Annotated in this window: 436 protein-coding genes, 4 tRNA genes, 5 pseudogenes, 2 riboswitches and 2 other annotated features (2 of these 449 only partly in view); of the genes and pseudogenes, 320 read left to right on the top strand and 125 right to left on the bottom strand. The window is 46.7% G+C overall.

Annotated features, from left to right (window positions below):
• Both BCOA_RS20030 and BCOA_RS20025 read left to right on the top strand, forming a co-directional pair.
• A protein-coding gene (locus tag BCOA_RS20030; RefSeq protein ID WP_014095928.1) for an aspartate aminotransferase family protein crosses the window boundary here: on the top strand, positions 1 to 1,310 show its 3' portion. It extends 28 nt beyond the left edge of the window; only the last 1,310 of its 1,338 coding nucleotides appear in the window; its start codon lies beyond the left edge, outside the window; it ends in the stop codon at positions 1,308 to 1,310.
• Positions 1,311 to 1,402: 92 nt separating this feature from the next.
• A complete protein-coding gene (locus BCOA_RS20025) occupies positions 1,403 to 2,746 on the top strand; it encodes an amino acid permease (protein WP_044051927.1) in 1,344 nt (447 codons plus the stop codon).
• Between the two features lie 53 nt (positions 2,747 to 2,799).
• Here BCOA_RS20025 and BCOA_RS20020 read toward each other — a convergent pair whose 3' ends face one another.
• Both BCOA_RS20020 and BCOA_RS20015 read right to left on the bottom strand, forming a co-directional pair.
• A complete protein-coding gene (locus BCOA_RS20020) occupies positions 2,800 to 4,311 on the bottom strand; it encodes a DHA2 family efflux MFS transporter permease subunit (RefSeq protein WP_014095926.1) in 1,512 nt (503 codons plus the stop codon).
• Between the two features lie 30 nt (positions 4,312 to 4,341).
• Positions 4,342 to 4,983 carry a TetR/AcrR family transcriptional regulator gene (locus BCOA_RS20015; RefSeq protein ID WP_014095925.1) on the bottom strand — a complete coding sequence of 214 codons (642 nt, stop codon included), beginning with the start codon at positions 4,981 to 4,983 and terminating at the stop codon, positions 4,342 to 4,344.
• Positions 4,984 to 5,570: 587 nt separating this feature from the next.
• Here BCOA_RS20015 and BCOA_RS20005 point away from each other — a divergent pair.
• From BCOA_RS20005 to BCOA_RS19995, 3 genes are all read left to right on the top strand, one after another.
• On the top strand, positions 5,571 to 6,101 hold the full coding sequence (locus BCOA_RS20005; protein WP_014095924.1) for a MarR family winged helix-turn-helix transcriptional regulator: 531 nt from the start codon (positions 5,571 to 5,573) through the stop codon (positions 6,099 to 6,101).
• Positions 6,098 to 9,187 carry an MMPL family transporter gene (locus BCOA_RS20000; RefSeq protein WP_014095923.1) on the top strand — a complete coding sequence of 1,030 codons (3,090 nt, stop codon included), beginning with the start codon at positions 6,098 to 6,100 and terminating at the stop codon, positions 9,185 to 9,187. The genes BCOA_RS20005 and BCOA_RS20000 overlap by 4 nt, the downstream gene beginning before the upstream one ends.
• A gap of 595 nt (positions 9,188 to 9,782) precedes the next feature.
• Positions 9,783 to 10,568 carry a 5'-nucleotidase, lipoprotein e(P4) family gene (locus BCOA_RS19995; RefSeq protein ID WP_014095922.1) on the top strand — a complete coding sequence of 262 codons (786 nt, stop codon included), beginning with the start codon at positions 9,783 to 9,785 and terminating at the stop codon, positions 10,566 to 10,568.
• Positions 10,569 to 10,616: 48 nt separating this feature from the next.
• Here BCOA_RS19995 and BCOA_RS19990 read toward each other — a convergent pair.
• Positions 10,617 to 10,707 (bottom strand) — tRNA-Ser (locus BCOA_RS19990).
• Between the two features lie 18 nt (positions 10,708 to 10,725).
• Positions 10,726 to 10,798: transfer RNA gene (locus BCOA_RS19985), tRNA-Thr, on the bottom strand.
• Positions 10,799 to 10,938: 140 nt separating this feature from the next.
• Here BCOA_RS19985 and BCOA_RS19980 point away from each other — a divergent pair.
• The 9 genes from BCOA_RS19980 (at position 10,939) to BCOA_RS19930 (ending at position 19,944) form a co-directional block, all read left to right on the top strand.
• The gene (locus BCOA_RS19980; RefSeq protein ID WP_014095921.1) at positions 10,939 to 12,075 is read left to right on the top strand and encodes an acyl-CoA dehydrogenase family protein; all 1,137 of its coding nucleotides are present in this window, start codon (positions 10,939 to 10,941) and stop codon (positions 12,073 to 12,075) included.
• A 44-nt stretch (positions 12,076 to 12,119) separates the two neighbouring features.
• A complete protein-coding gene (locus BCOA_RS19975) occupies positions 12,120 to 12,263 on the top strand; it encodes an acyl-CoA dehydrogenase (RefSeq protein WP_017551605.1) in 144 nt (47 codons plus the stop codon).
• A 379-nt stretch (positions 12,264 to 12,642) separates the two neighbouring features.
• The gene (locus BCOA_RS19965) at positions 12,643 to 12,861 is read left to right on the top strand and encodes a hypothetical protein (protein ID WP_014095919.1); all 219 of its coding nucleotides are present in this window, start codon (positions 12,643 to 12,645) and stop codon (positions 12,859 to 12,861) included.
• A gap of 423 nt (positions 12,862 to 13,284) precedes the next feature.
• Entirely contained in the window at positions 13,285 to 14,466 is a 1,182-nt protein-coding gene (locus BCOA_RS19960; protein ID WP_014095918.1) for a galactokinase, read from the top strand.
• Complete coding sequence (galE, locus tag BCOA_RS19955) at positions 14,463 to 15,458, top strand: UDP-glucose 4-epimerase GalE (RefSeq protein ID WP_014095917.1); 996 nt, start codon at positions 14,463 to 14,465, stop codon at positions 15,456 to 15,458. The genes BCOA_RS19960 and galE overlap by 4 nt, the downstream gene beginning before the upstream one ends.
• Before the next feature lie 5 nt (positions 15,459 to 15,463).
• Positions 15,464 to 16,948 carry a UDP-glucose--hexose-1-phosphate uridylyltransferase gene (galT, locus tag BCOA_RS19950; RefSeq protein ID WP_014095916.1) on the top strand — a complete coding sequence of 495 codons (1,485 nt, stop codon included), beginning with the start codon at positions 15,464 to 15,466 and terminating at the stop codon, positions 16,946 to 16,948.
• Positions 16,949 to 17,260: 312 nt separating this feature from the next.
• Positions 17,261 to 18,301 carry an aldose epimerase family protein gene (locus BCOA_RS19940; protein ID WP_014095915.1) on the top strand — a complete coding sequence of 347 codons (1,041 nt, stop codon included), beginning with the start codon at positions 17,261 to 17,263 and terminating at the stop codon, positions 18,299 to 18,301.
• Positions 18,302 to 18,320: 19 nt separating this feature from the next.
• Positions 18,321 to 19,307: a LacI family DNA-binding transcriptional regulator gene (locus tag BCOA_RS19935; RefSeq protein WP_014095914.1), complete on the top strand. Its 987-nt coding sequence runs from the start codon at positions 18,321 to 18,323 to the stop codon at positions 19,305 to 19,307.
• A 448-nt stretch (positions 19,308 to 19,755) separates the two neighbouring features.
• Complete coding sequence (locus BCOA_RS19930) at positions 19,756 to 19,944, top strand: cold-shock protein (RefSeq protein ID WP_014095913.1); 189 nt, start codon at positions 19,756 to 19,758, stop codon at positions 19,942 to 19,944.
• A gap of 161 nt (positions 19,945 to 20,105) precedes the next feature.
• Here BCOA_RS19930 and BCOA_RS35435 read toward each other — a convergent pair whose 3' ends face one another.
• Together BCOA_RS35435 and BCOA_RS19925 are read right to left on the bottom strand one after the other, a co-directional pair.
• Positions 20,106 to 20,237 (bottom strand): DUF6254 family protein, encoded by a 132-nt coding sequence (locus BCOA_RS35435; RefSeq protein ID WP_014095912.1) that lies wholly within the window; start codon positions 20,235 to 20,237, stop codon positions 20,106 to 20,108.
• Positions 20,238 to 20,242: 5 nt separating this feature from the next.
• A complete protein-coding gene (locus BCOA_RS19925) occupies positions 20,243 to 20,431 on the bottom strand; it encodes a hypothetical protein (RefSeq protein ID WP_014095911.1) in 189 nt (62 codons plus the stop codon).
• A gap of 103 nt (positions 20,432 to 20,534) precedes the next feature.
• Between BCOA_RS19925 and BCOA_RS19920 the strand changes: the two genes are divergently transcribed.
• From BCOA_RS19920 to metA, 4 genes are all read left to right on the top strand, one after another.
• A complete protein-coding gene (locus BCOA_RS19920) occupies positions 20,535 to 21,395 on the top strand; it encodes a CvfB family protein (protein WP_014095910.1) in 861 nt (286 codons plus the stop codon).
• Positions 21,395 to 21,790 (top strand): SMU1112c/YaeR family gloxylase I-like metalloprotein, encoded by a 396-nt coding sequence (gene gloA2 / locus BCOA_RS19915; protein WP_014095909.1) that lies wholly within the window; start codon positions 21,395 to 21,397, stop codon positions 21,788 to 21,790. The genes BCOA_RS19920 and gloA2 overlap by 1 nt, the downstream gene beginning before the upstream one ends.
• Positions 21,791 to 22,115: 325 nt before the next feature.
• On the top strand, positions 22,116 to 23,063 hold the full coding sequence (gene manA / locus BCOA_RS19905) for a mannose-6-phosphate isomerase, class I (RefSeq protein ID WP_014095908.1): 948 nt from the start codon (positions 22,116 to 22,118) through the stop codon (positions 23,061 to 23,063).
• Positions 23,064 to 23,154: 91 nt separating this feature from the next.
• Positions 23,155 to 24,060: a homoserine O-acetyltransferase MetA gene (gene metA, locus BCOA_RS19900; RefSeq protein ID WP_014095907.1), complete on the top strand. Its 906-nt coding sequence runs from the start codon at positions 23,155 to 23,157 to the stop codon at positions 24,058 to 24,060.
• A 180-nt stretch (positions 24,061 to 24,240) separates the two neighbouring features.
• Here the strand turns inward: metA and BCOA_RS19895 are convergent, their stop codons facing one another.
• Positions 24,241 to 25,719: an MDR family MFS transporter gene (locus BCOA_RS19895; RefSeq protein WP_014095906.1), complete on the bottom strand. Its 1,479-nt coding sequence runs from the start codon at positions 25,717 to 25,719 to the stop codon at positions 24,241 to 24,243.
• Positions 25,720 to 25,920: 201 nt separating this feature from the next.
• Here BCOA_RS19895 and nagA point away from each other — a divergent pair, with 201 nt between their 5' ends.
• The 3 genes from nagA to BCOA_RS19880 all read left to right on the top strand — a co-directional run bounded on the left by nagA (position 25,921) and on the right by BCOA_RS19880 (position 28,823).
• A complete protein-coding gene (nagA, locus tag BCOA_RS19890; RefSeq protein ID WP_014095905.1) occupies positions 25,921 to 27,054 on the top strand; it encodes an N-acetylglucosamine-6-phosphate deacetylase in 1,134 nt (377 codons plus the stop codon).
• Between the two features lie 337 nt (positions 27,055 to 27,391).
• Complete coding sequence (gene nagB / locus BCOA_RS19885) at positions 27,392 to 28,120, top strand: glucosamine-6-phosphate deaminase (protein WP_014095904.1); 729 nt, start codon at positions 27,392 to 27,394, stop codon at positions 28,118 to 28,120.
• Positions 28,113 to 28,823: a GntR family transcriptional regulator gene (locus BCOA_RS19880; RefSeq protein ID WP_014095903.1), complete on the top strand. Its 711-nt coding sequence runs from the start codon at positions 28,113 to 28,115 to the stop codon at positions 28,821 to 28,823. The genes nagB and BCOA_RS19880 overlap by 8 nt, the downstream gene beginning before the upstream one ends.
• An 83-nt stretch (positions 28,824 to 28,906) precedes the next feature.
• Here the strand turns inward: BCOA_RS19880 and BCOA_RS19875 are convergent, their stop codons facing one another.
• A complete protein-coding gene (locus BCOA_RS19875) occupies positions 28,907 to 30,157 on the bottom strand; it encodes a C40 family peptidase (RefSeq protein ID WP_014095902.1) in 1,251 nt (416 codons plus the stop codon).
• Between the two features lie 470 nt (positions 30,158 to 30,627).
• On the bottom strand, positions 30,628 to 32,130 hold the full coding sequence (locus BCOA_RS19870) for a methyl-accepting chemotaxis protein (protein WP_014095901.1): 1,503 nt from the start codon (positions 32,128 to 32,130) through the stop codon (positions 30,628 to 30,630).
• A 117-nt stretch (positions 32,131 to 32,247) separates the two neighbouring features.
• Between BCOA_RS19870 and BCOA_RS19865 the strand changes: the two genes are divergently transcribed.
• Together BCOA_RS19865 and BCOA_RS19855 are read left to right on the top strand one after the other, a co-directional pair.
• Positions 32,248 to 34,254 carry a penicillin-binding transpeptidase domain-containing protein gene (locus tag BCOA_RS19865; protein WP_014095900.1) on the top strand — a complete coding sequence of 669 codons (2,007 nt, stop codon included), beginning with the start codon at positions 32,248 to 32,250 and terminating at the stop codon, positions 34,252 to 34,254.
• A 557-nt stretch (positions 34,255 to 34,811) separates the two neighbouring features.
• A complete protein-coding gene (locus BCOA_RS19855) occupies positions 34,812 to 35,849 on the top strand; it encodes a glycosyltransferase family 4 protein (RefSeq protein WP_014095899.1) in 1,038 nt (345 codons plus the stop codon).
• Positions 35,850 to 36,185: 336 nt separating this feature from the next.
• Here BCOA_RS19855 and BCOA_RS19845 read toward each other — a convergent pair whose 3' ends face one another.
• Positions 36,186 to 36,824, bottom strand: coding sequence for a YigZ family protein (locus BCOA_RS19845; protein WP_014095898.1), 639 nt, complete (start codon positions 36,822 to 36,824; stop codon positions 36,186 to 36,188).
• 272 nt (positions 36,825 to 37,096) lie between these two features.
• Between BCOA_RS19845 and BCOA_RS19840 the strand changes: the two genes are divergently transcribed.
• Positions 37,097 to 38,260 (top strand): sensor histidine kinase, encoded by a 1,164-nt coding sequence (locus BCOA_RS19840; protein ID WP_014095897.1) that lies wholly within the window; start codon positions 37,097 to 37,099, stop codon positions 38,258 to 38,260.
• Between the two features lie 2 nt (positions 38,261 to 38,262).
• Complete coding sequence (locus BCOA_RS19835) at positions 38,263 to 38,946, top strand: response regulator (protein WP_014095896.1); 684 nt, start codon at positions 38,263 to 38,265, stop codon at positions 38,944 to 38,946.
• A gap of 338 nt (positions 38,947 to 39,284) precedes the next feature.
• On the opposite strand, the gene BCOA_RS19830 is transcribed toward BCOA_RS19835, so the two are convergent.
• A complete protein-coding gene (locus tag BCOA_RS19830; RefSeq protein WP_014095895.1) occupies positions 39,285 to 40,709 on the bottom strand; it encodes an amino acid permease in 1,425 nt (474 codons plus the stop codon).
• Between the two features lie 562 nt (positions 40,710 to 41,271).
• On the opposite strand from BCOA_RS19830, the gene BCOA_RS19825 reads away from it, so the two are divergent.
• The 15 genes from BCOA_RS19825 to BCOA_RS19765 all read left to right on the top strand — a co-directional run bounded on the left by BCOA_RS19825 (position 41,272) and on the right by BCOA_RS19765 (position 54,849).
• On the top strand, positions 41,272 to 42,114 hold the full coding sequence (locus tag BCOA_RS19825) for a DegV family protein (RefSeq protein WP_014095894.1): 843 nt from the start codon (positions 41,272 to 41,274) through the stop codon (positions 42,112 to 42,114).
• Between the two features lie 301 nt (positions 42,115 to 42,415).
• The gene (locus BCOA_RS19820; protein ID WP_014095892.1) at positions 42,416 to 43,801 is read left to right on the top strand and encodes a DEAD/DEAH box helicase; all 1,386 of its coding nucleotides are present in this window, start codon (positions 42,416 to 42,418) and stop codon (positions 43,799 to 43,801) included.
• Positions 43,794 to 44,501 carry a ComF family protein gene (locus tag BCOA_RS19815; RefSeq protein WP_014095891.1) on the top strand — a complete coding sequence of 236 codons (708 nt, stop codon included), beginning with the start codon at positions 43,794 to 43,796 and terminating at the stop codon, positions 44,499 to 44,501. The genes BCOA_RS19820 and BCOA_RS19815 overlap by 8 nt, the downstream gene beginning before the upstream one ends.
• A gap of 66 nt (positions 44,502 to 44,567) precedes the next feature.
• Entirely contained in the window at positions 44,568 to 44,963 is a 396-nt protein-coding gene (locus BCOA_RS19810; protein ID WP_013858610.1) for a TIGR03826 family flagellar region protein, read from the top strand.
• A 70-nt stretch (positions 44,964 to 45,033) separates the two neighbouring features.
• A complete protein-coding gene (gene flgM / locus BCOA_RS19805) occupies positions 45,034 to 45,300 on the top strand; it encodes a flagellar biosynthesis anti-sigma factor FlgM (RefSeq protein WP_014095890.1) in 267 nt (88 codons plus the stop codon).
• Positions 45,301 to 45,312: 12 nt separating this feature from the next.
• Positions 45,313 to 45,783 carry a flagellar protein FlgN gene (locus BCOA_RS19800; protein WP_014095889.1) on the top strand — a complete coding sequence of 157 codons (471 nt, stop codon included), beginning with the start codon at positions 45,313 to 45,315 and terminating at the stop codon, positions 45,781 to 45,783.
• A gap of 22 nt (positions 45,784 to 45,805) precedes the next feature.
• On the top strand, positions 45,806 to 47,422 hold the full coding sequence (gene flgK / locus BCOA_RS19795; RefSeq protein ID WP_014095888.1) for a flagellar hook-associated protein FlgK: 1,617 nt from the start codon (positions 45,806 to 45,808) through the stop codon (positions 47,420 to 47,422).
• A 14-nt stretch (positions 47,423 to 47,436) separates the two neighbouring features.
• Entirely contained in the window at positions 47,437 to 48,330 is an 894-nt protein-coding gene (gene flgL, locus BCOA_RS19790; protein WP_013858614.1) for a flagellar hook-associated protein FlgL, read from the top strand.
• Between the two features lie 205 nt (positions 48,331 to 48,535).
• Positions 48,536 to 48,985: a flagellar assembly protein FliW gene (fliW, locus tag BCOA_RS19785; protein ID WP_014095887.1), complete on the top strand. Its 450-nt coding sequence runs from the start codon at positions 48,536 to 48,538 to the stop codon at positions 48,983 to 48,985.
• A gap of 4 nt (positions 48,986 to 48,989) precedes the next feature.
• Positions 48,990 to 49,229 carry a carbon storage regulator CsrA gene (gene csrA, locus BCOA_RS19780; protein WP_013858616.1) on the top strand — a complete coding sequence of 80 codons (240 nt, stop codon included), beginning with the start codon at positions 48,990 to 48,992 and terminating at the stop codon, positions 49,227 to 49,229.
• 118 nt (positions 49,230 to 49,347) lie between these two features.
• Positions 49,348 to 49,437: an SEC-C metal-binding domain-containing protein gene (locus tag BCOA_RS35665; protein ID WP_160330826.1), complete on the top strand. Its 90-nt coding sequence runs from the start codon at positions 49,348 to 49,350 to the stop codon at positions 49,435 to 49,437.
• A gap of 228 nt (positions 49,438 to 49,665) precedes the next feature.
• Positions 49,666 to 50,937, top strand: a complete 1,272-nt coding sequence (locus BCOA_RS19775; RefSeq protein ID WP_014095886.1) for a flagellin N-terminal helical domain-containing protein — start codon at positions 49,666 to 49,668, stop codon at positions 50,935 to 50,937.
• A 245-nt stretch (positions 50,938 to 51,182) separates the two neighbouring features.
• Positions 51,183 to 51,311 carry a hypothetical protein gene (locus BCOA_RS35515; RefSeq protein ID WP_257677564.1) on the top strand — a complete coding sequence of 43 codons (129 nt, stop codon included), beginning with the start codon at positions 51,183 to 51,185 and terminating at the stop codon, positions 51,309 to 51,311.
• Between the two features lie 512 nt (positions 51,312 to 51,823).
• Positions 51,824 to 54,244 carry a Lon protease family protein gene (locus tag BCOA_RS19770; RefSeq protein WP_014095884.1) on the top strand — a complete coding sequence of 807 codons (2,421 nt, stop codon included), beginning with the start codon at positions 51,824 to 51,826 and terminating at the stop codon, positions 54,242 to 54,244.
• A 281-nt stretch (positions 54,245 to 54,525) separates the two neighbouring features.
• Positions 54,526 to 54,849, top strand: a complete 324-nt coding sequence (locus BCOA_RS19765; RefSeq protein ID WP_258435220.1) for a hypothetical protein — start codon at positions 54,526 to 54,528, stop codon at positions 54,847 to 54,849.
• 257 nt (positions 54,850 to 55,106) lie between these two features.
• On the opposite strand, the gene BCOA_RS34515 is transcribed toward BCOA_RS19765, so the two are convergent.
• On the bottom strand, positions 55,107 to 55,247 hold the full coding sequence (locus tag BCOA_RS34515; RefSeq protein ID WP_003352379.1) for a ribbon-helix-helix protein, CopG family: 141 nt from the start codon (positions 55,245 to 55,247) through the stop codon (positions 55,107 to 55,109).
• A gap of 87 nt (positions 55,248 to 55,334) precedes the next feature.
• On the opposite strand from BCOA_RS34515, the gene BCOA_RS19760 reads away from it, so the two are divergent.
• Positions 55,335 to 56,453 (top strand): RNA-guided endonuclease InsQ/TnpB family protein, encoded by a 1,119-nt coding sequence (locus BCOA_RS19760; RefSeq protein WP_014095882.1) that lies wholly within the window; start codon positions 55,335 to 55,337, stop codon positions 56,451 to 56,453.
• Between the two features lie 446 nt (positions 56,454 to 56,899).
• Positions 56,900 to 57,481 carry a DNA-3-methyladenine glycosylase gene (locus BCOA_RS19755; RefSeq protein WP_041818203.1) on the top strand — a complete coding sequence of 194 codons (582 nt, stop codon included), beginning with the start codon at positions 56,900 to 56,902 and terminating at the stop codon, positions 57,479 to 57,481.
• A gap of 210 nt (positions 57,482 to 57,691) precedes the next feature.
• Here BCOA_RS19755 and BCOA_RS19750 read toward each other — a convergent pair whose 3' ends face one another.
• The gene (locus tag BCOA_RS19750) at positions 57,692 to 57,931 is read right to left on the bottom strand and encodes a hypothetical protein (RefSeq protein WP_014095880.1); all 240 of its coding nucleotides are present in this window, start codon (positions 57,929 to 57,931) and stop codon (positions 57,692 to 57,694) included.
• Positions 57,932 to 58,231: 300 nt separating this feature from the next.
• Between BCOA_RS19750 and flaG the strand changes: the two genes are divergently transcribed.
• The 22 genes from flaG (at position 58,232) to BCOA_RS19630 (ending at position 86,766) form a co-directional block, all read left to right on the top strand.
• A complete protein-coding gene (gene flaG, locus BCOA_RS19745) occupies positions 58,232 to 58,600 on the top strand; it encodes a flagellar protein FlaG (protein WP_014095879.1) in 369 nt (122 codons plus the stop codon).
• Between the two features lie 12 nt (positions 58,601 to 58,612).
• Positions 58,613 to 60,697 carry a flagellar filament capping protein FliD gene (gene fliD / locus BCOA_RS19740; RefSeq protein ID WP_014095878.1) on the top strand — a complete coding sequence of 695 codons (2,085 nt, stop codon included), beginning with the start codon at positions 58,613 to 58,615 and terminating at the stop codon, positions 60,695 to 60,697.
• A gap of 18 nt (positions 60,698 to 60,715) precedes the next feature.
• Positions 60,716 to 61,120 (top strand): flagellar export chaperone FliS, encoded by a 405-nt coding sequence (gene fliS, locus BCOA_RS19735; RefSeq protein WP_014095877.1) that lies wholly within the window; start codon positions 60,716 to 60,718, stop codon positions 61,118 to 61,120.
• Entirely contained in the window at positions 61,117 to 61,464 is a 348-nt protein-coding gene (locus tag BCOA_RS19730; RefSeq protein WP_014095876.1) for a flagellar protein FliT, read from the top strand. Before fliS ends, BCOA_RS19730 begins: the two co-directional genes overlap by 4 nt.
• A gap of 246 nt (positions 61,465 to 61,710) precedes the next feature.
• On the top strand, positions 61,711 to 62,274 hold the full coding sequence (gene hpf, locus BCOA_RS19725; RefSeq protein ID WP_041817880.1) for a ribosome hibernation-promoting factor, HPF/YfiA family: 564 nt from the start codon (positions 61,711 to 61,713) through the stop codon (positions 62,272 to 62,274).
• A gap of 310 nt (positions 62,275 to 62,584) precedes the next feature.
• The gene (locus BCOA_RS19720) at positions 62,585 to 64,195 is read left to right on the top strand and encodes a gamma-glutamyltransferase family protein (protein ID WP_014095874.1); all 1,611 of its coding nucleotides are present in this window, start codon (positions 62,585 to 62,587) and stop codon (positions 64,193 to 64,195) included.
• Between the two features lie 581 nt (positions 64,196 to 64,776).
• Complete coding sequence (gene secA, locus BCOA_RS19710; protein ID WP_014095873.1) at positions 64,777 to 67,293, top strand: preprotein translocase subunit SecA; 2,517 nt, start codon at positions 64,777 to 64,779, stop codon at positions 67,291 to 67,293.
• Positions 67,294 to 67,383: 90 nt separating this feature from the next.
• Positions 67,384 to 68,485, top strand: a protein-coding gene (gene prfB / locus BCOA_RS19700) for a peptide chain release factor 2 (protein ID WP_148261649.1) whose coding sequence is annotated in 2 segments (ribosomal slippage) — positions 67,384 to 67,455 and positions 67,457 to 68,485 — 1,101 coding nt in all. Because the reading frame shifts where the segments join, the coding sequence is not laid out codon by codon here.
• 137 nt (positions 68,486 to 68,622) lie between these two features.
• A complete protein-coding gene (locus tag BCOA_RS19695; RefSeq protein ID WP_014095871.1) occupies positions 68,623 to 69,486 on the top strand; it encodes a YitT family protein in 864 nt (287 codons plus the stop codon).
• A 93-nt stretch (positions 69,487 to 69,579) separates the two neighbouring features.
• A complete protein-coding gene (gene cccB, locus BCOA_RS19690; protein ID WP_014095870.1) occupies positions 69,580 to 69,900 on the top strand; it encodes a cytochrome c551 in 321 nt (106 codons plus the stop codon).
• A 1,172-nt stretch (positions 69,901 to 71,072) separates the two neighbouring features.
• Positions 71,073 to 71,759 carry a cell division ATP-binding protein FtsE gene (gene ftsE / locus BCOA_RS19685; RefSeq protein WP_041818200.1) on the top strand — a complete coding sequence of 229 codons (687 nt, stop codon included), beginning with the start codon at positions 71,073 to 71,075 and terminating at the stop codon, positions 71,757 to 71,759.
• Positions 71,749 to 72,633, top strand: a complete 885-nt coding sequence (gene ftsX / locus BCOA_RS19680) for a permease-like cell division protein FtsX (RefSeq protein ID WP_014095867.1) — start codon at positions 71,749 to 71,751, stop codon at positions 72,631 to 72,633. Before ftsE ends, ftsX begins: the two co-directional genes overlap by 11 nt.
• A 144-nt stretch (positions 72,634 to 72,777) precedes the next feature.
• Complete coding sequence (locus BCOA_RS19675) at positions 72,778 to 74,121, top strand: murein hydrolase activator EnvC family protein (RefSeq protein WP_014095866.1); 1,344 nt, start codon at positions 72,778 to 72,780, stop codon at positions 74,119 to 74,121.
• 227 nt (positions 74,122 to 74,348) lie between these two features.
• Positions 74,349 to 75,794, top strand: coding sequence for a cardiolipin synthase (cls, locus tag BCOA_RS19670; protein WP_014095865.1), 1,446 nt, complete (start codon positions 74,349 to 74,351; stop codon positions 75,792 to 75,794).
• 99 nt (positions 75,795 to 75,893) lie between these two features.
• Positions 75,894 to 76,001, top strand: a riboswitch (SAM riboswitch).
• A gap of 103 nt (positions 76,002 to 76,104) precedes the next feature.
• Entirely contained in the window at positions 76,105 to 77,403 is a 1,299-nt protein-coding gene (locus tag BCOA_RS19665) for an O-acetylhomoserine aminocarboxypropyltransferase/cysteine synthase family protein (RefSeq protein ID WP_014095864.1), read from the top strand.
• 253 nt (positions 77,404 to 77,656) lie between these two features.
• A complete protein-coding gene (locus BCOA_RS19660; RefSeq protein WP_014095863.1) occupies positions 77,657 to 78,640 on the top strand; it encodes a homoserine dehydrogenase in 984 nt (327 codons plus the stop codon).
• Positions 78,641 to 79,024: 384 nt separating this feature from the next.
• Positions 79,025 to 80,461, top strand: coding sequence for a S41 family peptidase (locus BCOA_RS19655; protein WP_014095862.1), 1,437 nt, complete (start codon positions 79,025 to 79,027; stop codon positions 80,459 to 80,461).
• A 1,197-nt stretch (positions 80,462 to 81,658) separates the two neighbouring features.
• Positions 81,659 to 82,855 carry a PDZ domain-containing protein gene (locus BCOA_RS19650; protein ID WP_225621021.1) on the top strand — a complete coding sequence of 399 codons (1,197 nt, stop codon included), beginning with the start codon at positions 81,659 to 81,661 and terminating at the stop codon, positions 82,853 to 82,855.
• Between the two features lie 312 nt (positions 82,856 to 83,167).
• Positions 83,168 to 84,118: an ABC transporter permease gene (locus tag BCOA_RS19645; protein WP_014095860.1), complete on the top strand. Its 951-nt coding sequence runs from the start codon at positions 83,168 to 83,170 to the stop codon at positions 84,116 to 84,118.
• On the top strand, positions 84,111 to 85,061 hold the full coding sequence (locus BCOA_RS19640; RefSeq protein ID WP_014095859.1) for an iron chelate uptake ABC transporter family permease subunit: 951 nt from the start codon (positions 84,111 to 84,113) through the stop codon (positions 85,059 to 85,061). The genes BCOA_RS19645 and BCOA_RS19640 overlap by 8 nt, the downstream gene beginning before the upstream one ends.
• Positions 85,055 to 85,813 (top strand): iron ABC transporter ATP-binding protein, encoded by a 759-nt coding sequence (locus BCOA_RS19635; protein WP_014095858.1) that lies wholly within the window; start codon positions 85,055 to 85,057, stop codon positions 85,811 to 85,813. The genes BCOA_RS19640 and BCOA_RS19635 overlap by 7 nt, the downstream gene beginning before the upstream one ends.
• A gap of 14 nt (positions 85,814 to 85,827) precedes the next feature.
• Positions 85,828 to 86,766, top strand: coding sequence for a siderophore ABC transporter substrate-binding protein (locus tag BCOA_RS19630; protein WP_041817877.1), 939 nt, complete (start codon positions 85,828 to 85,830; stop codon positions 86,764 to 86,766).
• Between the two features lie 56 nt (positions 86,767 to 86,822).
• Here the strand turns inward: BCOA_RS19630 and BCOA_RS19625 are convergent, their stop codons facing one another.
• Positions 86,823 to 87,059, bottom strand: a complete 237-nt coding sequence (locus BCOA_RS19625; protein WP_026104642.1) for an indolepyruvate ferredoxin oxidoreductase subunit alpha — start codon at positions 87,057 to 87,059, stop codon at positions 86,823 to 86,825.
• Between the two features lie 306 nt (positions 87,060 to 87,365).
• On the opposite strand from BCOA_RS19625, the gene BCOA_RS19620 reads away from it, so the two are divergent.
• From BCOA_RS19620 to pnpS, 3 genes are all read left to right on the top strand, one after another.
• Positions 87,366 to 87,668: a DUF5316 domain-containing protein gene (locus tag BCOA_RS19620; protein WP_014095855.1), complete on the top strand. Its 303-nt coding sequence runs from the start codon at positions 87,366 to 87,368 to the stop codon at positions 87,666 to 87,668.
• 110 nt (positions 87,669 to 87,778) lie between these two features.
• Positions 87,779 to 88,471, top strand: a complete 693-nt coding sequence (locus BCOA_RS19615) for a response regulator transcription factor (protein ID WP_013858648.1) — start codon at positions 87,779 to 87,781, stop codon at positions 88,469 to 88,471.
• 17 nt (positions 88,472 to 88,488) lie between these two features.
• Positions 88,489 to 90,276, top strand: a complete 1,788-nt coding sequence (pnpS, locus tag BCOA_RS19610) for a two-component system histidine kinase PnpS (RefSeq protein ID WP_014095854.1) — start codon at positions 88,489 to 88,491, stop codon at positions 90,274 to 90,276.
• Between the two features lie 1,345 nt (positions 90,277 to 91,621).
• Here the strand turns inward: pnpS and hemG are convergent.
• Complete coding sequence (gene hemG, locus BCOA_RS19605; protein WP_014095852.1) at positions 91,622 to 93,034, bottom strand: protoporphyrinogen oxidase; 1,413 nt, start codon at positions 93,032 to 93,034, stop codon at positions 91,622 to 91,624.
• Between the two features lie 220 nt (positions 93,035 to 93,254).
• Here hemG and BCOA_RS19600 point away from each other — a divergent pair, with 220 nt between their 5' ends.
• From BCOA_RS19600 to BCOA_RS19505, 19 genes and pseudogenes are all read left to right on the top strand, one after another.
• Positions 93,255 to 94,142 (top strand): phosphate ABC transporter substrate-binding protein, encoded by an 888-nt coding sequence (locus tag BCOA_RS19600; protein WP_014095851.1) that lies wholly within the window; start codon positions 93,255 to 93,257, stop codon positions 94,140 to 94,142.
• Between the two features lie 720 nt (positions 94,143 to 94,862).
• On the top strand, positions 94,863 to 95,717 hold the full coding sequence (pstC, locus tag BCOA_RS19595) for a phosphate ABC transporter permease subunit PstC (protein ID WP_258435296.1): 855 nt from the start codon (positions 94,863 to 94,865) through the stop codon (positions 95,715 to 95,717).
• Positions 95,714 to 96,598, top strand: a complete 885-nt coding sequence (gene pstA / locus BCOA_RS19590) for a phosphate ABC transporter permease PstA (protein ID WP_014095849.1) — start codon at positions 95,714 to 95,716, stop codon at positions 96,596 to 96,598. The genes pstC and pstA overlap by 4 nt, the downstream gene beginning before the upstream one ends.
• Positions 96,595 to 96,960, top strand: a complete 366-nt coding sequence (locus BCOA_RS19585) for a hypothetical protein (protein WP_017551686.1) — start codon at positions 96,595 to 96,597, stop codon at positions 96,958 to 96,960. Before pstA ends, BCOA_RS19585 begins: the two co-directional genes overlap by 4 nt.
• Entirely contained in the window at positions 96,944 to 97,765 is an 822-nt protein-coding gene (gene pstB, locus BCOA_RS19580; protein ID WP_235601114.1) for a phosphate ABC transporter ATP-binding protein PstB, read from the top strand. The genes BCOA_RS19585 and pstB (BCOA_RS19580) overlap by 17 nt, the downstream gene beginning before the upstream one ends.
• A 27-nt stretch (positions 97,766 to 97,792) precedes the next feature.
• Complete coding sequence (pstB, locus tag BCOA_RS19575) at positions 97,793 to 98,578, top strand: phosphate ABC transporter ATP-binding protein PstB (protein WP_014095847.1); 786 nt, start codon at positions 97,793 to 97,795, stop codon at positions 98,576 to 98,578.
• A 302-nt stretch (positions 98,579 to 98,880) separates the two neighbouring features.
• Positions 98,881 to 99,828, top strand: coding sequence for a glycosyltransferase family 2 protein (locus BCOA_RS19565; protein ID WP_014095845.1), 948 nt, complete (start codon positions 98,881 to 98,883; stop codon positions 99,826 to 99,828).
• Positions 99,816 to 101,630, top strand: coding sequence for a DUF6020 family protein (locus BCOA_RS19560; RefSeq protein ID WP_041817873.1), 1,815 nt, complete (start codon positions 99,816 to 99,818; stop codon positions 101,628 to 101,630). The genes BCOA_RS19565 and BCOA_RS19560 overlap by 13 nt, the downstream gene beginning before the upstream one ends.
• Positions 101,623 to 101,976 (top strand): DMT family transporter, encoded by a 354-nt coding sequence (locus BCOA_RS19555; protein ID WP_014095843.1) that lies wholly within the window; start codon positions 101,623 to 101,625, stop codon positions 101,974 to 101,976. Before BCOA_RS19560 ends, BCOA_RS19555 begins: the two co-directional genes overlap by 8 nt.
• A complete protein-coding gene (locus BCOA_RS19550) occupies positions 101,966 to 102,295 on the top strand; it encodes an EamA family transporter (protein ID WP_014095842.1) in 330 nt (109 codons plus the stop codon). Before BCOA_RS19555 ends, BCOA_RS19550 begins: the two co-directional genes overlap by 11 nt.
• A 117-nt stretch (positions 102,296 to 102,412) precedes the next feature.
• Complete coding sequence (locus tag BCOA_RS19545) at positions 102,413 to 103,057, top strand: HD domain-containing protein (protein ID WP_014095841.1); 645 nt, start codon at positions 102,413 to 102,415, stop codon at positions 103,055 to 103,057.
• A gap of 86 nt (positions 103,058 to 103,143) precedes the next feature.
• Positions 103,144 to 103,389, top strand: a complete 246-nt coding sequence (locus BCOA_RS19540) for a CsbA family protein (RefSeq protein ID WP_014095840.1) — start codon at positions 103,144 to 103,146, stop codon at positions 103,387 to 103,389.
• A 14-nt stretch (positions 103,390 to 103,403) separates the two neighbouring features.
• A complete protein-coding gene (locus tag BCOA_RS19535) occupies positions 103,404 to 103,649 on the top strand; it encodes a DUF2164 domain-containing protein (RefSeq protein ID WP_014095839.1) in 246 nt (81 codons plus the stop codon).
• A 181-nt stretch (positions 103,650 to 103,830) separates the two neighbouring features.
• Positions 103,831 to 105,831 carry an excinuclease ABC subunit UvrB gene (gene uvrB / locus BCOA_RS19530; RefSeq protein WP_014095838.1) on the top strand — a complete coding sequence of 667 codons (2,001 nt, stop codon included), beginning with the start codon at positions 103,831 to 103,833 and terminating at the stop codon, positions 105,829 to 105,831.
• On the top strand, positions 105,818 to 108,682 hold the full coding sequence (gene uvrA, locus BCOA_RS19525; protein WP_014095837.1) for an excinuclease ABC subunit UvrA: 2,865 nt from the start codon (positions 105,818 to 105,820) through the stop codon (positions 108,680 to 108,682). Before uvrB ends, uvrA begins: the two co-directional genes overlap by 14 nt.
• A 349-nt stretch (positions 108,683 to 109,031) precedes the next feature.
• Positions 109,032 to 109,430 carry a glycerol-3-phosphate cytidylyltransferase gene (tagD, locus tag BCOA_RS19520; protein ID WP_013858674.1) on the top strand — a complete coding sequence of 133 codons (399 nt, stop codon included), beginning with the start codon at positions 109,032 to 109,034 and terminating at the stop codon, positions 109,428 to 109,430.
• Positions 109,423 to 110,613, top strand: coding sequence for a CDP-glycerol--glycerophosphate glycerophosphotransferase (locus BCOA_RS19515; RefSeq protein WP_014095836.1), 1,191 nt, complete (start codon positions 109,423 to 109,425; stop codon positions 110,611 to 110,613). Before tagD ends, BCOA_RS19515 begins: the two co-directional genes overlap by 8 nt.
• 138 nt (positions 110,614 to 110,751) lie before the next feature.
• Positions 110,752 to 111,939: pseudogene (locus tag BCOA_RS19510) on the top strand (CDP-glycerol glycerophosphotransferase family protein); the annotation flags it as partial.
• On the top strand, positions 111,936 to 112,742 hold the full coding sequence (locus BCOA_RS19505; RefSeq protein ID WP_014095834.1) for an ABC transporter permease: 807 nt from the start codon (positions 111,936 to 111,938) through the stop codon (positions 112,740 to 112,742). The pseudogene BCOA_RS19510 and the gene BCOA_RS19505, both read left to right, overlap by 4 nt.
• Positions 112,743 to 112,871: 129 nt before the next feature.
• On the opposite strand, the gene BCOA_RS19500 is transcribed toward BCOA_RS19505, so the two are convergent.
• A complete protein-coding gene (locus tag BCOA_RS19500) occupies positions 112,872 to 116,468 on the bottom strand; it encodes a CDP-glycerol glycerophosphotransferase family protein (protein WP_014095833.1) in 3,597 nt (1,198 codons plus the stop codon).
• Positions 116,469 to 116,767: 299 nt separating this feature from the next.
• Between BCOA_RS19500 and BCOA_RS19495 the strand changes: the two genes are divergently transcribed.
• The 14 genes from BCOA_RS19495 (at position 116,768) to BCOA_RS19430 (ending at position 130,994) form a co-directional block, all read left to right on the top strand.
• Complete coding sequence (locus tag BCOA_RS19495) at positions 116,768 to 117,913, top strand: DUF4097 family beta strand repeat-containing protein (RefSeq protein ID WP_014095832.1); 1,146 nt, start codon at positions 116,768 to 116,770, stop codon at positions 117,911 to 117,913.
• A 124-nt stretch (positions 117,914 to 118,037) separates the two neighbouring features.
• Positions 118,038 to 118,382 (top strand): phage holin family protein, encoded by a 345-nt coding sequence (locus BCOA_RS19490; protein WP_014095831.1) that lies wholly within the window; start codon positions 118,038 to 118,040, stop codon positions 118,380 to 118,382.
• A 404-nt stretch (positions 118,383 to 118,786) separates the two neighbouring features.
• Positions 118,787 to 119,740 carry an HPr(Ser) kinase/phosphatase gene (gene hprK / locus BCOA_RS19485; RefSeq protein ID WP_014095830.1) on the top strand — a complete coding sequence of 318 codons (954 nt, stop codon included), beginning with the start codon at positions 118,787 to 118,789 and terminating at the stop codon, positions 119,738 to 119,740.
• Between the two features lie 63 nt (positions 119,741 to 119,803).
• Positions 119,804 to 120,619 (top strand): prolipoprotein diacylglyceryl transferase, encoded by an 816-nt coding sequence (gene lgt, locus BCOA_RS19480; RefSeq protein WP_014095829.1) that lies wholly within the window; start codon positions 119,804 to 119,806, stop codon positions 120,617 to 120,619.
• A gap of 95 nt (positions 120,620 to 120,714) precedes the next feature.
• On the top strand, positions 120,715 to 121,368 hold the full coding sequence (gene ppaX / locus BCOA_RS19475; RefSeq protein ID WP_014095828.1) for a pyrophosphatase PpaX: 654 nt from the start codon (positions 120,715 to 120,717) through the stop codon (positions 121,366 to 121,368).
• Positions 121,365 to 121,880 (top strand): acyltransferase, encoded by a 516-nt coding sequence (locus tag BCOA_RS19470; RefSeq protein WP_014095827.1) that lies wholly within the window; start codon positions 121,365 to 121,367, stop codon positions 121,878 to 121,880. Before ppaX ends, BCOA_RS19470 begins: the two co-directional genes overlap by 4 nt.
• A gap of 99 nt (positions 121,881 to 121,979) precedes the next feature.
• Positions 121,980 to 123,491, top strand: a complete 1,512-nt coding sequence (locus tag BCOA_RS19465; protein WP_014095826.1) for a tetratricopeptide repeat protein — start codon at positions 121,980 to 121,982, stop codon at positions 123,489 to 123,491.
• A gap of 182 nt (positions 123,492 to 123,673) precedes the next feature.
• Positions 123,674 to 124,621, top strand: coding sequence for a thioredoxin-disulfide reductase (trxB, locus tag BCOA_RS19460; RefSeq protein WP_014095825.1), 948 nt, complete (start codon positions 123,674 to 123,676; stop codon positions 124,619 to 124,621).
• Positions 124,622 to 125,476: 855 nt separating this feature from the next.
• On the top strand, positions 125,477 to 126,787 hold the full coding sequence (locus BCOA_RS19455) for a transposase family protein (protein ID WP_014095824.1): 1,311 nt from the start codon (positions 125,477 to 125,479) through the stop codon (positions 126,785 to 126,787).
• 341 nt (positions 126,788 to 127,128) lie between these two features.
• Positions 127,129 to 127,587: an NUDIX hydrolase gene (locus BCOA_RS19450; RefSeq protein ID WP_014095823.1), complete on the top strand. Its 459-nt coding sequence runs from the start codon at positions 127,129 to 127,131 to the stop codon at positions 127,585 to 127,587.
• 36 nt (positions 127,588 to 127,623) lie between these two features.
• Positions 127,624 to 128,514, top strand: a complete 891-nt coding sequence (rapZ, locus tag BCOA_RS19445; protein WP_014095822.1) for an RNase adapter RapZ — start codon at positions 127,624 to 127,626, stop codon at positions 128,512 to 128,514.
• Positions 128,511 to 129,491: a gluconeogenesis factor YvcK family protein gene (locus tag BCOA_RS19440; protein WP_014095821.1), complete on the top strand. Its 981-nt coding sequence runs from the start codon at positions 128,511 to 128,513 to the stop codon at positions 129,489 to 129,491. The genes rapZ and BCOA_RS19440 overlap by 4 nt, the downstream gene beginning before the upstream one ends.
• Positions 129,492 to 129,571: 80 nt before the next feature.
• On the top strand, positions 129,572 to 130,525 hold the full coding sequence (gene whiA, locus BCOA_RS19435; RefSeq protein ID WP_014095820.1) for a DNA-binding protein WhiA: 954 nt from the start codon (positions 129,572 to 129,574) through the stop codon (positions 130,523 to 130,525).
• 199 nt (positions 130,526 to 130,724) lie between these two features.
• Positions 130,725 to 130,994 (top strand): HPr family phosphocarrier protein, encoded by a 270-nt coding sequence (locus BCOA_RS19430; protein ID WP_014095819.1) that lies wholly within the window; start codon positions 130,725 to 130,727, stop codon positions 130,992 to 130,994.
• An 81-nt stretch (positions 130,995 to 131,075) separates the two neighbouring features.
• Here the strand turns inward: BCOA_RS19430 and clpP are convergent, their stop codons facing one another.
• A complete protein-coding gene (gene clpP, locus BCOA_RS19425) occupies positions 131,076 to 131,666 on the bottom strand; it encodes an ATP-dependent Clp endopeptidase proteolytic subunit ClpP (RefSeq protein WP_013858693.1) in 591 nt (196 codons plus the stop codon).
• A gap of 241 nt (positions 131,667 to 131,907) precedes the next feature.
• On the opposite strand from clpP, the gene BCOA_RS19420 reads away from it, so the two are divergent.
• From BCOA_RS19420 to fumC, 4 genes are all read left to right on the top strand, one after another.
• Positions 131,908 to 131,979: transfer RNA gene (locus BCOA_RS19420), tRNA-Arg, on the top strand.
• A gap of 344 nt (positions 131,980 to 132,323) precedes the next feature.
• A complete protein-coding gene (locus BCOA_RS19415; protein ID WP_041817870.1) occupies positions 132,324 to 133,250 on the top strand; it encodes an Rpn family recombination-promoting nuclease/putative transposase in 927 nt (308 codons plus the stop codon).
• Entirely contained in the window at positions 133,247 to 133,522 is a 276-nt protein-coding gene (locus BCOA_RS19410) for a hypothetical protein (protein ID WP_014095817.1), read from the top strand. Before BCOA_RS19415 ends, BCOA_RS19410 begins: the two co-directional genes overlap by 4 nt.
• Positions 133,523 to 133,992: 470 nt before the next feature.
• Positions 133,993 to 135,381 (top strand): class II fumarate hydratase, encoded by a 1,389-nt coding sequence (fumC, locus tag BCOA_RS19405; protein WP_014095816.1) that lies wholly within the window; start codon positions 133,993 to 133,995, stop codon positions 135,379 to 135,381.
• 55 nt (positions 135,382 to 135,436) lie between these two features.
• Here the strand turns inward: fumC and BCOA_RS19400 are convergent, their stop codons facing one another.
• From BCOA_RS19400 to BCOA_RS19370, 7 genes are all read right to left on the bottom strand, one after another.
• The gene (locus tag BCOA_RS19400) at positions 135,437 to 135,643 is read right to left on the bottom strand and encodes an alpha/beta-type small acid-soluble spore protein (protein WP_014095815.1); all 207 of its coding nucleotides are present in this window, start codon (positions 135,641 to 135,643) and stop codon (positions 135,437 to 135,439) included.
• A 222-nt stretch (positions 135,644 to 135,865) separates the two neighbouring features.
• Positions 135,866 to 136,960, bottom strand: a complete 1,095-nt coding sequence (locus BCOA_RS19395) for an ABC transporter ATP-binding protein (RefSeq protein WP_014095814.1) — start codon at positions 136,958 to 136,960, stop codon at positions 135,866 to 135,868.
• A gap of 309 nt (positions 136,961 to 137,269) precedes the next feature.
• On the bottom strand, positions 137,270 to 138,157 hold the full coding sequence (locus tag BCOA_RS19390) for a helix-turn-helix domain-containing protein (protein ID WP_014095813.1): 888 nt from the start codon (positions 138,155 to 138,157) through the stop codon (positions 137,270 to 137,272).
• 65 nt (positions 138,158 to 138,222) lie between these two features.
• On the bottom strand, positions 138,223 to 139,404 hold the full coding sequence (locus tag BCOA_RS19385) for a YheC/YheD family endospore coat-associated protein (protein ID WP_014095812.1): 1,182 nt from the start codon (positions 139,402 to 139,404) through the stop codon (positions 138,223 to 138,225).
• Positions 139,401 to 140,762: a YheC/YheD family endospore coat-associated protein gene (locus BCOA_RS19380; RefSeq protein ID WP_014095811.1), complete on the bottom strand. Its 1,362-nt coding sequence runs from the start codon at positions 140,760 to 140,762 to the stop codon at positions 139,401 to 139,403. The genes BCOA_RS19385 and BCOA_RS19380 overlap by 4 nt, the downstream gene beginning before the upstream one ends.
• Before the next feature lie 34 nt (positions 140,763 to 140,796).
• Positions 140,797 to 141,894: a YheC/YheD family endospore coat-associated protein gene (locus BCOA_RS19375; RefSeq protein WP_014095810.1), complete on the bottom strand. Its 1,098-nt coding sequence runs from the start codon at positions 141,892 to 141,894 to the stop codon at positions 140,797 to 140,799.
• Positions 141,884 to 143,224 (bottom strand): YheC/YheD family endospore coat-associated protein, encoded by a 1,341-nt coding sequence (locus BCOA_RS19370; RefSeq protein ID WP_014095809.1) that lies wholly within the window; start codon positions 143,222 to 143,224, stop codon positions 141,884 to 141,886. The genes BCOA_RS19375 and BCOA_RS19370 overlap by 11 nt, the downstream gene beginning before the upstream one ends.
• A gap of 282 nt (positions 143,225 to 143,506) precedes the next feature.
• Between BCOA_RS19370 and BCOA_RS19360 the strand changes: the two genes are divergently transcribed.
• The 5 genes from BCOA_RS19360 to BCOA_RS19340 all read left to right on the top strand — a co-directional run bounded on the left by BCOA_RS19360 (position 143,507) and on the right by BCOA_RS19340 (position 147,280).
• Positions 143,507 to 144,640, top strand: coding sequence for a DUF445 domain-containing protein (locus BCOA_RS19360; protein ID WP_041817866.1), 1,134 nt, complete (start codon positions 143,507 to 143,509; stop codon positions 144,638 to 144,640).
• A gap of 193 nt (positions 144,641 to 144,833) precedes the next feature.
• Positions 144,834 to 145,181 (top strand): YlbF family regulator, encoded by a 348-nt coding sequence (locus BCOA_RS19355; RefSeq protein WP_014095807.1) that lies wholly within the window; start codon positions 144,834 to 144,836, stop codon positions 145,179 to 145,181.
• A 117-nt stretch (positions 145,182 to 145,298) separates the two neighbouring features.
• Positions 145,299 to 146,165 (top strand): Cof-type HAD-IIB family hydrolase, encoded by an 867-nt coding sequence (locus BCOA_RS19350; RefSeq protein ID WP_014095806.1) that lies wholly within the window; start codon positions 145,299 to 145,301, stop codon positions 146,163 to 146,165.
• Positions 146,166 to 146,307: 142 nt separating this feature from the next.
• Entirely contained in the window at positions 146,308 to 147,090 is a 783-nt protein-coding gene (locus tag BCOA_RS19345) for an enoyl-CoA hydratase (protein ID WP_014095805.1), read from the top strand.
• A gap of 4 nt (positions 147,091 to 147,094) precedes the next feature.
• On the top strand, positions 147,095 to 147,280 hold the full coding sequence (locus BCOA_RS19340; protein ID WP_014095804.1) for a YhzD family protein: 186 nt from the start codon (positions 147,095 to 147,097) through the stop codon (positions 147,278 to 147,280).
• A 60-nt stretch (positions 147,281 to 147,340) separates the two neighbouring features.
• Here the strand turns inward: BCOA_RS19340 and BCOA_RS19335 are convergent, their stop codons facing one another.
• Positions 147,341 to 148,120, bottom strand: coding sequence for a TerC family protein (locus BCOA_RS19335; protein ID WP_014095803.1), 780 nt, complete (start codon positions 148,118 to 148,120; stop codon positions 147,341 to 147,343).
• A 230-nt stretch (positions 148,121 to 148,350) separates the two neighbouring features.
• Between BCOA_RS19335 and BCOA_RS19330 the strand changes: the two genes are divergently transcribed.
• The 6 genes from BCOA_RS19330 to BCOA_RS19305 all read left to right on the top strand — a co-directional run bounded on the left by BCOA_RS19330 (position 148,351) and on the right by BCOA_RS19305 (position 155,975).
• Positions 148,351 to 149,244 (top strand): permease, encoded by an 894-nt coding sequence (locus BCOA_RS19330; protein WP_172653434.1) that lies wholly within the window; start codon positions 148,351 to 148,353, stop codon positions 149,242 to 149,244.
• A 12-nt stretch (positions 149,245 to 149,256) separates the two neighbouring features.
• On the top strand, positions 149,257 to 150,111 hold the full coding sequence (locus BCOA_RS19325; protein ID WP_014095800.1) for a TIGR03943 family putative permease subunit: 855 nt from the start codon (positions 149,257 to 149,259) through the stop codon (positions 150,109 to 150,111).
• Positions 150,112 to 150,268: 157 nt separating this feature from the next.
• Positions 150,269 to 151,504, top strand: a complete 1,236-nt coding sequence (locus BCOA_RS19320; protein WP_237340664.1) for a metallophosphoesterase family protein — start codon at positions 150,269 to 150,271, stop codon at positions 151,502 to 151,504.
• Positions 151,501 to 154,488, top strand: coding sequence for an ATP-binding protein (locus BCOA_RS19315; protein WP_014095798.1), 2,988 nt, complete (start codon positions 151,501 to 151,503; stop codon positions 154,486 to 154,488). The genes BCOA_RS19320 and BCOA_RS19315 overlap by 4 nt, the downstream gene beginning before the upstream one ends.
• A gap of 211 nt (positions 154,489 to 154,699) precedes the next feature.
• Positions 154,700 to 155,644, top strand: coding sequence for a 3'-5' exoribonuclease YhaM (gene yhaM / locus BCOA_RS19310; protein ID WP_014095797.1), 945 nt, complete (start codon positions 154,700 to 154,702; stop codon positions 155,642 to 155,644).
• 136 nt (positions 155,645 to 155,780) lie between these two features.
• The gene (locus BCOA_RS19305; protein ID WP_013858718.1) at positions 155,781 to 155,975 is read left to right on the top strand and encodes a sporulation YhaL family protein; all 195 of its coding nucleotides are present in this window, start codon (positions 155,781 to 155,783) and stop codon (positions 155,973 to 155,975) included.
• Between the two features lie 48 nt (positions 155,976 to 156,023).
• On the opposite strand, the gene BCOA_RS19300 is transcribed toward BCOA_RS19305, so the two are convergent.
• On the bottom strand, positions 156,024 to 156,896 hold the full coding sequence (locus BCOA_RS19300; RefSeq protein ID WP_014095796.1) for a peptidylprolyl isomerase: 873 nt from the start codon (positions 156,894 to 156,896) through the stop codon (positions 156,024 to 156,026).
• A 299-nt stretch (positions 156,897 to 157,195) separates the two neighbouring features.
• On the opposite strand from BCOA_RS19300, the gene BCOA_RS19295 reads away from it, so the two are divergent.
• Positions 157,196 to 157,288, top strand: coding sequence for a YjcZ family sporulation protein (locus BCOA_RS19295; protein ID WP_017550228.1), 93 nt, complete (start codon positions 157,196 to 157,198; stop codon positions 157,286 to 157,288).
• A gap of 549 nt (positions 157,289 to 157,837) precedes the next feature.
• Positions 157,838 to 158,167 carry a YhaI family protein gene (locus BCOA_RS19290; protein WP_014095795.1) on the top strand — a complete coding sequence of 110 codons (330 nt, stop codon included), beginning with the start codon at positions 157,838 to 157,840 and terminating at the stop codon, positions 158,165 to 158,167.
• A gap of 14 nt (positions 158,168 to 158,181) precedes the next feature.
• On the opposite strand, the gene BCOA_RS19285 is transcribed toward BCOA_RS19290, so the two are convergent.
• Together BCOA_RS19285 and BCOA_RS19280 are read right to left on the bottom strand one after the other, a co-directional pair.
• A complete protein-coding gene (locus tag BCOA_RS19285; RefSeq protein ID WP_014095794.1) occupies positions 158,182 to 158,748 on the bottom strand; it encodes an HTH-type transcriptional regulator Hpr in 567 nt (188 codons plus the stop codon).
• A 144-nt stretch (positions 158,749 to 158,892) separates the two neighbouring features.
• Entirely contained in the window at positions 158,893 to 159,255 is a 363-nt protein-coding gene (locus BCOA_RS19280; RefSeq protein ID WP_014095793.1) for a YtxH domain-containing protein, read from the bottom strand.
• 364 nt (positions 159,256 to 159,619) lie between these two features.
• Between BCOA_RS19280 and BCOA_RS19275 the strand changes: the two genes are divergently transcribed.
• A complete protein-coding gene (locus BCOA_RS19275) occupies positions 159,620 to 159,808 on the top strand; it encodes a hypothetical protein (protein ID WP_013858725.1) in 189 nt (62 codons plus the stop codon).
• Positions 159,809 to 159,852: 44 nt separating this feature from the next.
• Here BCOA_RS19275 and BCOA_RS19270 read toward each other — a convergent pair whose 3' ends face one another.
• A complete protein-coding gene (locus tag BCOA_RS19270) occupies positions 159,853 to 160,377 on the bottom strand; it encodes a tryptophan transporter (protein WP_014095792.1) in 525 nt (174 codons plus the stop codon).
• A gap of 232 nt (positions 160,378 to 160,609) precedes the next feature.
• Entirely contained in the window at positions 160,610 to 161,023 is a 414-nt protein-coding gene (locus tag BCOA_RS19265; protein ID WP_014095791.1) for an HIT family protein, read from the bottom strand.
• A gap of 492 nt (positions 161,024 to 161,515) precedes the next feature.
• Here BCOA_RS19265 and BCOA_RS19260 point away from each other — a divergent pair, with 492 nt between their 5' ends.
• Complete coding sequence (locus BCOA_RS19260) at positions 161,516 to 162,262, top strand: ABC transporter ATP-binding protein (protein WP_014095790.1); 747 nt, start codon at positions 161,516 to 161,518, stop codon at positions 162,260 to 162,262.
• Positions 162,249 to 163,463 (top strand): ABC transporter permease, encoded by a 1,215-nt coding sequence (locus tag BCOA_RS19255; protein ID WP_014095789.1) that lies wholly within the window; start codon positions 162,249 to 162,251, stop codon positions 163,461 to 163,463. The genes BCOA_RS19260 and BCOA_RS19255 overlap by 14 nt, the downstream gene beginning before the upstream one ends.
• A 308-nt stretch (positions 163,464 to 163,771) precedes the next feature.
• Here the strand turns inward: BCOA_RS19255 and BCOA_RS19245 are convergent.
• The 3 genes and pseudogenes from BCOA_RS19245 to BCOA_RS19235 form a co-directional block, all read right to left on the bottom strand.
• A pseudogene (locus BCOA_RS19245) lies at positions 163,772 to 164,952 on the bottom strand (M20 metallopeptidase family protein).
• Positions 164,953 to 165,174: 222 nt separating this feature from the next.
• Positions 165,175 to 166,569 carry a hypothetical protein gene (locus tag BCOA_RS19240; RefSeq protein WP_026104489.1) on the bottom strand — a complete coding sequence of 465 codons (1,395 nt, stop codon included), beginning with the start codon at positions 166,567 to 166,569 and terminating at the stop codon, positions 165,175 to 165,177.
• A 149-nt stretch (positions 166,570 to 166,718) separates the two neighbouring features.
• The gene (locus BCOA_RS19235) at positions 166,719 to 167,231 is read right to left on the bottom strand and encodes an antibiotic biosynthesis monooxygenase family protein (RefSeq protein WP_014095786.1); all 513 of its coding nucleotides are present in this window, start codon (positions 167,229 to 167,231) and stop codon (positions 166,719 to 166,721) included.
• A gap of 408 nt (positions 167,232 to 167,639) precedes the next feature.
• Here BCOA_RS19235 and hemE point away from each other — a divergent pair, with 408 nt between their 5' ends.
• The 6 genes from hemE (at position 167,640) to BCOA_RS19205 (ending at position 176,079) form a co-directional block, all read left to right on the top strand.
• Complete coding sequence (gene hemE, locus BCOA_RS19230) at positions 167,640 to 168,695, top strand: uroporphyrinogen decarboxylase (RefSeq protein ID WP_014095785.1); 1,056 nt, start codon at positions 167,640 to 167,642, stop codon at positions 168,693 to 168,695.
• Entirely contained in the window at positions 168,695 to 169,645 is a 951-nt protein-coding gene (gene hemH / locus BCOA_RS19225; protein WP_014095784.1) for a ferrochelatase, read from the top strand. The genes hemE and hemH overlap by 1 nt, the downstream gene beginning before the upstream one ends.
• A gap of 67 nt (positions 169,646 to 169,712) precedes the next feature.
• On the top strand, positions 169,713 to 171,143 hold the full coding sequence (hemY, locus tag BCOA_RS19220; RefSeq protein WP_014095783.1) for a protoporphyrinogen oxidase: 1,431 nt from the start codon (positions 169,713 to 169,715) through the stop codon (positions 171,141 to 171,143).
• Positions 171,144 to 171,467: 324 nt separating this feature from the next.
• Positions 171,468 to 172,040, top strand: a complete 573-nt coding sequence (locus BCOA_RS19215) for a TetR/AcrR family transcriptional regulator (RefSeq protein WP_014095782.1) — start codon at positions 171,468 to 171,470, stop codon at positions 172,038 to 172,040.
• Between the two features lie 29 nt (positions 172,041 to 172,069).
• Positions 172,070 to 174,742 carry a YhgE/Pip domain-containing protein gene (locus BCOA_RS19210; RefSeq protein ID WP_014095781.1) on the top strand — a complete coding sequence of 891 codons (2,673 nt, stop codon included), beginning with the start codon at positions 172,070 to 172,072 and terminating at the stop codon, positions 174,740 to 174,742.
• Positions 174,743 to 175,119: 377 nt separating this feature from the next.
• Positions 175,120 to 176,079 (top strand): glucose PTS transporter subunit IIA, encoded by a 960-nt coding sequence (locus tag BCOA_RS19205; protein WP_100183719.1) that lies wholly within the window; start codon positions 175,120 to 175,122, stop codon positions 176,077 to 176,079.
• A gap of 36 nt (positions 176,080 to 176,115) precedes the next feature.
• Here the strand turns inward: BCOA_RS19205 and BCOA_RS19200 are convergent, their stop codons facing one another.
• Positions 176,116 to 176,874: a DeoR/GlpR family DNA-binding transcription regulator gene (locus BCOA_RS19200; protein WP_026683736.1), complete on the bottom strand. Its 759-nt coding sequence runs from the start codon at positions 176,872 to 176,874 to the stop codon at positions 176,116 to 176,118.
• Between the two features lie 233 nt (positions 176,875 to 177,107).
• Between BCOA_RS19200 and BCOA_RS35250 the strand changes: the two genes are divergently transcribed.
• From BCOA_RS35250 to BCOA_RS19185, 3 genes are all read left to right on the top strand, one after another.
• Positions 177,108 to 177,269, top strand: coding sequence for a hypothetical protein (locus tag BCOA_RS35250; protein ID WP_155245489.1), 162 nt, complete (start codon positions 177,108 to 177,110; stop codon positions 177,267 to 177,269).
• A gap of 3 nt (positions 177,270 to 177,272) precedes the next feature.
• On the top strand, positions 177,273 to 177,587 hold the full coding sequence (gene rhaM / locus BCOA_RS19190) for an L-rhamnose mutarotase (RefSeq protein WP_014095778.1): 315 nt from the start codon (positions 177,273 to 177,275) through the stop codon (positions 177,585 to 177,587).
• Between the two features lie 87 nt (positions 177,588 to 177,674).
• Positions 177,675 to 179,015 (top strand): MFS transporter, encoded by a 1,341-nt coding sequence (locus BCOA_RS19185; protein WP_014095777.1) that lies wholly within the window; start codon positions 177,675 to 177,677, stop codon positions 179,013 to 179,015.
• 41 nt (positions 179,016 to 179,056) lie between these two features.
• Here BCOA_RS19185 and BCOA_RS19180 read toward each other — a convergent pair whose 3' ends face one another.
• Positions 179,057 to 180,025, bottom strand: a complete 969-nt coding sequence (locus tag BCOA_RS19180; protein WP_026683738.1) for a DMT family transporter — start codon at positions 180,023 to 180,025, stop codon at positions 179,057 to 179,059.
• Between the two features lie 531 nt (positions 180,026 to 180,556).
• Here BCOA_RS19180 and aldA point away from each other — a divergent pair.
• Positions 180,557 to 182,005 (top strand): aldehyde dehydrogenase, encoded by a 1,449-nt coding sequence (gene aldA / locus BCOA_RS19175; protein ID WP_014095775.1) that lies wholly within the window; start codon positions 180,557 to 180,559, stop codon positions 182,003 to 182,005.
• Positions 182,006 to 182,038: 33 nt separating this feature from the next.
• Here aldA and BCOA_RS19170 read toward each other — a convergent pair whose 3' ends face one another.
• Entirely contained in the window at positions 182,039 to 182,602 is a 564-nt protein-coding gene (locus BCOA_RS19170) for an SCO family protein (RefSeq protein WP_014095774.1), read from the bottom strand.
• A gap of 100 nt (positions 182,603 to 182,702) precedes the next feature.
• On the opposite strand from BCOA_RS19170, the gene BCOA_RS19165 reads away from it, so the two are divergent.
• The gene (locus BCOA_RS19165; RefSeq protein ID WP_041817860.1) at positions 182,703 to 183,092 is read left to right on the top strand and encodes a FixH family protein; all 390 of its coding nucleotides are present in this window, start codon (positions 182,703 to 182,705) and stop codon (positions 183,090 to 183,092) included.
• 52 nt (positions 183,093 to 183,144) lie between these two features.
• On the opposite strand, the gene yhfH (BCOA_RS34505) is transcribed toward BCOA_RS19165, so the two are convergent.
• Entirely contained in the window at positions 183,145 to 183,282 is a 138-nt protein-coding gene (yhfH, locus tag BCOA_RS34505) for a protein YhfH (RefSeq protein WP_014095772.1), read from the bottom strand.
• A gap of 193 nt (positions 183,283 to 183,475) precedes the next feature.
• On the opposite strand from yhfH (BCOA_RS34505), the gene BCOA_RS19160 reads away from it, so the two are divergent.
• The 5 genes from BCOA_RS19160 to BCOA_RS19135 all read left to right on the top strand — a co-directional run bounded on the left by BCOA_RS19160 (position 183,476) and on the right by BCOA_RS19135 (position 188,852).
• The gene (locus BCOA_RS19160) at positions 183,476 to 184,462 is read left to right on the top strand and encodes a lipoate--protein ligase (protein ID WP_014095771.1); all 987 of its coding nucleotides are present in this window, start codon (positions 183,476 to 183,478) and stop codon (positions 184,460 to 184,462) included.
• A 121-nt stretch (positions 184,463 to 184,583) separates the two neighbouring features.
• Positions 184,584 to 186,131, top strand: a complete 1,548-nt coding sequence (locus BCOA_RS19155; RefSeq protein ID WP_014095770.1) for a fatty acid--CoA ligase family protein — start codon at positions 184,584 to 184,586, stop codon at positions 186,129 to 186,131.
• A gap of 364 nt (positions 186,132 to 186,495) precedes the next feature.
• Positions 186,496 to 187,224, top strand: a complete 729-nt coding sequence (locus tag BCOA_RS19145) for an AzlC family ABC transporter permease (protein ID WP_041817857.1) — start codon at positions 186,496 to 186,498, stop codon at positions 187,222 to 187,224.
• On the top strand, positions 187,221 to 187,523 hold the full coding sequence (locus BCOA_RS19140; RefSeq protein ID WP_014095768.1) for an AzlD domain-containing protein: 303 nt from the start codon (positions 187,221 to 187,223) through the stop codon (positions 187,521 to 187,523). Before BCOA_RS19145 ends, BCOA_RS19140 begins: the two co-directional genes overlap by 4 nt.
• Before the next feature lie 81 nt (positions 187,524 to 187,604).
• Entirely contained in the window at positions 187,605 to 188,852 is a 1,248-nt protein-coding gene (locus BCOA_RS19135) for a M48 family metallopeptidase (RefSeq protein WP_017550207.1), read from the top strand.
• A gap of 128 nt (positions 188,853 to 188,980) precedes the next feature.
• On the opposite strand, the gene BCOA_RS19130 is transcribed toward BCOA_RS19135, so the two are convergent.
• Positions 188,981 to 189,214: an IDEAL domain-containing protein gene (locus BCOA_RS19130; RefSeq protein WP_014095766.1), complete on the bottom strand. Its 234-nt coding sequence runs from the start codon at positions 189,212 to 189,214 to the stop codon at positions 188,981 to 188,983.
• Between the two features lie 191 nt (positions 189,215 to 189,405).
• Here BCOA_RS19130 and BCOA_RS19125 point away from each other — a divergent pair, with 191 nt between their 5' ends.
• The 4 genes from BCOA_RS19125 to addA all read left to right on the top strand — a co-directional run bounded on the left by BCOA_RS19125 (position 189,406) and on the right by addA (position 198,420).
• On the top strand, positions 189,406 to 189,933 hold the full coding sequence (locus tag BCOA_RS19125; RefSeq protein ID WP_014095765.1) for a competence protein ComK: 528 nt from the start codon (positions 189,406 to 189,408) through the stop codon (positions 189,931 to 189,933).
• 127 nt (positions 189,934 to 190,060) lie between these two features.
• Positions 190,061 to 190,849, top strand: coding sequence for a TIGR00266 family protein (locus tag BCOA_RS19120; RefSeq protein WP_014095764.1), 789 nt, complete (start codon positions 190,061 to 190,063; stop codon positions 190,847 to 190,849).
• A gap of 358 nt (positions 190,850 to 191,207) precedes the next feature.
• On the top strand, positions 191,208 to 194,711 hold the full coding sequence (addB, locus tag BCOA_RS19110; protein WP_014095763.1) for a helicase-exonuclease AddAB subunit AddB: 3,504 nt from the start codon (positions 191,208 to 191,210) through the stop codon (positions 194,709 to 194,711).
• Entirely contained in the window at positions 194,689 to 198,420 is a 3,732-nt protein-coding gene (gene addA, locus BCOA_RS19105; protein WP_014095762.1) for a helicase-exonuclease AddAB subunit AddA, read from the top strand. The genes addB and addA overlap by 23 nt, the downstream gene beginning before the upstream one ends.
• Positions 198,421 to 198,537: 117 nt before the next feature.
• Here addA and BCOA_RS19100 read toward each other — a convergent pair whose 3' ends face one another.
• From BCOA_RS19100 to BCOA_RS19075, 6 genes are all read right to left on the bottom strand, one after another.
• Entirely contained in the window at positions 198,538 to 198,756 is a 219-nt protein-coding gene (locus tag BCOA_RS19100; RefSeq protein ID WP_013858756.1) for a spore germination protein, read from the bottom strand.
• A 21-nt stretch (positions 198,757 to 198,777) separates the two neighbouring features.
• Positions 198,778 to 199,215 carry a spore germination protein GerPE gene (locus tag BCOA_RS19095; RefSeq protein ID WP_014095761.1) on the bottom strand — a complete coding sequence of 146 codons (438 nt, stop codon included), beginning with the start codon at positions 199,213 to 199,215 and terminating at the stop codon, positions 198,778 to 198,780.
• 4 nt (positions 199,216 to 199,219) lie between these two features.
• On the bottom strand, positions 199,220 to 199,399 hold the full coding sequence (locus tag BCOA_RS19090) for a hypothetical protein (RefSeq protein ID WP_014095760.1): 180 nt from the start codon (positions 199,397 to 199,399) through the stop codon (positions 199,220 to 199,222).
• Complete coding sequence (locus BCOA_RS19085) at positions 199,374 to 200,000, bottom strand: spore germination protein GerPC (protein WP_014095759.1); 627 nt, start codon at positions 199,998 to 200,000, stop codon at positions 199,374 to 199,376. The genes BCOA_RS19090 and BCOA_RS19085 overlap by 26 nt, the downstream gene beginning before the upstream one ends.
• 437 nt (positions 200,001 to 200,437) lie before the next feature.
• Positions 200,438 to 200,668, bottom strand: a complete 231-nt coding sequence (locus BCOA_RS19080) for a spore germination protein GerPB (protein WP_035182062.1) — start codon at positions 200,666 to 200,668, stop codon at positions 200,438 to 200,440.
• A 13-nt stretch (positions 200,669 to 200,681) separates the two neighbouring features.
• Complete coding sequence (locus tag BCOA_RS19075; protein WP_013858760.1) at positions 200,682 to 200,903, bottom strand: spore germination protein; 222 nt, start codon at positions 200,901 to 200,903, stop codon at positions 200,682 to 200,684.
• Positions 200,904 to 201,022: 119 nt separating this feature from the next.
• Between BCOA_RS19075 and BCOA_RS19070 the strand changes: the two genes are divergently transcribed.
• From BCOA_RS19070 to BCOA_RS19060, 3 genes are read left to right on the top strand one after another with little or no spacing between them, the layout of a single operon-like run.
• Positions 201,023 to 202,189, top strand: coding sequence for a DUF418 domain-containing protein (locus tag BCOA_RS19070; protein ID WP_014095758.1), 1,167 nt, complete (start codon positions 201,023 to 201,025; stop codon positions 202,187 to 202,189).
• A gap of 10 nt (positions 202,190 to 202,199) precedes the next feature.
• On the top strand, positions 202,200 to 203,075 hold the full coding sequence (locus BCOA_RS19065; RefSeq protein ID WP_014095757.1) for a fumarylacetoacetate hydrolase family protein: 876 nt from the start codon (positions 202,200 to 202,202) through the stop codon (positions 203,073 to 203,075).
• A 49-nt stretch (positions 203,076 to 203,124) separates the two neighbouring features.
• A complete protein-coding gene (locus tag BCOA_RS19060) occupies positions 203,125 to 203,496 on the top strand; it encodes a YisL family protein (RefSeq protein WP_014095756.1) in 372 nt (123 codons plus the stop codon).
• Positions 203,497 to 203,570: 74 nt separating this feature from the next.
• Here the strand turns inward: BCOA_RS19060 and BCOA_RS19055 are convergent, their stop codons facing one another.
• From BCOA_RS19055 to BCOA_RS19030, 6 genes are all read right to left on the bottom strand, one after another.
• On the bottom strand, positions 203,571 to 204,128 hold the full coding sequence (locus BCOA_RS19055) for a DUF2777 domain-containing protein (protein ID WP_014095755.1): 558 nt from the start codon (positions 204,126 to 204,128) through the stop codon (positions 203,571 to 203,573).
• 233 nt (positions 204,129 to 204,361) lie between these two features.
• Positions 204,362 to 205,234 carry an SDR family oxidoreductase gene (locus BCOA_RS19050; RefSeq protein WP_014095754.1) on the bottom strand — a complete coding sequence of 291 codons (873 nt, stop codon included), beginning with the start codon at positions 205,232 to 205,234 and terminating at the stop codon, positions 204,362 to 204,364.
• Between the two features lie 130 nt (positions 205,235 to 205,364).
• Complete coding sequence (locus BCOA_RS19045) at positions 205,365 to 206,222, bottom strand: DegV family protein (protein ID WP_014095753.1); 858 nt, start codon at positions 206,220 to 206,222, stop codon at positions 205,365 to 205,367.
• 286 nt (positions 206,223 to 206,508) lie between these two features.
• Complete coding sequence (locus BCOA_RS19035; protein WP_014095752.1) at positions 206,509 to 206,706, bottom strand: DUF3813 domain-containing protein; 198 nt, start codon at positions 206,704 to 206,706, stop codon at positions 206,509 to 206,511.
• Entirely contained in the window at positions 206,706 to 206,852 is a 147-nt protein-coding gene (locus BCOA_RS35245) for a hypothetical protein (RefSeq protein WP_017550193.1), read from the bottom strand. The genes BCOA_RS19035 and BCOA_RS35245 overlap by 1 nt, the downstream gene beginning before the upstream one ends.
• Before the next feature lie 85 nt (positions 206,853 to 206,937).
• Positions 206,938 to 207,759: a Cof-type HAD-IIB family hydrolase gene (locus tag BCOA_RS19030; RefSeq protein ID WP_014095751.1), complete on the bottom strand. Its 822-nt coding sequence runs from the start codon at positions 207,757 to 207,759 to the stop codon at positions 206,938 to 206,940.
• Between the two features lie 164 nt (positions 207,760 to 207,923).
• Between BCOA_RS19030 and BCOA_RS19025 the strand changes: the two genes are divergently transcribed.
• The 3 genes from BCOA_RS19025 to clpB all read left to right on the top strand — a co-directional run bounded on the left by BCOA_RS19025 (position 207,924) and on the right by clpB (position 211,223).
• Positions 207,924 to 208,232, top strand: coding sequence for a metal-sulfur cluster assembly factor (locus BCOA_RS19025; protein ID WP_014095750.1), 309 nt, complete (start codon positions 207,924 to 207,926; stop codon positions 208,230 to 208,232).
• Between the two features lie 111 nt (positions 208,233 to 208,343).
• Positions 208,344 to 208,523, top strand: coding sequence for a YjzC family protein (locus BCOA_RS19020; protein WP_014095749.1), 180 nt, complete (start codon positions 208,344 to 208,346; stop codon positions 208,521 to 208,523).
• A 114-nt stretch (positions 208,524 to 208,637) separates the two neighbouring features.
• The gene (clpB, locus tag BCOA_RS19015) at positions 208,638 to 211,223 is read left to right on the top strand and encodes an ATP-dependent chaperone ClpB (RefSeq protein ID WP_014095748.1); all 2,586 of its coding nucleotides are present in this window, start codon (positions 208,638 to 208,640) and stop codon (positions 211,221 to 211,223) included.
• Between the two features lie 62 nt (positions 211,224 to 211,285).
• On the opposite strand, the gene BCOA_RS19010 is transcribed toward clpB, so the two are convergent.
• Together BCOA_RS19010 and BCOA_RS19005 are read right to left on the bottom strand one after the other, a co-directional pair.
• The gene (locus BCOA_RS19010) at positions 211,286 to 211,468 is read right to left on the bottom strand and encodes a YjzD family protein (protein WP_017550190.1); all 183 of its coding nucleotides are present in this window, start codon (positions 211,466 to 211,468) and stop codon (positions 211,286 to 211,288) included.
• A 382-nt stretch (positions 211,469 to 211,850) separates the two neighbouring features.
• Entirely contained in the window at positions 211,851 to 213,266 is a 1,416-nt protein-coding gene (locus tag BCOA_RS19005) for an ISLre2 family transposase (RefSeq protein ID WP_014095747.1), read from the bottom strand.
• Between the two features lie 251 nt (positions 213,267 to 213,517).
• On the opposite strand from BCOA_RS19005, the gene BCOA_RS19000 reads away from it, so the two are divergent.
• On the top strand, positions 213,518 to 214,276 hold the full coding sequence (locus BCOA_RS19000; RefSeq protein ID WP_014095746.1) for an NADP-binding protein: 759 nt from the start codon (positions 213,518 to 213,520) through the stop codon (positions 214,274 to 214,276).
• 6 nt (positions 214,277 to 214,282) lie between these two features.
• Here BCOA_RS19000 and BCOA_RS18995 read toward each other — a convergent pair whose 3' ends face one another.
• Positions 214,283 to 214,549, bottom strand: coding sequence for a hypothetical protein (locus tag BCOA_RS18995; RefSeq protein ID WP_014095745.1), 267 nt, complete (start codon positions 214,547 to 214,549; stop codon positions 214,283 to 214,285).
• 313 nt (positions 214,550 to 214,862) lie between these two features.
• Between BCOA_RS18995 and BCOA_RS18990 the strand changes: the two genes are divergently transcribed.
• The 9 genes from BCOA_RS18990 to BCOA_RS18950 all read left to right on the top strand — a co-directional run bounded on the left by BCOA_RS18990 (position 214,863) and on the right by BCOA_RS18950 (position 225,111).
• On the top strand, positions 214,863 to 215,801 hold the full coding sequence (locus BCOA_RS18990) for a beta-ketoacyl-ACP synthase III (RefSeq protein WP_014095744.1): 939 nt from the start codon (positions 214,863 to 214,865) through the stop codon (positions 215,799 to 215,801).
• Positions 215,802 to 215,870: 69 nt separating this feature from the next.
• Positions 215,871 to 217,112: a beta-ketoacyl-ACP synthase II gene (gene fabF / locus BCOA_RS18985; RefSeq protein ID WP_014095743.1), complete on the top strand. Its 1,242-nt coding sequence runs from the start codon at positions 215,871 to 215,873 to the stop codon at positions 217,110 to 217,112.
• Between the two features lie 348 nt (positions 217,113 to 217,460).
• A complete protein-coding gene (locus BCOA_RS18980; RefSeq protein ID WP_014095742.1) occupies positions 217,461 to 218,252 on the top strand; it encodes a DUF2268 domain-containing protein in 792 nt (263 codons plus the stop codon).
• A 151-nt stretch (positions 218,253 to 218,403) separates the two neighbouring features.
• Positions 218,404 to 219,435, top strand: a complete 1,032-nt coding sequence (locus BCOA_RS18975) for an ABC transporter ATP-binding protein (protein ID WP_014095741.1) — start codon at positions 218,404 to 218,406, stop codon at positions 219,433 to 219,435.
• Entirely contained in the window at positions 219,422 to 220,348 is a 927-nt protein-coding gene (locus BCOA_RS18970) for an ABC transporter ATP-binding protein (protein ID WP_014095740.1), read from the top strand. The genes BCOA_RS18975 and BCOA_RS18970 overlap by 14 nt, the downstream gene beginning before the upstream one ends.
• Before the next feature lie 16 nt (positions 220,349 to 220,364).
• Entirely contained in the window at positions 220,365 to 221,333 is a 969-nt protein-coding gene (opp4B, locus tag BCOA_RS18965) for an oligopeptide ABC transporter permease (protein ID WP_014095739.1), read from the top strand.
• Positions 221,334 to 221,347: 14 nt separating this feature from the next.
• Positions 221,348 to 222,256: an ABC transporter permease gene (locus tag BCOA_RS18960; RefSeq protein WP_014095738.1), complete on the top strand. Its 909-nt coding sequence runs from the start codon at positions 221,348 to 221,350 to the stop codon at positions 222,254 to 222,256.
• An 18-nt stretch (positions 222,257 to 222,274) separates the two neighbouring features.
• Complete coding sequence (gene opp4A / locus BCOA_RS18955; protein WP_014095737.1) at positions 222,275 to 224,062, top strand: oligopeptide ABC transporter substrate-binding protein; 1,788 nt, start codon at positions 222,275 to 222,277, stop codon at positions 224,060 to 224,062.
• 296 nt (positions 224,063 to 224,358) lie between these two features.
• On the top strand, positions 224,359 to 225,111 hold the full coding sequence (locus BCOA_RS18950) for a YjbA family protein (RefSeq protein ID WP_014095736.1): 753 nt from the start codon (positions 224,359 to 224,361) through the stop codon (positions 225,109 to 225,111).
• Positions 225,112 to 225,147: 36 nt separating this feature from the next.
• Here BCOA_RS18950 and trpS read toward each other — a convergent pair whose 3' ends face one another.
• On the bottom strand, positions 225,148 to 226,140 hold the full coding sequence (gene trpS, locus BCOA_RS18945; protein ID WP_014095735.1) for a tryptophan--tRNA ligase: 993 nt from the start codon (positions 226,138 to 226,140) through the stop codon (positions 225,148 to 225,150).
• Between the two features lie 61 nt (positions 226,141 to 226,201).
• Positions 226,202 to 226,444, bottom strand: a binding site (T-box leader).
• Positions 226,445 to 226,556: 112 nt separating this feature from the next.
• On the bottom strand, positions 226,557 to 226,895 hold the full coding sequence (locus BCOA_RS18940) for a DUF3899 domain-containing protein (protein ID WP_014095733.1): 339 nt from the start codon (positions 226,893 to 226,895) through the stop codon (positions 226,557 to 226,559).
• Positions 226,896 to 227,300: 405 nt separating this feature from the next.
• Here BCOA_RS18940 and BCOA_RS18935 point away from each other — a divergent pair, with 405 nt between their 5' ends.
• From BCOA_RS18935 to pepF, 9 genes are all read left to right on the top strand, one after another.
• A complete protein-coding gene (locus tag BCOA_RS18935) occupies positions 227,301 to 228,971 on the top strand; it encodes a peptide ABC transporter substrate-binding protein (protein ID WP_014095732.1) in 1,671 nt (556 codons plus the stop codon).
• Positions 228,972 to 229,099: 128 nt separating this feature from the next.
• Positions 229,100 to 230,032, top strand: a complete 933-nt coding sequence (gene opp3b, locus BCOA_RS18930; protein ID WP_014095731.1) for an oligopeptide ABC transporter permease — start codon at positions 229,100 to 229,102, stop codon at positions 230,030 to 230,032.
• On the top strand, positions 230,029 to 231,048 hold the full coding sequence (gene opp3C, locus BCOA_RS18925) for an oligopeptide ABC transporter permease (RefSeq protein WP_014095730.1): 1,020 nt from the start codon (positions 230,029 to 230,031) through the stop codon (positions 231,046 to 231,048). Before opp3b ends, opp3C begins: the two co-directional genes overlap by 4 nt.
• An 18-nt stretch (positions 231,049 to 231,066) precedes the next feature.
• Positions 231,067 to 232,128 carry an ABC transporter ATP-binding protein gene (locus BCOA_RS18920; protein WP_014095729.1) on the top strand — a complete coding sequence of 354 codons (1,062 nt, stop codon included), beginning with the start codon at positions 231,067 to 231,069 and terminating at the stop codon, positions 232,126 to 232,128.
• A 1-nt stretch (position 232,129) separates the two neighbouring features.
• Complete coding sequence (locus tag BCOA_RS18915) at positions 232,130 to 233,071, top strand: ABC transporter ATP-binding protein (protein WP_014095728.1); 942 nt, start codon at positions 232,130 to 232,132, stop codon at positions 233,069 to 233,071.
• 279 nt (positions 233,072 to 233,350) lie between these two features.
• Complete coding sequence (gene spxA / locus BCOA_RS18910) at positions 233,351 to 233,746, top strand: transcriptional regulator SpxA (protein WP_013858789.1); 396 nt, start codon at positions 233,351 to 233,353, stop codon at positions 233,744 to 233,746.
• A gap of 359 nt (positions 233,747 to 234,105) precedes the next feature.
• Positions 234,106 to 234,765, top strand: coding sequence for an adaptor protein MecA (mecA, locus tag BCOA_RS18900; RefSeq protein ID WP_014095727.1), 660 nt, complete (start codon positions 234,106 to 234,108; stop codon positions 234,763 to 234,765).
• A gap of 291 nt (positions 234,766 to 235,056) precedes the next feature.
• Positions 235,057 to 236,241, top strand: a complete 1,185-nt coding sequence (locus BCOA_RS18895; RefSeq protein ID WP_235221818.1) for a competence protein CoiA — start codon at positions 235,057 to 235,059, stop codon at positions 236,239 to 236,241.
• A 67-nt stretch (positions 236,242 to 236,308) separates the two neighbouring features.
• Complete coding sequence (gene pepF / locus BCOA_RS18890; protein ID WP_014095725.1) at positions 236,309 to 238,123, top strand: oligoendopeptidase F; 1,815 nt, start codon at positions 236,309 to 236,311, stop codon at positions 238,121 to 238,123.
• Between the two features lie 451 nt (positions 238,124 to 238,574).
• On the opposite strand, the gene BCOA_RS18880 is transcribed toward pepF, so the two are convergent.
• The 5 genes from BCOA_RS18880 to BCOA_RS18850 form a co-directional block, all read right to left on the bottom strand.
• Entirely contained in the window at positions 238,575 to 238,763 is a 189-nt protein-coding gene (locus BCOA_RS18880) for a hypothetical protein (protein ID WP_014095724.1), read from the bottom strand.
• A gap of 461 nt (positions 238,764 to 239,224) precedes the next feature.
• The gene (locus BCOA_RS18875) at positions 239,225 to 240,082 is read right to left on the bottom strand and encodes a ClpXP adapter SpxH family protein (RefSeq protein WP_014095723.1); all 858 of its coding nucleotides are present in this window, start codon (positions 240,080 to 240,082) and stop codon (positions 239,225 to 239,227) included.
• A complete protein-coding gene (locus BCOA_RS18870) occupies positions 240,079 to 240,480 on the bottom strand; it encodes a globin domain-containing protein (RefSeq protein WP_014095722.1) in 402 nt (133 codons plus the stop codon). Before BCOA_RS18870 ends, BCOA_RS18875 begins: the two co-directional genes overlap by 4 nt.
• A 1,686-nt stretch (positions 240,481 to 242,166) precedes the next feature.
• Positions 242,167 to 242,961 (bottom strand): lytic transglycosylase domain-containing protein, encoded by a 795-nt coding sequence (locus tag BCOA_RS18855; RefSeq protein WP_014095719.1) that lies wholly within the window; start codon positions 242,959 to 242,961, stop codon positions 242,167 to 242,169.
• Entirely contained in the window at positions 242,958 to 243,542 is a 585-nt protein-coding gene (locus BCOA_RS18850; protein WP_014095718.1) for a CYTH domain-containing protein, read from the bottom strand. The genes BCOA_RS18855 and BCOA_RS18850 overlap by 4 nt, the downstream gene beginning before the upstream one ends.
• 136 nt (positions 243,543 to 243,678) lie before the next feature.
• Here BCOA_RS18850 and BCOA_RS18845 point away from each other — a divergent pair, with 136 nt between their 5' ends.
• Genes BCOA_RS18845 through BCOA_RS18830 form a run of 4 tightly spaced genes read left to right on the top strand, consistent with a single transcriptional unit; the run spans position 243,679 to position 246,432 of the window.
• The gene (locus tag BCOA_RS18845; protein ID WP_014095717.1) at positions 243,679 to 244,062 is read left to right on the top strand and encodes a UPF0738 family protein; all 384 of its coding nucleotides are present in this window, start codon (positions 243,679 to 243,681) and stop codon (positions 244,060 to 244,062) included.
• A gap of 22 nt (positions 244,063 to 244,084) precedes the next feature.
• The gene (locus BCOA_RS18840; RefSeq protein WP_172653432.1) at positions 244,085 to 244,720 is read left to right on the top strand and encodes a GTP pyrophosphokinase; all 636 of its coding nucleotides are present in this window, start codon (positions 244,085 to 244,087) and stop codon (positions 244,718 to 244,720) included.
• Between the two features lie 36 nt (positions 244,721 to 244,756).
• Positions 244,757 to 245,551, top strand: coding sequence for an NAD kinase (locus BCOA_RS18835; RefSeq protein WP_014095715.1), 795 nt, complete (start codon positions 244,757 to 244,759; stop codon positions 245,549 to 245,551).
• Between the two features lie 8 nt (positions 245,552 to 245,559).
• Positions 245,560 to 246,432: an RluA family pseudouridine synthase gene (locus tag BCOA_RS18830; RefSeq protein ID WP_014095714.1), complete on the top strand. Its 873-nt coding sequence runs from the start codon at positions 245,560 to 245,562 to the stop codon at positions 246,430 to 246,432.
• Between the two features lie 1,116 nt (positions 246,433 to 247,548).
• Here the strand turns inward: BCOA_RS18830 and prpE are convergent.
• Complete coding sequence (prpE, locus tag BCOA_RS18825; protein ID WP_014095713.1) at positions 247,549 to 248,286, bottom strand: bis(5'-nucleosyl)-tetraphosphatase PrpE; 738 nt, start codon at positions 248,284 to 248,286, stop codon at positions 247,549 to 247,551.
• 211 nt (positions 248,287 to 248,497) lie between these two features.
• Between prpE and fabI the strand changes: the two genes are divergently transcribed.
• Entirely contained in the window at positions 248,498 to 249,277 is a 780-nt protein-coding gene (gene fabI, locus BCOA_RS18820; RefSeq protein ID WP_041817844.1) for an enoyl-ACP reductase FabI, read from the top strand.
• Between the two features lie 130 nt (positions 249,278 to 249,407).
• Here fabI and BCOA_RS18815 read toward each other — a convergent pair whose 3' ends face one another.
• The gene (locus BCOA_RS18815; protein ID WP_014095711.1) at positions 249,408 to 250,100 is read right to left on the bottom strand and encodes a hypothetical protein; all 693 of its coding nucleotides are present in this window, start codon (positions 250,098 to 250,100) and stop codon (positions 249,408 to 249,410) included.
• Between the two features lie 268 nt (positions 250,101 to 250,368).
• On the opposite strand from BCOA_RS18815, the gene BCOA_RS18810 reads away from it, so the two are divergent.
• A complete protein-coding gene (locus BCOA_RS18810) occupies positions 250,369 to 251,073 on the top strand; it encodes a spore coat CotO family protein (RefSeq protein ID WP_014095710.1) in 705 nt (234 codons plus the stop codon).
• 48 nt (positions 251,074 to 251,121) lie between these two features.
• Here the strand turns inward: BCOA_RS18810 and BCOA_RS18805 are convergent, their stop codons facing one another.
• Entirely contained in the window at positions 251,122 to 251,562 is a 441-nt protein-coding gene (locus BCOA_RS18805) for a CotY/CotZ family spore coat protein (RefSeq protein WP_014095709.1), read from the bottom strand.
• Between the two features lie 148 nt (positions 251,563 to 251,710).
• Between BCOA_RS18805 and BCOA_RS18800 the strand changes: the two genes are divergently transcribed.
• The 8 genes from BCOA_RS18800 (at position 251,711) to BCOA_RS18755 (ending at position 257,260) form a co-directional block, all read left to right on the top strand.
• Positions 251,711 to 252,067, top strand: coding sequence for a DUF1360 domain-containing protein (locus tag BCOA_RS18800; RefSeq protein ID WP_014095708.1), 357 nt, complete (start codon positions 251,711 to 251,713; stop codon positions 252,065 to 252,067).
• A gap of 326 nt (positions 252,068 to 252,393) precedes the next feature.
• Positions 252,394 to 252,858 (top strand): sporulation protein, encoded by a 465-nt coding sequence (locus BCOA_RS18790; protein WP_014095706.1) that lies wholly within the window; start codon positions 252,394 to 252,396, stop codon positions 252,856 to 252,858.
• Between the two features lie 16 nt (positions 252,859 to 252,874).
• Positions 252,875 to 253,351: a stage V sporulation protein AC gene (gene spoVAC, locus BCOA_RS18785; RefSeq protein WP_014095705.1), complete on the top strand. Its 477-nt coding sequence runs from the start codon at positions 252,875 to 252,877 to the stop codon at positions 253,349 to 253,351.
• Positions 253,351 to 254,361, top strand: a complete 1,011-nt coding sequence (gene spoVAD / locus BCOA_RS18780) for a stage V sporulation protein AD (RefSeq protein WP_014095704.1) — start codon at positions 253,351 to 253,353, stop codon at positions 254,359 to 254,361. The genes spoVAC and spoVAD overlap by 1 nt, the downstream gene beginning before the upstream one ends.
• A 178-nt stretch (positions 254,362 to 254,539) precedes the next feature.
• Positions 254,540 to 254,896: a stage V sporulation protein AE gene (spoVAE, locus tag BCOA_RS18775; protein ID WP_014095703.1), complete on the top strand. Its 357-nt coding sequence runs from the start codon at positions 254,540 to 254,542 to the stop codon at positions 254,894 to 254,896.
• A gap of 84 nt (positions 254,897 to 254,980) precedes the next feature.
• Positions 254,981 to 255,124 carry a YjcZ family sporulation protein gene (locus tag BCOA_RS34485; RefSeq protein ID WP_014095702.1) on the top strand — a complete coding sequence of 48 codons (144 nt, stop codon included), beginning with the start codon at positions 254,981 to 254,983 and terminating at the stop codon, positions 255,122 to 255,124.
• Between the two features lie 1,522 nt (positions 255,125 to 256,646).
• Complete coding sequence (locus BCOA_RS18760; RefSeq protein WP_014095701.1) at positions 256,647 to 256,904, top strand: stage VI sporulation protein F; 258 nt, start codon at positions 256,647 to 256,649, stop codon at positions 256,902 to 256,904.
• Positions 256,905 to 257,005: 101 nt separating this feature from the next.
• Positions 257,006 to 257,260, top strand: coding sequence for a hypothetical protein (locus BCOA_RS18755; protein ID WP_014095700.1), 255 nt, complete (start codon positions 257,006 to 257,008; stop codon positions 257,258 to 257,260).
• Positions 257,261 to 257,436: 176 nt separating this feature from the next.
• Here BCOA_RS18755 and BCOA_RS18750 read toward each other — a convergent pair whose 3' ends face one another.
• The 7 genes from BCOA_RS18750 to BCOA_RS35235 form a co-directional block, all read right to left on the bottom strand.
• Positions 257,437 to 257,865, bottom strand: coding sequence for a GNAT family N-acetyltransferase (locus BCOA_RS18750; protein WP_014095699.1), 429 nt, complete (start codon positions 257,863 to 257,865; stop codon positions 257,437 to 257,439).
• Between the two features lie 5 nt (positions 257,866 to 257,870).
• Positions 257,871 to 258,383 (bottom strand): 2'-5' RNA ligase family protein, encoded by a 513-nt coding sequence (locus tag BCOA_RS18745; RefSeq protein WP_014095698.1) that lies wholly within the window; start codon positions 258,381 to 258,383, stop codon positions 257,871 to 257,873.
• Positions 258,384 to 258,450: 67 nt separating this feature from the next.
• A complete protein-coding gene (locus tag BCOA_RS18740; protein ID WP_014095697.1) occupies positions 258,451 to 259,182 on the bottom strand; it encodes an alpha/beta hydrolase in 732 nt (243 codons plus the stop codon).
• Positions 259,183 to 259,546: 364 nt separating this feature from the next.
• On the bottom strand, positions 259,547 to 259,744 hold the full coding sequence (locus BCOA_RS18735; RefSeq protein WP_014095696.1) for a hypothetical protein: 198 nt from the start codon (positions 259,742 to 259,744) through the stop codon (positions 259,547 to 259,549).
• Between the two features lie 235 nt (positions 259,745 to 259,979).
• On the bottom strand, positions 259,980 to 260,183 hold the full coding sequence (locus BCOA_RS18730) for a hypothetical protein (RefSeq protein ID WP_014095695.1): 204 nt from the start codon (positions 260,181 to 260,183) through the stop codon (positions 259,980 to 259,982).
• Between the two features lie 300 nt (positions 260,184 to 260,483).
• The gene (locus BCOA_RS35240) at positions 260,484 to 260,654 is read right to left on the bottom strand and encodes a hypothetical protein (protein WP_164931345.1); all 171 of its coding nucleotides are present in this window, start codon (positions 260,652 to 260,654) and stop codon (positions 260,484 to 260,486) included.
• Between the two features lie 360 nt (positions 260,655 to 261,014).
• The gene (locus BCOA_RS35235) at positions 261,015 to 261,161 is read right to left on the bottom strand and encodes a hypothetical protein (RefSeq protein WP_155641221.1); all 147 of its coding nucleotides are present in this window, start codon (positions 261,159 to 261,161) and stop codon (positions 261,015 to 261,017) included.
• Positions 261,162 to 261,435: 274 nt separating this feature from the next.
• Here BCOA_RS35235 and BCOA_RS35510 point away from each other — a divergent pair, with 274 nt between their 5' ends.
• Entirely contained in the window at positions 261,436 to 261,561 is a 126-nt protein-coding gene (locus BCOA_RS35510; RefSeq protein WP_258435210.1) for a hypothetical protein, read from the top strand.
• Positions 261,562 to 261,611: 50 nt separating this feature from the next.
• Positions 261,612 to 261,746 (top strand): hypothetical protein, encoded by a 135-nt coding sequence (locus BCOA_RS35505; RefSeq protein ID WP_014095693.1) that lies wholly within the window; start codon positions 261,612 to 261,614, stop codon positions 261,744 to 261,746.
• A 475-nt stretch (positions 261,747 to 262,221) separates the two neighbouring features.
• Here the strand turns inward: BCOA_RS35505 and BCOA_RS35230 are convergent, their stop codons facing one another.
• Both BCOA_RS35230 and BCOA_RS35225 read right to left on the bottom strand, forming a co-directional pair.
• Complete coding sequence (locus BCOA_RS35230; protein ID WP_014095692.1) at positions 262,222 to 262,377, bottom strand: hypothetical protein; 156 nt, start codon at positions 262,375 to 262,377, stop codon at positions 262,222 to 262,224.
• Positions 262,374 to 262,517, bottom strand: a complete 144-nt coding sequence (locus tag BCOA_RS35225; protein ID WP_164931346.1) for a hypothetical protein — start codon at positions 262,515 to 262,517, stop codon at positions 262,374 to 262,376. Before BCOA_RS35225 ends, BCOA_RS35230 begins: the two co-directional genes overlap by 4 nt.
• A gap of 590 nt (positions 262,518 to 263,107) precedes the next feature.
• Here BCOA_RS35225 and BCOA_RS18710 point away from each other — a divergent pair.
• From BCOA_RS18710 to BCOA_RS35660, 6 genes are all read left to right on the top strand, one after another.
• Positions 263,108 to 263,983 carry an ROK family protein gene (locus tag BCOA_RS18710; protein WP_014095690.1) on the top strand — a complete coding sequence of 292 codons (876 nt, stop codon included), beginning with the start codon at positions 263,108 to 263,110 and terminating at the stop codon, positions 263,981 to 263,983.
• Positions 263,984 to 264,299: 316 nt separating this feature from the next.
• Positions 264,300 to 264,635 (top strand): hypothetical protein, encoded by a 336-nt coding sequence (locus tag BCOA_RS18705; protein WP_014095689.1) that lies wholly within the window; start codon positions 264,300 to 264,302, stop codon positions 264,633 to 264,635.
• Positions 264,636 to 264,855: 220 nt separating this feature from the next.
• Positions 264,856 to 265,617: an SDR family oxidoreductase gene (locus BCOA_RS18700; protein ID WP_014095688.1), complete on the top strand. Its 762-nt coding sequence runs from the start codon at positions 264,856 to 264,858 to the stop codon at positions 265,615 to 265,617.
• A 407-nt stretch (positions 265,618 to 266,024) separates the two neighbouring features.
• Positions 266,025 to 266,924: an ABC transporter ATP-binding protein gene (locus tag BCOA_RS18695; RefSeq protein ID WP_014095687.1), complete on the top strand. Its 900-nt coding sequence runs from the start codon at positions 266,025 to 266,027 to the stop codon at positions 266,922 to 266,924.
• Entirely contained in the window at positions 266,917 to 268,167 is a 1,251-nt protein-coding gene (locus tag BCOA_RS18690) for an ABC transporter permease (RefSeq protein WP_014095686.1), read from the top strand. Before BCOA_RS18695 ends, BCOA_RS18690 begins: the two co-directional genes overlap by 8 nt.
• 76 nt (positions 268,168 to 268,243) lie before the next feature.
• Positions 268,244 to 268,333, top strand: a complete 90-nt coding sequence (locus BCOA_RS35660; RefSeq protein WP_017554202.1) for an archaellin/type IV pilin N-terminal domain-containing protein — start codon at positions 268,244 to 268,246, stop codon at positions 268,331 to 268,333.
• Positions 268,334 to 268,698: 365 nt separating this feature from the next.
• Here the strand turns inward: BCOA_RS35660 and BCOA_RS18685 are convergent, their stop codons facing one another.
• Positions 268,699 to 268,884, bottom strand: a complete 186-nt coding sequence (locus tag BCOA_RS18685) for a hypothetical protein (RefSeq protein WP_013858831.1) — start codon at positions 268,882 to 268,884, stop codon at positions 268,699 to 268,701.
• A 232-nt stretch (positions 268,885 to 269,116) separates the two neighbouring features.
• Here BCOA_RS18685 and BCOA_RS18680 point away from each other — a divergent pair, with 232 nt between their 5' ends.
• From BCOA_RS18680 to BCOA_RS18660, 4 genes are all read left to right on the top strand, one after another.
• Entirely contained in the window at positions 269,117 to 270,457 is a 1,341-nt protein-coding gene (locus BCOA_RS18680; RefSeq protein ID WP_014095685.1) for a C1 family peptidase, read from the top strand.
• A gap of 1,614 nt (positions 270,458 to 272,071) precedes the next feature.
• On the top strand, positions 272,072 to 273,298 hold the full coding sequence (locus BCOA_RS18675) for an MFS transporter (RefSeq protein WP_258435209.1): 1,227 nt from the start codon (positions 272,072 to 272,074) through the stop codon (positions 273,296 to 273,298).
• Positions 273,299 to 273,793: 495 nt separating this feature from the next.
• Positions 273,794 to 275,605 carry a M3 family oligoendopeptidase gene (locus tag BCOA_RS18670; protein WP_014095683.1) on the top strand — a complete coding sequence of 604 codons (1,812 nt, stop codon included), beginning with the start codon at positions 273,794 to 273,796 and terminating at the stop codon, positions 275,603 to 275,605.
• 327 nt (positions 275,606 to 275,932) lie between these two features.
• Positions 275,933 to 276,175 (top strand): YkuS family protein, encoded by a 243-nt coding sequence (locus BCOA_RS18660; RefSeq protein ID WP_014095682.1) that lies wholly within the window; start codon positions 275,933 to 275,935, stop codon positions 276,173 to 276,175.
• Between the two features lie 59 nt (positions 276,176 to 276,234).
• Here BCOA_RS18660 and BCOA_RS18655 read toward each other — a convergent pair whose 3' ends face one another.
• Positions 276,235 to 276,444: a hypothetical protein gene (locus tag BCOA_RS18655; RefSeq protein WP_014095681.1), complete on the bottom strand. Its 210-nt coding sequence runs from the start codon at positions 276,442 to 276,444 to the stop codon at positions 276,235 to 276,237.
• A gap of 297 nt (positions 276,445 to 276,741) precedes the next feature.
• Here BCOA_RS18655 and BCOA_RS18650 point away from each other — a divergent pair, with 297 nt between their 5' ends.
• Complete coding sequence (locus BCOA_RS18650) at positions 276,742 to 278,733, top strand: acetoacetate--CoA ligase (protein ID WP_014095680.1); 1,992 nt, start codon at positions 276,742 to 276,744, stop codon at positions 278,731 to 278,733.
• A 62-nt stretch (positions 278,734 to 278,795) separates the two neighbouring features.
• Here BCOA_RS18650 and BCOA_RS18645 read toward each other — a convergent pair whose 3' ends face one another.
• The 3 genes from BCOA_RS18645 to BCOA_RS18635 are packed head-to-tail and all read right to left on the bottom strand — an operon-like array spanning position 278,796 to position 280,420.
• Positions 278,796 to 279,335: a chromate transporter gene (locus BCOA_RS18645; protein ID WP_014095679.1), complete on the bottom strand. Its 540-nt coding sequence runs from the start codon at positions 279,333 to 279,335 to the stop codon at positions 278,796 to 278,798.
• A complete protein-coding gene (locus tag BCOA_RS18640; protein ID WP_014095678.1) occupies positions 279,332 to 279,931 on the bottom strand; it encodes a chromate transporter in 600 nt (199 codons plus the stop codon). Before BCOA_RS18640 ends, BCOA_RS18645 begins: the two co-directional genes overlap by 4 nt.
• 12 nt (positions 279,932 to 279,943) lie before the next feature.
• A complete protein-coding gene (locus BCOA_RS18635; protein ID WP_014095677.1) occupies positions 279,944 to 280,420 on the bottom strand; it encodes an Lrp/AsnC family transcriptional regulator in 477 nt (158 codons plus the stop codon).
• 138 nt (positions 280,421 to 280,558) lie between these two features.
• Between BCOA_RS18635 and BCOA_RS34475 the strand changes: the two are divergent.
• Positions 280,559 to 280,684: pseudogene (locus BCOA_RS34475) on the top strand (amidase family protein); the annotation flags it as partial.
• Between the two features lie 368 nt (positions 280,685 to 281,052).
• Here BCOA_RS34475 and BCOA_RS35220 read toward each other — a convergent pair.
• Entirely contained in the window at positions 281,053 to 281,193 is a 141-nt protein-coding gene (locus BCOA_RS35220) for a hypothetical protein (protein ID WP_014095675.1), read from the bottom strand.
• Positions 281,194 to 281,280: 87 nt separating this feature from the next.
• On the opposite strand from BCOA_RS35220, the gene BCOA_RS18630 reads away from it, so the two are divergent.
• On the top strand, positions 281,281 to 282,399 hold the full coding sequence (locus tag BCOA_RS18630; RefSeq protein ID WP_014095674.1) for an RNA-guided endonuclease InsQ/TnpB family protein: 1,119 nt from the start codon (positions 281,281 to 281,283) through the stop codon (positions 282,397 to 282,399).
• Here the strand turns inward: BCOA_RS18630 and BCOA_RS34360 are convergent.
• The 3 genes from BCOA_RS34360 to BCOA_RS18615 all read right to left on the bottom strand — a co-directional run bounded on the left by BCOA_RS34360 (position 282,394) and on the right by BCOA_RS18615 (position 283,980).
• On the bottom strand, positions 282,394 to 282,768 hold the full coding sequence (locus BCOA_RS34360) for a phage integrase SAM-like domain-containing protein (RefSeq protein ID WP_052301516.1): 375 nt from the start codon (positions 282,766 to 282,768) through the stop codon (positions 282,394 to 282,396). The genes BCOA_RS18630 and BCOA_RS34360 overlap by 6 nt on opposite strands.
• 135 nt (positions 282,769 to 282,903) lie before the next feature.
• A tRNA-Val gene (locus BCOA_RS18620) sits at positions 282,904 to 282,976 on the bottom strand.
• Between the two features lie 125 nt (positions 282,977 to 283,101).
• Complete coding sequence (locus BCOA_RS18615) at positions 283,102 to 283,980, bottom strand: PocR ligand-binding domain-containing protein (protein ID WP_014095672.1); 879 nt, start codon at positions 283,978 to 283,980, stop codon at positions 283,102 to 283,104.
• 325 nt (positions 283,981 to 284,305) lie between these two features.
• Between BCOA_RS18615 and BCOA_RS18605 the strand changes: the two genes are divergently transcribed.
• On the top strand, positions 284,306 to 285,529 hold the full coding sequence (locus tag BCOA_RS18605; RefSeq protein WP_014095671.1) for an acetate/propionate family kinase: 1,224 nt from the start codon (positions 284,306 to 284,308) through the stop codon (positions 285,527 to 285,529).
• Positions 285,530 to 285,614: 85 nt separating this feature from the next.
• Here the strand turns inward: BCOA_RS18605 and BCOA_RS18600 are convergent, their stop codons facing one another.
• Entirely contained in the window at positions 285,615 to 286,718 is a 1,104-nt protein-coding gene (locus BCOA_RS18600) for a 5-methyltetrahydropteroyltriglutamate--homocysteine S-methyltransferase (RefSeq protein WP_014095670.1), read from the bottom strand.
• A 232-nt stretch (positions 286,719 to 286,950) separates the two neighbouring features.
• Here BCOA_RS18600 and BCOA_RS18595 point away from each other — a divergent pair, with 232 nt between their 5' ends.
• The 3 genes from BCOA_RS18595 (at position 286,951) to BCOA_RS35500 (ending at position 291,462) form a co-directional block, all read left to right on the top strand.
• Positions 286,951 to 287,247, top strand: a complete 297-nt coding sequence (locus BCOA_RS18595; protein ID WP_035181994.1) for a WXG100 family type VII secretion target — start codon at positions 286,951 to 286,953, stop codon at positions 287,245 to 287,247.
• A 517-nt stretch (positions 287,248 to 287,764) separates the two neighbouring features.
• On the top strand, positions 287,765 to 291,166 hold the full coding sequence (esaA, locus tag BCOA_RS18590) for a type VII secretion protein EsaA (protein ID WP_014095668.1): 3,402 nt from the start codon (positions 287,765 to 287,767) through the stop codon (positions 291,164 to 291,166).
• Entirely contained in the window at positions 291,091 to 291,462 is a 372-nt protein-coding gene (locus BCOA_RS35500; protein WP_128890942.1) for a hypothetical protein, read from the top strand. The genes esaA and BCOA_RS35500 overlap by 76 nt, the downstream gene beginning before the upstream one ends.
• A gap of 251 nt (positions 291,463 to 291,713) precedes the next feature.
• On the opposite strand, the gene BCOA_RS18585 is transcribed toward BCOA_RS35500, so the two are convergent.
• Genes BCOA_RS18585 through BCOA_RS18565 form a run of 5 tightly spaced genes read right to left on the bottom strand, consistent with a single transcriptional unit; the run spans position 291,714 to position 299,011 of the window.
• Entirely contained in the window at positions 291,714 to 292,436 is a 723-nt protein-coding gene (locus tag BCOA_RS18585; protein WP_014095665.1) for a M48 family metallopeptidase, read from the bottom strand.
• A gap of 13 nt (positions 292,437 to 292,449) precedes the next feature.
• The gene (locus BCOA_RS18580) at positions 292,450 to 295,557 is read right to left on the bottom strand and encodes a type I restriction endonuclease subunit R (RefSeq protein WP_014095664.1); all 3,108 of its coding nucleotides are present in this window, start codon (positions 295,555 to 295,557) and stop codon (positions 292,450 to 292,452) included.
• A gap of 39 nt (positions 295,558 to 295,596) precedes the next feature.
• Positions 295,597 to 296,880: a restriction endonuclease subunit S gene (locus BCOA_RS34355; protein ID WP_014095663.1), complete on the bottom strand. Its 1,284-nt coding sequence runs from the start codon at positions 296,878 to 296,880 to the stop codon at positions 295,597 to 295,599.
• Between the two features lie 8 nt (positions 296,881 to 296,888).
• A complete protein-coding gene (locus BCOA_RS18570) occupies positions 296,889 to 298,418 on the bottom strand; it encodes a type I restriction-modification system subunit M (RefSeq protein ID WP_014095662.1) in 1,530 nt (509 codons plus the stop codon).
• Positions 298,418 to 299,011 carry a restriction endonuclease subunit S gene (locus BCOA_RS18565; RefSeq protein WP_014095661.1) on the bottom strand — a complete coding sequence of 198 codons (594 nt, stop codon included), beginning with the start codon at positions 299,009 to 299,011 and terminating at the stop codon, positions 298,418 to 298,420. The genes BCOA_RS18570 and BCOA_RS18565 overlap by 1 nt, the downstream gene beginning before the upstream one ends.
• A gap of 914 nt (positions 299,012 to 299,925) precedes the next feature.
• On the opposite strand from BCOA_RS18565, the gene BCOA_RS18560 reads away from it, so the two are divergent.
• From BCOA_RS18560 to BCOA_RS18545, 4 genes are all read left to right on the top strand, one after another.
• A complete protein-coding gene (locus BCOA_RS18560) occupies positions 299,926 to 301,239 on the top strand; it encodes an IS1380-like element ISBco1 family transposase (protein ID WP_014095660.1) in 1,314 nt (437 codons plus the stop codon).
• A 232-nt stretch (positions 301,240 to 301,471) separates the two neighbouring features.
• Positions 301,472 to 301,654: a hypothetical protein gene (locus tag BCOA_RS35495; RefSeq protein ID WP_014095659.1), complete on the top strand. Its 183-nt coding sequence runs from the start codon at positions 301,472 to 301,474 to the stop codon at positions 301,652 to 301,654.
• Positions 301,655 to 302,122: 468 nt separating this feature from the next.
• Entirely contained in the window at positions 302,123 to 303,112 is a 990-nt protein-coding gene (locus tag BCOA_RS18550) for a D-isomer specific 2-hydroxyacid dehydrogenase family protein (protein WP_014095658.1), read from the top strand.
• Between the two features lie 658 nt (positions 303,113 to 303,770).
• A complete protein-coding gene (locus BCOA_RS18545; protein ID WP_014095657.1) occupies positions 303,771 to 305,189 on the top strand; it encodes an MFS transporter in 1,419 nt (472 codons plus the stop codon).
• A gap of 131 nt (positions 305,190 to 305,320) precedes the next feature.
• On the opposite strand, the pseudogene BCOA_RS18540 reads toward BCOA_RS18545, so the two are convergent.
• Positions 305,321 to 306,502, bottom strand: a pseudogene (locus BCOA_RS18540) (AGE family epimerase/isomerase).
• Between the two features lie 18 nt (positions 306,503 to 306,520).
• Complete coding sequence (locus BCOA_RS18535) at positions 306,521 to 307,444, bottom strand: SDR family oxidoreductase (RefSeq protein WP_014095656.1); 924 nt, start codon at positions 307,442 to 307,444, stop codon at positions 306,521 to 306,523.
• 432 nt (positions 307,445 to 307,876) lie between these two features.
• Between BCOA_RS18535 and BCOA_RS18530 the strand changes: the two genes are divergently transcribed.
• Positions 307,877 to 308,152 (top strand): hypothetical protein, encoded by a 276-nt coding sequence (locus tag BCOA_RS18530; protein WP_014095655.1) that lies wholly within the window; start codon positions 307,877 to 307,879, stop codon positions 308,150 to 308,152.
• Positions 308,153 to 308,373: 221 nt separating this feature from the next.
• Here the strand turns inward: BCOA_RS18530 and BCOA_RS18525 are convergent, their stop codons facing one another.
• From BCOA_RS18525 to BCOA_RS18515, 3 genes are all read right to left on the bottom strand, one after another.
• Positions 308,374 to 309,135, bottom strand: a complete 762-nt coding sequence (locus BCOA_RS18525; protein ID WP_014095654.1) for a 2-keto-4-pentenoate hydratase — start codon at positions 309,133 to 309,135, stop codon at positions 308,374 to 308,376.
• A gap of 951 nt (positions 309,136 to 310,086) precedes the next feature.
• The gene (locus tag BCOA_RS18520; protein ID WP_014095651.1) at positions 310,087 to 311,319 is read right to left on the bottom strand and encodes an MFS transporter; all 1,233 of its coding nucleotides are present in this window, start codon (positions 311,317 to 311,319) and stop codon (positions 310,087 to 310,089) included.
• Between the two features lie 352 nt (positions 311,320 to 311,671).
• Complete coding sequence (locus BCOA_RS18515) at positions 311,672 to 312,106, bottom strand: Rrf2 family transcriptional regulator (protein ID WP_014095650.1); 435 nt, start codon at positions 312,104 to 312,106, stop codon at positions 311,672 to 311,674.
• A 175-nt stretch (positions 312,107 to 312,281) separates the two neighbouring features.
• On the opposite strand from BCOA_RS18515, the gene hmpA reads away from it, so the two are divergent.
• Positions 312,282 to 313,493: an NO-inducible flavohemoprotein gene (gene hmpA, locus BCOA_RS18510; protein WP_014095649.1), complete on the top strand. Its 1,212-nt coding sequence runs from the start codon at positions 312,282 to 312,284 to the stop codon at positions 313,491 to 313,493.
• A gap of 266 nt (positions 313,494 to 313,759) precedes the next feature.
• Here the strand turns inward: hmpA and BCOA_RS18505 are convergent, their stop codons facing one another.
• From BCOA_RS18505 to BCOA_RS18495, 3 genes are all read right to left on the bottom strand, one after another.
• Positions 313,760 to 314,512, bottom strand: a complete 753-nt coding sequence (locus BCOA_RS18505; RefSeq protein ID WP_014095648.1) for a sulfite exporter TauE/SafE family protein — start codon at positions 314,510 to 314,512, stop codon at positions 313,760 to 313,762.
• 1,145 nt (positions 314,513 to 315,657) lie between these two features.
• Positions 315,658 to 316,104, bottom strand: a complete 447-nt coding sequence (locus BCOA_RS18500; protein ID WP_014095647.1) for a Dps family protein — start codon at positions 316,102 to 316,104, stop codon at positions 315,658 to 315,660.
• A gap of 415 nt (positions 316,105 to 316,519) precedes the next feature.
• The gene (locus tag BCOA_RS18495) at positions 316,520 to 317,506 is read right to left on the bottom strand and encodes a Gfo/Idh/MocA family protein (RefSeq protein WP_014095646.1); all 987 of its coding nucleotides are present in this window, start codon (positions 317,504 to 317,506) and stop codon (positions 316,520 to 316,522) included.
• Between the two features lie 253 nt (positions 317,507 to 317,759).
• On the opposite strand from BCOA_RS18495, the gene BCOA_RS18490 reads away from it, so the two are divergent.
• The 4 genes from BCOA_RS18490 to BCOA_RS18475 all read left to right on the top strand — a co-directional run bounded on the left by BCOA_RS18490 (position 317,760) and on the right by BCOA_RS18475 (position 322,346).
• A complete protein-coding gene (locus tag BCOA_RS18490; RefSeq protein WP_014095645.1) occupies positions 317,760 to 318,836 on the top strand; it encodes an ATP-binding protein in 1,077 nt (358 codons plus the stop codon).
• Between the two features lie 226 nt (positions 318,837 to 319,062).
• Positions 319,063 to 320,631, top strand: coding sequence for a peptide chain release factor 3 (locus BCOA_RS18485; RefSeq protein ID WP_014095644.1), 1,569 nt, complete (start codon positions 319,063 to 319,065; stop codon positions 320,629 to 320,631).
• Positions 320,632 to 320,747: 116 nt separating this feature from the next.
• The gene (locus BCOA_RS18480; RefSeq protein WP_014095643.1) at positions 320,748 to 321,218 is read left to right on the top strand and encodes a hypothetical protein; all 471 of its coding nucleotides are present in this window, start codon (positions 320,748 to 320,750) and stop codon (positions 321,216 to 321,218) included.
• A gap of 46 nt (positions 321,219 to 321,264) precedes the next feature.
• Positions 321,265 to 321,434, top strand: a riboswitch (yybP-ykoY riboswitch).
• 108 nt (positions 321,435 to 321,542) lie between these two features.
• On the top strand, positions 321,543 to 322,346 hold the full coding sequence (locus BCOA_RS18475; RefSeq protein ID WP_014095642.1) for a TerC family protein: 804 nt from the start codon (positions 321,543 to 321,545) through the stop codon (positions 322,344 to 322,346).
• Between the two features lie 44 nt (positions 322,347 to 322,390).
• Here the strand turns inward: BCOA_RS18475 and BCOA_RS18470 are convergent, their stop codons facing one another.
• A complete protein-coding gene (locus BCOA_RS18470) occupies positions 322,391 to 322,591 on the bottom strand; it encodes an alpha/beta-type small acid-soluble spore protein (RefSeq protein WP_014095641.1) in 201 nt (66 codons plus the stop codon).
• 217 nt (positions 322,592 to 322,808) lie between these two features.
• Here BCOA_RS18470 and BCOA_RS35215 point away from each other — a divergent pair, with 217 nt between their 5' ends.
• The 4 genes from BCOA_RS35215 to BCOA_RS18455 all read left to right on the top strand — a co-directional run bounded on the left by BCOA_RS35215 (position 322,809) and on the right by BCOA_RS18455 (position 325,267).
• Positions 322,809 to 322,970 (top strand): hypothetical protein, encoded by a 162-nt coding sequence (locus BCOA_RS35215; RefSeq protein WP_014095640.1) that lies wholly within the window; start codon positions 322,809 to 322,811, stop codon positions 322,968 to 322,970.
• Complete coding sequence (locus BCOA_RS35210; RefSeq protein WP_014095639.1) at positions 322,967 to 323,104, top strand: hypothetical protein; 138 nt, start codon at positions 322,967 to 322,969, stop codon at positions 323,102 to 323,104. The genes BCOA_RS35215 and BCOA_RS35210 overlap by 4 nt, the downstream gene beginning before the upstream one ends.
• 236 nt (positions 323,105 to 323,340) lie before the next feature.
• The gene (locus BCOA_RS18460) at positions 323,341 to 324,858 is read left to right on the top strand and encodes a PAS domain-containing sensor histidine kinase (protein WP_014095638.1); all 1,518 of its coding nucleotides are present in this window, start codon (positions 323,341 to 323,343) and stop codon (positions 324,856 to 324,858) included.
• Positions 324,797 to 325,267, top strand: coding sequence for a methylated-DNA--[protein]-cysteine S-methyltransferase (locus tag BCOA_RS18455; protein WP_026683817.1), 471 nt, complete (start codon positions 324,797 to 324,799; stop codon positions 325,265 to 325,267). Before BCOA_RS18460 ends, BCOA_RS18455 begins: the two co-directional genes overlap by 62 nt.
• Before the next feature lie 40 nt (positions 325,268 to 325,307).
• Here BCOA_RS18455 and BCOA_RS18450 read toward each other — a convergent pair whose 3' ends face one another.
• The gene (locus BCOA_RS18450; protein WP_230951775.1) at positions 325,308 to 325,712 is read right to left on the bottom strand and encodes a YkvA family protein; all 405 of its coding nucleotides are present in this window, start codon (positions 325,710 to 325,712) and stop codon (positions 325,308 to 325,310) included.
• Between the two features lie 142 nt (positions 325,713 to 325,854).
• Complete coding sequence (locus BCOA_RS35205) at positions 325,855 to 325,998, bottom strand: hypothetical protein (RefSeq protein WP_187287755.1); 144 nt, start codon at positions 325,996 to 325,998, stop codon at positions 325,855 to 325,857.
• 89 nt (positions 325,999 to 326,087) lie between these two features.
• Between BCOA_RS35205 and BCOA_RS18445 the strand changes: the two genes are divergently transcribed.
• Positions 326,088 to 326,378, top strand: a complete 291-nt coding sequence (locus tag BCOA_RS18445) for an aspartyl-phosphate phosphatase Spo0E family protein (protein ID WP_014095635.1) — start codon at positions 326,088 to 326,090, stop codon at positions 326,376 to 326,378.
• Positions 326,379 to 326,664: 286 nt separating this feature from the next.
• On the opposite strand, the gene BCOA_RS18440 is transcribed toward BCOA_RS18445, so the two are convergent.
• Entirely contained in the window at positions 326,665 to 328,821 is a 2,157-nt protein-coding gene (locus BCOA_RS18440) for an ATP-dependent Clp protease ATP-binding subunit (protein ID WP_014095634.1), read from the bottom strand.
• Positions 328,822 to 329,345: 524 nt separating this feature from the next.
• On the opposite strand from BCOA_RS18440, the gene BCOA_RS18435 reads away from it, so the two are divergent.
• A complete protein-coding gene (locus BCOA_RS18435) occupies positions 329,346 to 330,380 on the top strand; it encodes a YkvI family membrane protein (RefSeq protein WP_014095633.1) in 1,035 nt (344 codons plus the stop codon).
• Positions 330,381 to 330,460: 80 nt separating this feature from the next.
• On the opposite strand, the gene BCOA_RS18430 is transcribed toward BCOA_RS18435, so the two are convergent.
• Together BCOA_RS18430 and BCOA_RS18425 are read right to left on the bottom strand one after the other, a co-directional pair.
• On the bottom strand, positions 330,461 to 331,078 hold the full coding sequence (locus tag BCOA_RS18430; protein ID WP_014095632.1) for a CPBP family intramembrane glutamic endopeptidase: 618 nt from the start codon (positions 331,076 to 331,078) through the stop codon (positions 330,461 to 330,463).
• Positions 331,079 to 331,324: 246 nt separating this feature from the next.
• Positions 331,325 to 331,513: a YkvS family protein gene (locus tag BCOA_RS18425; protein WP_014095631.1), complete on the bottom strand. Its 189-nt coding sequence runs from the start codon at positions 331,511 to 331,513 to the stop codon at positions 331,325 to 331,327.
• Between the two features lie 166 nt (positions 331,514 to 331,679).
• On the opposite strand from BCOA_RS18425, the gene BCOA_RS18420 reads away from it, so the two are divergent.
• The 5 genes from BCOA_RS18420 to BCOA_RS18390 all read left to right on the top strand — a co-directional run bounded on the left by BCOA_RS18420 (position 331,680) and on the right by BCOA_RS18390 (position 336,379).
• On the top strand, positions 331,680 to 331,874 hold the full coding sequence (locus tag BCOA_RS18420) for a hypothetical protein (RefSeq protein WP_026104678.1): 195 nt from the start codon (positions 331,680 to 331,682) through the stop codon (positions 331,872 to 331,874).
• 394 nt (positions 331,875 to 332,268) lie between these two features.
• A complete protein-coding gene (locus tag BCOA_RS18410) occupies positions 332,269 to 332,535 on the top strand; it encodes a phosphocarrier protein HPr (protein WP_013858895.1) in 267 nt (88 codons plus the stop codon).
• Positions 332,535 to 334,256: a phosphoenolpyruvate--protein phosphotransferase gene (gene ptsP / locus BCOA_RS18405; RefSeq protein ID WP_014095629.1), complete on the top strand. Its 1,722-nt coding sequence runs from the start codon at positions 332,535 to 332,537 to the stop codon at positions 334,254 to 334,256. Before BCOA_RS18410 ends, ptsP begins: the two co-directional genes overlap by 1 nt.
• A 338-nt stretch (positions 334,257 to 334,594) precedes the next feature.
• Positions 334,595 to 335,380, top strand: coding sequence for an SDR family oxidoreductase (locus BCOA_RS18395; protein WP_014095628.1), 786 nt, complete (start codon positions 334,595 to 334,597; stop codon positions 335,378 to 335,380).
• A gap of 135 nt (positions 335,381 to 335,515) precedes the next feature.
• Complete coding sequence (locus tag BCOA_RS18390) at positions 335,516 to 336,379, top strand: NAD(P)-dependent oxidoreductase (RefSeq protein WP_014095627.1); 864 nt, start codon at positions 335,516 to 335,518, stop codon at positions 336,377 to 336,379.
• 256 nt (positions 336,380 to 336,635) lie between these two features.
• Here BCOA_RS18390 and BCOA_RS18385 read toward each other — a convergent pair whose 3' ends face one another.
• A complete protein-coding gene (locus BCOA_RS18385) occupies positions 336,636 to 337,790 on the bottom strand; it encodes an aminotransferase A (RefSeq protein ID WP_014095626.1) in 1,155 nt (384 codons plus the stop codon).
• Positions 337,791 to 338,028: 238 nt separating this feature from the next.
• Between BCOA_RS18385 and BCOA_RS18380 the strand changes: the two genes are divergently transcribed.
• The gene (locus BCOA_RS18380) at positions 338,029 to 338,934 is read left to right on the top strand and encodes a chemotaxis protein (protein ID WP_014095625.1); all 906 of its coding nucleotides are present in this window, start codon (positions 338,029 to 338,031) and stop codon (positions 338,932 to 338,934) included.
• A gap of 130 nt (positions 338,935 to 339,064) precedes the next feature.
• Here BCOA_RS18380 and BCOA_RS18375 read toward each other — a convergent pair whose 3' ends face one another.
• On the bottom strand, positions 339,065 to 339,532 hold the full coding sequence (locus BCOA_RS18375) for a YkyB family protein (RefSeq protein ID WP_014095624.1): 468 nt from the start codon (positions 339,530 to 339,532) through the stop codon (positions 339,065 to 339,067).
• 175 nt (positions 339,533 to 339,707) lie between these two features.
• Here BCOA_RS18375 and BCOA_RS18370 point away from each other — a divergent pair, with 175 nt between their 5' ends.
• The 10 genes from BCOA_RS18370 (at position 339,708) to BCOA_RS18320 (ending at position 351,091) form a co-directional block, all read left to right on the top strand.
• Positions 339,708 to 342,800, top strand: coding sequence for an MMPL family transporter (locus BCOA_RS18370; RefSeq protein WP_014095623.1), 3,093 nt, complete (start codon positions 339,708 to 339,710; stop codon positions 342,798 to 342,800).
• 281 nt (positions 342,801 to 343,081) lie between these two features.
• Positions 343,082 to 344,761, top strand: coding sequence for a putative bifunctional diguanylate cyclase/phosphodiesterase (locus BCOA_RS18360; RefSeq protein ID WP_014095622.1), 1,680 nt, complete (start codon positions 343,082 to 343,084; stop codon positions 344,759 to 344,761).
• A gap of 166 nt (positions 344,762 to 344,927) precedes the next feature.
• Positions 344,928 to 345,143 (top strand): hypothetical protein, encoded by a 216-nt coding sequence (locus BCOA_RS18355; protein WP_014095621.1) that lies wholly within the window; start codon positions 344,928 to 344,930, stop codon positions 345,141 to 345,143.
• 131 nt (positions 345,144 to 345,274) lie between these two features.
• A complete protein-coding gene (gene fadH / locus BCOA_RS18350; protein ID WP_014095620.1) occupies positions 345,275 to 346,039 on the top strand; it encodes a 2,4-dienoyl-CoA reductase in 765 nt (254 codons plus the stop codon).
• Positions 346,040 to 346,061: 22 nt separating this feature from the next.
• The gene (locus BCOA_RS18345; protein ID WP_014095619.1) at positions 346,062 to 346,970 is read left to right on the top strand and encodes an acetamidase/formamidase family protein; all 909 of its coding nucleotides are present in this window, start codon (positions 346,062 to 346,064) and stop codon (positions 346,968 to 346,970) included.
• A gap of 337 nt (positions 346,971 to 347,307) precedes the next feature.
• Entirely contained in the window at positions 347,308 to 347,559 is a 252-nt protein-coding gene (locus tag BCOA_RS18340) for a YkuJ family protein (RefSeq protein WP_013858910.1), read from the top strand.
• Positions 347,560 to 347,726: 167 nt separating this feature from the next.
• A complete protein-coding gene (cbpB, locus tag BCOA_RS18335) occupies positions 347,727 to 348,173 on the top strand; it encodes a cyclic-di-AMP-binding protein CbpB (RefSeq protein WP_013858911.1) in 447 nt (148 codons plus the stop codon).
• Between the two features lie 120 nt (positions 348,174 to 348,293).
• On the top strand, positions 348,294 to 349,133 hold the full coding sequence (locus BCOA_RS18330) for a LysR family transcriptional regulator (RefSeq protein ID WP_014095618.1): 840 nt from the start codon (positions 348,294 to 348,296) through the stop codon (positions 349,131 to 349,133).
• Between the two features lie 61 nt (positions 349,134 to 349,194).
• Positions 349,195 to 349,905: a 2,3,4,5-tetrahydropyridine-2,6-dicarboxylate N-acetyltransferase gene (gene dapD, locus BCOA_RS18325; RefSeq protein WP_014095617.1), complete on the top strand. Its 711-nt coding sequence runs from the start codon at positions 349,195 to 349,197 to the stop codon at positions 349,903 to 349,905.
• A gap of 67 nt (positions 349,906 to 349,972) precedes the next feature.
• Complete coding sequence (locus BCOA_RS18320) at positions 349,973 to 351,091, top strand: N-acetyldiaminopimelate deacetylase (RefSeq protein WP_014095616.1); 1,119 nt, start codon at positions 349,973 to 349,975, stop codon at positions 351,089 to 351,091.
• Between the two features lie 37 nt (positions 351,092 to 351,128).
• Here the strand turns inward: BCOA_RS18320 and yhfH (BCOA_RS34460) are convergent, their stop codons facing one another.
• The 4 genes from yhfH (BCOA_RS34460) to BCOA_RS35200 all read right to left on the bottom strand — a co-directional run bounded on the left by yhfH (BCOA_RS34460) (position 351,129) and on the right by BCOA_RS35200 (position 353,979).
• Positions 351,129 to 351,263 carry a protein YhfH gene (yhfH, locus tag BCOA_RS34460; protein WP_013858915.1) on the bottom strand — a complete coding sequence of 45 codons (135 nt, stop codon included), beginning with the start codon at positions 351,261 to 351,263 and terminating at the stop codon, positions 351,129 to 351,131.
• Between the two features lie 457 nt (positions 351,264 to 351,720).
• Positions 351,721 to 353,388: a ribonuclease J1 gene (gene rnjA / locus BCOA_RS18310; protein ID WP_014095615.1), complete on the bottom strand. Its 1,668-nt coding sequence runs from the start codon at positions 353,386 to 353,388 to the stop codon at positions 351,721 to 351,723.
• Positions 353,389 to 353,392: 4 nt separating this feature from the next.
• Positions 353,393 to 353,599 carry a DNA-dependent RNA polymerase subunit epsilon gene (locus tag BCOA_RS18305; protein ID WP_013858917.1) on the bottom strand — a complete coding sequence of 69 codons (207 nt, stop codon included), beginning with the start codon at positions 353,597 to 353,599 and terminating at the stop codon, positions 353,393 to 353,395.
• A 128-nt stretch (positions 353,600 to 353,727) separates the two neighbouring features.
• Positions 353,728 to 353,979 (bottom strand): hypothetical protein, encoded by a 252-nt coding sequence (locus BCOA_RS35200; protein WP_142743390.1) that lies wholly within the window; start codon positions 353,977 to 353,979, stop codon positions 353,728 to 353,730.
• Between the two features lie 368 nt (positions 353,980 to 354,347).
• Between BCOA_RS35200 and pdhA the strand changes: the two genes are divergently transcribed.
• The 6 genes from pdhA to BCOA_RS34455 all read left to right on the top strand — a co-directional run bounded on the left by pdhA (position 354,348) and on the right by BCOA_RS34455 (position 359,959).
• A complete protein-coding gene (pdhA, locus tag BCOA_RS18295) occupies positions 354,348 to 355,454 on the top strand; it encodes a pyruvate dehydrogenase (acetyl-transferring) E1 component subunit alpha (RefSeq protein ID WP_014095614.1) in 1,107 nt (368 codons plus the stop codon).
• A 3-nt stretch (positions 355,455 to 355,457) separates the two neighbouring features.
• Positions 355,458 to 356,435 carry an alpha-ketoacid dehydrogenase subunit beta gene (locus BCOA_RS18290; protein WP_014095613.1) on the top strand — a complete coding sequence of 326 codons (978 nt, stop codon included), beginning with the start codon at positions 355,458 to 355,460 and terminating at the stop codon, positions 356,433 to 356,435.
• Positions 356,436 to 356,549: 114 nt separating this feature from the next.
• The gene (locus BCOA_RS18285; RefSeq protein WP_014095612.1) at positions 356,550 to 357,863 is read left to right on the top strand and encodes a dihydrolipoamide acetyltransferase family protein; all 1,314 of its coding nucleotides are present in this window, start codon (positions 356,550 to 356,552) and stop codon (positions 357,861 to 357,863) included.
• A 4-nt stretch (positions 357,864 to 357,867) separates the two neighbouring features.
• Entirely contained in the window at positions 357,868 to 359,280 is a 1,413-nt protein-coding gene (lpdA, locus tag BCOA_RS18280; RefSeq protein ID WP_014095611.1) for a dihydrolipoyl dehydrogenase, read from the top strand.
• 186 nt (positions 359,281 to 359,466) lie between these two features.
• A complete protein-coding gene (locus BCOA_RS18275; protein ID WP_014095610.1) occupies positions 359,467 to 359,709 on the top strand; it encodes a hypothetical protein in 243 nt (80 codons plus the stop codon).
• Positions 359,710 to 359,848: 139 nt separating this feature from the next.
• Positions 359,849 to 359,959: a GapA-binding peptide SR1P gene (locus tag BCOA_RS34455; protein WP_014095609.1), complete on the top strand. Its 111-nt coding sequence runs from the start codon at positions 359,849 to 359,851 to the stop codon at positions 359,957 to 359,959.
• 128 nt (positions 359,960 to 360,087) lie between these two features.
• On the opposite strand, the gene BCOA_RS18270 is transcribed toward BCOA_RS34455, so the two are convergent.
• The gene (locus BCOA_RS18270; RefSeq protein ID WP_014095608.1) at positions 360,088 to 361,557 is read right to left on the bottom strand and encodes an aminotransferase class I/II-fold pyridoxal phosphate-dependent enzyme; all 1,470 of its coding nucleotides are present in this window, start codon (positions 361,555 to 361,557) and stop codon (positions 360,088 to 360,090) included.
• A 120-nt stretch (positions 361,558 to 361,677) separates the two neighbouring features.
• Between BCOA_RS18270 and BCOA_RS35195 the strand changes: the two genes are divergently transcribed.
• Positions 361,678 to 361,836: a hypothetical protein gene (locus tag BCOA_RS35195; protein WP_014095607.1), complete on the top strand. Its 159-nt coding sequence runs from the start codon at positions 361,678 to 361,680 to the stop codon at positions 361,834 to 361,836.
• A gap of 34 nt (positions 361,837 to 361,870) precedes the next feature.
• Positions 361,871 to 362,158 (top strand): UPF0223 family protein, encoded by a 288-nt coding sequence (locus BCOA_RS18265; RefSeq protein WP_014095606.1) that lies wholly within the window; start codon positions 361,871 to 361,873, stop codon positions 362,156 to 362,158.
• A 123-nt stretch (positions 362,159 to 362,281) separates the two neighbouring features.
• On the opposite strand, the gene BCOA_RS18260 is transcribed toward BCOA_RS18265, so the two are convergent.
• Complete coding sequence (locus BCOA_RS18260) at positions 362,282 to 362,902, bottom strand: DUF1054 domain-containing protein (RefSeq protein ID WP_014095605.1); 621 nt, start codon at positions 362,900 to 362,902, stop codon at positions 362,282 to 362,284.
• Positions 362,903 to 363,097: 195 nt separating this feature from the next.
• Between BCOA_RS18260 and BCOA_RS18255 the strand changes: the two genes are divergently transcribed.
• A complete protein-coding gene (locus BCOA_RS18255; RefSeq protein WP_014095604.1) occupies positions 363,098 to 363,292 on the top strand; it encodes a hypothetical protein in 195 nt (64 codons plus the stop codon).
• 202 nt (positions 363,293 to 363,494) lie between these two features.
• Positions 363,495 to 364,289: an inositol monophosphatase family protein gene (locus BCOA_RS18250; protein ID WP_014095603.1), complete on the top strand. Its 795-nt coding sequence runs from the start codon at positions 363,495 to 363,497 to the stop codon at positions 364,287 to 364,289.
• Between the two features lie 12 nt (positions 364,290 to 364,301).
• Here BCOA_RS18250 and BCOA_RS18245 read toward each other — a convergent pair whose 3' ends face one another.
• Positions 364,302 to 364,487: a YlaF family protein gene (locus BCOA_RS18245; protein ID WP_014095602.1), complete on the bottom strand. Its 186-nt coding sequence runs from the start codon at positions 364,485 to 364,487 to the stop codon at positions 364,302 to 364,304.
• A 124-nt stretch (positions 364,488 to 364,611) separates the two neighbouring features.
• Here BCOA_RS18245 and typA point away from each other — a divergent pair, with 124 nt between their 5' ends.
• From typA to BCOA_RS18230, 3 genes are all read left to right on the top strand, one after another.
• Positions 364,612 to 366,456 (top strand): translational GTPase TypA, encoded by a 1,845-nt coding sequence (typA, locus tag BCOA_RS18240; RefSeq protein WP_014095601.1) that lies wholly within the window; start codon positions 364,612 to 364,614, stop codon positions 366,454 to 366,456.
• A 64-nt stretch (positions 366,457 to 366,520) separates the two neighbouring features.
• The gene (locus BCOA_RS18235) at positions 366,521 to 366,853 is read left to right on the top strand and encodes a YlaH-like family protein (protein ID WP_014095600.1); all 333 of its coding nucleotides are present in this window, start codon (positions 366,521 to 366,523) and stop codon (positions 366,851 to 366,853) included.
• Positions 366,854 to 367,039: 186 nt separating this feature from the next.
• Positions 367,040 to 368,368: a PhoH family protein gene (locus BCOA_RS18230; protein WP_014095599.1), complete on the top strand. Its 1,329-nt coding sequence runs from the start codon at positions 367,040 to 367,042 to the stop codon at positions 368,366 to 368,368.
• Between the two features lie 66 nt (positions 368,369 to 368,434).
• On the opposite strand, the gene BCOA_RS18225 is transcribed toward BCOA_RS18230, so the two are convergent.
• Positions 368,435 to 368,926 (bottom strand): peptidyl-prolyl cis-trans isomerase, encoded by a 492-nt coding sequence (locus BCOA_RS18225; RefSeq protein ID WP_014095598.1) that lies wholly within the window; start codon positions 368,924 to 368,926, stop codon positions 368,435 to 368,437.
• A 243-nt stretch (positions 368,927 to 369,169) separates the two neighbouring features.
• Between BCOA_RS18225 and BCOA_RS18220 the strand changes: the two genes are divergently transcribed.
• Both BCOA_RS18220 and BCOA_RS18215 read left to right on the top strand, forming a co-directional pair.
• Positions 369,170 to 369,451, top strand: a complete 282-nt coding sequence (locus BCOA_RS18220; protein ID WP_013858935.1) for a YlaN family protein — start codon at positions 369,170 to 369,172, stop codon at positions 369,449 to 369,451.
• A 178-nt stretch (positions 369,452 to 369,629) separates the two neighbouring features.
• The gene (locus BCOA_RS18215) at positions 369,630 to 370,847 is read left to right on the top strand and encodes an FtsW/RodA/SpoVE family cell cycle protein (protein WP_014095597.1); all 1,218 of its coding nucleotides are present in this window, start codon (positions 369,630 to 369,632) and stop codon (positions 370,845 to 370,847) included.
• Positions 370,848 to 371,004: 157 nt separating this feature from the next.
• Here the strand turns inward: BCOA_RS18215 and BCOA_RS18210 are convergent, their stop codons facing one another.
• The gene (locus BCOA_RS18210; RefSeq protein WP_014095596.1) at positions 371,005 to 371,952 is read right to left on the bottom strand and encodes a COX15/CtaA family protein; all 948 of its coding nucleotides are present in this window, start codon (positions 371,950 to 371,952) and stop codon (positions 371,005 to 371,007) included.
• A 480-nt stretch (positions 371,953 to 372,432) separates the two neighbouring features.
• On the opposite strand from BCOA_RS18210, the gene cyoE reads away from it, so the two are divergent.
• The 6 genes from cyoE (at position 372,433) to ctaG (ending at position 378,636) form a co-directional block, all read left to right on the top strand.
• Complete coding sequence (gene cyoE, locus BCOA_RS18205; protein WP_014095595.1) at positions 372,433 to 373,347, top strand: heme o synthase; 915 nt, start codon at positions 372,433 to 372,435, stop codon at positions 373,345 to 373,347.
• Between the two features lie 86 nt (positions 373,348 to 373,433).
• A complete protein-coding gene (gene coxB, locus BCOA_RS18200) occupies positions 373,434 to 374,507 on the top strand; it encodes a cytochrome c oxidase subunit II (protein WP_014095594.1) in 1,074 nt (357 codons plus the stop codon).
• 37 nt (positions 374,508 to 374,544) lie between these two features.
• Positions 374,545 to 376,416 carry a cytochrome c oxidase subunit I gene (ctaD, locus tag BCOA_RS18195; protein ID WP_014095593.1) on the top strand — a complete coding sequence of 624 codons (1,872 nt, stop codon included), beginning with the start codon at positions 374,545 to 374,547 and terminating at the stop codon, positions 376,414 to 376,416.
• Positions 376,416 to 377,042: a cytochrome (ubi)quinol oxidase subunit III gene (locus BCOA_RS18190; RefSeq protein WP_014095592.1), complete on the top strand. Its 627-nt coding sequence runs from the start codon at positions 376,416 to 376,418 to the stop codon at positions 377,040 to 377,042. Before ctaD ends, BCOA_RS18190 begins: the two co-directional genes overlap by 1 nt.
• A 1-nt stretch (position 377,043) precedes the next feature.
• Complete coding sequence (gene ctaF / locus BCOA_RS18185; protein ID WP_014095591.1) at positions 377,044 to 377,373, top strand: cytochrome c oxidase subunit IVB; 330 nt, start codon at positions 377,044 to 377,046, stop codon at positions 377,371 to 377,373.
• A 291-nt stretch (positions 377,374 to 377,664) separates the two neighbouring features.
• Complete coding sequence (gene ctaG / locus BCOA_RS18180) at positions 377,665 to 378,636, top strand: cytochrome c oxidase assembly factor CtaG (protein WP_014095590.1); 972 nt, start codon at positions 377,665 to 377,667, stop codon at positions 378,634 to 378,636.
• Positions 378,637 to 378,690: 54 nt separating this feature from the next.
• On the opposite strand, the gene BCOA_RS18175 is transcribed toward ctaG, so the two are convergent.
• Complete coding sequence (locus BCOA_RS18175; RefSeq protein WP_014095589.1) at positions 378,691 to 379,050, bottom strand: YugN family protein; 360 nt, start codon at positions 379,048 to 379,050, stop codon at positions 378,691 to 378,693.
• Positions 379,051 to 379,310: 260 nt separating this feature from the next.
• Between BCOA_RS18175 and BCOA_RS18170 the strand changes: the two genes are divergently transcribed.
• The gene (locus tag BCOA_RS18170; protein WP_014095588.1) at positions 379,311 to 380,330 is read left to right on the top strand and encodes a CAP domain-containing protein; all 1,020 of its coding nucleotides are present in this window, start codon (positions 379,311 to 379,313) and stop codon (positions 380,328 to 380,330) included.
• A gap of 100 nt (positions 380,331 to 380,430) precedes the next feature.
• On the opposite strand, the gene BCOA_RS18165 is transcribed toward BCOA_RS18170, so the two are convergent.
• Complete coding sequence (locus tag BCOA_RS18165) at positions 380,431 to 380,910, bottom strand: PaaI family thioesterase (RefSeq protein ID WP_014095587.1); 480 nt, start codon at positions 380,908 to 380,910, stop codon at positions 380,431 to 380,433.
• A 179-nt stretch (positions 380,911 to 381,089) separates the two neighbouring features.
• Here BCOA_RS18165 and BCOA_RS18160 point away from each other — a divergent pair, with 179 nt between their 5' ends.
• From BCOA_RS18160 to BCOA_RS18140, 5 genes are all read left to right on the top strand, one after another.
• Positions 381,090 to 381,482 (top strand): YlbD family protein, encoded by a 393-nt coding sequence (locus BCOA_RS18160; RefSeq protein WP_014095586.1) that lies wholly within the window; start codon positions 381,090 to 381,092, stop codon positions 381,480 to 381,482.
• 15 nt (positions 381,483 to 381,497) lie between these two features.
• The gene (locus tag BCOA_RS18155) at positions 381,498 to 381,737 is read left to right on the top strand and encodes a YlbE-like family protein (protein ID WP_014095585.1); all 240 of its coding nucleotides are present in this window, start codon (positions 381,498 to 381,500) and stop codon (positions 381,735 to 381,737) included.
• Between the two features lie 73 nt (positions 381,738 to 381,810).
• The gene (locus BCOA_RS18150; protein WP_014095584.1) at positions 381,811 to 382,188 is read left to right on the top strand and encodes a hypothetical protein; all 378 of its coding nucleotides are present in this window, start codon (positions 381,811 to 381,813) and stop codon (positions 382,186 to 382,188) included.
• A gap of 60 nt (positions 382,189 to 382,248) precedes the next feature.
• The gene (locus BCOA_RS18145; protein ID WP_014095583.1) at positions 382,249 to 382,689 is read left to right on the top strand and encodes a YlbF family regulator; all 441 of its coding nucleotides are present in this window, start codon (positions 382,249 to 382,251) and stop codon (positions 382,687 to 382,689) included.
• Between the two features lie 93 nt (positions 382,690 to 382,782).
• Positions 382,783 to 383,058, top strand: a complete 276-nt coding sequence (locus tag BCOA_RS18140; RefSeq protein WP_014095582.1) for a YlbG family protein — start codon at positions 382,783 to 382,785, stop codon at positions 383,056 to 383,058.
• Between the two features lie 139 nt (positions 383,059 to 383,197).
• Here the strand turns inward: BCOA_RS18140 and BCOA_RS18135 are convergent, their stop codons facing one another.
• Complete coding sequence (locus tag BCOA_RS18135) at positions 383,198 to 383,587, bottom strand: DUF7147 family protein (RefSeq protein ID WP_014095581.1); 390 nt, start codon at positions 383,585 to 383,587, stop codon at positions 383,198 to 383,200.
• Between the two features lie 410 nt (positions 383,588 to 383,997).
• On the opposite strand from BCOA_RS18135, the gene rsmD reads away from it, so the two are divergent.
• Both rsmD and coaD read left to right on the top strand, forming a co-directional pair.
• Positions 383,998 to 384,594 (top strand): 16S rRNA (guanine(966)-N(2))-methyltransferase RsmD, encoded by a 597-nt coding sequence (gene rsmD / locus BCOA_RS18130; protein WP_014095580.1) that lies wholly within the window; start codon positions 383,998 to 384,000, stop codon positions 384,592 to 384,594.
• Positions 384,551 to 385,045: a pantetheine-phosphate adenylyltransferase gene (gene coaD / locus BCOA_RS18125; protein WP_035189195.1), complete on the top strand. Its 495-nt coding sequence runs from the start codon at positions 384,551 to 384,553 to the stop codon at positions 385,043 to 385,045. The genes rsmD and coaD overlap by 44 nt, the downstream gene beginning before the upstream one ends.
• A gap of 276 nt (positions 385,046 to 385,321) precedes the next feature.
• On the opposite strand, the gene ylbJ is transcribed toward coaD, so the two are convergent.
• Complete coding sequence (ylbJ, locus tag BCOA_RS18120; RefSeq protein ID WP_014095578.1) at positions 385,322 to 386,542, bottom strand: sporulation integral membrane protein YlbJ; 1,221 nt, start codon at positions 386,540 to 386,542, stop codon at positions 385,322 to 385,324.
• Positions 386,543 to 386,667: 125 nt separating this feature from the next.
• Here ylbJ and BCOA_RS18115 point away from each other — a divergent pair, with 125 nt between their 5' ends.
• Positions 386,668 to 387,459: a patatin-like phospholipase family protein gene (locus BCOA_RS18115; RefSeq protein WP_014095577.1), complete on the top strand. Its 792-nt coding sequence runs from the start codon at positions 386,668 to 386,670 to the stop codon at positions 387,457 to 387,459.
• Positions 387,456 to 388,505 carry a SepM family pheromone-processing serine protease gene (locus BCOA_RS18110; protein ID WP_014095576.1) on the top strand — a complete coding sequence of 350 codons (1,050 nt, stop codon included), beginning with the start codon at positions 387,456 to 387,458 and terminating at the stop codon, positions 388,503 to 388,505. The genes BCOA_RS18115 and BCOA_RS18110 overlap by 4 nt, the downstream gene beginning before the upstream one ends.
• 291 nt (positions 388,506 to 388,796) lie before the next feature.
• Here BCOA_RS18110 and BCOA_RS18105 read toward each other — a convergent pair whose 3' ends face one another.
• Complete coding sequence (locus tag BCOA_RS18105; protein WP_035189218.1) at positions 388,797 to 390,023, bottom strand: nucleotidyltransferase; 1,227 nt, start codon at positions 390,021 to 390,023, stop codon at positions 388,797 to 388,799.
• Positions 390,024 to 390,306: 283 nt separating this feature from the next.
• Here BCOA_RS18105 and BCOA_RS18100 point away from each other — a divergent pair, with 283 nt between their 5' ends.
• From BCOA_RS18100 to BCOA_RS18090, 3 genes are all read left to right on the top strand, one after another.
• A complete protein-coding gene (locus tag BCOA_RS18100; RefSeq protein ID WP_014095574.1) occupies positions 390,307 to 390,852 on the top strand; it encodes a YceD family protein in 546 nt (181 codons plus the stop codon).
• Positions 390,853 to 390,904: 52 nt separating this feature from the next.
• Positions 390,905 to 391,078 (top strand): 50S ribosomal protein L32, encoded by a 174-nt coding sequence (rpmF, locus tag BCOA_RS18095; protein WP_014095573.1) that lies wholly within the window; start codon positions 390,905 to 390,907, stop codon positions 391,076 to 391,078.
• Between the two features lie 173 nt (positions 391,079 to 391,251).
• Positions 391,252 to 391,764 (top strand): RsfA family transcriptional regulator, encoded by a 513-nt coding sequence (locus BCOA_RS18090; RefSeq protein ID WP_014095572.1) that lies wholly within the window; start codon positions 391,252 to 391,254, stop codon positions 391,762 to 391,764.
• A gap of 84 nt (positions 391,765 to 391,848) precedes the next feature.
• On the opposite strand, the gene BCOA_RS18085 is transcribed toward BCOA_RS18090, so the two are convergent.
• Entirely contained in the window at positions 391,849 to 392,349 is a 501-nt protein-coding gene (locus BCOA_RS18085) for an N-acetyltransferase (RefSeq protein ID WP_013858962.1), read from the bottom strand.
• A gap of 213 nt (positions 392,350 to 392,562) precedes the next feature.
• Here BCOA_RS18085 and BCOA_RS18080 point away from each other — a divergent pair, with 213 nt between their 5' ends.
• From BCOA_RS18080 to spoIIGA, 17 genes are all read left to right on the top strand, one after another.
• On the top strand, positions 392,563 to 393,441 hold the full coding sequence (locus BCOA_RS18080; RefSeq protein ID WP_014095571.1) for a 2-dehydropantoate 2-reductase: 879 nt from the start codon (positions 392,563 to 392,565) through the stop codon (positions 393,439 to 393,441).
• A gap of 150 nt (positions 393,442 to 393,591) precedes the next feature.
• Entirely contained in the window at positions 393,592 to 395,211 is a 1,620-nt protein-coding gene (gene bshC / locus BCOA_RS18075; protein WP_014095570.1) for a bacillithiol biosynthesis cysteine-adding enzyme BshC, read from the top strand.
• A gap of 339 nt (positions 395,212 to 395,550) precedes the next feature.
• Positions 395,551 to 395,982 (top strand): division/cell wall cluster transcriptional repressor MraZ, encoded by a 432-nt coding sequence (gene mraZ, locus BCOA_RS18070; protein WP_013858966.1) that lies wholly within the window; start codon positions 395,551 to 395,553, stop codon positions 395,980 to 395,982.
• 27 nt (positions 395,983 to 396,009) lie between these two features.
• Positions 396,010 to 396,939, top strand: a complete 930-nt coding sequence (gene rsmH, locus BCOA_RS18065; protein WP_014095569.1) for a 16S rRNA (cytosine(1402)-N(4))-methyltransferase RsmH — start codon at positions 396,010 to 396,012, stop codon at positions 396,937 to 396,939.
• A 21-nt stretch (positions 396,940 to 396,960) separates the two neighbouring features.
• Positions 396,961 to 397,320, top strand: coding sequence for a cell division protein FtsL (gene ftsL / locus BCOA_RS18060; RefSeq protein WP_014095568.1), 360 nt, complete (start codon positions 396,961 to 396,963; stop codon positions 397,318 to 397,320).
• Positions 397,317 to 399,458: a penicillin-binding protein gene (locus BCOA_RS18055; RefSeq protein ID WP_014095567.1), complete on the top strand. Its 2,142-nt coding sequence runs from the start codon at positions 397,317 to 397,319 to the stop codon at positions 399,456 to 399,458. The genes ftsL and BCOA_RS18055 overlap by 4 nt, the downstream gene beginning before the upstream one ends.
• 241 nt (positions 399,459 to 399,699) lie before the next feature.
• Complete coding sequence (locus tag BCOA_RS18050) at positions 399,700 to 401,616, top strand: stage V sporulation protein D (protein ID WP_014095566.1); 1,917 nt, start codon at positions 399,700 to 399,702, stop codon at positions 401,614 to 401,616.
• A 268-nt stretch (positions 401,617 to 401,884) separates the two neighbouring features.
• Complete coding sequence (locus BCOA_RS18045) at positions 401,885 to 403,342, top strand: UDP-N-acetylmuramoyl-L-alanyl-D-glutamate--2,6-diaminopimelate ligase (RefSeq protein ID WP_014095565.1); 1,458 nt, start codon at positions 401,885 to 401,887, stop codon at positions 403,340 to 403,342.
• Positions 403,343 to 403,347: 5 nt separating this feature from the next.
• Positions 403,348 to 403,788 carry a hypothetical protein gene (locus tag BCOA_RS18040; protein ID WP_014095564.1) on the top strand — a complete coding sequence of 147 codons (441 nt, stop codon included), beginning with the start codon at positions 403,348 to 403,350 and terminating at the stop codon, positions 403,786 to 403,788.
• Positions 403,785 to 404,759, top strand: coding sequence for a phospho-N-acetylmuramoyl-pentapeptide-transferase (mraY, locus tag BCOA_RS18035; protein ID WP_014095563.1), 975 nt, complete (start codon positions 403,785 to 403,787; stop codon positions 404,757 to 404,759). Before BCOA_RS18040 ends, mraY begins: the two co-directional genes overlap by 4 nt.
• Before the next feature lies 1 nt (position 404,760).
• Positions 404,761 to 406,116 (top strand): UDP-N-acetylmuramoyl-L-alanine--D-glutamate ligase, encoded by a 1,356-nt coding sequence (gene murD, locus BCOA_RS18030; protein ID WP_014095562.1) that lies wholly within the window; start codon positions 404,761 to 404,763, stop codon positions 406,114 to 406,116.
• Between the two features lie 77 nt (positions 406,117 to 406,193).
• Positions 406,194 to 407,294: a stage V sporulation protein E gene (gene spoVE / locus BCOA_RS18025; RefSeq protein ID WP_014095561.1), complete on the top strand. Its 1,101-nt coding sequence runs from the start codon at positions 406,194 to 406,196 to the stop codon at positions 407,292 to 407,294.
• Between the two features lie 181 nt (positions 407,295 to 407,475).
• Complete coding sequence (murG, locus tag BCOA_RS18020) at positions 407,476 to 408,579, top strand: undecaprenyldiphospho-muramoylpentapeptide beta-N-acetylglucosaminyltransferase (RefSeq protein ID WP_014095560.1); 1,104 nt, start codon at positions 407,476 to 407,478, stop codon at positions 408,577 to 408,579.
• Between the two features lie 28 nt (positions 408,580 to 408,607).
• Positions 408,608 to 409,363: a cell division protein FtsQ/DivIB gene (locus BCOA_RS18015; protein ID WP_014095559.1), complete on the top strand. Its 756-nt coding sequence runs from the start codon at positions 408,608 to 408,610 to the stop codon at positions 409,361 to 409,363.
• A 319-nt stretch (positions 409,364 to 409,682) separates the two neighbouring features.
• Entirely contained in the window at positions 409,683 to 410,972 is a 1,290-nt protein-coding gene (ftsA, locus tag BCOA_RS18010; RefSeq protein WP_014095558.1) for a cell division protein FtsA, read from the top strand.
• An 88-nt stretch (positions 410,973 to 411,060) separates the two neighbouring features.
• Entirely contained in the window at positions 411,061 to 412,194 is a 1,134-nt protein-coding gene (gene ftsZ / locus BCOA_RS18005) for a cell division protein FtsZ (RefSeq protein WP_014095557.1), read from the top strand.
• A 594-nt stretch (positions 412,195 to 412,788) separates the two neighbouring features.
• The gene (gene spoIIGA, locus BCOA_RS18000; protein ID WP_014095556.1) at positions 412,789 to 413,715 is read left to right on the top strand and encodes a sigma-E processing peptidase SpoIIGA; all 927 of its coding nucleotides are present in this window, start codon (positions 412,789 to 412,791) and stop codon (positions 413,713 to 413,715) included.
• Positions 413,716 to 413,884: 169 nt separating this feature from the next.
• Here the strand turns inward: spoIIGA and BCOA_RS17995 are convergent, their stop codons facing one another.
• Positions 413,885 to 415,108, bottom strand: coding sequence for an IS110 family transposase (locus BCOA_RS17995; protein WP_014095555.1), 1,224 nt, complete (start codon positions 415,106 to 415,108; stop codon positions 413,885 to 413,887).
• Between the two features lie 410 nt (positions 415,109 to 415,518).
• Between BCOA_RS17995 and sigE the strand changes: the two genes are divergently transcribed.
• From sigE to BCOA_RS17980, 3 genes are all read left to right on the top strand, one after another.
• Positions 415,519 to 416,238, top strand: a complete 720-nt coding sequence (gene sigE / locus BCOA_RS17990; protein WP_014095554.1) for an RNA polymerase sporulation sigma factor SigE — start codon at positions 415,519 to 415,521, stop codon at positions 416,236 to 416,238.
• Between the two features lie 155 nt (positions 416,239 to 416,393).
• Complete coding sequence (gene sigG / locus BCOA_RS17985; protein ID WP_014095553.1) at positions 416,394 to 417,170, top strand: RNA polymerase sporulation sigma factor SigG; 777 nt, start codon at positions 416,394 to 416,396, stop codon at positions 417,168 to 417,170.
• A 475-nt stretch (positions 417,171 to 417,645) separates the two neighbouring features.
• Entirely contained in the window at positions 417,646 to 417,924 is a 279-nt protein-coding gene (locus BCOA_RS17980) for a YlmC/YmxH family sporulation protein (RefSeq protein ID WP_014095552.1), read from the top strand.
• A gap of 41 nt (positions 417,925 to 417,965) precedes the next feature.
• Here BCOA_RS17980 and BCOA_RS17975 read toward each other — a convergent pair whose 3' ends face one another.
• The gene (locus tag BCOA_RS17975; protein ID WP_014095551.1) at positions 417,966 to 418,502 is read right to left on the bottom strand and encodes a 3D domain-containing protein; all 537 of its coding nucleotides are present in this window, start codon (positions 418,500 to 418,502) and stop codon (positions 417,966 to 417,968) included.
• Between the two features lie 275 nt (positions 418,503 to 418,777).
• Between BCOA_RS17975 and pgeF the strand changes: the two genes are divergently transcribed.
• The 19 genes from pgeF (at position 418,778) to pyrE (ending at position 438,432) form a co-directional block, all read left to right on the top strand.
• On the top strand, positions 418,778 to 419,602 hold the full coding sequence (pgeF, locus tag BCOA_RS17970) for a peptidoglycan editing factor PgeF (RefSeq protein ID WP_014095550.1): 825 nt from the start codon (positions 418,778 to 418,780) through the stop codon (positions 419,600 to 419,602).
• Entirely contained in the window at positions 419,599 to 420,276 is a 678-nt protein-coding gene (locus tag BCOA_RS17965; protein ID WP_014095549.1) for a YggS family pyridoxal phosphate-dependent enzyme, read from the top strand. The genes pgeF and BCOA_RS17965 overlap by 4 nt, the downstream gene beginning before the upstream one ends.
• 26 nt (positions 420,277 to 420,302) lie before the next feature.
• A complete protein-coding gene (locus tag BCOA_RS17960) occupies positions 420,303 to 420,752 on the top strand; it encodes a cell division protein SepF (protein WP_013858990.1) in 450 nt (149 codons plus the stop codon).
• A gap of 5 nt (positions 420,753 to 420,757) precedes the next feature.
• Positions 420,758 to 421,030, top strand: coding sequence for a YggT family protein (locus BCOA_RS17955; protein ID WP_014095548.1), 273 nt, complete (start codon positions 420,758 to 420,760; stop codon positions 421,028 to 421,030).
• Between the two features lie 60 nt (positions 421,031 to 421,090).
• Positions 421,091 to 421,867: a YlmH family RNA-binding protein gene (locus BCOA_RS17950; protein WP_014095547.1), complete on the top strand. Its 777-nt coding sequence runs from the start codon at positions 421,091 to 421,093 to the stop codon at positions 421,865 to 421,867.
• A gap of 107 nt (positions 421,868 to 421,974) precedes the next feature.
• Complete coding sequence (locus tag BCOA_RS17945; RefSeq protein WP_014095546.1) at positions 421,975 to 422,490, top strand: DivIVA domain-containing protein; 516 nt, start codon at positions 421,975 to 421,977, stop codon at positions 422,488 to 422,490.
• Between the two features lie 49 nt (positions 422,491 to 422,539).
• Positions 422,540 to 422,760 (top strand) — a binding site (T-box leader).
• Positions 422,761 to 422,853: 93 nt separating this feature from the next.
• Entirely contained in the window at positions 422,854 to 425,622 is a 2,769-nt protein-coding gene (gene ileS, locus BCOA_RS17940) for an isoleucine--tRNA ligase (RefSeq protein WP_014095545.1), read from the top strand.
• A 201-nt stretch (positions 425,623 to 425,823) separates the two neighbouring features.
• Complete coding sequence (locus BCOA_RS17935) at positions 425,824 to 426,072, top strand: hypothetical protein (RefSeq protein ID WP_014095544.1); 249 nt, start codon at positions 425,824 to 425,826, stop codon at positions 426,070 to 426,072.
• A gap of 217 nt (positions 426,073 to 426,289) precedes the next feature.
• Positions 426,290 to 426,787, top strand: coding sequence for a signal peptidase II (lspA, locus tag BCOA_RS17930; protein ID WP_014095543.1), 498 nt, complete (start codon positions 426,290 to 426,292; stop codon positions 426,785 to 426,787).
• A complete protein-coding gene (locus BCOA_RS17925) occupies positions 426,759 to 427,670 on the top strand; it encodes an RluA family pseudouridine synthase (RefSeq protein WP_014095542.1) in 912 nt (303 codons plus the stop codon). Before lspA ends, BCOA_RS17925 begins: the two co-directional genes overlap by 29 nt.
• A gap of 169 nt (positions 427,671 to 427,839) precedes the next feature.
• Entirely contained in the window at positions 427,840 to 428,382 is a 543-nt protein-coding gene (gene pyrR / locus BCOA_RS17920; RefSeq protein ID WP_014095541.1) for a bifunctional pyr operon transcriptional regulator/uracil phosphoribosyltransferase PyrR, read from the top strand.
• Positions 428,383 to 428,613: 231 nt separating this feature from the next.
• Positions 428,614 to 429,513, top strand: a complete 900-nt coding sequence (locus tag BCOA_RS17915) for an aspartate carbamoyltransferase catalytic subunit (protein WP_014095540.1) — start codon at positions 428,614 to 428,616, stop codon at positions 429,511 to 429,513.
• An 83-nt stretch (positions 429,514 to 429,596) separates the two neighbouring features.
• Entirely contained in the window at positions 429,597 to 430,859 is a 1,263-nt protein-coding gene (locus BCOA_RS17910) for a dihydroorotase (protein ID WP_272955395.1), read from the top strand.
• Positions 430,856 to 431,953 carry a carbamoyl phosphate synthase small subunit gene (locus BCOA_RS17905; RefSeq protein ID WP_014095538.1) on the top strand — a complete coding sequence of 366 codons (1,098 nt, stop codon included), beginning with the start codon at positions 430,856 to 430,858 and terminating at the stop codon, positions 431,951 to 431,953. The genes BCOA_RS17910 and BCOA_RS17905 overlap by 4 nt, the downstream gene beginning before the upstream one ends.
• Complete coding sequence (carB, locus tag BCOA_RS17900; RefSeq protein WP_014095537.1) at positions 431,937 to 435,137, top strand: carbamoyl-phosphate synthase large subunit; 3,201 nt, start codon at positions 431,937 to 431,939, stop codon at positions 435,135 to 435,137. Before BCOA_RS17905 ends, carB begins: the two co-directional genes overlap by 17 nt.
• Positions 435,134 to 435,910, top strand: coding sequence for a dihydroorotate dehydrogenase electron transfer subunit (locus BCOA_RS17895; RefSeq protein WP_014095536.1), 777 nt, complete (start codon positions 435,134 to 435,136; stop codon positions 435,908 to 435,910). Before carB ends, BCOA_RS17895 begins: the two co-directional genes overlap by 4 nt.
• Positions 435,911 to 436,227: 317 nt before the next feature.
• Positions 436,228 to 437,097 (top strand): dihydroorotate dehydrogenase, encoded by an 870-nt coding sequence (locus BCOA_RS17890; protein WP_043052577.1) that lies wholly within the window; start codon positions 436,228 to 436,230, stop codon positions 437,095 to 437,097.
• Positions 437,090 to 437,797, top strand: a complete 708-nt coding sequence (gene pyrF, locus BCOA_RS17885) for an orotidine-5'-phosphate decarboxylase (protein WP_014095534.1) — start codon at positions 437,090 to 437,092, stop codon at positions 437,795 to 437,797. The genes BCOA_RS17890 and pyrF overlap by 8 nt, the downstream gene beginning before the upstream one ends.
• Positions 437,797 to 438,432 (top strand): orotate phosphoribosyltransferase, encoded by a 636-nt coding sequence (gene pyrE / locus BCOA_RS17880; protein WP_014095533.1) that lies wholly within the window; start codon positions 437,797 to 437,799, stop codon positions 438,430 to 438,432. The genes pyrF and pyrE overlap by 1 nt, the downstream gene beginning before the upstream one ends.
• 902 nt (positions 438,433 to 439,334) lie before the next feature.
• On the opposite strand, the gene BCOA_RS17870 is transcribed toward pyrE, so the two are convergent.
• Positions 439,335 to 440,240 carry a nuclease-related domain-containing protein gene (locus BCOA_RS17870; protein WP_014095532.1) on the bottom strand — a complete coding sequence of 302 codons (906 nt, stop codon included), beginning with the start codon at positions 440,238 to 440,240 and terminating at the stop codon, positions 439,335 to 439,337.
• 88 nt (positions 440,241 to 440,328) lie between these two features.
• On the opposite strand from BCOA_RS17870, the gene BCOA_RS17865 reads away from it, so the two are divergent.
• Positions 440,329 to 441,438: a hypothetical protein gene (locus BCOA_RS17865; RefSeq protein WP_014095531.1), complete on the top strand. Its 1,110-nt coding sequence runs from the start codon at positions 440,329 to 440,331 to the stop codon at positions 441,436 to 441,438.
• Positions 441,439 to 441,615: 177 nt separating this feature from the next.
• Here BCOA_RS17865 and BCOA_RS17860 read toward each other — a convergent pair whose 3' ends face one another.
• Positions 441,616 to 442,476, bottom strand: coding sequence for a helix-turn-helix domain-containing protein (locus tag BCOA_RS17860; RefSeq protein ID WP_014095530.1), 861 nt, complete (start codon positions 442,474 to 442,476; stop codon positions 441,616 to 441,618).
• Positions 442,477 to 442,688: 212 nt separating this feature from the next.
• Between BCOA_RS17860 and rhaB the strand changes: the two genes are divergently transcribed.
• The 7 genes from rhaB (at position 442,689) to BCOA_RS17825 (ending at position 449,091) form a co-directional block, all read left to right on the top strand.
• Positions 442,689 to 444,146 carry a rhamnulokinase gene (gene rhaB, locus BCOA_RS17855; RefSeq protein ID WP_041818188.1) on the top strand — a complete coding sequence of 486 codons (1,458 nt, stop codon included), beginning with the start codon at positions 442,689 to 442,691 and terminating at the stop codon, positions 444,144 to 444,146.
• Between the two features lie 16 nt (positions 444,147 to 444,162).
• A complete protein-coding gene (rhaA, locus tag BCOA_RS17850) occupies positions 444,163 to 445,428 on the top strand; it encodes an L-rhamnose isomerase (protein ID WP_014095528.1) in 1,266 nt (421 codons plus the stop codon).
• A gap of 18 nt (positions 445,429 to 445,446) precedes the next feature.
• Positions 445,447 to 446,283 carry a rhamnulose-1-phosphate aldolase gene (gene rhaD / locus BCOA_RS17845; protein ID WP_014095527.1) on the top strand — a complete coding sequence of 279 codons (837 nt, stop codon included), beginning with the start codon at positions 445,447 to 445,449 and terminating at the stop codon, positions 446,281 to 446,283.
• Between the two features lie 3 nt (positions 446,284 to 446,286).
• Positions 446,287 to 446,490 (top strand): iron-containing alcohol dehydrogenase, encoded by a 204-nt coding sequence (locus BCOA_RS17840; protein ID WP_014095526.1) that lies wholly within the window; start codon positions 446,287 to 446,289, stop codon positions 446,488 to 446,490.
• Positions 446,491 to 446,592: 102 nt separating this feature from the next.
• On the top strand, positions 446,593 to 447,015 hold the full coding sequence (mgsA, locus tag BCOA_RS17835; RefSeq protein ID WP_014095525.1) for a methylglyoxal synthase: 423 nt from the start codon (positions 446,593 to 446,595) through the stop codon (positions 447,013 to 447,015).
• A 163-nt stretch (positions 447,016 to 447,178) separates the two neighbouring features.
• Complete coding sequence (locus BCOA_RS17830) at positions 447,179 to 447,754, top strand: 5-formyltetrahydrofolate cyclo-ligase (protein WP_014095524.1); 576 nt, start codon at positions 447,179 to 447,181, stop codon at positions 447,752 to 447,754.
• Positions 447,751 to 449,091: an MFS transporter gene (locus BCOA_RS17825; protein ID WP_014095523.1), complete on the top strand. Its 1,341-nt coding sequence runs from the start codon at positions 447,751 to 447,753 to the stop codon at positions 449,089 to 449,091. The genes BCOA_RS17830 and BCOA_RS17825 overlap by 4 nt, the downstream gene beginning before the upstream one ends.
• A gap of 172 nt (positions 449,092 to 449,263) precedes the next feature.
• Here the strand turns inward: BCOA_RS17825 and BCOA_RS17820 are convergent, their stop codons facing one another.
• On the bottom strand, positions 449,264 to 450,685 hold the full coding sequence (locus tag BCOA_RS17820) for a DHA2 family efflux MFS transporter permease subunit (RefSeq protein WP_187287746.1): 1,422 nt from the start codon (positions 450,683 to 450,685) through the stop codon (positions 449,264 to 449,266).
• Between the two features lie 92 nt (positions 450,686 to 450,777).
• On the bottom strand, positions 450,778 to 451,338 hold the full coding sequence (locus BCOA_RS17815; protein WP_014095521.1) for a TetR/AcrR family transcriptional regulator: 561 nt from the start codon (positions 451,336 to 451,338) through the stop codon (positions 450,778 to 450,780).
• 232 nt (positions 451,339 to 451,570) lie between these two features.
• Between BCOA_RS17815 and BCOA_RS35490 the strand changes: the two are divergent.
• The 7 genes and pseudogenes from BCOA_RS35490 to BCOA_RS17790 all read left to right on the top strand — a co-directional run.
• Positions 451,571 to 451,934, top strand: a pseudogene (locus tag BCOA_RS35490) (IS1595 family transposase); the annotation flags it as partial.
• Positions 451,935 to 452,027: 93 nt separating this feature from the next.
• Positions 452,028 to 452,573, top strand: a complete 546-nt coding sequence (locus tag BCOA_RS17810) for a GNAT family N-acetyltransferase (RefSeq protein WP_014095520.1) — start codon at positions 452,028 to 452,030, stop codon at positions 452,571 to 452,573.
• Between the two features lie 174 nt (positions 452,574 to 452,747).
• Positions 452,748 to 453,905 (top strand): AI-2E family transporter, encoded by a 1,158-nt coding sequence (locus BCOA_RS17805; protein ID WP_014095519.1) that lies wholly within the window; start codon positions 452,748 to 452,750, stop codon positions 453,903 to 453,905.
• Between the two features lie 61 nt (positions 453,906 to 453,966).
• Positions 453,967 to 454,824 carry a Cof-type HAD-IIB family hydrolase gene (locus tag BCOA_RS17800; RefSeq protein WP_014095518.1) on the top strand — a complete coding sequence of 286 codons (858 nt, stop codon included), beginning with the start codon at positions 453,967 to 453,969 and terminating at the stop codon, positions 454,822 to 454,824.
• Between the two features lie 430 nt (positions 454,825 to 455,254).
• Positions 455,255 to 456,910 (top strand): FAD-binding dehydrogenase, encoded by a 1,656-nt coding sequence (locus BCOA_RS17795; protein ID WP_014095517.1) that lies wholly within the window; start codon positions 455,255 to 455,257, stop codon positions 456,908 to 456,910.
• 294 nt (positions 456,911 to 457,204) lie between these two features.
• A complete protein-coding gene (locus BCOA_RS35190; protein WP_155245505.1) occupies positions 457,205 to 457,345 on the top strand; it encodes a hypothetical protein in 141 nt (46 codons plus the stop codon).
• A gap of 327 nt (positions 457,346 to 457,672) precedes the next feature.
• Positions 457,673 to 459,070, top strand: a complete 1,398-nt coding sequence (locus BCOA_RS17790) for an MFS transporter (protein WP_014095516.1) — start codon at positions 457,673 to 457,675, stop codon at positions 459,068 to 459,070.
• A 281-nt stretch (positions 459,071 to 459,351) separates the two neighbouring features.
• On the opposite strand, the gene BCOA_RS17785 is transcribed toward BCOA_RS17790, so the two are convergent.
• Positions 459,352 to 459,720 carry a helix-turn-helix domain-containing protein gene (locus BCOA_RS17785; RefSeq protein WP_231111526.1) on the bottom strand — a complete coding sequence of 123 codons (369 nt, stop codon included), beginning with the start codon at positions 459,718 to 459,720 and terminating at the stop codon, positions 459,352 to 459,354.
• Positions 459,721 to 460,466: 746 nt separating this feature from the next.
• On the opposite strand from BCOA_RS17785, the gene queD reads away from it, so the two are divergent.
• Together queD and queE are read left to right on the top strand one after the other, a co-directional pair.
• Positions 460,467 to 460,958, top strand: a complete 492-nt coding sequence (queD, locus tag BCOA_RS17780) for a 6-carboxytetrahydropterin synthase QueD (RefSeq protein WP_014095513.1) — start codon at positions 460,467 to 460,469, stop codon at positions 460,956 to 460,958.
• Positions 460,948 to 461,373, top strand: partial view of a 7-carboxy-7-deazaguanine synthase QueE gene (gene queE / locus BCOA_RS17775; protein ID WP_014095512.1) — the 5' portion only. 300 nt of this gene lie beyond the right edge of the window; the window shows 426 of its 726 coding nt (coding positions 1-426); the start codon lies at positions 460,948 to 460,950; the stop codon falls past the right edge of the window. The genes queD and queE overlap by 11 nt, the downstream gene beginning before the upstream one ends.

Raw genomic sequence — 461,373 nt, 5'->3', positions numbered from 1 at the left:
AAACAGATGAAAAATATTTATGGCATGCCATGAGGGGAGCCGCAAGTCCCGGGCAGCCCAATTTGATTATCACAAAAGCGGAAGGTGCTTGGGTAACGGACATTGAGGGTAACCGCTATTTGGACGGGATGGCCGGGTTATGGTGTGTGAATACCGGTTACGGCCGGAAAGAATTGGCGGAAGCGGCATACAAGCAGCTTCTTGAGATGCCGTACTATCCGTTATCCCAAAGCCACGTGCCTGCCATTCAGCTGGCCGAAAAATTAAACGAATGGCTTGGCGGGGATTACGTCATTTTCTTCTCTAACAGCGGTTCGGAAGCCAATGAGACGGCTTTTAAAATTGCCCGCCAATACCACCGGCAAAGAGGGGACCTGGACCGGTACAAGTTTATTTCCCGTTATCGCGCGTATCACGGCAATACGATGGGGGCGCTTGCGGCAACAGGCCAGGCACAAAGAAAGTATAAGTATGAACCGCTTGGACAGGGATTTCTTCATGTTGCACCTCCTGACACGTACCGGCATCCGGATGACGTGGAAACGCTTGAAAGTGCCAAGGAAATCGACCGTGTAATGACGTGGGAGCTAAGTGAAACGATTGCCGGTGTTATTATGGAACCGATCATTACTGGCGGAGGGATTTTACTGCCGCCTGATGGTTATATGGCGAAGGTGAAAGAGATTTGCGAAAAGCACGGTGCCCTTCTGATTTGTGATGAAGTCATCTGCGGATTCGGACGGACCGGAAAGGCATTTGGTTTTATGCACTACGGCGTGAAGCCGGACATCATTACAATGGCAAAAGGGATTACGAGCGGTTATCTCCCGCTATCAGCGACTGCTGTCAAAAGGGAAATTTACGAGGCGTATGCGGGCAGTGAAGATTATGACCGTTTCCGCCACGTCAACACATTCGGAGGAAATCCTGCAGCCTGTGCACTGGCTTTAAAAAATTTGGAATTAATGGAAAATGAAGCGTTGTTTGAACGTTCCCGCATACTGGGTGAACGGCTGCTAGAAGCGCTAAAAAGCCTGAAGGATCATCCAAATGTAGGGGATGTCCGCGGAAAAGGATTGCTGGTTGGCATTGAGCTGGTGGAAAATAAACAAACAAAGGAACCGGCTGCAGTCGAGAAACTGAATAAAGTGATAAGCACCTGCAAAGAAAAAGGCCTGTTAATCGGCAAGAACGGTGATACTGTTGCTGGATTTAACAATGTATTGCAGCTTTCCCCGCCGTTAAGCATAACCGATGATGACTTTCGCACGATCGTGCAAGTTTTAAAAGAAAGCATCTCCCAATTGTAAAAACGTTTCTTGTTAGAAAATGCGCTTCAAAGGAGAGAGAGGGTTTGGAGAATCAGCAACTGAAGAAGGACTTGAAAATTCGCCATATTACGATGATTTCGATCGGAGGAGTCATTGGCGCCGGCTTGTTCATGGGAAGCGGCGCCGTCATCCATTCGGCCGGCCCGGGTGCAGTCATTTCGTATGCTTTGGCAGGTTTACTTGTCATTTTTGTTATGAGAATGCTGGGGGAAATGGCATCGGTGAACCCGACAAGCGGTTCGTTTTCCACCTATGCGCGTGAAGCCATTGGCCCTTGGGCAGGATACACGATTGGCTGGCTGTACTGGTTCTTTTGGGTCATTGTCATTGCGATTGAAGCAACTGCGGGGGCAGCGAATATTCAATACTGGTTCCCGGAAATGCCATCGTGGCTTTTAAGTTTAATATTAACCGTTTTATTAACGCTCACAAATGTATATTCCGTTAAATCGTACGGTGAATTCGAATATTGGTTTTCAATCATTAAAGTGGCCACCATTGTTTTATTCCTGCTGCTCGGCCTCTCCGTTATTTTCGGCATCGTTCCGGGCGTCCAATCCCCAGGACTTTCCAACTTAACAGGGAATGGCGGTTTTATGCCGAATGGCTTTGGTAGCGTCTTATTGGGCATTACGGTTGTCATCTTTTCTTTTATGGGGACCGAAATTGTGGCAGTGGCGGCGGGGGAATCCTCCGAACCGGAAAGGGCAGTCAGAACAGCTACTAACAGTGTCATTTGGCGAATTCTGATCTTTTATGTCGGTTCGATTGCGATTGTAGCCACCTTGCTTCCGTGGAACTCGGCGAATATTTTAAAGAGCCCGTTCGTCGCCGTTCTTGAACATGTTGGCATTCCGGCAGCGGCTCAGATTATGAATTTCATTGTGCTGACCGCCGTACTTTCCTGTTTGAATTCTGGTTTATATACAAATTCACGGATGCTGTACGGGATGGCAAAAGCCGGCGATGCCCCGAAAATTTTTCTGAAGTTAAATAAAAACGGGGTACCGGTTTATGCCGTTTTGTGCGGCACGGTTTTCGCTTATGTCGGGGTTGTTTTTAATTATATTTCCCCCGATAAAGTATTCTTGTTTTTAGTAAACAGTTCAGGCGGGATCGCTTTATTGGTTTACCTTGTCATTGCCTTTTCCCATTTGCGCATGCGTCGGACGGTGGAAAAAACGAACCCGGATGCCTTGAAGGTGAAAATGTGGCTGTATCCGTATTTAACTTATGTCACCATTTTGGGCATTGTTGCGGTTTTAGTCGCGATGATCTTTATCGACTCATTGCGTCCGCAAGTACTGCTGACTTTGCTTATTGCCGTTCTCGTGGTCGGCTCGTATTTCCTTTTGCATCCTAAAAAAACAAATGTGCTGCCACTGGATAGTGAGGATTCAAGTATAAAATCTTAAGCACAGCAAAAAGCACCGCCTCTTTTAAAAAGGCGGTGCCCATTTTCCAGCTGTTAATCTGAAGCCGGTTTTGTTTGCATGGTTTTCTTTCTGTTTTCCTTTTTGGCGCCTGGTTTAAATGTATCTGCCCGTTTCACAAAAAGGGACATGATCAATACGACAATATTAATCGCGAGCGCGACGTAGAAGGAATATTGGATGCCGGCCAGCAACGCTTTTTGTCCTAAGGCGGCTTTATCAGCTGCTGTAAAGTGAAGCGGATTGATCCCGGACATCAGGTCTTCCGCTTTCGATTTTGTGACAGCATTCATGATCGTGACAAAAACGGCTGTTCCGATTGACCCGGAAACTTGCTGTGCTGTATTATTAACCGCCGTTCCGTGCGGGTTCAGCCGGGAAGGCAATTGATTCAAGCCGTTCGTCATAATCGGCATCATCACCATCGACATCCCGAACATCCGGAGCGTGTAAACCAGAATAATATACGTGTAGCTCGAGTCAATTTGTAAATTCGCCAGCATATAGGTGGAAACAGCTGTGATGGAAAGCCCCGTGACAGCCAGCACGCGGGGACCGAACTGATCAAACAGCTTTCCGGTGATCGGCGACATAATCCCCATGACAATTGCGCCCGGCAGCATCATTAAGCCGGAGTCAAGCGGAGAGATGCCCCGTACGTTTTGCACATAGGCAGGTGTTAAAATCATGCCGGAAAACATGGCTGCCGCATTTACAATGGCAATGACAGAGGCAAGGGCAAACATCGGATATTTATACACGCGCAAATCCAATAATGGTTCATCCATCATAAACTGCCGAATAACGAAGGCGATTAAAGCCACACTGCCGGCAATCAGTGCCGTTAAAACCACCGGATCTGTCCAGCCGTCCGAACTTGCAGAACTGAATCCGTAAAGCAAACCACCAAACCCGATGGAAGATAAGACGACCGAGAGATAATCAAGCGTTGCTTTTTTATTTTGCTCCATGACGTTTTCCGCTTTCCAGATCCCCAAAACAAGACTGATAACGGCTAATGGCAAAATCATTTCAAACAGAAAGCGCCAGTCAAAGTATTCGACAATGTAGCCGGATAACGTCGGGCCGATTGCCGGGGCTGTAATCATGACAAGGCCAAAGACCCCCATGGCTGTTCCACGTTTTTCAATCGGGAAACTAACCAGCATAATATTCATGAGCAATGGCCCCATGACAGAAGATCCTGCAGCCTGGATCATCCTTCCTGTCAGCAGCAGCCCGAAGTTCGGGGCAAATGCTGCCAGAGCAGTCCCTAACGTGAAGATTAACATGGCCGTAATAAACAACTGCCGGTTTGTAAAGCGGGTCAGCAGGAAGGCGGATGCAGGAACCAGCACGCCGCTGACTAGCATATAACCAGTTGCGAGCCACTGAATGGTGGAATAATCTTTGATGTGTAAATCTGCCATGATGGAAGGCAGTGCTACATTGAGCAGCGAGTTATTGAGAAATGAAACGAAAGCGCCGATAAAAAGAACCCCGATCATGAGATAGGGCGGCTTTTTATGTTGTATTGCTGGATTCATATTATCTTTTTCCCCTTTTGTAAGTTGTTTTTATTTCCCGCTTGAAATTGCCGGAGAAGGTTCCCTGTACAATCCTTTTTTAAGCAGTTCCATTTGGGCAAGATAATGATCGAGTGCTTCTTCGGCCGTTAATTCCCCGGCAAATGCTTGCACAAGATTATGAAAGGTGACGGCTTCCAAAATCGTGATCATATCCTGCAGTTCCCGTTCGTCATTGATGTTCAGTTTTTTTGTGTTAACGGACCGGAGCAAAGCCAAATCCTGCTTTTTCAGATCCTCTTCAAAAAAATTTTCTGCCAAAGTATTTTCGGTTTTATAATTCATATTGGAAAAAGCATTTTTGAAAAAATTGGCATTTTCCTGGTTTCGAATGTCTTGAATGGCAAATTGAAAGACCTCGGTAAAAGCCGCAAATAAATCTCCGCCCTTTTTTTGGAGAGTGGAAATAAACTGTTCTTTGCTTTTTCGCGAGAGCAAACGCAGCAAATAATAAAACAAATCCTCCTTGTCTTCAAAGTATTGGTAAAAGCTGCCTCTTGGAATGCAAGCCTCCTTTACAATATTTGCGATAGAGGATTCGTGCAGCGGTGCTCTTGAAAATTCTTTTTTTGCAGCTTGAATCAAAGTGTCCTGTTTTTCTTTCGGCAACCGGAAAAAAGTTGGCTTCGGCATGGCAGCATATTCTCCTATCTTGAAAAATTACGGCACGGGCAACTGTCCTGAAAATGACACCGTGTCATAAAAGAAACAATAAGAAGATTATATATGACACCGTGTTAAGATGTCAATGAAAAAATGACACCGTGTCACTGGAAACATTTCTTAATAAAGTGCACCGGTCTCTTCGCCACAGCTTACCGGAAAAAAATAAGGACAACCGTACCTGAAAACACAAAACAGGCTGGGGAAAGTTTTAAATCCGGTCTCACCGGTCGCGAATCTGCGGGGAAAAACGTTGCGGGTCCAATCATGGAAACACAGGCTGGTGCTCGTCCCGGTTTTTACTATATAAAGTGAACGGAAACAGGCTATTCTGTTGCCTGCAAAAATAATCGTCCTGAAGTATAACGAAATATTGCCTGCTGTAAGCTAATCATACAATGAATGGTTTGGCGCTCATCGGAATTTTTCCTTCATTTTATATAGCAGATATTTTATTGACAATGATCCTGTTTTCGCCTAATATACATCGTGTACGATATATCGGATACGATGTATATTAGGCGATTCAATGATAAATATGCGGGGGAGGGGAGCATATGAGTGAAAGAGCCGAATTTATTCGGGATTCAATTGATTTTTTGCAGCGTTATATCATCAAAAGTTTGCAAAGAGAAGCGGAGGAGTTTGGTTTAACTGTTCCCCAGGTCAGGGTGCTGGCGGAGGTGTTAACGGGCAAAAGGGTTAGTATCAAATTGCTGTCCCGGAATTTGAAAATGACGCAGAGCACCGTTTCGGATATCGTGGAGCGGCTGACGTTAAAAGGGCTGCTTGTGAAAACCCCGAGCGCATCGGATAAACGGTCGGTGGAGATCTCCCCGTCATCGGAACTGGAAGGCGAACTGAGTGAAAACATATCAAGAATCATCAACCAGTCATTTGTAGATGCATTGAACCTGTTGCAGCCGAATGAACAGGACATCGTGGAACAAGGCATCAAACTGCTCGTAAATGCTGTGAAGAAAAAAATCGAGCGGGATGGCCTTCATAAATATGAATCTTTTGATGTGTTCTTTTTTCGTGACGAAAATGAAAGCTTCAAATCTAGGAAAAAGGAGAACGACAAGTGAGAAAAATTCTGAAAGGCCGTTGGATCATTTTTTCCGTATGGCTCATTGCCACGATTGTGCTGACAGCGATCCAGCCGGATGTTAATGCTATCCTGCGGGAACGGGGGCAGCAGGGAACCTCGAGCAAAAGCCCTTCCGTTGTAGCAGACAAAATGTTAAAAAAGATCGATGCCGGCAAAGGCACGAACAATTTGATTGTTTTTTACGATAAAAATAAAATTTCAAAGGCCGAAATGGAAAAAATCGGTGATTGTTTAGACAAAATTAGAGAAAGCAAATCCGAACTCGGCATTTCCAATGTGATTGACCCGATCCATACGCCGGAAGCGAAAAGTTCCCTTTTATCAAAAGACGGCACCACGCTTATGGTCAGCTTCAAGCTGGATAAAAAAGGGAAAGAAATCGATGACATCCAAAAACAGTTTGATGCCAGGCTGAAACATTCGCCTGTCGATTATTATTTGAGCGGGGAAGATTTTATTAACAATGACTATTTGAAGGCCTCCCAAGCCGGTGTGGAGCGGAGCGCAGCATTAACGGTCATTTTTATTCTCGTTGTGCTGGTGATTGTGTTCCGCTCCGTTGTGACCCCGCTCGTCTCGTTGGCGGCTGTCGCTTTTTCCTATTTGTGTTCAATGGGGATTGCCGCCCAGCTTATCGACAAAGCCGGATTTCCGGTGACAAGCTTGACGCAGATGCTGCTTGTGCTGATTTTATTTGGAATCGGAACCGATTATAATATCCTGCTTTTTAACCGGTTCAGGGAAGAGTTGTCCCACGGGCACCCGATTGATGAAGCGATTGTCCGCACATACCGGACGGCAGGAAAAACGATCGCCTATAGTATTGTGACTGTTTTTATCGCATTTCTGGCGCTTATATTTTCCGAATCGCCGATATATCGGTCAGGTGTCGTTGTGGTGATCGGGGTAACGATCCTTTTGCTTGAAATTTTAACCCTAACCCCTTTCATCATGAAAGTCCTTGGTACAAAGCTTTTCTGGCCGTCGAAAAATGCAAGCGGGCATAAGCCGAACCGGTACTGGGGAAAAGCTTCTTTCATCGCCGTAAAACATCCGATTATTACAGTCACACTCATTCTTTTGATCATTGCCCCGGCATTGATTTTTCACCAGGAGAAGCTGAATTTTGATACGGTTGGAGAACTTGGCAATAAATATCCTTCTTCCAAAGCGATCAACCTTGTTGCTGAACATTTCGGGAAAGGGCAGTCCATGCCTGCGGAGGTTGTGATTGAGAACGGAAAAGCAATGGATAACAACGCATCCATGGCTGTCATTGACAATATTACACAAAGGCTGAAAAAAATAGACGGTGTCGGGAAAGTTTCTTCGGTTACGCGGCCTGAAGGAAAGAAAATGGAGGACTTTTACATCGACAAGCAGATGATTACGGTAACGGACGGCTTGTCGCAAACGCAGGACGGGGTTGACCAAATCAATGCTGGATTAAAGACAGCCCAGGAGAAACTCGGATCCGCCGATTTTTCGAAAGTGAACGACATGGTAGATGGAACCGCCAAACTTGAAAATGGAATGGCCGCTCTCACCACCGGGCTCGAAAAAATTCAAAACGGCATTGGCAATGGGTCCGGCCAGCCGGAAACACTGGCAAACGGCATCGCTACCATTGAAAAAAATCTTTCCCAAATGAGCAGCGGGGTCAGCACATTGTCAGCAAATTATGGGAAAATGCAGGCCGGCTATGCTGAAATGGGCAAAAATTATCAGCAGGCTGCACAAGCACTGCTCGGTGTAAAAAGTGCGATTGCGCAAATGCAGACGCTCGTGACGGCGCTCGGGCAAAGTACGCCAAGTGTGCAGAGCGACCGGAACTATTTGGCGCTGAAGCAAATGACAAACCAGCTCTCATCATCCCTCAAGCAAATCACGCCGGAAGGGATCAACACGCTGAACAGCAATTACGACAAGACGACAGCCGGGTTCAAGACAGCGAACGACAATCTATCCAAGATGGCTGGCGGGCTTTCGCAAATGGCAGACGGGCTCAAGAAAACCGAAAGCGGGCTTGGCCAGGCGTCTGATGGCATCGGCAAAATAGTAACCAATATGAACGATGTGACAAAAGGGCTGGGCCAGATGAAATCGGGCCAGCAGCAACTCGCTTCCGGCCTTAGCGGTTTTAAACAGTTCGGCGATAAGTTGTCGGATGTTAACCGCGGATTAAAGCAAATTTCAGACGGCCTTGGCAAAACAAATGACTATCTGGCACAGCTGAAAACGGAAAAAACATTCCATATTCCGAAAGAAGCGCTCGCCGACAAAGATTTTAAAAAAGCAATGGACACGTATATGTCGGATGACAGAAAAGTGACGAAACTGACTGTCGTGTTGAGCAACGATCCTTATTCAAATCAATCATTGGATACCATTGATAAGATCAATAAAACGGTTGTCACCGGGCTGAAAGGAACTGTGTTTTCAAAAGCCGACAGCGGGACAGCCGGAACGAGTGCAACGACCAACGACATGAACCATATTCTGTCAAGGGACCTTGCCAAATCAACCGTGATCGTGACCATCAGCGTGCTGCTTGTGCTTCTGTTGGTTATACGGTCTTTCTGGCCGCCGGTTTTCATTACGGCATCCCTTGTCGGTGCCTATTATACAGCCATGTTTGTCATCAACTCTATTTTTCTTGGCATGCTGGGCTATGAAGGCATTTCTTCGTTTGTGCCGTTCTTTTCCTTTATCATCATCGTCTCGCTTGGTGTAGATTACAGCATTTTCCTGATGATGCGCTATAAGGAATACCCGCAGCTTGACCCGAGGGAAGCGATTATACTCGCTTCGAGACATACAGGCGGTGTCATTATTTCCGCGGTCGTTATTTTAGGCGGCACATTTGCCACGCTGATGCCTTCAGGAATGCTGCTGCTGGCTGAATTGGCGATCGCCGTCATTACCGGCCTTGTCGTGCTTTGCTTCATCCTATTGCCATTCTTTCTGCCAGGCATGATCGCCTTGCCGGAAGCCTTGGAAAAAATATTTTCGGACAAAAAGAAAGAAAACTTGGAGCTGGAGAAAGAATCATCCAAGCGATAATGAAAAAAGCAGCCGCTTATCCAAATTGGGAAAGGGCTGCTTTTTTTGCTGGCACGGTTTTAGATCGAGGCGGAGGAAGCAGGTAACCTTTTAGCTAAAGTACGGTAAAGAGATGGTAAGTGAGCAAACAGGCCAACTATTTTTTTGAAAAGTGAGCATAAAACGAGTATAGGTGAAGGAGCGGGCGCAAAAACTGGTGTTTCTTAACGTAGAACGGGTCTAAGTGAAGGAAGCGCGGGAAAAAATTATTGTTTCTTAACGTAGGACGCGCCTATGTGAAGGAAGCGGGCGAAAATTCCGTTGTTCCTTAACGTAGAACGGGTCTAAGTGAAGGAAGCGCGGAAAAAACGCCGTGTTTCTTAACGTAGAACGGGTCTACGTTAAGGAAGCGGGCGAAATTCCGACAAACAATGTACGTAAACGCCCATATCACAAAAAATACATGCCAGCGGAAGAATGAAAATCCCGTCGTAAATCAGAATAGACCGCTTCGAAGTGCCTAACAACCCCCGTGAAAGATGCCATTTTAGCATGTATCAATTTCCGGGGTTCCCTTATACTAATCGTAAAAGCATTTTAGAAAGAAGGGGCAAGCATGAACTATTTTGCAGGGTTGCTAATTGTCTTTGCGCTGGTGCTTGGAAATGCGGGGTGCTCTGCTGAAGGCGGCAAACAAAACCGGGAAGCTGCCGTCATGAAGACGGTTCCGGTTACGGGCTGCACGGCAAAGCAAAAAGCGGAACAGACCAAAATGGGGGTTGCCTGGTACCGGACATCCGGGGAAGCAAGAGCGCTCTATTATCAAGGATACAATATCGGAAAACAGCGTATTAAGGAGAGCCTGAAAACTAAAGTAAAAAAGAAGCGGGCCATCGTGCTGGATCTCGATGAAACGGTGCTGGATAACGGACCCTACTTATCTTATATGGCAGAAAAAGGCATTTCGTTTGGCAGCGGCTGGGGGACATGGGTGAAAAAAGCAAAAGCAAAACCGCTCCCGGGGGCACTTTCCTTTTTAAAATATGCCGATAAAAAAGGAATCGATATTTATTACATTTCAAACCGGGACGAAAAATATATGGATGCCACCCTTCGCAACTTGAAAAAAGAAGGGATCCCGCAGGCCGTCCGTTCCCATGTGCTGTTGCAAACAGGAACAAGCAGCAAAGAAACGCGCCGGCAAGTTGTTGAAAAGGACCACGACATCATTGCCTTGTTCGGTGATAATCTGGGTGACTTTTTTAAGACATTTGACGGAAAAGGAAACAAGGCGCGCAGCCTGGAAGCAGACCGTTTCCGCCATGCATTTGGCCGCAAATTTATCGTATTCCCGAATCCGGTTTACGGGGATTGGGAGCATGAATTGCCATGTGGTTCATAAACGCAAAAAAATTCCGGAGTTCTCCGGAATTTTTATATGCACTATGTATGGCGGAGAAGGTGGGATTTGAACCCACGCGACGGTCACCCGCCCTAACGCATTTCGAGTGCGTCCCCTTCAGCCGCTTGGGTACTTCTCCATATGAAAAAAAGAAAGATGCTGGTGAGAGGACTCGAACCTCCGACCCCTTCATTACGAGTGAAGTGCACTACCAACTGTGCTACACCAGCATGGAATCAATCAGGACAATGTAAATTATATTATAATAAAATCCGGATTGCAAGAGGAAATTTAAAAAAAGTGTTGTAATGTTTTTCCGGCATGTTTCCGGTAAAATAAGAGAAAAGATGTTTCCGGGGGAGGAAAGGATATGGATTTTTTAAAAGCCTCAACGTTGGAGGAAAAACTGGACCTAATTCAAACGCTTGCCGGCCCGTTTTCCGAAAGGGCGGCTGCCAATGACTTGGAAGGACGGTTTGCTTTTGAAAATATTCAAGATTTAAAAGAAACAGGCTATACAAAGCTGACTGTGCCACAAAACTACGGTGGGGGCGGCATTTCGCTGTATGAGCTTGTCCGCCTGCAAGAGGCCATCGCGGTTGCGGACGGGTCGACTGCCCTTTCCATTGGATGGCATATGGGGATTTTAATGCATTTGTCCGAAACAAGAACATGGAACGGGCAATTGTTTGAACGCATTTGCCGTGCGGCAGCAGGGGAGGCCGCCCTCATCAACACTTGCGCAACAGAAGCGCAAACGGGCAGCCCGACGCGCGGTGGCATGCCGGAAACAACGGCAACGGAAAAGAACGGCGAATGGGTGTTAAACGGGAGAAAAACTTTTGCCACCATGTCTCCGGTGCTCGACTTTTTTATCATTACCGCAACGATTCCGGAAAAAGAAGCGGTTGGCAGTTTTGTCGTTCCGCGGGATACGGCTGGCCTCTCCATCGTCGAAACATGGGACAGCATTGCTTTAAGGGCAACCGGCAGCCATGATGTTGTGCTGGAAAACGTCAAAGTCCCGCTTGCGAACCTGGCGGAGATCCAGACGAAAAAGAAGGAGCCGGCCGGTTATCTGCTCCATATCCCTGCCTGTTATTTAGGCATTGCCGAGGCAGCAAAACGGGAAGCGGCTCGCTTTGCTAAATCGTATACGCCGAACAGCCTGAACCATCCGATTGCGGAACTGCCGGCTATCCGCCAGAAATTCGGTGAAATCGAGCTGAAATTGATGCAGGCGCGGCATTTTCTGTATTCGGTTGCGAAAATGTGGGATGAAGCCGGAGCAGAACAAAGAAAAGAGATGGGCCCGGAACTTGGGGCAGCGAAAATGGCGGTTACGAATCATGCGATAGAAGCAGTTGATTTAGCGATGCGAATCGTAGGTGCCAGAAGCCTGTCCGAAAAAAGTCCGCTGCAGCGCTATTACCGCGATGTCCGCGCCGGGCTCCACAACCCGCCGATGGATGATGCCGTCCTTATGCAGCTCGGCGCGCGTGTGTAAAATCAAAAAGCATCCGATGGTCTAAACAGCGGGAAAACAGAATTGTGGATCTGGCCATGAGGATAGTCGGCGCCCGCAGCCTTTTTCAAAAAAGCCCGCTGCAGCGCTATTACCGTGATGTGCATGCGGGATTACACAATCCGCCGATGGATGATACCGTCCTTATGCAGCTCGGCGCACGCGTGTAAAATCAAAAAGCACCCGATGGTCTAAGCAGCCGGGAAAAAGGGGGGGCGCAAAGCAGCAAAGCGCCGCCGCTTTTTTCGGTCCGCTTTGTCGCTACTGCTAAAAAAGCGGCAACTGCTGATAAATGCACTGTTGCCGCTCCATGGTTTGCTTACGTTCGATGATGTGCCGGATAAGCCCGTACAATTTCATCCTGCCATTTTTCAAGGATTTTCCTGATATTTTCCGGGGCGGTTTTCGGCTTGCGGGTGTAAGACAGCAGGCCGTTTGTTTCCTGCTCGACATCTGAAAGCTGCGTATAACAAAAGCCTCCTCCTTATCAAAACGTATTATAATAAAAAAATAAAAATTTAGAAATAATTTATTGCCGAGGTATTTTTTATGAGAAAAATCTATGAATTCATGAGTAAAGATGAGAAGAAGAAGGCTATATCTTTGCTTACTAAAGATATAGATGAGCTAAAGAAGGAACAAAAACGAGAAGATGAAAAGGGATATCCCCGAGTAATAAAAGATGCAATAGAAGAAACAATCCAAAGGTACATAAAAGATATGGAGTATTTAAAAGATGATTTAAAAAAAGAAGAGAAAAAATCTTAAATCAGTTATTACAGCAGTGGATCGCATTGGAATGGTAAATGATTGTACTGAGGCTGTATTATTTAAGGCTTGCTGAATAAGCAAAATTCCTAGATTTGGCAAGAGTGCTGACAGCTTTGGCAACAATTTAAATGCAAGGATTTTACAACAAATCCAGGGAAAAGCTTGCACTCGAAAGCCGATTCAACGTATTTAGAAGACAAAATCACGCATTCTCACATATATTTTGCGACAGAGCTTGCAGACAAATTTGGTACAAACTCAGAATCGGATTCGTTCAGCAAGCCCTATTTAGAAATGGAATATTACCAGTAAAAATTTTAGTAAAAATGTTGCCTTTTTTTACTTCTGCGTGTAAGATGGAATTGAAGAAAACGTTTGCAATCTTTTTATTCTATTCTATTACACTTAGGGGGAACGAACATGAGCAACCCAAATTTGTCTCAGGCTTTTAAGGAGTATTTCGGGACGGCGGCGGAGCGCGCGTTTTTTGCGCCGGGCCGGATTAATCTGATCGGGGAGCATACCGACTATAACGGCGGCCATGTGTTTCCGTGCGCGATTACCATGGGGACATATGCTTTGGCCAAAAAACGCGATGACCGCAACATTCGCTTTGTATCTTTGAATTTTAAAGAAAAAGGCGTCATCGAATTTACGCTTGACGATCTGGCATACAACAAAGCACATGACTGGGCCAATTACCCGAAAGGCATGCTGAAGTATTTGAAGGAAGCGGGGCATGAAATAGAACAGGGTTTTGACTGCCTCGTGTACGGCAATATTCCGAATGGGGCCGGCCTGTCTTCTTCCGCCTCCATTGAACTATTAACCGGCGTGATGCTTGAAAAATTGTTCAACCTGAAAGTGGAACGGCTCGATCTTGTCAAGCTCGGGCAAAAAACGGAAAACCAATTTATCGGCGTAAACAGCGGGATCATGGATCAGTTCGCAGTCGGGATGGGCAAAAAAGACGCGGGCATTTTGCTCGACTGTGCCACGCTTGCGTACGAATATGCCCCGATCAAGCTGGATCACCATAAAATTTTGATTATGAACACGAATAAACGCCGTGAACTTGCGGACTCTAAATATAATGAACGACGTGCGGAATGTGAATCGGCACTGAAACAGCTGCAAAAGAAACTCGATATCGAAACGCTCGGCGATTTGACAGAAGAAGCATTTGAAAAAAACAAGGAAATCATAGACAATGAGATTGTGAGGAAACGGGCAAAACATGCGGTTTACGAAAATGCGCGCACGCTAAAAGCACTTGACGCATTAAAACGTGGCGACCTGCCCGCTTTCGGAGAACTGATCAATGCCTCCCACCGTTCGCTGCGGGATGATTATGAAGTGACCGGCAAAGAACTCGATACGCTGGCCGAAACCGCCTGGAAGCAGGAGGGCGTGCTCGGGGCGAGAATGACGGGCGCGGGATTCGGCGGGTGCGCAATCGCAATTGTTGAAAATGACAAAGTCGATGCGTTCATCAAAAATGTCGGGGACGTCTATGAAAAAGAAATCGGCTACCGGGCGGACTTCTACACCGCAAGCATCGGTGATGGAGCAAAAGAAATGACAATGGAGGAACTTGTATGAGCATTTTAGTTTTAGGTGGAGCCGGTTATATCGGCTCGCATGCCGTATATCAACTGATCGACCAAAAATATGACGTGGTGGTGATTGACAATCTGCAAACCGGCCACCGCGCCGCAATCCATCCAAAGGCAAAATTTTACGAAGGTGATATTCGCGACCGTGCCTTTATGCAGGAAGTTTTCGGGAAAGAAAAAATTGACGCGATCATTCATTTTGCAGCCAACTCGCTTGTCGGCGAATCGATGGAACAGCCGCTGAAATATTTCGACAACAACGTATATGGCACGCAAATTGTGCTTGAAATGATGAAAGAATTCCATGTGCCGCATATTGTGTTTTCTTCGACCGCTGCAACATACGGGGAACCGGAACACGTGCCGATTACAGAGACAATGCCGACCGTTCCGACCAACACTTACGGCGAGACAAAACTGACGATGGAAAAAATGATGAAATGGTGTGAAAAAGCGTACGGCATTAAATACGTTGCACTTCGCTATTTTAACGTAGCCGGCGCAAGATCAACCGGCGAAATCGGCGAAGACCACCATCCGGAAACGCATCTCATCCCGGTTGTATTGGAAACGGTGCTTGGAAAACGTGAGGCGATCACCATTTTCGGCGAAGACTATGATACAAAAGATGGGACATGCGTCCGCGATTACATCCATGTGGAGGACTTGATTGATGCCCATATTCTTGCGCTTCAATATTTACAGAACGGCGGCGCAAGCGATGTGTTCAACCTCGGATCAAGCAACGGATTTTCTGTCAAAGAAATTGTGGATACCGTGCGGGAAGTGACCGGCAAGGGCTTTAACGTCAAAATCGGCGACCGCCGCGCTGGGGATCCGAGCACGCTGATCGCTTCATCCGACAAGGCAAAGCGTGTGCTCGGCTGGAATCCGAAAAAAACGGATATCCGCCAGATTATCAAAGATGCATGGAACTGGCATGAAAGCCATCCAAACGGTTACGACGACAGAAGGTGAAATCATTGGCCATTTTTGAAACGGTCGAGCAGCTTGTAAACAAGGCTGTCCGTGCCGGGTTAATCGGGGAAGAAGACCGGGTGTATGCGAGAAACCAGGTGCTGTCACTTTTGCATCTGGATGAATTTCATGAACCGGAAGAAGGCGGGGCGGATCAGGATATTCCTGATCTCCTCCGCATCCTTGTCCGTTACGCGTGCGAAAAAGGCATCATTCAGGATGTATTGGATGAGAAAGACATTTTTGCAAGCCACATCATGAATGTGTTTACGCCGCGCCCGTCAACGGTAAACTATATTTTCCGGGAAAAATATGCGGAAAGCCCGGCTGAAGCGACCGATTATTTTTACGCATTAAGCAAACACAGCAATTATATCCAAACGAAGCAGATTGCGAAAAACATTGTATACAAGACGCCAACGGAATACGGCGATCTTGACATTACCATCAATCTTTCAAAACCGGAAAAAGACCCGAAGTCCATTGCCAGGGAAAAAAACGCCAAAAAAGGGCATTACCCGAAATGCCTGCTTTGTATGGAAAACGAGGGATATGCCGGCAGAACGGGGCATCCGGCACGGTCGAACCACCGGCTTATCCGCCTTACCCTCGGCGGCGAGCCGTGGTATTTGCAATATTCACCGTATGTATATTACAACGAACATTGCATCGTGCTGTCGGAAACGCACCGTGATATGAAAATCGACAAAGCGGCTTTTCAAAGATTGCTTGAATTTGTCGGGAGGTTCCCGCATTATTTCCTTGGTTCAAATGCCGATCTGCCGATTGTCGGCGGTTCGATTTTGTCGCACGACCATTATCAGGGCGGGCGTTATGAATTTGCGATGGCAAAAGCGGCTGACGACTGGCAGTTTGAAATGAAGGCATTTCCGGATGTGGAAGCCGCCGTTATCAAATGGCCGATGTCGGTCATCCGGCTGCGGAGTGCAGAGGCAGCAAGGCTTACAGAGGCCGCGGATCATATTTTGCAAATCTGGAAACAGTACAGCGACCCTTCCGCCGACATTCTCGCAGAAACAAACGGAACGCCGCATAACACAATTACACCGATCGCAAGAAAACGCGTGGGCCGGTTTGAACTCGATCTTGTGCTCCGCAACAACCGGACAAGCGAAGCCCATCCGCTTGGCATTTTCCACCCGCACGCTGAGGTCCATCATATTAAAAAAGAAAACATCGGGCTGATTGAAGTGATGGGGCTTGCGGTTCTGCCGGCGCGGCTGAAAAATGAGCTGGCCGAAGTGGATAAATATTTGCTCGGGCAGCCGAACGCCATTGCCGCCTACCATCTTGACTGGGCAAACGGTTTAAAGAAAAAATACGAAGGCACGGTGGCAGCGGAAAACGTGGAAGGCATCGTCCGCAACGAAGTGGGCAAAGTCTTCTTGCAAGTTTTGCAGCACGCCGGCGTCTTTAAACGGGACGAAAGAGGAAAACAGGCATTCCGGAATTTTTTGCGTAAGTTGTAGGCGGTCCGTTCCAACCTTTTTTTGCGCATGTTCACGGTGAAAGGGTGCGGGCTGCTAAACGCCTTCCGGAATGTACCGCGCACACCAAACAGCAGGCCGGTTTTTTACGTGGCTTTCAGGCCGGCTGCGGATTCCGGAAGCGTTTGGCGCGGCCGCGGGGAACAGGAGCCGGCAACGCGTTCCAACATTTTTAGCATACGCTTTTGACGCATATAGGGGGCTGCAGATCACATTCCGTAACTTTTAGCTCAGACGGGTACACCGGGCCGTTTTATATGGCCCGCAATCTTTAACGGAAAAGGGCTGATCAAAATGGAAATCAAAAAGGCATTGTTTGGGGAATTGGAAGGGCGTCCGGTCCATGCTTATGAATTGAAAAATGACTGTGGCGTATCTGTAACGGTGCTTGAATACGGCTGCATCATCAATAAGATCATCGTGCCGGACAAAAACGGCAAACCGGAAAATATCGTGCTCGGGTATGACAACCTTGACGGCTACCTCCATGGTGTTCCGTATTTCGGCGCTATCATCGGCCGTATTGCCGGCAGGATCGCCGGAGCTTCTTTTGAACTGGACGGCAAAACATACAAGCTTTCTGCCAATGAAAACCGCAACCATCTCCATGGCGGCTTCAAAGGGTTTAACGCCGTCATCTGGGACAGCACACCCATTGAACAAGACGGCGCAGTTGGTGTGAAATTTACGCATATAAGCCCGGACGGCGAAGAAGGCTATCCCGGAAATCTCGATGCCACCGTGACCTATCTTTTAACAAATGAACAAGAACTGAAGCTGTCTTATCAGGCACATACGGATAAAAAAACGATCGTCAACATGACCAATCATGCATACTTCAATTTAAGCGGCGATATGAAACGCGATGTACGCGGGCACAAATTGCAAATCCCGAGTAACCGTGTGCTTGAACTTGGCCAGGAAACGCTGCCGACAGGGAAAACTTTCGATGTCACCGGCACCGCGTTCGATTTTCGGAACGGGCGAAAAATCGAAGACGGCACGGTATCAGATCATCCGCAAAACGTCCTTGTCGGAAACGGCTATGACCACGCGTTTTTATTGCCGGAAACGGAAAAAACGATCCGCTTAAAAGACGAAGAGAGCGGGCGCGTGCTGACGGTGGAAACCGACCAGCCTTGCGTCGTCGTTTATACTTGCAATACAATGGGCAATGACGAATATGAAATCCGCGGCCGCAAGCCTTCAGATTATTTGGCGGTCTGCCTTGAGACGCAGGGTGTGCCGGATGCGATCCATCACCCTGAATACCCGTCTGTGATTCTAGAGCCGGGTGAAACATACCGTGCCCATACAAAATGGATTTTTGGTTGAAAAAGATTGAGGTGTAAGCATGGCAACGATTAAAGATATTGCAGAGAAGGCGGGTGTTTCCATTTCAACGGTTTCACGCGTGCTGAATAACGACCCGTCACTTTCCGTTAGTGACGATACGAAAAAAAGAATCTTTGAAGCGGCTGAAGCGCTTTCCTACAAGAAAAAAACAGCCCGGAAACCGGAAAAAATTAAAATTGCGCTAGTGTACTGGTATACGGAACAAGAAGAGCTGAATGATTTGTATTATTTATCGATCAGAATGGGCATTGAAGCACGCTGCAGCATGAAAAATATCCGGCTGACGAAATACGATTTGACGCATTTGGAAGAGATGGGGAAAGAGCAAATCCAGGGCATTATTGCTGTCGGGAAATTCAGCCTGGCGCAAGTGGAGAAGCTTCTCTCTGTTACCCCGAATATCGTATTTGTCGACTGCTCGCCTGACGACAACCGCTTTGATGCTGTTGTGGCCGATTTTGAAAAAGCGACAGAAAAAGTGCTCGCCTATTTTACGGAAAAAGGCCATACACAAATCGGCTTTATCGGCGGCAGGGAAAATTATAAAGATGCGTCCGCCACGATTGAGGATCCGCGCGAAACGGCGTTCAGGCGCTGGATGCAGACAGCAGGCCGCTGGAATGAAAAATGGGTATATATCGGTGCGTTTTCGACTGAAGACGGATACCAGTTGATGAACGAGGCGATCCACGAACACGGGGACGCACTTCCGACCGCTTTTTTTGCCGCCAATGATGCGATTGCGATCGGGTGCCTTAAGGCGCTTGCGGAAAACAACATCCCGGTGCCCGGCCGCGTGAGCCTTATCGGCGTCAATGACATCTCGCTGTCCAAATATGTTTTCCCGCCGCTTTCTACTGTGAAAGTGTATACGGAATTGATGGGCGAGACAGCAGTCGATACGCTGCTGGAACGTTTGGAAGGCAGAACCGTTGCAAAGAAAATTTTTATTGCCACAAAACTTGTTTGCCGCAAAAGCGGATGAGTGAGTGGGAAAGCGGGTAAAAATGATTTTGAGGCTGTCTGTTGCGATCTTGGTTTTGAAATGGTATGGCCGCGAACTTTACGGAAAGCGGAGTAAATTTTAGGGCAGATGATGCAAAGGCGTCGAAGCAGTGCAGGTCCCGGTTTCAATAATAGCGGGGGCACGAAAGAAAATGGGCGGGCTTTGCGAAAAGTAGAGTAGCGATTAAGGCAGGTTTTGCAAATGTATCGAGCAGTGTGGATCCCGGCTCCAGCCCGGTTCCAGGCTGCAGCACTTGCCTCGTGCAAAGCGGAGGCCCGCATAAAGCCGGGGCCGCATGCATATAATAGAAGCATGCACGAATGCGCCGGGACGGTTTGCACACTTGCCTGCATACGTTAACGCAGCAGGGCCGGTCCCCTTTTTTGTGTTAAAGTGTGTTATACTAAACATAAGAAGGGAGTCTTTTATGATGGCATATTTTAATAACCAGAAGGAGCCGGTGCCTGAGGTGGAAACGACCGTATGGGCCTGCACAAACGATGATTGCAACGGTTTTATGCGTGAAAACTTTACTTTTGAAGAAAAGCCGCACTGCCCGCTCTGCCACTCCGATATGAAAAAAGAAGTACGCGTGCTGCCAGTTATCGGAAGTTAAAAAAACAGTTATTTTTTGTTGCCATTTTTCGGGCCTGTTGAAACCCCTGTTTTCAACGGGTTTTTTACTATCTGCGGGAATCGTTAAGCCATTTTTTGTAAAACCCGATTGCGCGCGGTCTCCAGCATACAAAAGGGGTGCCATGAAAGCACCCCTTTATCTCACTTTTTTTCTTTCCATTCGGCGAATATCTCATCCGCGATTTCTTCCAGAGATTTCACTTTGCCGTGCGGGTTTTGCGATTCTTTCCGGACTTTCCACTGTCGTTCTTCTTCGCGCTTTGATTTACTCACTTGGATCACTCCTGTTTGCCATCTGTAAATTTCGCGAATCTTTTCATATCCTTATCCGTTTCAAGCGCTGTCACAGCAAACGGTTTATAAGGCTTATGTTCACTGAACAAGCCAACCTGGTTGCTCCCATGCGCATCATTGACAACCGTTTCCGCCTCATTGTCCCGATGCGTCACCTCACGTTTGTCAGGCATAGTATTTCCACTCCTTGTTCAAAATAAAATCATGTTTTACGCCGATCAATGTTATAATTACCTATTATGAAGCAAACGATTTACGGAGGAGGAAACTGCTGCAATGGATTTAACACCAGGAACCGTTGCCGAACTTACGGTGGTGCGGGAAGCGCCGTTCGGTTATTTTTTATCTAACGGGACAGAAGACGTGCTCCTGCATCACCGGGATATTGTGGAACCCTTTGATCCGGAAGCGGTGCAAACGGTCTTTCTATATCAGGACCATCAGGGGAGGCTGGCCGCGACAAATGTGATTCCGGACATCCGATTGGGGACATACGGCTGGGCGGAAGTTGCCGGCACCAAAGAAAAACTTGGCGTTTTCGTTTCGATCGGAATTCACAAAGACATGCTTCTTTCTGTTGATGACCTGCCCCCGATCCGCTCGCTCTGGCCGGAAAAAGGCGATCATTTATACATTACCCTTGATCTTGACAAACATGGGCGCTTATTCGCAAAATTAGCCGGAGAAAACATAGTCAGGGATTTAGCGAAACAAGCCGGCCGGGAAATGTGGAACAAAGATGTCACCGGGCATGTGTTCCGACTGGCAAAAGCGGGTTCTTCAATCATAACCGATGAGGGCTATATTGGCTTCATCCATGAATCACAGCGCAAAAACGAACCGCGCCTCGGGCAGAAAGTGGAAGGCCGCGTCATTGATGTAAAAGAAGACGGGACATTGAATATCTCGCTTTTGGGGCGCGCTTATGAAGCATTGGATAAAGATGCGGAAAATATCCTTGCCTATATGGATTCGCGCGGCGGAAAAATGCCATATTGGGATAAAAGCATGCCGGAAGAGATTCAGGAGCGGTTTGGCATCAGCAAAGCGGCGTTTAAACGTGCGCTCGGCCGTCTGATGAAAAACGGCACCGTCTATCAAGAAGAAGGCTGGACTTATCGGAAGGAGGGAAAGTAATGGCAGCTCCAAGGTTGAAACGCATTCACCATATTGCCATCATTTGTTCCGATTATGCAAAATCAAAGCATTTTTATGTCGATTGCCTCGGATTGGAGCCGGTGCGGGAAGTATACCGGAAAGAGCGGGATTCCTACAAACTGGATCTTTCGGTCGGCGGCGTATATCAGATCGAGCTGTTTTCCTTTCCGGATCCGCCCGCGCGCCCGACATTTCCGGAAGCTGCGGGCTTGCGGCATCTTGCATTTGAAACGGACGATGTAGAAGCGGATAAAAAGCGGCTTGAAGAAATGGGCATTCAAGTAGAAGACATCCGCATTGACCCGCTTACAGATAAAAAATTCACCTTTTTCCAGGATCCCGACGGTCTTCCAATCGAATTGTATGAAAGCTGACCTGTTACTGCGGATGAAAAAATTTGCAGACAAACGGCCGGTGCAAAAAAACAGATTGGCAGATAAAGAAATAGAAAACGCCCCCGTATAAACACTAAAATTTGGCAAACAAAAAAGCGGCATCCGGACAGCAAAAAAATGGCAGGCAAGAAATGAAAAACGTCCCCAAACGGGCAAAAAAATTTTGCGTGCGGAAAGCAAATGGCCGGTGCAAAAACACGGGATAACCGGCGCGGGTGCAGGAGCGGTATGCTATAATGAAAAGGACTGAAAATGCTTTGTTCATATTTGAGCAAAGGATTGCCTTTCAAGGAGGAAGATTTGAATGAGCGAGCCTTTATTTCTTGAACCGGTTTTTAAAGAAAGAATTTGGGGAGGAACCGCGCTGAGGGACCGGTTTGGTTACCGCATCCCGTCTGACCATACAGGGGAGTGCTGGGCTATTTCCGGCCATCCGAACGGCCCGTCGACTGTAAAAAACGGTGAATTTGCCGGCAAAACCTTGATGGAACTGTGGGAAGAAAGACGTGACTTGTTCGGCGGAATGTCTGGAAAAGGATTCCCGCTCCTGACGAAAATTCTCGATGCAAATGCAGATTTATCGGTTCAGGTTCACCCGGATGATGCATACGCCAATGAACACGAAAACGGAGAACTTGGCAAAACGGAATGCTGGTACATCATTGATTGCAAGGAAGACGCACAGCTCGTTTACGGGCATCATGCCAAAACGAAAGAAGAATTCGTCCGCCTGGTTGAAGAAGGAAAATGGGACAGCCTGCTGCGCAAAGTGCCGATTCACCCGGGGGACTTTTTCTATGTGCCGAGCGGGACGATTCATGCTCTTTGTGAAGGGACGCTTGTGCTCGAAACGCAGCAAAGCAGTGATACAACGTACCGCGTTTATGACTACGACCGGACGGATGCTGCCGGCAACAAACGTGAACTGCATTTGCAAAAAGCCATTGATGTTACAACGATACCGCACCGGGATGCCGCAGTCCGCCCCCGTACGGAAGAAAAACCGGGTGTTACCATCACAACGTTTGCAAAGGAAGCCTTTTTCTCTGTATATAAATGGGATGTAAAAGGAACCGCATCGTTTACCCAAAACAAACCGTTCGAACTGGCCAGCGTGCTTGACGGGGAAGGGGCCATGAAAGCCGACGGAAAAACTTATCCGCTTGAAAAAGGGATGCATTTTCTGCTGCCGTCCGGATTTGGCCATTTTGAACTGGAAGGTCATCTGACGCTGATCATATCCCATCCGTAAACTGTCTGTCTATCAAGAATATTGCAGCAAACGGCAGAAAACCGATATAATGAAAAATACATGACAACTGAGTATGGGGGAGACGTTGAAAATGCCAATCAATATACCGAAAGATTTACCTGCCGGAGAGCTGCTGAGACAAGAGAAAATTTTTGTGATGGATGAGGACAGGGCGAGAACGCAGGATATCCGTCCGCTGAATATATTAATCTTAAATTTAATGCCGGAAAAAGAAAAGACGGAGTTGCAGCTGCTGCGCCTTCTTGGCAATACGCCGTTGCAGGTCAACATCACTTTTCTCCGGACGTCGACTTACCAATCCAAAAACGTCAGCAGCTACCATTTAGAACATTTTTACACGGTTTTTGACGAGGTGAAAAGCCGCCGTTTTGACGGGATGATTATTACCGGTGCCCCGGTTGAAAAAATGGATTTCGAAGCGGTGGATTATTGGGACGAGCTGAAGCAAATCATGGATTGGACCAAAACCAATGTCACGTCGACACTACATATTTGCTGGGGCGCGCAGGCTGCCTTGTACTACCATTACGGCATTGAGAAGTACGAACTGCCGGAAAAGTGTTTCGGCATTTTCAAACACCGCTTGTTTTTGCCGATGGTCAAGCTGGTCCGCGGATTTGATGAGGTTTTTAACGCGCCCCATTCCCGCTATACGGATGTTGCACGCGGAGCCATTGAAAACCATTCGGAACTGCAGCTCGTTTCCATATCGGAAGAGGGTGCGCCATTCATTGTGATGGACGAAAACGGGAAAAATATTATGATCACCGGCCATTTGGAATATGACGCTACAACCCTTGCTGATGAATATGTGCGCGATCAGCAAAGGGGCCTTGGTACCGCCCTCCCGAAAAATTATTTTCCGAATAACGATGCCAATGAGAGGCCGCTCCATACATGGCGCTCGCACAGCTACTTACTTTTTTCCAATTGGCTGAACTATTATGTATACCAAGAAACACCATACCAATGGTAAACAAAGAGCTGTCCCACAAACAGGGGCGGCTTTTTTGGTGCTTGGGGATTTCAAAAGAAAGTTACCGTTCGATTCAGCTGGCTTTTGTTCCTTTGAAGCTTGCTAAAGGACAATGCGTAAACGGCAAAAAGCCCCCAACTGCTATCAGAAGCATCCCAAAAAAAGAGGCAGCCCCGCGTATCAGGACAGCCCCTTTTCGCTTTCCGCTTTCGGAACCGCGAAAGAGAGAATAAAACAAACAAGTGAAATTATGGCAAGCAGGATGAAGATCGAATGAATGCCTGAAAAAAGCACATGCCGCAGCCAATCGCGCGCCGCTTCCGAAAACCGGCCTGCACTTTCCGGATTGATCAGCCTGTTCAGCGAATTCGTCGTAAACCCGCCCGGATTGTCTTTCGCAAGTTCCTCGGCAACTTTTGCATTGAAATACGTACCGAATACAGCGGAACCGGCCGACTGCCCGAGATTCCGGAAAAATGTATTCGATGCCGTCGCCGCCCCGCGCAAAGACCAGTCCACCGCCGACTGAACCGAAACGAGCGAGATCGTCATCACAATCCCGAACCCGAACCCGGAAATGGCGGAGAAAACGTAAAAACTCCATTCCTGCGTTCCCAATGAAAACAAGCTGAGCCAGGCAGTGCTTCCCAAGATGAAGGCCATCCCCGTTAAAAACGCCAAACGGTCCCCGTATTTCAACTGAAGCCTTCCGCCGGCAAAAGAGCCGAGCATCCACAGGACGGGACTCGGTGCCAGCATAAGGCCGGAAAGCGTTGCGCCATGCCCTTCAAGCCCTTGGATCCACATCGGAATATACACGTTAATCCCCATCAGAACGGCACTACCCAAAAAACAAACCAGATTTGAAACCGAAATGGCCCGGACGTGGAACAACGAAAGCGGCATTAATGGATCCGGATGCCGGTACTCAATCAAAATGAATAAACCAAGGAGAATAACACTGCCAGCTAACAATCCCAAAATCACCGGGTTTCCCCAGTCGCTTGTATCCCCGCCTTTTTGCAGGGCGTAAAGCAACGCGAGCATCCCGGCGGAAAAGGTGGCAGCCCCCCATACATCAATCGCATTTTCCGTTTTTTCCACCTGCTCATGTAAAAACAGGATGACCATCAAAACGGAAATCAGGCCAAACGGCAGATTGATAAAAAAGATCCAGTGCCAGGTGAGCTGGTCGACAAAGAAACCGCCGAAAAGAGGCCCGATGACACCGGCAATGCCCCATGCCGCGCCCATAAACCCGAGCATTTTCGCCCGTTTTTCATGCGGATAAATATCGGCAACGATGGTATTCGTAACCGGCATGATCGCCCCGGCCCCGATTCCCTGAATGGCACGGAACACAATCAGCTGGCCCATCGAACCGGCGAGCCCGCACAATGTCGAACCGGCAAGGAAAACAACGGTGCCGGCCGTGAAAATTTTTTTGCGACCGTACAAATCCGCAAGCTTCCCAAAAATTGGAACCGTTACCGCTGAAGTGAGTAGGTAAATGGCAAATACCCAGTTCATCACGCCGATCCCTTTCAGGTCGCTCACAATCCGCGGCATCGCGGTGCTGACAATCGTCCCCTCAATGGCTGTTAAAAAGGTGGCCACAAACAGGGCGATTGTGACCGCCTTGACATTGGTTTGTTTCATAAAAAGTCCTCCATGATTTGTTCGTTCTGCACTTTTTCTAGTATATATCAACTTGCCGCGGAAAAATAGATTTACAGACAATCAGGAAAGAACCTGCATAAAAAGAAATCATTTCCCCATAATAAAGATTGACATCTGACACATCATGAATGATAATTGGTATAGACAACTATATAAATTTTAAAAAAGAGGTGTTTTCCGTTGACGGAAAAAGTGCTGATCCACAGCAATCTTTATACAGGGAATGAACATATTGCAGACGGATTTATCCGGTTTACAGATAAAATCATTGAAACCGGCAAAATGGCAGATTACCGGCCGAAAGCAGGGGAAGAAGTGATCGACGGGAAAGGGATGACAACTATCCCGGGCATGATTGATGTCCATATCCATGGCGGCTATGGCATTGATGCGATGGATGCCGATCCGGAGGCGCTCGTTACATTAAGCCAAAAGTTGCGGCAGGAAGGGGTGACTTCCTTTTTCGCGACAACGATGACCCAGGATTACGGAAAAATCGAAGCCGCCTTGCGCGCCGTTAAAGTGGCAAAAGAAAAAGGGGGCACAACGATCGAAGGCATTCATCTCGAAGGGCCGTTTGTTTCGAAAAAAAGAGCGGGGGCCCAGCCGCTTGAATATATCAAGGCGCCGGACACGGAACTGTTTTTAAAGTGGGTTGAAGCTTCTGGCAATCTCATTAAGCTTGTCACCTATGCCCCTGAAAATGAAGGTGCACGGGCATTTGAAAATGTGATGATTGAACGCGGCATCGTGCCTTCCATGGGCCATTCAGATGCCGTCCGTGCTGAACTTTTACAAAGCAAGGCAACACACGCGACCCATCTTTATAATGGCATGCGCGGCCTGCACCACCGCGAGCCTGGCGTTGCGGGGCATGCGTTGCTGTCGCCTTATGTACAAGTTGAACTGATTGTTGACGGTATCCATGTGCATCCGGATATGGTGAAGTTCACGTATGAAATAAAAGGGCCGGAAAAAATCTCCGTCATTACTGATGCGATGCGGGCGAAAGGGCTGCCGGACGGGGAGTCGGAGCTCGGCGGCCAGAAAGTGCTGGTGAAAAATGGGGAAGCCCGGCTTGAAAATGGTGCGCTTGCCGGCAGCATCTTAAAGATGGACGATGCATTCCGCAACATTATGAAATTTACCGGCTGTTCGATTGCAGAAGCGGTACAGATGACTTCCGTGAACCAGGCGCGCGAGTTTGGCCTCGAACAAAAAGGAAGTCTCACGGCCGGGAAAGATGCCGATTTTGTACTGCTGGATGAACAATTGCAAGTGAAAACAACGTATCACCTTGGAGAGCGGGAATAACGCGCACAGACTGGTGTGAACCAGTCGCGCGATAAAAAAAGTCTTACGGCCAGGAAAGATGCCGATTTTGTACTGCTGGATGAACAATTGCAAGTGAAAGCAACGTATCATCTTGGAGAGCGGGAATAACACACACAGACTGGTGTGAACCAGTCGCGCGATAAAAAAAGTCTTACGGTCGGGAAAGATGCCGATTTCGTACTGCTGGATGAACAATTACGAGCGAAAGCAACGTATCACCTTGGAGAGCGGAAATAACCAGTCGCGCAGTAAAAGAGTCTTACAACCAGTAAAGATCTGGTAAAAAAACATATCATCTTTGAAAGCGGGGATAAAAATGGATGTGCATATTTTTAAAACAAGCGATGAAGCAGCAAAATACGCCTATGAACTGATCGAAAAAGGGATTCGGGAAGGGCAAATCCGCACGCTCGGGCTTGCAACGGGCGGCACGCCGCTGAAGCTGTATGCTTACATGCGGCATGCCGGACTGGACGTTTCAAACGTTACCACTGTGAATCTTGACGAATATGTGGGCCTCAAAGATACCGATGAACACAGCTACCGTTATTACATGGAAAAAGAACTGTTTTCGCATATGAATTTTAAACAATCGTATCTGCCTGATGGAACGGCGGAAGACCTCGAAGAAGAATGTGCAAGGTATGAAAGAATTTTAAAAACGCATCCGGTCGACCTACAAGTGCTCGGCATCGGTAAAAACGGGCACATCGGCTTTAATGAACCGGGCACTTCCTTCGATTCCAGAACCCATATTGTCGAACTGACCGAATCGACGCGGGAAGCAAACCGGCGCTTTTTCGAAAGAGAAGAAGATGTGCCGGATCGCGCCCTTTCGATGGGGATTGCTTCGATTATGGACGCGAAAAAAATCGTACTGCTGGCATTCGGCAAAAGTAAGGCTGAAGCGGTCCGCAGCATGATCAAAGGGCCGGTGGACGAGGCCTGCCCGGCATCCGTTCTGCAAATGCATCCGAATGTCGTTGTCGTTGCCGATGAAGATGCCGCTTCTTTGCTGGAGGATGCCGGGAAGCGCCATGATTGACAAAACCTCCCCGATCCCGATTTACTTTCAAATTCAGGAAGAAATCCGGAAGAAAATCAGGGAGGGGGAATGGAAAACAGGCGAAGCCATTCCGTCTGAACGGGTGTTAAGCGATCTTTTTGAAGTGAGCAGAATGACAGTCCGCCAGGCGGTACAAGGTTTGGTGGATGAAGGCATTTTAATGAGAAAACGGGGAAGCGGCACGTTTATCAGCGAACATAAGGTGGAGCAGCCTTTGGAAGGGCGGATGAGTTTTACGCGGCTGATGGAAGAGCGCGGGATGAAAGCTTCGAATAAAATCGTGGCGTTTTTTGAAAGGGAAGCCTCCGTGCAGGAAATGGAGGCACTCACGCTGAAAGAGCCGGAAAACGTTCTTCATATCGAGCGGCTCCGCTACGGGGATGAGATCCCGATTGTATTCGAATCGATCATCACCCCGGCAAGGATTGCGGCAGGGCTTACTGAAGAAAAATTAAACCGTTCTTTCTACCAGTTTCTTGAACGGGAAAAGGGATTGCGGCTCGGAAAAGGGTACCAGACAATCGAAGCCGTTGCGGCGAGCGCACGGCTGGCAAAACTGTTAAAAGTGGCCCCGGGTTCACCGGTGCTGTCCATTGAACGCGTGACTTCGCTTTCAGACGGTACACCGTTTGAATATGTCAAAGCGCAATACGCCGGCAGCCGCTTTAAATTTTATATGTAAGAAGAATCAAATCGGGGCAAGCCGGTTCAGATGCAAAAAAACCGCGGAAGATCCGCGGTTTTTTTGGTTCAATTTATAGAACATTAATAGAAACGTTTATAGCTGTCAAAATGGGATTTCCAGTACGTGTAGCCGACAGAAGAAACAGATACGCCATCGGAATTCGCGGCGATAAACCGGCCGCCGCCGAGATAGATACCAACATGCGTGATCGCGCTCGGATTGGTTCCATACGTGCCTTCAAAGAAGACGAGATCTCCTGCCTTTGGGCTGTTCACATAGTAAGAACGGTTATAAAGGCCTGCTGCGGACATGCGGGAAATGCTGTACCCGGCTTTTTTGTATACATAATAGATAAAACCGCTGCAGTCAAATCCGGACGGGCTCGTACCACCCCAAACATACGGCGTGCCGATTAAGCTGTTCGCAATGCTGATTAAAGAAGATACAGAATGGGTACTGCCTGAAGTTGTATCGACTGTTGTGACCGATTTGGAAGAATCGGACGGACTGCCGGTTACTTTCAGCTTCTGGCCGGCATAAATCAAGTCGGAACTCAGATTGTTCAAAGATTTAAGCTTACTGACGGTGATTCCGTACTGTTTGCTAATGCCGGACAATGTGTCTCCGCTTTTTACCGTGTATGTAGCCGTAGCCGTGGAACCGGAACTGTTTGAACTTGCAGCGCCTGCCGTTCCCGATGTGGAGGAACCGGATGAGCTGCTACCGGTTACTTTTAGCTTCTGACCGGAAAAAATCAAATCGGAACTTAAATTGTTCAAAGATTTTAGCTTGCTGACAGTTGTCCCAAACTGTTTGCTAATGCCGGATAATGTGTCTCCGCTTTTTACTGTGTATGTAGTCGTGGAACTGGAACTGCCGGTTGAACGCGAACTGCTGCTTGAACTGGACGAGGAAGCGGAATCTGCCCCTTTGGAAACAGCCAATACGTCACCGGGATGGATCAGCGATGAAGAGAGCTTGTTCCAGCTCATTAAGTTTGAAACCGATATGCCGTGGTTTAAGGCAATCGTGCTCAATGTATCCCCCGGCTTGACCGTGTACGTTTTGGCAGAAGAGGATGGGGCCGAAACAGAACGGGCCGAAGCTTTTGCCTTGGACGCTGAAACGTTCAGTACCTGGTTCGGGTAAATCGTGTCAGATGCCAAATGGTTGGTTGATTTCAATGCATCAACGGACGTATTATACTTCTTTGCAATTTTCCAGAGGGAATCCCCTTTTTGGACTTTATATGTCTGGGCAAATGCCTGCGATGTAAACGAAGTGGCCAGAATGGTTGTAGCGGCAACAGAAAAGACAGTTTTCTTTCTCACACTCGTGTAACCTCCATTTATATTTTTTATCTCTCTATTTATCATTCTATCAAAATTTTTTCACAATGGTACCCCATTTCGGCATTTTATAGGAAAAGATTGCACTTTTTTCCAATGAAAGCGGCAGAAATAGCGAAATTTGTTAAGATATCCGGCAAAATCGAAGGTCTTTCTTAACATAGAGTGCGTCTACGTTAAGATACCCGGCAAAATTGAGAGTCTTTCTTAACATAGAGCACGTCTACGTTAAGATATCCATAAAAATTCCGCGTCTTCCTTAACGTAGAGTGCTTCTATGTTAAGATATCCGGCAAAATCGAAGGTCTTTCTTAACCTAGAGCGCGACTACGTTCAGATACCCGTAAAAATTCCGCGTCTTCCTTAACATAGAAGCGTTCTATGTTAAGATACCCGGCAAAATCGAGGGTCTTCCTTAACCTAGAGTGCGTCTATGTTAAGATATCCGTCTGCTAAATGATTTGATCGGCAAACTTTTTCTGCATTTTTTCGGTTTTTGCCCGGAACTGCTCCGCCTGGACAGCCGCTTCGTTGAGCGTTTCTGCGATCGTATGGTGGTCATTCGTTAAGCTTTCAATCGTGGCTGACATTTCTTCCAGGCTGGCAGAGGTTTCTTGAATGATGGCCGCGAGTTCGCTTGATGCGCCTTCCACGCCATGCGCCTTTTCGGTCACTTTTTTGGATAACGTATCGAATTCTTTAAACTTCTCAACCTGCCCGTTTAAAGTTTTTAATAGTTTACGGAAATAGGTCGTTACATTTTGGCTTGATTCCGCTGTCGTCAAAATTTGCGTGCTGCTTAATTCCAGCTTATCCCGTGCCGCCGCGTTGCTTTGATTCAAATCAGCCAAATTATGGTTAATTTTTTCGGTTGTCTCGTGTGTCGTTTCCGCAAGGCGCCGGATTTCATCGGCAACAATCGAAAACCCGCGGCCCGCTTCCCCGGCGCGTGCCGCTTCAATCGAAGCATTCAGCGCAAGCAGGTTCGTCTGTTCCGTAATTTGTTTGATGCTGTCGGTAAACGTATTCGTTTCTTCCACTTTTTGCGTTAACACTGTAAATGTGTTGTTCAGCTCCATTATCGTATCTACCACATCACTGATTTCAAGCGTTAAATTTTCCACCGCCTTTTCCCCGGCTTTTGCCGTTTCCTGTGCTTCAAGTGATTCGTTTGTCAGTTCACCGGACATTTGTGTTAAAAATTCCATCGATTGCACCGTATCCCCGGCGTGTCCGGCAATTTGCGCAATCTGCTCACTTTGGGTTACACTGCCTTTAGAGATTTCATGAACGGCGGATTTCATTTCGTTCTGGGCGTGCAAATTGGTCTGGATATTGTCGTTCACATTGGAAACGCGGTCAAGAATCTCCGCCATTTCCTGCCGGTAAGCCGAACCTTGATCTTCCATGGTTTGAAGGGTTTTCTTTATGGATAAAAGAAAAGAATCCATCAAATTTTGATGCAGGTAGATCATGGCGTATAATAAAATTGCGGTTAAAACATAGCAGAGCAAAGCGGTCGGGACCAGGTTATGAATGAGGCCCGAATCGGCGGCCGGCACCAAGTAGCTGGCAAGAAATCCGGCAATGCCAAGACCGGCTCCGATAAAGAAAAGGACATTTTCAAACTGCAATGCCGCATAAGCAAGCAGAAAGAAAAACAAAATGTCTACGGAAAAGCTGTTTTGAACAAAAAGGGTGGCATATATTCTGAACAAATAAGAAATGATGACGCTCGCATAAGAAAACAAGCGGAATTTTTTCATGGCGCGCCCGAGTGTAAAATACAGTGCCAGAAGAACAACGATTTCCACGCCGTACAGGACAGCCATTCCGGCCTCTTGTTTGTAAAGATATGTTACAAAAACGACCAGCAGGGCAACAAGCAGGGTAATAAACATGAGAAGACTTTTTTTGCGCATGTTGTCTGCTTTTAACTGTGTAATGATGTCCACGTTCTTACCTCCAAATCTAGTTCTTCTTATCTAACACAAATGTAACACAAAAACCGGCAAACTTCTCCATTTTTTTCTCAAAAGGTGGAAACTTGTCGTTGTCAGGGAGGAGATTTTTTGAGGAAATATGTATTTATCATCGGTTTGCTGCTCGGGGTTTTGGCGGCCCTTGCCGGTTGCGAAAAAACGCCGACACCGAATGAACGCCTTGCAGATTATGTAAAAGCATGGAAGCAGGAAAAATTTGCGGAAATGTACCATAGTTATTTATCGGCTTCCGCAAAAAATACGTATGCGAAAAAAGATATGGCGGACCGGTACAAAAAAGTGTACGGGGACTTGAATGTTTCAGATTTAAATGTTTCATACCAATCGTTGGATAAAGATGCCTATAAAAACAAAGAGAAAGTTACCGTGCCGGTCAAAATTTCGTTCCAAACCTCAGCCGGCAAAGTCGTCTACAAGGATAAAGTGGCGCTTGTAAAGGAAAAACGGGACAAAAAAGAAAACTGGTATGTCAATTGGAAGCCGGATCTTATTCTCCCGCATTTGGCCAAAGGGGATACGATTAAAGTGTCCGACCAAAACGCTGTCCGCGGGGAAATTTTGGACCGAAACGGAAAAGCGTTGGCCAAAAACGGCAGCGTGTACCAAATCGGCGTCATTCCGGAACAATTGAAAGGGGATAAACAAGCGGATATGCAAAAAGCTGCCGGCTTACTTGGCATGTCAGCGGACGAAATCAAACAAAAACTGGACGAGGACTGGGTGCAGCCTCATTTGTTTGTCCCGTTAAAAAAAGTCCCGATGGAGAAGAAGGATCTCGTGAAAAAAGTCACCTCCATCCCGGGCTTTTCTTCGCAAACGGTTGGTGCCCGCGTTTATCCTTATGGGAAAGCCGCTGCGCATTTAACCGGTTATATCGGTGCGATCACTGGCGAAGAACTGAAAAAACTGCAAAAGAAAGGCTATACTGCGGAGAGTGTAGTCGGCAAGCGCGGGCTCGAACAGTTGTATGACCAAAAGCTCCGCGGCCGGGCAGGAGAAAAAATTTACATCGAGAAGCAGGACGGCAGCACCTATACCGTTGCTGAGCAAAAAGTGAAAAACGGCGAGAATATCAAAGTCACCATCGATGCCGAATTGCAACAGAAAATTTACAATCAAATGAAGGGGGATGCCGGCACGGCCGCGGCCATCCATCCCAAAACGGGTGACGTGCTTGCCCTTGTAAGCACGCCTGCTTTCGACCCAAATGATTTTATTTCAGGCATGTCTTCTTCCGCTTACACGAAACTTGAAAAAGATCCGGATAAGCCGCTCATTAACCGGTTTGCCCTAACGTATGCGCCGGGTTCAACAATCAAGCCGGTCACTGCGGCTATCGCGCTTGATACCGGGACGACAACAACCGCGGCAACGAAAACCATTACAGGGACTTCGTGGCAAAAGAACGCCGACTGGGGCAGCTATAAAGTGACCCGCGTCCACGCCAATAACAGCCCGGAAAACATGGAAAAAGCGCTCGTGTTATCCGATAATATCTTTTTTGCCCAAACCGCGCTTGATATCGGGGCGGACAAATTTGCAAAGGGCCTGAAGGGTTTCGGATTCGGGGAAGACATTCCGTTTGCGTATCCGTTAAAGGCATCGCAAATTTCGTCTACCGGCAAGTTCAGCAGTGACATCCAGCTTGCAGACACGGGTTATGGCCAGGGGCAGATGCAAATGAATATTCTCCATCTTGCCATCAGCTACACGCCGTTTTTAAACAGCGGCGATGAACTGAAGCCAAATTTGCTTGCGGGTGAAAAAACAAAAGTTTGGAAACATGCCGCAAGCAGCAAAACTACCGGGGAGATTTCCGGTATGCTCCGCCAGGTCGTTGCGGATCCGTCCGGCACGGCGCACGCTGCCAATATCTCCGGAGCGCAGCTTGCGGGGAAAACGGGCACTGCTGAACTGAAAAAGAGCCAAAAAGATCAAAACGGCAAAGAAAACGGCTTTTTCGTCGTATATGACGAAAAGAACCCGAATATGCTTGTTGCGATGCTGATTGAAAATGTTAAACATCGCGGCGGCAGCGGGCTTGTCGTGAACAAAGCCGTAAATCTGTTTCAATAGTTAACTTTGCAAGGGCCATCCCCGCTGCAAAAAAGGTTAAAGCTTCATGCTATATAAATTGAAATAAAATTTGTGACGCGGGATGAGATAAGAAGACTGCGTTCTTTATAACGATCCATTCGGAGGGGAAAGCCTAAGCTCATTTTATATAGCGTGAAAGGGCGGCATCTCGGGGAGCGGCATGGATGCCGGTTGTCCAGCCGCCAAAAAGATTTGTTTGCTGATGCCGGCCACTTAAACAATGCGGTTTTTGTATCTAAAGGTATCCCTGATGTCAAAGTGACCGGGGATGCCTTTTTTTATGTTTTTTGGCGGTTGCTGCGAGAAAAAGCATGAAAAATAGTAGAATCGCTCAAATGTTAGTGGATAAATTGTCGGAGAACAATTATAATGGTTACAGTGAATTTCGGGTAAATATTTTTTTAAGATTGCTTTAAGAAAGTTAAGGTATAATGTTTTTAAGAAGAAGTGAAACGGTTATCATGCTCAGGCATCGATGGCGGGTTCACGATCACTTCAATCCTTATTGGTTATGATCAACCAAAGGAGGCAGCACATTGATATTCCTGACCTTGTTTATATGCTTTATGCTCACAATACTCCTGACGCCGCTGATTAAAAAACTGGCGATCCGGATCGGGGCAGTTGACAAGCCGAACCAGCGAAAAGTTCATATGAAAGTCATGCCCCGTTTAGGCGGTCTTGCTATTTATATCAGTTTTATCGCCGGCGTGCTGCTGCTTCAGCCGGACAGTTCGCATTCGCTGCCTATTTTGCTCGGCAGCTTGATTATTGTCATTACGGGCATGGTTGATGATGTAAGAGAGCTGTCACCTCGCGTCAAACTCATCGGCCAACTGGCAGCCGCACTGGTTGTCGTTTTAAGCGGGATTCATGTCGAATTTATCAATCTTCCTTTCGGCGGACAGCTGGAATTTGGGATTTTCAGTATCCCGCTGACGATTTTGTGGATTGTCGGCGTCACGAATGCCATCAACTTAATTGACGGATTGGATGGGCTCGCTGCGGGAGTTTCCTCGATTGCGCTGTTAACCATTTCCGGCATGGCGATCATTATGGGAGACGCCTATGTGACGGTGCTCGGCCTGATTTTAATGGCTAGTACGATTGCGTTCTTATTTTATAATTTTTATCCGGCAAAGATTTTTATGGGCGATACCGGTGCCCTTTTTCTCGGCTACATGATTTCCGTGCTGTCATTGCTCGGTTTTAAAAATGTAACCTTTATTTCCTTGATTATTCCGGCGCTTATTCTCGGTGTGCCGATTTCGGATACTTTCTTTGCAATTATCCGCCGGCTTGTCCATAAGCAGCCTTTATCGGCTCCAGATAAGTCGCATTTGCACCATTGCCTCTTGCGCCTTGGCTTTTCACACCGCCAAGTCGTGCTGATTATTTATGCGATCGCTGCCATGTTCAGCCTCGCCGCCTTTATCTTCTCAATGGCGACGCTCTGGGGTTCGCTCATCTTTATCGGTGTGATCCTGATTACAATTGAGATTTTCGTTGAAAGCATTGGCCTGATCGGAAAAGATTACAAGCCGCTGTTGAATTTTATAAAAAACCGGTCATAGCCGTCCGGATCCATCGGGGTCGTTCCCGAAATAAATAATTCGGAGCAGTACCTGTCAAAACCGCAACGGGGAGTTACGGGTTTATGACTTTGACAGCTCTGTTCCCTGCAACAATCAATGTTCCGGCCGGCTGTAAACCTGTTTTGCAAGTCGTTGTTTTCACATCAATCTGGCTGAGATTTCAGCATCTCCCGTCTCCGGTCGGTTGTATCCGGCTCAGCACCTGTTTTGCATGCCGTGATGGATTGACACCTGTTCGTCCGCTTCCGGTTTAAAAAAGCAGAAAGCCGGGTGATGGGCTTTCCGCTTCTGCTTTTCCGATTTTTATGCTTCTCTTTACCGGGCAACATCCGTTTCCAAATATAGTTTTTCCCCCTCGGCTACATCCGCCTGCCCGTTTGTTAAATCAGAGATCCACGTTTCAAAAGCATGCTGTTCCCCTTCTTTTACATAAATATCCAATTCCACCTGCGCGAGATACCGGATTTCTTTTATTTCATACGGGGAATGGTGTAGCGCATTCTCGACTTTCCCGAGCCATGTATAATCTAGTTTGACATGAAAAATGGCGGTAAGCGTCCTTTTGACGATGCCGCATGCGTTGATGCCTTCTGAAGCTGCTTTGCTGTACGCACGGATCAATCCGCCGGCTCCAAGTTTAATCCCGCCGAAATAGCGCGTCACCACGACTGCCGTATCCTTCAAATCCTTCTTTTTCAGCACTTCCAGCATCGGAACGCCCGCAGTGCCGGCCGGTTCGCCGTCATCCGATGCTTTTTGAATAAGATTCTTCTCACCGATCATATAAGCGGAACAGTTGTGATTGGCGTCCCGGTGCTTCTTTTTCACAGAAGCGATGAAACGGAGCGCCTCCTCTTCCGATTCCGCCCGCTTCACATGGGCGATAAACCGTGATTTCTGGATATCTATTTCATGCACAGCCTCGCCTTTGACTGTAAAATATTCTTTTAACATCGCAACCTTCCTTTAGCAAAACCTGTTTTTTCCTCATTATAACACGGTTTTGTATGGTATAATTTTAATATATAAGAATATGTCGAAGCTGCCGTATATCGGTTCACATTTTCCTACAAAAGTACCTAGGAAAATAGTCCTGATATACGGTTATACTTTATTTTCTGATCGTTTACCGGCGGTTTTCGCGTTAAAATAACATTAGCCGCGTGTGTGCTGCGGCTTGCCCTGCTCTCGGATAAGCCTTTATTATACCTTTTGGGGGAAGTAAGATGACTTTTAAAACATTCGACTCCAAAGTATTGGATACGATTCTGGAGAAGATGATTACAACAGTTGAAGAAAGCAAACACGAAATTTTTGAAATTGGAGAAAGATGCCGCCAGGATTACGATTCGCTCATCAATGAGCTTGAGGAAGTCAAATCAACAGTGGCTAAAGTCATTGAGCAGACAGATGAGCTGGAAACGAAGTCCAAATTTGCAAGGCGGCGCCTGGCGGAAGTAAGCCAGCATTTCCGGGACTTTTCCGAACAGCAGGTGCGCGAAGCATATGAAAAGGCACATACGATCCAAATTCAGCTGTCCATGAACCGGCAGCGCGAACTTCAGCTGCGCGAAAGAAGAAATGAACTGGAACGCAGGCTGCATTCATTAAAGGATACGATTGACCGGGCCAATCATCTCGTCTCGCAAACAACGGTTGTATTAAATTATTTAACAAGCGACTTGCAAAGCATCAGCGAGGCGATTGAAGATGCAAAGCATAAACAGGAATTCGGTTTGCGTGTCATTGAAGCGCAGGAAGAAGAGCGGAAGCGTATTTCCCGGGAGATACACGACGGGCCCGCACAAATGCTGGCCAATATGCTGCTCCGTTCCGACCTGGTGGAAAAAGTTTATCATGAAAATGGCATGGAAGAAGCCATTGCTGAAATGCGCACGTTAAAAGAACTGGTGCGCGATTCATTGAAAGAAGTGCGGCGCATTATTTACGATTTGCGGCCGATGGCATTAGACGATCTCGGGCTGATTCCGACGCTCAAAAAATATTTGTCTACGATTGAAAGCTATAAAGGAAGCCCGGTCATTACATACAGGCATCTCGGGGAAGAACGAAGGCTTCCGACCAATTATGAAATCGCGCTTTTCCGCCTCATCCAGGAATCCGTCCAAAATGCGTTAAAGCACGCGAAGGCGACGGAAATCCAGGTGAAATCGGAGCTGAGGAAAAACAGTTTTATCGCGACAGTCAAAGACAACGGCGTCGGTTTTGATATCCGCAGCATCCGTGAAGGGGCTTTCGGGATTGTCGGCATGAGAGAACGCGTCAGCCTTTTAAATGGTGAAATTTCCATTCATTCAAAAATAGGAGCGGGAACATTGGTGATTATCCAAATCCCGATGCAATTAGACTTGGAAAAGGAGAAAAGGTGACCATGACGGTAAAAATTGCGATTATTGACGACCACCAGTTGTTCCGAGAGGGCGTCAAGCGGATTTTGGAATTTGAAAAAACATTTGAAGTGGTAGCCGAGGGTGAAGACGGCGAAGAGGCGCTGGACATTATTGAAAAATACCATCCGGATGTTGTTCTGATGGATATCAATATGCCACACCAAAACGGGGTAGAGGCAACAAGAAAGCTGATCGAAGCATATCCGGAAACAAAAATTATTATTCTTTCCATTCACGATGATGAATCGTATGTCACACATGCATTAAAATCAGGCGCAACCGGTTATTTGCTGAAAGAAATGGATTCCGATGCGCTGATTGAAGCCGTAAAGGTAGTTGCTGAAGGCGGCAGTTACCTGCACCCGAAAATCACCCACAATCTCGTGGAGGAGTTCCGCAAATTGTCGAACCGCTATACACCGGGGGGCACCTACCAGCAGCCACCGGCAGTTGTCCCGCCGCTACATTTGCTCACGCCGCGCGAATGCGAGGTTCTGCAGCTGCTCGCGGACGGAAAAAGCAACCGGGCGATCGGAGATGCTTTATACATAAGTGAAAAAACAGTGAAAAACCATGTAAGCAATATTTTGCAAAAATTAAAAGTGAAAGACCGTACCCAGGCGGTTGTGACCGCCATTAAAAACGGGTGGGTTGAAGTCCGCTAAAACAAGGCCTTGGCCGTACACTTGTGTATGCCAAGGCTTTGAATGGTGCGCAGGCGTCGTGCCACAATCACAAAACCGGCGCAGAAATGAAAATCATCAAGTGCAATTTTCAGGATAGAAAAAGATTCCCGGGCGCACGCGTGCGCCCGGGAATCTTTTTTTTGGCTTTATGTCTGCTTCAATTTCCCATTATGCGGCCAAGCGGGGGGCAGCAATGCTTTTTGAGGCGCCCATAAGCCGCTGTTCTTCTATTTGTAAGCCTGTCCGGATACCTGCCCGGCATTGCCATGCAGGCGTTCTTTTGTCCGCTGGGCAGGTGTTCCTGTTGTCTCCCTATTTCAATTTTTAACCGGATCAGCCGGTGTTCTGTCATCTTTCCAATGCCCGAGTTCACTGTGCCGGTACCCGTATCCGAAATAAATGGCAAGCCCGATGATGAACCATACGAGAAAGCCAATCCAGGTCACTTTTGACAGGTGGACCATTAAATAACCACACGCGATTACTGCCAGCACCGGAATAACCGGGACGAACGGCGTTTTAAAACTGCGCGGGATGTCCGGCCGTGTTTTTCTGAGCACAATGACACTGATCGAGACAACAATAAAAGCAAACAAAGTGCCGATATTGGTCAATTCTGCAAGCTGGTTCAGCGGGACAACGGCTGAGAAAACCGTTGCCATCAGCCATGTCAAGATGATGCTTCTTGTCGGCGTTTTTGTCTTTTCCGTCAGTTTTGAGATCGATTTTGGAAGCAGACCGTCGCGGCTGATCGCAAAGAAAAGGCGCGTCTGCCCGTACATCATGACAAAGAGAACGGTTGTAATGCCAAGAATTGCACCGAGTGAAACAAAGCCTGCCACCCAATTCTGATGGACAACCCGGAGCGCAAACGCAACCGGATCGCCGACATTCAGCTTGGCATACGGAATCATCCCGGTCAGCACTGCAGATACAGCGACATAAAGGACAATGCAAATCGCAAGAGAAGAAATAATTCCGATCGGCATATCCCGCTGTGGGTTGCGGACCTCTTCAGCCGCAGACGAAACGGCATCAAATCCGATATAAGCGAGGAATGCGGTTGCCGCCCCTTTTATGATGCCGCTAAAGCCATAAGGCATAAATGGTGTCCAGTTCGCTGGTTTGACATAAAAAATGCCGACAGCGAGGAATAAAAGAATGACGCCGATTTTAATACAGACCATGACATTATTGATTTTGCTCGATTCCTTCACGCCGGTCAGCAATACAGCAGAAAGGAAGAACACGATCACTACAGCCATCAGGTCAATATACGAACCTTTGGCCGGATTATAAGCGCCGCTTAAAGTCTGCGGCAAATGGATGCCAAATCCGCGTACAAGATCCTGGAAATAGGCGGACCAGCCGCTCGCTACAACTGAACAGGCCAGGCCGTATTCGAGAATTAAGTCCCATCCGAGCACCCAGGCAAACAACTCGCCAAACGTTGCATAACTATAAGTGTACGCACTTCCTGAAGCAGGGATCATAGAAGCGAATTCAGCATAGCATAAAGCTGTTAACGCACAGGCAATCCCTGAAAAAATAAAGGACAGAATGATTGCCGGGCCTGCCGCCTGCGCAGCAACAATACCGGTCAAAACAAAAATGCCTGTTCCGATGACCGCCCCCACGCCAAGCATAGTCAAATCAAAGGGGCCAAGGGCTTTTTGCAGGCTCTTTTTTCCGCGGGCCTGCTTAAGCATGTAATCCATTGATTTTTTCCTGAATAATTCCATGTCGAAAATCTCCTTCTATTTGCAGCCAACCCAGTGATGAAGATGTGATCCAATAATTTTGCCAACGGAGAATTTTCAAATATTTTAAAACTGAACGATACACCTTTTGTCTCTGAGTTGCATGCACCATTTGAGTTACCTTAGACATTCTACAAAATATGACATGATTTGTAAAGGACAGATAAAACAGAAAATTAAGTTTTGAAAAAGGCGAAAACACGAACGTTTTCTGGAAAAGATTTATTTTTCCGTTAAAGAAAGCGCCATCAAGTGAATGATTGTATGCTGAACCATACGGATTCTTCCTTTTTTGGCTTCCGGATCTGGTATTATTTACAATTTTGTATCATTTGCGAAATCTTGAAGTGAAAAGGAAATTTTTGCAGTGAAGGGAATCTACGGCAGGATTGAAATAGCATTTTACACACTTGCAGGAGAATTGGGGGATTTGGCAAAAAACACCAGCCACAAAACAGATTTCCATATTGCAAAAAGAAGACGGCTGACAAATGGTTCCTGATTCTATAAAATAAAAATAGGAAAGCGGAAGGGAGATGGAAAAATGAGGACGGCCATTGTGACCGACAGTACCGCTTATATTCCAAAAGAAGTACGCGAAAAATATTCGATTTACATGATTCCATTGAATGTGATTTTCGGGCAGGAAGAATACCGCGAAGAAGTTGACATTACAGCAGATGTGTTTTTTGAAAAAATGCGCATGGCGGACGAGCTTCCAACATCCTCGCAGCCGTCAATCGGCCAGTTTGTCGAACTGTTTGAACAGCTTGCCAAAGACTACGATGCCGTCATCAGCATCCACTTGTCCAAAAAAATCAGCGGGACATACCAGGGTGCCGTAACCGCATCCGGGATGGTGGAAGGGATAAAAGTGTACCCTTACAATTCCGGCTGGAGCTGCATGGCACAGGGATTTTACGCGATTGATGCGGCGAAAATGGCGCTTGCCGGAAAAGAACCGGAAGACATCCTCGCCCGCCTCGATGAATTAAAAGCATCCACGAAAGCCTACTTCATGGTCGATGATCTCACCCACCTTCAGCGCGGCGGAAGGCTGTCCGGATCGCAGGCCGTTATCGGCAGCCTGTTAAAAATCAAGCCGCTATTAACTTTTGTTGATGATGAAATTGTCCCGTTTGAAAAAATCCGCACCCAGAAAAAAGCGCTCAACCGGATTTTTGACCTGCTCGGCGAGGATGCCGCCAAAGGCTTGCCACTAAAAAGCTCCATCATTCATGCCAATCGGGAAGAACAGGCGCTTGAGATCAAAGATGAATTGGAAAAACGCTTTCCAACCGTCGACTTTTCGATCAGCTACTTCGGCCCGGTCATCGCGACCCACCTTGGTGAAGGCGCGATCGGCATCGCCTGGATGCTGAAATAAGAGCCAGGCTGTTCCAAATCGCTGGAACAGCCCGGCATGATGGGATCATCCGGGACAAACTTGGCATAACACGCCCGAGGACAAGTCTTGAAACCCGCCGGACAGTCAATCACTTTGGAGGATTTTACCTCTTGGGACAAGTCCAAAAACCCGCCGGACAGCCAATCCGCGATTGAATAAGCGAAAAGGCGGTTGCACTCCATTATCCATACGGTCCTTTGCCTGCCATTTTCCCAAATCCGTTAGAACCGGGCTGCCCCCATTTTCCCACCCCCGCGATTAAAACAAAGGAGTGATCAGTTTGCCTTCTGTTTTCTCCGAACAGCTTCAACGCCACCTCGCCGGACGGATCCTGTTCGAACCGGAAATCCCTTTTTCACCGGAACTGCTTGATCAGCACTTTAAACAAGGCTGGATCCGCGCTGAGCCGGCGATACAGGGCGAATTCCCGCACTGTGTCTGCTTGCGCTGCGGCAACCGCGCGCCGCATCTTTTTGCCGAATTCCCTTGCGCCCACTGCGGGAAAACGAGCATTTATTGCCGGAACTGCCTGATGATGGGGCGGGTCACCGCATGCAAGCCGCTTATCACATGGGCAGGCCCTGCGCCCGCATTCCACTCGCCCAGGCACCCGCTCCATTGGGATGGCACCCTTTCTGAAGGGCAGCAGGCTGCATCCGAAGCGGTTAAAGCAGCCATTCTTCAAAAAAACGAGCTCTTGATTTGGGCTGTTTGCGGATCAGGGAAGACAGAGATCGTTTTCAAAGGGATTGAAGCGGCGCTTGCAAACGGCGAACGCGTCTGCATCGCAACCCCCAGAACAGATGTCGTCCTTGAACTTGCCCCCCGCTTCCGCCGCGTTTTCCCGGATATTCCGATTGCCGCGCTCTACGGCGGCAGCCCTGACCGCCATAAATGGGCGCAGCTCGTCATCTCCACTACCCACCAGCTGTACCGCTTTGCATCCGCCTTTGATGTCGTGATTGTAGATGAAGTGGACGCTTTTCCGTATACTTTCGATGAAACGCTGCAGTGCGCCGTTCAAAAAGCGGCAAAAGACCGCTGCGCCCGCATTTATCTTACCGCAACACCAAGTGAAACATGGCAGCTTGAATGCAAGACAGGTAAGCGCCCGTTTGTCACGATCCCGGCCCGCTATCACCGCAAGCCCCTCCCTGTTCCTGTATTCAAATGGGCAGGCAACTGGCGAAAAAAGTTTGAGAAAGGCAAGCTCCCGGTTCCGGTTGAAGCATGGGTAAAAAAGAGGCTTGAATCCGGAAAACAGGCGCTTCTTTTTCTCCCGAACATCCGCCTCATGAAAAAAGCAGAGCCGGTTTTTAAACAGCTGCATCCAGCGATTGAATCGGTGCACGCAGAAGACCCGGATCGGAAAGAAAAAGTGGAAAGGATGCGCGCCGGCAAAACGCCGCTTTTGCTAACAACGACCATTCTTGAACGCGGCGTCACGTTTCCGAATATTGATGTCTGTGTCGTCGGGGCGGAAGATGCTATCTTTACGGAAGCTGCCCTCGTCCAGATCGCGGGCCGAGCCGGAAGAAGCGCCGATTTCCCAAGTGGGGACGTGACGTTTTTCCATTACGGAAAATCAAATGCGATGGTGAAAGCACAGCGCCATATTCTCTCCATGAATGAAGAAGCGGGAAAGCGGGGGTTGCTCGATGCATGAATATTGCCTGTTCTGCCATCAGCCGCTTACCCATAAACTGTCCTGGCGCACGCTGATTTTTCCGCAGCCCGGACCACTTCTTTGCGAAGATTGCCGCGCGCAGCTTGAAAAAATTACACCGCCTGTCTGCCCGAAATGTTCCCGACCCCTGGCCAAGTTGGATGCTTCTTATGTGGAGGGAGCTCTGTGTCTTGACTGTGCCAGATGGGAACAAGACCCGGAATGGGCGGGCGTGCTGGATGAAAACATTTCGCTTTATACGTACAACGATTTTTGTAAAGAAATTTTTACCCGTTTCAAATTTCGCGGGGATTATGCGCTTGCCGCCATTTTTGCGGATGGCATCAAAGAGGTGCTTAAGTCCCGCACATTTGACTGCATCGTGCCGGTCCCACTCAGCCCGGAGCGCCTTTCCGAACGGCTTTTTAACCAGGCGGAGGCGCTCGCCCGTGCTGCCGGGCTCGAAACGGCAAACATTCTTCACCGCGTCCACGCTGAAAAGCAATCGAAAAAAACACGGGCTGACCGCATTCATCAAGCCCAAACTTTTTATATGGAAAAAGAAGTTTCAATCGAAGGCCGTTCCGTTTTACTGGTGGATGATATCTACACGACGGGTTCAACCGTCCGCCATGCAGCAAAAGTGTTGCGTGAAGCGGGCGCCCGAAAAATTGTATCGTTAACTGTGGCGAGAAGTTAAACACAACGAAATTTCTGCCGATATAGAAGATAGAAGACAAATGTGCCGGAAAAGGAGGCGGGCCGAATGGCGGAGTTGGCAAACTGCCCGAATTGCGGTAAATTATATGTCAAAAATTCCGTCCGCGATGTGTGTGAAGACTGTTATCGCGAGGAAGAAGCTGCATTTGAACGGGTTTTTCAATTCTTGCGGAAACGCGAAAACCGTGCGGCAACAATCGAGACAATTGTTGAAAAAAACAATGTCCCGGAAAAACTGGTTTTCAAATGGGTGCGGAGCGGCCGGCTTTTGATTGCGCATTTTCCGAATCTGGCATATCCTTGCGACCGTTGCGGAAAATTAATCCAGTCCGGAAAGTTATGCGAAGAATGTGCAAAAACGATTGCAAAAGATCTTGAACGTTTTGAAAAAGAAAAGAAACGGCAGGAAGAAATAAGGAAAAAGACTTATCACATCAAGTAAACATTGCGCAGCTTTATCCGATATAATAAACATAATGGAACGGATACTGTTTGAAAAAGGGGTGAGCCGAATGAAAATCAATCCGGTCAATACTTCAGGGATCAATCCGTATCAGCAGCAAGCCAGGCGGGATGTGCAGCAAACCGCCTCCAGCACCCGGAAAACGGATAAAGTGGAAATTTCTTCAGAAGCGAAACAGTTGCAAAAAACGTCCCAGTTTGAGCAGGAACGGAGCCGGAAAATTGAGGCTTTAAAACAACAGGTACAGCACGGAACCTATCAGCCGGATGCGGAAAAAACCGCTGAAGGCATTTTGAAATATTTTACAGGCAAGTAAGGAGGGGCGTAAATGGCTGCGGAAAAATTGATCCGATGTCTTGAAAAATTGCAGAAGCTCCATGAAAGCCTGTTTATCCTTGCCACCGAAAAAACCGAAGCGGTGAAAAAGCAGGAGATAGAACGGCTGCAAAAAATTACGCAGGAAGAACAGGCCCATATCCGTGCAATCGGCGCACTTGAACAGGAACGGGAAACGCTGGCAAAGACGCTTACCGGCGGCAATGGGACGCTGTCGGACTGCATCGCGGCCGTATCGGGGGAAGCACGGTCCCAGCTCGAAACATTGAGGGACAGCCTGATTGGCATCACAAAGAAGCTGAAACAGCAAAATGAGCTGAACCAGATGCTCCTTTATCATTCCCTTCAATTTACCCAATTCATGCTGGATCTGATTTATCCGAAAAATGAACCCACCACATACGGGCCGCCGTCCGGGCAAAAAGCGGCGGCCGCCATGCCGCGGTTCGACTCAAAAGCCTGAAAGAATACGGAGGAGAAGCAAGGTGTCCACTTTCTTTGGATTAGAAACAGCAAAACGGGCTTTGACGGCCCAACAGAATGCCCTGTACACCGTCGGGCAGAACGTGGCCAATGCTAATACCGACGGCTACACAAGGCAGCGGGTAAACTTGCAGGCAACAGACCCGTACCCCGCTGCTTCGATGAACCGCCCGGCCATCGCCGGACAGCTCGGGACAGGGGTGGAAGCGGGCGAAGTGCAGCGGATCCGCGACAAGTATCTCGATGTCCAATACCGGGAAAACAACAGTGCAGCCGGTTACTGGTCCGCCAAATCAGATGCATTAAGCAAAATGGAAGCCGTCATGGACGAAACCAGTACGGACAGCAGTTTGGCCAACACAATGGAAGCATTTTGGGAATCCCTGCAGGACTTAAGCACGAACCCGGAAGACGTATCTGCCCGATCGGTTGTTTTGGAACGCGGGCAGACGCTGACGGATACGTTCCACTATTTAAACAGCACGCTTTCCCAGTACAAAACGGATGTTGGCAGCGAAATCAGCGTATCGGTCAACGATATCAATTCCACTTTAAAACAGATCAGCGACTTAAACCAACAGATCGCTGTCCTGGAGCCGAACGGTTATTTGCCAAACGACTTGTATGACAAGCGGGACAGCCTTGTTGATAAGTTGTCCAATTATTTGAACGTAACCGTCGAAGTCCAAAAAAGCGGTGGAAATGCAAAAGCAAATGCGGACGGCATTTACAACATTAAAATGGCTGCTGCGGACGGCACAAGCGTATACCTTGTCCAAGGTTCAAATTACAATGCAGTCGAAGTGCAAGGGGGCACCGACAGCAACAGCGACGGCATCCTCGACGGGCCGCCGGCAAACGGGGAAATGACCGGCATCACAATCGGCGGGAAAAATTTTGCTGTCGCGGATACAACCGGCAAGGTCACGTTCCCGCAAGGCAAACTGTTGGGACTGATTGACAGCTACGGTTATCAGTATGCCGGCGCAAACGGCACAGTGGAAGCAGGGGCTTATCCGAGTTTGCTCGACAGCCTGGACAAACTCGCCTACACATTCGGAAACGTATTAAATGCTGTCCACGAAAAAGGGACAGACCTTAAAGGGAATGCCGGGACTGCCTTTTTTACGTTCGGTACCTTAACGGACTACAAAGGGGCCGCGGGTCAAATTGCCGTCAACAGCAGCCTTACATACGACAAAATCGCCGCCTCTTCAAATGGCGATTCCGGCGACGGGCTGAATGCCATTAATCTTGCAAATGTGGTTACCTTTGATTTAAGCAGCCAATCCGTGCAGCTTGAAGGGATCAGTGGCAGGCTTAACATTGCGGCACTCGGTCTGCCGCTTGCATCCGGCACCATCACCAGCAATTACGAAGGCCTCATTGGAAAGCTCGGGGTTGATGCCGAACAGGCAGGCAATATGCAGACAAATACCGCTTCCCTTTTGGATTCGGTGGATATGAACCGGAAGTCCGTCAGCTCGGTATCGGTTGATGAGGAATTAACCAATATGATCAAATACCAACAAGCCTATAATGCTGCAGCAAGGATGATTACTATGACAGACGAAATGCTCGATAAAATCATCAACGGCATGGGTGTTGTAGGCAGATAGGCAGGTGAAAAACGATGCGTGTAACCCAATCGATGCTCGCCAATAATTTCTTAAACAATTTAAACACAAGCTATAGTAAACTCGCGAAATACCAGGAACAGCTGTCTTCCGGCAAAAAGATCAACAAACTTTCGGATGACCCGCTGTCCGCGATGAAAGGCATTTCCTACCGGAGAACCGTCGCCCAGGTGAAGCAATACGAAGACAACTTCGCGGAAGCCAGCACTTGGATTGAATCGACAAATGACGCTCTTGATGAAGCCAATCAGGTGTTGCAGCGGATCCGGGAACTGACAGTGGAAGGGGCAACGGACACGAAGACTCCGACTGACAGGCAGTCGATCGCCGATGAAGTGGAACAACTTCGCGATCAGCTTGTCAATATTGCCAATACGAAAGTCAATGACAAATATATTTTTAACGGCACCCGGACGACGGAGAAGCCGATCAGTGGCGATATCAGCACGTTTGACGGCTCAACCAGCCTCGGCATGAACACCAATCCGGTAAAAATCGAACTGTCAAATGGCATTTATCTGCAAGTCAATGCGAACGGAGCAAATGCTTTTTCTGATGATCTGTTTAAAGACCTGAACCATTTAATCAGCGATTTAAAATCCGGCACATCGGCAAGCGGCTTTGACAGCTATTTGGGCAAAATTGACGGCCATATTGACAATGTGCTGAGCGAACTGTCGCAGGCCGGGGCGCGGAGCAACCGCCTTGATTTGATGAAAGACCGCGTCACCCAGCAGGAAACAACGGCAACGAAGATCATGGCCGGAAACGAAGATGTGGATATCGATAAGGCGTACACGGACTTTTCCGTTGCATCCGGCGCCTATATTGCTGCGTTAAAAGTCGGCGCACAAGTGATCCAGCCGACATTGCTCGACTTTTTGAAATAATACGGGGACACCACCCTGCTTTGCCAGGTGGTGCCGTTTTTTTATCTGAATGTTTTTGAACCGGGCGGGGCAGGAGCGGAACGCCGGTTAGCAGCAGAAACATGCATGCCCCCCCAAAGGTTTAGAAAACGCAAAAGAATATGCCCATCGAAAGGAGAGAAGGCGGTTTTCCCCGGCAGCAAAAGTCGGGGACCCCTCACTAAACATGATGAAGCTTCAAACAAAATACCACGGTGAAGTGGAAATAGAGGATGCAGCTATATGGCATTTTGAAGGCGGGATTCCGGGATTTCCGGATGAGAAATCCTTTGTTTTGCTGCCGCTTTTGGACGACGGCATTTACATGGTCCTCCAGTCAACGGCGTCACCCTATGTCGCTTTTGTCGTCACAAGCCCGTTTTTGTTTTTCCGAGATTATGAATTTAACATTGATGATGCCACGCTTGAACAGCTGTCGATTGAAAAAGAGGAAGATGTGCGGGTTTATGCCATTTTGACGGTCCGTGATCCGTTTTCGGAAACAACAGCCAATTTGCAGGCCCCGCTCATTATGAACGAAAAGAATCATAAGGCGAAACAACTGATTTTAAACGACCGGCATTACCACACAAGGCACCCGCTCTTTGCGGACGGGCCGGACAAGGAAAAGGGGTGAGAAGATGCTGATTTTATCGCGGAAAAAAGGCGAGTCGATCCAAATCGGCGATGACATTGAAATCACTATCGCCGCGATCCATGGCGACCAGGTCAAAATCGGCATCAACGCCCCAAAACATGTTGAAATTCACCGGAAAGAAGTGTACTTGGACATACAGGAAGAAAACGCGAACGCCGCAAAAAATATCGAAGGCCTGCTCCACCTGCTTGCCCAATCCAAGAAAGGCAGCGGGGGCGCGTGATATGGGCAGTTAAAAAAAGTCCGGGGACACATTGGTTAGCGGTACTTTTTTGATTTTCAATACGGTGCCGGGCTTTTTTGGAGGGAATCGGGCTTGAAAAACGGGTGGGCAAATTTTAGTGCAGGCATGCTCGTGCGGAAGCGGGGAAAAATATAAGAAATGCTGCGGGCGGCAGGGCAGGCAGCAACAGGCCCCAGTATATTTTTGAACCTGTTACTGCACACAACGGGAAATCCTCCCCAAGACAACAGTATCCGCACTTCCCAGTCCCTCAAAAACCAATCCGCACGAAAAAATTTCTTTAAAACTATTAAATCAAATGTTTCCCCATCCGATATAAAGAGTGAGCGGGGGAACAGGGCGGCCGACCTCGAACCCCGTTAAAAAATTCCGCCCACAAGGATGTGGGTGCACAACATTCAAGGAGGAAACATAGATGATTATCAATCACAACATTGCAGCGTTGAACACGTTGAACCACTTAAATGCTGCAACCAACGCGCAATCAAAAGCCATGCAAAAACTGTCTTCAGGGCTTCGTATCAACGGTGCTGCTGATGATGCAGCAGGCCTTGCCATTTCCGAAAAAATGCGTTCACAAATCCGTGGCCTCGACCAGGCGACAAAAAATGCCCAGGATGCAACTTCCTTGCTCCAAACTGCTGAGGGCGCACTGAATGAAACGCATGATATTTTACAACGTATGCGGGAATTAGCGGTACAATCATCTAACGACACAAATACGGATGATGACCGACAAAACATTCAAAGTGAAATGTCACAGTTGGAAAGCGAAATTGACCGGATCGGCAATACAACCCAGTTCAACACAAAAAATCTGTTAGACGGTTCAATGGGAAAAGCAGTTACGGAAGCTGTGGCAAATGAAAATACAAGCGGCATTTTTAAGGTTAAAGGAGAAACAGATACCTCTTTACTTTCTGACACTAATGCTTTACTTACTAACCTTACAGATAAGGACGGCAATTCACTAGGCATTACGGCTGGGGACAAAATCACTGTCACTTATGTCAAAAATGGAACGACAACAACATATACTGTAGATGTGGAAGATGGTACAAAATTATCAAATATTGATGGATCTGATACTGATGGAAGTGGAAAGAAATTAGATGGAACACTTACTGCTAAAGACGGCGCTCTGATATTAGCAGCTGATGAAGCAGGAACGGCTAATGCGATTGAAGGCATCACGATTACCGTCCAAGACAAAAATGGGAATGTCAGAACAGCTGCAACCAACGCCCTTTCTTCTTTTAAAGAAACGAAAGCTGCAGCAGATGTCCGTTCCGATGGTTCCGCAACTTTCTTAATTGGGGCAAACGGAGGACAAAATTTACAGGTAGATATCAATGATATGCGCGCACAAGCCTTAGGTGTCAGCGGGTTGCAAGTGTCGACGCAGACACAGGCAAATGCAGCGATTAAAGTCATTGACAATGCCATTCAAAAAGTATCGGCTGAAAGAGGCAAACTTGGTGCTTTTGAAAATCGTTTAGACCACACCGTCAACAACTTGAGCACTTCATCAGAAAACTTAACTTCTGCTGAATCACGTATTCGTGACGTTGACATGGCGAAAGAAATGTCTGAACAAACGAAGCAATCGATCCTTGCCCAAGCAGCACAAGCGATGCTGGCTCAAGCCAACCAGCAGCCACAGCAAGTATTGCAATTGTTGCGTTAATTTTAGGTTTAGCCAAGGAGGCCTTTTCCAGGGCCTCCTTTTTATATTTGATATTCCATTTCCGGCACTTTTGACCGGCGGAGCAGATTCCGATGTTAGAATGAAGAAACTGGACATTCACTTGGAGCCCGCATTTGGAATTCCATACATTTGATTTGGACAAAGTTCAGGTCAACGTGGGAACAATATAGACGAAGGATAAAAGCGATACCGCCGGCAACCTATCAGCCTATCCGTGGCTGATGATGCTTTCTGCTGCGGATTACCGGAAAAAGACGATTGGCACGGACATTTTGCAGGAACTGGAGAAATGGGCGATGAATGAGCAGGAAGTATTCACGAAATCAAAGAGTGGGAAAGAGGGAGAGGCTTAAAGAATAGAAGAAAAAAGAAATCCGAAATGGTGATCACCTATGACAAAGGTCGGAAGAAAAAAGAGGAAGCAAGCATGTTTACCCCAATGCTTCCTCTTTTTAGCTGCTATATCTATCGATGGTTACGCTGCCACTTAACCGGATCCCGATCAAGCCGTTTCCGTTGCTTGCAATATTCTTTACTCCTCTTTCTCTTCCTTCCTGTCCATTGTCCCGTCTGTCAGTGTTTTGTCAGCCAGCTTCTTCGTTTTCTTCTTTTCATTTTCTTCTTCATTTTTCAACTGTTTATCGGACATGTTTCACACTTCCTTTTTTCTGTAGTATACCCTTGGATCCGCCATCCGAAACCATGGCGGCAATCGGAAAACCTGCCCGGATCTCGTTCCTGCGTGTTCCTATTTCGATCCGTTTTAAAAATGTTCACTTTTTGACATGCCGCCATTTTGCAGGAATTCCGAAAAAAATGTCGAAATGCTACAGGGAGAGCATTGCCTATATTGGGAGGGATTGCAATGAATCAGGAAGAATATGAAACAGTTTTATCCGTACACCGTGTGCCTGTCTCATCCTTACGTTCGGAATGCAACCCGGACGAGTTTCCGTTTGAAACGACAGATGAGTTGGAAACGCTGCCGAATGAAATGATCGGACAACAGCGGGCGGAACAGGCGATGGATTTCGGTTTGTCTGTCGAGCAGTCCGGTTACAATTTATTCGTCGTCGGGCCGTCCGGGACGGGCAGAATGACGTATACGCAACACAGTGTCGAAAAGCTTGCATCCGAACGGCCGGTGCCGGATGACTGGTGTTATGTCAACAATTTTGAAAATCCGGACCGGCCGCTTGTCATCAATTTGCCGGCTGGAAGCGGCCTCCGTTTTCAGCGCAAGATGGAGACCCTTTTGATTGATATTGAACGGGAACTCCGCGCCACTTTTTCAAATGAAGAAACGGAAAAGAAGAAGCGGAATATCATTGACGCGTCGCAAAACCAGGTCGAGGCACTTTGGAGAGAAACGGAAATGTTCGCGTCCGGGCTGAATTTTAAATTGGAGCGGACCCCGGCCGGCATTCAAACCATTCCGCTTTTTTTCGGCCGGCCGATGGAAAAAGAAGAATACGAGCGGCTTTCCGATGCCAACAAAGAAAAATTGAAAGAACGGGAAAAACAGCTTGAGGAAAAAATCAATGAAACGGTGTACCAGATCCGGAAAATTGAAGAACAGCTCCGGAAAAATCTCGACCGTTTTCATAAAGAGACAGCTGCTTTTACCATTGAAGGCCTGTTCCAGCCGCTCAAAGAAGCTTACCGCGATTTTCCAAAAGTCCTCCGCTATCTCGAAGAATACAACCATGATGTTGTCGAGCATTTTTCGCTGTTTTTAACCGACCAGGAAGAAGGAAACGCCGTCGTCCAGGCGCTGACCGGCAGCAAAGAGCAGCAGCTCCAGCGCTATGCCGTCAATCTCCTTGTCAGCCATAAAAACGGCCAGGGCGCGCCTGTCATCTATGAAACGAACCCGACATACCAAAACTTATTCGGGAAAATCGAGTACCGCGGCGCGTTCGGCAGCTGGACGACCAATTTCACGCTCGTTAAACCGGGCGCAATCCATATGGCGAACGGGGGCTATTTAATTTTGCAGGCTGCCGAACTGCTGTCGCAGCCGTATGCATGGACCCTTTTAAAACGCGCGTTGCAAACGGGGAAAATCCAGATTGAAGACCCGTTTGCTGAAAGAGGCGCTTTCCCGACGAGCGGCCTTAAGCCTGAGCCTGTCCCGCTCAATATCAAAGTGATCATTATCGGGTCTTACTATTTATACGATTTGTTATCAAGCGTGGATGAAGATTTCCATAAGCTGTTTAAAGTGAAAGTCGAGTTTGACACGGTGATGAAGCGGGATGCGGAAAACCGCAGGAAAATGGCTTATTTTATCAAAAATTATGCAGATCGGAAAAACCTTCTCCCGTTCCACCGGCGCGCCGTTGCGAAAGTCATTGACCACAGTGCGCGCCTTGCCGGAGAACAGGAGAAACTGACAGCGCGCTTCCAGGACCTGACAAAAATTCTCGTCGAATCAGGTTACTGGGCGAAAAAAGAAGGAAGCGCCTGCGTAGACAGCCATCATATCCGCAAAGCGCTGGAAGAGCAGGCAAACCGGACGAACCATATTTCCGAACAATACCGCGAAATGATCCATAACGGGACGATTATGGTGGATACGGACGGCGAACGGGTAGGCCAAATTAACGGCCTGGCTGTGATGGGGACAAGGGATGCAACATTCGGCATTCCGACAAAAATTACGGCGCAAACGTTTGTCGGGAAAAGCGGCATTATGAACATTGAGCGGGAAACCTCTTTAAGCGGACAGATTCATAACAAAGGGCTGCTCATTTTAACCGGGTTTTTATCCGGCATGTTTGCCAAAAACAAGCCGATCCCGCTTTCGGCGAGCATCACATTTGAACAGACCTATTCGCTTATTGACGGGGACAGCGCCTCCAGTACCGAATTGTATGTGCTTCTTTCATCGCTTGCCGGCGTGCCGATCAAACAGGGCATTGCCGTTACCGGTTCAGTGAACCAGTGGGGCGAGATTCAGCCGATCGGCGGTGTAAATGAAAAAATAGAAGGCTTTTTCGCCATTTGCAAAGATCGCGGGCTGACAGGGCGCCAGGGCGTCATTATTCCGCAGCAAAATGTTTGCAATTTGATGCTGCATGATGAAGTCGTGGATGCCGTGAAAGCCGGCCAATTCCACATATGGGCCGTTCGCCATATTTCGGAAGGGATTGAAATTTTAACCGGCGAAAGCGCGGGAGCAGAACGCACTTCCGGCGGCCGCTTCCCGGACGGCACCATTTTTGCAAAAGTGGAAGCCCGTTTTCAAAAAATGTATGAATCTGTAAAAGAAACGAAACAATAATGTAATCTGGCGGGCAAAGAGAGCCCGCCTTTATTATAATTTTTTGGCAAGAACTAGTCTGAAAGGATCATTTCCGTTTTACGCTCTATAATGGTTCCTTCTTTTGCGGTTATAATAATAAAACAGGCAAATGTGAAAAATTTTCATCATCCCGTTTTTCATCGTTTCAAATCCGTATTGCATAAAGGGGGAAGGGGGCGCTGATGTGGCAATGCAAAAAAAGATACAGAGCGTGCAGCCCGGCATCTGCATCGTCGTGTAGAAAGGATTTGAGTTTGAAATTGAGCAAAACATCAAGTGAGGATTTTAAAAAAATTCCGTTGAGTGAGAATCAGATCAGAGGAATTCTCCACTCTTTCATGCATTCGTTTGAATCAATTGAAGTGCAGACAAGCAAAGACAGGCACCGGGAATTGACAATCGAGCAGGCAATCGATTTGCTTGTCCGCAATATGAGCAGGGAAAGTATACTCGATTTTATCCACCAGCTTAACATCATCCGCGAGCGCCGTTCGAGCGTGCTGGCTTATGTGAAATACATTTTGACAGCATTAGTCGTGCGCCTGGAACAAAGCGGAAAAAGGGATATCAATCGTTATAACTAAACTGGAGATGGCTGCCTTTTCCCCCGGCTCCGGTAACTGCTGTAACGTAACCGTTATCGCGAAAGGGAAGCTCCATTCTTGAATGTGCAAAGAAAGCTTTGAATGGAAAACATTTTTCCATTCCGGTTTATCGTAAGGGAAAGGTGTATAGGTTTTAACGGCTTTCTGAAAGAAGTCTCCCATCCTCAAGGAATGTGAAGGTGCGAATCGCACCAATGAGTAGGTGGGAGATGAATTTCGGTTGGCTTTAGCCAAAGTTATTTTTCCAATCCTTTTCTCAACAATTCTAAGATTGCGGCTGTTCTAGTTGGAATCCCATTTTCTTTTTGATATTGCTCCAATTTTTCTAATATCGTCTTAGGCATACGAATTTCTACACGTTCTTTCTCTTCTCTCATGATTATCACCTCATATTGATTGTACGGATTTTTTACTATATAATCAATATATACGAAATTTTTCCGCACAAAGTGAGGTGATTTGATATGGCCAAGCAAAACAAAGCTTTCAAGTTTCGTTTGTTACCAAACAAAGAACAATCCGCATTATTAGCTAAGACATTTGGTTGTGTTCGCTTTGTCTACAATAAGATGTTAGCTGAACGCAAAGAAACGTATGAAAAGTTCAAGGATGATAAAGAATTGCTTAAAAAGCAAAAGTTTCCGACCCCTGCAAAATATAAAAGTGAATTTCCATTCCTAAAAGAAGTGGATTCTTTAGCTTTGGCAAATGCACAAATGAACTTACAGACTGCTTATAAGAATTTCTTTGAAGGAAATGCAGATTTTCCAAAGTTCAAAAATCGTAAAGCAAAACAATCCTATACAACTAATATGGTCAACGGAAATATTAAGCTAGAAAATGGTCATATCAAACTGCCAAAAATCAAAAAGCCAATAAAAATGAAACAACATAGAGAGATACCTGCTGATTATAAAATCAAATCTTGCACTATTTCTAAAACAAAGACAGGCAAATACTACATTTCAATTTTGACAGAATATGAGAAAGATATTCGTCCAGTTAAAATACAGAAAGTTGTTGGTTTGGATTTTGCTATGGATGGTCTATATGTCGAGAGTGAACAGGGTAAGAAAGCCAATTACCCACGTTACTATCGGCAAGCCTTAGATAAATTAGCAAAAGCACAACGAATTCTTTCTCGAAGAAAGAAAGGTTCTGCACGTTGGAACAAGCAACGACTAGTAGTGGCTAAGTTACATGAGAAAGTGGCGAACCAACGCATGAATTTTCTTCATCATAAGTCAAAAGAATTAGCTTCTAACTTTGATGCTGTCGTGATTGAGGACTTGAACATGAAAGGGATGTCTCAAGCCCTTCACTTTGGGAAAAGCGTTCATGATAACGGCTGGGGGATGTTCACTACTTTCTTAGCGTATAAGCTAAAAGAACAGGGGAAACAACTTGTGAAAATTGATAAGTGGTTTCCCTCCACTAAGAAGTGTTCATGTTGCGGCAAGGAAAAAGAAATGCCATTATCTGAACGTGTATATAAATGTTCTTGCGGCTTTGTATTAGATCGCGATCACAATTCAGCAATCAATATCAAAAATGAGGGATTACGCTTATTAGCGTTATCATAAGTAACAAAACTCTTGGAACAAGAGGGTTAGCTCGGTCAGTTTTCGTTGGCTAGTAAAAGCAACGATAAGTCGAGAAGCCCCCACTTCAATCAAACCGTAAGGTTGATAAGTGGTGGGTAGTTCACAACGAAGGAACCATTGCTGGATGGAAAGATGCGTCTGGTTCCGGATTCCGCAATCGCAGCAGCGTAACCGTTATCGTGCAAGGCATGTTTAAAAATACGAAGGAACCATTGCCGGATGGAAAGCTGTTTTTGCATGGATGGGAAGAAGGGGTTTTCGAAGCGTTCGGGATATCAATCGTTCATTGCATGGGAAGATGCTTTTGGCCGGATACCATATGATATGGAGAAAGGAGTTAAAGTGCCCTTTGCCGGGTATCATTAATGTACGGAAAGTAGCGCCCCATATAGAAAGGAGGCATTCATGTGAGAAAAGCCCCGCTTATGCCTTTGCCGGCGGCTTTTTTTAAACAAGATACGCTGGAGCTGGCGCGTGCCCTTCTCGGTTGCCTGCTCGTCAAAGAGACGGAAGAAGGGACGGCGGCCGGTTTTATTGTCGAAACGGAAGCATACATGGGTGCATGGGACAGGGCCGCGCACAGTTATGGAAACCGGCGGACGAAAAGAACGGAAATCATGTACCATGGCCCGGGCCACGTGTATACATACCAAATGCATACCCACTGCCTCGTGAATGTCGTCAGCGGCCGGGAAGGCACCCCGGAAGCCATCCTGATCCGTGCCGTGGAACCTTTTATTGGAACGGAGCTGATGTTTGCCCGCCGGAAAGTCAAGGAAGCAAAGCAACTCACAAACGGTCCCGGGAAGTTAACAAAAGCATTAGGCATTACAATGGAAGACTACGGGCGCGTATTTTACGAACGCCCACTCTTTATTGCGGAAGGTTACGAACCGGAACAAATCGAAACCGGCCCGCGCATCGGAATCGATAACACCGGTGAAGCCAAACATTACCCGTACCGGTTCTGGATAAAAGAAAACCGTTATGTATCGAGGCGGGCGTAAACGGCAAAGGCGGTGCGTGAAGAAAGTGCCAAAGAGAAAAAACACCGGCATTTAGCCGGTGCCGGGCGATTATATGAAAACGGATTCTTTACGCCTTGTGTCCAACGACCATCGCTTATTAAAACCAGCAAATGATCCGCTACTCTATTTCTTAAACGGGAGGCCGGCGCAAAGTTGAAATCGGCTTAAAGGCCGGCTTCTTGCGTCGGACTACCAGAAATAGCCGTAGCCGCCGTACGGGAAGCCGTAGCCGCCGTAAAGCGCAGGTGCGAGCAATGCCGATGTTGCCAGGCCGCCTGCAAACCCTCCGAGGAACGGGCCAAAACCGAATCCCCATGGCCTAAAACCCCATGGCCGGAATCCGAAGCCTCCAAATCCCCATGGCCGCAATCTTACATCTTCATGGTTAAATGTTTCATAATAAGGAACTTCTTGATAACCTGTATTCAAAGTTTTTTCCTCCTCAACCCCATTATTTTTTGTACGATAAAGCATATGTGAAAAACCCGGTGCCTGTATGGGTATTTGCCTTTTATCCCAAAAATTTGCGCTGCTTCACCCGTTCCGGCATGGACACCTCTGAAAAAACCCCTCCGGCTTCAGGTAAGGCATTCGCCAAAGTGAAATTTTAAAGCGGCGGATGTTAAAAACGGCTGGAAACATCCGATACAAATAGTAGACAAAAAAGCGGTTTTGTTCCGCCATGAAACAAGGCATGGCGGGAACGCCGGAACATAAGGAGAACTTGCTATGATTGGAGCGACGCAGTGGCAGGCTGCGCATCCGCCTCTTGCAACCAGTACACCGCAGGCACAAAAGGCAACCGGGGCGGATCAGGCCAGGCCAATTGTGACAAAAGAAAACAGGGAACAAAGCCTTCCCGCCAATGAAGAAACGAAAGAAAAAGTGAAAAAAGCGGTGGACCAGCTGAACCATTTCCTGTCCGGATCCTCCACCCATTTAAAATTTCAATTTCATGACCAGCTAAAAGAATATTATGTTACGATTATCGACGACAAGACGGACCAGGTGATTAAAGAAATTCCGCCGAAAAGGATTTTGGATACGTATGCCGATATGCTGCACCATGTCGGGATTCTGGCCGATGAAAAGGTATAAGGAGGGAATTGAATGACATCCATACAAAGAATCACAGGGCTTGCGAGCGGCATGGACATCGATTCCATTGTCGAAAAAATGATGACCGCGGCAAAACAGCCTTTGGTCAAACTGCAGCAGCAAAAGCAAATTTTGGAGTGGCAGGAAGAAGACTACCGGACGCTGAACCAAAAATATTTTGACTTCCGCTCCACGCTGTCCAACATGAAATTGACTTCCAAGTACAGGGCACGCACGACGACTTCATCAAATGAAAGCTATGTAACGGCAACAGCGGCGAATAATGCATCGCTGGGGTCAACGACAATTCAAAGTGTAACACAATTGGCGACGGCAGCGACGAGGGTAGCCGCAGCCCCAATTTCAACAGATTCATCCAATAAGGTTGATTTGAATCAATCCTTATGGAAACAGTCAGGAAATTTCAGCGGGTCAATCGAATGGAGCCAAGGGGGAGTAATATCGGATACCATAACAGCCAAAGGGGACTCCACAGATCCAACGTCTGTTACGTTTGACTTAAAGGGCACACTTAACAGTAATATGCCAATGAATGTAAAAATGAACGGAAAAACTTATGAAGTGGTGACAGATCCGTCCGTTACGCTCAGTGATAACCAGGTTTTACTTACAACTGCTGGCGGGCAGGCAACATTAAAATTTAATTCAAATATTTCCGCCGGGACGAGCATTAGTGTTGAATACGTGGTGGATAAAGCAACAAAAAGTGCAACCGTCTCGTCTGATACGAAATCAATACAATTGGACTTTGGGGACATTATCACCGATTCATTTACTATGACAGTTGGAAACAATAACGTCTCACTCTCCCAAGGCACGGACGGAAATATGAATTTATTCATTGGTTCGACCCAGATCGGCACCCTTAATCCGGAAACGGGAAAAATTGATTTTAATAGCGATTTCGGGTCAATTTATAGCGGTTCTGCTATCCAAATCAGCTACCAGCAAAATTACACTTCTTTTAACTTAAAAACGTATACTTCAAGCGGGCTGGTGAACGGCAATTTTTATATCGGCGCGGATAAAACGTTAAATGATGTCATTTCTAAAGTGAACAATTCAAACTTAGGTTTGACAATGTATTATGACGAATATAAAGATATGTTTACGCTGACGAGAAAAGAGACCGGTAATTTTAATTCGTCTTCATCTGTGGATAACGGTAATGAAATCATTATTTCTTCTGATACAGATACTTACGATTTTTTGCGGGATACATTAAAATTTAGCGGCAGCACTGAATACGGTGGTACGAATGCCGTGTTCAACATAAATGGGTTGGATACCGAACGGACATCCAACACGTTCGCCATCAACGGCGTAACGTACACCCTTAAAAGCAAATTTGATACACCCGTCACGGTTACGGTCTCTAACGATACGGACACCATTTTCAAAAACATCAAAGATTTTGTGGACCAGTATAACAGCCTGATTGATGCCGTGCAGTCGAAGCTGAATGAAGACCGCTACCCGGATTATGCGCCGCTTACGGACGACCAACGCAAGGAATTGACGGACACGCAGCAGGACCAATGGGATAAAAAAGCGAGAAGCGGCCTTTTAAGGAATGATATGACGCTGAAAAGTTCCCTGTCGAACATGCGGTCATTGATTTATTCAAAAGTAAATAACGCCAATATTTCATCCGAATACAGCCAATTATCAAGCATCGGCATCACGACAACTTCCGACTGGCTGGAAGGCGGCAAGCTGGAAATTGATGAAGACAAGCTGAAGGCTGCGATCCAAAACGATCCGGATTCGGTTGAACTCCTGTTTCGCGCGTCCGGTAGCACAACATCGGAAAAAGGCATTGTCCAAAGGCTGTACGACAGCGTCAATCAAACGTATAACACGATCGTTGACAAAGCCGGAAAGTCCACTTATGTGAACACCCAGTTCACGATCGGGAAAAACATCAACGATTTGACGGATAAAATTAGTGACATGAATGACAAACTGGACAAGCTTGAAGACCGTTATTATGCGCAGTTTACAGCAATGGAGCAAGCGATCCAAAAATACAACAGCCAATATACTTATTTATCCAGCTTTTTCAGTCAGCAATAGTTAAAGGAGGGGCCGTAAATGGCAACACGTAATCCATACCAGGCGTATCAGAACAACTCGATTGCAACCGCATCGCCGGGCGAGCTGACATTGATGCTGTACAATGGCTGCCTGAAGTTTATCCATTTGGCGAAAAAAGCCATTGAAAACAAAAATTTTGAAGAAAAAAATAAAAACATCCAAAAAGCGCAAAACATCATCCGTGAATTGATGATGACGCTCGATACGGGCAAATTTGAAGATGCAGAAAAGATGCTTTCCCTTTACGATTTTATCCTGCGCGAACTGATCCAGGCCAATGTGAAAAATGATATGTCAAAACTCGATACAGCGGAAGAGTTGGTAACGGGTTTCCGCGACACCTGGAAGCAGGTCATCCAGGCAAACCGCCGGCAAACATACGGGCAGGGCGGCAAAGTATGATGGGCGATCTAGCCGCCTGCCTGGAGCTAACGGAAGCGCTGCTTTCGGAATTTCATAAAGAGCAGCCGAGGGATACCTTGATCCAAAACATCCACCGGCTCCTTGACCGACGCGGCGCGCTGCTTGCTGCCATGAAACCGCCTTTTTCCGCTGAAGCGCAATTGCTTGGAAGAAAAATCATGGATCTTGACAAACAATTGAAGCCCCTGATGCAGGAAACGCTGTCCGGCATCCGGAGCGACATCCAACAAGCTGCGAAAAAGAAAACGTCCATGAAGCAGTATATTAATCCGTACCAGTCCCTGCAGTTAAATGATGGAAGGTTTTATGACCGGAAAAGATAGGAGTTCTGATCAATGCAGAACTTCTTTTTTTTCAGGGAAAGCCGTGTAAACTGCTTTTTACAGCACCATCGGGGGGATGACAAATATTTCTAAGAAAAATTCGCCAAAAAAGAAGGAATTTAGACAGGCAATGTGTAAATATATAAGTGTAAGATTATTAGAGAAGGTAGCGCTTTCACTGTTCAAAGTGAAAGTACGAGCATACCGCGGTATGCAAGGGGCTGCCAGTTATGAGGAGGGGTCCACATGATGAACTACAACATTCGTGGCGAAAACATTGAGGTAACTCCGGCGATTCGGGATTATATTGAGAAAAAAGTGAACAAGTTGGATCGGTATTTCGTAGAAACGCCAGACACTTCCGTCAATGTAAAACTTAAAGTCAATCCGGATAAAACTTCCAAAGTGGAAATTACGATTCCGATGCCGCAGGTTGTATTGCGTGCGGAAGAAACCAATGAGGATATGTATGCGGCAATTGACCTGATTGCTGACAAATTGGAGCGGCAAATCCGCAAACATAAAACAAAAGTAAACCGGAAACTGCGCGAAAAAGGAAGCACGAGGGAACTGTTCACTACTCCGGACACCGGACTTAAAGAAAAACAAGCCAGGAAAGAAGAAGACTCAGAACTGCAAATTGTGCGGACCAAACATTTTAACTTAAAACCGATGGACAGTGAAGAAGCAGTGCTGCAAATGAACCTTCTGGGCCACAACTTCTTCATTTACACCGATGCGGAAACAAATCATACGAACATCGTATATCGCCGCAAAGACGGCAAATACGGGCTGATTGAAACAAAATAAGGAACGGACGAACAAGCACCCGCGGTGAATCCGCGGGTGCTTTTGCAGCATGAGCCCATCCGGTGAAAGCAAAACGGGCCCGGTAAAGCCGGGGGCGGTTTTTAAGCAAACAACGCAAGCCGAAAAGGAACGCGGCATCGGCAGAAGGATGAAAATCAGCCGGCGCATAGGTTTAGGGATAAAGAAAATGGCAAGGTAGGCAGGAGAAAAGCCCGGATGACAGACTGAAAACCGGAGCGGACGAGCAGCCGGCAAGGCCTACACTTGCGAACAGGAAAAAAGAGTGCATTTTATACGAGGGGGGAAAATGATGAACCTGGATTACTTGTATCATCCTTATGTATCCACCAGAAATACCATTTTTGCCAAAAAAGGAATGGTTGCCACTTCACAGCCGTTAGCTGCCCAGGCCGGCCTTGAAGTTTTACAAAAAGGCGGCAATGCGATTGATGCCGCTATTGCCGCAGCCGCCGCCTTAACGGTCGTGGAGCCGGCCTCGAACGGCATCGGTTCAGATGCATTCGCCATTGTTTGGGCGGGCGGGAAACTGCACGGTTTAAATGCAAGCGGGCCCGCACCGCAGTCGATTTCCATTGAGGCCGTGAAAAAACAAGGGTATGAAAAAATGCCGGCTTATGGGGTGGTCCCGATTACGGTGCCGGGCGCGCCGGCAGCATGGGCGGCGCTATCGGAAAAATTCGGGCGGCTCCCGCTGGCAGACGTTGTGCAACCGGCAATCCGGTATGCGGAAGAGGGGTACCCGCTTTCGCCGGTTTTGGGAAAATACTGGGAAAGGGCATTCCGCCAGTTTCAAACGATTTTTAAAGAAGAAATGTTCCAGCCATGGTTTGACACGTTTGCGCCGGACGGCAGGGCGCCGGCAATCGGGGAAGTGTGGAAATCGCCCGGGCATGCCGCGGCATTAAAGGAAATTGCGGAAACGAAAGCAGAAAGTTTTTACAGGGGGCCGCTTGCAGAAAAAATCAGTGCCTGTATCCGGAAATGGGGCGGCTTTTTAAGCAGGGAAGATTTGGAGGCTTATCATCCCGAATGGGTGGAGCCGATTTCCGCCAGCTACCGGGGCTATGAGGTGTGGGAAATGCCGCCGAACGGGCAGGGGCTTGTTGCGTTGATGGCGCTCAATATTGCGCAAGGATTTGAATTTCGTGAAAAAGACTGCGTGGATACCTATCATAAACAAATTGAAGCAATGAAACTCGCTTTTACAGACGGCAAAGCGTTCATTACAGATGCCGGTGAAATGAAGGCGGACATTGCACACTTGCTTTCGGAAGGCTATGCTGCAAACCGGCGCAGGCTGATCGGGGATCTGGCGCTGGATCCGGAACCGTATGAACTGCCAAAGAGCGGCACTGTCTATTTGGCGGCAGCGGACGGGGAAGGGAATATGGTTTCTTATATCCAAAGCAATTATATGGGATTCGGCTCCGGCATTGTCGTTCCGGGCACAGGAATTGCTTTGCAAAACCGGGGGCATGATTTTTCTTTGGATGAAACGCATGTGAATGCATTGAAACCCGGCAAAAAGACGTATCATACGATTATTCCCGGCTTTTTAACAAAAGACGGGGAAGCGGTCGGGCCGTTTGGGGTGATGGGCGGCTATATGCAACCGCAGGGCCACTTCCAAGTGATCATGAACACGATTGATTTTCATCTTCATCCGCAGCAGGCGCTGGATGCCCCGAGATGGCAATGGACGGAGGGGAAAAAAGTGCTGGTAGAACCCCATTTTCCGAATCACCTTGTGCAAGGGCTGATCCGAAAAGGGCACGATGTCCATGTGGCTGCGGATACGGGCGGTTTCGGCCGCGGCCAGATCATCTGGCGGAATCCGGACACGGGCGTACTGATGGGCGGCACGGAATCGCGTGCGGACGGCATGGTGGCGGCCTGGTAAAACGCTTTTCCAATTCCAAATGGGTGCTCAGGCCTCTTCATTTTTTTTCAGACAGCGGCCCGGGCATGCCGAACCGGGAAAGCCGGAATCTCCCTGGAGGTTAAAAACCGGTTGCCCGGCATGGATTTTAAATGACGATATAGACGATATAACTGAAGTTGTGCATCAGCCCCGGGCGTCCATTTGCATGGCGATGGCTTTTTGCAGCAGGCAACAGAGCAGCCATATTTTGTTCATTTTATATAATCTTAAGCACCGGCAGCATCCTCAATCCGGTCTCTTCCGCCCGGGCCTGCTGCCCACCCCGGGTTCTTTTGTTGTATGCGCTCCGTTTCAGTGTTAAAATACAATAAGGTATATTTCAGGAAACAAAATACACGCACCCGGCCGCATCCGGGGCTGTATCATCGGAACTTTCCTCAAAAAGCATGGAAACCCTGGTTTGACACGGCCGGGAAAACCCGGCGAAAAAAGAGACGCAGAAAAGAAACTGTGCTATAATTAAAATTTAAAAGTCATGGCAATTACAACGATAGGGCCGAAAAGTCCTGTTTTGATACTGAAATAAAGGAGCGTTTTGAATGGTGGCTTTTTTGGACAAAGTTTTTGATGCCAACAAACGTGAACTGAAACATCTTGAGAAGATCGCAAACCAGATTGAGGAATTGGCGTCGGATATGGAAAAGCTGTCGGATGAGCAGCTGCGCGACAAGACGGAAGAGTTTAAGCAGCGTTACCAAAACGGCGAGAGCCTTGATGACCTGCTTGTGGAAGCTTTTGCGGTTGTCCGGGAAGGCGCCAGACGTGTGCTCGGGCTTTATCCTTATCATGTCCAGCTGATGGGCGGTATTACGCTCCATGAAGGAAATATTGCCGAAATGAAAACCGGTGAAGGAAAAACGCTGACCGCGACGATGCCGGTTTATTTGAACGCCCTGTCCGGAAAAGGCGTCCATGTCGTCACAGTGAACGAATACTTGGCGAAGCGGGATGCCGAGGAAATGGGCAAGCTGTACCAATTTCTTGGGCTTACTGTCGGCCTGAATTTAACCAATATGTCGAACGAAGAAAAACAGGCCGCATATGCAGCAGATATCACATACGGGACGAACAATGAATTCGGCTTCGATTATTTGCGCGACAATATGGTGCTCTACCAAGAACAAAAAGTGCAGCGGCCGCTTTATTTTGCGGTCATCGATGAAGTCGACTCGATTTTAATCGATGAAGCGCGGACGCCGCTTATTATTTCCGGACAAGCCGAAAAATCGACGGCACTGTATACACAAGCGAACGCATTTGTGCGTACATTGGAAAAAGAAAAAGATTACACTTATGACGTGAAAACGAAGAGCGTGCTGCTGACGGAAGATGGCATCACGAAAGCCGAAAAATATTTTCATATCGACAACCTGTACGATATCCGCAATGTGACAATCAACCACCATATTAACCAGGCGCTGAAAGCCAATGTTGCGATGCACCGGGATGTCGACTATGTTGTGCAGGACGGGGAAATCATCATCGTCGACCAGTTCACCGGCCGCCTGATGAAAGGCCGCCGTTTCAGTGAAGGGCTCCATCAGGCGATTGAAGCAAAAGAGGGCGTGGAGATCCAGAACGAAAGCATGACGATGGCCACGATCACATTCCAGAACTATTTCCGGATGTATGCGAAGCTGGCCGGGATGACCGGTACAGCGAAAACGGAAGAAGAAGAATTCCGCAACATTTATAACATGCGTGTTGTCGTGATCCCGACAAACCGCCCGATCATCCGCGATGACCGGCCGGATTTGATTTACAAAACGATGGAAGGCAAGTTCAGAGCCGTTGTTGAGGATATAAAGCAGCGGCACGACCTTGGCCAGCCGATACTTGTCGGGACGGTTGCGATCGAAACGTCTGAATTGATTTCCCGAATGCTGAAAAAGAAAGGCGTCCCGCATAACGTGTTGAACGCGAAAAACCATGCGCGTGAAGCGGAGATCATCAAACAGGCCGGGCAAAAAGGCGCGGTCACGATCGCGACGAACATGGCCGGGCGCGGTACCGATATCAAGCTTGGCGACGGTGTCGTGGAACTGGGCGGCCTTGCCGTTATCGGAACTGAACGCCATGAATCAAGGCGGATCGACAACCAGTTGCGTGGGCGTTCCGGACGCCAAGGAGATCCCGGGATCACACAGTTTTATCTGTCAATGGAAGATGAACTGATGCGTCGTTTCGGATCGGATAATATGAAGAGCATGATGGAACGGCTCGGCATGGATGATACGCAGCCGATCCAGAGCAAAATGGTGTCGCGCGCCGTTGAATCTGCACAAAAACGGGTGGAAGGCAATAACTTCGATGCCCGGAAACAACTGCTCCAATATGATGATGTCCTCCGGCAACAGCGTGAGATCATCTATAAGCAGCGCGATGAAGTACTGACGGCGGATAATTTGCGTGAAATCGTTGAAAAAATGATCCGCTCGGTCGTAGAACGCGTTGTCAACGCTAATGCACCGCTTCATGAAGATGAGGAAGAATGGAACTTGCAGGGCATTGTCGATTATGTCTTGACCAATCTGCTTCGTGAAGGCGACATCTCGCGGGAAGACTTGCTCGGAAAAGAACCGGACGAAATGGTTGACTTGATCATGGCAAAAGTGAAGATGCGCTATGATGAAAAAGAAGAAGCATTCGGGCCGGAACAGATGCGCGAATTTGAAAAAGTCATTTTGCTGCGCTCTGTTGACTCAAAATGGATCGACCATATTGATGCGATGGACCATCTCCGCGAAGGGATCCACTTGCGCGCGTACGGCCAGATCGACCCGCTGCGCGAATACCAGTCGGAAGGCTTTGCCATGTTTGAAAATATGGTTGCATCCATCGAGGAAGATACGGCAAAATATATTATGAAAGCAGAAATCCAAACCAATCTGGAGCGCCAGGAAGTGGCAAAGGGCCAGGCTGTCGTGCCGGGCGGGGAAGAAACAATTGTGAAGAAAAAACCGATCCGCAAAAAAGTGCGCATCGGCCGGAATGACCCTTGCCCGTGCGGTAGCGGCAAAAAGTATAAAAACTGCCACGGCCGGCTTGAGGCTTAAAATCAGGCAGGCATACGTAAAAAAGGAGGGGCAAAACGCCGCCCTTCTTTTTTGCGGAAAACAGCAGAAAAATTTAATGAGGTGAATGGAATGGAGTTATCAGAAATTAGAGCGGAATTGGAAAATACAGCTAAGAAATTAGCGGGTTTCAGGGGGTCTCTTTGAATTAGAAGAAAAAGAGACACGTATTGCTGAACTGGAAGAAAGAATGCTGGAACCGAACTTTTGGGACGACCAGCAGGAAGCACAAAAAATTATTAATGAATCCAATGCTTTAAAAGAAATGGTAAACGGCTACCGTGAACTCGAGTCGCAACAGGAGGATCTCGAAGTCACGCACGAACTGGCCAAAGAAGAAAATGACTCGGAACTGAAAGAAGAGCTCGAGGCTGAGCTTGAAGCGTTCACGGAAAAATTAAATGAATACGAGCTGCAGCTGCTTTTAAACGGACCGTATGATGCGAACAATGCGATTTTGGAACTGCACCCTGGCGCGGGCGGTACAGAATCCCAGGACTGGTGTTCCATGCTGCTCAGAATGTATACACGCTGGGGCGAGAAAAAAGGCTTTAAAGTCGAAACCCTTGATTACCTCCCGGGCGACGAAGCCGGTGTGAAAAGCGTCACCCTCCTTTTCAAAGGGCATAACGCGTACGGTTATCTTAAAGCGGAAAAAGGCATTCACCGCCTTGTCCGGATCTCGCCGTTTGATGCAGCCGGCCGCCGCCACACTTCGTTCGTCTCGTGCGAAGTGATGCCGGAAATAGACGACAACATTGAAGTGGAAGTCCGGCCGGAAGATTTGCGTGTCGACACATACCGGGCAAGCGGGGCAGGCGGCCAGCACATTAACAAAACGTCTTCGGCTGTCCGGATTACCCATATTCCGACCGGGATTGTCGTCTCCTGCCAATCGGAACGTTCGCAAATTCAGAACCGCGAACAAGCCATGAAAATGCTGAAAGCGAAATTGTACCAAAAAGAAGTAGAAGAAAAAGAGAAACAATTGGCAGAAATCCGCGGCGAACAGAAAGAGATCGGGTGGGGCAGCCAGATCCGTTCTTATGTTTTCCATCCATATTCCATGGTAAAAGATCACCGCACAAATGTTGAAACAGGGAATGTCCAGGCGGTAATGGATGGCGAAATTGATCCGTTCATTGACGCTTACCTGCGTGCGCATATTTCGTAATGAGAAAAAGTTTTTCTGAAAAATTGAACGCATGACAGGCCGGATGCCACAATGCCAAAAAATATAGAGGGGTGCGAAACAAGCGGTCCTGTATATTGGTGTGTGGCATCCGTTTTTTTATGAAAAGGGGGAGGGAAATGGCAAAGAAAAGGAGAAAGCCGGAGAACAAATACTGGACGATGCTGAAAGAATACATTTATATCCTTGCTGGATCAGCGATCGTTGCCATTACATTTAATGTTTTCCTGCTTCCAAATAATATTGCGTCCGGCGGCGTCAGCGGGATCAGCACGATTTTGCACGGGGTGTTCGGATGGAAGCCGGCTTACGTGCAATGGGGGCTCAACATTCCGCTATTTATTGCCGGCCTCATTTTTCTTGGCTACCAATTTGGCATTAAAACACTTGTTGGCACCTTGTTTTTGCCGTTTGTTGTTTTTTTGACGGAAAATTGGCAGCCGTGGACGCATGACGCATTGCTGGCCGCACTTTTTGGTGGAATCGGCGTCGGGGCTGGGCTCGGGATTGTGTTTCTTGGCAGGGCTTCAACCGGCGGAACCGATTTGGCCGCGCAAATTATCCATAAATTTACCGGCATCTCACTCGGGAAATGTGTGCTTGCGATTGACGGGCTTGTTGTCCTGTCAGCAGCTGCCGTTTTTGATATTGAAAAGGGTTTGTATGCAATCATCGGGCTGTTTGTCACAAGCAAGACCATTGACCTCGTCCAGGTCGGCCTGAACCGTTCGAAAAATGTACTGATCATTTCTGACAAACACGAGGATATCCGGAAAGAGATTTTGTTCCAGATCGACCGGGGGGTTACAAGGCTCCATGCATATGGCGGATTTACCGACCAGGAAAAGCCGATTTTAATGTGTGTCGTCGACCAGTCTGAATTTATTAAGTTAAGAAACCTTGTCAAAACCATTGACGGGAAGGCATTTGTTGTTGTGATGGATGCCGCCGAAGTGCTGGGCGAAGGTTTTAACATGCCGTAGCCGCCGGTTTACGCGTTTTTCGTATTTCTTTCCCTGCCTAGGCGGACATTCGGTATAATGAAAGAAGAATGTGCATAGGAGGGAGGGCTTCATATGAAATGGCGCGCAGCTATGGCGGCGATTCTACTTGCAGCTGGACTTTCCGCCTGTGGGAACGGGTCTCCATCATCAGACGGCGGGAAAAACACGGCAAATGGCGGCGATGCCGAAAAACTGGTAGACCAAAAATGTTCTGCCTGCCATGGCGATCAATTGCAAGGGAATGTCGGGCCGAATTTGCAGCATATCGGTTCTAAGCTCAACGAAAAACAGATTTTAAATGTCATTGAAAACGGAAAAGGAGACATGCCAAAAGGGCTTTTAAAGGGAGACGATGCCCAAAAAGTCGCGAAATGGCTTTCCAAGAAAAAATGACAAAAACGGACCGGAAAACCGGCCCGTTTTTTGGTAAAGGTGGAAAGTTTTTTCTACAGCAACTGCAAAAATACTGGCTCAGTATGGGCTAAAAAGGCAAGCGTTACGCGACCTTTTTGAAAAAACGAAAAAATAAAATTAAACGTTTACAAATATAAAAGCCGTGTGTTATAATGTAAAAAAATTTCCAATTGGTTGTAATACAGGAAATAAATTCACATCATGTTTCTGTTATTCGTTTGTACCTTTGTACTACTTCTAACCATACGGGGATGGGATTACAAAAGCGGGAATCCAAAGAGATAATGGATCTTTATAGAAGAATGGGGAGAAAAATCATGGGGTTTTGGGTCATGCTTTTTTGCTTTGTTGTCGGAATTGTTCTTCTTGTGAACAGCTTTAAGTACAGGAAAAACAAGACAGCCAGATTTGGGATTGAACTTGTAGTCGGTTTCATTTTTTTGGCAATCTCAGTATATATGGCACTGCCGAAATGAGAATGCCTTATGATATAAAGGAATCATTTGTAACCATGCTATCTATATTACAATTGATTAGTAGTGGTTAGGTTCAGGCATTATTATGATCTTCGTCCCAACTAACATTACAGGTCAAGGATATAATGAAGATAGATGAATAGGGACATTTTTAGTGGCGGACTGTGTTGTAAGCGCAATTTCTTTTATTACCGGGTTTTTTCAAAAAAGTGAATGCGAGGACACACTGAATGAAAATAGGGATTCCCATACGACGGGAATCCCTATTTTGTTTTTGTCGAGGGAGGGAAAATGATGGGGAAGTGTCAACGGTATTCATTTCCAGTTTCAGACAAGGCTTAAAAAGTTCCAAAATGCGAAGCGATCCTCAAAAAAGTGTTCACCCCCATTAGAAAATTTGAAACAAAACTGTAATGTCGCTCAAGGGTAGGGATGCTATAATAATAAATGTGCGAATTTCGAGCAATTATGCGAATTCTCGCGCGTTGAAAAGAGAAAAAAGTCAAATTTTATGCGGAAAGGTTTTCACACAGCCTTTTCTTACAGCAAATCATCCTGTACGGCTCTTTTACAGGGACGGGTGTGCAGGGAATGCAAAAATTGGCGTTTTTTGCCGGTTCCGTTGACATATTTTTCATTCCGGCACGTTACATTGAAAAAAAGCTAGGTGAGGAAATGATAGAATTAAAGGACGTCTATAAAAAGTACCCGAACGGCGTCATGGCTGTGAGCGGGTTAAATATAAAAATCAACCAGGGCGAATTTGTTTATATCGTTGGCCCGAGCGGCGCGGGTAAATCCACGCTCGTCAAACTGATTTACCGCGAAGAAAAGCCGACAGCAGGAAATGTCATCGTGAACGGCATCAATCTTTCAAAGCTCCGGGACAAACGGATTCCTTATTTCCGGCGGCAGATCGGTGTTGTATTCCAGGATTTTAAGCTGCTGCAGACATTGACTGTATATGAAAATATCGCCTTTGCCCTCGAAGTGATCGAGCAGGAACCTTCTTATATCCGGAGCCGCGTCATGGAAGTACTCGACCAGGTCGGGTTGAAAAATAAAGCAAGAATGCTGCCTTCTGAGTTGTCCGGCGGTGAACAGCAGCGGGTTTCTATCGCGCGTTCCATCGTCAACATGCCGAAAGTGGTCATTGCGGACGAGCCGACTGGAAACCTCGATCCGGAAACTTCATGGGACATTATGAAAATCCTCGAAGACATCAACGTAACCGGGACAACGGTTGTCATGGCTACCCATAACCGTGATATTGTAAACACAAACAAGCACCGCGTCATCGCCATTGAAGGTGGGAAAGTGGTACGCGATGAGCAGCTGGGAGGTTACGGTTATGAAGATTAATACGCTTAAACGCCACTTCCGGGAAAGTTTTAAAAGCCTTGGCCGGAATGGCTGGATGATGTTTGCATCGGCAAGTGCCGTAACGATTACCCTGCTTCTTGTCGGCGTATTTTTCGTGATCATCCTGAACATGAATAAATTTGCTTCCGATATTGAAAACGACGTGGAAATTCGCGTCCATATCGACTTAGCGGCAAAGGCTGCCGACAGGGAAAAATTGGAAAGCGAGATTGAGAGTCTGAACGCCGTCAATTCCGTCAAGTTTTCTTCTAAACAACAGGAACTAAAAGAATTGATTAAAAGAATGGGTGATGATTTTAAACTGTTCCAGCAGGACAACCCATTGTATGATGTATTTATTGTCAAAACAAAGCAGCCGACGGACACGCCAAAAGTTGCGGCGCAAATTCAAAAAATGGACCATGTCGAATCCGTCATTTATGGGAAAGGAAAAGTGGAAAAGCTGTTCCATGTTTTAAGTATCTGCCGCAATGTCGGGCTTGTGTTAATCATTGCCCTGCTGCTTACGGCGATGTTCCTTATCTCAAATACGATTAAAATTACGATTTTTGCCAGAAGAAAAGAAATCGAGATTATGAAACTGGTAGGGGCGACAAACTGGTTTATCCGCTGGCCGTTTCTTCTCGAAGGGCTCTGGCTCGGAATCCTGGGGTCCATACTGCCGATTGTGCTGATTTCTTTCGGCTATTACTCCGTTTATAAAATCGTAGAGCCGAAGCTGCAAAACAATATTATCCATATGCTTGATATCAGCCCGTTCATTTACGGCGTAGACGGCCTGCTGCTTGTACTTGGCGTCTGCATTGGAATCTGGGGCAGTTCGATGTCGATCCGCCGTTATTTGAAAGTGTAACGGGAACGGCCGGGATGCATTCCACTCCCGTCCGCCTGATTTTTTATTCTATACCCTTTCTGTTCATTTTAAAACACAGGAAAAACGGGGCGTTGCGTCCCCGGATACATAAAACAAAAACATTTTGCTTTGAGGGGGAAAAAGATGAAGAAGCGTTCCATTCTGCCTGCTGCTGTTATATGCACGCTCAGCCTGGGCGGCCTGTTCGGCTACCAGTCCAATGCTGCTGCGGCCGGCGATTTGCAGCAGAAAAAAAGCGAGATTGAGAGTAAACTTTCCAATGTCGAATCAGAGATGAACAAAAAAGAAAACCAGATTTCCGACATTCAAGACAAGCAGGCTTCTCTCGGCGGCCAGCTTGAGGCCATTGAATCGAAAATTCAATCGGCGAACAAAAAAATCAGCGAGCAGGAACAGAATATCAGTACAACGAAAGACCAGATTGCTGATTTGAAGAAAAATATCGCTGAAATCAAAAAGCGGATTGAAGACCGGAACGCTATTTTAAAAGACCGCGCCCGTGCAATGCAGAAAAACGGCGGCGGTTCGGTCAATTATTTGGATGTTTTTCTTGAAGCGAAAAGCGTTGGTGATTTTATTGACCGCTTTTCAGCAGTGAAGACATTGGTTGAAGCAGACCGGCAAATTTTGGAAGAACAGAAAAAAGATGAACAGGATTTAAAGGACAAACAGGCTTCAGTGGAAAAGAAACTGTCCGATTTGGAATCGATGCTGTCTGATTTACAATCATTAAAAGACAGTCTGAAACAGGATGAGAGCGAGAAATCGGCATTAATCAAAAAGTTGGAAAAACAAAAAGACAGCCTTAAGGAAGAGAAAATGTCGCTGAGTGAACAAAAGAGTATCCTGGCTGACCAAAAAGCTTCCATTGAAAAAGCCATTGCGTTTGCGAAAAAGCAAGCGGAGGAAGAAAGAAAGGCTGCAGCAAAAGCAGATGCAGCAGCAAAGGCACAAACGAATACAGGATCAACAGGATCAGCAGGATCAAACGCAGGGACAACCCGCTCTGCATCGGTCAAGTCAAGTTCCGGGAGCCATTCCGGCGGATCCCTTCCGCAAGTATCTTCCGGATCCTTTACGCGACCGGCATCCGGATATATTTCATCTGAATTCGGTGGGCGTTCCGGCGGGTTCCATCCGGGCATTGACATTGCCAACAGCATCGGGACACCGGTTGTCGCTGCAGCCGACGGTGTCGTGTTTAGGGCGTACCACTCTTCTTCATACGGGAATTGCGTCATGATCACCCACTATATTAACGGGAAGTTGTACACAACCGTTTATGCCCATTTGAGCTCGTACAGCGTCAGCACCGGGCAGCACGTCAGCAAAGGGCAGCAGATCGGAGCAATGGGAAATACCGGGGAATCAACAGGACCGCATCTTCACTTTGAAATTTATAACGGCCGCTGGACACCACCGCCACATACCGGTGCCCAAAACCCGAGAAACTATGTTAACTTTTAATAAGGACGAAAAAAAGAACCGTATCCATTGGTGCGGTTCTTTTTCAATGCATTTGCAGGAAAAGTGCTGTACGATAGGTAAGGCGATAAATATTATGGTATGATACAATTGTCGTTTTTCCTGCGCAAACATATCCTATATCAATTCCAAACGCATCACGGTAACCCGGACGTGAGCTGAAAACAAACCTCAAGCAGGAACAAAGGGTGTACGAAAAGGAGAACGCAATGATTATAACGGTACTACTGGTTATCTTGTTTCTTTTGAATTTTATTCTGGCGGGAACCGTTATTTTCCTGGAACGGCGGGATGTCGGCGCAACTTGGGCATGGCTTTTGGTGCTGTTATTCCTGCCGATTGCCGGCTTTATCCTGTATTTGGTATTCGGGCAAAATTTAAGCCGCCGGAAAATTTTTGACTGGAAGGTACAGGAGAAGATCGGCATTAAGGAAATTTCCCAGCAGCAAATTGAACTGCTGCGCGAAAACCGGTTTCCGTTTCATGATGAGCGGACAATCCAGTACAAGGATCTCGTTTATATGCTGCTGATGAATGACGGGGCAATCCTTTCCCAGGACAATCACGTCGATATATTTACAGACGGCAGGAAAAAATTCGAGGCTTTATTTGAAGACATCCGGAATGCAAAAGACAGTATTCATCTTGTATATTATATTTTCCGGAATGACCGCCTCGGCCATGAATTGATTGAACTGCTGTCGCAAAAAGCAAGAGAAGGCGTAAAGGTGCGGCTGCTTTATGATGATATGGGGTCGCGGATGCTGTTCCGCCGCAAATTTTTCCGGCCGCTTGTTGTTGCTGGTGGGGAAGTGGCGTCCTTTTTTCCTGCCCGGATCCCACTCGTCAATTTGCGCGTCAATTTCAGGAATCACCGGAAATTGGCGATTATTGATGGGCAGATCGGATATATCGGTGGTTTTAATGTTGGGGATGAGTATCTTGGCCTGAATAAGAAATTCGGTTACTGGCGGGATACGCATCTACGGATTGTAGGGAGTGCTGTTTATGCCATGCAGACCCGCTTTATTTTGGACTGGAATCAGGCGTCACCGCACGATGTAAGAGATGAAGAACGTTATTTCCCGGTCATCCCATCGCAGGGTGAAACCGATATCCAAATCGTCTCAAGCGGCCCCGATTCTGAATGGGAGCAGATTAAAAACAGCTATATTAAAATGATCAATTCCGCCAAAAAATATATTTATTTGCAAACACCGTATTTTATTCCGGATGACAGCCTCCTGAATGCGCTGACGCTTGCCGCCTTATCCGGAGTGGATGTTCGGATTATGATTCCAAATAAACCGGATCATATGTTTGTCTATTGGGCGACGCTTTCCAACATCGGCCAGCTGTTAAAAACGGGCGTCAAAGTGTACATTTATCAAAAAGGGTTCATCCATGCGAAAATGATTGTCGTAGACGGGAAAATTGCTTCCGTTGGGACGGCCAATATCGATGTGCGCAGTTTCCGTCTCAATTTTGAAGTGAACGCCGTGCTGTACGACCGTGAGCTTTCCGGCACACTTGCCGGCGTTTTCCGGGACGATATGGCCGAATCAACCGAATTAACGCTCCATGATTACCAGAACCGGCCGCTTTATGTGCGGTTTAAAGAGTCCATTTCCCGGCTATTGTCGCCAATATTGTAGAAGAAAAAGAAAATTTTTTCAAAAAAAGGTTGACGGTTTGCCATTGTTCTTCTATAATCTTAAACAATAAGTCATTCAAAATTGAATTATGAAAAGAAACTCTTATCGAGAGCGGCGGAGGGACTAGGCCCTGCGAAGCCCGGCAACCTTCAGGCATTTGCCTGAAAAGGTGCTAATTCCTACAGACATGCGTCTGAAAGATAAGGGAGGAACTTACATACATTGTAACCCTCTTCCCTTACGAAGAGGGTTTTTTCATTTCCTCTTCCATCTTTCACGAAAAAATTTTAAAAAATCAGGAGGCTTTAAAATGACACAACCATCATTCCAACCGGAAACTTTATTGTTGCACGGCGGCCAGGAACCGGACCCGGCGACAGGATCGCGCGCCGTACCGGTATACCGGACGACTTCTTACGTTTTTCCGGATACAGAACATGCGGAGGGCGTCTTCAATTTATCAAAAGAAGGTTTCATTTATTCCCGTCTCGGCAATCCGACTGTAGATGTTTTTGAAAAACGTGTTGCTGCACTGGAAGGCGGAACGGCGGCTGTCGGTTTATCATCCGGCGCATCGGCCATTGCCTTCTCCATTTTGAACATTGTTCGTGCGGGTGATGACATCGTATCTGCCAGCAACCTTTACGGCGGTACCTATAATTTGTTTGCCGTGACATTGCCGAAATACGGCATTAACGTCAAGTTTGTGGACGGGTCCGACCCTGAAGCGTTCCGCCAGGCGATCACCCCGAAAACAAAAGCATTGTACGCGGAAATTATCGGCAACCCAAGCCTGCAGGTGCTCGACGTGGAAAAAGTAGCGGAAGTGGCCCATGAAAACGGTATTCCTTTGATTGTCGACAACACGTTTGCTTCTCCGTATGGCGCGAATCCGATCAAATGGGGCGCGGACGTGGTTGTCCATTCGGCGACAAAATGGATCGGCGGGCACGGAACGGCGATCGGCGGTGTTGCCGTTGACGGCGGGCGTTTTGACTGGAACACAGACAAATTTCCGGACTTTAGCGAACCGGATCCGAGCTATCACGGCTTGCGCTACGGCGTCGACACGGCACAGGCTGCGTTCGCCACAAAACTTCGCGTTCAGCTTTTGCGCGACTTCGGGCCGACTTTAAGTCCGGACAACGCCTTTTTATTCCTGCAAGGGCTTGAAACGCTGCATCTGCGTGTGGAAAGGCATAACGAAAATGCATTGAAAGTCGCGGAATTTCTGAAAAACCATCCGGATGTTGCGTGGGTCAATTACCCGGGCCTTGAAGACCATCCTTCCCATGAGCTGGCGCAAAAATATTTGAACGGCGGCTACGGCTCCATTGTCAACTTTGGTGTCAAAGGCGGCCGGGAAACAGGAAGACGCGTGATCGACAATATCAAGCTGTGGTCGCATGTAGCGAATGTCGGCGACGCGAAATCGCTGATCATCCACCCGGCAACGACCACGCATTCGCAGCTGAGCGATGAAGAACTGGAAAAATCAGGGGTCACGGGCGATTTGATCCGCCTGTCCGTCGGGCTTGAAGCCGTCGAAGATTTGACAGCCGACCTCGATCAGGCCATTACAAAAGCAACAGCCGTTACAGCCCGGTAAAACCGGGGAGCAGGCCCGGCAGATTCGTGCGAGGCCGCCATGCGAATGCCAACAGGTGATCCGGAAAACTTATACGATGTTCTGGGCTGATCCCATTGAACAATGTTGCGGCCCGGACGGTCTGCATACCTGATCCAGATCGGGAGCTTCTGGATACCGGCTGCACCGAATACTGTCGGACCGCTTGACCGTTTTAAATGAACGAAACGCTTCAGAGGCGAAAGAGCGCTAGATGTAGGGAGGAGTTTGGATAATGAGAGTGATTAAAGCAGCGCTGCTCGGCTTTGGGACGGTCGGCCAGGGCGTGTACGAAGCGGTCCGGACCCACCGCGAGCAGCTGAAAGAAAAGCTGCATGCCGAGGTAGAGATTGCAGCGGTTCTGATCAAAAACCCCCGTAAAAAGCGGAACATTGACAGTTCTGTACTCGTCACGACGGACTTCCGGGAAGTTCTCGCCATTCCCGGCCTTGAAGTCGTGTTTGAAGCGATTGTCGGGGAAGAACCAGGCTTTTCCTACTGTTTACAAGCGATTGAAAAAGGCTGCCACGTCATTACTGCCAATAAAGTCATGTTTGCACGATATGGAAATGTGTTGCTTGAAAAAGCGAAAGAAAAAGGCGTGTTTGTCGGTTACGAAGCGACAACCGCAGGCGGCATCCCTGTGATTCGGACGATTTCCCAGCAGCTTCAGGTCAATGACATCCAGCGTGTACAGGCGATTTTAAACGGGACATCCAATTTTGTTTTATCGGCCATGCGCGAAAAACATCTTCCGTTTGAAGAAGCGTTGGAAATCGCCAGGCAGCACGGCTACGCAGAAGCTGACCCGGGCAATGATGTAAAAGGGCAGGACGCCTTTTGCAAGCTGATGATCCTGAGCCGGCTCGTATTCGGAACCCAGCCGGACTGGGAGAAAGTAGAAGTTGAAGGGATAGGCGGCCTCTCGCTTGCGGATATTGAAAGAGCGGATCGGAAGGGACTCCGTTATAAGCATATTGCGGACATATACCGTGATGGCAGGACGCTGAAAGCATCCGTTAAGCCTGTCCTCGTCCCTCCCGAACACGCCCTTTATGCGGTGGAAGGCGTCAACAATGCCGTCACGATTTACGGCAGCCTGATCGGAAAAATTACCCTTACAGGTCCGGGTGCCGGAAAGTTTCCGACGGCGAGCGCCATGATTGAAGACTTTGCGGCGGGTTACCGGCCCGTTCCGCAATTGGATGCCGTTTCGTGAACCAAGGAAACGTATCCATATTTTTTGCGATGCTAAGATTAGCGCGGGGGAAAACCCCTCAACCTCTTTACGGCTTCTTCCGTTTTTGCTTTGCCGGCTTAGCGGAAGAGGCTTCTTTTTTACCTGTTGTGATGGTGGCTCCATCCCGTTCGTGCCGTTTTGTGAACAGCATGGTCGGCCGGATCACGTATCCCCTAAAGAAACCAGAGCCCGTTTTGCATTACGCATTTTTTAGCTTCACGGCAGCCTGTTTGCATCCTCGGCGGGACTTTCGCCGTCTTTTTCCGCTACCCGGCATATGCCCCCCGGCTTGTACATATATTGAATTATCGAGATGAAGAACCCCGCTTTTGGCGGCGCTTCTTGTACAAGGAGGGCATCACCATGAAACGAAAATGGCTGGCGCTTGCGATTTCGGGATCGCTGCTTGCCGGTGCAGGCGGCGGCTATACGGCAGGCCAATGGTTTTCACAAAAGGACAAGGCAGCCCCCACCCGCCAGGAAACAACCGGTGGGACAAGCAATATGCCGGACCTCACAAAAATTGCCCAGGCATACCAATTAATTAAAAGTTCCTATGTCCGGAAAGTTGACGAAAAAACACTTGTGGAAGGCGCAATCAAAGGCATGGTCAGTACATTGGACGATCCGTATTCCATCTACATGGACAAAGAGACAGCCGCGCAATTCAACGACACGCTGGATTCCTCTTTTCAAGGCATCGGCGCCGAAATTACCAAAAAAAACGGAAAAATACTGATTGTTTCTCCTTATAGAAACTCCCCGGCGGAAAAAGCGGGACTGCGCCCGGAAGACGTGATTACAACAATTAACGGAAAAAGTACGGCAGGCATGGACTTATACGAAGTGACAACACGAATCAGAGGAAAAAAAGGCTCCAATGTGAAGCTGGGTATTTCAAGGGCCGGATCCGGCAAACAGATGACAGTGACGGTCAAACGTGATGAAATCCCGCTTGACACGGTCTACTCGAAAATGAAAAAGGCAAACGGGAAAAAAATCGGTTATATCGGCATTACCCAGTTTTCAAAAGATACGGCAACAGATTTTGCACAGCAGCTCGAAAAACTTGAAAACCGCGGCATGGAAGGGCTTGTTATTGATGTACGGGGAAATCCGGGCGGCCTTCTTTCCAGTGTTGAAGCGATTCTCAAGCAGTTTGTTACAAGAAACAAGCCGTATTTGCAAATTGAGGAACGGAGCGGGCACCGTGTCCAGTATGTGTCCAAACTGAAGAAAAAGAAGGCTTACCCGGTTGCGGTTCTCGTCGATAAAGGCAGCGCGAGCGCTTCTGAAATAATGGCGGCTGCACTTCATGAAACGGAAAATTATCCGTTAATTGGCGTCCGGACATTCGGCAAAGGGACGGTGCAGGAAGCGGTGCCGATGGAAGATGAGAGCATCATCAAACTCACCATGTTTAAATGGCTTACGCCCGATGGCCATTGGATCCATCATAAAGGCATTGCCCCGACGATTGAAGTGAAACAGCCGGACTATTTTGATGCCCAGGCTTTGCAAATCAGCCGCATGTTGAAAAAGGATATGAACAACACCCAAATCAAAACCGCCCAGCAAATGCTAAAGAGTCTTGGTTTTTCACCGGGAAGGGAAGACGGTTATTTCGATATCCAGACGGAAAATGCCGTCAAGGCGTTCCAGTTTGACAAAGGCCTTCCGGTAACCGGCAGCATCAATCAAAAAACGGCCGATGAAATGGAAAAATCGCTGTACAAAATGGCGCACGCGGAAAAAAACGATTTGCAGCTGCAAGTCGCATTAAAGGTTGTCAGCAAGTAACACCGTTTTAGCGGACCGGGTTGCAAGCCAACGTGCAGCAACTTGCTTTTTTTGCCCTTAACTCTCATGTCTCTGTCTTACTGCCACTTTTTGCGACTCCCAGCGCAATTGTAAAAAAACGGAAAAATAAACGTGGATGCCGGTTTGGACAGAAAATCTATGAGTCTGGAAAAAATCCTTATGGTCATTGTCTTATGACGGAAATATAATAAAGAAAAGATAACTATGCCTTTGAAAAAGGGGTTAATGATGTATTGGAAATTAAGAATTCCTTTATTGTTACTTGTTTTTGGTGTTACAGCTGGTTTTTGTCAAAAGTATCCCACGCTCTTTTTGGCGAATGTAAGTAACTTTGTAGCAAGTGCAGTATATATTGGATTGGTAGCAGTCATAATTCTTATTTTAGAAAGAACAGGAATAAACGAAAAAAGGTCCACTTCCTTTTTGCAATTCTCTTAATTTGTGTAGGATACTTATTTGACAGTTGGATGGCATAAGGGCTTGCTGAACGAATCCACTTCTGTGTTTGTCCCCACTTTGTCAGTAAGCTCTAGAAGAACTTCGAAAATGCGATTCTGTCTTTTCTATACATTGAATCAGTTTTCAAGTGCAAGCTTTTCTTTGGATTTTTATAATCCCCTTGTATTTAAATTTTTGCCAAAGCTGTCAGCATCCTTTCCAAATCTAGGAATTTTACTTATTTAGCAAGCCCTATGTTAAGGAAGCGCGGGAAAAAGAAGGCCTTTCTTCACATAGAGTCCGTCTACGTTAAGAAAGCAAGCAAAAACGAGACTCTTCCTTCACATAGGGCGCGTCTAGTTATGCCCCTTTGAACTGTCCTCCGGAACTCTTTGAAGTCCATCCCCGCAGCGAGGCACGAGCGAGGAGGCTCGCCGGCCGCCCACGAAAAGCGAGTGGATTTCGCGCGCATTAACACCCCTGTTATCCATCTTTATACAGAAATATTACGTCACTTCGGGGCAGCTTCCTCCTGAGCCAGGAAAGCAAGCATAGCGCGGTAGCCAAAAGTGTACAAAAAGAGCGTCTTAGAATACCCGATTTTAAACCCCTGTCGCGAAAAACTTGGTACATATCCCTATCGCTGAAAAACTTGACACATACAAAATCCGGAATTTCGAAGCGCTTTTCGCCAAAATCTGCTAAAATAATACTACAAATAGGTACGTGCGGGGGATGGTGTTTCGGTTGGAACAGATTTGGCTCATTGAAGTGTTAAAAGGCATCGGAAGATTTTTTCTCCATCCGATATTCTATTATGCGCTGTTGCTCGCGCTCGTTTCTGGTGCGGCAAGAGTGAAGCGGGAAAGAAACGATTTTCATATCAGGATTTATAAAGGATCGCTTGAACTGCGGTCTTTATTTCCTGCCGGGCTCATATGCGGGTTGATCCTTTCCGCTCTCTCAGTGGCGGCGGGGGTTGAAGTGTCATGGCCTGTTCTTGCTGCGGTGGCGGCTGCGACGATTTTATTTTCGCTCGTAGGCCAATTCCGGTTTCTCTCACCGGCATTTACCTTGGGCATACCGGTACTCCTGTTTTTTGTTTTCACATGGCTGCCGGTTCAACTGCCGGATTGGATGAGCGGCACAACCGATGCGATGGTTGCCGGGCTCTCCATTTTAGCAGGTCTTCTTTTGTTAGCGGAAGGCGTGCTGCTGAGGACAAGCGGCACGAAGCATGTTTCCCCGAAACTGCGGAAAAGCCGGCGCGGTTTGAATGTCGGTGCATTTGTGGCCAAAAAACTCTGGCTTGTGCCGGTCGTTTGTTTTCTGCCCGCAGGCCCGCTTTCGGTCACCGCTTCATGGTGGCCTGTTGTGAACTGGGGTGGACATACGTTTTCACTGGTGCTTGTCCCGTTTTTAATCGGTTTCCAGCACCAAATCCAGAGCACTTTACCGCAATCTGCATTGAAGCGGATCGGGACCTGGGTTATTTGGGCGGGCATCATGACGACCGCAATCGGAGCAGCAGGGCTCTATTTTCCTTATTTTCCTGCAGTAGCAGCCGTTTTTGCCATTGTCGCGAGAGCATGGATCTCCATTCGCCACCGGATGCGTGAAAACAACGCACCGTATTATTTTACACAGCAGAACAACGGCATGATCGTTTTAGGGATCATACCGGGTTCAAAAGCGGAGAAAATGGGGCTTTCCATCGGTGAAGTGATTTCCAAATGCAACGGCGAGCCCGTTCGCAATACGGATGAATTTTACCGTGCCCTACAGAAAAGCCCGGCTTATTGCAAACTTGAAGTCATCGATACGAACGGGGAAATGCGCTTTGCCCAGGGTGCGCTTTATGAAGGCGAGCATCATGAACTTGGCATATTGACCGTAGAAAATAACATCAACTGGGATCCGGACCAGGCGGGATGACCGGAAAATAGAAAGCGGCGGAAACTTCCAAAAGGAGGTCCCGCCGCTTTTTTCATCGACACATCGTAACCACAATTGCGTTTGTCACTGACCATCTCGTACGGAGGCGATTTCAAAAGGCCGGTTGCGTTTTTCGTTGACTATGATCCTTGCAATTCTATCTGTCAAAATTCAAAACCTGTTTTCTATGGAAAACACGTTAAAAATATTGAAAACTTAATTGACAATGATTCTCACTATCAATATAATTATAATTGATAATGAAAATCAATTACAACGAGCTGACAAAAGAAACGGGGGAGTACGAATGGAATGAAAAAAAGATATTTAGTGCCCCTGCTTGCCGTCCTGTCCATCATTTCAATTTTCATCGGCGCAGAAAATATCAGACCGGCGGATATGCTCCATTTAAGCAGGGAGCAGACGGAAATTTTGCTGGCAAGCCGCCTGCCGCGTCTGATCAGCATCATCATTGCAGGCATGGGCATGAGCATCTGCGGCCTTGTGATGCAGCAGTTGACGAGAAATAAATTTGTCTCCCCGACGACAGCCGGCACGATGGACTGTGCCCGGCTCGGCATTTTAGTTGCGATCATCCTGTTTTCGGCGGCAAGCCCGCTGATCAAAATTGCGGTTGCTTTTTGCTTTGCTCTGGCTGGCACCTTGCTGTTCATGAAAATACTGGGCCGGATTAAATGGAACGATACGATTTTCATCCCGCTTGTCGGGCTGATGTTTGGCAATATCGTAAGCTCTGTATCGACTTTCTTTGCGTATAAATTCGATTTAATCCAGAGCCTGTCCTCATGGCTGCAAGGCGATTTTTCAGGCGTGCTGAAAGGAAAGTACGAGATGCTTTATTTAGCAGTTCCCGCCGTTTTGGTCGCGTATGTGTTCGCAAACCGGTTTACGGTCGCCGGCATGGGGGAAGATTTTGCCAAAAACCTTGGCCTGAATTATAAGCAGGTGGTCAATATCGGCCTTGTCCTTGTCGCGCTGATTACTTCGGCAACGGTACTGACAGTCGGCACCATCCCGTTTCTGGGCTTAATTATTCCAAACATTGTGTCCATTTACCGCGGCGACCATATGAAAAAAAGCATTACGGTGACGGCGCTGCTTGGGGCAGTGTTCCTGCTATTTTGCGATATTTTGGGGCGCCTTGTCATTTATCCATATGAAGTGCCGATCAGTTTAACAGCCGGCATCATCGGGAGTGGCATTTTTGTATATTTGCTGCTGAGGAGACACGCTTATGCATAGTCGTTCAAAACTGCTTATGCTTACCGCAATTGCAGCAGGCCTCATTGCAGCGTATATTTGCATCGGGTCTTACTGGGATTTCAACTATATTATCCCGTCAAGAATCCGGAAAATTTTCGCCATCATCCTGACCGGCTGTGCGATTGCCTTTTCGAGCCTTATTTTTCAGACGATTACGAACAACCGCATTTTAACGCCGAACGTGCTCGGGCTGGATTCCCTTTATCTCATGATCCAGACGGTGGTCGTTTTCGCAATGGGGGCAAAAACGCTAACGATGATGCAGAGCCATGTCAATTTTGTGGTTTCACTTGTGGCGATGGTGCTGTTTTCTGCCGTTTTGTTCCATTTGATTCTTCGCCGGGGCAGGCAAAATATGTATTTTCTGCTATTGATCGGGATGATTTTTGGCACTTTATTCGGCAGTTTCACTTCTTTTATGCAAATGCTGATCGATCCGAATGAGTTTCAGGTGCTGCAGGATAAAATGTTTGCCAGCTTCAACAATGTGAATGTCCATTTGCTGTGGGTTTCTTTTGTGCTTGTTGTATTGTGCGGGTTGTATTATTTGCGTTTTGCCAAGTTTATGGATGTGATGCTGCTCGGGCGGGATCAGGCGGTCAACCTTGGTGTCGATTATAACCGGGTAGTGCGGCATCTGCTTTTGATTGTCGTCATCCTTGTCTCCGTCTCGACAGCGTTGGTCGGGCCGATCACATTCCTTGGCCTGCTCGTTGTCAACGTCGCTTATCAATTTTTTGATACATACCGGCATACAATCCTTATACCGGGTGCAATGCTGATCAGCGTCGTCTTCCTGACAGGAGGGCAGTTGCTTGTGGAAAGAGTCTTCCAGTTCTCTGTTCCGCTCAGCGTCATCATCAATTTTGCCGGGGGCATCTATTTTATTTACTTACTTTTAAAGGAGAGTCGCGCATGGTAAATGTGATGAATGTCTTAAAAAGCTACGGGAGCAAGAAGGTCATTGACCATGTGTCTGTTAAAATTCCAAAGGGAAAAATCACTTCTTTTATCGGGCCAAATGGTGCCGGAAAAAGCACCTTGCTTTCGATCATCAGCCGGCTTGAATTTTCGGATGAAGGGGATGTATACATAGACGGGGAGGCCGTCAGCCGTACAAACAGTAAAAAGCTGGCGAAAAAAATATCCATCCTGAAGCAGTCCAATCATATGAACATCCGGCTGACAGTAAGGGAACTTGTCGCATTCGGGCGCTTTCCGCATTCAGAAGGACGGCTCACGGATTCGGATCAAAAAATGATTGATAAAGCGATTGCCTATATGGAACTGGAAGAATATGAGAACCAGTACCTGGATGAACTGAGCGGCGGGCAGCGGCAGCGCGCATACATCGCAATGGTGCTGGCCCAGAACACGGAGTATATTTTGCTTGATGAACCGTTAAATAATCTTGACATGAAACATTCGGTCCAGATTATGAAAGTGTTGCGCAAGCTTGCCGATGAGCTGGGCAAAACCGTTTTAATTGTCATTCACGACATTAATTTCGCCTCGTTTTATTCCGATTACATTGTGGCGATGAAAGACGGGAAAATCGTAAAACAGGGGAAAACGGATGACATCATTCGCCCTTCTGTTTTAAAGGAAATTTACGATATGGATATTCAAATTCAGGATTACTGTCAAAATAAGTTTTGCTTATATTATGGATGAAAAGGGGATTTGAGATGAGAAAGCGCTATTTGGCCGGAGTCATGATTTTGTTGTTAGCAGTATTTGCTGCCGGGTGCGGAACGAAAGAAAGCGCCGGGGGTAGCAGTGCCTCATCAAAGAAAATAACTGTAAAGCATGAACTTGGAACCACGAAAGTCACGGAAAACCCAAAGAAAGTCGTCGTGTTTGACTTTGGTGTGCTGGATTCGATGGATAAGTTGGGCATTAAAGTGACAGGTGTGCCGCAGGACAATCTTCCGCCATATTTGAAAAAATACAAAAGCAGCAAGTATGAAAATGTCGGCGGCGTCATGGAACCGGATTTTGACAAGATCAGTGAAATCCATCCGGACCTGATCATCATTTCCGGCAGGCAGCGGGACAACTACAAGGAATTTAAGAAAATTGCCCCGACGGTTTATATGGGGCTGGATCCAACGAAGTATATGGATTCCTTTAAACAGAATATGGAAACGCTCGGCAAAATTTTCAATAAAGAAAATGCCGTGAAAAAGCAATTGGCCGATATTGATGATTCAATCAACAGCCTGCATGCAAAAGCGGAAAAAGTGAACGGCAAAGCGTTGATTGTCCTGACAACCGGCGGAAAAGTGAGCGCGTTCGGACCGGGTTCACGGTTTGGCCTCATCCACGACGTATTTGGTGTACCGGCTGCGGACAAAAACATTAAAGCATCCATTCACGGGCAGAATGTGTCATTTGAATATATCATGAAAACCAATCCCGACTATTTGTTTGTCATTGACCGCGATGCAGCCATCGGGCAGGGCGGAAATGCCAAGAGCATCATCGAAAACGACCTCGTCAAGAAAACGAATGCTTACAAGAACAAACATATCGTTTACCTTGACCCGGGCTACTGGTACCTTTCCGGCGGCGGGCTCGTCTCCGTATCCGAAATGGTGAAAGAAGTCCGGAATGCGATTGATTAAGCCGTGCCAACGCCCGGTTTTAAAAATAACCCCCGCATATGGTGCGGGGGTTATTTTTACTCTGAATAAAATTTGCGGGCTTTTTCCAGGAAGGCCATATCCTCTTCTTCCAGTTCTTCTTCATGATAGATGGCTTCTACCGGACAAACTGCCTGGCAAGCGCCGCAATCGATGCAAATATCCGGGTCGATAAAGTACTGGTCTTCCCCCTCGGCAATACAATCCACGGGGCATACATCCACGCATTCGGCCGCTTTTTCGCCGATGCACGGTTGGGTAATTACAAATGCCATTTTCCAGATCACCTTTTTCCTATATGTTAATCATTATCCGTCTAGCGTTGCGTTTATATCCATCCATTTTGCCAGCCGGACATCCCCGGGCCGGCAGGGTGACAATACGCAATATTCGAAGCCGGGCGTCCATGCTTTATCTTTTAACGATCATTTTTAATATAACAAAATGGTAGGAATCTTTCAATCAAAACTCTCTGCGTGTGGGAAGGAGATTTAAAAAACACGCAACAAGAGACGTCTTAAAAGCAGGACATTTTATGACGGAGGCTGAATATAACAATAAAGAAAAGGAGGGGGCAAAAATTGAAGGCATATGCTGTTATAACCGGAATGATCATTGCTGCGGCTGGCATCATTGCAGGGCTGTTTACCAGGGATTTTTCAAAAACCTATTGGATCTGCGGGATAGCGGCAGCAATTGGGATTGTTTTCTCCGGCATCACGATGGGGGCGTTTGTGGGCGGCATGGAGACACGGGCTAACTATTTTTCTGAAACAAAAGAACATCACCAATCAAGATTCAGCCTGACGATGCTTTTTTTCCTGTTCGGATTGCCGAATCTTATTGCCGTTCTGGCAGTATTTCTCATCCAAATGTACGCTTAACATTTACATATTTTCCGGCCGCGCGTGGAATGCTTGAGATCCAGCTTTACAATGGAAAAGCAGGCACGATACAATGAAGAAAAACAAGTCGGGGAGCGGGGCTATAACAGATGGCTAAAAAAGTTTTGGTTGTGGATGATGAACCATCCATTGTGACCCTTTTAAAATTTAATCTCGAGCAGGCCGGTTTTGAAGTGCTGACTGCCAGTGACGGAAACGAGGGATATGATACAGCAAGGAAAGAAAAACTTGATGTCATTATCCTCGATCTGATGCTGCCAGGCATGGATGGCATGGACGTTTGCAAGCAGTTGCGGCTTGGGAAAATCAATACGCCCATTTTAATGCTGACAGCTAAAAGTGATGAACTGGATAAAATTCTCGGCCTTGAACTCGGGGCAGATGATTATATTACAAAACCGTTCAGCCCGCGGGAAGTGGTGGCACGTGTGAAAGCGATCCTGCGGCGGGCAGAAACAAAAACAGAAGAAGAAACCGCTGAGGCGATAAAAGTGGGCGACCTGCGCATTTTACCGGAACAATTCGAAGCCTATTTTAAAGAGAAAAAACTGGAGCTGACCCCGAAAGAATTCGAATTGCTTTTGTATTTGGCAAACCATGCAGGAAAAGTGTTAAGTCGCGACCAGCTGCTTAATGCTGTTTGGAATTTCGATTTTGCGGGTGATACAAGAATCGTCGACGTACACATCAGCCACCTTCGCGAAAAAATGGAAGAAGATACGAAACAGCCGCAATATATTAAAACAGTCAGGGGTTTTGGCTATAAAATGGAAGTGATGTAGCAGGAAAGGGCTATGCAATGAATAAATTATGGATCCGCATTTTTATTGCATTTTTATCGATTTTGGCCGCCGTATTGCTGGCTATCGGTTTTTTCGTTGCTGATATGATTCAACATACATATATGGACATGGCGCGCACGCAGCTTTCCCAGGATGCAGATCTACTGATGAAAACGATCCGTCCGCAAACATTCAAAGACAAGCCGGATGTACTGCAAGGAAAAGTCCGGCATTATTATTCCAACCACGAACCGCGTATTACCATCATTGATACAAACGGGAAAGTGCTCGCAGATTCGGACGATGATCCGGCAAAGATGGAAAATCACGCAAACCGACCGGAATTCAGGCAGGTTATAAGGCAGCATAAAGCAAGCGGTGAGTCCATCCGCTCAAGCCATACGCTCGGGTACAATATGATGTATGTCGCAAATCCGGTAAAAGAAAATGGGAAAGTTATCGCAGTCATCCGGACCTCCATTGCGCTTAACCGGATTGATGCTGTGCTAAAAGGATTGTGGTTCAGCCTCGGGCTTGCAATGGCGGTGGCCTTCCTCATTTCCGGCTGGATCAGCTATGTGCTGGCACGGAAATTTACGCGCCCGATTGAAGCGAGCATTGAGGTTAGCAACCGCCTGATTGAAAAAGATTATGACAGCCGTGTCCGTGTCAATGCAAGCGGGGAATTGCGGCAGCTGACAAAAGCCATTAATAATCTTGCCCATAACTTAAAGCAGCAAATGAACGAGATTGATGAAAACGAGCAGCAGCTGACCGCCGTATTGGAAAATATGGACAGCGGGGTCATGCTTATTCAGACATCGGGGCGGATCATGCTCGTGAACCGGGCAATGGAAGAAATGACGGGTTTGTCGTCCGGCGAATTGATTGGAAAGCGCCATATCGAAGCGGGAAAAAGTTTCGGGCTCAGCCAGCTGATCGATCGTTCATTAAAAACGGGTGAACGGTTTCGGGACGAGGTCCATCTTTATTACCCGAAAGAGCGCATTCTCGATGCCCATATTGCGCCATATGTCGGGGAGAGCGGAGAGCTGCGCGGCGTTGTGGCGGTCCTGCACGACGTAACAGAAACGAGACGACTTGAGCAGATCCGCAGCGAGTTTGTTGCAAATGTCTCCCACGAATTGAAAACGCCTGTCACCTCTGTCAAAGGGTTTGCGGAAACGTTACTAGACGGTGCCATGTATGATGAAGCGACACTCAGGGAATTTTTAAAGATCATCTATGACGAGTCCGACCGGCTGCACCGGCTCATTTCCGACATTCTCGATTTGTCCAGGATCGAGCAGCATCGCATTCTGTTGAAAATGGAACAGCTCAATGTGGTCGATGTTGTCGCAGAGACCGTCCAAACGATGCGGAAAAGAATAGAAAAGAAACAGCTGGAACTTGTGCTGCCACAAAAGCGGCACGTCATGATGGAAGCAGACAAAGACCGGCTCCGCCAAATCCTGTTGAATTTGGTAACGAACGCGATTGCTTATACGCCGGATAAAGGCAGGATTGAAATCAGCCTGATCGAAAGGGAAAATGAGCTGGACCTGATTGTAAGCGATACAGGCATCGGTATTTCCGAAAAGGATTTGCCGCGCATCTTTGAACGGTTTTACCGGGTCGATAAAGCCCGGTCAAGGCAGTCCGGCGGTACGGGGCTCGGCCTTGCGATTGTTAAGCATCTTGTTGAATCATACCATGGTAAAATCCGGGTTGAAAGCGAGGAAGGAAAAGGGAGCACCTTTATCGTCACTCTGCCGCGGACGCAAACCAGGCCGGACGCTGTTTAAAAGCGTCCGATCTGTTGCTTTTTGCGGATAATAAACGCGTTTTATGTGAAGGAAGCGCTTCGTTTTTGTTTGCTTTCTTAACGTAAACGGGCTCTATGTGAAGGAAGCGCCTCGTTTTTGCTTACTTCCTTAGCATAGGCGGGCTCTATGTAAAGGAAGGTCGTCAATTTTCCGCGCTTTCTTAACATAGACGGGCTCTATGTAAAGGAAGGTCTTCGTTTTTCCGTGCTTTCTTCACGTAGACGGGCTCTATGTGAAGGAAGGTCTTCGTTTTTCCGTGCTTCCTTAACGTAGATGGGCTCTATGTAAAGAAAGGCCGTCAATTTTTCGCGCTTCCTTAACATAGACGGGCTCTATGTAAAGGAAGGCCTTCGTTTTTCCACGCTTTCTTAACATAGACGGGCTCTATGTGAAGGAAGGTCTTCGTTTTTCCGCGCTTTCTTAACGTAGATGCGCTCTATGTGAAGGAAGGTCTACGTTTTTCCGCGCTTTCTTAACATAGACGGGCTCTATGTAAAGGAAGGTCTACGTTTTTCCGTGCTTTCTTAACGTAGATGGGCTCTATGTAAAGGAAGGCCGTCAATTTTCCACGCTTTCTTCACGTAGATGGGCTCTATGTGAAGAAAGGCCGTCTTTTTTTTGAGCTTCCTTAACATACAAAAACTGAAATGTCCTTCATAAGCGGGATGAAGGACAAAAGGGGACAAACCGCAGTCTGAAACGTCCTTCATAACCGGGATGAAAGACAAAAGGGTGCAAACCACAAGCCGAAATGTCCTTCATAAGTTGAATGAAGGACAAAAGGATGCAAACCGCAGTCTGAAATGTCCTTCATAAGCGGAATGAAGGACAAAAGGGGACGAACCACAAGCTGAAATGTCCTTCATAAGTTGAATGAAGGACAAAAGGGGCGAGCTGCAATTCGAAATGTCTTTCATAATTGGATTGTAAGACAAAAGAGCAGGAACTGCATCTCCGGTAGAACTGTCCCGTTAGGAGTTCCAATTAGACAAAAGGCCCGCGCCCGGCGCAAGCTTTGTCCAATTGGCGGGTCTAACTAGACAAAAAGCTCCCGTTCCCCGCAAGCTTTGTTCCGTTAGGCGTTCTAATTAGACAAACCCTCCTGACCTCCGTAAGTTTTGTCTAATTAGACGTCAAAACCACATTCACTGAGGCACCAGCGGAAAAATAAAAAATCAACCGGCGCATCTTTTCAGGATAGACAAGATAAAAATGGCCGATCCGTGTTTTGCCCGATCAGTGCAGCCAATCTTGTCTGCGGGTTTCAACAGAAATGCCGAATGAACAAAGCTTTGCAAGTTTTGTCCATTCGGCAATACATGATTTACACATTTAAACTGCCCTGCTCCCTTAGTTTTTCCATTACCTTTCCCGCCGTTTCTTTTCCATTCACGATGCAATCGGCGATGCCGACGCCGTAGTAAGAGCAACCGGCGAGCACCACGTCCGGGTCGCTTGCTGATAGCTTTTTGGTTAGCGCTTCTACCCTCTGACGGTGGTGCAAATCGTACTTCGGCATCTTGCCCAGCCATTTTGTCACTTCCGCTGCCACTGGCTGTGCACTTATCCCGAGCGCCTGCCGCACATCTTTCAGCGCCGTTTCAATCAGGCCCTCCTGATCCATCGCATTCAGCCGGTTAAACAGTGCGGCATCCGCGTCTTTATAAAACAAGCGCAACAGCAGGCGTCCATTTTTCGACGTGTGCGGCCATTTCCGGCTTGTCCATGTGCAGGCATTGCAAACGAGCCCACTTCCGCCAGAAACAATAAAACCTGTCCCGTCTTTCGGCAAGACTGCATCCGGCACGTCAAAACCAAGATAAACGGTGATCACCGAAGCGGCCTTAAACTGATCCCATTCCTTATCCAAAGCAGGGTTCGCAAGCAGTTTCTTCGCTGCAGCATGCGGTACGGCAAGCACCACCACATCTGCTTTAAGCCTGCGCCCGTCCGACAATACAACAGTATAGCCTTTTTCGTGCCGTTCAAGCGCAACTGCTTTCACGCCTTTTATGATGTCAGCGCCCGCTGCCTTTTCCTCAAGGCGGTCAGCCAGTTCGGACAAACCGTTTTTAAACGATACAAATTTTTTCTTCTCAGGAGACAAGAAAGTTTGCTTATGTTCGGACAAACCTTTCATAATGCTGCCATACCGATTTTTATAATCGACAAGAAACGGCATTGTTGTCGCCAATGTCAGTTCATACAAATTGCCGGAGTAAACGCCGGACAGCACCGGCGCAATTTGTTTCTCCACCAGTTCTTTGCCGAAAAAAGCCTCCAAAAATTCTCCGGCTGAACTGTCTTTTGTAAAAGAATGGTTTTTCGTAAACAAATCTTTCAGCGCCGTCAGTTTCCCTTTCGTTGAAACAAGTTCACTGCCAAAAAGGGCATCCAAACTTGCCGGAATGCCAAACACTGCCTCTCGCGGAATCGGTTTTAACCCATCTTCCCGGTAAAGATACGAGATGCCGGTAGCATTGTGGCGGATCCGGTTTTCAAGCCCAAGTTCTTTCAAAAACCCGGCTACCCCTTTTTTGCGGGCAACGATCGAATCCGCGCCCGTTTCCATAATAAAACCCTCTTTCCGGACGGTACGGAGCTTTCCGCCGGCTTCCGGATTTTCTTCCACAAGGGCCAAGGATACCTGTGCCCCTGTTTTTTCAATCTGTTTATGAAGCTCGTACAATGCGGTAAGGCCCGTAATGCCCCCGCCAATGATCACGACCGATTTCAATTTTATACCTCCGTTCAGCCTCTGTTACTTCTATTATAAACAAACCGGTTTCTTCTATTTTTTATGTTTTTGCCTAAAATGTGACAATCACCCTTTAAAATCTTACACCTGGTTCTATCATCTTTACAAACTCTTAACATTCCATTCATATCTGCTTAATACCGCACGATTATCTTTAAAAGTGCAAGGAGCAAGCCAATAAAAAACAGGGGGCAAAAAAATGAAGAAAAAGTTTGCAGCGGTATTTGGCTTATTCACGATTTTCGCAGTGATTGCAGCCGGGTGCGGGAACACAAAAGAGACGACAGTATCCGGCAAGGGCGCAAAACAGGAAAGCATCACGGCTGTCGGTTCAACCGCACTCCAGCCGCTTGTGCAGGAAGCCGCGACACAATATATGAATGATCATCCTGAAGCAACCATTAACGTACAGGGCGGCGGCAGCGGAACTGGATTGAGCAAAGTTGCGGAAGGCGCTGTCCAAATCGGGAATTCTGACGTTTTTGCCGAGGAAAAAGACGGCATTGACGCAAGCAAAATTACGGACCATAAAGTTGCGGTTGTCGGATTTGCGCCGGTTGCAAATCAGGATATCGGCGTCGATAACCTGACAAAACAGCAGCTGATCGGCATTTTCACTGGAAAAATTAAAAACTGGAAAGAAGTCGGCGGAAAAGACCTGAAAATCGTTGTGATCAATCGTGCGGAAGGATCTGGCACACGGGCCGTCTTTGAAAAACAGGCTTTAGATGGCGCTACTGCAGTGAAGGCGCAGGAACAGGACTCTTCGGGTACTGTGCAAAAAATTGTCAACGAAACACCGGGGGCTATCAGCTATCTCGCATTCTCTTATATGAACAATAAAGTCAAAGCTTTAAAAGTGGACGGCGTTGAACCGACAGAAGAGAACGTCAAAACAAACAAATGGAAAATTTGGGCTTATGAACATATGTACACAAAAGGAAAGGCAAAAGGCTTAACGAAAAAGTTTATAGATTACATGCTTTCGGATGAAGTGCAAAAAAACTTCGTTCCGAAACTCGGGTACATGCCTATTTCTGAAATGCAAGTTGAACGGGATGCAAGCGGAAACGTTACAACAAAATAAAGTGGATTTAAAACTTTGCGGAGCTCTGAACTGATGCAAGCAGCAGAATGATCGCCAGAACGATACGGTTTCCGGTTATCCGGGGCACGTCCGGCGGCACATTTCTGCTTGTCTTGTCCTTTTTTGAAAACCGCAACTGAAAAGGATAGACCATGTAAAAGCACAAGCAGCCAAGCGGGCAGAGCGGGTTGCTCGCAAAGCAGAAATGAGTTCGGCAATCAAAGCGGCAACCATGCCCGTTTTTCAAAACCGCAACTGAAAAGGATAGACCATGTAAAAGCACAAGCAGCCGAGCGGGTAAAATAGGTTGCTCGCAAGGCAGAAATGAGTTCGGCAATCAAAGTGGCAACCATGCCCGTTTTTCAAAACCGCAACTGAAAGGGATAGACCAAGTAAAAGCACAAGCAGCCGAGCGGGTAAAATAGGTTGTTCGAAAACAAAATGAGTTCGACAAACAAGCGGCAACCATGCTCTTTTTTCAAAACCGCAACTGAAAAGGATAGACCGTGTAAAAGCACAAACAGCCGAGCGGGCAAAGCAGGTTGCTCGCAAAGTAGAAATTCATCCGGAAATCAAAGCGGCAACCATGCCCGTTTTTAGAAACCGTAACCGGAAGGGGATTTGAACAACGTGAGTGAAAATGCACTCAAATGGACAGAACAGGTTGTCAAAAATAAAGCTAAGCCGCGTTCGAAAATCAAAATAGAACGGCGCGGGAAAATGATGACACTGATTTGCATTGCTTTGATGGCGGTTGTTGCCACATCAATTTTTATTTTTGTCGCAACAAAAGGGCTTGCCCTTTTCTTTGAACATCACGCCAGTGTCCTAGAATTTTTCACCGGAAAAGACTGGAATCCGGGCAAAAAGGATGCTGCTGGAAACCCGGTTGCGGGCGCTTTGCCGATGATAACCGGTTCCTTTGCTGTAACATTTCTTGCCGCTATCGCCTGTGCGCCGCTTTCAATCGGCGGGGCTGTATTTATGACGGAAATTTCCGCTAAACGGGGGCAAAAAATGTTGCAGCCGGTCATCGAATTGCTTGTCGGCATTCCGTCGGTTGTTTACGGATTTATTGGATTAAGCGTCGTCGTTCCTTTTCTTCGTGAACATATATCAGGAAGCGGCTTTGGCATTGCGGCAGGAACCATTGTGCTTGCAGTCATGATTTTGCCGACTGTGATGAGTTTGTCGGTGGATGCAATCCGGGCTGTGCCCGATTCGCTCCGGGAAGCCTCGCTTGCGCTTGGGGCGACGCGTTGGCAAACGACTTACAAAGTAGTGCTGCGGACGGCGCGGCCGGGCCTGTTAACAGCTGTTATTTTCGGGATGGCCCGGGCATTCGGCGAAGCGCTCGCGGTGCAGATGGTGATTGGCAACGCAACGGTGATGCCCCGTTCATTGTTCGAACCGGCATCCACTTTAACGAGCATTTTAACGATGGGCATGGGCAATACCGTGATGGGAAGCGTGGAAAATAACGCGCTTTGGACGTTGGCGCTCGTGCTGCTGCTCATGTCGCTCGTCTTTATCATCATCGTCCGTTTTATCGGCCGCAGGAGGGATGCATCATGAAAGCAAAAATGGCGGACCGTATCGCAACATCCGTTCTTTACTTCATTGCCATGTTTATCGTCGCCATTCTTGCGGGGCTCGTCGGATACATTCTTGTAAAAGGGCTGCCGCACGTTAGCTGGTCATTCATTTCGTCCCCTCCCCAAACCTTTAAAGAAGGCGGGGGAATCGGGCCACAGTTGTTCAATTCCTTTTATTTACTCGTGTTGACAATGGTGATCAGCATGCCAATCGCACTTGGCGCAGGTATTTATATGGCAGAGTATGCACGGAAAAACCGGCTGACGGATTTGCTCAGGACGGCGATTGAAGTGTTGTCTTCGCTTCCGTCTATTGTGGTCGGGCTGTTTGGTTTTCTGTTCTTTGTCCTGTCGATGGGCTGGGGATTTTCGATTTTGTCCGGCGCGTTTGCATTGGCGCTTTTCAATTTGCCACTGCTGGTCCGGGTCGTGGAAGATTCGCTCCGTGCCATTTCGCCAGCGCAGCGGGAAGCAGGCCTTGCACTTGGGGTGTCAAGATGGGAAACGATTCAATCGGTGCTGCTTCCGGCTGCGTTGCCGGGGATCATCACCGGGATTATTTTGGCCTCCGGGCGCGTTTTCGGCGAAGCGGCAGCCCTAATTTATACAGCAGGCATGAGCTCGCCGAATCTTGATTTTTCAAACTGGAACCCGTTCAGCATGAACTCTCCGCTGAACCCGCTCCGCCCGGCTGAAACATTGGCTGTGCACATTTGGAAAATCAACGGGGAAGGCCTCATGCCGGATGCCGCGTCCGTATCAAGCGGCGCGTCCGCAGTGCTGATCCTGTTTGTGCTTATCTTTAATTTTTCAGCAAGGTTTATCGGCAAATGGCTCCACAACCGGATGACTTCGCAATGAAGGCACCGTATCCATTTGGAAACGTGCCGTGCCTGCTTTCAAATCGGTGCATGGCAGGATTAAAAGCAACAGCTTCGCAACCGGATAAGTGGGGATGTTCAAAAACTAACAACGCTACGTCTGTTTGGCATCATAGCTCGTTTTTACTTAGCGAGAATGAGAAGCAAACAGCTCGACAATCGGTTGAGTTCGCCATAAGAGGTTGGGCATGTACCGGTCCAAAAACTGGTAACGGCCATCCGTATCAAACGCTAGGCTTGCACACGTTTCCTTTTAGCCAAGACAAAAAACAGATCCACCTGAATCATTTCACAATAAAAGGAGGAATGACCCATGGCAGTATCGATGCTGGCACGGAATGAAAAAATAGTGCTACCCGCGGTTGAAATCCCTGGGCAGATGCCGGAAGCACAGAACATTATCATCGAAACCAAAAATTTAAGTGTTTTTTACGGGGAAAAAGCAGCGATCCAAAATGTTAGCCTCGCGTTTCCCGAACATCAGGTGACGGCATTAATCGGCCCGTCCGGATGCGGAAAATCCACCTTTTTGCGGAGCCTGAACCGCATGAATGATGAAATTGCAGGCTGCAGGATGTCCGGCGGGATTTTTTATAAAGGAGCCGACATCACCCGGCCCGGCGCGGACGTTTTTGAAATCCGGAAGCATATCGGCATGGTGTTCCAGCGCCCGAATCCGTTCGCAAAATCGGTTTTTGAAAATGTCGCGTTCGGCCCAAAGCACCATGGCGTGAAGAAAAAAGCATGGCTGGAAGAAATTGTCGAAGAAAGCTTAAAAAAAGCAGCATTATGGGATGAAGTGAAGGACCGCCTGCATACGTCCGCGCTTGCCCTATCAGGCGGCCAACAGCAGCGGCTCTGTATCGCAAGGGCGCTCGCCATGAACCCAGATGTCCTGCTTCTTGATGAACCGGCATCGGCGCTCGATCCGGTCTCAACCGGTAAAATTGAGGAACTGATGCTCGAACTGAAAAAAGATTATACCGTTGCCATTGTCACGCACAATTTGCAGCAGGCCGCCCGCATTTCCGACAAAACCGCCTTCTTTTACATGGGTGCACTGATCGAAGCGGGGGACACGACGAAAATGTTTACGAAACCGGAAAACCAACAAACAAGGGACTACTTATCCGGCTTTTTCGGTTAAATCCCGGTGGAAAAGGAGAAATGCAAAATGGCAGCAGTATTGGAAAAACGGGCAGATAACCAAACGGCTATCCGGGCTGAGCGTGTGAATGTGTTTTATAAAAACTTTCAAGCCCTTTACGATATCAATCTGGCATTTCCAAAAAAGCATGTGACAGCACTGATCGGCCCGTCCGGATGCGGAAAATCCACGTTTTTGCGGACGTTGAACCGAATGAATGACAACATCCCCGGTTTCCGAATGGAAGGCCATATTACGATTGGAGACGAACATATTTATGCGCCAAAAACGGATGTTGTCCAATTAAGAAAAAATGTCGGCATGGTCTTCCAGCGCCCGAATCCGTTTCCGATGTCCATTTACGATAATGTCGCGTACGGTCCGCGCATCCACGGTGTTAAAAACCGGCATGTGCTGGATGAAATCGTAGAAAAATGTTTGATGCAGGCTGCGCTGTGGGATGAAGTGAAAGACCGCCTTCACACCTCTGCCACGGGGCTTTCCGGCGGGCAGCAGCAAAGGCTTGTGCTTGCAAGGGTGCTCGCGGTTGAACCGGGCATTATTTTAATGGACGAACCGGCATCGGCACTTGATCCGGTATCGGCCGCAAAAATTGAGGAGTTGATCCTCGAATTGAAAGCACAATACACGATCATTATCGTCACCCATAATATGCAGCAGGCGATGCGCGTGTCCGGACATACCGCTTTCTTTTTGAATGGCAGGGTGGTGGAATTCGCTGAAACAACCAAAATGTTTACAAATCCTGCATCGAAGCAGACAGAAGACTATATTTCAGGACGGTTCGGCTAATCCTTTCCATCGCTTGACAGGTGAAGGAAAGCACATTTTCCATTCAAGTTCAGCTGAGAGGGCAACCGTGCAGCTGACATTTCTGTTTTCTTGAGCCTGAAATGCACAAAAAAAAGCACGTTCACGAAGCGTGTTCTTTTCGTGTACCCGGTGAGCGGAACCATGGCAACAAAACGGAAAAAAGGTCCCGGCAAATCCGGAAAAATCCTGAAACACTCTTTCACTAAAATTTCTCCTCGTGCTATAATAGTTCAGTACTGTATGGCGAATGATAAAATCAGTAATGATTTGGAGGAGCAACAATGAAAACAGCCGTCTTGGTTCCTTGTTATAACGAAGAACTGACGATTGCAAAGGTGATCCGGGACTTTAAGAGAGAGTTGCCTGACGCGGACATATATGTTTATGATAATAATTCAACGGATCGTACATATGAAATTGCCCGGGAAAACGGGGCCATTGTAAAAAAAGAACCGCGCCAGGGAAAAGGCAATGTCGTAAGAGCCATGTTCTTTGAAATTGATGCAGATTACTATGTAATGGTAGACGGGGATGATACGTATCCTACTGAATTTGTACATCAATTGTTAGAGCCTTTAAAAACAGGCGAAGCCGATATGACCATTGGGGACAGGCTGTCAAACGGCACTTACGAAAAAGAAAATAAACGGGCTTTTCATAACCTGGGAAACAATTTGGTAAGAAGTTTAATCAACAAGCTTTACAAAAGCAATATCCAGGATATTATGACGGGATACCGTGCATTTAACCGCTTGTTTGTACGTTCTTTTCCTGTGGTAAGCAAAGGTTTTGAAATTGAAACGGAGATGAGCATCCATTCGCTCGATAAAGGATTTAAAATCAAAGAAATTCCCATTGACTACCGCGATCGTCCGGAAGGGAGCGAGTCAAAACTCAACACTTTTTCTGACGGCCTGAAGGTAATCAAAACGATTTTTACCCTTTTTAAAGATTACAAACCGATGCTATTTTTCACATTTTGGGCAGTCATTTTGCTTATTCTCGGGCTCGTAGCGGGCGTGCCGGTTATTGTGGAATTTTTCCACACCCATTACATTACAAAAGTACCGTCAGCGATCCTGGCAGTCGGTCTTGTCCTGATGGCCATGCTTTCTTTTGCCAGTGCGCTCATTCTGGATACGGTTGTCAGCCACTCCCGTAAGCAATATGAAATGGAGCTTCACACCGTCTACGAAGAATTAAAAAGAGAAAAGGAATGGAGCAGGTAATGTTTGCGCATCAAAAGACCATGCAGGCGGTACTTAGTTTAGTGATCGGCATCTTGGTAGGGCCCGGTTTTCTGCTTTTTTCTTATTCTTTTAAAAGCGTGCCCGGCTGGTATCCGGTTTTTTTCGCGCTGGCCGGTAGCTTTCTGGCATACGGTGCCATTTTTTGGAATATTGGCCGGATGAAGCGCCCTTTAAAATGGGGTTCTTTTCTTTTTTCCCTTGTGCTCTCGGTCATTGTCACATTTGCCTTAAAAGGGCCGCAGCAGCATCTGGCGCACCAGCCCTTTTTGATAAACTGCCTTATTTATCTTGCAACGATTGTGTTTTTGCTATTTGCCATGCTGCTGGCGGTCAAAATACTGTATTCTTTAACAGAGAGCCGGGCAGAAGGGGATGTTCCCAGGAGGCATATTCTTTATTTTTCAATCCTGCCTTTATTGATCTCCCTTCTGTACTTCTGGGCTTTTTATCCGGGCATTTTAATGGCTGATTCTGTCAATCAGTGGCAGCAGGCGCACTCCACTTTTTACAATGACTGGCATCCTGCTGTGATGACATGGCTCATTAAGTTTACGGCCCACATATGGGATACGCCGGCATCATATGTGATTTTCCAGTTCATCTTGACAGCGCTGATTACCGGATACGTCTTTTATGTATTTGAAAAATTAAGGATCAAAAAGCCGGTTTTATGGCTGGGGTATGCGTTTTTCTGCTTTTTGCCGCTTATCCCGCTTTATTCTGTCGTGATTTGGAAAGATACGTTGTTCAGTTATTTTCTGCTGGCGTTTACGGTTATGCTGATTCAGATCATTGATTCGAACGGCAAATGGCTGCGGTCGTTCTCCCATTTGTTGTTTTTGTACTTATCCGTTTGCGGTGTCATTTTTTACCGGCATAACGGCTGGCCGGTGCTGCTTGCAACGATTGTTATTTTTCTTTTTTTCCTGCGAAAACGGTATTTGTATATGTATGGCGTTTTCGCGCTTGCGGTCATTACGTTCCTAATTGTGACAGGCCCGGTTTACAAGCATTACAAAGTGCTTCCGGCTGATGAAACGGAATCGTATTCCATTCTTTACCAGCAGATTGGACGAATTGTGAAGGAAAACGGGCATATAACGCCTGCCCAAAGAGCCGTGATCAATCAGGTGATGCCGATTCCGGATTGGAGAAAATATTATCAGCCGACAGACGTTGATCGGATAAAGTTTACGCCGCACTTTGACCGTGCGTATATTAAATCCCATAAAAAAGCCTTTTTCAGTACGTGGTTCGCGCTATGCCGGCAAAATCCAAAACTTGCTTTGGAAGCTTTTTACGATCAGGAAAAGCTTTCGTGGAAACTGTATATTTCCGGCGAAGAGTTGCGCCGCCCGATTTTCCGGAACAAGGATTTTGAGAAGTACCGTCCCGTTTATTTTATGACCCAAAAGAATGTGCAAAAATATCATGTTCATTATAAATGGTTCTATTATAAAGATTATGGATCAGATCTGGCGAATACAAAACTTTCGTCGCGCATTACGCAAATCAATCAGACATTTTCACAAGGGATGCTCCGTGTGCTTATGATGCCGGCGTTCTATTTGTATCTCATCCTTTTGTTTTTGTTTACTGCCATTTTAAAAGGAAACTGGCGGTTTGTGCTCGCGGCTGTTCCGATGTTTTTAAATCTCGGTTCCATGTTCGCGGCGATTCCGGCCCAGGACATCCGCTACTTTTTTCCAAACTTTTTACTGGCGGTGCCGTTTTTCTTCCTTGCAACATTAACAAGCAGAAAGCGTGATAGCCATGGGTAATTCTATTTTTCAATCGATCCGTAAAAATAAAACGGGCATTTTGCTGATTATGCTTGCGGCATTTTCCACCTCTGTCGGACAGATGCTGTGGAAAATGTCCGGGCATTTTTTGGATGCATACTTTGTGACCGGCTTCTTTCTCTATTTTTGCGGCGCATTGCTGATGATAGTTGCGTTTCGTTTCGGGGATCTTTCTGTCCTTCACCCGCTTTTAAGTATGGGGTATATTTTTTCCCTTTTCCTGGGGAGCATTTTTTTGGGAGAACATATGACGCCTTTAAAAATCATCGGCACTTGCATCATTTTTGCAGGGGCAGCGCTGATAGGGGGCGGGGATGCTGATTAAACTTGTACTTCTTCTATGCATGACGCTGTTAGGGTCATTGGGGGGCTTCTTTTTCAAAAAATGCACTTCCAGAGGATTGAAGCTGAGCGGATTTTTCATTTTGAATCTTGGCATTGGCGGTGTTTTCTATGTATTAGGGGCATTGCTGAATATTCAGTTGCTGAAAATGATGCCGTATACGATTGTATATCCATTAACCTCCATTACATATATTTGGACCTTGATCCTCTCTTCCTTTTTTTTGTCGGAAAAAATGAACAAGAGAAAATGGTTCGGGATTCTGCTCGTCATTACAGGGGCATTTTTCCTTACCATGTAGATTTTAAATCCAGTTGCTTGACGCTGGGTTTATTTTTTTCTAGAATAGTGGAAATATCAAAGAACCAGTCCCGATCCTATAGAGAAAAGAAAATCGGACAGCAAGGAGGGAAGCAGGATGGGGGTTCACCAATATTTTAAAAGTTTGTCTGACCTGGAAAAAATTTACCGCTGCCCGGGCAAGTTTAAATTCCAAGAACACTCGGTGGCAGCCCATTCTTTTAAAGTGGCAAAAATCGCCCAGTTTTTCGGCCATGTGGAAGAGAAAGCCGGCAATAAAGTGGACTGGCGCGCGCTCTACCAAAAGGCGCTGAATCATGATTATCCGGAACTGTTTACAGGCGACATCAAAACGCCGGTCAAATATTCTTCAAAAGAGCTGCATGAGTTGTTCAAACAGGTCGAGGAAGAAATGACGAAAAACTTTATCAACGGCGTATTTCCGGAAGAATACCGGGAAATTTATTTTGATTTGTTCAAAGAAGGCAAGGACGATACGCTGGAAGGAAAAATATTATCCGTTTCCGACAAAGTCGATCTTTTGTATGAATCTTTTGGGGAAATTCAAAAAGGCAATCCGGAGCCGCTGTTTCTGGAAATTTACGAGGAATCGCTGCGGACCATTTTGCGGTTTTCGGGGCTTGCATCTGTCCAATACTTTTTAACGTCCATTTTGCCTGATCTGCTCGCAGAACGATTTATCGAACGGAGCCAGTTGCGCGGCATTACAGATGAAATCATTGAAAATGAATTCAAAAGATAATTCATTTTCAATGATTTTTCTTGTATTTTCAGGCGGAATGTTAAAAAATAGGGATAGCAGAAGAAAGGGCTTGGAGTGGGGTGAGGATGATCGTTCAATTGGTGGTAGCCGCTGTTTTTCCATGCTTTCTTGTCATCTTTTTTTCGCGGGTGACGTTTAACCAGGTGATTGGGCTGATCCTTACGGTTGCGCTCATTGTCGCTTCCGTTTATAAAGGCTATACGCGCACGTGGCCGGTATATATCGTGGATGCAGCTTCATTGACAATCGGGTTTTATTTTGCTAATACAATGATACGGAAGGCAAAGATGAAAAAAGGAATGAAAAAATGAAGACGGAGGCGCCCATGACCGGATTCAAAATGAACCCTGCAGAAAAGCAGCGGGTTCTGCGGGAAATACAGCAATTTGTCTGGGAACAGACAGGTGAAGAAATCGGCGTGATTGCCGCACAGGCGTATTTTGACTTTTTTCAGGAAAAGCTTGCGGCACACTACTATAATAAGGGAATTGAGGATGCGAAGAAAATATGGGAAGGGCAAAATGCACGTCTTGAAGAAGAATGGTACGCTCTGGAAATCCCGGTGAAATAACGGCCATCCGTTCCTAAAAGCGGTAGGGAAAATCCTTACCGTTCTTTCTTATGAAAAAGATAGAAAACTTGTTCGCTTTTTGTTGGAGACAGGGCAGGATTTATGTTAAAATAAAAAGACTGAAAGACGAAGAACGCCTTTTAAGGTTGAAATAGATGATGCCGGTTAAGGAGGCTCATGGATGGAACAGCATGCTTTTGAACTTGTTTCGAAATACAAGCCGGAGGGGGACCAGCCGGAAGCGATCCGCCAGCTTGTGGACGGCATCCGTGCAGGCAAAAAGATTCAGACACTGCTCGGGGCGACCGGAACGGGAAAAACGTTTACGGTTTCGAATGTGATTAAAGAAGTGAATAAGCCGACGCTTGTCATTGCCCACAACAAAACGCTGGCCGGGCAATTGTACAGCGAGTTTAAGGAGTTTTTCCCGAACAATGCAGTAGAGTATTTCGTCAGTTATTACGATTATTACCAGCCTGAAGCGTACGTGCCGCAAACCGATACGTATATTGAAAAAGATGCAAGCATTAATGATGAAATTGACAAACTGCGGCACTCGGCAACGTCTGCCCTGTTTGAGCGCAATGATGTCATTATTATTGCGAGCGTCTCCTGTATTTACGGCTTAGGTTCGCCGGAAGAATACCGCGAGCTTGTCGTCTCGCTCCGGACCGGGATGGAAATCGAGCGGAACCAGTTATTGCGGCGGCTTGTCGATATCCAGTATGCCCGCAATGATATTGACTTCCAGCGCGGGACGTTCCGTGTGCGCGGCGATGTCGTCGAAATTTTCCCGGCTTCGCGCGATGAACACTGCATTCGTGTCGAGTTTTTCGGTGACGAAATTGACCGGATCCGCGAAGTCGACGCGCTGACCGGCGAGATTATCGGTGACCGCGACCATGTGGCGATTTTCCCGGCTTCCCACTTCGTTACGCGCAATGAGAAACTGCAGATTGCGATCCGGAATATTGAAGCGGAACTTGAAGAACGGCTGAAAGAGCTCCGCGATAACGGTAAACTGCTCGAAGCGCAACGGCTCGAACAGCGAACGCGCTATGATCTGGAAATGATGCGGGAAATGGGCTTTTGTTCCGGGATTGAAAACTATTCCCGCCATTTGGCGCTGCGCCCGCCCGGTTCGACGCCGTATACGCTTCTGGACTATTTCCCGAAAGATTTTCTGCTCGTCATTGACGAATCCCATGTTACGCTCCCGCAAATCAGGGGAATGTTTAATGGGGACCAGGCGCGCAAGCAGGTGCTCGTCGACCACGGGTTCCGGCTGCCGTCTGCGCTTGACAACCGGCCGCTCCGGTTTGAGGAATTTGAAAAACATATTTCGCAAATGATTTGCGTATCCGCTACACCGGGGCCGTATGAACTTGAGCATACGCCGAAAATGGTGGAACAAATTATCCGCCCGACAGGCCTTTTGGATCCGGAAATTGAGGTGCGGCCGATCGAAGGGCAAATCGACGACCTACTCGGGGAAATTCAGGACAGGATTGAAAAAAATGAGCGCGTGCTTGTCACGACACTGACGAAAAAAATGGCGGAAGATTTAACGGACTACTTGAAAGAAGTGGGCATTAAAGTCCAGTATCTCCACTCCGAAGTAAAAACGCTCGAACGGATTGAAATTATCCGCGACCTCCGTCTTGGCAAATATGATTGTATTGTCGGCATCAACCTGCTCCGGGAAGGGCTGGACATCCCGGAAGTGTCGCTTGTTGCCATTCTCGATGCCGATAAGGAAGGCTTCCTGCGTTCCGAACGGTCACTGATTCAGACGATCGGCCGCGCCGCCCGGAATGCAAACGGCAAAGTGATCATGTACGCCGACAGAATCACGGATTCGATGGAAAAAGCGATCAGCGAAACGAAACGGCGCCGTACCGTCCAGGAAGCCTATAACAAAAAACATGGCATCACGCCGAAAACGATCCAAAAAGATATCCGCGATACGATCCACGCGACCTATGCGGCGGAAGATGCAACGCCGTATGAAGCGGAAGAAACGAAAAAGCCGCTGACGAAAGAAGAACGCATACGGATGATTGCAGAACTGGAAGAAAAGATGAAAGAAGCGGCAAAAGCGCTTGACTTCGAGCAGGCCGCCCGGTACCGTGATGCCCTTTTAGAACTGAAAGCAGGTGACGACCACAATGGTATTAGATAAAATTGAAGTAAAAGGGGCCCGCGTCCATAATTTAAAAAATATTGATGTAACCTTGCCGCGGGACCAGCTTGTTGTGCTGACGGGATTGTCCGGGTCCGGAAAATCTTCGCTCGCATTTGATACGATTTATGCGGAAGGGCAGCGGCGCTATGTTGAATCGCTGTCCGCCTATGCCCGGCAATTTTTAGGGCAGATGGACAAGCCGGATGTGGATGCGATTGAAGGCCTTTCCCCGGCAATCTCCATCGACCAGAAGACAACGAGCCGCAATCCGCGTTCCACCGTCGGGACGGTAACAGAAATTTATGATTATTTGCGGCTTCTGTATGCCCGCGTCGGCCACCCGATCTGCCCGAACCATGGCATTGAAATTGCTTCGCAGACGGTCGAACAAATGGTGGACCGGATCATGGCATACCCGGAACGGACACGGCTCCAGGTGCTTGCCCCGGTGGTATCGGGGAAAAAAGGCCGGCATGTGAAACTGCTGGATGATATTAAGAAACAGGGTTTCGTCCGTGTCCGCATTGACGGGGAAATGCTTGACCTCGGCGAAGAAATTGAGCTGGACAAAAACAAAAAACATTCCATTGATATCGTTGTTGACCGTATTGTCGTAAAAGACGGAATTGAGCCCCGCCTGGCCGATTCGCTTGAAACAGCGCTGAAATTGGCGGACGGGCGCGTGGTAATTGATGTGATCGGGGAAGAGGAACTGCTGTTTAGCGAGCACCTTGCCTGCCCGATTTGCGGCTTTTCGATCGACAAACTGGAACCGCGCATGTTTTCGTTCAACAGCCCGTTCGGCGCCTGCCCGGAATGTGACGGGCTCGGGGCAAAGCTTGAAGTGGATCCAAGCCTTGTCATTCCGGACGCCTCACTTACGCTCAATGAAGGCGCGATCGCCCCGTGGGAACCGATCAGCTCACAATATTATCCGCAGCTCTTAAAAGCGGTGTGCGAGCATTTTGGCATTGACATGGACACGCCTGTAAAAGATTTGCCAAAGCATCAGATGGAGATCATTTTATACGGATCCGGCAATGAACGGATTTATTTCCATTATGAAAATGATTTCGGCCAGGTGCGCGACAATATGATTCAATTTGAAGGCGTACTGAACAATATCGAACGCCGTTACCGCGAAACCAGTTCCGATTTTACGCGCGAGCAGATGGAAAAATATATGGCTCAGCAGCCATGCCCGAAATGCAAAGGTTACCGTCTGAAACCGGAAAGCCTTGCTGTGAAAGTGGGCGGGAAACATATCAGTGAAGTGACGGATTACTCGATCGCGGAAGCCCGCTCCTTTTTTGCCCATCTCGAATTGACGGAAAAAGAGCAGGCGATCGCCCGGCTGATCCTGCGCGAAATCGAATCCCGGCTCGGTTTTCTCGTCAATGTCGGCCTCGATTATTTGACGCTGAGCCGTTCTGCCGGCACGCTCTCCGGCGGCGAAGCCCAGCGCATCCGGCTTGCGACGCAGATCGGATCGAGGCTTACAGGCGTTTTATACATTCTTGATGAACCGTCGATCGGCCTCCATCAGCGCGACAATGACCGCCTGATTGCAACGCTCAGGCAAATGGCTGATATCGGCAATACGCTTATTGTTGTCGAACACGACGAAGATACCATGCTTGCCGCAGACTACTTGATTGACATCGGCCCGGGAGCAGGCGTCCATGGCGGAAAGGTTGTTGCTGCCGGCACGCCGCGCGAGGTGATGAAAAATCCGGATTCACTCACCGGCCAGTATTTATCCGGAAAGAAATTTATCCCGCTCCCGCCTGAACGGCGGAAAGGGGACGGCCGTTTTGTTGAAATCAGGGGCGCGAAAGAAAATAATTTAAAAAACATCAATGTAAAATTCCCGCTCGGCCTGTTTATTGCTGTAACCGGCGTCTCCGGCTCCGGAAAGAGCACGCTTGTCAATGAAATTTTGCATAAGGCGCTTGCCCAAAAATTGCAGCGTGCAAAAGCAAAACCGGGCGCTTACAAAGAAATCAAGGGTATTGAACATCTCGACAAAGTCATTGACATCGACCAGTCCCCGATCGGCAGGACGCCGCGGTCCAACCCGGCGACCTATACCGGCGTGTTCGATGATATCCGCGACGTGTTTGCTTCCACGAACGAAGCAAAAATCCGCGGCTATAAAAAAGGGCGGTTCAGCTTTAACGTCAAGGGCGGCCGGTGTGAAGCCTGCCACGGCGACGGGATTATCAAAATTGAAATGCACTTTTTGCCGGATGTGTACGTACCGTGTGAAGTATGCCACGGCAAACGGTACAACCGCGAAACGCTCGAAGTTCAATACAAAGGCAAAAATATTGCTGATGTACTCGATATGACGGTGGAAGATGCGATTTCCTTTTTCGAAAACATTCCGAAAATCAGGCGGAAACTGCAGACCATCGCGGATGTCGGCCTTGGTTACGTCAAGCTCGGTCAGCCGGCAACAACTCTGTCCGGCGGCGAAGCGCAGCGCGTGAAACTCGCATCTGAACTGCATCGGCGTTCGACCGGCCGTTCTTTCTATATTTTGGATGAACCGACAACCGGCCTTCACGTCCATGATATTGCCAAACTGCTTGATGTGCTGCAGCGGCTGGTGGAAAACGGCGATACGGTGCTTGTGATCGAGCATAACCTCGATGTCATCAAAACCGCCGACTATATCATTGACCTCGGACCGGAAGGCGGAGATGGCGGCGGAACCGTAGTTGCTACCGGTACGCCGGAAAAAGTTGCGGAACACCCAACCTCCTACACCGGAAAATATTTGAAACCGGTGTTGGAACGCGACCGGGAAAGAATGGAAAAAGAAATAGAAAACCTGGCGCGCTGAGGCATGCTTTTTGTTTTTTCATAAGTGCGACTCTGGCTGTGTTCGCGCCTAAAGTCCCGGACGCCCGCGTTTCTCTACCTCCTGCCCTGCCGGATGAATAACTGAATGCGGGATGTACGGTGTCTTTTGGCCATTTTTTCTATTACGTGGCGTGCTCACTGTATGGCGTTCCTCCCCGCTTGTGGGAGGGACCCTCTTACATAGGGGAAAACCCGGCGCCCGCTTCTTGAAGAAGTATTTGAATTCTGCTTGAAATAGACATATAATGAGTAAAGATTAGGGAAAAATAATGAAAAGTGTCGCATTGTGCAGGAATGTTGCCTATTACATTTAGCAGGGAGAGAACTGTATGAAAAAAGTAATCACATACGGAACATTTGACCTTCTCCATTGGGGGCATATCAATTTACTGAAACGCGCAAGAGCATTAGGCGACTATTTAATCGTCGGCCTTTCATCGGATGAATTTAACGAAATCAAAAATAAAAAATCGTACCACAGCTATGAAAACCGGAAATTAATTTTGGAAGCGATCCGTTACGTTGACCAGGTCATACCGGAACATTCGTGGGAACAAAAAATAGACGATATCAAAAAATACAATGTCGATGTTTTCGTGATGGGCGATGACTGGAAAGGCAAATTTGATTTTCTGAAGGATTATTGCGAAGTGGTTTACCTGCCGCGAACGGTCGGCATCTCTACGTCAAAAATTAAGAAGGACCTCTTCTCTGTGAAAAATGGTTAGGGAACTGTTCATTTCCTTATACTTATTGCTTTTTCGTGTGCTGTTTACATTGTGTAAAATTTTTCCTTTGAAAAGGAAAATCACATTTGTCGTTTCATTTGAGCAGAACAGTTTATATGTGTATGAGGAATTGAAAAAGCATCCCGATCCTTTTCAGGTAGTGTTCGTTTGTACTTCTTCCTGCTATCGCCGTGTTGCGGAAACCGTCCGGCAAGAGAAGGTATTTCTGTTTGAAATGAAAAATTTGCAGCATTTTATCCGCAGCATATACAACATTGCGACATCGAAATTTGTGATTGTTGATAATTATTATGGTTTCCTGGCTGCCGCCCGGTTTAAAAAAGGGGTGGAGTGCATCCAGCTCTGGCATGCAGCAGGGGCTGTTAAAACGTTTGGCCTTGAAGACAAAACGATCCGCACGAGGGGCAAGCGTGCATTGAAGCGGTTTAAAAAAGTGTATGCCCATTTTGACCGGGTAGTGGTGGGGTCTGAAAAAATGAAGCATATTTTTATGAGGGCTTTCGGGCTTCCTCCTGAAAATTTTCTTTGCACAGGCATACCACGGACCGATCTTTTTTTTGACCAAAACAGGATCCGGGACATTAAGAGGGAGCTGTACAAACGGTATCCTGCCTTTCAAAAGAAAAAAGTGATCTTGTATGCTCCGACTTTCAGGGACCAGCACCCGGATCATTTTGAAGTGCCGCTTGATTGGGGCCGGCTTTATGATGCATTGAAGGATGAGTATATTTTTGCCGTGAAATTTCATCCGGCTGTAAACAAAGGGGCAGGGCTGCTGCAGTATCCTGATTTTGTAGTGGACTGCCCGCATGATATGAATATCAACGAATTATTGCTGGTCACGGATTACTTGATCACGGATTATTCTTCTGTTCCTTTTGAGTTTTCCCTATTAGGCCGCCCGATGATCTTTTATCCGTATGATCTGGAAAGCTATCAGGCCACACGGGGGCTGTGGGAACCGTATGACCGGCTTGTCCCCGGTCCGATTGCGAGTACGACGGCAGAAATTATTGATTTGATTAAAAAAGGTTCTTTTGATGCAGGGAGTGTCGACGCGTTTTCAAGAACCTGGAATACATACTCTGCCGGCCACTCCAGCCGCGATCTGGTACAGTATTTGCGTGAACAGGACGAGAAAAAGGGAAGAATGTATGGGTGAGTTTGCAGGAAAATGGAATTCCGGGACAGATTCCGGTATTGCAAGAAAAAACCGCATCAATGGGAAATCTGTTTAATTTTACTGTGTTTTAGCCGTTTAAGTGCTTTTAATCGTGTCTTGATGTGAGGATGCATTTGTATGAAAAAAATCTTGAAAAGCATAGCACAGCAAATTTATTTTTTGGCTATGCTTTTGATCGGGAAATTGCCCGCCAAAAAGAACGTGATTATGTTTGAGAGCTTTCAGGGCAAGCAGTACAGCGATAATCCGCGGGCGATATATGAATATATCAAAGCGCATTACCCGGGCTATACTTGTTACTGGAGCGTGCACAAAAACTTCTTACATAACTTCCAAAATAAAGACGTCCGCTATATTAAAAGGCTATCTCCTTACTGGGTATATATGATGGCTAGGGCCCGTTACTGGGTGACCAACAGCCGGATGCCTTTATGGATTCCGAAGCCGAAACATACCGTGTATCTTCAAACATGGCACGGGACGCCTTTGAAAAAACTTGCAAATGATATGGAAGAAGTGCATATTCCGGGAACTACGGCTGAACAGTATAAAAAAGATTTTTTGAAAGAGGCGGGGAAGTGGGATTTCTTAATTTCGCCCAATGCCTATTCAACAGCCATTTTCCGGAGCGCTTTTCAATTCCGCCAGGCGATACTTGAAACCGGGTATCCGCGTAATGATATTTTAGCCGCCCAAAACAACCGTGCATCTATTAAGTCATTAAAAAGCAAACTGGGGCTTCCGGCTGATAAGAAAGTGATTCTTTATGCCCCTACCTGGCGGGATAACCAAATTCATGAAACCGGGAAGTACCGGTTTGAATTAAAACTTGATTTAGATCAGTTGCAGCATCATCTGAGCCATGATTATATCTTAATTTTACGGATGCATTATTTGGTTGCGGAACAATTGGATTTAGCACCTTATCAAGGTTTTGCCTATGATTTTTCCAATTATGAAGATATCGCGCAGCTTTATTTAATTTCTGATTTGCTGATCACGGATTATTCATCCGTATTTTTTGATTATGCCATTTTAAAACGGCCGATGCTTTTCTTCGTATACGATATTGAAGAATACCGAGACCATTTGCGCGGTTTTTATTTTGATTTTGAAAAAGAGGCACCGGGCCCGCTTGTTACAACGACCGCACAGGTGATTGATGAAGTGAAGAAGATGGATGCCGCGGGATATAAACTGCCGGATTCATTTGATGCTTTTTATCAGAAATTCTGTTATTTAGAATGTGGAGAATCAGCACGGCGCGTTGTTGAAAGGGTATTTGCAGAAAGGAAAGAGTTATGAAATCTGCCATTACTGTCTTAAAAGAGCAATTCAACAGTTTTTATTTAATTATCCGCCTTTCCTTATATGAGGTAAGGAGTGAAAACAGGAATAATTATTTGGGCATCCTTTGGGAAGTCATAAATCCGATGATCCAGCTTGCGATTTACTGGTTTGTTTTCGGTTTTGGTTTAAGAGGCGGGCATCCGCGGCCGGGTTATATTCCATGGCTGTTTGCAGGGTCGTCTATTTGGTTTTTTATCAGCCCGGCTGTTTTGCAAGGATCCCGTTCCATTTATTCCCGGATCCGAATGGTTGCAAAAATGAATTTTCCATTAAGCGCCATTCCGAGTTATGTCATTATGTCAAAATTTTATCAGCACTTGCTGCTGCTTGCGATTGTGATCATTATCCTTCAATTTCAAGGTTATCCGGTTTCCGTCTATTACCTTGAGCTGCCATATTATTTGGTTTGCACGTTTGTATTTACATTTTCTTTATCTTTGATTACATCTACGCTGGCAACGATTGTACGGGACGTGCAAAACATTGTGCAGGCGATTATGCGGATGATGATTTATATTTTGCCTGTTCTTTGGGATCCATCTGCAAGATTGCATGGCCCGATTGAATTGATTTTAAAGTTAAATCCGTACTACTACATTGTTGAAGGGTACCGCTCTGCATTGCTTGGAAATATGGGATGGTATCTTGTTGAACATTTACATTACACGATTTATTTCTGGGCTGTAACCCTCATCGTCTTTATGATTGGTTCGGCGCTGCATATCAAATTTAGAAATAGTTTTGTCGATTTCTTATAAGGGTTTTCCCGAAAGATGGCCATTTCCGGCCGTGATCAGATTTTTAGAGCTGACTCGAAATGGCCCGGATGACGAAAAACAGGTATGAAAAAAAGCACTTCCTATTAATAGGGAGTGCTTTTTTTCATCTTATTCATGCAAGCATCTGTAGAATGTTTCCATGGCGGCTTTGTTATACGCCTGATAATGAAACTTTTCAAATTCCGGATGCTGGTGGGTGATCATGGCTTCCAATCCTGATTTTAACCCGTTAATGCTGTCTTCCACAAGCAGCCCGTATTTGCCGTCTTCGAGGACGGTACGATTTGCGACAATATCTGTTGCCACGATTTTCATGCCGAGCGTTAACGCCTCGAGCAGTACCATCGGCTGGCCCTCATAATGCGATGACAGGACAAAACAATCGCATTTTTTCATAAAAGGAAAAGGATTATCAAGCTGGCCCATTAGGAAAACAGAATCGCTTACGCCAAGCTCCAGAATCAGCGCCTGCAACTCGGCTTTTAAAGGGCCCTGCCCGAGAATATAGAGTTTACTTTTCGGATGGTTTTTATGAAAATCGGCAAACGCCGAAATTAAATTGGCCTGCGCTTTTTCCGGAGAAAGCCTGCCCATGTTGACAAAATTGTAATGGCTGCTGTCCGGTTCCGGGACATACTGGCCATTTACTTCGTATCCGTAAGCACGCTCTACAAAGACGTTCCGCATGTTGATCCAGCCAATTTCAGGCCCGTCCGCCTGCAGGATACGGCCATAAGTCCCGGATGGGGTGGTAACTTCCCTGTCTATTGTAAAGGTTGCATCACCTTTCAGCATATCGGGAAGCCCTGCCTTTTCCGCGCCTTCCATTCCATATGGCTTGGACCAGATTACCGCATTTTTCTCATCCGGCAATATCCTCGCGATTTTTAAAACTTCAATGTCAGAGACGACAGTTGAGCGTTTCAATGGGCTTAATGCGCTTGTATGAATCCAGCCGATTTTATTGTTTTTTAAATAAATGAGAGCGTAAACGCCCTGTTTTGTTTTTGCTAATTTCTTTACAGTGACAATGGCATCTTTATAGTTCAAAGCTTCTTCTACCATCTTGGCCTTATGATTTGGATACGGCTTGTTCCATATTGGTTCATTTACTGAACCTGCCACTTTATAATATTTAGGCTTGCGGAGGTCAACAAGCCTGCGTGTTCGGCCGTCAAGATGGTTTAAAAATTCTCTTTTACTGTAATTTAACGTTTGAATCAGCTTTCGTAAAACAAATATCTTGAGCTTGCTGAAAATTCCCGTATTGGGTTCAATCGTACAGCTGCTGTAAAATCCAAGCGCTCTTTTGTCAATCCAGCCAATGGCTTCTTTCTTTACAGAGAACCGGTAATAAGTTGAATGCTGTGTTTGTACTGCCTGATCAACAGCTACAATACAGTTTTTAAAGTCGGAACTCAAAGAGATCTTTCTTGTTCCAGGCAGTTTAAAAGGTTTGCTCCATATAGCATTTCCTCTTGTTTTAACAATCTTTGCCAGCTTATCTACCTTTTCCGATGTGACAACACTATCCGGAAGAAGGGCAACTGCTTTTTCATGAATCCAGCCGATTTCTTTGCCTTCGTAATGGAAACGGTAATATAATGCGTGTTTTACTGTTGATTTGGCTGTAATCAAAACCTCGGCATTCGCCATCTCATTGGACAAAGATACTTGTGTTGCGCCTTCAATGGAAGGGAGCACCCGCCAAACCGGATAATCATTTACATTACTGAGGAGCGCCCGTGCCTTAAACTTGGTAATTTTAGGCTCATCCGATTTTTCTTCTTCTGCATAAAGAATTCTGTCCGGATTAATGGAATTCAGGACGTAATCAAATTGATCATCATTTGCATACCGGCTTAAATTTTTCCGGTTGACTTCCATTGTTCCTTTGGAGACGCTGACCAGCTTATCAAATCTGTAGTACAGCGTGAACAAGCCTCTCAGGTTGATTCTGTGCGGGTGTTTCCCGTTGATTTCACGTTCACTGTCTGAAAGCAGGTCGTTATGCATAAAGCAAATTTTTCTTTTCGCATCTGCAACGACCAGATACTTTGCCCAATAGTAACTGTATCCACTGAAATCGATAATATAATCAAAATGGCTGTTGCCAAACAATCTCGTATGTTCCCTGACATAAGCACGCTCTGGAAAAATCTTTTTCCCAAGATTCCCTTGTATGCCCCGGTTATGCGTAAATTTATCCCGGTATACTTCAAACACGCGGTAAAGCGGTACGCCAGGTTTAAAGATCATGCGCACATTTTTATTGATTTTGTAAATATTATTCAGGACTTCTTTCGATCTTGGTGCGCCGGTAAAACAGCTGACATCGTATTTTTCAAAATCAATGTTGTTCATTAAATTCAGGAAAGAGGAGGTAATCCCGTTATTTCGCATCCCCCCCGGATAAATCAGTATCCGTTCCTTTTTAACCGGCACTGCATTGACAATATGAAGGGGCAAAGAAGCTTGGTCGAAAATATACTGTACAATTCTTTCCGTCACTTTTCCGTCTTCATGGTTGGTAAAACGGCTGCGGAGGTTTTGGTAATTTGAAGCATATTTTTGCGATACCGTTTCAATGTTGTGAATGGCTTCAATCAATTGCTCTACGCTAAACAAGAGCGGGCCGGGCAAATCTTCATTTTTGAGATATTGTCCTCTTTCCTCGCTGTATACATCATAATCCCATGTATAAAATAATATTGGTTTTCCTGTGACCAGGTAATCGAAAAAGATGCTGGAGTAATCCGTAATTAAAAGATCCGTTGCAGCAAGCAGTTCATTCGTGTCCATATAGTCAGGAACAAGCCGGCTTTGCAATTCAGGATATTTGGCTGCCTGCGGGTATAAAAACGGATGGACTTTTACGAAAACGTTGTATTCATTTCCGGCTTCTTTTTCGACTCTGTCCATGTCAGAGATGATTTGCATTACATCATTATTGGCCTTTGAAACACTTTTTCCTTTCCAAGTCGGCGCGTAAAGGAGGTTCTTTTTATTGAAATCAACGGTTAATCCGGCGTCTTTTAACGCTTTTTTTACGGTATTCGGATTTGTATGGAAGGTTAAATCAATCCTCGGATACCCTTCTTCGATAATTTTTCCGTCATACAGCCCTTCAAGCTTATAACTGTCCAGATACATTTTGGTCGTATGTTCATTCGGGCTCAGCAAATAGTCGGCACTCAGGAAATTTCTTAACACGTTTTGCGACTGGGCCGGATTGCCCGGAATGTCAAAGCCCATGCTTTTCAATGGCGTGCCGTGCCACGTATTGATATAAACCTGGCCTTTTTTCGGAGCGTAAAAAGATTGGAATGTGGAATTATTAATTAAATACGCACATGAGGCCAATTCCTTTAAATATTCCCTGGAATTACGCTGTACAAATTTAACGTTTGGATATTTTTTGTATTTGTCTATAACCGGCTGGAGCGATTGAAAATCCTGGATTGACCAAATATGGTTGTAATGTTGATAAGCGGGATTGTCAACCATATATTTAAAAATCGCATAAGGGCTGTCTGTCATACTTTTTCCGTCGCGGCTTTCGTAAAGAATGGTGTTTGGTTTTATCCGCAACTGGTCATAAAATTTTGCATATTGATTGGCACGCTGATGGTTATCTTTAATGAGATACTGTATAATCGGCGCACCGATAAATTTCAATCTTCTTTTTAATACCTTTTTATTCAACTGACGGTGTCTCCTTTCAAAAGAGATCTCTATATTGGTAATGATTTACAAGTTTTTTCTGTCATGATCCATCATATTATTTCCTTATCGATAAAAATTGATATGAATTTTGTCAAAAAAGGAATCATATTGTAGGGAGGTTTCCCTAACAAATCTTATCGAAAAAAAGTATATTTGTCTATATGATGGCAGCAAAGGAATCCGGTTTCAGGTTTTTAAAATGAATGATGGAATAATTGAAACTTAATATGCTGTTAAACGTAAGAGAAGTAACGAGCAGAAAAAGGAGGCCATCCCCCATGGAAAACAAACGAAAACGGATTTTGGATATGGTGAAGGACGGGAAATTGTCGACGGATGAGGCACTGACGCTGTTGGAGGCGTTGGACAGGGAAGAGGCGGGACAAATTGCTGCGAAAGAGGATCCGGCAGAAAACGGGGAACAGGCTACAAACGGCGGCAGCGGCGAGGCTGGTAGTACCACCGGACAGAAAAAGTTCCGCGACGCAGACCGGAATTTTAATGAAACGAAAGAAAAGTTGTTTGATCTTGTCGGCGGCGCGCTGAAAAAAATAAAGGACTTTGATCTCCAGCTGGGCCAGTCTGCCGAAGTTTCCCATGTTTTCCAGCAAAGCCTGCCGGAAACCGATACGATTGAATTGGACATCGCAAACGGGCATTTAACGTTTAAACAATGGGATCAGGAAGATGTGCGGATAGAATGCCAAGCAAAAGTGTACCGCACCAATGACAGGGAAGATGCCCGCAGTTTTCTGCTGAACAATAGCACGTTTTCGGTGGAGGGCGGCAGGCTTGTGTTTTCTACGCAATCCAAATGGATGAAAGTGGATACAGCCGTTTATGTTCCGGCGTCCCGCTACCGGAAAATCACGTTGAGCACTTTCAATGGAAACGTCCAGGTGAAAGACATTCAGGCAGACCAGTTAAAAGTGAAAACACTCCACGGAAAAGTACTTGTGGAACATGCCGATTTGGAAACGGCGGAAGTCGAAACGGGAAACGGCACCGTTGATTTTGACGGAAATACAATCGGGCAGGTTGAAGTACAGACGATGAACGGGGACATCCGGTGGAACGGAGCGTGCAGGCGGTCAGACTTTGAAGCATTTAACGGCAATATTACGGTAAAAATGGCTCCGGGCGCCGATTCATTGCACAGCAAGACCGTCTCCGGAAACATTGAAATGACCATCCCGGAAAACATCTCCGTACACGGGGAAGGAAAAAGCAACTTCGGCAACTTTGCGATTGACCTTCAAGGCATGGAAAAATATGAAGAACGAAAAGAAATGATTCAGAAAGTGGCGCGGTTCAGCAGAAAAGGCACCACCGAGCCCGCATTATATATTTTTGCCGACGCGAAAACGGGGTCCATCACGATCAACGAACAAAAGCCGGAGGAAGAAGAAAGCCCGGAAGCATAATCGTTTTTTTGCCTAGAAAGCAGAAATTTCGCGAAAAAAAGATGCGTACCTGCTGTGCTGCTGGAATCCACTGCTGTACCGTTATATACTGTAAAAAGAACCACACAGAAAAGGTTTGATGATCATGCGCTGGTTACTTGGAATTTTGATCAATGCGGTGTTATTTATTGCACTTTCCGGCTATTTTCATGGCTTTTATGTCGAAAATATTGGGGCTGCCGTTATGTCAAGTCTCGTCTTGTCCATTTTAAATATTCTGGTACGGCCGATCCTGATTCTGCTTACATTGCCGATCACAATTCTCACGCTGGGCATCTTTTTGCTCGTCATTAACGCCATTACACTCGTGCTGACGGATGAACTGATGGGTGCAAGCTTTGAAATTGACAGCTTCGGCATGGCGCTTTTCGTTGCGATCATCATGGCGATCGTAAACTTAATTTTACAGGAAACCGTATTCCGAAAATAAGACAGGCGGCGGCCCGACACCGGAGCTTTGAAAAAACGGCGGCGAAAACCCGCCGTTTTTTCATGCCATGGCCCGATGGATATAGGGTAAATCATTTTCAGGCAGCCAAACTATTTTTAAAATGAAAAATGCACCACACGGCATTTATCTCAAAAGAAGTAACAGGGTGGCGACTTTTCGTTCATTTATAGCATCGTCCTTTTGGAAAAGGAGAAAAGCAGCGTCCGCTCTGATTTGCCATTAGGCCCTGAACCGCTTTAACGCAGTTTTACACGGCACAGGATGATTTTTGGTTGAAAAGGGTGGAACGGGCCCTTTGGGAAATGATAAAATAATAAGAAGCCTTTGAATCATCAACAAGCCGTTCCGGTGGTTTTTATCCGGACTTAACAGGAGGAATTACAGTGGCAAAGGTGCGCGTAGCAGATATGATTAAACATTTTAATCTGGAATTGATCAGTGGGGAAGAGGGCATCCATCGCCCGATTACCACAAGCGATATTTCAAGACCGGGGCTCGAGATGACGGGATTTTTCGATTATTATCCAGCCGACCGGATCCAGCTGCTCGGGATGACGGAAATCACCTTCAGCAAGAGGCTCTCGCCGGAAGAACGGAAGAGCAGGATGGACAACTTATGCAGCGATATTACACCGGGCATCGTGATATCACGAAATTTGGAAGTGCCAGATGAGTTAATAGAAGCTTCCGAAGAAAAATCGATCCCTGTGATGCGGACCCCGATGAAAACAACCCGGTTTTCAAGCCGCTTAACCAATTATTTGGAATATAAGCTCGCCCCGGCAACAGCCATCCATGGTGTGCTTGTAGATGTGTACGGGGTCGGCGTTCTGATCACCGGCAAGAGCGGGGTCGGAAAAAGCGAAACAGCGCTTGAACTTGTCAAAAGGGGGCACCGCCTTGTCGCGGATGACTGCGTGGAGATTGTCCAGGAAGAAGAAGGGTCTCTGATCGGGCATGCGCCGGAATTGATCGAGCATTTGCTTGAAATCCGCGGCCTTGGCATTATAAATGTTATGACGCTGTTTGGCGCTGGCGCGGTCCGGAGCCATAAAAAAATTACCATGATCGCCAATCTCGAGCTGTGGGACGAGCATAAGCAATATGACCGGCTCGGGCTGGATGAGGAAAAAGTCAAAATCCTTGATACCGAAATTACAAAGATGACGGTACCGGTACGGCCGGGGCGGAACCTTGCCATTATCATCGAAGTGGCGGCGATGAATTACCGTCTGAAAAATATGGGCGTCAATGCGGCGCGGCAATTTACGGCCAAGCTCGCAAACGTCATCGAAGAACACGAGCAGGGAACGGAAGAAGAAAAGAACGAACCGTAAAAATGGCCGGCTGTATTTTAGGCTGGCCTTTACGGCGCGGAAAAGAAGGAGTGGTTGTGAAAAATGGATTCGAATATTACCCCGCTGAATCCGATTGCGTTTCATTTAGGCGGGTTTAGTGTGCACTGGTACGGAATCATTATCGGCTGCGGCATTCTTTTGGGTCTTGCCCTTGCGATGCGGGAAGCTGACCGGCTTTCGGTTGACCAAAATATCATTGCCGATTTATGCATTTGGGCGATTCCGGTTTCCATTATTTGCGCCCGCATTTACTATGTCCTGTTTGAATGGGAGTATTATGCCCAACATACAAGTGAAATCATTAAAATTTGGAATGGCGGCATTGCCATTCACGGCGCGCTAATTGGGGCGGTGGTCACCGCCATTCTTTTTACACGTGCAAAGGGCGTTTCTTTCTGGAAAATTGCGGATATCGTTGCGCCGAGCCTGATTTTAGGGCAGGCGATCGGGCGCTGGGGCAATTTTATGAATCAGGAGGCGCATGGCCGGGCTGTGTCCAGGGCTTTTCTCGAGAACTTGCATCTCCCGGACTGGATCATTAATCAAATGTACATAAACGGCACTTATTACCAGCCAACATTTTTATACGAATCACTTTGGGATCTTGCAGGTTTCATCTTTTTGCTTTTGTTGAGAAGGCGGGCGGCGATGCACAGGGGCGAAATTTTTCTAACCTATCTTATCTGGTACTCGATCGGCCGGTTTTTTATCGAAGGTTTGCGGACGGACAGCCTGATGTTGACTGCGCATATCCGCATGGCGCAAGTTGTATCCTTCATCCTGATTGTTTGCGCGCTTCTTCTCTGGTTTTACCGCAGAAAAACAGGCTTATCGGCCAAACGATACGATGAAGAGTGAAAAAGGCTTAATTTTTCCGGATGGTTCAGCCCGTTTCAGAGAGGCAAACAGGCTTTCCGGCCAAACGGAGCCAGGAAAAGAAAGAGGGAAGCAGATTGAAAAACCGGATTACGACATTGTTGTTTGACTTTGACGGCACTTTAATTGACACGAACGAATTGATTATCCAGTCCTTTTTGTATACGCTCAATGCGTACTATCCGGGCCGTTACAGCCGCGAGGACGTGCTCATTTTTAACGGCCCGCCTTTAATCGACACGTTTCTATCGATCGATCCGGAACGGGCGGAAGAAATGACCGCCAAATACCGGACGTATAATATTCAGCAGCATGATGCGCTTGTAAAGGAATTTCCGGGCGTATATGACACGATTAAAATGCTCAAGGAACACCGCTTTAAGCTCGGAATTGTTTCAACAAAAATGAAGGACACGATCAAGAAAGGACTGAAACTGGCAAAACTGGACCCGTTTTTTGATGTGATTGTGGCGCTTGATGATGTCAAAAAGGCCAAACCGGATCCGGAGCCTGTTCAAAAAGCGCTCCGCCTTCTCGGTTCAAAGCCGGAAGAAGCGATGATGATCGGCGACAATTACCATGATATCGAAGCGGGGAAAAATGCCGGCACCTTTTCGGCCGGTGTGGCATGGTCGGCAAAAGGGCGCGCTTTTCTCGAGCAATACAACCCGGATTTTATGCTCGAAACGATGACGGATCTTGCTGAAATTGTCGGGGTCCATGTGAAATGAGAAATACAAAGCGGTATCCGGTTAAAGGATCGAATGCCCTTTGGCAAATTTATAAAACCGTTTCATTCTGGAAAGTTTTTAAAAACGTGCTTGTCATTGAAATTGCGCGCTTTCTTCCGTTTTTGCGTCTTAAAAACCAAATGTACCGCATCTTTTTGCACATGAAAGTCGGGGACAGGACGGCTTTTGCCTACAAAGCGCTTGTCGATATTCTGTTCCCGGAGATGATCACAGTCGGCAAAAATTGCGTGATCGGCTATCATACGACCATTCTCGCGCATGAATATTTGATTGATGAATACCGAATCGGTGAAGTTGTGATTGGCGATGATGTGATGATCGGGGCGAACACGACGATCCTTCCAGGTGTAACGATCGGAGACAGGGCGGTGGTGGCCGCCGGTTCTGTCGTCCATAAAGATGTGCCGGCTGGTGCCTTTGCTTGCGGGAATCCGCTTCAAATCAGGCAGAAAAGTAGCGAAAAGAAAGACCCGGAACAAACAAAACGATAAAAAAGGGAAGAATTACTTTATCCCAAAAGGTTAAAGGCTTTCCAATTGTATGTTATACTACAAGAAACGATGAATGTTACTTGTTTGTGAGGGAACAACATGAGCAAAGATTCCAAATTAAGGCAGGAACATGACAATGTGCTGTCTTTTGTACCAACGGGAGAATACTATTTTAATAAAGGTGTCCAGGCTTATGACCGCCATGACATCAAAAAGGCATTGAAATATATGCAGCGCGCTGCCCAGCTTGACCCGTATGATCCGGTCATCGCCTGCCAGCTTGCGATCATTTATACCCATTGTGAAGCGTTTCGGAAGGCGATTGACATTTTTCGCCATATTTTAGCAAAACTCGATCCCGGCATGGTCGAATGCCATTATTTTATTGCCAATAATTATGCGGATCTCGGATTTTTTAACGAAGCTTTATACCATGCGCGAAAATATCTTGAACTGGACCCGTTTGGCGAGTACAGGGAAGAAGCAGAAGAACTCATTTATGTGCTTGATTTGGAAGAAGAGGACGAAACGGGCGCTATTTCGTATGAACAGGACGAACTCATGGCCAGACAAGAGGAAGCAAGGCGGTATCTCGAAGCGGGACATTTCGATACGGCGCTTTCGGAGTTGCATAAACTGATCAAGAAATACCCCGATTTCTGGTCTGCCTACAACAACATGGCGCTTGCGTGTTTTTACCTTGGCCAGACGGAAAAAGCGGTCGAGGTACTGATGGATTTGCTCGAAAAGAACCCTGGCAACCTTCATGCACTTTGCAATTTAGCGGTTTTTTACTACCATAAACGCGATGACGAAAAGCTGGAACAGATTTTACGCGGCCTTGAAAAAGTTCGGCCGGTGTTACTGGACCATCAATATAAACTCGGTGCAACATTTGCAATTGTCGGGCGCTATGAAGAGGCGTACCTTTGGCTGAACCGGTTGAAAAAAGTTGGATTTGACGGGGATGCTTCGTTTTACTACTGGCTTTCGCGGGCGGCTTACCATACGAACCGGCAACAGGCAGCAGAAGCCGCCTGGGAGCAGCTTGTGGAACTGAATCCGGAGAAAAAAGGCTGCGAACCATGGAACCGGGAAATGGAAAAGAAAATGAACGAGAAAAATGTCCAGTTTATTTTGGACAGGTTGAACAGCACGGAGTTGCCCGAGCGGTTCTTCGGAATTTTCATGATCGGATTGTCTTCCAATCGTTCGGATATCGTATCGCATCCGGATTTTAAACCGCTTGACGATTTTACGCTGACCGAAAAAATTTATCTCGCCCATGTGCTGGAGTCGGATATTCGCGAATCGTTTGACCCGGATGAGGTGTTTGTGCGCGGCCACAATATTGCATGTATCCTCCACAGCCATTACGGTCCGATGTTTCCGGGCTATACGAACTTAATGCTCGCCTGGTTTTCGATTTTTTTAACCGGTCTGAAACGCGGGGAACGGTTTCAAAATGAGTCCGGTTTTGCCGCCGCTATCGATTACTTGTGGCATCACCAAAAAGGCGATAAAGTATCCCAACAGGCAATCGCAAGGGAGTACCGGATTTCCGTCTCCACATTAAGGAAATACGCAAACCGGATCAAATCGCTCCTTTAAGCACAAAAATAGACGATAAACCAATATTCCTTTACTATAGAGAATGAAAGAAAACCCCACTGCATAAAAGAGAGTGGGTTTTTTTCAAAAAAATCGTATGGAATTGCATCTTTGTGGAACGATGAAAACAGGCGGCCTGCGGTTTCCCGGCCGCGGCCTTTCAATAAGGAGTGGTACAAACGATGAGTGAAGAACAAATTTATGATGTGATCATTATCGGGGCGGGGCCTGCCGGGATGACAGCTGCCGTTTATGCATCGCGGTCAGACTTGAAAACCTTGATGATCGAGCGTGGCGTTCCAGGAGGCCAGATGGTCAACACGGAAGAAGTGGAAAACTATCCGGGTTATGAATCGATTCTCGGTCCGGAGCTATCAAATAAAATGTTTGAGCATGCCAAAAAGTTCGGTGCCGAGTATGCATACGGCGATATTAAAGGCATTGAGATAGACGGGGATTATAAAATTGTCAAAGCAGGCGCAAAAGCATACAAAGCGCTTGCTGTGATTATCGCAACGGGCGCCCAATATAAGAAACTCGGTGTCAAAGGCGAAAACGAACTGGGCGGCCGCGGCGTTTCTTATTGTGCAGTGTGCGACGGCGCTTTCTTCAAAGGAAAAGATCTCGTTGTCGTTGGCGGCGGTGACTCGGCTGTTGAAGAGGGAAATTACCTGACGCGCTTTGCCAATAAAGTGACGATTGTGCACCGGCGTGATCAGCTGCGGGCGCAAAAAATCCTGCAGGACCGGGCTTTTAAAAATGAAAAAATTGACTTTATCTGGAATCATACGGTGAAAGAAATCCATGAAGAAAACGGAAAAGTCGGCGCTGTGACGCTCGTTTCGACTGTGGACGGATCAGAAAAACCATTTAAAACGGACGGCGTTTTCATTTATATTGGCATGGTGCCTTTGACCAAGCCTTTTGAAAACCTGGGCATTACGAATGAAGCCGGTTATATTTTGACGAATGAGGAAATGGAAACGAAAATTCCGGGCATTTTTGCAGCCGGCGATGTCCGTGAAAAAACGCTCCGCCAAATCGTCACGGCAACGGGCGACGGCAGCATTGCCGCACAAAACGCCCAGCATTATGTAGAAGAAGTGAAAGAAGCCATGAAAGCCGGTTGATTGCTGGATAAAAAGGCGTGTATCCCCGGCATTTTGCTAAAAACAGGGAAAACGTCAAGTGGTTTTAACGTGTTTGTAACCCGCATGAAATAAACTTGCGGTATGATGTAAATATAAATTGACCCCCTTTTTTATATGTTTGAACCAAGAACACTTATGGCTCCGGCTATAAGCGGTTCAAGGAACCTATCTCCCAGGCACAGGAAAATCCTGTGCTCTTTTTTTTTTTTTGCGCAAAAATTGCGGTGCGGATATTGCGCTGCTTTTTCCGGCTGATAAATGCGCTGGCTCGTTTATACGGGAGATGAAAGACATTTTAAAGGGTGGCGGGCGCCTATTTGTCCTTCACCGGTTTGATGAAAGACAAAACAAAGCGCGACTGCTTGCCATTTGTCCCTCATCGATGCGATGAAAGACAAAACAAGGTATGACGGGTATCGATTTGTCCTTCATCACCCCGATGAAAGACATTTTATAAGATGGCTGCCAGTATTCTGTCCTTCACCGGCATAATGAAAGACAAAACAAAGCGCAGCTGCCAGCCATTTGTCCTTCATCTGCCCGGTGAAAGACAAATCAAAGTTCAGGAGCCACGGACTTGTCCTCACCCATGCGATTTTCACGATTGGGGAAAACTTGACACAAACGGGGCAGGCAGCTCTGAGGAGTAAAAATTTTTCGTGATAATTTAACTATTCCCCCCCAAAAATGCGGCTAAATATGTAATAATTTAAATAATTAGAGCTTGCTGGACGAATATTTTGGCATGGCTTAGTGACAAGTCGAATACAAGCTAAAATTTGATTCGTTCAGCAAGCCCTAATTAAACTTGGCTGTTTTGAGGGGGTTTTTATTTTGGTTACTAGAAAAGAAAAAAGAAATCGTGAAAAAGAAGCAAATTATTTTTTCGAGTTCCTTAAAATTCAGAAGCATTTTTTCAAAGACCTGATGAATAACCTAAAAAAGGTAGCAGACCACCGACATCAAAGCTATATCACTTATGGTCCAGAGGTCCTTTTATTTACGATGATGTTGAAAAATATGACCGGCCTAAAATCCATGAGAAACATGAGTGAGCGTTTTAATAAAGAAGAATGTATTAAAAATGTAGGGAAGGTGTTAGGCTTAGATTCTCTTGAAGAACTTCCACATTATGATACAATTAACGACTTTTTATCTGGCTTAGATGTAAATGAATTAGAAAAAATTAGAACGTATATGATTAAAGAATTATTGAAAAAAAGGTCTCTCGAGTCTTATCGAATTGAAGGAAAGTACTGGGGTGTCATCATTGATGGAACTGGATTACACACCTTTCATGAGAAACATTGTAAACACTGCCTGAGACGGGCATATACAAATAAAGAAACAGGAGAAACGAACGTACTTTATATGCACCATGTACTTGAAGCCAAGCTTGTCGTGGGGGATATGGTCTTCAGTATTGCCTCCGAATTTATCGAAAATGAATCAGAAAATGTTTCTAAGCAAGATTGTGAATTAAAAGCCTTCGACAGGCTGGCAAAGAAAATAAAAAAAATATTTAAAAGACTACCGATTTGTATCTTGGGAGATAGTCTCTATGCATGTGAAACGGTATTTAATCTGTGCAGGGCGCACAAATGGAAATATATATGCAGATTTAAGGAAGGGAGAATTAAAAGTATCTCGACGGAGTTTAAGGCAATAAAAGAGCTGGAACAAAGTAAGGATCAGAATTCATTAGTTTGGGTGAATGATATTGCCTACAAAGACAGAACGGTCAATCTGATGGAGGCCACAATGAAAACAGAGGATGGGAAATCGAAAGAGTATGTATTTATAACGGATATTAAAATCACGAAAAAGAACGTGGAACGACTCATCGCTGCAGGAAGAAGCCGCTGGAAGATTGAAAATCAAGGATTTAACGAACAAAAAAATAATCGTTACAATATAGAACATGCCAATAGCCAAAACTACACAGCCATGAAAAATCATTATTTATTAGTTCAAATAACAGATATTATTAGACAGCTGTTTGAAAAAGGTTCGTCAATCTTAAAAGCACTCAAAAAAACGGCAAAAGAAAAATCCTCAAATCTGTTGGAATCGTTTCGGACACGCATTTTAACAGACGAGGATTTCACCCATTTAAGTAAGCCAATACAAGTAAGGTTTACTTAATGGTTATATTATAGCAAAGGATGTGATGTAAAAAAAGGTTTTTTTGAAGTTATCCACAATTTTAAAAAAGAAATTTGCAAATTCGGCTCTTTTTGACTTTGAAAGCAGAAAAAATAGATGGAAAAATTTTCTAAATGTGGATAAGTCATTTTATCATAAAACATCTAAAAATTGATGAATTTACTCTTCAGAACTGCGGGGCAGGTGCATTCATTGTTCAACCATTTCATTAATAGTATAATAAAAAGGTACATGGTTTTACGCACGGGAAAGGTTTATCCATCGGTTGAATAGATGCGGATTTGTCCGCATCATTCCGGTTCAGATATGAGGTGACTCCTTTGCAAAGAATAACAAATTGTGTATTCATCAAAGACGGACAGGTTTTATTGCTGCAAAAGCCGCGGCGCAACTGGTGGGTTGCACCCGGTGGGAAAATGGAGCAAGGAGAAACGGTCCGTGAAGCTGTCATTCGTGAATACCGTGAAGAAACGGGCATCTATTTAAAACATCCTGATTTAAAAGGCGTTTTCACCATTGTCATCAAAGACGGGGATAAACCCGTGTCTGAATGGATGATGTTTACGTTTGTTGCCACAGACGGCGACGGCAAAAACTTCGAGCAATCTGCTGAAGGAATTTTGCAGTGGCATGCCATTGATGAAATGAAGAACTTGCCGATGGCGGCGGGGGATACCCATATCTTGGAATATATGGTTCACGGAAGCGGCATCATCTACGGCCAGTTTACGTACACGCCCGACTTTGAATTGCTTTCATACAGGCTCGATCCAAGCTGAAACGCCATGCTAAATTTTCCGTCAGGGGGAAAAAGAATGGGTTTAGAAGGAAATCAAATGCAGTTTGTCATCATTACCGGCATGAGTGGGGCCGGAAAAACAGTTGCGATCCAAAGCCTGGAGGATCTCGGGTTTTTCTGTGTCGATAATTTGCCGCCGACGCTTTTGCCAAAATTTCTGGAACTGATGAAAGATGCCAGTAATAAAATGAATAAAGTCGCGCTTGTAATGGATTTGCGCGGCCGTGAATTCTTTGATGACTTGTTCCGGGCGCTGGATGAACTTGACAAGTCTTCGTGGGTTACGCCCACCATTTTATTTTTAGATGCGGATGATTCTGTGCTCGTACGCAGGTATAAAGAAACGCGCCGTTCACACCCGCTTTCGCCGGATGGGACGCCGCTGGAAGGGATACAGCAGGAAAGAAAAATCCTTGAGGAGCTGAAAGGGCGCGCACAGCTTATTCTTAACACATCCAATTTAAAACCGCGCGAACTTCGCGAAAAAATAGTGATGGAGTTTTCGGCGAATAAGCAGTCGTTTTTCACGGTTAATGTCCTGTCGTTCGGCTTCAAAAATGGTATTCCGATTGACTGTGATCTTGTTTTTGATGTCCGGTTTTTGCCGAATCCATTCTATATTGAACATATGCGCCCGAAAACCGGACTGGACGAAGAGGTATACACTTACGTTTTAAAATGGAATGAAACGCAAAAATTTCTTGAAAAGCTGACCGATTTGCTTGCTTTTATGCTCCCGCATTACAAACGGGAAGGGAAAAGCCAGCTGGTGATCGGCATCGGGTGCACGGGCGGACAGCACCGTTCCGTAGCGCTTGCCGAGTATATCGGCCATTTTTTTGAAAAAGACTATCATACAACGATTTCTCACCGTGATATTAAAAGAAAAGAGGAGCGTAAGCCATGAGGCATCCGAAAATTGTACTGATCGGAGGCGGGACGGGGCTTCCCGTGCTTTTGCGGGGGCTGAAAAAATACCCGGTTGAGATCAGTGCCATTGTAACTGTTGCAGATGACGGCGGGAGTTCCGGAAGAATCCGCAATGAAATGGACATTCCTTCACCGGGGGACATCCGCAATGTGCTTGCGGCTTTATCCGATGTGGAGCCGCTGCTTGAAAAAATGTTCCAGCACCGCTTTGAAACCGGCGATGAACTTTCCGGGCATTCGCTTGGCAATCTGATTATTGCGGCGCTCACTTCGATAACTGGAGATTTTGTGCACGCCGTAAAGGAACTGAGCAAAGTCCTGAATGTACGGGGGCAGGTTTTACCATCCGCCAACCAAAGTGTCGTGTTGCACGCCGAAATGGAAGACGGATCGATCGTTTCCGGAGAATCCAAAATTCCGTGTGCCGGCAAAAAAATCAAAAGGGTGTTTTTGACCCCAGAAGTCATTCAGCCGCTTCCGGAAACATTAACGGCCATTCAGGAAGCTGACTTGATCGTGATCGGCCCAGGCAGCCTTTATACAAGTATTTTGCCGAATTTAATGGTGCCAGGTCTTGGAGAAGCAGTATGCCAGGCAAATGCGAAAAAAGTGTATGTATGCAATTTGATGACGCAGGCGGGCGAGACGAATCATTATACTGCCGCGGATCATGTGCAGGCGATTTTCAACCATATGGGTAGTGCCTGTATTGATACGATCCTCGTTAATGATGAAGATGTGCCGGAACCGATTATGCACCGGTATCGCAAGGAGTTGGCACAGCCTGTTGTATACGACGTGAAGCGTTTAATGGGGCTCGGCCTGGAGGTGGTTTCGGGAAATATTTTAACGTATAAAGGCGGGGTCATCCGCCACGATACGGAAAAAGTTGCCGAAATCCTTTATGATATTTTGAAAAAGCAGCAATGGCTTTCACGCTCCAGTGCCCGGTGAAAGGATAAAGGTGGAACATCCCCTTTTCATGTGCATTTTTTCGCATAGCTCTAAATTTTGCCAAGGGAGGGGCCTGGAGGATGTCATTTGCATCAGAGATCAAAAAAGAGCTGACCAATTTAGCAGTAAAAGATTGCTGCGTGAGATCCGAATTATCGGCACTGATCCGGATGAACGGATCTTTATCTTTTTCCAACAAGGTGCTGGTTGTCAATGTGCAGACGGAAAATGCCGCCATTGCTAGGCGAATTTACGTCCTTGTAAAAAGATTATATGACGTCCCGGTGGAATTATTAGTCAGGAAAAAAATGCGCCTGAAAAAAAACAATGTCTACATTGTCAGGCTAAAGGCCCGGGCAAAAGAAATATTGGAAGATTTGCATATTCTCGGTGAACATTTTACCTTTACCCGGAACATTTCCCCGGAACTGCTGAAGAAAAAGTGCTGCAAACGTTCCTATTTGCGTGGGGCTTTTCTGGCGGGCGGATCCGTTAACAATCCGGAAACTTCCTCTTATCATCTGGAAATTTCCTCCCAATACAAAGAGCACAACGATGCGCTATGCCGCCTGATGAACGGGTTTCATTTAAACAGCAAGACGCTTGAAAGAAAAAAGGGCTATATTACGTATTTAAAAGAAGCGGAAAAGATTACGGAGTTTCTCAATATTATCGGTGCCCATCATGCCCTGCTCCGGTTTGAAGATGTCCGGATTGTTCGGGATATGCGCAATTCCGTCAACCGGCTCGTCAATTGCGAAACGGCCAATTTGAATAAAACGATCGGAGCCGCCCTCCGTCAAGTGGAAAACATTCGCTATATTGAAGAAACGGTCGGCCTTGATGCACTGCCGGAGAAACTGCGCGAGATTGCAGTATTGCGCGTGAACCACCAGGATGTGACTTTGAAGGAACTCGGCGAAATGGTGTCCGGCGGGCATATTAGCAAATCCGGCATCAATCACCGGCTCCGCAAAATCGATGAAATTGCCGAGAAACTGCGGGCAAACGGGCCTGTCAATAAAAATTCATAATGGGTACCAACATCTATATATTATAAGCTTTAGTTTTTCGCGCAAATTACGAGCAGGATAAGACATGGCTTCTCATAACATGTAAAGAAGTAGTTATGTTAAAATTCAACTTATCTAAGATGAATAGGTTTAAAAAGTACAAAGATGGGGGGCGTATTGGCAGCGCCCCTATCCTGCTACTTGAAAGGAGAGGGTTATCGTGATCGAAAAACAATTGGAAGTGAAATTAAAATCCGGTTTGCAAGCGCGTCCTGCAGCCCAATTTGTCCAGGAAGCCACCCGCTTTTCATCGGAAATTTTTCTTGAAAAAGAAGGAAGAAAGGTGAATGCAAAAAGCATTATGGGGCTGATGACCCTTGCCGCAGGCCATGGAGAAACTGTTACGCTGAGCGTGGACGGGAGTGATGAAGAAGAAGCATTTGAACATTTGGCAAACTATATTGAAGGAAAAGAAAAACTTCCGTCCTAATGTAAGCGCATGCGCCGGAATCAGCCTGCAGGTTTCAAACACAGTACAAGGCCGCCCGCTTGCGGACGGCCTTGTTCAATTTTATTTCAATTCTTTTTTTGTCATAATATGGTCAATCAAACCATATTCTTTTGCTTTTTCCGCGCTCATGAAGTTATCGCGGTCTGTATCCCTTTCGATCACTTCAATCGGCTGGCCGGTATGGTCGGACAAAATTTTGTTTAATTTCGCGCGCGTATACAAAATATGTTTTGCCGCGATTTCAATTTCTGTTGCCTGGCCTTGGGCGCCGCCTAATGGTTGGTGAATCATCACTTCGCTGTTCGGCAGGGCATAACGTTTCCCTTTCGTGCCGGCGGTCAACAGCACGGAGCCCATTGATGCAGCCATCCCGACGCAAATCGTTTGCACGTCCGGTTTGATGATCTGCATGGTGTCATAAATGGCAAGGCCCGCAGTGACACTCCCGCCAGGACTGTTAATATAAAGATAAATATCTTTTTCAGGGTTTTCCGCTTCCAGGAACAAAAGCTGGGAAACAATCGAGTTGGAAACATTGTCGTCAATCGCGCTGCCAAGCATAATAATCCGGTCTTTTAACAGGCGGGAATAAATGTCGTATGCGCGTTCCCCGCGGTTTGTTTGTTCAATTACTGTGGGAATTAAATTCATATTGAGTATCCTCCTTCTTCTCTTCGGAATGGTCCATCATATGCTATATCATGGATGTTAAAGGAATTATTCTCCATCCTTATGTACTGATCATACAATATTGGTCAATGAAGGTCAAAAGAATTGCCTTCACCTGAACTACAATACCCATCATAACCAAATTCCGATAAAATAAAACCAAAAAGGGGCTTGCTTTTTTGTTCATTGTCCTTTATAATCTATTATTGTTGAATCACTTATTGCCCTCGTGGTGCAAAGGATAGCACGTGAGATTCCGGTTCTCAAAATGTGGGTTCGATTCCTGCCGAGGGCGTTTTCTAAAAACTGAACAATTAGCTTAAAATTTTTTAAACCCTTGATACGACTGCATTTGCAGTCGTTTTTCTTTTTCTCTGATACGGAAAAATAAGGCGAAAATTGAATGAATTTTGCACCACAAATCTCATTCATTGCGCCACCTGCGACATTTCCTTCATAGTGCCATATATTCAGGTTTTGAACAGTTTTTGTATAAATCATGGAGGGCTTTATTGGTTACGATAAATTGATAAGAAATATGCAAAAGGAGAATGCCGGACCAAATTTGCAAAATCCACTTGAAAAACGAACGTTTGTCCTTTATAATAAAACTGAAAAATGAGAAAAGGGGTGTTGCCATTGGAACTTGTAATGGAAAAACATGCCGGTTATCACGTGCATGATCGTTTTTTTAAGGAGCTGATCCAAAACTTTTTTCAGGAGTTTATGGAGGCGTTTTTCCCGGATGTGGCAGCGGATCTCGACTACCGCCGGGTGCGGTTTTTGTCGCAGGAACAGTTTACGGACTTTCCAGGCGGTGAGCAAAAACGGGTTGACATCTTTGCCGAAACGAAGGTAAAAGGCAAAGATACCGTGATTCTCATCCATGTAGAGCCGCAGTCGTATTACGAGAAGCCTTTTCCTGAACGCATGTTTCGTTATTACATGATGATCAATCTCCGGCACCGGAAACCGGTATTGCCGATTGCCGTTTTTAGTTACGAGGAGAAAACAGAAACCCCTGATACATACATCTTTGCGTTCCACAACATTGAAATTCTTCGTTTTCACTATTTATCCATTCATCTGATGAAACAAAATTGGAGAAATTATATCCGGAGCAACAACCCAGTTGCCGCAGCATTATTAAGCAAAATGGGGTATACAGAAAAAGAACGGGTGCAGGTCAAACTGGAGTTTCTGCGGATGCTGGCCCGGATGGAGCTTGACCCTGCAAAAATGAGGCTGCTATATGGTTTCTTTGATTATTATTTAAAATTGAACGAAAAAGAGGAGGCGGAAGTAATGGAAAACATTAAAATGCTGGATCCGGACGAAGCGGAGCAAGTATTGAAGCTGCCGAATTCCTATTTTGACCGCGGGTATAAGAAGGGGAAAGAGGAAGGCAGAGAAGAAGGAAGGGAAGAAGGGGAAGAAAGGTTAAGAAGATTTATTGTTAACTTGTTGAAAAATCAAGTGGATGTGAAGGTCATTGCCCAAGCATCCGGCTTGAGTGAAGATGAGATCATGAAAATCAAAAGGCAGATAGAAGGGGAAAAGCCTTGAACCCGAGTTATGACGAAGCAGAGCAAGTATTAAAGCTGCCGAATTCTTACTTTGATCGCGGGTATAAGAAAGGAATTGAAATAGGAGTAGAGAAGGGAAGAGAAGAAGGAAGGGAAGAAGAAAGAAAAGAATTGTTACAAACGATTCCAATTGCCATCAAAATGTTGCTGGCAGGTACGGAGCTTCAATTAATTGTAGAAAAAACCGGCCTGAGCCAGACAGAAGTGGAAAAAATAAAACAGCAACTGGAGACAAAGCAGGACAAGTATTGAAGCTGCCGAATTTTTATTTTGATTTCGCGAATATATGAAATAAAATAAATGCACACCATTGCGAACAGGCTGCTCAGGGCGGTAGCGACCCGCAATGCATTGAAAAAACGGCCGGCCTGAGTCAGCAGGGGTGCCGTTCAAGCGGTCGTTAGCGGGGAATGATGTCTGTTACAATCCGGCAAATCCGGAGAGTGGCAGGCATTTTTTCAGGACTGTGATACCGGCAAACGGTAAATGTACGGCATTGGCCGGCTCGTGAACGGATATGCCGCTTTTTTGGTGCAAGTTTCATTCCTGAAAATTGTTTTCAAAAAGGAATTGATCAGCGACTCGCGAGCGTTGAGGTGTTGCTTTGCGGGAATTTATAGTAAAATAAACTTGCAGCTACATACCGGCAAGTTTTTTAGGCTTGCCACCGTTTCCACCGTTTTGCAAAACTCAATTGTAAGCACATACAGGAGGGGAAGAAAGTGGAGTACCGAATTGAAAAAGACACACTCGGAGAAATGAAAGTGCCGCGGGACAAATATTGGGGGGCACAAACGCAGCGCAGCAAGGAAAACTTCCCGATCGGCGGGGAAAAAATGCCGATGGAAGTGATCCGCGCTTTTGCCCATTTGAAAAAGGCGGCTGCCGTCAGCAACAATCGCCTCGGCAAATTATCGGATGCCAAAATGAAGGCCATTGTCCAGGCTTGTGAAGAAGTGCTGGACGGGAAATTTGATGAACATTTTCCACTTGTTGTCTGGCAAACAGGCAGCGGCACCCAGTCAAACATGAATGTGAATGAGGTGGTGGCAAGAAGGGCAAACGAAATTCTTTCCGGAGAAAATAGTGCTGAACACGTCCATCCGAACGATGATGTGAATATGTCGCAAAGCTCGAACGATACGTTCCCGACTGCAATGCATATTGCCGCCTACCATGAACTACAGACAAGGCTGTTGCCGCCGCTGGAACAGCTGAAAGAAACGCTGCTTGAAAAAGAAAAAGCATACATGAAAATCATCAAAATCGGGCGCACGCATTTGCAGGATGCAACCCCGCTTACTCTCGGCCAGGAAATCAGCGGCTGGCGTGCCATGCTGGAAAAAAGCGAACGCATGATCAAAGAAAGTGCAAAACATATTTTGAACCTGGCGATCGGCGGCACGGCTGTTGGTACCGGCATTAATGCGGACCCGACTTTCGGTGATAAAGTTGCGGAAGAACTGGAAAAACAGACCGGCTACCCGTTTGTTTCTTCTGATAACAAATTCCATGCGCTCACAAGCCATGACGAAATCGTTCATGTCCACGGGGCATTAAAAGGCCTTGCTGCAGATTTAATGAAAATGGCCAATGATGTCAGATGGCTTGCAAGCGGGCCGAGAAGCGGAATCGGTGAGATTACGATCCCGGCCAATGAACCGGGCAGCTCGATTATGCCTGGCAAAGTCAACCCGACCCAGTGCGAAGCGTTGACGATGGTAGCGGTCCAAGTATTCGGGAATGATGCCGCAATCGGGTTTGCCGCGAGCCAGGGCAACTTTGAATTAAATGTATTTAAACCGGTAATTATATACAACTTCCTGCAGTCCGTCCATCTGCTCGGCGATGCGATGAAGTCATTTGGTGAAAGATGCGTGCGCGGCATCGAACCGAATGTAGAAACGATCCGGGAAAATGTCAATCGTTCCCTCATGCTGGTGACGGCCTTAAATCCGCATATCGGTTATGAAAAAGCGGCCCAAATCGCGAAACTTGCTTTCAAGGAAGGTACGACGCTGAAAGAAGCCGCCATTAAAACAGGTTATGTAACCGAAGAACAATATGAGGAGTGGATTGTGCCGGAAAAAATGGTCAATTTAAATCACTGAAAAAAAGGGAGGCGATTGCCCCCCTTTTTTTCAGCCATTTTATTGGTTTGTTTTATTACGAATGGAAAGTACCACCAAGTTGTTGTTCAGCCATTTGCACAAGGCGTTTTGTAATTTCTCCCCCGACAGATCCGTTCGCGCGGGATGTCGTATCTGCGCCGAGGTTTACGCCGAATTCTTGTGCAATTTCGTATTTCATTTGGTCGAGAGCCTGCTCAGCACCGGAAACTAACAATTGGTTTGAATTGCTGTTGTTTGCCATCTGTGTCATCTCCTCGTTGTAAGTTTTTGGTTGGGTCGGCTGGAATTGCACCAGCAAGCGGGGAATTCCCCGCCACCTTCTTGGTTGAACCCAGCGGAATTTGATCGATGTACTACGTATTATGGAGGAAAAAATTTTAATTATACTGGTTCCTGGATGGTAATCGCTGGTGATTTTTGCAGTGAAAAAATGCCGGCTGCAACCAGCAGCCGGCATTTCTATTCACCCAATCCTTAATTCTGTTTCAGCATCAAAGAAATGGGCTTTGTTCATATCAAGCCCGAGCGTAATTTCGTCACCCGGTTTGACAACCGTCCTGGAATCGATGCGGGAGATAAACTCTTGCCCGTTGATTCTGGAATAAAGCATTGTTTCAGCGCCATGAAGTTCGGAAACATCAATCGTGGCTTTGATGGTAGCGCCCGGCATTGTCTCAATGAAAACAGGTTCATCGTGGATGTCTTCGGGGCGGACGCCGAGGATGACATCTTTCCCGATATGGCTTTTCAAGTGTTTCATTTTTCCTTCCGGCACATCAATCTGAACCGATTCGTTTAAGTGGAATTTGCCGTTATCCAGTTTACCGCGGAAGAAGTTCATCGCTGGTGAGCCGATAAAACCGGCGACGAACAGGTTAGCAGGTGAGTCGTATACTTCACGCGGCGTTCCGACTTGCTGGATGACACCATCTTTCATGACGACAATCCTCGAAGCCATCGTCATTGCTTCCGTCTGGTCATGCGTCACATAAATGGTCGTCGTTTGCAAACGCTGGTGAAGCCGGGCAATTTCGGCCCGCATTTGCACCCGCAATTTTGCGTCCAGATTTGATAAAGGTTCGTCCATGAGGAAGACTTTTGCATCCCGTACAATCGCGCGGCCGAGGGCAACCCGTTGCCTTTGTCCGCCTGATAAAGCTTTTGGTTTCCGTTTTAAATATTCTTCAAGGCCAAGAATTTTTGCGGCTTCCTGTACCCGCTTGTCAATTTCCGCTTTCGGCACTTTGCGGAGTTTCAGCCCGAATGCCATATTGTCGTATACCGTCATATGCGGATAAAGCGCGTAGTTCTGGAATACCATCGCGATATCACGATCTTTCGGCGCGACATCGTTCACCCGTTTGCCATCCATGTATAAATCGCCTTTTGAAATTTCTTCAAGCCCGGCAATCATCCTGAGCGTCGTCGATTTCCCGCAGCCGGAAGGACCGACAAATACAATGAATTCCTTGTCATTAATATGTAGATTAAAATCGGATACAGCGGTTACATTATTGTCGTAAATCTTATAAATATGCTCAAGCGCAAGTTCTGTCATCGTAAAATCCTCCCCCGTTATAAGTTGTCTTTATTATAAAGAAAACCATTTCATAATGGGAACGTCAGGATGCACAAAAAATTCAGGGCGATTTTCGGCACTCTGCCCACACGATTTTCCCGGTTGACGCAGTGAAATGAGAGAGCCGGGATCCTGGCAATGTAAAAGCAGCTCGTTTTCCATTCTTCTGGTTGCCGCATTCATTACAACATGGGAGCTGATGCCGGCATGCCACTCTTGATACAACCATTTTTTGTAAAATAGGCCTATTCCATCTCAAGGCAGATCACGTAAGACTTATCGGAAGGGTTAGCCGCCAAAGGTTTCGAGACAGGCGAAATACGCAAAGATCGCATCTGTAAAATGTTTTAAATTCAAACCCGTTTTTTCTTCGAATTTTTCAATCCGGTACTGCAAGGAATTGCGGTGGATGAATAATTGTTTTGCCGTCAGGCTGGCATTCGCAAAATTTTCAAGATACCGTTTGATCGTTTGCCCCATTTCCCGGTCTTCTTCAAACAGCCCGTGCAGGGATTGAAAGAGCAGGCCCTTTTCACTTTCAGGCAAATTAGACAGCAAATAAAGGGGAAGCAGGGAATGAACCGTGAACAAAGCGGACGTTTTCCGGCGGCTTTTGGCAAATTCGAAAAGCCGGCGTTCGAATGAGAAGTGGTGCTTTAATGCTGCCATTTCCTGAAATTCGCCTAAATACAGCAAAACAGGGGTGTAGAAATCCCCTTCAAACGCACGGAGGGATGCCGTCAGATCGTCTTTGGTTGCAATTGTTTCACTTTTTTCTTCAATCACAATGCCTTCCAGCTGATTGGTCACAATCACCAAGACATCAGGCACAAACATGTTTTTGATAGCTTCCTGAACGCCGGATACATCCGACCCTGCTTTTGCCAGCGCAAATTGTGTAACGCGATATACGCCGTCATGGACAGGGGCATCGGCATCCGGCAAAAACAGGTAGTCATACCATTTGGATGCTTCGCTCGTCGTGCCGGCAGTATTTTCTTGAAATTTTGGGAATAATGTCTTTAACAGCAGCGTTTCTTCCGGTGTCAATTCGACCGGATCAATCCCGAAATACTTTTTTTCTTCTTCCATCCAAAACCACAACAAAGGTTTCGCCGCAATCGGTTCATTTGCAATGCAAGCATTTGGATACCTCGTTTTTAATCTTTCCAGCATGTTTGGACCCCTCAGTTTTTCATTGGATATAGTCTATTTTACTCAATTTTTTTAAAGGGAGGGAATCATTTTGCCAAAAATCCGGTAACGGCATAAAACAAATCGGCAAGTTTCTGGGTTTTTGCTGTTTCAATTTCAGGTTCATCAAAGGACATTGGTTTCGCATTCAGTTCAAACAAATAAAAGCTGTCTTCATTGCCGGGTGCGATGTCAGCGGTAAATTCCCCGAAAAAGCCGTATGATTCCGCTAAAGCATTGCCGCATGCTGAAATGAGCGGTGCAAGCTTTTTTTCAATCTCCGTTTTTTCCCGGGAAGATAGCACCAGCGTTTCCCCGCCCTTTGCCGTATGGGTTGTCATGCCGCCGGGGCGGGCAACCCGCACGCCGATGCCGGTAACCCGGTAACCTGTTCCGTCGTAATGGACGTGGACACGGTAGTCATATTTCCGACCATCAAGCAATAATGTTGGCACGGTTTCTTGGACAATGTACGTTTCTTTTTCCGCAAGCAGGCCAATCTCCTGCCACACATCCGAAAAGCTGGCGGGCAAGCGGGCGGATTGGGGCGTGTAAAATGTCCATGTCTCACAGGGTCCCTCTACAATGCGGCGGATGCCGTATCCTTGCGAACGGGCGGCGGGCTTGATATAGACATCCTTGTGCGTCAATAAAAAAGCGTGCAAGCTGTCTTCATCAGAAATAAGCGCCGTTTCCGGAAGAAAACCAGCAATCGCCGGGTCCTGCTTCAATTTTTCGTACACATCATATTTATTTAAAAAATGCGGGTTGAAAAAAGGAATCCTTTTTTGCCGGAGAAGCGTGGTGAAGCGGTGGAAATCTTCGCCCGATTCTTCCTCCCGCTTCCGGATCCGGTTATAAACCACGTCCGGAAGCGGGAACATTGCCCTGTGCCATTTTTCTTGTTTTATATCCCAAAACACACCGGTAATATGTGCTGAAATATCGGCAAGGCTGAATAAAAAAGACAGACCGCCCTGTTTTTCCTGCAATGCTTGTTGAATGGCGATAAAAAAATCACGATCTCCGCTGATGGCTTTCTTTGATTTACTGATAAGTATCCCGATAAGGGGGCCGGCCGATGCTCCTTTTAACATCAGGCGGTGAGGCGTTTCCTCACCGGGTTTCGCGGAGAAAGGAATCAGTTCCGCTTCTTTTCCCCAAAAAAGCGGGGACGGGGTAGTGCGCTTAAACATTTTTTCCTTGCGGTCAAACCAGATGACGGTCATGGGAACATTTCCCCTGGTGACTGCACCTGCCGTTCCGTCAAATAAACGGCAAATGATAAGCTCATTTTGCGCGTCAATAAATCGCACGCCTTCATGAACGGATGGTTGAAAATGGAGCGCCCGGGCTTTGAATTGGCTTCAAACAGCCATACTTTTCCGTCCGTACTGATGCCGAGGTCAAACCCGATTTCTCCAATGATTCCTTCGACATGTTCATCGATGGCACGGGAAAGTTTGAGGGCGGCTGTTTCCAGTGCATGCCGGTACATCTCCTGTTGTTCCGGGTTTTCCGTAAGCTCGGGAAGTGTTTTAATTAATCCGCCGCTTCTCACATGCGTTGTCGGGCTTCCCGGGCCGGCCACTTTTGCCGCGATTGCTGTAACGACCCAGTTTCCATCCCCGTCTTTATTGGTATGGACCCGGAAATCAACCGGCCGCCCTCCGTCTGTTACGAGAAAAATGCCCTGCTGGACAAGCAGCCGGTTCCATTGCTTTTTGGAAAAAACACGGTTCATTAAGTTTTCAAGGCTGCTGAATTTTAACAATCGGTTGCCAGTGTCCCGGTACCGGCAATAATACGCACCGGAAGCATGGTGGTAAAGGATTTGATGGACGCCGAGGCCAAGGCTGCCATTCACCGGTTTGATATAGACCATCCCGTAGTCAGACAGCATCCGTTCAATTTGATGAAAAGAGGTGAGCGGGTTTGTTTCCGGCAAATATGGGCGCACATCCGGATCTTGAAACAGCCGCTCGTTAATTTCTAGTTTGTTGAAAAAACCGGGATTGTACCATGGAATGAAATATTCATTTTCCAATTTTTCTTTAATTTTCTGCGCATTTACAAGTTTTTCACTCTTCCGGTTCGGGAGCCGGTCGTAAATGGCATTGGGAAATGGAACTTCCTGTTTTTCCCAGCCCGCTCTCCCGTAAAAGTAGCCGGTGATCACACCCTGTTCCCAATCTATATGCTGTTCGCCGAATAAAAACGGCACAACACCGGCGTCCGGCTGGGCGGAAAGAAGTTTTGCAAACCACGCTGACCTTGCGCCGGCCGGCCGGTTTTCAAAAGGGGTGAAGCCGGCCGTAAAAATGCCGACAAGCGGGCCGAGCATTAGGATATCGCTGTTTTGGAAACAGTGAAGAACCGTTAAAAAGGCGGGCATTCTCAGTTCACCGGCAAGTGCGCTTGAGACGGAAAAAACATTGCGGCCATTTGGATGCGGTTCGATTTTTGCGGCAGCGATCTTAGAGCCGAAAGCCACTTTGTCGGTGTGTTCAAGTATCGGAAGGCTTTGCGGCGTGTACAGGATCGGGTCGGATGCCTCAAAAAACTCGATTTTATATTTTCTAGCCATTTGCAAAACACCTCGTTTCATTTTCAGCTTCGTGCTATACAGTTTCGATATTTGCCCGCGCGCAGCTTCCGGTTTCCTGTAAATGCCGGCAGTAGGCAAGCGGGGCTTCAGCCATTTGCCCGGTTTTTTCCGGATGGAGAAGGCTGACCATTTTCCTGCCCGGTTTCGAATTGATGTCGAGTATCCAGATCGATTGGTCTCCCGCAATGAGCAGATCGATCCCCAGCTCAAACAGCGGTTGAAAAGTTTCTTCCAAAACAGCCGGCAAGGTGCTGATGATGTCAGAGATTTCCTGGCTGATATAGACGTGATTAAAATGCGGCGTTTCGCGTTGCCAGTTCTCGTATGTTGAGAGGCTTGCCCCTGCGCTCAAATTGGTTAGAATGCCGTTTTCCATGCCGGTACGGATGCCCCGCGCCACTTCCTGCCACTCGCCGCGGCTGTCTTTTTGCAAAAAGATGCGGAGATCAAAAGGCCGGTTTTTCCGGTCCATATTGTCAATCCTTGCCTGAATGAGAAAATCATGCTTTCCAAGCAGCTGATTGAGCCAAGCTTGAAATTGATCCAAACGGTCGAAGTTCCGCGATATAAGACTGCCGTTTTTCGTCGTACTCACAAGCAGTCCGCCCGTTCTCTTTTCGAGGGAATATACCGCATAACCATGCGCACCGTTTGCCGGTTTTAAAATAATGGAAAGGTATTTGTTCAGCTCCCGCAAAACCGTTCCCGTGCTGTCCGCCTTTACTGTCTCCGGCAAATACGGAGAGATCTCCGGAATTTCCTTTAGGCGGTCATAAAGCATGGCTTTATTCGGCAGCCCGTATCCGAGAAAGGTAAGGTCTTTCCGTTCTTTCAGCCATGCGACAATTTTTTTGGCATCTTTTGATGGCTGGTCTTCACCGTAAAAGCAGCGGTCATAAAGGAATTCCGGAATTTGGAAAACTTCTTCTTTCCATATGCCGCTTGCAGTGTCAAAATGGAGTCCTTTTGCTTTCTGCGTGCCGGGCAGTAAATCAAGGGGGGAGAATGAATAAAGATCGGTCCCGTATTTTTTTGATTCATGTGCCATTTGGTCAAAATATTCCTGCCGGGAAGCAGGATCCAGCGTTAGAATGCCTAATTTATCCGGCATGTTCCATTCCCCTTTCAGTCCATAGAAATAAACCGTAACGGTAAAGTGCTTTTACGGATGGGCGGATGCCGCCGCGGGATACACCAAACGCGGCCTTAGACGGCTTAACGTTTGCTTCAATTACCCACGGTTTTCCTTCCCGGTCCACGCCTAAATCGATCCCGAATTCCGCAAAATGCCCGTTTCCGGCAGAACAGAGCGTGATGGCGGCGGCTTCCGCCAGCTCGTGCATGAGTTCCAGCACAAGCCGGCCTTTTTCCTTTCCAAAATGATGGAAGATCAGCGGCGCCGGTTTTGCCGGAAGCCCTCCTTGTGAGAGGTTTGATACAATCGCATCATCTGCCGCTGTTCTTGCGAGGGATGACGCGATCTGCCAATCGTTTTTTGCGCCGGTTCTCCAGACAAGAAACCGGAAATCGGTTTGCCTTCCATCTGCCGAAAGCAATGGAATGCCTTGTTGAAGAATATACGGAAGGGTTCCGGTGAGTTGGTCCATTTTTTTAACGATGTCTTCCACATTTTCTGCAACTTCCGGCAAACTGTTTTCCTTGTGCGTATGGCCAAGGAGGAAACGGCCTTCCATTTTTTCAATCCGGATGATGCCGCGCCCCTGGCTTCCGTTTTCGGGCTTGACATACAGGACGCTTGATGCCTCAAGTTTTTCCGCAAGGCACGCTGGCCCGTACCGGCAAGTTTCCGGTAAATACGGCCGCAAAAATCGGTTTGCATAAAGGCATTCGTAAACTTCCATTTTTGTTAAATACTTGGCGTTAAAAAAATCGATTCCCTTTTCTTTGTACGCCGCTGTTTTTTTCTCAAACTGACGGCTTTTTTCAGCCAGCCTGGAGTGAATGCGGTTATAGACGATGTCCGGTTCCGGCACTTCCCTTGTTTTCCAACGGTCGTCGGAAAACGTGCAGCCGGTACCGGCACGGGAATCCAAGCCTTCTACAAAAAGGTAGCCGCCTTCTTTTTCGAGCAGGTGGTGCAGTTCTTCGCAAAATGGCCGAATGTTTTCGGAAGGGGCACTGCCAGTGAGTTCTGTCAGGACGGCAATTACCGGGCCAAGTTCAAGCACTCCCTGCCGGCAGAAGGCTCTCATCCGTGCGGGCGGAACAGGGAGCTTCAGATGTTTGTAACCATCCGCAGAGAGCATCATCACCGTTTTGCCGGATGCATTGGTTTCCACTTTTGCCGTGGCTGTTTTTCCGCCGAACCGGATGGTGAGCCCGCCATTTAAAATGTGCAAAAAGGAAAGGAGCGCCCGTGGAATTTCCGCCGCCGCGCCTTTCATTTCATCGTCATGCCGGAATGCAATGGTTGATGCCAATCCGTTCCCTCCCTTCCTCCTGAAAACACGGGCACGAACACGGTCCATTTTTGACTTTATTGGGCTTTTGCTGATATCTTATGATTAGTACAGAAAATCGGTTCAAAAAAAATAGCTGATTTTAGAAATACCCGGCCGCAAAAAAGGGTATTTTTTCATTAAGTTTGCGGTTTTCCGCAGCATAGAACCAAAATCAACGGTTGTGTCCGCATAGCGGGCTGGAAACTTCCCGTGCTTCTTTGGAAAAAATTTTACAACGAAAAAAATGAGGGATGATTGTGTATGCATGCATTTTTGGAAATTTTGTTTATGACTGTCGTGGGGGCAGTGATCGGCGGATTCACAAATTATCTGGCCATTAAAATGCTGTTTCGGCCGTATGAGGCGATTTATATTAAAAATTGGCGGCTTCCGTTCACGCCCGGGTTGATTCCGAAAAGGCGCGAAGAAATTGCGAAACAGCTCGGCGAAATGGTGGTGCGTCATCTGGTCACCCCGGAAAGCATCGAAAAAAAGCTGTTGTCGCCCGGGTTTCGGAAAGAGACGGCCCGATGGATGACGGATACTTTTTTGAAATGGCTGAAGATGAGTTGGACAGCCCCGCAAATGGCTCGTTTTTTTAAAGTGGATTTGTCGGCGGAGCGTGTGCAAACCGGGATCAAAGCATTCATCCGCACCCGTTACGGGCAGGCAAAACAACATATCGCACCTCAAACGCTTGAAGCACTGCTGCCCGAAGCCGTGATCAAAAAAGCCGAAGAAAAAATCCCTGTTTTGGCGGATTTGATCATTGCAAGGATTAGTGAATACATTTCGAGCCCTGCAGGCCGCACGAAAATTGAAGGGATGATTAGCCATTTTCTCGATGACCGCGGCATGATCGGCGCGATGGTGAAACGTTTTATCGGAAATACTTCGATTGCCGATAAAATTCAGCCTGAGATCATCCGGGCGCTCCAGGAACCTGGAATGAAAGCAACCATGGCGGAAATGCTGGAAAGGGAATGGAACGGCCTGAAAGCAAAACAGGCCGGGGAACTTTTGCCGGATTTGCCGGATGAAGAAATAAGCGGATGGCTGGAGAAAAATGTATTGTCTCTCCTCCCTGTCGAACGTTTTTTGGACACACCCGTCCAGGCATTTGTTGCCCGGTACCGGAATAAAATTGAAGAAGAATGGATCCCTGTATTGGCGGAAAAAGCGCTGCACCTTATTAGCGAAAACGTGCATTTGATCATCCGGAAGCTGCAGGTAGCGGATCTTGTGCGCCAGGAAGTGGAATCTTTTCCGATTGAGCGCCTGGAAAGTCTGATTCTTGGCATTACCGCCCGCGAATTTTCAATGATTACGTATCTTGGCGCGTTACTGGGCGGCCTGATTGGGATCGTTCAGGGGGTGATCGTGCTGCTTGTATAAAGGAAGCAAGCTCCGGCGCATTGTTGGCATAAGGCCGGCCTGATCCTGCTTTTCGTGCAGGAAAGAGAAAACAGGAAACCTATGTATTCCGGCATTTCTGTGACAGGTTTCAGGCGGCCCGGCCGCTGCTTGTGTAACGCGTCAAAACCGTGAAACCATCCGTGACGAATAAAATTTGATAAGGAGGAGTTATATGCCATCCCATTTAAATGAGTACGCGCGTATGCTTGAAAAAGGAATTCGGGAAAGCCATGAATTTGCTGCATTGAAGCAGGCGTACGAAAATGTTCGGTCAAACGGCCAGGCGAGAGCATTGTTTGACCGTTTCAGGCAGCTTCAACTCAATTTGCAAGATAAACAAATGCAGGGGCTTCTGGTTACAGAAGAAGATGAAAAACAGGCGCAGGCTGCCATGCAAGCGGTCCAGTCAAATCCCGCCATTATGCAGTTGATCGGTGCTGAACAGCGGCTAAGCGATCTGCTCAGCGAAATCAACCAGGTGCTGATGAGGCCTGTCGAAGATTTGTACGCCGGAAAATAGAAGAATGGAGCCGGAAAGTTCTATTTCCCCCTTTTTTCTCATACATCTGTAAAAGAAAGCAGGCTGTGTGAGAAATCAGCCCGGCAGCCGGGAGCATCATGAAGAGGGGGAGCATCCATGATCTATAAAATGCTGGCGTTAAATATTGAGGGAACATTGCTGCAGGATAACGGCCGGCTCGGCAAAACAACGAAAGAAGCAATCGAATATGCAGGTGCAAAAGGCATTGCGGTGACGCTCATTACGTCAAAAAATTTCGCTTCGGCCCACCGGATTGCCAAATGGCTGAAGCTGCATTCTTCCTTAATCACGCACCAGGGCGCTTATATTGCCAGTGAACTGGATAAACCGATTTTTGTCAGAAGGATCAGCGAAGAGGCCACCCGTGACCTTGTGCGCTTTTTGGAAGGGTTTCACGCCCAAATCCGCCTTGTTTCCGAGCGGTTTACATTGTCTAACAGAGTGAAGCATCCGAATAAGTTGATGGGAAAAGTCATTTATCAAACGTCCAATCCGTTTTCTTATGCAGAACAATATGTGGACGATTTATCGGCAAAACTGGAACAAACGCCGCTTTCCCCGCCCAAAATCGAAGTGATTTTTTCTGACGGAGAGGACATTCAGGCAGCTAAAAAAGCGATTGCCAATATGTTCCATGAAGTGGATTGTATTTTTTGCGGAAACGGGAAGCTGGATATTGTGCCGGCTGGTATTTCCAAGCTTCGCGGGCTTTTATATGTATGCGACCGGATGAACATCCGTCGTGAGGAAGTGGTCGTAATCGGTTCGGGCCTTGATGATCTCCCGCTTGTCGAGTGGGCTGGGCTCGGCGTTGCGATGGGAAATGCGCATCCCGCTGTCAAAAACGTGTCAGACTGGGTGACCCGTTCTAACAATGAAAACGGGGTGTCTTATATGGTAAAAGAGCATTTCCGGAAACAGCAGCCAATCGACTTTTTGAAAAAAATGAAACTGCTGAAATAAGGATGGAAGGGGCTGTTTGCTTTAGGCGGCAGCCTCTTTTTTTTGATGAATTTTTTAAAAAGCTGTCATTTTGTATTGGAAATTGCCGAATATTTCGCTATCCTAGTAATAGGAAGAATAAAACAAAGGGAGAGGGATCTCGGTGATTTCAACGTATGAGACGATCAAAGTGGAGGAAAAAGACGGGGCGGCCTATTTGTATTTCAACCGCCCGGACGCAATGAACGCGCTGAACTTGGAGATGATTAAGGAACTGGCGGACGCGTTGAAAGCGATTGCGATGAAGGATGACATTCACATTCTCGTCTTGTCCGGAAACGGCAAAGCATTCTCCGCAGGCGGGGACATTAAAGCCATGCTGGCGATGGAAGAAGAGAAAGGGTTCACCTCTTTTATGAACCAAATAAATGAAGCCGTTTCCATTCTTGTGGGCATGCCGAAACTCACCATTGCGGCGATTAATGGAGCTGCTGCAGGATTGGGCTTAAGCCTTGCCCTAGCCTGTGATACCATTATCAGTGATTTGGACAGTAAAATCGCGATGAACTTCATCGGGATCGGCCTTGTGCCGGACGGTGGCGGCCACTATTTGCTGCAGCGCCGGATCGGCCAGGAAAAGGCGAAAAAAGTGATTTGGGAAGGAAAAGTCATGTCCGCTGAAGAGGCAGCCGAAACGGGCATTATCGATGAAGCCGTGCCCGATCTTGCGCTTGCCGTTGACCAAAAAATTACAGAATGGCAGAAAAAACCGGTCCTCGCGATGATCAAAACGAAAAAAATCTATACGGAACTGAACCGCCCTGATTTCAATAAATCATTGGAACTGGAAAAACATGCACAGTGGAAAATGCGCCAGACGAAAGACCACAAGGAAGGCATCCGCGCTTTTGTAGAGAAGCGGGCGCCGCAATTCAAAGGGGAGTGAAAACATGCGCGACTATAAACTGACTGCCTTTGAACCGACAGGAGAAAAGATTCTCGATGAAGGTTTTGAAGCACAGGATGATACGGAAGCGAAGAAAAAAGGGGAGGCGCTTTTAAAAGAAAAAGGCGTCGATGAGAAAACGCACCGTTGCGTATCCCCTGAAGGAAAACTGATTTTGTTCCACCGCTAAAAAGAACCCGGGCCAACCTAGCCCGGGTTCATTTAATGGGAACGGCGCATGCGCTTGCCATTAATGGATATGGACACGCTGCTGCACATCCTGCTTTACATCCTTTTTTATATCCCGTTTTACTTGCTTAACCTGCTTTACCGCCGCCCTACGGTTCGAAAGCCAGCCAAGGAACAACACCAAAACCGTAAGAATGCCGCCGATCGTATACGTTACCGGCCCGTGTGAGATATTCAACCATTTCAGGATTTGTTCATCTTTAAAGAGCATTTCTGCTGCCGTCCAGGCGAGGATGCCGGACCCGACATAGGCAATCCAGCTGTAACGGTTCATCGCTTTTACAATCATCTTTGAACCGAAGATCATGACCGGAATACTGATGGCAACGCCGAGCGCAATCATGCCGATATGCCCGTTTGAAGCACCGGCCAGCGCCACTACATTGTCAAGGCTCATAATCGCATCAGCCATAATAATCGTACCAATCGAAACCAGCAGCCCATTTTTTGCTCTGACGTGGACATTTTCATCTCCGCCGCCGAGCACTTTATATGCGATCCATAGAAGCAAAAGCCCGCCAATGACATTTACATAAGGAATTTTCAGCAAAGCAACGATTGCCATTGCCAGCAGAATTCTTAAAATCACCGCACCGGCTGTCCCCCAGAAAATCGCTTTGTTTTGTTGTTCGCGCTGCAGTTTCCGGGTTGCCATGGCGATCACAACCGCATTGTCGCCCGATAAAATGATATCGATCATAATGATCTTAAGCAGCGCAACAAAAGCCCCGGCAGAAACAACCAACCCAAAGTCAAATATAGATACCGGCAATTGCTTCATTCCCTTCACGTTCTCAATACTAGTTCATTTGACACTATCATAACACAGTCCGACCCGAAAAGTAATAGAATCGCATCGATTTCATCAAATTGGAAATCATTTTTTTCCATCGTTTCCCTGCTTACCCGCCATTTCCTGGTTTTCTTCATTTACGCCAATGAAGACTTATAGTATCCTTATTGGGAGAGTTTTTTGTGAGTGTGATAGAAAAAGGAGTGCGATATGCCGTTATGGGCCAGTCCTTATTGCAAATGAATACCATTTTTATCAGCATTATCATCGAGGCGTTGCCTTTTATTGTGCTGGGTGTGTTCATTTCAGCGGTGATCCAGATGTTTGTCACTGAGGAAATGATTGCAAAAGTTATGCCGAAAAACCGCTTTTTATCCATTGCGTTCGGCACCGGGATGGGCGCGCTTTTTCCAGCCTGTGAATGCGGCATTGTCCCGATTACGGAAAGGCTTGTCCGGAAAAATGTCCCGCTTTCTGCCGCCATCGCTTTTATGCTGACGGGGCCGATTATCAACCCGGTTGTCATTTTTTCTACGTTTGTCGCGTTTGGCGATTCCTGGAAAATGGCACTGCTTCGCTGCGGACTGGCGATTTTTACTGCTGTTTTAACCGCGATTGCGATTTCATATTTTTTTTCCGAAAACCAGCTTCGCGAATTTGTGGAGGCCAAATTGCACCACCACGGGCATGACCACGAAGCACATGATAAACCGAATTTTCTGCAAAAAATCACCGGTACGATCGACCATGCGATTGATGAGTTTTTTTCCGTCGGGAAGTTTCTCGTGTTTGGCGGCCTGATTTCTGCCGCAATGCAGACCTTCTTCCGGACGAGCACGCTGCTGTCGCTCGGGCAGACAAAAATGGCGGCGATTCTAATTATGATGCTGCTTGCTTTTATTATGTCGATCTGTTCCGAGGCGGATGCCTTCATTGCTTCGTCTTTCAACGGGATGTTCGGGACGTCGGCCATCCTTGCGTTTTTAGTATTTGGCGCGATGGTGGATATAAAAAATCTGCTCATGATGATGCATTCCTTTAAAAGAAAATTTGTCTTTTCGATGATCGGGCTGATTATCGTTTTTGTGTTTACGGGTGCATTCTTGATATAGAAGGTGTTTAAAATGTTGCGATTTATCGTTTTGTTCGGCTTCGCGTATTTTTTTATGAAGCTGCACGCGACAGGAGATATTAGCAAATATATTAATATGAAGTATGCGTATTTGTCGTTTTCCATGATTTTTGCGATGGGTTTTTTATGTTTGTACCAGCTCGTGAAATGGGTCAGGGCGGGAAACGAGGCGCATGACCATCAACACGGCGCCCACCACGGCCATTCGCATGAAACGGATGAAAATACATGGTACAAAAAAATGTTTACGTACGGCATGATTTTAATCCCGGTTGTAACGGGTATTTTCCTTCCGGTGGCCACCTTGAATTCCACCGTTGTCAAAGCAAAGGGCTTCCACTTTTCAATGATTGACAATGACAAGGACCAGTATGCCAATCACCAGATTTTACGGCCGAATTCCAGCCTTTACTATGATAAGGACCAGTATACAGAAATGGAAAGTTCGGATTTGAAAAAGTACAGTAAATTGCAAAGCATCGTCCTCGATGATGACCATTATTTTCACGGGCTTGAAACGATTTACAATTATCCGGGGAATTTTATCGGCAAAAAAGTGGCGATTAAAGGGTTTGTCTACCGGACGGATGATATTAAAGCGAATCAGCTGTTTGTGCTCCGGTTCGGCATTATCCACTGCATTGCCGATGCTGGCGTATACGGGATGCTCGTTGATTTTCCGGACAATATGGCAAACGTGAAGGAAAATACATGGATTGAGGTTGAAGGGAAACTGGATACGACGTACTATACACCGTTTAAAGAGAATATCCCGTATTTAAAAGTAACAAGTTACCATAAAAGCAGCGAGCCGAAAGATCCATACGTATACCGGCAATACAATTAAAAAGGTTTGGCATGTTCAGCCATTTTTTTGTTGCTTGAACGTGCCAAACCTTTTATAATGAAGATAGAACATATATTCTATTAAATGCGTTTGATTACGAACAGGCTGGATTTCACAAAAAATGGAAAAATGCCGGTTATTTTTTTACGAAAGAGGGATGTCGTTGAAAAGGATTCGCTTTGTCCATGCGGCCGACCTGCACCTTGACAGTCCGTTTGCGGGGCTCCGCAAGCTTCCGCCGGCGCTGTTTGAACGGGTAAAGGAGAGCACTTTCCGGGCATTTAAAAATCTATGTGACCTTACAATTGAAAAAGAAGCGGATTTCCTGCTGATATGCGGGGATTTATACGACGGGGAAGACCGCAGCCTGAAAGCCCAGGTGAGGCTGAAGAAGCAGTTTGAGCGGCTCCAAGAGGCTGGCATTTCCGTATTTGTGCTGCATGGCAATCACGACCATCTAAGCGGGTCATGGACAAAATTGGACATGCCCGCAAATGTCCGGATATTTTCCGAGCGTGTTGAAGCCAAATCTTTTACAGCTAAAAACGGGTCGAAAGTCCATGTGTACGGGTTCAGTTACCCGAAGCGGCACGTGCTGGAGAACAAAACGGATGAATACAGGAAAACAGGAGATGCTGATTTTCACATCGGCATGTTGCACGGTTACCTTGAAGGCGGGACGAAAATGCACCAGCCTTATGCGCCTTTTGCCTTGCAGGATTTGCTGGAAAAAGGGATGGATTACTGGGCGCTTGGCCATATCCACAAGCAGCAGATTTTACATACGCATCCCTATATCATTTATCCCGGGAATATTCAGGGGAGAAACCGGAAAGAAACGGGTCCGAAAGGCTGTATGGTTACCGAAATGGATCCGCTTGGTACGCATACCGCATTCTATGAGACGGCGGACATTTTATGGGAAAAACGTACCGTTTCCGTAAAAGGCGCAAATGATTTTAATCGTCTGTACACAGTTTGCCGCAATGCCCTTGAAGAAGAAAGGAAAGAGGCACAGGGCGTATTTTTGCAATTGGATATAAAAGATCCGGATCTGCTCGATGATGAAGCGCTTGGAAAAGTGAAAAACGGCGAACTGATGGAAGTGCTACAGGAAGGCGAAGAAGCAGACCGCAATTTTGTCTGGGTACACCGCATCACACTGCCTGAAGATGCCTTTATCTCCGCACGGGATGACGGCTTTATTTTGCAGGAAATGAAGAAAACGCTGGCACAATTGGAAGAAACCACAGTAGATGAAGCGGTCTCCCCGTTGTACAGCCATATGGTTGCGGGCCGCTACCTGGACTTGGGCGGAGATGAAAAGCAGCGGCTTCTGTTGGAAGCGGAAGCGGCTGTTTTTGAGAAGTTGAAAGGCAGGGGGAAACGATGAAAATACGGGAGGTCCATATTTACGGTTTTGGCCGGCTTGTTGATTTTCATATGGAAAATCTTTCGGATCTGCAGGTCATTTACGGGGAAAACGAAGCCGGCAAATCAACCTTCATGGCTTTTATCGAAGCCGTTTTATTCGGGTTTCCTTCAAGACAGCAAAACGGGCAGCACTATGAGCCAAAATTTTCACCGGTGTACGGCGGGAGGCTTGTCCTTGAAACAGAAAAAGACGGAAAAATAACGGTGGAACGGATAAAAGGAAGAGCAGCCGGAGAAGTGTCCGTCACTTTTGCAGATGGCAGAACAGGCGGCGAAGAGGTACTTGCACAAGTTTTAAACGGGCTGAACCGGCAAATGTTCCAGTCCATTTATTCTTTTAATCTGCAAAGCCTCCAGGAAATCCGCAAATTAACAGGCGATGATTTTAGCCGCTTTTTATTTGCTGCAGGGACAATCGGGACGGATGCGCTGCTTTCGGCGGAACGGGAACTCGAAAAGGAAATGGAGGCGCGTTTTAAACCGAACGGGCGGAAACCGGTCTTGAACGTGCAACTCAGGAAACTTCAGGCCATGGAAAAAGAACTGAATCACCTGAAAGCGGAAAACGGCCGTTATGGCGAATGGAAAGCCCGGCTGGCAACGATTGAAGCAGCACAGGAAGAAGCGGAGGCGGAGCTGGAAGCCTTAAGGGGAACGGTTCAGCAGTATGAACATCTCACAAGCCTTTGGCCGCTTTATGCAGAAAGAAAGCATATCAAACTGCAGCTGGCGGAAATCGGTCCCGTCCGCTTTCCCGCTGACGGAATCCGGCGCCTTGACGCGCTGATGTCGGAATGGCGCGCTTCTACCGGGCGCCTGTCAGCTGTTAAAAAACAAAAACAGGTACTGGTAGAAAAAATGGAAGGAGAGCAGCCGGATCCGCTTTTCGTCCGGCATGAAGGGGAGATTAAAAAGCTGCTCGATGACTGGCCGCAATACCGCGGGTGGCAGGCGGAAGCAGAGCGCCTCCAGTCTGAACGCGAAATCCTGAACAGCCAAATCGCCGAATTATCGGGAATGCTGCATCTTACGACATCGCAAGTTGAAAAAGTACCGCAGCTTGACTTAAGCATTGCGGCAAAAGAAAGGCTCAGCACCCTCATCAAGGCGTATGACCATCACCGTTCCCGTAACGATGCTTTACAGGCACAGCTTGAGGACTTGCGGGCTCGGATGAATGCTGTTGAGCAGCAATGCGCACTTTTGGAAAAAGAGCTCGTATCCGAAGAGGCTTTTCGCGATTTATCGGCAAAGCGGCAGGAAAAGGAAAAAAAATCATTGCTTGAAGCCGATATCAGGCGCGGGAAACAGCAGCTTTCCCGCATGAAAAAAATGGCAAATGAAGCCCGGAAGCCCCCCGTCCTGTTTTTCGGCCTTGCATTATTGTTTCTGATGGCCGGCGTGTGGAGTTTGCTCACAGGGCAATACCTGTTTCTGGGCGTTTTTGTGCTTGGTGCAACCGTGTCAGGCTACCATGCTTTGAAGGGAAAGCGGAACCCGTTTGAAGAAGAAATCCGAGCGCTCGAACAGGAACTGGAGGAAGAGGAAAAAGAGCTGCGGAATTGGAAAGACGGGGACACGGATTGGCATGAATATGAACGGCAGAAACAGCTGCGCGAAAACTGGAAACAGCTCATTCTGAAGCTTGAGGAAGGCGAACAGAACGGCCGGCAAATGCAAAACCGGAAGCAGCGTCTGGAAGCGGAAGAAAGACAGCTGCTGGCAGAAATCAGCCATTTCAGGCAAACTTTGCAATTGGGTGATGGCTTCCGGCCCGGACAGCTGCCCGATGCGTTCCAACTTTTGACGGACTTAAGCGGGAAATTGCGCGAGCGGTCGCGTATCGAAAAGAAACTGGCGCAGCTTTCCGCCTCTCAGTCGGCATTTGCAGAAAGGATGGAAAACCTGTGGTCCCGGCTCCACGTCAACTGGCCATTACGCCAGGAGGGTATCTTGCTGTTGCAGCAGGCGTGTGCGGAACAACAGGAAAGAAAAATCCGCCTGCAGGAATGGGAAAAGAAATGTGCCGAGCTGGAAGAACAATTGCAGCTGCTTGAATCGGAAGCGGAAGCAACAGATAAGGAGATTAAAAAACTTTTTGCCCTTGCCGGTGCCGCGAATGAGGAAGATTTCCGGAAAGCCGGTAGCCTTTTTCAGCAATACGAAAAGTTGACCGGTCAGCTCGAAATCATAGATTTACGGATCAGCCGGGAAGACCTAGAACGGCTCGAAAGGATAGAAGATGTATCCATATTTGAGCAGGAAAAGCAAAAGCTGGAAGAGAAAATTGCGGAAAAGGCGAACGCGCTTCGCAGTATGAGAAAAGAAGCGGCGGAAATCCGGTTTGAACTGGACAGGCTGGAAAAAGGCGGGACGTTTACCGAAAAACTGCATGAATATTACAGCGCGCTTTCAGATTTCCGGGAAGAAGCTTTCGAATGGGCACGGTTTGCCACGGCGAAACGTTTGCTTTCCGGCATGATGAAGCGGCTCCGGGAAACCCGCTTTCCGCAAGTCCTGAATAAAGCCGAAGCGTATTTGCAATCTTTAACAAACGGATCGTATGTCTCCCTCCATATGGGCGGGGAGGATGGCCGTTTTTACGTTAAACGGCGTGATGATGTGCTGTTTGCTGCAAATGAGCTGAGCCAGGCAACGGCGGAACAGCTGTATATTGCTTTGCGTTTTTCCCTTGCGGAGGCGCTCGGCGGAGAATTCCCGTCCCCGGTTGTCATTGATGACGGTTTTGTTAATTTTGATATTTACCGGACAGAGAAAATGGCCCGCTTGCTCGACCAGGTGAGCGAATCGAGGCAGGTGCTGCTTCTTACATGCCAGCAGCCGATGCTCCGGTTTTTTAAAGGCCATGAGGTGAAAACCTTGGGGGCTATACACGGTCAAGAGCTGACAGGTTCTGGAAACATCAGCCGTATTCAGCCGTAAATAAGAGGGGCGGGCCGAATGTCTGTATTTCGACACGGTGGTGAAATGCACAAGCAGTAAACCAGTTTGTCCTGGCCGTAGTCGTCTTTTTCCTAATTTCAACACGGCGGTGAAACGCACAAGCAAAGCCGGTTTAGATCAAAAGCGGATTCCGGCCGGATTATGGTATACTTTAAGACAAATCAATCAGGGGTTAGATCGGAGGATTATTATGGCAAAAGGGCTACTCTACTATGAGGTGGGCGAACAGTTTGACGCGTTTTTGCTCATCAAACACGCAACAAAAGGAATTGCGAGCAACGGCAAACCTTTTTTAACATTGATTTTGCAGGACCGGACCGGGGATATCGAAGCAAAACTCTGGGATGCGACCGAACAGGACGAACAAACATATAAACCGGAGACGATTGTAAAAGTAACTGGGGACATTTTAAATTACCGTGGGCGGCTGCAGCTGAAAATCCGCCAGATCCATCCGGCACAACCGGGGGACGGTGTCCGGATTTCCGATTTTATCGAAACGGCCCCGTTATCGCAGGAAGAAATGATGGGGAAAATCACCCAGTACATTTTTGATATGAAAAATCCAAATATCCAGAGGCTGACCCGGCATCTGCTGAAAAAATACCAGAAGCGGTTCCTTGTCTATCCAGCTGCAACGAAAAACCATCACGAATTCGTATCGGGGCTGGCGTACCATGTTGTCTCCATGCTCGACCTTGCCAAGGCAATCGCGGGCCTTTATCCTTCACTCGACCGGGATTTGTTGTATGCCGGTGTCATTTTGCATGATTTGGGAAAGGTGCAAGAACTGTCCGGCCCGATCTCAACAACTTATACGGCTGAAGGGAATTTGCTCGGCCATATCTCGATTATGGTCACAGAAATTGCAAAAGCAGCGGAGGAACTCGGAATCCACGGGGAAGAAGTCATGGTGCTGGAACATATGGTGATCTCCCACCACGGAAAAGCGGAATGGGGAAGTGCCAAGCCCCCGATGATTAAAGAGGCGGAAATTCTCCACTATATTGATAATATTGATGCGAAAATGAATATGCTTGACCGTGCGCTCCGCAATGTCAAACCGGGCGAGTTCTCGGACCGGATTTATGCACTTGATAACCGTTCTTTTTACAAACCAACGTTTCATCAGTGAGATTCATAGAAACGCAAACGTTTGGAAAGCGCCCGTCTGGTGAAAAACTTTTAAAATGCCTTTCAAAATGAAAGGCATTTTTTAATGGATTCTGCCATACATTATAGCAGGGACAAACCGAAAAGGAGGGGAAAACATGGATTTCCCAATCTGGATTTATTTTGTTGTGGCAGGCATTGTCATATGTGCGTTTATGGCGGTGAAAACAGCCCGGGAAGAACACGAACAGGAACAGGAATGGATTGAAAAAGAAGGGGAAGTTTTTATTGAAAGGATGCATAAAGAAAAAGAATTGCGCAGCGGTGAAGCTGAAAAAGCCCATGAAGCATAACGGCCGTAAAAAAACCGCCCCTAACCGGAAGGGCGGTTTTTTGCGGCATTATTTGCTTGATGAAGTCCCAAGCAGGGTGTCAAAAGTTGTTTTCAAATCTTCATCTTTTACTTTTATGTCAGCCGCTTTTAATTCTTTCTTCAAAACGGACTGGATTTTTTCTGTTGTCACTTTTGATTCTTTATATTGTTTGACGACGTCTTTTTTCATTTCGCTGTACGGTTTTTTCTGTTTTTCACCGGTCAGCTGAATAATATGGTAGCCGTAAGAAGTCTTAACAGGGCCGCTGATTTCATTGACTTTCAGTTTATAAGCAGCATTTTCAAAATCGCTGTCCATTTCGCCTGCACCGAACCAGCCGAGGTCTCCGCCTTTAGAAGCAGTTGCGGTATCGGTTGAATACTTTTTGGCCAGCGTTGCAAAGTCGGCGCCTTTATCCAGTTGTTTCTTGATATCTTCCGCTTTCGACTTGCTGGAAACAAGAATGTGGCGCGCTTTGATTTTCGGTTTTATGTCATTGTTATAATAATTTTTTAACTGCTTTTCCGTTGGATGTATGGTTGCCTCTGCCGCTTTTTGTTCAAGCAGTCCGACTTTCACACTGTTGCGGAAATCTTTTTCATTTGCATAACCGTATTGCTGCAGCGCTGTATTAAATGAGCTGCCCAATTGTTTTTTTGTATCGTTTACTTGTTTGTCAATTTCGCTCTTTTTGACAGTGTATTTTTTGGAAAGGACTTTTTCAATGGTAAGCTGCTGGAGCACAGTTGAACCATATTTATCCTTCATTGCATTATATAACTCGTCTTTGGTAACATTTCCGGCGTTCGTCTTCACGACGGCGCTATTGCCGCTGTTGCCGCATGCTGCAAGTCCGAACATGCTGCCTGCCAAAACAAGGGATAGTACCCATTTCTTCATTCAAGAACAACTCCTATTCATTTTGTCTTGCAAGAGAGATTTACAACCACTACTATAACATAAATTGAAAGAGAAAAGAAAGGGATTGCCGGGTTTCTTATGGAATTTTCACACCATGCCAATCTTCTTTTCATATGGGGCAGGCGTTTGTAGAAGGCAGGATGGATGTTTGCTGCATATGATATTGCATGGGGTTCCATTGTGAATTTGTGAAATTTAGGCCGGCAAATAGACGGGTGCCTTAACCAATACAGGGGTGGATGAATAATATACTGATGAAACAAGAGGAGGTGGATGGAATGAGCGGAGGAGCAGCTTACGGAGGCGGCTTTGCCTTGCTGGTTGTGTTGTTCATTTTATTGATCATTATTGGTGCATCCTGGGCTTGGTAAAATTTGGGGTCGGCAGCTGCCGGCCTTTCTTGTTGTGTTGTTATTGAGTGCCAAGGTAGGAGGAAAACAGTAAAATGGTCATGAGGATGTTGATCGTCCGAAAAACTCCCGGCCGGTGTTCTTCCGGTATTTCTTTTTTTGTACATAGATGGCTTGTCAATACGTTGATAAAGTATAATATAAAGAAAGCGTAACTGTAAAAAAAACAAGCACATACATGCCGGCCGGCCCCCCTCCCGAAAATTTGCAGTAAAATAAAGGCGGAGCGCGCCGGTTTAGAATCTGGGTTCGTAACGTTCCGCCTGTCTTTCGGATGGCAAATGTGTAATGCACGCTGGTCTTTTCCATGCAAGGTGGATGAACGATTATTCATTTTTAACAGGCACTGCCTTGAACCGCTCGTGGCGAATGCCGCGGGGAAGTTTTTAAAGGCCGGCCGGACAATGGGCCTTGCCGGAAAACACGCCCCTGTCTAAAACTGAAGCATCCCATGACCGGGGTCGCGCTGTTCTCAGCAGAATCATAAAAACATATAAACGAGGGAACTGAATGGAATCGATTGAACAAAAGCTGGAAAGACTGGAATTTTATCAAACATTGCTTTTAAAAATGATCGGGACCAGCCAATATCCGTTTTTCAGGCTGATTATGGAAAAACAGCTTTCAAAACAGGATATTGAACAATTTTATGCGCTGTGCGATCGTTTGAGCGATGAGCTGAAAGAACAGAAGGCGGACAAATTTGTATATTTTTATCCGCTTTTTCAAAAGTTTAAGGAATCCCTGCATGAAAAACTGCAGCCGGCGGAAGTGATTGCCGCCTGTTTGCAACAAGGGCTGTATCCTGACTTAATGAAGGCATTGAAACGGAATTTGTAGCTGCCCGAAACGGGTCAGAAGCGGTTCAGCGAAGGTTTTCCCAACAGTTCCGTTTCAATGACATCATCCAGCTCCCCATTGAAAATGGAATTTTCTACAATGTCCATAAAATCCTGACCATAAATCTGGCGTACGATCGCAGCCAGTTCCATCATATCCGGAAATTTGCCGTAAAGATCGTAAAGCGGCATCGTGCCTTGTACGACGGTGCTTTTTTTTGGGTTAAACGCTTCCAATGACTTTAAAAAAATCTCTCTTCCTTTATTAGTTAATTGAATATACGTGTTCCGCTTGTCGTTTTCCTTTTTCGAGAATTCGAGCAAGCCGCGCTCCTCAAGCTTTTTCGAAAAATTAAAAGCTGTTGATACGTGCATCACCCCGAATTTTGCCACGTCCGAAATCGATGCGCCCTTTAAATGATAGGCAATCCATAAAATATGATGTTCATTGATGTTCAGATCGAAAGGCTTAATCCATTGCTGCCAGTCTTTTTCAATCGTTTTCCAGAGCGCTTTCGACAATTGCGTGACCCTTTTGCAAAATAGAAGATACTCATTGGTCGTCAACATTTGTTCCGTCATATTTTTCCCATCACCCCTTACCCTATATATTATCATTATGCCAGTAAAATAAAAAGTAATAAAAAACAATTTACTAAATTTTTTTGAAAATAATAGCAAAGAAAAAGCCCGGAAAGCGGTTGTTGCTTTCCGGACAGCGAAAAGTCAGGAAGATTTTTTCTCCATTTGTTGTTCCATGTTTTCAATCGTTTTCCGGATTTCCTTGATTTCATTTTGCAGGGCGTCTTTGTTTGGCTCAATGCTTTTTTGCCATTCTTCGATACAGTGTTGGATTTCTTCCATTACGTTCGTGGCGACTTTTTTGCCTTCTGTTGAAAAATCTTCGACGGATGCTTTTAAGTCTTTTACATTTTCGGCGATCCTTTTGACCGATTCAATGAAATCACCGGAATTATTTTTGATGGCTTCCCGTATTCTTTTTCCGGAAGCGGGTGTGGTGAAAAGGACGGAAACAGCGCCTGCTGTTGCTCCAACCAGTAATCCGTAAAATAAACTGGATTTGTTCATGGAATGCACCTCCTGGAATGGTCTTTTATCCTCATGATATAGAATTTGCCAGTCTTTTGCAAAGTTCTCTTTCTTTTTTGCCGGGCTCGTCCAAAGCGATATTCCAAGCCTGGCGCGGATGGTCCTTCACAGGCGGTATGAAGGACAAAAGAGCGGCCGCCACACATCCAACTGTCTTTCATCAGCCCGATGAAAGACAAAACCTGGCTCCCGCGCTGTGGAGTTGTCTTTCACAGGCGGTATGAAGGACAAAAGAGCGGGTTCGGCGCGTGCCTTCTGTTTGTTCTTTACCCGCGTCTGGTACATGTTAATCCGCATCAGGGCATATGATGTAATAGTCCAGGCAGAAAAGAGGGGGAGTTCGTTGGGGCGTGTTGCATTCTGCTTTTTAATGGCCGGCGTTGTCCTGTTTGCCGCGATGGTTCGGCACATGCTGCTGTACCAGAAAAGAAGAATTTATCCGCCGCGGAAAATCATCAGAAAAAGGATTGCATTTTTCGGAACGGCCGGAATGGTTTTCCTGCTTCTTGCCGCTCTGTTTCATTTATTTTAAGCTGTGCAAGCGAAAAAAAACCGCCGGAAACCCGGCGGCCATTTTCACGCTTGCATGCTGTGGGCGGCATTTGTGCGCTTTGCAACGGTTGAGATGATCGGAAAAAGAATAAACATCGCAACTGCATTGAGCACGGTTGCCGGCAAAACGACGGTGCCAAACAAAATGGCAAAAGGCCCCGGCAACCCGGCAATAAAGAACGCGGATCCTAAGAAAATGATGCCTGAAATCAGTGTGCCGATGGCCGTGAATACAATCAGTGCCGGCAGCTTTTTTGCCAGTTTTCCGGAAGCGAGAAGCAAACCGTAAAAAGCAAAAGAAGTGATACATTTATCGATGATGTTCGGGAAAAAACCGCCCGGGAAGCTGGTGGTCAGGCCGGAAATGATGCCGGTCAGTACACCAAGCAACAGTACGTATTTTTTCTCCCTGAACAAAATAATGCCGATAAACATCATGGTAAGCATCATATCCGGTTTCATCCCGAACACGAAGCCCGGAATCACCGTGTGTAATACCGTGCCGATCCCAACAAGCAACGCCAAGCTGACAAGTGATTTTGTCTTCATCTGTCTCCACTCTCCTATTCTCATCTCATCTGGTGCTTTCCCGACGTACCCTCATGGCCGGCGGCGAAAGATTAACCTTATTATAGCATGCAGTTGGAAAAAGTGACGCATGTTTTGATCAAATTGGGCGCAACAAAAAATGGCAGCCCAAATGGCCGCTGAAAAAAATAAGCGCGAACCCGGCTGCAAAAACGCAAAAATGGGCTTATTCAGTGACACTGCCCGGTGCAACTTATATTTTTTTGGAAATCTCCGCGGCGATTTGCTGGAGGTCCTCCTGGCTGTAATCTTTTTCATGTGTTTTCCAGACTGCCCCGAAGCCGTCTCCTTTTCCATATCGCGGGATCAGGTGCATATGATAATGGAATACAGACTGGCCGGCAATCTCGCCATTATTGTTCAACACATTGAGCCCCACAGGCTGGAATGCCGCTTTCAATGCATTGGCTACGACAGGGACGGATTCAAAGAAATTGCGGGCAATCTCCGGCGTCAGTTCGTAGACATTCTCTTTATGTATTTTCGGGACAATCAGGGTATGGCCTTTTGTCACCTGGCTGATGTCAAGAAAAGCGTATACATGCTCATTTTCGTACACTTTTGCACTCGGGATTTCACCGTTTATAATCTTGCAAAAAATACACATTTTGATCAACCTTTCCATTTTTTTGATTTCATTATAACGGATGAAAAGGCGAAAGAAAAGGAAACGGGGCGGAAATCTGCGTTTCCGCCCCGTTCTGCAGGGTTTTTCAACTAGCCGAAAAGCACCTTTGATCAACACTTCATTTACGAATGATATGGTTGATAATGGGCTTCCTCAACTTTTTCCAACGCGATCATCCCCTTATTGGGTAACGTTTAAAGTGCATCGCCTTTAAACAGATTCACCGCCAGCACCTCATGTAAAGGGTGCCTGGAAGTCGGTTATGGCTAATGTAAAGCATCGTTACTGGTCTTTGACAACCACCCCGATTGCTTGTTTTTCCCCTGCAAGTATAGGATGGGCAAATGGTTGGAATCTATACATGCGCATTGCAAAAATTTTTCAGGCGCGTAGTTGGCATTCAGTCACGAACGCTTTCATGGTACAATAAAGGGTACAGATCAGAACTTTTGACATAAAGGGGTTCTTTAGATGACATTATTGGAAGTGGCGTCCTTAACAGGTGGATATACGAAAAAACCTGTGATTCAAGATGTTTCATTTACAGTAGAAGCGGGGCAGCTGATCGGGCTGATCGGCTTAAACGGCGCCGGAAAAAGTACGACCATCCGGCATATTATCGGGTTAATGGAACCGAAAAAAGGGCGGATCACGATCAACGGCAAAAACTTAAACGCGGATCCGGACGCTTATCGAAAGCAGTTTTCGTACATACCGGAAACCCCGATTTTATATGAGGAACTGACGCTGGAAGAACATTTGAAACTGGCGGCAATGGCATATGGCATCGATGAAAAAACTTATGCGGACAGAACCGTGCCTTTATTAAAGGAATTCCGCCTGCATAAAAAGCTCGGCTGGTTTCCGGCCAATTTTTCAAAAGGCATGAAGCAAAAGGTGATGATTATGTGCGCCTTTTTAGTCGAGCCGAGCCTGTACATTATTGACGAGCCTTTTCTCGGCCTCGACCCGCTCGGCATCCAGTCACTGCTGGATTTGATGGGCACGATGAAGAAAAAAGGGGCGGGCATCCTGATGTCTACCCATATTCTTGCAACGGCAGAACGGTATTGCGACGGATTCATCATTTTGCATAACGGGCGGATCCGCGCGAAAGGAACATTGGAAGAGCTGCAGCAGCAATTTTCGATGCCCGGCGCAACATTGGATGATTTGTATATCCAATTGACAAAGGAAGATGACGATGAACGAAATTGACCGCCTTTGGAAAGAAAGATTTGCTTCCTACTTACAAAACCTAAGGCGCTATACACGGTATATTTTTAATGACCATTTGCTGTTTGTGCTGATTTTCGGGCTCGGTGCCGCTGCTTTTTATTACAGCCGCTGGGTGAAGCATCTCAGTCCAGATTTTCCCGTTGCCCTTGTAATGGGCCTTTTGCTCGGGTGGTTTCTGGCGGCGAGCCCGGTGTACACGCTGTTAAAAGAAGCGGACCGGGTGTTTCTTATCCCGATGGAAATGCGGATGCGCCCGTTTTTTAAAAAAGCGATCCTGTTTTCCTTCAGCATTCAGGCTTATCTGCTTCTGTTTGTGCTTGCCGCTTTGATGCCGATGTATGCGGCTGTTACGGGGCACGGATTCGGCCGTTTTTTTGGTCTGCTGATCCTGCTGCTCGTGTTAAAAATGTGGAACCTGCTTTTGAGCTGGAACGTGTATAAACTGCCGGAGCCGTATGCCCCTGTTTTCGACTGGATCATCCGGTTTGCATTAAGCGCCGCGTTTGTGTTTCTCGTTGTCAATGAGGCAAACCTCTTTCTTGTGGTCATTCTGGCTGTCGTTATGCTCGGCTTGTTTCTGTATTTTTACCGGCTCGCCCAAAAACGGACACTCAGATGGGATGCGCTCATTGAACGCGAAGAAAGGCGGCTAATGGGTTTTTACCGGTTTGCAAATCTGTTTGCTGATGTGCCGGAACTAAAAGGGCAGGTCAAACGGCGCAAATGGCTCGATCCGCTCCTCGCTGGCATCCGATACGGCCAGGAACATACGTATCAATACTTATTTGCCCGCACGTTCCTCAGGACAAGCCAGTATTTCGGGCTTTTTGTCCGGCTGACTGCAATCGGGGCCGTGCTGTTGTTTTTCAGCCATGAACGGGTGCTCGCGCTCGTTCTTGCCGTCGTGTTTATTTATTTGACAGCTTTCCAAATGATCCCGATGATCGGCTCCCACGATTTAAAAATCTGGTTGCGTCTCTATCCGGTGCCTCGCAAGTTGAAAGAAACGTCTTTTATCCGGCTTCTTGCAGTCTGCCTGTATGTGCAGACGGTCATTTTTGCAGCGGCGGCCGCATTGAACGGCTTGTGGATGAACGGTCTTTTCGTCCTTGTGGCAGGCGCTGTATTTTCCTGGCTGCTTGTCGCCTGGTATGTCCCCGGAAAAATTCGGCGCCAGTAACGCCGGCGTAAACTTAAAAAATGGCACAGGCTCTCCTTGTAAGCGGCGGTTCAGTTGCGCAGGTGGCAGCCTGCCCGTAAACATGAAAAACGGCACAAGCTGGAGAGCCTGTGCCGTTTTTCATGTCCAATCTTTACTGTCATCGGGCTGTACCGGTTTTAGCACCACGCCCATCTGCGGCGTTTTAAGCCACTGGCCACCCCGGTTTTTGCTAAAAAACGGAACCCCACGCCTGCAGCGGTTTTTCAAAACGCCCGGATTGCCGGGGAAAATAAAACCAGGCCGGCAACGTTGATGCTTGAGCATTTTCAGACGTTCTGGTACCGGATGGCTGCTGCACCCAAAGTTTTGGCGGCAATAAGCATCGCTTTTTCATGGATGTCAAAGCGCGGATGGTGATGCGGATAGGCCGGGTCGGCTTTTTCCGGGTCCGCCCCTGTAAAGAAAAAGACGCCTTTTACATGCTGTAATAATAGGCAAAATCTTCCCCGATCATTGACGGGTCGACTTCTTCCACATTGGTGACACCTTCGATTTCTTTTGCGCAGTCGGCCAAAAATGCTGTTTCAGCCTCATGGTTCACAACCGGCGGATATCCGCGGAAATAGTGATAATCATATGTGCAGTCCGCCGCCAGGCATGTGCCTTGGATGATCCTTTCGATTTCTTTTTCCACCCTGTCCCGCACATCTTCGTCAAATGTCCGGACCGTGCCCGTGATTTTCGCCGTATCGGCAATGATATTGAAAGCATCGCCGGATGAAAAGGACCCGACCGTTAAAACCGCGGACCGGATCGGATTAATCCGGCGGCTGATGACTTGCTGAAGATTCGTGACAAGTTGCGCCCCGACGACGACCGCGTCTTTCGAAAGATGAGGCTGGGCGCCGTGCCCGCCATGGCCCTGGATCGTCACTTCAAACCGGTCGGCAGCCGCCATAAACGGCCCTCTCCGGTATTGGATATGGCCAACCGGAACCGTTGCCCATAAATGCGTGCCGAAAATGGCATCCACACCTTCGAGGCAGCCGTCTTCGATCATGGCTTTTGCCCCGCCTGGCGCGTATTCTTCGGCATGTTGATGGATGAAAACATACTCGCCTTCCAATTCATCTTTCAATTCATGTATCGCTTTGGCGAGCATCAGCAGTGTCGCCGTATGCCCGTCGTGTCCGCATGCGTGCATCACACCCGGCACCTGTGATTGATAGGGCACATCATTTTCCTCCTGGATCGGCAGCGCATCAAAATCGGCTCGGAGCGCGATGGTTTTCCCTGGCTTTGCGCCTTTTACACGGGCGACGACACCGTTTCCGCCGACATGTTCGCGCGGCCGGATGCCGAGGTTTTTGTAAAAATCAGCAATATAGCGGGCTGTTTCCACTTCTTTAAAGGACAATTCCGGGTGCATATGGAGATATCTTCTTGTCTCCACCATTTCCGGGTACAAACCGTCCAGTTTTTTATGTATTTTTTCCAACACTGTCATCTGCGATTCCCCCAACCTGTTATTTTTACTATTATACCATAATTGTGAAAAAGTCTGCTGCTTTATCGCGGTAACAGCGAAAAGAAAGCGGCGCCTCGGATGCAGGCTGCCGCTGTTGACGCCTTACTACATCATTTACCGCACCGTGTCTAAACGGGCCGCTGTTGGCCTGTGCGAATGGGAGATCGCAGCTTCAGCCGCCCCGTTGGACATGGACATGGGTCAAATCAGAAACATTGCGACTATCGTTGTCACAATGAGACCGGTGATGACAGGAATTACATTTCGCCTTGCCAGTTCAAACGGGTCGACATTGCAAATGGCGGCAGCTGGAATTAATGCCCAGGGAATGATTGTTCCCCCGCCGACAAAGATTGCGGCAATTTGCCCGAGTGCGGTCAGGGTGGCGGCTCCCGACCCGATCGCATGGGCAAACAGCGCTGCAATTGACCCGGCAAGTGAAATGCCGGAAAATCCTGATCCGTCAAGGCCGGTAATGATGCCAACGCCGGCTGTTGTCAGTGCGCCGATTTCTTTTGAGACCGGCATAACTGATGCCAGGGCGCTGCCGAGATCATTCACAATTCCTTGGGAAGCGTCCGGCAGATCGGCATGGATCATCGTATGAAAACCATCTCCGCCAAGATAGAAAAACGCGGCAATTGGAATGACGGGGCCGAACACCTGGAAACCGAACTGCAGACCGTCTATCAAATATTTTGTTACTTTTTCAAGGCCGTTTTTATGGGAACCGGCCATTGTAATGAGCAGCAGGATCATGATCGAGGTGCCGCCAACGAGTGCGGTTGCCGCATCCCCCTGCAAATGAAAAAGAACCATGGCAACGATGTCAAGGATGAAAAAAACAGGAATGAAAAGAGCAAAAAGTTTTTTGTATACCGGCTTGAGCGTGGGGACTTTTGCATCAGGCGGTGCGGTGCGGCCGGCCGGTTTCTCCCCGGTAGCAAGCAAGCCTTTTTTCATATCGCGTTTAAGCAGCAGAAAAGCGGTCACGGTCGTTACCACGCCCATCACGATGACGAGTGGCACGCTCGCTTCTATTACGGACGATACAGGAATGCCGGCACCGTCAGCTGTCAGTTTCGGCGCCCCTTGGATGACATAGTCGCCGGAGAGGGCGATCCCGTGCCCGAACAAGTTCATTGCGACAGCTACACCGATCGCCGGCAGCCCGACCCGGAGTGCAACCGGCAAAAGCACAGCCCCCATCAGTGCGACAGCAGGGGAAGGCCAAAAGAAAGTGGAGATAAACAGCATGAAAAAGCCGATGACCCAAAAAGCGAGATTCGGTCCTTTTATCAGCTTTGCGAACGGGGCCACCATCACATCATTGATCCCGGTATCAAGCATGCTTCTGCTCATTGAGACGATAATGGAAATGACAAGAATGATGGGCAGCAATTCTTTGATCGCAAATACAAAACTCGTAAAAATACCGCTGACAGACGCAGTGAACGACCCCGTTGCAATCCATGCAATGATAAAAATACCGGCAATACATACAAAGGACGTATCCTTTTTCAGTACCATCATCAGGATAATGAAAAGAATAAACATCAAATACACAAAGTGAATGGCAGTCAAATCGATGCCCATTTCCATTGCCCCCTTCTTGATGCAGCATATGGCGAGGGCAAGAAATGGGTGACTGTCACGATCAGAGTGCTTATAGCAATATTATCTGCGTAAATCCAAATGGTCACAGCAACAGATCCCGGCTACCTGAGCAGGCGGCCGGAATCTGTTTATCCTTCTTCTTCATCTTGTGGGATGACATATTCTTTTGTAAAAGCAGGGGCATCGTATGTGCTCTTGTTTGTGCCAATTTCCGTCAGATCCAAGCTGTGGATGAGCAAATAATCAATGGAACGCTTCCATCTTTCGAAACTTTCTTTGTCTTTCCAGCCGGTAATGGCGATATACGTATCCCCTTTTACCGGGCGGAGGAGCCGATATGCTGCAAAACCGGGCTTGTTTTCTATGGCCGGGGTGTTTTTTTTGAAGTGGAATTCATAAACCGGTTTTCCTTCATCCGGAATCGGAAGATGGGTAAAAATGAAGAATATGCCGTCTTCCAAATTTCCGCTGGAGGCAGCCAGCTGATAACGGCGCGGCGAGGCAAAAACGGTTTTCCCCTCCGTTTCGTGCAACAACAGGGCATGTTCCGGGTTTTGCAACAGCACCATCTTTTCATCGGGATACTTTTCCTTTATTTTTAAGAGAAAATCATAAGTACCCGTTGTGACGTAGACATTCATTTCTATCACCCCTCTCTACTTCCAGTTTAACCTATATCTTTCCGCTGTTCAATTTGTAAAGTTTTGCAAAATAAAGACGGCGGCCGAAAGCGAATAGAAATAGGAAGCGGCTCACGCCTTTTCATCTTTTCTGTCTGTGCCGGAGAGGCGATGGGGGAAGGAAGCGGCACAAAATGGAATAATAATGAAAAAACCGGGTAAAAATCGGACATAGCCTGTATTTCGCGTACAACCCTAAGGAAAAGCAAAATACGGCAAATTTGTGACAGTTGAAAGAGCTGGCTGCACAATGCTTTTTAAAACGATTATAGTAAAAAAAGATATTACCCTTTCAGGATAAAATAGTTTTTATTTGAAAAGAATTATTATAAAATAAATGGTGACTGTGTGGCGTGAGGAGGATAACATTTGAAGAAAAAAATCCTAAACGATTCCCTTTTAAAAGCGGCCAGGGGAGAACAGACAGGCCGCGTCCCCGTCTGGTATATGCGGCAGGCCGGCAGATCCCAGCCTGAATACCGGAAGCTGAAAGAAAAGTATTCTCTGTTCGACATCACGCATCAGCCGGAACTGTGCGCATATGTGACAAGGCTGCCGGTAGAGCATTACGATGTGGATGCCGCCATTCTTTATAAAGATATCATGACGCCGCTCCCCGCCCTCGGTGTGGAAGTTGAAATCCTCAAAGGAGCAGGCCCTGTCATACATAACCCGGTTTCTTCGTTAAAAGATGTGGAAAAATTGGGGGAGTTGCATCCGGAAGAAGATGTTCCCTATGTTCTGGAGACGATCCGGCTGTTAACGGAGGAACAATTGGCGGTTCCGTTGATCGGATTTTCCGGCGCGCCTTTTACTCTGGCCAGTTATATGATTGAAGGCGGGCCTTCAAAAGATTATAGAAAAACAAAAGCGTTTATGTATACAGAACCAAAAGCGTGGTTTGCGCTGATGGAAAAACTGGCGGATATGATCATCGTGTATGTAAAAGCGCAAATCAAAGCCGGAGCCAGCGCCATTCAAATATTCGATTCATGGGTGGGTGCTTTAAATGCAGCGGATTACCGCTATTATATGAAACCTGTGATGGAACGGATATTTACCGCGCTGCGAACAGAAAATGCCCCGTTCATCTTGTTCGGTGTCGGGGCCGGGCATCTGGCGCTTGAATGGAACAGCCTGCCAATTGATGTGGTTGGCCTCGACTGGCGGCTGCCGATCCAAAAAGCGCGCGCGCTCGGCGTGACAAAAGCAATCCAGGGCAATCTTGACCCCGCCGTGCTCTTGTCCCCGTGGGAAGTTATTCAAGAAAAGGCGGCCGCCATACTGGACGAAGGCATGGCGCAGCCGGGTTACATCTTTAACCTCGGGCACGGCGTCACCCCTGATGTCCGTCCGGAAACATTAAAAAGGCTGACAACGTTTATTCATGAATACAGCGAAAGAAAACAACAGGAGGAAGCATAATGGAAAAGAAAAAAATCGGACTGCTTGTCATGGCGTACGGCACGCCGTATAAAGAAGAAGATATTGAGCGTTACTATACCCATATCCGGCACGGGAGAAGGCCCCAGGATGAGATGCTGGAAGATTTGAAACGCCGGTATAAAGCAATCGGAGGTCTGTCCCCGCTTGCCAAAATAACAGAAAACCAGACATATGCGCTTGAAGCGAGGCTGAATGAACGGACGGACGGAGCGGAATTTAAAGCTTATATCGGCTTAAAACATATTGAACCTTTTATTGAAGATGCCGTCAAACAAATGCATGATGACGGTATTGAAGAAGCGGTATCGATCGTGCTTGCGCCACATTACTCGGCTTTTAGCGTGAAATCGTACAACGAAAGGGCGAAAGAAGCAGCGGCAAAACTGGGTGGGCCCGCCATCCAATCGGTCGAAAGCTGGTATGATGAACCGAAATTTGTCGATTTTTGGGCACAGCAACTTCAGAAAACGTATGCTACAATGAGTGAAGAAGAACGTGCGTCTTCCTGCCTGATTGTATCCGCCCACAGCCTCCCGGAAAAAATTTTGCAGTACGGCGACCCGTATCCGGAACAAATCCGGGAAACAGCTGATCTGATTGCGGAGGCAGCGGGCGTCCAGGCGTATGCAGTCGGCTGGCAAAGTGCAGGCAATACGCCGGATCCGTGGCTCGGCCCCGATGTGCAGGACCTTACAAGAACGCTGTATGAAAAACATCATTATAAGGCTTTCATTTATGCTCCGGTCGGGTTCGTTGCGGAACATCTGGAAGTTTTATATGATAATGATTATGAGTGCAAGGCAGTTTGCGATGCAGTCGGCGCATCGTATTATCGCCCGGAAATGCCGAATGACAACCCGGCTTTTATTGATGCGCTGGCTGAGGCCGTTTTGAAAAAAACAAAATTCGGTTTACTGCCGCAAGAATAGGCAGCCGCCGGAGATTTTTAACGTATTTCCATAAAACATGACATTATTGCCAAAGAAGGTGCTGACCATGGCCGGAAACAGAAAAAAAGTAGCTGTACTTGGCGGCGGAATCACCGGCTTGACAGCTGCTTATTATTTGCGGCGCCTTGTTGAGGACCAACAGCTGCCGCTTGATGTGATATTGTTGGAAAAAGGGCGCCGGCTTGGCGGCAAAATCCAGACGGTCAGGCGTGCCGGATTTGTCATTGAACGCGGGCCGGATTCTTTTCTGGCAAGAAAGCAAAGCGCTTTGCATCTGGCAGAAGATCTCGGGCTTTCGCCTTCCCTCGTATCCAATGCGACAGGCAAATCTTATATTTTATTAAACCAACAGCTCTATCCGGTGCCAAGAGGGTCTGTGATGGGCATTCCGACAAGATTAGCGCCTTTTTTTGCTTCTCCTTTGTTTTCCGTTACCGGCAAAATCCGGGCGCTCTGCGATTTGATCCTGCCCCGGAAAAATACCGGTGAAGACCAGTCAGTCGGGGATTTTGTCCGCTACCGGCTCGGTGAAGAAGTGCTGGAAAACCTTGTTGAACCATTATTGTTCGGGGTATATGCCGGGGATGTCGACGAGCTGAGCGTGCTGGCAACGCAGCCTCAATTTTTCGAGGCTGTCCAAAAGCACCGCAGCCTGATCCTCGGCATGAAAAAAGTAGCAGCGGAATTTGCGCAAGACTCCAGGCCTACCCGGAAAAAGGGGGCTTTTTTAACCTTTCAAAACGGCCTTGAAACGCTCGTTGAAGCACTTGAGGAAAAAATCGGCGCTGAGGCAGTCATGAAGGGTGTGACGGTGGACGCGATTGAAAAAAGCGCGGGCGGCGGGGATTACAGGATCACATTGACAAATGGAACCCACATGAAAGCGGATTATATTATTTCAGCCCTCCCCCATTTTTCGCTCCCCCATATTTTTTCAAAGTATGCTTTTTTTGCGCCGCTCGAAAAGGTGCCATCCACGTCCGTCGCAACCGTATCGATGGCGTTTCCGGAGAGCGCGGTAAAAAAAGACATTGACGGGACAGGCTTTGTGGTGACGAGAAACAGTGATTATACAATTACAGCCTGCACGTGGACGCATAAAAAATGGCCGCACACCGCACCGGAAGGAAAAGCGTTGCTGCGTTGTTATATCGGCCGGTCGGCGGAAGCCGCGGTCGTCGATCTCGCAGATGACAGGATCCAGAAAATCGTGCTGGAAGATTTGAATAAAATCATGGAAATTACAGCAGAACCGGAGTTTACGGTTGTTTCCCGCTGGAAATATGCAATGCCGCAATATACGGTAGGCCATAAAGAAAGAATGGATAAGATTTTAGCGGCAGCCAAACATGAATTGCCGGGCATTTCTTTTGCCGGCAGCTCGTTTAACGGGGTCGGCGTGCCGGACTGCATCTCCCAGGGAAGGGCGGCGGTTGGCGAGATGCTCCGGTACTTCCAACTCAAGGCTGAATTTTAATAGACAGTGAAGAAGCGGTAGGGTGCATTCGACTGGCACCTGCCGTTTTTATTGTCCCGAAACGGGAGTCAGGCATGTATAAATTTTTCCGGCGCGTTGCCAGGTAAGTATGCCGCATCAGCGCGCACTCCCCAATGGAGAAATGCTTTATTTGAAGAAGCGGGCAAGCTGAAAAATGAAAAGCTTGAATGATTCGTTTTGGCAAGAAGCAGATTCACTGAATGCAATTACTTGATGTTCAAGGGGAAACGTGGTATATTACTTTTTGTGCAAAAATGACCAAAAAACCAAAATAGTCAATTGTTCTCGAGGGAGGTGGAAAGCTTGGAAACGGACCGCAGGCTGCAAATATTAAACGCTGCTACAAAATCTTTTGCCCAGTATGGTTATAAAGCGACAACAATGGATCTGATCGCGAAAATGGCCAATGTTGGAAAAGGGACCATTTATAACTTTTTCCGCAATAAAGAAGAATTATTCCATGAAATCATTGCCCGCCTGATTGATGAAATGGAGCAGGTGGCAGAAGCGTCAATGGATCCAGATGCTTCCTTTTATGCCAATCTGCATTCCGCTCTGTTCAGCATCCTTGAATTCCGCAAAACCCATCAGCTGACGCTTAAATTATTTGAAGAGCAGAAAGAAATGGGAACGCCGGCCGTCAATGACATGGTCGAGAAAATTGAAGAGCGGATCATTGACTATTTGAAGGGGATGCTCGAACGGGCGATACAGGCGGGGAAAATCAAACCGTGCAATCCGGAACTGACCGCTTTTATCATGTTTAAACTGTACGTCGCCATTATTTTTGACTGGGAAAAGCACCATGATTCCCTGTCGAAAGAGGAAATCGCGGAGGCGTTTGAACTGTATTTGTTAAAAGGGCTGCAGAACTGATTTTTCGGTTGGAAAAGGAGGTATTTTAGATGGACAATTTATGGTTCGCGGAAATACGGAATATTTTACGTTCGCCGAAAAAGCTGATTGAAACGGCAGCCATTATTCTTGTGCCAATTTTATATGCCGGCATGTTTATCTGGTCTTTTTGGGATCCGTACGGGCATCTTGAAAAATTGCCGGTTGCCGTTGTAAATGAAGACAAAGGAGCACAAATGGAGGGGGAACATCTCGCCCTCGGGGATAAGCTCATCAAAAATTTAAAGGAAAAGGACAGTTTTGATTTTCACTTTGTCGATAAGCAAACAGCGGAGAAAAAACTGAACGATAACCAATATTATATGATTATAGAGATCCCTGAAGATTTCTCTAAAAACGCAACCACATTACTGGATAAAAACCCAAAAAAATTGCAGTTGAACTATATTCAAAACCAAGCAATGAACTACACTTCTTCCAAAATTGAAGAATCTGCAATGACAAAAATAAAATCGAGCGTTGCAGAACAGGTGACAAAAACGTATGCGGAAGAAGTATTCGGCAAAGTGAAAGAGATGGCAAACGGCTACCGGTCTGCCGGAAACGGGGCAAGTAGCCTTGCCAAAGGGAGCGGAAAACTAAACGACGGCGCAGTTGTCTTAAGAAAAGGAACGGAAAATTTATTGACCGGCGCTACAGCCTTGAACGACGGCATCGGTCGGGTTCATAACGGCGCGGCTGATTTAAACAAGGGCGCTTTGAAACTGTATAACGGTTCACGCACGCTCGGCGAAGGAATTGCCCAGGCGAACAGCGGCGCCGTTTCCTTGAAAAACCATTTAGCCCAATTGGCGGCAAGCTCGGTTACTTTTTCAAACGGGCTGTCGGAGGCAAAATCGGGTGCTGACAAGGTCGCAAATGGTTCAAAATCGTTGGCCTCAGGCATGAACCAGCTGCAGACGGCAAGTGGCCAGTTGCTTGATGCGTCGAAACAGCTTCAATCTGGTGCCGACAAGGTGGCAAACGGGAGCGCCACATTAAGTAATGGCTTAAATGAGGCAAACAAAAAGCTTCCGGCGTTAACGAGCGGCACCGCCAAAGTGCAAAGCGGCGTAAAAGAGCTGCAACAAAAGTTGCCTGAAAAGCTTGCAGCGGGCATTACAAGCCAGATGGAGAAAACGATGATGTCCCCTCGTGTTCAGTCACAAATCGATGCGATGAGCGGTAGCATGTTTGACCAGCAAAAGGCACAGGCAGAAAACTTGCTCAGCCAGTTAAAACAAGTGCTGCCACCCGAAACGTATCAGACGGTTTCCAACCAAATCTTAAGTAATTATACAGATAAAAAGAAACAGGAATTCCAACAAGCATTCCAAGACGAGGTCAAAAATAAGCTTTTGGCATCGTTAACCAGCGGGTCTGCCTCTACGCAAGCCGCTTTGCAAAGCCAAATTCAACAGGCGATTGCTCCGTACTTTTCCGACCTGAACGAAGGGCTTACAAAGGTAAGCAGCGGGCAGCAAAAATTGCAAACTGGTATTGACCAACTTACCAAAGGTGCCAATACTTTGAATGCTGGCGCACAGCAACTTGCAAGCGGCCAAAATGCATTCGTCAAAAACGCAACCATTTTTAACGGGAAACTGCAACAAGCTGCATCTGGCGCAAACAGCCTTGAATCCGGGGCGACGGCGGTTGCATCCGGGCTTGGCCAGCTTTCTAGAGGATCAGGTCAGCTCGTAACCGGAACGAAACAACTGGCAGACGGGTCAAGCACGCTTGCAGAAGGGACCGGAAAACTGGCAGACGGTTCAAACGAATTGACGAACGGTACACAATCGCTTGCAAACGGCTCAAGCGTGCTCGTAAAAGGCACGTCCCAATTGTTAAACGGCGCAGGCCAGTTGCAAAGCGGCAGCAAGCAGTTGAACAACGGTGCGGGCAACCTTGTTTCCGGCACAGGCCAATTAAATGCCGGCGCAGACAAACTGAGCAATAAACTTGGCAAAGCGGCTGACCAGGCCGGAGCCATCAACCCGACCGGCGCCACTTATAATATGATGAGCAGCCCGGTCCGTCTGAATCATGATGCTGTGACAAAAGTGCCGAACTATGGTACCGGCCTTGCACCGTATTTCTTATCGCTCGGGCTTTTTGTCGGCGGATTATTGCTGACGATTATCTACAATGTAAAAGCACCGGCAATCATGCCGAAAAACGGGGTAACCTGGTTTCTTGGAAAATTCGGCGTCATGGCACTGATTGGCGTCTTACAATCGCTTTTGGCAGATTTCATTCTGCTTGATCTGCTGAAATTGCATGTGCAAAGTGTGCCGCTGTTTATGATCGCAACCATTGTGACAAGCCTGACCTATATGGCGATCATTCACTTTTTGGTTGCGGCATTCGCCAACCCGGGCAGATACATTGCCGTCATCATTTTGATTTTGCAACTGACGACAAGTGCAGGTACATTCCCGCTTGAATTGATTCCAAAACCGCTTCAGGGTGTTCATGATCTGATGCCGATGACCTATTCGCTGCAAATGTTCAAAGCGGTGATTTCAAGCGGCGATTTCAGCTACATGTGGCAAAATGTTGATAAGCTTTCGGTCTTTTTTGCAGCGTTTATCTTTCTTTCCCTTCTGTACTTTGTTGTGAAATTTAGACATCTTCACAGGATGGCAGAAAAGGAAGGAGCAGCCTCTCCGGTAGAAGCATAAGAGATTTGCTGTAAAAGCAGCAGGACGAAGCCATATTGGCCGATCCTGCTGCTTTTTTATTGCAAAATATGACGAACAGGATAAATTGCTTCAGGCAACACGTAAAGGAGGAATGGTTAGTCCGACTATAGTTGTATTTGTAAATGGAGCTGCATGCCGGTATTTTATATTTCAAGGGCTTGCCGGACATTGCTGTAAAAGACAGGTTTCCGCCATTTTCCATGTGAAGCGATCACAAAAGCAGCCCCTTTTTCGGAAACAATGATAAAACTTTCACAAACTTGTCATGAACGGGTATAAAAGCGCTTTCTGCAGGGGCTTATAATAAGATTAGAGATGGTGTAAAGGAAAGGGTGAGAGAGGTGGGCTACGAACGATTGGCCAGTAAACTGGTGCAGCTTTCGGGAGGCGGGGAAAATATTCAAGCGGTTTTCCACTGCTCAACAAGGCTCCGCTTTAAATTAAAAGACCCGGGGCGGGCAAAAAAAGCGGCGGTAGAGGAGCTTGACGGGGTGATTTCGGCCGCTGTTTCCGGCGGGTATTTTCATATTGTGACAGGGATAAATGCCGGGGAAGTGCACAATGACATGTTAAAATATCTGCATCTAGTCCGGATGGAAAGCGGGCAACGGGAAGAAACTTCTGGCTTTGAAAACCCGGTCATGCAGCCGGGCAGATTAACCGGACGCCCGGATGCGGCAGAAATATCCGGCCTTGAGGATCAATTGTTTCATCAGATGATGGACACGGCGACATCCATTTTGAATGCCCGGGGCGGAGGCGAGCCGGTTATGGTCGTTTTATTCGGGTGCAAAAACAAAGAACCGGCCGTTGCCGGAGGTATCCCGCATAAGAAAACGGAAGAACCGGTGCGATATCAGAAAAAGGAAATGATCGCCAGCCCGTTTACAGGGGAAACGATCCCGCTTGAGCAAGTCAATGATCCTGCATTTTCTTCCGGCATACTCGGCAAAGGGGTCGGCATTAAGCCTTCTGTTGGCAAGCTTTTTGCGCCGATCAGCGGGACGGTAACGGCGGTGTTTCCGAGCGGGCACGCGATCGGCATCACGTCCAAAACCGGCATTCAAATTTTGATTCATATCGGTATTGATACGGTCCGGCTCGAAGGAAAATATTATCATGTCCATGTGAAAAAAGGCCAGCCGGTTGAAAAAGGTGAAATGTTAATCGAATTTGATATTCCTGAAATCGAAGCAGCCGGGTACGATTTAACTTCCCCGGTTGTGATCACGAACGCGGACAATTATGTTGAGGTGCTGGAAACGGACCGGAAAAAAGTTGTTGCCAGTGACCAGCTGATGACGATAGTCAGTTAAAAAACAAACAGGGTGCCGCATGCGGCGCCCTGTTTGTCAGTAAACAATATCCACCTGATGATCTTTGAAAAAACGGAGCCATTCATCACTCGGTTTTTCATCTGTGACCACAAAGTCAACAGCCGAAAAATCCGCAAAATGGACAAAGGCAATTTTGTCGAATTTGCTTTTGTCCGCGAGCAGAATGACTTTATTTGCCTGTTTGAGCATTTCCTTTTTAATATGGCTTTCCGCTTCATTCGAGTCGGTGATCCCCCGCACCATGGAAATGCCTTTACAACTGAACAGCGCCACATCGACATTGTATTGGCGCACAGCATGTTCAGCAACAGAACCGACCAGCGAATTGGAACGTTTCCGCAGCGCTCCGCCTGTTGACAGAAGCTGAATGTTTGACTGGGCCAGTTCGCTTAATGCGATGGCAGAATTGGTTAAGACGACAAGTCCCTCTTTCGTTCTGTTCAACTCTTTTAACGCTTCCAACACGGTCGAGCTCGCATCCGCCACAATCGTATTTCCGTCTGAAATGAGCGGCTGCAGCTTGCCGGCAATGTTTTGCTTTGCTTCCATATTGACGGTGAATCTTGTCTGGTAGGGGAGATCTTCATTTGTATGGAGATTGAGCACAGCACCCCCGTATGTCCGCGTCACAATTCCTTCTTTTTCAAGCTTCTCCAGATCTCGCCTGATCGTCTCTTCCGTTACTTGAAACTCCTTTGCCAAATTGGCAACATACACTTTTTTCTCCCGGTACAGCGTATTTAAAATTTTATCTCTCCGTTCAAAAGCCAGCATGTCCCCAACCCCGTTCCTGTCCTGTATCCTTTTCTCTGATAAGTCCATTTTAGCAAAAATCGTCCGTTTAAAAAAGAAAACAACAAAAGTACAATAAAATAAATAAAAAAATCTTTTTTTATATTGATTTATGTTTGTTCTTTCGCTAGTATAGGAAATGTGAAGAAGGGTTTTCACAAACCAGTTAAAGAAAGCGGTTTCTGAACCAAATTTTGAAGTGCACGCATGGCGGCTTGTTTGTCCCGCTGCCCAACAATCAATATAACATGGAAGGAATAAGGGCGGCGGAAAAAGCCATACAGATTGCTTTTGATGGTTTGTATATCGGACTGCTGGCGGATTTTTCATCTGGTAATAAGATAGAAGATTTTAAAATAAAGGAAATCGAGGGGTAAAATGTGATCAGAAAAGCGAGTGTAATGTTTGTGCATAAGGATCAATATGAGGAATACAAGCGCCGGCATGACCATATCTGGCCGGAAATGTCAAAAGAATTAAAGGCGCACGGGGCCCGTAATTATTCGATTTTTTTGGATGAAGAAACGGGTCGGTTATTTGCTTATTTGGAAGTGGAAGATGAAGCGCTCTATGAAAAAATGGCAGATACAGAGATTTGCAGAAAATGGTGGGACTATATGGAACCGCTAATGGAAACCAATCCCGATAACAGCCCTGTGTCTGTTGCATTAAAGGAAGTTTTTCACCTGACCTAACAGCCATCCCATTCAGAACTCCAGCAGTTCACATTGTAAGCGATATCAAACCCTTCATAAAAATGATAACAGAAAGGCGGAGAAGAAATGGCGAGAATAGGAAGCAAAAGCACGACCGGCTGGAAAGCGACAATTTCGGTTGCCATGGCCAATTACATTGAAGCCGGTTCCATTATCGCAGCAGCCAGCAGTTTGACGCTCTGGCAGGCTTACCTGCACTTAAACAGCATTTCCGTGGGTTTGTTAAGCGCCCTCAGTGCCAACGCATTTGGCGCGGCAATCGGAGCACTGTTCGGCGGGTATTTAACCGATAAATACGGCAGAAAATTTATCTACACGTATGATTTGCTTGTATATATGCTTGGTGTGTTTTTGATTGCGGTTTCCGTCAACTTTCCGATGCTGTTAATCGGCACCATTATTACCGGGGTAGCCGTAGGAACAGGGGTGCCTGCTTCGTGGACATATATTGCGGAAGAAGCCCCGCATTCAAAGCGTGCGGCCCATGTAGGTACGGCGCAATTGGCATGGTCAACGGGGCCAATGATCACGTTTCTGCTCGCCGTTTTGCTTGCGCCGCTTGGCCTGCTCGGCAGCCGGATTATTTTCCTCCATCTATTAGTCATCGCATTCATCACTTGGTATATCCGCCAGGGGCTTGAAGAATCAGCCATCTGGAAAGAAGATAAAGAAAAAGAAAAAACCGACGCCCGGCTGGGGAAAAAATCAAGAAGCTCCTTGAAAGAATTATTTCGTTTAAAAGTAAACCGCCAGGCCCTCTTTTTACTGATCGGCATTTATCTATTCTGGAACTTAACGGCAGGGGCAATGGGGTACTTTATGCCCTATATTTACCAAAATGTTGGCGGCCTGACGAACGAACAGGCGAACTTGCTGCAAGCTTTCCTCTGGGCGTTAACGGTGCTGACAACCTATGTTGTCTTTATGAGGCTGGGTGACCGTTACAGCCGGCGTTTCCTCTTTGGTTTAGGGGCGGTGATGGGCATTGCCGCATGGCTTATTTTGACTTTTACAGGGATGAATTGGTTCTCCCTTTTTGCCTTTGTTATTCTCTGGGGAAGCGCTGCCGGATTCGGCGCCCAGGCGTTTTACGGCTTGTGGGCGAGCGAACTGTTTCCGACCCGGTACCGCGCGGGCGCACAAGGGTTCATTTATTTCCTCGTCCGGTTCGGAATTGCCATCTGGTCTTTTCTGCTTCCGACCATTATGGACACGCTCAGTTTTAAAGTAGCGGGAATTGTAATGATCGTATTCCTTGTCATCCATTGTATCATCGGAATCGCGCTCGCACCGTCTACACAAGGAAAAACGCTGGAAGAAATTGAAAAAGAACGGTTCGGGACCGTTCGGGACGGGGAAAAACGAGCCGTTACACCAACAACTGCAGCGGAACATTTGAATCAGTAAACCAAAAGGCACAAGTGCGGATCACACTTGTGCCTAAAAGATTATCTGTTTTTTGCCCGGCTGACCCTGAGTTCGGGCTGTTTGCTTCCGGCTGGCAACAACGTCATCAGCGAACCCGCGACGATCAGGATAATCCCGACCGTAACAGCCGGCGTAATCGCTTCTCTCAGAAAAATGAGGGCCAAAATTGGCGCCAGTGCAGGCTTAATAAAGAAAACCATCGAAGCCATTGATGCACTTGTTACATCCATCGCAAGGAAGTAAAACGCAAACCCGAGCCCGGTGACAAAAATGCCGATATAAATCAGGCTTGGCAGCGTATGCCATGCAATTCCGCGGAACACGGGCACATTTGCAAATACGCCGAGGCCAACGGAACGCAGCCAGCCCGCAACAAATCCAATTTTCGAAATCAATACAAGCGCAAGAATTTCAATGCTGCCGGTAAAAAAGCTCAAACAGGTTAAAATGACACCATCACATTTAAACTGCTGGCTGCCTTTTCTGCCGACAACACTGTAAAGCGCAAACGTAACCGCCGAAAGAAGCGCAACAATGATGCCAAATGGACTTTGGATTTCAAACGGGTTGACGATAAACAAAATGCCGACCAAGCTGATGCCCAATGCAACCAGCGTCCGCTTCGAAAGACGCTCTTTTAAAAGAAAATGGGCGAGCGGAATAACAAACAGCGGGTTGCAACTGAACAAAATCGCAACGGTGGAAGCTTTCGTATAAACAATGGCCAATTGGTAAAATGTCATGCTAATAACAACACATAAAAAGCCGGTTACAACAAAAAATAAAAAACTGTCCTTTGTCATGTGAAAATGATATTTTTTCATATGCTGAAACGCCAATGGCGACAATATAACCGCGCCAATAAAAAAGCGAAGCAGGTTCAATTGGATCGGATGAAACGTACCGGCAACCATTTTTATGGCAATTTCCATCGTGCTGAAAAATATAGCAGACAAAACAATGTATAAAATTCCTTTTTTCATGCTCATTACCTCGATCTCTTTCAAAATGTTTAAATGGTTATCCGGTCATCTGATGATCAACAAAAAACGGCAGCGCAAATTCCCCTATTCCAGTTTTATTCCATCTCTTATTATAATGCTCTTCCATTCATAAAGAAAAGGACAACTATGTGAACAATAGAACAAATTGGTGTCTGCCGCCTGAAGAATTCGTTTCCTTCTCCTTTCATCTTATTTTTCCTTCGATTTTCGCTTGTTTCCTGATGGATTTGTTTTGCAGAGGAACGAGAAAGCCCATGCAGCCCGCAACCCGGTTTCGGACTTGGGAGAGAAGTCCAGCGAATATGAACGATCACGAAAACTTGTAAGAATGGCGGAACTTTAAGTATCTGAAAGTGCCACCTTTTTGACGATCTGTTGAATCAATAGACAAAGAACAGCAAAAAACAAACAACATCATAGTTATATAAATTATGTTTGTTTTATTTGACACCCCAACATAGCCACATTAAAATAAAAGAAGAAACAAAAAATTTCAGATTGAAAGGCTGGGAGAGGATGAAAACGGCTACAAAAACATACCAAATGTATATTGACGGGGAATTTACAGACGCTGCTTCAAAAGAAACTTCCCAAGTTATAAACCCGGCAACAGAAGAAGTGATTTCCGAAGTCCCGAAAGCAACAATCGAGGATGTCAGAAGGGCAATCGATGCGGCAGAACGTGCCCAGAAATCATGGGAAAAATGTCCTTCTTCTGAACGGGCCAAATACTTAACTGCGATAGCACAGGAAATCCGCCGCAACGCCGATGCTTTGGCGCGCGTCATTTCAGAAGAAGTCGGAAAAACGCTGGAACTTTCCACAACCGAAGTCCATTTTACAGCCGATTATATCGACTACATGGCCGGCTGGGCGCGGCGGTACGAAGGGGAAATCGTGCCAAGCGACCGCCCGAAAGAAAACATTTTCGTCTACAAAGCCCCCATTGGCGTCATTGCTGGCATTTTGCCATGGAACTTCCCGTTTTTCCTCATCGCCCGTAAAGCAGCGCCGGCGCTGATTACCGGAAATACGATTGTGATCAAACCGAGCGGGGAATCGCCGAACAATGCGTTGGAATTTGCAAAAATCATTGACAAAATCGGCCTGCCGAAAGGGGTTATCAATATTGTCACAGGCAGCGGAAGCACGCTCGGGGATGAACTGTCCCGCAACCCGAAAGTTGGCATGGTCAGCCTTACCGGCAGTTACAGTGCAGGAGCGGCCGTGATGCGGGCAGCCGCGGACAATATTACAAAAGTTTCGCTTGAATTAGGCGGGAAAGCCCCGACGATTGTGATGGACGATGCCGATATCGATCTTGCTGTCAAATCGGTTGTTGAATCGCGTGTGATCAATACCGGGCAGGTTTGCAACTGCACAGAACGCGTATATGTTCAAGAAAGTGTCGCAGATGTGTTTATCAGCAAAATCGTCAAAGCCATGCAGGACGTCAAATTCGGTGACCCGCTTGCCGAAGAAGGGCTGGATATGGGGCCGCTTGTCAGCAAAAGCGCACTGGAAAGCGTCGATCAAATGGTGAAAAGAGCGGTTGAAGGCGGCGCCAAAGTGTTAACCGGCGGCAAACCGGCTGGCAGGGACAAAGGCTACTATTATGAGCCGACCGTGCTTGTCAATGTCGATAACACAATGGAAATCATGCGCGAGGAAATTTTCGGGCCGGTTCTCCCGATTGCGACGTTTAAAACACTTGATGAGGCGATTGAACTGGCAAATGACTGCCAATACGGCCTGACTTCTGCCATTTTCACTTCCAATGTAGACACAATGATGCGTGCCAGCAATGAATTGAAGTTTGGCGAAACGTATGTGAACCGTGAAAGCTTTGAAGCGATCCAGGGCTTCCACGCCGGCTGGAGAAAATCGGGCGTCGGCGGTGCAGACGGCAAACACGGCCTCGAAGAATACTTGCAAACGCATGTTGTATATGTACAATACAAATAATCAAAAGCGCCGGCCGGCAGCCGGCGTTTTTGATTATCGCAGTTTCTCAATTTCTTTCATGATTTTTTCAGCATCAAAGTCCGCACTTCCGTCAAAGTCTTTTATAAGCTCACCGTCTTTATTGACGACATAAAAACTCGTGCCGTGGACAACCTGGTCATTTCCATCCGATTTGGCGACCGGGTTTTTAAAATTTTTCATCGCAAACTTTTCAATTTTTTTCTGCGAGTAGCCGGTAAGGAAATGCCACATGGAAAAATCGCTGTGAAATTGGTTGGCAAATTGTTTCAGCTTTTGCGGCGTATCCACTTCGGGGTCGATGCTGAAAGATACAAGCTCCACATCTTTGTAACCCGCTTTTTTAATTTTCTCCTGCAATTCGCTCATATGCATCGTCATCGGGGGGCAAACCGTTTTGCAGCTCGTAAAAATAAAGTCGGCCACCCATACTTTCCCTTTTAAATCGTCCAGACTGAAAGATTTCCCATCCTGGTCCTTAAATTGAAAGTGTTCAACCGGGTCCCCTTTTGGCGCACAGGAGGAAAGCGCCGGAAGCAAAAATACGAACAACACGAGAAGTGCAATCTTTCTCTTCAAATCAGCCTCCCCCTTTACGGATGTAAGCGTTATTTTGTATGATCATTATAACATGTATTTTCAGTATAAACGGTAAAAACAGAAAAAAGAGGGTGAAGTGGTGAAAAAGTGGATTCTGGCGGGCTTGTTCCTGATCGCCGTATCGCTCTTTGCCGGATGCGGAAAACAGGAGCAGGCGGCTGTAAAACCGGCGAAAATGGTAAAAGTGCAGCTCATCGTGCCCAAAACCGCTAACGCCGGCACAAGCATCCCGTTAAAGGCGGTTGTCACACAAGGAAAAGAAAAAGTAGACGATGCAGACGAAGTGAAGTTTGAAATTTGGAAGGAAAATTCGGATAAAAACAGCTCGATGCTGGAAGCGAAGCATGATCAGCACGGCATTTATACCGCAAAAACGGTCATCAAAGAACCCGGCACATATACGGTCCAGGTGCACGTGACAGCGCGGAAAATGCATGTCATGCCTAAAACCGCTTTATCCGTAAACTGAAAAACAACCGGGCAGCGTGAAGGCGTTTTTTATCTTTGCGCTGCCCTTTTTGTTATTCATGGCTTTTCACATGCAGGCAGTTCGGGCATGTATTGCCATAGCATTCCGACTGCTCATCGATTTTTTCACCGCATTCTGTGCAATATTTGTCAGGCAGGTTTTTGAAAAAGTCTAAAATATTTTGTACCATTTTCACGACTCCTTTGTTATATAACTGTTTATTATATTTTTAATTGTATTATAACAGTTTTTAAATGTCAATGGCGAAATGGTGAATTTTTTAGAAAAATAGAGAAAAGATCAAAGATTGCCCACGGGCATCCCTTGTTCTATAATGAAAATGAAAGGGATTGCTTTACATTTTGCATAAAGGAGGCGGCATTATGCTGTTTATTGATAATCAGGGCATTACCGACCCGCGCATCAACCTTGCCATCGAAGAGTATGCCCTGAAAAATCTCGATATCAATGAAACTTATTTACTTTTTTACATAAACCAGCCGTCGATTATTATCGGCCGCAACCAAAACACCATCGAAGAAATCAATACGGATTACGTGGACAAAAATGGTGTCATCGTCGTCCGCAGGCTCTCCGGCGGCGGCGCGGTGTACCATGATCTCGGCAACATCAATTTCAGTTTCATCACAAAAGATGACGGCGAGTCCTTCAGCAATTTCCGCAAATTTACCGATCCGGTTGTGCAGGCATTGCGCAAACTCGGTGTAAACGCGGAATTAAGCGGGCGCAATGACATCCAAGTTGGCGACCGGAAAATTTCGGGGAACGCGCAGTTTTCCACAAACGGGCGCATGTTCAGCCACGGCACGTTGATGCTCAATTCAGAACTTGATAAAGTTGCACAGGCTTTAAAGGTCAAAAAAGAAAAAATCGAATCAAAAGGGATCAAGTCAGTGAGGAGCCGCGTCGCCAACATCTCCGAATTTCTCGACCATCCGATCTCCATGTCGGCATTCAGGCAATTGCTTTTGGAAAGCATTTTCGGCGGCAAGGAAATACCGGAATATCAGCTGACCGAAAAGGATTGGGAAAAAATCCGCCAAATTTCCAAAGAGCGGTACCAGACATGGGAATGGAACTATGGCAAATCGCCGAAATTCAATCTCCGACATTCCCGGCGTTTTCCGGTGGGAACGGTCGATGTACGGCTTGAAGTGAACAAAGGGATCATCGAAAACTGCAAAATTTACGGCGATTTCTTCGGCATCGGGGAAGTAAAGGATATAGAAGAAAAGCTGGCCGGCTGCCGTTATGAGCGCGCCGGTATTGAAAAAGCGTTGGAAGGCATAGATATCCGGCATTATTTTGGCAACATAACGAAAGAAGATTTTATCAGCCTCATCTATTAAGAACGCGCAAATTCCCGGGTTCCAATGGCAATCCGGGAATTTGTATTGAAATATTTTAATTGTTTTTATATAATAAATGGGTAGAATGAATGATTGTTCACTCAGAAAGGGGAGGGAGAAATTGAATTTACCGTCCAGTTTAAAAAAGACGGCGGAAATGAACGCGGACAAAACAGCTTATATTTTTATGGATCAGCCTGTTACGTACAAGGAACTTGACACGGCCGTTTCAAAGTTTGCGGACGGGCTGAAAAAACTCGGGCTCAAAAAAGGGGATCATATGGCCCTTCTGCTTGGCAATTCACCGCAATTCATAATTGCCTTGTACGGGGCGATGCGGGCCGGCGTGACCACGATACCGGTCAACCCGATTTACACGCCGGAGGAAATTCGCTACATATTGGATAACGGCGATGTGAAAGCAGTCGTGGCGCTTGATTTATTTGTACCATATGTGGATAAGATCGATGCCCTGCTGCCGAAAGTGGAGCATTACATCATTTGTGAAACCGATCCGGCAAAAGCGGGAAAATATACGCACCCAAAATTGAAATCGTTTTCACAAATACTGGCGGAAAGTTCGCCGTCCGTTGAAGAAGTGCCGCTTTCTGAAGGGGATACGGCGGTTATTTTGTATACGTCCGGAACGACCGGAAAGCCAAAGGGGGCGATGCTTACGCATAAAAATTTATATTCAAATGCGAGCGATATCGGCTCCTATTTGAAAATGAGCGCGGATGACCGGGTCATTACGGCTTTGCCGATGTTTCACGTTTTCTGCCTGTCGGTTGCTGTGAATGCGCCGCTCATCAGCGGGGCAACGCTGCTCATATTGCCGAAGTTCAGCCCGAAAGAAGTGTTCCGGGTGGCAAGCCGCTACAAAGCAACGATATTTGCCGGCGTGCCGACGATGTACAATTATTTGTTCCAATATGAAGGCGGGGATCCGAAAGACTTCGCCACGCTCAGGCTATGCATCTCGGGCGGCGCTTCGATGCCGGTTGCGCTTCTGAAAAACTTTGAAAAAAAATTCAATGTGCTCATTTCGGAAGGATACGGATTGTCGGAAGCCTCCCCGGTTACCTGCTTCAATCCGCTTGACCGCCCGCGCAAACCGGGATCGATCGGCACCAATATTGTCCATGTTGAAAATAAAGTCGTGGATGAGCTTGGAAATGAGGTGCCTGTCGGCGAAGTCGGCGAACTCGTAGTACGCGGTCCGAACGTGATGAAAGGGTACTATAAAATGCCGGAAGAAACGGCGGCTGCGATCCGGAACGGCTGGCTGCATACCGGGGACATGGCGAGAATGGATGAAGACGGTTACTTTTATATCGTAGACCGCAAGAAAGATATGGTCATTGTCGGCGGTTTTAATGTGTATCCGCGCGAAGTGGAAGAAGTGCTTTACGACCATCCGGATGTCGTGGAGGCAGCTGCAGTGGGCATCCCTGACCCCAATCAAGGGGAAGTCGTGAAAGTATATGTCGTATCGAAAAACAAAAATCTGACGGAACAGGCATTGCTCGATTATTGCAAAGAACGGCTTGCCAAATACAAAGTCCCGAAAGAAATTGAATTTCTGGATGAGCTTCCGAAAAACACAACCGGAAAAATTTTGCGCAGGTCTTTAAAAGAACAATTGCAAAAACAATCGGCCCGGCCATAAAAAATCGGGCTACGGAAAAGCCAAAGGCGCACGGTTTTCTGGAAAAATTGCAATATGGAAGTAGGGACTGCTGAAAACGATTAAAAAATCGGCAGTAAACAGCAAAAAAAGCATGCAAAGCCAATCAGAATAAATCCGCCGCGGAACGGGAATCCGCTCGAAAAAGCCCAAAAGAAACGGCGGGACACCACCATTCATCGTGTCCCGCCGTTTTTTTGCATCTTTCTTGATAAAACAACACTTTTTCAGTGCCCTTCGGAACGAAAAGCCAGATTTTTGGCATCTTGTTAGAAAAACAGACAAGGCGTATAATAGGAAAATATAAGAATATTGGATCATCATTTCGAAGCTGGGGGGATAAAAGTTGGAAGCAACATCCATGGCGGAGGAAAAAACAGGCAGTTTTAAACCCGGGCTGCAGGCAGGCGCAAGCATTGCGATCGGATACTTTCCCATTGCGCTCACATTCGGCCTGTTGTCTAAAACAACCGGGCTGACACTGATAGAGACTGTGCTGATGAGCCTGATTGTATACGCCGGCGCCAGCCAGTATATGGGTTTAAGTTTGATTGCTGCCGGCACAAGCCCGTTTGTCATTATCCTGACCACCTTTGTCGTCAACATCCGCCATTTTCTTATGACTGCTGCCTTGAGCCAAAAAGTGGAAGAACCAAGCAAATGGAAACGCGGATTGTTTGCGTTCGGCATTACGGATGAAACTTTCTCGGTGCTCGCCACGCGGAACGGAAAAATACCGCTCGGCTACGGATTTGGCGTCACTTTTATCGCTTACGCCAGCTGGGTCGTGAGCTCCGGGATCGGGTATGTGATCGGAGCCAACCTGCCGCAATTTTTGCAGGCAAGCATGACGGTTGCCTTATATGCGATGTTTATTGGCCTCCTTGTCCCCTCTTTGAAAAAAAGTGTGAAAGTCCTTTTCCTTGCCGCCCTTTCAGCAGCGTTCAACAGCATTTTTACCGGGTACGGCGTCATGGAGGAAGGCTGGTCCATCATCGTCTCCACTTTGTTGTCGGCTGTTTTGGTTGAAATAGCGGAAACATACAAACGGAAAAAGCGGGTGAAAGAAAAATGAGCACCATCCTCCTCGTGATTATCGGCATGGGCATCGTGACGTTTTTGCCGCGGATGCTGCCGCTCGTCCTTTTGCAAAACAAAACGCTGCCGCCATTTTTGGAAGGCATTTTAAAAAATGTTCCGTACGCCATTTTAGGCGCCTTGATTTTTCCAAAAGTGTTTTTGATCCAAAAAGATCCGCTGTTCGGGGTAATCGGCGCGGGAACGGCCATCCTCCTCGCGTTCATCGGCGCGAATGTCATCATTGTCGTGCTCGGGGCGATTGCGGTGTTGAGCTTTTATTCTTTTCTGTTTTAAGGCAAAGCCGTATTGGCTGTTCTAAATGCCTTTTTCCTTGGCTACATATATAGAAGAGGACAAGGAAGGAGTGCATGTGGAGTGAAGATGAAGTGGGCGCTGCGGGCGATTGCGGCATACATCCTGTTCGGCCTTTTGATGTACTGGTATTTGTTTTATTACGCCGATGCTGCTCTTCCCGCCCAATATAAAGGGACAGCCGCAGATCCCGCTACTTTTATGAGCGGCCGCCAATTGTTTTTAAGCGAAGCATACGCAAAAATCAGGAATCTGCTTTTTTTCCTATCCGTGCCGTATGAATGGCTGTTTTATTTTTTGGTACTTGTGCTTGGCATTTCCAAAATGTTTGAACAATGGGCAGCGGCAGTTTCACGCATCCGCCTCATTCAAACCGCGGTTTATTTCTTTTGGTTTTCGCTTGCATCCTTTTTGTTTACCTTTCCGTTCGGTTATTTGTCCCATCGTTTTTCAAAAGCGTACGGCATTTCCACCCAAGATTTTGCAGGATGGATGAAAGATGAACTGACCGATTTCTGGGTAAACTTTGCTATCATGTTTGCTGTCGTCGCGGTATTGTACGCCTTGATGAAAAAATTCGGGCGGAAATGGTGGCTTCCGGCCTGGCTGCTTTCCATTCCTTTTACGGTATTCATGATGTTTATCCAGCCGGTCGTGATTGACCCGCTGTATAACGATTTTTATCCGTTAAAAGATAAGGCGCTGGAGGCGAAAATACTGGCGCTTGCGGAAAAAGCACACATTCCCGCTGATCATGTGTACGAAGTGAATATGTCGGAAAAAACAAACGCCCTGAATGCTTATGTCACCGGTATCGGTTCCAACTCAAGAATCGTACTCTGGGACACGACCCTCAACCGTATGGATGATAAAGAAATTTTATTCGTGATGGCACACGAGATGGGGCATTATGTAGAAAAACATATCTACTTCGGCATCGCGGGCTATATTTTGATGATGCTCATCGGGCTGTGGCTGATTGCCAGGTGGATGAATGCGGTTGGGCGGTGGAAAAAAAGCGGGCGGTGGATGTCCGGGATTTCCAGCATCAGCTCGCTGCCTTTATTTTTGCTCATTTCCTCGGTTCTCCTCTTTGCGTCAAGCCCGCTTACCAACTGGGCATCGCGCTACCAGGAGATGCGGGCGGATCGTTATGCCATACAGATGACGCATGATAAAAAGTCCGGGGTTGAAACGTTCCAAATTTTAACAAAAGCGGGTCTAAGCGAAGTCAATCCGCCGCTTCTCGTCAAAATATTTCGCTATGACCATCCAACAATGCTGGAACGGATCCGTATGCTGGAAGAATAAGGGATGCTGAAAGTGCAGCAGGCACGGCCTGTTCCGGGCAAAAATCTTTTGGGCGTGCCTTGCATTTGCCATTTTTATGCAAAAGAAAAGCCGTGCAAACGGGACGGGCCTGTTTGCACGGCCTGTATTTATCCAAATTGCAGGTTGATTTTTTTCAGTTCGTTCGTTAAATACATGAACTGCTCCTTATCGCGAAGATCAAGTACATGGTCAATTTTTCTTAACAACGCTTCTCTTTTTTTGTTCAGCAGGATCTCATTCAGCAACATGTCCGTGTAAATGTGTTCCACAAATTTCTCCATCTGAATCCGGGACTTCGGGCTTTCTTTCGGCACGTCAGAGAAAGATTTTTTGTTTTCCATGTATGATCACCTTTTTCCGCTTTTTTTTATTATACAGAGCATTTCAATAAAAAGCAATGTAAAAATTGAATTTTTCTGAAACGGTAAATAAGGAAAAAAATGCATATTTTTAGAAAAACGACTAGAAATGTAGGAAATTTGTACTATAATAGAAAGTGAATTATGAGAAAAATAGAATGGGGGAATACTTTATGCAACATGGAGAATTGGACATTCATCCAAATACGATTGCGCTGATTCCTTGCCAGGAGGGAGGAGAAAAAGGGACAAAAATACTGGAAGTGGATCGGGAACGATTTGTGCCGGAACTTCACCTGAGTATCGTGAAAAAAAGCTGTCAATACTTTGGAAGCGATTACGAAGGAAGAAAAAATGCGACAAAAAGCCTGATTCATGTTCGGCACAAGCCGCCGATCCTCGTTGATCCTCATACAGCTACCATAATTTTTCCAACAAAATCGCCCAGCCAGCCGGACTGTATTTGGCTGATCTCCGGGCATATTAAAGACCACACCCCAGAAGGCAAAAAAACTGAAGTGATTTTTTCAAACAATCAATCACTCGTGTTGCCAATCAGCTATGGATCGTTTATCAATCAGTACCATAAAGCGGCTGCTTTGCAGGTTGCTTATGAACTCAATATCCGGCGCTCCCGCATGCAATTCATGAAACAGCAGGGGTACAGAGCGATGGAAGACAGCGGGCTGTATTGGATTTAAGCTTGGCAGGGGAGGGGGTCCCTGCCTTTTCGTCCAATAAAACGAACGCCTGCCCGAGAAATAAAAATGAAACATTGCGAACTGCAAGTCCGTATACAGGGGGGGTGCATTTTGAGGAGGTAGGGAAATGAACAACCACGATATTGATTTTAAACTGGTCGGGGACGACATGCAGTTTGTTGAAGTCGAGCTCGACCCGCAGGAGACCGTCATCGCTGAGGCCGGCAGCTTGATGATGATGGAAGACGGCATCCGGATGGAAACGATTTTTGGCGACGGATCGGGCAGCCAAGGCGGCATTATGGGAAAACTGTTCTCCGCAGGAAAACGGCTGATCACCGGTGAAAGTCTTTTTATGACCGCCTTTACGAACGAAGGCCGTGATAAAAAGCACGTAGCGTTTGCAGCGCCTTATCCGGGCAAAATTGTACCGATGGATTTAAGTGAACAAGGGGGGAAAATCATTTGCCAGAAAGATGCATTTTTGGCAGCGGCAAAAGGGGTTTCAGTTGGTGTTGAATTTCAGCGGAAACTTGGAACAGGGTTTTTCGGCGGGGAAGGATTTATTATGCAGAAGCTTGAGGGAGACGGCCTTGCCTTTATTCATGCAGGCGGCACGATCCAGAAACGCGAGCTCGCACCCGGCGAAACATTAAAGGTGGATACAGGCTGCCTTGTCGCCATGTCACGGACGATCGATTATGACATTGAATTTGTCAAAGGGATCAAAACAGCCCTGTTTGGGGGAGAGGGCCTGTTCTTTGCCACTTTACGCGGGCCGGGATCGGTCTGGGTGCAGTCGCTGCCGTTCAGCCGCCTGGCCAGCCGCGTATTTGCTGCAATGCCGGCAGCCGGTGGTTCGAAGGATGAAGGCAGCATGGCAAAAGGCTTGTTTAATTTGTTTAACGGGGATTAAGAGGTGTAAAAGCACTGCATTTTGCGGGACGTTTCCCGGAACAGGCAGTGCTTTTTTTTGGCATATGAAAAAATGATACGACCGGCCGGAAGCAGGGAGAGCGCTCCAATGGCGGTTGCGTGGCCCGGCCGGATGGGGAGGGCATCCGGATTGGTGGGAAGGACTTTTCCGGGGGCGGGAAAAGGCAGTATTTTACTTGGAAGCGGGGCATCCCCCGGCAGAAAAAACAGGAAGCATATTTTTTGGCAAAAAGCTTGATTCATAGAAAAATATCCGTTACAATAAAAGAACAAATGTTCCTTGTCCGGCATGTTTCCGGATATGGAGCCACTGAGCTCATCAAAAGGAAGTGAACCAATTGTCCCTTCGATTTATTACCGGGCGCCCCGGGACAGGAAAGACAGCTTTCATCCACCGTGAAATCAGGCAGAAACTGCTTGGCGATCCGGGCGGGGCACCGCTCATTTACCTTGTTCCGGAGCAAATGACTTTTTTATCGGAAACACGGCTTGCGCATGACCCTGAACTGGGCGGGATGATCCGCGCCCAGGTGTACAGTTTTACGCGCCTTGCCTGGAAAATATTGCAGGAAGTCGGCGGGATCAGCCGTACCCATGTATCGAGCAGCGGGTTAAATATGCTCATTCGGAAAATTTTGGAAGACCAAAAAGAAGAACTGTCGGTTTTCACGCGGGCGGCGGATAAGACCGGCTTTATTGACAATGTCGAACGCATTCTGACTGAATTCAAACGATTTTGCGTTTCACCTGCACAGCTTCAGGAAAAACGTGCGTCAATCGAGGAAGCGGACGGGGAAAGAGTGCTTTCCGACAAGCTGCACGATTTGGAATGCGTATATCAGGCATATGAACAAAAGCTGGAAGGCAAATACATTGATTCGGAAGATTACTTAAGGCTGCTTGCTTCTGCCATTGAAAAATCCCGCTATCTGGACGATGCGGAAATTTATATAGACGGCTTCCATACTTTTAACCCGCAGGAATACTTGGTGATCGGGGAACTCCTGAAAAAATGTCGCCGCGTGACGGTTGCGCTCACAACGGACCGGGCTTTCCGCGGGATGCAGCCGGATGATTTATACTTGTTCCGGATGCCGGGAGAAGCCTATGCCCATATTTATGAACTGGCGCGCGCCTTTCAAATTGAAACGGAAGAAGACGTGGCGCTGTATGAACCGGTCCGTTTCCGGCATGAAAGTTTGCGCTTTTTGCAGTCCCGGTTTGAAGAACTCCCGTTTCCTTCTTTTCCGGGGGAAAGCAGCATCGAAATCTGGCAGGCGAACAACCGGCGGGCAGAAATCGAAGGCGTTGCCCGTTCCATCCGTGAAGCGGTTATGGAAGGCAGCTGCCGCTATCGTGACATTGCTCTCCTTGTTCGCAACGGGGAGGCCTATCAGGATTTAATCGAAACGGTTTTTTACGATTATGATGTGCCGTATTTTATTGACAGAAAACGGCCGATGCTGAACCATCCGCTCATTGAACTGATCCGTTCGACTTTGGAAATCATCCGCGGCAACTGGCGTTATGAACCGGTTTTCCGTGCCATCAAAACAGAATTGCTGTTTCCGCCTGGAGATACCCGTATGCTGCGTGAAAAAATGGACCGGCTTGAAAACTATTGTCTGGCTTACGGCATCCAGGGGGAACGGTGGACGAGTAGAAAAAGATGGGAATACCGGCGGATCCGCGGCCTCGAACTAGAAAACCTGCCACAAACGGATGAGGAAAGAAAAATCGAACAGGAACTGAATGAACTCAGGCTTCTCGTCACGGCGCCGATTTTGCGCCTGTCGCGGCGTTTGAAGCGCGCCCGCACTGGAAAAGCGCTTTGTGAAGCGTTGTATCTTTATCTCGAAGAATTGGAGATTCCGGAAAAACTGGAAGCGCTCCGGCTTGAAAAGGAAGAAGCGGGGGATCTTGTCGCTGCCAGGGAACACGACCAGGCATGGGATGAAGTCATGGGCGTTTTGGATCAGTATGTTGAAATCCTTGGCGATGAACCTGCTGATGTTGGGAAATTCTCTGCCATTATGGAAACCGGGCTTGAGTCATTAAAATTTTCGATCGTTCCTCCGGCTTTGGACCAGGTGCTCGTGGCGAATCTGGAGCAGTCCCGGCTGTCTGATGTCAAACTGGCGTTTATCATTGGGGTCAATGACGGGGTCATGCCGGCGAAAATTTCCGAAGATGGCGTTTTAAATGATGAAGAGCGTGAATATTTAAGACTTACCGGGCTTGAAATTATGCCCGGCAGCAAAAGGCGCCTGCTCGACGAAGAATTTATCTTTTACCGGGCATTGACGACACCGTCTGAAAAACTGGTTCTATCTTTTCCGCTTGCCGATGAAGAAGGGAAAGCATTGCTACCGTCCCCGTTCATCAACCGGATAGAGGACATGTTCCCGGCCCGCGGCGGCGCATTATGGGTGAATGACCCGGCGGAACTGGAAGAGAAACAGCAAGCTGCATACATCTCCCATCCGGCGGCTGCCATTGCTTTTGTCACTTCGCAGCTGCAGTTGAAAAAAAGAGGGTATCCGATGGCCGACTTCTGGTGGGATACGTATAACTTTTATATGGAGCACCCGGAATGGAAAAATCGGGCGGCCCATGCTTTTTCCAGTTTGTTTTACCAAAACAAAGCCCGGAAGCTCTCCGAAAAAACGAGCCGGGAACTGTACGGCGACCATATCCTTGCCAGCGTATCGAGAATGGAGCAGTTTTTCACCTGCCCGTTTTCCCATTTTTCGACATACGGGCTGAGGCTGCGGGAGCGGGATGTGTTCCGCCTTGATGCGCCGAATATCGGGGATCTTTTTCATGGTGCATTGAAATGGATTTCCGACACACTGCAGCGCGAAGGCATTCCGTGGTCAGAGATCACAAAACAGCAAAGCATGGAGCTCGCAAAAGCGGCTGTGGACGATCTTGCCCCGAAATTGCAGCATCAAATCCTGCTCAGTTCAAAACGCTACCAATATATTAAAAGGAAACTGGAACAGGTTGTCGGAAGGGCTTCATATATTTTAAGCGTCCATGCGAAACGGAGCGGCTTTGAACCGGTCGCGATGGAACTCGCTTTTGGGCCGAAAAAAGAGCTCCCACCGCTTTCGTTTACATTGAAAAACGGGGCGAAAATGGAGCTGCAGGGCCGGATTGACCGCGTCGACAAGGCGGAAAGTGAAAACGGTGTGTACGTCAGGATCATCGATTACAAATCAAGTGCGCACAAGCTCGATTTGACAAATGTGTATTACGGCCTTGATTTGCAAATGCTCACCTATCTGGATCTCATTATGACGTATTCGAAACAGCTGACAGGGGAAGAAACGATTCCGGCAGGCGTTTTGTATTTCCATCTTCATGACCCGCTGATTTCGGCGGAAAAAATGTTGTCGGCTGAAGAAATTGAAGAAGAAATTTTAAAAGACTTCCGGATGCGAGGACTATTGCTGGACAGCCCGGAAGTGATCACATTGATGGACCGGTCGCTTGAATCCGGCAACAGTGCGATTGTGTCGGCAGGTTTGAAAAAGGACGGCCAATTAACGGCCCGGTCCGAAGTGGCAAGCAAAGAAGACTTTGAAGCGATCCGCAGCTATGTGCGCAATATTTACACAGAGGCTGGTAATGCGATCTTGTCCGGTACAACGGATATCGCGCCATATAAAATAAACAAACAGGCGGCGTGCACATTCTGTCCGTTCCGTTCGGTCTGTCAGTTTGACCAGTCAATGGAAGAAAACAATTACCGCCTTATTCACTCGGAAAAACCGGAAGAAATCCTCGCCAAAATGAGAAAGGAGCGCAGCACAGATGAAAACAGACATTCCGGATAAACCGACGAATGCCGTCTGGACGGATGACCAATGGAAAGCCGTCATGGCAAAAGGGCAGGACATTCTTGTCGCGGCGGCTGCCGGGTCAGGAAAAACAGCCGTGCTCGTGGAAAGGATTATCCAAAAAATATTGGATGAACACGATCCGCTCGATATTGATGAGCTGCTTATTGTCACCTTTACCAATGCTGCGGCTGCGGAAATGCGCCACCGCATCGGTAAGGCGATCGAGGAGGCGATCAGCAGCCGCCCGGATTCGCATCATTTGCGGAAACAGCTGAGCCTGCTGAATAAAGCGCCGATTTCCACGCTGCACGCCTTCTGCCTTGAAGTGATCCGAAAATATTATTACTTGATTGACATCGACCCTGGATTCAGGATCGCCGATGATACAGAAGCCGAACTTCTGCGCGATGAAGTGCTGGATGACCTCTTTGAAACGGAGTATGCGAAAGCGGGAAATGACCTGTTTTACCGCACAGTCGATACATTCTCAAACGACCGCAGTGATGACGAGCTCCAGCATCTGATCCGGAAGCTTTACGATTTTTCCCGTTCCCACCCGGATCCGTCTGCATGGCTCGATAAAATGGTCGAGCTGTATGATGCCGGGGATGTGGAAGAGGTGGACAGCCTGCCGTTTATGGCAGCGGTGAAAGCTGATATTCACCTCCAGCTGCAGGCTGCAAAAGACATGCTGGGGGAAGCGTATGGACTCGCCTTAGAGCCGGGCGGGCCTGCGCCGAGGGCGGAAAATTATCTCAATGACATGAAGATTACAGACAGATTGCTTGCGGCAATTCACGGTCCATGGCAGGGGCTTTATGAAGAAATGAATGCATGGCAGTTTACACGCGCCAAAGCGTGCAAAGGGGATGCATATGAAGCGAAACTCGTCAAAGCAGCCGATGATTTGCGGAAATCTGCAAAGAAAACACTTGAAGATTTAAAAAAAGACTTTTTCTCAAGGAAGCCGGCATCGTTCCTGAAAGACATGCAGGAAATGCGGCCGGTGATTGCGGAACTTAGAACGCTCGTCAAAAAATTTGCAGAGGCTTATGGCGCGGTAAAAGCGGAAAAAGGGATCGTTGATTTTTCGGACTTGGAGCATTTTTGCCTGGACATTCTTGCTGAAAAAAATGAAGATGGCAGCCTCACCCCGTCAGAAGTGGCCAAAGCTTACCAGCAGCAATTTAAAGAAGTGCTGATTGATGAATTTCAGGATGTCAACATGGTACAGGAAACGATTATGAACCTTGTGGCAAAAGGGGCGGGATTTGACGGCAACCGGTTTATGGTTGGAGACGTGAAACAAAGCATCTACCGGTTCCGGCTTGCTGAACCGAACCTGTTTTTAAAAAAGTACCGGGATTTTGATCCGGAAGGCCGGGATACAGGTCTCAGAATCGACTTGTCGAAAAACTTCCGCAGCCGCAAAGAAATTCTCGACGGTACGAATTTTATTTTTAAACAAATCATGGGCCTAAAGGTGGGCGAGATGGCATATGACAGCCAGGCTGCACTTGTGGCAGGCGCCTCTTATCCGGAAAGGGATCATCCGGTCAAAGTGGCATTGATTGACCAGGCCGATGAAGCGATTGAAGAAGACATTTCGGATGAAGAAACGCTGGACCGAGCCGAACTGGAACAATCCCAGCTTGAAGCCCGTTACCTTGCCCGTGAAATAAAAAAACTGATCGACGAAGAACAGGTTTACAATCCGAAGACCGGCACATTCCGCCCGATCCGGTACAAAGATATCGTTATCCTGATGCGTTCCATGGCATGGGCGCCGACCATAATGGAAGAATTGAAACAGGCGGGCATCCCGTTGTACACCGAACTTTCAACTGGGTATTTTGACGCGACGGAAGTATCCATCATGCTTTCTTTATTAAAGGTAATTGACAACCCGTATCAGGACATTCCGCTTGCAGTCGTGCTCCGTTCTCCGATTGTCGGGCTCGATGAAGAAGCGCTTGCCCTTATCCGCATCCATGAAAAGCGGGGTCCGTATTATGAAGCGGTGAAAAAATTTATAGCAGACCGGCCGGATCCTGAGGAAGAAGAAGCGCATGAGAAAGTGTCCAGATTCATGGAAAAATTGTCGGTGTGGCGGTCTGTTGCAAGGCAGGGGGATTTGTCCTCCCTCATTTGGCAGCTGTACCGGGACACGCAGTTTTATGACTTTGCCGGCGGACTGCCCGGAGGAAAGCAGCGGCAGGCCAATTTGCGGGCTTTGTATGACCGGGCGCGGCAATATGAAGAAACATCTTTCAGGGGGCTGTTCCGGTTTTTGCGCTTTATCGAACGCATGCAGGAGCGCGGGGATGACCTTGGAACAGCGAGAGCATTGAGCGAACAGGAAGATGTCGTCCGCCTGATGACCATCCATGCAAGCAAAGGGCTCGAGTTCCCGGTCGTGTTCGTGGCCGGTCTCAACAGGAAATTTAATATGCGCGATATCAACCAGGCGTTTCTTCTTGATAAAGATTTCGGGTTCGCCTCAAAGTATATTCATCCGGAAAAACGGATCACATACCCGTCTTTGCCGCAGCTTGCTTTTAAAAGAAAGAAAAAGCTGGAAATGCTGGCTGAAGAAATGCGCGTCTTGTATGTCGCGCTCACAAGGGCAAAAGAAAAACTGTATTTGGTCGGAACGGTGAAAAATCTTGGCAAGCGCCTGGAAAAATGGGGGAAAACGAAGCGACAGGAAGACTGGCTGTTGCCAGACCATGTGCGCGCAGCGGCCGGCACTTATTTGGACTGGATCATTCCTTCGCTCAGCAGGCATGCGGACGGAACCGTGCTTTTCGGGAGTGACGGCCGGGTGGTGCTGGATGACCCGTCCAAATGGCAGATCGCCGTTTTGCCGAAAGAACAGTTTGCCGATATCCAGGAACCGGAACAAGTTGGGGAAGCGGACTGGCAGCATCAAGTGAAAGCCGGCCTCCCGGTTGCGGCGGAATCCGCTTATAAAGCACAGGTTTTCGGGCGCTTAAGCTTCCGGTACAGCAATGAGCCGGCAACATTCCGGCGTGCCAAACAATCGGTATCTGAATTGAAACGGATGCATGAAGAGCATGACGAAACGAATGGCACCCGGTTTATTCCGAATGCGGAAAAACATATCTTTGACCGCCCCCGTTTTATGCAGGAAAAATCGATTACGCCGGCTGAACGCGGGACAGCGATGCATATGGTAATGCAGCATATCCCGTTTGATGCGCCGCCGACTTATGCTTCCGTTGAGGCGCTGGTTGAAGAGATGGTGAAACAGGAGCTGCTCACGGAAGAACAGGCGGATGCCATTGCGGCTGAACAGCTTGTCCGCTTTTTTGAAACGGATATCGGCCGCCGTATCCTAGCAGCCGGCCGGGTGATGCGGGAAATGCCGTTCAGTTTGTCCGTTCCCGCAGCGGAAATTTACCGAGATGCATCTCTTGCGGATGAACATGTTCTTATCCAGGGCATATTTGATTGCGTGGCAGAGGAAAAAGACGGCCTCGTATTGCTCGATTTTAAGACAGACAATATCCATGGCAGGTTTAAAGGCGGATTTGAAGAAGCAGAGCCTGTCCTACGCAAACGTTATGAAGTCCAGCTGGCCCTTTATTCAAGGGCGCTGGAAACCATTTTAAAGAAAAAGGTAAAAGCGCAATACTTGTATTTCTTTGATGGCGGGCATCTTCTCGAAATCCAATCATAAATGGGCCCTCCTTTAAGGGAGCCCATTCTTGCCATAGCTATTGCAACACATAAAAATTTATCTTTCCATTTTGAAGGCAGCGAGGTAGCGGAAAATTTGCCTGCCCTCTTTGCCTTTCTAATGGTTTCCTGCAGATGGCTGGTCGACAACACTGCCGTTAGCCGTATTGTTTGCACTGAGCGCGTTGTTTGTAATGACAAATGCGGAAGTGGAAAGAGAACCGGAGCCGGTAGATGTTTTCGAACTTGTTTTCGGAGAGATGACAGCTGTGTCGCCAAAATGGACAATGCCGCTTCCAACATTATAGATTTGTAAAGGGCCTACAATGGCCGGCATTTTGATCACCTGCTTTCAGGATTAATCTGGCATGACGCTGCTTTCCTCGCTGACGGCAACGGTGCGCGGGGGAACACGGCCGCCAAGCTTCAGAATATTCGGGTCTAGCTGACGGGTATGGTGGACCCTTGATTCAAGGGCGATTGATTTAGTGCTTCCGACTTGCATGACGGTTGAAGTCGACATCCCAATGATCTCTACATTCGAAACTTTTATGACCGGATTTTCTTGGTAAACCTGAAACCGGATTTGTTCTGTTACTGGCGGAATCGGAACGGCCAGGCGGAAAATGGGAAAAGTTTGAAACGGCGCTTCAAATCCGTAGTACAATTCCTGCTGGCGCTGGATCGCAAGGACGGCGGCAGACATCTGGATCCGCTCGGAGTCTCCAACAATGACGTTCGAACCAAATATGACGGTTTTGACCCGGAGCGTATCCACAAAGGAGTTTCTTTGCATCCTGCTATCCCCTCGGCACAAACGGCACGTACGGACTGATAATCAGGGATTCCGGCGGCGTATCGAAGGCCGCTCCCTGCTGAATCGTTTCCGTATCGCCAATGAGGAAAACCGAGGCACTTGAAATCCCGATAATTTGGACATAATCCACACAGATTTCACGGTTTGTGACGTTCAGTTCCATCGCTGGCACCTCCGTTCATTTGCGGCGGCAGATGGGAAATAAAAACTTGTACGGCATGCGCCATATCCGCCTTGATTTGCCCGAGCAATTTGTCAAACCATTCGCCTTCAACGGGTCCGGTTGAATTGAGCTGGTTGATATAATAATCAATGCGCTGTGGAAGTTGGTTTTTCAAGTCATTTTTTATAAAATTATGATATTCTTGATTTAGGCGGACTTTAAATTGCCGCTCATTGTCGGTGATCGTTGTTGGGAGTTCTTTTTCCAAATATTCCATCAGTTTTTCGGTAAGCGCCTGTTTTAAAGCAGCACGGTGTTCATTATTGGCATGGGGGATGCCCTGCGTTTTTGGGATGGCTGCATCCTCTATGCTGGACAGGTCAGACGGATTAATGCCGATATTCAAGGTGCCATCCAGTGTTTCAATTTTTAGCTGATCAAATGCATATTCGATCCGGTCTACCCGGACAGGCGGCCTTGCTTTCAGCTGCTCAATCTCCTCTATGAGGGAGGCAAGCGTCTTTTCCATTTTCGCCAACTTCGTTTCATGGTGTTGAAAGTATTGGTAAAGCTGCCGGAGTTCGGCAAAAAGGTCTGGCATTCAAAAACCCCCTTCTGGCTTAAAGCCCGGCAGTGACCGCCGGCTTGGATCGGAACGAAACAATCAGCCTTGAACTTAAAGCAAAAATCGGCGTGCAGTGTCAATGCTGAACCTGGCGCAGGCTCCGGAAAGACGTGCAGGTTCCGTACACGTGTACATACCAGAAGTCGCTGCCGTCTAAATGTGTCAAGAAAGAACATGCCGGTTTCAGCACACGCGATCTACCCTACATCTGTCCGGAAAGAACATGCCGGCTTCAAACACGACGCCGGGAAAACCGGGTCCGCGCATCCTGCAGCCAGGAATGTATCAAGGCCGCGGCTTTTAGAATGACGCCCGAAACAAAGTGGTGCTTCAAGCCCGAAATGGCGCATAAGCCGGAAAGAACATGCCGGTCATGTTCAGGCATAACGCCGGGAAAACCGAGCCTGCGCTTTCTATCTTGAGCTTGAAGCGGAAGCGCCGGACTGCATCGGAACGGTCACATTCGGATTGTAAGGCTGGTCTGCAGCGGCAGTAGGAGCCGGTTCGGAAAAATTTCCGGTATTATACAAATAAGCTGCCGGCTTGATGATGCCGGACGTGCCAATTTGGAAGACGGAAGAATTGGTAATGCCGCCGATCTTGATCATGCGGATGTGGATGCTTTGTTGCACGTAAAAATTCATCTGTTTTCACCCGTTACAAATTAAAATAGTTTCCCTGGTCAATGGCATCAAAATCATACGTGTTGGTATTGGACTGGTAGTTTGTAATGGACAGGTTTTCACCGGTATTAAAAGATCCCGCCCCGGCAAACGTTTTGGAACTGGCAACCGGCTGAATTAGGAATACGTCACCGACATTAAAGACGCCGCTTGATCCGATGCTGATAATTTGGACGGCGCCGACAAAACCGGGCATGGCGCGCACATCCTTCCTTGGTCAGTGGCAATTGGCTTTTTCATATTTTATTGTATGAAGCAACCGAAAAAAGGGTGATTTATCCGCCTAACAGGCAAAAACAAAAAAGGAGCGTTGCAATGGCTGAATGGGCGCCAATCCGTGAAAAACGGCGGAATCCTGCAATTGACATACTGAGGGGATTTTCCCTTTTTGGCATTCTGATGGTCAATATGCTTTCTTTTCTGTCCCCTTATCTTTATATAAATCCGTATGACTGGTTCAAAGCGGAGGATCGGGCAATCGTGACATGGATTGAGGTATTTTTCCAGTCCAGTTTTTATCCCATTTTTGCGTTTCTTTTCGGATATGGGCTGATGGTGCAAAAACAGCGGGCGGAAAGGGCAGGGGTCGAGGTTTATCAGTTTCTTTTCCGGCGCCTTTCCGTTTTGCTCGTTCTCGGCCTTGCCCATGCATGGCTCATCTGGCCGGGGGACATTTTAGCGGCTTATGCAGTCTTTGGCATGATGCTTTTGCCTTTTCTGAAACTGGGAGGAAAAGTTTTGATGTTTGGCGGGGCTGCGCTCTTTTTTATCCCGCATTTACTCATAAGCTTTTACCTGATGGTGATGGCCATCCGGTCGCCGGACGCTTCACTTTTGTATACCGACTGGCGCAATGCCACCGCTTCATTGCAGGTGTATGCAAACGGGAGCTTTATCGACATTACGAAAAGAAGGTGGCTGGATTGGTATGCGGTATACGGCCCTTCCGGCACATGGCATGCTTTTCTGTCTGTTTTTCCGCTGATAATGGCGGGAGCGGGCGTTTGCAGGGAAGGCTGGCTTACAAAGAGGAGGATTCCGGCAAAAAAATGGCTGCTGTTTTTTTGTTGCTGCTTTGCTTTTGGCCTGTTTTGCAAACTGTTGCCGGTTATTGTCGCCCCCATCCTGCCTTTTCTGTATATCCGGGAGACGATCGGCGGCGTCATCTTAAGCGGTGCTTATGTTGCACTCATTGAGCTCTGTGTGAAGCACCGGCTGGCGGATTTTCTCAGGCCGGTTGCAATGGCCGGGAGGATGTCGCTTTCCAATTACATCAGCCAGTCTGGTTTAGCCTCTTTGATCTTTTACGCCTACGGTCTCGGGCTTTACGGAAAGCTGTCTGTGTCAAGCGGGGTATTGCTTGTTGTTTTGCTTTTTCTTATGCAAGTGCTGGTTTCCGACATTTGGCTGCACCGCTTCCGCTACGGGCCGCTTGAATGGGGCTGGCGGCGACTCAGTTATCGAAATGACAAAAAAGAATGAGGTGTATACGATGAAATTCATGAGCTTTGTTTGGCAAGACCAGGTACAATACGGTGTGCTTTATAATGAAACAACGATTTTAAATTTACGGGTCTTGGATGGTTTTCCGCCATCTTTGCTTGAAGGCATCCGGGCGGGCGAGGCGTTTACCGGCCGTGTCCGGGAAGCATTGAAAAAACCGGAAGCAACCCTTGATGGCGCGCTCGTTCCGCTTCACGAGGTTTCCTGCCTTCCCCCGATTCCGAATCCGGTGAGAAACATGTTGTGTGTCGGCAAAAATTACCGGGAACATGCGATTGAAATGGGGAGCGCGGAAGATATTCCTGAACATATTATCGTGTTTACAAAAGCGACAACAACTGTCAATGCACATGAAGCACCGGTTGATTCACACCGGACGGTTACCCGCGAATTGGATTACGAAGGGGAGCTGGCAGTCGTGATCGGGAAGGAAGGGAAGCAGATTGCAAAAGAAAATGCCCTTTCCCATGTGTTCGGGTATACCATTTTAAACGATATCACAGCGAGGGATCTTCAACGGAAGCATAAGCAATATTTTATCGGGAAAAGTCTGGACGGATCCTGCCCGGTTGGTCCGTGGATTGTCGATCATTCCGAAATCGAAAATCCGAATGCGCTTGATATCGTGACAAAAGTAAACGGGGAAGTCCGCCAACAGTCCAATACATCCCGCTTCATTTTCCCGGTTGAGGAGATTATATCCGAATTGTCGAAAGGGATGACGCTTTTACCCGGGGATATCATTGCAACGGGCACCCCAGCCGGCGTCGGCAACGGGTTTCATCCGCCGCGTTTCTTGAATCCGGGTGATGAGGTTGAAATTACGGTTGAAAAGGTGGGAACTTTGCGAAACACCATCAAATAAAGTAAGATGGGTATAAGACAGATAAAGAAGCAAAGGAGAAGATCGAACGATGTTAACCCGGACAGATGCGCATGTCACAACATGGGTCATTGCGATCCTTTTGTTTATTTTGGCCTTGTTCCTCCATCGCGCAGGAAAAGAAAAGGCGTTTAAAACGGTCCAGATGGTTTTAAGGCTGTTTTACATACTCGTCATCGTCACAGGTGCGCTGCTCTTTTTCCATAACCAGCGCCTCGATCCTGCCCTGTACGGCCTTAAACTGCTCGGCGGGATTCTCGTGATCGGGATGATGGAAATGATTACGCTGCGGCTTTCTAAAAGAAAAAGTACGGGAATTCTCTGGGTTTTGCTGATCATCTTTTTCGCCGCCGTCCTGTATCTTGGGCTGCGCCTGCCGATGGGATGGCATCCTTTTTATTGACGCCCATGCGGTACCGGTGCAATTTTTCAGGATAGAAATGGAGAGGGGAGGCAAGGGTCGGCTTGCCTCCCTTTTTACATTTTTTTCAAAAGCATGCGCCTTCCGTCACTCCATGTACACTCGAACCACTCGTCCGCTTGTTTGCCCAACCGGAAATGGTGGTGGGCGGATAAAATAGCCTCTCCGTTATCAAACAGCATGAAATTCACGCCTTCTTTTTTCTCCAGGTTGACGAGGCATGACAATACATTATGACAATAGATGCAATCATAAATAGAAAAGCCTGCCCCGTTTAAGAAAGAGACGAAGCGGTGAAACAGGCCGTCCTCCCACTCTCCGAAGAGCATCTCAAGCGAAAAATTGAGCGGCTTCGGAATCCGCAAGCTTGCTTTTTCTTCAAGAAGAAGCATTTCTCCGTCCGACATGACGGTTTGATCTTCTGTTAATACGCCTTTTTTCCAACGCCCGGAATGGAAGATTTCAATTTTTTGGCCAACAAACTCCTCAAGCATCGATGCCTCATCAGATATATCATCAAAAAACACCCATTCTTCATTCAGCTTCTCGATTGAACCGGTTAAAAAAGCGCGGGACTGGCATTCCATGATTTTTAATCTGAACTGTCCGTCCATTTGCGGCCCTCCTTCCCGAGCATCATTTCCTTATTTGTTTTTGACAAGGGAAGGGGTTTTCATACCTTTTTAAGCAGAAAGAAAAGGATCCGGAGCTAGAGATTTTAGCCCGTAAAAATGTTCACTGTTTTGCATCAAGAGACTTTGGTCCGGGGAAATGTACGCCGGTGCCGTGCGCGCCTTTTTTAAGCAAAAAGAAAACCGGAAAGGAATGTGCCTTTCCGGTGTGCGCGTCAGCCGTTGATCACGGTGCCGCCGTTTACGTGGATGACTTGCCCGGTCACATAGCTTGAGTCGTCGGACGCAAGATAGACATAGGCAGGTGCCAGTTCGGACGGTTGGCCGGGGCGTTTCATTGGGACGTCGGAACCGAATTTTTCAACCTGGTCTGCCGTAAAGGTTGACGGGATTAGCGGCGTCCAGATCGGCCCCGGGGCCACGCCGTTCACGCGGATGCCTTTTGATACGAGCGCCTGTGACAAAGAGCGTATGAATGCTGCGATGGCGCCCTTTGTTGCCGAATAATCAAGCAGCTGCGGGCTGCCTTGATAAGCCGTAATCGAAGTCGTGTTAATAATGGAGCTGCCTTCTTTTAAGTGCGGCAGTGCGGCTTTCACCATGAAAAATTGTGAAAAAATATTGGTCCGGAATGTTCTCACAAGCTGTTCTTCCGAGATATCCAGAATGCTTTTTTGCGGGTGTTGTTCGGCCGCATTATTCACCAAAATATCGAGCCGGCCGAATGTGCTGACCACTTTTTCCACTGCGTCCCGGCAATGCTGTTCGTCCCCGATATCGCCCGGGATGATCAGGCATTGGCGCCCCTCTTTTTCCACCAGTTCTTTTGTTTGTTTTGCATCCTCATTTTCATTCAGATAGCAAATGGCGACATGCGCGCCCTCTTTTGCAAAATAAATGGCGACAGATTTTCCGATCCCGGAATCCCCACCGGTAATGAGCGCAATTTTTCCATCTAGTTTGCCGCTTCCTTTGTAGTTGTCTTTTACATTTTTCGGCTGCGGGTTCATTTCCGTTTCAGTGCCGGGCTGCCTGTTCTGGTGCTGGGCGGGTAAAGTTTTCTTGGAAGCATTTTGTTCGTTCGCCATTTTTACCACTCCTCGTTCAATTTTTAAACGGAACGGCAATCCGGAATTTGGATTGACCGACCATCACCATTAGTCTATACCCGTCCAAAATTTCTATTAACCGGTATACCCGGAAAAAAGTTGGAAGGCGTTATGGCAGCTCATTCAGGAAAAAGACGGATATTGTGCCAGGCCCGGCGTGCGACCCGATCACGGCGCCGATTGTGTTGATCAAGAATTGTTTTGTACCGAAACGTGCTTCAATCAGCTGTTTCATTTCTTCTGCAGCCGTTTCATCATCGCCGTGGCAGATGCCGATCAGCTGGTGTTCAAGGTCTGTGCCGCGTTCTTCCATGATATCGAGCATACGGTGCAACAGTTTTTTCCGCCCGCGGATTTTTTCAATCGGAATCAGCTTCCCGTCCTCTACATCGAGGATCGGTTTAATATTCAGCAAGCCGCCGAAAAATGCGCTTGTTTTCGATAGCCTGCCGCCTCTGGCAAGAAAATCAAGATCGGGGACTGTGAAAATATGCTCCATATGTTTGCTGCGGAATGCGGCATCCCGGATGATTTCCTCTTTTCCTGCCCCGTTTTTCCGTAAATCGGCGGCTGCTTTTACAACGAGGCCGTAACCGATCGAAGCACATTTTGTATCGAGTACCGTTAAATCAAGATTGGGATAGGCTTCTTTCACTTGGTCGGCGATCATGGCCGCCGTTTGGTACGTGCCGGACAGCTCGGACGAAAAAGCCAGGTAAATACCGGTATCTCCTGATTTGGCAAGATCGGTAAAAAGTTTTTCAAAATATTGCGGTGACGGTTGCGACGTTTTTGTACCCACCCCCGCGCGAATCAAGCGGAACACTTCTTTCGGGTCAATGCCGACAAGGTCGTCATAGGATTTGTCCTCTACATACACGGTCAACGGAATCAAGTGTACATGGTTTTCTTTGAAAAAAGACAGCGGCAAGTCGCTGGCACTGTCAGCAAAAATTTGAATGCCCATCGTTTTCACCCTCACAATCAGTTCTGTCTTTAGTTTACCGATTTTCCCCGTTTTGCACAATTTCAAGCAGATGCTTCAAGTGAGGAAAAATGAATCTTGGGGCGCTGCCGAAAAGAAAACCCGTTTCAGGAAGACGATAAGCAAAACCGATGCAGAAGACAACAAGCGAAACCACATGGCAAAGACAGCAAGCAAAACCGCTGCAGAAGGCAACAAGCGAAACTACATGCCAAAGACAACAAGCAAAACCACATAAATAAAAGGAATAGCTGCCGGAAGTCGGCAGCTATTCCAATTTTCCAAGTTCATGCTGCATGTCGCGCAGCTGTGCTTTTTCTGCAAGTGTCGTGTTGGCATATGCACTGGATAAGGCGTTTTTCGCTTTTTGCACCATTTCGTTTTTTTCTTGTTCCGTTCCGAAAGCAGCCGTCTCTTTCGCCAGTTCGACAAATTGCCTGGCCTCTTGAAACAGTCGGTTCGCCATTATAAGATGCCTCCCGAATTGCCTTCTTCGCTCCTGTTCGCTTCTGCTTCGGCCAATGTGGAGTGATACGGGAAACGCTCGCTATACTTTTTCACTGCATCTTTTCCCTGATGGACAAAACGTTTCGATTTGCTGCTTCTGCCCAAACGAAACACCGCCTTTACGGGAAGGGTGCACGGGGTGCCGCGCCCATTTATAGTGTTGGAATTCCCGGTGCTGATTATGCGTTTTTCAGGAGATGGCTTTCAAATTCAGCGCTTCTTCAAGAAAAAGGCCAATGCCGTCTTCCGTATTGGAAAGGGTGATTTCATTTGCGATTGCTTTTAAGGCCGGAATGGCATTTCCCATCGCAACCCCCGTCCCCGCGTATTCAATCATTTCCAGGTCGTTGTCTTCATCCCCGAAGGCAATGATCCGTTCTTTCGGTATTCCGTAGGCGTCGGCGACTTTTTTCACGCCGGCCGCTTTATTCAGCCCGGCTTTAATGATCTCGATGATGTGCCACGGTGCCCCCCAGCGCCTGTGGTCGATCACTTCGGCATGGACATCGCTTAAGTAGCTGCGGATCAACGGCACGTCTTCCTTTGCTGCATGGATCAGCATGGACGTCGGCTCGTCTTTTAAAAAGCGCATTAAATTTCCGGTTGTGACATGCGGGTTTCCAATTTGAAAAATATTGAGCAGTTTTTCGTCGTGATAATGGAGGTACACCTCATCTTTCACTTCTGCTACAATATTATACAGCCGGAAATCGCCGCATGTTTCAACGATCGATTTTGCTACTTGAAGCGGCATCGGTTCATGATAGATGCCAAAGCCCGTATTTTTCGGATGGTGGACAAAAGCGCCGTTAAAATTGACAATCGGCGTATCGAGTCCAAGTTCTTCATAATACGGCTGGCTGGAGCGGAAAGGGCGGCCGGTAGAGATGATGACCTTATGGCCGGCTTTGATTGTTTTTTGCAGAACGGATTTTGTTTTCGGGGAGATGGTCTTTTCATCATTTAACAATGTGCCGTCAAGATCCAATGCAATTAAATAAGGTTGAGGCATTTGAATTTCTCCTTTTTCTCGAAATGATTCAGTTTACATGCAATTTTCGTGATGATCCATTATACTAAATAATATAACATTTTCCCAGCTTAAAAACCTGCTGTAAAGCATTTTTATCTTGCATACCGTTTTGTTATGATAGTTACGGAGGAGGTTTGAAAACCATGGATGAAGCATTGAAAGAAAACATTATGGGCGCGCTTGAACAAGTGATTGACCCGGAAATTGGCATAGATATTGTAAACCTCGGGCTTGTGTATGATCTCGACCTAGATGAGGAAGGCTGCCTGACGGTGACCATGACCCTGACCGCAATGGGCTGCCCGCTCGCGGGAATTCTCGTTGACCAGGTGCAAATGGCGGTACAGGACATTCCTGAAGTGAAGGACACCCATGTCAATATCGTCTGGAACCCGCCGTGGACAAAAGACCGCATGTCGCGTTATGCCAAAATTGCGCTCGGAATTAACTGATTAAACAGCCCCCTCTTCGTCGTTGTATTTTTTGGCTGGCAAAAATAAGCGCTCATGCTTTAACAAGATCAGCCCAAACTAATGCTGACGATAAAAAAAGGGGGCGTTACTTTGGGGCAAAGCAACCTGTTTCACCCCGGAAGCAAAGCACCGAATAATGGGGTTTATGTAGAAGTTGGCGAAAATGGCGACCCGGTCGTAAACCCGAAAAGCGCCCATCTTAGCAGGGGCGACCGCTTTCCGGAAACAACGAACGATGCCCGCCATTGGAGGCGCAAACGCAAACCTTAAAATCAAAACGGGGAGAAATCCCCGTTTTTTTGCTGCCGTCAAAGGAAAAACGGTAAAATAAGGACAGGTGCCCGCGCCGCGTTAAACGGTACGCGCCATTCGGAGGTGGAATGGATGGATATCAACCGCATGACTTTTACGGTACAGGAAGGGTTGGCGGAAGCCCAGCAGCTGGCCGCTCAAAAACATCACCCGGAACTCGATATTGCCCATTTATGGAAAACGTTAATGGAAAAGCCGGACAGCCTGCTTCCTGAGATATATAACGGCCTTGGCTTAAGCAAGGAAGAAATTGGAAAAATTGCAGATGGGATTCTCGCGAAAAAGCCGGAAGTGACCGGGCAAAGCGCGCCGTATTTGTCTGCGGCGCTGATCGAGCTGTTCAGACTCGCGGAAGAAGAAATGCGCGCGCTCCAGGACGAGTACATTTCGGTTGAACATCTGGCCCTTGCTGTCATGGATGTCGAACACGATGACCTGTCCCGGTATTTGAAAAGCAGGATCACGAAACAGCAACTGCTTCAGGTGATCAAAAACATAAGGGGGAATCAAAAAGTGGCCTCGCAAAACCCGGAAGCAACCTACAATGTTTTAAAAAAATACGGCACTGACCTTGTTGAAGCCGTTAAAGCCGGAAAAATCGACCCTGTTATCGGCCGGGATGCGGAAATCCGGAACGTCATCCGGATTTTATCACGGAAAACGAAAAACAACCCTGTTCTGATCGGCGAACCCGGCGTTGGGAAAACGGCCATTGTCGAGGGGCTTGCCCAGCGGATCGTCAGGAAAGATGTCCCGGAAGGCTTAAAAGACAAAACGATTTTTTCACTCGACCTCGGGGCGCTTGTTGCAGGCGCCAAGTTCAGGGGGGAATTTGAAGAACGGCTGAAGGCGGTATTGCAGGAAATTAAAAAAAGCAACGGGCAGATTTTGCTGTTTATCGATGAACTGCACACGATTGTCGGCGCCGGCAAAACAGAAGGGGCAATGGATGCCGGCAATATGCTGAAGCCAATGCTTGCCCGTGGTGAACTGCACTGCATCGGCGCGACGACCCTGAACGAATATCGGCAGTATATTGAAAAAGATGCGGCCCTCGAACGCCGTTTCCAGCAAGTGCTCGTCCAGGAGCCGGATGTGGAGGATACGATTTCGATTTTAAGAGGGTTAAGGGAACGTTTTGAAATCCACCACGGCGTCCGCATCCATGACAAAGCGCTTGTCGCTGCAGCAACATTATCAAACCGTTATATTACCGACCGTTTTTTGCCGGATAAGGCGATCGATCTTGTCGATGAAGCCTGCGCAAACATCCGTGTTGAAATGGATTCTATGCCGACGGAACTCGATGAAGTGACAAGGCGTGTCATGCAGCTGGAAATTGAAGAAGCCGCTTTGCAAAAAGAAACGGATGAAGCAAGCAAAGCCCGCCTTGGCATTTTGCAAAAAGAGCTTGCCAATTTGAAAGAAGAAGCGAACCGGATGCGCGCCAAATGGCAGGCTGAAAAAGCGGAATTGCAAAAAGTACAGGAAAAACGGGAATTGCTTGAAAAATACCGGCGCGATCTTGAAGAAGCGGAAAACCGGTATGATTTGAACAAAGCGGCTGAACTTCGGCATGGCAGGATTCCGGCCGTTGAAAAAGAATTAAAACAGCTCGAACAGCAAATGGCGGAAAAAGAAGGCAGCGGGCGGATTTTGCGCGAAGAAGTCACAGAAGAAGAAATTGCAGCGATTGTCGCGCGCTGGACAGGGATCCCTGTGGCAAAACTTGTGCAAAGCGAACGCGAAAAACTGCTAAAGCTGGAAAGCATTTTACATGAACGCGTCATCGGCCAGGATGAAGCTGTCCGCCTTGTCAGCGACGCGGTTCTAAGAGCCAGAGCCGGCATGAAAGACCCGAACCGCCCGATCGGATCCTTTATTTTTCTCGGCCCTACCGGCGTTGGGAAGACAGAACTTGCCAAAGCACTGGCACAGCATTTATTTGACGATGAAAATCATATGATCCGAATCGACATGAGTGAATATATGGAAAAATTTGCGGTCTCGCGGCTGATCGGGGCGCCACCGGGATATGTCGGCTATGAAGAAGGCGGCCAGCTCACTGAAGCGGTGCGGCGGAAACCGTATTCCGTCATTTTGCTGGATGAAATTGAAAAAGCCCACCCGGAAGTGTTCAATATCTTGCTCCAGGTGCTCGATGACGGCCGTATCACTGATTCACAGGGACGGACGGTTGATTTTAAAAATGCGATCGTGATCATGACGTCAAATATCGGGTCGTCCTATTTGCTCGATATCAAAGGCGATGACATCAGCGAAGAGACGAAAAATGCGGTGATGGCACAGTTGCACGCGTCGTTCCGGCCCGAATTTTTAAACCGGATTGACGATATCATCTTATTCAAGCCGCTCACGCTGGAAAATATGATGGGCATCGTGGATAAAATGATGCACGAATTGGCTGCACGCCTCGCTGAACAATCGGTCGGGCTTCAGCTGTCCGATGAGGCGAAAAAATGGATTGCGGAATCGGCCTATGATCCGGTGTACGGGGCACGGCCGTTGAAAAGGTTTATCCAGCATCAAATTGAAACGAGGCTTGCAAAAGAAATCATTGCGGGAAAGGTGAAGCCGCATCAAACCGTCACGCTTGATGTGAAAGACGGCTCGCTTCAAGTGACAACCGAATCATGATGAAAAAACCGGGAGGCACTTTGAATCAGCGCCTCCCGATTTCCGGTGAGGGGTGTTTTGATTTAATGTTCGGGACTTGTGTTTTTCGGCAATGCTGCATTGACAATAAATGCAGCAGCGGAAATGACAAGCGACATAATGGCCATCGTTTTCATGCTGTAATGCGAGTTTGACATGGCACTGCCAACGTAGCCGAGCATTTGGCTCAGTAAAAACACCCAAAAAATCGTTACGATGTATTTCATACTTTCACCCCGATTGAAAAACACTTTTTAAATCACCCTTTATCTTATCACAGCCGCAGCCATTGGAAAAGGGGAACCCGGTTGCGTATGTGTCAAGTTTTTCTCGACAAGGTTTAAATATCGGGTATTCCAAGACACTCTTTTTGTACACTTTCGGCTACCGTGCTTTACTTGCTCGGTGTAATTTTCGGAAAAGATGTAATATTTCCGTATAAAGATGGATAACGGGGATGTTGAGGCGCGCGAAATTCACTCGCTTTCCGCGGGCGGCCGGCGAGCCTCCTCGCTCGTACCTCGCTGCGGGGTCTCTCCTGGCTCGCTTTTCCCGCAGGAGTCTCGTAAATTTCGCGCGCCTCAACGATCAGTCCCCACTGAGCCAGGCTTAAAACGAAAGCTCTAATATTTTGCTTAAATGTCCCATTGCCGATGAACTGCTTGAATGCAGGGCAACTGATCCGTGCTTTACGCCCACTGACGGGCGTACAGGCTGCTTGAGTAGTTGAGACATCCTGATGGATTGTTTCAAGTTCCGTTGCTTTCTCTCGCTTCTTGAACGGTGTTTCAGATAGGCTTCTCTCAATGTCCCATTGAGCATGCCTTGTTTGATTTTCACCATGGCTTCTGCGCCAAGTTCACTCCAATGCATGCCCCTTTTTTTCATCCTGAAGGAGATATGCCTTTGGTTCGATTCCATAGCTCCTAGGCCTCTCGCACCTTCCGGCACGTTTTTCACCCTGTCCCTCCAGTCAAAAATGCGGTCCCAGTTTTTCAAGATATACGAACGGAATTCCTTGATTTTCTTGAGAGCCTTTTTATCCGTCAAGGTGCTTTCGTGCGTATCCAAATATAACGTGAATTGGTCCAGGTTATGCGTTCTAATCGCTTTTCTAATTTGCTCCTTGATCTCGCTCTTTCCGCCCCCAAATGTCCTTATGATGGCTTGTGCAACGTGGTAGGTATCCAGCTGGTTGAGCACCGGAAATTCCGACTGTGAGAATGCTGTTTGAAACCGTTCAGCTGTGTACCCAGCACCTCCATCACTGTTTGTAATGACTTGCGCTTTTTCGAGGGAATAGGTGTTGGCAGCTGTGGCTTGGACTTCATCCCAAAATGTCTGAATGTCTTCCGTCGTCATGATGACTGTGGGCTGACGCAGGGAGACCCTTTTTCCATTGGTTTCCCAACCTTCATAGAGAATGGCATGGCGGACTTCCATACCCTGTTTCTTTTCCAGTCCCCGGATGAATACGCCATCTGCTTCGGAAAACAGGTAGTCTACCTTCTTCCCATCAGGCAGTGAAGCAGCTATTTCCATCTCTTCTACAAGGGCCTTGTCGGCTTCCACCTGCGTTTTTCCTACGCGTTTCACCATTTCCCCTACAGTTGTATGACTAAGACTCACGGCTGTCCATTCTTTTAAAATATTCGCCACCTCCCGATAGGTGTTCTCACTTGCCAACTCTGCCACCTTTAATTCCACTAACGGGCTATATCTCCGGTGGGGTACCAGCCCCAAGCATTCATCCAAGGGATAATGTGAGTTCCCTCTCTTATCACGCATTAATGAACGTTTAAAAGTCACACTTCCAAATAGAAACTGAACGCTTCTGTTATCACTACGGCAGTACTCCCAGCCTTCCTCCAACTTCTTTTGTTTAATTGTTTTATCTAACTCCTCAAATACATCCCCAACCCATTGTGTAAAAGCCTTCTGCATCAGAAGTTTAAGCTGTTCTTCAAATTCGATAAGACTCTTTGTATCCTTTAATAATCCAGCAATTATTGATATAATATCCATGGGAAGACCTCTCTCTCTAGATGTTCATCTTGAAGTGTACAATTAGATGATAGAGCGTCTTCCCATTTTTTTCCACTCATTTGCCCCTTCGAGTAAAATTTTACACATACCCGGTTGCCGCGGATGAAATTTTTCCCGAAGGCTGGAACGAAAAATGGGCACAGCGGCCTTTTGTCCGTTTTGGATCGTCCGGAAGTATCTTTACGGCGGGAAAAGCATATGCTTGAATAAAGATGAATGGAGGGCCGGCCATGAATCAAGCACTTGTCATTGGTGCCGGGGCGTTCTTCGGATTTGAGCTGTGCAAGGCACTGCTTGATGCGGGGTATCCGGTTATAGCGGCTGATCAAGAAACGGATCCCGGGTTTTTGTTGGAAGAAAGATGGATGGAAATCGGAAGAAATGCCAATTTGGATTACCAGCCTCTGAGCCGGTTGTCGCCGGAAAAATGCACATGCTGCATTCCGGTATACGATTATTATGTCCGGGATGCCCGTGAAGATTTACAAGATGCATGCCGCTTTTTAGAACCGTTTAAAGCGCAAATCGAATGTGTGGCGCTCATTCTTCCAAACCATCTGGCGGTTGCGGAACAGGCAGAATGGGTTCCCGGCGTGCTTGGCGATTGCGCACGCATTACCTTTTTTGTTCCGGCACTGTTCGGCCCCGGTCAGCCCGGGAGCCTTGCTTTTTCCCAAATGATTAACGGGAATCCGGAACCGGACTTGAAATATGACGACCGCGATGCCCTTTTTGCAGCAGATGCCGCAGTGGCCATTGTCTCCGAGCTTGAAAAAGGGGAAACGGGGAAAGCCTTTTATTTAAAAAGCCCTGACGGAAACGGATGGGAGCCTGTCGCCCGGTTTTTAACGCAGGATACAGGCAGCCCCACGCTTCCTTCGTGCAGGCTTGAGGCAAAAGGTGAACTGGAACCGATGATCGTCCGGCCGTCCGTTTCCTGGCAGGCCGCGATTCAACAGCAAATCGCCTGTCAACGGAAGAACAGCTAAAGAACGCTAATCTTCCTTTTCAAAATGGGAAAGCCACTTTTCAAAAACCGGCGTGATTTTCCGGAACAACGGCTTAAACTCCTCGAAAATGCCAACGACTTTGTCAGCTTGATCCAGCAACGCTTCCATATCCACATTCCGGAAAAAAGAAAGGTCAAACAAGCCGCCGTTTATTTCTTCATCTGCTTCTTCCTGTCCGGTCCCGGGCGGCTCTTGCCGCTTTTGCGGGAAAAACATCCGGTCGAAAGGGTGGATTTTTTCATGTTCTTCCATTTTTTCACTTCCTTTCCTTCTTTTTTGCCAGGATGAGGGCGGTCCGGATCTATGATCAGCATATGACAGAAAAACTGAATCGGCTTGCATCAATGGCCCGGATCTTATAGCGGAGGAAAACAAGCACCATGCGATCCGCGCGGCCCCGCCCTATTGGCAGCACGTTTTTTTATCCCGCCATTGTGGGATGGCCCGTATTTTCTTCTATTCGTGACAAGCAAACAGGGCTTTGTTATAATTAGGAGCAGGTCATAATATTGTGCGATAAGGAATTATGCCGCTTTGATTATTTTAGTGAAAGAAGGAATGCAAAATGAATGCTGGCATTATCGGTGTCGGAAAATATAATCCTGAAAAGGTTTTAACAAATGCAGACTTTGAAAAAATGATGGACACGTCGGATGAATGGATCCGGACGAGAACCGGGATTGAAGAACGGCGGATTGCAGCGGATGATATGGAGACTTCCGATATGGCATATGAAGCGGCTGTAAAAGCGGTGAAACATGCAGGCATTTCCGCGGAAGAGCTCGACTTAATCCTTGTTGCGACCGTGACGCCGGATCAGCCGTTTCCGACGGTATCGAATATGTTGCAGGACCGCCTCGGCGCAAAAAAAGCTGCCGCGATGGATATCAGTGCGGCCTGTTCCGGTTTTATGTACGGGCTTGCGACGGCCAAGCAATTTATTGAGACGAAAACGTATAAATATGTTTTAATTGTAGGTGTTGAGAAATTATCCAAGATCACGAACTGGGAAGACCGCAGTACGGCGGTGCTGTTCGGCGACGGGGCGGGCGCAGCGGTTGTCGGCCCGGTATCGGAAGGCAGGGGCATCCTTGCTTTTGAACTCGGTTCGGACGGTTCAGGCGGAAAATATTTGTATGAAGATAAAAGTGGCCATCTTGTCATGAACGGTCGTGAAGTGTTTAAATTTGCCGTCCGCCAAATGGGCGAATCGAGCGTGCGCGTGATCGAAAAGGCCGGCGTCAGGAAGGAAGACATCGATTTCTTAATTCCGCACCAGGCCAATATCCGAATCATGGAATCTGCGCGGGAAAGGCTCGGCCTGCCGGTGGAAAAAATGTCGAAAACAATCCACAAATACGGGAATACTTCGGCGGCATCCATACCGATTTCATTGGTGGATGAACTGGAAGAAGGAAAGATCAAAGAGGATGACCTCATCCTGATGGTCGGCTTCGGCGGCGGACTGACCTGGGGAGCCGTACTGATCAGATGGGGAAGATAACACGCTTAAATGCAGCATACAGATTGTAAGAAACACGGTCTTCTTATACCAGGAAAAGGAGATGGCATAATGGAAAAAAGAAGAGTGGTTGTTACGGGAATCGGGGCTGTCACGCCGGTCGGAAATGATGCGCGGACAGCCTGGGAAACTGTGCTGGACGGGAAATCCGGCATCGGCCCGCTGACAAGGCTGGATGCGGACCAGTTTCCGGCAAAAGTGGCAGCTGAAGTGAGAGACTTTAACATCGAAGAATTTATTGAACGAAGAGAAGCCCGCAAAATGGACCGTTTTACCCATTATGCGGTTGCATCTGCACTGATGGCGGTAAAAGATGCCGGACTTACGATCAACGAAGAAAACGCAACCCGTGTCGGCGTCTGGATCGGTTCCGGAATCGGCGGCATGGAAACATTCGAAAACCAGTTTGAAGTATTCCAAAAGCGCGGATACCGGCGTGTGAGCCCTTTCTTTGTACCGATGATGATTCCGGATATGGCAGCAGGCCAGGTTTCGATCATTCTTGGCGCAAAAGGGATTAACTCCTGCACCGTCACGGCGTGTGCAACGGGAACAAACTCAATCGGGGACGCCTTTAAAGCGATCCAGCGCGGCGATTGCGATGCTATGATTGCAGGCGGGACGGAAGCGCCGATTACAAGAATGTCGTTCGCGGGATTTTGTGCCAATACAGCGCTGTCCACCAATCCGGATCCGGAAACGGCAAGCCGCCCGTTTGATTTAAACCGGGACGGGTTTGTCATCGGCGAAGGCGCCGGCATTTTGGTGCTTGAAGACTTAGAACATGCTTTAAAACGCGGAGCCAAAATTTATGCGGAAGTGGTTGGCTACGGGTCAACCGGGGATGCCTACCATATTACCGCGCCTGCGCCTGGCGGGGAAGGCGGCGCGCGCTCGATGCAAATGGCGCTTGATGATGCTGGCCTTGCCCCGGATGAAATCGGCTATATTAATGCCCATGGGACAAGCACGCCGTATAATGATAAATACGAGACAATGGCGATTAAAGAGGTTTTCGGCGACCATGCTTACAAACTGGCCGTCAGCTCGACAAAATCGATGACAGGCCATCTGCTCGGGGCAGCAGGCAGCGTGGAAGCCATTTTTACTGTGCTTGCGATCAAAGAAGGCATTGTTCCGCCAACCATCAATATTCAAACGCCTGATCCGGAATGCGATTTGGACTATGTTCCGGATAAAGCGCGCAAACAGGAGCTGAACGCAGCGATCAGCAATTCGCTCGGTTTCGGCGGACACAACGCAACCCTTGCTTTTAAAAAATACGAAGCCTGATCCAAAAGGGGTATCCCGGTTAAAATGGGATACCCTTTTTGCATGGAAACGAAACCAAATATTGCGAAACGTTTTTCAAGGATCACGTGCTAGAAAAGCCGAGTCGCGAAAAGGGGATGGAACATCCCATGCGGTTCCGATAACGTTTTGGCATGGGGATCAAAGGGTGCGGACAGACTCCCGTGCTGGCGGTTTCAAAAGTGTGATTTTTGCGGGCGGAAAGATGAATTTACAGGGGAAAAAACGCATTCCGGGATGTGCGGCAGTCTGCTCTGGCTTTTGAAAAATTTATTTTCTAAAATCCGGTCTTCCGCAATAAAATAAAGCAAACGGGAGGGGGAACCGGCGATGGGGATCATTCGGACGGATGTGTGGATGGAAGAAGCTTTCTCAAAACCGGAGCTGTTTTTAGAAACAATCAAACAGGGAAGGGAAGATCCGGAAGATTTTTATCGCTACTTGCAGCGTTTCGGCATGTACCGCCCTTCAAGGCAGGCAGAACAGATTTTTACTGCGTTGAAAAAAGCGGATGCCTGGGAGAAAATCGGGGAGTATCATGCAAAATACAAAAAGCTTTGGAACGGGCCAGATCCGGACATTTACATTTTTCCAGTCAGGAATGGAAACGGTTTCAACTTTGGCCGCAGCCGCGGAAAATCGGGCGTAACACTGCCGGGTGCCGTTTTTTTATTTCTTGCACCGGTTCGGGACCGGAAAGAATGGGAAGCGCTGTTTGTCCATGAATACCATCATGCGGCAAGAATGAGCAGGTTGAAAAAACCGCCGCGAGACTATACTTTGCTCGATTCCCTCGTGTTTGAAGGGCTTGCTGAACATGCCGTGCTCGAGTATGTCGGAGAAGAATATGTATCGGAAACATCAAAACGCTATTCCGAAAAACAGAAAAAACATGCGTGGCAACAGTTTTTCAAAAAAAATCTTGCAGCCGGAAAAGAAGAAAAAATTCATGATGACCTTCTTTTCGGCAGAAAATACGTCCCGCCGATGATGGGATATGCACTCGGATACCATTTGATAGAGAAGTATAAAACGGCCCATTCTTTTTCTACAATAGCAAATCTCGGCCGCCGTTCCGAAATATTTGCAGAAGGAATGTTTACCAACCCGCCGGAATCCTGAATCCATAAAGTACCAAAAAAATACAAATATAATTTTAACTAAAAAAATGATTGCGTTTCTTTTAATTTTGTAATATTATTTAAACAATAAATTAATAAGATTTTAATCTATTTTCGTTGTTTTCTACTTTTACGAAGGGAGGTTTTGTATATTGGAAAAACCACCGCTTTTGCAAATTGAGGATTTGACTGTTTCTTTCCAAATCCAGGATACATACTATCCGGCGGTCGATCACGTCTCTTTAACCGTCAACGAAAATGAAGTGGTGGCGATTGTCGGGGAATCCGGCTGCGGAAAAAGTGCACTCGCTCTGGCAGTGATGGGGCTGCATCCGGAAGAAAAGACAAAAGTTGAAGGGCGTATTCTCTTTAAAGGGCAGGATCTCGTGCCGCTCGGGACTGGGAAACTGAATGAAATCCGCGGGGCGGAAATGGGCATTATTTTCCAGGATCCATTGACTGCGCTGAACCCGCTGATGACGGTCGGGCGGCAAATAGAAGAAAGCATGGATTACCACACCAAACTATCCGGTTCCGAAAAGAAAAAACGGACGCTTGAATTGTTAAGCCGGGTCGGGATCCCTTATCCCGAAAGAACATATAAGCAATACCCGCATGAGCTTTCCGGCGGCATGAGGCAGCGGGTGGTCATTGCCATCGCGATCGCCTGCCAGCCGTCGCTTGTCATTGCGGATGAACCGACAACCGCGCTTGATGTCACGATCCAGGCCCAAATTATGGATTTGCTGAAAGATTTGCAGCGCCAGATGAAGACGGGCATTATTCTGATTACCCATGATCTCGGCGTCGTTGCCGAAATGGCCGACAGAGTGGCCGTCATGTATGCAGGCGAAATTGTCGAAATTGCGGATGTTACAACACTCTTCAAAAATCCGTTACATCCTTATACCCGTTCTTTGCTGAATTCAATCCCGTCGGCGACGGAAGCCAAAGAAAGATTGCATGTCATCCAGGGCATTGTTCCTTCACTGAAGAACCTGCCGCGCTCGGGATGCCGCTTTAAATCAAGGATTGGCTGGATCAGCGACGCGGCGCACGAAGAAAATCCGGTTCTTCGCGAAGTGGAAAACGGCCACTGGGTGCGCTGTACCTGTTACAAACATTTTTATTTCCCGGACGAACAGAACATGGAGACAGGGGATATGTATCATGCCACTTCTTAAGATCGAAAATCTAAAAGTCTATTATCCGGTACGGGGCGGGTTTTTCCGCCGGGTGGTCGATCATGTAAAAGCGGTCAATGATATCAGCTTCGAATTGCAGCCTGGAGAAACGTACGGGCTTGTCGGCGAATCGGGCTGCGGCAAAACGACAACGGGCAGAACGATCGTCGGGCTGAATCATGCAACAGCGGGCAAAATTGTGTTTGAAGGCACGGATTTGGCCCGGCTCAGCCGGAAGGAATTTCAACATTATCGGAAAGATATCCAAATGATCTTCCAGGATCCGTATTCTTCCCTGAATCCGAAAAAGCGCGTGGCGGATATTATCGCTGAACCGATTCGCAATTTTGAGAAACTGCCCCGCGAACAAGAGCGGGAAAAAGTCCGCGAAGTCATGGAAAAAGTCGGCCTGAGTCCGGACTCCATGTTTAAATACCCGCATGAATTTTCAGGAGGGCAGCGCCAGCGGATCGGCATTGCCCGGGCGCTGACATTGAATCCGAAACTGATCATTGCGGATGAGCCGGTCTCCGCCCTTGATGTTTCTGTCCAGGCGCAGGTGCTCAATTTTATGAAAGACATCCAAAAAGAATTCGGGCTCACCTACCTATTTATTAGCCATGACCTTGGCATTATCCGCCATATGTGCGACCGAATCGGCATCATGTACCGCGGGCGTTTTGTGGAAGAAGGGACGAGTGACGAAATTTACGAGAATCCGCAACATATCTACACAAAACGGCTGCTGTCCGCGATTCCAAATGGGGACCCGGAAAATAGAGCAGCACAAAAACAGTACCGGGAAAAAATCAACAATGAATTCCGGCAAGCTTTCAGGGATTATTTTGACGAGGAAGGGAAGCCGTACCATCTCAAGCCGGTTTCGCATACCCATTCCGTAGCACTGCCGTAAAGAGGGGGGCACAGTTATGATTAAATTTATATTGCGCAGAATTCTCATCATGATCCCTCAATTAATTATTTTGAGTATTTTGATTTTCGTGCTGGCAAAGGCCATGCCCGGCGATGCACTGACCGGCCGGCTGGCGAGCAATCCGAAAATGGATATCCACACGCTTCATGAAATGAAAGAAAAATTGGGGCTGTATGATCCGGCTTATGTACAGTACGCCCGCTGGGTGAAAAATCTCTTCAAAGGCGATCTTGGCATGTCTTATATTCACCAGCAGCCTGTAACAGAACTGCTTGCCGGGCGACTGTGGAACACGATTTTACTGTCGGCGGTGATTCTGATCCTGACATATTTGATCGCCATTCCGCTTGGGATCGTGGCCGGGCGATGGACGGATTCATGGGCGGATAAGCTGATTACCGGTTATAACTATCTCAGCTATGCAACTCCGCTGTTTATCTTTGCATTGATTATGCTGTTTGTGTTCGGTTTTGTCCTATCATGGTTTCCGACAAGCGGCAGTGTCAATATCCAGGCCCGTGACGGCACGTTTGAATATTTCATGAGCAAGGCTTACCATCTAATTTTGCCAGCCTTATCCGGATCGCTGCTTGCAACGGTGGGCACGATCCAGTATTTGCGGAATGAAATCATCGATACAAAAATCAAAGATTTTGTAAAAACGGCGCGGGCAAAAGGCGTGCCTGAATCGAAGGTGTATACGCATCATATTTTAAGAAATTCGCTTTTACCGATCGCCACCTTTTTCGGTTATGAGATTACCGGATTAATCGGCGGGTCCGTCATTTTGGAATCGATATTCGGTTATCCGGGGATTGGGCAGCTGTTTTTGCAATCGATTATGCAGCGTGATTACAGCGTAGTCACGGCGCTCGTGATGATTTCCGGCGTGGCGACCTTGTTCGGCACATTATTATCAGACATTATTTTAAGCGCTGTGGATCCGCGTATCCGGATTGAGTAACGGGGGGTGAGAGGATGAAAGCAGTCATTTCAACACAACAGCCCGCAACTGTCGAAACAGAAAAAAGCCCGTCCGGATTTTCGATTATCTGGCGGGAACTGATCAAAGATAAAATGGCCGTTATCTCCATGATCGTGCTGGGGCTGATTCTGATAACAGTTTACGGCATGTCATTGATTTTAAACGAAAATGAGATTGTAAAGGTTGACCTTTTATCCATTTACGCACCGCCCTCAGCTGAACACTGGCTCGGCACCGATTACGGCGGCCGGGATATATTCGGGCAACTGATTATCGGTGCAAAAAATTCGTTTACAATCGGGCTTGCGATTACGTTGATTACCGGTGCAATCGGGCTTGCGGTCGGATTAATTGCCGGTTACTTCGGCGGAGTCATTGACAATATCATCATGAGAATCATTGACTTTATTCTTGTCCTGCCGTTTCTCATGCTCATCATTGTCCTCGTGACAATCGTACCGAAATATAATGTGTTTTCTTTTATTCTCATTATGAGTGCATTCCTTTGGGTCGGAAAAGCAAGACTGATTCGTTCCAAGACGCTTTCGGAAAGGGAACTCGACTATGTCAGTGCTTCCAAGACGCTCGGTACGCCGGACTGGAAAATTATTCTCTTCCAGGTCCTGCCGAATTTGAGCTCGATTATTATCGTGAACTTGACGATTAACTTGGCAAGCAATATTGGGATTGAATCGAGCCTGACCTATCTCGGCTTCGGGTTGCCGGAAAGCACACCGAGCCTTGGGACGTTGGTCAGTTATGCCACAAACCCGGATGTGCTCCAGCATAAATGGTGGATTTGGTTACCTGCATCGCTCCTGATTCTGGTGATGATGCTGTGTATAAATTTTATCGGCCAGGCGTTAAAACGCGCAGCCGATGCAAGACAAAGACAAGGATAAAAAAGAGGGGGCTTAGCAATGAGGAAAAGAAAATGGTCAAGCGTATTCAGTTTGCTGGTGATACTCGTATTGGTGCTGTCAGCCTGTAACAATTCACCGAGCAGCGGAAGCAAGGAAGACAAGGCAGTGAAAACGGAAGATTTAACAAGCAAGTTTCCGAATACCGTCAAAAACAACAAAAAAGCGATTGACGGCGGGATTTTGAATTACGGCATCGTTTCCGATACGCCGATTGAAGGCACATTCAACCTTGCTTTCTACGAAGGGCAACCGGATTTTGAAGTCATTAAATTTTTTGATGATTCGCTGTTAAAAACAGACGAAAACTATGAATTTACGAATGACGGCGCCGCCACGTACAAATTGTCCAATGACAACAAAACAATGACGATTAAAATCAAAGACAATGTCAACTGGTCTGATGGGAAGCCGGTAACCGCCGAAGACCTCGAATTTGCATACCTGGTTATCGGAAATAAAGACTATACCGGTGTGCGCTACGGCGATGCTCTGTTCCAAAATATCGTCGGCATGGATGAATACCATAAAGGAAAAGCGAAAAACATTTCTGGTGTTAAAGTAATCGATGATAAAACGATTTCCATTACCTGGAAGAGTGCCAACCCTTCCGAAAAAACAGGCGTCTGGACAACACCGCTTCCGAAACATTACTTAAAAGATGTGCCGATCGCAAAAATGGCACAGTCGGATAAAATTCGGTTACATCCTTTAGGCTTCGGTCCGTTTAAAGTTAAAAAAGTGGTTCCGGGCGAGTCTGTTGAACTTGTCAGAAACGACCATTACTGGGCAGGAAAACCGAAACTGAAAGGTGTCGTCATCAAAGTGGTCAATCCGAAAGTGGTGTTACAAGCCTTGAAAAAAGGCGAAATTGACTATGCTGCTTTCCCGGTAGACCAATACGAGGCTGCTAAAGGTGTAAAAAACTTCCAGCTGCTCGGCACGATCGATTTGGCTTACAGCTATATCGGATTTAAACTCGGCCACTGGGATGCAAAGAAACAGGAAAACGTCATGGATAACCCGAAATTCCAAAATAAAAAACTGCGCCAGGCGATGGCGTATGCGCTCGATAACAAGTCAGTCGGCGAAAAAATCTACCACGGTTTGCGTTTCCCGGCGACGACTTTAATTCCGCCATCTTTCCCGGAATGGCATGACAAGTCCGCAAAAGGGTACACGTATGATCCGAAAAAAGCAAAGAAACTGCTTGATGAAGCCGGTTATAAAGATGTCGACAAAGACGGGTACCGTGAAGATCCAAACGGCAAAAAATTCGTCATTAATTTCCTTTCCATGAGCGGCGGGGATACGGCCGAGCCGCTGGCAAAATTCTATATGCAGTGCTGGAAAGATGTCGGCTTAAATGTCAAACTTGTTAACGGTCGTCTTGCTGAGTTTAACTCCTTCTATGATATGGTGCAAAAGGATGACCCGAAAGTGGATATCTATGCAGGTGCCTGGGGAACAGGTAGCGATGTGGACCCGTACGGCTTGTACGGTCGGAACGTTATGTTTAACTACACCCGCTTTGTCAGCAAGAAAAATGATGAACTGTTGGAAAAAGGGCATTCTCCGCAAGCCTTTGACACAGCATACCGCAAAAAGGTTTACAATGAATGGCAGAAGTATATGAATGAGGAAGCGGCAGTCATTCCGACCGTTTACCGTTATCAATTGTATGCGGTGAACAACCGCGTGAAAAACTTGGCTGTATATCCGGATGAAACACAAACGGATTGGAGCAAGGTGAGTGTCACATCCGAAAAAGCGGACACCCAAGAATAATCCATAAAGGCCCTGTCTTTGGCAGGGCCTTTTTCCTTTCCGGCTTGCCGGGATCGGGAGAGCAGAGCGTCTTTTTAAAGCAGAGCCTTTATCCTTTCCGACTTACCGGGGGAGGGAAAACGAAGCGTCTTTTAAAGCAGGCCTTCTTCCTTTTCGACGCGGTGGGATTGGGGTTCTTCTTTTTACAAGCGAAGTGCAATCTTTATTTTCTACACAGCGGAATCCGGAAAAGAAGGAATAATTTAACTGCCCCCTGCCTATACTGAATGACAAACAGAGTATACGGGGGGTTATCCATGCTGTATCTTCACGATATATGGGTCAACTGGTTCGAGGGGGAGGAAAACAGTTATAATGTCTGCCCATTCCATGAGTGGCGGAGGGACGATGTGATTGAACTGCTGGACCAGGTGCCGCTTTTATTTGTGGACACGCTTTTATACGAGTACATTGAAAACGATTTGGCTGAACTGCCGCAAACTTTGCTGAATGATGTTTTCCAGAAGGCGGTTTTGCGCAAAAACCATGAACGAATCCAGCTGGAATATTGTTTTGTCGTGACGGATGGAAAAGGGATTTTGGCGGTGGATACGATCGGCTATACGCTACCGATCCGCAAAAGCCGGCTGATTCCGAGGCAGGAACAGCTTGTCTATGAAATGATCGAAGGGCATGAACCGGTGTCCTATCCGTTTGAAAACCGCAGCAATCCGAAAGAACATCATATTTTATCCCCGTCGCCGGAGTGCATGCAGGGGCTGACAAGAAGGGAACGACAATTAAAGCAGCTGTTATTTATGGCGCTCGACCAGCTCTATTCCTCGAAAAATACGGCGGAAGTGCGGTACTGGTATACAGAGTGGTGCCCGGAGCAGTATGAACACATCCAGTTTATGCCTTTTGAAGATGCGTGGGAGCGGCTTTATGCAGAAACAAAAACAGGCTGGTCCAAAAAGCATGAACAGTTGTGCGAAAATATGATCAAAGGGCAGCCTTTTTTTGAAAAACTATGGGAACTGGAACACAATGAAAAAAGCGAACTGATGTAAAAACGAGTTGCGAAACCTCCGCAACTCGTTTTTTTCTTAATGGCGTTTTTTTCTGCCCAATCCCATCGCATTTTCCATTTTTCTCAGCATATTTCCGGCTACAATACTGGCTTTTTCCGCGCCTTCATCTAAAATCCGGTCCAGTTCCTCCGATTCAATCAGTTTATAATACCGTTTTTGGATCGGGGCCAGCCCTTCATTCACTACATCAACGAGATCCGCTTTAAACGCGCCATAGCCGACGCCGTCATATTTCCGTTCCAGCTCTTCAATGGTCAAGCTGCTGAAGTTGGAATAGATGTCGAGCAAATTGGAAATGCCCGGTTTCCGCTCTTTGTCGTATTTGACCACGCCTTCTGAGTCTGTAACCGCGCTTTTAATCTTTTTGTCGACCAGTTTCGGGTCATCAAGCAGCGAGATAAATGCTTTTTTATTCGGATCGGATTTGCTCATTTTTTTCATCGGGTCCTGCAGCGACATAATCCTTGCTCCGGAATTGGAAAGCTTAATATCCGGCAGCGTAAAAATTTCGAGGTAACGTTTATTGAACCTTTCCGCCAAATCCCTTGTCAGCTCGAGATGCTGTTTCTGGTCCTCACCGACCGGCACAAGATCCGTGCTATACAGTAGAATATCAGCGGCCATGAGCGGCGGGTATGTGAGAAGCCCGGCCGATACGCTTTCTTTCCCTGCAGATTTGTCTTTAAACTGCGTCATCCTTTCCAACTCGCCGACATAGGCAACGCATTGCAGCATCCATGCGGCCTGGGCGTGCGCCGGCACTTCCGACTGGATAAAGAGCGTCGCTTTGTTCGGGTCAATGCCGACTGCCAGATAAAAAGCGGCAAGGCTCCTGATGTTTTTGCGGAGTTCAAGGCGGTCTTGCGGGACGGTAATGGCGTGCTCGTCAGCAATGCAAAAATAGCAATTAAAGCTGTTCTGCAATTCCACAAACTGCTTCATTGACCCAAGATAGTTCCCGATGTGGATCGTTCCACTCGGCTGAATAGCTGAAAAAATCGTCCTCATTTTTTCTTCCTCCTAAAGCATGGATATTTTTCCAGAAAAATAAAAAACCCATTCAACCAAAATTAGGGACGAATGGGATAAATCCGCGGTGCCACCCTAAGTGCCCGGCAATACGGGCCGCTTAGTTCCAATGCCAATTGGAGCCTGGTTAACGCAAGGCGTACGCCGGAAACTAATGAGGCGGCCGCCCGTTCATCTCCGGAGCTCGAAAGCCCATTCCACCTGCAGGCATGTTTGTTTCCACCAGCCACAAACTCTCTGAAAAGCCATAAACAGATGTACTCTTCTTTTTCATCGCTTCTATATACCAGTATCATTATAATGAAAAGATGGAAAAATGTCAAAAACCGCTGTCCGCCAAGGCCCATTTTATGTAGGATTCCGTCTTTGCCTGATCGTTTTAAACGGCCAGCATTTTATGACGAACTTTGCAGAAAAAGGGCGATGGCCATCAGCACCATCATGGACACCCCGGTAAGAAAAGGCATGGAAACACGCAAGGTAACCAGCTTCGACAGCGGGCGGACGTCCTCCTCGTTAAATTTAGAAGACATTCTTTGAAAACCGTAAACAAACGCGTCAAAAAAACCGGTCCGCGCCATGAAAACCGATGCGGCAAAAAGAATCAACAGTGCCCCGATCGTAAATGAAGTATTAATATAGCTAAGCAAATCGATCCGCTTATACACCAAAAAAGAAAAAAACAAAACAAGCAACTGGGAGGCCAGCAACCAGCAGACAAGCTTTTTGAACATACGCTCACCTACAAAATGATTTTCATTCATTATACAGGAACAAAAGAAAAGATGAAATAGCGGAAAATCTAAACCTAAATTAAAGTTAAATTAAATTTATTAAAATTAATGAAAAAATTATAAATACAACGGAACGCGGAAGTTAAGCGTTTGTTAACGCTTTCAAACAAAAAACATTGTTAAAAAACCTACCAAAGTTTATTTATTTTAATAGTTTTATTTATAATTTTTTTAACCATTTGTAAGGGGTTACAATATTGAGATGACAATATCTTTTTGGTTTATTACTCCTTTTACGTAATTAAAAAAGATTAAAAAAACATGTACAAGAAAGTGAAATGTTAGTATAATTAAATTCGAAAAGTCACTAGCTTTTCAGAAAAATAAAAAAAGGGTGGTTAGCTGATGAAGAAGTCAAAATTTTATGTGTTTATGACGCTGGCTTTTGCCCTGTCGCTCGTCCTCGGCGCATGCGGCGGCGGAAGCAAAAACAGCAGCTCAGGTTCAAGCAGCGGTTCATCCAAAACCAAGCAAGTGCTGAATATGGATGAAACGGCTGAACTTCCGACAGGGGATCCGACACTTGCAACGGATGCGGCAAGCTTTACCGTTTTCGGTAATACAATGGAAGGCCTTTATGTCGTTGGGAAAAATGATGAGCTGAAACTCGGGATTGCGAAAGAAGAACCGACAGTCAGCAAAGACGGCAAAACGTATACATTTAAGCTCCGTAAAGACGCAAAATGGTCAAACGGTGATCCGGTTACAGCAAAAGACTTTGTTTACTCTTGGCAAAGGGCTGTGAATCCGAAGACAGGGTCGCAATATGCTTATATGTTCTTTGGTGTCGTTAAAAACGCTTCGGATATCAATGCTGGCAAAAAAGATCTAAGCACTTTAGGGGTAAAAGCGATTGACGATCATACATTGCAAGTCCAGCTTGAAAAACCGGTTCCTTACTTAAAATCATTGCTGGCTTTCGGCACATATTTGCCGCTCAACCAAAAATTTGTTGAGTCAAAAGGCAGCAAATTCGGGACAAACAGCGACAATATGCTGTTCAACGGCCCGTTCGTATTAAAAGACTGGAACGGCACAGGCTTGACATGGAAATACGTGAAAAACCCGAATTACTATGACAAGAAACATGTGAAACTGAGCCAAATCAATGTTCAGGTTGTAAAATCGCCAAGCACAGGCGTCAACTTGTACAATACGGGCAAAATCGACCGGACTGTTTTGAGCGCCGAATATGCGAAACAATATAAAAATAACAAAGAAGCTGTGACAAATCCGGAGTCAAGCGTTTTCTACTTCAAATACAATGAAGTTAGAAACGGAAAGAAAACCGCTTTAGCAAACAAAAACATCCGGATGGCACTGGCGATGGCTTATGATAAAAAATCGTATGTCGACACGGTCTTGTCTAACGGTTCGATTCCGGCAAACGGGCTCGTGCCGAAAGACTTTACAAAAGATCCGAAAAACGGCAAAGATTTCCGTACGGAATCGGGTTCTTACCTCCAGTATAACCCGACAGAAGCAAAAAAATATTGGGAAAAAGGGTTGAAAGAACTCGGCAAGAAGAACTTAACGCTTGAAATTCTCGGTGATGATACAGATAACGCAAAAACAACAGGCGAATTCTTCCAAAACCAATTGGAAAAGAATCTTCCTGGGTTAACGATCAAACTGAAAAACGTACCATTCAAAAACCGTTTGCAATTGGATACAAACCAAGATTATGACATCCAGGTTGCCGGTTGGAGTCCTGACTACAAAGACCCGATGACCTTCCTCGACTTGTTTGTAACAAACGGCGATAACAACAAATCCGGCTATTCGAATAAAGAATACGATAAGCTGATTGATGAAGCGAAGAACAAATACGGCAATGATCCGGAAAAACGTTGGCAAATCATGCTGCAAGCTGAAAAAATCCTGATGGACGATGCGGCGATCGGCCCGATTTATCAACGTGCTACATTACGCCTTGTTAAACCGTATGTAAAAGGGATCGAGTACCATACATTCGGGCCGGATTACACGTTTAAAGATGCATATGTGCAAAAGTAAGAAAACTGCATGACCTCAATTAAAAAGGTAAAAGAGAGTATTTTCTTTCCGAAATACTCTCTTTTCACCGTTAAGAGGATTTTTATGTGAAAAATTTAAACATTCCTTTTCTTTGGGAGGTGTCACGTGTGACGAAGTACATTGTGCAAAGGATTATTTATTTGTGCATTACCTTATTAATTATTGCTTCTTTTACGTTTTTCCTGATGAAATTTTTGCCGGGGACCCCGTTCCGGAACCAGCAAAAATTATCACCGGAACAGGTTCATATCCTGAACCAGAAATACGGGCTGAATGAATCTTTGCCTGTCCAGTATAAAAATTATATGGTGAATTTGCTGAAAGGGGATCTCGGCGTTTCTTTCCAGTTTGACAACCAGCCGGTTACGCAGCTGATTGTGGAAAGGATGGGTCCGTCCTTGCAGTTGGGGCTTCAGGCCATGATTGTCGGCACGTTAATTGGCATATTACTAGGCGTACTGGCGGCAATGTTTCAAAACACATGGATTGACTACGGAAGCACATTTCTTTCGGTCCTCGGTATATCCATTCCCTCGTTTGTATTTGCCGCAGTCCTGCAATATGCGATAGGCGCGAAACTGCAATGGCTGCCGGTTGCAGCTTGGGATGGGTTCGCCTCTTCCATATTGCCCACGATTGCGCTCGCTATTTTTCCGGTTGCAACAGCTGCACGGTTTATGAGAACGGAGCTGATTGAAGTGTTCGGTTCCGATTACATTACGCTGGCGAGAGCAAAAGGGAATTCTTACGGGCAAATCGCCTTTAAGCACGCGATCCGGAACGCGCTGATTCCGCTTATTACGGTGCTTGGGCCGCTTGCCGTTAACTTGATGACCGGATCGATGGTTGTGGAACAAATTTTTGCTGTTCCCGGGATTGGCGAACAATTTGTTAAATCCATTCAAATGAATGATTACCCGATTATTATGGGGACAACCCTCTTTTTCTCATTCCTGTTAGTTTTGATTACATTAGTTGTCGACATTTTATACGGTGTCATTGACCCGAGAATTCGATTGGCCGGGGGGAATAAATCATGAACAACAACGTAGAGACATTGCCGAAAGAATTATTTGAACCCGCAGCCCCGGATCGCGAACAAAGTGAGTTGATCGCCAAACCGCAACTGTCCTTTATGCAGGATGCATGGATGCGGATCCGCAAAAACAAAGGCGCGGTTGCCAGTCTGTTTGTGATTGTGATTTTAATTTTGATGGCGATTATTGGGCCGCATCTTTCCAAATCGGGTCCGTACGCACAAGATACTTCCAGGGCGAATTTGCCGCCAAGAATTCCTGTGATTGAAAAGCTCGGCATTTTTGATGGGTCCCAGACGGTTGGCGGGCAAAAAGTGAACATGTATGAACAAAACCATATTCATACGTATTACTGGTTCGGCACGGATGCCCTCGGCCGCGACTTGTTTGCAAGGGCATGGCAAGGAACGAGAATTTCCTTATATATTGCCTTCCTTGCGGCGTTGATCGATATGCTCATCGGCGTTTCTTACGGCCTCATATCCGGATACAAAGGCGGGCAGGTCGATAACGTGATGCAGCGGATTATTGAAATTTTGTCCGGTATTCCGAACTTGATTGTCGTGATTTTAATGCTTTTGATCTTTAAACCGGGAATCTTTTCGATCACGATTGCGATGGTAATCACCGGCTGGCTGAATATGGCACGGGTTGTTCGCGGCCAGGTGTTAAAGCTGAAAAATATGGAGTATGTATTGGCGGCAAAAACACTTGGCGCTTCGAACATGCGGATTTTATTTAAACATCTGCTCCCGAATTTGACCGGGGTGATTATTATCAATACCATGTTCACCATTCCAAGTGCAATTTTCTTCGAAGCCTTTTTAAGTTTCATCGGGATCGGGCTCCAGTCCCCGGCTGCATCGCTCGGGACATTGATTGAAGACGGTTATAAGACATTCCAGTTCCTGCCGTATTTGATGGCAGTGCCGGGCACGATTATTTGTTTGCTGCTTGTCGCCTTCAACCTGCTGGCAGACGGTTTACGTGATGCATTTGACCCGAAAATGCGCGATTAAGAAATGAGGTGAAGCCGAATGGAAAAGATTTTGCAAGTGAAAGACCTGAATATATCCTTTCACACTTTTGGCGGTGAAGTAAAAGCGATCCGCGGTGTGAGTTTTGATTTATATAAAGGGGAAACATTGGCCATCGTAGGGGAATCCGGTTCAGGAAAATCGGTGACGACGAAATCGATTATGCGACTGTTGCCTCCTAACAATTCGGAAATCAAGTCGGGGCAAATCCTGTTCGGCGACGTCGACATTGCCAAAGCGTCAGAAAGAAAGATGCAATCGATCCGTGGGAAAGAGATTTCAATGATTTTCCAAGATCCGATGACGTCTTTAAATCCGACCATGACAATCGGGAAGCAGATTATGGAGCCGCTTTTGAAACACCAGAAGATGCATAAAAGTGAAGCAAAAAAACGTGCCATTGAGCTTTTGAAGCTTGTTGGCATCCCGAATGCGGAAATCCGTGTCAAACAGTATCCTCACCAGTTTTCCGGCGGGATGCGGCAAAGGGTCGTCATTGCGATTGCTTTGGCGTGCAACCCGAAAATTTTAATTGCGGATGAACCGACAACGGCACTTGACGTTACGATTCAGGCGCAAATCCTTGAACTGATGAAAAAACTGCAGTCTAAAATTGATACCTCCATTATTTTTATTACGCACGATTTGGGCGTGGTGGCGAATGTGGCAGACCGTGTTGCCGTTATGTACGGCGGAAAAATTGTCGAGATCGGAACCGTGGATGAAATTTTTTATAATCCAAAACATCCGTACACATGGGGACTGATCAGTTCGATGCCGAGCCTTGATGTCAAGGATGAAGAACTGTACGCGATACCGGGCACCCCGCCGGATTTATTGAACCCGCCAAAAGGGGATGCCTTTGCGCCGCGCAATCCGTACGCACTTAAAATCGATTTGGAGCAGGAGCCGCCGATGTTTAAAGTGTCGGACACGCATTATGCCGCAACATGGCTCCTGCATCCGGATGCCCCGAAAGTAGAGCCGCCGGAAGCCGTGAAAAAGCGGATGTACAAGTTTAAAGGAAATGTGCGCCCGATACCGGCTGAGGAGGGGAAGTAAGATGGCAGTGAAAGAAAAACTGATCGAAGTCAAACATTTAAAACAATATTTCAATGTTGGAAAAGCAAATGAAGTCCGTGCTGTCGATGATCTTACATTTGATATTTACAAAGGCGAAACCCTCGGACTTGTCGGCGAATCCGGCTGTGGCAAATCGACAACCGGACGGACGATTATCCGCCTTTACAATGCAACGGCAGGAGAAGTTTTGTATGGCGGCAAAAATGTCCATGCCAAAATGTCCCATAAAGAACTGAAACATTTTCGCCGGAAAATGCAAATGATTTTCCAGGACCCGTATGCTTCCCTCAATCCGCGCCTGAAAGTGGCCGATGTCATTGCGGAAGGAATTGATATCCACGGGCTTGCAAAATCAAATGAAGAACGGATGCACCGCGTTTATGAACTGCTGGAAACAGTCGGCTTAAGCAAAGAACACGCCAACCGCTATCCGCACGAATTCTCGGGCGGGCAAAGGCAGCGGATCGGAATCGCCAGGGCACTTGCGGTCGATCCTGAATTTATTATTGCTGACGAACCGATTTCCGCGCTGGACGTCTCGATTCAGGCACAGGTCGTGAACCTGTTGAAAAAACTGCAGAAAGAACATGATTTAACGTATTTGTTCATTGCCCACGATTTGTCGATGGTGAAATACATTAGCGACCGGATCGGCGTCATGTATTTCGGCAAGCTTGTGGAACTGGCCGATGCCGATGATTTGTATAACCATCCGCATCATCCGTACACACAGTCATTGCTATCCGCCATCCCGCTTCCGGACCCTGATTATGAACGGACACGGCAACGGAAAATTTACGACCCGTCCGTCCATCAATACAAGGAAGGCGAAGAAGTAAAAATGCGCGAAGTGGCACCGCATCATTTTGTTTACTGTTCAGAAAGGGAACTCGAGCAGTACAAAAAAACTTATCATGGCTAATCATTCTCAATGGGAAGAAGAACGCATGCCGGTTGAAATGCGTTCTTCTTCTCACTTTTTTTATAAAAAAATGAAGAATAGTGGTTTAAATAGAGAGAATTGGGGAAAAAGAAGACTATTAAACCGGTGGAAAAATACAACAAACTATTTTTCAAAAAAATATATTCAATCACGCGGATATAGTGTATAATACATAATAGAGATTGTTTGATTAAACTTATTTTAATGTGAGAATCAAATGGGAATCCAAATATAAAAATTTAGGAGTGTGAATGCTAGATGGTCACATTATACACTTCACCGAGCTGCACATCATGCAGAAAAGCAAGGAACTGGCTTGAAGAAAACCATATTGAGTATAAAGAACGCAACATTTTTTCTGAACCGCTTTCACTGGATGAAATTAAAGGGATTTTGCGGATGACGGAAGACGGGACGGACGAAATTATTTCCACCCGTTCGAAAACATTCCAAAAATTAAACGTCGATCTGGATGCCCTGCCGCTCCAAGAATTGTACACATTGATCCAGCAAAACCCCGGTTTATTAAGAAGGCCAATTATCGTGGATGAAAAACGGCTGCAGGTCGGCTATAACGAAGATGAAATCCGCCGCTTCCTGCCGCGGAAAGTGCGGACCTTCCAGCTAAGGGAAGCACAACGGCTTGTCAATTGACAACTTTTAATATTTCTTTTGCCGGATGCCTTTTATAAGCGTAAACCGGCAAATCACCTCCCAGGTTCCGGCCCGGGAGGTTTTCTTCACCTTTTTGTCATAAAATTGTCAAATAACGAATATGTATTTAGAAAATTTTGTCTTGAATTTCTGCAGCAAATCGGATACAATACAAAAAAGATGTAAATGATCTTTTTTGCCGGATGTTTAAGAAATGGGCCGGCGTGGAATTTTAAAAAGGAAAGTTTTTTTATTTCCATTTGCCAGTATTTTATCATAAAATAAAAGTACAAGGTTACCTATACCTGAATGGGGGAACATGTCCCTTCACTACATCTGCAAGAAGGGAGAGTTGATGTATGGAAATCGAAAGAATCAATGAGAACACGGTGAAGTTTTATATTTCGTACGTTGATATAGAGAAACGCGGGTTTAATCGTGAAGAAATCTGGTATGACCGGGAAAGAAGCGAAGAATTGTTCTGGGAAATGATGGATGAGATTCACACGGACGACGATGTATTTGACCCGGAAGGCCCGCTTTGGATACAGGTGCAGGCGCTCGAAAAAGGGCTGGAAGTGCTTGTCACGAAAGCGCAGTTGTCGAAAGACGGACAGCGTTTTGAGTTGCCGATTCCGGATGAGAAGCTGAAAGAACTGCCAATCGGCGACCAGCTTGAGGAATTTTTCAGCGAGAACTTCCAAACGCCGATGCAGCAGGTTTTCACGGATGGCGATCCGCTCGAACAGGTCTTGTATTTCAAGGACTTTGAAGATTTGCTGGCGCTGGCCAAAAACGTCCGGATGGAAGACGTCAGCACGAAGCTGTACGTCTTTGAAGGCAAATATTATCTGTATGTCCGCTTCCCGGAAGATGTAACGGAAGAAGCTAATGACTTTAAGTTAAGCCAGCTGCTGGAGTATTCCGATCTTTCCTCTGTCACCAGCCATCGTCTGCTGGAATACGGAAAGCCGATCATTGACAGCAATGTATTTGCAAAATTAAACTCGTACTTTTAATCGATAAAAATCGGTGCGCAAACGCATCGATTTTTTTGTTTATCCGGAAAAAATTCATCCTGGCAAACAGGATTTTTCGCCCCGGGTGGTGAATGTATTCAATACGGCTGTGCATGGCGTTTATACAGATAAGGGCCGGTCAATCTAAGGCTTGCGGAGAGGCCGGCAACTGCATACGACCGAATGCCACGGCCAAACAAAAGCGGGACTGCCGGCTAGAGGGCCCGCCTACAGTTAAAAAAGGAGAGGATGCCGTTGCTTTCTGCGCTAAACGAGCGGGGGGAGCTGATCATGCTGACGGAACGCTTTACAAGATTGGATCTAAAGCAGTTAAAAACCTCCCATACGTTTTACTGTCGGGACTGCCGTGAACCCCTCATTTTAAAAATCGGCAGCCGTGTCACCCCCCATTTTTCCCATTACCGCCATTCCACTTGTGCCACATTTTCTGAACCGGAAAGCCCGATGCATTTGCAAGGCAAAAAAGACTTGTTTTTATGGTTGAGGGGGCAGGGGCTCGATGTTTCCCTCGAACAATATTTTCCTTCTATCCGGCAAAGGGCAGATCTTGTGGTGCGCAAATACCGGCAGCTTTTTGCCATAGAATACCAGTGTTCCCCGATCCCGTTTGAGCGGCTGATGGAGAGAACGGAAGGGTACAGGCACCTCGGCATTTTGCCTGTTTGGATACTGGGCGGTATGCCTTTCCGGTCCTCAGGGAAAGAGGCGGAAAGCGTGTACCGTTGCAGCGATTTTCAGTTGTCTTTTTTACGGCATACCCGGCACCACTTTTATTTATTCAGCTATCCTCCCGGCAAAAAGAAGGTCTGCCTCTTGTCCCACATGACGCCCATATCCGCCAAAACGTTCCACGCCTGTTACGCGGAAAAGCCGCTGTCTGCCTTTTCTTTTCCGTTTACAGATGACCAGTTTTCATTTGTTTCTGCCCCTGTGCCGCTTCCTGAATGGTTTGCGGAAAGGCGGCGCTGGATCGGCCTGAAGATTCAGTTTGGAAAAGCCTTTCAAGACCCGTTTTTACGGCACGTGTATGAAGCGGGAATGCACCCCGGGTCCCTGCCGCCGTTTATCGGCCTGCCGCTTTTGCACATGGCTGCCTGTAAACAGCATCCGGTCGAGTGGCAATTCTATATATGGCTGGATGCCCTTTTCGCATTGCGGACAAAAGCAGCGGTTTCACTGGACGAACTGCTGCGGCTGTTTACCGTGAGGATGGAAAAAAAGGAAATTGCATTCAGAAAGTCACCGTATGTACGCGAAAGGAACGCGGCGAAAGCGATGATTTATGAGTATGCGCAGCTGCTCGTTCAATTAGGGCTCTGGTCAAAAGGAAAAGCAGGCTACTATATGAATAAAAATGTTTTTGCGCCAAAAAATACAGAAGAACTTGAACATATGGAGCGCCATCTGTCTTCCGTGCTCGGGGCCGGTGTTTCAACCGGGAAAGCGGAACAGTAGCGGGATCAGGGGAGTTACGCTAAAATGAAAAAAGAAGGAATTTTTTGTGAAGAATGGAGGAAAATTGATGGAAAATGGGAAAAAAGTACACGCGTTGCCAAGCCGGGACGAAGTTCGTGAAGCATTAACCTGGAGGCTTGAGGATATTTTTCCAAGCGACGATGACTGGAATAAAGAATACCAAGCAGTAAAAGAAAAGCTGGCCGATGCCGCTTCTTATCAGGGGAAACTTGGCGAAAGCGCGGAACAGCTTTATCATGCGCTAAAGTTCCAGGATGAAGTGACAGAAAGGTTCGGCAAGCTGTATACATACGCGCATATGCGTTATGACCAGGACACAACGAATGCCTTTTACCAGGGGATAGACAGCAAAGCAAAAAGCCTTGCTGCCCAGGTTGGGAGCGCGTTTGCGTTTGTGGTGCCGGAAATTCTTTCGATTGAAGAAGCGAAACTGAACCAATTCCTGGAAGCTTATGAGCCGCTGCAATTGTACCGGCACGCATTGGAAGAAATCAATGAGATGCGCCCGCATATTTTATCGAAGGAAGAAGAAGCATTGCTCGCACAGGTTTCAGAAGTGCTGAATACTTCCAGCACCACTTTCGGCATGCTGAACAATGCCGACCTTGAGTTCCCGACCGTGATCGATGAAAACGGCAATGAAGTGCAGATCACGCACGGCCGTTTTACACGCCTGCTGGAAAGCAAAGACCGCCGCGTGCGCAAAGAGGCATTCCAGAAATTGTATGCAACCTACAAAAAATTCACCAACACGTTTGCGAGCACGCTCAGCGGCCAGGTGAAAAAGAACAATGTTGTTGCGCAAATCCGCCATTACCATTCGGCGCGTGAAGCTGCCCTTTCGGCAAACCACATTCCTGAAAAAGTGTACGACCAGCTTGTGGAAACGGTGAACAAGCATCTTGGTTTGCTGCATCGGTATGTTGCACTGCGCAAAAAAGCGCTGCAGCTTGATGAAGTGCATATGTATGATTTGTATACGCCGCTTGTCCAGGACGCCGATATGGAAGTAACATATGAAAAAGCGAAAGAGATTGTGCTTGACGGCCTCCATCCGCTCGGCGAGGAATACCGGAGCATTTTGCAACAGGCGTTTGAAAACCGCTGGATTGATGTGGTGGAAAATAAGGGAAAACGGAGCGGGGCCTATTCTTCGGGCGCTTACGGGACCAATCCGTACATTTTGCTGAACTGGCAGGACAATATTGACAATGTGTTCACCCTCGCGCATGAGCTCGGCCACAGCGTCCACAGCTATTACACGCGGAAGAACCAGCCGTATCCGTACGGGGATTATTCTATTTTTGTGGCGGAAGTGGCTTCCACGTGCAATGAGGCACTATTGAATGACTATCTGTTAAAAACGATCAAAGACGAGAAACAGCGGATTTATTTATTGAATCATTATCTGGAAGGTTTCCGCGGGACGGTTTTCCGCCAGACGATGTTTGCTGAATTTGAGCATCTGATCCATCAAAAAGCGCAACATGGCGAAGCGTTGACGGCGGAACTTTTAACAGATGAGTATTATAAGCTGAACCAAAAATACTATGGTACGGATACCGCCATTGATCAGGAAATCGGGCTAGAGTGGGCACGCATTCCGCATTTTTATTACGATTATTATGTATATCAGTATGCGACCGGCTTCAGCGCCGCGACCGCGTTAAGCAAACAAATCCTCGAAGAAGGGGAACCGGCTGTCAAACGCTATATCGGCTATTTGAGCGCCGGCAGCTCGGAATATCCGATTGAAGTATTGAAAAAAGCAGGCGTCGATATGACGTCACCCCAACCGGTCGAAGATGCGTTAAAAGTTTTTGAAGAAAAATTAACGGAAATGGAAAACTTGCTCGGATAAAGAAACAACGGCGGAATTTTTCCGCCGCTCAATTTGTATGGGACACTTTTTTTAAATAAGGGAGCAGGGTAGCAAGCGTTGTTTTTTAAGCCGCTTGCCGCCTGTTAAATCTTTTAAAACGGTTGCATTAAAAGTATTTGAAGAAAAATTAACGGAAATGGAAAACTTGCTCGGATAAAGAAACAACGGCGGGATTTTTCCGCCGCTCATTTTGTATGGGACACTTTTTGTAGATAAGGGAGCAGGCCCGCGGCGTTGTTTTTTAAGCCGCTTGCCGCCTGTTAAATCTTTTAAAACGGTTGCATTAAAAGTATTTGAAGAAAAATTAACGGAAATGGAAAACTTGCTCGGATAAAGAAACAGCGGCGGAATTTTTCCACCGCTCATTTTGTATGGGACACTTTTTGTAGATAAGGGAGCAGGCCCGCGGCGTTGTTTTTTAAGCCGCTTGTTACAAGTGGCGCCTGTTAAACCCTTTAAAACGGTTGCGGCGGTTTACATGCAAAAGCAGCGCGAAGATGGCCGCGAACAAAAGCGTGGACGTGAGAAAAAGAGGGAGAAGCTTCATCAGGCCGAGCAGATTCAGGCAGAATAAAGCGCAGAAACCGGCGGCAAGTGCGATAAGTTTACATTTTTTCATATCCACCAGGCTCCTTTCATCAGGTTTACACAGTCCCGGTCTTCCGTTATTTACACAGCTTCAGTGCTATTTTATGAACAGGCTGACGCGGTATGCAAAATTTAAATTTGACAGATGTGTGAACTCTTTAACAAGTACTTGCATACCGGATAGGGGGATGTTATTATATAGATGTGAAGTTGATCACAAGCAAACATACCCCTTTGTTTGACCGTGAAAAATTTCTCCCATCCCCTTTGTTCGTGTTGAAAGAGGCCTTGCAAACGCAAGGCCTCTTTCTTTTTTAGGGTTTGGCAAGGATGTTTGGAAAAAATAAATGCAAGCATTTTATGGGAAATCCAGGACGCGAAAGTCGATTCAACACATGGAGAAGACAAACGTACGCATTTTCGTAAATCAAACTCAAAATCGGATTCGCTCAGCAAGCCTAAAATATAAAAATCCCCTGCCATAGACAAGGGTCAGTTGATATATTTCCAGAATGAGCCGTGCTTTCCTTCGATTTTCCGAACCTTTTGCTGAAGAACGAGCTTTTTCAATTCTTTTTCGGCTTCATGGACCGGCAGATCGTATACCACCGCAATTTCCTTTGATGCCACAAACCCGAAATACTTCAGAAATTCCTCCAATGGGGGGAGCGGCAATGGTGAAGGCTCTTTGCCCAGCATCTCCTGAAGAACTTGTACATAAATATCATAAGAATAGAGTCCGGAAATTTTTAATCCTTCATCTTCAATATGTTCATTAAAGAAAACAAGCGACGGGCTTTCGGTTACTTCCATTTCCGACGTAATTTTCAAATCGCACTGAAAAGCCTTCGCTGCGCTTTCGGAATGGATGTCATGCAAAAATTCGTCGACATCGATGGAAGCGCCTTTTGCACAATCCACTAAAATTTGGATATCCGATATATTTCGTTTTTCAAGAAAGACGAGCTCCTGTACTTTCCGCAAAAACCGCAATCCCTGTTTCTTTCCCTGCAGTTCGGCCGCTTTTATCGCAATCGACACGATATAAGGCGACGTAATCGGGTTTTCAATCCATAAACTGCCGTCGCAGGACATGCCGGTGCGGCTCGCCGTTTTTTCCCAGTAATCCGCAATCGCTTCCCGTTTTTTCGGAATGTCGTTCAGATTGGATAATTTTCCGATCAGCACATGGCGGAGGCGGAAATAGACGCCATACTCGAGACGCAGCTTTTTTAAAACCGGTTCCAGCGCCCAGCATTCCGGGCAAAGCGGATCGATAAAAACGTAGATTTCCAGCGGCTTTTTTGAAAAACAGCTGGAATGTTTCATTAAATCAATCATGTTTTTCAATTTGCGTCACCTGGCACATCATCCGGAGTATTGACCATATGCTGTGCGGTCAGGACAAGCCTTTGAAAAAAGAAGTCGCGGAATTCGCCGTCAATCCCTGTTTCGTCCATTGCGGCACTCATGCAGGACAGCCATGCTTTGGCGCGTTTAGGCGTAACTTCATGTGGCAGGTGCCGCGCCCTGAGCATCGGATGCCCGTGCTCTTCCGTGTACAGCGGGGGACCGCCCAAAAACTGCGTTAAAAACTGCTTCTGCTTCCTGGCAACTTCCGTTAAATCATCAGGAAAAATCGGGATTAAATCCGGATGTTTGGCGACCCGCTTGTAAAACGCATCAACAAGCCGGCCAAGTTTTTCTCCCCCAATGATCTCATATGGCACAGTTTTCTTTTCCACCATAGAATAACTGCTCCTTTATCTCGTTTTTATCTTGCGTATATTTAAAATCGACGGAAAGGTTTGCTCATTAAAATTTTTGTCGACATATCTGCCATTTGTTCTTTATTTTATCAAGGGGGCCGCAATAACTCAAACAATCCGCTTTATTTGGCAAACTTTCACAGCTTCCTATGACCTGCAGCAATAGGTGTCATAATATTTATTTTGGAAAACCTGCGCGATCGGCCTGATGAAAGACAATTCATTGGGATGTAAACGTGGTAATGATATTTATCGGGGCGGGGAAGGACAAAATGTATGCGTGTGACCGGGGAAATGTCCTTCATTGCGGCGGGATGAACAAGAGGTATGCGTGTGAGGCGGCGAACTGTCCTTTTGAACCTGTCAAAAGGACAAAACAGGATGCACCCGGGCTCGAAATGTCTTTTTGAAATTGTCAAAAGGACAAAACAGGATGCACCCGGGCCCGAAATGTCTTTTTGAAATTGTCAAAAGGACAAAACAGGATGCACCCGGGCCCGAAATGTCTTTTTAAAGCCGCCAAAAGGACAAAAGGAGTGGCGATTGGGCTCGAAATGTCTTTTTGGGGCTGTCAAAAGGACAAAACAGGCTGCATTCGGGCTCGAAATGTCTTTTTGAGCTTGTCAAAAGGACAAAACAGGCTGCGTCTGGGTTCAAACTGTCTTTTTAAAGCTGTCAAAAGGACAAAAGGAGTGGCGATTGGGCTCGAAATGTCTTTTTGGGGCTGTCAAAAGGACAAAACAGGCTGCATTCGGGCTCGAAATGTCTTTTTGAGCTTGTCAAAAGGACAAAACAGGCTGCGTCTGGGTTCAAACTGTCTTTTTGAACCTGTCAAAAAGACAAAACAGGCTGCATCCGGGCTCAAACTGTCTTTTTGATGTCGCCAAAAGGACAAAAGGAGTGACGTTTGAGCCCGAAATGTCTTTTTGAGCTTGTCAAAAGGACAGAACACGCTGCATACAGGCCCGAAACGTCCTTTTGAATCTGTAAAAGGGAAAAAACGCATGCCCGAAACCGTTGAAATGTCCTTCATACGGCAAATGAAGGACAAAACGCGAGCCCGAGACCGTGAAAATGTCTTTCACCGGGTTGATGAAGGACAAAACGCATGCCCGAGACCATGAAAATGTCCTTCATCGAGGTAATGAAGGACAAAACGCGTGCCACCACACATTAAAATGTCCTTCATTGGGTTAATGAAGGACAAAACGCATGCCACCAACCATTGAAATGTCCTTCATCGGGCAAATGAAAGACAAAACACGAGCCCCGAACCGTGAAAATGTCCTTCATTGGGTTAATGAAGGACAAAACGCATGCCACCAACCATTGAAATGTCTTTAATAGGGCAGATGAAAGACAAAACGCAGGCCCGAGACCGGGAAAATGTCCTTCACCGGGTTGATGAAGGACAAAACACGAGCTCGAAACCGTAGAAATGTCCTTCATCGAGGTAATGAAGGACAAAACGTGAGCCACCAACCATTAAAATGTCCTTCATCGGGCAAATGAAGGACAAAGCGCGGGCCACCAACCATTAAAATGTCCTTCACACGACAAATGAAAGACAAAAAAGCGGAGCCTTGACCGGGTAATGTTCTTCATCGGCTCCAGTCAGAAATTTCCCCATAAAAAAATGCCGCACAGAGCGGCGGGTTTTAATCGTTATGCCAAATGATTCATAATCGATGAGACGTATTTCTGTGTTTCTTTGAATGGCGGAATACCGCCGTATCGGTCGACATTGCCGGGGCCTGCATTATAGGCGGCCAATGCAAGCTGGACATTGTGGTCGTATTTTCCCAGCAAAGATTTCAAATACTTTGTGCCGGCGTCCACATTTTGTTCCGGGTCAAGTACATTGCTTACCCCGAGCGAGGCCGCCGTTTCTGGCATCAGCTGCATCAGCCCTGCTGCGCCTGCCGCACTCACTGCATCCGGACGATAACCGGATTCCTGTTTGATGACAGCTTGAATGAGCTTTTCTGGCACGCCGTATTTTTCCGATGCTTGCTGAATCGCCTGGCTGATTTTCGCCGGGATTCCACCACTGCCGGAAGCGGCTGTTGTCTGCGTGCTTTCTGAAGCTGAATTTTGTGCAGAAGCGGAAAAAGCCGCGCTTGTTCCTGCCTGCGCAGTAGCTGCTGTCGCTTTACCGGACAAAGTGCTTAATCCCGTAAAGGCAGGCAACGTGGTAAGCACCGGATTTTCCCCTGTTAAAGAAGACAATGAATTGAACGCCGGATTTAAAGTTGCTGCCAGGGATGATAACACCCCGGATTCGTCTTTACCGCTTGCGCCAGCAGCCGTTTCATTTTCCTTTGCTTCTTCTAAAAAGCTTGACAGCATCTCTTGAAAAAGGGAGGTGCTGTTGCCCGTTTGAGCAGCATTGCTGCCGGGAGAAAGCGACCGCAGCGCCTCCAGTTCCATTAAAGACGCGAGTTGGCTGATTGTACTCATTTCTCATTGCTCCTTTTTGCCTCATAAAAGCGGAGAACCTTGTTTTTTGCCGGATGGTGCGGGATGCCGTACGTTTCCAGCAATTTTAAAAACTGCTTTGTGCCTGTTTCCAGTTCACTTACTTCATATTCTATCTCAAAATCTTCCTCGTTTAAATAAAAATTATGGTCAAATACGAGCAGCCCGCCTTCATATGCGATTTCAGCCCGCTTCGTTGTAAGTTTTCCAAAATACACCAATTTACTTGGCGCCACTTCTAGTTCCATTAATTTTTCCATGACTTCGCCTTCCGGAAAACCGCTCCCATTTTTAAGCTTTTGAAAAACCTTTTCGCCAATCATTTGGCTTGTTTCCAGCAGTCCGGTTTCCTCCGGCGTTTTTAGGGTGAGCTGGAAGTACCCTGCTTTTTTCCGGACACGCAAGGCCGATCTTTCATGTTTTAAAGCAAAATCAGGTGTATCAAAATAAAAGTTTTCCTGCTGTTTAAAATCATGTTCCGCGATGCCAAAAGCCCGGGCAAGCCGGCAGAAATCGCGGCAGGTGACCATATTTTTACATTCAATTTCAATTTCTTTGCTCATGATAAGCCCTCACTTCCATCTTCATTATACTAAAGCGAATCCCTTCCTTAAAGTGTCTATTCTCTGTGGAGATATGGTAAAATAAAATGGAATTGAAACTTTGTTTTCCGGCGGGAAGGAGAGGGAGGGAAGCAGATTGCGCAATATCATTGAACTGGGAAAGCCTGAATGGAAAGACGGGATCCTTCAACTGCATGCTGAGCGCCCGGACGTTTCCATGCAGCACCTGAAGCCGGGAGGGCAAATGATCGTCGATTCGGATGCCTGTGCCTTTATCTATCTGGCTGAAGACGACGGCGATGAAGATTATACATATTTATATTTGCCTGTTCCGGTTTGGAAAGAGATTCGGACGGCGGCATTTGAACATAAAAAAGTGGTTGCTGTTTCAAAAGATGGGAAATTGGAGCTTACCGGGCTTGATGAGGAACTTCAATTTTTGCTCGATAATATCCGAGGCAACAGCAATTACGGAAAAAAGATGCTGGATAAGGTAGAGGCCGTTTTTGCATTGGAATGAGATCCGAAGAGGTGATCAGGCAGTGGATTGGGAGGAATTTTTAACCCCGTATAAACAGGCTGTTGATGAATTAAAAGTAAAGTTAAAGGGGATGCGCACCCAATTTGAAAAAGAGCATACCCATTGCCCGATTGAGTTTGTGACAGGGCGGGTAAAGCCGGTAGCAAGCATTATAGAAAAAGCGAACATAAAAGGCATCCCGCTTGACCGGCTGGAGGCGGAAATGCAAGATATCGCCGGGCTCAGGATGATGTGCCAGTTTGTCGATGATATTAAACTGGTCGTCGGGCTTCTCAGACGCCGGAACGATTTCCGGATTGTTGAAGAAAAAGACTATATTTCGAATAAAAAACCGAGCGGCTACCGGTCTTATCATGTCATTATTGAATATCCGGTACAAACGATCCGCGGGGAAAAGAAAATTCTTGCGGAGATCCAGATCCGGACGCTGGCGATGAATTTTTGGGCGACGATTGAACATTCTTTAAACTATAAGTATAAAGGCAGGTTTCCCGAAGAAATTAATTTGCGGCTGAAGCGGGCTGCCGAAGCCGCTTTCCGCCTTGATGAAGAAATGTCTGAGATCCGTGAAGAAATTCAGGAAGCCCAAATGTATTTTTCGAAAAACAAAGAGCGCGCGGAACGAAAAAAGCCATGAAACCGGCGGCAAAAAAAGAAGGGGAGGAGAAGCAGCTTGAAATTTGCCATCACTTCTAAAGGGGATACGGAATCCAATATATGGATGCATAAAATGCGTTCTTATTTGCAGGATTTCGGGCTTGTTTACGACGAGGCACAACCGGATATCGTGATCTCGGTCGGCGGGGACGGCACGCTTCTGTATGCTTTTCACCGCTACAGTTCCCGGCTTGACCGGACGGCTTTTGTCGGGGTGCATACCGGCCATCTCGGCTTTTATGCTGACTGGGTGCCGGATGAAATTGAGGAGCTGGTCGACGCGATCGCCCATAAAACTTACACGACGGTGGACTACCCGCTTCTTGAAGCGATGATTGCATATGAGCACGGTGGCCACGAAACGCGTTACCTTGCGTTAAATGAGTCAACGGTCAAATGCGTGGACGGCACATTTGTCATCGATGTGGAGATCAATGGCCGGCATTTTGAGCGTTTCCGCGGTGACGGATTATGCCTTGCCACACCAAGCGGCAGTACGGCTTATAACAAGGCGCTCGGCGGGGCGATTGTCCACCCTTCCCTGCAATCGATCCAGCTCACCGAGATGGCATCCATTAACAATAAAGTGTTCCGGACAATCGGCTCGCCACTTATTTTGCCGGGGCACCATACTTGTGTGTTACGCCCGGTCCGGCAAAAAGATTTTTTGGTAACAGTTGACCATTTAACATTGCTCCATAAGGAAGTCCGGTCCATCCAGTACCGCGTGGCAAAAGAAAAAATCCGGTTTGCCCGCTTCAGGCCGTTTCCTTTCTGGAAGAGGGTGCATGATTCTTTTATTTCGGATTAGGTGAAAACATGTTGACATTATCGTGGACAATTACAGAAGATGAGGCACATCAGGAACTGAAAGAGTTTTTAAAAGCGCGTCATATCTCGAAACGGGCGCTTGCGGATATTAAATTTCGCGGCGGGATGATCCTTGTGAACGGCCGCGAAGTAACGGTCCGCTATCGCTTGCAGCCGGGCGATGCGGCCGCCATTGTTTTTCCAAAAGAAACCCCGAGCCCCAATCTTACGCCCGAAAACATTCCATTCGGCCATGTCTATGAAGATGAAAGCGTGCTTGTTGCCGATAAGCCGGCGTTTATGAATACAATCCCTTCCCGCGAGCACCCGTCCGCAAGCCTTGCCAATGCGGTGCTCGGCCATTACCGGAAAAACGGGATAGAATCCGCGGTCCATGTTGTGACCCGGCTTGACCGAAACACATCCGGGCTTGTCCTGATCGCAAAAAATCGTTATATCCACCATTTATGCAGCCTGATGCAGCAAAAGCATGTAATTTGCCGGACGTACGAAGCGCTCGCGGAAGGGGCTTTTACTGAAAAAAGCGGCACAATTGAAGCCCCGATCGGGAGAAAAGAGACGAGCATTATAGAACGCGGAGTCCGGGACGATGGCCAGTTTGCGCGCACCCATTATGAAGTGGTCCGGCAATTTCCGGCATATGCACATGTGCGTCTCCGGCTTGACACCGGCAGGACGCACCAGATCCGTGTCCATCTTTCCTATATCGGCCACCCGCTTCTCGGCGACAGCCTGTACGGTGGCAACACGAGCCGCTTCACCCGGCAGGCGCTCCATTGCAGTGAGCTTTCATTTCAGCACCCGGTTTCAGGGAAAGAAATGCATTTCTTTTCTAAACCGCCCTTTTTGGATCTTCTTTGATGTTGATTCGGATTTCCCTGCTTCTGATGCCAGCGTTTAGTTTACGGCATGGGCGCTTATCCTTAATTTTGCTGTTGCATGTTCTTTTCTCCCCGGGACTTTATGATTGCTACAGGATGTCCTGAAAAAGCTCAACGCTCTAAAAAAACATGAAGATGGTTATTCCATTATTGCCATGTGGAACGGGAAACGTCAAAATAATTTTATTAAAGCTTAGTTTTTCTACTCTTTTTTAACTATTCCAATTTGTATAAAGAAAAATAAATGCCGATAAAGGAATAATGATTAACGAAGAATAATATAAAAAAGCCTCTAAAAGAGAAAGTTTCCTTTCTCTTTTAGTTCTTTTTAAATGTCGAGAATAGCCTGCCGCATATACTAGGGTAAGTAGTTGAGTTAGAAAAAGTAAATGATTTAATGTCACGATTGTTTATTCTCCTTTTAGCTGACTGGTTCGGCACCACCTATGCGGATACTGGGTTAACAAATAAACCGGTGGCAACAAGCTTTCCAGCAGCAAGCCAATTCCCCTTTTCGACTTCTCGCGCAACTTCCTGTGCCATTGATTTGCTAATGTGAATCGCATCTTGTAAGGCGTTTTCCTGTGGTTGACCACCTTTTGATTCGTAAAATCTAAAAAATTTTTAGTAACTTTAAATGAAGAGTTTTCAAGTTCTTACTGGTTAATTGTATATTCTCCCGCTTTATTTTTTATCATAACATGTTCTAATATAGGGCTTACTGAATCAGTAAAATTTCTAGATTTGGCAAGGCTGCTGACAGCTTTGACAACCATTTTAATGCAAGAGTTTTACAACAAATCTAGAGAATGATTGCCCTCGAAAGCCGATTCAACGTATGGAGAAGATCAAATCACCCCTTTTCGCAAAAGGATTCTTCTATATTTTTAAGACAGAACTTGCAGACAAATTGGGTATAAACTCAGAATCGGATCCGTTCAGCAAGCCCTAATATAATTCATGGTGTCTTGAGTCTGTTATAATTGTTCTTTAGAAAGATCGTTATAGAACTCATTCCATGAAGTAGACAAGTTAAAACATACTTCCATGGATTTTTTTCTTCCTCTCTGGGAAGGGATGCCAAATGCTTCTCAATTCAGGCGAACGTCCTGAACTTTTCTTCCACATATGGCATTGAAGAGGGGACGGAGACGGTTTCAATTTCCGGATACCGGAGTGCTGTCAGTTTGCCGCCGAATACGCAGCCGGTATCAATATTGACCGTGTGGCCGATCCATCGCGGTTCTTTCACCGGCGTATGCCCGTATACAATCCAGCTTTCCCCTTCGTCATTTTTCGCCCAGTCGCAGCGCACCGGTGTCCCGTCCGGATTGGTTTCCCCGTTAATATCACCGTAAAGCACAAAAGTCTGGACCGATTTATTCATCTTCCCAATATCCTTGCGCCGGATCCCGGCATGGGCGATGACAAGCTTGCCGCCGTCTAGAACAAGATAAAGCGGGGATTTCTCATACAGTTCCATAAATTGTTTGCTGTGCCGTTCCCGCTCTTTTACGGGGAGCGCCTCCAGTTCCGCCACCGTTGTTTCAAGGCCGTGCTTCTGCTGGACATTTCTCCCTAAAAAATATCGGTACAGCTTGTTGCAGTGGTTGCCGGGGACATACAGGCCAAGCTTCTTTTTCCACAATCGATAGACAGTATCGGCCACTTCCAAAGATGCCGGCCCGCGGTCTGTCAGATCACCGACAAAACCAAGCAGCCGGCCACCTGGATGAACGGGCATACCGTTTTCCCATTGATACCCCAGTTTTTCCGTAAGCTTCCTGAATTCCGCCATGCAGCCATGTATATCCCCAATGATATCGATTTTCATTGAACTCGCTCCTTCCATCTCTATTTTATGTTGTCCGGCGCGCCTAAACAAATGCCGGGTAGTTGAAAAAAGGTTGGTATTCCCCGGGGTCCCGGTACGATTATCCTGCAACAAATAAAACACAGGTGCTTTTCAAACCCGGAAAGTTCATGTAGAATTGGTATCAGGTACTAAAAATCGTATATAAATTGTAAATAAAGGAGTTAACATGATGCAGTTATCTTTGGAAAATAAAACATTTGTTGTGATGGGTGTTGCAAATAAGCGCAGTATTGCCTGGGGAATTGCCCAATCGCTTGATGCAGCAGGCGCAAGGATTATTTTTACCTATGCGCTCGACCGGAATGAAAAAAGCATCCACGAACTTGCTGAAACGCTGAATCGAAAGGACTATCTGATCCTTCAATGCGACGTGGAAAGCGACGAGCAGATTCAGTCATGCTTTCAAACGATCAAAAAGGAAGTCGGCACGATCGACGGTATTGCCCACTGTGTTGCGTTTGCCCGCAGAGAAGAATTAAAAGGCGACTACACAAATGTGACGCGTGAAGGGTTTTTACTGGCCCATAATATTAGTTCCTATTCGCTGTCGGCCGTTGCCAAAGCGGTGAAAGAACTGGAACTCATGCCAAACGGGGGCAGCATTGTCACCCTTACCTACCTCGGCGGCGAACGCGTGATGGAAAATTACAATGTGATGGGTGTAGCGAAAGCTTCCCTCGATGCAAGCGTCCGCTATTTGGCATATGACCTTGGGAAACTCAATATCCGTGTTAACTCGATCTCTGCTGGCCCGATTCGCACTTTGTCGGCAAAAGGTGTTAGCGACTTCAACAGCATTTTGAAAGTGATGGAAGAAAGGGCGCCGCTTCACCGCGGTGTGGATACACGCGAAGTCGGCGATACCGCGTTGTTCCTCTTTAGTGACCTGTCGCGCGCCGTTACAGGCGAAAACATTCATGTGGATGCCGGCTACCATATTATGGGCTAGCCGACAGTTCCGGACGATGCGAAAACCAGTCCTCCCGAATGCCGGCTATTATAAAATGCAAACGGCTTGTCCAAAAGCGTAAATGAAAAAAGCCAGGAAGTGAAACCTTCCTGGCTTTTTTGGTATGGCATCAGTCTCTGTAATCTTTTTTATGGCCTTTTTTGTTGTCATGGTGATCATTATCTTCAACTTCTGCAGCAGAGAATGTGTAGCTGACGACATTTTGAGGTGTCAGTGTAATGGTTCCAAGCAGTGTAGGTGCAGCCCCCGGAATCGTTGTATCTGGAGCAAAAGTACCGAGTTCAATGGTTAAGAAGTATTCGTTTTTCCCTTTGGACGGATCGGTATCCACGGCATGAACCGTTGTTGTCACGTTTTCAAAAAGCAGGGTCACAAGCCCTCCGGTTCCAAGAATAGCAATACCGGAAACCACGCTTTCATCCGTTTTTTGAGAAATGAGTGTTGTACCGGAAGAATTTCTTCTCCAAATTCTGAAGGTTGCCGGAATGGTTAACGGAATGACGGTACCTGTTGCTGCTCCTGTAACGGCCGCAATTAAGGCTGCAAGTGTTATACCGAGCGGAAGATCTGCCGGCGACCATTCGACGGTTGCGAGCAATGAAACGCGGTCATCATAATCATCCACTTTTACGTCTACTTCCGCAATGGAGTTTGCCATGTTAAAGACGCCTGTTACAGGTACAGGTACGGACGGCGATTGATCCACATCGAATTCCGAAAGAAGCCCCCGTTCTTCCTCGTCTTGCCGTTTGTGGCGGCGATGATCATCATAGCAGCTGCCGTTTGAGTCATAATAAGACATTTAAATGCCTCCTTTCGTTTTGTTAATATATTCTACTCATCCGCATATTTTTGGAATAGACGGATGGTAGCGTATAAAAGCACATTTTTCCCTGCATTATTAATTTGTGCCAATATGCTGTGGAAACCGCGGTTCCGTTCCTTGTCCCCAAAACATACGATAAGGCAGAAATAGCAAATGATTGGGAGATTCAAGCTCTAGGCACATTTCTTATTTTCATGCATAGTTATAAAGCGAGCCAGAAATCAGGAGGAGGGATTTTGGAAACATGGAGGAGAGCCAGTACAGCAGCCAAAAACCGCTTCTTTATATTATCCAGCCGAAAAATGTTCCGCTCGCGATCAAGATGCAGAAAGTGTACAGAAATGTGGTGAGCGAAAAACCTGAACATGCCGGCCATGGAACGATCGTGGAACCAATGCCTGCCGGCGGCGATACAGGGCATGCCGAAGAAAAAAACAATGCAGCCGCACACGAGAAAAAAACAGAACCGGAACAGCCCAAACCAAATAAAGCGGCAGAACAGGAAAAAACAGAAGGAGCTGCAGAACGCGGGGGAGTCGTAAACGTTTCATCCAAGACAAAAACGGCAGATCCTGCGGAACATGAGGAATCGGCAAATGCCATGGGGCAGCAACATGTTGCGGAACCCGCCGGAGCGGTGGAAGCGGAGACGGATTTGGAAACGGACGGCGCTGACAAAGCCGACACCTGGCCGGAACAAGAAACCATTCAACCGCCATCGAGAAAACGGTTCAAAGAAATGACGGTCCATGAAAAAATTGACTATTTAATTCATAAGCCAGGTTTTCTACCGGAAATCCCCGTCATGATTCAAACGAACAGCATCGCCTATCGTGCCGTGATCCTTGAACGGATGGAAGACCAATTGTCCGTCATGCCTTTTTCCTCAATGGAGACGGCCTGGATCAATCTGGACGAGATCACGGACATTAAATTACTGGTTCAGTAAAGCCACGGAAAAAAAGTCGATAAGCGGCAACTTATCGACTTTCATACATTACAAATTGACAAAAGTGTCTTCGAGGCATTGAATGGCAATGAAATCGGTTAAATCAAGCGTGATGCATGTATCGGTTGCTTCGAAGTGGACCCTAGAATGGCCGTCATGATGTTCGCAGACGCATTTTAAAACCCGTACAACAGCACAGCACCCTTCCACATTTTCGACTCTTAAAAATTTCGATTTTTCGCAGAAGTCGTCGCAGCTGTCAAAGTGGTGATTTTTGTAAAATGGTTCAAAAGCACAACCGTCTTTTGTATATAGAATGAATGGACGTGTGTTGACATGTGAATGTTTTTCCCTGTTGGCACCGAGCACGGGATTCAAGCAGTTGGTCGGGCAGCTGCTGTCTTCTACCGCAGCATCCTGCAAATCGTTGATGAAATGTACGACATCACAAACGCAAGTACGGGAATATTCATGGGATTTACTGCTCATTCATTTTTCAACTCCTTCAATGGTTTAGTTTCAGTACACTATAGAATATTGTCTCGGTGCTTTTTTTGTTACGAATGTCCCCGCGTTTTTGCAAAAATAGGCAAACAACTTGCATAGGGAATTTTGTACCCGGGGAAGGAGGCAGGAAATGGTTTCCTATTGGCTTGATTTCGTTCTGCTTGCACTGGCCAGTTTCAGACTGACGCGCTTGTTGGTTTATGATAAAATTACGGCCTTTTTACGAAAACCTTTTCATAAAGAAATAACCGAAATGGCGCCTGATGGAACAATCGAGGAATATATTGAAATCAAAGGAACAGGGATCAGAAAGTGGATTGGCGAATTATTAAGTTGCCACTGGTGCACCGGTGTCTGGTCCGCGGCCATCCTGTACGGGAGTTGGATGCTTTTTCCGCAAATCGGGTCGCCTATTGTCATGATCCTTGCAATTGCCGGCCTGGCGAGTATCCTCGAAACCGTTCTTTTGCGGATCATGGACGAATGAAGTGAACAACCGTGAAAATGCTGCATACGATAAAAAAGGAAGCGCGAATCCTGAGGAAAGGATGGTAAGATTATGGGCAAACCACGCATCAAAATTCCGGTCACCCCTTCATCCGTCCCGGCGTATACAAACAATCAGAAAAAAGTCAAAAAAGGCGGATGCGGCTGCGGCGGCAAAAAAACGCGATAAAACAAAAGCGGAAGGCAGGATTGCACTTCCGCTTTTGTTTTCCCTTTTTTCCAGGATGCGGCAAGAATTTCTAATTATAAAATCTGCGCTTGCGCGAAAAATAGAGAGGTAAAAGTTGAAAGCGCAGAGGGATGAGTATGAAAAAAATCATGTATGTTTTAGCTTCAGTATGTTTGCTCACCGGCTGCGGTTTTAACGGGCCGGAACACAAGGACAGCAAAATGGCCCTTGTGAAAAAAACACAACCGTCGCCGGTGAGACTCACGAACACCGGGAATAAGGCCGTTTCAGGACAATTGAAAAAAGATGTCCTTGGCTTTGACAGCATTTACGATGTGGCCATCATTGAAGGGCCAAAAGAAACATTGGTTGCCTACAAAGTCAGGCATCTGCACCGTTTTAAAATGAAGAAAATCGAAAAACAGCTCAACGCCTTTTTAAAGAAACGCTACCCCGGACGCAAATTTATTACTTCCAGCGACTATAAAATTTTCCTGGAAACCGTCCGCCTCAAGGAAGATATGGACGAGCACAAAATTTCAGCCGGCAAGGCAAAAAAACGTTTCAAAGACATCATCAAGCTGAAACAGGAATTAACATAGGAAAAGGGCTGAGATAATGGCAAACAAAAATCAAAACAAAACACCCGAACAAAAAGCGTATGATCAGTTCGAAAAAAAGCATGAGCTGAAAAGGCCGGTATTGAAAAACTGCATCCGTGCATTTTGGGTAGGCGGCTGTTTTTGTCTGGCTGGTCAGGCCCTTACTTACTTCTATATATACATGTTTAATTTCACCGAAAAAACGGCCGGCAACCCGACAACCGCGACAATGGTGTTTTTATCCATGCTGTTGACCGGCTTTGGCATTTATGACCATATCGGGCAGTACGCCGGTGCAGGGAGCGCGGTGCCGGTAACGGGCTTCGGGAACTCCGTTGTATCCGCTGCGATTGAACATCGGACGGAAGGCTATGTGCTCGGCGTCGGCGGAAATATTTTTAAACTTGCCGGCACCGTCATTGTATTTGGTGTGTTTTCCGCGTTTGTTGTCGTCCTGATCCGGACCGTCATCATGATGTGGGGGGGATCGTAATGCCCGCAAAATCGCAAACATGGACTTTCACGAACCGCCCGGCCATTCTTTCAACCGGTGTTGTCGGGGGCCCGTTTGAGAAAAAGGGGCAGATGGCAGACGATTTCGACCGGTTTTTTGAAGATTTGTGGATCGGCGAGGATTCGTATGAAAAAGCCCAGCGCAAACTGATCGAGGAAGCAGTTGGCATTGCCCTGAAAAAGCGAAACCTTAAGGAAACCGATATTCAGTTTTTTCTCGCTGGTGATTTGATTAACCAAATCACGCCGACAAGTTTTGCGGCAAGGACAAATGCGATTCCTTACCTGGGCCTTTTTAGCGCCTGTGCCACTTCGATGGAAAGCCTGGCGCTTGCCGCTTTCATCGTTAATCACGGTGGGGCGGAGAAAGTGCTGGCCGGGGCTTCGAGCCACAATGCAACAACAGAGAAGCAATTCCGTTATCCGACCGAATACGGCGGGCAGAAACCGCCGACCGCACAATGGACAGTGACGGGAGCGGGATTCGCGGTGGTCGGTACGGAAGAAAACGGGCCGGCGCCGCGGATTACGTCGGCCACGATCGGAAAAGTACTGGACCTTGGCATTTCCGATCCGTTTAATATGGGTGGTGCAATGGCGCCGGCTGCGGTCGATACGATTGAACAGCATCTCCGGGAAACCGGCCGTGATCCATCTTACTATGATTTGATTGTGACCGGCGATTTGGCGAAAATTGGCCGTTCCATCGCGCTCGATCTTTTCAAACAGAGGAATCTTGACATTCGCAGCGAACAGTTCCAGGATTGCGGCCTGATGGTATATGACAAGTCCCAGCCCGTGCAGGCCGGGGCAAGCGGGGCCGGATGTTCAGCGATTGTCTTGTACGGCCATTTGCTAAACGAAATGAAAAAAGGCCGTTACCAAAAAATCTTGCTCGTCGCAACCGGCGCACTATTGTCGCCTTTGTCTTATCAGCAGGGCGAAACCATTCCGTGCATCGCGCACGCCTGCGCCATCGAATATTTGTAAGAAAGGGTATTGCCTGGGTTGCGTTGCGGCATGGATTGAGCCTGCGCCATCGATATTTGCTTAGGTTGCGGCACGGATACGGATAATTTGAGGTGCGCGATCGAGTATTCGCTTAGGTTGCAGCATGGATTGTGTGAGCCTGAGCGATCGAGTATTTGTAAGAAAGGAAGGATGCGTAATGCTTGCAATGTTTTTCTGGGCCTTTGTGATTGGCGGGCTGATTTGTGTAATTGGCCAGTTGCTGTTTGATGTCGCAAAATTATCGCCGGGGCATACGATGAGTGTCCTCGTTACGGCCGGCGCGATTTTATCGGGCCTCGGCCTTTATGAACCGCTTGTAAATTTTGCCGGTGCCGGGGCGACCATTCCGATTACAAGTTTTGGCAATTCGCTTGCAACCGGCGCCATGCAGGAAGTGCAAAGGCATGGCATTGTCGGGGTATTGACCGGCATGTTTGAAGTCACATCTTCCGGCATTTCGGCTGCGATTATTTTCGGATTTATCGGCTCGCTCCTCTTTAAGCCAAGAGGATAATAATGCCGTCCCTGACACACGCCTATACCGAATGCCTGCACCTTACATATTGTATAGTGTAATACAAGAAGTGAGGTGAAAAACATGTTTGGATACGGTTATGGCTGCGGCTACGGCTATGGCGGTTACGGCGGTGGTTACGGCGGTGGTTACGGTTACGGCAGCACATTTGTATTGATCGTTGTTTTGTTCATTCTGTTAATTATTGTCGGTGCAAGCTTCTGCTGACAAGTTGCGGGGAGGATTCCCCGCCTTTTTTTATAGCCGGAGAAAAAACGCTCGTACGAGGGGAACGGGCACAAAATGCGAGGCCGGGAATCGGCGAACTGTTCTTCATAGGGAACGATGACCGAGCCGCCTCTAATTGGACAAAAGCCCCGGAACCCGAGCGTGTTTTGTCTAATTGGAAGATCCAATTAGACGCCCATGCTGCAGTGAACGCGCACCAACAGTAGAATGAAAATCAGCTGGCGCATATTTTTCAGGATAGACAAAAGTGAACCGTCAAATTGTCCTTCATCGGAGTAATGTTTTGTTTTGTCCGTGTGGCAACTTCAAAAAGACATTTTGATCCAGTCGCGACTCCTTTTGTCCTTTTGACAGGTTCAAAAGGATATTTGGGCCCAAACGCGATCCTTTTTTTGTCCTTTTGGCAGGTTCAAAGGGACATTTCGGATCCAGACGTAACGTGTTTTGTCCTTTTGGCAGGTTCAAAAAGACATTTTGGACCCGGAAGCAGCGTGTTTTGTCCTTTTGACGGCTTCAAAAGGACATTTCGGATCCAGACGTAACGTGTTTTGTCCTTTTGACGGCTTCAAAAAGACATTTCGAGCTCGGATGAAACGTGTTTTGTCCTTTTGACGGCTTCAAAAAGACATTTCGAGCTCGGATGAAACGTGTTTTGTCCTTTTGGCAGGTTCAAAAAGACATTTCGGACCCGGAAACAGCGTGTTTTGTCCTTTTGACGGTTACAAAAGGACATTTCGGGCCCGGATACATCGTGTTTTGTCCTTTTGACGGCTTCAAAAAGACATTTCGGGCCCGGATGCAGCGTGTTTTGTCCTTTTGACGGTTACAAAAGGACATTTCGGGCCCGGATACATCGTGTTTTGTCCTTTTGACGGCTTCAAAAGGACATTTCGGATCCAGATGCAGCTTGTTTTTCCTTTTGGCAACTTCAATGAAAGACAAACCCCAGGCCTGGCAAAGCCGAAATGTCCTTCATCGAGATGATGAAGGACAAAACACCGGCTGAAAAATACCAAATTGTCCTTCATCGAGGTGATGAAAGACAAAACCCAGGTCTGGCAAAGCCCAATTGTCCTTCATCGAGGTGATGAAGGACAAAACACTGGCCTGGCAAAGTCAAATTGTCTTTCATCGAGGTGATGAAAGACAAAACACCGGGCGGATAACGCCGAAATGTCCTTCATCGAGGTGATGAAGGACAAAACTCAGGTCGGGAAATGCAGAAATGTCCTTCATCAGGGTAATGAAGGACAAAACCCAGGCCGAAAAACGCCAAACTGTCCTTCACCAGGTTGATGAAAGACAAAACAAGTGCCATGAAACATCAAACTGTCCTTCATCAAAGCACTGGCTGTAAATCAAGCTTGTGCACCGGGAAAATGCACTTTTTTGCAATGTAAAATTCCGGCTAACACGTTTTCAATTGAAAATCCACTTTTGTACTGTCAATCCGGCTTCTTTTTTCATACGATAAAACAGCTTGAAGAGAGGAGCGACGAAGGTGGATCATCAGTTTTTCAAGAATATCGAAAAGAAGACAGGCGTTAATATGAATGACATTTTCCAGCTTGCAAATTCCCTGCAGAACGCGAATTTTAAAGATGAAAATACCGTCCGTGGCATCATCCAGCGCGTCTCGCAAATTGCAAACAAACGGGTACCGAAAGAGCTGGAAGATAAAATTGTTGAATCAATTGTCAAAGATGGAAAAAAGCTCGATTTTAACACGATCAACAAAATGATGAACAACGGAAAGTAACCAAAGCGGGCTTGCAAATCAGATGCAAGTCCGCATTTTTCTGTTTAAAATGAAAGAAGAGAGGGAAAAGAATATAGAAATCATTTAAAGGGGTGACTGCCATGAGTTTGATCGCTCCAATTCCAGACTATCAGGCAAGCCAGTACCGGCTTTATGACGGAATGTCCTTACGCCAGCTTGAAGTGGAAAAAGCAGATGCCGTTTCGAGGGCTTATCCTGTTAAGCGGCAAAACGGCGTCACGGGCGGAACAGAATACCATTTTAAAGCAAATGAACAACCGGGAAGAAAACCGGCAAAAAGCCGGATCATCGCAAAAATCACCGGCCTGGGGCAATATATTGATCTTTCGGTTTAAATCTTTCCCGCTGAAGTGTGAATTTTTTCACAAGATAAGCAGCAAGGTTGAAAAAGCGATTATATAAAATAAACAAAATTGGTGCAAAAAAATAAGGCCATTCTATAGACAAAGCGGCGAGACACAACTCCTTCTCGCCGCTTTGTCACGGATTCTGCAGCCCCAGTTTCCGGATGCTATTTGATCGTTTTCTCCATTGCTTTATGCGGAATGCCGGCATCGAGAAATTCACCGGAAACAACACGGTATCCGAGTTTTTCGTAAAAAGGAATCGCGTGTGTCTGTGCGTTTAATTTGCATTTTTGCACGCCTTGTTCTGCGGCATAATGTTCAATTGCCAGCATCAGTTCCCGGCCGGCCCCTTTCCCGCGCACGGACGGAAGGATGCAGATGCGTTCCACTTTCCCGTACCCGTCCACCATCCGAAAACGCCCGGCGCCTGAGGGTTTCCCTTCATCATCGTACAGCAGAAAATGCGTGCAGTCCTGTTCCAATGCGTCAATTTCTTCTTCAACCGGGACGTGCTGCTCTTCTACAAATACTTTTTTCCGGATTTGAAAAGCCGTCTCCAGTTGTTCTTCATTTTCTACAATTATTACGTCCACATTTGTTAGTCCTTTCCGAGATGATAGGTCTCATAAACGGTCCAAACCCCGTTTTCCAGCTGATATAAAAGATGGAACCGGTTTACCTTTTCTTCGTGGTCAATGCCAACCATTTCCAGCTGGCGGAACACATCGGCATGTTCCTCTTTAGACAACTCCTGGCCGATGGTAATATGCGGCACAAACGGGTACGGAGGCGGCCCGCCCGGCAGACGGTCCCTGAAATCTGCGAAAAGCCCTTCCAGTTCAGGCGTCGGTTCAACTTTAAAATAAATCGTATTGCTGACGGGTTCAAAAGATTTCACTTTTGTTACTTTCAACAAAAACGGGTTGTATTTTTTGGCAATTTCCTTCAGTTGCCCGCGAAAAACTTCCGCCTCTTCTTCGGATGCCTCGAACGCTGCTTTTAGCGTAATATGCGGCGGGATTAGCGCGTATTTCGGATCATAGCGCTTCCGGTAGGAGTTAACAAGGTCCTGAAGTTTTTTTGATGGAAAGACAACAAGCGCATAATTCATAAAATGGCCTCCTCTTTCTGGATATTAAGCCGTTATAATACAATTTTATCAGAAAAATTGCCGAAAATTAATCTTTTTTAAACAGGTACTTGAGGGCACGTGGCAAATCTTTTTGCCAGTACCTCCAAGAGTGATCACCGTCAAATTCGTCATAAAATCCGGGGACCCCTTTTTCTTCCAGAACTTGATGCAGGGTGCGGTTCGGTGTGATAAAATTCTGGATCTTGCCGTCAGTCGTTTTCACTTCCGTCTCGCCTTTTCCAGCAATATGGTAAATGTCCAGCAACTTTGGATCCGTACATTGTTTTGCGGCTTCCATCACTTTTTCATTCACGAGCGGCGACATTAATGCGGCTTTTCCAAATGTATGGGGGTACTTGAATGCCGCCATGAGCGAGACGGTTGCCGCCAGTGAGTCTCCCGCCAGTGCTCGGTCCGATGCCATTTGCGCAGTCGGAAACTCACGGTCAAGGAAAGGGACAAGTTCATGCGCCAAAAACCGGATATAAGCGCCATGTTGCTCGCCGTCAGGATGGTATTTCCGGCGCCTGTCCGGAATATCCGCATAAGGGATCCCGACAATAATCAAGTCTTCAATTTCGCCTTTTGCAAGCAGTTCATCCGCCGCACGTGCAATCCGGCCGAGCTGGAAGAAGTCTTTTCCGTCCTGGCATATGCATACGGCATATTTATAAAGCGGGGAAAAACGCGCCGGCAAGTATACCCAGAGATTGAGCGTTTCCCCGAGTTCCCTGCTTTCAAACGGGACATCTTTAATCGTGCCTCTTTCAATTTCCATATGTTGAAAACCTCCTTCTCAAGATGGGGGCTGCCTCGCCTTCCCGGAAAAAATGGCATTCAGGAAAAAATTTACACACCCCGCTGCCTGTAAATTCAGTTTACCAGCCCATGCGAAAAACATCCAGAATCCGGCAACGCTTGATATGGATAAACCAAGCACCTTTGATGAAGAGAGCTGATTACAGCATGGATAGATTTGGAAAAACGAAGACGTGAGGGAGATCCTAAATTTGAATGTGATATCCATCCGGATGGGAAAAACGGAGCTCATTTTATATGAAGAAAAATTCTCATTAATTTTTTGCCGAACCTGTCTGCATCCTTGCCAAATCTAGGAATTTTGCTTATTTAGCAAGCCCTACTTAAAAATTTTTATTGTTTTCCTTCATTCTCTTTTTCAACATTTCGCGTATAAGTCTTGTCGTTTCAATATCTTTCTGTCGTTCTTCTTCAGAAGCATAATGCTTAGTTCCGCTTACAATAGCAGTGAATTTACCATCGGATGTCATTCCTGGTGGTTCTGTCCATCGTTTGTCAGAAAATAGTTTTTTGCTGCTCATTTACATTTCCTCCAACTCAAACAAAATTTTACCGGATTGAAACTTTTGATTTAAGATTTTAAATTGACTCTCTTAAATAATACTTTGGCCTCCTGATCATTAATTCCTTTCAAATCTCTACCGATTGGGCAGCATCATTCTATCCTTCAAAGATATATATTCTTTAAAAGTAATTTTGGTTTTTAATATGTCGTTGGAATCCATGGAATGGATCATAATATTCCAACGACAAATTCTATTTATTGTTTTTATGGCGTTCTTTTAGCATTTTCAAAAATTCTTTTCGAATCTTCTTACCTTCTTCGATATCTCTTTGTCTTTCTTCTTCTGATGCATAATGTTTGGTTCCTATGGAAATAGCGCTGATTTCCCCATCTTCTGTTATTCCAATTGGATCCGTCCAACGACGGTCGGAATATGGTTTATTATTTTTATCCATAGGATTTCCTCCAATTCGAATATAACTCTACCATTCATAAATTGACTGGATAAGATTTTATAAGCTGTATTACGTTTAAATAATACTTCTTGCTCCTCGTCATTAAATCCTTCTAAATCATGACCATTTTTGCTTTTTATTATAAGGTGAGATTGACCATTTACGTCGTGATCATTCTTCTGCTTTTTGATTGCAGGTACCTTTTATCTCATGATTGTTTTTTAACGCTTTCAATCATAGGCAAAAGAAAAAGTACCCAGCACAAGGTACTTAAAAATTTTTATTGTTTTCCTCCATTCTTTATTTCAGCATTTCACGTATATATCTTGTCGTTTCGATATCTTTCTGTCGTTCTTCTTCTGTTTCATAGTGCTTTGTCCCACTACTAATTGCACTTGGAGATCCATCAGATTTTAGTCCTATAGGTTCAGTCCAACGAGGAGCAGAAAATAATTTTTCTTTTTTTCCCATATTAAAATGTCTCCATTTCAAAAATAATTTTTCTATCCTTAACAGTTTGGATCGAAATTTTAAATTTGGAATTCCTAACAAATAATACTTCTTGCTCCTCGTCATTAAATCCTTCTAAATCATGACCATTTTTATAAGGTGAGATTGACCGATTACGTTATAATCATTCCTCTGCTTTTTGGTTGCAGCACCTTTTATTTCACGATTGTTTTTTAACGCCTTCAAACATAAAGACTCTTTTTAACGCCTTGCTCAGGGCGAGATAAAGAGAGTCCGCATCCCCATTCCGCCAAAATAAAAAGCAACCTGATTAGAGGAAATATCTTGCTGTCAATTCGGTTTATTTAGGGGACACATCAGTTATTTTTTCAATGTCACTTTTTCTAACGGGTATCGTCCATCATTTTCTGGTATTCCACCCTCAATAAGATAAAATCTTTTTGAGCCGTTTTTAAAAACTTCAAAAATCCATCTTTTAACCCCCACATCCAATTTTTGGGGACTCATTTATCAACCCCCCTTGCTACAGCGACGTTAGGCATGGCTGCGGGGACAATACAGGAGTTGTGCGTCCACTTGGTCTGTCAAATCCATAAAATGCCAAATTCTAATTCGTTCAGCAAGCCCTATTTAGCTGCAGGAATATGTAATACCCGGCCGCATGCTGAGGAGAATCCTCCAAAAAGCCAGGGACGCTGTTTTCCACAAAAAATGGAAACGGCAATCCGGCGCGCATTTTTTTCGGAAGCGGACGCATATTAAAAGAAAGGAGGCGATCCGTGTGAAATGGAATGAACAAGCGGCACCCAATAACCATCAGGCGTCCGCTGATTTGCTTGCGGCTAAAGTGATGAGACAGAATTTCAATACGAAGAACTTTCAGACGGCGGTGAGCGGAATAAAGTGATACAAGAACAGAAAAAACGCCGTACGCACTTGTAATAGAGGTGGGGCGCCATGGAAATCAAAATCGGACAAGTATATAAAGAAAAGCAGCATGAAACACTTGCCATGGTGGTCGCAGTCCAAAACGAAAGCATTATGCTCGGCACCGGCAATCTGGTATCGCCGAAAACGATTGAAGACCGCTAAGTTCTTGTCCGGGATACCGAATAACGGTGCCCCGGACTATTTTTTTGCAGAAATCTTAAAAATATAGCCTACAATGGCATATCCGGTTAACAGACAAAATGAAAAAATCAGAGTCGGGATAAAGATCGCAACAGCCCCTTTTTCTGGAAGATAGTAGGCAAATATGTGGGAGATCAATTGATTAATAAAATAAGCCAGTACGAGCTCCCTTCGTTTTATTTTATATAGCGGACATGAAGACAAGGTCATCCATTTGTATGATAATGAGCCGACAACAAAGTAGCAAAAAATAAAAAAACCGGCAAAAGCCGGTTTTTAAGGGGGTATTGCTAGACAACAAAAAGGGGGGGTTGTCTAGTTGGTATAGGGTTTTGTAACTTGTCCTTGCTACAGGTATAATAGTACGGGTTTTTTCCTAAAAGATCATGAAAGAAAAATAAGTTTTTGATGAGAATTGTCGATTTTTGTTGAAACTCTACTTCTTGTCTTGATCGGCAGCATCGTTGCTGTCTGCAGCCCGCGCCTTGTATTTTTCCACGATCTGCGCGATTTCTCCTTTATCTCCTTTTGCATTCATCATTTCAAACCATCCGTTTAACCCTTCAGAAATTCTTTTATCATCGTTTTTCATGGCTTGCCTTCTTTCCTCTTTTCCAAATATTTTTTGATTTCGGGCCGGCAAATCAGGGCTGCGATGGCGGGCGGCACAGCAAACATAAAAAATACAAAGTATAACGTGTTCATCACATGGAGATAAAACCAGGTTTCCAAATCGTCCACCCCCGGGTTTGCTTCTATGTATATTTTTTCGCCCGGCCTTTTTCTTATACCGTATAAATTGGTTTTAACCTGTAAATCCTATAAGGAAAAAGAAGGGAGACGCCACAAATGTTCAAGCGCCTGTTAGATTTGTTCAAACTGGACACAACAGGGGACTGGGAAGATTGGGACCTGGACGATGAAAATTTGGAAGACGACTGGGATGAAGAGGACGATGAGGAGATGTAAAGCAGACTTACGGGCCGGGGCATCAAGATTGCGCCGGCTTTAATGCGAAAAAAAAACCGGCACAATGCCGGTTGGTAAGGGGAGTTTTTTCTAGACATTAAGGGGGGTATCTAGAAACTTAAGGGTTTGTTGCTTTTTCCTTGCTACACCTAAAATATAACCCTCTTACACTAAAAAGTCATGAAGAAAAAATGAGAAAAAAATGAGAAACAAATTTGTCACATTTTATGCGGGTTCCGATATATAAACACTTAACTCAATTGAAGAAAACGGTATACTAGAATGAGAGATATTTACCTCTCCATTATGAACGGAGAGGCCATTCAAACCAATTTTATTGAGGGGGAATCACCATGCTTTTTGGCGGAGTGGAAGCAGGCGGTACAAAATTTGTTTGTGCAACGGGAGATGAAACAGGAAAAATTCAGGAAAGAGTTGAGTTCCCGACGCGCGATCCGGAAGAAACGGTGAAAGATGTAATCGCGTTTTTTTCACAGTTCGAGACAAAAGCAATCGGCATTGCCTCATTTGGTCCGATTGACGTCAATCCGGAAAGTGATACATATGGATACATTACAACAACACCGAAAACAGCCTGGCAAAATTATCCCATTAAGCAAACGATAGAGAAAGCATTGGGCGTTCCGGCCGGTTTTACGACAGATGTGAACGGGGCGGCGCTCGGGGAGTCGGTGCTTGGCGCGGCGAAAGGGCTAGACAGCTGCCTGTACATCACGGTCGGTACAGGTATCGGAGCTGGAGCCGTTGTAAAAGGCAATCTCCTTGAAGGATGGTCGCACCCGGAAATGGGGCATATTCTTTTGCGCCGCCACCCGGATGATCATTTTGAAGGGGCATGCCCTTTCCATCATGACTGCCTCGAAGGACTCGCAGCCGGGCCGGCAATCGAAGCGCGGTGGGGGCAGAAAGGAAAAGAACTCTCGGACCGTCCGGAAGTCTGGGAAATGGAGGCAGATTATCTGGCACAGGCGCTCATGCAATACATTCTAATTGTGTCGCCGAAAAAAATCATCATGGGCGGCGGCGTGATGCACCAACAGCAATTGTTCCCGCTGATACACAAAAAACTGACCGAGCTGATCAACGGTTATATCAAGCTGCCTGAACCGCTGTCCGAATATATTACGTCCCCGGGCCTTGGCAACGACGCCGGCATTACAGGGGCGATTTTGCTCGGAAAACAGGCATATGAAACAGGCAAATTATAAAACAAAATTTAGCTGAGTGCTGGCTGCTTCTCCGATTTTTCGATTTAAATCGGCATAAATCGAGGGAGTGGCTGGCGTTTTTTTATGTATATTTTCTTCATAAAGACGATGAAGTTTTATTTGGAGCCTGCATAAAGACTGAATCAAAAACTTTTGCCAGGTCCCTGTTCTGTTCGTGCCGCGCTACCAAAAAATAAATCTGAAAACCTAACAATACGGTGAGGTAGCTGAAACCTAGAGTTTTTCGACCGGAAAGAATGAATAAGTTATAATAAATATGATTCTGAATTTTCGTCTAATACAGGGGGGAGTCTTTTTGATAAAGAAACGGAAATATGTGTTAACTTTTGTTTTACTGCTATTGCTGGCTGCAGGGATCTATGCCTTTGCTTTCCGGCAATCTGCAAAGTTTTTTGGTTTTCCTATTCCTGTAAGCGCAAAGCTTGTAAAGGATAAACAGTCCGTAGAAATGTATAAATGGTGGGAAGCAAGTGAAGTGAACGGGCTCCCCTATGTTTATCGGAAGGAAATCCAGTGGTGCGGATGGAAGCAAATTGATCGGGAAGGTGCTATGACCATCTATGAAAAAAAGGGGAAAAAAGTGTCTGTCATTTCATTCGATAATACTTTTTCTGTCGCAGAAGAAGACTAATCGAAGCTGCCTTCTAGTCTTTCTGCAAGGCAAGAGAAGCACCTTGGTTCTTACCCGATATTACCCGACGTTTGGGGCAATTTTTCAATTTTGACTTCTATTTAACTTTTACAACTGAGGTTCGTCTTTAAAAAGTTTGGAAGATGAATAGTGATAGGATATAATATTTATGAGCGCATTCACGAATACTTGAAAGCGCATTCAGAAAGGAGAGGGGATTATGGCAAAACTGGATGGAAAAGTTGCGGTTGTAACAGGCGCTGCCTCTGGTATGGGCAAGGCGATTGCAGCGCTTTACGCAAAAGAAGGAGCAAAAGTGGTGGCATCCGACCTCAATTTGGAAGGTGTGCAGCAGACGGTTGCTGAAATAGAAGCTGCAGGAGGCAAAGCTCTGGCAGTCCAGGCCAATGTGGCGAGCGAAGAAGATGTGCAACATTTGATTGATACCGCCGTGAAAGAGTATGGAACACTCGATATTCTTGTCAATAATGCAGGGATCATGGATAATATGGTGCCGGCTGGGGATCTGACAGACGCCCTGTGGGAAAAAGTGTTTGCTGTCAACACAACCGGGCCGATGCGCACGATCCGGAAGTCACTCCCGATCTTTATTGAAAAAGGAAACGGCGTCATTGTCAATGTTGCTTCTGTCGGCGGGCTGAACGGATCGCGGGCTGGCGCCGCTTATACGGCGTCCAAACATGCGGTGATCGGGTTGACAAAAAACGTCGGTTTTCAATATGTACTGAAAGGCATCCGCTGCAATGCGATTGCGCCAGGCGGGGTGGAAACGAATATCGGCACAACCATGAGCGAGCCAAATGCTTTCGGGCTTGAGCGGGCAATGTCCGGGTCGGCAATCAACCCGAGGAGCGGAAAACCCGAAGAAATTGCGACTATCGCCCTGTTCCTTGCTTCAGACGATGCTTCCTTCGTAAATGGTGCCGTGATTACGGCAGATGCTGGGTGGACGGCTTATTAATTTCAAAAAAGCGGCGGGAAAATATAGAAAAACCCGCTGCTTTTTTTGAAAACACTGTTTGGCAAATGTACAAAGCCAGCTATATAAAAATGAACTTAAATTTTTCGCACCAAAATCAGCTGAACATTGCTTCTGGCTATACATAAAGAAGTAGTAATATTAGTTCAACTTATATATAAAATGAACTTCAGTTTGCATCAAGCCCGGGCACCAATTTGCATGATGATGAGCGGTAATTTTTCTTTATATGACTGAAAATTTATAAAAACTCATCCATCAAATGGGTAGTAACAAGTCATTGAAAAAGCTGCTTTTTTAAAATGTATGGATCATCAGGGGAAATTTCCTGCAGACTTTTGAAACTTTTCCTGCCGGTTTGCGTAAGTACGAACAAAGGAGGGGAAATCATGTCCTTGGTGTTGGAACATGTGACGAAAAAATTTGGCGCGTTTACAGCGGTAAACGATTTGTCGTTAATGATCCCGGAAAAGGAGCTGTTCGGGTTTTTAGGGGCAAACGGAGCAGGAAAAACGACGACTTTCCGGATGATCCTTGGTCTATTAAAGCCGAATGAAGGAAACATCTCCTGGAACGGGCGCAAAATGGATTACACATTGAGCCCAGAAATCGGGTATCTGCCGGAAGAACGCGGGCTGTATCCAAAATTAAAAGTAAAAGACCAGCTTGTTTATCTTGCACGGCTGCGCGGGATGGGCAAGCAGGATGCGGTGAAAGAACTAAAATACTGGCTTGGCCGTTTTCATGTCGAAGAATATTTGGATAAACGGGTGGAAGAACTGTCAAAAGGAAACCAGCAGAAGATCCAGTTTATCGCTGCTGTTCTACATAAGCCGAAGCTGCTGATTTTAGATGAGCCCTTCAGCGGCCTTGACCCGGTCAATGTGGAAACGTTAAAAACAGCGGTCGCAGAACTGCGGGATCAGGGCGCGACCATTGTGTTTTCAAGCCACCGGATGGAACATGTTGAAGAACTTTGTGAGCATTTGTGCATTATGCATCATGGCAGCCCGGTTGTGCATGGTGAACTGAGAGCGGTCAAACGTGCATTTGGGAAACAAAATGTCGTGATCCATGCTGATTTTGATCTGGCATTTTTACGTGCCTTCCCGGGGGTCGTCCGATTTAAGAAAACGGCGCTCGGGGCAGAGCTGCAAATTGACCGGATGGAAGCGGCGCAAAAAATTTTAGATGAAATCAACGGAAAAGGTTTCATCCGCAAGTTTGCGCTTGAAGAACCATCTCTAAACGATATTTTCATAGAAAAGGTGGGGGCTTCCTATGAATAGGTTCGGCATTTTAATCGGTCATGCCTACATGTCAAAACTAAAAACAAAATCCTTTGTGATCACGACGGCTATTTTGCTTGTTGCTGTCCTGCTGATGGGAAACATAAACCGGATGATCGATATGTTTGCCGGCAGCAAGCAGAAAAAGGTTGCGGTTTTGGATGAGACGAACACGCTGTACGGGCCGCTTAAGCAGCAATTAAAAACCGTTGATAAAGATATCCGGCTTGTGCAGGCCGAAAAAAGCGAAAGTGCGTTGCGGAAAGAAGTATTAAAGGAAAAATATGAAGGGTATGTTGTTTTATCGCTTGACGCAGCTGGCATGCCGAAAGCAGTCTATAAAGCCCCGAATCTTGCCGATACCGGGACTACGGACAGTTTGGAGCAGGCGCTGCAGGCTGTAAAAAGCAATATGGCGGCAGGAAAACTGAAGCTTTCTTCTGCAGAGCTCTCACTTTTAAACAGCCCCGCATCCTTTAAGAGCATCAATCTGGAGCGGGATGCAAAATCCGAAGCAGAACTGGCGCAGGCGAGGGGGCTTGTCTATATTTTGCTGTTTGCGATTTATTTCGCGGTCATTTTTTACGCCAGTGCAGTCGGAATGGAAGTGGCGACTGAAAAAGCTTCACGGGTAATGGAAATCTTAATTTCGAGCGTCCCGCCAGTGCAGCAGATGTTTGCGAAAATCATCAGCGGCGCCCTGCTCGGCTTGACACAGATGGCGGTGCTCCTTGCCGCAGCATACGCGACCATCAAACAAAATATCAATCACTTGACGGGCGGCTTTTTTTCTGTATTTGGATTTTCGGATATAAAGATGTCAACGATTGTGTACGCTGTGGTGTTTTTCCTGCTCGGATATTTGCTGTATGCCACTTTGGCAGCTTTTCTCGGCTCGCTTGTCAGCCGGATTGAAGATGCCCAGCAGATGATGATGCCGATGACGTTTCTTGTCATGATCGGGTTCTTCCTTGCGATGGCCGGGCTTGGAAATCCTTCTGCCAGCTATATTACCGTTCTGTCGTACATTCCGTTTTTTACACCGATGCTCATGTTTTTGCGGGTGGGCATGCTCGACTTGCCGGTGTGGGCCGGGCTTTCGGGCGTTGCGGTCATGGTTGTCACGATTGTGTTCATGGCGATAGCAGGTGCGCGCATCTACCGCGGCGGCGTGCTGCTTTACGGCAAAAGCAATTCGTTGAAAAATATTCTGAAGGCGCTGCAAATGTCAAAAGAAGGCTAAGCCTGCCAGTTTGAATTCTCCCCTTGATGGGTATACTGAATGTAACTGAAAGTCCGTGCAGAGGGGAGCGTTTTTTTTGAAATCAAAAAGAGTCGTCTTTGGTACCATTGTGCTTTTTCTTATCGTCGTGGTGCTTGCCGGTTACTTTATTTGGTTCAGCAAATAAAGCCGTATTACATAGATGAGCGATAAAGGTCCGGGCTGCCCAAAATTTTTTATGACTCGGCGGCAAGGATTGCGTGTTGAAAGACAAAATACGCACCGGAACGAACAGGCGCTTCTGCTTGTGCTAAGGCCCCATCCGGATGTGTATGCAACTCTTTAAAGACGTACGGAAACGTCCGTGAATTTGGGTGAATTTTCCGAAAACAGAACGCTCACAGCCATGCTGCGAAATAGGAAGACGGGAGCGGTTTATCTCTGCGAATGGCGATTTTGATGCAGCTGAATTTGCGTAAATCATTCCGACTGCCCCGGATGCTAAATTGAAGAAAGCGGATTTCCCATTTGCAGGAAGTCCGCTTTTGCCTGTTAAATGCTCTTTTTCATCCCGCATCTCCGGCATTCACGCAAAAACACGCCATGTTTGACCGATGACTTGAAGTGGCTGTAACCACAATTGTCACAGCGGCCCGGATGGACGTCGGGCATTTCTTTATAATCATAAACAATACTTGTATCATAACCTTTTGTTTCATAATCCTTTTCTTCACTCATCTGCCGTCACCCCGTTTGAGTCTTTCTCGTAAAACAGCATACCATAATTTAAAAAAACTTGGGAAATGAACGGACGAAAAACCCTTCCTTACCGAACAGCGGAAAATGCAAAGGAAATATCGCTGAACCGTGTCCCGTTTCAGAAAGGCATGCTTTTCCAAAACGCAAAATTGTCTTATCTGATTGAAAAAGGCGTATAATAAAAAAGAACTTACTGGAAAGGAAGATTTAAATGGCAAAAGACATTACACGGGAAATGGCGGAGCGGTTTTCCCGACAAATCCGCGAACTGCCGCAAAACAAAGTGATTCAAAATGCAATGATGAAAAACGGGATAAAGGCCGCGGCAATCAACAATGATGCTGTGGTTTCTATGAATCACGTATTCTCCCACGAAATTGAAACAGGGAAAGTGTCAAACCAGAAACAAAGCGGGCGCTGCTGGATGTTTGCCGCCTTAAATACGTTTACGCATAAGTTAAATGCCAAATTCAGATTGAAAGACTTTGAGCTTTCGCAGAACTATACGAATTTCTGGGACAAATTTGAAAAATCCAATTACTTCCTGGAAACGATGATTGAAACCGCAGACGAACCTGTAGAAGGAAGGCTCATTTCCTGGCTGCTTGAAACCCCGCAGCAAGACGGTGGGCAGTGGGATATGCTCGTCGCGCTCATTAAAAAATACGGCGTTGTGCCAAAACAGGTTATGCCGGAAACGTATAACAGCAGCAACTCGCGCGAACTCAATTCGCTTTTAAATGCCAAGCTCCGCGAAGATGCGGTGAAACTGAGAAAAATGCACGCAGCAGGACAGCCGGAAGAAGAATTGCGACAGGCGAAAGAAGGCATGCTTGCAGAAGTTTACAAATTGCTTGCCTTTGCACTCGGTGAGCCGCCGAAGACATTTGATTTTGAATTCCGCGATACCGATAAACTGTTCCATCGCGAGCAAAACATTACACCACAGGCATTTTTTGAGAAATACGTCGGATTTGATCTCGACCAATACATCAGCATTATCAATGCGCCAACAAGCGACAAACCATACGGCAAAACGTATACAGTGCAGTATTTGGGCAATGTGGTTGGCGGCAAACCGGTCAAATATTTAAATGTCGATATTGAAACCTTCAAATCACTGGCCGTAAAACAGCTGAAGGATAACCGCAGCGTCTGGTTCGGCTGTGATGTTGCCGCATCCTCAGACCGGAATGAAGGCATCATGGATACCAGCCTCTTCGATTTGGAAAAAGCTTTCGGATTTTCGTTCGGCATGACGAAAGCGGAACGGCTCGATTATAAAGACAGCATAATGACGCACGCAATGGTATTGACCGGTGTCAACCTCGTTGACGGCAAACCGGACAGATGGAAAGTGGAAAACAGTTGGGGTGAAAAAGTGGGCAAAGACGGTTATTTTGTCATGAGTGACGCCTGGATGGATGAATATACGTACCAAATCGTCATTGACAAAAAATATTTGCCAGAGGATTTGCAAAAAGCATGGGAACAAGATCCGATTGTCCTGAAACCTTGGGATCCAATGGGTTCTCTTGCCTGGATGCATTAAACAAAGGGCGCGGTTGACATCAGCCGCGCTTTTTAAGTAGGGCTTGCTGAGGTTTCTTAACGTAGACGCCCTCTACGTTAAGGAAGGCCGTCATTTTTCCGTGCTTCCTTAACATAGACGGGCTCTAAGTTAAGGAAGGCCTTCAATTTTTCGTGCTTTCTTAACATAGACGAGCTCTAAGTTAAGGAAGGCCTTCAATTTTTCGTGCTTTCTTAACGTAGACGGGCTCTATGTGAAGGAAGGGCCACGTTTTTTCATGCTTCCTTAACGTAGACGCCCTCTATGTGAAGAAAGAGCCTCGTTTTTTCATGCTTCCTTAACATAGACGCCCTCTATGTGAAGTAAGGCCGTCAATTTTTCGTGCTTTCTTAACGTAGAAGTGCTCTAAGTGAAGGAAGGTCTTCGTTTTTTCGTGCTTTTTTAACATAGACGGGCCCTAAGTTAAGGAAGGCCTTCGTTTTTCCGCGCTTTCTTAACATAGACGGGTTCTATGTGAAGTAAGGCCGTCAATTTTTCGTGCTTTCTTAACGTAGACGAGCCCTATGTGAAGAAAGGCCTTCGTTTTTTCATGCTTCCTTAACGTAGACGCCCTCTATGTGAAGAAAGAGCCTCGTTTTTTCGTGCTTTCTTAACGTAGACGGGCTCTATGTGAAGGAAGGGCCACATTTTTGCATGCTTCCTTAACATAGGTGAGCTCTAAGTTAAGGAAGGCCGTCAATTTTCCCTGCTTCCTTAACATAGACGAGCTCTAAGTTAAGGAAGGTCTTCGTTTTTTCCTGCTTTCTTAACATAGGCAAGCTCTAAGTTAAGGAAGGCCTTCAATTTTTCGTGCTTCCTTAACGTAGACGGGCCCTAAGTTAAGGAAGGTCTTCGTTTTTCCTGCTTTCTTAACATAGGCGAGCTCTAAGTTAAGGAAGGCCGTCAATTTTGCTTGCTTCCTTAACGTAGACGCCCTCTATGTGAAGGAAGACCTTCAATTTTCCGTGCTTTCTTAACGTAGACGGGCTCTAAGTTAAGGAAGGTCTTCGTTTTTTCCTGCTTTCTTAACATAGGCGAGCTCTAAATTAAGGAAGGCCGTCAATTTTGCTTGCTTCCTTACCGTAGACGCCCTAATGTGAAGGAAGGCTTTCATTTTTCCCCGCTTCCTTAACATAGGGCTTGCTAAAATAACCAAAATTTCTAGATTTGGCAAGGATGCTGACAGCTTTGGCATAAATTGAATGCAAGAATGTTATAAAAATCCAAAGAAAAACTTGCGCTTGAAAGCAGATTTAATGTATAGAGAAGAGAATCGCATTTTCAAAGATGGATCCTTCTATATTTTAAGACAGAGCTTACTGACAAATTGGGTACAAACTTAGAATCGGATTCGTTAAAAGCAAGCCCTAAGTATGTAAAATACCCCGGAAACGGGCCCGGCCCAAAATAGCAGGCAGGACACTTGACGTTTTGAAAATATAAAACATTTCCCCGAAACCCGCTGAAAACGGCTGTTCTAATATTGAAAAATTTTCCCCAGCCTTGTAAAATGGAAAAAAGGAGTTGCAATTGAATGAAATATAAAAATAGTTCGGACTTGATCATGCGATGAAAAAAAACAATGATGTTATACGAGTGTTAAAGCATTCGCCCGACTATAGAAAGTTATTGGCAACGACTACCGTTACAGGGTTAACAACCTGGGGTTCCTTTATTTCAATGCTCGTCCTTTTAGGGAAAATAACGGATAATGGATTGCAGTTAGGGACGCTGTGGGCTATAAGCGGTTTAGTGCCGATCGCGATGAGTTTTCTATTAGGCGGGCTCATCGACAGAATGGATACCAAGAAAATCATTGTAGTATCTGAACTGCTGAAATCTCCGCTATATGCCCTTTTTATACTTGTGCCCGTGTTCGACGGTTGGGCAGCTTGGATTTTTTTCTTTGTGATCAGGTTTTTTATCGGCGTTCTCTCATCTTTGACTGCCGTTGCGAGACAAACCATTATTCCGGAAATCATGAAAGAAGAAGACTTGATCATCGCGAATTCATTGAATTTTTCTTTGACCAGTTTGATTCGCTTAATCGGTGCAGCTTCCGGCGGGGTTTTGGTAACATTGCTCAATCTAAATGTCTTCTGGATCTTAACATCTTTATCTTTTATTTACGCCGGCATCACCATGTGGACATTGAATTTACAAAATTCCAAAATAAAGCCACAGGAAAGAAACTTTCTCGGTGAACTAAAAATTGGCTTATCCGTAGTAAAAAAACAAATTTACATCAGATATGTATTGCTTTTTGCCTTAACAGGTGGCTTAGTTATCGGGTCTTTTAACCTGATGATTCAACAAATGGTAAACCATATTTATCATGTTCCCCCTATTGGCATTAGCATGTTATACGTTGCCGAAGGTTTGACTTCTGTCATTCTGGGTCTTTGGATTGCCAATAATAAAATTTTTTTCAAAAATATTCACCGGTATGGCTATAGCTATATCTTAATGGGAGTAAGCTGGGCTGTGTTTGGGCTTTCCAATAATTTGTTTGAAGGCATTGTCATTATGGTCTTCTATGCACTTGTCGGTGGATTCGTTGTCCCGTTCGAACGGCATGTGATGCAAACACATGTTGAAAGCAATCTTAGAGGGAGAGTTTTCGGGCTTTGGAATACTTGCAGCATGGTCTCCATGCAATTTGGTGCTTTTCTGACAGGGGTTATCATTCAGTATCTTGGATTGAGGTCTGTAACGCCACTTGCTGCTTTACTGGAGATCGTGCTCGGGGTGGTGTTTTTCTTTCGATTCAGAGGGAAAAAATTAACATTTACGAATCAAGAAAGCTTCTCTTCTTCATCCTAAACACCAGCCGTAAAAAATACGGAACGGACCGGTTATAAAACTGGTGTGATGGCGCACGCAATGGTGCTCAGTAAGTCCCATTAACGACAACCGGCAAAAAACTGCCGGGTGAAAAAGGGGAGGGGAAGCGGAGTAGTTAACACGTTTAATTTCAATCCCGGTTTTTAAAAGGCGAAACATTTCCCCGAAAAGGATTCGGCTCCGGCTGGATGAAAAAGGGGAGACATCAGGAAACGGGACAGTTATCATGTTTAATCTCAATTCCGATTTTTAAAAGGCGAAACACTTCCCGGAAAGGATTCGCCCCCGGCTGGATGAAAAAGGGGATACATCAGGAAGCGGAGCAGTTAACATGTTTAATTCTAATCCTGATTTTTAAAAGGCGAAACATTTCCCTGGAAAGGATTCGGTCCTGAAATTTTTTACCGAGATTGTAAATATATTGGTATTTTGGGCGGCACCCTGTAAAATGGAAGAAAGAAAGGAGTTGCAAATATGAAATATAAGAATACTTGGGATCTGGATGCCGTGATTCCGGGCGGCACAAAATCGCCGGAACTGCAGGAAAAATTGCGCGGGCTGAAAGAAGAAATCGGGCAATACAAAAGCCGGCTCGACGGATGGGCATTTTCAAAAGACCCGTCTCCGGAGCCGTTTAAGGCCATCCTGAAAAAACAGGAAGAGATCGAAAAAGGGCTCAGCCAGTCTGCGACATTTGTGCAAATGTGGCATGATGCCTACATGGATGATGACTATGCAAATGTCGTGATGGGACAAATTATGGATTTGTACAGCGAGATGCAAAAGCTCGGGACCACTTTCCAGAAAAAACTGGTGGCCATCCCGGACGAAGACTGGAAAAAGTTTTTACAGGACAAGGAATTGAGCGAAGTCTCCTTTGCCCTCAATGAAACGCGCGATGAAGGAAAACGGCTCTTGTCGGAAGAAGAGGAAAAGCTGATTGCCGACCTCAACCAGGACGGGCTGGCCGGCTGGAGCAGACTGTATGACACAGCCGTTTCGACTATGACCATCCCGTTTACGGACAAAGAAGGCAAGACGGTATCCTTATCCGTCGGCCAGGCGATGAACCGGATGTATGCCGACCCGGATCCGGAAGTGCGCAAACAGCTGTTTGAAAACTGGGAAGCGGCATGGGAAAAATATGCGCCGGTTTTTGCCGACACGCTCAACCATTTGGATGGTTACCGAATTACGCTGCAAAAAGCCCATGGCAGGAAGTCTTTTCTGGAAGAGCCGCTTGAATACAACCGGATGTCTGAAGACACGCTTCAAGCGATGTGGAAAGCCGTTTCTGAAAATAAGCAGCCGTTTGTCGACTTTCTCAATCAAAAAGCAAAAATTTTCGGGATGGAAAAACTCGGCTGGCAGGATGTTGATGCGCCGGTTGCACTCGGCGATATGAAACCGGCGCGATTTACATATGATGAAGCGTGCGATTTTGTCATCCAACATTTTGCTTCTTTCGGGCCGAAACTGTCTGCATTTGCGAAACACGCCCTTGAAAACCGCTGGGTAGAGGCGGAAGACCGGCCGAATAAACGCCCGGGCGGCTATTGTACCAGTCTGCCGGAGTTTGAAGAGTCGCGGATTTTTATGACATTTACCGGCTCCACAAACGATGCAAGCACGTTGGCGCACGAACTCGGCCACGCATTTCACAGCCATGTCATGCGCGATTTGCCGCGTTTGAACCGCGAATATGCGATGAACGTGGCCGAAACAGCGAGCACCTTTGCAGAAACGATCATCGGCAATGCGACTGTTGCCAATGCAAAGTCAAAGGAAGAAAAGGTTTCTTTATTAAATGCAAAGCTTGAAAATGCAACGGCTATGTTTTTAAACATCCATGCCCGATTCCTGTTTGAAAAAAGTTTTTACGAAGAGCGTTCAAAAGGCATTGTGTCCGAACAAAGGCTCAATGAACTGATGGAAAAGGCGCAAAAAGAAGCATATGCTGACAGCTTGTCCGGCTATCATCCGCATTTCTGGTGTAGCAAGCTCCACTTCTTTATTGACGATGTGCCGTTCTACAATTTTCCATACACATTCGGTTATTTATTCAGCCTTGGCATTTACACCGAATTTTTGAAGAATCCAGATGGCTTTGAAGACAAATATATTGCCCTTTTGCGCGATACCGGCCGGATGAAGGTGGAAGATCTTGCCAAAAAACATCTTGGCGTTGATCTGACAAAACCGGACTTCTGGGCAGCCGGCATTAACCTTATGGCAGAAGATGCCCGCGAATTTATCCGACTTTCGGACGAATTGCTCGGCAAGTAAAGGCGCACGCCAAAAAAGCCGCACAGTAGGCAAAACTGTGCGGCTTTTCAATACGGGGCATGATGAATGTATTCAAAAATGCGGAGAGGATTTTTAAATATACAAATGAAAAGCGGAAGAACACAAAAATATTTTTGCTGCCGCCGCACGGGAATTGACGTGTGCCAAAAAGATATCGGCTATTTCAGTAAAACCGGGAGACATGATACAGAAATCAACCGGATTCTCAGCACCACTAAAAAATAAAAAGCATCCGTCTGCGGCCGGGGAAAAAACATGTTTTTTCTAAAATCAGATGGGTACGATAAAAAGAGGGAGGTGTTAACCATGGCTGTAATAATCGGTGTAGAAGAGGCTTTGACAAATGTCCAGGAAGCGCTGCGCGATAAAGGATATGAAGTGAAAACCATTAAGAACGAACAAGATGTACAAGGTTGTGACTGCTGTGTTGTAACCGGCAGCGAGATGAACGCAATGGGGATCAATGACACGATGACAAAGGCGCCTGTCATTGATGCAAAAGGCATGTCTGCTGAAGATATTGTAAAAGAAGTGGCGAGCAGAATGTAAAAGGCCGGGGGTATCCCGGCCTTTTACATTTGCAAAAAGCGCCCATTTCCCGGCACTTTTTATTTTTTATTGTTTTGCGATCCGCCCGTCACATTGTTGACTGCATTTGAAGTCGCATCCATAGCGTTCATCGCCACATCTTCTGTCGTTTCCAGCCCTTTATGGACAGCATGAAAAGCGGCACCTGCCGTATTTTTTACATCTTCCGCAATATTATTTTTGTTTTGCTGGCTGTTGTTCTTTTGGTTGTTATTCTTCTGGTTTCCCACAAAATCACCTCCTCGTACAGCCAATAGCATATGTATCCGGGAAAGTTTTATACGGCCGCCTGCCCAAATGATGGTTCTGCAACGGAACTGGAGAAACATAACGGGACGAAAAAAGCGCCAAGAACATAGCTGCTATTTGACATTTTGTATGATCCAAGAAGAGGCAAGAAGCGTGCAGGGCCTTCCCCCATTTTCCATGAAACGCCTTTTCATTCGTTGACGAAATATTTCATGTCTTGGTAAAATAGTAAAAGATAACGCTTACAAAATACATCACGCAGATGGGGAGGAACTCGAGTGAAGACGGTCACAGAAGGGGCATTATTATGGCAGCCGTCAAGGGAGCGGATTGAAAAAGCAGGGGTTACCCGTTACCGTAAATGGTTGGAAAAAGAATACGGTTTAACATTTCAGCACCACCAGGATCTTTGGAAATGGTCCGTGGATCAGCTGGAACCGTTTTGGAAAAGCATTTGGGAATACTGTGGTGTCATATCCCATACGCCGTATGAACAAGTCTTGAAATCGAGGACAATGCCTGGCGCCGAATGGTTCACCGGGTCTACGCTCAACTACGCCGAGCACGTTTTCCGAAACAGCAGAAAGCATAAGCCTGCGCTCATTTTCCAATCGGAAACCGTCCGCCAAAGGGAAGTCAGCTGGCAGGAACTGAAGGAAAAAACAGCAAAGACGGCGCAGTACCTGAAAAAACTTGGCGTCCAAAAAGGAGACCGGGTGGTGGCATATATGCCAAGTATGCCGGAAACGGTGATCGCTTTCCTAGCATGTGCCTCCATTGGCGCGGTCTGGTCATCGTGTTCCCCGGACTTTGGCAATGAGAGCGTCATTGAGCGGTTTAAACAAATCGAACCGGCTGTTTTATTTGCGGTTGACGGCTATTCCTATAACGGCAGGATTTTTGAAAAACGAAAAAACATCACGGAACTGCAGGCGTCACTTCCAACGTTAAAGAAAACGATCGTGGTGCCTTATATGGATTTTGGAGAGATAAAACCGGACAGCAGCACGGTCTCCTTTAAGGAAGTGCTGAAAGAAGAAGCTAAACTCGCGTTTGAACCTGTACCGTTTGATCACCCGCTGTGGATTTTATTTTCATCCGGCACAACCGGCCTGCCGAAACCGATCGTCCAGGGACAGGGCGGCATCCTTTTGGAACACTTGAAAATTTTAAAAGTCGAACAAGGGGTGGAGCCGGATGATGTGTATTTTTGGTTCACCACAACCGGCTGGATGATGTGGAATCTTGTAATCGGCAACTTGCTGGCCGGGGTTACGGTTGTCCTGTACGATGGCAGCCCGGCATACCCAACTATGGATGCATTATGGGACTTGGCTGAAAAAACCGGCATGACCCACTTCGGTACAAGTGCCGGGTACATTAGTGTGTGCATGAAATCCGGCATCAAGCCGAAGGAAAAACACGATTTATCCCATCTCAAGGCAATTTTGTCAACGGGATCCCCGCTTACGGCGGAAGGTTTCATTTGGTGTTATGAAAATGTCAAAGAGGATTTATGGGTCGTTTCGACAAGCGGGGGGACGGACCTTTGCACCGCATTTGTCGGCGGCTCGCCTGTTTTGCCGGTTCATGCCGGCGAAATTCAGACGCGCGGGCTGGGTGCAAATATTCAGGCATTTGACGAGGAAGGCAAACCGGTTGTGAATGAAGTCGGGGAACTGGTAATTTGCGATCCGATGCCGTCAATGCCGCTGTATTTTTGGGGGGATGAAGGCAACAAACGTTACTTTGAAAGTTATTTTGATGTCTATCCTGGGGTATGGCGGCACGGGGACTGGATCAAAATCGACGAAAAAGGCAGCTGTGTCATTTACGGCCGCTCCGATTCCACAATTAACCGCCAAGGCGTTCGCATGGGCACGAGCGAAATTTACCGGGCGGTCGAAGGCATTGATGAAATTATCGAGAGCCTTGTCATCGACCTTGAACATCTCGGCAGGCAATCGTTCATGCCGCTATTTGTCGTCCTGAAGCAGGGCCGGCATTTGGATGATACGTTAAAAAACCGCATCAAAACCGAAATCCGGGCGAAAGTTTCGCCACGCTTTGTCCCGGATGAAATTTATGAAGTTGAACAAATCCCAAAAACATTGAGCGGAAAGAAACTGGAAGTCCCGATCCGTAAAATTTTGCTCGGCTTCCCGGTCGATAAAGTGGTGAACAGGGGTTCAATGGCCAATCCAGAAGCACTTGACTTCTTTATTGAACTCGCCCAAACGCTAAACGATCAGAAAACTGAAACAAAGTAAAAACCAGGATGCCTGCTTCATCAGGCATCCTGGTTTTTTTGGCGCATCTTCTCCTTATCCCGTTACACAATATGCTGAAGCACGATGCCACCATAGAGAAATGCCGCGCAAATCACAAGGGCGGGGTGGATCTTCCGGATATGCATGGCCCAGAAAGCGACGACGGCGATGCCAAGCGACTGCCAGATGCCGATCTGGCCGAAGGAACTTTTTGCCATCTGCCATGTCAGCACAACCATCATGATGGTAATGACCGGCTGCACAAGCAGAGACATCCCTTTCACAACCGGAGACTGGCGGTATTTGTGCAATACTTTCAGCAACACAATCAATGCAACGGCAGACGGCAATATCGTTCCGGCAAGAGCCGCTAACAGTCCTGTCCACCCGCCCGCTCCATAGCCGACGAATGCGGCAATTTTTGTCGCGATCGGGCCTGGGAGTGCATTGCCGAGTGCCAGCATATTGGAAAATTCGCTGTCGTTCAGCCATCCGTAATGCGTCACAATTTCATGGTACATCAATGGAATGGAGGAAGGCCCCCCGCCGTAGCCAAGGATATTTGCAATGAAAAAACCGAGCATCAATTGGAACCAGATCATCCCGCTTCATCCCTTTTCTTCTTTTTTTCATCTCTCCTCCATTTTGCAACGAGTCGAAAGTGGATGCTTCCGTACGCAAGAAAAATCAGAATGACAATAGCCGGATGGAGATGGATCGTTTCAAGCAGGAGAAAGGAAATAACAAACATCGCGATTCCGAAAACCTTCCCAAGGCCCTTGACCGTTTTTTCCCCGAAATCGTAAGCCATCTGGCCAAGCATAACGGCAACAACCGGCATGACCCCTGCGATCATTCCGGCCACAATCTTTGAATGGCTTAATACCGATACAAGCGACAGCAACGCAATCATGGCGATGCTGCTCGGAAGAATATGGAATAAAATGGCGAACACGGCGCCGGTTGTCTTTTTCAACTTGTAACCGAGGTAAGCGGCCATTTTTGTTGCAATCGGGCCGGGGAGCGCGTTTGCGATTGCCAATGTTTCCCCGAATTCGTCGTCATCCAGCCATTTGTACCTTGTCACCGCCTCATACCGGAAAAGCGGCATGACAGACGGGCCGCCGCCATAGCCGAGAATGCCGGTCCTAAGCATCGCCATGGCAAGCTGGGCATAAGCATTTTGCTGTTTTTCCATAGTGCAACCCCCTTACAGTTTCATTCCTATCCGGCTTTTATAACGTTTGAGTAAAATCTGGCAATCGACGCTCATAATGCCGGGCAGCGGATATAACCGTTCTTTAAGAAACAGTTCCATTTCCTCGTTGTCTTTAAATAAGCCGTGCATATGAAGTTTGCTGGGGCCTGACATATGATAAAGGCTTGAAACCGCCGGATCTTTGGCCAATGTTTCGGCCACTTCCTGTAAATGTTTCGGCTCTACTTCAACATTAAAAAAAGCGGACTGGTGAAGGCCGATTTTTTCAGGGTTCACGACAGCGGTAAAACATTTAATCACACCATTTTCAACGAGGGAATGGACGCGTGATTGTACAGCCACACGGGAAAGTTTGACTTCTTTTGCCAAATCTGTAAACGAAATTCTGCCATTTCCGTTTAAAAGCTGGATGATTTGGCGGTCAATTTCATCCAGCTGAACGGCAGCACCATCATATTGCCTGGGCATAGACCCCTCTCCTTTATTTCAAAATGTAAGCAAATCCTTATCTATAAGTATCTATATGTATTAATATACTGAAACTGCGAACGAAATACAATCCATTTTACAAAATGAATAACAAAATGAAAAAAGCCGTTTTGAAAGGGAGAAAATGTTCACTAAGGCACTCCGGCCAATCCTGTTCTGAAAGATCGTATTCCCGGAGGATCATCCAGCGGTTCCGCAGCCGCTGCAGCAGCCGGGTGCACAGATTTTGCAATTGGGACAGACCCAGTACATAGTCGCGGAAGTCTGTGAATCTCCTTTTATTCGGAACGTCAAACGCTTCATTTCTTCCGGTGTTAAGATTGTGATTTTTTCCTGCGGCTCCGGTACGTTAGTAACGCCGTGGGTCGGGTTGGTGTCGAGTAAACCTTCGCTGACAAGGCAGCGGAAGAACACTCGAAGCGTTTTCAACCGTGTGTTTATCGAGCTAGGCGAAAGCCCTGCTGTTTGTTGTGCTTCCGTCTTGAACCGGTGGCCTTCGTATTTAATTTTAACGGCTTTCCGAAAGAAGTCTCCCATCCTCAAGGAATGTGAAGGTGCGAATAGCACCAATGAGTAGGTGGGAGATGAATTTCGGTTGGCTTTAGCCAAAGTTATTTTTCCAATCCTTTTCTCAACAATTCTAAGATTGCGCCTGTTCTAGTTGGAATCCCATTTTCTTTTTGATATTGCTCCAATTTTTCTAATATCGTCTTAGGCATACGAATTTCTACACGTTCTTTCTCTTCTCTCATGATTATCACCTCATATTGATTGTACGGATTTTTTACAGTATAATCAATATATACGAAATTTTTCCGCACAAAGTGAGGTGAATTGATATGGCCAAGCAAAACAAAGCTTTCAAGTTTCGTTTGTTACCAAACAAAGAACAATCCGCATTATTAGCTAAGACATTTGGTTGTGTTCGCTTTGTCTACAATAAGATGTTAGCTGAACGCAAAGAAACGTATGAAAAGTTCAAGGATGATAAAGAATTGCTTAAAAAGCAAAAGTTTCCGACTCCTGCAAAATATAAAAGTGAATTTCCATTCCTAAAAGAAGTGGATTCTTTAGCTTTGGCAAATGCACAAATGAACTTACAGACTGCTTATAAGAATTTCTTTGAAGGAAACGCGGATTTTCCAAAGTTCAAAAATCGTAAAGCAAAACAATCCTATACAACTAATATGGTCAACGGAAATATTAAGCTAGAAAATGGTCATATCAAACTGCCAAAAATCAAAAAGCCAATAAAAATGAAACAGCATAGAGAGATACCTGCTGATTATAAAATCAAATCTTGCACTATTTCTAAAACAAAGACAGGCAAGTACTACATTTCAATTTTGACAGAATATGAGAAAGATATTCGTCCAGTTAAAATACAGAAAGTTGTTGGTTTGGATTTTGCTATGGATGGTCTATATGTCGAGAGTGAACAGGGTAAGAAAGCCAATTACCCACGTTACTATCGGCAAGCCTTAGATAAATTAGCAAAAGCACAACGAATTCTTTCTCGAAGAAAGAAAGGTTCTGCACGTTGGAACAAGCAACGACTAGTAGTGGCTAAGTTACATGAGAAAGTGGCGAACCAACGCATGAATTTTCTTCATCATAAGTCAAAAGAATTAGCTTCTAACTTTGATGCTGTCGTGATTGAGGACTTGAACATGAAAGGGATGTCTCAAGCCCTTCACTTTGGGAAAAGCGTTCATGATAACGGCTGGGGGATGTTCAATACTTTCTTAGCGTATAAGCTAAAAGAACAGGGGAAACAACTTGTGAAAATTGATAAGTGGTTTCCCTCCACTAAGAAGTGTTCATGTTGCGGCAAGGAAAAAGAAATGCCATTATCTGAACGTGTATATAAATGTTCTTGCGGCTTTGTATTAGATCGCGATCACAATTCAGCAATCAATATCAAAAATGAGGGATTACGCTTATTAGCGTTATCATAAGTAACAAAACTCTTGGAACAAGAGGGTTAGCTCGGTCAGTTTTCGTTGGCTAGTAAAAGCAACGATAAGTCGAGAAGCCCCCACTTCAATCAAACCGTAAGGTTGATAAGTGGAGGGTAGTTCACTGACTTCCGTTTGCATGTAACGGATATAGTCGCGTATGGTATTACGGGTGATATCGGTAATGTTACGAGGAATACCGCGTTTGTCCAAAAAAACAGCAAAATATTGGTAATTCTCGCGGTATTGTTTTAACGTGCCAGGCGCGCGGCCTTCCGCAGTTTTAATCGTGTAGAAAATTTCGAACAGGTTATCGAGGTTTGTTGCCATCTTGCGATCATCTGTTTTGCGGTTATTTTTACGCATCAAAAACACGCCTCCTAAATGAAGCGTGTAACATACCGGGTGACGGTAACCGTAACCGTTCGGACAAGTCACCGACTATGTCAGCGGTCATGAAAAAAGCGCCAAACCGTTGATACGTACGGATTGACGCTAGCAGGATGATTCCGACTGGTCTCGAACCAGCGACCTCCACCCTGTCAAGGTGGCGCTCTCCCAGCTGAGCTACGGAATCATATTCATCTCTGTCGGACAATATTTAGTATATAAGGAACGGGGTGCCTTGTCAATCAGTTTTTTTAAAAAAAGAATAGAAATCCTATCTCGAAAAAATGGGATTCTCCTTCATGCCGCGCACGGTCATCCTTTTTTACGGGACATCGCCCTGTAGCTGGTCGGGGTGGTTTGGTAATACCTTTTGAACACTTTACTGAAATAACTGATCTCCCGAAAACCCAGGCTGTGCGCAATATAAGAAACCGGCAAGTCATCGTTGGCAAGCATGTCTTTCGCTAGATTCATTTTTTGACGGTTGACAAAAGAAACAAAAGTTTCGCCGGTTTCCTTTTTGAAAAGTTTGCTGAAATAGTATGGGCTTAAATACACATGGCCGGCGACTTCTTCCAAAGTGACAGGCTGGTGAATGTGTTTCTGTATATATTGAAGGGCTTGCTTTATTTCTTTTTTGGAGCTGGCATGTTTTTTCACTTGAGCGGTTGATTCCTTCGCCGGTTTTGCTTCTTCATTTAAAACGGAAGACAAATAGTATTCTGACAAAGTACCCAGCACTTCGGCAGAAGCAGATAATTTTTCTAAAGAAAAAACCGGAAGTTTGCTATAGGCGGCCGCAAAATCACGGTGGGAAGACAGATCAAGCGGTTGTTGCTGCAAAAAATCTTTCACTTGAGTTTCATCGTCTTCCAGGCGCACCTGACCGCCAATGATAAAACCATAAAGCGTGTTTTCCCGGCTTTTTACCGGTACCGCAAAATCCGCGAGGCCAGCATGGCACCTGTAAATGCAGGGTTGCCCGTTTTTCATTGTTTCAAAACCGCCGAATTTCGCACATGTTTGGCAGTGTTTCCGGAGATGCGGAACTTGCCGGATGATTTGACAGACAGGCGGGAATTGATCATCATCAGAAATTTCTTTTCCGTCAATATCCACATAAACCGCTGTGAGCCCGGTCGCAGAAGAAAACATTTCCATTACTTTTTCAATTTGTTGTTTGTTTTCCATTTCACAAAGCCCCCGTTTTCAAAAAGCAATCGTTAAAGCGATTACAAAATCTTGTTCAAAGCTGAACAAAAAAAATACAAATGAATCTTTTACCATGCAAAAAGGCGGGAAAGCGCAAACATTGATTTCTAACCTCATTATAAATGAAAGCGCAACAAAAAAATATCATTTTCTCTATTTTTAGCTGAATTTGACGCCGGAATAGGCAAATTTGTTACAAAGCGTTTCTTTATACTTGTATTATAAGGAAATGCATATAGTTATTTGTGAAAGAGATCACATAAAATGTTGCGGATAAGATTGTTATCTTTCGGAGGGATATAAAATGAAAAAAATAATGGCCATTAATGCAGGCAGTTCTTCATTAAAATTTAAAGTTTTCAATATGCCGGATGAAAGTATTTTAATTGGAGGGGTGTTTGAACGAATCGGATTCGACGCCCCTGAAGTTTCATATAAAATCAACGGTTTCCGCCAAAAAGAAAAACCGCCGATTCACGATCACCGTGACGCTGCGGATTATTTGATTGAAATTCTTTTAAAAAACCATATTGTCGATGATTTAAATGAAATTTCAGCTGTCGGACATCGGATCACACATGGGGGTTCAGACTTTTCGGATTCTGCCGTACTCGACCGTATAGTGATTCAAAAAATTGAAAATTTATGCGAATTGGCGCCTTTGCATAATCCGGCTGGGTTACTCGGAATCAGGACTTTTATGAAAAGGCTTCCTAAAGCATGTGCTGTAGCCGTGTTCGATACCTCTTTCCATCAAACACTTGCACCTGAAACATATTTGTATCCGGTGCCTTTGAAATTATACAATGAATATCATATCCGGAAATATGGCTTCCATGGAACCAATCATCAGTATGTTGCCAATGAAGCAGCCCTGCTTCTTGAAAAACCATTGAAAGACTTGAAAATCATTTCCTGCCATTTAGGAAACGGTTCCAGTATTTGTGCAATTCAAGGCGGAAAATCTGTCAATACTTCAATGGGCTTTACCCCGCTGGCCGGATTGATGATGGGAACACGTTCCGGCACGGTTGATCCTTCCATCATTCCATTTATCATGAAAAAAACAGGGCAGACCATTGATGAAGTGATGGATATGATCAATAAAGAGTCCGGCTTGCTCGGTATTTCCGGGATTTCGAATGATTTCCGTGACGTGGAGCTGGCAGCAAAAGCTCATAATGAACAAGCGGAATTGGCAATCAAAATGTTTGTGAATCGTGTGACAGAATGTGTTGGCGGTTATGTTGCATTGATGGGCGGTGTGGATGCCATTGTGTTCACGGCAGGGATTGGGGAACATTCTGCCTCCGTCCGGCAAGCGGTTGTTTCCAATTTAGCCTATCTTGGGGCAAAATTGGATTTCAGGTCAAACGAAGAAAACGGGCCGTATATTCATACCCCTGATTCAAAAGTGTCTTTACTGGTCATTCCGGCAAACGAAGAATTGATGATTGCACGGGATACCTGGCGCTTAAGTGAAGGGCAAGCCGCGCGTTTGTCCGAAAAACAAACAGTGAGAGTCTGAAAAAGCGGCGATTTAAAAAAGGACGATGCGGTAAAACGATCGGCGCATCGTCCTTTTTGCTGGAAAACAGAACGGGACTTGCCGGCTATCCCCAAACTTCCCCGGCAATCTTTACCACGTGTGATAGTTTTGCCCATTGTTCTTCCTCAGTAAGCAGATTGCCTTCTTCTGTGGAAGCGAAACCGCATTGCGGACTGAGGCAAAGCTGTTCAAGCGGGACATACTTGGAGGCTTCGTCAATTCTGCGCTTCACATCGTCCGCATTTTCGAGCTCGCCGAATTTGGAAGTGACAAGGCCGAGCACAATTTGCAGGTCTTTCCTTTGTACATGGCGCAAGGGTTCGAATCCGCCGGCGCGGTCACTGTCATATTCCAGGAAAAAGCCGTCGATATTGAGGCCGTTAAATAGCGTTTCGGCGACCGGTTCATAGCCGCCAGAAGCAATCCATGTCGAGCGGAAATTACCCCGGCAAATGTGCATCGTAACTGTCAAATCTTCGGGTCGTTCGCTGACTGCTTCATTGATGGTGCGTGCATAAAGTTTTTCCAGATGGTCCGGATTCAGCCCGCGGGCTTTCAGCTGTTCCTTCTGTTCATCGGAGCAAAGGTATGCCCATGCTGTATCATCGAGCTGCAAATAGCGGCAGCCGGCATCGTAAAAAGCGGCAATCGCTTTTTTATAAGCTTTTCCAAGATCGTGGAAAAACAAATCTTCATCCGCCTGGTAACGCCCGTATGCAATCTTGCCGCGGAAATGCAGCATGCTAGGACTTGGAATGGTCATTTTAGGCGTGTGGTCCCCGGCAATGCTATGTAAAAATTTATAATCATCAATCATCGGATGGCCGGAAAAATCCAGATCTCCGATTATCCGGATGGAATGCGATTTAGTCTGCTTTTCTTTAAATTGGATGCCGCCCCCGGATTCGTATCCTTGCACACCAGTAAGATTTTCGAGAAAATCAAAATGCCAGTAAGCCCGTCGGAATTCTCCGTCCGTTACAGACTGCAGGCCGATTTCTTTCTGCTTTTCCACAATCCTTTTGATTTCCTCATTTTCTAATTCACGCAGCGCCTCTTTTGGGATTTCGCCTGATTCTTGCCGGCGGCGGGCTTGTTTCAACTTTTCCGGCCTGAGCAGACTCCCGACATGATCGGCGCGGAATGGCGGTGTTGTCTTTTTAGCCAATTGTATCTTCTCCTTTTCTTGTAAATATTTAGAATGATAGCAAAAAAAGGAAGGAAAGTAAACCGCTTTTTGGCAAATGAATGTGCCAAGTGATGTACTGCAAGCAAAAGATCAAAACAAAAACGGGCCAGGAGCCGACCAAAATGTCTTTTTACACCGGCTCAAAAAGACAAAACCGTCGCAGCTTTCCACTGAACTGTCTTTTACAACAGCTCAAAAAGACAAAATGATGGTGGCAGGACAAATTCGAATGACGCCTGAAGAACTCAAGGCAAAGGCACAGCGCTATGGAAATGCCGGGCAGCAAATTGAACAATTGTTGAGGGACCTTACCAATCTGCAAAATGAATTACGTGGGGAATGGGAGGGCCGTGCGTTCCAGGGCTTCGATGACCAGTTCAACCAGCTGAAGCCGAAAGTACAAAATTTTGCCCAGCTCATGCATGACATTAATACGCAGCTGAACAAAACGGCGGATGCAGTTGCGCAGCATGATGAAGAATTGTCCCGGAACTTCGGGCTTCAATAACACATCTGCAGTCTTTTTCCACAAAGAGCCACGCGACAGCCGTTGTGTGGCTTTTTCTCTATTGAAAATGCAAGACGGAAGCTATCTATCTTGAAAGACGCGCTTGTTCATTTTTATTCCTTTGATGGTGCTGCATTCATGCCGGCATGGGCAATGAACCTGAAATATGCACCTATTATAAATGAACTTAAGCTCAGCTGGGAGAGCGCCACCTTGACAGGGGGGAGGTAGCTGGGTCGAGACCAGTGGGAATCATCCTTGAAACCCTTAGTTTTTACATTGAGACAAGGTCATCCATTTGTAAGATGATTCCTTTTTGCAGCCGGCAACAAAGTAGCAATGGTTCATTCATTTTATAGTTTTGAAAGAAAAATTCAGCATAAAACGTGTATTGAACGAATGAAACTACGTTTTCTCGCCATATCTGAAACTTCCATATCGGTTTTCACGCGGCTTACAGCTATAGAAACATCCATTTTAATTCCAATCAAACAGGAACGAGGGGAGTGGAAAAGTTTTGAGAAGATGGTTAGCAGGGGGAGCCGTATTTCTTCTATTTATACTTGTCCTGACATCTGGCAGTTCTTATTTTGGGTTAGATGCGGCAAAGCAGGGAACCACGAGCGATGATGACAGGAAAATGGCAGTGGCGCTCGTCAATGAAGACGAAGGCGGCCAATTTAATGGAAAAAAATACACATTTGGAAATGAATTCGTCAAAAGTATCGAAAAAGACAACAGCCAGGACTGGTATGTTGTAAGCCGCGGGATGGCGGAAAATGGACTGAATGACAATACATACAATATGATGATCGTCATCCCAAGCGATTTTACAAAAAGGGCATTATCCATTGATTCCAAAAATCCGCAAAATATTGTACTCAATTACAAAGTCAATGCATCGGACAGCTCTGCTTTAAAGGAAAAAGCTGAAAAAACGGCCGGCTCTATACTCGAAGATTTTAACCGGCGGATTATCGATGTTTATTTTGCCAGTGTCCTTGGCAATCTGCATGACGCGCAGGACAATGTATCCGCCCTTGTAAACGAAGAAAAAAAACATACATCAGATTACATTCAACATGTGAAGGCACCGATTGCCGGATACACCGGGCAATTTGCAACGGTCCAGGACCAGTCGCAGCTTTCAAAAGAGGTATTTAAAGGATTTCAGGATCTGCTGAAAAGCAACAGCAGTGTACTGGCAGATGGCAAAAAGGAAGGGGACTCACTCCAAAACGATTATTTGGATTATGTCAAAATGAAAAATATGACCGACTCCCTTGCCAAAAATTTCAGCGACCGTCTTCTTTCTTTAAATGACGCGCTAACGAGCGAAGCCGTCAAACAACAGCTTGATGGCCTTAACCTTGCAAATGAAGCGGTGCGCGCCCAGTTCAGCAATAAAACGGGTGAAGATGCGAATATCCGCTTCGAATCCGATACAATCCGGCAATATCTGGCTGATACGGCGAATGCGCTTCGTGCGCAGCAGAACGACCTTGAAACGACTCTCCAATCCGACCTGCAGCAGTCGATTAGCGGGCAACTGCAAAAAAATTTCAGTGCGGGGGATCAGAAGGTCTCGTTAAACCGGTTTTTTGAAGGACCTGACAAAGCAATCCGGGATGCCATTGAGCGCGAAATTGAAAAACTGCCGGCTCTGAAATTAGAGGAAGTTGAAAATGCCGGTTTGGATGAATCAGTATCTTCTGGCTTAAAAAACGTCATTTCCGTTACGAACCAATATGACGAAGAATTCGGATATAAGCCTTTATCAAAAAACGGGACGCTGCCGATTGTGGAACAAGTGAAGGACATCAAGAAAAATCTGGAGGAAAACGGGCTTGTTTTATCGGATGAAGTCGCAGACCTACCGGAAATGAAGAAAGACGGGCAAATCTTTACGCTTCAAATCCCGGATGCATTTACGTTGGAAAAACTGACCCTCGTTCTCCCTGGCGGCGAAGAGAAATCGTATGGAGCAGACGATGTAAAGGATAACGGGGTCGCGCTTCCAAAAACGGCTCAAGGGCCTTTTTCAGTCAAAGCAAAAGTCGTGTTGAAAAAGGACCGGGAAGACGTAAAACTTTTTGAGCCGGTTGCCTGGTCCTGGAAAATTAAACAGGAAGATGCGGGAGACAGCAAAGGAAAAACCGGTGATGACGGGAGTAGCCAAAAGAAAAATGGAAAAATGGAAAAAAGCAGCACGGCTGGTAACACCCGCACCAATGCAGCACATGCAAGCAAGGGCGGAACAACCGTTAGCCGCACTTCAGAGAGCACCGGTGGAAACGAAAACAGCGAGGCTGGTGATAAAGGAGACAGCGGTTCTAAAGGAAGTGGATCCAGCAATGGCGGTAGTCCGGCAAATAGCGGCACGGAGACCGGAAACAAGGCCGGCAATACACCGGGGAATGGCTCTGGGACTAGCACAACAAATGAGAATCCGGGGAACGGCACAGCAAACGACAATCCGGGGAACGGCTCCGGTACCGGAAATGGGGCTGGCAACGCGCCGGGGAATGGCTCCGGAACCGGCACAGCAAACGACAATCCGGGGAATGGCACAACAAATGACAATCCGGATAATGGCACAGGAACCGGAAATGGAGCTGGCAATACGGATAACGGCACGGGGACCGGAACAGGCACGGATCCTCAAAATCCCGGAAATGGTGACGCCGGAAATGGGGGGACCGGGGACACAAGCGGAAACGCGGGCGGCACACAGCAGCCAGAACCGGTCACGATTGTCAACAATACGATTTCGCACCAAACGATGACGATGCTCACGGATGATCTGGAAAACAAACTGATGAAGAGTTTAAATGAAACAATCCGGGAATATCAGAAGACCGCCATGCTGTATGAACTGTACTTTGGAAAAAATGCAGATGATTTGGCGGGTGCCGGCAGCTTAAAAGATGCTGCGACGGAAGACTCGCTGTACTACCTGTTTAACAAGCAGAATATCGCGGATGTCCTTGCCGCTTATATTGCCGGGCAGATTTCAGAAGATGTCCGTGCACAGGCGGCAGCATTGAAAAACAAAACGGACGGCTGGCTCGAGCTTGTGGAAGAAACGCAAAGCCATGCCGATCAAATGGCATCGCAAATCCAGGCTGCCATGGCACAGGCGGAAAATATGAATACCGCCATTGCGGCAACGCTCCAGCAGCTGGATGACTGGCGGCAAACTTCGCTCGATCTTCAAAAAGACAACGGGCAAATGACTGAAAGCATGGGAAAAGAAGGAACAACGGTCGTTTCCCTCGGGGATCGTCTGACAACGCTGCTTGCAACAAGCGAATCATTAAAAGAAGTATCCGAGCATAACCTGCATGCTGCGGACACCGTTTTTACAACCTTTGATGAGATTGACAAGCAGGCCGGGGACATCAAAACGAGCGGGCAGACTTTGGTTAAACGGGCCAATTCGCTTTCTGACAATCTGCTCAACAAGCTTTCGGGCGATGAGAAATTTGCGAAAAATTTCGCAGGTGTATTGGCAAAAAGCCGTATCGGCAACCGTCCGAATGAAGATTTGCTAAACTTTTTGTCCAATCCGGTGCAGACGAAAAACAGCGGGACGATCGTTGCAAAAGACAGTTTTGTGCCGTACTATCTCGTGCTGATTTTCTTCATTTCCGCACTGTTTACGGCTTATGTCCTATCAACCTTTGAAAAACGGCGCGCCTCCGGCAGTTCTTTCGAAGAAGAAAAGCCGTTGTATGCGACCATTATGCCGGCGGCTGTACTGACTGCCGGCACAGGAATTGTGGAAGGCCTGCTGATTGGCGCAATTTCAGCTGCCTATTTGCATATCGCAGAGGATAATATTTGCCATGGATCGGATTGTCCGTTGCCATCAGTTTTTCAATGGTGGCTGTTGCCGTATACTTGTTGCGGCAACTGAAGATGGTCGGCATGTTTCTTCTGTTGATGGTGCTTTGCCTGTATTTGTTTCTCACGGATACGCTCGGCATCCACTTTGATCCGGCCTCGGCAGCTGCAATGTGGCAGCGGGTTTCGCCTTTACAGTATATCCAGAACTTGCTTGCTGGGTTTGACAGTCACAATGTGGATTCCGTGCGCTACCTGATTGTACTCGTTTCTGTTGGCTTATTGGCAGAAATCGGCCAGCTGTTCGTTCTGAACCGCTTTACAAAAGCAGGGGAGGCGGAAGATGACGATGTCCATCAGGCACTTTAATGTGGCAATCGCGGCTTTGTTTGCCGCGTTTGCCCTTCATGCTATGCCGGCAAAACCCTCAATTAAATACCGTTATTTTCAACTAATTTAACAAAATTTATCAAATGGGATTTGTAGCTATGAATATTTCAGGTTAAAGATAAATTTTTTAGAAATGAAATATAACATTCAAAAGGCAGTTCCTAGGTTAATATTCCGGGAACTGCCTTCTGTTGTTTTATCTAGTTGTTTTTAAACCGAGTAGTTCACTTCTATAGGTCTTTAACTACTTCTTCATCTAATATTGCCTTTCTCTTTTCCCAATCGGGCATTAGAGAATACAGCATTTTATAAAAGTTGTCGCTATGGTCGTTGTATTTAAAATGAATCAACTCATGCAGTACAACATAATCAATACAATATTTTGGGGCTTTTATCAGATCGGTGTTTAATAAGATTGTGTTTTTTTCTGTTAAAGCTGAGCCCCATCGTGCTTTCATTGAACGCAAATCAATATTTGGCTTATCGACTCCATATTTTTGAACCAATGGAAACATTTTAGCAAGGGATTCATGGAATGTTTTTTGAGCTTTTTCACGATACCATTCATCAATTAGTTTGGCTTTACGATTGACATTTTCTGTGTCTTTAACGTAAAGATAGATAAACCCCCGAAAATATTTCACCTTCTCTTCCTCTTCTTGCATGACCCGTAAGCGATATTGCTTTCCTAAATACTTAAAGGTTTCGCCGCTTACATATTCTCTTTCACTTTGCCTATATGGCTGAACATCTTTAAATGTCTTGACATTCTTTAATATCCATGCACCCTTCGTTTTTACAAAATCACAAATAAAGTCTAGCGGCACTCTGTCATTTGCAGTGACTTCAATCGTCATATCCGGTTTGATATTAAGATTAACATTTTTCACTTTTTTTCGCTTCAAGACGAAATCAATGACTTTATTGGCGTACTCGATTTGATGCTTTTCCATGCTGTTCCCGCCCTTAGTAACGTCTTAGAGCAACTGTTTTAATTTGCTCAATAATTTTATCAATCGTATCAAAGTCGATTTCCAAATTATGCTTTTCTTTAAAATCAAAGAGTAGATCATCCAACTCTTGGGCAATTCGATTATGAATCTCTACATTATCATGCCAATCGACTTTTTGGTGTTCTTGAATGATTTCATCTATTTTTAATGCTAAATCTCCGAGAGTGTTCGTGTCATAAGTTGCAGCCGTTTCCTTTGTTTCACTCAAAATATCTTTCGTTACTCCGTAAAAGGCCTGTGCGTTCCGATTTTCTTTTATTATTTCAGGATATCTTTCTGATGATTCACCGCGACGATAATCATTCATGATGTCCTTCATTCGGTTTAAATACTCTGCTTCCGAAATGCGTTTATCTTTGTATTCTTGAATCGCCTCTTGTATGCGCTCAGAAAACTTTTTATAGTAGGATGGATTTTCATCCCACTTTGCATGAATGCTCTTCGTTAAACGAGTACGAATCGCATCCGCTTTGGCTCTCTTTGACTCTAAGCGCTCCAATTCCTCTTCAAAAGCTTTTGCGTTTAAAATATCTACAGGATTCGTAATGCGGATAACTTCCTCAGCAGCGATATAGTTATCCATTAATTTCTGCATTTTCGCTTCATACTCTTTATGGTCAATGGTATCCGAATAACGCAGCTTCACACTTTTCCGCAAATCTTGGAAAAACTTGAAATCCTTTTTGTACTTTTGAAGTTCTTCAGGTGGTAAAGTATTATAGATTTTCTCCGATTCTAACGCAATCCCAAGGTTTCTGCCAAAATTGCTTAAAACGCCATAAAACTCTTCTCTGCGCTCCTCGTCCTCCAACCATACTTCATACTCTTCTCTATCGTTCTTGTTCTTAATTGGTGCAAAAATTTGCCATAAATCGGAATAATATTGCCGTAATGATCCAATTACGCTTATGACATCGTAAATAGCACCTTTTAAATCTTCCGGATCAAAGTTTTCCAAACCTGCGCCGGAATACATCTGCATGGCTTCATCCAGTTTATCCAATAAACCACGGTAATCGATGATTAAACCATAATCTTTTCCTTCATAAAGACGATTGACCCGGGCTATGGCTTGTAACAGTGTATGTTCTTTCATTGGCTTATCGACATAAAGCACCGTCGCTCTTGGCGCATCGAAACCTGTCAGCAATTTATCCACGACAATCAGCAAATCCAGTTCGTCGCCGTTTACAAATTCATCTTTGATCGCATCCTCATATTTTTCAGGCGTTCCGTAGCGATCCATCATTCGCTTCCAAAACCGCTGAACTTTATCTTTTGATTCCTGATCTACTACTTCATGTCCTTCCCGTTGATCAGGTGGGGATATGACAACGGCACAATTCAAATCACTAAGTTCCTCGAAAGCCTCAAGATAGCGTATCGCTTCAATTTTACTATTGGTGGCCAACATCGCTTTGAATTGGCTTCCTTGTGTTTTATAGTTTTCTACAAAATGTTTGTTAATATCTTCCGCAATTAAATAAATTCTCTGTTCCGAAGAAGCAAGTTTTTCATATTTACTCCATCTTTGCTTTACTTCCTCTTTTTGCTTGTCATTCAGATTGCGTGTAATCATTTCTAAACGATGATCGATCGCCTTTTGATTCACCGATTGTTCCACCATTTTTCCTTCATATAAAAGGGGAACGATCGCTTTATCCCGAACACCATCGGCAATTGTGTATTTATGAATGAGTTTGCCGAATTTGATCAATGTGTTCTTTTCTTTTTTCATTAATGGTGTCCCCGTAAAGCCGAGATAACAAGCATTTGGGAATACTTTCTTCATTTTTAGATGAAGCTCGCCATACTGTGTACGATGTGATTCGTCGACTAAAACAAAGATATCCCTGGATTCAATTGACTTTTGTTTGGAAGACGCTGTATCAAACTTATGAACTAAAGTCGTGACAATATCAGAATGGTTATCATTTATTAAATCTACCAAATGGCTTCCTGAAGTTGCACGACTTGCTTTTAATCTTGTATGGCTGAATGTTTTATGTATTTGTTTATCCAATTCAACCCGATCTGTTACAACAATGACTTTAGGATTGAAACCGCGCAGCTCAGATAATATATACTTGGCTAACATCACCATAGTTAGTGATTTACCTGAACCTTGTGTATGCCAAATCACGCCGCTTTGACGATTGCCGTTTTCATCTCGTTCTTCAATCGTTTTTATAATTTCTTTAATGGCAAAGTATTGTTGATAACGGGCTACTTTTTTCACGTCTTTATCAAATAAGGTAAAGAACTGGGTTAACTCTAACAAACGCTCGGGGTGAAACAGTGAAATAATGTTCTTATCTTGCATGGTTGGCAGTCTGCCTTCCACTGTTTTATCCAGCCAGTTCTGCAGCCATTCCGCTTTTTCTTCTTTCCAAACAGACCAAAACTTCTTCGGAGTATTGCATGTTGCGTATTTGGTTTCATTTTTATTCGTAGACATCACAATTTGAACAAACTTAAACAATTGTGGCGCATAGTCTTTTCCTTGATTGCGAATCATTTGACTGATTCCTTGATTCATAGAAATTGACGCTTTTTTACATTCAATGACCGCAAAAGGAATCCCGTTCACAAACAACACAATATCCGGTCTTACAGTACCGCGCCCATCCATTCGTTCCACTTCAAATTCTTCCACTACATGAAAGACATTATTTTCGATGTTGTTCCAGTCGATATATTGAATGGTAAACGATTTTTTCGATCCATCCGGCAAAAACTCTGTATAGCTTCTTCCGTTCATGATGGTCTCATAAATCACTTCATTCGTTTTGACCAATCCATTGGTCAGCGGCTCATCTAAATCACGAATGGCTTGGCGAATATTGGATTCGCTAAATTGATAAATTTGACTTTGATACTCATAAGAATTCAATTCTTTTAGCTTTTCCTCTAAAACGGTTGTCAACAATACATGATGTAGGTTTCCCCGCATTCTTTCTGCTTCTTCCGGTGATAGGTATTGATATCCTAACTTCTGCAAAACTTCAATCGCCGGAACTTGGCTGATATAACGTTCATCGTAACTTTTCTCCCTTTGCATTTTCACACCTCCGCTTCTCATTATGAAACAGTAAACATATTACACCTTCACACGGACTTTTCCAGTTAGAAGTAATTGCATAAGGCCTTTCTTTTGTTGTTTTAGTTCTTTAGTTTCTTCCTCTAACAGTTCTATTGCTTTATCCAAATTACCAATAATAGAACCTATTGCCTTTTGTTCTTTTACATCTTTTGGAATAAAAATTTTTGTGTTTTCTACATCTTTTTTTGATACTTCAAGAAAGGTACTACCACTGGCAAGTTTTTTGAAGATAGGAATATAAATTGACAAAAGATAATAGAAAAATTCATAATCTAAATATTCTTCATTGCAAACAAAAGACTTAAATCCTTGGTTTGTTGCCATTTCAACCCTATTTATTGAACGTGGACCAATAGTTGCACGACTACACATTAAAATACTGTTTTTAGGAAGAAGATTAGCAGAACTATTTTTCAATCCCTTTTCTGTTATTGTTTGTTTTGTATTACGGATAAATTTACCTGATGATGTAATATCAGTAGGAGTACACCAAGGAATGTTTCCGTCCCAGTTTTTTTTATCATTAGTAGATGGAGTTCCACCACTTACAACATTACATACTTCCTTGATTTTAAATTTACCCCATTCCCCTTCAAACCCAGGCAATCTCACTTCACCCGTCAACAACTTCTGCATTAACCCTTTTTTCTGCTTTTTTTTCTGCTCTATTAGCTTTTCATTTAGCTCAATTGCCTTGTCCCAAGTGGAGAGAATTGATGCAATTTTTTGTTGTTCTTTTATTGGAGGTGCTGCTACTGGAACATCAAAAAAATCAGTAACGTTTAAATTTAGTAGACCATCATTTCTCACACCTGTATTTATTACCCTCGCTAAAAATTTATTCAATTTTCCGGTTATAAAATAGTGCTTGTAAAACTCAGTAACCCCTTCTCTTATTTCAAAACAATAATATACATTTGGAACTAACGCCTCTTCATAATCTTCAAGCCTATATATACATCCATAAGGATAAGTTTTTGAATTTCCTTTGTTATATGCAAACTCATTTTTTCTAAGCAAAATGTATTTTGCAAGATTTTCCCCTGCAATTACCTTGCTAAATCTTTCAGTTTGATTAAGGAATCCTCCTTTTGAGGATATGGTTAATACATTATGAGACTTACCATCATTCTTTCTTTGGACTCTATTTGATATATCTTTTAACTTTTTCACTTTCCAATCCTTTGGAATAGTACCTATTTTTGTTTTCTGATATCCTATAGAATTTTCTATAAACTTAGCTTCGGCATTTATTTGCTGTAAAATATTTTGACTATTCATTTTCACACCTACAATCCTAACTCTTTCAAATACTTTTCCATCTGTGCTTCTACTTCTTTAAGTTCTTTCTTAATATTGGCGATATTTTCTTTCACCGCTTCCATATCGACCGGTTCTTCTTCTTCGAATGTATCGACGTAACGTGGGATGTTTAAGTTATAGTCGTTTTCGCGAATTTCATCAATGGTAGCGACATAGGAGTATTTATCAATCGTTTCCCGTTTCTCATAAGTTTCCACAATTTTTTCGATATCTTGTTCTCTTAATTTGTTTTGGTTTTTGCCTTTTTCATAATGTTCTTCACCAGAAGCATCAATGAAGAGGACGTCTTTTCTTGTTCGGTCTTTTCGGAATACCATAATACAAGCTGGAATTCCGGTACCGTAAAATAAACCTTCCGGAAGCCCGATGACAGCATCCAGCAGATTCAGCTCAATAATTTGTTTGCGGATTTTTCCTTCACTCGCTCCTCTGAAAAGAACACCATGAGGCAGGATCGTCGCCATTCTTCCGTTTTCCGCTAATGAATACAGCATATGTTGAACGAACGCATAGTCCCCTTTTGAACTTGGCGGAACGCCCCATTCAAATCTTCTATATGGGTCAAGGCTTGCTTCCATTTTAAATTTTTTATCTGTGTTTCCTTCACCGGCAAATCCCATGGCCCACTTGTCTAATGAAAATGGGGGATTCGCTACAATGACTTGGAACTTCATTAACTTGCCATCTTCCAAATGCAGTGGATTCGCTAATGTATCTCCCCATTCAATTTTTGCATCATCAATGCCATGCAAATACATATTCATTAACGCTAACGAGTGTGTTGCACCATTCCGTTCCTGACCGTAAATCGCCACTTTTTTACTTGGTACTTGTTTTGCCACTTTAATTAATAATGAACCTGAACCACACGTCGGGTCATAAATACGATCGTTTTCTTGCGGTTTTACTAATCGTGCCAAAAGTTCTGAAACTTCGGCTGGCGTGTAAAATTCTCCACCCTTTTTCCCTGCATCTGAAGCAAAAAGCCCGATCATATATTGATAAGCATTTCCGACAATATCTTCATTTCCTAATTGCGACGGTCTTAGAGATAATTGATTAAAATCCTCTAACAAAGAACGGAGCATGGCATTCCGTTCTTTTGCTTTCCCTAGAATCGCCTCTGAATTAAAATCAATATTGCGGAAAACGCCACGAAGTTTCCCCGAGTTTTCATTTTCAATTCGTTCCAACGCTTTGTTTATGATCTCCCCGATTTCCGGATCATTTCTTTTACTATATAAATAGTCAAAGGTGGATGTTTCATCCAATACAAACCGTTCTCTCGATAATGCACGTTGAATGCGTTGTTCATCTCCATTGTAGCGCTTTGTATATTCTTCTAATTTCTCTTTATACGTATCACTCAGATACTTAATAAACAACATGGTTAAAATGTAATCTTTATAAGTTGATGAATCGATTTTTCCTCTAAACGTATCGGCAGCTTGCCATAAAACGCTGTTAATTTTCTCTTGTGTTGTCTGTTCAACCATTATTTCTCCTCCTGATTCTTACCACTTAAAATTTGTTGAGCAATGCCTTGAAATAGCAGCTCTTTTTCTTCAATCAGCTTCTTATACAATCGTTTTTCTTTTTGATGGAGCTGATATAGTTCTATTAGTGCTTTTTGTTTGGAAAGTGATGCAGCTATAATAGGAATGGTTTTTAAAACATGTTGATTCGTACTCGGTATCCGACTTCCCGCTTGAGAACGCTCCAACTCTTTTTTCACATTCCACGTGTTAAGATACCATGCTATGTATCGGGGCATAACTTTTGACTGATCGACTTTGATAATGGCAAAGTAAGATGGAATCAATAAGCCGCTGTACTCTTTATCGATACAGACTGCTGTATACGGCTGACTTAACCGCATCAATACATCGCCTTCTTTGGTAAAGTAATGATCTTCTAACTCATCATTACTAACAAACTCTTCAAACGAATCATTTTCGAGGAATCCATCTTCGCTTATATTTTTAAGAGACAGCAGTTTATATGTGGCCTTTGCCGTATATTCGATCTCCGCTTTTTTCCTGCTTAAAACTAGACCCGTCTTTATGTCAGCAATTTCACCCAGCAGCATGTCGCACCTCCTCCAAATGTCAAATTTAATATTTAACAAATTCGTTAAATAAAGTATATGACTTTTTTACTCTGCGCGTCAATTGTTTTTTTCAAATACGCAACTATAATCCCAATTTTTTCAGAGATATACAGGATATGCCTTGCCACGTCCCAAAATTTCAAGATGGATGGTGCCAGAGAAGCGCCTTGACTCTCTGTCTTTTTTGAAAGCGGGGGCAAAACCTCGAGGTGTTCTTGTTCTTTAAAGAACTAACGTCAGAATTTCTTCATCGGTTCATCGACCAATCAAAATGAAAGCAGATAGGTTCTAGAATTACTGTCGCCAATTCACTTGGATCCTCTTTGATTATGCCGCTAAGCCGGGAATTCAGCTAATCTGTACAACTAGCGAGCATGCCCGCGACTCCATGTAAAGTTTCAAGAACAGTCACTTATGATTAGTGTGCAGCATACACTTAGCGCGGTTGCTTGACCTTAATTTGTTGTCCGGTTAAGTGTAGACGATTCATACTATTAGCGAATGAAGTTCATAATACATTTCAGAACGGAAAAACTTTAGCTGAAGGACGGATTTTTTGGTTTTCATCTTTATCTTATAAAAGTATTCAAAACATGCACTATTTTATCTAACATAATGTACTTTTTTACTCGTTTCGCGTATAATAATATATAGAAGTATATAAAATAAAATGAATACCAAAAAACTTGGAGGTGTGATGATGAGCGAGACCAAAAAAATAATCGGAGAAAATATACCCTGAATTATTCACAGAAATTCAGAAACTTATTATAACTTATGGATTACCAAGCCTTTTCGGCTTTATTGTAATTCATTAAAAAAATGAAAAAAGAATCCATTTCTGTTAAAGTTAAAGTAACCAAAACAAAAACCAAACAGAAAGGACTCTTTATATGGTTACTTTAACGCAAAAAACACTTGATTTCAATCATAAAATTAAATTGTCAAATGATGGAGGTTCTCTTTCCTCCGATACAGGTGAGTTTCTTTTTAGAGAATTCGATGAAAAAATTGGTTTTTCAAAGACTTTAGTTAAGTACTTGAGACTTAACGATTCAAGGAAATATTATCTTCATTCAAATGAAAACTTGTTACGTCAAAAAGTCTATCAAATCATTGCCGGGTATGCGGAAGATGATGCGGCTGATCAGTTGACTCATGATCCTGTGTTTAAGGAAATCATTGAAACTCCAACACTTGCTTCCCAGCCCAGTTTGTCTCGCTTTTATACACGATTTGATAAAGATTCAATTGAACAATTAAATCTGGCTAACCAAGAAGTGCTTGATAAGATTCATTGTTTTCGACAATCGAAAGAGTTATTTATCGACTTGGATTCGACTCATTCGGATACATATGGGGACCAAGAATCTTCGTCATATAATACTCATTATGGCACGATGGGTTTTCATCCATTAGTCGCCTTTGATGGTGCGACTGGTGACTTTTTGAAAGCACAACTCCGTCCCGGAAATGTTTATACATCAAATGGTGTGGTGGAATTTATTCGGCCTCTCATTAAACATTATAACGAAATGTTTCCGGAAACTACCCTGTTTCTTCGTGGAGATAGCGGGTTTGCTGTTCCGGGATTATACGATCTGTGTGAAGAAGAATCTGTTTTGTATATTATTCGGTTGAAATCGAATTCACAACTACAAAGTTTAGCGAAGGAATACCATCCTTCTTCCGCACCTTTAGATGTTTCCAAGACGGAAACCTATTATGAAGAAACGATTTACCAAGCAAAATCATGGTCAAAACCAAGAAGGGTGATTATTCAATCGGTACGTCCTGCAGGTGAGCTGTTCTTTACCCATTCCTTTTTTGTTACTAACTTTGAATTAGCTTTCCCTCAAGATATCGTCCGAGCTTATCAAAAAAGAGGGACGATGGAAAACTATATCAAAGAAGCAAAAAATGGCTTTTACTTTGATCATATGAATAGCCACGCTTTTCTAGTGAACGAAGTAAAAATGATGTTAACACTTCTTGCATATAATTTGACCAATTGGTTACGAACTCTTTGTTTTCCGGAAGGTCAAAAAACTATGCAAATTGATACGATACGTACTCGGTTAATTAAAGCGGCAAGTAAAGTCGTGAAATCAGGCAGATCCCTTTACTTCAAACTATCATCGAGTTTTGTGTATCAAAATTTCTTTTGGGATGTACTGAATCGAATTCAAAAGCTACAATTGGAATGACCAATAGAATACTTCTCATAGCTGAAAAAATAAATTTTTCAGTCAAGGGGCAAGTATGCCCAAAATACCAGAGTTGTTCTATTGAAAATTCAGTTATTTTATGAATTGGCTACGGTTCTTAATTAAATACCGTTATTTTCAACTAATTTAACAAAATTTATCAAATGGGATTTGTAGCTATGAATATTTCAGGGATAATTATCGAAAATTGCAACAGTAAAGGAGGCAAACCATGGGCAACAAAGTTGAGATGACTGAAGTCGTTTCTTTTTCGGATGAATTGAAATCGGCGGCAAGTTCGTTGAAAAGCCAGCTCGATGCTATTAAAAAAAGCGCAAATCAAATTGCAGAAATGGATTCCTTTACTGGATTACAGCAGATGCTGCGAAAGATTATCTCAAAGATTTTCATATGAAAACAACGGAAAACTTTATTTGAAAGCTTGAGTGTACAATTCTCCAGTCATATTTTATCGGTCCAGTCAGAAGTAGATTCAAGCAACGCAGTGCTTTTAGACAGCGACTATCTAGAACTTCCTGAATAAACAAAAATTACAAATTTGACAAGGATTTCTGCCGCTTTTGTCGAATAAAAAGTGTAGGGGTTTTATAGGAAACACGTAAAATCTTTGCTTTTGAAGCCGTTACGATGTATAAAAAGACCGGACGATCGTTCACTTTGGCAAAAATGAAATAGAAAGAATCGCTGATCCGTCTTGTTGGATTGGGCATGGGTATCTTGTCGCTGGCCTGGTAAAACCAGGCTTCTGGACACCGGAATCCAATTGGAGACATGGGGAGGAGATGGGTTTATTGCGGGCGTGGTTAATGAAGCCATGCGTAGTTTTTAGCATGATCAAAATGAATGGAAAGGAAGCTGTCGTATGAGAAAAGTTGTTGCCTATGAGACGCGGGCGGATGAATTCCCCTTATTTCAGAAATTCGCGAGAAAATTTGATTTGGATATCAAGTATGTGGATGATGTGTTAACCCCTGAAACGGCAATGAAAGCAATGGGGGCTGAAGCGGTGACGATCCTTGGGAATTATCCGGTGGGCGCCGAAACTTTTATGGCTTTAAGAGATGCCGGTGTAAAATATATTGGCTTGAGGACTGCAGGGTATAATCATATCGATCAGGAAGCCGCCAAAGCATATGGCATTCGTTTTTCGAATGTGGCGTATTCGCCCTATTGTGTTGCCGATTTTGCAACGATGCTGATTTTGATGTGTGTAAGGAAAGCAAAACAGATCTTAAGCCGTGTGGAGACACAAGATTTTTCTGTGGAAGGGATTCAGGGCAGGGAAATGCATAACTTAACGATCGGGATTATTGGCGCCGGCAGAATCGGCAGTATTGTTGCGAAAAATTTGTCCGGTTTTGGCTGCAACATCATTGCACACGATACCGTTGAAAGAGATGAATTGCGCGGCATTTTGAAATATGTATCTTTGGATGAACTGCTGAAGGAAAGCGATGTGATAACCATCCACACACCCTTATTTGATCGTACATACCATATGATTAACCAGGATCGGATTGCAAAAATGAAGGACGGCGTTTGCATCATCAATTGTTCCCGTGGTGCCGTAGTGGATACGGATGCGCTTATCGCAGGGATCGAGGCGGGGAAAGTCGGCGCTGCCGGGATTGATGTACTGGAAGATGAGGAAGGGATTTTTCATTATGACCGCCGCACGGATATTTTGGCCCACCACCAGCTGGCTATTCTGAGATCTTTTCCCAATGTGATCGTCACGCCGCACACTGCGTTTTACACCGATCAGGCGGTTAGCGATATGGTGGAAATGGCGCTAACATCGCTTGTATCCTTTATGGAGACGGGGAAGAGCAGGTGGGAGATAAAATCATGAAGAGGATAAGCAGCTTTTTTATCATTGCAGGACAAACATAGAGATATTTAAGCACAGATTGAATGACCATTTTACAGCATTGCTGTTGGCCTGATCCGTTGAAATAATGGGGTGGAAGCTGATTTTTTGCGTTAACACTTCGATTATGGTAAACTAATCAATGAACCGTTCAAAAAAGCTGTTGAGCGTTGTCCGATTGTTCATCTGTAATGCGTTCCGTCTTTAACGGCATATAACCCGCTTTCACTATTTGAGGTATAAAGAAGATAGGTGGGGAACCAGCTGCCCGTAAAAATCTTTAGAGGCGCCTTAAGCCTCCGTTTCCTGTCCGCCTCCGCCCATTTTAAGCCCTTTTTCACTTTGCTAACTTGCACTCTTGCCCGCTATCTTCGAGTAGTTGATCAATTCTTGCACTACATATGCCTGCCATCTATTCGGTGGTTTTTCTGGAAATATTAGCAGAAATGCTGAAGTATCAACGAGTGGTTTTTAATTTCAATGATTCCCATTTCCATTCGCCTGCGGGTTTTTGAAAAAGAAAGCCAAAACAAATGACGGCTGATGAAAAAATCTTTTATCAATGTAGGTATTAAAAATGAATCTTTATAGAAGGGAAGACAGGTGCCGAAAACTATCAAATAAGGAGTAGATTTGAAAAATGGTATTTAATAAGAAAAAAATTAACATCGTTAATATTCGACAAACGAAAAAAAGCGTGTTTGCTACAGGAGTAGGAAACGCGATGGAATGGTTTGATTTTGGCTTGTATTCTTATTTAGCTGTCATTATCAGCCGGAACTTTTTTAGTGCCGTGGAGAATGACGAGCTGAAATTAATGTTTACATTTGCCACATTTGCGATTGCCTTTTTAATGCGCCCTTTAGGCGGTGTTATATTCGGCAGAATCGGAGATAAATATGGGAGAAAAGTCGTTTTAACCATCACGATTATTTTAATGGCTTTTTCCACACTCCTAATCGGTTTATTACCTACGTATGACCAAATTGGAATATGGGCCCCGGTGCTCTTATTAGTAGCCAGAATTATTCAAGGATTTTCAACTGGCGGCGAATATGCCGGCGCCATGGTCTATATTGCAGAATCTTCCCCGGACAATAAGCGTAATGTGCTTGGAAGCGGACTGGAAATTGGTACGCTTGCCGGCTATATATTAGCTTCACTCCTTGCCAGTACGCTCTTCATCACGCTAACTGACCAGCAGATGGCCACATGGGGTTGGCGAATTCCATTTTTGCTTGGCTTGCCTTTAGGGCTGGTAGGGTTTTATTTAAGAGCCCATTTAGAGGAAACCCCCATTTTCGAAAATGAACTTTCTGTGGAGGGTGTCCAGGAGGAAAGCTTCCTTTCGATTTTAAAAAACCATAAAAAAGACATTCTAGTATGTTTCGTATCTGTCGCATTCTTTAATGTTACAAACTATATGTTATTATCCTACATGCCATCGTATTTGGATGAGGTGATTGGTTTATCCAGTACGGCAGGGACGGTATTAATTACGCTGATTATGGTGATTATGGTGCCGCTCGCTTTATTGTTTGGGAAGCTCAGCGACCAAATTGGAAACAAGACGGTTTTAATCATGGGTTTAGGCGGATTAACCTTATTATCTGTCCTTGCATTTTACTTCATCCATTTGAATACAATTGCATTCGTATTTTTAGGTATTCTCATTTTAGGTATTTTGCTTTCAACTTATGAAGGCACGATGCCTGGTACTTTGCCAACCATGTTTTACACGGATATTCGGTACAGAACACTGGCTGTGACTTTTAATGTTTCTGTTTCATTATTTGGCGGCACTACCCCGCTCATCTCAACATGGCTGGTTCACCAAACCGGGAATGCCCTGGCGCCTGCTTTTTATCTGACATTCTTCAGCCTTATTGGCTTTTTCGTCATCTTGTTCTTGTTCACCAGTACTTCCGGAAAGTCTCTAAAGGGTTCGTACCCAACAGTGGCGACGAAGACGGAGTATAAGGAAGCTATAGAAAATCCAAGACATTCATTATGGTGGCTGATGGAAAAACAAGAGGAAAATAAGCGTCTGTACAATTAAACGGCTGTGCAAAATTTGTGCCGGGGATGGCAGGCTTGCCGGCCTTTCCGGATCCCAGCTCAGCCTTTAAACAGAAAAAGCGCCAAAAGATTTGGCGCTTTTTCTGTTGATAAAGTGAAAGTTTCCGCTGCTTATGGTTTTGAAAATGCCTGCAGTGCCTGGTAGCAGGCAGCGACGGGATGGTAGTCGGTTTTCGGCGGGGAGCTTTTCGGGCCGGAAACACGTTCATTTTTCCGGTTGAGCAGTTTATACCAGCCGCCGTATTGGTGGTCGATCAAGTAGTTGGAAGCATAAGAAAACAGCTGATTGTACCGCTCGGAGTAGATACTTTTTCCGGTTTTTGCGGCAAGAAGCGCAGAGGCTGCGATCGCTTCCGATATCACCCAGTAGTTTTTATCCGTATCAATGACTTCGCCTTGTGGAGAGAGTGCAAAAAAGATGCCGCCGAATGTTTCATCAGCGCCTTTCTCCCAGGCTTTTCCGTAAAGTTCTTCAGCTGTCTCAACTATCCACGGTTCAGAGAGATGGCGGTCAAGCCACATCAGCAGTTTGCTTCATTCCAGCTGATGGCCGGGAATAAAGCCGTATGGGCGGAACTCATCTTTTGTTTGGTGAAGATGATAGGTCCAATCCGGCTGCCAGTCAGGTGTGTAGTTTTCCCAGATCATTCCGCCGGATCTCTCTTTTAATGTGCGGCAGACGCTTTCTGCTAGTTTATATGCCCGGTTTAAGTATTTCTTTTCGCCGGTTGCTTCGTATGCCGTAAGCATGGCTTCACACATATGCATATTTGCGTTTTGCCCGCGGTAGGAAGAAAGTGTTGACCAGGATGCATCCCATTCATCCCGGTAGAGCCCGTCGTCCGGATCCCAGAAATGCTGCTCTGTAACATGGTACAGATCCTCGATCAGTTCCTTCGCACCCCGGATGCCGGCTTGATCAGCAATGGCGGCTGCCAACAGGGCGAATGCATGGCCGTATGTCATTTTTGCGGGATCTTTTACACTCTGCCCTTTTAATTCAAAAAAGTAGCCGCCGTATTTTTTATCACGATGGCGATTTTTCAGAAATTCAATACCGTGGGCAGCGGCCTGTGCACACCACTCCGGCCCGCCAATCAGGGAGCCAATGCTGAAATTGTAAATAAACCGGCTTGTACCGACCAGATGCTTTGTTTCCCGGTCATTGATGGAGCCATTATCGAGAAAACCGTTTATATACCCGCCGTTTTCCGTATCTATGCAGGCAGGATAATAAAATTCAAGAATTTGAATGATTTGCTGTTTTAAAACGTGAGGGTCTTTAAAGTCCATATCATCGCATCCATTTGTTCATTTGGGTGGAAGAGTTAAAAAAACTGCAGAAAAGATTTTCTGCAGTTTTTTTCCATCAGATGACATTGCCATGCCGCCGTTAACATGGATGCACTGACCGGTAATATAAGCCCCTTCATCAGAAGCTAAAAGCACATATGCCCCTGCATGGTCGGCCGGCTGTCCCGGGCGTCCGAGCGGGGTTTTAAGCCCAAAGCTTTCCACTGTCTTTTCGTCAAAAGTGGAAGGAATAAGCGGTGTCCAAATCGGTCCTGGTGCTACCATATTGACGCGTATCCCTTTTGAGGCGAGATTTTGTGCAAGGCTGCGCGTAAATCCGACAATGGCCCCTTTTGTAGCAGTATAGTCTAGGAGTTTCGGATTGCCTACATAGGGATTAATAGATGCCGTTGAAATGATGGCACTGCCTTGTTTTAAGTGCGGGACGGCATATTTGCACATATAAAAGACGGAATAAATGTTGGTACGGAAGGTTTTGTCCCATTGTTCATGGGTAATATCTTCAATCTTTTCAGTAGGGAACTGCACGCCTGCATTATTGACCAAAATATCGAGTTTTCCAAACTCTGCTACCGTTTTTTCAACGAGCTGTTTACATGTTGCTTCTTGGGAGACATCCCCCGGTAGCAGCAGACATTGGACGCCTTCTGCTTCAACAAGGCTCTTCGTTTCTTCAGCATCGTTTTGTTCATTTAAATAGTTTATGGCTACGTTCGCGCCTTCTTTTGCATAAGCGATCGCAACAGCACGTCCGATACCGCTGTCTCCACCAGTAATGAGCGCCACCCGTCCTTTTAATTTTTCACTGCCTTTATAATTCAGCGGTTGGACAGGCCGCGGATTCATCAGCGATTCAATGCCCGGTTGTTCCGGCTGGGTTTGGGCAGGTTGTCCGTTTTTTTGCTGTTCATAAATATTCATCGATGCATCCTCCTCCTTCATATTGCATACAGTATTTGTATATCCCGCAAAAAAACCAATAAACCTCAAAACAAAAACGGCAACGGTTTCAAATTTTGATGGCCAATGGACGGCAACGGTTTCTGATTTGGCCGTGTATTCGTGCCCCGGCCCGGCAGCGTGGTATTCTTTGCAAGATGCCGACTTGCCGCGCCCGCAAAAAAACATGCCGGCAGCAAAAGAGAAGAACAACTGCTGCAATTATTTTCCAATCCAGTAAAAATGACGGCATGGGCTGCAACGGAAGCGGACAAAGCCATTACCGCCTCGTAATTGTTGACCTGCTTAGAACACCTAAATACCGCGTTGAAAGAATGGCGGTATTTAGGTGAATGAAAACCAAGCAATAGGGCAAAACAATTTTATCAATCAATCGGCTTGGGAGTGTTCGTGATGCACATCGAAGGGAATGTGATTAAAGGAGAATTTGATAAGAACCGGAATGAATTTTCACTGCAGCATGTCAAACAATTTGTTACAGTATCGACCATTAATGCAAACCAGTTCAGATCCTTATATGATTATTTGAAGAAGCACCGGGATGACCATGAAGGCCAAATCTTGACCTTATATGATCAAATGCCGGTTCATTTATCCGCTGAAGATATTCATCTGTTCATTGAAGATCTTGAAAAACTGCAACCATTGTACCACCCGGAAGGAATGTAATGCCTCTTTCTGTAAAAGCATGGATCAATTGGCCGACTATATGATCTCTTTTTACTCATTTTCATGCTTGTGCGGGTGTGGCATTGTGGATGTCTGGAAGGGAGGGATATCTGCAGCCGCGGTTCATTGTAAACAGGTGCCTGTATGTCCAAAAAAACATCTCCTGCTGGCATTTTCGGAGATGTTTTTTGCTGCGCATTTGTTATGCGGACGCATCATTTCTATTCTGTGACCGTCAATTTCACCGTACCAATTCCTTCAAATTTTCCGCTATATGTTCCAGCTTCCAGCGGCTTTGGCAGGATAAATGTGCCGGATGAGACAAACATGCCCGGTTCAAGCGCTGCCTGATGTTCGCCTAGTTTTTTCAGCAGCCATTTTACGGCATGAACTGGATGCCCCATGACAGCTGAAGATTTGCCTTCATCGAGCACCTTGCCGTTAAGGAGCAATTGGCCATGGATATTATTAATATCGCCATATGTATAATCTTTGGCTTCCCCAAAAGCTACTTTTCCGCCGACAGCCCCGTCTGCGCAAACTTGTTCTTTTGGCATTTTAGGGAACCAGTCCTTAAATCGGGAATCAGGAATTTCCAATCCCGGCGCAACTTGTGTCTTTTGGATGATTTCTGCTTCAGACGCGTCTGCCGTAAGCCGTTCTTTTACAAGAAAAACCAATTCCAATTCGATCAATGGATTAAGCGTATCTTTGCTGAGGGATATATGGTTTGTCACCTGCTGATCGGTCAACTCGCCGTACAATGGTTCACGCGCATCAAATAATGCCTGTGTTTCGGGGCTTGTCATGCTGATCTTATACCCTTTTAACGTTTCATGGTTTTCTTTTTTTGCCGCAGTAAAAGCATGCTGCATCCGATAAGCCTCATCTAAATTAATGCCTGTCGGAAAAACATCCTTATTCAGCGCTTTTCTATTTTTGTAAGCATCATATAAGGTATGTAAAAAAGCTTCCTCTAACATCGCCAAACCACCTTCTCCAAAATTTTTATATTTATATAATTTATCTATCATTTTAACACTTTTCAGGAAGGTTGGAAAAAATTTTTTTGGAAAAGACGGCCTTTCTTCACGTAGAGGGCGTCTATGTTAAGGAAGCACAGAAAAATGAAGGTCTTTCTTCACGTATGGGGCGTCTATGTTAAGGAAGCGTGGAAAAAAGAAGGTCTTTCTTCACGTAGAGGGCGTCTATGTTAAGGAAGCATGGAAAAACGACGGTCTTTCTTCATCTAGAGGTCGTCTACGTTAAGAAAGCAAGCAAAAACGAGTTTCTTTCTTCACGTAGAAGGCATCTATGTTAAGGAAGCACAGAAAAAAGACAGTCTTTCTTTACGTAGAGGTCGTCTACGTTAAGGAAGAGCGAAAAAACGAGTCTCTTCCTTAACATAAGGCCCGTCTATGTTAAGGAAGCACGAAAAAAAGACGGCCTTTCTTAACGTAGGGAGCGTCTATGTTAAGAAAGCAAGCAAAAAAGACGGTCTTTCTTCACGTAGAAGGCATCTATGTTAAGGAAGCACGGAAAAAAGATGGTCTTTCTTCATCTAGAGGTCGTCTACGTTAAGGAAGCATGGAAAAAAGAAGGTCTTTCTTCACGTATGGGGCGTCTATGTTAAGGAAGCATGGAAAAATGAGTTTCTTTCTTCACGTAGAGGGCGTCTATGTTAAGGAAGCGCGAAAAAACGACAGTCTTTCTTAACGTAGGGAGCGTCTATGTTAAGAAAGCAAGCAAAAACGAGGTTCTTCCTTCACATAGAGCCCGCCTACGTTAAGGAAGCGCGAAAAAACGAGTCTCTTTCTTCACATGGGGCGCGTTTCAAGTGCAAGTTTTTTCCTGCATTTTTATAACATACTTGCATTCAATTTTTACCAAAGCTGTCAGCATCCTTGCCAAACCTTTTGCTTATTCAGCAACCCTTAATTTAGTGTTCGTATTTTCCGATTGAATAGGCCGAGAATCGAAAAAAGGAAGATTGTTATGCCTGCAATCACTATTGTCAGTGAAAGGTTAACCACCTTGTCCACTAACCAGCCGAAGAGACTGTAACTAACTGGTAATAGTAAGAGGCCGAAAAACATTTCAATACTCGTAATACGCCCCAAAAGCTTTTTGTCAATCAATTCCTGTGTTGCGCTTTCCCATATGATGATAAAGGCAGACAAACAAAACCCAAATGCTGCTAAGATGACAAGAATCAGCCAGAAAGGAGGCGTCATTGCTAAACTAATGACAAAGAGACCTGAGGCTGCCATAAAAGAATAATAAAGTATTCCTCTTTTCGCTAAACGGTCGATCCGTCCGATGACCAGTGCGCAAAGAAGCGAACCAACGGCCATACTGGTCAAAAACCATCCGAATGCTTCGATGCCGTGAACGGATTTTGCATAAATCGGTAATAGAATAACGTCGAAACCGGCGATTCCCATATTCGCCAAAGACCCAAGCAGTATCGTAGTGCCCAGCCAAGGTACTTCTATAAGCGTGGACCATCCTGCGAACAAATCCACTAGGAAGTTTCCCTTCTTCCTACTGGTTTCCCCGTTACGATATTCACGTTTTTGAGGTCTAACAAAATATACTAGTAAGGCAGATAGAGCAAAGAGTATAGCATTTATCGTATAAGCTGAAAATAAGCTTACAGATACGACAAGGAAACTGCCGACAACTGGTCCGATTATTTTGCTCAATTGCTGGGAAATACTTCTAAGCGAATTTGCCGACAACCGGTACTTATCATCGACGATCCATGACAGCATGCTGCGAACAGCCGGCCGGTAAAATGAACTAAAGGTGCCAAGAAGTGCTGTCAGGACATAGACATAGAAAGTGGATGCCTGATGGGTCAGCAATAATCCGGCTATAGTTGCTGCTGCGATCCCTCTTAAAAAATCAACACTGCTTAATATGGTTTTTTTCGGAATTCTATCGACATAAATGCCGCTGATAAATAAAAAGACGAGTTGCGGAACAATAAAAAATGTCTGGGCAATACTCAGTTCCGCTGCGCCTCCTCCAACATGAAAGACAAGAAATGGGAGGCAGGTCGTATTAATGGAAAAGGCAAACATTGAAAAACTTTGACCGATCCAGAGAAAAGAAAAAGAACGATTGGATAATGCACTGAAAACATTCGGTACCTTACGAGTCATGATTTCTCTCCTTTAATAAGAAAAAAGAAGAGGAATAGAGCTTTCTCCTTTAATGCTTGTTCACTTAATACTCGCATTATAACATTAAATTTAAAAAATGTTGTCATAATTGGTCGAATAAATGATTTGTTTAAAATAAATTTAATTTAAAAAATGATGAGTAAATAGCCTTCCTTATTGATATCAAATTTTGTATACTCACTTAAATCATAAAATAGAATTGCACTGAATGTTCAAGTACAGATTTATTTCCATATGTGACTTTTTTAATGTCTATGTTTATTTTGTTCACCTTATTTTTTCTTTACTTCTACCACTATTTTTATCGGAAATGACGCTGCACCACTTAGTTTTATTTTACAAGCAGCTGCCTATAGGATAAGGGATCTTTTACTAAATCTTCCAGTGTATATTTGTCGAGCACGCGGAGATAAGCGACGAGGGCTTCGTTTAAAACATGCTTTAATCCGCAAACGGGGGAGATGATACAGGCAGAGGCCCCATCTTCCATACATTCCACCAATTTAAAATCATCTTCTGTTATGCGGATCAGTTTTCCAACATTAATTTCGCGAGGATGTTTGTTCAGGCATATGCCGCCTCCCCTTCCGCGCACTGTTTTCACCAGCCCGAGCTGGCTTAACTCGTATGTGATTTTCATTAAATGATTTTTTGAGATGTTGTAGGCATCCGCGATTTCTTTGATGCTGGCTAATTTTCCTTCTTCCAATGAAGCGAGATAGATTAATTCGCGCAAAGCATAATCAGAGTAATGGGTTAAACGCATTGATATCACCTGCCAATCCCATTATACCTGTTCCCGCCGAAAATGGCGTTCATTTTTTTCCTTTCCGGAAAATGTGACAACATTATTAAAGATATATTTAAAATATTGCTTTAAAAACGAAGAAGCACTATCTTAAAGATATATTTTAAATACTACTATTTGGAGAGTGAAAATCATGTTATCGCAGAAAACCATTGAGATCGTAAAATCAACTGTGCCCGTATTAAAAACACAGGGGACGGACATTACTACATACTTCTATAAAACGATGTTTGCCGCACACCCCGAGCTGCTGAATATTTTTAATCAAACGAATCAGTCACAGGGAAGGCAGCAAACAGCACTTGCCAATGCTGTATTAGCGGCTGCTTCTTATATTGACCATTTGGAAACGATCTTGCCGGTTGTGGAACAAATTGCACACAAACACCGCGGCCTGGGCATTCAACCGGAGCATTATCCGATTGTCGGGGAATTTCTGCTGAAAGCCATTAAAGAAGTATTAGGAGATGCGGCCACGGAAGAGGTTTTGCAGGCTTGGGCTGAAGCATACGGATCCATTGCCGACGTTTTCATCGAAGTCGAGAAAAAAATGTACCGGGAAGCGGAAACCAAAAGAGGAGGATGGGAAGGCTTTAAACCGTTCACAGTTGTAAAAAAAGTAAAAGAAAGCAATGCCATTACGTCCTTTTATTTAAAACCGGCGGACGGGGGCCCGGTGCCGTCCTATCTTCCGGGACAATATCTCACGCTGAGAGTAAAAATTCCGGGTGAGACATACTTGTTTAACCGCCAGTACAGCCTTTCATGCGGGCCGGGACATGAGTACTTCCGGATTTCGGTGAAACGGGAAGCGGATCATGAACCAAATGGAAAGGTGTCAACGTATTTACATGATCATGTCAAAACGGGGGATGAGCTTGAGATCAGCGCACCGGCCGGCGCCTTCACACTTGCCGATGAACCAGCACCGGTTGCCCTGATCAGCGGCGGGGTCGGCCTGACGCCGCTGATGAGCATGCTGGAAGCTTTAGCGGATGCCGGCTCTAAACGCGAAATCCATTTTATTCATGCTGCCCGCAATGAAGATTTCCATGCTTTTAAAGCGGAAGCAAAACACCATATTGAAAAGCTTGAAAACGGGCATTATTATTTCGGGTACGGGCATCCCCTTTATGAAAACAGCGGCTGCGATTTCACAGGCCATCTTTCCAAAGCATTTTTGGGAAAGGTGGTAACTGCGCAAACGGTTTGTTATATTTGCGGTCCGGTCCCATTTTTGAAAAATACGGTGCAAATTTTAACTGAGCTTGGCGTGGCCAAAGAAAATATCCGCTATGAATTTTTTGGGCCGGCAATCGAACTGGCTCCGGCTGCAGCCGTTTAACCGAGCGGGGGAAAGAAAACCCCGTGATGAAAGGCTCATTTTTTCATGCCAGCACATTGTTTGCGGCCTGAACCAGCCCCTTTTTCCCGCGATTTTAAAGCGGGAAGGGGCTGTCCCATTTTAGCTCATGCAATGAAGATCGTGAAATCATGAAATACTTTTGGAAATAGTGACTGAATTTCACGATCAACCAACCAACTGTATCGTCCTTACAAAAATAAGGGGCTCCCATCAGCCGTCTAACGACTTTTGGGACAGCCCCTTTTTCATAAAATCAGCAGCAAGCTTGCGACAATTGGAACGGCAATCATCGAAGACTTTAGCAGCGAGACGGGGGCGCGGTTTGTAAATTTGGCACCGATGTATGCGCCGGACATTGTGCCGATGACGACTTCCACAAGGAGCCCAAGATCGAGTGTCCCTTGCTGGAAGCTGGCGAGTCCGCCGCCTATTGCAATTGGGATAATGACCATCATGGTTGTGCCGGCAGCCTGGCGGACGGATAAGCCGAGAAGGATCATTAAGCCAAGCTGGATAAATGGTGTCGAGCCGATCCCGAACATCCCTGAGAGCGCGCCGGTTACGATGCCGAGCAACAGCGAGCGGGTCACAAAACGGGGCCCGAACGGAAGGGTTTTTGCCTGGATGGATTGCTTTTGCAGCAAAAACATTCTGAGCCAGAGCAGAAAGGCTGAAAACATGAGCATGCCGGCTGTGAGCCATTTTAGTTCGCCGCTCGCAATATGCGCGGAGACATGGGATCCGGCCCAGGCTCCGGCAGCGCCTATGATGCCGGTTGTAATGCCTGCTTTAATGGAGACATTGCCTTCCCGGTAATGGCTTACCGCCCCGGAAAATGAAGAAAAGATCATGGCTGTTAAAGCAGTCGCAAGCGCGGTATGGATCGAAACCCCGAATAAAATCGTCAGCAGGGAAATGATAAAGCCCGCGCCGCCTGCCCCGATAAAGCCTAAAATAAGTCCTGTTAAAAACATCGTAATCAAGATGGAAACATGCATGATGGAAAATCCTTCTTTCGCATTGTACTTCTTCCATTTTATCCGGAACCGCAGGCCTTGTCACGCTGCCGGTATTTGTGGCTCCATCTTAAAGAGGTGTGCCTGAGTTTCGCCCGCTGAATGCTTCTGATATGCAGCGTGAGAAGTGGCATGTGCGATGTAAAATGGCATGGTACGCGGTATGGAATGTCCTTTTGGGGGGCAAAAGGAAAAAAGAGGCGACAACCATTTTGAAAATGTCTAATTAGGGTTTGCTAAATAAGCAAAATTCCTGGATTTGGCAAGGATGCTGACAGCTTTGGCATAAATGTAATGCAAGGGTTTTATAAAAAATGCAGGGAAAAGCTTGCACTTGAAACGCGCTCTATGTGAAGGAAGGTCATCGTTTTTGCTTGCTTTCTTAACGTAGACGCGCTCTATGTGAAGGAAGGTCATCGTTTTTGCTTGCTTTCTTAACGTAGACGGGCTCTATGTGAAGGAAGGTCTTCATTTTTCCACGCTTCCTTAACATAGACGCACTCTATGTGAAGGAAGACCTTCATTTTTCCACGCTTCCTTAACATAGACGCACTCTATGTGAAGGAAGACCTTCATTTTTCCACGCTTCCTTAACGTAGACGGGCTCTATGTGAAGAAAGGCCATCGTTTTTGCGCGCTTTCTTAACGTAGACGAGCTCTATGTGAAGGAAGGCCGTCAATTTTGCGCGCTTCCTTAACGTAGACGTACTCTATGTGAAGGAAGGCCGTCAATTTTGCGCGCTTTCTTAACGTAGACGAGCTCTATGTGAAGGAAGACCTTCAATTTTCCGCGCTTTCTTAACGTAGATGCACTCTATGTGAAGGAAGACCTTCATTTTTCCACGCTTTCTTAACGTAGACGCCCTCTATGCGAAGGAAGACTTTCGTTTTTCCACGCTTCCTTCACATAGGGCTTGCTAAAATAACCAAAATTCCAAGATTTGGCAAGGACTATGAAAGGATTATTCAGTGGGTTTTTGCACTTTCCTAATCTTGGTTTTATAACCTTAAAGGTTGAGCCGGGGTCAAATCGGACTGTTGATGAATCAAAGCGTAAAAAAGTGGCGCCTGTTTTGCAGCATGAAAAAAACGGCTCCATTCTTTTAGAACGGGGCCGTTTTGGCAGTTTATTGCGTAACCGGTACAGCGAGCAGCGCGCTCAGCATCCAGATGGTTTTTTCAACGTTTTCCACGAGCGTTGTCGCCATGTCAGCCGTGCCATAATCCTGATTGTCTTCGGCAAGTGCGATCAATTTTTTCAGTTCGACGGCGATCTGTTTGTAGTCTTTTACAAGAGATTCCACCATTTGTTCAGCGGTTAAGCCGGATTTTGCTTCTTCAATGGTTGCAAGTTCGAGGTATTCTTTGAAAGAAGCAGCCGGTTTTCCGCCGATCGCAAGGATGCGTTCTGCAAAATCATCGACCACCGTGGCAGCTTCGTTGTACAGTTCTTCAAATTTTACGTGCAGCGTGAAGAACAGCGGGCCTTTCACATACCAGTGGTAGTGGTGCAATTTTGTGTATAGGACGCTCCAGTTTGCAACTTGTACGTTTAACGCTGTTTCAATATACATTTTCATTCCTCCCCGGGTTTTGGTCTTGCTATATTTTTATTATAATATATATCATTTAAAAGTCAATATTAAATTATAATAATTATAAACAAGGTGGGAATGTTGATAATTTGTCCGTCTCTATCTGGTTTAATAACAATACGCCCCCCAGCCGTTTCACCTTTCGCTGGTTTTAAAACGCAAAGGTAGGGCAAAGAAGCTCCGCTTGCCCTCGCTTTCTACACGGTACGCTTCTGAATAGGCATCCCCCGGCCGTCCCGGTTTTCTCCGGTTTTAAAAACGCAAAGGCAGGGACAAGGAGATTCGCTTCTTGCCCCTGCCGTCTGTTTTCAAAATTTCGCGCGGCCTGTTGCCCGGTTTTTGCGCTTAAACGGCACGGTACGATCCAGAATCAGATTTTTTCCTGGAACGGTTTTTAGTTTCTGTCGGTTTTAAAGACAATCCCGTTTTGTTTCCGCGATTTTTCAATAACCGAAAGGACTTCATAACTGGACTGGCGCAAGGTTTCATACGTTTTTCTGTCATTTTGCGCGATGATATCGGCAAAATCATTGATTTCATACATCATATTTTGCGCTTCCTGCTTCCGCGAGAAGAGGACCGGCTCCTTTGTCCGCACATCGGCAAACTTCATCTTTTCCAATTCTGAGATGCCTTCAATAATAATGCTGCCTTTTTCGCCGTGGATTTCGCTCGGAATATAAGAATGGGAAATTTTTGAGCAGATCACGGTAATATTGAACCCTTCGTATTGCAGGACAAGGGTGCCAGCCCCGTCAATGCCGTTCCGCAAAAGGACCGGGAAGTACCGGCTGTCTTTCGGTGCGCCGAATAACCAGACCGCAAGCGAAAGCGGATAGACGCCAAGATCCATTAATGCCCCACCGGAGAAGTTCCGCGAGAATACGTTTGGCTCTTCACCGGCAAGGAATTTATCGTAGCGGGAAGAGTATTGTACATATTGGAAAATTCCGGTTCTGATTTGGCCAACATCCTTTAATTTTTCTTTTAAAAGGGCAGTATTCGGATAATGGATATTCCGGATTGCCTCAAATAAAAATACACCGTTCTGATCGGCAACACGAAAAGCTTCCTTAAATTCTTCCGTATTCGAAAAAATCGGTTTTTCGCAAATGACATGTTTTTTGTTTTTCAGAAAAACGAGCACTTGTTCAAAATGGAGCGCATTTGGTGACGCGATATAAATAGCATCAATGTTCTCGTTTTTTGCCATTTCTTCAAGATCCGTAAACATATTCGGTGCGCCATGTTTTTCCGCCATTTGTTCAGCGCTTTCTTTTTTGCGTGAGTAAACGGCTTCAAGGGTTAATTTTCCGGATAATTTTGCTGCTTCAATAAAAGCAGAGGTAATCCAGCTTGTTCCAACGGTTGCAAAACGCATAGCATCGCTTCCTTTTCTCATTTTATCTTGATACGTTCATTGTATCACATGTCGAAACGGTTGATAAACAGTGAGGATTCGACATAAAATTTTATAAATAAATGGATATTTTTGTTGAAAAAGATATATAGTTGAAATATATATACATAATCACAGGAATGCCCGGTCTTCATCAGACATATATTGAGCATGAAAGTTCATTTCAAAAAAGCTTGAAATACGGATTGATAGAAAGATAGGCAGGTGCAAAAATATGGGTGTCGGAAAAATACATTATGAATTTATGGATCTCCCGCTCCGCTTTCATCTTTTTTCTGCTGTTGTCGGAATGGACGGTATTTTAAAAAGCATTTCCTCTGATATGCAGACTGTAACGGGTTTTGATGCCGGCGACTGGGTAGGAAGGCCTTTTTCTGCTTTGATGCACCACGATGACCGCAACAAATGGGTAGGCATTCTAAATGGAGAGAAAGAAGAAATGGGTCTTTTCATGTACAGGATGAAATCGAAAAACGGAGATTACAAATGGGTGGAGTCGACTTATGCCATCTTTAAAGATTTAAAGTATGGCGAAAAGCCTCATATCCATTTGCTGACGAAGGATATGACGGTTGTCAAGGAATTATACGATTATCTTGTTTCATCTGAACAACTGTCCATGGTCGGACAACTTGCTGCAGGCATTGCACATGAAATCCGGAATCCGCTCACGTCAATTAAAGGCTTTTTGCAGCTGATGCAGGCTGGTGTAATTGATACAGGCAATTACCTCGATATTATGCAAAATGAAATTGAACGGATTGAAATGATTTCAAGCGAGCTGCTTTTTCTCGGCAGGCCGAAAGCATCGGATATGAAAGTTTGCTGCTTGCAAACATTGCTTGATGAAGTGCTTGTTTTAATGGAAACGCAATCGTACGGAAAAAACATCCAAATTGAAACGGTTTTTCCATCGCAGCCCATTTTTATTTCTTGTGACGATTCAAAAATGAAGCAGGTATTTGTGAATTTAATCAAAAACGGCCTGGAGGCGATGGAAGAAGGGGGAACGCTGACCGTTGAACTTTCGGTGGCCGAGGAACGTGCAGCCGTTGCGATCCGGGATGAGGGAATCGGGATCCCACCGGAAAAATTGGAAAAAATCGGCCAGCCTTTTTATACGACAAAAGAGCGCGGCAACGGGCTTGGTTTAATGGTTTGTTACCAGATTGTAAGAGAGCATAACGGAGACATTTCCATTGATAGCAAACCCGGGGAAGGCACTGTTTTCACCGTGGTACTGCCTTGGGCGGGGCCGGACGGGGAGCAGAATGCATCCGGCAGTTTTTGATGCGCGCCTGAAGGCATCCGGCAATCCATGAAGGCAAGAAGAACCCGGCCGTTTCCGGCAGATTTCTTCCATTGAGAATAAGGAAAAACTGTTGTATGCTTATGTACAGTCTCCAATGGCCGGATGATTTGTGCATTGTTTAACTGTTCATTAGAAAGGTGAGGGCCGATGTAAAAAAACGATGCAAAAATAAACCTACTCTACAATGATTGAAAGGAACTGACATATGGCAGGATTTAAAGATGAAGTGTTATCAAGAAGGACTTTTGCGATTATTTCCCACCCGGACGCCGGGAAAACAACATTGACAGAGAAGCTGCTTCTGTTTGGCGGGGCCATCCGCGCTGCCGGGACGGTCAAAGGTAAAAAAACCGGGAAATTTGCGACTTCCGACTGGATGGAAATCGAGAAGCAGCGGGGCATTTCCGTTACTTCTTCCGTTATGCAGTTTGAATATGCGGGAAAACGGATCAATATTTTGGATACGCCTGGCCACCAGGATTTCAGTGAAGACACATACCGGACACTGATGGCCGTCGACAGCGCCGTTATGATCATTGATGCTGCAAAAGGGATTGAGGCACAGACGATTAAACTGTTTAAAGTGTGCCGGATGCGGGGGATTCCGATTTTTACGTTTATCAATAAATTGGATCGCCAAGGGAGACCGCCGCTTGAGCTGTTGGCTGAACTGGAGGAAATCCTCGGCATTGAATCGTATCCGATGAACTGGCCGATCGGCATGGGGAAAGAATTTCTCGGCATTTATGACCGTTATCACCGCCGCATCGAGCAGTTCCGCGTGGAAGAAGGGGACCGGTTTCTCGCGTTAAATGAAGCGGGTGAAGTGGAAGGGGATGCCCCGATCAAAGAAAACGCGCTGTATGGCCAGGCGTTGGAAGAAATCATGCTGCTCGATGAAGCGGGCAATGAATTTTCGGAGAAGCGGATTGCAAACGGCACGCTGACGCCGGTCTTTTTCGGCAGTGCCCTGACAAATTTCGGCGTGCAGACATTTCTGGAAACGTATCTTCAATTTGCGCCGCCCCCTCAAGGAAGAAAGACGGACGAAGGGGTGGTGGATCCGTTAAGCGAACAATTTTCGGGTTTTGTGTTCAAAATCCAGGCGAATATGAATCCCGCCCACCGCGATCGGATTGCGTTTATCCGTATTTGTTCTGGAAAATTTGAACGCGGCATGTCCGTCACGCTTGCAAGAACCGGAAAACAAATGAAACTGTCCCAGTCAACCCAGTTTCTTGCGGATGACAGGAGCACGGTTGAAGAAGCGGTTAGCGGCGATATTCTCGGCCTGTATGATACCGGCACATACCAGATTGGCGACACAATCTTCTCCGGGAAACAGCCGGTCCAATTTGAAAAGCTGCCGCAATTTACACCGGAACTGTTTGTAAAAGTATCGGCGAAAAACGTGATGAAACAAAAAAGTTTCCATAAAGGGATCAACCAGCTCGTTCAGGAAGGCGCGATCCAGCTGTACCGCACATGGCATACGGAAGATTATATTTTAGGGGCGGTCGGGCAGCTGCAGTTTGAAGTGTTCGAACATCGCATGAAAAATGAGTATAACTCCGATGTCGTAATGGAATCGATCGGTTCCAAAATTCCGCGCTGGGTTGAGGGGGATACGGTGGACGAATCCCTTTCCAGTTCGCGCAGTCTGCTTGTGAAAGACCGTTTCGGAAAACCGTTGTTTTTATTTGAAAATGATTTTGCATTGCGCTGGTTCACGGACAAGCATCCCGACATTAAACTGTATAATCCGATGAATTAAAAAACACTGTGCGGCTTTGCCGTACAGTGTTTTTTGCATTTTTCCGGGGCATGATAAGAACACGTAAAAACGGGAGGATTATGACTAGCCAACTTCAGCTTTAAAGGGGCATGTGCATGAAAAAATTAGCACCGCTTGAGGCGATTGTTTGGAACATTGCCTTGCCAGGGTTTGCCCAGCTTTTGGCGGGCCGTTATGTGAAGGGCATCATGTTTCTTTTTATGGAGTTTCTGATTAATGTGAACAGCCGTTTTAATGAAGCGATCATGCTCAGTTTTCTCGGAAGAACAAGGGAAGCCGGCAACATTGTCGATTACGGATGGCTGATGTTTTATCCTTGTCTATACTTTTTTGCCATGTGGGATGCATATAAAATGGCCCGCGGCAATCTTCAGCCGTATAGTTATCTGCCTTTTGTGTTTGCTGCTTACTTTGTAACGCTCGGATTAATGCTCTCCCCTGCGGTTATCGTCCGGCAAAAGATGCCCGGGCCTGTTTTTTTCCCGATGCTTTGCACCATCCCTGGACTTTTGGCCGGCGGGCTGCTCCGCATAATTTTAACGCGAAAATCGCATAAAAATAGTTGACGGAAATGGATGGATCCCATATAATCAAAATAACAGAATACTTTTGACAATTGTCAAAGGGGAGTAGCGTTAAGTGTGCATGGCACACTTAAAACAAAGTCGTCATTACATGATCCGTTTCGGCGGTCATCGGCTTTGTTGGCACCATTTGGATGTCTAGCAAGACCTTTGCCTGTACTGGCAAAGGTCTTGCTTTTTGTCTTTACAGGAAATTGTCAAAAGTGGCACTTCACTGATCACGCCGGTACGCGTCTTGGACCGGAATGCCGCTTTTGATCTGTAAGGGCAATGGTTCCGGGTGCCGGCAAAGGAGGACTTTGTGGAATGGATTTATCAATGCTATTCGAATATGCATGGGTGTTATGCGTATTGGTCGGACTGGAAGGAATTTTAGCTGCGGATAATGCGGTCGTGATGGCGGTGATGGTCAAACATCTGCCGCACGCGCAGCAAAAAAAAGCGCTCTTTTACGGGCTTCTGGGCGCATTTGTATTCCGGTTCACTGCCCTGTTTCTCATTTCGTTTCTTGCAAACATATGGCAGATTCAGGCTGTCGGGGCCGCTTACTTGTTTTTTATTATGATCCACCATTTTGTAAAAAAGCACCGGGAAAATGGCCCAAAACTTGCCGAAGCCGCATCGAAGCCGGTTTCTTTCTGGATGACCGTTTTTAAAGTGGAACTCGCCGACATTGCGTTTGCCATTGATTCTATGCTTGCAGCTGTGGCCATGGCTGTGACGCTGTCCCCGGCCGGCTCGTTTCAAATTGGGGGAATTAACGGCGGACAGTTCAGCGTTATGTTTTTAGGCGGGGTGATCGGACTGGTGCTAATCCGCTTTGCTGCCAACCGGTTTGTCCGCCTGCTGGAAAAATATCCGGGCCTTGAAGATGCCGCTTTTCTGATTGTCGGCTGGGTCGGGGTGAAATTGCTCGTTTTTACGCTTTCACACCCGGGCGTCGGGCTGATTGATGAACATTTCCCGGAGTCTGCTTTGTGGAAACTGATTTTCTGGGCGGTGATGCTTGCGATCGCAGCGGGCGGCTATTTTTTCTCCGTCCGCAAAAAAAATCGCAATAAAGAGGCGCAATCCGCCGGGAAATCGGGTAAAAAGCAGCAACAGATGTAAAAAAACCGGCAAAGCAGGCGAATCCCGCTTTGCCGGTTTTTCTTTTATTCCGGATTTTGCCCCAAAAGGCGGGACTGGGCCTCGCGCACGAGCCGTTTTGTCATTTCTCCGCCTACCGATCCGTTTGCCCGAGATACGGTATCCGATCCGAGCTGCACGCCAAATTCTTGCGCTATTTCATACTTTACTTGGTCCATGTATGCCTCAATCCCCGGTACCAACAATTTATTGCTGTTTCTCGCCATCATCATTCTCCTTTTTTTAAAAAATTGGCTCCTCTTTCTGCCGCCCGTATTGCGGCTTCAGCCTTTATGAATAGTATCGGCTTGCAGGAAAGAATTATGTTTGGAAACAGTTGTATTTGCATGCACCCTGAGCCGGTTTTGACAGATATTGCAGCCATAAGGGCGGTGGTGCGCGGGCATGCTAATGATGCAGGCAACCTGAAATGGAGGGGACGGCATGGCGAAACGAAAAGCGGAATTTGATGCAGCCGCGAAAAATAACAAAACCCCGAAAGAGAATCTGGCTGAAACAGCTTTCTCCACGGAATTTGCCCGCGGGGAAGAAGCGGTGAAAGGGGCAAACCGGAATTCAAAAAAAGGCAGGAAAGGGCGTTCATGAACCGCAGGAAACAAAATGTCCGGGAAGAAGCGGGGCTGGAATTCGGGGACATCAATGCCGGGAAGATATATGAAATCATGGCTGAAAGCGGAACCGGCAAAAAAAGAAAAAATGCAAAAAAAAATAAAAAATGAGGATGGCAGCCGCCATCCTTTTTTGCGGAAATGGCAGCAGGAATTCCCCCGTTGGACCACGAATTATCACCATATCATCCATCTTGCCAATTTCATTTGACATATCTTCTCAAAAAGAATATGTTCTTAAATAGCAGCTGGAAACCCTTATGCAGCAGACTTTTCCAGACATTTGTTGTGAACAGAAATATCATAAATTCAGGGGCATGCTTCTTATGAAGAAGGGGAGAACAAATTTGGGAACAGATCAGTTTATGAGCCAAAAGAAAAGGGGACTTGTATTAAGAGATCATGAGCAGCTTTACCGAACCCTTTTTTTGGAAGCAATGGATGCAATTGTATTTTGGGATCAAAACGGCCAGATCCTGTTGGCGAACGAAGCCGCTTTAAAAATTTTCGAGTGTACAATGGAAGAGTTTGTCGGGAAAAAGCTGAGCGATTTTGTTTATGTCGAAAACGGTGGGAATTGCCGGAAGTTCGACAGGCTAAACCAAATCCCGGCGGCCCGCGAAGAACTGCTGTTTAAAATGCCGAACGGGCAGCTGAAGCATCTCGAGTTTACATCCCGGTATATTAGCGCGGAAAATTACCATATGACCATTTTTCGCAACGTGAGCAGCCGTTACAAGATGGAACAGACGCTGCGGGACAGCGAGGAACGGTTCCGGAAAGTGTTCGAAGGATCGATCGACGGGATGGTCTTATGGAACTGGGATTTGAAAATTGTCGATATCAACCCTGCAGCTGCAAACTATTTCGACTGCAGCCGGGAAGATGCGATCGGGAAGAGAATCCAGAATTTATTGCTTACCAATGACGAAAAAATGCAAAAAGATTTTCTCCGCCATCTTTTTCAGTTAAAAGAGAACGGGACGGCAGATTATTTGTTTACTGCTTCAAAAGCCAATGAAACGAAATATTATGAGATTACGTCAAAAGGGAACCTGACGTCAAATATGAATTTAACGGTCATCCGGGATATTACTGAAAGAAGGGCGATGCAGGAGCAGCTTCGCAAATCGGATACCCTGAATATTGTCGGGGAGCTCGCGGCCGGCATTGCCCACGAAATCCGCAATCCGATGACGGCTTTAAAAGGTTTTATCCAATTGCTGCAAAACAGCATGAAAGAGGAAGAGCATTCATTATATTTTAATGTGATTACATCAGAACTGGCGCGGATTGAAGCGATTATTACCGACTTTCTGGTGCTGGCAAAGCCGCAGGCCATCCAGTTCCAAAATCACGATGTCCGAAAAATCATGCGCGATACAATTGGTTTGCTGAACGCCCAGGCGCTGATGCACAATATCCAGATTTCCTGCCACTTTGACGAGGGACTTCCGGATGTTTATTGCGAAGGCAACCAGATCAAGCAGGTCTTTATCAATATTATTAAGAATGCAATAGAAGTCATGCCGGATGGGGGAAAAATAGATATCGCGATTTGTTACGAAAAGGAAAAAGGGCTTGTCCATACGAGCATCCGCGATGAAGGGGAAGGTATCCCGGACGATAAAATAGAAAAGCTGGGCGAGCCGTTCTATACGACAAAAGAAAGAGGAACCGGACTTGGTTTGATGATCAGTTATAAAATTATAAAGGAGCATAAAGGCTTCATTCAAGTTCAAAGCAAAGTGCGGGAAGGCACAACTTTTCATATCTTTCTTCCCGTGCACCAGGAAGCAGGTGATGAAAATGGCTTTTATTTGGCTGGAAAGCCCAATCGGACCTTTAACAGTAAGGGCGAATGAAAGAGGCATTACGGCCGTTTCTTTCGGCAAAACAGATGAAGAGGGCATGCCGGAACCCCGCCACCCGCTGCTTCTGCACGCAGCCAGTGAACTGGAAGCGTATTTTGCAAAGAAAAGAACCCATTTTGATGTGCCGGTTTTTGTCTCCGGCACTCCCTTTCAAATGGCGGTTTGGAAAGCGCTGAAACAAATTCCGTATGGAGAAACGTGCTCGTATCAAGACATCGCCGAGGCGGTCGGGAACCCGAAAGCCGTGCGGGCCGTCGGGCAGGCGAACCGGAAAAATCCTGTTCCGATCCTGATCCCCTGCCACCGCGTGATCGGAAAAGACAAGTCGTTAACAGGCTATGCCGGGAGCCGCATCGATCAAAAAGCATTCCTGCTCCGTCTTGAAGGGGCGATTGTCTAAAAGGGGTATCGTTTTTCAAAGTCCCGCGCGGCCTTAAAGTTCAACTTTTCTCTCTTTTGTTTTTCCATTGCAAAAATTTTTCCAAATCCGGGGTCACTTGCGTCAGAAGAAAAGCGAGCACGGCGGTATCGTCAACAAGGCCCGCACCGGCAAGAAAATCAGGGATGATGTCAATGGGAGATACGAAATAAATAAGGCCGATTACAATCATGAGAATCGTCCGGTACGGAACAGTGCGGTATTCGCCTTTTGCCCATGCCCTGATCAGCTGGAAAAGGATGCGGATTTTACTCCACATATTGGCGAGCGTGATTTTGTTGGAGAGCGCTTTTTTCTCCGCACGGTTAACCAGATCGCCGGTTTTTCCCCGGTCATTTAAATACTGTTTTGCTTTTGAACGAAATAACCACCCGGCTGCTTTTGCCAGCAGAAAATTTTTAGCCATCTGCTTCACTTCTTTCATGTCTTTTTCTCTTTTATTTTTCCACTGCATGACCAAAAAAAACATAGAGCTGTAAAAAACGGGTGGTTTTTTCGGGAGATGTGAAAATTTTTGGTGAAAATTTTGTCTAATATTGCGATTGTATTTACATTTCCGTCAAGACCTGCGATACTACTTTAGTAATGGTAAAATAAGCAGGATGGGGGCAGGGCTTTTGCGCCTTTCCGGCTTGCAGCGCAACTTTTGTCACGATGCCATCAAGCGGAAAACCGGCAGTATCATCCGCCATTTTCCATGTGTAACACCTCACATTTTTGAAGCATAATCGGGGGATAACAATCATTCAATAGAAAAAGAGAACTAAAGGAGAATTTTGAAGTGGACACGCACATGTTAGAGGAGAACAAGTATCTGTACAGGATTCAGAAAAAACGCCAGGAAATGATGGAACTTGGGAAAAAACTGGGCCTGACGCATGAGAAAACGGTTCAGTGCAGTCAGCAGCTGGATTCGCTCATGAATGAGTATGAAGCCTATCGGAAGCAGTACAATACCCGGTCATCCGAAATGGTGATTATTCGGGAAATGTCATTCATATTGTATGAAAAAGTGCAGCGGCTCAATTTGGCTGAAGCGAGAAAAACGCATAAAGCCATGCAGATTGTTTAACGAACAGGGGAACTGCTTCCAACCTTTTGCATCTTGATTTTGCTCCTTTGAGTGCGGATGAATCCCTGATCAATATTCCGGATGAATATGTTTCCCGCCTTTTTGTTTGGACTGGTTTTGTGCCGGGGAATAGAACCCGACCTTCTTCCGATTGATTACAACAATCAGGTTTGGACTGCGTTCGATCTATTTACAGGCATAAAAAAATCCGGCAGACGGCCCGTGTTGTCCATCTGCCGGAATGCATAAAACCGGCATGGGCTGTGTCCGCATGCCGGTTTTTGCTTTATTTTTCCGCGATGACAATGTCGCCTTCGCGAACTTCCGCTTTTAAGTTTTTGCTTTCCGGATGGTCGAGGATAAAGTCGGCGATCCGGTCTTCGATTTTTTCCTGGATGACGCGGCGGATCGGGCGTGCCCCAAATGCCGGGTCATAACCGAGTTCGGCGATTTTTTCTTTCGCTTCTGCTGTCACGTCAAGTGTAATCGCTTGTTCGTTCAGCGTTTCATCCAGTTCACCGAGCATCAGGTCAACAATTTTAACCAAATGTTCTTTTTCAAGTGGTTTAAATTCGACAATATTATCGAAACGGTTCAGAAACTCCGGTTTGAAGAAGTCGCCGAGCGAATCGAGAATATTCGATTCTTTGATCGCTTCGCTTTTAGCAAATCCGACTGTTTTATGCTTAAATTGGGTGCCGGCGTTGCTCGTCATAATGATGACGGTATCTTTGAAGCTGACCGTCCGCCCTTGGGCATCGGTTAAGCGCCCGTCATCGAGAATTTGCAGGAACATGTTCAAAACATCCGGGTGCGCTTTTTCAATTTCGTCGAGCAAAATAATGCTGTACGGGTTGTGGCGCACTTTTTCCGTCAGTTGTCCGGCATCTTCATAACCGACATAGCCGGCAGGTGCCCCGATCAGTTTCGAGACGCTGTGTTTTTCCATATATTCGCTCATGTCAAGCCGGATCATTGCATCTTTCGTGCCAAACAGTTCTTCTGCGAGCCGTTTCGTCAGTTCCGTTTTTCCGACACCGGTCGGGCCGACGAACAGGAACGAACCGATCGGGCGACTTTGCGCTTTCAGGCCGGCACGCGAACGGCGGATTGCTTTCGCTACTTTCCGGACGGCTTCTTCCTGGCCGATCACCTTTTTAGCAAGGTTTTCTTCCAGATGCTGCAGTTTTTTCGCTTCATCCGCTTCGAGTTTGCCGACCGGAATACCCGTTTTCTTTTCGACAATTTCCTGAATTTGCGTGACATCGACAACCGGTTTGGCTTCAACTTGGCCGGAAGTAGCCAACTCGTTCAGTTTTTGTTCTTCTTTTTTCAATTCGGCTGCTTTTTCATAGTTTTCTGTTGCAAGCGCAGTTTGTTTTTCCTGTGCAATTTCAGCAAGCCGTTTTTGGATATCTTCTTTGCTCGGAACCGCAATCGTCAGGTTCAATTTCGAACCGGCTTCATCCATCAGGTCGATTGCCTTATCCGGCAGGAAGCGGTCCTGGATGTAGCGGTGCGACAATTTCGCACAAGCTTCAAGCGCTTCATCGGTATAGGCAACGTGATGGTAGTTTTCATACCGGTCTTTTAAGCCGCGCAAAATCATGACGGTTTCTTCAAGGGTCGGTTCATTGACTTGTACCGGTTGAAAACGCCGTTCAAGTGCGGCATCTTTTTCAATTTGCCGGTATTCTTTCAAAGTTGTCGCGCCGATCACCTGGATTTCGCCGCGGGCAAGCGCCGGTTTCAAAATGTTGCCAGCGTCCATCGAACCTTCTGCAGAACCTGCGCCGACAAGCAGGTGAATTTCGTCAATAAACAGAAGTACGTTTTTCCGTTGTTCGAGTTCGGCAATCAATTTTTTCATCCGTTCTTCAAATTGACCACGGATGCCCGTGTTTGCAACAAGTGAAGCTACATCGAGCAAGTAAACTTCTTTATGCCGCAGTTTTGCCGGAACTTGTTTTTCGGTAATTTTTAAAGCGAGCCCTTCCGCAATGGCGGTTTTCCCGACGCCAGGTTCGCCGATTAACACCGGGTTGTTTTTATTGCGCCGGTTTAAAATTTCAATGACGCGGGCGATTTCTTCATCACGGCCTATGACAGGGTCGATTTGCCCGGCCCGTGCAGCGGCGGTCAGGTTGCGGCCGAACTGGTCAAGTAGTCCGTTGCCACCGCCTTGTGTTTGCGTTTGTACGGTTTGTTTCGCGCCGTTCGGCTGGAATCCGTTGGCATTCATTTGGTTAAAGAGGTCGTTGAATCCTCCGAATCCGAAGTTTCCAAATCCGTTATTCATAAACATGCCTCCCCAGTTGTTTTCGAATTTTGCACGTTCTTTTTGGTAGCAGGACTGGCATAGGTTCAATGTTTTTTGGTTTCCGTTCACATTTATATGCATTCCGATCGTCGCTTCGTTTTGATGGCATTTGTCACATAACATCAAACATTCCTCCTTTGATCGGTTTGATTTTGACTATCTTTGACTAATGAGATTGAAAAACAATCAAAGCGTTTTGATTTGCTTTGACCTTGATTGGGAATGAGTATAGCTCAAAATTTCACAAGATGCAAATCTTTTGCATGCACCTCTTTGATGCATTTTGGCCTTTCCAGCACAATGGCAAATTTGTCTTATGCTGAAAACAAGTAAATGACATCTGCGTATCACCTTTTGACTATCTTTGACCTTTCTGATATCAGTATACAACAGCGCGGTCCGAAAATCAAAAGATCTGCATTTGCCATTAACGCTTATCAGCCAATGGTGTTATCTTTTCTTTGACCAACTTTGATCTTTGCCTATAGTATAGGACAACTTTTTTTGCTTGTAAAGGGGTTTTTGACTTTTTTTGACCAATTTTTTACCGGCGGAAATGAACCGGCCGGGCTATTTTAAGAAAGCGGGACATAGGATAGTAACGGAGCTGACAGGTTGTCTTATTTTTTCTTAAAGGGGTGCAGGCGTTGAATAAGTGGGGCGGTGCTGTCCAAATCGCAGCCGTTTATATTGGAACGGTCATCGGAGCGGGGTTTGCAACAGGGAAAGAAATTACCGTTTTTTTTACACAGTTTGGGCTGTATGGATTGCTTACCATCTGCCTTTCAGGGTTTTTGTTTATTTTCTTTGGTACGAAAATGATGGAAAAAGCGATCGATTTGCATGCGGATTCCTATGAAACTTTAAACCGGTATTTATTTGGCAAAAAAGCGGCCGGTTTCGTGAATGTGATGATGATGGCCATGCTTTTCGGGGTTTGCGGCGTCATGCTGTCCGGTGCGGGTGCTGTTTTTGAGGAGCAGCTTCATATTGGGAGAGAAATAGGGATTTTATTGACGGTGCTTCTTGCCTTTCTTGTCATGTGTTTTGGCATCAAGGGGCTGCTTGGCGTCAATACATTTGTGGTGCCTTTGATGCTTTTGTTTAATTTTCTCCTTTTGTCGCAGTCCGTCCAGTCACCCGGATTTTTTCAAGCGCTCATGGCCCGGCCGGAAAGTGTTGATATGCCCCGTGCCCTTCTCCGCGCCCTTTCCTATGCGGCTTTGAATTTGGCGCTCGCGCAGGCGGTGCTTGTCCCGGTTGCGGCGGAAGTGAAAGATAAGGAAGTCGTCCGTGCCGGCGGGATACTGGGCGGGCTGTTTTTAACGCTCATCCTGATTTCCAGCCATTTGTCACTGGTCACGCTGCCGGACGTTGCCCAAGTGGAGATTCCGATGGCGCATATTGTGAAAGCGAGTTTTCCGGGCATTTATTTTATTTATGTTCTGCTGATTTTCGGGGAAATTTTCACTTCTATTATCGGGGATGCCTACGGGCTTGAGCGGCAAATGCAAAAATATATCCCGATGAAAAGCGGTTTGCTGTACGGGTTGATTTTTTCCGCCATTCTGCTGATTAGCAGCTTGCATTACGGCCCGCTATTATCGGTTTTATATCCCTTGTTCGGCTATTTCAGCCTTGTTTTTATGATGGCACTCGGAATAAAGACGATCCGGGGGTGACCGGTAAGGCATTCAAAACAGCTTTGCGCGGTTGTTATGCATTTGTGGCGGGCAAATGCCGAAAAAAGCCGTCCCCCTGCTTAAAAAATCGGCAGGAAGACGACAAGCAGCAAATCAAAGGTAAGATGCGACAAAATTTGTGCAGACAGGCTCCGTTTTTTTGCATACAGTAGCCCCCAGAAAATCGAACCGGCAAAAGCGGCAATGACCATGATTTTTAATCCGCAGTAAAAATAAACGGATGCGTTCAATACGGCGGAAATCAAAATCGCATATTTCGCTTCCATCATTTTCATGAGCCGGGCCTGGACAAATGAACGCCAAAAAATTTCTTCTCCGGGGATGAGAATCAGGACAAGCGCTAAGTAATGCCAGAAAGATTCGGGTGAAAAACGCCTGTATGCGCGGGCGACTTCATTGTCAAGCCCGCCCGGCAAAAAACCGAGTACTGTATTGCCAATTCTGAAAATAATATAGAGGAGAAAACCCGAAAAGATGCCATACAACAGCAATTGAAGGTACGGAAGCTTTTCGTGTTTTTCTGATTTTCCAAGAAAAACCGTGTAACTGATCAAAAACAGCATTGCGCCGGAATATAAATACCAAAAAACGGAGGTATCCCGAAACGTAATATATAGCAGAAGGTGGGCGATTAAGATACTTCCGAGAAGCTTTGTATCCACCATGTTTTTTGCCACCGCCAATGCGCTCCTTTCTTAAGTTCGCAAACCGCCGGCAAAAAAACCGGGAAGGGCCAAAAAAAGAGATCCGGCCCCGCAGTCCGGCCTTCGCGGCATTGGGTCAAACAAAAATACATTGAATATTTTAGCAGAGAAATAGGGAAAAAGGTATCCGGGAAAATAATGTTAAAAAATTCACAATCATAGAAACGGCAGTAAAAAACCGGCATGTGCCGGTTTTTTACTGCGCGGTAAGCGTTTAAATTAATGTAAAGCCGAATGGATAACCTGATAGTTTTTATGATTGACCACTGTTTTTTCATCAAGCTCCAGTTCCTGATAGTTTTCCATATAGGTTAAATCCACGATGACCGAGTTCTCGTTCACCTTTTCGACAATTCCTTGAAGCCCGTCTTTAAATTCAATAATGTCACCAATTTGTGCTTTTTTCATTGCGGTCCTCCCGTAAGAAAGTATTGTAACCAGTTTGCACTATTTTTCTGAAAAATTCAAGGCGAAAGGAACAGAAAAATACAAATCGGGCCGGTTTTAAAAAATCGCGAAAGCAAACAAGTAGGCGGCAGGAAGAATGTGGTACAATACCGGGTGGGGTGGTCGTATGTCGGAAGAAGAAATCAGACAGGAAATCAACCGGCTTCGCAACAGGGAAATCGAAGAATTATTCGTCAGCCGTGAAGATTTTATGGACTTCCGGAAAGTGCTTATTGCCGAGGAAGACTTTAAACATTTTAAGGGCATTGCCTTGCGCGGCGGGAATGTCCGCTATATTTATTTGGACGAGCCGGAAATCTGACCGGGGCATGCATAATTTTGTGCATTTTTAAGCAAAATGAAGTCAACTCTGATGATTGTTTTATTTGGAAAGGCATGTTATTCTATTACGGGGATTTTGTTTTTCCCGCACTGTGCAATATTTGTCATTTTTTTGATCCGGCCGGGGACATGCGTGTTCCCGGTTTCGGGCGAGGCGTGTTTTTGGCACGGATGGGCCGCGCGGACTTTGAGGGAGCAGCCTGCTGAATAACCGGGGATGAACGGTGTTTGCAGGTACCCGGCATCGCTGCGGTTTTTTTCAACCCCCGTTTGCAAAATTTGTCATTTGTATGAAGATGGTTGATAAATATTGACGAAAAATGTACAGTGCATTATTTTTAGAACTATATTATAGAAAAGGAGTCGTTCTACCCATGGCTGAAAAACAATTTAAAGTAACAGCAGATACAGGAATCCACGCACGTCCTGCTACATTGCTCGTACAAACGGCAAGCAAATTCGATTCAGATATCCAATTGCAGTATAAGGATAAGAAAGTGAACCTGAAATCGATCATGGGGGTTATGTCCCTTGGAATCGGCAAAGGCGCCGACATTACCATTTCTGCAGAAGGCAACGATGCACAAGATGCATTGAACGCTTTGGCTGAATTAATGAAAAAAGAGGGTCTGGGCGAATAATGTCAACCATTTTAAAAGGTATAGCAGCATCCAACGGGATTGCCATCGCAAAAGCATATCGCCTGGTAGAACCGGATTTGTCTTTTGAAAAAAGGTCTGTCCAGAATGTTTCGGATGAATTGAAACGCTTTGATACTGCTGTGTCTGAATCCAAGTCTGAACTGCAGGCGATCAGGGAGCATGCAATGAAGGCACTGGGGGCGGACAAAGCAGCGATCTTTGATGCCCATTTGCTCGTTTTGGAAGATCCGGAACTGTTGACGCCGGTCCAGGACAAAATCAGGGATGACCAGGTCAATGCGGAATACGCATTGAAAGAAGTTGCGGATATGTTCGTGACCATGTTCGAACAAATGGACAACGAATATATGCGCGAACGTGCAGCGGACATCCGCGACGTGACAAAACGGATTCTGGCTCATCTGCTGAAAGTGGATATTCCGAATCCAAGCATGATCTCGGAAGAAGTCATTGTCATTGCTGAAGACTTGACCCCTTCTGATACGGCGCAGTTGAACCGCCAGTATGTAAAAGGTTTTGCAACAAATGTCGGCGGGCGTACGTCCCACTCTGCGATCATGGCGCGTTCTTTGGAAATCCCTGCAGTCGTCGGGACGAAAACGGCGATCCAGGATATCCAAAACGGCGACCTTGTCATCGTGGACGGCAACAGCGGCGATGTCCATGTGAATCCGACACCTGAAATGGTCGATGAATACAAACAAAAGCAGGAACAATTTGAACGGCAAAAAGCCGAATGGGCGAAGCTGGTCAATGAAAAATCCGTTTCGAAAGACGGCCGTACGGTTGAACTGGTTGCCAATATCGGTACCCCGAACGATCTCGACGGCGTGATCCGGAACGGCGGGGAAGGCGTCGGTCTGTACCGTACAGAGTTCCTCTATATGGGCAGGGACGAGCTTCCGTCAGAAGAAGTGCAATTTGAAGCCTATAAAGCGGTGCTTGAAGGCTTAAAAGGCAAGCCGGTTGTGGTCCGTACGCTTGATATCGGCGGCGACAAAAAACTGCCGTACTTGCCGCTTCCGGAAGAAATGAACCCGTTCCTCGGCTTCCGTGCGATCCGCTTGTGCCTGGACAGACAGGATATTTTCCGCACCCAGCTGCGTGCATTGCTCCGCGCGAGCGCATACGGCAACCTGAAAATTATGTTCCCGATGATTTCCAATCTGGATGAATTCCGCAAAGCAAAAGCGATTCTTTTGGAAGAAAAAGAAAAGCTTATCCAGGAAGGCGTGCAGGTTGCAGATCATATCGAAGTCGGCATTATGGTTGAAATTCCTTCCACTGCCGTAATGGCTGATTTGTTTGCAAAAGAAGTTGATTTCTTCAGTGTCGGCACAAACGATCTGATCCAGTACACGATGGCTGCAGACCGTATGAACGAACACATTTCGTATTTGTACCAGCCGTATAACCCGGCCATTTTACGCCTTGTGAAACGCGTCATTGACGCGGCGCACAAAGAAGGCAAATGGGCCGGCATGTGCGGCGAAATGGCCGGAGACGAAATCGCTATTCCGATTCTGCTCGGCCTCGGCCTTGATGAATTTTCAATGAGCGCTTCTTCGATTTTAAGGGCCCGTTCCCAAATCAGGAACCTGAATAAGGCTGATATGGAAAAACTGGCAGAAGACGTTTTGAACCTCACAACGAACGAAGAAGTAAAAGAACACGTGAAAAAAGTTCTTTCAAAGGCATAAAAAAAATTTTTCAAAAACAGGTTTAGGGGCGAAGGAAGCGGGTATATGTAAACCATCCCAGCATTAAGGGTAGTATTATTGGTATCCAGTATTGTTACAATACCGGATGTATATCGTTTCTTTCTCATTTTTCCCCCTATTTTTGCCGAGTGGCTTTGCCATTCGGCTTTTTTTTGGATTGCGCTTTGGCGGAGCGCACATCAAAATGCCGGATATCCATTTTTAACGGAAAAATGGTGGGGAAGCCGGTTTGAAGCTTTATCGTGTATGGATGGGGAAAAATCGTTTATAATGAAGACAGGATTTTGTGAACATAAGATTTCGGGGAGGGATTTTGAATGGATTTAGGGTTGAAAGGAAAAGCCGCCCTTGTTGCCGCTTCCAGCCAGGGGCTTGGGAAAGCGGTAGCCAAACAACTTGTAATGGAAGGCGCGGATGTCCTCATTACAAGCCGGAATGAAGAAAAACTGCAGGCGGCAAAAGAAGAATTATCCGCTTACGGCACCGGAAAAGTAGCGTATATCCGGGCAGATATTACCCATCCGGAAGATATTCGCGCCATGGTACAAAAAGCACGGGATACATTCGGCAGACTGGATATACTGGTCAACAATGCAGGAGGACCGCCGGCCGGAAGTTTTGAAGATATGGCGGATGAAGACTGGCAAAAATCATTCGAACTGAATCTGCTTTCGTACATACGCATCATCAGGGAAGCATTGCCACTTTTAAAGAAAAACGGCGGCCGGATCATCAACATTGCCTCTTCATCCATTAAGGAGCCGATCCCGGGGCTGATTTTGTCGAATACGTTCCGGACGGGCATTGTGGGGCTTTCGAAAACGCTGGCGGAAGAATTTGCCCCGTACCAAATCCTTGTGAATACGGTCGGCCCGGGCAGAATTGCAACGGACCGGATCGTCCATCTTGACAAAGTGACAGCGGAGAAAACCGGAAAATCGATGGAAGAAGTCCAGGCAAAGGAACTGGAGTCGATTCCGCTCGGCAGATACGGCGAACCGGACGAATTCGGGAAGTTTGTTGCGTTTCTGGCTTCGGAAGCCAATTCCTATGTTACCGGAAGCAGCTTCCTGATCGACGGCGGAAAAGTCAAATCGATTTAATTTGCCAGGTTTAAAGCAGATCATGCGGGGTATAAAATAGAGGAAAGATTGTTTTCTTCCTTGTACCCCCATGTTTGCTTTTGGCCTGCTGTGATGCAGGCTTTTTTGTTTATTTGCGAAAAAGGGGGACCCAGGATGAAAAAGATCGGATTTATCGGGCTAGGCGTAATGGGCCGGAGCATGGCGCAAAATTTGCGGAATGCAGGATATCCGCTTTTTGTCTATAACCGGACAAAAGAAAAAGCGGAGCCACTTCTCAAAGCAGGAGCCGAATGGTGCAGCACGCCGGCAGAAACGGCTGCAAAATCAGATATCGTCATTACGATGGTCGGCTATCCGCACGATGTGGAAGAAGTGTATTTCGGGGAAAACGGGCTGCTTGGCGCGGCGAAAGAAGGAACGATCCTGATCGATATGACCACTTCCACGCCGACCCTTGCCAAAAAGATTGATGAAGCGGCGAAAGCGAAACAGGTGAAGGCGCTTGATGCACCGGTTTCCGGTGGCGATATCGGGGCGCAAAAAGGCAATTTGACGATTATGGTAGGCGGCGACGAATCGGTATTTGAAGAAGTAAAACCGGTTTTTTCCGTACTCGGGGAAAATATCGTGCTGCAGGGCGGCCCGGGATCCGGCCAGCATACCAAAATGTGCAACCAGATCGCCATTGCCTCCAATATGATCGGCGTGACAGAGTCGGTTGTGTATGCGAAAAAAGCAGGACTCGATCCGGAAAAAGTGCTCAAATCTATCAGCGCCGGGGCAGCCGGGAGCTGGTCAATGTCCAATCTTGTTCCGCGCATGCTTGCGGGCGATTATTCCCCGGGCTTTTTTATCAAGCATTTTATTAAAGACATGAAAATCGCCCTTGATGAAGCGGAAAAAATGGGGCTCAACCTGCCGGGGCTTGCGCTCAGCAAAAAATTATATGAAGAACTGGCCGCAAAAGGTGAAGAAAATAGCGGCACACAAGCATTGATTAAATATTGGTCCAAGTAAAGTTTGCCCGCCGGCATATGCCGGCGGGCTTATTTTTTATGCTGGCGGGATCATCCTGGCCGGGTCATATGCCCATGTTCCAGCAAATTTTGTTAACACGGGAAGCCGTTATGGTTTAACGCAGGCTTCTCTCTTTATGGCGAACGCGGCGCCAGCAAGCCAGCAAGGAATGAAAATATATTTCATTTTCAGCATAACACCCATTGCCCATGGAATGCGGTACCGGCGGAAAAATGAAAATCAGCCGGCGCATATTTCAGGATAGATTTGCAACAAACTTTTCCATGCGCGCAAGCCCTTTTTCGAGCTGATCCATGCTGCATGCGTAGGACATCCGGAACCAGCCTTCGCCGTACTTTGAAAAAGCGCTGCCTGGGACAACCGCGACTTTTTGCTGTTTTGCCAGATCGACCGCAAAATCGAAAGAGGACCGCTTCAACGCTTCCGGCACCTTCGCGAATACGTAAAAAGCCCCGTCCGGTTTCACATACCCGATGCCGATCTCATCCAGCCTCTTGCATACATAGTCTCTCCGTTTTTCATATTCCTTTTTCATGGCGTGTGCGTCATCGATGCCGGCTGTCAGCGCTTCAAGCGCCGCCATCTGGGAAATGGAAGGCGCGCACGACACATTATACTGGTGGACTTTTAAAACATGCTTTGTGAGCCATTCCGGCGCAAACACGAAGCCGATCCGCCAGCCGGTCATCGAGTGGGACTTTGAGACGCCGTTAATGACAATGGTCTGCTCCGGCAAAAACGAAGCGATCGAGGCGTGCTGCAGATTGTACGTTAACTCGCTGTAAATTTCATCGGCAAGAATAAAAATATCACGGCCGCGGATCAGGTCTGCGATTTCCTGCAATTCCGCCTTTTCGAGCGTCACCCCGGTCGGATTGGAAGGGTACGGCAAAATGATGCATTTCGTGTTGGCTGTAATAGCCTGGCGGATGAGATCTGCGGTTAGCTTAAACCGGTTTGCCCTTGTGTCTACATGCACCGGAACGGCTCCGCACAGGCGGATGGCTGGTTCATACCCCGGGTAAACAGGCCCGGGGAGGATAACTTCGGAACCGGGCGTCAATACGGTTCTGAGCGTAATATCGATCGCCTCGCTGGCGCCGATTGTGACTATGACTTCCGTTTCCGGTTTATAAGACAGGTTGTATTTCGTTTTGACAAATTGTGCTGCAGCCTTGCGCAAAGCAAGGTCGCCGGCATTGTGGGTATAGGTTGTCCTGTTTTCTTCAATGGCACGGATCCCTGCTTGCTTGACATGTTCCGGCGTTTTAAAATCGGGCTGGCCGATTGTAAATGAGACCATGTCTTCGATTCCGGCAACCATGTTTGAAAACTTGCGGATGCCGGATATTTCAATCTCCTGTACATGCGGGTTCAGTAAATGTTCCAAAACCGGTTTCCTCCCCTTTAACGGATTGCTTTTCATCAAATATGTATGTCCTGTTCTTCTTAATCTTACCACGCTTGCACATTTGTGAAAAAGCAATCTTTTCCGTTTGCCCTTTTTCAGGTGAAAAATTCCGGTCCATCTGCCGATATAATTCATGTGGGCAAATATTGAAAACCGGGCAGTCTGCAAAAATGCTCCGCGCCGGATTTTCATACGTTTTAGAACGAGGGGGCAAAAAATGATGAGTCTGGAGCACGATATTTTACTGGAAAGCGGCACAAATGAAGTTGAGATTGTAGAATTTTCTGTCGCACAAAATCATTACGGCATCAATGTCATTAAAGTGAAGGAAATTATCATGCCGGCTGCGGTCACCACCATTCCGCACGCCCATCCAAATATTGAAGGGATTATCCAGCTGCGCGGGGAAATACTGCCGGTTGTCAATTTGCGCAAAGTACTTGGGCATCCGCCGGAAACGGGCGAGGATGACAAATTTATCGTGACGGAGTTCAACCAGCAAAAAATCGTCTTTCATGTGGACAATGTTTCAAAAATCCACCGGTTTTCCTGGGATCAAATTGAAAAACCGTCCGGGATGTATGCAGGCACCGATACACAGGTGATCGGCGTAGTAAAGAAAGAAGACACGATGATTTTACTGCTTGATTTTGAAAAAATGATTGCGGAAATCAACCCGGAAGCAACGATCCGGGTGGAAGAAGTCAAAAAGCTTGGAAAGCGGGAGCGGAACAATAAACGGATTGTGATTGCGGAAGATTCCGGCCTGCTCAGGGAATTGCTCCGCGATACGCTGCTTGAAGCCGGGTATGAACAAATTGCGTTTTTTGAAAACGGGAAAGATGCATACGAATATTTATCCGGGATTGCAGAAAGCGGAAAAGAGATGAAGGATGAAGTCCAGCTTGTGATTACGGATATTGAAATGCCGCAAATGGACGGGCACCATTTAACGAAAAAAATAAAAGAAGACCCTGCCTTAAAAGTGCTGCCGGTGATCATTTTCTCATCGCTGATCACGGATGCCTTGAGGCATAAAGGGGAAATGGTCGGCGCCGATGCCCAAATCAGCAAGCCTGAAATCAACCAGCTGATCCTTGCGATGGACGAAAAAGTGCTGTAACGCAGAAAAGCCCCCGGCCAATCGCGGAGGGCTTTCCTGCATGGTTGCGTATCATTATTCATCCCGGGCGGGGTCTTTACCCGGTTTGGGGCTTTTCCATTATTTGGCTTGCACTTGCTGCGGCCATCCTTTAGAAAAAGGAGTCGCCCAGTTTTTTGAAAACCGGTTTGCAATTTTTCCTGCCGGTGCGGGGCTGCCCCGGATGCTGCTGTTTTTCCGTGAGCCCGGTATACCGTTCAAGCAGTTGCTTTGCCTGGCTTAAAGGCATGCGGCATTTCGGGTTCCTTGTTTTATGGTCCAGGTAGCCGAGATGGGGGAGGTTTTTAAAATCGTCTTTTGACGGCGGAATATGAAACGTATAATCACCGCACTTTACAAGCACATCAGACTGCTGCTGGCTGTACTTCGGATGCTCGGAAAAGTGGAGCCCGACTTTCAGCGCTTTCCCTTCCCGGATCATTTTTTCGAGCGCTTTTTTCTTTAACAGGTAAAGAAATTTTGGGTTGGTTGCGGTTTTCGCATGGCGATTGACCGTGAATACAGCATAAGAGAGGTTTTCGATTGTAGGTTGTAATGGAGCAGGTTTATGCGAATTCAAATAGAGAACTCCTTTCGTTTTTAATCATGTTACTTTTTAGTCAATTATACTACTTTTCGTTTATTTTGGAAAGAAAGCAACATAAAAATGCCCATTTTTTTACATACTTCTGCGGCCGTTTGTTTTATAATGGTTCAAGAGTTATGCGATCACAAGCTTGGGAGGAAACCAGTTCATGAAGCGATTGGTGCAGTTGAAATGGATTGTTGTTTTAGTATGGGCAATGATCAGCATTTTATTGGCATGGAAAGCGCCGGCAATGGAACCATTAGTCAGGGAAAAAGGCCAGATTAAGGTTCCGGAAGGCTATGCCTCGCAACGGGCGGCTGAAATCAAAAGCCGGCACCAGCAGACAGAAAACCACGGTACAAGCGTCATCATCGTGTTCCATGACCGGGTGAAAATATCCGGCCATGAGATGGGGCGTATCCGGGGCACGCTTGAACGGCTGGAAAAAAATAAAAAACAATATGCGATTATGGGGCTGACAACTCATTTTCACGAGCCGGCCCTTAAAAGTGAGCTTGTCTCCAAAGACGGAAAAACGGTGATGGCCATTGCCAGCGTGGATCCGGGCGGAAAGTCTTTTAAAACAGTGCGCGCGGCTTTGCAGAAAGCGGTAAAAACGCCGGGCGTCGAGGTGATGATGACCGGCAACAGGCTGATCAATGAGGATGTCACGGACAGCTCGCAGGCGGGCTTGAAAAGAACAGAAGCGATTACGATTGTATTCATCCTGGCCGTCCTTGTGCTGGTGTACCGTTCAATCGTCGCGCCGCTCATTCCGCTTTTAACGGTCGGGCTTTCTTATCTTGTCAGCCAGTTTATCGTTGCGATACTCGTCGACAAGCTGGATTTTCCGGTTTCAAATTTTACGCAAATTTTTCTCGTTGCCGTTTTGTTCGGGATTGGCACGGATTATTGTATTTTGCTGCTCAGCCGCTTTAAGGAAGAACTGGCGGATGGCAAAGAAACAGTTGCGGCCATTCTTGCGACTTACCGTTCGGCCGGGAAAACGGTGCTGTTCAGCGGTATTGCCGTTCTGATCGGTTTTGCCTCGATCGGGCTTGCCAGTTTTAAACTGTACCAATCCGCTTCCGCCGTTGCGGTCGGGGTAGCCGTTTTGCTGCTTGCCTTGTTTTCAATTGTGCCGTTTTTTATGGCTGTGTTAAAGAAAGGGCTGTTCTGGCCTGTGCGCGGGGACATTTCCCACCATGAAAGCAAAATTTGGGAACGGGCCGGCCTTTTTGCGCTGGCAAGGCCGTTTCTTTCCCTTGCGATTGTGGCGGTGATCATGGTTCCGCTATTGATCAGCTATAACGGCAAGCTGTCTTTCAATTCACTTGATGAACTCGGGGACAACTACGATTCCGTAAAAGCGTTCAACATCATTGCCGCCAGTTTCGGCGCCGGGAAAGCGATGCCGGCCGAAGTCGTCCTCGAAAATGACGAATCTGTCAAATCAAAAGACTATCTCGCTTTAATCGAGAAAATCAGCGCGGATCTGGATAAAGTCCCGCATGTTGCACAAGTTCAAAGCGCGACAAGGCCGGACGGTTCGGTGATGAAAGAAATTTATGTCAAAAACCAAGCCAAAACATTGGGCGAAGGGCTGGAAAAAAGCCATAACGGCATTCAGAAAATCAAATCAGGATTAACGGGGGCATCCGGTTCCCTGGAAAACGCCAAATCAAAGTTTAAAGAAGCAACCGACGGGATCGGAGAGCTGGAGGCCGGTTCAGAGAAAATCTCAGCCGGCATGGGGAATCTGTCAAACTCGCTCAGCCGGATTGAAGAAGGCATCCAGAGCGGTTCGGCGGGCGCGGACGAACTGAAAAGCGGGGTAAAAAATGCCCAGCAGCAGGCAAAGGAACTGCAGTCCGGTTTTAACCAGCTGTATGGAAAATACCAGCTCGTCCAGTCTGGCATCCGCCAGTTTATCAGCCAAACGGACCAGTTGCCGGCTGATATTCCGAAGCAGGTCAGCTCCCTGCAAGCGGCTTACCAGGCGTTTTTAAAAGATAATCCGGAAGCAGCGAATGACCCGCAATTCCAAAAAGTGCAGCAGGCGATGAATGAGCTTGGGCTCGGCACCGGTAATGACAATGATACCATTGTCAGCCTGTACCGCCAGATTGATGCCGTCACAGCAACATTGGAAAGCGTGGACGCAAAACTTTCAGCGATTTCCGCCGGGCTTGGCCGCTTTGCCGATGGGTTTACGCCGATCATCAACGGGCTTGATCAGCTTGAAAACGGTTTGAACCAGACCGCAGCAGGCCAAAACGAAGTGATCCGGAAAATCCCGGCGCTGCAAAAAGGGCTTCAGGGGATCGCGGACGGCCAGGCACAGCTGAAAACCGGCCTCACGACGTTTGGAACCCATATGAATCAGCTTTCCGATGGTCTTGATAAAAGCGCAGCAGGACTCGGGAAAATCGAATCCGGGTTGTACGATGCCGGTTCTTATCTGAATGATTTGGCGGATGAAACAAGTATGGAACAGTCCGGCATTTATATTCCGGATGCCCTGCTTTCAAATGCGGATTATCAGAAAGCGCTTGGCCATTATATTTCGAAAGACGGAAAAATGGTGACTTTTCATCTGATATTAAATGAAAACCCGTATTCCAACAGGGCAATGGCTGATATTAGTCATATCAACCGGGCATTAAAAGACGCCGTAAAGGGGACAAAATTGGAAAATGCCCACATCGGGATCGGCGGCGTGTCAAGCATCAACCGCGATTTGGATAAGATGTCGAAAGCGGATTACACGCGTACCGTTACTTTTATGCTGATCGGGGTGGCCGCCGCACTTTTGATTTTCTTGCGGTCGATCGTCATGCCGCTCTATTTGCTGGCGTCCCTTCTTATCACTTATTTTGCATCTGCCGGTTTAACGGAAATCATTTTTGTCCATCTGCTCGACTATCCGGGTATCAGCTGGGCGGTGCCGTTCTTCGGTTTTGTCATTTTAATCGCGCTCGGTACCGACTATTCCATCTTTTTAATGGAACGGTTCAATGAATACCAGCATTTGCCTGCAAAAGAGGCGATTTTGCTTGCCATGAAAAAGATGGGGACCGTTATTCTTTCTGCAGCCATCATTCTTTCCGGCACTTTTGCGGCTATGATGCCGTCCGGCGTTTTATCATTGCTGCAAATCGCCACCCTGACACTTACCGGGCTTCTGTTTTATGCCTTGATCATGCTGCCCTTGTTTGTGCCGGTGCTTGTAAAAATGCTTGGGAAGGCAAATTGGTAGCCCTTTATCGCAAATCAGAAGTAAAAAAGGGGCAACAAGTGAGCGACGGGCGGATCACTACCGACGGAAAAAGACAAAAACCGGGAGTGGCGGGACCCGGCAAATGGATGGCCGGCCTAGAAGGAAAGCAACGGCCGCGGATTTCCCGGCCGCACTTTCCGCCCCGGTTTTTTGTATTTTAACTATGCTTTTCGTACATTTCTCTGTAAAATAGAAATATACTTTCACCTGAGTTTTTCAGCGTCAGCAAGCATTTTCTTGATCAGAAAAAGGATGATATTATGGACAAATCGAAAGCTGAAGGACAAACAAAGAAATTCCAGGAACTGCCAATCGATGTTTTTTTCAGCCGCGATTTTCTTTCCAAGCTTTCCGAGACGGTCAGTGTTTTGAAAGTGGAGAACGGGCCGGCGTTTAAGTTTGTTTATGTGAACAAAGAAGAGCAGATGGAAAAAACCGGAAAATTTCTACAGGATGTCCTCGAGGAAGAGGAAGCCGCCCGGTTTGAATATTTTTGCCAAACTGCGCTGGAAGATAACAAAGCTGTCGACTTCATCCATCATTCGGATGCAAGGCGCATCCTCCATACTTCTTTGGCCGGCATGAACGGCGGAGAGTGGGTGATTGCCATTACAAGGGATGTGACAGCACTGCTGGATGGCGAACGGATGCTTCCGGATGCACGTACATATCAGCTTGACCCTTTAACAGGCCTTTGGAACAGGCACGCTTTGCTGGATCGGTTGAACAGGAAAACGGCGGAAGCAAAAAAAGGCGCGCCCCATCCGGCTGTATTATATATCGATCTTGACCGTTTTAAATATTTTAACGATATTCTTGGCCAGCATGTCGGCGATGAAATTTTAAAACGGATAGCCATCCGCCTGAAGCAGCTTCCCTTTTCGGATTACGAAGTGTACCGCCAGGGCGGCGATGAGTTTATCGTGCTTACGGCCGGGTGCTCACGGGAAGAAGTGAAACAAATGGCGGAACAGATCCTGGCGCTCTTTTATGACCCGTTTAAAATTGAAGGGGAAGATTATTTTTTGACGCCGTCCGTTGGCATCAGCCTGTTTCCGGAAGACGGCGAAGACGGGGAAACGTTAATCAAACATGCGGACACGGCTCTTTTTAAAGTGAAGGAACGGGGGAAAGGGCATTTCCTTTTTTACAGCAAAAAAATGGATGCCGACTTCCATAATTATATTTTGATGGAAGCCCATCTCCGCCGCGCCATTGAAAAAAACGAGCTGGCCGTCCATTATCAGCCGCAAGTGCAGCTCGATACGGGCAAAATTAAAAGTTTTGAAGCCTTGTTGAGATGGCGCAACCCGAAATTCGGTAATGTCCCGCCTTTGAAATTCATTCCGCTTGCAGAAGAAACAGGGCTGATCACTTCAATCGGCGCGTGGGTGATCGATCACGTATGCGCGCAAATTGCACAATGGCGGCAAAAAGGGTGGGCCGGTTTCCGGGTCGCTGTGAATATATCCCCGAAGCAGTTTCTTGATCCCGGCCTGGCCGGACTTATCGGAAGAACGCTTGAAAAATACAAGCTGCCTGCGTCCGTGCTTGAAATTGAAATTACAGAAGGCGCAATGGAAGATAAAGGCCATATTTTAAAAGTGCTTAGCAGCCTGAAAGAAATGGGGCTGACGATATCGGTCGATGATTTCGGAACCGGGTATTCTTCTTTGAACTATCTTAAAAAATTTCCGGTTGACATTTTAAAAATTGACCAGTCTTTTGTCCGGGAACTGGAAAACAGCCAAAAAGATGCGGCCATTACAAAAACGATCATTCACCTTGCCCACCAACTCGGGCTTGAAGTCGTCGCGGAAGGGGTCGAGGAACAAGGACAGGTGGAGTTTTTGCAATCGGCCCGCTGCCAGAAAGCACAAGGTTACTTCTTCAGCCGACCTGTCCCCGCTGAAGAAGTGGAAAAGCAGCTGTTTGTGTAAAATCCGTCCGGTTAAATTGCAAAAACGTATTTTCTTTTCTCCTGACTAATGGTACATTGTATGGTATGGTATAGAAAAAAGTACTTCACCAAGACGGCTCTTTCTATCGTTTTCGGTGCCAGCCGAAATCCGGGCCGCATTTTTGGACACGGAAGGAGCGTTCAAAATGAGCGAAAGAATGGACATGATTTTTATCCCGGCGGAGGCTGGATATATTAAAGTTTACGTTTTCGGTTTTTTGCGTGACAGTGCCTGGGGGCAGGCGTATGCGGAATATAACGGCTTGACGGTTGTGGTAAAAGGCTATAATCGTAAGAAAACGATCATCCGGGCATTAACGAAGCTGCATGAGTCCTTATTAAAAATAAAAAAAGATTCTTAGTTTCATACGCCCTGGAAGCACTCGGGCCGGGGCACTGGGATCGTTTGCGACGGTATCCGGCAGCTTGCCGAATCCGTTGATTTTTTTATATATAATGAATGGCTGTTCATTCATGAAAGGGGAGAAGGTTGATGAAAGAAAAAGTTGTCATCGTAACAGGCGGTTCAAGCGGAGTGGGGAAGGCAATGGCGAATAAATTTGCGCAGTCAGAAGCAAAAGTTGTCATTACAGGAAGGGATGAAGAAAAATTAAAGGCAACAAAAGCGGAACTGCTCCGTTACCATTCTGATATTCTCACGGTGCAAATGGATGTCCGGAATCCGGAAGATGTACAGAGAATGGTGGAAGAGACAGACAAAAAATTCGGGCGCATTGATTTTCTTGTCAATAATGCCGCCGGAAATTTTATCTGCCCGGCGGAAAAATTATCGGTAAACGGCTGGAATGCGGTCATCAATATTGTCTTAAACGGGACATTCTATTGTTCACGGGCGGTTGGAAACTACTGGATCGAAAAAAAGATCAAGGGGAGCATCCTCAATATGGTCGCCACCTATGCCTGGGGGGCAGGAGCCGGCGTTGTCCATTCTGCAGCGGCAAAAGCGGGTGTGTTATCCTTAACACGTACACTTGCGGTGGAATGGGGCAAAAAATACGGCATCCGCGTCAATGCGATCGCGCCCGGCCCGATTGAAAGAACAGGCGGTGCGGGCAAGCTGTGGGAATCGGAAGAAGCGGCAAAAAGGACATTAGACAGTGTCCCGCTCGGACGGCTCGGAACGCCGGAAGAAATTGCCGAACTTGCTTTTTTCCTGTTCTCGTCCCATGCTGCCTATATCAATGGAGAAGTGATTACAATGGACGGCGGCCAGTGGCTGAATCAGCATCCTTTTTAAACGGCCGCGAAAGGAGCGGATCATGCAGCAACTGAAAAAAGAACATTTTATCACCCATTTTTCAGCGGAAAACAAGCCGGCTTACAAAGTCCGGCTGAACGAAACGTTTGCCGTGGAGACGTTTGATTGCTACGGCGGAAAAATCACATTGGAAACCCAGCTTAGGACGGAAGTGGACATTCCCTTTATCAACCCGGCGACAGGCCCGATTGAGATTGAAGGGGTTAAAAAAGGCGACATCCTTTGTATCAACATTCAAAATATCGAGCTGGATGAAGCCGGTGTCATGGTGCTTTACCCTGGGATGGGGGTGCTCGGCGAGGATGTAAAAGAAACCGATACGCGCATCATCCGTGTGAAAGACGGTCACATCCAGTTTAACAGCCAGCTTCAATTTCTGGCTGCCCCGATGATCGGCGTTATCGGCGTTGCCCCGGAAAAAGGCGCGGTGCTTTGTGAAACACCCGGGGACCATGGCGGCAATATGGATACGAGATGGATCACAACGGGGTCGACATTGTACCTTCCCGTTTTCCATGATGGTGCCCTGCTTGCGCTCGGCGATCTTCACGCCGCAATGGGGGACGGGGAACTGGACGGTTCCGGCGTGGAGATTGGCGGAAAAGTCACCCTGCAATGCACGAAACTGGCCGGCGCGCCCGCTATCGGCATGCCGGCCGTTGAAACCGACCGCGCATGGTTTTTGATTTCATCGGCAGAAACCGTGGAAGCGGCGACGAAAAAAGGGATGCGAGCGGCTGCAAACAGGTTCCGGGCTGCTTTCGGGCTTGGGTTTAATGACGCCTACAGGCTGTTGAGTGCCACATGCTCCCTAGAAATCAGTCAGATTGTAAATCCGCTTGTGACGGTCAGAATAGCTGTGCCGAAAGCTGTTTTGCCCGATTTGTTCGCGCCGGGCCCTCTGCTTTAAAAGCAGGACACTGAAAAAGTATTCAAGAAACGGTGAGACACTCTGGATGAGCGGTGTCTCGCCGTTTTTATGTTTTCTTTTCAATTTTTTGGAGCGGCTTCTTTTAAAACAGGAGTTTTTTCTCCGGGACAAATCGCAAAAATGTTACAAGGTCTTCCCCGATTTCGGATAAAATAAGGACAGAAACGGCACAAAATGAAAAAATTTGCCGCCGCTCCCTTTTCTAAGCGAAGGTTTTACTGTAAAATTCGAATGGGACAGGTTATCATTTGTGTGAATAAAAGGGTGAATGCCGGCATCCAAAACCGGTACTCACGTTCGTTGAAAGGAGTCCATTATGTCTCAATTATTAGGTATTATCCAAAGACTGCAGGCGATGCAGGAAGCAAAAGATACAGGGGAAGTCCAGCAACGGCGTTTTGAAGTGAACGGCAAGGCGCTCTGCCAGGTGAAATTTTTCCCGCAGACCGGAACGTTTGAACTGGAAGTATTCGATGGGCAAAAACACGCCAGCAAGTACCAGTTTGACGATCTGGATATTGCCGCCATCGAAATCTTTGATATCGTCCAGGAAGGCTCTGACAGTTAAAAAATTTTTTCGCCCGGCACAAAGCCGGGCGTTTTTCTTTCGTCAATCAAGTCCTGTTTATGATAAAATAGTAGTGATCCATCATGCATCAACGGCAAACGAAATAAGCATCTCCTCTTGAAGGTTTTTGTACCTGAAAATACGGAAGAAAAGGAGATTTTTGCAAGATGATTTCATTGCAGAGCCAGGAATTTCTTGAACCGAAAATCATGGATTTTATGATCCCGTCTGAAAAAGTGGCCCATGTGCAGGTTGGGAACAGCCTGGAACATGCTTTGCTCGTGCTGACGAAAAGTGGGTATGCCGCTGTTCCGGTTTTGGACGCCAGCTACCGACTGCACGGCCTGATCAGTTCCGCGATGATCACCGATTCCATTTTGGGGTTGGAACGGATTGAGTTTGAAAAACTAGGCGAGATTAAGGTGGAACAGGTCATGAAGGCGGACATTCCACGGCTGAATGTGCATGACAATTTTGAAAAAGCGTTGCGCTGGCTTGTTGACCACAATTTTTTATGTGTTGAAGACGATGAAGGATTTTTTGCCGGCATTTTTACACGGCGTTCGCTTCTGAAGGAATTGAACCATCATATTCATAAATTGAATCATTTTTAGCGGTGGCACCGCGCAAATGGCTGCGCGGTCCTTTTTTCCATAAACCAAAGAAAACGGATTGGGGTTAACATGAATTTTTCGGAGTGTCAGTTACTGTCTGTTTTAGCACAGGAGTTAAATATGCGGAAGGCGGCTGAACGGCTGTTTGTGTCGCAGCCCGCCTTGTCGCAAAGGCTGCAGTCGATTGAAAAGCAGTGGGGAGCGCAATTGTTTCTCCGCACGCAAAAAGGGTTGATCATAACGCCTGAAGGGGAACTGGTCATCCAGCTCGCCAACGAAATGCTCGAAAGGGAAGAAAATGTGCGGGAAGCCATCCGCACGCTCGACTCAAAAGTGTACGGAACATTAAAAATCGCCTGCGCCACGATCGTCGGCCAAAACTGGCTGCCGAAAGTACTGAAAACATTCGTTGAAAAATATCCGGAGGCAAAAATCTCGCTTGTTACGGGCTGGAGCAGTGAAATTTTGCGGTCCATTTACGAAGATGAAGTCCATATCGGCATTGTCCGCGGCTTGAATGAATGGAAAAGTACGAAAATCCATTTGTTTGAAGATCCGCTCTTTCTTGTAGACCAGGAAATTGACACCCTTGAAAAGCTGCCGGCTGCCGACCGGCCGTTTATCCAGTTTAAAAGCGATTCGAATTATTATCAGGAAATGATGGACTGGTGGCACCGCGAGTTTCAAACTTCCCCGAAACAAACAATCGTAGTAGACCAGATCGAAACGTGCAAGCAAATGGTTTTTAACGGTATTGGCTATGCGATTTTGCCTGCGATCACGCTGGACGGGGCGGAAATCCGCCATCTGCACAAAATTCCGCTCGAAGGGGAAGGCGGGGAGCCGCTGAAACGCGACACATGGCTGCTCGGTTATGACGCCGCGTTTCAATTGAAGCAGGTCCGTGCTTTTGTAAAAGTGGTGCGTGAATTTATTGCGGCGCAGCCCCATATCCTTTAAAATGAAACATATGCGCAAATGATCACATTTACGTGCGAATCTGCTGTCAGGAGGCATACATATGGACATGATGGATGCAAATGAAATCATTTCATTCATAGCAAACAGCAAAAAATCAACACCTGTAAAAGTATATGTGAAAGGAAATGTCGAAGGCCTTGATTTCGGTGAATCAGCCCGTGTTTTTGCAGGCGGCGGCATGGCTGTCGTCTTTGGTGAATGGGAAGAGATTTCGGCCGTGCTGGAAGCAAACCGTGGCAAAATCGCGGATTATGTTGTGGAAAATGACCGCCGCAACTCGGCCATTCCGCTTCTCGATTTAAAAGGAATCAACGCCCGCATTGAACCTGGCGTCACGATCCGTGACCGTGTGGAAATCGGCAATAACGCCGTCATTATGATGGGGGCCGTAATCAATATTGGCGCCGTCATTGGAGAAGGCACGATGATCGACATGAACGCCGTTTTAGGCGGCCGTGCAACAGTCGGGAAAAACTGCCATATCGGAGCGGGCACCGTGCTTGCCGGGGTCATTGAACCGCCTTCTGCGAACCCGGTTGTCATTGAGGATGATGTATTAATCGGGGCGAATGCTGTGATTCTGGAAGGCGTACGCGTCGGAAAAGGGGCGGTTGTGGCAGCCGGTGCGGTCGTCACGCAAGATGTGCCGCCGCATACCGTTGTTGCGGGCATTCCGGCAAAAGTGATCAAAGAAATTGACGAAAAAACAAAATCCAAAACCGAAATCATGAAAGACCTCAGAAATTTGTAAGCCGGGGACGGGTGCCAAAAAAACGGTGCCCGGCCTTTTTTGCCATACCGGAAAGGAAGGACTGGATATGGAAACGAATTTGATTGCCATCAGGCGGGATCTGCACCGGATTCCCGAACTCGGATACAAGGAGCATAAAACACAGCGGTACATCCTTGATTTTATTTCGCGTTTGCCAAAAGGCCATCTTGAAGTGAAAACATGGAAAACCGGGGTGCTTGTAAAAGTAAAGGGGACCTGCCCCGAAAAAAAGATTGGTTACCGGACGGATATAGACGGCCTGCCGATCAAAGAAGAGACAGGGTTCCCGTTTCAATCGGAACACGAAGGAAACATGCATGCGTGCGGTCACGATTTTCATATGACGATTGCACTCGGGATTTTATCGCATTTTGCAAGCCGGCCCGTTAAGGATGATCTGATCTTTATTTTTCAGCCGGCAGAAGAAGGGCCTGGCGGGGCGAAAGCGATGCTGGAAGAAGTGCTGCACGATGAATGGCAGCCGGACCTTGTGATGGCACTCCATGTTGCGCCGGAATACCCGGCTGGTACGGTGGCGGTAAAAAAAGGGCTGCTGTTTGCCAATACATCTGAACTGTATATTGACCTGGAAGGAAAGGGCGGGCATGCGGCCTATCCGCAGCATACAAAGGATATGGTGGTGGCGGCGGCCCATCTGGTGACCCAGCTCCAGTCTATTATCTCACGCAATATCGACCCGCTCGACAGCGCAGTGGTGACCATCGGGAAAATCACCGGCGGCACGGTTCAAAATGCAATCGCGGAACATGCACGCCTTGAAGGGACGATCCGCACGTTATCGAGCGAAGCGATGGAAAAAGTGAAGCACAGGATTGAAGCACTCACAAACGGGCTTTCGGCCGGTTTTGAGTGCCGGGCGGAAATTGATTACGGCTGTAATTATTACCAGGTGTTCAATCATCCGGAAGAGACCGCCCGCTTTATGGATTTTGTCCGAAGCTACGAGGGGGCGCACCTGCATGAATGCAGGGAGGCTTTAACAGGGGAGGATTTCGGCTATATGTTGAAAGAAATCCCTGGCTTTATGTTCTGGCTCGGTGTCGGGTCACCATACGGGCTGCACCATGCCAAATTTGCGCCGGACGAACGAGCGCTCGAGACAGCTGCCGATTTGATGATAGCCTATATTTTATCGTTGCAATAAAAAAGAAGGGGATTTCCCCTTCTTTTTTATTACGGCGTTATTCTTCTTTTTTGGAAAGGCAATGGTCGCATTCCAGCATGTATGATTCTGCTTGTTCTTCAATCGGCTGACCGCATTCAGGGCATTGTTTCGCAGGCAATGTTTTAAAAAATTCAACTGGGCTCATCATCATTTTTCATCCATCTCCTTTTTCGTGTTTGGATTTTTAGGTTGTTATAAAACCATTCAATGATGCTGCGACAGCCGGGCCCGGGCTGGTGTCAGCAAAAGCATGTTTTATAACAACAAATCATTTATCCTTCTGTTATAATACAGTATATACCCTGAAATTTGTTTTGTACAGTACTTTTTGCAAAAAAAAATAAAAAATTCTTTTCAAGCGGATGGATAAAATTGGAAACGTTTCCTCTGCAAAACGCCGGCCGGATCGGGTACACCGGTTTGGCACGCCTTTTTCAAACAGACATACAAAAAAGCACTATGCTAACGGGGAGGACACTGAAAAAATGTGTTTTAAATTTATTTATACAATGCAAAAAAACGGCGAGACACGATGAATGGTGGTGTCTCGCCGTTTTTCGTTTTCTTTTGGACTTTTCAAGTGGGCTTCCTGACGGGATCCCCTTTTTTTAAACTTCCATAATAATCGGCATAATCATCGGCCGGCGTTTCGTTTTTTCGTATAAAAACGGCGCCAGCGTATCCGTAATTTCATTTTTGATTTCGGCCCATTGCGTCGTTTTCCGTTCCATCACTTTATTCAAGTGCTTTGTGATGATCGTTTGCGCTTCGTTGATCAAATCGCCGGATTCACGCATGTACACAAAGCCCCTTGAAATAATGTCAGGGCCGGATGCAATTTTAAACTCGTTCATATTGATGGCCACAACGACAATGACGAGCCCTTCTTCAGAAAGGATGCGGCGGTCGCGCAAAACAATATTGCCGATATCGCCAATGCCGCTCCCGTCAATATAGACAGAGCCGGATGGGATTTTGCCAGCAACTTCTGCGGTGTCATGACCGAGCGCCAGCACTTCCCCGTTATCCATGATAAAGCAGTTTTCTTCCGGGACGCCACAGTCGTTGGCAAGCTTGGCATGCATCCTGAGCATCCGGTATTCACCGTGGATTGGCATAAAATATTTCGGTTTGATCAGCCGCAGCATCAATTTCTGTTCTTCCTGACCGCCATGGCCTGATGTGTGCACATTGTTCAAAGACCCGCTGATCACATCGGCGCCGGCGCGGTACAGCAAATTAATCGTCCGGTTGATGCTCGTCGTATTACCCGGAATCGGGGAGGAAGAAAAAACGACGGTGTCGCCCGGTTGGATCTGGATCTGCCGGTGCGTGCCATTTGCAATTCTGGACAGAGCCGCCATCGGTTCGCCCTGGGTACCGGTACAAAGAATGGTAACCCGGTTGGCCGGCAGACGGTTCAATTGTTGTGTGTCAATAAACGTATCTTTCGGGGCACGGATATAGCCGAGATCACGGCCGATTTCAATCGCCGCTTCCATACTACGCCCGAACACGGCAATTTTCCGACCCGCCAAAACAGCCGCTTCCGTCATCTGCTGCAGGCGGTGGATATTGGAGGCAAAGGTTGCAAAAATAATCCGTCCGTCCACTTTCCGGAAAATATCCTGAATGCTTTCCCCGACACGTCGTTCAGACATCGTAAAATGCGGCACTTCGCTGTTTGTGCTGTCGGACAAAAGGCAAAGCACGCCTTCTTTTCCGATTTCGGCCATTTTCGTTAAGTTGGCCGGCTCACCCACTGGTGTAAAGTCAAACTTAAAGTCGCCGGTGTGCACGATATTGCCCGGCGGCGTTTTGACGACGATGCCGTAAGAATCCGGAATGCTGTGCGTCGTCCGGAAAAACGTAACAGATGTTTTCCGGAATTTAATCACATCGTCTTCTTTAATTTCAATCAGCTTTGTCTGCCGGAGAAGGCCGTGCTCTTCCAGCTTGTTCCGGATAAGGCCGAGTGCAAGCTTCCCGCCGTAAATCGGGACATTGATCTGGCGCAGCAAATACGGAATGCCGCCGATATGGTCTTCATGCCCGTGCGTAATAAACAGGCCCTTAATTTTGTCCGCGTTTTTCACGAGGTAGGTATAATCCGGGATGACATAGTCGATTCCGAGCAGTTCATCTTCCGGAAATTTGATGCCTGCATCAATTAAAATGATTTCATCTTGAAATTGTACGCCATAAGTATTTTTTCCGATTTCGCCTAATCCGCCGAGGGCGAAAACCGCTGTCTGGTCATTTTTAACAAATTTCATACAGTTACTCCGTTAATTTAAAATTTTCCTGCTGCTTTTCGTATTCAAGATATTTTCCCTCAAGCAGCTGAATGTATTCAATGTTGATTCGGCGGTCTTTCAACTTTTGGCGTACTTCCCTTTCCGATCCGGCTTCAATATAGAACGTCTTCGTGTTTTCCCGGACAGGAATCTCTTCAGGATTTTCCTGGTAATACACTTTGTAAATCATGATTAATCTCTCCTTGCTCCGTTTTCAATGTAACTTTTTCTATTATATATAAATCATGGTACATATCACAACTTTTTCATGGCCTTTTTTTCATAAAGAAAAGAATAATCCCTCTGGAAAAGAGGGATTCAAAAGTTCAGGCGATTAACTTTTTGCGCAGCATATCTTTCCACTGTTTTAAAAGCTTCTTCCTCAGCTTTTTTAACATTGTGGATCAACTCCCTACTTCTATTGTAATATTTATTTGGATATTGTAAAGGCGTGCGGCTCATCTTGTCCTTTATTATATGTAGGGAAAATGCGGAACCATCACGCCAAAATATGACAATTTCCGGCATGCCGGGAAAGATTGCTGCAAAAAATGGCAGCGTTTGCAACAACGTTTCGGGCCCGCGGAACCGGTTTTCCTGAAAACCTTCTCTCGCAACGTTTCCGCTTTTATAGTACAGTTTAAATTGCATATTGATACAGTTTTCCCGGGGAGAATGATTCGGTATATTAAAAAAATATCGGATAGAAAAAGCGTTTATAATTGACGCTTTTTTATTTTTCATGTACTCTATATATGTTGAATATAGTGTTGTATTAGTCACATCCGCTTTTTTATTGATACAGCGCTTTTTTGGCAGGCCAAAAATGATTGCGGTTACTTGAAAGAATTGTCGGTTTCTGCAGTAAACACACATTTTTTAAAATCGGCGAAATTGTATATCCATATATGCGGATAAAGAAAGGATTGGTGAACGGGATGGCTTCACGCACAAACCTTGATGAAGTAAAGACGCTTCATGATATTGAAGAAAAGTTTGAAACAGTCCAAATCTTAAATGAAGAAGGGAAAATTGTAAACGATTCCCTCATGCCGGATTTAACGGATGAACAGCTTCAGGAAATGATGCGGAGAATGGTGTATACGCGCATTCTTGATCAGCGGTCCATTTCCTTGAACCGCCAAGGCCGCCTCGGGTTTTACGCGCCGACTGCCGGCCAGGAAGCTTCCCAAATTGCTTCCCATTTTGCACTTGAAAAAGAGGACTTCATTCTCCCGGGATACCGCGATGTGCCGCAGCTGATCTGGCATGGCCTTCCGCTTGAACAGGCATTTTTATGGTCGCGTGGACATGTGGACGGGATGAAGGGCATTGAAAAATTGAACATTCTCCCGCCGCAAATCATTATCGGCGCTCAGTATGTGCAGACTGCCGGCGTTGCGCTCGGCATTAAAAAACGCGGCAAAAAGGCCGTTGCCGTGACATATACAGGGGACGGCGGCAGTTCACAAGGGGACTTTTACGAAGGCATCAACTTTGCGGGTGCTTTTAAAGCCCCAGCTGTTTTTATTGTTCAAAACAACCAGTTCGCGATTTCAACGCCGCGTTCCGTGCAAACTGCGGCCAAAACACTGGCGCAAAAAGCGGTGGCTGCAGGCATCCCGGGCATTGTAGTGGACGGCATGGACCCGTTTAGTGTATATGCGGCGGTAAAACGCGCGCGCGAACGGGCGCTCGCCGGAGAAGGTCCTTCTCTGATTGAAACGATCTGCTACCGTTTCGGCCCGCATACGATGAGCGGGGACGACCCGACGCGTTATCGTACGGAAGACCTTGACAATGAATGGGCGAAAAAAGATCCGCTCGTCCGTTTCCGCAAGTTCCTCGAACAGAAAAACCTGTGGAGCGAAGAGCAGGAAAATGAAACGATCGAACAGGCGAAAGAAGATATTAAAGCTGCCATTAAGAAAGCGGACAGCGCACCTAAACAGAAAGTGACGGATCTGATCTCCGTGATGTACGAAGAACTTCCGCAAACTTTAAAGGAACAATACGAATTTTACCAAGCAAAGGAGTCGAAATAAGCCATGGCCCAACTAACGATGATACAGGCAATTACGGATGCGCTCAGGACCGAGTTGAAAAATGATGAAAATGTTTTGGTATTCGGTGAAGACGTCGGCGTAAACGGCGGCGTCTTCCGGGCAACGGAAGGGCTGCAAAAAGAGTTCGGCAAAGACCGCGTCATCGATACGCCGCTCGCCGAATCCGGCATCAACGGGCTTGCCATCGGGCTTGCGCTCCAAGGGTTCCGGCCGGTTCCTGAAATCCAGTTTTTCGGCTTTGTTTTTGAAACGATGGACTCGATCCACGGCCAGATGGCGAGATACCGGTTCCGCACCGGCGGGGATTTGAAAATGCCGATTACGATCCGCGCTCCTTTCGGCGGAGGCGTGCATACGCCGGAAATGCATGCGGACAGCCTCGAAGGACTCATGGCGCAAACACCGGGCATTAAAGTTGTAATTCCGTCCACGCCTTATGATGCGAAAGGGTTGCTTATCTCCGCGATCCGGGACAATGACCCGGTCGTTTTTCTCGAACATATGAAACTGTACCGTTCTTTCCGGGAAGAAGTGCCGGAAGAAGAATATACGATTCCGCTCGGAAAAGCCGATGTAAAACGGGAAGGAAAAGATATTTCGATTATCGCTTACGGCGCAATGGTCCATGAATCATTGAAAGCAGCGGATGAACTTGAAAAAGAAGGGTACTCCGCAGAAGTGGTTGATCTCCGTACAGTCAGCCCGCTTGATGTAGAAACGATTGTGGCGTCTGTGGAAAAAACAAACCGCGCCATTGTCGTCCAGGAAGCACAGCGCCAGGCTGGTGTTGCGGCAAACGTCGTTGCGGAAATCAACGAACGCGCGATTTTGAGCCTGGAAGCACCAGTATTGCGCGTAACAGCGCCGGATACCGTTTATCCGTTCTCGCAGGCGGAAGGCGTTTGGATTCCGACCTATAAAGATATTTTGGAAAAAGCAAAAGAGACATTGACATTCTAAACCGGTTTTTGCCGTAAACGGGTGATGGCGGCGCGTTGAACCGAGATACATTCCAATCAAGTTTTTTGCTGCACCTTGATGGGGGCGCATTTTGAAAAAAGGAGCGTGAACACCTTGTCATTTGAATTCAGGCTGCCGGATATCGGCGAAGGGATCCACGAAGGCGAGATTGTAAAATGGTTTATTAAACCGGGCGATAAAGTTTCGGAAGATGATGTGCTTTGTGAAGTGCAAAATGACAAATCGGTTGTCGAAATTCCGTCCCCTGTGGAAGGGACTGTTGAAGACATTCTTGTTGAAGAAGGGAGCGTCGCAGTTGTCGGCGACGTCCTTGTAAAATTCGATGCGCCCGGATATGAAAATCTTAAATTTAAAGGGGATCATGGGCAAGATCAGAAAGAAGAGGCGGCAGAAAGTGCAAAACCGGAACCGGCCAAACCGGAACCGGCAAAACAGGAAACAGCTGAAACTGCCAAGCCTGCTGAAAAAGAAGCAGAACATGGCTCCGAATCCGCGGATCGCCGCGTGATCGCAATGCCATCCGTACGGAAATATGCCCGGGAAAAAGGCGTCGATATCCAGCTTGTGTCCGGAACCGGAAAAAACGGCCGCGTGCTCCGCGAAGATATCGATGCGTATGTGAACGGGCCGCAGCAGCCGGAAGCGGAAACCGGCAAAACCGAAGCACAGGCACCTGCTTCCCAGAATGCTATTCCTGAAGGGGAATTCCCTGAAACACGTGAACCGATGAGCGGCATCCGCAAAGTGATTGCAAAAGCGATGGTCAACTCGAAACAAACCGCGCCGCATGTTACGCTGATGGATGATGTCGATGTGACGGCACTGGTCGCGCACCGGAAAAAATTCAAAGAGATCGCGGCAGAAAAAGGCATCAAACTGACTTTCCTGCCGTATGTCGTAAAAGCGCTCGTCAGCACGCTGCGGGAATACCCGGTTTTAAATAGTTCGATTGATGATGAAACGAATGAAATCATCCATAAGCATTATTACAATATCGGGATTGCCGCTGATACGGAGCGCGGCTTGCTTGTGCCGGTCGTCAAACACGCCGACCGCAAACCGGTATTTGCGGTTTCCAAAGAAATTAATGAACTGGCTGAAAAAGCAAGAGATGGAAAGCTTGCCCCGAACGAAATGAAAGGCGCTTCCATTACGATTTCCAATATCGGTTCCGCCGGCGGGCAATGGTTTACACCGGTTATCAACCGTCCGGAAGTGGCCATTTTAGGAATCGGCCGGATTGCAGAAAAGCCGGTCGTTAAAAACGGTGAAATTGTTGCAGCGCCTGTACTGGCGTTGTCGCTCAGTTTTGACCACCGTATCATCGATGGTGCCACCGCACAAAATGCGTTAAATCATATCAAACGTTTGTTGCATGATCCAGAACTTTTATTAATGGAGGCGTAATCTGATGGTTGTAGGAGATTTTCCAATTGAAACCGACACAATTGTAATCGGCGCAGGGCCTGGCGGATATGTCGCGGCCATCCGGGCAGCCCAGCTCGGCCAAAAAGTGACGATCGTTGAAAAGCAGTTTATCGGCGGGGTTTGCTTAAATGTAGGATGCATTCCTTCAAAAGCGCTCATTTCGGCGGCGCACCGCTATGAATACGCAACGGAATCCGAGGCGCTCGGCATTGCCGTTGAAAATGCAAAAATTGATTTTGGGAAAGTGCAGGAATGGAAATCCGGCGTCGTGAAAAAACTGACCGGAGGCGTAGAAAGCCTGTTAAAAGGCAACAAAATTGACATCGTCCGCGGGGAAGCCTATTTTGTCGATGACCATACGCTTCGTGTAATGGACGAGAAATCAGCGCAAACCTATACATTTAAAAATGCGATTCTCGCAACCGGTTCGCGACCGATTGAAATCCCTTCCTTCAAATTTTCAGAACGCGTCATTGATTCAACCGGCGCGCTGAGTTTGAAGGAAATTCCGGAAAAACTCGTCATTATCGGCGGCGGCGTCATCGGAATGGAACTCGGGACAGCCTATGCAAAATTCGGGACGAAAGTAACGATTTTGGAAGGGGCAAAAGACATTATCGGCGGCGCGTTTGAAAAACAAATGACTTCCCTCGTTGTCCGCAAGCTGAAAAAACGGGGTGTCGAAATTATCACGGAAGCGATGGCAAAAGGCGTGGAAGAGAAGGAAAACGGCGTAGTTGTCACGTATGAAGCAAAAGGCCAGGAACAAAAAGTGGAAGGCGATTATGTGCTGGTTACGGTCGGGCGCCGTCCAAACACAGATGAACTCGGCCTTGAACAGTTGAATTTAAAGATGACAGACAGGGGCATTATCGAAGTGGATAAACAGTGCCGGACAAGCGTGCCGAATATTTATGCCATCGGCGATATTGTCCCGGGCCCGCAGCTTGCCCACAAAGCCTCCTATGAAGGGAAGATTGCGGCCGAAGCCATTTCCGGGCAGCCGGCCGAAGTGGATTACCTCGGCATTCCGGTCATTGTCTTTTCTGATCCGGAACTTGCAACGGTCGGCTATACAGAACAGCAGGCAAAAGAAGAGGGCATTGATTATGCAGTCGGCAAATTTCCGTACGGCGCGAACGGGCGGGCACTTGCCCTTGAAGCCGGCGAAGGTTTCGTCAAACTGATTACACGCAAAGAAGACGGGCTGTTGATCGGTGGCCAAATCGTCGGGATCAGCGCTTCCGATATTATTTCGGAAATCGGCCTCGCAATCGAGGCGGGCATGACAGCGGAAGATATCGCGCTGACGATCCATGCCCACCCGACATTAGGGGAAATTACGATGGAAGCGGCCGAAGCGGCACTCGGCACCCCAGTCCATATTTTAAAATAATGATTCAAAGGCTTCACACCGGGAAGGCTGCCCCGGCGTGAAGCCTTTTTCCGTTTAAAGGCGCCGCTATAAGGCTATAACAGTAACAACTGCATATGGGACAGATTTTTTCGTGCTGGCAGGCAAGGTTATAACAACGAAACTGCGTGCATATTTTGAATTATGATGAAAGGTGCAGGTGGGACAATGAAATGTACGGTGGCATTTTTATTCCAGATCATGATATGGAGCGGTTTTAAACTGGCAGAGTGGTTGTCCGATCACGATCCAGTTATTTTTACCGCCGCCCTGTTCATTATTTTTTTATTCATTGCCTTTGCCCTGGCAAAATCAATTGTGCATTCGCTCCGGGCTGCATCTGTGGTAACGGTGCTGAGTCTCGCTGTATACGGGCTTGTGGAAGTGTCATTTTCAAAACTGATTTTCTAAAACAACCGCAAAATGATTTCGCTTTCAATTGTATAACATAATTTAAAATATGTTATACAAAATCCTTGATTTTTTCTCCAGTATGACATATTATAATATTACAAGCGATTACAAAAAGCGCAAAGGGGAGGAAAATCGGATGGGAATCATTGTTTGCCAATCATGCGATGCCACGATTGACCACGTTGAGGAAGAAAAAGTATCCGTGCTTTACTCAACGTGTGACCAATGTAAACACGAAGAAGAATAGTCCTGAACTGTAGCACTTGATTTTTCCAATGCATGCGTCCATTTTCTCTCGGCCGGCTTGTTGCCCGGCTTTTTTTGCGTGATGGGACAAAAAAGCAGGCGGGAAGGCCCCAGCCTGCTTTTTCAAACTTATTGAATGGCATGATGTTCTTTAATGACGCGGATCGTTTGCAATGTTTCGTCTTCAGGCCCCTGTACGGGAAGGCCGGCTTCGATGTTTTTCCGGATATAAGCAATGTTTTCTTCCGTAATAATTTCCCCCGGGATAAAAATCGGAATGCCCGGCGGATAGACCATGACAAACTCGGCAATGATCCTGCCAGCAGAACCGGAAAGCGGAATGGATTCCGTCTCGGCATAAAAGGCATCACGCGGCGAGAGGGCAAGCGATGGAATTTCGGGAAGCATCACTTTCACCCCTACCTTGCCGGACAAATGCGAGAACGTGTCGGACAAGCTGTGTAAAGCCTCAACGAGCAAGTCCAGCTCCGTTTCCGTATCCCCGGGCGTCACAATGCAAAGAATATTGTACAAATCAGAGAGTTCCACTTCTATATGGTAGGTTTCACGCAGCCATTTTTCCGCATCATGGCCGGTGATCCCCAAATCTTTTACAGAGATGATCAACTTCGCCGGATCGTAATCATATGTTGCTTTCGTTTGGAGGATCTCGCTTCCGGCGCAATACAAATGATCGATTTCGTTTATCCGCTCCCGTGTTTTTTGCGCAAGGCGGGTTGTTTCCTTGATGATCGTGCTTCCCTCGGTTGCAAGCCTTTTTCGGGCGACATCGAGCGAAGCCAGTAAAATGTAGGAAGTGGACGTGGTCGTCAGCATGCTGAAAATGCTTTGGACACGTTTTTTCGATACAAGCCCTTCCTTCAGATTCAAGATCGAACTTTGCGTCAGCGAGCCGCCAAGCTTGTGGACGCTCGTTGCGGCCATATCGGCGCCGGCCTGCATGGCGGAAACTGGCAGTTCATCGTCAAAATGAATATGGACACCGTGTGCCTCGTCCACCAGTACCGGGACATGGCAGGCATGGGATATATCCACAATGCTATTCAAATCAGCGGAAATGCCGTAATAGGTCGGATTAATGACCAGAACGGCTTTCGCATCGGGATGCTGCTTGAGCGCTTTGGAAACGGACGCCGGGGTAATGCCGTGTGAGATGCCAAGCAAAGGATCCACTTCTGGGTGGATAAAAACGGGCACGGCGCCGGAAAACACAATCGCAGACATCACCGATTTATGGACATTGCGTGGCACAATAATTTTATCGCCCGGCCCGCAGACGCTCATCACCATGGCCATAATCGCGCCGCTCGTCCCTTGTACGGAAAAAAACGTGGCATCCGCACCGAATGCTTCCGCCGCAAGCTTCTGCGCCTCCTCAATCATGCCATGGGGCTGGTGAAGATCATCGAGCGGCTCGATATTAATTAAATCCAGTTTTAATACATTGTCGCCGATGAATTTGCGAAAATCAGGATCCATCCCGCGCCCGGTTTTATGGCCGGGAATATGGAATTGGACGGGATTTCGTTCAATATGCCGGAGAAGCCCGGTGTATAACGGCGTGTGATATTGTGACAATCATTCCACCTCTTTATCTCATTGCTTGCTTTTGAAGAAAAACAAGATGAATTATAGCATTCCGGACACGGTTTTTAAATAGTTTTTCTTTGCACAGGGAAAAAAAGCCGGATGCGGGCAATGGAAAAAGATAAAGCGCATAAAGCATGGAGAAATGAGGGGAAGCTAGACGGTGAATGTACAAGGCGGGGAGCCATGGGAAACCAAACGGATGGTAGCCCTTGTATTCCGGCAGATGGCGGCATCATTGGCCAGGCGGAAGCGATTCAGGTAAAATAGAACGGGTATACAGAAGAAAAGCGAGGTGGTTTGGATGGAATATCCATATCCGATTTCAGCTGACTGGTCGACACAGGAAGTCATCGACGCCGTTCAATTTTTCGAAGCGGTGGAAGAAGCATATGAAAAAGGGGTCAACCGGGATGTGCTGCTTGCCAGGTACCGCCGTTTTAAAGAAATCGTCCCCGGGAAGGCGGATGAGCGGAATATATGCAATGAATTTGAAGAGGCGAGCGGTTATTCCCCGTACCGGGCCATCAAGAAAATGAAGGAAGAGCAGGGACCGGTCATTAAAATGGATAAAAACGGATCGCGCGATTAGCGGCACGGAAAGAAAGCAGCATCACCCGCTGATGCTGCTTTTAAATTGTCTGCAAATTACGAATCGGCACAGGAGAAAAAGCGCACCGTGTTCCGGCGCGCTTTTTTCCACTCTGCATGCTGTTTAGGCCATTTTGTAGATGGGTAATACATGTACAAAGACGTCCTCGATCGTTTTGGCCAGTTCATCCGGGGACATGCCGGCTGCTTCTTCCCGCGGGATCTCAAGCCCGCAAAGCATTTCGGCTTTTTTAACAACCTGCATCCGTCTGAAAAACGTGTTTAAAGTATGGGGATTCATACGGTCAGTGCGGATGCCACCCGGTTTTGTATGATCATCCGACCAAATGTAATGGCCGGGTATATTTTCTAAAATCGGATCAATTTTCTTTTCGAGTTTTTTTCCGATGGACGCTTTTTGCGGGCACTCATTCATGACGGCCGTGACAATGAAGAGCCGGTCTTCCCACAGCCCGATTTGAAAATGAGGAAGCATTTTGTAGCCGCGCTTGCCAGGGGAAAAGGCCACCCACGTATCTTTCGGCGGATTGACGGTACGGCGGGCGTGTTTGGCAACATGATAAAATATTTCTTCACCGGTCAAAACCGACAAAACCGGCGAAAAATACTCCCCCAATACTTCAAGTTTCGGACGGACGGTTGATTTCAGCTGTTCCATCCGCTGATCGAGGCCTTCGATCCGGAAAACGTCAAAATCCTGTCCAGTAAAAGCAGTGATGCCCATTTGTTCACCTCCGTTCTGTATGAACCATGGGGATATTCATATTTTATCATCCATCAGGGAGGTTTAACAAATAAAAGCCGGTGGGTAAAAATAGGTATACACACAATTTTGTTACATCAATCGAGATTACACATAATATATATAAAGATAATATCAGAAAATTCATATCATTACCCCAGGAGGATGTGAAGAAAAATGAAACAAGTAATCTCTTCGGTGAAAAGAAAACCTTATGAAAGAAAACGGATTGCAGTATTGCGCATGGAACTGGATTACGAACTGGCTACGTTATATGAAGCGATGGAAATGAAAGATGAAGAGCAAAAAGGAAAGTCGATTAAGCGTCTGGAAAAAATCCGTGAAGAACTGCTGAAAATGAAAGCCATGTAATGGAACGAAAAGGCAGGATGTCGTTGAAAGCGGACTCCCTGTATTGGATACAGATGGGGTTCGTTTTTGTGCAGGAGAGGTTCATCTTTACTGACAAAACCGCTATGGGAAAACGATTTCGGACGCATTCTCAAAACTTGATAATTGTCTTTATTTCCTTTACGCTTAAGGGAAATGATTTGCATAGATGGAGGGCCCGACTATGGACAGATGGGAAGAAATCAATACATATGCCGTCCGGTGGATCAGGGAAGCGGGCGAGCGGATTCTTGCTTCGCAAAAACCGCTGCAAATTGAAACAAAATCGGACCGCAATGATCTGGTTACCAATATTGACAAGGAAACAGAACAATTTTTAATCGGCAAAATCCGGACAACCTTTCCGGATCACCACATTTTGGGTGAAGAAGGCTTCGGTGAGGATATTCGTGATACAGAAGGCATCCTCTGGATTGTGGATCCGATTGACGGGACGGTCAATTTTGTCCACCAAAAAGTCAATTTCATGATTTCCATTGGGGTCTACGAGAACGGAGAAGGCAAACTGGGCTATATTTATGATGTCGTCCGGAAAGAATTGTATTTTGCAGAAAAGGGCAAGGGGGCTTATTTTAACGGGGAACGGATTCCGTTACTTGCGCAAAACAGGCTGGAAGATACGATCCTTGCGCTGAATCCGTATTGCATGGTGGAAAACAGGGGTATCGACCCGGCCCGTCTGGCAGCGCTTGTCAGGGATGTGCGCGGCACAAGGAGTTACGGGTCGGCAGCGCTTGAGCTTGCTTATGTGGCAATGGGAAGGCTTGATGCTTATATTACGATGCGCCTGTCGCCGTGGGATTTTGCCGCCGGGAAAGTGATCGTGGAAGAAGTGGGCGGCGTTGTGACGGATGTTTTCGGGCGCCCGCTCGATATGCTCGGGAACAGTTCCGTGTTTGCCGGCAAGCCCGGGCTGCATGAGGAAATTTTAAAGCGGTATCTAAAAGGGCAGGAATAAGAAAAGAGGGGCTCACAGTTTCCCCTCTTCACGCATTTTTTTCTTTGTTTTAAAGCCGAATCCCATAATGACAATGAGAAGCGCGGTGCAACCGAGAATGCCGGCAACGCTTTGGGCGCCGATCGCAACGCCGATGCCGCACATGGAAAGGAATGCAGCCAGTGAAAAGAACACAAATACCCATTTGATTTCCCGCATATGATGAACCTCCCTCTCCCCTTATTTTAGCGAAAATGTTTTAATAAAGCCAGCATTGTGTTATAATATTTTAGTTAAAGGTACAGACTAACATAGATTTGCGTTTAGGCAGGAGGAAATGTTTTTGAAAAGAAGAGAAGATTTACGCAACATTGCCATTATCGCGCACGTAGACCATGGGAAGACGACACTTGTGGACCAGCTGCTGAAGCAGTCCGGTACTTTCCGTGCCAATGAGCATGTTGAAGAACGTGCAATGGATTCCAATGATCTGGAACGGGAAAGAGGCATTACGATCCTTGCCAAAAATACGGCAGTTCATTATAAAGATAAGAAAATCAATATTTTGGATACTCCGGGACATGCTGACTTTGGCGGCGAAGTCGAACGGATTATGAAAATGGTGGACGGGGTCTTGCTTGTGGTGGATGCCTATGAAGGCTGCATGCCGCAGACGCGTTTCGTGCTGAAAAAAGCACTGGAACAAAACTTGACGCCGATTGTGGTCGTAAACAAAATTGACCGCGATTTTGCACGCCCTGAAGAAGTGGTTGATGAAGTGCTTGAATTATTTATTGAGCTGGATGCTAATGATGAACAGCTGGAATTTCCGGTTGTGTATGCTTCCGCCATTAACGGGACGGCAAGCCTCGATCCGGATCCGGCCAAACAGGAAGAAAATATGAAAGTGCTGTTTGATACGATTATCGAACATATTCCGGCACCTATCGACAACCGCGAAGAACCGCTCCAGTTCCAGGTTGCCCTGCTTGATTACAACGATTATGTCGGGCGGATCGGCATCGGCCGCATTTTCCGCGGAAAAATGCATGTCGGCCAGCAGGTGGCATTGATGAAGCTGGACGGCAGCGTCAAGCAGTTCCGTGTCACCAAAATGTTCGGTTTCTTCGGGCTGAAGCGGGAAGAAATTGAGGAAGCATATGCCGGGGATTTAATTGCGGTATCCGGAATGGAAGACATCAATGTCGGGGAAACGGTCTGCCCGGTTGAACACCAGGAAGCACTGACGCCGCTCCGCATTGATGAGCCGACTTTGCAAATGACTTTCCTTGTCAACAACAGCCCGTTTGCCGGCCGTGAAGGAAAATTTGTGACGGCGCGGAAAATTGAAGAACGGCTCCGTTCGCAGCTGCAGACGGATGTCAGCTTGCGTGTTGAAAACACTGACTCTCCGGATGCATGGGTTGTATCTGGACGGGGGGAACTGCATTTATCCATTTTAATTGAAAATATGCGCCGTGAAGGGTTTGAACTGCAGGTTTCAAAACCGAAAGTGATCATTAAAGAAATCGACGGCGTCAAATGCGAACCGGTGGAACGTGTCCAAATCGATACACCGGAAGAACACACCGGTGCGATTATTGAGTCGCTCGGTTCCCGGAAAGGCGAAATGCTCGATATGATCAATAACGGAAATGGACAAGTCCGCCTGATTTTCAATGTCCCGGCCCGCGGATTGATCGGCTATACGACCGAATTTATGACGCTCACGAGGGGTTACGGCATTTTAAACCATACGTTTGATTCCTACCAGCCAATGCAGTCTGGTCGTGTCGGCGGCCGCAGAAACGGCGTTCTCGTCTCCATGGAAACGGGCAAAGCCACGACATACGGCATGATGCAGGTGGAAGACCGTGGCACGCTGTTTGTCGAGCCAGGCACGGACATTTATGAAGGCATGATCGTCGGGGAAAACTCCCGTGAAAATGATATTGCTGTCAATATTACGAAAGCAAAACACGCGACAAACGTCCGCTCGGCAACAAAAGACCAGACGGCGGTCATCAAAAAGCCGCGCATAATGTCGTTAGAACAGGCGCTCGAATACCTGAACGACGACGAATATTGCGAAGTGACGCCAGAATCAATCCGGCTGCGCAAAAAAATCCTGAATAAGAGCGAGCGCGAAAAAGCGCAGAAACGGGCAAAAGCAGCAGAGAATGCATAAGCAAAGAATAGGGCCGGCATGACCCTGTTCTTTCATATATTCAAAGGGGAAAAGGGGAGATAGGATGACAAGCGAGGCGGTTCACCACCAATTGTCATTTTTTGCGGCGTTGTACAAAGTGGATGAAAACCCGGAACCGGGGATGTGGGCCTTGTATCTGACCATCGTCGTTCTTTCGGTCATTGTCTACCGGCTCGGATTTGCGAGAAAGTTGCCAGTTCTGAAATCTGCTGTTATTTATGTACTGCTCCTTTTGGGATGCACGCTGCTCACGTTTTTTGCCATCTTTTTGCCCGTGGGGGAGTCGCTCTGTTTAGCGGCTGTTGTGCTCGGCGTTTACAAAATCCGCCTGTATCAGCATAAAAAAACTGAAAAAAAGGAACGTTTTCCAATGTAGCACGCTTCCGGTTCCGGAAGCTTTTTTTTGTGCCGCAAAAGAACTGGACGCGCGCAATGATTCTAACCGGACTTGCCCGTACATATACTTTAGCAGTGCCTGGTCCTTTGTCCAATCCCAGCGATGAACAGGTCACACCGCGCTCACATAAACTAACATAATCCATATGAAGCAGGGGGCATCGATTTGAAGAAAATATACGTCTTGGATACCAATGTATTGCTCCAGGATCCATATGCCATCTTTTCTTTTGAAGATAATGAAATTGTCATACCGGCTGTTGTACTGGAAGAAGTGGATTCTAAAAAACGAAATATGGACGAAATCGGCAGAAATGCGCGCCAGGTATCCAAATTAATGGACGGTTTCCGGCAAGCCGGAAAACTGCATGAGAAAATCCCGCTTGAAAACGGGGGTGTGCTCAGAATTGAGCTGAATCACCGCTCCTTTCACCAGCTGCAGGATATTTTCGTGGAAAAAACAAATGACAACCGGATCCTCGCGGTTGCGAAAAATTTATCGCTGGAAGAAGAGAGAAAAGAAAATGGCCGCCCGGTGATTCTTGTCAGCAAAGATGCGCTCGTCCGGGTAAAAGCGGACGCGCTCGGCCTGTTGGCGGAAGATTTTTTAAACGACCGTGTCGTAAGCCTCGATCATCTTTATACCGGGCAAATGGAAATGTATATCAGCCCCGATTTATTGAAACGGTTTTATGAAAAGCAGGAACTGTCGCTGAGCGAAATTGCCAACCACCCGTTCTACCCGAACCAATTTCTGATTTTGAAAGATGCGCTCGGCAGCTCGGCTTCCGCAATTGCCATTGTGGATCAGGCTGGAAAAACGGCGAAAAAGCTCTTTCATGTGCAGGATGCTGTCTGGGGAATTAAGCCGAGAAACGCCCAGCAGTGGATGGCAATGGAACTTTTGCTGCGCCCCGATATTCCGCTCGTCACCCTGACCGGAAAAGCAGGAACGGGTAAAACATTGCTTGCCCTTGCTGCAGGCCTGATGCAGACGGAAGATTTGCATGATTATAAAAAGCTTTTGGTCGCTCGTCCGATTGTTCCGTTTGGCAAAGATATCGGCTATTTGCCGGGAGAAAAAGAGGAAAAGCTGCGGCCGTGGATGCAGCCCATCTACGATAATCTTGAGTTTTTGTTTAATACGAAAAAAGCGGGAGAAATTGATGGCATATTGTCCGGCATGAGTTCGATTGAAGTGGAGGCGCTGACGTATATCCGCGGGCGCAGTATCCCGGAGCAATATATCATTATTGATGAGGCGCAAAATTTATCCAAGCATGAAGTGAAGACGATTTTAACAAGGGTAGGGGAACAGAGTAAGATCGTGTTAATGGGGGATCCGGAACAAATTGACCATCCGTATTTGGATGCTTACAATAACGGGCTAACGTACGTCGTTGAGAAATTTAAAGATGTGCCGCTTGCCGGGCATGTGCAGCTGCTTAAGGGCGAGCGCTCAAAACTCGCGCAAATCGCGGCAGACCTTTTGTAAGACCACCATATGAAAAAACCGGGTGCAGCTGTCTTAAAACGTTTATGCTGCCCCCGGCATCCGGGATTATTCAATGCGCATACCGGTTACATATTTGACCGGGTTTTCCCGGTTTGAACCGTCATCCAATAAAATATGAAGCGGGCCGTCTTCTTTCAGCGCTCTTCCTTTAATAGAAAAGGCAGCAATTAAATGGCCAGCCATTTCAAGCGGATAAGCGACAGGCCCGTTCTTTGTTTCAAACACGATTTTTTCCGCATCTTCCAGCGGCTCCGCATTTTGAATGAACAGGCCGACTGGGATTCCAAATGTCCCAGTTTTTAAATGCTGCCGTTTAAACTTTGGCTTTGTCCTTACAGCAGCCTGCGGATCGGCCCCTTCTGCCATGGCTTTGTCAAAATATTTGCCGGTTTTCTTTAAGTAGGCTTCTTCCTGGCTGGTTTCCTGCTTTTCTTCGTCGAAATATGTATCAAGATCGACTTTCCGGTCATCAAATATCCAAGTGCCGATATCTAGCGTAATCGGAAACTTCACTTTTCCCTTTATTTGCATAATCATCATTGTGGCCCCTTTCTGTCCGTCTATACAGCATTATACCTTTCACGGCTGCCCGTGTCACTTGAAAGCGTATAAAAACCGTTCGGAAAGCGTTCGCGGTCGGGGAATTGCGGAATTTCAAATTCTGTCTCCCCCGGGTTGTTTACGGGATTCCGGGCGTTTATTGATTTCGTATAACTTGCAAAATCACGGTTTTAAAGGTACAATTTTTAATTAGATTGATATGTGAACGGGGGGATCAATTTGGCGTCTGAAACAAAGGTGAACCACCGGGAGAAAGCATACAGCCTGCTCAAGGCGGACGCAGAAAAGATATTAAAATTAATTCAGGTTCAAATGGATAACTTAACGATGCCCCAATGCCCTTTATATGAGGAAGTATTGGATACACAAATGTTTGGTTTATCCCGTGAAATAGATTTTGCGGTCCGGCTCGGCTTAGTGGATGCCGGTGATGGAAAGCGGCTTCTTGATTCGCTTGAACAGGAACTGTCCCTTTTGCATGATGCATATATAAAAAAATAATGTTGAAAACTCAAACGATGTTCCGGTTGTTTGAGTTTTTTATTTTTTGAATAAGGGTCAGGCAATGGCGGCCGGCGAAAAAGATGTTATAATTTAAAAATAACGGCAGGAGTTTTTTTAAAACGGTAGAATATTTTTTATCATGAATGTTGCAGTTTTTACGGATTGGAAGGTTCCTATGCTGAAAAAAATCTTAAAATCATTCGACTACTCGGTCATCGTTGTCTACCTGCTTCTTTGCTTATTCGGTTTGGTAATGATTTACAGTTCCAGCATGGTGATTGCAGTGCAGCGTTACGGGCTGGACAGCGCCTATTTTTACAACAAGCAGAAAATCAATTTGGCCCTTGCGCTCCTTGCGTTTACCGTTACGGCTTTTCTCCCGTATAAACTATACGCGAGCAAAAAATTCCTTGCAGTGCTGATGTGCGGGTCGATGTTCGGGCTTTTGGCACTGTTTATTTTCGGCCATACGTCGAATAACGCGCAAAGCTGGTTCCGGCTCGGTTCCAGTTCCGTGCAGCCGTCGGAATTTGTGAAAGTTGCGATTATTATTTATCTGTCCGCCGTTTATGCCAAGAAACAGGCATACATTGACATCTTTAACAAAGGGGTTGTCCCGCCGCTTATCTTTCTTATCGTTGTTTGTTTCCTGGTTGCGATCCAGCCGGATATCGGGACGGCGACCATCATTTTTGGGATTGGCTGCACGATCATCGTTGCATCCGGCATGCGCCTGAAAACCATGCTGAAGCTGGCAGGGCTCGGGCTTCTATTTGCCGTTCTGTTGTCGCCGTTTCTTTTTCTGGAAAAGGACAAAATCTTTACGCCGGTTAAGATCGCACGGTTTACAGGCTATTTGAATCCTTTTCAGAACGAAGGCGGGGAAGGTCTTCAGCTCGTAAACTCCTATATTGCGATCGGGTCAGGCGGGCTGAAAGGGCAGGGGCTCGGGGAAAGCATTCAAAAGCTCGGTTATCTTCCAGAGCCCCACACCGACTTTATTATGGCCATTATTGCTGAAGAACTCGGGGCTTTTGGCGTCCTGTTTGTGATCGGCGGGCTTTGCTACATTGTGCTGCGCGGCATATATATCGGCATCCATTCAAAAGACCAGTTCGGGAGCCTGCTTGCGATCGGAATTTCCGGCATGATTGCCATCCAGACATTTATCAATCTGGGCGGCGTCTGCGGCCTGATTCCAATTACGGGGGTGACACTACCGTTTATCAGCTACGGCGGTTCATCGCTTCTGATTTTGTCCCTTTCCCTCGGCATTCTGGTCAATGTGGGCATGTTTACAAAGTATGAGGAAAAGTATAAACACAAACAGGAAAAGCCGCAGGAAGCGGGCGGAGCAAACCGGAGGCCGTATCAGGTCTACTCAAGGCCGTAACGTTTAAAAACGGGTGCTCGGCAGAGTGAAAGCAGAGGATAAAATAAAAAGGCGCAAGGTTTTATGCCTTGCGCCTTTTCCGCCTATCTTACGTAAGCCCTTTGCTGCCTTATTTTGCACCAAGCCGCAACATGCGGTACCATTGGTTTTTCCAAACTCAGCGAACCCGGGCTTTTTTTAGCGGGAGGCTGTCTTTGCTTTTGGCAAACTGTTTCACTCGCCCGACAACGAGGTTCAAATAACACAACAGGCCGAACAGGCAGGAAATGAAAAATGCGTGCAGGAGGGTGAAAGTAAGATTCATCCTCGAAAAAACAACCATGGCGCCTGAAATAGCCTGCAGGCAGACAAGCACGAACGCAATGATCCATCCCCAGTAAATAACGCGCTGGTTTTGATAATGTCTTACGGCTCTAAAGGTGATATAAGCAATCCAGACAAAGATAAGGAGTGCCGCCGTTCGGTGCCCCATCTGCACCCATTCGAACCGGTTTGCGGGCAAGGAAGGGTCACCGTTCACACAAAGCGGGAAATCCCGGCAAACAAGGCTTGCATTCATATGGCGGACAAGCGCGCCCGTATAAACGACGATAAAGCTGTAAACGGTCACGCCGATCGTATGCCATTTCATGCTTTTTTCAAGGACAAGCCTGCCTGCGTCAAATTTCTGGTCCCATTCAAAAACCATCAGCGTTAGCATCAGCACGGACGCAAACGAAATGAGCGAAACGCCGAAATGAAGTGCCATCACAAGATCGGATGAACCCCAGACGACTGCCGCCATACCGAGCAATGCCTGCAGAAGCAGAAAAATGACGGAAATAATGGATAAAAATTTCGTTTCTCTTTTATGGCCGATTGCAAACCATGACCAAATGGCAAGCGCAAAGACAAGAAACGATGCGATGCCCGTGCAAAACCTGTGCAGCCACTCAATCAGCGACTCGACAGTGAGCGGATCAGGAAAAATTTTGCCGTTACAAAGCGGCCATTGGCGGCCGCAGCCAAGGCTTGAACCGGTATTGGTGACAAGTGCCCCGCCGATTAAAACCACCATCATCGATAAAGTTGTCACTACTCCGAGCCATTTTAAAGTTGTGCGCAATTGTTCCACCTTCTTTAATCTCATTTGTAAACATGTATCACAAGCCACGAATGCAACATACAGTCCCACATCATTGCAACCGTTCATATAGTAGAAAATCCGTTCGGCAAGGTGCTTCCAACTATCATCTTATCGTAAAACAGTCTGAAGGAAAAATATTTATTTCCCATGACACAAATTTGCCATAAAAATGTGTCGAAAATATCACACCTTCGCGGTAATTTATGATTAAATATAATATAGGCAGGTATATTTCGGAATTCCGCATATTTACATGTTGGGAAACTTATAAATGATCTTAGTATGACGATATCGTTACATACAGTTTTGATTAATAGCCAAAAAGGAAAAGATGGATTATAGTTGTAGTATACCGTTTTCCTTATTGGCAGTGTAAAAACATTTACAAAAGGAATCCGCCGACAACGTGTCAGGCCATTTTTTTTGAACGGTTTTGAAAAATTGGAAGGAGGGACTATCGTGGCAGATAGTCGGACGATGGATACAACAACAAGGGTAAAAGCTGCAGACGCTTCTGCGTTGAAAGATTTCTTATCCTTGATTAAAATTGGAATTGTAAACTCAAATTTAATTACAGCATTTACCGGAATGTGGCTTGCTTTGGAATTGACAAACAGGCATTTTTTGCAGTCACTGGACATTATGGTTCTTGCGATGGCGGGAACTGCACTGATTGTCGCCGGGTCGTGCAGCCTGAACAACTGGTATGACCGGGATATTGATGTCATTATGAAAAGCAAAAACTTCAGGCCAACGGTTACAGGCAGATTTTCAAACGCGAAAGTGCTTACAATTGGCCTGGGATTTGTGGCACTCGGCACACTGCTATTGTTTATGACCACTCCAATGGCGGGGTTGATCGGGCTGTTTGGCGTATTCAGCTATGTCGTGCTGTATACAATGTGGTCAAAACGAACCCTTGTCAGCAATACCGTGATCGGCAGTTTTGCCGGCGCTGTTCCCCCGCTGATCGGCTGGGCGGCTGTTGACCCGCATCTCGGGATTGTGCCATGGATGCTGTTTTTGCTTATGTTTATCTGGCAACCACCGCATTTTTATGCGATTGCGATGAAAAAATGCGAAGAATACAAGGCAGCGGGCATTCCGATGCTTCCGGCTGTCAAAGGATTTCAAATCACGAAATGGCATATGCTCATATGGGTGGCATTGCTTATTCCGGTGCCGTTTTTCCTGAAACCGCTCGGCATTGGTTTTATCATCCTTGCGACATTGTTTAATCTGGGCTGGCTGGCATTAAGCCTGTCCGGTTTTAAAATGAAGAATGATTTAAAATGGGCGAAATGGATGTTCATTTATTCGCTGAACTATTTAACGATCTTGTTTGTAGCAATGGTAATCGCTACGCTTTTCTAAAGGGAGTTCTTTCTTGCAAAAGAAATCCAATAGATTGCATCCTTGTTCTGACAGAAAGATACAGGAAAGAGGGGATTGGTAGAGCGATGAAACAGCGGCTGCAAAAGGGGAGTTTGCTTTTTATTGTCACTTTGTTTATGGCCGCGCTTTCGGGCTGTGGCAAGCCATATTTGTCGGCGCTTGATCCTGCCGGCGAAGTGGCCCGGAAGCAGTATGATTTGATGATGTGGAGCGTTTGGATTATGGTGTTCGTCATGGTTGTCGTATTCGCCGTTTTCCTTACCGTTCTCATACGGTTCAGGCGGAAAAAAGGGGACGAATCCATTCCAAAACAGGTGCCGGGGAATCATAAGCTTGAAATCTTATGGACCATTATTCCGATTGTTTTATTGATTTTAATTGCCATTCCGACCATCAGTCAGGTCTTCAGCCTCGGAGATACGAAAGCGATGGATAAGAAAAAGGATGCCAAGCAGGGAGCGCTTATCGTTAAAGTTCGCGCCAGCCTTTATTGGTGGGAATTTGAATACCCGGGTTACGGTGTGGTGACAAGCCAGGAACTCGTTGTCCCAACAAACCAGAAAGTCTACTTCCAAGTTAAAGCCTCAGATGTGAAACACTCATTTTGGATACCGTCCGTTGGCGGGAAAATGGATGCCAACACAGATAATATCAACAAATTCTGGCTTGAAATTGATGATCAGAAGGCAGAGGATGCCGGAAATGTGTTTTATGGAAAATGCGCCGAATTATGCGGCCCTTCCCATGCCTTAATGGACTTCCGCGTGAAAGCGGTGCCACAGGATGAGTTTAAGGCGTGGATCAGCAATATGAAAAATGCAAAAGAAACAAAACCGGCGTCCGCTCTCGCACAGGAAGGGCAGGATGTATTCAAAAAAAGCTGCATCAGCTGCCACGCGGTTACGCCGAATGACACACGCCCGGAACAGGCACGGACAGCTCCTAATCTGGCAACCTTTGGCGAAAGGGAAAAGGTCGCCGGCATTTTGGATCATGATGAGGCCAATCTCAAAAACTGGTTAAAAGACCCGGAGAAATATAAGCCGGGGACAAAAATGCCCGCCTTCGGGGATAAGCTTTCCGACCGGCAAATCGATGCACTTGCGGCTTATTTGATGCAATTGAAAGCTGGTGAATAAAACAAAGGGGATATTCGAAAGCAAAGGGGAGGTTAAAGTGAGCGTAGGAACAAAAAAGGCAGGTTTTGGCGCCACTGTCTATGAATATCTCACAACAGTGGATCATAAAAAAATCGGCATTTTGTATTTGATTACAGGGGGATTGTTTTTTGTCATCGGCGGGATTGAAGCGCTGATGATCCGCATACAGCTGGCGGTGCCGAACAATCATTTTGTCGGCGCGGATACGTACAATCAAGTCATGACAATGCACGGCACGACCATGATCTTTCTTGCGGCCATGCCGCTCTTGTTTGGTTTTATGAATGCGATTGTCCCGCTTCAGATCGGTGCCCGTGATGTGGCTTTTCCGTTTTTAAATGCATTGGGGTTCTGGTTGTTTTTCTTTGGCGGTATTTTCTTGAATTTATCCTGGTTTCTTGGGGGCGCGCCCGATGCGGGGTGGACTTCCTATGCTTCACTGTCCCTCGCATCTGGCGGACACGGGATTGATTTTTATTCACTCGGGTTGCAAGTTTCAGGTTTCGGTACGCTCATTGCTGGGGTGAATTTCCTTGTGACGATTATGAACATGCGGGCGCCGGGAATGACGTACATGCGCATGCCGATGTTCACATGGACGACTTTCGTTGTGTCCGCCCTTATTCTGTTTGCGTTTCCACCACTTACAGCCGGTTTGTTCTTGCTAACATTTGATCGGATGTTCGGTGCGAAATTTTTTGACGTGGCCTTCGGAGGAAATACCATCATTTGGGAACATCTTTTCTGGATTTTCGGGCATCCGGAAGTCTACATTTTAATTTTGCCGGCATTTGGCATTTTCTCTGAAATTTTTGCACATTTTTCTAAAAAGCGATTATTCGGATACTCTTCCATGGTATTCGCCGTTATTTTAATTGGGTTTTTAGGCTTTATGGTGTGGGCCCACCATATGTTTACAACCGGCCTGGGCAATGTAGCCAACGCCATTTTTGCCGTGTCTACAATGACCATTGCGGTGCCGACGGGCATTAAAATTTTCAACTGGCTGCTTACGATGTGGGGCGGGAGCATCCGGTTTACAACGCCGATGCTTTATGCGGCTGCTTTCATCCCGTCCTTTACATTGGGCGGTGTTACCGGGGTGATGCTCGCGGCTGCACCTGCTGACTACCAATATCATGACAGCTATTTTGTTGTAGCCCACTTCCACTATGTTATTGTCGGCGGTGTTGTTTTCGGGTTGCTTGCGGCACTGCATTATTACTGGCCGAAAATGTTCGGCACGATGCTGAATGAGACAATGGGGAAAATCACATTCTGGCTATTTTTCATCGGTTTCCATTTAACCTTTATGATCCAGCACTGGCTCGGATTGCTCGGGATGCCGAGAAGGCAGTGGACATATCTTCCGGATCAAGGCTGGGATACGGATAACCTCGTCAGTTCATCCGGCGCGGTGTTGATGGCGGTAGGTGTGCTTATCCTCGTGGCCAATATTGTTGTAACGGCCGTCCAGAACCGGAAAGTCGGAAACGATCCGTGGGAGTTTGGCAGGACGCTCGAATGGTCGATTTCCTCTCCGCCGCCGGAATACAACTTTGCTCAAACACCGCTTGTCAGGGGAATTGACACGTGGTGGCTCGAAAAAATGGAAGGGAAAAAACAGGTGACACCAGCAGAGCCGATCAAAGACATCCATATGCCGAACTCGTCCATCTTGCCGTTTTTTATGGCATTCGGCTTATTTATTGCCGCTTTTGGTGCACTTTACCATCCAAACCATACCAAAGCTGGCATTGCGATCCTTGTCATCGGCTTAGCGATTACCTTTGCATCGATGCTGATCCGGTCGGTAAAAGATGATACGGGGTACCATATTAAGAAGGAAGCCTTAATGGAACGCGAAGAAAGGGGGGCCGGGGCGTAATGGAAATAGAACAAAATTTTACGGCGAAAACATGGCCAGAGTCCCCGGAGCGGGCGACGCTTGAAGGCAGGAATAAATTTCTCGGTTTTTGGCTGTTTTTAGGCGGCGAGACGGTCCTTTTTGCTTCTTTGTTTGCAACCTACCTGGCGCTGAAAGACAAGGGCCCGGCATCAATGGTGCATGCAAAAGACTTATTTGAACTGCCGCTGACCTTTTTGGCCACGGTTTTTCTGTTAACGAGTTCCATTACAAGTGTGTATGCCATTTATCATATGAAAAATTTTGCTTTTAAAAAAATGCAGGCCTGGTTTTTGATTACCGTTTTGCTTGGCGCTTGTTTTCTTGGGCTTGAAGTCTATGAATTCCATCATTATGTGACGGAATACCATCATACATTTACAAGCAGCGCATTCGGTTCCGCGTTTTATACGCTTGTCGGGTTCCACGGGGGCCACGTGGCGTTCGGGCTGTTATGGATTACCACACTGATGGTACGGAACGCAAAACGGGGATTGAATTTGTACAATGCGCCGAAATTTTATGTAGCAAGCCTGTATTGGCACTTTATTGATGTCGTCTGGGTGTTTATCTTTACGGTTGTATATTTGATGGGGATGGTGGGATAAGATGGAACACAATGCACAAATGGACAGACGCCATGTTGAATACGAATACAGGCGCCGCAAAAGCGCGGAGGAAATGAAGTACCAGGTCGTCAGTTTTATCTTGATGATGTTTTTGACCATTATTGCATTCTGGGCCGTCCATGCCCATTTGTCCAAATGGTTTACCATTCCGGTTATCCTGCTTTTGGCTGCGATCCAGGTCGTGTTTCAGCTGTTTTATTTCATGCATATGAACCATAAGCACCATGAAGGCCCGAAACTTTTCATCTTTGGTGGCACACTCGTCGCATTTGTCACAGTCCTGGCATTCCTCACCATCATCTGGTGGTGAATAGAAAAGCGGAGGGCGTTTGATTATCGGCGTACGGATTTTTTTAGGCCTCTGACTGAGATAAAGGAAACACGGCGAGGAACGAGCCGATGTTGACTTATCGTAGGGAAGAGGCCGGAAAATCCGCTAGCCGATAACGCCCGGAGCTAGACAAAGAAAAGCGGAGGCGACTGCTTAGCCCCGACAGGCGAATGTTCCGGCCGGGATGAAGCCTTGGCTTCAGGACGGACGGGTTATTCGACCCGAGGGGCTAGGAGCCGCAGCTAGACAAAGAAAAGCGGAGGGCGCTTCTTGGGCGCCCCCGCTTTAAATCGATTTGCAATGGTGCGGAAAGGAGTGGTAATGGTGCCGCTTGAAATATTCGGATTTCGTGCACTGTGGAGCCCTTATTTTTTTATCACGATCTTACTGTTTGTTTTTCTTTATTTTCTGCTTGCGTCCTTATGCAAAAGGTCTTATTTGAACGCAATGCCGCCGAGTCCGGTGCAGTCTGTTTCTTTTTGTACAGCGATGGTATTGCTTTACATCGTCAAAGGCTCTCCTGTCGATCTTATCGGGCATATCCTGTTTTCCGTCCATATGCTGCAAATGTCTGTCCTTTTTTTCATCGTGGCGCCGCTGTTTTTGCGTGGGATGCCGGTATGGATATTGGAAAAGGGGATGCAGCTTCCGGTTGTCGCGCCTATTGTCCGATTCTTTACAAATCCGGTGCTTGCCGTTATCACCTTTAATATCATTTTTTCCCTGTACCACATTCCGGCCGTTTTCGATCAGGTCAAGGTCACTCCTTTTCTCCACAGCATCTACACCATTGTGCTGTTTCTTTTAGCCATAGCGATGTGGTGGCCGATTTTGTCGCCATTGCCCGGGCAATATGCGCTGAGTGGCCTGAAAAAAATCGCTTATTTATTTGCAAGCGCCATGCTTTTAACCCCTGCATGCGCCTTAATCATGTTCGCCAATCATCCGGTTTACAGGAGCTTTTCCGACGGAACGATGTGGCTTTCGTCCATGCATTTATGTGTGCCTGCTGACATGCTCTCCGGAGTGGCGCGTTACGGCTCCCCGGCGCTTTTCTCACCGCTTCCTGTACTGCAGGACCAGCAGCTTGGCGGTGTGGTGATGAAAATCATGCAGGAAATCGTCTACGGCATCATGCTTGCCCGCATCTTTTTCCAATGGGCAAGGACAGAACAGGAAGATGGCAGCACGGAAAAGAATCCGGTTGCCGGAGAACAGCGGAGGCTGATCGAACAGCATTAAAAAAGGCCGCTCTCTATGGCCCGCCGTTTTAAGGGGCCACAGGAGCGGCGCATTTTATTCAGCAAATACAACCAAGTCTTCTTTAAGCGCTTCCAAAATTTTTCTGCAATACATGACGAGATCATGCGGAAAATACTCGTCATCGCCGTACTCCACACCATGCGGATAATAATATTTTCCTAAAATAGGCGCCTTTAACTGAATCACGGCATCAAACGAATCCACATCCCCCTCGGTTGCAACTCCCTGCACGCGAAGATAATAGGTGCCTTCTTGAATCGTAAATTTTCTATCATATGTGACGCGTTCATAATCCCATTGCCCGGCACGTACCATCTTGTGCCGCTCCATTACATCATCCAACCGCGTCAGATCCACTTTCATATTTTCCAAACCCGTGTCATCAAACCGCAAAAATACCCCTCCCGTCCGCGCAATTAAAATCTTTCAATTTTATCTTATCTGAATACAAACATTTATGCAATGCAAATGTTCATACCCGCAAAAAAACCGGCCGCACCGGCTGCCCTTCGAGGAGGTGATTGAAAAAATTGGTGCTTTTCTGCTTAAAACTGTAAAATATATAATAAAATGAATTAAAGGAGAAAAAATTTACGGAACATCAAGAGAGGTGAAGTCACCTGCGTACCTTTTTAAAAACAGCCGCGATCCTTGTGATCATATTTCTGATCGGACTTTATGTCCAGCTTCGTCCTGAAAACGGCGTACTGCAAAACCATTCCTCTAACAAGAAAATGGATAACAGTTCTGACATTCATGACCACAGCAAGGATCAAACGTACAGCCGTCCGGATCATGGCATGTCGGTATATATCGGGAAACCTGTGAAAACGTTGACCACACATTTCGGAAAACCACAAAGGGTGGATCTGTCTCCATATGGTTATGATTGGTGGATTTATAAGAAAAAATCGACCGGTTATTTTCAGGCCGGCGTGAAAAATGGCAAGGTTACGACCATTTACGCTGTCGGAACCCGTTTAGACGTAGCCCCGTTTGAGATTGGAGAAAATGTAGAAAAAATTTACAGTTCCATTTTAATGGATACGGATATGACGGTGCAAACAAATGAAGGCACATACCGCTTTGAATTGTCGGAAGAAGATTTGAATATCCGCCCGCTTGTCCGTCTTGGGGATATCTATGCCCAGCTGGCGCTTGATAAGTTCAGCGGCAAATTGCTGTTTATCCGTTTTATGGATAAAAACACACTGACGATGCTGCATCCATATGAAATGGTGTACCACGGAGAACTGCCCGAATCCGTTCCGGAGGATGATCCGAAATGGGTTGACGTAGAAAAGGCGAACGCCAGGCAAATTTTTGACCTTACAAACATTGTCAGGGCACGATTCGGTTTAAAAAAACTGGCCTGGAATACAGCTCTTTCCGAAGTGGCGTACAATCACAGCAAAGACATGGCTGACGACCATTATTTTTCGCATGTCTCCCCCAAATATGGAGACTTAAAAGAAAGATTAAAGAATGGGCATGTTTCTTATGCTGCGGCTGGGGAAAATATTGCCGCCCACTATACGGATGGTCCGGCTGCTGTGGAGGGATGGCTTAATTCAGAAGGCCACCGGAAAACATTGCTGGAGAAAGATTTCACCCATCTTGGCGTCGGGGTGTACCAGAAATACTATACCCAGGATTTCATGAAGGCACCATAGCCGGATACCGTTCCAGCCTAAGCTGGAGAGGGGTCCGGCTGATGTATGCATATAAGGCAGGCGGGCTGCCCGGGGCTTTTGAAAGGGTATTTCCGGCTTCTCATTTCAAAATGAAAAAAGAACCCGTGCAATGGGCGATCTTTGTCCCGTCATCCCGAAAGGCAGTTCCTTCCAGCACCATCGTTTGCGTGCCGCGGTGGATTACCTTTGCCTTCGCTTTTAAGCGGCTTCCCGTCCCCGGGGCAATATAATGAATGGTGAGATTGGATGTAACAGCCTGCTGACCCGCCGGCAACAGGCGATTTGCCATCACGCCCATTGCTGTATCAAGCAGGGTTGCCGTTACACCGCCGTGAACGATGGAAAAGTTATTGTAGAGTAACGGCGTAACTGGAATGGTCACCTCGCATTCTTCCCCATCGAAGTCCGCTTCCATCAAAAAGAGATCCTTGAAATATGTACGTTCGTTCCCGGCTTGTTTATTGGAAAGTCCATTTAACATTTGCTGCAATACGATTAAGTCTTCTTCCGTTGCCGCTTGGACCACTTTTTCAAAAGTATGGTGTATTTCTTCTTTCATCTCCTGATACCTCTTTTAACGCGTTTTTTTAAAAGCATACCCATATCGTATCAAAATTCACGGGAAATGAAAACCTTCACACCTGCTTACTGCCGGCATATGCTGGATATGAGGAAGGTATGTGAACGTAACAGAAAGCCAACGTTCGAAAAAAATGTTTTCTCGCGGGGTGAGCGGAAATGGGAACGAAAAAATTGCATCCTTCCGTAGAAAAGTTTAAAGCTTTTACAAAAACCCATCCTTTGATTTTAAAAGAAGTCCGGGGCGGAAAAAAGTCTTTACAGGATTTCTTTGAAGAATGGTATATACTGGGCGAAGACGACCCGGTCTGGGAAAAATACGCGGCAGAAGGCAGTGAAACGAAGGAAAAAACGGGCGGGAGAAGCAGCTGGCTGAACCAGCTCGGCGCGATGCTCGAGAACCTGGACCCAGCACAGGTCCAAGGCCACCTGCAGCATTTGACGGAAGCGATTGCCGCCGTCCAAAATGTGATCACGCAGTTTACAGGGGGGCAGACGCCACAATCCCAGGCTCCCCAGCCGAAGGGCCCGTTTTCATTCAGAAAAGACTAGAGAGGGGCTGCACATATGCGGAACGAAGTAATGGAAGTCATCCGGCAGTCGAACGAATGGAAAACTTTTTTAAGGGAGCAGCCGGCGTGGTACCGGAAATTGTCAAGGCATCCCGAGGAACTGGAGCAATTTCAAATTGCCGCGCTCCATTATTACCAGAAAACGATCCCGCAGCGGGTTGAAAAGTTTGCAAACGGGTTGCAAATGGCACAAATGATGATGCATATGGTGCAGTCCATCTATGAACAAGGATGATTTCCGAAAAAATTTGCCTTTTTTGAGTAAATCAGCGCTTTCTTGCGGAAAATAACCGCAAGGAGTGATCGAAATGAAGATGGCTGCAGGATTCCTTGCTGTATGTTTGCTGTTTGCCGGCTGCAGCGGGCATATGCCGCGTAAAGAGCAGCGGGAAGCGGATGCTGCTTCCGCGGCAGAAAACCAGGCATCAGTCCGGTATTTTGTAAAAGATCGGGATTTGTTTGTGGAATGTATGATTCCAAGCGTCACCTTTTCAGGCAGCCGGCATGCCAAACCGGCAAAAATCAAAGTCTATGTGGATGGTGTATGGAAAGGCGAGTACAATACGGCTGCATTTGTTGTAAAAGGGCTTGAAAAAGGGGTACATACAGTGCAGCTCGAAGTAGTGGACAAAAACACAGGCGCCCGCCTAGGCATTCACAGACAGTTTTATATTTCTGTCAGCTGATCGGGCAAATTCGCAAAGCTTGCGGAAACATGGTAAAATCATCATGTGGAGGTGAGCTTTTTGCTTGCAACATTGGAAAGCGCGGAAATTTTGTCTGAAGCTGAAGCACTGGCGAAAATGGTCATTGCCTCGGATATTGCCGAAAATTACCGGGACTGCTATAACAGGATGTATCATGATCCAGCCACACAGCAGAAAATCCGGAAATTTGCACGCCTGAAAGAACAGTTTGAGGAAGTCCAGCGCTTTGGCAGGTATCACCCTGATTATAAACGCATCAACAAAGAAACAAGGGAAGCCAAGAGGGAAATGGATCTGGATGAGAACGTCGCAAGATTCAGGCGGGCGGAAAATGCCCTCCAGGATCTGCTCGACCAAATCAGCCTGATGATTGGCAAATCTGTTTCTGAACATATAAAAGTGCCGACCGGAAATCCGTTTTTTGATGCCTCTTGTTCCGGCGGCTGCGGAACCGGCGGCAGCTGCAGCTGTTCCGCATAAATCGTGATAAGGCCGCAATCCGCGGCCTTTCCTTATTGTTCCGTGAAAAAAGGTATGGTACACTCATTAAAAAAAGCACGAAGGGGAAACGCTATGTTATCAGATCGGCAGGGCCTCATCATTTGGCTGTATCAGATGAAGCATACGAAACATTTACGAAGATTTGGCAATGTCCATTATGCGTCAAAAAGGATGAAGTATGCCGTCCTTTATTGTGACCGCAAAGAGATAGAGCAGGTAAAAGCGAAAATTGAAAATCTTCCGTTTGTAAGGAAAGTGGATTATTCCATGAAGCCGTTTTTAAAAACGGAATATGAAAACGCAAAACCGGACAAAGCAAAAGAATACGATTATAAAATAGGGCTATAAAGGCGCCGGGTTTGCATGCTAGCATTCCCTGCGTGTGCATCACCGCAAATCCGCCGTGCCCAAAAAAGCGTTGCTGCCCGGAAGCTCCGTCCCGCGCATTTTAAATCAAGCACATCCAGCTGCACTCTGGCCGAAATATTTATTGCAGCGGCGGAATCAGCCGGTTCATTCTTAATATGCCGATTAAATATTGATAAAAAAGGTTTTTGTCGGAAAAAGACGAAGATGGCCGGACTTCGAGTTCCACAATGTCCGCTCCTAAAGCAGCTGCGGTTTCGGCAAACAGGCTGTACCGTTTGTTTGGCTGCACCCTCGGATCCGGAATCCCTTCAAGGCAAACGTATAACGCCTGAAATTCCCCCGGATCGGTCGGTTTTAAAATGAGCACGGGCGAAGTGACAGCTTGATCCGCAACGATGGTATGAAGGGCAAGCATGCCGTGCAGCCGGTGCCGGTTTGCTTTTGCCAGTTCGATCAGTTCAAATAAATCTGTATATCCGTTTCCTAGTTCAATAAATCTTTGTTGCATCTTCATTCCTCGCTTACAAACAAATTTGCTGCTTCTATTCTACTGCACTTCTTTTTATTCGGAAAGTATTTCTGCAAAATAAACCGGGGGAGATGCCGGCCGGCTTTTTGAAACGACGTGCCCGGCCAAGAATGCGGAAAATAAAAAACCCTGCAGCCAATACTGCAGGGCCCTTCTATATCCTTATTCCGGACAGAAGGCAAAGGGAGAGGAGAAACCGGAGGAAGAACTTATGGGGAAACGTAAGTCTTCTCCGCGGTTGGCAGCAACATCTTTTGATGCTGCTGGTATCATTATGGCCAACTTTTCCTGAATTATACTTTTGCTTTAAATTTTGGTGAAAAACTTTTCCACCCGGCCGGAAAATATGGTAGGATAAGATGGAAATCTGATGATACGTGGTGACCAGCATGAGAGTCATTTCAGGAAGCCAAAAGGGCACTGTTTTAAAAGCCGTTCCGGGAATGGGAACGAGGCCTACGACAGATAAAGTAAAAGAAGCGATTTTTAATATGATCGGCCCGTATTTTGAAAAAGGCCTGGGCCTCGATTTATATGCAGGGAGCGGCGGGCTCGGGATCGAAGCCTTGAGCAGGGGTATGGAGAAAGTGATTTTCGTTGATAAGGAGATCCAGGCGCTGCAAACCGTCCGGGCCAACCTGGAAAAATGCGATTTTTTAGGTCGGAGTGAAGTATACCGGAATGATGCCGGCCGTGCATTGAAAGTGCTGGCGAAACGGGGGCTTGCCTTTGATACGGTATTCCTCGACCCGCCTTACAAAAAGCAAAAACTAATCGCGATGTTGGAATTTATCTCGGCAAACGGCCTTCTCCTTGAAAACGGTTACGCTGTTTGCGAGCACGACGCCGGGCTGACCTTGCCGGAAAAAGCGGGCAATCTTTTTACATATAAAACAGCACAGTACGGCATCACCGGCATCACGATTTACACGAAAAAGGGAGATGAAACCCGTGGGGAAGACCGCGATCTGCCCGGGCAGCTTTGATCCGATTACAAACGGGCATCTGGATATTATTAAAAGAGGGGCAAAAGTATTTGACAAAGTCTATGTGGCAGTGCTGAACAATATTTCAAAACAACCGCTTTTCGATATTGAAGAAAGAAAAGCGTTGATCCGGGAAGTGACAAAAGACATCCCGAATGTGGAAGTCGATTCTTTCCAGGGGCTTTTAATGGAATATGCAGAATCAAAAAAAGCGGATGTGATTATCCGGGGCTTACGGGCTGTTTCGGATTTTGAATATGAATTGCAGCTGACATCCATGAACCGTGTGCTGAATGACAGAATTGAAACCTTTTTTATCATGACAAACAACCAGTATTCTTTTCTCAGCTCAAGCATTGTGAAAGAAATCGCCAAATACCACGGCAATATTGCGGAACTGGTACCACCGGTTGTGCATGAGGCATTGAAAAAGAAATTTCAGGGGCAATAGAAAAGCGGGCGGAACCGGACATTCCGGAAGAGCTGGACGAACACAGAAGTGTTGATACAATAGAAAAAGCAATGGGAACCGGACATACCGGCCGTACATAAAGTGCCGGAAAATCCCGGGCTGGGCCGGATGTACATTTTAAACCGGCTCCCCAAAACCGGACATGCCGTTTATACACCGCACTAAAAACTTTAAAAACAGGCCCGGTTTATTTATTGAAAAATTTGCGAAGGCATCAGAAAAAGCGGGAATGCTCCCCGCTTTTTTGCGCTTTTTTCAGGCCCGGTCCGCCCGGCAGGCACGATAATAAAGAAAAATGTACAGTACAAGACAGGACAGGGTAAACAACGGCCCGTAGATTTCAAGCCAATCTGTCACACGCGCGTACAAGCTGCGGCCTCCACCTGGCATACCAAAAGCTTCCTGCCACGCGCTTTTTTCAGCAAAAAAGCGTAAGTAGACCGGATTCCAAACGAGCCGGATGATCACAGCCGACAGAAAACCGTGCAGCAGGCGGGCAAGAAAAAACGGCCGGAAACGGATATCTGTCTGGGCAAGAATACTGGCCACCTGCGCCTGGATGCTGAACCCGCCAAACCCGAGGATGAAGCTCGCGGCGATGACCTGCTGAAGCAGCGAGGATTCCTGCACTTCACTGATCATTTGGATTCCGAGTGTTACTTCGAAAAGGCCAGAAATGAGCGGGATGCTCAGCTTTTCCGAAAAATGCGCAAGGTGAAGCAGCTGGGAGACAAGCATGCCGAATACGGATGTGACATGCATATACAGAAGCAATTTATTAAAGACTGAAAACAGGATGATAAATCCGCCGATCATCAGAAGCGTCTGGATGGCGGACATGACAGCGTCCCCGAGCAGCTTCCCGATCGGCTTGCTGTTTTTAATTCTTGTCGCATGCAAAACGAGAAGCGCTTCTTTTAAAAGAAAGGTATGTTTCTTTTTTGGCCCTCTTATATCCTCGCCGGTTCCGTAAAAACGCATCACCAGGCCGACAATAATATTGCCCGCATAATGCGCCGCGGCAAACAGAATGCCGAGAGAAGGATTATGGAAAAAGCCGACAGCGACCGCCCCGAAAATAAAAAGAGGGCTGGAAGAACTGGTGAACGCTACAAGCCGTTCTGCTTCAACCCGGTCAATCTGTTTTTCCTGACGGAGACGGGCGGTCAGTTTCGCCCCTGAAGGATTGCCGGAAGCAAGCCCCATGGCCCAAGTAAATCCGCCAACACCTGGAACACGGAACAATGGCCGCATCAACGGCTCCAAGAGGACACCGACGAAGCGGACCACTCCGAAGCCGATCAGCAGTTCAGAAATGACAAAAAAAGGAAAAAGTGAGGGGAAAACGACTTCCCACCACATATTTAAACCTTGAATGGAGGCTTTAAAAGATTCATCCGGCAATACAATCATGGAAATCGCCATTATCGAAACGCTGAAGGCCAAAATGGCGCTTTTGAGTTTAGACTGGTACAATCTGTGTTCCTCCCCTGTCTTTCAATCCGCAGCACTTGCTCGCTTGTCCCTATAAATCAAATATACTCATAGGTCTGTAAATTAGACCATAAACTGTACGAAAGAAGGACACGAGGAGGGGGACAATGGCGGGTCGCCCAAAAATCGGATTGGCGCTCGGATCGGGAGGCGCCAGAGGCTTTGCGCATATCGGCGTATTGAAAGTTTTTGAAGAGGAAGGCATTCCGGTGGATATGATTTCCGGCAGCAGCATTGGGGCGCTGGTTGCGGCGCTGTACGGGGCGGGGCGGACTGTCCGCGAGATGGAGCTGCTTTCCGGTGCATTTAAACGCAAATATTATTTGGACTTTAAAATTGGCAAGATGGGCCTGATTTCGGGGAAAAGAATTGAAGATCTGATCCGTTTGCTCGTTCATGGGAAAAAACTTGAAGAATTGAACCCACCTGTTGCCGTTGTCGCCGCAAATCTTTCAAACGGCGAAAAAACGGTGTTCAAAAAAGGGCCGGTTCAAGAAGCGGTGCGCGCCAGCATTTCCATCCCTGGCATTTTTGTCCCGAAAAAAATTGGCGGCCATCTTTTTGTGGACGGCGGTGTGGTGGACCGCGTCCCGGTGTCCGTTGTAAAGGAAATGGGGGCGGAGCTTTTGATCGGGGTGGATGTTTCCGTCATGAAAAAAGAAGCGGAAATCCGCCATATTTATGATGTGATTATGCAAAGCATCGATATCATGCAGATGGAACTGGCCGAAAGCCGGAAAACGGAAGCCCATGTTTTGATCCGCCCCGATGTCTCGATGTACAGTTCAATGGCTTTTACAAATGCCGGACAAATCATTAAGATAGGGGAAGAAGCAGCAAAACAATCCGTAACTGAAATACAGCAATTGCTGGAAAAATGGAAGGAGCCCGACAAATGAAACACCGAAACATCCGGCGGCGCATATTGATTGTGGCAGTGCTGATTCTTGCCCTCCTGTCCTTTGTGCCGCTGCCTTATTATATTGAAATGCCGGGGAGCGCCATGCAGCTTGCCCCGCTGATCAAAGTAAAAGGCGGCTATCCTGAAAAAGGCCAGTTGATGCTGACGACTGTCCGTATGGGCCGCGCGAATCCGTATACGTATCTTTGGGCAAAAGTGAGAAAACACGAGGATGTCGTGCCGGTGCGTGAAATTATGGATAAAAATATGACGGACGAGGAATACAATGTCTATCAGCTTTATTTAATGGAATCAGCAAAACATAATGCCATCCAGGCTGCTTTTAAGAAGGCGAAAAGGCCGTTCAGCTCCCGTTATGAAGGGATTTATGTCCTGAATGTATATGACGGGATGCCGGCCGCAAAAGTGCTCAAAGCCGGAGACAGAATTACAAAAGTGGATGGCCATGCATTCAAGTCTTCCAAACAGTTTATGCACTATGTCGCAAAGAAAAAAGCCGGGGACAAAGTGGAATTGGCCTATGTGCGCCAGAAAAAGGCGAAGACGGCAACCGTTGCGCTTGCAAAATTTAAGGAAAACCACCATAAAACGGGAATCGGGATCAGCCTTGTCGATGACCGGACCATCAAATCCGACCCGACCGTGAAAATGGATACTGAAAAAATCGGCGGCCCTTCCGCCGGGCTGATGTTCACATTGGAAATCTACAACCAGCTGACCAAACAGGACATTACAAAAGGCTATAAAATTGCCGGAACCGGAACCATTTCGCCAAACGGGGAGGTTGGCCGCATCGGCGGAATTGATAAAAAAGTGATTGCAGCGGACAAAGCAGGGGCGGACATTTTCTTTGCTCCAGATGATACGATTACACCTGAAATGAAAAAAGCCGAGCCTGGCATCAAGCCGAATTACGAAGAGGCAAAAGCGGCGGCGAAAGAAATCGGGACGAACATGAAAATTGTACCGGTCAAAACACTGGATGATGCACTCGCCTATTTAAACGGCCTGAAACAAAAATAACCGGAAAGCCGCTTGTTTTAGCGGCTTTTCCCTGTAAAGAAGGGGGAAGGCCGTCACGCATCCCGGGCTTTTGCCTGCAAGTCTGAAATGTAATGTGGGTTCCGGTTTTTCGCCTGCAAAAAGCTGAAAATCATGCGTTTCATCGGTTTTTCGCTTGCAAAAAGGAGAACAGCCTAAGTATGCGGCTTTCTCGTCTGCAAAAAGCCGTGCTCATACAATCATGCGTTTCATCCGGCTTTGCCCCAGCTGCATACGCGAAGCTTTCCGTCTGTAAAAAGGCAGAATCAAGCGTCACGCGCCATCCGTTTTTTCGTCTGCAAAAAAAGGTGGCTTGCTGAATTCCCGGATCATTAAGTGTTCCCGTTCGTTTGCCGGAAGCGGGAGGGCATATATCCGCGCGGCTCTTATGTCCGGTGCAAGCAACGGGGCAGTTTGCAGCGAAAATTTTGAAATAATAGGAACCGGTACCGTTTTTTTCACGCTGTTCAAATAGCGCCTTCCCGTTTCGTTCATGGCGAGCAGCCGGATATACGACGGTTTTGCCGCATGTTTTTTGATTTCTGCTTTTTTGGCATTGGTTAACAAATGGGTGCAAATTCGCTGCAGTCTTGTCCACGTGTATCGTTTTGTTTTCACTTTTTCCATGAAGTCGGGAAAACTGTTGGCAGATGCCGCGGCTTTTTTTAAACGGTATTCAATGCCTTCTTCCACTTCATAAATGGCGCGTAATTCTTCTTCAGATGAGGAAAGCAGCCGGTAGTGCAAAAAAGGCCAGTAAAGCGCCCAATGCAGGAAGTGCCCGTTGTTGTTGCGGTGCCGGCTCAGTACATGAAATGCTGGTTCCGGCAGCACCGGGCGGGCAGCGTGCAGATCTTCGGTTTGCAAGATGGTTTTTCTGATGGCGCTTGCACTTGCAATTTCACCGGTTATCGCGACGTCATGGTGCCCAGCCGCTTTTCTCTGGACGGTAAAAGCCTCCATCGCCGGGTTTTGCCTTGCTGCCGCGAGCATATAATGGAAGCCGAGAATATTATTGGGTGAGCTTAAATCGAGCGTACTGTCGCCTGGTGCGAGCTTCTGAAAGCTGTTTGATAGCGCTGCCGGATAGCTGATCCCTTTTTTGACCTCGCGCTTGACGGATGCGTTAAATGCCGCTTCGTTTTGAAGCAGGACGGCAGCCGCCTGGCGGAATGCTTCGATGTCGCCGGATTCGCTGCCGAAGCAGAAGCTTTTGCACTGCAAAGCGTCCAAAATGGCAATCCCGCCTGCCGCAAATTTTTCGGCGGGCTGGACGGCAAATGCATACGGCAGTTCGACAACGAGATCCGCGCCCGATAATACGGCCATCTCCGCCCGCGTCCATTTTGAAACAAGCGCCGGCTCGCCCCGCTGCATAAAATAGCCGCTCATTACGGCAATGATACACTCTGCGCCTGTCATCCGCCGCGTCTCGCGAAGATGGTGCAAATGGCCATTATGAAAAGGATTGTACTCCACAATGATGCCGGTACTTTTCAATTGTGATTCCCCTTTCCGGAAGATTTGGATGTTTAAAAGCACCCGTTTGGGATAAGTTATTTTTAACATAACCGGCAAAAAAAGCAATCCTGCCTGCTGCAAAATTTTTTTGAAAAAACGGGGAGTCTTGAAGATGAAAGCGTAAAAAGGACGCGTCTTAAACAAGCCCGGGCCGGTTTCTGGTTTGAAGAAAAATTTTCGTTTTGGACATCATGGTTGTAAAGCAAAAAATATTGACAAAAGGTATGAGGGAAGCTATAATTACCTTTGTTGTCTTGGGGTGATGAAAGTGAAATGGTCTGCCATTCAATTGCAAAAATTTCGGGACAAGCGCTTTGAGATAGATGAATCGGTTGATATTACAAAAGATTTAATGGAAACTGATTCCGAGATCCGCGGGGCTTCGCCTTTCCACGTAACGGGAACGGGGAGTGCTCAGCAGGGCAGGGTGACGTTTGATCTTCACATTGAAGGAACGCTTGTGCTGCCTTGTGCCCGGACGCTTGTTGATGTACATTACCCGGTAGACTTGAAATCGACAGAAACGTTTCTTCTCGAGCCTTCCGATTATGAAGGCACTGAAGATGAAGAAGTGCATGTTGCCGAAAATGAGGTCATTGATTTGATCCCGGTTATGAAAGAATTGATTTTGCTCGATATTCCCATGCAGGTTTTCAGTGAGGAAGCCAAAAAAGGAGAACTGCCGCATACGGACAACTGGCAGGTGCTGACGGAGGACGAGTATCTGGAAATGGAGCAGAAGGCGGAAAAAGCGGTAGACCCGCGTATGGCCGACCTTGCGAAATTTTTTGACCAGGATTCTGAATAACCGCCATCTTCGGCTAAATGATATGCTGATCTCTTATAAGGAGGTGGGAAGAATGGCTGTACCTTTTAGAAGAACTTCTAAAACGGCAAAAAGAAAACGCCGCACACATTTTAAATTGCAAGTTCCCGGCATGATTGAATGCCCGCGATGCGGTGAAATGAAAATGGCACACCGCGTATGCCCATCTTGCGGTTATTACAAAAACAAAGTTGTGGTAAATAAATAATAAAAGAGCACGGCGCAAACCCGTGCTTTTTTATTTGCCTTCAAAACGCCATCCCTTTCCGCCAAAAGCCTCTGTCTGTTCTTCCTTTTTTCCTCAAAATTTTGCAGCGTCTTTTCGTCTATCTTTTCTATCAACGGCATATGAATAGTATTAAAAAGGATGGGGGGAAAGATATGCCGGCAGTCAGACAGGATGCCTGGACACAGGAAGAAGATTTGCTGCTATCGGACATTGTGTTGCGCCATATCCGCGAAGGCAGCACGCAGCTCCGGGCGTTTGAAGAGGCAGGGAAGCGGATGAACCGGACCGCAGCGGCATGCGGGTTCAGGTGGAATTCTTATGTGAGAAAGCAGTACGCCTCAGAAATTGAAGCCGCAAAAAAAGAAAGAAAGGAAAAAAAGCAGCTCGTCCGAGATTCCGGGAGAGCACCGGCTGAAGAAGGGCAGCAGACAGAAGCAACGCTGTTTGATGCCATCCGTATCCTTCAGCAGCTTGCGGAAAAAAGCAGGCACGAGAGTGGGCAGTTGTCCGCATCCCGGCGCGGTACAGAGGAATGGAAAAGCAAATATGAGGCGCTGCTTCAAAAGTATCTTGAAGAAAAGGAAAAGCATGAGCAGCTGCAAAAAGAATACAGTGCGCTCCTTTCCATTATGGAAAAAGCACGGCAGTTGTCTGAACAAGATTAAAGCGGCGGCACATCCCCTGGACCTTAAAAGGCAGGGGACATTTTTTGTTCGTAAAAGGCAAAAAAAGAACCGGAATCCGGTTCTTTAAGAAGAGGTCGTTTTTTTGTCCTGTTTTGCGTCTTTCAGCTTCACGCCGTGCGGCAACCAGACAAACGGGTTTTCACTCAAATCGCGTTCGACATTATAAGGAACAGGTTTGAACCCCATTTTTTCCCAAAATCCTCGCGACTTCAGGCGGGCGTTTGTTTTAATCGGCAGCCCGAAGCTTTTGGCAAAATCAACAAGCGCCCGGCCGTAATTCTTATATTGATAGTTCGGGAGCACTTCCAGCTTCCAAAGTTCCAAAAATGTTTGCGGGGGGTCAAAATAGAGATCGTATTTTGCATCCCGTTCGTAAAGGCTCATGCGCGCAACGAGTTTATCGGCAAAATAAATGCCGTAAAATGGCGAGTCGGCGTTGTCTTCAATAATATTGTCCTGCAAATCTTCAAGCATGGACAGTTCCTGCTGCCCGTACTCTTTAAACTGCTTGAATTCTTCGAGCGTTTTGTAGTTCACTTTCAGCCTTTCCACTTGATAAGCCATATCAATTCCCCCATCCCTCTTTATATGCTGTGTCGCAGCAGCATGGCGGCGATTCTTACATAAAACCGGTTGATATTATCATTATATAACAAACAATTGGAAGAATGAAAGAAATACGTGTAAACGGTCGCACACCATTTGTCTGGAATTTTCTTTTCCATTCCCTTATTGCCTGTTAAAATGGAGCAAAGAAAATGGAAAGGGGCGGGCAAAATGAAAATTGGGGTGATTGGCGCTGGTGCGATCGGTTTATTATACGGGGGTTGGCTTGGTAAGTTGCATGAAGTGACCTTGTTTCCAAATACGAAGGCGCAGACCGTAGAGCTGAATGAAAAAGGGATTACCGTAAAAGACGGCGCATCTTCGTTCAGGACGATTGTCAAAGCGGATGACACGTTCTCTTCGCTTTCCTCCCAGGATCTAGTCATTGTTGCCGTCAAGCAATATGACCTTCCTGCTGTGACAACCGTTTTAAAAAACGAAGATGGCGGGGTGACGATCTTGTTTTTGCAAAACGGCATGGGCCATCTTGTTCTTCTTGAAGAATTGCCGCAAAAAACGATCCTTGTCGGTACGGTAGAGCACGGCGCATCCCGGCTTGACGGCACAACGGTGAAGCATAATGGGCACGGCAAAACGAATATCGCCGTCTACCGCGGGAAATGGGATGAAAGCGTGCATTTGCATACGGATGCTTTCCCGTTCACGGTGCAGCCGGATTATGAGCTGATGCTTTTGCGCAAATGTTTTGCCAATGCCGTCATCAATCCGCTCACAGCCGTTTTAAAGGCAAAGAACGGGGAACTGATCAAAAACCCGCATTATGCCCGTGTGTTCCGCGCCGTATTTGAAGAACTGGCGGCGCTTTTCCCAAAACTTTCGCGGGAAAAGATGTGGGAGGAAGTCACCGGCATTTGCAAAAATACGTGCGAAAATGAATCGTCCATGCTGAAAGATGTGAAAAAAGGAGCACGGACCGAGATTGACGCGATTCTCGGTTACATGCTGGAAACGGCTGCCCGTCAAAACAGCCAGGTTCCGCTTGCGTCCGCCCTTTATGAAATGGTGAAAGGGATGGAGGATAAGGGGTGAGGCACGTTCCGTGTGTTGCCGCCGTGCCCGCAGCGGCCGGAAACAAGGTTTCAGTTGTTGCAACGAGCAGGCAGGCTTTTTTTCTTTTTTTCACAAAAATGCTATACTCAATGAGAAAATCAATGAAAACGAGAAAGGAAGAATCATTTGATGGAACTGGAAAACTTTTCAATTCCAGCAACGAATCGGTTCGCTTCCCTCTATCTTGCGCAAAAATCTCCTGTAAAGGATTTTTTTCATTATGATATAACGGATGCTTCTGTTTTCCATAAAAGAGTGGAAGATTTAAAAAAACGGGCTTTTAACCGGGAAGGGCTGGCAGATTGTATCGGGCACTATATGGAAAAATTTGGAATCTCCCCGGAGACGGCCCATTCCTTGGAAAAATTAAGGCAGCCGAACGCTGCTGTTGTGATCGGTGGCCAGCAGGCAGGGCTATTAACAGGGCCGCTTTATACGATCCATAAACTGATTTCGATTATCCGGCTTGCCAGTGAGCAGGAAGAAGCCCTGCAAATTCCGGTTGTACCTGTTTTCTGGATCGCGGGCGAGGACCATGACTATTTGGAAGTGAACCATATTTATGCCGAACAGGAAAGGCGTTTAAAAAAATTTAGTTATGCTGAAGGGCCGCTTGAGAAAAAAATGATCTCTGATACCACACCGGATCCTGCCCATTTAAAAAAATGGATACATAAAGTTTTTGAAGCATTTGGCGAAACCGAACATACCAATGCCCTTCTTTCCAAGCTGGAGGCGTTTGCAGACAGGGCACAAAGCCTTTCTGACCTGTTTGCCTGCATGATTCACGATCTTTTCAAGGCATACGGGGTGCTGCTCATCGATTCGGCTGATGCACACTTGCGGAAGATCGAGGCGCCGTTTTTTGAACGGATGATCCAGGATTATGACAAGATTACGGAAGCGGTCCTCTGGCAGCAGCAGGAAATCGCGCAGTTTGAGTTTCCAAAAGCGATTGATATTTCCAGGCGGGCGCTGAATCTTTTTTATTATGACGGCAAGGAACGGATTTTGCTGGAGTACAGTCCGGAGCAAGGCGGATTTACCGGAAAAGGCGGCAGCCCCTTTTTTACAGAGGAAGCGTTGTGCGCGCTTTGTGCGAAAAGCCCTGAACGGCTGAGCAATAATGTTGTCACAAGGCCGCTTATGCAGGAATGGCTCTTCCCAACCCTTGCGTTTATCGGCGGGCCGGGCGAAATTGCGTACTGGGCCGAGCTGAAGCGGGTGTTTGAAGAAATGGGGATTCTGATGCCGCCTCTTGTGCCGCGACTCAATATCACGTTGCTTGAGAGAGCGGTCCAAAGGGATATCGAGGAACTGGAACTCGATATCGGGCATGTATTAAAATACGGGACCCGGAAAGAGCGGGAAAAATATTGGAATGACGCAAAAGATGAGAATATGGACGCGCTCATTGCAGAAACGGAAAACATGCTGAAAATGCAATACGATAAAATTTTTGCCGCAATTGGAAAGGGGTTGGAACCGCTTGCCCGCAAAAATCTCGATTTTCACCTGGGGCAGCTTGCGTTTTTGCAGCGGAAAGTGGATGAAGAGATTGCGGGAAAACATGAAAACATCCTTGAAAAATACGCGCGGGTCGAACGTGCCTTGCGCCCGGACGGCAATCCCCAGGAAAGGGTCTGGAACCTTTTTTATTTCCTTAACAAATATGGGGCGGACTTTATCCACACCCTTGCCGCCCTGCCGTTCACATTTGACGGCACCCATAAACTCGTCAAAATTTAACCGGCTGACAGCGGCCGGCTTTTTTTATGCAAAAAAACAGGGGGTTTTGGTTCACGATGCTTTGTTGGAAAAATGAATTGTAAAGACGCTTCCCGCACGATACCGACGTGGTTTTGGTTCATGATGCTTTTTTGAAAAAATAATTGCAAAGCGAAAAAGCGGGTTGCCGGGACTCACCATGTTGGAACAAGGCTTTACGGCAGGCAAGTTTTAAATTGATTTTTTCTTGCAAAAAGCAGGAAAACGGAGCTGCGAGGAGAATATAAAAATTAAAGTGGTGAAAGGTGGGGGATTGTGGTAAATTATTAATATGAAGTGGGAAGCGGGGGGCACGCGCCAATGTTCATGGGAGAATACCGGCACAATATCGATGTAAAAGGCCGTTTGATTGTACCGGCCAAATTCCGTGAACAGCTTGGCGATACGTTTGTCATTACCCGCGGGCTTGACCGTTGCATTTTCGGTTACCCTGCGGATGAATGGAAACAGGTGGAAGAAAAACTGAAGTCCCTTCCGTTAACGAAAAAAGATGCCCGCGCATTCACACGATTTTTCTTTTCGGGGGCGACCGAATGCGAGTGGGACAAGCAAGGGCGCATTCTTATTCCCGCACCGCTCCTTTCCTATGCGAAACTCGAAAAAGAATGCGTGGTGCTCGGCGTTTCCAATCGAATTGAGATTTGGAGCAAAGATTTATGGGAAGAATATTTTCAGGAATCGGAGGCTTCTTTTGCTGATATTGCGGAAAACCTCATCGATTTTGACCTTTAACATGTTCGATTGGATAGGAGATTCAGTATGTTTCAACACAAGACCGTTTTGCTGAAAGAAACCGTTGACGGGCTACATATTAAACCGGACGGGATTTATGTTGACTGCACGCTCGGTGGCGGGGGCCACAGCGCCTATTTGCTTCAGCAGCTTACCGGCGGGCATTTATACGCTTTTGACCAGGATGAAACGGCGATTCAGCATGCCAAAGAAAAGTTTGCCCATGACCAAAACAGGATCACTTTTATTAAAAGCAATTTCCGGTATTTAAAATCAGAATTGAACGCGCGCGGTGTGCAGGCTGTCGACGGCATCTTGTATGATTTGGGCGTTTCCTCCCCCCAGCTTGATACACCGGAACGGGGATTCAGCTATCAGCATGATGCACCGCTCGATATGCGGATGGACCTCGATACGCCGCTTACCGCTTATGAAGTCGTCAATGAATGGCCGTATGAAAAACTGGTCCGGATCTTTTTCCGGTACGGGGAAGAAAAATTTTCAAAACAAATTGCCCGCAAAATCGAGGCGTCCCGTGCCAAAAAACCGATCGAAACAACCGGTGAACTGGCCGATTTAATTAAAGAAGCGATTCCTGCACCCGCACGAAGAAAAGGCGGGCATCCGGCAAAAAGGGTCTTTCAGGCGATCCGGATTGCCGTGAACGATGAATTATCTGCTTTTGAAACGTCTTTAACGGATGCCATTTCGCTTTTAAAACCAGGCGGGCGGGTCTCTGTCATTACATTTCATTCCCTGGAAGACCGCATTTGTAAAAATATATTGAAAGAATACAGCAGTGCAGGAGATTTGCCGCATGGGCTGCCTGTCATCCCAAAAGAATACGAGCCCGTATTAAAACTCATTACGAGGAAACCCATTGTCCCGAATGATGAGGAAGTGGGCGAGAACAACCGGTCAAGGTCGGCTAAACTGCGCATTGCGGAAAAACGCTAAGAAAATAGAGGAGGGAGTTTTTTGAGTAATTTAGCAAGGCAGCCGAAACGTGCGCTGGAACAGCAACAACAGATTGAAAAAAGAGTAGCACCGGCCACAAGACGCGCGCAGATCACTTTAGGGGAAAAAATCATCGCAAGCCTTTTTGCTTTGTTCGTGTTGATTATGGCCGTGAAGATCGTATCGACGGAAGCTGCAATTTATAATGTCAACCGGTCGATTGAAGATACAAAAACCACGATCCAGAACAAAAACAAGGTGACCGATGATTTGAAAATGCAAGTAAGCGAATTGAGCCGCTACGACCGTATTTACGAAAAGGCAAAAAAACTCGGCTTGAAATTGGACGAGAATAATGTCAAGGTTGTTGAAAATAAATGAAGTCCAGAAAACTGAATACAAACAGGGGGGCAGCGATATTATTTATCATATTCGGTCTGTCCTTTTTTATTATCGCCGTAAGGTTTTTGACGATTGAAATCACAGGGCAGGCAGACGGGAAAGTGCTCGCGGCAAAAGCGGCGAAAAAATATTTGCGGACAAGCGCCATTCCCGCTTCCCGCGGCAATATTTACGATGCAAGCGGGGAAGTGATCGCCGAAAATGTTGTTTCGTACAATCTGGTCGCCGTTTTGGACCCGAAAGTCACGATTGATCCGGAACATCCGAAACATGTTGTCAACCCTCGAAAAACCGCCCAGGCCCTTGCGAAATATATTGACATGCCCGAATCAAAAATTTATTCGCTCCTGACACAAAAAGGGCGGTTTCAAGTGGAGTTCGGGAAGGCGGGGCAGGATATTCCGTATAACGTAAAAAATGAAATTCAAAAACAGAACTTGCCGGGCATCCAGTTCGAAGCCGTGCCGAAACGCACGTATCCGAACGGTTCGTTTGCCTCCCATCTGGTCGGCTATGCGCAGAAAAATGAGACAGGCGGCCAAATGGCAGGTGTAATGGGAATCGAAAAAAGCATGAATGCCGCTTTGGAAGGCAAAGACGGAAAAATCAGTTATGAAGGCGACTTTTGGGGATATATTTTGCCAAACGCGCATAAAAAAGTCACCAAACCGAAAAACGGGGAAAATGTCTATTTAACGATTGACAAGAAAATCCAGTCTTTCGTTGAAGATGCGCTTGGCAAAGTCCAGAAACAATACAATCCGAAAAAAGCGTTTGTTGTCGTGGCCGATCCGAAAACGGGCAAGATACTGGCAATGGGGCAGCGGCCGACATTTGATCCGGAAACGCGGAAAGGTTTGAGCGATGCTTGGCAGGACGATCCAGTCGAAACCGCTTATGAACCGGGCTCAACGATGAAAATTTTTACCTTGGCGGCGGCCGTCCAGGAAGGCGTTTTTCACCCGAATGCGACCTATAAGTCAGGAGAATTCCGGGTGAAAAATGTGCCAAACCCGATTAAAGACCATAATGGCGGGGTCGGCTGGGGCAGGATCACCTTTTTAGAAGGGCTGCAGCGTTCTTCTAATGTTGCATTTGCCACATTGCTGGATTATATTAAGCAGGATAAATTTAAGCAGTATTTGGAAGCGTTCGGGTTCGGGAAACAGACGAAAGTCGGCTTGCCGAATGAAGCTTCCGGCAAAATTTTATACGATTATCCGATTGAACGGTATACGTCGACATTCGGGCAGGGTACAACCGTTACCGCGATGCAGATGATTCAGGCGGCAACAGCTATTGCCAATGACGGGAAAATGATGAAACCGTATGTAGTCGAGAAAGTGGTCAATCCCGCAACCGGAAAAACGGAAAAAACAAAACCAACCGTTGCCGGCAACCCGATCAGCGCGGATACCGCGAAAAAAGTCCGGGATTATTTGCGGACGGTTGTGACGAATAAAAAAACCGGAACCGGCACGGCCTATAACATTCCGGGCTACGAGGTGACCGGCAAAACCGGTACCGCCCAGATCCCGAATCCGAACGGCGGCGGATATTTAACCGGTACCGATAATTATATCTTTTCTTTTCTCGGTATGGCGCCGAAAGACAATCCGAAACTAATCGTTTACGCCGTTGTCCAGCAGCCGCATTTAAAAGCCGGTGAGCTTGGCGGCGAACCGGTTAAAGCGCTGTTTAACCCGATTATGAAGAACAGCCTGCAATATTTAAACATTAAACCGGCAAAAGGGAAGACCGTACGCCTTGCCAAACTTCCTGATTTTACGGGTGACAGCCGGTCAGAAGCGACATCTGCCGTAAAAGCATTGGGGCTTTCCCCTGTTGTGCTCGGCGATGGCGATGCCGTAACGGCCCAGGAACCCGGGGCACAGGAACAACTGCTGCCGGGCGCAAAAGTATTTTTGAAAACAAATGGCAATAAAGTAATGCCGGATATACGCGGCTTTTCGAAACGCGACGTGGCGGGCGCTGCCAAACTGCTCGGCCTCCGCCTGACCATAAGCGGGGAAGGTTATGCCGTGTCCCAAAGCATTCCGGCAAAATCAAAGGTGAAATCCGGACAGGCCCTTACTGTAAAATTCAAGAATCCATAGGCGGGGGCCAGAAGGAATAGCGAAAAAAAGCAAGCATAAGGCTTGCTTTTTTTCATGCGCGTGAAAAGGTACTAGCCGGATGCGTACAAGCATATAAATGGGTGTAAAGGCAACAAAGGGCATTTTATGCGCCCGGAGCGGATTTTTCAGGGTTAAAGGAAACCAAGAGAAGGCTGAAATCTTTCATCTTTCCTGCACCAGGGATCTGCGGCTTTGAGATTTAAATGAAGGAGGCGCGCTCGTGAAACGTGTATCCAATGTTACGGTGAGAAAGCGGCTTGTTTTTATATTGCTTTGCGGGATTGTCATTTTCAGCATTATAGATGTGCGGCTCGGCTATGTCCAGTTCGGGCTCGGGGATATGTTGACGAACAGGGCAAAAGCGCTATGGAGCAGAAGCATCCCTTTTGAAGGGGAGCGGGGAAAAATCGAAGACAGAAACGGTGTGCCGATCGCCTCCAACCAAAGTGCCCCGACGATTTTTATCATTCCGAGGCAGGTGAAGGATCCGGCAAAAACGGCTGAAAAACTGGGGGACGCCCTTGATGCAGATAAAGAAAAGCTTTATAAAGAAATTACACAGGTCAGATCGATTGTCAGAATAAAAGAAGGGCGGAAAATCAGCAATGAAAAGGCAAATGCCGTACGCCGCCTTGGGCTTTTAGGGGTCTATATCGCGGAAGATTCCAAGCGGTATTATCCATTCGGCCGTTATCTTTCGCATGTACTCGGATTCACTGGTGCCGACAACCAGGGGCTGACCGGGCTCGAACTGTATTATGATGATGCGCTGAGCGGAAAAAAAGGGGCAGTCGAGTTTTATACGGACGCAAAAGGGAAGAAAAAGATGAAGGATATGGCAGATGAATATGAACCGCCAAAAAACGGGCTTGACCTGAAACTAACGGTTGATACAAAAGTCCAGACGATTATTGAACGTGAACTCGATAATGCTGAAAAAAAATATCATCCGGACGGGCTGATTGCGATTGCCATGGACCCGGGCACCGGGGAAATTCTCGGGATGTCCAGCAGGCCGAGCTATACGCCTGACAATTATAAAAATGTGCCACAGGAAGTGTATAACCGGAACCTGCCGATCTGGAGCACATACGAACCGGGCTCGACATTTAAAATTATCACACTTGCCGCCGCCCTTGAAGAAAAGAAAGTGAATTTGACAAAAGACAAATTTTACGATTCCGGCGCGGTTGAAGTCGGAGGCTCGACGCTGCACTGCTGGAAAAGGGGCGGGCACGGCAGCGAAACGTTCCTTGAAGTCGTCCAAAATTCATGCAACCCGGGCTTTGTCGAACTTGGCGAGAGGCTCGGAAAAAATACATTATTCAAATACATCCGCAATTTCGGGTTTGGCACAAAAACGGGTGTGGATCTATCCGGCGAAGCTTCCGGCATTTTGTTCAACCTTGACCGCGTCGGGCCGGTTGAACTGGCGACAACGGCTTTCGGGCAGGGGGTTTCTGTTACGCCGATCCAGCAGGTGGCAGCGGTCTCGGCTGCCGTAAACGGCGGGATTCTTTACAAACCGTATATTGCAAAGGAACTCGTTGACCCTAAAACAGGGGAAACGGTCATGCGGAAAAACCCGGTTGCCAAAAGAAGGGTGATCTCGGAAAACACATCGAAACAAATCCGCCATGCGCTTGAAACAGTTGTCACACAAGGGAGCGGAAAAAATGCTTATGTGGACGGTTATCCGGTCGGCGGGAAAACCGGGACGGCGCAAAAAGCCAAAAACGGCCGCTATCTCGAAAACAATTATGTTTTATCCTTTATCGGTTTCGCCCCGGCCAATGATCCGAAAATCGTCGTCTACTTGGCGGTCGATAATCCGAAAAATACGATCCAATTCGGCGGCCAGGTGGCAGCCCCGATCGCGGGCACGATCATCGGCGACAGCCTGCGTGCCATGGGCGTCAAGCCGGTGAAAAACCAGGCGGAAAAAGAAAAAAGTTATTTTGAAACGCCAACGGTAAAAGTGCCGAATTTAATCGGAGAGACGAAAAAAGAGATGATGAACGATCAATATAATCTCAAACTTGATGTCAGCGGATCCGGAAACAAGGTGATCCGGCAGTCCCCTGAAGCAGGCGTGAAAGTGGAAGAGGGCTCAACGATCCGGGTTTACATGCAGTAAAATAGATTCACCAATTCCGGAATGGGCCCCGCTAGGCTCAACAATCCGGATTTGCATGCAGAAAAACAGGGCGGCGCCGTATGTCCGGCCGCCCGTGTTTTTGTTTCAAGAGGCATAAACAAGCTCTTTCGGCGTACATTTTAAAAATCAACAGGACTTCATAGCTTAATGGCCGTTTTTTTTGTACAATAGAAAAGGACTGTATTTACATGTATACACAAAGAAGATGCAGCAACAAGGGTTTGGAACAGGAAGGGTTGGAAGCAAAATGAAGTTACATACATTGTTAGAGGCATTACCATTTGTGAAAATGCCTGCAGTGAATCCGGAAATTACGGAACTTGTCCAGGATAACCGGCTTGTCACGAAAAACAGTCTGTTTATTTGTATCAAGGGCTATACGGTTGACGGGCATAAGTTTGCCGTTGATGCGGCCAAACGGGGTGCAGCAGCCATTTTAGCCGAAAAGCCGGTCGATGTGGATATACCAGTTATTATCGTCCGCAATACAAAACGGGCAATGGCGCTCCTTGCAGACCGGTTTTACGGGCAGCCGTCCCGCAAGTTTCGCCTTGTCGGAATTACCGGCACAAACGGAAAAACAACTACGAGCCATATTATCGAAAAAATATACCGGGATGCAGGCAGAACGACCGGCCTGATTGGCACGATGTATATGAAAATCGGCGATGAAACACTGGAAACGAAAAACACAACGCCGGACAGTCTGACATTGCAAAAAACATTCCATGAAATGAACGCGCGCGGTGTCACCGATTGTGTGATGGAAGTTTCTTCGCATTCGCTTGTTGAAGGCCGGGTGCACGGCTGCGACTATGATATTGCCGTTTTCACAAATCTCACGCAGGATCATCTCGATTATCATAAAACGATGGCGGAATACCGGCGCGCCAAAAGTTTATTGTTTTCGCAGCTCGGGAACTCCTGCCCGCAAGATAAGCCGAAATATGCCATCTTAAATGCAGATGACGCCGCATCAAAGGAATTTGAACAAGTAACCGCGGTGCCTGTCATTACGTACGGGATCGACCATGATGCGGATTTTATGGCCGAAAACATTGACATGCACGCCCGCGGGACAACATTCACGCTTGTGACGCCTTTTGAGAAACGGGAAGTTCGGCTCAAGCTCGCCGGGAAGTTCAGCGTCTATAATATGCTTGCAGCGATCGCAGCCGGAGTTGTTTCCGGGGTGCCGCTTGATTCGGTCATTAAAACGGCGGAAGCGATGGAAGGCGTACGCGGCCGGTTTGAACTCGTAAACGGCGGCCAGGATTTTTCCGTGATTGTCGATTACGCGCACACGCCCGACAGTCTGGAAAATGTCCTGAAAACGATCCGGCAGTTTGCCCGCAAAAAAATCTTTGTCGTTGTCGGCTGCGGCGGCGACCGCGATAAAACAAAGCGGCCGGTGATGGCGCAAATTGCTTGCAAATATGCGCATTATCCGATTTTTACATCGGATAATCCGCGCAGTGAAGATCCGATTGCCATTTTGCGCGAGATGGAAAAAGGGGTAGAAGGTGAGCAATATGAATGCATCCCCGACCGGAGGGAAGCAATCAAAACAGCCATTTTCCGTGCAGAGGCGGGGGATGTTGTCCTGATTGCCGGAAAAGGCCATGAAACGTATCAAATCATTGGAAATGAAGTGCATCATTTTGATGACAGGGAAGTTGCACTGGAAATGATAAAGGAGCGGTGAAGCATATGTTATCATTCGGGGATACAGCCCGCCTTTTCAGTTTGGGCCGCGGCATGGAGATGGCGCTCGAATTTGCCACAGTCAGCGTGTTTGCGGATGTAAACCAGCCAAAGGGATTATACGTCCCTTTTTCTGAACCGGACATTAACCGGGCAATTGCACACGGGGCAATCGCGGCGCTTTGGAAAAACGATGCACCCGTGCCCCGCTATATACCGAATGATTTTCCGCTGTTTATGGCAGAGGATGTTTCTGTTGCTTTTACACAACTGGTACAGTTTTATCTAAAAAAAATGGAAAGCAAGGATTTGGATATGAAGACAACTTTTATTTTTTACGGACCGGAATTGCGGGAAAAAAACCCTCATACATATGATTTGGCGGATGCGGAAAACAGGAAGCGGCTGCTTTGTGCATGCAGGCGCCACGGGAGGGAAAAAGCATGATCGAGCAAGTGATTTTTTTTACAACGCTGATGGCTTTTTTGATTTCCGTGCTGCTTTCGCCCGTTTTTATCCCTTTTTTAAGGAGATTGAAATTCGGCCAGAGCATCCGGGAAGAAGGCCCGAAATCGCACCAGAAAAAATCCGGGACGCCGACAATGGGCGGCTTGATTATTTTGGTATCGATCATTGCATCCACACTGATCATGGCCGGTAAATTCGCAGAACCGACTGTAAGAATTTACCTTTTGCTGCTTGTGACGATCGGATTCGGGCTGCTCGGATTTTTGGACGACTTTATTAAAGTGGTGATGAAGCGGAATCTTGGCCTTACATCAAAGCAGAAACTGCTCGGCCAGATTCTCGTTGCCATCATTTTTTATGTCGTTTTCCGCCACTTCCATTTATCTTCGGAAGTCTCGATTCCGTTTACGGACAAATCGGTCGATTTCGGCTGGTTTTACTTTGTTATCATTCTTCTCTGGCTTGTCGGGTTTTCCAATGCGGTCAATCTGACGGATGGGCTTGACGGCCTTGTATCCGGGACGGCAGCGATTGCTTTCGGGGCATTCGCCGTTTTGGCATGGAACCAGTCACAGGCGGATGTCGCCCTGTTTTCGGTTGCCGTTGTCGGGGCCGTGCTCGGTTTTCTCGTCTTTAATGCCCATCCGGCAAAAGTTTTCATGGGGGACACCGGCTCACTTGCATTGGGCGGAGCGATTGCCGCCATTTCAATTCTGACCAATCTTGAGATTCTTTTAATTGTGATTGGCGGCGTTTTTGTCATTGAGACTTTGTCTGTCATTCTCCAAGTGATATCATTTAAGACAACAGGAAAAAGAATTTTTAGGATGAGCCCGCTGCACCACCATTATGAGCTTTCGGGCTGGTCGGAATGGCGTGTTGTCGTGACGTTCTGGGCGGTAGGCCTTTTGTGTGCGATTTTAGGAATTTATATCGAGGTGTGGATGTAACATGAAAAATATCACGGAATATGAACATAAAAAAGTATTGGTACTCGGGCTGGCGAAAAGCGGGGTGAGCGCGGCCTCCCTGTTGCACCGGCTCGGGGCGTTTGTGACGGTGAATGATTATAAACCGCTTGAAGAGAACCCGGAGGCGCAGGGGCTTTTGGAACAGGGGATTAAAGTCATTTGTGGCAGCCATCCAATTGAACTATTGGATGAAGGCTTTGAACTGATTGTGAAAAATCCGGGCATCCCTTATTCGAACCCGCTTGTTGCGGGGGCGATTGAAAAAGGGATCCCGGTCATTACCGAAATCGAGCTGGCTTATAAAATTGCAGAATGCCCGATGGTCGGCATTACGGGAACGAACGGGAAAACGACGACTACCACGTTGATTTATGAAATTTTCCAGGCGGATCCGCATCTTGATCCGTTAATTGCCGGAAATATTGGCAAAGTGGCCTCCACGGTGGCGCAAAGAGCACGCGCGGACCAGCAGATGGTGGTGGAGTTGTCTTCTTTCCAGCTGATGGGCGTGCAAACATTCAGGCCGCATATTGCCATCATCACGAATATTTATGAAGCCCATCTCGACTATCACGGGACAAAAGAAGCTTATGCAAAAGCAAAATCAAATATTACCCGAAACCAGACAGAGGATGATTTCCTGATTCTGAACCATGCCCAGCCGGAACTGTGGGATCTGGTCTCCTTCACGAAAGCAAAAATTATTCCTTTTTCAACGAAGGAATATGTTGAAGACGGCGCATCGGTAAAAGACGGCAGCATCATGTGGAAAGGCGAAAAAATCATGGACCGCGCTGACATTGTGCTGCCGGGAGACCATAATCTGGAAAATATTTTAGCCGCTGTCGCCGCTGCCAAGCTGATGGGAGCAAGTAATGATGCCATCAGCGGGGTGCTCGGAACGTTTAAAGGCGTGAAGCACCGGACGCAATATATCGGCGAAATCAAAGGACGGAAATTTTATAACGATTCAAAAGCGACCAATATCCTCGCCTGCAAAGCCGCGCTTGCCGCTTTCCATCAGCCGGTCATTCTGCTTGCCGGCGGGCTTGACCGTGGCAACGGCTTTGATGAACTGATCCCGGCTTTGAAATATGTAAAAGCATTGATTACTTTCGGAGAAACCGCGCCGAAGCTGGAAAGCACCGCGAAAAAAGCAGGCATTCCGGTCATCCGCACGGTGGAAAACGTGGAAGAAGCGGTCCCGGTCGCATGGGCATTATCCGAACCGGGTGATTGCATTTTGCTGTCGCCGGCATGTGCCAGCTGGGACCAATATAAATCTTTTGAAATTCGTGGTGATATTTTCATCGACGCCGTGCATAAGTTAAGATAAGGGCTTGGCCCGCTTTTAGCCGGTGCGGGTTACCGGTTTTTGCGGGAAGTTCTAAATCTTTTCTGGGGTGGGCGCGGATGCCGTCGAAAAAAACGAATCCCGATTTTTTATTAATCATTGTGACCGTGGCGCTGCTTGCAACCGGGCTTCTGATGGTGTTCAGCGCGAGCGAAATCGTGGCGGAATACAAATTTAACGATGCATTTTATTTTTTGAAGCGGCAGCTGCTTTTTGCCGGGCTCGGCGTGGCAGCGATGTTTTTCGTGATGCGCATTGATTACTGGACGTGGCGGGCATGGGCGAAAACGATCCTGGTCATCTGTTTTGTGCTGCTCGTCCTTGTTTTGATTCCCGGCATCGGGCTTGAACGGAACGGGTCGCGGAGCTGGATCGGGGTCGGCGCATTTTCCATCCAGCCTTCTGAATTCATTAAAATGGCGCTGATCGCGTATTTGGCAAAATTTTTATCGGAGAACCAGAAATACATTACGACTTTTAAAAAAGGCATGCTCCCGGCGCTGGCGCTCGTTTTTGTTGCTTTCGGGATGATTATGCTGCAGCCGGACCTTGGAACGGGAACGGTGATGCTTGGGACATGCATCATCATGATTTTTGTTTCCGGCGCCCGCATTGCCCATTTTGTCATGCTCGGGCTCCTTGGAGTGGGCGGTTTTGTCGCTCTTGTTTTATCGGCTCCATACCGGATTGCACGGATCACCTCTTTCCTTGATCCATGGTCCGATCCGCAGGGGAAAGGATTTCAAATTATCCAGTCGCTCCTTGCGATCGGTCCAGGCGGCCTGTTCGGCATGGGGCTTGGGGAGAGCAAACAAAAATTCCACTATCTGCCGGAACCGCAAAATGATTTTATCTTTGCCATTCTTTCCGAGGAGCTCGGTTTTATCGGCGGGACTTTTGTCCTGATTTTGTTTGCGCTATTGCTCTGGCGCGGCATCCGGATCGCACTTGGCGCACCCGATCTGTACGGAAGCCTGCTCGCAGTCGGCATTATTTCCATGATCGCGATCCAGGTGATGATCAATATCAGCGTTGTCATCGGCCTGATCCCGGTTACAGGCATTACGCTTCCGTTCATCAGTTACGGCGGCTCTTCTTTGACGTTGATGCTTGTCTCAGTCGGCGTGCTCTTAAACATCAGCCGCCATTCCCGGCTGTAACGGAAGGAGAACCTCATAAAGGGGTTCTTTTTTCGTTTGACAACAAGTTAACATTTTGGTAATAATCGTTTTACTGTGCACCCATTGTCGTTTAAAATATAGTAATATAGAAAAATGAATGTTTCAAACATCATATATTGATACCCGTGCAACCTAGCACGGCGTCCTGAGGTGGAAAAACATGAAAATCATTGTCAGCGGGGGCGGAACAGGCGGGCATATTTATCCGGCCCTGGCATTGATCAGAACGATCAAACAGAAACATCCTGACACGGAATGTTTGTATATTGGCACGGAAAAAGGGCTCGAATCCCGGCTTGTGCCGCGGGAAAACATTCCGTTCAAATCGATTCATATTACGGGGTTTAAACGCTCCCTTTCGTTTGAAAATGTCAAAACGGTTGTCCGCTTTCTAAAAGGGGTAAGCCGGTGCAAAAAAATCATCCGCGAATTCAAGCCGGATGTGGTCATCGGAACAGGCGGGTATGTATGCGGTCCGGTTGTCTACGCTGCCGCCAAACTGCACATCCCGACCATCATTCACGAACAAAACAGCGTGCCGGGGCTGACGAATAAATTTTTAAGCCGGTACGTTGACAAAGTGGCCATTTGCTTTGAATCTGCAAAATCTTTTTTTGATGAGAAAAAAGTGGTGCTGACCGGCAATCCGCGCGCATCGGAAGTGATCGGGGACAAAAGGCGCGGCGTCCTTTCCGGTTTCAACCTGAAAACAACGCTTCCAACCGTTCTCATTTTCGGCGGGAGCCGCGGGGCACGCCCGATTAATGAAGCGGTTGTGAAATCTTTTTCCAATTTTGCACAAAAAAATTACCAGGTCATTTATGCGACAGGGGATGTGCATTATGAGGCCGTCAAAAAAGAAATTGCATTGATCGGCGAAAAAGGAAATATCAAGGTGGTACCGTTTATCCACAATATGCCGGAAGTGTTGCGAGCGGTGGATCTTGTCGTCTCAAGGGCAGGGGCAACCACATTGGCCGAACTGACGGCGCTCGGTTTGCCAAGTATCTTAATCCCGAGCCCTTATGTGACAAACAATCACCAGGAAAAAAACGCGAAAACACTCGTGGAAAACGGCGCAGCTTTTATGCTGCTTGAAAAAGATTTATCTTCCGCAAAGCTCGTATCCTTGATTGATAAAATTTTGCTGGATCGGGAACAGATGGAGAAAATGCAGGCGGCCGCCCGCAAGCTCGGTATTCGTGACGCTTCATGGCGGCTTTATGAAGTGATGGAAAATCTGGCCGCAAAAGCCAAATCGTGATGCGGCAAATAAAAAAGGGAGGAACAAAATGGCGCGGTCTGACAAAAACATCGTTTCGCTGGAAGACCGGATCCCGAAATTAAAGCAGCAGCGCCGCCGAAAAACGAACCGGCGGCTCATCATGCTGCTGACGGTTTTTTTTATGCTGGTGATGCTGATCATCTACCTCGAGTCCCCGCTGAGCCGCGTCCACCGCATTCAGATAGAGGGAAATGAGGCGGTCAGCAAGCCGTACATTTTGAAAAAAAGCGGCATTGCCACGGGTGAGAATATATGGAATATCCGTAAAGACGCAGTCCGGAAAAGAATCGCATCCATCCCTGAAGTTGATTCGGTGAAAGTGGGCATTTCCTTGCCGAATACGCTTTACATAAAAGTGAAAGAGCATCAAAAAATCGGGTATTTACAGCAGAAAGGCGGTTTTTTGCCGGTTTTGGATAACGGTTCGGTCGTCAAAAGAACGGTGAAAGAAATTCCGGCCGCAAGCCTGATATTTACCGGTTTCAAACAGGATACGCATTTGCATGAAATGATCCGCCAGATGCAAAAATTGCCGGATTCGATCACAAATGCCATTTCGGAAGTCCGCTATACCCCTTCAAACGTTGACCGTGACCTTGTCACCCTGTACATGAATAACGGTTTTGAAGTGCGCGCAAGCATTCCGTCGTTCGCAGAAAAGATGGCGCATTACCCTTCGATCATCAGTCAGCTTGACCCGAAGAAAAAAGGTGTGATTGACCTCGAAGTCGGTTCGTATTTTAAAGCTTACGATTCGAAGTAGACATGAAAAAATTTCGCTTTTCTCCGTGTCCATCTTAGTGTAGACTTATGATGAAACCAAATTTTAGGAATTGCTATATTTTGAGACTGGAAATATTTTGATCACCAAAAGAAAATGAAAAAAGTCCGATTGAAAAAAAGGGAATTTGATTATGACGCAGAATACTTTGTTTATAATCACCTTTTTGAATGGAGGCTTCTGGCGGACTCACGGACGGAACGGCAAAAAGAGCCCGCCTCAGAAGAGACGAATTGGGAAAAATGGCGCTTTAACATAGGCGGATTGCGTTTGATCGAAAGGCAAAGGGAGGTGCCGCAGTATGAACAGCAGTGAAATATATGTGAGTCTTGACATCGGTACATCTGCCACGAAAGTCATCATTGCCGAAATGGGCAATGATTCATTAAATATTATTGGGGTTGGCAATGTCAGGTCCGAAGGCATTAAAAAAGGATCGATTGTAGATATAGATGAAACCGTCCTGTCCATCAGGCGGGCAATTGAACAAGCGGAAAGAATGGTCGGCATGAAAATTGACCACGTGATCGTCGGCATTGCCAGCAATCATGTGATGCTGCAGCCGTGCCACGGGGTGGTGGCGGTCCAGAGCGAGAACCGGGAAATTACGGATGGGGATGTACAAAGAGTGATGGATGCGGCGCAAGTGCTTTCTATTCCTCCCGAAAGAGAGATTGTGAATGTCATTCCGAAGCAATTCATTGTGGACGGTTTGGATGAAATACATGATCCTCGCGGGATGATCGGTGTCAGATTGGAAATGGAAGGCATCATTGTCACGACTTCCAAAACGATCTTACATAATACATTGCGCTGTGTTGAAAAGGCCGGCCTGACCATCGCGGAAATTGTTCTCATGCCGCTTGCAGCCGGTGCCATTGCGCTGTCAAAAGATGAAATGGAACTCGGGACGGCACTCGTTGACATCGGCGGCGGGTCGACGACGCTGGCTGTTTTTGAAAACGGCCATATCCGGACAACGAGCGTGCTGCCCGTCGGCGGGGACCATATCACAAAAGATTTGTCCATCTGTCTAAGGGCTTCAACGGAAGATGCGGAAAAAATCAAACTGAAGCACGGGCACGCGTTCAGCCAGGATGCGCTCGAAGACGATGTTTTTGATGTACAGATCATCGGCAGTGAACAAAAAGAACAATTTAACCAATTACAAATTTCTGATATTATAGAAGCTAGATTAGAAGAAATCTTTTTGTTTATCCAGCAGGAACTGAGGAAGATCGGCGTCCATGATTTGCCGGGCGGGATTGTGCTGACAGGGGGCACTGCAAATATGCCCGGTGTACCGGAGCTTGCAGAAACGGTCTTTCAAAACCGCGTAAGAGTTGCCATTCCGGATTATATCGGTGTCCGTGAGCCGCAATATACGACGGCGGTCGGCCTGATCCAGTACGCTGCGAAAAATGCGCGGCTGGAAGGGAAAAATGTCAGCTCCCGCCTGGTGGCAGCCGGAATGGAGTATGCGGAACCGAAACCGGCGAAAAAGCCGCAGTCCAAACCAAAACAAGCTTCCGGTCAGGAAGAAAAAATGTCATCGAAAATGAAAAAATTCTTTGGTTTGTTTTTCGAATAGCCTGCCGGCATCATGTGCGAAAAAACCGGAGCCCGTCCGGCAGCAGGACCGGGATAAGATACGCAATACGAATTAGGAGGATTAGTGAATGTTAGAGTTCGATACCAATGTAGACGCTTTGGCAACGATAAAAGTTATCGGCGTTGGCGGCGGCGGCAACAATGCCGTGAACCGTATGATTGAACATGATCTGCAGGGCGTTGAATTTATTGCCGTAAACACGGATGCCCAGGCATTAAACCTTTCCAAAGCTGAAATTAAAATGCAAATTGGCGCAAAATTAACGCGTGGCCTCGGTGCCGGCGCAAATCCGGAAGTCGGGCGGAAAGCGGCCGAAGAAAGCAAAGAACAAATTGAAGAAGCGTTAAAGGGTGCGGATATGGTGTTCGTGACAGCCGGGATGGGCGGCGGCACCGGAACAGGGGCGGCGCCGGTCATTGCCCATATCGCAAAGGAACTCGGGGCGCTGACGGTCGGTGTGGTTACAAGGCCGTTCACATTCGAAGGCCGCAAACGGGCAAACCAGGCGGCCGGCGGCATCAGTGCCATGAAAGAAGCGGTCGATACGCTGATCGTGATCCCGAATGACCGCCTGCTGGAAATTGTCGATAAAAGCACACCGATGCTAGAAGCATTCCGGGAAGCGGATAATGTGCTGCGCCAGGGCGTACAAGGGATTTCCGACCTGATCGCGGTACCGGGCCTGATCAACCTGGATTTTGCGGATGTCAAAACAATTATGACCAATAAAGGTTCAGCATTGATGGGAATCGGGATCGCTTCCGGGGAAAATCGTGCGACAGAGGCGGCAAAAAAAGCCATTTCGTCGCCGCTGCTTGAAACGTCTATTGACGGTGCACAAGGCGTGCTGATGAACATTACCGGCAGCGCAAATTTAAGTTTGTATGAAGTGCAGGAAGCGGCCGATATTGTCGCCTCCGCATCAGACCAGGAAGTCAATATGATTTTCGGGTCCGTTATCAATGAAAGCCTGAAGGACGAAATCGTGGTTACGGTCATTGCAACCGGCTTTAATGAAGAAGCGCAGACCCAGAGCAAGCAGCGCCCGTCGCTCGGACAATCAAGGCCGGCCTTGAACCAACAGGCAAAACGCGAAACAAAGCGTGAAGAACCCCAGTCTGAACCGCAACGCGCCGTTCAGTACAGTGAAGATACACTTGATATTCCGACTTTTTTGCGAAACCGGAACAGAAGAAAATAATGAAAGAGCCCGTCTCTGCTTTCCAGGCCATTGCCTGAAAGCAAAGATGGGCTCTTTTGCGTTTGAAAATTTTTTAAACCCGTTTTGGATTTGCAGATGTTGTCTGCTTATCCAGCCGGGTTTTTTCTTTTCGGTGAATACCGGTGTGACAGCGGGACTATCCGGCAAGCACGCTTGACACTTTTCGGCTAAAAAAATGAAAAGTTCTGTTTTTTTGCCAGCAGAAACTGACACACTTTAATACTCCGGGTGCGTTATACTAGCCATAAATCAAATCAAGAAGGACAGATGCAGCAATCGAGCAAAGCGGTCCGCCTGGAAACCGGAACATGCCGGAACTGCGCGGACCGGTTTGCGCCATGATTCATTCACCGGATTGGCGTTCTTAAAGCCGCAGCAGATGCACCTTTCAGCAACAATCACCGGGTAAAGCCTTAGTCGATGTACCTTTCAACAACGTTACCGGGTTAGTATACGAAAACCGGCACAGGATGCATTGCGGCAAGCATTCCGCAGCCTCGGGCACGCGGCCCGGGCAAAAGCGGCCGTTTTGGCGGGACGGCTGCGGATTCATTTGAGGCGGAGACAGGGGGGATGCGTTTGGTTGTATATATGGATGCCATCTGGCTTTTGAATTTTCTTGCCGACAGCCTGCTGTTGTGGCTGACAAGCATTGCCTTAAAACGGCCGGCCCGCCTGCTCCGGATTCTTGCAGGCGGGCTCATCGGTTCAGCGATCATCATCATGGGCTTTATGCCGCAGCTTTCTTATTATGCCGGTAATCCGGTTGTAAAGCTGCTTTTTTCCGGCATCATGGTATTTGCAGTTTTCGGCTATAAGCGGTGGCGCTATTTTTTTTCAAATCTCCTAACCTTTTATTTTGCCACGTTTCTGATGGGCGGCATTTTAATGGGGGCCCACTACTTTTTAAGCTTTCACTTCGACATGCAGGTGAAAATGCTTAAAGCTGCGGCGGGGGGATTTGGCGACCCGGTCAGCTGGGCGTTTGTTGCGCTCGGTCTTCCGGCGGCATGGCTGTTTTCAAAGAACCGGATTCAGGGGCTTGAAATGGCGAAAATCAAGTATGACCAGCTTGTCGATGTTTATATTCGCATCGGGGAAAGTGATTTTACAGTAAAAGGGCTGGTGGATAGCGGCAACCAGTTATATGATCCGCTGACAAAGCTGCCAGTGATGATCCTTTCCATCCTGCCCGTCCGTGAGCATCTCCCCGAAGAAATTGCGGTGCTTGCGGAAGATGCGACCCGTCTTTTGAACGGAAGTGCTACACTTCCTGACGAATGGGCCGGCCGCGTCCGGTTCATCCCGGCAAAAACAGTCGGGAAACAATCGCTTCTTTTAGCGTACAAGCCGGATGAGGTACAACTGACGAGCGGAAACCGGACATGGCCTGTAAAAAAAGTGCTGATTTCTTTTTCGGCACAATGTTTATCCGGGGATGATGCATTCAGCTGCATTGTTCACCCGCAAATGATGGCAGAAGCTGCGCAATCCGCCTGATGGTGACTTTAAAGTCCTACGGTGTGATGTCAAGGGTTAAAAACAAGTGAATTGGAAATTTTGTTGGCTCTATGTCGTAAAAATGGCAATACTGAACTAAGCCTCCAGATAATTGGAATAATCTGGAAGTTTTCAAGTTCAGGCTATCGATGATGGTTACCTGGTTACCTCATCGCGTCACCTTCTTTTTCGGCGCATAAATTTGATCGTTGCGGAGCAGCGCATCGATCAGGCGCACCAGTTTTCTTGCCGTTAAGACGAGGGCGCGTTTGTGTGAGTGCTTATGCACCTCACGATATTTCTTTTGGTAAAAGGCGCGGTACTCAGGTTCGTGTCGCCGGACCAGATTGGCAGCCTCAACCAGGTAATACCGGAGATAACGATTGCCTGTACGCGCAAGCATTTTGTCATCAGCCTCAAAATCACCCGATTGGTGGCGGGGCCAGAACAATCCAGCAAATTTTGCGATCGCGGCTTGGTCGTCAAAGCGCTCAATGTCGCCGATTTCAGCGAGAATCCCAGCACAGCTCACCGGGCCTATTCCCGGAATGGTCTGGAGGGTATTCGGGATTCCATCAAGAACGCGGGCAATCGCCTTATCCAAATCCTTGATTTGGCGTTTAAGATGCCGGATGATCTCAATAGAACTGCCCAGGACCAAGTCAATCGAATCCTCCACACATTTAGAAAGCCGGTAAGAGGACCGGGCAGCTTTTTGGATGGATGCGGCCAAATCCTTGGGATCGCTAAAGCGGCCATGGCCTTTGGTCTGGAGATACATCGCTAAGTCCTCCAGAGGCATTTGGGCAATTTCATCGAGGCTATAGGCCTCAAGCAAAAATTCCGTTATGGCATGGCCGAAGACCGGTGTATCCACTTCAAGGTTAAAGGCACTGAATTTGAAAAACAGATGATTCAAAAATACCTGTTGTTCCCGGGTTAAACTTTGAATCAGGTGATAGCGCATCCGTGTTAACCGTTGAAGGGCAAGGTATTGTTCTGACTGAATCACGGATTTCGGCAATCTCCCGAAACGCAAGCGGTCCGCAATTACCCAGGCATCTTTGGGATCGGTCTTGTCCATCTCGGCATAAGCCTTTTTGAAATTTCTCACCAGCTTCGGATTCAGGGTAAACACCTTTGTACGACGCTGTTTCAGCTCGGGATCTTCATGGAAAAACATTGCCGGGTGCCAACTATACACAGATGTGGCCTCCATGGCGATCTGGATGGTGTCATCCGCCTCCGCATGTTGGAGGATGGCGTCTCTTAACTCAGAGGCACCGGGAAGATTGTTTGTCACCGTTTGGGTGGCCAACGTTTCCCCCATTCCATCCATCAGGCAGGCATCGAGGTTTTTGGAGCTCACGTCAATACCGACAAATAAGGGCATATGATTTCCTCCTCTCTGTATTGGGATCGATGGAATCGGACGCTTCGGGATATCCCCAGATGGCTTGCCGATCTGTCAGCCTCGCGTATGAGAACTCATCCGGGCCGTGGGCTGCCTGGAACTGCTCATTTCCAGCACGGAGATCCGGAGGAACGGCCTACGGGTTAGACGTTCAAGCAAGAACCTGGGGATGCAGACTTTTCGAGTAGTCAGGCTACAAGGAGGGGAAGCATTGACCCAAACGATCCTAAGACCATTATCCGGGAACATCGCGAAGCGTCCAAGTCCGAACTTGTATTCCGGGCGAGCCCGGAATACAAAATCTTATATTCACTTGTCAATGAGCAGCAGAATGAACTGGAAATTGACATCCACTTTGGATTTAAACTTATTATACGAGGAGGATGAATATGAAACATTTACGGTTAAAACTCGCTTATTTTTGGTACAAACTCCTATTCAAGCTCGGGCTGAAAGCGGATGAAATTTATTATATCGGCGGGAATGAAGCCCTGCCGCCCCCGCTTTCCAAAGAAGAAGAAGAAATGCTGTTAAAAAAACTGCCGGCAGGGGATAAGGCAGCACGTTCGATCCTTATCGAACGCAACTTGCGCCTTGTCGTTTACATTGCGCGCAAATTTGAAAACACCGGCATCAATATCGAAGACTTAATCAGCATCGGCACAATCGGCCTCATTAAAGCCGTGAATACGTTTAATCCGGAAAAGAAGATCAAACTGGCGACTTACGCTTCCCGCTGTATTGAAAATGAAATTTTGATGTATTTAAGGCGGAACAATAAGCTCCGGTCCGAAGTTTCGTTTGATGAACCGCTAAATATCGATTGGGACGGCAATGAACTGCTGCTTTCGGATGTGCTCGGCACGGATGATGATATCATTACAAGGGATCTTGAAGCGAACGTCGATAAAAAATTACTTTACAGCGCCCTGCACCGTTTGTCGGATCGGGAAAAGCAGATTATGGAATTGCGTTTCGGCCTTAAAGGGCAGGAAGAGAAAACACAAAAAGATGTTGCCGATATGCTTGGTATTTCCCAGTCCTATATTTCGCGGCTTGAGAAAAGAATTATTAAAAGATTGCGTAAAGAATTCAATAAAATGGTATAGCAGGAAAATTTGCAGGCGGGCGGGAAGCAGGAACGGCAATGTCCGGGCATCTTCCGCAGGCAATTCCCGCTTTTTGCGCAGTGCATAAATTTCCCACCCGGGGAGATACTGTTTTTTGAACAGCAGCTCCTGAAGTCCTGAAGGGGGGAAAAGATTTGAAGCGCAACAAAGTGGAAATTTGCGGGGTGGATACCTCCAAGCTTCCCGTTTTGAAAAATGAGGAAATGAGGGATCTTTTAAAGAAAATGCATGCCGGCGATGCGTCTGCAAGAGAAAAGCTGGTCAATGGCAATTTACGCCTTGTGCTGAGCGTCATTCAGCGCTTTAACAACCGTGGCGAATATGTGGACGACCTGTTTCAAGTCGGCTGTATCGGACTCATGAAATCCATTGATAATTTTGATCTGAATCAAAATGTCCGCTTTTCAACGTACGCCGTGCCGATGATTATCGGCGAAATCCGGCGTTATTTACGGGATAATAATCCGATCCGCGTATCGCGCTCCTTGAGGGATATTGCTTATAAAGCCCTGCAAGTAAGGGAAAAGCTGATGAGCGCCACTTCGAAAGAACCGACAACAGAAGAAATCGCCAGAGAGCTGGATGTTCCGCACGAAGACATTGTATTTGCACTTGATGCCATTCAGGATCCCGTATCACTGTTTGAACCGATTTATAACGACGGAGGGGATCCGATTTATGTCATGGACCAGGTGAGTGACGAAAAAAACAAAGATTCGCAATGGATTGAAGAAATCGCCTTGCAAGAAGGAATGCGGCGTCTGAACGAACGGGAGAAAATGATCATCCGCAAACGGTTTTTCCAAGGAAAAACACAGATGGAAGTCGCAGAAGAAATCGGCATCTCCCAAGCCCAAGTCTCCCGCCTCGAAAAAGCAGCCATCAAACAAATGAACAAAAATATACAGTAGTAAGAAAAGCGGAGGGCGCTTGCTCGTCGGCGTATGAATTTCATAGTCCCCGAACTGAGATAAAGGAAACACGGCGAGGAACGAGCCGATGTTGACTTATCGTAGGGGAGGGGACTGGAAATTCATACGCCGACAGCGCCCGCAGCTGGACAAAGAAAAGCGGAGGCGACTGTACAGCGGCGTACGGATTTTGTAGTCTTCGACCGAGATAAAGGAAACACGATGAGCCGACAGGCGAATCGATGCCCGCTTATCGAAAGGAGAAGACGCAAAAATCCGCTAGCCGCTAGGAGCCGGAGCTGGACAATAAGAAAAGCGGAGGGCGCTTGCTCGTCGGCGTATGGATTTCCGCCCCTTTATTAAAGGGGGCTTTGAAATCCTTGTCCGGCAACGCCTCCGCTTTTCTATTCGTAAAAACCTCCCCCCGTGCATAAACTTGTATTACATGGCGGAAAGACAGCAGGGGGGAGAGCAGATGGTCCGAATTTCAGATTTTCAAGTGAAAGATGTTGTCAGCATATCGGACGGCAGAAAACTCGGAAACGTGGAAGATATTGATATCAATCTGGATAATGGCACAATTGAAAGCATCATTGTCGGCGGCTCATCGGGGAAAATGTTCGGCTTATTTGGAAAAGAGGACGAAGTGGTCATCCCGTGGAGCAACATCGTCAAAATCGGCGCCGATGTGATCCTCGTCAGGTTTAAAGAGTCGGCCTATACCCAGCAGCAGCTGCAGGAACCGAGAAAATAAGCGCGGCCTGACAAAGAAAAAAACGGCCGCGCAGCCGTTTTTTACTTATACACTTTAATTGTCACCGTTTTTCGGCCCCACTGGAGGGCTTTCTTTTTACTTGAAATAAAGACATCAATTTTTTTCCCTTTGATAGCCCCGCCGGTATCACTGGCAACAGCCATCCCGTAACCCGGAACGTACACTTTCGAACCGAGCCGGATCACCTTTGGATCGACCGCAATCACTTTTGCGGAAGGATGTCTTTTTAAGTTGAAGCCGGTCGCCGTAATCCCGCCGCCGGAACCCGCTGTATAAGCCGTTGCTTTCACCGTCATCGTGCGGTAAGAAGAAGACGAAGTCGAAACTTTTTTTGCAGGCGTTTTCGTCTGGATTTTTAGCTTCTGCTTCACCCGGATCACATTTGACCTCAAGTGGTTCCAGCTTTTCAACTGCGCCACGGTCACATGATATTTTCCGGCGATTTTATATAATGAATCTCCCGACTTCACCGTATATGTCGTTGTTGCTGCAAATGCGTGGCCCGTCCCAATAGACAACATACAAACAGTCAGTAGTGATACTAAAGTTTTCTTCAAATTCATTACCTCTGTTATGTAAGTGATTTGTTATTGATAGAATAGCAGTCTAATATAACAGAAAGGTAACATCTGTTTATTAGTTGCGTTACAAACCTGTTACATCCGGGGGATTTCCGGATGATCCCCGTTTTCAAGCTAAAAAGTAGAGAATTTTGATGAAATTTGCTATAAATAAAATCAGTACGGAAAAAAACGTATTGAATGCTAAAATCTATAGAAGACATATGGATAAAAAGGTATAATAGTACAAAAGAGAACCGGGTGAGGGTGAGATGAGAGAACCGTTTATAAAAACACAGGCCGTGTATTATACTGTCGGCGCTTGGCAAAAAAACGGGATATGTGCCGGATTTACAGTGAAAAACGGCGGCGCAAGCACAAATTTTCCCGGCAGTTTAAACCTTGCTTTCCATGTGAACGACGATCCTGAATCGGTCAGGAAAAACCGGGAGATCATTGCAAGTGCGGCCGGATTCCCTTTATCAAACTGGATCGGCGCCGAACAAACGCATGAAGACCATGTGCAACGGGTCACGCGCAAAGACGCCGGCAAGGGGGCGGCTGATTACCGTTCCTCTTTTCCGCATACGGACGGATTGTACACCGATGAAAAAGAAATATTGCTTGTGCTGGCGTTTGCGGACTGTGTGCCGGTTTTCTTTTTCGCACCGAAGTACGGGCGCGTCGGGATCGCACATGCCGGGTGGAAAGGAACCACCCGCGGGATTGCGGCTAAAATGGTTGAAAAATGGGTAAAGGATGGCGTGCCGCTTGATGAAATAGAAGTCGCCATCGGGCCGTCCATTTGCGGCGAATGCTATCTTGTTGATGACCGTGTCATCCAGGCTGTCCGCCCTTGGACTGGCAAAGAAGAAAAATTACCGTACGTGGAAAAATCACCCGGCCAGTATGCACTTGATTTAAAGCAGTTAAACAAAATCATATTACAGCAGGCAGGCATTCCGGAAAGCCGGATCGCAATCAGCAGCCTGTGCACAAGCTGTTGTGAAGAAGACTTTTTTTCGCACCGGCGCGATCACGGCGCTACCGGGAGAATGCTTGGCTTTATTGGGATAAAAGGAGCACCGGAGAAATGAAAGTATCGGAAAACCTCGCGCGCATCAACGAAAAAATTGAAAAAGCGTGCCAAAGGGCAGGAAGAAGCCGCGGGGATGTGGAAATCATTGCAGTAACGAAATATGTCACAACAGAAAGAGCAAAAGAGGCACTGGAAGCAGGCATTCAGCATTTAGGCGAGAACCGCGATGACGGTCTTCTAAAAAAATACGAGGCGCTCGGAAACCGTCCCGTCTGGCATTTTATCGGGACGCTGCAGACAAGGAAAGTCAAAAACATTATTGATAAAGTCAGCTACATACACTCTTTGGACCGTCTGAGCCTTGCAGAGGAAATCGAAAAAAGGGCGGCAAAATTGGATAAAGAAATCAATTGCTTTATTCAGGTGAATGTTTCCGGGGAAGAATCGAAACACGGGATGGCGCCCGGGCAAGTGGTGGATTTTGTCCGCAAACTGAAGGATTTTCCGCATATTCGCGTTGCGGGTCTGATGACGATGGCGCCGCTTACGGAAGATGAGGACGTCATCCGGCGCACATTCCGCGGGCTGAAACAACTGCAGCAGGACATTGAATCACTGCATTTGGATTACGCTCCGTGCCGCGAATTGTCGATGGGGATGTCCAACGACTTTGAAATTGCAGTAGAAGAAGGGGCGACTTTTGTCAGAATCGGCACTGCGCTTGTCGGATAAGGGAAAACAAACGGAGGTGTAATGGAATGGGACTGAAAACGAAATTTAAGTCATTCTTTTTGCTTGATGATGAATACGAAGACCAGGAAGAAGAAATGATGGAAAAAGAGTATGAAGAACCCGAGCAGCCCGCTGAGAAACCGGTCCGGCATGCGCGGCAAAATGTGGTCAGCCTGCAAAGCGTCCAAAAGTCTTCAAAAGTCATTCTGGTGGAACCGCGGGTATATGCCGATGCACAGGAAATTGCCGACCATTTGAAAAACAGGCGCGCGGTGGTCGTCAATTTGCAAAGCATGCCGCATGACCAGGCGAAGCGGATTGTCGATTTTCTGAGCGGAACGGTGTATGCCATTGCAGGCGATATCCAGAGAGTCGGCAGCAATATTTTTCTTTGTACGCCGGATAACGTAGAAGTTTCCGGAAAAATTTCTGAATTCCTGCAGGGACAGGAATATGACGATACGAGGTGGCCATAAACCGGATGGATCCAATTTTATTTTCAATTTTAAAGATCATTCTGCTTCTCATGAGAATTTACTCTTACATTCTCCTGATTTATATCTTTATGTCGTGGTTTAATCTCAGGGACACCGACATCGGGCGTTTGTTTGCGCGCGTTTCGGAACCTTATCTCGACCCTTTCCGCAGAATCATTCCACCGATCGGCATGATTGATATTTCTCCGATCGTCGCTTTTTTTGTCCTGGATTTGGCAAGAGCCGGCATTGCGGAAATTTTTTCATGGTTCATGTAAAAAGAGCCATTTTCAGAAAAAGGGACTGTGCAGTTCCTTTTTTTAAAAGGAGTCAGACAAATGGAATCGATTTACCAGCATTTCCGGCCGGATGAAAAGGAATTTATTGACCAGGTGCTGACCTGGAAACAATACGTGGAAGATGCGTATGCCCCTGAACTGACGGATTTTTTGGATCCGCGCATGCAGAGAATTGTCAACACGGTGATCGGAAACCACGGCGCAGTCTCTGTCCGGGCTTTTGGCGGATACAGAGAGAGTGAGCGGAAAAGAATGCTGCTTTTTCCTGACTATTTTTCTCCGGATGAGGACGACTTCCATCTTGCCTTATTCGAAGTCCATTACCCTGCCAAATTTGTTTCCTTTGAACATAAACATGTGCTTGGTTCGCTGATGGCGCTCGGCCTGAAACGCGAAAAATTCGGGGATATTTTAATCGGGGAAGGGCGCATTCAGTTTTTCGTGGCAGCGGAACTTTCGGACTTTATTCAAATGGAATTCCGGCAAATTGGAAAAACGCCGGTTACCCTTACGAAAATGCAGTTGGGCGAGGCCATCGGGCAACAGCAACGCTGGCTTGAAAAACAGGCCACCGTCAGTTCGCTCCGCCTTGATGCGATTTTATCCGCCGTTTACAATATTTCAAGGCAAAAAACGCGGGCGCTGATTGAGCACGGGCTTGTAAAAGTGAACTGGAAAACAGTGGAAGATCCGGCATTCCAGTGCGAGGAAGGTGATACTTTTTCAGCTAGGGGGTACGGGAGAAGCCGGCTCATCCGCGTGGAAGGCAAAACGAAGAAAGAAAAGTGGCGAATGGTGGCAGGGATTTTAAAATAATTTGATGGATTAGCAGGATTTTCCCAAAAAATCGTCGAATTCCATTATAATATAAAAAAGAAGGGGAATCTTGCAATCGAAAGGCAAATTGAACAGGAGGTGGCCACATGCCTTTAACGCCTTTAGATATACATAATAAGGAGTTCAGCAAAGGGTTTCGCGGCTATGATGAAGATGAAGTAAATGAATTTCTTGACCAGCTGATCAAAGATTATGAAATGCTGATCCGCGAAAAGAAAAACCTGGAAGATAAGGTGGCATCATTAAACGAACGCCTGAGCCATTTTACTTCCATTGAGGAAACTTTAAATAAATCGATTGTTGTTGCCCAGGAAGCGGCGGAAGAAGTCAAGGGCAATGCCCAGAAAGAAGCGAAACTGATCATCCGCGAGGCGGAAAAAAATGCCGATCGGATTGTCAATGAAGCCCTTTCGAAAGCAAGAAAAATTGCGCTCGAAATCGAAGAGCTGAAAAAACAGTCGAAAGTCTTCCGGACGCGCTTTAAAATGCTGATTGAGGCGCAGCTTGACCTGATTGATAGCGACGATTGGGAAAAGCTGATGGAATTTGAAGTCGATGCTACGGAGTTTGAACTGGAAGAAGAAGAAGCAAATCAAACTTGACGAATCCGAACACGGTCCACTATAATGGAATACATTCAATACTGTATACGAAAAAACGATGACAGGGCAGTAGGGTTGTGAAAGCTTTCCAAGCGAACCGGGGACAGTGCGAGCCCGGCAAAGCGCGCAGCCTGAACATCCCCCTTGAGTTCTTGCCTTGAACGCCGAAAAGGCCAGTAGAGTTAAGCGGGACCTTCCACGTTACGGATGTCGAGCGGGCATATTGGATGCCTACTAGGGTGGTACCGCGGGAACCTTCTCGTCCCTATTTTGGGGATGGGAAGGTTTTTTTATTGGATTTTTGGCAAGGCTGAACATAACGAAAAATTCAAAATACAATATGCAAAAGGCAGGAGGATCAGCATGGATTACAAAGATACACTTTTAATGCCGAAAACGGATTTCCCGATGCGTGGAAATTTGCCGAAAAAAGAGCCGCAAATCCAGGCAAAATGGGAAGAAATGGATATTTATCAAAAGGTGATGAAACGCACGGAAGGAAGGCCGCTGTTTGTGCTCCACGACGGGCCTCCGTATGCAAACGGCGATCTCCATATGGGCCACGCCCTGAATAAAACATTGAAAGACATCATCAACCGGTTCAAATCGATGACGGGTTACCATGCCCCTTATGTACCGGGCTGGGATACGCACGGGCTGCCTATTGAGCAGGAACTGACAAAAAAAGGCGTAGACCGGAAATCAATGTCGGTTGCCGAATTCAGGAAACTGTGCGAAAAATATGCCCATGAGCAAATCGATCGCCAGCGGACAGCGTTTAAACGGCTCGGCGTGCGCGGCGACTGGGAAAATCCGTATTTAACGCTCCGGCCCGCATATGAAGCCGAGCAAATCAAAGTATTCGGGGAAATGGCGAAAAAAGGCTATATTTACAAAGGCCTGAAGCCGGTATACTGGTCCCCTTCCAGCGAATCCGCGCTTGCAGATGCAGAAATTGAGTACAAAGACATTAAATCGCCATCGATTTATGTTGCGTTCGACGTAAAAGACGGAAAAGGCGTGCTTGATACGGATACGAAAATCGTCATCTGGACGACGACCCCTTGGACCATTCCGTCAAACCTCGGCATTGCCGTCAATCCGGAGATCAACTATGTGGTCGTAAAAACGGGCGGCAACAAATATCTGGTTGCCGAAGCCCTGCTTGAAGAAGTAAGCAGCGTTTTGGAATGGGAAAACGCGGAAGTCGTTCAAACGGTTCCGGGGAAAAAGCTGGAGTACATTGTTGCAAAACATCCGCTGTACGGTCGCGATTCGCTCGTTATGCTCGGAGACCACGTCACAACCGACAGCGGGACCGGCTGCGTCCACACCTCACCTGGACACGGGGAAGATGACTTTCTCATCGGCAAAAAATACGGGCTTGATGTGATTTGTGCTGTAGATGACAAAGGCATGATGACAAAAGACGCGCCCGGTTTTGAAGGGCTGTTTTACGACAAAGCCAACAAACCGATCTGTGAAGCACTGGATCAGGCAGGTGCGCTTTTGAAACTGAAGTTTTTAACGCACTCGTACCCGCATGACTGGCGGACGAAAAAACCGGTAATTTTCCGGGCAACATCGCAATGGTTCGCATCGGTTGACATGTTCCGCGATGACATTTTGAAAGCCGTTGAAGAGGTCAACTGGACGCCTGTTTGGGGCGAACTCCGGATGCATAACATGATCCGCGACCGCGGCGACTGGTGCATCTCCCGCCAGCGTGCATGGGGCGTGCCGATCCCTGTTTTTTACGCGGAAAACGGCGAAGCGATCATCACGGAAGAAACCATCCGGCATGTGTCCGACCTGTTCCGCAAACACGGATCAAACGTCTGGTTTGAACGGGAAGCGAAAGACCTGCTTCCGGAAGGCTTTACGCACCCGGGCAGCCCGAACGGCGTATTTAAAAAAGAAACGGATATTATGGACGTCTGGTTCGATTCCGGTTCTTCCCATCAGGGCGTGCTGGCTGCACAAGAAGGCTTGAAACGGCCGGCTGATTTGTACCTTGAAGGCTCCGACCAGTACCGCGGCTGGTTTAACTCGTCGCTCATTACCAGTGTGGCGGTAACAGGGCGCGCCCCGTACGACGGCGTTTTAAGCCACGGGTTTGTGCTGGACGGCGAAGGCCGGAAGATGAGCAAATCGCTCGGCAATACGATTTTGCCTGGCAAAGTGGTTGAACAGCTGGGGGCTGACATCATCCGCTTGTGGGTCGCTTCCGTTGACTATCAGGCAGATGTCCGGGTTTCCAATGAAATTTTAAAACAAGTGTCCGAAGTCTACCGGAAAATCCGCAACACGTTCCGGTTTATGCTGGGCAATCTGAACGACTTCGACCCGGCCCGGCACCAAGTTGCCTATGAAGAGTTGCGCGAGGTCGACCGGTTTATGCTTGTCAAATTGAACAAGCTTGTAAAAGAAGTGCGGGAGGCTTATGAGCGGTACGAATTTGCCACCATTTACCATGCGGTGAACAATTTCTGTGCCACAGACCTCAGTTCGTTCTATATGGATTTTGCAAAAGACGTGCTGTACATCGAGCTTGCAGACAATCCGGAACGCCGTGCGATGCAAACCGTTTTGTATGAATGCCTTGTTGCCTTAACCAAGCTGTTGTCGCCGATTTTGCCGCATACAGCCGATGAAGTCTGGCAGTATATTCCGGGTGTCGCGGAAGAAAGCGTCCAGCTGACCGATATGCCGGAATATGTGGATTTGCCGGATGCTAGTGCGCTTGAAGAAAAATGGAATGCGTTTATGGCGCTCCGCGGAGACGTTTTAAAAGCATTGGAAGAAGCGCGGAATGCAAAAGTAATCGGGAAATCGCTGACGGCGAAAGTGACCTTGTATGTGAATGAGGAGACGAAAGCACTGCTTGACAGCATTTCGGAAAGCAAAAAGCAATTGTTCATTGTATCGGGATTTGAAGTGGCAGGCGCCATTGAAGACGCGCCGGAAAATGCGCTGAAGCTTGAACACGCGGCTATTGTCGTCGAAAAAGCGGAAGGCGAAACATGCGAACGGTGCTGGGTTGTAACGCCGGAAGTCGGCCTGGACCATGACCATCCGACGCTCTGCCCGCGCTGTGCACAAGTTGTGAAAACATTGATGCGGGAAGTGTGAAGCTTTAAGCCGGGGCTTGCATGAAGACATGCAGCGCCGGCTTTTTTAACGGATTTCAGCCCATTGCCAGCGCCGGATTTTAACTGGCAAAAACCGTTTGCCGCTGCATGATTTTGTTACTTTTAGAAAACGTTTTTCCGCAAACAAGCCTTGCCTGCGGGAATGCTAAAACCAACAAAGAAGCGGGGAGGCTGTTGGAAGATGCGTAAAGATCCGAAAATTTGGCTGCAATCGCTACGGGCTGAATTATCCGTATACGAGGCGAAACATGAGCTTGTGCAACATCTGGTTCAGGAGGAATTGAAAGAGATTGAGGCGGCATTGGACGGGTTCCACGGCACCCGGAAAGTTGACCCGGGCCTTGCGGAAATCCCTGCCCTGTTGCCTGCGGACCGGCAAACCATCCTGTCATACGGCAAAGTAACCGTCCCGTACGATCTTATTCACTAGAAAAGGGAGAAAGAAATGTCAAAAAGGGCATTGCTTTTGCGCAACTTCAATCAGCAAAAATGGTTTCCGCCTAAAAGAAGCTGGCAGGAACGGGCGGACCGGATCCAGCCGTCCGTTCTTTTCACTTCCTGCTGTTTATGCTAAAATGCAGAAAGAAATATATTCCGGACCAGGCGGTATTTTGCGCCTGCCGTAAACACAGGCGGAGGAAAAGCGATTGGTTATTTTTTATTATGCGGTTGCACTCATTGTGATCATCTTGGACCAGCTGGCCAAATGGCTCGTTTTAAAAGGGATGGCGCTCGGGGAAAGCATCGAAGTGATTCCGGGTTTCTTTTTTCTCACATCGACGCGCAACACAGGCGCTGCCTTCAGCATACTGGAAGGGCAGATGTGGCTATTTTATCTCATTACCCTAATTGTCATTGCCGGCATTCTTTATTACATACAAAAATATGCGAAAGATAGGGCGCTAGTCGGCATCAGCCTCGGCCTTATATTAGGAGGGGCAATCGGCAACTTTATTGACCGCCTGTTCCGCGGCGAAGTGGTTGATTTTGTCCATTTGCGTTTCGGCAGTTATGATTTTGCCATTTTTAACGTGGCGGATGCCAGTTTAACGATTGGCGTTGTATTGTTGCTGATTTCAATGCTTTTGGAAGACAGAAAGACAAAGGAGAAAACCGATGGAAAAAATGGATCACACCATTCTTGAACACGAAGCAAATGAACGGCTTGATAAAATGGTCTCTTCTATCCGGGAAGAATGGTCAAGATCACAAGTTCAGCAATGGATTAAAGATGGTGACATTACCGTAAACGGCAAAAAAGAAAAAGCAAATTACAGATTGCAAACAGGCGACTTGGTTGAAATTGAGGTGCCGGAGCCGGAATTGCCCGATATTGAACCGGAAGACTTGCATCTTGATATCTATTATGAAGATGCCGATGTGCTTGTTGTCAATAAACCAAAAGGCATGGTTGTCCATCCGTCAAATGGGCATTTTACAGGGACGCTTGTGAACGGCCTGATGTACCACTGCAAAGATCTATCGGGTATTAACGGCGTGCTCCGCCCCGGGATTGTCCACCGGATTGACAAGGACACATCCGGGCTGTTAATGGTGGCCAAAAACGATTACGCGCACGAAAAGCTGGCGGCGCAGCTCAGCGAAAAAACGGTAACCCGCAAATATTTTGCGCTTGTCCACGGCAATATTCCGCATGAAGCCGGCACCATTGACGCCCCGATCGGAAGGGACCCGGCTGACCGCCAGCGGATGGCCGTGGTCGATAACGGAAAAGACGCGGTGACCCATTTCCACGTGCTGGAACGGTTTGACCGGTATACATTTATCGAATGCCGGCTTGAAACGGGGCGCACCCACCAGATCCGCGTCCATATGAAGTATATCGGCCATCCTTTGGCAGGCGACCCGAAATACGGGCCGAAAAAAACGATTGATTTCGGCGGCCAGGCGCTCCACGCCGGGGTACTCGGTTTTTGCCACCCGCGCACCGGCGAAACGCTCACATTTGAAGCGCCGTTGCCGGATGATTTCGCGCATCTTTTAAACACAATGAGGCGCGGTCTGTGAACATCACGGTATAAAAAATATTGACAAACGGATGAAAAACGGGTAAGGTAAAAATAACTTCATAAGCCTTTTAAAAACAGTCCCGTGAGGCTGGCAAGGGAACGTTCATTTTACAAAGCCTTCCTGCCTTCGGTGCGGAAGGCTTTGATTTTTCCCGGGAGGAGACACCATGGCCCAAAAAGCGGTAGTAATGGATGAAATCATGATCCGCAGGGCGTTGACGCGGATCGCCCACGAAATCATTGAACGGAATAAAGGCATTGAAGACACGATGCTCATCGGGATTAAAACGCGCGGCATTTATCTCGCTGATCGCCTGGCGGAAAGGATTGAGAGAATCGAAGGGCGCAAAGTCGAAGTCGGCGAGCTGGACATCACGCTGTACCGCGATGATTTATCGAAAAAAACGGTAGACGGCGAACCGGAAGTGAAGGGCGCGAACCTGCCATCCAGCATCACCGGTAAAAAGATCGTGCTTGTCGATGATGTGCTCTATACAGGCAGGACAGTGCGCGCGGCGATGGACGCGCTGATGGATATCGGCCGCCCGAGCCGGATCCAGCTCGCGGTGCTCGTTGACCGCGGCCACCGGGAATTGCCGATCCGCCCCGACTTTATCGGAAAAAATATCCCGACGAGCCAGTCGGAAAGAATCGTTGTACAATTGACGGATGTGGACGGGCGGGACCTGGTCACAATCCACGATGTGTAATCCTTTTAAGCAAGCCCTGTGAGGTTTGCAAAGGAGGTTTGAAAGCCCCCTTTGTACCCTCACGGCAAAGGGGCTTTTTCATTGAAATGAATACGGAACACCTTTTAACTGCAAGTCCGGAGAGGCTTGGAAGGGTGCCGGCCGCGCAAGGCTTTTGACTTGCCGTGCCATTTCACGCACCCTGCCATAAGCAGGGTGCTTTTTTGGCTGAAAAACAAAGGAGGATGGAACATGCAGCATTTTCTGACGATATCCGATTTGGGCAATGAGGAAATTTTGGAACTTCTGGAAGAAGCCGATGCCTTTTCAAAAGGGGCCGTATGGAAAGCGCCGGAGCCGGTTTTTGCAGCCAATTTGTTTTACGAGCCGAGCACGCGGACAAAATGCAGCTTTGAAGTGGCAGAACGGCGGATTGGCCTTGAGCTGCTTCCGTTTGAAGTCGGGGCATCAAGCGTGCAAAAGGGTGAAACATTGTACGACACGGTGAAAACATTGCAGTCGATCGGCGTCAAAGTGGTGGTGATCCGTCACCAGGAAGATGAATATTACAGGCAGCTCGCAGGATTGGCGCTTTCGATTGTCAATGCGGGAGACGGCAGCGGTCAGCATCCGTCCCAATGCCTGCTTGATCTTTTGACGATCAAACAGGAATTCGGCGGCTTCCGCGGCTTAAAGGTGTGTATCATCGGCGATATCGTCCACAGCCGCGTTGCCAGATCAAACGCCGAAGCATTGAAAAAGCTTGGTGCCACCGTCACGTGTTCGGGGCCTGTAAAATGGTTTGACCCAACCATGCATCTCCCGTACGTTCCGGTCGATGACGGCGTAGCGGAAGCAGATGTCGTCATGCTGCTCCGCATCCAACATGAACGCCATCAAGAAACTGCCCATCTGACAAAAGAAGCGTACCACCGCGCATACGGGCTGACGGTGGAACGGGAACGGATGATGAAACCGGGCAGCATCATTATGCACCCGGCGCCGGTCAACCGCGATGTCGAGATTGCAACTAGCCTCGTGGAATGCAGCCGGTCGCGGATTTTTAAACAAATGGAAAACGGCGTGTTTGCACGGATGGCGATTTTAAAAACGATTTTACAGAAAGAAAAAGCGGTTTTCCAGACAGCTTGAAAAATGAAAATTGCTATGGATCGCGCTATTTTGACAAAACAGAAAAGGTGGTTTGCCAAGTGGACTGGTTAATTAAAGGCGGGATGGTTTTAGATGAAAAGGGAGAATCGGTAAAGCGGGATATCCGGATCAAAGATGGAAAAATTGCGGAAACCGGCTCGGAACTGAAAGAAGCGGGCGAACAGGTATATGATGCAACGGGGCTTACGGTTCTCCCCGGGTTTGTCGACTTGCATGTGCATTTGCGGGAACCGGGGTTCGAACAGAAGGAAACGATCCGCACCGGGACGATGGCCGCGGCAAAAGGCGGGTTTACAACGGTAGCGGCGATGCCAAACACCAAACCGGTTACCGACCGGCCGGCGCGCCTTTTGTCTCTAAAGGAAAAAATCAGCCGGGATGCAGTTGTGCGCGTGCTCCCTTATGCTGCCATCACCCTTGATGAAAAAGGCGGCGAACTCGTGGATTTTGCCGGTTTAAAAGCAGCAGGCGCCTTCGCGTTCACGGATGACGGCGTCGGCGTGCAGGAAGCGGGGCAGATGCTAGCTGCGATGGAACAGGCAAAAGCACTCGGTATGGCGGTCGTCGCCCATTGTGAAGACAATTCGCTCATCCGGGGCGGCTGCGTGCATGACGGATCTTTCGCGGCGGCGCACGGGTTAAAAGGGATCCCTTCCGTATGCGAGTCGGTGCAGATCGCCCGCGACGTGTTGCTTGCAGAACATACAGGCTGCCATTATCATGTCTGCCATATCAGCACGAAAGAATCCGTCCGGGTTGTTCGTGACGCAAAACGGGCCGGCATTCCAGTGACAGCCGAAGTGACACCGCACCATTTGCTCCTTTCTGAAGACGACATCCCGGGCCCTGATGCCAACTGGAAAATGAACCCGCCGCTCCGGTCGAAAAGAGACCGCGACGCCCTTATTGAAGGCCTTTTGGATGGCACGATTGATTTTATCGCCACTGACCACGCTCCGCATACCGCGGAGGAAAAAGCAAAAGGCATTGAACAGGCGCCATTTGGCATCACCGGATTTGAAACAGCTTTTCCGCTTTTATATACACATTTTGTTGAAACTGGCATATTTACGCTAAAACAGCTTGTTGACTGGATGACAATAAAGCCGGCTAGCGTGTTCGGTCTTCCATACGGGACGCTGAAAACAGGGGCACCCGCCGATATCACGGCAGTTAACCTGGCAGAAGAAAAAACAATTGACCCGGATCGCTTTTTATCGAAAGGAAAAAATACCCCGTTTTTGGGGTGTGTATGCAAAGGCTTCCCGCAAGCCACATGGGGAAGCGGAAAACTGGTATGGGAAAAGGAGCTGGCATTGAAATGAAAAGGCAACTGCTCTTGGAAGACGGCACGGTTTTTAAAGGGGAAGGTTTTGGCAGTGAAAAAGCGGCTTACGGGGAAATCGTTTTTACAACCGGGATGACTGGTTACCAGGAGACATTAACCGACCCGTCTTTTTACGGCCAGATCGTCACGTTCACCTACCCGCTCATCGGGAACTACGGCATCAACTGGAACGATTTTGAAGCGGTAAAGCCGTATGTGAAGGGGGTCGTGGTGAAAGAAGCGGCTTCGTACCCGTCAAACTGGCGGAGCACCTTAACGCTCGATACCTTTTTAAAAGAAAAAGGCATCCCCGGTATATCCGGCATTGACACCCGGAAACTGACAAGAAAAATCCGCGCTTTCGGTACGCTCAGGGCCGCCCTTTGTGCCGAAGACGAAGATCCGGAAGCCGTGATCAAAAATCTTCAAGCGAAACGAGCTATTCATGATGCCGTTGCACAAGTATCCACAAAGAAGCGTTACGAAATGGAAGGGCCCGGCAAACATATTGCCCTTGTCGATTTCGGCGCGAAAAAAAGCATTTTAACCGAACTTTCAAAACGAAACTGCCGCGTTACCGTGTTGCCGTATGATACAACGGCGGCGGACATTTTACAGCTCCGGCCGGATGGGGTGATGGTGTCAAACGGTCCCGGCAACCCGAAAGATGTCGCTTGTGCGGTTGATATGGTAAAAGGCATACTCGGGAAAGTGCCGCTTTTCGGGATTTGTCTCGGGCACCAGCTGTTTGCGTTAGCGTGCGGCGCCGATACGTTCAAATTAAAATTCGGCCACCGCGGCGCGAATCATCCTGTCCAGGACATCGAAACAGGGAAAACGGTGATCACCTCGCAGAACCACGGCTATGCGGTCGATGAACATTCGCTTGCCGGAACAGACCTTATCGTAACGGAACGGGCATTGAACGACGGCACGATTGAAGGACTGGCACATCGCAAATACCCTGCTTTTACCGTCCAGTACCACCCGGAAGCATCGCCAGGCCCGCACGATTCGAACCCGTTATTCGACAAGTTTTTAACCATGGTTGAAAAACAAAAGGAGGAACAAACCTATGCCAAAACGCACTGATATCGAAAAAATTCTTGTGATCGGATCCGGCCCGATCGTGATCGGCCAGGCTGCAGAATTTGATTACGCCGGCACGCAGGCCTGCCTTGCTTTAAAAGAAGAAGGGTATCATGTCGTTTTGGTCAATTCCAATCCGGCAACGATTATGACCGATACGGAAATGGCGGATAAAATCTACATCGAACCGCTTACGCCGGCATTTGTCGCCCGCATCATCCGCAAAGAACGCCCGGATGCCCTCCTGCCGACGCTTGGTGGCCAGACCGGTCTCAACATTGCAATGGAACTGGCGAAATCCGGCATCCTTGACGAGTACGGCGTCGAAGTGCTCGGAACAAGACTGGGCGCCATCGAGCAGGCGGAAGACCGGGAAGCGTTCCGCGAACTGATGGGAAAACTTGGCGAGCCGGTGCCGGACAGCATGATCATCCATACACTCGAAGAAGCTTACCGTTTTATCGAAAAAGCGGGCTACCCGGTCATCGTCCGTCCGGCTTACACGCTGGGCGGAACGGGCGGCGGCATCTGCCGTAATGAAGAGGAGCTGATCGAAACCGTATCAGGCGGATTGCGCCAGAGCCCTGTCCACCAGTGCCTGCTCGAAAAAAGCATTGCCGGCTTTAAAGAAATCGAATACGAAGTGATGCGCGACAGCGAAGACCATGCCATCGTCGTCTGCAACATGGAAAACATTGACCCGGTCGGCGTCCATACCGGCGATTCGATTGTCGTCGCCCCAAGCCAGACGTTAAGCGACAAAGAATACCAGATGCTGCGCAATGTTTCATTGAAAATTATCCGCGCCCTCGGCATCGAAGGCGGCTGCAATGTACAGTTCGCGCTTGACCCGGACAGTTTTCAATATTATGTAATCGAAGTCAACCCGCGCGTCAGCCGTTCATCTGCGCTCGCTTCGAAAGCAACCGGATACCCGATTGCGAAACTGTCAGCGAAAATTGCAGTCGGGCTCACGCTGGCCGAGATGAAAAACCCGGTCACCGGCACTTCTTACGCCAATTTTGAACCGGCGCTTGATTATGTCGTCACAAAAATTCCGCGGTTCCCGTTCGATAAGTTTGAACAGGCATACCGCAGACTTGGCACGCAAATGAAAGCAACGGGCGAAGTAATGGCGATCGGCCGCACATTTGAAGAATCGCTGTTAAAAGCAGTACGGTCGCTTGAAATCGGCGTCCATCATTTGGAACTCGAGGAAGCATCCGGTATGGGCGTGATCGAAAAAAGGATCAAAAATGCCGGCGACGAACGCCTTTTTTACATCGCAGAAGCGCTAAGAAAGGGTGTCACGATCGGGCAGCTGCATGACTGGAGCAAAATCGACTTGTTTTTCCTTCATAAGCTGGAAAACATCATCCGCTTTGAAAACACGCTTCAGGAGGCGCAATGGGACAAAGAGGCGGCCCGGAAAGCAAAAGAAATGGGCTTTGCCGATCAGACGATTGCCGGGCTGTGGAAAACGACAGAAGAAAAAGTGTACGCATGGCGCAAAGAGAATGGCATTTTACCGGTCTATAAAATGGTCGATACATGTGCCGGCGAATTCGCATCAGAAACGCCGTATTTTTACGGTACATATGAAGAAGAAAACGAATCGGTTGTGACAAACAGAAAAAGCATCATTGTCCTCGGTTCCGGCCCGATCCGGATCGGCCAGGGAATCGAGTTTGACTATGCAACCGTCCATGCGGTGTGGGCAATCCAGGAAGCCGGGTACGAAGCGATCATCATTAACAACAACCCGGAAACCGTCTCCACCGATTTCAGCATCTCTGACAAGCTCTATTTTGAACCGCTGACGATTGAAGATGTCATGCATATCATCGATTTGGAACAGCCGGAAGGGGTTGTTGTCCAGTTCGGCGGCCAGACGGCGATCAATCTCGCGGAACAGCTCGCAAACCGCGGGGTGCGCATTCTCGGCACTTCGCTTGAAAATCTCGATCGTGCCGAAGACCGCGACAAATTCGACCATTTGTTAAACCGGCTCGGCATTAAACGCCCGCTTGGAAAAACCGGCACTTCGGCGGAAGAAGCCGTCCGAATTGCGGCCGAAATCGGCTATCCGGTGCTCGTGCGCCCGTCGTTTGTGCTCGGCGGACGGGCGATGGAAATCGTCTACCATGAAGAAGACTTGCGCCAGTATATGAAACACGCGGTGAAAGTCAGCCCGAACCAGCCGGTTTTGATTGACCGCTATGTGACAGGGCAGGAGTTTGAAGTCGATGTGATCGCGGACGGCCGGGATATTTTAATCCCGGGCATCGTGGAACATATTGAACGGGCCGGCGTCCACTCCGGCGACTCGATCGCAGTCTATCCGCCGCAGCGGCTTTCCGAGGCATTAAAAGCGGAAATGGTGGAGACGTGCCGCAAGCTTGCTTCAGAGCTTGAAATCAAAGGGTTAATGAACATCCAGTTTATCGTCTCGCACAATGAACTCTTTGTGATCGAAGTGAACCCGCGCTCAAGCCGGACGGTTCCGTTTTTAAGCAAAATTACCGATGTCCCGATGGCAAAACTCGCGATGAAAGTGATTTTAGGCGAATCGCTTGAAAATCTCGGCTATGGCACCGGCTTGAGGCCGGAAAAAGCGGAGGTGTTCGTGAAAGTGCCGGTCTTCTCTTTTGCAAAATTGAAGCGGGTGGAACCGACACTCGGACCGGAAATGAAATCGACGGGAGAAGTGATGGGTTGCGACCGTACATTTGAAAAAGCGCTGTACAAAGGGCTCGTTGCAGCAGGCATGAAGCTTTCGCCGGATGGCAGCATCCTGTTTACGGTTGCCGATAAAGACAAACCGGAAGCCCTGCCGCTTGCGAAACGCTTTGTCGAGATCGGTTTTACCTTAAAAGCAACGGCGGGAACGGCAAAATTTTTAAGGGAAAACGGCCTGGCTGTCGAAGAAGTGGAAAAAATTGGCGGCGAAGGGGCGACCGTGCTCGACTCGATCCAAAGGGGCGATGTGCAATTTGTCCTGAACACGATCACAAAAGGCCGGGAATACGAACGCGACGGCTTCCGGATCCGCAGGGAAGCAGTCGAATGCGGCATCCCGTGCCTGACTTCGCTTGATACAGCAGCAGCCATCGTATCCATTTTGGAATCGATAAGTTTTTCGATCATGCCGATGGTGCAGGGGGCAAAGCAGGCGGTGCACGCATGATCCAGGAATATATGATCGTGAAAAGCAACCGGCTCATTGCGCAGGATATTTGGGAAATGGTGCTTGCCGGCAGTTTGGTCCGGCAAATCGCCCGCCCCGGACAGTTTGTTCATGTGAAAGCGGGAAGCGGGTTTGATCCCCTGTTGCGCCGTCCGATCAGCATCGCGGCGGTGGACCGCAAAAACGGCGCGCTTACTTTGTTGTACCGGGTGCAGGGAAAAGGAACGCGCCTGATGGCAAACATGGCACCCGGCGCACGGCTCGATGTGCTCGGCCCCCTTGGCAACGGGTTCCCGGTGGACGCGCTTCGCCCCGGGCAAAAAGCGCTCCTTGTCGGCGGCGGCATCGGGGTCCCGCCGCTGTACGAGCTGTCCCGGCAGCTTAAAGCAGGCGGCGTTGAAGTCCGCCACGTGCTCGGGTTTGAATCGGCGGCCCACGCTTTTTACGTGGAGAAGTTTTCAACCCTTGCCCCGACATCCGTCGCAACGGTGGACGGTTCATGGGGGACGAAAGGGTTTGTAACGGATGTACTGGCGGCGGAGAATTGGGCATTTGACTGTTTGTACGCATGCGGCCCGGCTGCGATGCTGCGCGCATTGGAAGCGGCATACCCGGGGCAGCGCGGCTTTTTCTCGCTTGAAGAACGGATGGCGTGCGGAACCGGCGCTTGCTACGGGTGCGTCTGCCGCCCGAAAAATGACCCAACCGGCACCGCTTCGAAAAAAGTATGCAGCGACGGGCCTGTATTTGAAATGGGGGAGATCCTAATATGACCGAGTTACCTGAACACCATGATGAAAGACGGGAAGTAAAGCACCGCGTTCCCCCGGATTTGCCTGAACATCATGCTGCAAGACGGGAAATAGAGCACCGTGTTCTTCCGGATTTGCCTGAACATCATGCTGAAAGACGGGAAATAGAGCGCCGTGTTCCCCCGGATTTGTCTGAACATCATGCTGAAAGACGGGGAATAGAGTGTCGTGTTCCCCCGGATTCACCTAAAGACCATGCCGAAAGACGGGGAATAAAGCGCCGTGTTCTTCCGGATTTGCACGTCGAACTGCCGGGCTTGTCCTTGAAAAATCCGGTCATGCCGGCATCGGGCTGCTTCGGTTTCGGGCGTGAGTACAGCCGCTGGTATGATTTGAGCGAACTGGGCGCGATCATGATTAAAGCGACAACAACAGAACCGCGCTTCGGCAACCCGGTCCCGCGGATTGCGGAAACGGAAGCCGGCATGCTGAATGCAATCGGCCTGCAAAATCCGGGGCTGGAAAGTGTGCTTGTGGAAGAGCTCCCGTTTTTACAGTCATATGATGTTCCAATCATTGCGAATGTAGCGGGCTCCACTTTTGAAGATTATGTCTACGTGTCCACCCGCCTTTCAAAAGCGCCGAATGTGCACGCGCTTGAACTCAATATTTCCTGCCCAAACGTGAAATCCGGCGGCATCGCATTCGGTACCGATCCGGAGATGGCGTTTGAACTGACACGGCAAGTAAAAGCTGTTTCGGAAGTGCCGGTGTATGTAAAACTTTCCCCGAATGTCACGGATATTGTGGCGATTGCCAAGGCAGCAGAAGCCGGCGGTGCCGACGGGCTCACGATGATTAACACACTCCTTGGCATGAAAATCGATTTGAAAACGGCGCGCCCGCTTCTCGCCAATGAAACAGGGGGGCTCTCGGGACCGGCCGTCAAACCGGTTGCTGTCCGGATGATTTACGAGGTGAGCCGGGAAGTGGATATCCCGATTATCGGCATGGGCGGTATTATGACGGCAGAAGATGCAGTGGAATTTTTATACGCCGGCGCCAGTGCAGTCGCAGTCGGTACCGCGAATTTTATTGATCCGCTCGCCTGCCCGCGCATCATCCGTGAACTGCCGGCTGTGATGGAACAGCTCGGCGCCGAAAGCATTCAAGACCTGATAGGAAGGAGCCACACGCAGCATGCATAAACCGATCATCGCCCTTGATTTTTCATCGGAAGAAGAAACGCTCGCTTTTTTACAGCAGTTTGGCGGCGAACCGCTCTATGTCAAAGTGGGAATGGAACTGTTTTACCAGACCGGCCCTTGTTTGATTGCTGCCCTCAAAGAAATGGGGCATGATATTTTTCTTGATTTAAAGTTGCATGACATTCCACATACAGTGGGGCGGGCAATGAAAGGGCTGGCACGGCTTGGAGTGGATATGGTGAACGTCCATGCCGCCGGCGGTTCGGACATGATGAAAGCCGCTTTGGCTGGTTTGGAAGCCGGCACCCCTGCAGGGAAAAAACGCCCGGCGATTCTCGCAGTAACACAGCTAACAAGCACCTCTGAAACGCAAATGCAAAAAGAACAGGGCATTTTAAAACCGCTGCGCGAATCAGTGCTGGATTACGCTGTGCTTGCTTATGATGCAGGGCTTGACGGTGTTGTCTGCTCCGCATTTGAAGCCCCTGATATTACGGCGCGGCTCGGCGGGGCGTTTTTGAAAGTGGTGCCGGGCATCCGGCTGGCCGGAGATGATGTTTCCGATCAGAAACGTGTCGTTACACCTGCGAAGGCAAGGGAACTCGGTTCGACCGCAATTGTCGTCGGGCGTTCGATTACGAAAGCGCCCGACCCGTACGAAGCTTATTTAAAAGTGAAACAACAATGGGGGAACGAATAATGGAAAAATACATTGCCGGACAATTGCTTGACATTGAAGCTGTTTTTTTAAAACCCGGTGAACCTTTTACATGGTCATCCGGAATCAAATCGCCAATTTACTGCGATAATCGCATTACATTGTCCTATCCGAACCTGCGGAAAGAAATCGCCATCGGACTGAAAAAGCTGATCGAAGCACACTTCCCGGAAACGGAAGTGGTGGCAGGCACGGCAACTGCCGGGATTGCCCACGCCGCTTTTGTCAGCGACCTGATGAATTTGCCAATGGTATACGTCCGTTCGAGTGCAAAAACACACGGCAAGGGCAACCAGATCGAAGGGCGGGTTTCCACCGGGCAAAAAGTTGTCGTTGTCGAAGATTTAATTTCAACCGGCGGCAGCGTGCTCACCGTTGTCCGCGCATTACGGGAAGCCGGCTGCGAAGTGCTCGGCGTTGTCTCGATTTTTACATATGAACTTCCGGCCGGAGCGGCAAATTTTGCAAAAGAAGGCATCACCGCTTACTCCTTATCGAATTACTCCACACTGCTTCAGGTTGGCGTAGAAAGGGGGCTGATCCGGGAAGAAGACTTGGCGACACTCGAGGAATGGCGGCGGGAACCGGAGGAATGGGGGAAATCCAAAAAGGGCTGAACAAGATACTTTGGTTTGCTATTAAAATATGGCAAAAGTAAGCTTACTGTTGTTTCAGAGAGGCATTTAAAAGGACAAATGAAATCGCGGGACCATAGCAAATTTTTTTTGGAGTATTCAAGACAAAAAGGAGCCGCACCTAGGCCTGAAATGTTTTTTTCAAGCTGTCAAAAGGACAAAACACCCTGCATCCGGGCTCGGAATGTCTTTTTGAAGCTGCCAAAAGGACAAAACACGTTGCATCTGGGCTCGGAATGTCCTTTTGAAAGTCAAAAGGACAAAACAAGCTGTATCTGGGCCCGAAATGTCTTTTTGAAGCTGTCAAAAGGACAAAACAAGCTGTATCTGGGCTCGGAATGTCCTTTTGAAGCTGCCAAAAGGACAAAAGGAGTCGCGACTGGACCCAAAGTGTCTTTTTGAAGCTGTCAAAAGGACAAAACAAGCTGTATCTGGGCTCGGAATGTCCTTTTGAAGCTGCCAAAAGGACAAAACACGTTGCATCCGGTCCCGAAATGTCCTTTTGAAGCAGTCAAAAGGACAAAACGCGTTGCATCGGGGTCCAAAATGTCTTTTTGAAGCTGTCAAAAGGACAAAACAAGCTGTATCTGGGCTCGGAATGTCCTTTTGAAGCTGCCAAAAGGACAAAAGGAGCCGTGAACTGAAACAAAATGTCCTTTTGAAGCTGTCAAAAGGACAAAAGGAGCCGTGGACCGGAGCAAATTGTTCTTTTGGAGCATCCAAAAGGACAAAAGGAGCCATTGACCGGAACAAAATGTCTTTTTGGAGTGTTCAAAAGGACAAAAATAACCGGGGAACTGAGCATATTTGGTCTTTTTGAAGTGTCAAAATACCAAATGCTTTTCCCCGGTAGAATTTCTAATTCATAAGTTTGTGATCATCAATTACTCATAGTAAGACCATCTTCCACCTCTGAACTTATTGAAATTTTTTGCCAGTATCCTGCTCACCCTTTTTTTCGATTCCACAATCCTGCACCAGTCAAAAATATCATTTGTTGTAATCTTCCGCTCTGGAAACAACATCCGAAATTCTCTGACACTGCGGAGGACCGCGGCCTCAACAGATTCAGCATGTCCACAATCCTCACAAATCATTGCATGCCCTTTTACCGCACAGGAAAAAGAACCACAAGCGTCGCACACAATGCCTTTCCGCAATTGATCATACTCATATTTCGGCAAATGAAGAAAAGGCGATTCTTCTATATGCAGCGAAGATAGCTTTTCTGCCAGCCTTCTATGCTTTCCGCTCAGCTTTGCAGAAATTGCATTCAAATCTTTTATATACCGTTTTAACTGATTCGGGAAAATAAATGGCGCACTCAGGGGTGCCTGGTACAGGGTAAATTCGGGGTTTACAAAAACAACGGAAGCCGAGACCGGCATATTGAAACCGAGCGAGAGAATCAACTGCCGGAAAAGCGATTCGCAACGTTTGACCTGAAGCAGCGCATTGTTGATTTCAGACTTATTTTTTGTAAAAATTCTGTCCCGCTCGTAATAAAAATCGCCTTCATAATTTTTCACTTCAAACAGGTAAATGGTTTCGCCGGTAATCATGAGGGCATCAATCTGGAACGTAGCATTGTTGCAGGAAAGCCGCAAATCATTCAGTACAAAACAATCACATGTAAGTGCTGCTGTTAAAGAGTCAAAATACCGCTCGCCTTCGTCCCCTTTTTCCAAATTCCGGAGATACTGGATGTCTTTTTCATGGAGTTTCATCCGGTTGTTCAGCGACTTTAAAAGAGCACATTCAAGTGAAGTTTTTCTTTCCTTGAAAAGCATCGTTCACATCCTTTCTAAAATTCAGACTTCACACCCATTATAAGCTACTTTTTGTATAATATAAATATCAATTTTCGCAGGTGAGCAGATGAAAAATTTACGGATTGAGCAAACGAATGAAATGATATTGGATAAATTCGGAATGGGCATAGTAGAGTTCCTTATCAGCCAGACTCATCTCGCATCAAGGCTGAATAGCGCCAAGTCAGAAACCATTAAAAGGAATCCCGGCTATTCAAACGGGGACATCGCGAAGGCCTATATCGGGCTGCTTTGCCTTGGAAAAAATAAGTTTGCTGAAATTGAACCGTTACGGAGCGACTATGATTTCCGTCCTTTTTTAAAATTGGAAAGGGTTCCCTCGCCGGCTGTCTTGGAGCACCGTCTGGACGAGGCAGCTTTATCAGAAGAATGGAAACAGATCATCCTTGAAGAGTCTCTTCACCTGCTTCGCAAGGCTGGTGCACCTATCAACCCGGTGACCATACAAGGCAAAAGTTTTATACCGGTGGATGTTGCAATGCCGTTTGCTTTTATTGGAAAGGAAGGGTACTGCCTTTCCTTTGGACAAGAAACGAGCGTGTCGGTCCGTGCTGCTGAACAATTGGCGGAAGGTGCTTTCCTTTGGCGGCTCGAGGCAAAAGAAGGATCCGAAATTGCGGCAAAACTGCTGGACCTTAACATCGATTTTGTGATGAAACTTCAGACAGATGCTAGCACTTGGGTAGAAACTGCACGGAAACACGGCACATGCTCATCCGAACGGGAAGGAAAAAACGTTTACTTTGGATCTGTTGCGGAAACCAACACGACAGCCGGGGCAAAAAAACCAGCCTATTATGTTTTTAAACTCATTGAAACAACCATTGATAAAAACGGGCAAATCCTTTTGATTCCAGAGTATGAAGCGGATGTGTACATGACAACGCTCGATATTCCGCCGGAAGCTGTGCCAAGGCTTTACGACGAACACCGGAAAGTCTGTAAATCGTTGATACGGGAATTTAGGTTTGATCTTGGTTTTAAACAGCTGCCTTCCCGGAATCAAAAAACGAATGAGCTTGCCCTGCATTTTGGCATATACGCTTACAATCTGCTTCGCTTTGCCGGTCAGGGAAAAGCCCGATTGAAACGAATACGTGAGACTATCAGGGATCTGCCAAAGATGGTGATTAAAGAAGTAGAGGCAGAAGAATAATATTGAACTTTAAATTTTTACATTGGGACAAATCGATCAATTTGCATACAGAATTTTCGCCCACCCGTAATACAGCCCAAACCGCAACCGAAGTATAACCCCGCCCTCGCTTGTGTGCCGGTAACCCTAACAGTAACGTCTTCTCTACGTTCCGGTAACGCAAACAGCATGGATTCGTCACCCATTCCGCCTGTACGCAAGCGGGGTCATCTCTGTTTTCCGCTTGAACAGTCGGTTGAAATAGGGAGGGTCCTCAATGCCGACGTCAAGGGCAATTTCTTTTACGCTTTTATTGGAGTAGCGGAGCAGTCTTTTCGCGGTGTTGATCCGAAAATGGATTAAGTACTCAATCGGGGGGATGCCGATGTAGTGCGTGAATTCCTTGCTGAGCTGGTACTTGTTCAGGCGGCACACCCGTTCCAAATCCTGCAGGGTAATTTTTTCTTTAAAATGGTCCTCCAAAAATTTTTTTGCTTCTATAATGTAATCGGGAATGTTTTCTTCCTCAAATGCAAGATCGTATTTCTGGATCAGCACTTCATTCAGCATTTCATGGATCAACAGCGAAATCCGGAACTCCGCCTTTGCATTCCGCGTTTCGACAAGCGCCATGGTCTCATCAATGATTTGGGAAATGCGTCCGTTTTTTGCATGAAAAACATTGCTGCCGTTTTTCATAAATTCCCCGTAAAAAGCATCCGCATTCGGCCCGTAAAAATGGATCCAATCCATCTCCCACGGTTCATCGCTTATCGTGCTGTAATGCTGGTAATTCATGCAGTCGATGAAAAAAACATCCCCTTTTTCAAGCGTATATTCGCGTCCTTCATAAATCAATTTCCCTTTTCCGCCAAACGTATATTTTAACAAGTACGATTTCAAATGCTGCCTTTCTGTAAAATACGGTTTCATCGCTTTAAAATGGCCGATTTCCTGCACATAGTAAAACAGCTGGCGCGCCCGCTGCGACGGCGTGTTAAAACAGCGGATGGAGTCATCTGTCCAGGAATAGTCGGCTTTTTCCCAGTATTGTTCCATTTTGCTACCTCTCTTCAAATTGATTATGCCATATCCTTCACGACCTTGCCAAGATCGTACAATGGTTTGCCAATAATGTTTCATGAAATCTTTTTTGATAACGTTTACGATAGGAATATAAACGTTAAATTTTAATAGATGCAATGCTTCATAGAAGAAGCAGATGATGTAAAGATAATTCAATTTTGAAGCTGGAAAGGAGTGAGAAAATGATCCGGAATTACATCGCTGTTGACATTGGGGCTTCAAGCGGACGGCTGATTGCAGGCACATGCCGGCATCAAAAAATCGAAATCAAAGAAATTCACCGCTTCAAAAACGGTTTTACCAAACGGGACGGCCATGACCGTTGGGATATCGGACGGCTGATTGAAGAAATTTTTACAGGCCTGGAAAAAGCCAAAAAGATGGGCATTGAAGCGTGTATGCTCGGCATTGATACGTGGGCGGTCGATTATGTGCTCGTTGACAAAAACGGCGACCGGCTCCAGGATCCGGTCAGCTACCGCGATCCACGGACGGTTGGCGCGATAGAAGCGCTGACGTCCAAATATTCAAAGGAATTCATCTATAAAAAGACCGGCATCCAGTTTCTTGAATTGAACACGCTGTACCAACTGTATGCCGAAGATAAAAATCTTTTGGAAAAAGCGGATAAAATTCTGCTCATCCCGGATTACATCGGATATGTGCTGACGGGAAAGGCCGTTTCTGAAGTGACAAATTCTTCCACAACACAAATGCTGAACTTGCGTGACAAATTATTCGATAAAGACTTGCTCAGCCATGTCCATGTCAGTGCCGATAAATTTGCCAAACTGGCCGATGCCGGCACGATTTTGGGCGAAATCAAACCAGAATGGTACCAAAAATACGATCTTCCGGCATGCCAGGTTGTCACGGTTGCAACCCATGATACCGCCTCCGCAGTCCTCGGTACGCCGGCAGAAGGCGATTCCTGGGCATTCTTAAGTAGCGGGACATGGTCGTTGCTTGGCATGGAATTGAATGTGCCTGTCACAAGCGAGGAAGCATTCAGGGAAAATTACACAAACGAGTGGGGCGCATATGGCACTTACCGATTTTTGAAAAACATTATGGGCATGTGGATTATCCAGGAAATTGCCCGGCATTACGACTACCGTTATACCTATGCCGAAATGGCGGAACAGGCCGGAAAATGCAAACCGTTTGCGCAATTTGTTCATGTCAACGACCCGCGCTTTAACAATCCGGAAAACATGGTGAAAGAAATTCAAGATTACTGCAGGGAAACCGGCCAGGCGGTTCCGGAATCGATCGGGGAATTGACAAACTGCATTTACAGCAGTCTGGCGCTCTGTTACGCAGTCGAGCTGGAAAAACTCGCCGCGATCACGGGGCGGCCCATTGACCAACTGTACATTGTCGGAGGCGGCAGCAATGTAAGCCTTTTGAACCAGCTGACGGCAAATCTCGCAAATGTCAAAGTGTCAGCCGGCCCCCAAGAAGCAACCGCTATCGGCAATCTCCTTGTGCAAATGATCGCCAAAGGGGACATTCGGGACATCCGTGAAGGAAGAAAAATTGTCCGGCAGTCGTTTGCAATCAAATCTTACAAGCCGCAGCAGGACAATTGGAAAGTGGTAATCGACCGTTACAAAAAGACCTTGCTTGAAACGGCAAAATGAAAGGGAGCGGAAAAGAATGGCAAAAAAAGAAGAGATCATCCGAAATTATGAAACCGCAAAACAGCGGTACGCCGAAATCGGTGTGGATACAGATTCGGCGCTTGAAAAATTGCAAAAGATGAAAATCTCGCTGCACTGCTGGCAGGGTGACGATGTCCGCGGCTTTTTAAATCCGGATGGCGACCTGACCGGCGGCATTATGGCAACCGGTAACTACCCAGGGGCGGCACACACGCCTTCCGAGCTGCGCAAAGACCTGGAAAAAGCATTCTCTCTGATACCGGGCAAGCATAAATTGAATCTGCATGCCATTTATGCGGACACGGATGAAAAAATTGACCTTGACACAATTGAACCAAAACACTTTGCTTCGTGGGTGGACTGGGCAAAAGAACAGGGGCTCGGCCTTGATTTTAACCCGACATTTTTCTCGCATCCGATGTATAAAGACGGTTTTACGCTCGCCTCCCCTGACAAAGCCGTGCGGGATTTCTGGGTGGAACATGGGAAAAGGACGCGGAAAATTGCCGAGTATTTTGGAAAAGAAACAGGGCAAACGAGCATCAACAATTTCTGGATTCCGGACGGTTATAAAGACAATCCGATAGATACGCTCGGACCGCGCCGGCGTTTAATGGAAGCGCTCGATGAAATTTTTGCGGAACCGCTCAATCCGGCTTATACGGAAGATGCGGTGGAAAGCAAATTGTTCGGCCTCGGCGCAGAAGCCTATACAGTCGGTTCCCATGAGTTTTATATGGGCTATGGTATTTCAAGAAACAAACTGGTCTGCCTTGACGCCGGCCACTTCCATCCGACAGAAGTGATTTCCAATAAACTAAGCGCCCTTTCTCTCTTCAGCAAAGGGCTTATGCTCCATGTCAGCCGCCCAGTGCGCTGGGACAGTGACCATGTCGTCATCATGGATGATGAACTGGCGGCAATCGGCAGGGAACTTGTCCGCAACGACTTGCTTGAGAAAACAAATATCGGCCTTGATTTCTTTGATGCCACCATTAACCGGGTTGCAGCCTGGGTAGTGGGCGCCCGCAACACACAAAAAGCTTTGCTGAAAGCGCTGCTTGAACCGACAGATTTCTTAAAACAAAAAGAACTGGAAGGCGATTTTACTACCCGCCTCGTCTATACAGAAGAACTGAAAGACTTCCCGTACGGCGATGTTTGGCACTATTTCTGCGAAGCAAACGGGGTGCCGGCCGGGCTTGGCTGGCTGGAAGAAGTCCAAAAGTATGAAAAAGATACGTTGCTTGTAAGGGCGTAAACAAGGAAGGGGAAGCACATGGCAAACATAAAGACGAAATTGAATATCATTGAAGCACCTTTTACACAGGAAATGATGAAAACAACCGCCAATTTGTACCGGCTTGGCTGGGACGAACGGAACGGCGGGAATATCAGCTATCTTCTCAAAGAAGAAGAAGTGGCGCCGTATCTCGATGTGAACGCCGTTATCCGGGCCATCCCTGTCAAATTCGACGCAAGGGCGCTTGCCGGCAAATATTTTATTGTCACCGGTTCCGGAAAATATTTTAAAAATGTGGCCGACAACCCTGCTGAAAATCTCGGTTTGATCCGTGTCGCACAGGACGGGCAAAATGTTGAATTGCTTTGGGGGCTTGAAGGGGGCGGAATGCCGACAAGCGAGCTGCCGTCCCATTTTATGAGCCATATCGCTAGGCTTGAGGTTGACCCGGAAAACCGGATTGTCATGCACAACCATGCGACCCATTTGCTCGCAATGACCTTTACCCATACGCTTGATGAAAAAGCTTTTACGCGCACGCTTTGGCAAATGTGCACGGAATGCCTCGTCGTATTTCCGGAAGGTGTCGGCATCATTCCGTGGATCGTGCCGGGCACAAATGAAATCGGTGAAGCGACGGCAGCGAAAATGAAAGACTATCGCCTCGTCATTTGGCCGCATCACGGCATTTACGGTGCCGGCCGCACGATGGATGAGACATTCGGCTTGATTGAAACAGCAGAAAAAGCGGCACAGGTTTACACCTATGTCCAGGCGCAGGGCGGCATCAAACAAACGATTACCGACCGGCAGCTGAAAGACTTGGCCGATGCGTTTGGGGTCGTGCCGCGGGAAGGATTTTTGGGAGAATAAAGGATGGAATGGCGCATGCGACCTCTTAAAAATGTTGACATTCCGCAATCGCTTGATAAACTCGGTGTCAAAGAAGAAGATATCCCGAACCTCGCAAAAGATGCGTATGCCGATGTGTGCACGGGTGGCAACCCGCGTGATACAAGTGTCGAAGAAATCGAAGGCTTGTACAAATCCATGCTGCATGATCCGGTTGTGAAAGCTTAAGGCTGAAAAACGGATGACCCTGGGAAATGGGTCATTCGTTTTTTTCATCATATTATCGTATTATAGTAGTAACGTTATTTTTTGGAGAAGGGAGTTTCCAAGTTGAAAATTGCTTTTATTGCCCATGATAAAAAGAAAAAGGAAATTGTAAACTTTGCGGTTGCCTATGAGCCGGTATTCGCCGACCATGAATTGTACTCGACCGGCACAACCGGCAAGAGGATTATGGAAAAAACAAATTTGAACATTACCCGCTTCAATTCCGGCCCGCTCGGCGGCGACCAGGAAATCGGCGCAATGATTGCCAAAAATGAAATGGATCTCGTTTTCTTTTTCCGTGATCCACTCACGGCCCAGCCGCACGAACCGGACATTACCGCTTTACTCCGCCTTTGCGATGTCTATTCGATTCCACTTGCCACCAACATGGGTACGGCCGAACTGCTTGTCCAGGGCTTAATGCGCGGCGATTTAAACTGGCGCAACCTCGTGCATGAGAAGGAGAAGAAGAACAGGGGGGAATAAGAATTTCCACCATATTTCATACTTCGGTTTACCGGAAAAAACGATTAGCACAGACATTTTGCAGCCCCCCTGGTTTCATACCCCGGGGGCATTTTCGTTTTCACTTCAGCCCAAACATGGTAAGATGGAAAAGCGCAAATTTTTGCTTTCTGGGGTGGAAAAAATGGACAAGGCGGAAATGCGAAGAGAAATGATCGGCCGGTTAAAGCGGTTGGATCTTAACGAAAAGCAGGCCATCGAAGAAAAACTGCAACAAATTTTGTTTTCATCCGATATATGGAAAATATCCGGAACGGTTGGCGTGACGGTCTCCCAACATTTCGAATGGGATACGCGGCGGATCATTGAAACCGGGTGGGCGCAGGGAAAAACGATTTGTGTGCCAAAATGCGTGCCAAAAGAAAAAGCGCTCGTCTTTTACCAGCTGGATGATTTCACACAATTGAAAAAAAGCTTTTTTAACCTGCTTGAGCCGGAACCGGAAGAAACGGTAAAAATTGAAAAGCAGGCCATCGATCTGCTCATTGTTCCAGGCCTTGTTTTTGACAAAAAAGGCTTTCGCATCGGTTTTGGCGGCGGTTATTATGACCGATTTCTTGCCGGTTTTCCCAATCAGACCGTGTCTTTGATTCACTCGTGCCAATTGAAGGCGCATGTCCCTAGCGAATCTTATGATATTCCGGTGCGGCAAATCGTGACAGAATCCGGAATGTTGAAAGTGAATGGAGGGGTTTCATGAAGAGTAGAACGTTTGTCATGATTAGCATTGTCTTGGCAATGCTTGTGTCATCGATTGACGCAACGATTATGAATACCACGATGCCCGTCATTGCAAAAGAACTCGGCCGCTTTGACTTGTACGCATGGGCATTTGCTTCCTATATGATCACCAGCACGATTTTATCACCGGTTGCAGGCCGGTTGTCTGACTTGTTCGGAAGGAAGAAAGTGTTCGGGTTCGGGATCGTGCTTTTTTTCGCCGGATCGCTTTTATGCGGCATGTCCTCCGGGATGATTGAACTTATCGTCTTTCGGGCTATTCAGGGCATTGGGGCAGGTTTCATGGTCCCGTTTCCGGCCATTATCGCAGGAGACCTGTTTTCTGTTGAAAACCGCGGGAAAATCCAGGCATTGTTTACCGGTATGTGGGGATTATCCGCTGTCCTGGCGCCGCTTTTAGGCTCGTTTTTTGTAACGTATTTATCGTGGAGATGGATTTTCTTTGTAAACCTGCCTGTCTGTCTCATCTCATTTTTAACGCTTTTGCCTTATAACGAGCATTATGCGCCAAAAAAAGCGCGTGTCGATTACATAGGCGCTGCATTATTTGCGGTTGCGATCACACTCCTGCTTTTGGTCACGGTCGTACACCGTAACTACTTGTTGTTTACAGCAACCGGAATCATTTTTCTTCTCCTTTTTTATTTTTATGAAAAAAGACAGGATTCTCCGATTGTGCCGCTTTCGATGTTTAAAAATAAGACATTTGCCCGGATGAATGTCAACTCCTTTATCGGGACAGTGGCGTTGTTTGGTGCTTCCAGCTATGTGCCGCTGTTTTTGCAGAAAGTAACAGGGCTGTCACTATTGATGAGCGGGGTTGCGTTGCTTGGGTCGTCGATCGGCTGGATGGCCGCTGCAGTCCCTGCCGGAAAATGGATATTGCGGTATGGCTACCGTAGGCTGTTATTAATCGGGAACGGACTTTTGCTTGTTTCGGGTGTATGTTGGATCTTTTTAAATCCGGGCCACGGGTTCTGGTACGTTTTTCTCGTCATGATTGTCCATGGCGCTGCGTTCGGGTTGCTTTCGACGGTCGGGATTATCGGTTCCCAGCAAATGGTGAGCGCCCACGAAAAAGGGATCGCCACTTCGTTTTTTATGTTTTGCCGGAACATGGGAACTGCGATCGGGGTGACCGTAATGGGCGCCTTTCTGACAAGCGGGTCCACCTACATGCAGGGCATTCACCATTTATTCCTGTTCGGCTTTTGCGGCAGCATTTTGGCCCTTTTAACTTCTTTTCTGATTCATAATGATGCGAGTGAAAGCGGAAAAACAGCAGCAAATCAATAAGGCTTATCCCGGGCTTGGCAAGGACTCTGACAGTGCTGGCAAAATTTTATAAAATGCAGGCCAGAAGCCGGTTCTTTCGCAGATCCATGATTTTATCATATTGAGGCGGAGTGCTGACAAACCTAAAAAAAACCCGTTTTAGCTTATCAGGCTAAAACGGGTTTTTTGCTCCTCAGTCGGGGGAGTCTGTTTCTTTTTTTAATTGCATTTTCCTTTGCTGGTCCTGCGGTTTTTCAAATACCCCAACGGTTCGAACGGTAAAGGAAAGGGCAAATCCGATGACTGCCAGGATGAGCGTGAACATAAAACCGTACTGGACGCCGTTTGTTAATGCTGCTGCGGCATGTTGTCCGCCGGCTCCTGTATAAGCGTGTTCACCTGCAGCCAACAATGTGGCAGACAAGGCAGTGGCAATTGCGCCGCTCACTTGCTGGGCGGTATTCATAATTGCGCTGCCGTCAGGGGACATTTCTCTTGGCAATGCATTCAGCCCGTTCGTTTGTGCCGGGGACATAACAAGCGGCGCGCCGATCATGAGCAAAAGATTTGCTGCGATCACGAAAAGAAAAGAAGATGTTGTTTGGACACAGATAAACATTGCACCAGCTGCGATGCAGATCAGAAAGCCGATTCTGACAAGCCATTTTGCGCCGTATATATCATAAAACTTGCCCGAGACAGCTGACACAATCCCGTTTACAATGCCCCCTGGCAAAAGAAGGATGCCGGTAAGCGCGACAGCTACCAGTTTTCCGCTCTGCCAGTACATCGGCAGCAAAAGCATAGACGACATGATAATACTGAAGACAATCATCATCATCAGCGTGCCAATAGTGAACATTTTATGCTGGAAGACACGCACATTCAGCATCGGTTTTTCCATTCGTAATTGCCGGATGGAAAAAATCGCCAGAGCCGCAATACCGATTGCAAGGGTTACAATGACTTTTGCATTTCCCCAGCCTGAATCCCCCGCGGAACTAAATCCGAAAACAATTCCGCCGAACCCGATCGTGGACAGAACGATAGAGAGCACATCGATTTTTGGCCGGGTGACTTCATTTACATTTTTACAAAAAATGGCGGAAATGATCAGGGCAGCAACCAAAAACGGCAGCATGACCCAGAAAATCCACTGCCATGTGAGTTTGCCCAAAATGAACCCAGCAGCAGTTGGGCCAATGGCCGGCGCAAACATAATGACAAGCCCGACAACGCCGAGTGCCGCGCCTCTTTTATGCGGCGGAAAAATCGTCATGACCGTATTAAAAATGAGCGGGATGAGAATGCCGGTTGCGATTCCCTGAACGAGCCTGCCGATGAGTAAAAAGGGGAAGGTGTGGGACACGGCTGAAATGAGCGTGCCAATAATAAATGCGCTTAATGCACTTAGCAGCAGCTGCCTTGTTGTAAACCATCTGATCATTAACCCGGATACCGGCACCAGCACGCCGACAACAAGCAAATATCCGGTTGTAAGCCATTGGACGGTGGAAGCGGTAATGTGCAGATCTTTCATCAATGAAGTTAATGCAATATTTAAGGCTGTTTCGCTGAACATGCCGATAAAGCCGCCAATTAAAAGCCCAAGCATAATCGGAAATTTTTTATAATCACTTTGCAATGGTAAAATCTCCCCTTTATTTTTAAATAGACCGGTCAGTATAATTTGGAGAAAAAAGAACATCAAATGTTCTTTATTATTTTTGGGATTTGTTCTGCAACTAATTGAAAATAGGAAGCGTCCTTGTATGTGATCGACATCGTCATCGCGCCTTCGATTAAGATATGAAACAAAACAGCGGTTTGCCTTGCGCTTTCCTTTGTGTAGCCTTTTTTCATCAGATAATCGGTATCGGTTGCGATCCATTCCTCATACGCATTTTTGCACGCTTCCCTGATATTTTCGTTAAGGTTCGCACTTTCCGAAGCGAGCAGGCCGATCCGGAAGTCCGGTTGATCGCCAAATACTTTTTCAGCGACATGTAAAAGTTGCGCCTGCATGGCTTCAATCGGATCGTCGCAACCGGCAAGCAACTGCTCCAGTTCCTGCCTTACTTCAACCTTGACGCTGTCAATTGCGGCAATTGCAATTTCTTCTTTCCCGTTTGGAAAATGGTAATATAAAGAGCCTTTCGGTGCGCCGCTTTCCTCAATGATTTGATTGATGCCGGTCGCATGGTAGCCCTGCACCTGGAAAAGTTTTTTTGCCGCCTGGATAATTGCTTCTCTTTTACTCTTTGCCATCTTTTCTCTCCTTTTTTGTACAGAACGGTCTAACGAAAAATATATCATTGATTGACTTTATTGTCAAACAGCCGTTTTTTTAAAATAGCTCTGTTAAACATTTATGTTGATATTTACTAAAATCAAACATTCTTCCTATAATAACAGTAAGGAACAGGTCAGCGTTTTGGTTGCGAGGGATCGTCAAAACAAACCTTCTTTAACGTGATGAGGGTCGTATTTTAACCAAGCAATTGGTTCCAAGGTCTCCGTTACGAATCCCCTTTTTACAGACGCCTGGAGAGCTTTCAAAGCCTATGCAAAAGAAAAAGGAATCGAACATTACCCGTTCAAATCCTGTGGAAAGGAACGGGTAAAAGGGTTTTACCATATTCAAAATGTTAATAACTATTACAGCCGCTTAAAGGGTTGGATGAACCGATTCAATGGCGTGGTAACCAAGTACCGCGACCATTATTTGAGCTGTTTTTGTATTTGAATACGATCCGCCCCCGAACGATTATACAACTGTATGTAGGCAGATTGTCGACAGCTGCTTATTTCGGACAATGGCGACTTATGATAAATTGAGGTTATCTATATTCAGTGCTTCATAAGCATTATTCAACTTTTGGGGCAGTCATGTTAAAGAGGGTAGGTATTTAGGCTTGTGCTAGAAAAATTCTTTTTCAGAATGGGAAGGTGCCAAAATGAATATTGCAGAAGAAATCGTAATTTCTCCATTAAAGGATGAATTAATTGAGGACATCAATAAAACAAATGATTATTTCAACGTGTTTGGTAAGGTTGTACCCAGTCTTCAATCAGGAAAATGGTCTTTTGAAGAGATTCTATTTGATGAAACTAAAGAAATTCGTTTCCCAGATGATAAACTGGATTGGAGCCGTTATATAAACCGTGAAGATAAAGCTCTATTTTTAGCTTATAAGAATCATAATTGCATTGGGCAAATTAGAATAATTAAGGATTGGAATCGCTTCTGTTATATTGAAAATATCGCTACAAAAAAAGAATTTAGAGGATATGGAATCGGGAAGTTGCTTTTAACTAAAGCGGAAGAATGGGCAAAAAAAAGAAAACTTATCGGAATGTCTTTAGAAACGCAAGATGATAATCTTGGAGCGTGCAGGTTTTATGTGAAACAAGGATTCATACTAGGTGGAGTTGACACATTGAAACAGTCATATAATCCAAATATAGAGACCACTTTGTATTGGTATAAGCTATTCAAATAACGGGTGCTAATCTTCAATATGAATCTAAAACAGGGATCCCACATCGGGTCCTTGTTTTACGATCATTTATCCACAATATTATTTAACATAGCTTTTAAAATAAACCGGAAAAAAACTTCCTTTTCAAGTATAATCAAGATAAGAAAATGAACAAAAAAACGACGGAGTGATTGGATGAAAGAAATGAAACTCAGTTTATGGGCTAAATACATACTGCTAGCGGTTGTGGCCGTACTTTTTGTGAAATATTTCAGCACGATTCTGGGTGCACTCGGGGCGATTTGGCATGTTGCCTTTCCGCTTTTGCTCGGAGCTGCGATTGCCTATGTGCTCAATATTTTAATGAAAAAAGTGGAACGCGTTTATTTTCCGAACGCGCAAAACAAATTTATCCGCGCAACGCGGAGGGGCGTCAGCATTCTTTTTTCGTTTGTGGTCATTTTTGGCATTGTTTCCATTCTGGTGTTGATCATTGTGCCACAATTGATCCAGGCTTTTACGGTATTGATTGATGCCATTCCGCGCGTTTACGCAAGAAGCCTGGACTATTTCCAGTCAAACAGCGGCAAGTACTCCAGTCTCGGAAAATTCATTGCAAGCCTCCAGGTCGATCTGGATGCAGTCACAAAAAAGTTGACCGCATCCCTTTCCAAAGTGGTGACCGGTATTTTAAATTCGACGTTTTCCATCGCCGGCGCCTTAACAAGCGGTGTAATGAACTTGATCATTGCCATTATTTTTGCCATCTATATTTTAGCGGCAAAAGAGAAGCTGGCCGTTCAGGCGGATAAAGTGGTTCGTGCTTTTTTGAAAAAGCAGACGGCGGACAGATTGTACTACGTGCTCGGAGTGGCAAACCGGACTTTTTCGAGCTTTATTGTCGGGCAATGTGTGGAGGCGGTCATTTTAGGAAGTCTATGTACGCTTGGCATGTTTCTTTTCCAGTTTCCGTACGCTGCAATGGTCGGTGCTTTCATTAGTGCAACGGCTCTGATCCCGGTGGTCGGTGCCTATTTGGGTGCGGCTTTCGGTGCCTTTATGATTTTAACAGTAGATCCGATGCAGGCAGTATTCTTTTTGATTTTCATTGTTGTGCTGCAGCAAGTGGAAGGCAACATCATCTATCCGCGGGTAGTCGGTTCGTCGATCGGGTTGCCGGGTTTATGGGTCTTGGCGGCGGTCATCATCGGGGGCGGCCTTGGCGGCGTTGTTGGTATGCTTTTCGGTGTGCCGGTTGCCGCGACATTGTATAAGCTGCTGAGCGACCAAGTGCAGAAACGGCTACAGACACCATCGGGAATAGAGGAAACAAACAGGGGCGGGGATATATAGAGGCGAATAATATTGCCTCTCGAAAAAGAACATCCGGGAACAACAGGAAGGAGAGCGCAAAATGAAATTGATCGCGATTGATTTTGACGGGACATTATTATCTGATGACGGAACAATTAGCGAAGAAAATGCCGGAGCGATTCGGGAAGTACAAGAGCAGGGGAATATCGTTGTCGCCTGTTCAGGGCGTTCGCTTCATGATACGCGGCATATTCTGAAAAAAGCAGGCCTTGATTGCCCGGTGATAACGGGAAATGGTGCCGTCATTTACGATTCGGATCAATGCATTTTAAAGCTTGTGATGCCGGATAAAGTACTGGACGACTTGCTTCCGGAACTGGAAGCGCAAGGATACTATTACGAGTTATATACTAACCAGGGCGTGTATTTGCTGGAAAAAGGGAGAAAGCGCCTTGAATCGGAAATGCATTCCTTGCACGAAAAAGATGAAACCTTTTCTTTGGAGTGGGCTGCCGGCCAAATTGAGCTCCAGATGCGGCAGTACGGGATTCATTATTTCCACCATTATGCTGAGTTGGATTTGCCGCATTTGGAGGTTTACAAAATTTTTGTACTGTCCTTTCATCCTGAACGGTTAAAGCAACTCCGCAGCTGGCTAAGCGGAAGACAAGATCTTTCCATGACCACATCGGGGCGCACGAAGTTGGAAATTGCCCATGCAGAAGTTAGCAAAGGCCATGCCCTTCAGTTTATGGCCCGCCATTTGAACATCCCGTTGGAAAATACGGTCGCAATTGGTGACAATTTTAACGATCTGTCCATGTTTGAAGTAGCCGGTATAAGTATTGCGATGGGAAACGCTGAAGAACAAGTGAAAGCGCGGAGCACCTATGTCACAAAGACCCATAACAAAAACGGCGTTGCCCATGCTCTGCGGACATACATATTGGGAAAATGATGGGGAATAAAACCAAAAAAGCGGTGGCTGTTTGCTGCCGATCTCCGCATTTTGCGGCAAGTTTTTTGGGCAAGTTACGGATTCATCCGAAAAAAATGAAGGTTCACAGCTCAAGTCCCCTTTTATTCCTCATCGAGCGTTTTTCTGATCGCCTGTTTTTTCTATCTTTATAAAAAGGAAATTATAGTTTCGTGTCGAATGTTATAAGTTGAATTTTAGTTTTTACATCGAGCCCGGGCACCACCCATTTGCACGATGATTTTTTACAGCAGGCAACAGAGCTGCTCATTCGTTCATTTTATATCGTTTACAATGCTATGCTGTCCGGGAGAAGCCGGCTGTAGAGGAAAATCGCATCGATGAAATCATCGCATAGGATATTTTCAATCATAGACATCACCATGCTTTGTGAAAACGGGAGGTCTCTATTATGAATTTCGATGTCATTGTCGTCGGAGCGGGGCTGGCCGGCTTGGTTGCAACCGCAGAGATGGCAGAGGGTGGGAAAAAAGTGCTGCTTTTAGACCAAGAGCCGGAAACCAGTATCGGCGGCCAAGCGTGGTGGTCGTTTGGCGGGTTATTTTTAGTAAATTCTCCGGAGCAAAGGCGGCTTGGGATAAAAGATTCCAGGGAACTGGCGTGGCAAGACTGGATTGGCACTGCCGGATTTGACCGGGAGGACGATGAAGATTATTGGGGAAAAAAATGGGCCGAAGCTTACATCGATTTTGCAGCCGGCGAAAAAAGATCGTGGCTGCACAAAATGGGCGTGCGATTTTTCCCGGTTGTCGGTTGGGCTGAACGGGGCGGACATTTAGCCACTGGACACGGCAATTCTGTTCCCCGCTTTCACATTGTGTGGGGAACCGGACCGGCACTGGTGGCACCTTTTGAGAAAAAAGTCCGGGAATATATGAAAGCCGGTTTGGTTCAATATTTGCCCCGCCATCGGGTCGATCACCTTTTAAAAGAAAATGGCACTGTTAGAGGGGTAGCCGGTTCTGTTTTGATTCCCAGCACAAAGGAGCGGGGAGAGGATACGGAAAGAGAGGTTATTGGCGATTTCGAATACCAGGCCGAAGCTGTATTAGTGGCGAGCGGTGGCATTGGCGGGAACCTTGATTTCGTTCGCAAAAATTGGCCGAAGCGGCTCGGAACGCCGCCTGCTCATATGTTATCGGGCGTTCCTGCGCATGTGGACGGCAGAATGCTTGGTATTACGGAAGAAGCGGGCGGGCGGATTGTGAATCGGGATCGGATGTGGCACTATACGGAAGGCATAAAAAATTGGAACCCGATTTGGTCCAACCATGGCATCCGTATTTTACCCGGGCCATCCTCCATTTGGCTTGATGCGGAAGGTAAACGCTTTCCTGTCCCTAATTTGCCGGGATTTGATACGCTCAGCACACTGGAAGCCATTCAAAAAACCGGTTATGACTATTCGTGGTTTATTTTAACGCAAAAAATCATAGAAAAAGAGTTTGCCCTGTCAGGATCGGAGCAAAATCCGGATCTTACCGGCAAAAGTATCCGGAAAGTGCTGGGCAGAGCTTTGCCTGGCGCGCCTGAACCCGTCCAGGCCTTCATGGATAAAGGAGAAGATTTTATCATTGCCCATAATCTGGAAGACCTGGTAGACAGAATGAACCGATTGACTGGTGAAAATCGATTAAACTTTAAAGAAATTGAAGACCAAATAAAGGCGCGGGATCGGGAACTGGATCATAAATTTACAAAAGATCTGCAGGTGACGGCAATCCGGGGCCATCGAAATTATTTGGGGGATAAATGGATTCGCGTTGCCCCGCCGCATAAAATACTCGACCCTAAAAATGGTCCGCTCATTGCCGTGCGCCTTCATCTTCTAAGCAGAAAAACATTAGGCGGCCTGCAAACCGATTTATCTGGAAACGTTTTAGATTCCGCAGGCGATGCCATACCCGGTTTATATGCAGCGGGGGAGGTTTCCGGGTTTGGCGGTGGAGGCGTCCATGGCTACAGGGCTCTTGAAGGAACCTTTCTGGGCGGCTGCCTTTTTACAGGAAGAACAGCCGGCCGGGCGATTGCGGCTGAACTAAGTTAATTGCATAACGGACCCAGTGATTTTTTACCGGGTTTTCATGTGAAAATGGCGGGTCGGGCAGAGTTCCGGGCGTTTATAGGCTTGAAAGCCGGATTCTAAATGTCATATGCAACAGAGGTCAACATTTTTGTGATCTATTTCTCCCGCGTAATATTCCGCTCGGTGAGGTCTGATTCCTTGCATATCAGACAAATTTTATAGTTTTGCGCTCTTAGGATGATTCTTAATAAAGCTGTAAGTTGTTTATCGCCGGTAATCCTTTCTAGTTTTGTCATTGATCAGGGAGGGGGATATTTGCATTTTAATATCACTATGATTTGTAAACGCCAACATAAATCCAGCCTGCGAAATGAGAACCAAAGCAGCCGACAAAAAAATCATGATTTTTCTTTTGGAAAAGTTCGTCCTTTTTCTCCTCTGGAATTTAAAAAATAACCTCTTATAGGTGCTTCTAACTCACATTATGGCCAGCCAAGCGGCGAAAACGAGGGCAAGGGCCAACGATATTTCGACAAGATGGAGAAATGAAGGTTATGAGAAAGCGCATTTGCATAATGCGCTTATTTTGATTGTTTTGCGCTTGCTTTAAAAATGAGCCGTTTTTGGCCGGAAATGTACGCCAACAAGTCAGTTTCTTTTCAAAAATGATAGGACGGCCGCTTTCATGATCTCGTCAAAAAAATAATTTTAAAAATGGAGATAAAAAACTATAAACAGGGTATATATGTTTTTACTTAAGATCATGAAAAAGGAGGTTTTTACATGGACCATTATGCCAGCCGGTTGGAGGAGGATCACGCCGGTATTCAAAACCCGGTCACGCAAACGGGAGAATTGCACCGAAAGGAAAAAATCGCATACGGTGCAGGGGACATCGGGTATAATTTTCTGTTTGACCTCGGGCAAATCTATTTGCTCAAGTTTTACACGGATACGCTCGGGCTTCCGGCTTCCATTGCAGGAATGGTATTTTTAGTGACAAAAATTTGGGACGCTTTTTCGGATTTTACCATTGGCACGGTTGTAGACCACCGGAAAAAAATTGGGCCAAAAGGGAAGTTCCGTCCCTTCATTCTGTATACCGCAGTTCCGCTGGCGCTGATGACGATTACGAATTTTCTTTCTCCGGATTTTTCATTAAATGGAAAAGTGATTTGGGCCTTTGCTACATACATGGCTTTCGGCACCATCTACAGCATTTCCAGCATACCATACGGTTCAATGGCTCCGGCAATGACGAAAAATCCTAACGAACGGGCTGAATTGTCCGCCTTTAGGCAGGCCGGCGCTAATCTTGGATTGCTCATTACGACAGTCGGTTTTATGCCGGTTGTCCTCCTGTTTGATAATCCGAAAATCGGATATCCGGCAGCGGCTGCGATTTTTGCAACGGCCGGCATATTGCTGCAAATCTATTCTTATAAGCATATAAAAGAGCGCCATGTCGAACTGGAACCGAAAAAAACAAGCCACACGATAAAAGACAGCTACAAGGCGCTTGTTAAAAACGGGCCCCTTTTCATTGTCAGCCTGGTCAATTTATTTACCATTTCAGCTTACAATGTGAAACTGGCTGTTCAGGTGTATTACTGCCAGTATGTATTGCACAATGTCACCATCGTTTCTTATATGGGATTTTTTAGTATGGGTTGCGCATTTTTCGGGATTGCCCTCGCTCCTTTTGTTCAACGAAAAATCGGGAAAAAGTACACGTATATGATCGGTTGTGCCATTTGGGCGGTTGCCGATCTGCTTGCTTTGTTTTTTGCCCATAATGCCGTTCTGTTTATTGTATTTGCCTGCCTCGCCTTTTTCGGAAACGCTTTTGTCAACAGCCTGAACTGGGCATTGATTTCCGACTGCGTGGAATACGGGGAATGGAAAACCGGAAAGCGGACGGAAGGTATTGTCTACTCCTTTTTTACATTCTTTCGCAAATTGTCACAGGCTGTCGCCGGGTTTATTCCCGGGTTTGTGCTGAGCATTTCCGGATATGTACCGAATGCCGTCCAGTCCGCAAGTGCCATTTTTGGTATCAAAGCGCTTATGTTTATCTATCCGGCAGCACTGTCCATTTTAACGATTGTTGTCTTCGGCTTTTTCTACCGCTTGACGGAAAAGAAATATAAAGAAATCGTGGCGGAGATGAATAGCAGGTAATGCAGGTCAAGGGAGCAGTTTCAACAAGCAAACGTCCAATTTTGGAATGAACAAACAGGGAATTGGAAAGAAAAAATGCTGATTTGGAAAGAAAAATACAGATTTTGGAACAAAAAGGAAAGTCCGGAAAGCAAGATTTCAAGTTTAAATGAATTGTTCGGGAGGTAACAGGCACCCTCCCGAATTTGGAGTGAAAAGCCGCCTCTTTCCAATATACAACGCAAACTTTTCATCTGCAAAGTCTGCGTTGTATATTGGATAAAAATCACATAAAACTGTCGTCAATGAGACCGTTCTCCAGTTCCTTTTTCAACGCTGGAAAAGTGACTTCTTTGAACTCCTTGTTCGTCCGGATCAGCTTTTGCCAAAGTATACGTTGCCTTAGTGTAGCTGAATCCAAGCCTGTGTAACATCTTAGAAACACCCTTGGGAGTAAAAGACTGCTGAAACTCTTGTTGAATCCAGTCGGCAATTAATTGGAGCGTCCAAGTGTATTTTGCTTCGAAACCGACTTCTGCAGGTGTTTTATTCACGATGGTATCGGCCAACTGTTTCTGTTGTTCTTTACTTAACTTTTCGGGTTTACCTGTTGTTTTTTTCATTTGTAGCCCGGAAATTCCACCTTCTTCATAAGAATGAAAGTATGCCATAACCGTCTGCCGATTACGTCCTATAATCTTAGCGATATCCATATAAGTAGGGCTTGCTGAACGAATCCGGTTCTGAATTTGTACCCAATTTGTCTGCAAACTCCATCGCAAAATATATGCGAAAATGCGTGAGTTTGTCTTCTCCGGACGTTGAATCGGCTTTCGCGTGCAGGCATTTCCCTGGATTTGTTGTAAAACCTTTGCATTTAAATGGTTGCCAAAGCTGTCAGCATCCTTGCCAAATCTAGGAATTTCGCTTATTCAGCAAGCCCTAAGTATGGCCTTCTAGGTGTAATAGCACAGAAAGGTAACGCTCATAAAGACGTTTATCTTTTGTATTTTTCATTGCATTTCGTAAGGATTCAATTTCTTGTTTTACCATTTTTTCTCCATCCTTTTTGGTATCATTACAGACTTTATACCCGAAAAAGGACCAAAAAATTGAGCAAAGATGATTAGTTCATCTTATATAACTTAAGTTTTATCAATGGACGGTTCAAAGAGAACTCGCTGTGGAAATTTCAACCGGAGTTTTAAAAGGCGCAGCATTTGGCCTATATGTTAAAAGCATTTCCGAGGAACAATGGGATATGCGAATGCCGGGCATTTTTTCATTTTAATGGATATAGACTAGTCTACGGTTTCCGAGTTTAGAAAAAGAAGAAGGTGAATTCCAAAATCTTTCTGGTTTTCCAGAATACCATTATAATAGAGAAATAAGCAATGATCAGGAGAGGATGTTAACGTTGAGTGAATATCACATTCCGGAGAAGGTCCAGATATTTGGAAAAGATATTCGGAAAGAGCAATTGAAGTATCATCATAAGAGAACAGCTGTGACAAAGGCATTTACTTTCGATGCTGCCCATCATTTGCATTTGTATGAAGGAAAATGCAAAAGCTTGCACGGCCATACATACAAAGTAAAAATAACATGCAGTGCGTACTTAAATGAAATTGGCATCAGCATAGACTTTGGCGATCTGAAAAAGATATTTCAGGAAGCGGTTGAGGAAAAACTGGATCACCAATATTTAAACAACGTTCTTCCGCCAATGAACACCACTGTGGAAAATATGGTGGTCTGGATGTGGGAAGAGATTGAAAACCGGCTTAACCGGCAAAAAGATTACAAAGACCGGGGAGCGAGATTGGAAGAACTGGTACTCTATGAAACACCAAAAAGTTATGCAACGATGAAACGGGAATGGATGGAGGAAGAAACAGATGGCAAGTAAAATTCCGGTGATCGAAATATTTGGTCCAACGATACAAGGGGAAGGAATGGTCATCGGAAAGAAAACCATGTTTGTCCGCACGGCCGGGTGTGACTATGCCTGTAGCTGGTGCGATTCTGCTTTTACCTGGAACGGGGAGGAAAAAGGCCGGATTGCGCTGATGACGGCGGAGGAGATCTTCCAGAAGCTGAAAGAAACAGGAGGAGAAAACTTTAGCCATGTCACGATTTCGGGAGGCAATCCACTTTTGTTGAAAGGCCTTGGCGAACTGGTTGATTTGCTTAAAACCCATCAAATCCGTACAGCAGTTGAGACACAGGGATCGCGCTGGCAAAATTGGCTTCCGGACGTTGATGATGTAACCATTTCGCCAAAGCCGCCGAGTTCCGGCATGCACACAGATTTTGAGACTTTG

This window comes from Heyndrickxia coagulans 36D1 (assembly GCF_000169195.2).
GTDB classification, from domain to species: Bacteria; Bacillota; Bacilli; order Bacillales; family Bacillaceae_C; genus Weizmannia; species Weizmannia faecalis.
The sequence above is the reverse complement of the archived record's forward strand: the minus strand, read 5'-3'. Positions and strand labels throughout refer to the sequence as shown.

Excerpts from the sequence above, each read along its gene's own strand:
- BCOA_RS20025 (WP_044051927.1), top strand. The coding sequence starts at position 1,403 with ATGATTTCGATCGGAGGAGTCATTGGCGCCGGCTTGTTCATGGGAAGC.
- BCOA_RS20020 (WP_014095926.1), bottom strand. The coding sequence starts at position 4,311 with ATGAATCCAGCAATACAACATAAAAAGCCGCCCTATCTCATGATCGGG.
- BCOA_RS20015 (WP_014095925.1), bottom strand. The coding sequence starts at position 4,983 with ATGCCGAAGCCAACTTTTTTCCGGTTGCCGAAAGAAAAACAGGACACT.
- BCOA_RS20005 (WP_014095924.1), top strand. The coding sequence starts at position 5,571 with ATGAGTGAAAGAGCCGAATTTATTCGGGATTCAATTGATTTTTTGCAG.
- BCOA_RS19995 (WP_014095922.1), top strand. The coding sequence starts at position 9,783 with ATGAACTATTTTGCAGGGTTGCTAATTGTCTTTGCGCTGGTGCTTGGA.
- BCOA_RS19980 (WP_014095921.1), top strand. The coding sequence starts at position 10,939 with ATGGATTTTTTAAAAGCCTCAACGTTGGAGGAAAAACTGGACCTAATT.
- BCOA_RS19965 (WP_014095919.1), top strand. The coding sequence starts at position 12,643 with ATGAGAAAAATCTATGAATTCATGAGTAAAGATGAGAAGAAGAAGGCT.
- BCOA_RS19960 (WP_014095918.1), top strand. The coding sequence starts at position 13,285 with ATGAGCAACCCAAATTTGTCTCAGGCTTTTAAGGAGTATTTCGGGACG.
- galE (WP_014095917.1), top strand. The coding sequence starts at position 14,463 with ATGAGCATTTTAGTTTTAGGTGGAGCCGGTTATATCGGCTCGCATGCC.
- BCOA_RS19940 (WP_014095915.1), top strand. The coding sequence starts at position 17,261 with ATGGAAATCAAAAAGGCATTGTTTGGGGAATTGGAAGGGCGTCCGGTC.
- BCOA_RS19935 (WP_014095914.1), top strand. The coding sequence starts at position 18,321 with ATGGCAACGATTAAAGATATTGCAGAGAAGGCGGGTGTTTCCATTTCA.
- BCOA_RS19930 (WP_014095913.1), top strand. The coding sequence starts at position 19,756 with ATGATGGCATATTTTAATAACCAGAAGGAGCCGGTGCCTGAGGTGGAA.
- BCOA_RS19925 (WP_014095911.1), bottom strand. The coding sequence starts at position 20,431 with ATGCCTGACAAACGTGAGGTGACGCATCGGGACAATGAGGCGGAAACG.
- BCOA_RS19920 (WP_014095910.1), top strand. The coding sequence starts at position 20,535 with ATGGATTTAACACCAGGAACCGTTGCCGAACTTACGGTGGTGCGGGAA.
- gloA2 (WP_014095909.1), top strand. The coding sequence starts at position 21,395 with ATGGCAGCTCCAAGGTTGAAACGCATTCACCATATTGCCATCATTTGT.
- manA (WP_014095908.1), top strand. The coding sequence starts at position 22,116 with ATGAGCGAGCCTTTATTTCTTGAACCGGTTTTTAAAGAAAGAATTTGG.
- metA (WP_014095907.1), top strand. The coding sequence starts at position 23,155 with ATGCCAATCAATATACCGAAAGATTTACCTGCCGGAGAGCTGCTGAGA.
- BCOA_RS19895 (WP_014095906.1), bottom strand. The coding sequence starts at position 25,719 with ATGAAACAAACCAATGTCAAGGCGGTCACAATCGCCCTGTTTGTGGCC.
- nagB (WP_014095904.1), top strand. The coding sequence starts at position 27,392 with ATGGATGTGCATATTTTTAAAACAAGCGATGAAGCAGCAAAATACGCC.
- BCOA_RS19880 (WP_014095903.1), top strand. The coding sequence starts at position 28,113 with ATGATTGACAAAACCTCCCCGATCCCGATTTACTTTCAAATTCAGGAA.
- BCOA_RS19845 (WP_014095898.1), bottom strand. The coding sequence starts at position 36,824 with ATGTTAAAAGAATATTTTACAGTCAAAGGCGAGGCTGTGCATGAAATA.
- BCOA_RS19840 (WP_014095897.1), top strand. The coding sequence starts at position 37,097 with ATGACTTTTAAAACATTCGACTCCAAAGTATTGGATACGATTCTGGAG.
- BCOA_RS19835 (WP_014095896.1), top strand. The coding sequence starts at position 38,263 with ATGACGGTAAAAATTGCGATTATTGACGACCACCAGTTGTTCCGAGAG.
- BCOA_RS19830 (WP_014095895.1), bottom strand. The coding sequence starts at position 40,709 with ATGGAATTATTCAGGAAAAAATCAATGGATTACATGCTTAAGCAGGCC.
- BCOA_RS19825 (WP_014095894.1), top strand. The coding sequence starts at position 41,272 with ATGAGGACGGCCATTGTGACCGACAGTACCGCTTATATTCCAAAAGAA.
- BCOA_RS19815 (WP_014095891.1), top strand. The coding sequence starts at position 43,794 with ATGCATGAATATTGCCTGTTCTGCCATCAGCCGCTTACCCATAAACTG.
- BCOA_RS19810 (WP_013858610.1), top strand. The coding sequence starts at position 44,568 with ATGGCGGAGTTGGCAAACTGCCCGAATTGCGGTAAATTATATGTCAAA.
- flgM (WP_014095890.1), top strand. The coding sequence starts at position 45,034 with ATGAAAATCAATCCGGTCAATACTTCAGGGATCAATCCGTATCAGCAG.
- BCOA_RS19800 (WP_014095889.1), top strand. The coding sequence starts at position 45,313 with ATGGCTGCGGAAAAATTGATCCGATGTCTTGAAAAATTGCAGAAGCTC.
- flgL (WP_013858614.1), top strand. The coding sequence starts at position 47,437 with ATGCGTGTAACCCAATCGATGCTCGCCAATAATTTCTTAAACAATTTA.
- fliW (WP_014095887.1), top strand. The coding sequence starts at position 48,536 with ATGATGAAGCTTCAAACAAAATACCACGGTGAAGTGGAAATAGAGGAT.
- csrA (WP_013858616.1), top strand. The coding sequence starts at position 48,990 with ATGCTGATTTTATCGCGGAAAAAAGGCGAGTCGATCCAAATCGGCGAT.
- BCOA_RS19775 (WP_014095886.1), top strand. The coding sequence starts at position 49,666 with ATGATTATCAATCACAACATTGCAGCGTTGAACACGTTGAACCACTTA.
- BCOA_RS35515 (WP_257677564.1), top strand. The coding sequence starts at position 51,183 with ATGCTTTCTGCTGCGGATTACCGGAAAAAGACGATTGGCACGGACATT.
- BCOA_RS19770 (WP_014095884.1), top strand. The coding sequence starts at position 51,824 with ATGAATCAGGAAGAATATGAAACAGTTTTATCCGTACACCGTGTGCCT.
- BCOA_RS34515 (WP_003352379.1), bottom strand. The coding sequence starts at position 55,247 with ATGAGAGAAGAGAAAGAACGTGTAGAAATTCGTATGCCTAAGACGATA.
- BCOA_RS19760 (WP_014095882.1), top strand. The coding sequence starts at position 55,335 with ATGGCCAAGCAAAACAAAGCTTTCAAGTTTCGTTTGTTACCAAACAAA.
- BCOA_RS19755 (WP_041818203.1), top strand. The coding sequence starts at position 56,900 with ATGCCTTTGCCGGCGGCTTTTTTTAAACAAGATACGCTGGAGCTGGCG.
- flaG (WP_014095879.1), top strand. The coding sequence starts at position 58,232 with ATGATTGGAGCGACGCAGTGGCAGGCTGCGCATCCGCCTCTTGCAACC.
- fliD (WP_014095878.1), top strand. The coding sequence starts at position 58,613 with ATGACATCCATACAAAGAATCACAGGGCTTGCGAGCGGCATGGACATC.
- fliS (WP_014095877.1), top strand. The coding sequence starts at position 60,716 with ATGGCAACACGTAATCCATACCAGGCGTATCAGAACAACTCGATTGCA.
- BCOA_RS19730 (WP_014095876.1), top strand. The coding sequence starts at position 61,117 with ATGATGGGCGATCTAGCCGCCTGCCTGGAGCTAACGGAAGCGCTGCTT.
- hpf (WP_041817880.1), top strand. The coding sequence starts at position 61,711 with ATGATGAACTACAACATTCGTGGCGAAAACATTGAGGTAACTCCGGCG.
- BCOA_RS19720 (WP_014095874.1), top strand. The coding sequence starts at position 62,585 with ATGAACCTGGATTACTTGTATCATCCTTATGTATCCACCAGAAATACC.
- secA (WP_014095873.1), top strand. The coding sequence starts at position 64,777 with ATGGTGGCTTTTTTGGACAAAGTTTTTGATGCCAACAAACGTGAACTG.
- BCOA_RS19695 (WP_014095871.1), top strand. The coding sequence starts at position 68,623 with ATGGCAAAGAAAAGGAGAAAGCCGGAGAACAAATACTGGACGATGCTG.
- cccB (WP_014095870.1), top strand. The coding sequence starts at position 69,580 with ATGAAATGGCGCGCAGCTATGGCGGCGATTCTACTTGCAGCTGGACTT.
- ftsE (WP_041818200.1), top strand. The coding sequence starts at position 71,073 with ATGATAGAATTAAAGGACGTCTATAAAAAGTACCCGAACGGCGTCATG.
- ftsX (WP_014095867.1), top strand. The coding sequence starts at position 71,749 with ATGAAGATTAATACGCTTAAACGCCACTTCCGGGAAAGTTTTAAAAGC.
- BCOA_RS19675 (WP_014095866.1), top strand. The coding sequence starts at position 72,778 with ATGAAGAAGCGTTCCATTCTGCCTGCTGCTGTTATATGCACGCTCAGC.
- cls (WP_014095865.1), top strand. The coding sequence starts at position 74,349 with ATGATTATAACGGTACTACTGGTTATCTTGTTTCTTTTGAATTTTATT.
- BCOA_RS19665 (WP_014095864.1), top strand. The coding sequence starts at position 76,105 with ATGACACAACCATCATTCCAACCGGAAACTTTATTGTTGCACGGCGGC.
- BCOA_RS19660 (WP_014095863.1), top strand. The coding sequence starts at position 77,657 with ATGAGAGTGATTAAAGCAGCGCTGCTCGGCTTTGGGACGGTCGGCCAG.
- BCOA_RS19655 (WP_014095862.1), top strand. The coding sequence starts at position 79,025 with ATGAAACGAAAATGGCTGGCGCTTGCGATTTCGGGATCGCTGCTTGCC.
- BCOA_RS19645 (WP_014095860.1), top strand. The coding sequence starts at position 83,168 with ATGAAAAAAAGATATTTAGTGCCCCTGCTTGCCGTCCTGTCCATCATT.
- BCOA_RS19640 (WP_014095859.1), top strand. The coding sequence starts at position 84,111 with ATGCATAGTCGTTCAAAACTGCTTATGCTTACCGCAATTGCAGCAGGC.
- BCOA_RS19635 (WP_014095858.1), top strand. The coding sequence starts at position 85,055 with ATGGTAAATGTGATGAATGTCTTAAAAAGCTACGGGAGCAAGAAGGTC.
- BCOA_RS19630 (WP_041817877.1), top strand. The coding sequence starts at position 85,828 with ATGAGAAAGCGCTATTTGGCCGGAGTCATGATTTTGTTGTTAGCAGTA.
- BCOA_RS19625 (WP_026104642.1), bottom strand. The coding sequence starts at position 87,059 with ATGGCATTTGTAATTACCCAACCGTGCATCGGCGAAAAAGCGGCCGAA.
- BCOA_RS19615 (WP_013858648.1), top strand. The coding sequence starts at position 87,779 with ATGGCTAAAAAAGTTTTGGTTGTGGATGATGAACCATCCATTGTGACC.
- pnpS (WP_014095854.1), top strand. The coding sequence starts at position 88,489 with ATGAATAAATTATGGATCCGCATTTTTATTGCATTTTTATCGATTTTG.
- BCOA_RS19600 (WP_014095851.1), top strand. The coding sequence starts at position 93,255 with ATGAAGAAAAAGTTTGCAGCGGTATTTGGCTTATTCACGATTTTCGCA.
- pstC (WP_258435296.1), top strand. The coding sequence starts at position 94,863 with ATGATGACACTGATTTGCATTGCTTTGATGGCGGTTGTTGCCACATCA.
- pstA (WP_014095849.1), top strand. The coding sequence starts at position 95,714 with ATGAAAGCAAAAATGGCGGACCGTATCGCAACATCCGTTCTTTACTTC.
- BCOA_RS19585 (WP_017551686.1), top strand. The coding sequence starts at position 96,595 with ATGAAGGCACCGTATCCATTTGGAAACGTGCCGTGCCTGCTTTCAAAT.
- pstB (WP_235601114.1), top strand. The coding sequence starts at position 96,944 with ATGCTGGCACGGAATGAAAAAATAGTGCTACCCGCGGTTGAAATCCCT.
- pstB (WP_014095847.1), top strand. The coding sequence starts at position 97,793 with ATGGCAGCAGTATTGGAAAAACGGGCAGATAACCAAACGGCTATCCGG.
- BCOA_RS19565 (WP_014095845.1), top strand. The coding sequence starts at position 98,881 with ATGAAAACAGCCGTCTTGGTTCCTTGTTATAACGAAGAACTGACGATT.
- BCOA_RS19560 (WP_041817873.1), top strand. The coding sequence starts at position 99,816 with ATGGAGCAGGTAATGTTTGCGCATCAAAAGACCATGCAGGCGGTACTT.
- BCOA_RS19555 (WP_014095843.1), top strand. The coding sequence starts at position 101,623 with ATGGGTAATTCTATTTTTCAATCGATCCGTAAAAATAAAACGGGCATT.
- BCOA_RS19550 (WP_014095842.1), top strand. The coding sequence starts at position 101,966 with ATGCTGATTAAACTTGTACTTCTTCTATGCATGACGCTGTTAGGGTCA.
- BCOA_RS19545 (WP_014095841.1), top strand. The coding sequence starts at position 102,413 with ATGGGGGTTCACCAATATTTTAAAAGTTTGTCTGACCTGGAAAAAATT.
- BCOA_RS19540 (WP_014095840.1), top strand. The coding sequence starts at position 103,144 with ATGATCGTTCAATTGGTGGTAGCCGCTGTTTTTCCATGCTTTCTTGTC.
- BCOA_RS19535 (WP_014095839.1), top strand. The coding sequence starts at position 103,404 with ATGACCGGATTCAAAATGAACCCTGCAGAAAAGCAGCGGGTTCTGCGG.
- uvrB (WP_014095838.1), top strand. The coding sequence starts at position 103,831 with ATGGAACAGCATGCTTTTGAACTTGTTTCGAAATACAAGCCGGAGGGG.
- uvrA (WP_014095837.1), top strand. The coding sequence starts at position 105,818 with ATGGTATTAGATAAAATTGAAGTAAAAGGGGCCCGCGTCCATAATTTA.
- tagD (WP_013858674.1), top strand. The coding sequence starts at position 109,032 with ATGAAAAAAGTAATCACATACGGAACATTTGACCTTCTCCATTGGGGG.
- BCOA_RS19515 (WP_014095836.1), top strand. The coding sequence starts at position 109,423 with ATGGTTAGGGAACTGTTCATTTCCTTATACTTATTGCTTTTTCGTGTG.
- BCOA_RS19505 (WP_014095834.1), top strand. The coding sequence starts at position 111,936 with ATGAAATCTGCCATTACTGTCTTAAAAGAGCAATTCAACAGTTTTTAT.
- BCOA_RS19495 (WP_014095832.1), top strand. The coding sequence starts at position 116,768 with ATGGAAAACAAACGAAAACGGATTTTGGATATGGTGAAGGACGGGAAA.
- BCOA_RS19490 (WP_014095831.1), top strand. The coding sequence starts at position 118,038 with ATGCGCTGGTTACTTGGAATTTTGATCAATGCGGTGTTATTTATTGCA.
- lgt (WP_014095829.1), top strand. The coding sequence starts at position 119,804 with ATGGATTCGAATATTACCCCGCTGAATCCGATTGCGTTTCATTTAGGC.
- BCOA_RS19470 (WP_014095827.1), top strand. The coding sequence starts at position 121,365 with ATGAGAAATACAAAGCGGTATCCGGTTAAAGGATCGAATGCCCTTTGG.
- BCOA_RS19465 (WP_014095826.1), top strand. The coding sequence starts at position 121,980 with ATGAGCAAAGATTCCAAATTAAGGCAGGAACATGACAATGTGCTGTCT.
- trxB (WP_014095825.1), top strand. The coding sequence starts at position 123,674 with ATGAGTGAAGAACAAATTTATGATGTGATCATTATCGGGGCGGGGCCT.
- rapZ (WP_014095822.1), top strand. The coding sequence starts at position 127,624 with ATGGGTTTAGAAGGAAATCAAATGCAGTTTGTCATCATTACCGGCATG.
- BCOA_RS19440 (WP_014095821.1), top strand. The coding sequence starts at position 128,511 with ATGAGGCATCCGAAAATTGTACTGATCGGAGGCGGGACGGGGCTTCCC.
- whiA (WP_014095820.1), top strand. The coding sequence starts at position 129,572 with ATGTCATTTGCATCAGAGATCAAAAAAGAGCTGACCAATTTAGCAGTA.
- clpP (WP_013858693.1), bottom strand. The coding sequence starts at position 131,666 with ATGAATTTAATTCCCACAGTAATTGAACAAACAAACCGCGGGGAACGC.
- BCOA_RS19400 (WP_014095815.1), bottom strand. The coding sequence starts at position 135,643 with ATGGCAAACAACAGCAATTCAAACCAATTGTTAGTTTCCGGTGCTGAG.
- BCOA_RS19395 (WP_014095814.1), bottom strand. The coding sequence starts at position 136,960 with ATGACAGAACTTGCGCTTGAGCATATTTATAAGATTTACGACAATAAT.
- BCOA_RS19390 (WP_014095813.1), bottom strand. The coding sequence starts at position 138,157 with ATGCTGGAAAGATTAAAAACGAGGTATCCAAATGCTTGCATTGCAAAT.
- BCOA_RS19385 (WP_014095812.1), bottom strand. The coding sequence starts at position 139,404 with ATGACCGTCATCTGGTTTGACCGCAAGGAAAAAATGTTTAAGCGCACT.
- BCOA_RS19380 (WP_014095811.1), bottom strand. The coding sequence starts at position 140,762 with ATGGCTAGAAAATATAAAATCGAGTTTTTTGAGGCATCCGACCCGATC.
- BCOA_RS19375 (WP_014095810.1), bottom strand. The coding sequence starts at position 141,894 with ATGCCGGATAAATTAGGCATTCTAACGCTGGATCCTGCTTCCCGGCAG.
- BCOA_RS19360 (WP_041817866.1), top strand. The coding sequence starts at position 143,507 with ATGCATGCATTTTTGGAAATTTTGTTTATGACTGTCGTGGGGGCAGTG.
- BCOA_RS19355 (WP_014095807.1), top strand. The coding sequence starts at position 144,834 with ATGCCATCCCATTTAAATGAGTACGCGCGTATGCTTGAAAAAGGAATT.
- BCOA_RS19350 (WP_014095806.1), top strand. The coding sequence starts at position 145,299 with ATGATCTATAAAATGCTGGCGTTAAATATTGAGGGAACATTGCTGCAG.
- BCOA_RS19340 (WP_014095804.1), top strand. The coding sequence starts at position 147,095 with ATGCGCGACTATAAACTGACTGCCTTTGAACCGACAGGAGAAAAGATT.
- BCOA_RS19335 (WP_014095803.1), bottom strand. The coding sequence starts at position 148,120 with ATGAAGCAATTGCCGGTATCTATATTTGACTTTGGGTTGGTTGTTTCT.
- BCOA_RS19330 (WP_172653434.1), top strand. The coding sequence starts at position 148,351 with ATGGGCCAGTCCTTATTGCAAATGAATACCATTTTTATCAGCATTATC.
- BCOA_RS19325 (WP_014095800.1), top strand. The coding sequence starts at position 149,257 with ATGTTGCGATTTATCGTTTTGTTCGGCTTCGCGTATTTTTTTATGAAG.
- BCOA_RS19320 (WP_237340664.1), top strand. The coding sequence starts at position 150,269 with ATGTCGTTGAAAAGGATTCGCTTTGTCCATGCGGCCGACCTGCACCTT.
- BCOA_RS19315 (WP_014095798.1), top strand. The coding sequence starts at position 151,501 with ATGAAAATACGGGAGGTCCATATTTACGGTTTTGGCCGGCTTGTTGAT.
- yhaM (WP_014095797.1), top strand. The coding sequence starts at position 154,700 with ATGGCAAAAGGGCTACTCTACTATGAGGTGGGCGAACAGTTTGACGCG.
- BCOA_RS19305 (WP_013858718.1), top strand. The coding sequence starts at position 155,781 with ATGGATTTCCCAATCTGGATTTATTTTGTTGTGGCAGGCATTGTCATA.
- BCOA_RS19300 (WP_014095796.1), bottom strand. The coding sequence starts at position 156,896 with ATGAAGAAATGGGTACTATCCCTTGTTTTGGCAGGCAGCATGTTCGGA.
- BCOA_RS19295 (WP_017550228.1), top strand. The coding sequence starts at position 157,196 with ATGAGCGGAGGAGCAGCTTACGGAGGCGGCTTTGCCTTGCTGGTTGTG.
- BCOA_RS19290 (WP_014095795.1), top strand. The coding sequence starts at position 157,838 with ATGGAATCGATTGAACAAAAGCTGGAAAGACTGGAATTTTATCAAACA.
- BCOA_RS19285 (WP_014095794.1), bottom strand. The coding sequence starts at position 158,748 with ATGACGGAACAAATGTTGACGACCAATGAGTATCTTCTATTTTGCAAA.
- BCOA_RS19280 (WP_014095793.1), bottom strand. The coding sequence starts at position 159,255 with ATGAACAAATCCAGTTTATTTTACGGATTACTGGTTGGAGCAACAGCA.
- BCOA_RS19270 (WP_014095792.1), bottom strand. The coding sequence starts at position 160,377 with ATGAAGACAAAATCACTTGTCAGCTTGGCGTTGCTTGTTGGGATCGGC.
- BCOA_RS19265 (WP_014095791.1), bottom strand. The coding sequence starts at position 161,023 with ATGTGTATTTTTTGCAAGATTATAAACGGTGAAATCCCGAGTGCAAAA.
- BCOA_RS19260 (WP_014095790.1), top strand. The coding sequence starts at position 161,516 with ATGACATTATTGGAAGTGGCGTCCTTAACAGGTGGATATACGAAAAAA.
- BCOA_RS19255 (WP_014095789.1), top strand. The coding sequence starts at position 162,249 with ATGAACGAAATTGACCGCCTTTGGAAAGAAAGATTTGCTTCCTACTTA.
- BCOA_RS19240 (WP_026104489.1), bottom strand. The coding sequence starts at position 166,569 with ATGGGCATCGATTTGACTGCCATTCACTTTGTGTATTTGATGTTTATT.
- BCOA_RS19235 (WP_014095786.1), bottom strand. The coding sequence starts at position 167,231 with ATGAATGTCTACGTCACAACGGGTACTTATGATTTTCTCTTAAAAATA.
- hemH (WP_014095784.1), top strand. The coding sequence starts at position 168,695 with ATGGAAAAGAAAAAAATCGGACTGCTTGTCATGGCGTACGGCACGCCG.
- hemY (WP_014095783.1), top strand. The coding sequence starts at position 169,713 with ATGGCCGGAAACAGAAAAAAAGTAGCTGTACTTGGCGGCGGAATCACC.
- BCOA_RS19210 (WP_014095781.1), top strand. The coding sequence starts at position 172,070 with ATGGACAATTTATGGTTCGCGGAAATACGGAATATTTTACGTTCGCCG.
- BCOA_RS19200 (WP_026683736.1), bottom strand. The coding sequence starts at position 176,874 with ATGCTGGCTTTTGAACGGAGAGATAAAATTTTAAATACGCTGTACCGG.
- BCOA_RS19185 (WP_014095777.1), top strand. The coding sequence starts at position 177,675 with ATGGCGAGAATAGGAAGCAAAAGCACGACCGGCTGGAAAGCGACAATT.
- BCOA_RS19180 (WP_026683738.1), bottom strand. The coding sequence starts at position 180,025 with ATGAGCATGAAAAAAGGAATTTTATACATTGTTTTGTCTGCTATATTT.
- aldA (WP_014095775.1), top strand. The coding sequence starts at position 180,557 with ATGAAAACGGCTACAAAAACATACCAAATGTATATTGACGGGGAATTT.
- yhfH (WP_014095772.1), bottom strand. The coding sequence starts at position 183,282 with ATGGTACAAAATATTTTAGACTTTTTCAAAAACCTGCCTGACAAATAT.
- BCOA_RS19160 (WP_014095771.1), top strand. The coding sequence starts at position 183,476 with ATGCTGTTTATTGATAATCAGGGCATTACCGACCCGCGCATCAACCTT.
- BCOA_RS19140 (WP_014095768.1), top strand. The coding sequence starts at position 187,221 with ATGAGCACCATCCTCCTCGTGATTATCGGCATGGGCATCGTGACGTTT.
- BCOA_RS19130 (WP_014095766.1), bottom strand. The coding sequence starts at position 189,214 with ATGGAAAACAAAAAATCTTTCTCTGACGTGCCGAAAGAAAGCCCGAAG.
- BCOA_RS19125 (WP_014095765.1), top strand. The coding sequence starts at position 189,406 with ATGCAACATGGAGAATTGGACATTCATCCAAATACGATTGCGCTGATT.
- BCOA_RS19120 (WP_014095764.1), top strand. The coding sequence starts at position 190,061 with ATGAACAACCACGATATTGATTTTAAACTGGTCGGGGACGACATGCAG.
- addA (WP_014095762.1), top strand. The coding sequence starts at position 194,689 with ATGAAAACAGACATTCCGGATAAACCGACGAATGCCGTCTGGACGGAT.
- BCOA_RS19100 (WP_013858756.1), bottom strand. The coding sequence starts at position 198,756 with ATGCCGGCCATTGTAGGCCCTTTACAAATCTATAATGTTGGAAGCGGC.
- BCOA_RS19095 (WP_014095761.1), bottom strand. The coding sequence starts at position 199,215 with ATGCAAAGAAACTCCTTTGTGGATACGCTCCGGGTCAAAACCGTCATA.
- BCOA_RS19090 (WP_014095760.1), bottom strand. The coding sequence starts at position 199,399 with ATGGAACTGAACGTCACAAACCGTGAAATCTGTGTGGATTATGTCCAA.
- BCOA_RS19085 (WP_014095759.1), bottom strand. The coding sequence starts at position 200,000 with ATGCCAGACCTTTTTGCCGAACTCCGGCAGCTTTACCAATACTTTCAA.
- BCOA_RS19080 (WP_035182062.1), bottom strand. The coding sequence starts at position 200,668 with ATGAATTTTTACGTGCAACAAAGCATCCACATCCGCATGATCAAGATC.
- BCOA_RS19075 (WP_013858760.1), bottom strand. The coding sequence starts at position 200,903 with ATGCCCGGTTTTGTCGGCGCCGTCCAAATTATCAGCATCGGATCAAGC.
- BCOA_RS19070 (WP_014095758.1), top strand. The coding sequence starts at position 201,023 with ATGGCTGAATGGGCGCCAATCCGTGAAAAACGGCGGAATCCTGCAATT.
- BCOA_RS19065 (WP_014095757.1), top strand. The coding sequence starts at position 202,200 with ATGAAATTCATGAGCTTTGTTTGGCAAGACCAGGTACAATACGGTGTG.
- BCOA_RS19060 (WP_014095756.1), top strand. The coding sequence starts at position 203,125 with ATGTTAACCCGGACAGATGCGCATGTCACAACATGGGTCATTGCGATC.
- BCOA_RS19055 (WP_014095755.1), bottom strand. The coding sequence starts at position 204,128 with ATGGACGGACAGTTCAGATTAAAAATCATGGAATGCCAGTCCCGCGCT.
- BCOA_RS19050 (WP_014095754.1), bottom strand. The coding sequence starts at position 205,234 with ATGGCGAACGAACAAAATGCTTCCAAGAAAACTTTACCCGCCCAGCAC.
- BCOA_RS19045 (WP_014095753.1), bottom strand. The coding sequence starts at position 206,222 with ATGGGCATTCAAATTTTTGCTGACAGTGCCAGCGACTTGCCGCTGTCT.
- BCOA_RS19035 (WP_014095752.1), bottom strand. The coding sequence starts at position 206,706 with ATGGCGAACCGACTGTTTCAAGAGGCCAGGCAATTTGTCGAACTGGCG.
- BCOA_RS19030 (WP_014095751.1), bottom strand. The coding sequence starts at position 207,759 with ATGCCTCAACCTTATTTAATTGCATTGGATCTTGACGGCACATTGTTA.
- BCOA_RS19025 (WP_014095750.1), top strand. The coding sequence starts at position 207,924 with ATGGATGAAGCATTGAAAGAAAACATTATGGGCGCGCTTGAACAAGTG.
- clpB (WP_014095748.1), top strand. The coding sequence starts at position 208,638 with ATGGATATCAACCGCATGACTTTTACGGTACAGGAAGGGTTGGCGGAA.
- BCOA_RS19010 (WP_017550190.1), bottom strand. The coding sequence starts at position 211,468 with ATGAAATACATCGTAACGATTTTTTGGGTGTTTTTACTGAGCCAAATG.
- BCOA_RS19005 (WP_014095747.1), bottom strand. The coding sequence starts at position 213,266 with ATGGATATTATATCAATAATTGCTGGATTATTAAAGGATACAAAGAGT.
- BCOA_RS19000 (WP_014095746.1), top strand. The coding sequence starts at position 213,518 with ATGAATCAAGCACTTGTCATTGGTGCCGGGGCGTTCTTCGGATTTGAG.
- BCOA_RS18995 (WP_014095745.1), bottom strand. The coding sequence starts at position 214,549 with ATGGAAGAACATGAAAAAATCCACCCTTTCGACCGGATGTTTTTCCCG.
- BCOA_RS18990 (WP_014095744.1), top strand. The coding sequence starts at position 214,863 with ATGAATGCTGGCATTATCGGTGTCGGAAAATATAATCCTGAAAAGGTT.
- fabF (WP_014095743.1), top strand. The coding sequence starts at position 215,871 with ATGGAAAAAAGAAGAGTGGTTGTTACGGGAATCGGGGCTGTCACGCCG.
- BCOA_RS18980 (WP_014095742.1), top strand. The coding sequence starts at position 217,461 with ATGGGGATCATTCGGACGGATGTGTGGATGGAAGAAGCTTTCTCAAAA.
- BCOA_RS18970 (WP_014095740.1), top strand. The coding sequence starts at position 219,422 with ATGCCACTTCTTAAGATCGAAAATCTAAAAGTCTATTATCCGGTACGG.
- opp4B (WP_014095739.1), top strand. The coding sequence starts at position 220,365 with ATGATTAAATTTATATTGCGCAGAATTCTCATCATGATCCCTCAATTA.
- BCOA_RS18960 (WP_014095738.1), top strand. The coding sequence starts at position 221,348 with ATGAAAGCAGTCATTTCAACACAACAGCCCGCAACTGTCGAAACAGAA.
- opp4A (WP_014095737.1), top strand. The coding sequence starts at position 222,275 with ATGAGGAAAAGAAAATGGTCAAGCGTATTCAGTTTGCTGGTGATACTC.
- BCOA_RS18950 (WP_014095736.1), top strand. The coding sequence starts at position 224,359 with ATGCTGTATCTTCACGATATATGGGTCAACTGGTTCGAGGGGGAGGAA.
- trpS (WP_014095735.1), bottom strand. The coding sequence starts at position 226,140 with ATGAGGACGATTTTTTCAGCTATTCAGCCGAGTGGAACGATCCACATC.
- BCOA_RS18940 (WP_014095733.1), bottom strand. The coding sequence starts at position 226,895 with ATGTTCAAAAAGCTTGTCTGCTGGTTGCTGGCCTCCCAGTTGCTTGTT.
- BCOA_RS18935 (WP_014095732.1), top strand. The coding sequence starts at position 227,301 with ATGAAGAAGTCAAAATTTTATGTGTTTATGACGCTGGCTTTTGCCCTG.
- opp3C (WP_014095730.1), top strand. The coding sequence starts at position 230,029 with ATGAACAACAACGTAGAGACATTGCCGAAAGAATTATTTGAACCCGCA.
- BCOA_RS18920 (WP_014095729.1), top strand. The coding sequence starts at position 231,067 with ATGGAAAAGATTTTGCAAGTGAAAGACCTGAATATATCCTTTCACACT.
- BCOA_RS18915 (WP_014095728.1), top strand. The coding sequence starts at position 232,130 with ATGGCAGTGAAAGAAAAACTGATCGAAGTCAAACATTTAAAACAATAT.
- spxA (WP_013858789.1), top strand. The coding sequence starts at position 233,351 with ATGGTCACATTATACACTTCACCGAGCTGCACATCATGCAGAAAAGCA.
- mecA (WP_014095727.1), top strand. The coding sequence starts at position 234,106 with ATGGAAATCGAAAGAATCAATGAGAACACGGTGAAGTTTTATATTTCG.
- BCOA_RS18895 (WP_235221818.1), top strand. The coding sequence starts at position 235,057 with ATGCTGACGGAACGCTTTACAAGATTGGATCTAAAGCAGTTAAAAACC.
- pepF (WP_014095725.1), top strand. The coding sequence starts at position 236,309 with ATGGAAAATGGGAAAAAAGTACACGCGTTGCCAAGCCGGGACGAAGTT.
- BCOA_RS18880 (WP_014095724.1), bottom strand. The coding sequence starts at position 238,763 with ATGAAAAAATGTAAACTTATCGCACTTGCCGCCGGTTTCTGCGCTTTA.
- BCOA_RS18870 (WP_014095722.1), bottom strand. The coding sequence starts at position 240,480 with ATGGTGGAAAAGAAAACTGTGCCATATGAGATCATTGGGGGAGAAAAA.
- BCOA_RS18855 (WP_014095719.1), bottom strand. The coding sequence starts at position 242,961 with ATGAGTACAATCAGCCAACTCGCGTCTTTAATGGAACTGGAGGCGCTG.
- BCOA_RS18850 (WP_014095718.1), bottom strand. The coding sequence starts at position 243,542 with ATGAGCAAAGAAATTGAAATTGAATGTAAAAATATGGTCACCTGCCGC.
- BCOA_RS18830 (WP_014095714.1), top strand. The coding sequence starts at position 245,560 with ATGTTGACATTATCGTGGACAATTACAGAAGATGAGGCACATCAGGAA.
- prpE (WP_014095713.1), bottom strand. The coding sequence starts at position 248,286 with ATGAAAATCGATATCATTGGGGATATACATGGCTGCATGGCGGAATTC.
- fabI (WP_041817844.1), top strand. The coding sequence starts at position 248,498 with ATGCAGTTATCTTTGGAAAATAAAACATTTGTTGTGATGGGTGTTGCA.
- BCOA_RS18815 (WP_014095711.1), bottom strand. The coding sequence starts at position 250,100 with ATGTCTTATTATGACTCAAACGGCAGCTGCTATGATGATCATCGCCGC.
- BCOA_RS18810 (WP_014095710.1), top strand. The coding sequence starts at position 250,369 with ATGGAGGAGAGCCAGTACAGCAGCCAAAAACCGCTTCTTTATATTATC.
- BCOA_RS18805 (WP_014095709.1), bottom strand. The coding sequence starts at position 251,562 with ATGAGCAGTAAATCCCATGAATATTCCCGTACTTGCGTTTGTGATGTC.
- BCOA_RS18800 (WP_014095708.1), top strand. The coding sequence starts at position 251,711 with ATGGTTTCCTATTGGCTTGATTTCGTTCTGCTTGCACTGGCCAGTTTC.
- BCOA_RS18790 (WP_014095706.1), top strand. The coding sequence starts at position 252,394 with ATGAAAAAAATCATGTATGTTTTAGCTTCAGTATGTTTGCTCACCGGC.
- spoVAC (WP_014095705.1), top strand. The coding sequence starts at position 252,875 with ATGGCAAACAAAAATCAAAACAAAACACCCGAACAAAAAGCGTATGAT.
- spoVAD (WP_014095704.1), top strand. The coding sequence starts at position 253,351 with ATGCCCGCAAAATCGCAAACATGGACTTTCACGAACCGCCCGGCCATT.
- spoVAE (WP_014095703.1), top strand. The coding sequence starts at position 254,540 with ATGCTTGCAATGTTTTTCTGGGCCTTTGTGATTGGCGGGCTGATTTGT.
- BCOA_RS34485 (WP_014095702.1), top strand. The coding sequence starts at position 254,981 with ATGTTTGGATACGGTTATGGCTGCGGCTACGGCTATGGCGGTTACGGC.
- BCOA_RS18755 (WP_014095700.1), top strand. The coding sequence starts at position 257,006 with ATGAGTTTGATCGCTCCAATTCCAGACTATCAGGCAAGCCAGTACCGG.
- BCOA_RS18745 (WP_014095698.1), bottom strand. The coding sequence starts at position 258,383 with ATGAATTATGCGCTTGTTGTCTTTCCATCAAAAAAACTTCAGGACCTT.
- BCOA_RS18740 (WP_014095697.1), bottom strand. The coding sequence starts at position 259,182 with ATGGAAATTGAAAGAGGCACGATTAAAGATGTCCCGTTTGAAAGCAGG.
- BCOA_RS18735 (WP_014095696.1), bottom strand. The coding sequence starts at position 259,744 with ATGAGCAGCAAAAAACTATTTTCTGACAAACGATGGACAGAACCACCA.
- BCOA_RS18730 (WP_014095695.1), bottom strand. The coding sequence starts at position 260,183 with ATGGATAAAAATAATAAACCATATTCCGACCGTCGTTGGACGGATCCA.
- BCOA_RS35240 (WP_164931345.1), bottom strand. The coding sequence starts at position 260,654 with ATGGGAAAAAAAGAAAAATTATTTTCTGCTCCTCGTTGGACTGAACCT.
- BCOA_RS35235 (WP_155641221.1), bottom strand. The coding sequence starts at position 261,161 with ATGAGTCCCCAAAAATTGGATGTGGGGGTTAAAAGATGGATTTTTGAA.
- BCOA_RS35505 (WP_014095693.1), top strand. The coding sequence starts at position 261,612 with ATGGAAATCAAAATCGGACAAGTATATAAAGAAAAGCAGCATGAAACA.
- BCOA_RS35230 (WP_014095692.1), bottom strand. The coding sequence starts at position 262,377 with ATGAAAAACGATGATAAAAGAATTTCTGAAGGGTTAAACGGATGGTTT.
- BCOA_RS18710 (WP_014095690.1), top strand. The coding sequence starts at position 263,108 with ATGCTTTTTGGCGGAGTGGAAGCAGGCGGTACAAAATTTGTTTGTGCA.
- BCOA_RS18700 (WP_014095688.1), top strand. The coding sequence starts at position 264,856 with ATGGCAAAACTGGATGGAAAAGTTGCGGTTGTAACAGGCGCTGCCTCT.
- BCOA_RS18695 (WP_014095687.1), top strand. The coding sequence starts at position 266,025 with ATGTCCTTGGTGTTGGAACATGTGACGAAAAAATTTGGCGCGTTTACA.
- BCOA_RS18690 (WP_014095686.1), top strand. The coding sequence starts at position 266,917 with ATGAATAGGTTCGGCATTTTAATCGGTCATGCCTACATGTCAAAACTA.
- BCOA_RS18685 (WP_013858831.1), bottom strand. The coding sequence starts at position 268,884 with ATGAGTGAAGAAAAGGATTATGAAACAAAAGGTTATGATACAAGTATT.
- BCOA_RS18680 (WP_014095685.1), top strand. The coding sequence starts at position 269,117 with ATGGCAAAAGACATTACACGGGAAATGGCGGAGCGGTTTTCCCGACAA.
- BCOA_RS18670 (WP_014095683.1), top strand. The coding sequence starts at position 273,794 with ATGAAATATAAGAATACTTGGGATCTGGATGCCGTGATTCCGGGCGGC.
- BCOA_RS18660 (WP_014095682.1), top strand. The coding sequence starts at position 275,933 with ATGGCTGTAATAATCGGTGTAGAAGAGGCTTTGACAAATGTCCAGGAA.
- BCOA_RS18645 (WP_014095679.1), bottom strand. The coding sequence starts at position 279,335 with ATGATCTGGTTCCAATTGATGCTCGGTTTTTTCATTGCAAATATCCTT.
- BCOA_RS18640 (WP_014095678.1), bottom strand. The coding sequence starts at position 279,931 with ATGGAAAAACAGCAAAATGCTTATGCCCAGCTTGCCATGGCGATGCTT.
- BCOA_RS18635 (WP_014095677.1), bottom strand. The coding sequence starts at position 280,420 with ATGCCCAGGCAATATGATGGTGCTGCCGTTCAGCTGGATGAAATTGAC.
- BCOA_RS35220 (WP_014095675.1), bottom strand. The coding sequence starts at position 281,193 with ATGAGAGAAGAGAAAGAACGTGTAGAAATTCGTATGCCTAAGACGATA.
- BCOA_RS18630 (WP_014095674.1), top strand. The coding sequence starts at position 281,281 with ATGGCCAAGCAAAACAAAGCTTTCAAGTTTCGTTTGTTACCAAACAAA.
- BCOA_RS18615 (WP_014095672.1), bottom strand. The coding sequence starts at position 283,980 with ATGGAAAACAAACAACAAATTGAAAAAGTAATGGAAATGTTTTCTTCT.
- BCOA_RS18605 (WP_014095671.1), top strand. The coding sequence starts at position 284,306 with ATGAAAAAAATAATGGCCATTAATGCAGGCAGTTCTTCATTAAAATTT.
- BCOA_RS18585 (WP_014095665.1), bottom strand. The coding sequence starts at position 292,436 with ATGGAAAAGCATCAAATCGAGTACGCCAATAAAGTCATTGATTTCGTC.
- BCOA_RS18580 (WP_014095664.1), bottom strand. The coding sequence starts at position 295,557 with ATGCAAAGGGAGAAAAGTTACGATGAACGTTATATCAGCCAAGTTCCG.
- BCOA_RS34355 (WP_014095663.1), bottom strand. The coding sequence starts at position 296,880 with ATGAATAGTCAAAATATTTTACAGCAAATAAATGCCGAAGCTAAGTTT.
- BCOA_RS18570 (WP_014095662.1), bottom strand. The coding sequence starts at position 298,418 with ATGGTTGAACAGACAACACAAGAGAAAATTAACAGCGTTTTATGGCAA.
- BCOA_RS18565 (WP_014095661.1), bottom strand. The coding sequence starts at position 299,011 with ATGCTGCTGGGTGAAATTGCTGACATAAAGACGGGTCTAGTTTTAAGC.
- BCOA_RS18560 (WP_014095660.1), top strand. The coding sequence starts at position 299,926 with ATGGTTACTTTAACGCAAAAAACACTTGATTTCAATCATAAAATTAAA.
- BCOA_RS35495 (WP_014095659.1), top strand. The coding sequence starts at position 301,472 with ATGGGCAACAAAGTTGAGATGACTGAAGTCGTTTCTTTTTCGGATGAA.
- BCOA_RS18550 (WP_014095658.1), top strand. The coding sequence starts at position 302,123 with ATGAGAAAAGTTGTTGCCTATGAGACGCGGGCGGATGAATTCCCCTTA.
- BCOA_RS18545 (WP_014095657.1), top strand. The coding sequence starts at position 303,771 with ATGGTATTTAATAAGAAAAAAATTAACATCGTTAATATTCGACAAACG.
- BCOA_RS18535 (WP_014095656.1), bottom strand. The coding sequence starts at position 307,444 with ATGAATATTTATGAACAGCAAAAAAACGGACAACCTGCCCAAACCCAG.
- BCOA_RS18530 (WP_014095655.1), top strand. The coding sequence starts at position 307,877 with ATGCACATCGAAGGGAATGTGATTAAAGGAGAATTTGATAAGAACCGG.
- BCOA_RS18525 (WP_014095654.1), bottom strand. The coding sequence starts at position 309,135 with ATGTTAGAGGAAGCTTTTTTACATACCTTATATGATGCTTACAAAAAT.
- BCOA_RS18520 (WP_014095651.1), bottom strand. The coding sequence starts at position 311,319 with ATGACTCGTAAGGTACCGAATGTTTTCAGTGCATTATCCAATCGTTCT.
- BCOA_RS18515 (WP_014095650.1), bottom strand. The coding sequence starts at position 312,106 with ATGCGTTTAACCCATTACTCTGATTATGCTTTGCGCGAATTAATCTAT.
- hmpA (WP_014095649.1), top strand. The coding sequence starts at position 312,282 with ATGTTATCGCAGAAAACCATTGAGATCGTAAAATCAACTGTGCCCGTA.
- BCOA_RS18505 (WP_014095648.1), bottom strand. The coding sequence starts at position 314,512 with ATGCATGTTTCCATCTTGATTACGATGTTTTTAACAGGACTTATTTTA.
- BCOA_RS18500 (WP_014095647.1), bottom strand. The coding sequence starts at position 316,104 with ATGTATATTGAAACAGCGTTAAACGTACAAGTTGCAAACTGGAGCGTC.
- BCOA_RS18495 (WP_014095646.1), bottom strand. The coding sequence starts at position 317,506 with ATGCGTTTTGCAACCGTTGGAACAAGCTGGATTACCTCTGCTTTTATT.
- BCOA_RS18490 (WP_014095645.1), top strand. The coding sequence starts at position 317,760 with ATGGGTGTCGGAAAAATACATTATGAATTTATGGATCTCCCGCTCCGC.
- BCOA_RS18485 (WP_014095644.1), top strand. The coding sequence starts at position 319,063 with ATGGCAGGATTTAAAGATGAAGTGTTATCAAGAAGGACTTTTGCGATT.
- BCOA_RS18480 (WP_014095643.1), top strand. The coding sequence starts at position 320,748 with ATGAAAAAATTAGCACCGCTTGAGGCGATTGTTTGGAACATTGCCTTG.
- BCOA_RS18475 (WP_014095642.1), top strand. The coding sequence starts at position 321,543 with ATGGATTTATCAATGCTATTCGAATATGCATGGGTGTTATGCGTATTG.
- BCOA_RS18470 (WP_014095641.1), bottom strand. The coding sequence starts at position 322,591 with ATGGCGAGAAACAGCAATAAATTGTTGGTACCGGGGATTGAGGCATAC.
- BCOA_RS35215 (WP_014095640.1), top strand. The coding sequence starts at position 322,809 with ATGGCGAAACGAAAAGCGGAATTTGATGCAGCCGCGAAAAATAACAAA.
- BCOA_RS35210 (WP_014095639.1), top strand. The coding sequence starts at position 322,967 with ATGAACCGCAGGAAACAAAATGTCCGGGAAGAAGCGGGGCTGGAATTC.
- BCOA_RS18455 (WP_026683817.1), top strand. The coding sequence starts at position 324,797 with ATGAAAATGGCTTTTATTTGGCTGGAAAGCCCAATCGGACCTTTAACA.
- BCOA_RS18450 (WP_230951775.1), bottom strand. The coding sequence starts at position 325,712 with ATGGCTAAAAATTTTCTGCTGGCAAAAGCAGCCGGGTGGTTATTTCGT.
- BCOA_RS35205 (WP_187287755.1), bottom strand. The coding sequence starts at position 325,998 with ATGGCGGATGATACTGCCGGTTTTCCGCTTGATGGCATCGTGACAAAA.
- BCOA_RS18440 (WP_014095634.1), bottom strand. The coding sequence starts at position 328,821 with ATGTTATGTGACAAATGCCATCAAAACGAAGCGACGATCGGAATGCAT.
- BCOA_RS18425 (WP_014095631.1), bottom strand. The coding sequence starts at position 331,513 with ATGAAAAAAGCACAAATTGGTGACATTATTGAATTTAAAGACGGGCTT.
- BCOA_RS18420 (WP_026104678.1), top strand. The coding sequence starts at position 331,680 with ATGTCGGAAGAAGAAATCAGACAGGAAATCAACCGGCTTCGCAACAGG.
- BCOA_RS18410 (WP_013858895.1), top strand. The coding sequence starts at position 332,269 with ATGGCTGAAAAACAATTTAAAGTAACAGCAGATACAGGAATCCACGCA.
- ptsP (WP_014095629.1), top strand. The coding sequence starts at position 332,535 with ATGTCAACCATTTTAAAAGGTATAGCAGCATCCAACGGGATTGCCATC.
- BCOA_RS18395 (WP_014095628.1), top strand. The coding sequence starts at position 334,595 with ATGGATTTAGGGTTGAAAGGAAAAGCCGCCCTTGTTGCCGCTTCCAGC.
- BCOA_RS18390 (WP_014095627.1), top strand. The coding sequence starts at position 335,516 with ATGAAAAAGATCGGATTTATCGGGCTAGGCGTAATGGGCCGGAGCATG.
- BCOA_RS18380 (WP_014095625.1), top strand. The coding sequence starts at position 338,029 with ATGATGAGTCTGGAGCACGATATTTTACTGGAAAGCGGCACAAATGAA.
- BCOA_RS18370 (WP_014095623.1), top strand. The coding sequence starts at position 339,708 with ATGAAGCGATTGGTGCAGTTGAAATGGATTGTTGTTTTAGTATGGGCA.
- BCOA_RS18360 (WP_014095622.1), top strand. The coding sequence starts at position 343,082 with ATGGACAAATCGAAAGCTGAAGGACAAACAAAGAAATTCCAGGAACTG.
- BCOA_RS18355 (WP_014095621.1), top strand. The coding sequence starts at position 344,928 with ATGAGCGAAAGAATGGACATGATTTTTATCCCGGCGGAGGCTGGATAT.
- fadH (WP_014095620.1), top strand. The coding sequence starts at position 345,275 with ATGAAAGAAAAAGTTGTCATCGTAACAGGCGGTTCAAGCGGAGTGGGG.
- BCOA_RS18345 (WP_014095619.1), top strand. The coding sequence starts at position 346,062 with ATGCAGCAACTGAAAAAAGAACATTTTATCACCCATTTTTCAGCGGAA.
- BCOA_RS18340 (WP_013858910.1), top strand. The coding sequence starts at position 347,308 with ATGTCTCAATTATTAGGTATTATCCAAAGACTGCAGGCGATGCAGGAA.
- cbpB (WP_013858911.1), top strand. The coding sequence starts at position 347,727 with ATGATTTCATTGCAGAGCCAGGAATTTCTTGAACCGAAAATCATGGAT.
- BCOA_RS18330 (WP_014095618.1), top strand. The coding sequence starts at position 348,294 with ATGCGGAAGGCGGCTGAACGGCTGTTTGTGTCGCAGCCCGCCTTGTCG.
- dapD (WP_014095617.1), top strand. The coding sequence starts at position 349,195 with ATGGACATGATGGATGCAAATGAAATCATTTCATTCATAGCAAACAGC.
- BCOA_RS18320 (WP_014095616.1), top strand. The coding sequence starts at position 349,973 with ATGGAAACGAATTTGATTGCCATCAGGCGGGATCTGCACCGGATTCCC.
- yhfH (WP_013858915.1), bottom strand. The coding sequence starts at position 351,263 with ATGATGATGAGCCCAGTTGAATTTTTTAAAACATTGCCTGCGAAACAA.
- rnjA (WP_014095615.1), bottom strand. The coding sequence starts at position 353,388 with ATGAAATTTGTTAAAAATGACCAGACAGCGGTTTTCGCCCTCGGCGGA.
- BCOA_RS18305 (WP_013858917.1), bottom strand. The coding sequence starts at position 353,599 with ATGATTTACAAAGTGTATTACCAGGAAAATCCTGAAGAGATTCCTGTC.
- pdhA (WP_014095614.1), top strand. The coding sequence starts at position 354,348 with ATGGCTTCACGCACAAACCTTGATGAAGTAAAGACGCTTCATGATATT.
- BCOA_RS18290 (WP_014095613.1), top strand. The coding sequence starts at position 355,458 with ATGGCCCAACTAACGATGATACAGGCAATTACGGATGCGCTCAGGACC.
- lpdA (WP_014095611.1), top strand. The coding sequence starts at position 357,868 with ATGGTTGTAGGAGATTTTCCAATTGAAACCGACACAATTGTAATCGGC.
- BCOA_RS18275 (WP_014095610.1), top strand. The coding sequence starts at position 359,467 with ATGAAATGTACGGTGGCATTTTTATTCCAGATCATGATATGGAGCGGT.
- BCOA_RS34455 (WP_014095609.1), top strand. The coding sequence starts at position 359,849 with ATGGGAATCATTGTTTGCCAATCATGCGATGCCACGATTGACCACGTT.
- BCOA_RS35195 (WP_014095607.1), top strand. The coding sequence starts at position 361,678 with ATGGAAAAAGATAAAGCGCATAAAGCATGGAGAAATGAGGGGAAGCTA.
- BCOA_RS18265 (WP_014095606.1), top strand. The coding sequence starts at position 361,871 with ATGGAATATCCATATCCGATTTCAGCTGACTGGTCGACACAGGAAGTC.
- BCOA_RS18260 (WP_014095605.1), bottom strand. The coding sequence starts at position 362,902 with ATGGGCATCACTGCTTTTACTGGACAGGATTTTGACGTTTTCCGGATC.
- BCOA_RS18255 (WP_014095604.1), top strand. The coding sequence starts at position 363,098 with ATGAAACAAGTAATCTCTTCGGTGAAAAGAAAACCTTATGAAAGAAAA.
- BCOA_RS18250 (WP_014095603.1), top strand. The coding sequence starts at position 363,495 with ATGGACAGATGGGAAGAAATCAATACATATGCCGTCCGGTGGATCAGG.
- BCOA_RS18245 (WP_014095602.1), bottom strand. The coding sequence starts at position 364,487 with ATGCGGGAAATCAAATGGGTATTTGTGTTCTTTTCACTGGCTGCATTC.
- BCOA_RS18235 (WP_014095600.1), top strand. The coding sequence starts at position 366,521 with ATGACAAGCGAGGCGGTTCACCACCAATTGTCATTTTTTGCGGCGTTG.
- BCOA_RS18225 (WP_014095598.1), bottom strand. The coding sequence starts at position 368,926 with ATGATTATGCAAATAAAGGGAAAAGTGAAGTTTCCGATTACGCTAGAT.
- BCOA_RS18215 (WP_014095597.1), top strand. The coding sequence starts at position 369,630 with ATGCTGAAAAAAATCTTAAAATCATTCGACTACTCGGTCATCGTTGTC.
- coxB (WP_014095594.1), top strand. The coding sequence starts at position 373,434 with ATGAAACAGCGGCTGCAAAAGGGGAGTTTGCTTTTTATTGTCACTTTG.
- BCOA_RS18190 (WP_014095592.1), top strand. The coding sequence starts at position 376,416 with ATGGAAATAGAACAAAATTTTACGGCGAAAACATGGCCAGAGTCCCCG.
- ctaF (WP_014095591.1), top strand. The coding sequence starts at position 377,044 with ATGGAACACAATGCACAAATGGACAGACGCCATGTTGAATACGAATAC.
- BCOA_RS18165 (WP_014095587.1), bottom strand. The coding sequence starts at position 380,910 with ATGAAAGAAGAAATACACCATACTTTTGAAAAAGTGGTCCAAGCGGCA.
- BCOA_RS18160 (WP_014095586.1), top strand. The coding sequence starts at position 381,090 with ATGGGAACGAAAAAATTGCATCCTTCCGTAGAAAAGTTTAAAGCTTTT.
- BCOA_RS18155 (WP_014095585.1), top strand. The coding sequence starts at position 381,498 with ATGCGGAACGAAGTAATGGAAGTCATCCGGCAGTCGAACGAATGGAAA.
- BCOA_RS18150 (WP_014095584.1), top strand. The coding sequence starts at position 381,811 with ATGAAGATGGCTGCAGGATTCCTTGCTGTATGTTTGCTGTTTGCCGGC.
- BCOA_RS18140 (WP_014095582.1), top strand. The coding sequence starts at position 382,783 with ATGTTATCAGATCGGCAGGGCCTCATCATTTGGCTGTATCAGATGAAG.
- BCOA_RS18135 (WP_014095581.1), bottom strand. The coding sequence starts at position 383,587 with ATGCAACAAAGATTTATTGAACTAGGAAACGGATATACAGATTTATTT.
- rsmD (WP_014095580.1), top strand. The coding sequence starts at position 383,998 with ATGAGAGTCATTTCAGGAAGCCAAAAGGGCACTGTTTTAAAAGCCGTT.
- coaD (WP_035189195.1), top strand. The coding sequence starts at position 384,551 with ATGAAACCCGTGGGGAAGACCGCGATCTGCCCGGGCAGCTTTGATCCG.
- BCOA_RS18115 (WP_014095577.1), top strand. The coding sequence starts at position 386,668 with ATGGCGGGTCGCCCAAAAATCGGATTGGCGCTCGGATCGGGAGGCGCC.
- BCOA_RS18110 (WP_014095576.1), top strand. The coding sequence starts at position 387,456 with ATGAAACACCGAAACATCCGGCGGCGCATATTGATTGTGGCAGTGCTG.
- BCOA_RS18100 (WP_014095574.1), top strand. The coding sequence starts at position 390,307 with ATGAAAGTGAAATGGTCTGCCATTCAATTGCAAAAATTTCGGGACAAG.
- rpmF (WP_014095573.1), top strand. The coding sequence starts at position 390,905 with ATGGCTGTACCTTTTAGAAGAACTTCTAAAACGGCAAAAAGAAAACGC.
- BCOA_RS18090 (WP_014095572.1), top strand. The coding sequence starts at position 391,252 with ATGCCGGCAGTCAGACAGGATGCCTGGACACAGGAAGAAGATTTGCTG.
- BCOA_RS18085 (WP_013858962.1), bottom strand. The coding sequence starts at position 392,349 with ATGGCTTATCAAGTGGAAAGGCTGAAAGTGAACTACAAAACGCTCGAA.
- BCOA_RS18080 (WP_014095571.1), top strand. The coding sequence starts at position 392,563 with ATGAAAATTGGGGTGATTGGCGCTGGTGCGATCGGTTTATTATACGGG.
- bshC (WP_014095570.1), top strand. The coding sequence starts at position 393,592 with ATGGAACTGGAAAACTTTTCAATTCCAGCAACGAATCGGTTCGCTTCC.
- mraZ (WP_013858966.1), top strand. The coding sequence starts at position 395,551 with ATGTTCATGGGAGAATACCGGCACAATATCGATGTAAAAGGCCGTTTG.
- rsmH (WP_014095569.1), top strand. The coding sequence starts at position 396,010 with ATGTTTCAACACAAGACCGTTTTGCTGAAAGAAACCGTTGACGGGCTA.
- BCOA_RS18055 (WP_014095567.1), top strand. The coding sequence starts at position 397,317 with ATGAAGTCCAGAAAACTGAATACAAACAGGGGGGCAGCGATATTATTT.
- BCOA_RS18045 (WP_014095565.1), top strand. The coding sequence starts at position 401,885 with ATGAAGTTACATACATTGTTAGAGGCATTACCATTTGTGAAAATGCCT.
- BCOA_RS18040 (WP_014095564.1), top strand. The coding sequence starts at position 403,348 with ATGTTATCATTCGGGGATACAGCCCGCCTTTTCAGTTTGGGCCGCGGC.
- mraY (WP_014095563.1), top strand. The coding sequence starts at position 403,785 with ATGATCGAGCAAGTGATTTTTTTTACAACGCTGATGGCTTTTTTGATT.
- murD (WP_014095562.1), top strand. The coding sequence starts at position 404,761 with ATGAAAAATATCACGGAATATGAACATAAAAAAGTATTGGTACTCGGG.
- spoVE (WP_014095561.1), top strand. The coding sequence starts at position 406,194 with ATGCCGTCGAAAAAAACGAATCCCGATTTTTTATTAATCATTGTGACC.
- murG (WP_014095560.1), top strand. The coding sequence starts at position 407,476 with ATGAAAATCATTGTCAGCGGGGGCGGAACAGGCGGGCATATTTATCCG.
- BCOA_RS18015 (WP_014095559.1), top strand. The coding sequence starts at position 408,608 with ATGGCGCGGTCTGACAAAAACATCGTTTCGCTGGAAGACCGGATCCCG.
- ftsA (WP_014095558.1), top strand. The coding sequence starts at position 409,683 with ATGAACAGCAGTGAAATATATGTGAGTCTTGACATCGGTACATCTGCC.
- ftsZ (WP_014095557.1), top strand. The coding sequence starts at position 411,061 with ATGTTAGAGTTCGATACCAATGTAGACGCTTTGGCAACGATAAAAGTT.
- spoIIGA (WP_014095556.1), top strand. The coding sequence starts at position 412,789 with ATGCGTTTGGTTGTATATATGGATGCCATCTGGCTTTTGAATTTTCTT.
- BCOA_RS17995 (WP_014095555.1), bottom strand. The coding sequence starts at position 415,108 with ATGCCCTTATTTGTCGGTATTGACGTGAGCTCCAAAAACCTCGATGCC.
- sigE (WP_014095554.1), top strand. The coding sequence starts at position 415,519 with ATGAAACATTTACGGTTAAAACTCGCTTATTTTTGGTACAAACTCCTA.
- BCOA_RS17980 (WP_014095552.1), top strand. The coding sequence starts at position 417,646 with ATGGTCCGAATTTCAGATTTTCAAGTGAAAGATGTTGTCAGCATATCG.
- pgeF (WP_014095550.1), top strand. The coding sequence starts at position 418,778 with ATGAGAGAACCGTTTATAAAAACACAGGCCGTGTATTATACTGTCGGC.
- BCOA_RS17965 (WP_014095549.1), top strand. The coding sequence starts at position 419,599 with ATGAAAGTATCGGAAAACCTCGCGCGCATCAACGAAAAAATTGAAAAA.
- BCOA_RS17960 (WP_013858990.1), top strand. The coding sequence starts at position 420,303 with ATGGGACTGAAAACGAAATTTAAGTCATTCTTTTTGCTTGATGATGAA.
- BCOA_RS17955 (WP_014095548.1), top strand. The coding sequence starts at position 420,758 with ATGGATCCAATTTTATTTTCAATTTTAAAGATCATTCTGCTTCTCATG.
- BCOA_RS17950 (WP_014095547.1), top strand. The coding sequence starts at position 421,091 with ATGGAATCGATTTACCAGCATTTCCGGCCGGATGAAAAGGAATTTATT.
- BCOA_RS17945 (WP_014095546.1), top strand. The coding sequence starts at position 421,975 with ATGCCTTTAACGCCTTTAGATATACATAATAAGGAGTTCAGCAAAGGG.
- ileS (WP_014095545.1), top strand. The coding sequence starts at position 422,854 with ATGGATTACAAAGATACACTTTTAATGCCGAAAACGGATTTCCCGATG.
- BCOA_RS17935 (WP_014095544.1), top strand. The coding sequence starts at position 425,824 with ATGCGTAAAGATCCGAAAATTTGGCTGCAATCGCTACGGGCTGAATTA.
- BCOA_RS17925 (WP_014095542.1), top strand. The coding sequence starts at position 426,759 with ATGGAAAAAATGGATCACACCATTCTTGAACACGAAGCAAATGAACGG.
- pyrR (WP_014095541.1), top strand. The coding sequence starts at position 427,840 with ATGGCCCAAAAAGCGGTAGTAATGGATGAAATCATGATCCGCAGGGCG.
- BCOA_RS17915 (WP_014095540.1), top strand. The coding sequence starts at position 428,614 with ATGCAGCATTTTCTGACGATATCCGATTTGGGCAATGAGGAAATTTTG.
- BCOA_RS17910 (WP_272955395.1), top strand. The coding sequence starts at position 429,597 with ATGGTTTTAGATGAAAAGGGAGAATCGGTAAAGCGGGATATCCGGATC.
- BCOA_RS17905 (WP_014095538.1), top strand. The coding sequence starts at position 430,856 with ATGAAAAGGCAACTGCTCTTGGAAGACGGCACGGTTTTTAAAGGGGAA.
- carB (WP_014095537.1), top strand. The coding sequence starts at position 431,937 with ATGCCAAAACGCACTGATATCGAAAAAATTCTTGTGATCGGATCCGGC.
- BCOA_RS17895 (WP_014095536.1), top strand. The coding sequence starts at position 435,134 with ATGATCCAGGAATATATGATCGTGAAAAGCAACCGGCTCATTGCGCAG.
- BCOA_RS17890 (WP_043052577.1), top strand. The coding sequence starts at position 436,228 with ATGCCGGCATCGGGCTGCTTCGGTTTCGGGCGTGAGTACAGCCGCTGG.
- pyrF (WP_014095534.1), top strand. The coding sequence starts at position 437,090 with ATGCATAAACCGATCATCGCCCTTGATTTTTCATCGGAAGAAGAAACG.
- pyrE (WP_014095533.1), top strand. The coding sequence starts at position 437,797 with ATGGAAAAATACATTGCCGGACAATTGCTTGACATTGAAGCTGTTTTT.
- BCOA_RS17870 (WP_014095532.1), bottom strand. The coding sequence starts at position 440,240 with ATGCTTTTCAAGGAAAGAAAAACTTCACTTGAATGTGCTCTTTTAAAG.
- BCOA_RS17865 (WP_014095531.1), top strand. The coding sequence starts at position 440,329 with ATGAAAAATTTACGGATTGAGCAAACGAATGAAATGATATTGGATAAA.
- BCOA_RS17860 (WP_014095530.1), bottom strand. The coding sequence starts at position 442,476 with ATGGAACAATACTGGGAAAAAGCCGACTATTCCTGGACAGATGACTCC.
- rhaA (WP_014095528.1), top strand. The coding sequence starts at position 444,163 with ATGGCAAAAAAAGAAGAGATCATCCGAAATTATGAAACCGCAAAACAG.
- rhaD (WP_014095527.1), top strand. The coding sequence starts at position 445,447 with ATGGCAAACATAAAGACGAAATTGAATATCATTGAAGCACCTTTTACA.
- BCOA_RS17840 (WP_014095526.1), top strand. The coding sequence starts at position 446,287 with ATGGAATGGCGCATGCGACCTCTTAAAAATGTTGACATTCCGCAATCG.
- BCOA_RS17830 (WP_014095524.1), top strand. The coding sequence starts at position 447,179 with ATGGACAAGGCGGAAATGCGAAGAGAAATGATCGGCCGGTTAAAGCGG.
- BCOA_RS17825 (WP_014095523.1), top strand. The coding sequence starts at position 447,751 with ATGAAGAGTAGAACGTTTGTCATGATTAGCATTGTCTTGGCAATGCTT.
- BCOA_RS17820 (WP_187287746.1), bottom strand. The coding sequence starts at position 450,685 with ATGCTTGGGCTTTTAATTGGCGGCTTTATCGGCATGTTCAGCGAAACA.
- BCOA_RS17815 (WP_014095521.1), bottom strand. The coding sequence starts at position 451,338 with ATGGCAAAGAGTAAAAGAGAAGCAATTATCCAGGCGGCAAAAAAACTT.
- BCOA_RS17810 (WP_014095520.1), top strand. The coding sequence starts at position 452,028 with ATGAATATTGCAGAAGAAATCGTAATTTCTCCATTAAAGGATGAATTA.
- BCOA_RS17805 (WP_014095519.1), top strand. The coding sequence starts at position 452,748 with ATGAAAGAAATGAAACTCAGTTTATGGGCTAAATACATACTGCTAGCG.
- BCOA_RS17800 (WP_014095518.1), top strand. The coding sequence starts at position 453,967 with ATGAAATTGATCGCGATTGATTTTGACGGGACATTATTATCTGATGAC.
- BCOA_RS17795 (WP_014095517.1), top strand. The coding sequence starts at position 455,255 with ATGAATTTCGATGTCATTGTCGTCGGAGCGGGGCTGGCCGGCTTGGTT.
- BCOA_RS17790 (WP_014095516.1), top strand. The coding sequence starts at position 457,673 with ATGGACCATTATGCCAGCCGGTTGGAGGAGGATCACGCCGGTATTCAA.
- BCOA_RS17785 (WP_231111526.1), bottom strand. The coding sequence starts at position 459,720 with ATGGCATACTTTCATTCTTATGAAGAAGGTGGAATTTCCGGGCTACAA.